Source organism: Candidatus Pantoea soli, from assembly GCF_007833795.1.
Taxonomy (GTDB): domain Bacteria; phylum Pseudomonadota; class Gammaproteobacteria; order Enterobacterales; family Enterobacteriaceae; genus Pantoea; species Pantoea soli.
Genome location: NZ_CP032702.1, coordinates 1,727,034 through 2,188,406, shown reverse-complemented (window position 1 = coordinate 2,188,406; position 461,373 = coordinate 1,727,034). Strand labels below are relative to the sequence as shown.

The following is a 461,373-nucleotide window of genomic DNA, read 5'->3' as shown; positions in this document are numbered from 1 at the left end:
TGGTTTACGCTATCGATAGCCTGTTGTGCTAATTGAGTTGTGTCAGCCATATTTGATTCCTTATATATGAAATTACCAAATCGTTTTTATTGGCCTACAGCGATTAAAACCATTTATCGTCAGCAGGTTATGTGCTTGCCTTACATAAGCACATTACGCTCTAACAAAGATAATTAACAGCAAAATACTGTTTATATGTACAGTGTTTTTGTGTCATAAATTTGATTTAGTGCCGGTGATAACTTTGCTTCGCTCTTCCAGAAAACGTATACGGCTGCGGCTGGCCCGCTGGCGTACAGATTCGTATGAGCGGTTAAGCTTCCGGGCTATAACTTTGGGTGGGGTGGTTGCTGCAAGCTCTTTCAGTTGCTCTAACTCGTCTACTGTCCAGCGACGGCCGAGGCTGATTTGGTTACCACGGCGCTTATAGTCGGATGTTTGCATACTCCTCCCAGAGTCAGACTGCCGCCTCGTCCAGCTCCGCTTTGCGCAGCAGGTAAACATCGGTGGCTTTTTCGAGTGTTTCAGCCTCATTCGCCAGTATGCGTGCCGCGTATTTGTAGCAGCGGTCCAGACCGGCAACGTTTTCCGCTTCAGCTGCAGCAGTGGTGAAATCAGCAAGCAGTTCATCCGGCGTGCGCGCTGGCGCACTGGTGTTCGTCGCCGGGTTAATTTCGCGCTCGGGCTGCTGTGCTTCGGGCTTGCTGTTGATCAGGTTGTTCAGATCTGCACGGCTGCGCGCCGGGGTGACGTCGCGTTCCGCGCGCTGCGCTGGCTCAAACTCATCCGGGGTGTAAACGCCGAGGATGACGTCAGGGCAGTAGAGGCGCGCCCAGTATTTGACGGCCAGATAAGCCAGCTGCTGCTTTGGCGCCGTTTTCCAGAGCGGGGAGTTACGCGTGGTGACGTACTCCAGAAACAGCGGCTCGCCCCAGGTGATTTCCGTCTCGCCGCGCAGCACGGCACCGACCCGTACAAACAGGCCGCGTTCATTCGCCGCGTTAGCCGCTCCGGGCTTGAACTTCTCCCAGTCGCCACCGTACTCATATTTGAAGCGACCCTGTACGGCCGTAGAGCTGGTGATGACGGCGTTTACCAGTTGTGTCTCGTAACCCAGCGTGCCGTTTACGAGATGCGTTTTCTGCGCTACCGCGTAGGGGTTCATTCCCCACTGCGCAGCCTGCAGCGCGATAGCGAGGCAGTCCGCCGGCTTGCCCGCCAGGTGGGCCGGGACGCTGGCTTTTCCCAGCGCCATAACCTCAGCGAACGCCTGCAGCTTCTGCAAACCGCTCGGGCTGAAGATTGCCGCTTTAGTGTCGGCCTCGTTGACCGGCGCGTGCGTTATTTCGTTGCTCATGCGTAATCCTTCCTTTTGGCCCAGTCCGGGCGCGTGATTTCTTCGATGCCGCCCCAGTTACCGGTCAGCATGCATTCGTGATAGGTATTCAGGTCTCGGCGGAAGAGGTCATAGCCCACGGCAACATCGTCCTCCTGCAGCTGGAAAGTGCGCACCGGGTATCCAGATAATCGTGATCCAGAGTCTCTGCCGAGGGTGCCCTGATGCCGTCATTCAGAGAATATAAGCAACAGCGGCCGACGCGCGGTTTGTATGACACGTTGACCTTTTATCACCCGTCATTCGGTTATGTGCGCCTCGTCGATAAGCAGTTCTACAACAAAACGCTCGGCGGCGTGGTTTACCAGCCTGCAAGGTTTGAAGTTGAGGAAAGCCAGCAGAGCGGCATACCAGTAATCGATGTGACTGTAAAACTTGGCCGCGTATCGTCCTACGTCAAAGCTCTAATGAAGCAATGGAAGGGTGCATCACGCTTAACAGCGATCACTGTCACTCGGCAGATATTTGACAGTGGCGACGTGTCAGTACCGATTAAATCATGGCAACTGTACGTCAAAACGGTGGATATCGATGCGGAAAGCGCCTCCGTTACGCTGTCCGTTACCAACCCACTCAATAACAACGTTGGCCGCCTTTATGACTCGCGAGAATACACCGGACTGCAGTACCTCTGATTTTATTGCGCGCATGATCGGCGTGCCATGGGCGAACCGTGCCTGCACGACTGATGCCGTGGACTGCTGGGGGCTGGTGGTTCTCTACTACCGGCAGGTGCTAGGGATTGAACTGCACCAGACGCCTGACTACGAATCCGGCGCTGACTTCTTCACCTGCTATCAAGGTGACGTGGTTTTCTGGCAGCAGGTGCCGCATCCTGCAGAGAGCGGGATATTCGTTGGCTATACCGGTGCGCAGCCGGCACATGTTGGGCTGATTCTCCAGCGTCAGGCGCTACACTCGCGAGGCGAAAACGGTAGCGTAAGACAGGATTCACTAATGCTGATCCAGCGGGCATTCACTAAAGTGGAGTACTTCAGATATGGCGCTGGTTGAGCTGCAGCGATTTCCCGGAACGCCGAAAGAGCGTTACAGGGTGCCTAACGGCACCTTTTTTTATGCCTGGCTGACAGAGAATGACACCGCGCTGCACCGTGACGTGCTTATTGTGCGTAATGGCGTGAAACTGGAAGAGGATGACGAGCTGAATTTCGAGCTGTCAGAGCTGGACCACATTCAGATATTCGATCAGCCAAAAGGGGTAGTAGGCGACATCCTGAGCCCAATATTTAAGGTTGTTGGGCAGGTATTTTCTTTTCTGATGCCCAAGCCCGCCATTGCTAACAACGGTGGAAACTCTGTCGACTCGCCGAACAATTCTCTGACCGGACAGACAAACACCGCGCGCGTTTATAAAGCCAAGCCGGACATTTACGGTCAGGTACGCTCATTCCCGGATCTTATTCAGGAGTCGGTGTTCGAGTATGTATCCCAGACAGCCACTGACGGCGGCCTGAAGTACGTTACGGAGTGGATGTGCATCGGTATCGGTAGCTATGACTTCGATTCAGTGCGCTATTCTGAGTCCAGCCTCGGGTCGTTAGCTGGTGCCGAATATCAGGTTTATCAGCCTGGAGAGGTAATTCCTCAGATCGTCGAGGGCTACGGCTTTGATGATGTGGACGGGCAGGAGGTGCCGGGGCAGAACGAAGCCAGCGACTTTCCGATCCAGTCCGCCACCGCTAATAAAGTTGTTAGCGGAAGTTATTCCGGCGGTCAGATGGCGATAAAGATCGTAAAGCAGGCCGAGTTCGACTACTTCAAAAATCTGGTCCTGCCACACGCGGTTACTTTCACAATTAACGTAACGTACAGCACGGCATCCGGGAGCGTGACAACTGACGCAACCTTTTCAGGGTCGCTGGTATCAGCCGTGGAAACGAACGACGGCGCGGTGACAAATCCGGTACGATGGTACACCTTCACCTTCACCTTCAGCCAGCTGGAGGGGCAGCAGGACATCCCGGCAAATGCCACGATCAATACCACAGGAAGTTAAGGACCTTATGGATAAATGGGGATAGATGATTTTGGCGGATATGTTGAAGGCGAGGATGGAACTCTAGGCTTACGTTATGAACAATTTGTAAGCCCAATTATCAAATCACTACAGCAAATAGCGGATCGACTTGAAAGCCTTGAGGCGAAATAAGTGAAAAGGGGGCTTTGCCCCCTTATTTTATCGCTTAACTAAACGCCTGATCTCAGCAACCTGACGACGCAGAGAAAAGATTTGAAGCAACATAAATACGAAGACGACCAGTAAAACAATACCCACTGGTATCCCCACTTTCATAAGGTTAAAGCCCTTAAACCAAACGCTTCCACCCACACCAAAGCGCCATACTGGCTCGCCATTAGGCGCAGCAATTGTGAGTCCTTCCTGTCCCGGCTGAATGAATAGTTCGCGGCCTTTGGAGTAAATCTGTCCGCCATCATAATGTGTAAAGCTGATGCCCGTTTTCGGACCTTCAGAATTTATTTTGATGGCACTGTCTGAATAATGCGTCTGCTCGAAGTCAAGACCAGTCTTACCCGCCGGGGTAGCTGAGTAAATGAGGGTGGAGTCTGGGTTCAGGGAGTTATAAGCAATAATCCCGTAATGCCACGTCCCGCGGCGTTCCCCAGGCTTTTTCGAAATGTCATCTGAATCTTCAGAGCGCAGCTCAATAGCTGCGGTGTTAGTTTTGCCGAAGCCAACAATCTGCATGCCAGACTTAGACAGAGGTCGACCGATTTTTTCGGAAATCTGGCCGTTCGGCAAGCCGCCATTTAGCACGTCAATTTCAAGGCCGACCAGTTGAGCGTCAAAGTCTTTATCTTCAAAAGATGGCGTTCCTTCTGGTACATATTTATCCCAGTGAACAGGCCAGGAGCGAGCTGACAGGAATCCGCCCCACGTTTTAGCTCCGGGGTAGAAGGCACCACTATCGCCCCAGATAGATACGCCGTTTACTGTTGGGGAGAATGTCCACACTTCACTGAGGAAGTTCTGGTAGTGGTTGTGCGAATTGGAGTATTCGTGAGAATCCTGATGCCGGTTAGGGTTGTCAGCATTAGCGACCATTGGCTCGCCTTTCCATGACTCAACCTTGGCATCGTAAGGAACTACGTCACTGATGACGAAATTTTTTCCCAGACCTACACCAAGATTACTATATTGGGGCCACAAACCTTCCAGTCGCGGATGATTTCCGCGCACAATATCAATGCCGCCATTGTAGCGCTGGTCAACGATGCGGGTCTTATCGTTAGGCCTTACCGGCATTTCACCGCGCGGAACGTCAGGCGCAAGGATGATAGTCCCTCCGCTTTTATTGGCCTCAGTGATTGCTTCTGGTAAGTCTGCATAGTTGGAAGCAGTTATGGTCGTCGTTTTACCAAGAATGGTTTCTTGGTAATCGAGGGCATTCGCTGATAACGATGCCATAAAGGCCAAAGAGGCAAGAAGTGCCTTAATCCGATTTTTCACCTTAACTCCATTAGTAGCGCTTAAATTTTAAGCCATTGTCGCAGGACCACTCCTTAGGTAAAGGATTGGTGGCAAGGCGACCGCCATGCTCATCGCTTCCATTGCCATCATCAAGCTGGGAGGAAATGTAGCAATTATTATCTAGGGAATACTCCTTCCATTTGCGCTGCTCGTCAAAATTTTGCACGATCAACTGCCAAAGTATACACGTCAAAGCCAAGATAAATAAATACAAGATCGCCTTACCGCATCGCTTCGCAACTGCGAGGTGTGCAGAGTTTACAAGCATGTTAGTTTGCCTCATTTGTTTGCTTATCCCTTATCCATGTCATTATCATATGGATAAAGTTAAAATGCACGAAAAATAGAGGTATCAGCACCCCCGATAGAACGTAAACGCACATTGAATATTCGTTATGGAAATGATCAAACACCCCGTAAGAGTTCAATGGTCTATGTGATTTCGTAAAAGATATGAATATATCTAAAAAAATGAAAATGCTTAGGTGCCATGTCATGATAGGGCGAGTGTTCTTCCCTATCATTATAATAATACTCTCTCTTCGCAATGCATTTGAAAAGACGTTGCTTATGATAAATATTGAATATATAATCATGCAAGCGATAATCGTTGTAAGAACAAATCCGTCATTGTACTTACTCCATGACATGATCATTGGCGTAGCTTTAAAAATATCGATTATTGCAGGCAAAAGTATAGAAATAAAAAGTAAAATACTCAAAGAACGGACGGAGAAGATCACTCTCCTTAATAAGTATCCAAATAGCACGTACATTGATCCGCACATGACCTGAGCCAGAATGTTATATATTTGATTTTTTGTTGCGTTGTAGTCATGCGATAATACGGATATGGAAATAAAACCAAAAAATATAGAAATCAAAAATATGGAAACTTTTTTTGTTTTCGTTGTTATCCGCGACCTGTTCAATATTAAAACTATTACACTGCATAATGCTATTGCCAATGTGTAAGCAACAAGGAACCATGCAACCAAGAATAGTTGATTGTTATGCATATTCTGTGAATATGCTGCTTTGATGTTGCCAAATAAACCAGGTGCGAAGGGGTTAGGGAAAGAATTAAGTCCCAAGTGAATTAATCCAATAGTAATTACACCTATAATAATGTACCTTGTTACAAGATATATTGCGTTGGATTTGATTACTTTCATAATATAAATGGAATCAGCTTTGTCTCGCAGGGTAATGCCACCAATGAAAAAAAATAGTGGCATGTGAAAGTAATAGGGCTTATAAACCGTCAAGAAGTCAGCATAGTGACCTAAAACTACAGCGATTATTCCAATAGCCTTCACTATATATAAAGAATTACTTTCATCACCAGTGAGTTGCATCAGTTGCTGTCTCGCAATTATCAAAAGCCGCCAGGTGCAATGCGGCTAACCGTGTCATGGTTAAGACATTATATGCATGACGTGATGAAAGCGTTAAGAAGAACTTATGACTTAGGGTGATTTTTATGGAGCAACGCAAGGTTTACAGAAGTCACCGCGAAAATTGTGGAAGATTACGACGAGTACGTCCGACGATTTGAGCGTCAGGAAAAGCACATTTAAGGCAGGGGGCATTCTCAATAAATGGTGGCGGCTCATTTACCGGCGAGGCTGGTGCAAATGGGTTGTCATAATTTGGTAGTTTTCATAATGAGAGTCGCAATTATATCTCAAGGCGAAATTCTATCTGTTGCGCTTAGTGAAGATGATAGTCTTGAATTGCCAGCGCAATACAGTGCCGTGAGCCTTCCTAATGATAGCCAGGTTGGCCCACAATTTAAATATGATGAAAAATATGGAAAATTTACCGCACCTCCAGATGCATCTATCTAGTTCGTCTCGCTTCTTTTAAGCATTAAAATCTTGACGATTCTTATTAGTTTTCGCTCGAACACCCGGTACGAGATATCTGATGCTATGGATGTTAACACAATGAACATGGTTAACATAAGTATTGTTCCTGATGTTGAGTTGTAGAAGTCAGCTGATGTGTTGATAAATATAAACTTTGATATTAAGTGTATAATCGCGTAATGACACAAATATACTGAATAAGATCTCTCTCCTATCCACACAAGCAACCTACCTACAACCCCATTGCTTAAGATGGGTTTTCCTATCGCAGACATAAGGATTAATGCTGAAAGCGCACTAATAACAGGTATCACATAGTGATCTTCAAATAGATAAGGGATAAACAGAAAAATTAACAAGCTTATGATTACGCATGGCAATCTTAAGTTGTTAATTATTTTTATCTTATCTATATGATAGTAAGTGATAGCCCCCAGCATGAATGCTCCTGGCCTAAACCACCAAATATACTCAGTATTTTGCCTTTCATTGGTTGGCATCAACAATGATGCTAGAACTATGAAAACAAAAGCAATTTGTGATTTGTTTTTACTGAGAGTAAAAATTGATAGGGAAATGATAAGATATAGTTGCCATTCAAGCGACAAGGACCAAGTAACAGCGAACATGTCGGACATATCCTGCGGCCCAAGCGAAATTCTGTTTACTACACCATGCGACCAGTATATGTTTGCATATCCTAATAATGTTGACTTTATTAAAGGCGTTAGGTTTTCGGGATTGGGAAACCATCGCTCATTAGCATAGGATGTGACAACAACATAAACCAACACCCAAAAAATCAAGGCCGGCATCAATCTGAATATTCGTCTAATCCAAAAGTTGAGGTACGTGCTTATATTCTTGCCGCTTTTGGAAATATCTCTATTTAATGTCATGCACATTAAAAAACCAGATATAGCAAGGAATATATCAACCCCTGACCATACGGTGATATACTTGAATGACTCCTCATAAAAAGACGGCATTGGGAATCTACCTTTAATATGGGCATATATGACCATTAAAATGGCAATCCCTCTCAATGCCTGGATATCCATGTTCTTATTTTCATTTTCAAGCATTGAATATTTCCACTTTATCTGACATAAGGATTTGAATTTAAATTGAACATACAGGCCATGATAGCCCACATTGCCCTTAGGTAATAGTCTGAGTTCTAGCTATCACGCTACCTAAATTCCCTTTCCCGCCAATCCCTTCCCACATACCGAAACCCATGCATCAGATATAAAAAAGCCCCGGCGACGGGGCAGAGGTAGACCGCGCCGATCTGAGCAGGCTACGGGGTGGGGGTGGCTAAAGCTTAACCGCCTGCGCTTTGCTTATCCAGACCTAACTACGGCACCAGTACAGGCTTTACAAAAATCAGAACCGCAGCGGCTTGCCAAAAACACACCTCAATATTACTGCGTTTATATACAGTAATTTTCTTAAGGCACACTTATGCCACGAGATTATGAAATCACCACAGCTTTCAAAGATGCGATCAAGCTGGACGCCAAAAGCCGGCGGATAGTGACAACCAACGACTTTCGGCTAGCTCTCGAAAAGTACAACCATCACTGGCCTCTGGAGGAGTGCAACTGGTGGATTAAGCGCTATCAGACATTCTTCTTCGAACTCGTCACGGATGGTGGAGAGAACAAGACGTGGGCCCTGCGCAACATAGGGTATGTGAGATGAGCGCTTTCCGCATTGAGACTCCTGACGGTTTCGTCATCGTTGACATCGGCGTCAAGATGAAACCTGGCGACGATGTGGCGTTCCAGTACGACGGTTACCCGATGGTGGGAAAACTGTTCGCTTCTGGCCTAATAACTCAGGATGGCGAGACGATCGACGGGGAGGGGCTGGAGGGCATCATCGTGCTGGGTAAAGTCACCGCGACGATTTTGGAAGATGACGACGAATTCCGGCCGGCGATCTGAGCGACAGGAAAAGCACATATAAAGCAAAAGGGTGTTGCGATTGGATTGCAGTACCTTGAAATATTGCGTTGCAATTAGACACAAACAGAAAAGCCTCTGGCGTTAACCAAAGGCTTTTTCTTTGCATCTGAGATGCGCGTGCATTTCACGTGCACTTTTTTGTACTGCTTTTGTAGTTCCGTTGTCTTTATGTAGTCTTTGGATTCAGTCTACACGCGGGTTTGTCCGCTCAACGTCCTATAAATGATGGCGGTGAGGGGGGGATTCGAACCCCCGATACGTTGCCGTATACACACTTTCCAGGCGTGCTCCTTCAGCCACTCGGACACCTCACCACATTTTGTTCGCTAACCGCACTGGGTCAACGGGGCGCTACTATAGGGAGTTACCCGAAAAGGGTCAAGCGCTATTTTCTCCTTTTTTTCTATTCGCTTAAGCTCTGCGCAGATTGCTGCAACCCTGTGCGAAGTGGCGGTTCTGTCATCAAATCATTCCGGTAGTGACACAAAAGTGTCACCGCATTGTCGCAGACTTGTCCGCAGAAACATTTGTTAACTTTACGAATAAGGACGCTCAAATGAAACGCTTACCCCTGTTTACGGTCTCTCTGCTGGCTTCGCTGATTGCCACTTCCGCTGTGGCGGAGAACACCCCAACGTATTCGCGCGCCGCGACCGGCGATATCACGCAGCACGGCGGGGCGCGCCGGCTGAGCAGCGATCAAACGGAGATGCTCAAAGCGTCACTCTCCAGCGCCACCGCGAAGAATGTCATTCTGCTGATTGGCGATGGCATGGGCGATTCGGAGATCACGGCCGCACGCAACCTGGCAATGGGTGCCGGCGGCTTTTTCCCGGGCATTGATGCGCTGCCGCTCACCGGACAGTACACGCACTATTCGCTGGACAAGAAAACCCATAAACCGAATTACGTGACGGATTCCGCGGCTTCCGCCACGGCCTGGGCCACCGGCACAAAATCCTACAACGGTGCTATTGGCGTGGATGTGAAGGGGCAGGATCAGGTGACGCTGCTGGAACTGGCAAAAGCGGCAGGGAAAGCCACCGGTAACGTCTCCACCGCTGAGCTGCAGGATGCCACGCCGGCCGCGCTGATGGCGCACGTCACGTCACGCAAATGTTACGGTCCGGAAAAAACCAGCGAGCTTTGCCCGACCAACGCGCTGGAGCAGGGCGGCAAAGGATCCATCAGCGAACAGATGCTGAAAACCCGACCGGATGTCACGCTGGGCGGCGGCGCAAAAACGTTTAATGAGCTTGCCAGAGCCGGTGACTATCAGGGTAAAACCCTGCGGGAACAGGCGCAGGCACGCGGTTTCCAGCTGGTTGATAACCTCGCGTCCCTCAATGCGGTGCAGCAGGCCGACCAGAATACGCCGCTGCTGGGCCTGTTTTCTGAAGGGAATATGCCAGTGCGCTGGATCGGCCCCAAAGCCAGCTATCATGGCAACCTGGACAAGCCGGTGGTCACCTGCGAGGTCAATAAAGATCGGGCGGCTTCCGTACCGACGCTGGCGCAGATGACGCGTAAAGCGCTCGATTTACTGAGTAAAAATGACAAAGGGTTTTTCCTGCAGGTGGAAGGCGCCTCGATTGATAAGCAGGATCACGCCGCCAACCCCTGTGGTCAGATTGGCGAAACCGTGGATCTCGACGAAGCGGTACAGCAGGCGCTGGCGTTCGCCCGTGAACACGGCGACACGCTGGTGGTGGTGACCGCCGATCATGCACACAGCAGCCAGATCGTCGAAAACGGCACCAAAGCGCCGGGACTGACACAGGCACTGAACACCAAAGACGGTGCGGTCATGACGCTCAGCTACGGCAACAGTGAAGAGGATTCGCAGGAACATACCGGCACGCAGCTGCGCATTGCTGCCTATGGCCCGCATGCGGCAAATGTCGTCGGCCTGACCGATCAGACCGACCTGTTCTTTACCCTGAAAAATGCGATGGGTATAGAGTAACGCCGCGGTTGCCTTTGCATCGGCCGCCCTGTGGCGGCCGGTGAGGCGCGGCCTGCTTCAGAAGCGTGTACGCAGGATGACGCTGCCGCCCGCCACCAGACCGGCAGCCGCCAGCCACAGTGCCGGCTGCAGCGAGGCGAAAAACTGCACGCTGGCCGACGAGACCAGCGGGCCAACCAGCTGTCCGCTGGCGTAACCGCAGGTCAGCACGGCAACGGTACGGGCAAGGTGTCCGCCGGCGGATTCCCGCGCCAGCCGCATCGAAAGCTGCATAATCGACAGAAACGCCAGGCCGATCACCACCGTTGCCAGCAGTAACCCGCCGGCGGTGGGCAGCAGAACCACTGTCGCTACGCCGGCCCCCTGCACCATCATGACCGCCGCCAGCGTCAGTCGGGTGTTGATCCGCGCGGCGAAAGCGATCACCAGCAGCACACCGGCAATCGCCGCCATGCCAAACAGCGGCCAGAACAGCGCCGCCTGGCCGCCCTCTGCAAACCGGCTGTGCGCCATCTGCGACAGAAACGTCGCCGGCAAAATGTAGCCAAAGCCTGCCAGCGTATAGGCCACCAGCAGCTTTTTCAGCGCCGGGCTCAGCGTGGCAGACGAGGAGGGCATACCGGCGGGCAGCGTATCGGGCAGCGCGCGCCATACACCAAGCGCGCCGGCCAGCGCCACCAGGCCATAGACCCGCCACGCCGTGTCATCCTGTACCTGCAACAGCGTCATCGCGCCGGCGAGGATGCCGGTCAGCGTAATACCCACACCCGGGCCGGTAAACACGGCGGCCGACATGCGCGGCGCCTGTTGCTGAGCCAGCACCCGCTGCGTCCATGACGTCACCAGAATCAGCGCCCAGGCACCGCCAACGCCCGCGAGAAAGCGATAAACGCTCTGCAGCAGGAAATCGCTGGTGAAGCCCGACAGCAGGGTCACCAGCGCCGTAAGCAGCAAACCGGTTTTCAGAAAGCGCGCATGATGCTGGCGCAGGCGACAGACGTGCAGGGCACCGGCCAGATAGCCAATGTAGTTCATGGCGGCCAATACGCCCGCGCTGGAGAGCGACAAATGGCCGTCAGCAATCATCAGGGGGATCTGCGGTGTCAAGGAAAAACGGCCCATGCCCATCACCACCACCAGCGTGACGATGCCGGTGAACATGGTCACCAGACGGATGCGCGCGGACGCGGTGACGGTTGGGTCAGCGAGAGAGGGTTCTGCAGACATACTTTTGCTTTACTCCGGTGTGATGCCGTAATCTTGCCGACGATAGTAAATGGCAATCAGTGAGCAAAAAATGGGGCGGTTTATCCTATGACTGACAGTCATACCCGGCGCTCAGCAGCGCGCAATCAGGATATAAAACACTTTCTGACCAACCAGCGGGCGCGGGTTGATCCGCAGCTTTACGGCTTCAGCCCGCTTAACCGCCGCGTGCCGGGGCTGCGCCGGGAAGAGGTGGCGCAGCTGGCGGCCGTCAGCGTCAGCTGGTACACCTGGCTGGAGCAGGGGCGCGATATCAGCATTTCGCTTGCCGCCGTGCAGCGCATTGGCAAAGTGCTGCAGCTTTCGGCTGCCGCGCAGCAATATCTGGAAACGCTGATTTTTGGCAATGCGCACCCGCAGCCGCTTCATCAGGAGTTGCCTGCGGAGGTGATGGCGATGGTGGATGCGCTCGATCCGCATCCGGCTTTTGTGCGCCGTGCCAATATGGATATCGTTTACTGGAACCGCGCGGCTCAGTCGCTGATCGTTGACTGGTCCACCCTGGCCTGTGAGGATCGCAACACCCTGAAACTGATGTTCCTCAGCGACGCCTACCGCACGCGTATTCATGACTGGGAACAGGCGGCACGCCAGACGCTCTCTGCTTTTCGCGCCAGCTACGCTGCCAGTAATCAGCCACAGGCGTTTGAAACCGTGATCGCGGATCTGCTGGCGCGCAGCGATGCGTTTCGCACGCTGTGGAATTATCACGACGTCAGCAAAATGGGGTCGGGCAACAAGACCATCATTGATATTGCGGGCAGGCCAAATGCCTTTACCTACACGTTGCTGCAGATCGCGCAGACGCCGGGTATGCACGTGGTGTTCTACCTGGCGCGGGACACGCCATAACCTGCGCATCCTGCTTTAGCGCGGCGGCCGCAGCGGGCCGCCGCCGCATCTTACAGCCCGCGCCGGGCCATCAGCCGTGCCAGATCCAGCAGCCGGTTTGAGAAGCCCCACTCGTTATCGTACCAGGCGAGGATTTTTACCAGATTGCCGCCAATCACCAGGGTGGAGAGCCCGTCGATGATGGACGAACGTGCATCGCCCTGATAATCGCTGGAGACCAGGGGTTCGTCACTGTAGCCCAGAATGCCCTGCAGCGGGCCCTCAGCGGCGGCCGCTTTAAATGCCGCGTTCACCTCTTCCGCCGTCACATCGCGCTTCAGCGTCACGGTAAGGTCAACAATGGATACCACCGGCACCGGCACGCGCAGCGAATAACCGGTCAGGCGTCCTTCCAGTTCCGGGATCACCCGGCCCAGCGCTTTCGCCGCACCGCTGGAGTAAGGCACAATCGACAGCGCCGCCGCACGCGCACCGCGCAGATCTTTCTCCGGCTGATCGTGCAGCGCCTGGCTGTTGGTATAAGCATGGGTGGTATTCATCAGGCCGTGCTCAATGCCAAATGCCTGATGCAGCACCTGCGCCGCCGGGGCCAGGCCGTTGGTGGTGCAGCTGCCGTTACTCACCACATAGTGCTGCTGCGGATCGTAGCGCTGGTCGTTAACGCCCATGACAATAGTCAGGTCGTCATTTTTGCCCGGGGCAGAGATAATCACGCGTTTGGCGCCGCCGTGCGTAATGTGCACTGCCGCTTTATCGCGCTCCGTGAAGAAACCGGTGGCCTCAATGACGATATCGACCCCGGCCTCGGCCCAGCGAATGCGGGACGGGTCGCGTTCACTGAAGACGCGCACGGCTTTGCCGTCAATGCGCAGCTCACCTTCGCCGGCAGAGACCTCGGCCGGCAGCCGGCCCAGCAGGGAATCGTGTTTCAGCAAATGCGCCAGCGTGCTGCTGTCGGTCAGGTCGTTGATGGCGACGATCTCGATATCGTCGCTGCCGAGTGCGGCGCGGAAGACGTTACGTCCGATACGGCCAAAACCGTTAATGCCTGCCTTAATCATGACTGACTCCTTTTGTGAAGTAACTGCAGTCACAATAGGCCTGGCGCGTGCTGGCGTAAACGCCAAAAAAGGATCACTTTACGCCATTTTGCGCATGTGGAAGCGCTGGCGGTATTCACCCGGCGTCAGCTGCAGCTGGCGTTCAAAGCTGCGGCGCAGATTGATGCTGCTGCCAAAGCCGGTGGCCACGGCGATACGCTCCAGCGTATCGCTGCTCTGCTCCAGACGCTGCCGTGCAGCGGCCAGACGCGCCTCTGCGACGTAGCGCGCCGGCGGGACGCCGGTTTCGCGGGTAAACACGCGGGTAAAATTACGCGGGCTCATCGCTACCCGATCGGCCAGTTTCTCCACCGACAGATCTTCCGCCAGATGGTCAGCGATCCAGGCCTGCAGCTGACTGACGGGGCCCGCGTCGCTGGCGGTTTGCAGGTGAAAACGGCTGAACTGCATCTGGCCGCCGGGACGGCGCAGGTACATCACCATGTCCTGCGCAATATCGCGCGCTACGCTGAAACCGAAATCCTCTTCCACCAGCGCCAGCGTCAGGTCAAAGCCGGAGCTGACGCCGCCGGATGTCCAGACTGCGCCATCCTGAATATAGAGCGGACCGCTTTCTACCTGCACGCGCGGATAGCGCGTCTGCAGCGTTTCCAGCAGCCGCCAGTGGCTGGTGGCGCGGCGTCCGTCCAGCAGCCCGGCCTCGGCCAGCAGCAGGGAGGCTCCGCAAACCGACACCACGCGGCGTGCCTGCGGTGCGGCCAGCCGGATAAAGTCCACCACCATGGCGCCTTCTTCCGGGTTGGTGCCGCGGCCGGTGATCATGATGGTGTCCCAGGCGGCACGCGGATCCAGCTCTGCGAGTTTGAGATCGGCCAGCAGGTTCAGACCCGACATGCCGTGGATCACCGGGTGCGACTGGGTGGTGGCGAGGCTGATACGGTAGCGCGGCTGATCGGGCCCTGCCGGCAGAAACTGATTTGCCTGCATCAGGATATCGGCGATGCCCGCCGCTTCGAACAGCATGCCGCCATCCGGGACAATAATCAGAAAGGTTTTCATGGCGTAAAAGGGAGTATCCGCATCAAAGAAGCCAAACCGTTATCTTCAGATTCTTTTTGCGGCGATGCAAGCAAATGACATTGCTGAGCGCCAGCAGATACGGCCGGGCGAGAGGTCACGCCCGGCGAGCCGGCCCGCCGCTACAGGACCTTACTGAGGAAAGCGCGGGTGCGCGGATTGACGGGCTGGCTGAAAATCACCTCAGGCGTATCCAGCTCCTGGATGATCCCCTGATCCATAAACATCACGCGATCGGCGACTTCGCGCGCGAAGTTCATCTCATGCGTCACGATCACCATGGTCATGCCTTCCTGCGCCAGCATTTTCATCACGCTGAGTACTTCGCCTACCAGCTCAGGATCCAGCGCTGAAGTGGGCTCATCAAACAGCATGATTGCGGGCTCCATGGCCAGCGCACGGGCAATGGCCACACGCTGCTGCTGACCGCCAGAAAGGCTGTTGGGGTAGGCATCGATTTTGTCGGTCAGACCAACTTTTTCCAGCAGCGTTCTGGCCCGTTCGGTGGCGTGCTTTCGCGACAGTTTGCGTACATCCATCGGTGCCATGATCAGGTTTTCCAGCACCGTCATGTGCGGGAACAGATTAAAACGCTGAAACACCATGCCGACATGTTCACGCATCCGGTTCAGGTTGGTTTTGGTACTTTGCACCTCAAACCCGTTCACCACCACCCGGCCGCCTTCAATACTCTCAAGGCCATTCAGGCAGCGCAGAAAGGTGCTTTTTCCGGAGCCGGAAGGGCCGATGACGCACAGCACTTCCTGTTCGGCAATGTCACAGCTGATGCCTTTGAGCACCGCGTTCTCACCGAAATTTTTCTGTAGGTTTTCAACGTGAATCACTTTTGCCGAACCTCTTTTCCATGTAACGAACCAGCAGTGAAAGCAGGAAAGTGAAGACCCAGTACACCAGCGAAATCACCAGATACGGCTCCCAGTAGGTGGCATAAGCCCCCGAAACTGTCCGGGCCGCATAGGCCAGATCGGCCAGTCCGATAGCCGACGCCAGCGAAGAATCTTTTACGATAGCAATGGCATTGTTGCCCAGCGGCGGCAGCATCCGGCGAAACGCCTGCGGCAGAATGACGCGGCGCAGCGTGCGCCCGTACGACATCCCGAGGGAACGTGACGCCTCCATCTGGCCGCGGTCGATAGACTGAATGCCGGCACGGAAAATTTCCGAAACATAGGCCCCGGCATTTAGCGTGATTGCCACCACGCAGGAGAGAAACGCACCGTAATCGGCGCGCAGCGTGCGGGCAAAGTCCGCTGACATCAGGCCATTCGTCACCAGCACACCATCACGCGGGTTGATGAACAGCGGCACCAGCGCAAAATGCACCACCATGATCTGGACAAACAGCGGTGTACCCCGGAAGGCGCTGATGTAAATGCGCACCGGCCACTGTATGCCGTAGTGCAAAAGGTATTTCCACGGGCCATGCGGTGCCGATGCCAGCCGCCCGAGGCCCAGCGCCAGTCCCCATAATGTGCCGGTGATGACACAGATCAGGGTGCATTTAAGGGTCATGATTGCGCCGTCAACAAACAGCGGCAGGTACTCCTGGATAATTTCCCAGCGAAATCCGGTCATAACAAGCGTCCTGTTGCGCCACGCAAAGGCGTGGCCGCGGAAAATTATTCAGTGGGCAGTTGCGGTACGTTGTTATCAAACCAGCTGGCGTAGATTTTGGCGTAAGTGCCATCCGCAATGATTTTTTTCAGGCCGGCGTTGATCTTATCGCGCAGTTCATCATTGCCTTTGGCCACCGCGATCCCAAAATACTGCCGCTGGAAGCGGGCATCTGAAACCAGGCGGAACTGCTTCTCCGGATGGGTCTTGATGTAGTATTTCACTACGCCCACGTCACCCACCGCCGCGCCGATGCCATCTTCATACAGCTCCTGCAGCATCAGCGGCGTATTGTCGAAGCGCCGGATGGCGGTGCTGTTTTTGCCCAGCACATCGGAAACCACGATGTCGCCGGTGCTGGAATTCACGACGCCGACGTTAAGGGACTTCAGCGCATTCAGCGAGTCCACGTTTGACGCGGCGGGCACCACAATGGCCTGTTCGGCAGGGAAATAAGGCGCGGAGAAATCCACCATCTGTTTCCGCTTGTCAGTGATCGTAATGCCCGAAATGATGATGTCGCGGTCGCCGGAATTCAGCGTGGCAAAAATGCCTTCCCACGGCGTATTCACCAGCTTTATGTCGAAGTTTTCGGCTTTGGCAACTGCTTTAATGATATCGATATCAAACCCTTCCAGCTGCTTTTGCGCGTTTTCAAATTCAAACGGGCGATAGGTGCCACCGGAACCGACGACGTAGGTTGTCGCCTGCGCAGCGGTCACCGACAGGGCCAGCAGCAGACCCAGCAGGGCTGAACGTTTTAACATGGTGCTTCTCCTGGTAAAAAGTAACAAAGGGATAAGTTATGCAAAATAATTGAATATAAATACACAGGAGCCGCCGGTGTGGCAAGCAAAATAGTCCGGGTTGAGGACAAAAGGACAGCACAGAAGGGCGTAACGGCAGGGTGGCGAACAGGCGAAACCGCAGCTTAGCGGAAGGGGCAAAAAAAAATCCACGCCGGGGCGTGGATTTTCACGGGCAGATCAGGGGCTCAGACGTTGAACAGGAAGTTCATTACATCGCCATCTTTGACGATGTAGTCTTTGCCTTCTGAACGCATCTTACCGGCTTCTTTGGCGCCCTGTTCACCTTTGTAAGCCACAAAGTCTTCAAAGGCGATGGTTTGCGCGCGGATAAAGCCTTTTTCAAAATCGGTGTGGATTTTGCCAGCGGCCTGTGGCGCGGTGGCACCCACCGGGATGGTCCAGGCGCGGACTTCTTTCACGCCTGCGGTAAAATAGGTTTGCAGGTTGAGCAGGGCATAACCGGCGCGGATCACGCGGTTCAGGCCCGGTTCTTCCAGACCCAATTCCGCCATGAATTCGTCACGCTCTTCATCTTCCAGCTCGGCGATGTCAGACTCTACCGCCGCGCACACCGGCACCACGACAGAGCCTTCCGCTTCGGCAATGGCGCGCACCTGATCGAGATACGGGTTATTTTCAAAACCGTCTTCGTTCACGTTGGCGATGTACATGGTTGGCTTCAGCGTCAGGAAGCTCAGATAGCGGATCGCCGCTTTCTCTTCCGCGTCCAGCTTCAGGGAACGCAGCATACCGGCATTTTCCAGATGCGGCAGGCACTTCTCCAGCGCCGCCAGCTCCGCTTTGGCATCTTTGTCGCCGCCTTTGGCTTTTTTCTGGCAACGCTGAATAGCACGTTCGCAGGTGTCGAGATCCGACAGCGCCAGCTCCGTGTTAATCACATCAATATCTTCCGCCGGGTTCACTTTGCCGGAAACGTGAATGATATTGTCGTTCTCAAAGCAGCGTACCACGTGGCCGATTGCTTCGGTTTCACGGATGTTAGTCAGGAACTGGTTGCCCAGACCTTCGCCTTTCGATGCGCCTTTAACCAGACCGGCGATATCGACGAATTCCATGGTGGTCGGCACCACGCGCTGCGGCTTGACGATCTCGCTCAGCTGATCGAGGCGCAGATCGGGCATTGGCACCACGCCGGTGTTCGGCTCGATGGTGCAGAACGGAAAGTTGGCTGCTTCGATACCCGCTTTGGTCAGCGCGTTGAACAGGGTGGATTTACCGACGTTCGGCAGGCCCACAATACCGCATTTAAATCCCATGGTCTGATTACCTTTCTCACTGAGTGTGCGGTGCTGCTGGCAGCACCGGCTGATTCAAAAAATTTCGCGCATTATACACAGAATTCCCCGGCGCGGCGCGGGAATTGGCTTAGCTGGCCCTGAACGCATGCAGGCGATTCATCGCCTTGATTTTGTCCTCTTTCAGCCACAGCTCGGTGCAGCGCACCGCTTCATCTACCGCATCGTCTATCAGCTTTTGCTCGCTGGCGGGCGGTTTGCCCAGCACAAAGCCGGTGACTTTATTGCGGTCGCCCGGATGGCCAATGCCGACGCGCAGGCGATGAAAATTGTTGTTGTTGCCCAGTTTACTGATGATGTCTTTCAGGCCGTTATGGCCGCCGTGGCCGCCGCCCTGTTTAAACTTCGCGACGCCCGGTGGCAGATCCATTTCATCATGCGCCACCAGAATCTCTTCCGATGTGATGCGATAAAAGGTCGCCATTGCCGCCACCGCTTTGCCGCTCAGATTCATAAAGGTGGTGGGCACCAGCAAGCGGACGTCTTCACCCGCCAGCGACAGGCGTGCGGTGTAGCCGAAAAATTTCGGCTCTTCTTTTAATGACTGATTGTAGCGGCTGGCAAGCAGATCCAGATACCAGGCCCCGGCGTTGTGGCGCGTTGCGGCGTATTCAGCGCCGGGATTAGCCAGCCCGACAATCAGTTTAATGCTGCTCACGATGTTTATCCTGTTTCGCTGCGGAAAGGGCGTTAGTTTACTGCCTGCAGGCAGGGAAGACAAAGGGCGTCACCGGCCGCTGATGCCGCAGCGTGATTAATCATTTTCTATCGAAATCAAGGCGCTGCCGGTAAAGATTCGTCAGAGATTGTGAGGGATGTGTGATCGCGTCCGCAACGTCAGGGCCAGCCATTGCTTAAACTTATGGCAATTTAACCCTGCGTGCTGTTTTCTGCGTTGCGCAAATGGATGGAGGTGAATCATGAAACGTCATCACTGCCGTACGGTAGGGAATGGCCTGATGTGTCTCGGCTTGCTGACCATGGTGCTCGGCGTCGCGTATTCGATCATTAATCAGCTGCCTTCGGTTAACCTGCCGCAATCTCTCTCCCACGGGGCGATGTTTGGCATCTTTGTCGGTGCGCTGTTGTGGCTGGCCGGCGCTCGCGTCAGCGGAAGGGAAAAAGTTGAGGATCGCTATTACTGGCTGCGGCACTACGGCGACAAGCGCTGCCGTCGCAATCACTCATCCCATTAAAAGGCCGCCGCGCTGATCGGCTGCAGCCGCACGTCGTCACCTTCAACCCGGTTGCGCCCGCTGGCTTTTGCACGATACAGCGCTTCATCCGCCTGCGCCAGCAGGGCAGGAAACGCCTGTCGCGCCTGGCTGGCAGTGGCGAAACCGATGCTCACGGTGTAGCTGACGTCATCCGGCTGTGACAGTTGTGTTGCGTGGCGGATACGTTCACACACCTGCCGGGCGCGCTGACTGTCACCGGGCAGCAGGGCGGCAAACTCCTCGCCGCCCAGCCGGGCAAAATGCCCTTCATGCGGCAGCAGCGTCTGCACGATCTGGCAAAAATCCACCAGCACCCGGTCGCCCTGCAGATGTCCGTAGCGATCGTTAATGCTTTTGAAGTGGTCCAGATCAAACAGCACCGCCGTATAGATAAACGGCTGAGGCAAACGACCATGCCGGATCAGCAGGCGTTCGGCCTGTTCAAACAGTGCGCGCCGGTTCCACACGCTGGTGAGCGGATCGTGCAGCGAGGCGCGTTTATGGGCGATTTGCGTGCGCTCATTGACCATTGCCAGGATGGTAAACGTCAGCCCAATCACAAACAAAATCGACTCCAGAATCACATAGACCGAAAAAGCAGAACCGCCGATAGCACCATGCACCGGCGTGGCAACGGCATCATCGAGAAAAATACGCGCGACGTGAAACAGCAAATGAATCCACAGCAGCGTTTGCGCGGGCCAGAACGTCACGGTGAGCGAGGCACGTGCGCGCCACAGCAGACGAATCAGCGCGCCGGTAAACAGAATGCACAGCAGGCACATCACCAGCACGCGCCTCGGCGGGTTGTCATAAAACGTCGGGAAGGTGCACAAAATGGCCCACAGCAGCGCGCCACCGCTCCAGCTGAGGCCAAGCGGCTGCTTACAGAAGGTGCGAAACGCATTCAGCAGACAGCCATACGCCAGCAGCACGATAACATTACCGGCGGCGACAGGGAGAAAATGCAGCCCGGCACTGCGCAGGCTACTGAGGAACACCGAACTCAGGGTCAGGACCAGTGCCAGCGTGGTAAAGCCCAGCACGCGGTCATACTGCGCGCCTATCCAGCCAAACACCAGAATGATGCTTAAAAACCCCAGCACGTAGAGCTCACAAACGAATAACGTATAGATATCGAGAGTCATAGTGGTCGGAGTTCTTAGCAAAAGTGTGAAGGAAAATACCACTAATCACCGGCCCGCTAAAGGGCGCAAGCGGTTAACCGGAAAAAAGAGTCGATGACAATGAGAATAACGTGATTTGACGCGGTTTATCGCGCAAATATCTGCGGCGGAAGGGGCTTTATCGGGGTATCGCGCCAGGGCGGAAAAATAAAAAAAACCGGGCAGCGCGCCCGGTTTTCTGTGAACAATTAATGTTCGAACATCGCAGAGATGGATTCTTCGTTGCTGATACGACGAATAGCTTCGGCCAGCATGCCGGAGAGCGTCAGGGTACGCACGTTTGGCAGCGACTTCATCTCTTCAGACAGCGGAATGGTATCGCAGACGATCACCTGATCAATCACCGATTTGCGCAGGTTTTCCACCGCATTGCCTGAGAAGATAGGGTGGGTTGCATAAGCGAAGACGCGTTTCGCGCCGCGCTCTTTCAGCGCTTCAGCCGCTTTGCACAGCGTACCGCCGGTGTCGATCATATCGTCGACCAGTACGCAGTCACGACCCGCCACGTCACCAATGATATGCATCACCTGTGAAACGTTCGCGCGCGGGCGGCGTTTATCGATGATAGCCATATCGGTGTCGTTGAGCAGTTTGGCAATCGCACGGGCACGCACAACGCCGCCAATGTCCGGAGAGACCACAATCGGGTTTTCCAGACCAATCTGCAGCATGTCTTCCAGCAGAATCGGGCTGCCGAACACGTTATCAACCGGGACATCAAAGAAGCCCTGGATCTGTTCAGCGTGCAGGTCAACCGTCAGCACGCGGTCAACACCGACGCTGGAGAGGAAGTCTGCCACCACTTTCGCGGTGATTGGCACACGGGCAGAGCGCACGCGGCGGTCCTGGCGGGCATAGCCAAAGTAAGGAATAACAGCAGTAATACGACCAGCAGAAGCCCGACGCAAGGCGTCGACCATCACAACCAGCTCCATCAGATTATCATTGGTGGGGGCACAGGTGGACTGGATGATGAAAATATCACCACCGCGTACATTTTCGTTGATCTGTACACTTACTTCGCCATCGCTGAAACGGCCGACAGCGGCGTCTCCGAGGCTGGTGTAAAGGCGGTTGGCAATACGTTGTGCTAGTTCCGGGGTGGCGTTACCAGCAAATAGCTTCATATCAGGCACGAGAAGAACCTCAGGCTTGGCGTCCAGAGAATGAACCGCTCAAACGTAACCGGCGAATACATTTGAGCCTGTTCATACGGGTGTGTTAATGCGTGACGTGCAGTGTCTGGAACGGGTGACACTGTCACCTGCACGCTTAGAGCCCGGAAAGGGTGCGCTGCAACGGCGAGAGATTAAGCCCGCGCGCCACAAAGCCACTTATCCATTTCGGGGCATGCTCCAGCACCTGACGAGCCTCAGCTTCGGTGTTAAATTCAGCAAACACACAAGCTCCGGTCCCGGTCAGGCGCGACGGCGCGTATTCTAGCAGCCAGGAAAGCAGCGCATCAACCTCACGAAAACGTTTTCTTGCCACAGCCTCACAATCATTGTGAAAAGGTTGCTGCAGCAGTTCATCTAATGTGCGTATTGGTGAATTGCGCGTCAGCCCGGCATCGCGGAAGATATCCGGCGTGGCAATACTGATGCCCGGATGCGCCACCAGATACCATTTTTCTGCCGGTTCGGCTGGCTGGATCACTTCACCCACGCCCTCGGCAAAGGCCGCATGACCGCGGACAAACACCGGCACGTCCGCGCCCAGCCGAATGCCCAGCGCAGCCAGTTCATCAACGCTCAGCGCCGTCTGCCACAGATGATTCAGCGCCACCAGCACCGTGGCGGCATCCGACGATCCGCCGCCCAGGCCACCGCCCATCGGCAGACGCTTCTCCAGGGCGATTTGCGCACCGGCACCGGCAGGCAGCGTGCCTTTCTCCACCGCCGCCTGCTGCAGCAGACGGGCGGCGCGCACGATCAGGTTATCGCCATCCGGCACGCCGGCCAGCGGGGTCAGCAGGGTGAGGGTGCCGCTGTTATCAGGCGTGATATGTAACGTGTCACCGTAATCCAGGAACTGAAACAGCGTTTGCAGGTTATGGTAGCCGTCCGCACGACGGCCAGTGATGTACAAAAAGAGGTTTAATTTTGCCGGCGCGGGCCAGGTGGTGATCATTGCGTGGTCCAGCTATCCATGCGCAGCTTGATACGCTGATCGCCTTCGGTAAGTTCAAGGTTCGCCGGCAGCGGTGGGTTCACTTTGGTGTCGTAATCCGCAATGCTGACTTTCCACTGCTGGCCGTTGCGGCTCCACGAAAGACTGCGCAGCTGGTACTGATCGTTCAGCTGATAATCGGTGGCATCGCCCGGCAGGCCCATCATCCACTGACGCAGATTTGCCAGCGGAATATCCATGCCGGTCAGCTGTGAAATCATCTTCTCTGCATCGTTGCTGACGTAGCGCTTGCCTTTGTTGTCAACGATTTGTACTACTGAGCCCTGCGCATCCAGCTGCAGTTCGGTACTGCCGAGCGGATTAGTCAGCAGCAGGCGATAGCGATCTGCGGCGGTCTGCTGCCAGTTAAAGCGGGCATAGACTTTTTGTTTATCAGAGAGATAGGCAAAAGCGCCGCGCGTCTGGTAGTGGCTGATTTTCGCCACCGCCTGCTGGTGCTGCTGCCACTGCGGTGAGGTTGTGCTGGGGCCGGGACCCTGCTGCGGCTGATGGAGGCTACAGGCCGCCAGCAGGACGCTGGCGAGGGGCAAAAGGCGCAACAGCTTGCGCGGGGGCAAATGCATCGTGGTCATCTCCTCAGACACGTTTTTAATTCGTAACCGGCTACGCTAACCACCCGTTGCTGAGCCGTCAATGCCAGCGCGGGGAAAATTGCGCACGATCAGTTTAATCTTATTACAGTCATAGCCTTTGTATGGCTTTTCATGATCTGCGCCATCTTGTAGAATGCGCTTCACAAAACCTGACAATTACTGGGACTTACTGACCCGAATCACCATGACGCTGCTTGCTCTCGGAATCAACCACAAAACTGCCCCTGTTGCACTGCGTGAACGCGTGGCGTTTGCGCCGGACACGCTGGCGCAGGCACTGAACAGCCTGCTGTCTCAGCCGATGGTGCAAAGCGGTGTGGTGCTCTCCACCTGTAACCGGACTGAACTCTATCTTAGCGTAGAACAGCAGGCGGATTTGCAGGAAAAGCTGGTGCGCTGGTTATGTGATTATCACGATTTGCGGGAAGAGGATGTGCGTAACAGCCTCTACTGGCATCAGGACAACGCCGCCGTCAGCCATCTGATGCGTGTCGCCAGCGGTCTTGATTCGCTGGTGCTGGGCGAACCGCAGATTCTCGGTCAGGTGAAAAAAGCCTTTGCGGACTCCTCGCGCGATCACACGCTGAGCAGCGAACTGGAGCGCATGTTCCAGAAAACCTTCTCAGTGGCCAAGCGCGTCCGGACCGAAACTGAAATCGGCGCCAGCGCCGTCTCCGTTGCCTTCGCCGCCTGCTCCTTAGCCCGTCAAATCTTTGAATCGCTTAGCAGCGTCAACGTGCTGCTGGTTGGGGCGGGTGAAACCATTGAGCTGGTGGCGCGCCATCTGCGCGAGCACAGCGTGCAGAAGCTGATGATTGCCAACCGTACGCGGGAACGCGCACAGCTGCTGGCCGATGAAGTGGGCGCAGAGGTGATTGGTCTGGCCGACATCGAAACCCGCCTCGCGGATGCCGATATTATTATCTCCTCCACCGCCAGTCCGCTGCCGATTATCGGTAAAGGCATGGTGGAGCGTGCGCTGAAAGCGCGCCGCAATCAGCCGATGCTGCTGGTGGACATCGCCGTACCGCGCGATGTGGAGCCGGAAGTGGGCAAACTGGCCAACGCCTATCTTTACAGCGTTGATGACCTGCAGGCCATCATTGAGCAGAACATGGCGCAGCGTAAAGCCGCGGCTGTGCAGGCTGAGAGCATTGTGGTACAGGAGAGCGGTGAGTTTATGGCCTGGCTGCGCGCGCAAAGCGCCGGCGAATCCATCCGCGAGTACCGCGCACAGGCTGAAGGCGTGCGTGCGGAATTGCAGGAGCGCGCGCTGACCGCGCTGCGGCAGGGAGCGGACGCGGAAAAAGTTCTGCAGGAGCTGGCGCACAAGCTCACCAACCGTTTAATTCATGCACCAACCAAATCACTGCAGCAGGCCGCCCGCGACGGCGATAGCGAACGCCTGCAGATCTTACGTGACAGCCTCGGTTTAGAGTAATCTGGTCTGTCACGACCTATCACTGGGATACCCTCTATTAGATGAAGAGCTCGATTGTTGCCAAGCTGGAAGCGCTGCAGGAACGCCATGAAGAAGTGGAAGCGTTACTGGGCGATCCCGGCGTCATTGGCGATCAGGACCGTTTCCGCGCGTTATCACGTGAATATGCCCAGCTGAGTGACGTTACCCGTTGCTTCCGCGAATGGCAGCAGGTGCAGGAAGACGTTGAAACGGCGGAAATGCTGCTCGACGACCCGGAAATGCGCGACATGGCGCAGGAAGAGTTAAAACTGTCCCGCGAAAAGCGTGAAGTGCTGGAACAGCAGCTGCAGGTGCTGCTGCTGCCGAAAGATCCCGATGATGAACGTCCCTGCTTTGTGGAAGTGCGTGCCGGCACCGGCGGCGACGAAGCAGCAATTTTTGCCGGCGATCTGTTCCGTATGTACAGCCGCTACGCCGAAGCGCGTCGCTGGCAGGTGGAAATCATCAGCGCTAACGACGGCGAGCACGGTGGTTATAAAGAAGTGATTGCGCGCATCACCGGCGACGGAGCTTACGGGCGCATGAAATTTGAATCGGGCGGACATCGCGTGCAGCGCGTGCCGGAAACCGAATCGCAGGGCCGTATTCACACCTCCGCCTGTACCGTGGCGGTGATGCCGGAGCTGCCGGAAGCGGAACTGCCGGACATCAACCCGGCCGATCTGAAAATTGATACGTTCCGCTCTTCCGGGGCCGGTGGTCAGCACGTTAACACCACCGACTCCGCTATCCGTATCACCCACCTGCCCACCGGCATTGTGGTGGAGTGTCAGGATGAACGTTCCCAGCACAAAAACAAAGCCAAAGCGCTGGCGGTGCTGGGCGCGCGTATTCATGCGGCAGAAATGGCGAAACGGCAGGCGGCAGAAGCCTCTACCCGCCGTAATCTGCTGGGCAGTGGCGATCGCTCAGACCGCATCCGGACCTACAACTTCCCGCAGGGGCGCGTCACCGATCACCGCATCAACCTGACGCTCTACCGGCTGGATGAAACCATGGAAGGCAAGCTGGACACGCTGATTGAGCCGATTGTGCAGGAGTATCAGGCTGACCAGCTGGCTGCGCTGGCCGGGCAGGAGTGATGGATATCCGTCGCTGGCTGCAGCACGCCATCGCGACGCTGTCTGGCGGCGAGAGTCCGAAGCGCGATGCAGAAATCCTGCTGGGATTTGTCACCGGGAAATCACGCAGCTGGCTGATCGCCTTTGATGACAGCGGGTTATCCGGGTCGCAGCTGCAGCAGCTTGACGCGCTGCTGGCGCGTCGCGTGCAGGGTGAACCCATTGCCCACCTGGTGGGGGAGCGGGAGTTCTGGTCGCTGCCGCTGCGCGTCAGTGACGCCACGCTGATCCCGCGGCCGGATACCGAGGTGCTGGTGGAGCAGGCGCTGGCGCACCTGCCTGCCCGTGCAGCGACCATTCTCGACCTCGGCACCGGCACCGGGGCTATCGCGCTGGCGCTGGCCAGCGAACGCCCGGACTGCGAGGTCATCGGCTGCGATCGGGTGCCGGACGCGGTCACGCTGGCGCAGGACAACGCCCGGCGTCTGCACATCACCAATGCCTGCTTCCGGCTCAGCCACTGGTTTGACGCCCTGCCGGCGCGGCGCTTCGATATGATTGTCAGCAATCCGCCTTACATCGATGCCAGCGATGTGCATCTGCAGCAGGGCGATGTGCGCTTTGAACCCCTCAGTGCGCTGGTGGCGGCTGAAGCGGGCCTCGCCGACCTGCGTTTTATCATTCGTAACGCACCGCACTGGCTGCAGGCGCACGGCTGGCTGCTGCTGGAGCATGGCTGGCAGCAGGGCACAGCGGTACAGGCGCTGATGACGCAGCACGGCTATCAGGCCGTTTGTACCGTGAATGACTACGGCGGCAATCCGCGCGTGACTTTAGGACAACTGATTAAGGAAGCATGATGGCCAGCTGGTATCCGCTGATCAAACAATTTCACCTGCTCACCGTGGGCCTGACCATCAGCCTGTTTTTGCTGCGCTTCTACTGGCTGACCACCGGTTCGGCAATGCTGCAGCGGCGCTGGGTGCGCATCGCGCCGCACGTTAATGACACGCTGTTGCTGCTGAGTGGCGTGCTGCTGGTCATGATTACGCATTTTTATCCCTTCACACCGCAAGGAAGCTGGCTGACGGAGAAGCTGTTAGCGGTTATCATCTACATCGCCTTAGGTTCCGTGGCATTGAGTCGTCGCCCGCGTAAGATGGGAACCCGCTGGGTTGCCTGTTTAATCGCCATCGTCGCGCTGCTGTTTGCGATCAAGCTGGCGATGACCAAAATGCCGATATTGGGGATAGTATGACCTCGCCAGTACAACTCGATTTTAGTGAAACACCGTTAAGTGAAGCGGTCATTGGCGCCACCTGCGCCATCCGCAATGATTTTTCTGCTCCTTCGGTTCAGCAGCAGCTGGCCGATCTGGTCGAAGAGGCACGCGCCTACGTCAGCAGTGAGCAGGACGCAGATTTACAGCTGGAGAAGCTGCTGGAGCTGTTCTATAGCCAGTGGGGCTTCGGCGGCGCCAGCGGCGTGTACAATTTATCGGACGCGTTGTGGATCGATAAAGTGCTGAAAAGCCGCCAGGGCACCGCCGTGTCGCTGGGCGTGATCCTGCTGCACATTGCCGAAGAGCTGGAACTGCCGCTGATGCCGGTGATTTTTCCCACCCAGCTGATTCTGCGCGCCGACTGGCTGGACGGTGAGATGTGGTTAATCAACCCGTTCAACGGCGAAACGCTGGATACCCATACGCTGGAAGTCTGGCTGAAGGGCAACATCAGCCCGACAGCGAAACTGTACTCGGATGACCTCGACGAGGCCAAAACCATCAGCGTAATGCGCAAAATGCTGGATACGCTGAAGGCGGCGCTGATGGAAGAGAAGCAGATGGAGCTGGCGCTCAACGTCAGCCAGGTGCTGCTGCAGATCGACCCGGACGATCCGTACGAGATCCGCGACCGCGGCCTGATTTACGCACAGCTGGAGTGTGAGCATATCGCGCTGACCGATTTAACCTATTTCGTTGAGCAGTGTCCTGAGGACCCGGTCAGCGAAATGATTAAAGTGCAGATTCACGCAATTGAACAGAAACAGGTGACGCTCCATTAAGCGCGTCCCCCGAAATAAGGAAAGGGCATGACACAGAAAGTAGTGAGTATTGGCGATATTCAGGTCGCAAACGATCTGCCATTTGTTCTCTTCGGCGGCATGAACGTGCTGGAGTCCCGCGATCTCGCCATGCGCATCTGCGAACATTATGTGCAGGTTACCGATAAGCTCGGCATTCCCTACGTGTTCAAGGCTTCTTTTGACAAAGCGAACCGCTCGTCAATCAAATCTTACCGCGGTCCGGGTCTGGATGAAGGAATGAAGATTTTCCAGGCGCTGAAGCAGGCTTTTGGGGTGAAAATCATCACTGACGTCCATGAAAGCTGGCAGGCGCAGCCGGTGGCCGACGTGGTTGACGTTATCCAGCTGCCAGCCTTCCTGGCACGCCAGACCGATCTGGTAGAGGCCATGGCCAAAACCGGCGCGGTCATTAACGTGAAGAAGCCACAGTTTGTCAGCCCGGGTCAGATGGGCAATATCGTCGATAAGTTTGCCGAAGGCGGCAATGACAAAGTGATCCTTTGCGATCGCGGCAGCAACTTCGGCTATGACAACCTGGTGGTGGACATGCTGGGCTTCAACGTCATGAAGAAAGTCACCAACAACAGCCCGGTGATCTTTGACGTGACCCATGCGCTGCAGACGCGCGACCCGTTCGGCGCGGCCTCCGGTGGCCGTCGGGCTCAGGTGGCGGAACTGGCACGCGCCGGGATGGCGGTCGGCATTGCCGGTCTGTTTATCGAAGCGCACCCGGAGCCAAACAGCGCGAAATGCGATGGCCCGTCAGCCCTGCCGCTGGATAAGCTGGAGCCGTTCCTTGTGCAGATGAAAGCGATTGACGATCTGGTCAAAAGCTTCCCGGCGCTGGATACCAGCAACTGAGAAAGCCACGAACAAAAAAGGCACCTGCGGGTGCCTTTTTTATTGCCTGCGTTGGCTGTGATGCACAGGCAACCGGGCAAGCTTACAGCATAATCGTCAGCAGATAGCCGGCAAACAGCGCCAGGTGTGCCGCGCCGTTCAGCACGTTGGTGCGCCCGGTGGAGAAGGAGATGTGGCATAAAATCAGCACAGCGCTCATTACCACCATATGCGGCGGCTCCAGGCCAAAAATCAGCTGCTGATCGGTCAGGGTGGCAATGATGGTCACCGCCGGTACCGTCAGTGAAATGGTGGCCAGCACCGAGCCGAAGAACAGGTTCATGGCGCGCTGCACCTGGTTCATCAGCACCGCACGAATCGCCCCCAGTCCCTCCGGCGAGAGGATCAGCAGCGCCACCAGAAAGCCGGTAAACTGCTCCGGTGCATTCAGCTCGGTCAGCAGGTGCTCCAGCGTGTTGGCGTTCATTTTGGTCACGCTAATGACCGCAATCAGGTGCACAATCAGCCAGACCGTATGCCACAGCGAGCTGTGCGCGGAAGGTTTACCGTGATGCGGATCGCCATCGTCGCTGTCATCTTCGTGCTCATAGACAAACAGGCTCTGATGGGTTTTGGTCTGAATCAGCAGGAAAACCCCGTACATGGCGGCAGAAATCGCTGCGATAATCAGCGCCTGCGTGGTGGTGAAGTTGCCGCCGGGCAGGGCATTCGGAAACACCAGCACCAGAATCGCCAGCGGGAAAATCGCAATCATGTACTGCTTCACGCCCGCCAGATTGACGTACTGCGTGGCAAATTTACGACCGCCGAGCAGCAGGGCAAACCCCACCAGCCCGGAGGTCACAATCATGATGATGGAGTAGAGTGTGTCACGCATCAGCGCGGGTGCCGCGCCACCGGTGGCCATCAGCGCAGAGATCAGGCTCACCTCCAGAATCACCACGGAAAGGCTCAGAATCAGCGAGCCGTAAGGTTCACCCAGACGGTGTGCCAGCACGTCGGCGTGACGCACCACGCTGAAGGCGCTGCTGAGGATGGCGACCAGCGCCAGCAGGTTAATGCCAATCACGGGCAGCAGCGCCGTCTGGCTGCCGTAAAAGGTCAGCACGGCCAGCGCCGCCAGCGGAAAGATCAGGGAGTACTCACTGTGTCGGGTCTTCTCATGTGCAGCCATTCACCATCCTCCTGAGGAAAAGATAAAACCAGACAGGTCTGCCTGATAAATATATGTCGCATCTCACGCAGCGCAGTGTAACTTTTCATCAGCGCAGCCGCAGATTTTTTACGCGTTTTTACTTTTCATTTTTTACGTGCAAAAGGTCCGAAAAAACCGGTTATCATAGAAATTTATTTTATTTTCATGATATTAATATCACTTCTCTCATGTTTAATCGTCATTTTAATGACGTTAATTTGTCTGATAATTGCGATTTTACCGCGTTATCGGGTGGTTTGTTGTCCTGGCTGGCTAAAAGGGGTATTTGCATTTTCGTGGTCTTCTTCCAGACTTGATAAGGGTCCATAAAACAGGAGGAAGCATGCCATATTCATCAAACAAGGACTTACCGGATAGCGTCCGCCATGTGTTACCGGCCCATGCGCAGACCATTTATCAGAAAGCGTTCAACAGCGCCTGGGATCAGTATAAAGACAAGGATGAACGGCGCGGTGATGAATCGCGCGAAGAAGTGGCGCACAAAGTGGCCTGGGCGGCGGTAAAGAACGAGTACGCCAAAGGTGACGACGATAAGTGGCACCCGAAAAAGTAGCCTGCCTGCGGGCCTGCGTGGCCCGCTTCACAATTTTCCCCGCTTTGTTCAAGAATCCTGCCAGCCAGCCGATGCTGTTTATAGAGATTTTCCTCTTTGTGATCGGGGTCAATCTTGAAACCGTGATGAAAAATGCATTAATGTCGTCACTTAAGTCGACGCAGCAGGCGTCGCCTGTAATACAGCCTGATCAAGGAGCCCAACCGACAGGACGTCAGCGCAGTGGAGGAGGTCGCATTGTTAACCCGGGAATTCTTATTAAAAGCGGATTGTAAAACATCATTTGGCGATATTGATGAAGCGCTGCTGTGGAGTTGTGAAAAGCGCGCGGCATCCTTATCAGCGACGCTGGCCTGTCGTCCTGACCAAAGCCCGGTATGGATTTTTGGCTACGGTTCCCTGATGTGGAATCCGGTGTTTGAAGCCGAAGAAGTGGCATCCGGCAGGCTGGAAGGCTGGCACCGCGCGTTTTGCCTGCGCCTGACTGCCGGTCGTGGTACGGTCGCGGCGCCGGGCCGGATGCTGGCCCTCAAGGAGGGCGGATCCACCAGCGGGCTGGCGTTTCGTTTGCCGGAAGATCGCCTGCACGAGGAGCTGGAGCTGTTGTGGAAGCGCGAGATGATCACCGGCTGCTACCTGCCAACCTGGTGCGCGCTGACGCTGGATGACGGGCGTCAGGTGACGGCGCTGGTGTTCATTATGGACCCGCGTCACCCGCTGTATGAAGATGACTCCTGCCGCAGCACCATTGCACCGCTGATTGCGCAGGCCAGCGGCCCGCTCGGCACCAATGCGCAGTATCTGTTCTCGCTGGAGCAGGAGCTGGGTAAACGCGGTATGCAGGAAGCGGCGCTGACGCGCCTGGCGGCGGAAGTGCGCGCGCTGCAGCAATCTGCAGCGCAGCGTTCGCTTACTTCGCAGGATTAATCAGCCAGGTTCCCGGCTGGTTGATGGTCAGCATCTGGCTGCGCACCTTGCCGCCGCTCTGGACTTCAATCCGATAACTGCCCGCCGCCAGATTCAGTGAGGCAAAACCACTGCTGGCCGGCTTCACATCCTGCGCCTGGCCATTCAGCACAATATTCTCACCTGCCTGCAGCTGCAGATAGACCGTTGCCATGGTCGGTGCGCTGCTGGTGGCGGGCGCTGGCGTGGCGCCTGCTGCGGGTGCTGCCGGCTGCGCGGTGGAGGCCACCGGCGGCGTTTCGCTGTGCTGACTGCTTTTCCACACCACAATACCCACCGCCACGACCGCGACAGCCGCCAGCGCCAGCAGGCCCGGCGAGAGCCGACGCACAGCGCGTGGCGTGACCGGTTCCGCGCTGGCTGCACCGTGATTGACCGCGATTACCTGCGGCTCTGGCGCAGGCATCGCGGCCGGTTCCGCTGCGGCCGGCGGTTCATTCGCCAGCGGTATTGCAGTAATCAGCGCTTCCACATCATTGACCGGCAGGTCAATCAGCCGGGCAAAAGCGTCAATGCTCTGCGGACGATCCTGCGGCTTCATCGCCAGCGCACAGTCAATGGCATGCAGCAGCGGCAGGCTATAACCTGCGGGTTTGCGCTCCACCAGCGGCTGATAGTTGTCTTCAATACAGCGCACCACGCTGACCGGCGGCGCATGCCCGGTGATCAGCGTATGCAGCACCGCGCCAAGCGCATAAATGTCAGTCCACGGGCCTTGTTCAACTTCGCCTTCTTCGCTGTACTGCTCAATGGGCGCAAATCCCGGCTTCAGCATGATTTCCGTTTCATCGGAAAGGTTGCCAATCTCTTTGCGGGCCGAGCCGAAATCCAGCAGCACCGGCAGCTGGTTTTCCTGAATCTGGATATTGTCCAGCGAGATGTCACGGTGCAGGTAGCCTGCGGTGTGAATGGTATTAATCGCGCCAAACAGCGGCGGCAGCAGGCGGCGAATCCAGGCTTCGTCAATCTGCTCCGGGCTGGTCAGCTGCCACTCTTTCAGCGTCATGCCGCTGTAGTAGAGCGTGCCCATATAGGCGGTGCCATTCTCTTCCCAGAAGCGCAGCACGTGCAGCAAGCCGGGATGATTGAAACGCGCCAGCAGGCGGGCCTCCTGAATAAAGCTGTTGCGCCCGGCGTTAAACAGTTTCTGAAACCGCTCACCGCGCAGTTCCAGAGACAAATCGGCAGCGCGTACCGCCAGTGACACCGGCATGTACTCTTTGATGGCGATGGTGCGTTCTAGCTGGTGATCCCAGGCACGGTAAACAATGCCAAAGCCGCCGCCGCCAATGACTTCCTTGATTTCAAACTCGTTAAACCGGTAGCCCGCAGGCAGGGCATTGGGTGTATGGTTTTCGTTTGCCGACATAGTGAGCTCTCTGAACACGTCCTGTAGCGCCCCGTCACCTCATGTGACGGCGGGCAACGACCGCTAATTAATTAATGTTACGCCAGGCACCGATCGCCGGATCGGCCAGATCCGCATGCAGGGTGTCAATCAGTAACACAGTCACTTTTTGCTGTGGCACAAACTGCGGCGACCAGATGCCGCGTAAGCTATCAACCCGCGCTTTTACTGCCTCGCTATCCTTGCCTTGATTCTTATCCATTTTGACCAGCATGGTGCCGCTGAAGCGCCACACGTGCTGCTGCGCATCAAACGGCAGCACCAGCCAGCTGCCGTCGGTATCCGGACGCGTTACGATCATGCGCTGCTTATTAACCGCGACTACTTCCAGTTTCGGGCCGCTCAGGCGCAAATCCGCCACCGGGTAGCCTTCGACAAAGCTGACGGCCAGCTGGCGCGTTTTGCCTTCGCTCATCAGCGTCATGCTGGCCGGGCCTTCCAGCCAGCCTTCGGTTGAGCAGTGCTGCTGCGCGCTGTCGGGAACAAACAGCGACTGTCCCTGTTCATCCCACCAGGTGCGGAAATGGCAGCCTCCGGGCAGGGCAAAGTGCTGCAGCGGCGTGCTGTCAGCCGGACGCGAGAGATCCAGCGGCGCGGCGGTTTTATCCGTGGCCGCCACATCGTTCTGAATGATAGGGCGCCAGTTTTGCAGCTTCGCCGCGCTGCCGGTCGCCAGCACGCTGCCGTCTTTATTGGTCATCTGCCACGGGATCACATCCAGCAGGCCACACTGGTTCGCCAGTAGCGTGCCGACGCGCGGCAGGAAGCTGGTCAGGATGGTGGTGTCGCTGTTTTTGCCGGAGACAATGCGCAGCGGCAGCGTCTCTTTACACCAGTCGGCAGGGGCGTTGCTCGCCACGTTATCGATATACACTTCCAGCGACAGGCTCGGCGAGTACACCACGCGATAATCTTCCGCCTGCGCATTCAGCGCCAGCAACAGGGCAGCAGCGCCCGGCAACCACACTTTCATAATGATCCTTGCAATCAATAACGTGACGGCAGAAAACGTGCCGCATCAGCCTGGGAATAAAGCAGCGTCGCATCCTGCGGTTCGCCAATCCAGATTGCCAGCGCGCTGAGATTGTCGCTTTTAACGCTGCGGTTGACCGCCTGTTCCATCAACGCCAGCCACTCTTCGCAGGCGTTGACCATGCGCAGCGCCTGCTCCATTTCGTGCGTGGTGAGATTCAGCCAGAAACCGTCGGTACACACCAGAAAGGCGTCGCCGTCGGTCAGGTTGATCACCTCACTAAAGGTGGCCGGGCGCGCCGGTTCCACGCCGAGCGCATTATAAAGTAAATTACTGTTAATGCCGGTATTTTCATAGCCGGCCTCCTGCAGCTGCTGCGCCAGACTGTGGTCGCGCGTGACCTGATGCAGCACCCCGTGCCGGAAGTGGTAAACCCGGCTGTCACCGGCGTGCGCCCACCAGGCGCGTTGCTGTTCGCGGTCAATAAACAGGGCCGCCAGCGTGGTGCTCATGCGGGAAAAATTCGGATTGTTTCCCTGGGCGATCTGCAGCGTTTGCTGGCAATGTTCAATGGCCTCGCGGGTGGATTCCGGCGTGAAACGCGCGCTGCGATGCAGCTGCGTCAGCAGCGTGTCACGAACCAGCTGAGCCGCGTAGTCACCGCCGGGCAGTCCGGCCACGCCGTCGCACACCAGAAAACAGGCTTTATGTTCATCCAGCTCGGCCCCGGTGCGATCCTGGTTTTCATCGCGCATACCCTGCTGGCAGCGGCTGGCAAACATCATCTTCATGCGTCTTCGGTCCGCGTCTGAGAATCTTTGTACTGGTTCACTTCCATGTCATAGGCGTGCAAAAAGGCTTCGCCAAACAGCGTATGAAAATCGTCTTCGATTTCGCCCGCCGTACGCTGATAGTGGCGTGAAAAATAGTCCCACAGGGCGGCTTTACGCCCGCCGCTGAACGGCATTTTCGGCAGCACGCCGTCTTTACGCGCTTCCTCTTCCAGCCGCTGCGGATTAAACGACTGCAGCATCGCGGCGATGATGGCGCGGATGCCGGCAATCATGCCCAGCTGGTGCGCCTGCAAATCCACCAGCGCATCGCGTACCGCAGCTTCCGGTGGCATAAAACCCGGCATCTGGCTCTGATACATCTGCATCAGCACGGTTTTCCCGGAGGGCAGGATTTTGAAGGGATTGTTGGCTTCGTTCAGGATCATTGTCATGTCGGCCTTGACGCCGCGCTTGAGGATGGAGCGTGAAGAGAGCAGCGCCACCGTGCCCTGGGAAAACAGGCTCAGCATCCGTCCGGTGACGCGCATCTGTTCTTCGGTCATCGGTGTCTGATGACCGTTATTCAGCCCCATGCCCTCCAGCAGGGCAGCAACCAGTTTGTCCTGATCGGCCCCCGGCAGTAACCCCGGCACGCTGGCGCTGTCGCCCTGCGGGTCGATAGCCAGCCGCGCATCCGGGCGGCGCTCCTGACGCGGCGTCGGCATCTCCGGCAGGATCTCCGGTTCTGGCACAATCGTCTGCTGCATGCCGAGCGGATCGCTGGCGCTGTCGCTGAAAAACGCCAGCGGATCCTGACGCTGAGGATCGCGCACTTCCAGGCCATACTCGCCGATGTGCAGCGTATCACCGTGGTGCAGCAGCACCTGCGAACCCCGCTGCAGCGCCACGCCGTTATGCACCACCGAGGTCACGCTGCCCTGATTGGTCAGGCGGCACTCGCCGTCGGGCGACAGGTGCACCAGCGCCTGCAGACGCGAGATAGCCCGCGACTCGTCAGGCAGCACTAAATCGTTATCCTGACTGCGACCAATGGTGCCGCCAGGCGGCTGAAACGCAACGGTTTTGGCGGGCACGTCCGTATTGCACTGCACAATGGTAAATTGCATGAGTCATCCCGTTAACAAGGCAATCGCGCTGGCCTATTCAAACATCGGTGGATAGAGGCCATTACGTCCCGGCTGTGCACCAGATGCCGGGTTAAACAATAACGAAAAAAGTTGCGCGGTGAGGGGGCCACTGTGTTTATGCGTGGCGTGAACAAAGCCATCACTGCGGTTACTCCACCAGTAGCTGATATGCTGTTGGGGATCAAAGCGATCCGCCACTTCACGCCAGCTCAGCGTGCAGGGCAGATCGTCAAAACCAATGACATCCATAATGTCGCTGCGCTGCGTGTCCGGCACCAGCAGCGGCGAGAGCTGTTGCATCGCCGCTTCCAGCGCGTCCGGACTGAGACGCTCGCGCACCGCACGCAGCAGCAGCGTGCCCAGCTCCTGAAACCAGTCGCCGGAGATCGCCAGCTGCGCCGGGTGCCAGCTGCTCAGCGGAAAGCTGCGCAGTGCCAGCAGCGGCCACGCCCGGCCAACGCGGTCGCAGGAGGGCAGCAGGCAGCCCATCTGCACCTGCTGGCGCAGCGGCGACAGCGGCAGCACGAAGTTCCACACCGGCGCGCGCAGAAACAGCGGCGTGCTGGCGGCTTCCTGCTGATGCCAGTGGATCAGCCCCTGCTGAAACCAGTGGCTCCAGGGCGTAACCGTGCTCTCGCTCAGACGCTGGCGTAAAAAGTCGCCCGTGGCCGGTAACTTGCCGTACCAGCCTGGCGCGATAATCTTCGCCATCGTTACCTCACCATTACTCACTGTCTTCGGTCAATCGCGGCGTGGCCGTTGCCGGCGCAACCGCCAGCACAGGGCCATCCTGACCGGCATTTTTCAGATTTTCCGCAAGCTTACGCATCATCAGGGCGTTATCACGCGCATAAGGTGACGACTGAATTTGCTGATCCAGCAGCTGGCTGAGATGCCAGTCAAGCTGCTGTAAATCGCGCGCGCTGACATCATCCGAAAGCGTGCGCTGCAGATTCTGCATCAGCCAGCTGCGCAGAAACTCGCCGTCGTAATTGCGCGGCTGATACAGCATCTGGTAAGCGCGCAGCGCGTTGCGACTGTATTCGTTATCGTTACCCGGGTCATTGCGCAGCAGATTGGTGATCTGCTGGGCCACGCGCGGCAACAGCAAAGACTTAAGCGCATTTTGATAAAGCACCCAGGCGGCATCGCTCACCTGATTACCGCGATACAGCCCCACCCGCATGGTAAGCGGCGGATTGTCGAGCGAAAAGCGGTCCGACATCGGCAGTTTCACCAGGCTGTTTAAGAAGGGTAGCAGATCGAAAATATTATCGGCTGGCTGATGAATAACCTGCTGACTCTGTGCCGTAATCGGTCCGATTCGCGCGCGTACCTGGTCCAGATAACGCTCATTCTGCACGTAGCTGGTCAGCCACAGGCCGGTCAGCAGCACCAGCGCGCCGGTCAGCACCCCATAGCCAATCCAGTGGAACAGCCGGTTGCGGTACTCCCAGTGGCGGTTGCTGCCCGCCAGGCCGCTTTCGCGGAACACCAGCTCGCTGAGCAAATCGCGGATAAAGAAGCTCTGGCCTTTGCTGCCAGGGATGGGATTACTGCGGTTAACGCTGTCCCATGCCGCCAGGCTGCCTGCGCCGCTGTGCGGCAGCTGCAGTTTACGGTTCAGTTCACCCATGATTCGGTCAAACGGCAGGCCTTCCTGCGTGCCGCTGGTGAAAAACAGGCCGCGCGCTGACCAGGCCACCTCATCCTGATGGCGGGAAAACACCACATCCAGATATTCGTGCAGCAGCGGGCGCAGCGAACTGAACTCCTGCGGAAACAGAAAGCTGTCGGCGCGCTGGGTGAGATCGCGCTCGCTGGCCATGACGTCGGCCAGCTGCTGCTGCAGACGCTGCTCCAGCCGCTGATACTTGTGGCCAAAGCTCTGGTGCCAGTCATCTTTATGCGGCTTGCCCGGTTCCCACGGGAAGGTGAACCCCCAGATGGCGTCGCGCTGCGGTTTGCTTAGCTGACCATAAAAGCTCATAAAGCCTTTCAGCAAATCGGTTTTGGTCACCATGACATAAACCGGAAAATGAATACCGGTTTGCTGGTGCAGCTCCACCATACGCTGTCGCAGGGCGCTGGCCTGTGCATGCCGCGCTTCGGCGGAGTCAGTGAGCAGATCGGCCACGCTGATGGTCATGATCACGCCGTTAATCGGCTGACGGGTGCGGTAGCGTTTAAGCAGGTGAATAAAATTCTGCCATTCAGCCCCGTCACGCGCGCGCTGGCTCTCCTGCAGCGCATAGCGCCCGGCGGTGTCAATCAGCACCGCGCTATCGGTGAACCACCAGTCGCAGTGGCGCGTGCCGCCAACGCCGCGAATCGCCGTTTTTCCCAGGCTGTCGGTGAGCGGAAATTCCAGACCGGCGTTCAGCAGCGCGGTGGTTTTGCCCGCGCCAGGCGCGCCGATGATCACATACCACGGCAGCTGATAGAGATAATGGCTCTGAAAGCGGGCCAGCCAGCTTTTCTGATGGCGGCGGCCAAACTGCGTGCGCTTCAGGCGCAGCGCCGCTTCACTGAAACGCTGCGCCAGCAGGGTCTCGGTGGCCTGCCGGTCGGAGACCTCTTCATTGCTCATCGCCTGCAGCCGGTTCAGCAGCTTACTGTTGAACCAGCCGCGCCAGATAGCCGGAATGAACTGGAACAGCACCCAGGCAAAGTAGAGCAGGCCGACGACGATCTGGCGCGGCAGCACCGGCTCCAGCGGCCGGGTATCGCCCCAGCTCCACAGCGGACCCAGCATCCACAGCACGCAGTTCAGGGCGGTGACGCCAATCAGGCTCCACAACAAACGATGGGTGAGTAAATGTTGTAGCGATGCGCGCATCACTGGCCTCCCTGATGAGTGCCGAGGGTTTCCGGTGCCGCAAACAGGGTGATCTCCACCCGGCGATTGCGGGCGCGGTTTTCATTGCTGTCGTTGGGCAGCAGCGGGTTACTGTCGCCACGGCCCTCGGCTTTAATACTCTGGCTGCCCGCCAGCTGCGGATTCAGCAGCTGCGTGACCGCACGGGCGCGCGCCAGCGAAAACTCATAGCTGGAGGCGAAGCGGCCATCGACCGGGCTGTTATCGGTATAGACTGACACCAGCACGGTGCCTTTTACGCTTTTCATGGCGCTGGCAACGTGTGCCAGCAGCGCGCGGCCGACCTGATTCACCACCGTGCCGTCGCTGGAAAACAGTTTATCGGCAGGAATGATCACTTTGCTGCCGAATGCGCCGTCGCTGACTTCAAGCTGACCGGCGGCGATGACATCATTCAGCCGCTGGTGCAGATCCAGCAGCGCCTGCGGTGAGGCGGGGCGGCGGCCTGGCATAATCTGCGGCAGCGGCGTCTGGTAAATAGCGCGCAGCAGCGGTTCCGCTGCGTTACCCAGCCGCCAGTTCAGGCCGCTGTAAATCAGGCAGGCAATCAGCGTCGCCAGCGTGGCGCAGGCCCACAGCGGCACCATCGGACGCGTCAGGCTGCTGACCAGCGGATGCACTTCCACCAGCGGTGTGCTGTCGCGCTCCGCCGGACGGTGCTCGGCAATCAGCTGCGCCAGACGTTTGCGGATGCCTTCACACTGTGCACGGCCGCTTTCGCTGCCGCGATAGCGACCTTCATAGCCCAGCAGCAGGCAGTAGTGGATCAGCTCCAGCAGCCAGAAGTGCTGCTGCGGGCTTTGTGAGACCCGCGACAGCAGCTGAAACACCTTCTCACCGCCCCAGCTTTCGTTGTGAAAGGTGACCAGCATCCCGTTGCCGGACCAGACGCCACGCGTGCCCCACGGCGTCTGCGCCGCAGCTTCATCCAGCAGGCTGCACAGGCAGTAGCGCGCGCCGATGATCATCTCAAACGGTAAGCCGGCTTGTTTACAGCGGTGTTCGAACTGACGAATCTCTTCAATCAGCAGCTGACGCAGACCGGCGGGATCGTCGTGCGTCGCGGCCTGCCGGATGCGGACCACGGCATTCAGAATGGGCGCTGCGGCATTCAGCAAAGGGTTATCATTGCCCGCGACAATGCCATCGCGGGCAAGGGATTCCTGAGTCATTAAATCTCGATATTCCTGACAATGGCGCGATGCGTTGCCCGCCTGTGGCAACCGGTATGCAGGCAATATGCGCCATATTGCATGATCAGTCTAAGATCCAGGTCGCGGTATCATTGGTGCGACAGGCTTTGCTGGCACCCCCGACCGCCACGCAGACCTGCTTCGTCCGGCGCGGACGCGGGCGATCGCTGCGCAGCGTCGCATCATAACGGCTGCTTTCCACGCCGGCCTTCGGTGGGATATAGCCAATCAGCGGGCCGTCCGGTTCGTCGGCAATGGCCAGCCAGTTATGTTCCACCCGGCCCAGCACCTGAAACGGCTGCGCGTTATCCAGATAACGCACCACTTTGCCGCCGTAATCCGGCGTCGTCATCACCGACGCCGCATACAGCGCGCGATAGCTCTCATTGACCGGGGTAAATTCACCCGGTGCGGCCACCGCATGACGGTGTACCAGTCTGACACCGTTAACTTCACTGGTTACCAGAGTGTCATCAGTCACGGGCGGCGGCGGCGTCTTGCAGCCGGCCAGCGTTAAAACCGCAAGCAGCGTTAGCACGAGACTCTTATTCACCATGATCCTCGAATATCATCAGATTAACTGCAGAGTATTCTGCGGTACGCGCGCATCCGGCGGGCAGAGTATGCAGTGAAATGGCCAGTTAAAAACAGTCAAATTACAGAAAGATAGTATTGCTCTCAGTCTACCTAAGACTTTTGAGAATTCAAACTATTGCACCAGAGTAAATCCCGTGCTAGTGGGCGAAAAAGCAGCATAGGGCAGCCGGTGCACAGCCACGGCTGGTGCGAAAGTTAAGGTGAATTTATTTATTCAGCGGCAGCACGGCGGCGGCGCTGCGCCGGCACATTTGCCGCTTACCAGGGCCAGACAAAATGCGTAAATAAGATTTATCTTTTTTTTACGGTGGGCAAAGCGTGCGCCGCAATACAGTTTTTGGTTTTTCAGAATTTCCATAGCGCCTTTCAGTCCGGCCTGTTTCCCTCCGGCATGGCTTTTGCTTATTCCCTGCATCCCTTTATATGTTGCAGGAGAGAGCAATGAACCGGGCTCTGGAGTACCTTCATGCCAGCCGCGCCAGCGAGATCGCCAGTCTGCAGCGGCTGCTGCGCACCGGGCAGCAGATCACCGCCGTCAGTGAACTGATCCATGCGCTGCAGCGCGAGCGCGGTGCCAGCAATATCTGGCTCTGTTCAGACGGCCGACTGTTTGGTGACGAACTTGAGGCGCGCGCGGCGGCGGTCGCTGACCGGCAGCGGGCGGTCATCGCCGCGTTACCGCCGGCAGAGGCACAGCCAGGCTACAGCCGTTTCTGCATGCTGATAGCCGCCGCGCTGCAGGCTCTGGAGGCGCTGCCGCTGCTGCGGCAGCAGGTGCGTGACCGGGCGCTGGAGCAGGTACGCGCCATGGACGCCTTCAGCCATATTATCCGCACGCTGCTTAACCTGGTGTTTGAAGCGGCCGACACCGCCAGTGAACCGGATATTTCCCGCGCGTTGATAGCGCTGTTCAGCTTTATGCAGGGTAAAGAGCTGGCGGGGCAGGAGCGCGCCACCGGCTCCGCCGGGTTTGCAGCCGGTACCTTCAGCGCTGCACAGCGCCAGCGCCTGCAGGGGCTGATTGACGCCCAGGAGCAAAGTTTTGCCACCTTCAGTCAGTTTGCCGATGCTGACAGCCTGGCACGCTGGCAGCAGATGGCCGATGCCGGCAGCCAGATTGAACGCCTGCGCCGTATCGCCTGCACCGGTGCGCCTTATGCCGAAGAGGGCGTGCTGCAGTGGTTCACCTTGCTGAGTGAACGGCTGGATAAGATGAAACAGATCGAAGATGGCCTGTGCGCGGCCCTGATGGCGGGCTGCGCGCGCGCGATTGCTGCGGCGCAGCAGGCAGAAGCACGTGCGCCTGCGCCTGACGCGGATGCCAGCTTCTCACTGTATGTTGCCGGTGCCAGCTGGCTGGAGGGGCACGATGCCACGCTGGACAGCAGCGGCATCGCGCCGCAGCTCGGCCGCTCGGTGCTTTCATTGATCCGCGAACAGGCGCAACGCCTGCAGGCGCAGAGCAATGAGCTGGCCACTATGCGTGCCACCCTCAACGAACGAAAAGTCATTGACCAGGCGAAACACTGGCTGATGCAGCAGCACGGGCTCAGTGAGCAGGATGCCTGGCAAAGGCTGCGGAAAAGCGCCATGAATCAGAACAAACGCATGCTGGATATCGCGCAGGCGATTCTCGCGGTGGCGGCCACGCTGCAGGCTTAACCGGTTCAGGGGAGCTGCACAAAGGCTGTGCGCCGTTTGCGTCAGGGCGGTGCAGCGCAGGCAGCTTAGCCCGCTGCCGGCCGCGTCCGCTGCGGCATTATTTCTGGCACAGGCTTTGCAATACCAGACTTACATTACGCATTTGTTTTGCCAGCGGCGGTAAAGCGAGTGCTTTGGATAAAGGCGTCCGGCCCCATGCTCTGCATGCGGGAGGACGCCTTTTTTATGGTTTTTTTTCGGGATGGGCACAATGAGCAAAACGCGGTTTGCAGTAACACGACGGCAGTTTCTGTTGGGCAGCGCAGCGGTCGGCGGCAGCTATCTGGTACCCGGTTTACGCAATGCAGTCTGGGCGGCGGGCTCCGACGCCCCGGAAAAAAGCAGCGTACGCGTGGGTTTCATCCCGCTGACGGACTGCGCCCCGGTGGTGATGGCGGCGGTAAAGGGGTTCGATAAGAAATATGGCCTGACGCTGCAGCCGGCCAAAGAGGCCAGCTGGGCGTCGGTGCGCGATAAGCTCATCGCCGGCGAGCTGGATGCGGCACATGCGCTCTACGGCATGATTTATGGCCTGCAGCTGGGCGTTGCCGGGCCACAGCATGATATGGCCAACCTGATGACGCTGAACAACAACGGGCAGGCCATTACGCTGGCGAACCAGCTGAAAGCGCAAAACGTCACCGACGCCGCCAGCCTGCAAAAGCGTATCGCCAGTCAGGCCAAAGGCAGTTTCACCTTTGCCCATACCTTCCCGACCAGCACCCATGCGATGTGGCTTTACTACTGGCTGGCCAACGCCGGTATCGATCCCTTTGCCGATGTGCGCACCGTGGTCGTACCGCCGCCGCAGATGGTGATGAACATGAAAATGGGCAACATGAGCGGTTTTTGCGTCGGCGAACCGTGGAATCAGCGCGCTATCAGCGACGACATCGGCTTTACCGTTACCACCACGCAGCAAATCTGGCCCGATCACCCGGAAAAGATCCTCGCTACGCGCGCGCAGTGGGTGCAGGAGAATCCGCACACCGCACGGGCGCTGACGGCGGCCGTGCTGGAAGCCGCCCGCTGGATCGATGCCTCCGAAGCTAACCGCAAAGAGACGGCAGCGGTACTGGCCGGACGCGCATGGATTAACACCAAAGTGGAGACGCTGGAAGGGCGCATGCTGGGGCAGTACGAAAATGGCCTGGGCCAGCGCTGGCAGGACGCGCATCCGATGCGTTTCTTCAATGACGGCGCGGTCAGCTTTCCGTGGCTGTCGGACGGCATGTGGTTCCTGACCCAGCTGACGCGCTGGGGCTTGCTGCCGCAGGCACCGGATTACGCGGCGGTTGCCCGCCAGGTTAACCGTATCGATCTCTACAAACAGGCGGCGAGCGCCGTGGGCGGCATCGCGCTGCCTGCCAGCGACATGCGCAGCAGCACGCTGTTCGACGGCAAAGTGTGGGACGGCAGCAATCCGGCCGCCTATGCCGACAGTTTTCCCATCAAACGTAGCGCAGTGAGGTCCGCATGAAAACGCAGGTACGCACGCTCATCCGTGAGTCAGACAGCCCTTCTCCCGCCGCGCAGGTCGTCGCGCTTAATGCCCCGCAGACCGCGCGCCCGCGTCCGCGCCGGCTGCGTCCGCTGCTGCAGCGGCTGATCCCGGCAGCCTGCGGCGTCCTGCTGCTGCTGTTTCTCTGGCAGCTCGCCTCGCTGTCGGCAAAAGGCTTTCCCACCCCGCTGGCGACCTGGCAGGCAGCGGTCACGCTATTTGCCGATCCGTTCTACAACAACGGCCCTAACGATCAGGGCATTGGCTGGAACGTCGTGGCCTCCCTGCAGCGTGTGGCAATCGGCTTCGGCCTGGCGGCACTGGCGGGCATTCCGGCCGGGTTTCTGATTGGCCGCTTTCGCTTTGTGGCGCGCATGTTCAATCCGCTGATCGCGCTGCTGCGACCGGTCAGTCCGCTGGCCTGGCTGCCGATTGGCCTGCTGCTGTTTCAGCGTGCGGAGCCTGCCTCCAGCTGGACCATCTTTATCTGCTCAATCTGGCCAATGGTGATTAACACCGCCGAAGGTGTGCAGCGCATTCCGCAGGATTATCTCAACGTGGCGCGCGTGCTGCAGCTCAGCGAATGGACGGTGATGCGGCGCATCCTGTTTCCGGCGGTGCTGCCAGCGGTGCTGACCGGTATGCGTCTGTCGATGGGCATCGCCTGGCTGGTGATTGTCGCCGCGGAGATGCTCACGGGCGGGCTGGGCATCGGCTTCTGGATCTGGAACGAGTGGAACAACCTCAACGTAGAAAACATCCTGATTGCCATTGGGGTGATTGGCGGAGTGGGGCTGCTGCTGGAGCAGGCGCTGATGCTGCTGGCACGCCGTTTCAGCTGGGAAAAATAGCCTGTCCGTCTGAGTGAATCCTGCCCGAGCGCCCACCGCGCAGGCGGCATCCGTAACAAACCGGGAGTACAAGCATGAATCCAGTAATACGTGTACAGCAGGTCAGCCAGCGCTTTAACACCGCCAGCGGGGAATTCCTCGCGCTGGATAACGTCAGCTTTGACATTTACGCCGGCGAAACCCTGAGCCTGATAGGCCACTCCGGCTGTGGCAAATCCACGCTGTTGAACCTGCTGGCCGGGCTGAACCAGCCGACCAGCGGTGTGCTGCTGTGTGAAAACCGTGAAATTACCGGCCCCGGTCCCGAACGGGCCGTGGTGTTTCAGAATCATTCGCTGCTGCCGTGGCTCTCGGCGTGGGAAAACGTCGGGCTGGCGGTACAGCAGGTCTTCCGTCACCACATGAGCCGCCAGGAAATGGCGGAGTGGATTGAGCACAACCTGCAGCGCGTACAGATGGGCCATGCCATGCACAAGCGGCCGGCAGAGCTGTCCGGCGGCATGAAGCAGCGCGTGGGCATCGCCCGGGCGCTGGCCATGAAGCCGCGCGTTCTGCTGCTGGATGAACCCTTTGGGGCGCTGGATGCGCTGACGCGTGCCCATCTGCAGGACAGCGTGATGCGCATCCAGCAGGAGCTGAACACCACCATTGTGCTGATTACCCATGATGTGGATGAAGCGGTGCTGCTTTCCGATCGCGTGCTGATGATGACCAACGGCCCGGCGGCGCAGGTGGGCGAGATCCTGCCGATCGCGCTGCCGCGGCCGCGCTCACGTGTGGCGCTGGCTGACGATCCGCGTTACCACGCGCTGCGCCAGCAGATCCTGCACTTTCTCTACGAAAAACAGACCGCCGTCGCGTAAGGAGCAGGCAATGGTGCAGCAGCTGGTGGTGATCGGTAATGGCATGGCGGCGATGCGCATGGTGGAGATCCTGCTGCAGCGGGCACCGGGACGCTATGCCATCACGGTGATTGGTCGCGAAGCGCAGGGCAATTACAACCGCGTGATGCTTTCGCCGGTGCTGGCGGGTGAAAAAAACCTGGCGGACACGCTGATTCACCCGCCGGCGTGGTACCCGGCACAGGGCGTGCGGCTGCTGATGGGCGAGACCGCGCGCCAGGTGAATCTGCACGATCGCACTGTTACCACCTGCCAGCGCACGCTGCGATGGGACAGGCTGGTGTTTGCCTGCGGTTCGCAGCCGCACTGGCCGGATCTGCCGGGCATCGATCGTCCTCATGTGCAGGCGTTCCGCAGCTGGCGCGATGTGGAAACCCTGCTGGCGCAACCGGGGCCGGTGGTGGTGCTGGGCGGCGGCCTGATTGGCGTAGAAGCCGCTGCGGCGCTGCGCCAGCGCGGCAGGGCGGTCACGCTGGTGCATCACCGGGCGTGGCTGCTGGACCGTCAGCTGGATGCCCGGGCCGGTGCGCTGCTGGCCGCCAGCCTGCGCGAACGCGGCCTGGACTGCCGAACCGGCGTCACGCTGCAGCGCATTGACGAAGCGATGGTCACGCTCAGCGACGGCAGCTGCCTGCCGGCTACGCAGGTCGTGATCGCCACCGGCGTGCGGCCGGCGATCGCGCTGGCGCAGGCGGCAGGGGTAGCCTGCCAGCGCGGCATTGTGGTCAATCGCCAGCTGCAGACCGCGCTGCCGGATGTCTATGCGCTGGGTGAGTGCTGTGAAATCGAGGGGGAAACCTTTGGTCTGGTGGCGCCCTGTCTGGCTCAGGCGGCGGTGCTGGCGGCGCAGCTGGCGGGCCAGCCGGAAGCGGATTTCCGGTCGCAGCCGCAGGCCACCCGGCTGAAAGTCAGCGGGATTGACCTCTTCAGCGCCGGGGAGATCGGCGATGGCCCGTCCCTCACCAGTTTTGACCCGCAGCATCGTCACTATCGGCGGCTGTTCCTGCGCGATGGCATGCTGCGCGGCGTGCTGCTGTCTGGCGATACCCGCGACGCGGGCACGCTACTGGCGCAACTTCAGCGGGCGGAGCGCGTTAGCATGGCAACGCTGTTCGGCCTGGACACTCCCTTAACGCAGCCGCAGGCTGCAGGAAACCCTGTGATGAGCAAACCTCTTCTCGCCGTGGTCGGTCACGGCATGGTCAGCCACCATTTCCTTGAGCAGCTGGTGAGCCGTGAACTGCATCAGCACTATCACATTGTGGTGTATGGCGATGAGCCACAGATGGCCTACGATCGGGTGCATCTGACCGACTATTTTAACGGCAAAAGCGCGACTGACCTGTCGCTGGTCAGCGAGGATTTCTTTACCCGACACGGCATTGAGCTGCGCAGCGGCTGTGAGGTCGTGGCAATCGACACCACCCGTCGCAGCCTGCGCGATCGGCAGGGCAACGAACTGGCGTGGGACAAGCTGGTGCTGGCCACCGGATCCGTGCCTTTTGTGCCACCGGTGCCAGGTCACGATCGTGCGCGCTGCTTTGTCTACCGCACGCTGGCGGATCTGGACGCCATCGCCGCCTGCGCCCGTCAGGCCACGCGCGGCGTGGTGATTGGCGGCGGCCTGCTGGGGCTGGAAGCCGCAAACGCGCTGAAACAGCTGGGGCTGGAAACGCACGTGGTGGAGTTCGCCCCGCGCCTGATGGCGGTGCAGCTTGATGAGGGCGGCGCGCAGATGCTGCGCGGCAAAATCAGCGCACTGGGGGTGCAGGTGCATACCAGCAAACAAACCGAGGCGATCCTGGCCGCGGACGGCGGCGGGGTACAGCTGCGTTTTGCCGATGGCAGCGTACTGGAGAGTGACCTGGTGGTGTTTTCCGCCGGTATTCGCCCGCGCGATGCGCTGGCGCGTGCCGCCGGACTGACGCTGGGTGAGCGCGGCGGCATTGCGATTGACGACGGCTGCACCACCAGCGATCCGGCGGTGTATGCCATTGGGGAGTGTGCCGTATGGCAGGGGCAGATCTTCGGTCTGGTGGCACCGGGCTACCAGATGGCCCGCGTGCTGGCGGCCCGGCTGGCCGGGGAGACGCTGGCGTTCAGCGGGGCAGACATGAGCACCCGTCTCAAGCTGCTGGGGGTGGAGGTGGCCGCATTCGGCGATGCGCATGGCCGCACGCCCGACAGCCAGAGTTATCAGTGGATCGACCATCCCAAAGGCATCTATAAAAAACTGGTGGTGAGCGCCGACGGCAAAACGCTACTGGGCGGCGTGCTGGTGGGTGACAGCAGCGATTACAGCACCCTGCTGCAGATGATGCTGAACCGTCTGCCACTGCCCGCCGAGCCGGCCAGCCTGATCCTGCCGGCGCTGGCGGGGGCGCCGGCACGCGGGACGGGCGTGGCGGCCTTGCCGGCCAGCGCACAACTCTGTTCCTGCCATAATGTCAGCAAAGGGGATATCTGTGACGCGGTGCAGCGCGGCTGCAGCGACATGGTGGCGATCAAAAGCTGCACCAAAGCGGCAACCGGCTGCGGTGGCTGCAGTGCGCTGGTGAAACAGGTGATGGAAAGCGCGCTGGCGCAGCAGGGCGTGGAGGTGAAAAAGGATATCTGTGAGCACTTCGCCTGGTCGCGCCAGGAGCTGTACCACCTGATCCGCGTCGGTGGCATTACCGATTTTGCCACGCTGCTGGCACAGCACGGCCGCGGACACGGCTGTGAAATCTGCAAGCCGCTGGCGGCTTCGCTGCTGGCTTCCTGCTGGAACGACTATCTGCTGGCGCCACAGCACCTGCCGCTGCAGGATACCAACGACCGCTACTTTGCCAATATCCAGAAGGATGGCACTTACTCCGTGGTGCCGCGCGTTCCCGGCGGTGAGATCACGCCTCAGGGGCTGATTGCCATCGGTGAAGTGGCGGCACGTTACGACCTCTATACCAAAATTACCGGCGGTCAGCGTATCGATCTGTTCGGCGCCCGGCTCGATCAATTGCCGGCGATCTGGGAGGCGCTGATTGCCGCCGGCTTTGAAACCGGCCACGCCTATGGTAAATCGCTGCGCACGGTGAAGTCCTGCGTGGGCTCCAGCTGGTGTCGCTATGGCGTGCAGGACTCCACGGCGTTTGCCATCGCGCTGGAGCACCGCTACAAAGGGCTGCGCGCGCCGCACAAAATCAAAATGGCGGTCTCCGGCTGCACCCGAGAGTGTGCGGAAGCGCAGAGCAAAGACATCGGTGTCATCGCCACCGACAAAGGCTGGAACCTCTACGTCTGCGGTAACGGCGGCATGAAGCCGCGCCATGCGGATCTGTTTGCCAGCGATCTGGACGATGCCACGCTGCTGCGCTATGTCGATCGCATTCTGATGTTTTACGTGCGCACCGCCGATCGCCTGCAGCGCACCAGCGTCTGGCTGGACAACCTGGAGGGTGGGCTGGCGTATCTGCGGCAGGTGGTGATTGACGATGTGCTGGGCATCGCCGCGCAGCTGGAGCAGGAGATGCAAAGCATTGTGGCAAGCTACCAGTGCGAATGGCACAGCACGCTGCAGGATCCGTCACGCCGCGCGCTGTTTACCGCCACCGTGAACAGCGATCGGCCCGATGAAAGCCTGCATTACGTACGCGTCCGCGATCAGCGCCAGCCGGCAGCGCACGAAAATGCACGGCCGTCCGCCCAGCCGGCAGAGCCGTGGCGCGTCATTTGTCCGCTGACGGCGATTCCGCCGGAAGCCGGTATCGGCGCGCGGCTGGGCGGCCAGCGCGTGGCGCTGTTCCGTTTTGGCGACAGGCTGTATGCCCTGGACGATATTGAGCCGGGAACGCAGGCCAGCGTGCTGTCACGCGGCATACTGGGCGATGTCGGCGGTGAACCGGTCGTGATCTCGCCGCTGTATAAGCAGCGTATCCGCCTGCGCGACGGCCAGAGCCTGGATAATGCTGCGCATCAGCTGCGCTGCTGGCCGGTCCGGCTGGAGGGCGATCAGGTGTGGCTCGGGCAGCCGTCCGACGCGGCGCTGGCGGCGGCATCATGAAGACCACCTGTCCCTACTGTGGCGTCGGCTGCGGCGTAGACGTCAGCAACGGCGTGGTCAGCGGCGATGCGCAGCATCCGGCCAATGCGGGCCGGCTGTGTGTGAAAGGCGCCGCGCTGGGCGAGACGCTGGATCACACCGGCCGGCTGCTCTGGCCGTCGGTGCAGGGCCAGCGTGTCAGCATGGCGGCCGCGCTGGATCACGTCGCCGATGGCCTGCAGCGCATCATTGCGCAATATGGCCCGCAGGCGGTGGCCTTTTACGGCTCCGGCCAGCTGCTGACCGAGGATTACTATGTGGCCAACAAGCTGATGAAGGGCTTTATCGGTGCGGCTAACATCGACACCAATTCCCGGCTGTGTATGGCCTCTGCGGTTGTGGGCTACAAACGGGCATTGGGTGCGGACGCGGTGCCCTGCTGTTATGAGGATCTGGAGCAGGCAGAGCTGGTGGTGCTGGTCGGCTCCAATGCAGCATGGGCACATCCGGTAGCGTGGCAGCGGCTGATGCAGGCAAAGCGTGAGCGCCCGCAGCTGCAGCTGGTGGTCATCGATCCACGCCGCACCGCCAGCGCGGAGATGGCCGATGTGCATCTGCCGCTGCGGCCGGGTTCGGACAGCGCGCTGTTTGCCGGTCTGCTGAACTGGCTGGCGCAGCACGGCGGCATTGATGACAGCATGCTGCCGCATCTGGCGCAGGTGGAGAGCACGCTGGCCGCCTGTGCCGGCTGGGATGTCAGGGCGGTTGCCGCAGCCTGTGCGCTGAGCGAAGCCGCGATCCTCGCCTTCTGGCAGCAGTTCGCCGCAACGCCGCGCGTGCTGACGCTCTGGTGCATGGGCATCAATCAGTCCCATACCGGCAGCGATAACAACAACGCCATTATTAATGCGCACCTGCTGAGCGGCAAAATCGGCCGTGCCGGCTGTGGGCCCTTTTCGCTGACCGGACAGCCAAATGCCATGGGCGGCCGCGAAGTGGGCGGGCTGGCGAATCAGCTGGCCGCGCATATGGGTTTCAGCGCTGCGGAGAGAGACCGGCTGAGCCGCTTCTGGCGCAGCGATCGCGTGGCGCGCCAGCCGGGGCTGATGGCGCTGGATCTGTTCAGGGCAATCGCACGCGGCGAGGTAAAAGCGGTGTGGATCATGGGGACCAATCCGGCAGTTTCCCTGCCGGAGGGCCACCGCGTGGCGCAGGCGCTGGCGCAGTGTGAGCTGGTGATTGTCTCCGAGGTGAGTGCCCACAGCGACACCGCTGCGTTCGCCGATGTGTTGCTGCCTGCCGAGGCGTGGGGCGAGAAGAACGGCACCGTGACCAACTCCGAGCGGCGTATCTCGCGTCAGCGCAGCATCGTGCCCGCCGCCGGTGAGGCAAAACCTGACTGGTGGCTGCTGGCGCAGGTGGCGCAGCGTATGGGGTATGCGGAGGCATTTGCCTGGACCCATCCGCAGCAGATCTTTACCGAGCACGCGGCGCTCTCCGGCTTTGAAAATCAGGGCACGCGTGCGTTTGATATCAGCGCGCTGGCCAGCCTGACGCGTGAGCAGTATGACCAGCTGAGCCCGGTGCAGTGGCCGGTGACGCCCGCCGCACCGCGCGGCACCGCGCGGCTATTCAGCGATCGACGCTTTTTTCATGCGGATGGCAAAGCGCGGCTGCTGCCGCCGGCGATGCCGGTCGTGACGCACACCGATGCACGCTATCCGCTGCTGATGAACACCGGGCGTATCCGCGACCAGTGGCACACCATGACGCGCACCGGCGCGGTGCCCCGGCTGATGCAGCACTATGACGAACCTTTTGTCGCGCTGCATCCGCAGGACGCGGCGGCGCACGGCCTGCAGGCGGGCGATCTGACGCGCGTGCAGTCGGCGCAGGGCTGGTGGAGCGGCAGGGTGATGCTGGATGCGGGCGTTGCAGCGGGTCAGCTGTTTGTGCCGATGCACTGGACGCGGCAGTTCAGCGCGCAGGCAACGGTGGATGCGCTGATCGCCGCGCAGGGCTGTCCGCACGCCGGGCAGCCGGCGCTGAAACAGACCGCCGTGCGCCTGCAGCCGCTACGGCCGGCGTGGCAGGGATGGCTGTTTATCCCGGCGATCATGACGCCCGCATCGCTGCTGTACTGGGCACGCGCGCCGCAAAACGGGGTGCAGCGCTATGTGCTGGCCGGCGAGGGGGACGCGCTGACGTGGCTGCAGCAGCAGCCGGGTATGGCGGATCTGCAGTGGCAGCTGGCACAGGCAGAGCAGCAGGTGCACCTGCTGGGCTGGCAGGGTGCGACACTGCGCTGCGCGTTCTATGCGGCCCCGACGCTCCCTTGCATCGACCACGCCTTTGTCAGCCACGCCTTCACGCACGCGCCGGCGTCGGCCCGGCAGCGTCATGCGCTGCTTGGCGGCCGCCCGACACAGAGCGAGCACGCCGGACGCACCATTTGCAGCTGCTTTGGCGTGGGTGAGATCGCCATCCGCCAGGCGATTGCCCGCGGCTGTGATTCCGCGGCGGCGCTGGGCGAGGCGCTGCAGTGCGGCACCAATTGTGGTTCCTGTATCCCGGAACTGAAACAACTGCTGGTCACGTCAAACGTGACGTTGTAACGGAGAGAGGCATGACGCTTGCAATTGATTCGCTCAACCGGCTGCTTCAGCCGCGGACAGCTCAGGAGCCGGCCGGCTGCGTCTGGCTGACCGGTGCCGGGCCAGGAGATGTCGAGCTGCTGACGCTGAAGGCACTTCGCGTGATTAAAGCCGCAGAGGTGGTGGTGTATGACCGGCTGGTCAGCGCAGAGATCATGGCGCAGGTGCCGGCGACCACGCTGGCCATTGATGTGGGTAAGCAGCCGGGCCGTCACGGCCTGAAGCAGGCGCAGATCAATCAGCTGCTGGTGGATCTGGCGCGCAGCGGGCGACAGGTGGTGCGGCTGAAGGGGGGCGATCCGTTTATTTTCGGCCGCGGCGGTGAGGAGATGGCGTTTCTGCAGCAGGCAGGGATAGCCTGCCACATCATCCCGGGTATCACCGCCGCCGCAGGCTGCGCTGCCGCCAGCGGCATTCCGCTGACGCATCGCGACTGTGCACAGTCGCTGCGCCTGATTACCGGCCATGGCAAAACCGGTGAACCGCAGCTGGGTGACGCCTTACCGGGCACGGCGCAGCAAACGCTGGTGTTTTACATGGGGCTGAAGTGGTGCGCCAGTATCAGCACGCAGCTGCAGGCGCAGGGCCATTCCGCTGACACGCCGGTGGCGATCATTGAGAACGGCACGCGTGCCAGCCAGCGGGTGATGATCACGACGCTGGCGCAGCTGGCGGCAACGGTGGCGCGTGAACAGGCGCAGTCGCCCTCGCTGCTGCTGGTGGGTGACGTGGTGCGGTTTTACCGGCCGCAGGCGGTGATGGCTAGCGCCTCCACAACGGCCGGCATGGCGGCGCCGTAAGCGACAACCTGCGCCGGCCATCATACCCCGGGCAGCGGACAAGGGATGGCCGCTGACCCCGCAGCGCCGGCGCGCTGCAGACCCGCCGCCACGGGCGCAATTTCACTTATGGCTCAATAAACCGGTTTTTTCCCCGCTTAATCCGCGCTTCAGACGCCGGCGGTTTTGGCATTCTATGCTCAGAATTCCTGCCAGCTGAGGTATGTCGTGGCTGAAGAGAGCAACGAGGACAAAACAGAATCGCCCACCCCCCACCGACTTGAGAAAGCGCGTGAGGAAGGGCAGATTCCGCGTTCGCGCGAGCTGACGTCTGTGCTGATGTTGCTTGCCGGACTGCTGATCATCTGGCTGGGCGGCAGCAGCATGGCAACACAGCTTGCCAGTATGGTCGCCACCGGCTTCCGGTTTGATCACGGCATGGTCAATGACGACAAAATCATTGTTGCGCACATCGGCAATCTCATTATGCAGGCGGTGATGGCGCTGCTGCCGCTGATGGCCGGCCTGGTGGTGGTGGCGATTGCGGCGCCGATGCTGCTCGGCGGCATCAACATCAGCGGGAAATCGATCAAATTTGATTTCAAAAAGCTCAACCCGCTGCCGGGTATTCAGCGCATGTTCTCCGGCCAGACCTGGGCCGAGCTGATGAAAGCCATCCTGAAAGCGGTGCTGGTGGCGCTGGTGGCAGGCTGGTATCTGTGGAGCCACTGGCAGGAGATGCTGCGCCTGATGAGCGAATCGCCGATCACGGCGTTGCGGCATGGTCTGAACATGACCGCCATCAGCTGTGCGCTGGTGATGCTGGGACTGTTCCCGATGGTGGGTTTTGACGTTTTCTGGCAGCTCTACAGCTACTACAAAAAGCTGCGCATGACGCGTCAGGAAATCCGTGACGAACACAAACAGAGCGAAGGTGACCCGCATGTCAAAGGGCGTATCCGCCAGGCGATGCGCGCGGCAGCGCGGCGGCGCATGATGGCCGACGTGCCAAAAGCCGATGTGATTGTGACCAACCCGACGCACTATTCGGTCGCGCTGCAGTACCAGGAAAACAAAATGAGTGCGCCGAAGGTGATTGCCAAAGGCGCGGGCGACATTGCACTGCGCATTCGTGAAATCGCCAAAGAACACCGGGTTCCGATTCTGGAAGCCCCGCCGCTGGCGCGTGCGCTTTACCGCCATACGGAAATTGGCCAGTTTATTCCCGGCGCGCTCTATGCCGCCGTGGCGGAAGTGCTGGCCTGGGTGTGGCAGCTGCGGCGCTGGAAGCGCGAAGGCGGCCTGATCCCAACCAAACCTAAACATCTGCCGGTTCCGGCAGAAATGGACTTTGCAGGAGAGAACAGAAACGATGGCTAATCTGGCCGAAAAGCTGCGTTTACCGGGCAATTTTAAAGACACGCAATGGCAGGTGCTGGCCGGGCCAATCCTGATCATGATGATCCTGTCGATGATGGTACTGCCGCTGCCGGCGTTCATCCTCGATTTGCTGTTCACCTTCAACATTGCGCTGTCGATCATGGTGCTGCTGGTGGCGATGTTCACCCAGCGTACGCTGGAGTTCGCCGCGTTCCCGACCATTCTGCTGTTCTCGACGCTGCTGCGTCTGGCGCTGAACGTTGCGTCCACGCGTATCATTCTGCTGGACGGGCATACGGGGGCGGATGCCGCAGGACGCGTGGTGGAGGCCTTTGGTCACTTCCTGGTCGGCGGTAACTTTGCCATCGGTATCGTGGTGTTCATCATCCTGGTGATCATCAACTTTATGGTTATCACCAAAGGTGCCGGCCGTATCGCCGAGGTGGGCGCGCGCTTCGTGCTTGATGGTATGCCAGGCAAGCAGATGGCGATTGACGCCGATCTGAACGCCGGTCTGATTGGTGAAGATGAAGCCAAACGTCGCCGTTCCGAAGTGACGCAGGAAGCTGATTTCTACGGTTCGATGGACGGTGCCAGTAAATTCGTGCGCGGTGACGCCATCGCCGGCATCATGATCATGGCGATCAACGTGATCGGCGGTCTGCTGGTCGGCGTGGTGCAGCACGGTATGGACCTTGGCCACGCCGGGGAAACCTATACGCTGCTGACCATTGGTGACGGCCTGGTTGCGCAGATCCCGGCGCTGGTTATCTCTACCGCGGCCGGTGTTATCGTGACGCGCGTCAGCACCGATCAGGACGTGGGCGAACAGATGGTCGGCCAGCTGTTTAACAACCCGCGCGTGCTGATGCTGAGCGCCGGCGTTATCGGCCTGCTGGGCCTGGTGCCGGGCATGCCAAACTTCGTCTTTCTGCTGTTCACCGCCGCGCTGCTGGGCCTGGCCTGGTGGCTGCGCGGCCGCGAAATGCAGCCGAAGAAAGTGGCAGAGCCTTCCGGTCTGGTGAAAACCCAGGAAACGCCGTCCACGGTGGAAGCCTCCTGGACTGACGTGCAGCTGGAGGATTCGCTGGGGATGGAAGTGGGCTATCGCCTGATCCCGATGGTGGATCAGCTGCAAAATGGCGAACTGCTGGGCCGTATCCGCAGTATCCGTAAAAAAGTGGCGCAGGAGGTGGGCTTCCTGCCCCCGGTTGTGCACATCCGTGACAACATGGAGCTGCCGCCGGCCCGCTACCGCATTCTGATGAAAGGGGTAGAGATTGGCAGCGGCGATGCCTATCCGGGCCGCTGGATGGCCATCAACCCGGGTACGGCCGCCGGTTCGCTGCCGGGTGAACCGACGATTGACCCGGCGTTTGGTCTCGCGGCAATCTGGATTGACAGCGCGCTGAAAGAGCAGGCGCAAATTCAGGGCTATACCGTGGTGGAAGCCAGTACCGTTGTTGCGACCCACCTGAACCACCTGATTGGGCAGTACGCCAGCGAGCTGTTCGGCCGCCAGGAAGCGCAGCAGCTGCTGGATCGCGTGAGCCAGGAGATGCCGAAACTCACTGAAGATCTGGTGCCGGGCGTGATCACGCTGACCACGCTGCATAAAGTGCTGCAGAACCTGCTGACCGAGCGCGTCTCGATTCGCGATATGCGCACCATTATTGAAACGCTGGCCGAGCACGCGCCGGTACAGAACGACCCGCAGGAACTGACCAGCGTGGTACGTGTGGCGCTGGGCCGTGCGATTACGCAGCAGTGGTTCCCGGGTAACGGCGAAGTGCAGGTAATTGGTCTGGATGCCACGCTGGAACGCCTGCTGCTGCAGGCGCTGCAGGGCGGGGGCGGACTGGAGCCGGGGCTGGCGGACCGCCTGCTGGTTCAGGCGCAGGCCGCGCTGCAACAGCAGGAGATGACGGGGGCACCGCCGGTGCTGCTGGTGAACCATCCGCTGCGTGCGCTGCTGGCGCGCTTCCTGCGCCGCAATCTGCCGCAGCTGGTGGTGCTCTCTAACCTGGAACTGACCGACAACCGTCAGATCCGGATGACTGCTACCATCGGGGGTAAATAATGCGTTGCCGGAACCGGGTTGCCGGGATGCTGATGATGTTCGCGCTGCCGCTGACCGCGGCGGCCGCCACCGGTGCATGGAGCGCCAGCGTCAGCGGACCGAACCTCGGCGCGCGAGGCAGCTGGCTGATCACGCCTGCGCTGAAGGCGCCTTCGGCCGCACCGGGCGTCATTTCGCAGGTGAACTGGCGCTATACCCTGAGCCAGCCAGCCCCTTCCGGGCTGGTGGTGCGCTTATGCGCCAGCCAGCGTTGCGTTGAACTGGACGGTGCCAGCGGCATGACGCGCGGTCTGGCCAACGTGGACGCAGCCGACACGCTGCATCTGGCATTTGGTTTTCAGGGACAGGGCGCGCTGCCGCCGGGCTTACGGGTGATCAGCAGCGAAGTCACGGTCAATTACCAGTAGACAAGAAAAAACCCGCCGCGGCGGGTTTTTTGTCGTTTACATACGCTCGACGGTTTTGATACCCAGCGTATCAAGGCCCTGTTTCAGCGTTTTCGCTGTCAGCGCCGCCAGCTGCAGGCGGCTGTTGCGCACCTGCTCATCTTCTGCCGAAAGAATCGGGCAGTGCTCGTAGAAGCCCGAGAACAGGCCGGCGAGATCGTACAGATAAGCACACATCACATGCGGCGTGCCGTCACGCGCAACCTGGGTGATGACCTCTTCAAACTGCAACAGGCGGGTCGCCAGCTGCGCTTCCCGATCGTCAGTCAGCACCAGCGCACCGCTCAGGCTGTCGGCATCAATGCCGGCTTTACGGAATACGGACAGCACACGGGTGTAGGCATACTGCATGTAAGGCGCGGTGTTGCCCTCAAAGGCCAGCATGTTGTCCCAGTCAAAGATGTAATCGGTGGTACGGCTTTTGGACAGATCGGCATATTTCACCGCGCCAATGCCCACCACTTCCGCCAGATCCTTCAGCTCCTGCGCGCTCATCTCCGGGTTCTTTTCACTCACCAGTGCGTGAGCACGCTCCACCGCTTCATCCAGCAGATCCGCCAGTTTGATGGTTCCGCCGCTGCGGGTTTTGAACGGACGGCCATCTTTGCCCAGCATCATGCCGAAAGCGTGGTGCTCAAGCGGGACAGATTCCGGCACGTAACCGGCTTTGCGCACGATCGTCCACGCCTGCTGCAGGTGCTGATGCTGTCGGGAATCGATGTAATACAGCACGCGGTCGGCATGCAGCGTTTCGTAGCGGTATTTGGCGCAGGCAATATCCGTGGTGGTGTAGAGATAGCCGCCATCCTTCTTCTGGATGATCACGCCCATCGCTTCGCCTTCCTTGTTTTTGAACTCGTCAAGGAACACCACGGTTGCTCCTTCGCTGGTCACCGCCAGCCCTTTCTCACGCAGATCGGCAACGATGCCCGGCAGCATGTCGTTGTACAGGCTCTCACCCATCACATCTTTGCGCGTTAGCGTCACGTTCAGGCGGTCATACACCAGCTGGTTCTGACTCATGGTGATATCCACCAGCTTTTTCCACATGGCGCGGCAGTATTCGTCACCGCCCTGCAGCTTCACGACGTAGCTGCGCGCGCGCTCGGCAAAGGCCTCATCTTCGTCATAGGTGCGTTTGGCTTCGCGGTAAAAGGCTTCCAGATCGGCCAGCGCGATATCTTCGTGATGCTCGTTCTGCTGCTTTTCCAGAAACGCAATCAGCATGCCGAACTGGGTGCCCCAGTCGCCGACGTGGTTGGCACGAATCACATTGTGGCCGAGGAACTCCAGCGTGCGCACTGCGGCATCGCCGATGATGGTGGAGCGCACGTGACCGACGTGCATCTCTTTGGCGACGTTCGGCGCAGAGTAATCAATCACCACCGTCTGCGGTGCAACCTGGCTGACACCCAGACGCGGCAGCTGCAGCGCCTGAGCGGCCTGCTGCGCCAGCCACTGACGGTCAAGGAAGATATTGATAAAGCCGGGACCGGCGATGTCGACCTTGCTGGCAATGCCCTGCAGATCCAGATGCTGAACAACCTGTTCCGCCAGCTGGCGCGGTGCCAGGCCGAGCTTTTTCGCTGCGGCCATGATACCGTTCGCCTGGTAATCGCCGAACTGCACCTTCGCAGACTGACGAACCTGGGGTTCGCAATCGGCGGGCGCACCCGCTGCTACCATCGCCTGACTGACTTTATCGGAAAGAAGAGCCTGAATATTCACCGCGTTACCTTCGTATGCTGAAAAGGCCCGCCAGCAGTGGGCGAGCCGATGTCGTCATCCCGCGCACAGGTCGGGACGGAAAAAGAGGAGGAGAAGTATACGTGAAATGTTAAGGTGCGTCAGCATCCGGATACGCGGAGTGGCTGGCGCGGGACCGCGCGCCGGTTAACGGCGGCGCGGGTGACGACGAGGATTTTTAACGCTTTTGTCTTCACGCACCTTCCAGTGGCGGGAAATAGCAAATCCCATTAAGGCTATCAGGACCGCGACAACAATGAGCATAGACATAAGGCCGTTCCTTGTAGTTGTGAAACTCAAATTTATAAGAAAGGGTTGGCGTCTGCAAATGTTCGCGGGCTAAATAAGATTTATCTTATTGTATTAACTATTATCAATTAAAACAATAACTTAACCTGTTTTTATAAAGTAACCTGTGGCCCTGATTTCGCGAATAGTCTGAAAGAGATGCGCATTTTATGCGGTTTTAAGGCGTTTCAGGGGTGAAATCGGATGAATCCGAGCATTTTCACCCCCTAACTACCCAGTGGTACTGAATTTTTATTGTTTAAAATACCTGAACTGATGTCGAGGCGATAGTGGTATGAATCTGGAATTTCCTTCAGAACTGAATGACTTAAAACAAGACCTGCTGCGTTTTGAACCGGCGCTGCAGCACTTTGCCAGCCGTTTGGGCCTTGAACTGGCAAAACATGAGGTTGATCATGTTGCGGTGCGCTGTCACCAGAATGCGACCGCCGAACGCTGGAAAGCCGGTTTGCTGCAGATAGCCCAGCCGTTTTCGGAGGCAATGATCAACGGGCGGCCTGTGTGTCTGTTTAAGCTGCAGCAGCCGTTGCTGCTGGCAGGCTGCGAAGTGACGGTCGTTGAACTGCCGTGGCCGGGCGAGAAGCGCTATCGCCATGAGGGCTGGGAGCACGTGGAAATTGTGCTACGTGGCGAACCGGAAACGCTGGGGATGCGCGCCATGGCGCTGCTGGCGGATGAGGCGCTGGCGCAGCCGGGGCTCTCTTTCAAAACCAGCGCGCCAAAGGGGGAGAATGAGCGGCTGCCGAATCCGACGCTGGCGGTCACGGACGGGCAGACCACCATTAAATTTCACCCGTGGCGGCTGGAAGAGATTGTCGCCAGCGAGCAGGCCTAACGGCGCGCGCTGACCGCCTGCTGCAGACGGTCGACGGCCTGCTCCAGCAGGGCGCGGGTACAGCCGAAATTAAAGCGGACAAAGCGGTCGTCACCAAAATCGCGGCCCGGCGAAAAGCCAAGGCCGTGCTTCTCGAAATAGAGCGCCGGGCTGGCGACATCAAGCTGGCTGGCGTCAATCCACCCCAGGTAAGTGGCTTCCGGCGTGACCATGCTGAGTTCCGGCAGGGCATTTACCTGCGCTACCAGCCAGTCGCGGTTACCCCGCAGGTATTCCAGCTGTGCGTCCAGCCAGGCATCGCCGCCACGCCAGGCGGCTTCTGCTGCCACCAGCGCCAGAATATCTACCCCCGGCACAATGCCTTCCCGCACCTGCCGGAAGCGCTTACGCAGCCCGGCATCCGGAATGATCGCCATTGATGCCCCCAGCCCGGCAATATTAAAGGTTTTCGACGGGGAGAGCAGTGTAATGCTGCGCTGAGCGGCATCGTCACTCAGAGAGGCAAACGGCACGTGCTGCAGGCCAGGCGTCAGCAGCAGATCGCAGTGGATCTCATCAGAACAAACAATCAGGTCATGCTGCTGCGCAAAGGCGAGCTGGGCTTCCAGCTCCTCACGGCGGTAAACCGTGCCGCCAGGGTTTTGCGGATTGCACAGCATCAGCAGGCGTTCATTGCCCTGCAGTCGGGCTGTATCCAGGCTGAGCACCCAGCGATCCTGCTGTCGCTGCAGCGGCAGATTGACCTGTGGACGTTCTGTTAGTCTGGACGCTGCGCGGAAAGGGGGATAGATAGGTGTGGGCGCAAGGGTTGCTTCGCCCGGTGCGGTAAATGCCCGTACCGCGAGGTTCAGTCCGCTGACGACGCCGGGCAGCAGCACAATCCATTCCGGTTCGATATGCCACTGATAGCGCTGCGCGAGGCGGGCAACGGTAATATCAATCAGGCCGTAAGGCGTGGCACCGTAGCCAAATACGCCGTGGTCAGCACGGTTTTTAATGGCCTCGATCACGCAGGGGGGCGAGCGGAAATCCGTATCTGCCACCCATAATGGCAGCACATCGCGATCGCCATATTTGTGCCATTTCAAACTATCGCTGTGACGACGGTCTATCCCTTGATCAAAATCGAATGCCATAGTGCACTTTCCACGTAAACTGTCTGAATGAGCAGACTAACTGAAGCACTCCTCCCGAGCCAGCAGTCATCAAAGGAGAACCGTATGACGAAACTGGAAATTTGTTGCTACGGCATTGATTGTGCCGTGACTGCGCAGCTGTCCGGAGCCGATCGCGTTGAACTGTGCAGTGCGCCGCGTGAAGGCGGATTAACCCCCTCCGCTGGCGTGCTGGAAGCGGCACGCCGGGAACTGACGATTCCGGTGCATCCGATTGTGCGGCCGCGCGGCGGCGATTTCTGTTATACCGCCCGGGAATTTGAGGTGATGAAATCCGATATTGCCCGCATCCGTGAACTGGGCTTTCCCGGCCTCGTCATCGGGATGCTGGATGAAGAGGCCCATGTAGATAGCATGCGCATGCGGCAGGTGATGGCGCTGTGCGATGGCATGGACGTAACCTTTCATCGCGCCTTTGATCTCTGTCACAGCCCCAAGCGCGCGCTGGAAGTACTGGCTGATTTAGGCATCGCACGCATTCTGACTTCCGGCCAGCAGCAGAGCGCCGAAACCGGAATTGCATTATTGCGGGAACTAAATGAACTGAGTACGGGTCCAATCATTATGGCGGGTGCAGGGGTGCGGTTGAGCAACTTACAAAAGTTCCTCGACAGCGGTCTGCAGGAAGTACACAGCTCCGCCAGTCGCCCGGTGGCTTCACCGATGCGTTACCGTAAGGCCGGCGTTTCCATGTGCGCCGAAGCCGATAACGACGAATTCAGTCGCTCCTGCGTTGATGGCGATGTTGTCGAAGCCATGAAAAGTATGATGCAGTTGAGCATGGATCGGGTTGCCTGATCCCAACCAGTTTTGCCGCGCAGCACGCCGAACACTGACGTGATGTTTGCAAGTACCAAACCCCAGTCTGCTTGCTGGGGTTCTTTTTTTGTGAATCATGAAGTTTCATGATGAGGGCCTGCAGGATAAATAAGTTATAAAAATCCTGGGTCAGAACGACGACAGTCGACAGGCATGTGGCCGCTTAAAGCGTATCCCTGGCCTGAAAAGGCTAATAAGGCCCGCCTGGCACTTTTATGTCCCGAAACGTGCGATTACCTTTTGATACTTTCTCAGATTGAAGGATGCTAAAGCCTGGCGCTTCTCATTAACTATAACAGGCAATGCGCCTGATAATTGAGTTGAGCGTTTGCAGCATGTCATATCAGAAAGAATATGCTTTATCCGAGTCCGTGGAACAGGACATCACAGATTTCGGCGATCAGATAAGTAAGCGTAAGATTTAAAAAGGTCTACACTGGCTAAAGAGGCTGATTAATGCTGGCTTATTGATGGCTGTCAGACGTGACCGGCGTGGAATAATTAATTTATATTAAAATAGCCCACAACGTCGGCGTTTAAAAATGCATAATGACAACTTTTATCAGGCTCATCACAACAAAAATCGAATACATAAATAACGCAAAAAGAGAAAGAGAATAATAAATATCGAGCCATTTTGTTATTTTTTCATCGATTCTTTTCAGGAACATGGAAATAGCTATCTGTTCTTTTGGCTGGAAGATGATTTTTTTGCCTTTTTTAAGCCTGGAGAAAAAGTAAGACATGCCAAAAGATCCAAAAAAACCCATGGAACCATAGAATTTATACAGTGGCGGCAAATCGAAGCCATTATCAAAATACAGAGATAATAGCGTGTCATATTTACCCTTATTTATTGAATAAATAATGAACTGGGTTGCAGTTATAAAAAAAGGGATGATGGCACATCCAACAGCAATATAAGAAAGAAGAGTAGTCATGCTATTTCAACCAAAGGTCCATTAAATTATCGCTTACTGAGCTTGCGGCTGTCCCACCGGCTATTGAACCTACAGCGGCACAAGCCACACCTCCGGCTCCAGCGGTGGCTATGCCTACAGCAAAACAAATACCCAGGCCAGCGGATGCACCGAGAGTACCTCCAGCCATGCCAGCAAACGTACCACTTGTGAATTTACTATATTCTCTAAAAGCAATTTTACCGCATTCACCCTCGCGTCCCCTGGTGCATGCATTAACTACCTCATTAGTGGTATTAGCAAAAGAGAAACCAATACCAATATATCCGCCCATTTTAAGGAAACGCGCAGCCTTCGCTGCATTGCCTGTGTACCAGGAATAACCTGGGATTCCACTGATTCCTGCCGTTGACCACTCATGCACAATCGAACGACTGGAGAGGTTCAGGGCACGCTTCATATTTTCATATTGCTGAAACCTGATGGAATAACGAGCCAGGTTTTTGAGTAGAGGCTTGTTTACAAGCTCTTTTAGCTGGTTCAGTAAGTGGTTTCGCTCCATAAAAAACTGCTGACTGATCAACGTCCCTTGAGTGCGAAACTGATTCTGATAACTTGCTTCTATTTTCTTCAGGGTCTGCTCTATCGCGTTGAAATATTTTTCACCCACATCACCGGCAGTGCCAAAAATCTTATCTCCGACACTTGTCAGCGCTGCAATAGTACCGTAGTGCTTTTGCATAAAGCCGGCCTCTGCGGCATTAACACCGATTAATGCATTATTAACGCGTGATTTTGCCTGTTTTAATGTGGTGAGTGCCTGCAGGGTCAAAGGGGCAGGTGTATCGGGGTCAGCGACGATCAGGATTTGTCCTGGCTTCAGCCAGGGCGTGTCGGCATTCAGTTGCATAAACATGTTGACGGCCGGGCTGCGAATGTCTCTGAAGATCTCCCTTGCCTGATAATCAAGCGATCCGGCGCGTTCAACAACACAATATCCTGGGGCGATGTTACGTGCCACGATTCCATTCTCCTTTGGTTATTGCTTCCTGCAGAGGCACAGTGGGATATAAAAATTCCGTGAGTAATATAAATAATTATTTTGCGTTAAGCAAAAGTGTTGCAGTCGGCTTTCGTCAACCCGTTATTTTTATGGGTTTTGCTTTGTGCCGTACTTATGGATACTGGCGGCCGGTTTGTTATCTGCAGGAAAGTTAGCATTCCCCACGGGTGAGTTTCACATATCACTCTGCGTGAGCGATGCATATCAACGTGCTGAATTAAAGGCAGTGCCTGAAAAAGCCCGCTCATGGCGAACCGATGAAGCCGCCGCGTCTTTGCCATCACTGAACAGGGTAGGATGAATAAATTGATTTACTCAGGATATGATGAGCGGCAAATCACAGATTTCACCGCGGCGAATTATGTTGATCCTCAACGCGCGACTTTCTCAGTGCGGTACAGGGCAGGAAAGCATATAAAGATTGAGGCTTCGTCGTAATGAGTCGTCAACTTACACGGCTTTGCCGGCGCCTTTTTGTTTGCCGTTTACCGCCGGATAGCGTATTCGCTGAAAAGATGCTTTGATTACACCATGGCTGAGCGCGGATAACCCCTATGAAATCCTTACCTTGTGTCGCTGTAGTGCTGCTGTTGCCGCTGGCCTTTCCGGCGCCGGCGGCCAGTGCTGCCTGCCCGCCGCTGAGCAAAAATATCACCAGCAGCAATAACTGGATCATGCTGGGTGGCGACGCCCGGGGCGCGGTGCGTCAGGTGGTTGCCGGGGAGTTTGGCAAGGATGTGAACTCGCAAAAGCGCGTGCTTGGCCAGTTCGACCGCTGCGGCGATCTGCTGGTGGCCGACATCAGCTGGGACAAAAGCGAAGGCAATGTGGTGCTGAGTATGGAGCAGCATATTGCCCGCGTGCAGCGCGGCTGGGTGGCGGAGTATGCCTATCTGGTGAAAGTGGTGCAGGCGGGTAAAGAGGAAGTGGTGGATAACCGCCAGGGCACCATCAGCTGGCAGATGGGACAACACGGCAATATCGTCAGCGCGACAGATAAATTCACCAGCATGGGCAAAGCGGGATTTACCGATACCACTTTTGGCTACGACCGGCACTTCCGGCTGGAAAAAAGCATCGCGCGCGGCAGCGATAAGCTGAGCAATGGTGAGAGCCGCTGGCGCTGGAACCCGCAGGGGCTGGTGGTCTCGTCAATCACGGCACGCAGCGAGGACACCTACAGTTACGATCCGCAGTTGCGCGAGTTGCGACTGCACGGCACCGCCACCACGCCGGTCAGCACGCTGCGCTCGGTGGATGAGTGTCAGTTATGGGATGACGTCGGCAACTGCACGCTGAGCTATCTGCATGAAACCGAGGTGTTCGCCAAAGGCACAGTGGAGCGGCATCTGAGCGCTGCTTATAAATATCAGTACTGGGATCGCCCCGACGCAGACAATTAACCCACCGGGCGCGCGTGAAGGGTTGGCGCGCCTGCCACATTGACGTACTCTTACCGGCGCATCTTCAGGGAGCCTGCCATGACGCTGATCGTTTCTTTTCTGTTCGCCATTATTATTCTGACGCTCACCCCCGGTTTCGATACGGCGCTGGTGCTGCGCTCAGCGGCAGCACAGGGCTGGCAGCGCGCCAGTGCAACCGCGCTGGGCGTGACGCTGGGGTGTCTGGTGTGGGGCGTGGCCGTGGGGCTGGGGCTGGGTGTACTGCTGCTGGCCTCTGAAATGGCCTATAACCTGCTGAAGTGGATCGGCGCGGCCTGGCTGCTGTATCTCGGCGTGAAGCTGCTGCTGACTCCCCGCAGTGAGGTAGCGTATACGTCAGGTAGCGAAAATCGTGAGCAGGGTTATCTGTCCTGCTTTTCGCGGGGGCTGCTCGGCAACCTGCTGAACCCGAAAGTGGGGGTATTTTACGTGACGTTTCTGCCGCAGTTTATTCCGGCGGGGGCTTCTGTAGCGCTGTGGTGTACGCTGATGGCACTGACGCACATGATCATCGGGCTGATGTGGAATGCGGTATTGATCGGCGGCAGCCACTACTTTGCCGGCCATCTGCGCCGTCCGGCGGTACTGCGGGTGATGGACCGCCTGACCGGTTGTGTGTTTATCGGATTTGCCGCGAAGCTGGCGCTGTCGCGGCGATAAGCATTACGGCTTGCGTGCCACCAGTACAGCGCGCAGCGGCGCCGGGTAGCCTTCAACGGTTTTGCTGCTGTCGCCCGGGTCGAGGAACTCGGCCAGCGACTCGCTGGTCATCCAGTCAGTGCGACGCTGCTCTTCCACCGATGTAACAGCGTAATCGGCGATGCGGACATCAACAAAGCCACACTTCTCCAGCCAGTTTTTCAGCGCGGCGGCGGACGGAATAAAGTAGACGTTACGCATCTGCGCGTAGCGTTCACCCGGCACCAGCACCGCGTTTTCATCGCCTTCAATCACCAGCGTTTCCAGCACCAGCTCGCCCTCATGCACCAGCTGGTTTTTCAGCTGCAACAGATGATCAAGCGGCGAGCGGCGGTGATACAGCACGCCCATGGAAAACACGGTGTCAAAAGCCTGCAGCGCCGGCAGCTGCTCAATCCCCAGCGGCAGCAAATGCGCGCGACGATCGTCGCCCAGCAGTTTACGCACCGCTTCAAACTGGCAGAGAAACAGCTGCATCGGGTCGATGCCCACCACCAGCTGCGCCCCGGCACCGATCATGCGCCACATGTGATAGCCGCTGCCGCAGCCTACATCCAGCACCGTCCGGCCGGCCAGCGAAGAGATATGCGGCAGCACGCGATCCCACTTCCAGTCTGAACGCCATTCGGTATCAATCTGCGTGCCGTAAAGCGAAAACGGCCCTTTACGCCACGGCATCAGATTACGCAGCAGTTTTTCAATACCGGCGCGCTGACGATCGGTCAAATCGTCATGTTGCGCACTGACGCTGTGCAGTAAATCCAGCTGCTGCGGCACCAGCAGCGGCAGATTATCGACCGATTTTTCCCAGGTGCGGAAATGGCCGTGCAGATTTTCGCGCTGCCAGGCGGCCACCTGCGCCGGCAGAACTTCCAGCCAGCTGGCCAGCGGGCCGGTGGCGATTTGCTGGTAAAACCGTCCAAAATCAATCATTTTAACGCCACCAGCGATCCAAAGTTAAAGCACTGAAACCACAGTTCGGCATGTGCGAAACCGGCGCGCTTCAGCCGCGCCTTATGCGCTTCCACGCTGTCTGTCAGCATCACGTTTTCCAGCATGCTACGCTTCTGGCTGATCTCCAGCTCACTGTAGCCATTGGCACGCTTAAAATCGTGATGCATGTTGAACAGCAGTTCGCCCACTTCAGCATCTTCAAAGCTGAACTTCTCTGACAGCACCAGCGCACCGCCCGGATTAAGCCCCTGAGCGATTTTTTGCAGCAGCGCCAGGCGGGCGTCCGGCGCAAGGAACTGCAGGGTAAAGTTCAGCACCACCAGCGAAGCATTCTCAATCGGAATATCGCGGATATCCGCTTCCAGCACGTCGACCGGCGTCTCGCCGCGGAAGGCATCGAGATGACGGCGGCAGCGTTCGACCATCGCCGGGGAGTTATCCACGGCAATAATCTGGCAGCCAGGCACATGAATATTGCGGCGCACCGAGAGCGTGGCGGCACCGAGCGAACAGCCCAGGTCATATACCTTGCTGTCCGGTTGCACAAAGCGTTCTGCCAGCATGCCAATCATCGAAATGATATTGGAGTAGCCCGGCACCGAGCGCTGAATCATATCGGGAAAGACTTCAGCCACGCGCTCGTCGAAGGTCCAGTCACCCAGCTTATCGATGGGCGCGGAAAATAGCGTATCGCGGTCAGACATAATGAAAAATCCGGAGAGAAAACGGAAAGGGCGCTATTCTGGCAGAAACTGCCGTGAGCTGCACCCGTTTCCCTGAGTTTAGAACAGGCTGGATTGCTGCGGCCATGCCGGCAGCGGACGCAGGCCCGGCTCCAGCTGTTGCAGCTGCGGCCAAAGCGCCTGCAGCAGCGGAAACACCTCGCCCATATCGGGCGTATGAATAAACAGCAGCGCATCGCCTTCGGCCAGCCAGCCGGGCAGCTTTTCCCGCCAGACGCGAAACAGCGGCACGCTTTCCGCCACCGCATCGCTGCCGATAAAGCGCACCATCGGCTGCGTGCCGGTGCGAATGGCGTGCGCCGGTACGCGTGGCTTTTGCGTACGCGCATGCACCGCCGCCGGAGCCGTTGAGGTGGAAAGGTGCACCGGGCGGCTGTCGAGGATCACGCGGTTGACGCCGCGCGCCAGCAAGCCGCGATTCAGCGTGCGTTCGGCTTCGCCTTTGGCAAAAAACGCCGGATGCCGCACCTCCACGCCATAGCTGAAACTGCGTGGCAGGCTATCCAGAAACGACCACAGGTCGTTAAGCTGCGCGGGCGAGAAGGTGGCAGGAAGCTGCAGCCAGTATTGCCCGATACGTGCGCTGAGCGGGTCCAGCAGGCGAAAAAAGTCATTGAGTAGCGTCTCGCAGTTTTTCAGTGCCGCCTGATTGCTGATGGTGTGCGGGAATTTAAAGCAGAAGCGAAAATCGTCGTGCGTCATGTCATGCCAGCGCAGCACCACTTCCGGGGCCGGCAGCGCATACAGTGTGGTATTCCCCTCCACGCAGTCGAACAACCGGGCATAATCCGCTAAGGTTTCCAGACCAAACTGTTTCCAGCGCGCGTGCTGCCATTGCGGTAATCCAATTCGAAGTGTCAAACGCAAGCTCCTGAACCTATCCGGGGATTATCCCCCGATCGTGACCCGACAGGATTCCGCGACACCCGAAACGCGAATGATTTGTCCGCTTTGCGTGGGATCTGTTTATCCTGTCTGGCTTTTTCCATTATAATAGCCGCCTTTTTTGCGACAGCATCTCAGAAGGTTACGCGGCCTGATGCTGTCTGGCAGCAGCGGCGAAGTTAAAAGGATACGTTATGCGTACAGAATATTGCGGACAGCTCAATCTGTCCCATGCAGGTCAGCAAGTTACTCTCTGCGGCTGGGTCAACCGTCGTCGCGATCTGGGTAGCCTGATTTTTATCGATATGCGCGACCGTGAAGGCATCGCTCAGGTCTTCTTTGATGCTGACCATCAGGAAGCTTTCCAGCGGGCGTCCGAGCTGCGCAACGAATTCTGTATCCAGATCACCGGAACCGTACGTGCGCGTGAAGAGAAAAACCGCAACAGCGAGATGGCGACCGGCGATATCGAAGTGTTCGCCCATGAGCTGACCATCATCAACCGTGCGGAACCGCTGCCGCTGGACTCTAACCAGACCAACAGCGAAGAAGCCCGTCTGACCTACCGTTATCTGGACCTGCGTCGTCCGGAAATGGCGCAGCGCCTGAAAACCCGCGCCCGCATCACCAGCTTTGTGCGTCGCTTCATGGACAGCGAAGGCTTCCTCGACATCGAAACGCCGATGCTGACCAAAGCCACGCCGGAAGGCGCGCGTGACTATCTGGTGCCCAGCCGCGTGCACAAGGGCAAATTCTATGCGCTGCCGCAGTCACCTCAGCTGTTCAAGCAGCTGCTGATGATGTCCGGTTTTGACCGCTACTACCAGATCGTCAAATGTTTCCGTGACGAAGACCTGCGTGCCGATCGTCAGCCGGAGTTCACCCAGATCGACGTAGAAACCTCATTTATGAGCGCAGAACAGGTGCGTGAGGTGATGGAGCGTCTGATCCGGGAATTGTGGCTCGACATCAAAGGCGTGGACCTCGGCGACTTCCCGCAGATGACCTTTGCCGAAGCGATGAACCGCTACGGATCGGATAAACCTGACCTGCGTAACCCAATGGAGCTGATCGACGTGGGCGATCTGCTGCAGAACGTTGAATTCCAGGTGTTCGCAGGCCCGGCCAACGATGCCAAAGGGCGTGTTGCCGCGCTGCGCGTGCCGGGTGGTGCGGCGCTGACGCGTAAGCAAATTGACGAATACGGCAAGTTTATTGAAATCTACGGCGCGAAAGGGCTGGCGTGGATGAAGATCAACCAGCGTGCAGCCGGTTTTGAAGGCGTGCAGAGCCCGGTGGCGAAATTCCTGACGCCGGAAATCGTGGAGTCCATCCTGAACCGTACCGGCGCGCAGGATGGCGACCTGATCTTCTTTGGCGCTGACCGGGCCAAAGTGGTGGCGGATGCGCTGGGCGCGCTGCGTCTGAAAGTGGGCCGTGACCTGCTGATTACCGATGAAAAAGCCTGGGCTCCGCTGTGGGTGATCGACTTCCCGATGTTCGAAGAGGACGACGAAGGTGGCCTGGCCGCGATGCACCATCCGTTTACCTCGCCGAAAGCGCTCAGCGCGGAACAGCTGGCGGCGGATCCGGTGCAGGCGGTTGCCAACGCCTATGATATGGTGATCAACGGCTATGAAGTTGGCGGCGGCTCTGTCCGTATTCACAACGGCACCATGCAGCAGACCGTATTCAGCATTCTGGGCATTACCCCGGAAGAGCAGCAGGAGAAGTTTGGCTTCCTGCTGGACGCGCTGAAATTTGGTACGCCGCCGCACGCGGGCCTGGCCTTTGGTCTCGATCGCCTGACCATGCTGCTGACCGGTACCGACAACATCCGTGATGTGATCGCGTTCCCGAAAACCACCGCCGCAGCCTGTCTGATGACGGAAGCCCCCAGCGAAGCCAACCCGGCCGCGCTGGCCGATCTGGGTATCCAGATCCTGCCGAAGAAAGAGAAGACAGAGAATAACTGATGCGCTACAAACATCCGGTTTCGGTGCTGGTGGTCATTTATGCGCAGGATACCGGCCGGGTGTTGATGCTGCAGCGGCGCGATGATGCCAGCTTCTGGCAGTCGGTCACCGGCAGCCTGGAACCCGGAGAAACGCCGGCGCAGGCTGCCGTGCGTGAAGTGGCCGAAGAGCTGGCGATTGATATCCCCGGCGAACAGCTGGCGCTGGAAGATTGTCAAAAGCAGATTGAGTTTGAAATCTTCCCGCACTATCGCCATCGTTATGCCCCGGAGGTCACGCATAACCGGGAACACTGGTTCCGGCTGGCCCTGCCGGGCGAGCGGGAACTGCGGCTGAGCGAGCATCTGGCCGCACAGTGGCTGACACCGGCCGCCGCCGCAGCGCTGACCAAGTCCTGGAGTAACCGCCAGGCAATCGAAGAATTTATCTGAATCCCCGCCGCCGCGCATTTTTCCGGCGGCGGGTACGCTACATTGACAACCTAAACTCAGCTCAGGTGTTTATCCGGGCGTGACTTTGCTGAAACGTCGGGCGTGATCGGCGCAGCGGGGCGGGTTGCCGCCAGCGCACAGCATCCAGCGCGTACGCAGGTACGCAAGGTATGCGCGCACTGCCGCAAGCCGCGAGCGCAAGCAAGATAGCCCGTGCGATATACAAGATCGGAGAGATAGTAAGATGGCTGGACACAGTAAATGGGCGAATACCAAGCACCGCAAAGCGGCTCAGGACGCGAAGCGCGGTAAGATCTTCACCAAAATCATTCGTGAACTGGTGACAGCAGCAAAACTGGGCGGTGGCGATCCGGGCTCTAACCCGCGTCTGCGCGCTGCGATGGACAAAGCCCTGTCCAACAACATGACCCGTGACACCATGAACCGTGCTATTGCGCGCGGTGTGGGCGGCGAAGATGATTCCAACATGGAAACCATCATCTATGAAGGCTACGGTCCTGGCGGTTCTGCCGTGATGGTTGAATGCCTGAGTGACAACCGCAACCGTACCGTGGGTGAAGTGCGTCACGCCTTCACCAAAACCGGCGGGAACCTCGGCACGGACGGCTCCGTTTCCTACCTGTTCAGCAAAAAAGGCGTGATCTCGTTTGCGCCCGGTCAGGATGAAGATGCGGTAATGGAAGCGGCGCTGGAAGCCGGTGCCGAAGATGTGGTCAGCTATGACGACGGCGCGATTGACGTCTTCACCGCGTGGGAAGAGCTGGGTGCCGTGCGTGACGCGCTGGAAGCCGCCGGGCTGAAAGCCGACAGCGCTGAAGTCTCCATGATCCCTTCCACCAAAGCGGAACTGGATGCCGAGACGGCACCGAAACTGCTGCGTCTGATTGACATGCTGGAAGATTGTGACGATGTGCAGGAGGTTTACCACAACGGTGAAATCTCTGACGAGGTGGCGGAAACGCTGTAATGGCGTTGCTTACCCCTGCTCACGCCGGAGGCGCGCTGTGGCGATAATTCTCGGGATCGACCCCGGCTCGCGCGTCACCGGCTATGGTGTTATCCGTCAGACCGGCCGCCAGCTCAGCTATCTGGGCAGCGGCTGTATCCGCACCAACGTCACCGATTTGCCTTCGCGTCTGAAACTGATTTACGCGGGCGTCAGCGAAATCATTACGCAATTTTCACCCGACTACTTTGCCATTGAGCAGGTCTTTATGGCGAAAAACGCCGATTCAGCGCTCAAGCTCGGTCAGGCGCGCGGCGCAGCGATTGTTGCCGCAGTGAACCATGACTTGCCGGTGTTTGAGTACGCGGCGCGTCAGGTTAAGCAGACGGTGACCGGTATCGGCAGCGCCGAAAAGAGCCAGGTGCAGCATATGGTTCGCACCTTGCTTAAGCTGCCTGCTAATCCTCAGGCGGATGCCGCTGATGCGCTGGCGATTGCCATTACGCACTGTCATGTCAGCCAGAACGCGGCGCGCATGAGCGACAGCAAACTGGTGCTGACGCGCGGGCGGTTGCGATCCGGTTAGCAAAAGCGTGGTGCTTCAATAGGCTGGATATGCATCCAGCCTTTTTTATGATATACATAGCCGTCACGATTCCGCCTGCCGTCAGGCGCGCGGGCAGCGCAGCGTTGCGACATAGCGGGCTGCAGGCAGCGGTATTCGCGCATGTATTTGTTACTCACAGATTAAGGAACAGCTCAGGTGATTGGTCGCTTACGAGGCAATATTCTGGAAAAACAGCCGCCGCTGGTGTTGATTGAGGCGCACGGCGTCGGTTATGAAGTGCATATGCCAATGACCTGCTTCTACGAGCTGCCGGAAATCAATCAGGAAGCGATTATCTTCACCCAGTTTGTGGTGCGTGAAGATGCCCAACTGTTGTTTGGCTTCAACAGCAAACAGGAGCGCGCGCTGTTCCGCGAGCTGATCAAAGTGAACGGCGTCGGGCCGAAACTGGCGCTGGCAATCCTGTCCGGGATGTCCGCACAGCAGTTTGTGAACGCGGTAGAGCACGAAGAGATTGCTTCACTGGTCAAACTGCCGGGCGTGGGCAAAAAAACCGCCGAACGGCTGGTGGTAGAGATGAAAGACCGCTTCAAAGGGATGCACGGCGATCTGTTTGGTGGCGACTCTGCCTTTACACTCACCGCGCCTTCCGCGACGCCGGAGACCAACGACGCCGAGGCAGAAGCCGTTGCTGCGCTGGTGGCGCTGGGTTATAAACCGCAGGAAGCCAGCCGTATGGTCAGCAAAGTGGGTAAACCCGATGCGGATTGTGAAACCCTGATCCGCGAAGCGCTGCGCGCAGCTATTTGAGGTAAAGCATGATTGAAGCCGATCGCCTGGTCTCGGGCAGTTCTTTCAACGAAGAAGAGAGCCTGGACCGCGCCATCCGCCCTAAACTGCTGACAGAATATGTCGGTCAGCCGCAGGTGCGCGAACAGATGGAGATTTTCATCAAGGCTGCGAAGCTGCGCGGCGATGCGCTGGACCACCTGCTGATTTTCGGTCCGCCCGGGCTGGGTAAAACCACGCTGGCGAACATTGTCGCCAATGAGATGGGCGTTAATCTGCGTACCACATCCGGCCCGGTGCTGGAGAAAGCCGGCGATCTGGCGGCCATGCTCACCAACCTTGAACCGCATGACGTGCTGTTCATTGATGAAATTCACCGTCTTTCGCCGGTGGTGGAAGAGGTGCTTTATCCGGCGATGGAAGATTATCAGCTGGATATCATGATTGGCGAAGGGCCGGCGGCGCGCTCCATCAAGCTCGATCTGCCGCCGTTTACCCTGATTGGTGCGACCACGCGCGCCGGCTCTCTCACGTCACCGTTGCGCGACCGTTTCGGCATCGTGCAGCGGCTGGAGTTTTACAACGTGCCGGATCTTCAGCACATCGTCAGCCGCAGCGCCGCCTGTTTAGGGCTGGTGCTGAGTGAAGAAGGTGCGCTGGAAGTGGCGCGGCGCGCGCGCGGCACGCCGCGTATTGCGAACCGTCTGCTGCGTCGCGTGCGGGATTTTGCCGATGTGCGCGCGAACGGCAACATGAGTGGTGAAGTGGCTGCCAGCGCGCTGGATATGCTTAACGTGGATAGTCAGGGCTTTGATTACATGGACCGCAAGCTGCTGCTGGCCATCATTGATAAGTTCATGGGCGGTCCAGTGGGGCTGGATAACCTTGCGGCGGCCATCGGCGAAGAGCGGGAAACTATTGAAGACGTTATCGAACCCTTCCTGATTCAGCAGGGCTTTATTCAGCGCACCCCGCGCGGCCGGATGGCCACGCAGCATGCGTATAAACATTTCGATATTCTGCGCGAAGAGTAACCGGCGTCAGGCCGCCGGTTTTTTTGCCATGCTGAACATAAACAGTACGGCGGCGCACAGTACCACTGACGGGCCGGCAGGCGTATCGTAGCTGGCGGAGAAGGTGAGGCCACCGGTTACCGCCAGGGTGCCGATTAGCACGGCGAACCCGGCCATCTGCTCCGGCGAACGGGAGAAGCGCCGCGCGGTGGCCGCCGGAATAATCAGCAGCGAGGTGATAATCAGCGCACCGACAAACTTCATCGCCACGCCGATGGTCAGCGCGGTGACCAGCATCAGCATCAGCCGCGTCCGCGGGAGGTTAACGCCGTCGACCTGTGCCAGTTCCGGACTGATGGTCATCGACAGCAGCGCCCGCCACTGCCACGCCATCACGGCCAGCACCACCATCACGCCACCGCCCATCAGCCACAAATCATCCGGCGTAATCGCCAGCAGGTCACCGAACAGGTAGGCCATGAGATCCACGCGCACGCCCTGCATCAGGCTCACCACCACCAGGCCGAGCGACAGGGCACTGTGCGCCATGATCCCCAGCAGGGTATCGATCGCCAGATGCGGGCGGCGCTCCAGCCACACCAGACCCAGCGCCAGGCAGACCGTCACCAGAATCACGGCATAATAAGGGTTAACGTTAAGCAGCAACCCGAATGCCACCCCCAGCAGCGAGGCGTGAGCAAGGGTATCGCCAAAATAGGACATGCGGCGCCAGACCACAAATGAGCCCAGCGGGCCGGCGGCCAGCGCCAGCAGAACGCCGCCGAGCCAGCCAGGTAAAAGCAGTTCAATCATGAGGGGCTGTTTCCTTTGCGCAAAACAATGCGTCCCTGTAAATCGTGACGGTGATTATGGTGATGCCGGTAAATCGCCAGCTGTTGCGCGCCGCGCGGACCGAACATGGCGATAAACTCCGGATGTTGCGAAACCGCTTCCGGCGTGCCGGAGCAGCAGATGTGATGATTCAGACACAGCACTTCGTCGGTTTTCGCCATCACCAGATGCAGATCGTGGGAAACCATCAGCACGGCGCAGTTCAGCTCGCGGCGCAGCTGGTCGATCAGATCATACAGTGCCACCTGACCGTTAACGTCCACGCCCTGCGTCGGTTCATCCAGCACCAGCAGCTGTGGCTGATTGAGCAGCGCACGCGCCAGCAGCACGCGCTGGGTTTCGCCGCCGGAGAGCTTTTGCAGTGGGGCCTGCAGCAGATGCCCGGCCTGAACCCGTTTCAGCGCCGGCAGAATCGCCTGACGCTGGCTGCCTTGCGTCAGGCGCATAAAGCGTTCAACGATGATGGGCAGGGTGGGATCTATGTGCAGCTTTTGCGGCACATAGCCAATGCGCAAACCGGGCGCGCGATGGACGCGACCGCTGTCCGGGGTCAGCAAGCCAAGCACCGTGCGCACCAGCGTAGACTTCCCGGCACCGTTGGGCCCGAGCAGCGTCAGAATTTTTCCCGGTTCGAGCGACAGGCTGATGCCGGCCAGCACCGGCCGCTGAGAAAAGGTGACGGATATGTTTTCGAGTGTGACAAGTGGCGTCATGATATTTACGGTTGCATTGAAATTCGAATGTTATAATATCACATTCCATCACCTGGTCACGATGGAATGTCGCATTATGTTACACATTAAACAGCGCCTTACTTTTACCCTTTCTGCGATGGCATTTAGCGCGGCAGCCGCGCTGCCAGCGCATGCAGCCGTGGTTGCCTCTATCAAGCCGCTCGGATTTATCGCAGCGGCGATCGCCGATGGCATTACGCCGGTTGAAGTATTACTGCCGGACGGTGCCTCAGAACACGATTATGCGCTGCGTCCTTCCGACGTAAAACGTATTAAAAACGCAGACTTAGTCGTCTGGACCGGTCCGGAAATGGAAGCCTTTTTGACCCGGTCTGCCGGCGAATTACCGCAGAACAAAAACCTGGAAATAGCGGCATTACCGGCGGTCAAACCGCTGCTGATCCGCGGCGGTGAAGACGATGATGAACCCGCCACCGATCATGATTCTGCGCATGGTTCAGAAAATTCCGAGGATACAGACTCGTCTCATGCACATCACCACCACGGTGAGTTTAACATGCACCTGTGGATGTCCCCTGAGATCGCCCGGCAATCTGCTGTTGCAATCCATGGAAAATTATTGGAACTTATGCCGCAAAGCAAAGCCAAACTTGACGCCAATCTGCAGCAGTTTGAGGCAGCATTAGCGGACGCAGACAAACACATTGGCGCGCAACTCGCGCCGGTGCGGAACAAGGGTTATTTCGTTTTTCACGACGCGTACAGCTACTTCGAAAAACATTACGGTTTGTCACCTTTAGGGCATTTTACCGTCAATCCTGAAATCCAGCCGGGCGCCCAGCGTTTACATCAAATACGAACACAGTTGGTTGAGCAGAAAGCCGTATGCGTTTTCGCTGAACCACAATTCAGGCCGGCCGTCATCGATGCGGTGTCGCGTGGAACGCCTGTGCGTAAAGGCACACTGGATCCACTCGGCATGGGAATCAGCTTAACCAAAGACAGCTACGTGAAATTCCTCTCACAGCTGTCAAGCCAGTATGCGAGCTGCCTGAATGGAGCATAGAGGAATAGGTAAAAGTGCAGCAGATAGCCCGCTCTGTCGCCCTCGCATTTAATAATTTGCCGCGCCCCCACCGCGTTATGCTGGGGTCATTAACCGTTGTCACACTGGCCGTCGCCGTCTGGCGGCCTTATGTTTACCATCCCCGCGACGTCGCCCCCATCGTGAAAGACATCACGCTGGATAAAAACGAACTGCGCAATTTACTGCCGGAAGCCAGCGAGCCGATCGATCAGACCACGGCGGAGCCGGAAGACGATATCCCGGCAGATGACATTGATAACGATGTGCCGGACGTGCCCAATCAACATGAGTATACCGTTTCGTCGGGCGATACCCTGAGCAGCGCGCTCAACCAGTACGGCATCGATCTCAGCGATATCAATGCGCTGGTCAGCAGCGATAAAGATCTGCGTAACCTGCGCGTCGGCCAGCAGCTGAGCTGGACGCTGGATGCCGATGGCGGCCTGCAGAATTTCAGCTGGGAAATTGACCGGCGCGAAACCCGCACCTATGCGCGCCAGCCGAACGGCGCGTTTGAGATGCAGCAGGAGATGCAGAAGGGCGAATGGCAGAACAGCGTGCTGAAAGGCGAAGTGCGCGGCAGCTTTGCCGCCAGCGCCCAGCGAGCCGGACTCACCAGCGCTGAAACCAGCAGCGTGATCAAAGCGATGCAGTGGCAGATGGATTTCCGCAAACTGCGCGCCGGTGACGCCTTCAGCGTGCTGATGTCACGGGAAATGCTGGATGGCAAAAGCGCCCAGAGCCAGCTGCTGGGCGTGCGCGTGCACACCGGCGGCAAAGATTACTACGCTTTCCGCGCCGAAGACGGCAAATTCTACGATCGCAACGGCTCCGGCCTGGCGCGCGGCTTTATGCGCTTCCCGACCGTCAAACAGTATCGCGTCTCTTCAAACTTCAATCCGCGCCGGCTGAACCCGGTGACCGGCCGCATTGCGCCGCACAAAGGCGTGGATTTTGCGCTGCCGATTGGTACGCCGGTGCTGGCGGTTGGCGATGGTGAGGTGGTCATGGCGAAAAACGGCGGCGCCGCCGGCAACTATGTCGCTATCCGTCACGGTCGCCAGTATATGACACGCTATATGCACCTGAGCAAAGCACTGGTCAAACCGGGGCAGAAAGTGAAACGCGGAGACCGCATTGCGCTGTCCGGCAATACCGGACGCTCCACCGGCCCGCATCTGCATTATGAAGTGTGGATCAACAATCAGGCGGTCAATCCGCTGACGGCGAAACTGCCGCGCATGGAAGGGCTGACCGGCAAAGACCGCAGCACTTACCTGGCGCAGGTGAAAAGTTATCTGCCGCAGCTGGCGCTGAAATAACACGATTATCCGGGCAGCATGAAAAAACCGACGAATTGTTCGTCGGTTTTTTGCTATCTGGCGCAGGAAGATTGCAAAATTAACCGCCGTCACTATCATTGAGCCGTCATTGTCAGAGGCGAGTGCATGGAAACCCGAAAGAAAAATAACATTGAGTTTATTCCCGTTTTTCAACGTTCTTTTTTAAAACCCAAATACTGGGGCAGCTGGCTGGCGATTGGGGCGCTGGCGGGCATGGCATTACTGCCGGCGAAACTGCGCGATCCGGTGCTGGGCGGACTGGGAAAATTTGCCGGTAAACTGGCAAAAAGTGCGCGCCGGCGTGCGTTGATCAATCTCTATTACTGTCTGCCGGAACTGAGCGAGGCGCAGCGCGAGGAGATTGCTGACCGTATGTTTGCCACCGCGCCGCAGGCCATGGTAATGATGGCAGAGCTGGGCATGCGCAATCCGGAACGGGTTCGCCAGCGCGTCGAGTGGCACGGCCGGGAAATCATCACCGCGCTGCAGGAAAACAACGAAAACGTCATCTTCCTCGTTCCGCACGGCTGGGGAGTAGACATTCCCGCCATGCTGCTGGCCTCGGAAGGGCAGATGATGGCCGCCATGTTCCATAATCAGAGCGACCCGCTGCTGGACTACGTATGGAATACGGTACGCCGGCGTTTTGGGGGGCGCATGCACGCGCGCAATGACGGTATCAAACCGTTTATCGCCTCGGTGCGGCAGGGCTACTACGGCTACTACCTGCCGGATCAGGATCACGGCGCAGAGCACAGCGAGTTTGTGGATTTCTTTGCCACGTATAAAGCGACGCTGCCTGCGGTTGGCCGGCTGATGAAGGTGTGCCGCGCCCGCGTTGTGCCGCTGTTTCCGGTGTATAACAGCCAGACGCACAAGCTGGAAATCTATGTGCGCCCGCCGATGGATGACCTGCTGGACGCGGACGATACCACGTTGGCGCGACGCATGAATGAAGAGGTGGAGATCTTTGTCCGTCCGCATCCCGAGCAGTACACGTGGATACTCAAACTGCTGAAAACGCGTAAGGAAGGGGATATTGAACCTTATGCGCGCAAAGATTTATACCCGCGTAAGTAGCCGCTCATCCCGCGCGCGCCGTCGCAGCATTCCGACAGGGCGCGCGCCTTTCACTCCTGCAGTGACGCCACCTGACTGCGGCGTTTACGCTCCCGCAGAAACAGCAGCACCAGCACAAACCACAGCGCGCCAGCGGCAAAGTTGATCGCGCTGAACCAGGGTGTGCCGCCGCGGAAGTAGCCGCTTTTTGCCAGCTCGATGCCGGCCGCCAGCGTCAGAATACTGATCATGCCCAGCATTGCTGCGATGCTGCCTTTGCCTTCGCTGCTGGCGTAGAGCGTCAGGCGATAAAGGCCCGCATTCACCATACCGGCCCCAAAGGCATACAGGCTCAGGCCCGCCGTCAGCAGCAGGTAGGTGTGACGATCCAGCAGGTTAGCCAGCAAGGCGATGCCCAGCCCAAACAAAATCGGCCAGGCGGCAAATTTCACCGGCTGCTCAATCGGCACCCGTCCGGCCAGTTTGCCCAGTGTCAGATTACCGGCAATCATGGCAAGAAACACCGGCAGCTGCAGCAGCGCATACGTCATGCGTGATAAGCCTTCATCATGCATCAGGATCACCGGAGAGAGCGCCACCCAGGTCAGAATGGGAATGAACACCAGTCCGATGGCAAAGGAGCCATACATAACCTGCTTATCCCGTGCCAGCCGTCCATAGCCGCGCGCCAGGCTGGGCAGGGCGATGGAGTGGCTGCGGTCGCCGGCTGTCTCCGGCATGACGCGCAGCAGCACCACAAACGCCACCAGGCTGCACAGGGCGAACAGCCAGAACATACTGCGCCATTCGCCCACCGTCAGCCAGGCCGCGCCGGCTAACGGACCGGCCAGCGGCGCAAGCAGGGCGATGTTGGCCATCAGCGCCATCATGCGTACCGCCAGCGCCTCATCAAACGCTTCCTGCACCGCGGCATAGCTCACCGCGCCGATAAAGCACAGGCTGATGCCCTGCACAAAGCGCAGCGCAACAAACTGTTCAATGTTACTTACCCAGCTGGTCAGCATGCAGGCGGCGGCAAAAAACAGGATACCGGCCAGCAGCACCGGACGGCGGCCATATTTATCCGACAGCGGCCCCAGCAGCCACTGCAGCACCACGCCGCCCATCAGGTAGGCGGTCAGCGAGGTGGATACCCACTCCGGGCCGACGCCAAATTCGCCGGTGACCAGCAGCATGCCGGGCTGGATCATGTCGTGTGCGATATAGGTCGCGAATTCAAACAGCACCAGCGCAAGCGGAAACAGCAGCACGCGGCCGCTGAGCTGGCTGATAGGTTGGTAGCGGGCCATCTGGCCTCCTTGTCAGAGCAAAAATAAAACGCGACTGCCAGGCAGTCGCGTTTGTCCATGTTGTTACAGCCGCTGGGGGAGGCGGGGGCTTAATCCACGCGCAGCACGCGGCTGGTGTTGGTGGTGCCAGTGGTACCCATCACGTCGCCCTGGGTCACAATGACCAGATCGCCAGAGACGAGGAAGCCCTTGTCACGCAGCAGGTTCACGGCGTCGTGCGCGGCGGCAACACCCTCATTGTTGCTGTCAAAATAGACCGGCGTCACGCCACGATACAGCGCGGTCAGGTTCAGGGTGCGCTCATGCCGTGACATGGCGAAGATCGGTAAACCGGAGGTAATGCGCGAAGTCATCAGCGCGGTGCGGCCGGATTCCGTCATGGTAATGATGGCAGACACGCCCTGCAGGTGGTTTGCGGCGTACATCGCCGACATGGCAATCGCCTCTTCGATGTTATCGAACTGCACATCCAGACGGTGCTTGGAGACGTTCACGCTGGGGATCTTCTCTGCGCCCAGGCACACTTTTGCCATCGCAGAGACGGTTTCCGCCGGATACTGACCGGCAGCGGTTTCCGCCGAGAGCATGACCGCATCGGTGCCGTCCAGCACGGCGTTTGCCACGTCCATCACTTCTGCACGGGTTGGCATCGGGTTGGTGATCATCGATTCCATCATCTGCGTCGCAGTAATAATGGTACGGTTCAGCTGACGGGCACGCCGGATCAGCGCCTTCTGAATGCCCACCAGCTCCGGATCGCCAATTTCCACGCCGAGGTCGCCACGCGCCACCATCACCACATCGGAGGCCAGAATGATATCATCCATGGCTTCCTGCGTCGCGACCGCTTCCGCGCGCTCCACTTTGGCCACCAGCTTGGCATCGCAGCCGGCATCGCGTGCCAGACGGCGGGCGTAGTTCATATCTTCACCGTTACGCGGGAAGGAGACCGCCAGGTAATCGACGCCGATTTTCGCGGCGGTGAGGATATCCAGTTTATCTTTCTCGGTCAGCGCTTCTGCAGAGAGGCCGCCGCCGAGTTTGTTGATGCCTTTATTATTGGAGAGCGGGCCGCCCACGGTCACTTCGGTGAACACTTTAACGCCCTGAACTTCCAGCACCTTCAGCTGCACGCGGCCATCATCCAGCAGCAGGATATCGCCGGGCACCACGTCTTCCGGCAGGCCTTTGTAGTCAATACCGACCTTTTCTTTGTCCCCTTCGCCTTTGCTCAGGTTCGCGTCCAGCAGAAAGCGGTCGCCGACGTTAAGGAACACTTTGCCTTCTTTAAAGGTAGAGACGCGGATTTTCGGCCCCTGCAAATCGCCGAGAATCGCTACATGACGGCCCAGTTTTGCCGCAATCTGTCGCACTTTGTCAGCACGCTGCTGGTGATCTTCCGGGGTGCCGTGGGAGAAGTTAAGTCGCACAACGTTAGCACCGGCCGCGATGATTTTTTCGAGGTTATTATCGCGATCGGTCGCCGGACCGAGGGTGGTAACGATCTTGGTTCTTCTTAGACGTCTGGACATGAAGGACTCCGTTGACAAAGTATCGTGTCGATCACAAGGGACACGGTGTGGTCACTCATTCTATATGATCGATGGGCTGTGATTCGACTCACATTGTGAATGTGATGTTAATTATTTTACCGGGCGGTGTTTGCCGGCACCGGTTTTTCCAGGCGCGAGGCTTTCAGCGCTTCTTTCACGCGTTTCAGATTCTCACGAAAAGCACTGCCGCGCTCAAGCGTGAAGCCGGTTGCCAGCACGTCAACCACGGTTAACTGCGCCAGCCGCGACACCATTGGCAGGTAGATATCGGTATCCTCCGGCACATCCAGCGTCAGCGCCAGCGTCGCTTCCGCAGCCAGCGGCGAATCCGGAGAGGTAATCGCCACAACGGTGGAAGCGTTTACACGCGCCAGGCGAGCCAGTTCTATCATATTTTTGGTGCGGCCTGTATGCGAGATAAGAACAAAGACGTCATTTGGTCCACTATTTATGCAACTCATGCGCTGGATCACAATATCCTCAGACCAGATGACCGGCAGATTAAAGCGCAGAAATTTGTTGGTGGCGTCGTGCGCCACTACCGCGGACGCACCCAGGCCGAAAAAGGCGATTTTGCTCGCCTGCGACAGGGCCAGCACGGCCTGATCGATAACCTGCATATCCAGCTGCTGCCGCACGCGGCTCAGGCCCGCCAGCGCGGAATCAAAAATCTTCTGGCTGTAATTTTCCACGCTGTCATTTTCTTCCACATCGCGGCTGACCCAGCTGGGACCCTTTGCCAGACTTTGCGCCAGCTGCAGTTTGAAATCAGGAAAGCCGCGCGTGCCCATGCGATGACAGAAACGGTTCACCGTGGGTTCGCTCACATCTGCGGCACGCGCCAGCGTGGCGATGCTTGAGTGCATAGCCTGCTGCGGCGCCGCCAGGATCTGTTCCGCCACTTTCCGTTCGGATTTACTCAGCGCGTCGAGTTGCGCCTGAATCTTTTCCAGCATGTTGTTAACCTGATGACCATTAATCGTTTTTTGCAGCGCCTTCTGCAGGTAAACTCGCTGCCCGTTACCCTGAATATACCGTGTAACCGGCAGCCGCACGCAGCCGCGGGTAAATGTAAAAGCGATTTTTTTGTCATACTTTGATCGCTGCCGGGTTTTATCCCGACAAATCGCGAAACAAAAAAGGGTGCCCGGGCGCACGACATAACACGCACAGCACCGCTGAACGGTGCACAGTATCAGGCAGTCATGCGCCGTTGCCGGGTTGTCCTGGCGCGGTGAAAAAAGTACATTGTGCCGTAAGAAAATTACAATAAGGACCCGGGATGATGAGGACGCTCAAACCGGGTAAATCCTGCAACGAGGAGAGGAAAATGGCGGTAACACAAACAGCCCAGGCATGCGATCTGGTGATTTTCGGTGCCAAAGGCGATCTGGCACGTCGGAAGCTGTTGCCTTCACTGTATCAGCTGGAGAAAGCCGGTCAGATTCACGATACCACCCGCATTATCGGCGTGGGTCGCGCGGAGTGGGACAAAGCGGCGTATACCAAAGTCGTCCGTGAAGCGTTAGAGACCTTCATGAAAGAGAAAATCGATGAAGCGCTGTGGGACAAGCTCAGCGGCCGCCTCGATTTCTGCAACCTGGATGTGAACGAGACCTCGCACTTCACCCGTCTGGGCAAAATGCTGGACCAGAAAAATCGCGTCACCATCAACTATTTTGCGATGCCGCCAAGCACCTTTGGGGCAATTTGTGAAGGTCTGGGCGCCGCTAAGCTGAATGCCAAACCCGCGCGCGTGGTGATGGAAAAGCCGCTGGGCACCTCGCTGGAAACCTCGCAGGAGATCAACGACAGCGTCGGTAAATTCTTCGACGAGAGCCAGGTATTCCGTATCGACCACTATCTGGGCAAAGAAACGGTACTGAATCTGCTGGCGCTGCGTTTTGCCAACTCCATTTTCGTCAATAACTGGGACAACCGCACCATTGACCACGTGCAGATCACCGTGGCCGAAGAGGTGGGCATTGAAGGCCGCTGGGGTTACTTCGATAAAGCCGGTCAGATGCGCGACATGATCCAGAACCACCTGCTGCAGATTCTGACCATGATCGCCATGTCGCCGCCGTCCGATCTCAGCGCTGATGCAATTCGCGATGAAAAAGTGAAAGTGCTGCGTTCACTGCGGCGTATCGACCAGACCAACGTGCGGGAAAAAACCGTGCGCGGTCAGTATACGGCGGGCTTTGTGCAGGGCAAAAAGGTGCCGGGATATCTGGAAGAAGAGGGCGCGAACAAGCAAAGCTCTACCGAAACCTTCGTGGCCATTCGCGTGGATATCGATAACTGGCGCTGGGCGGGCGTACCGTTCTATCTGCGCACCGGTAAGCGTCTGCCCACCAAGTGTTCTGAAGTGGTGGTGTACTTCAAGAACCCGGAAATGAACCTGTTCAAGGACTCCTACTCAGAGCTGCCGCAGAACAAACTGACGATTCGCCTGCAGCCGGATGAAGGCGTGGACATTGAGATCCTCAACAAAGTGCCGGGTCTCGATCACAAGCACAAGCTGCAGACCACCAAACTGGACCTGAGCTACTCCGAAACCTTCAACCAGTCGCACCTGGCGGATGCCTATGAGCGTCTGCTGCTGGAAACCATGCGCGGTATTCAGGCGCTGTTTGTACGCCGCGATGAAGTCGAAGCCGCCTGGACGTACGTGGATTCGATTATCGAAGCCTGGAGCGCGGATGGCGATGCCTCCAAGCCTTATCAGGCCGGGACCTGGGGCCCGGTGGCGTCGGTCGCCATGATCACGCGCGACGGCCGCTCGTGGAACGAGTTTGAGTAACACACCCATCAGCCCGCACTCAGCGGGCTTTTTTGTGACCGCTTTACGCGATGAGAAAAATGAACCACGGTTTCAAAAAACGGAGCAATCAGATAGACGCCCGCGCATCCGATCTTGTATGGTAGAGCACTCTTGCTGAAAGCCTGGCCGCGCGCCGGACTGCAACCCCAAGGAAATGTGATGAAAAACTGGAAAACGAGTGCGGAACAGATCCTGACGACCGGCCCGGTTGTGCCGGTGATCGTAGTCAACAAGCTGGAACACGCTGTGCCGATGGCGAAAGCGCTGGTGGCAGGCGGCGTGCGGGTGCTGGAAGTGACGCTGCGCACACCGGTGGCCATGGACGCCCTGCGCGCGATGATCAATGAAGTCCCGGAAGCGATTGTGGGCGCAGGCACGGTCATCAACACGCAGCAGCTGAAAGAAGTGACGGATGCCGGCGCGCAATTTGTGATCAGCCCCGGGCTGACCGAGCCGCTGCTGAAGGCGGCGGTGGAAGGGCCGGTTCCGCTGATTCCGGGCATCAGCACCGTTTCAGAACTGATGACCGGCATGGATTATGGCCTGCGCGAGTTCAAATTCTTTCCGGCAGAAGCCAATGGCGGCGTAAAGGCGCTGGCTGCGATCGGTGGCCCGTTCCCGCAGGTGCGCTTCTGCCCGACCGGCGGCATTTCACCGGCTAACTACCGTGATTATCTGGCGTTGAACAGCGTGCTGTGTATCGGCGGGTCGTGGCTGGTGCCAAACGATGCGCTGGAGAGCGGAGACTGGGATCGTATCACCCGGCTGGCACGTGAAGCCGTGGAAGGCGCGCGATAAGGCAGATGCGGACAACGGGCAGCCGCCGCTGCCCGCAGTAGGGTTAGCCCTGTACCTGTACCGCTGCGGCACTGGCAACGGCACGCGCCACGGCCTCGTCGGTGGTATCCCCGGTTGCCAGCGCAACACCCAGGCGACGCTGACCGGCGATTTCCGGCTTGCCAAACAGCCGCAGCTGCAAACCGGCACCCAGCGCGGCATCAAGGTTGACGAACTGCACATTTTGGCTTTCCAGCTGCGGCAGGATCACCGCTGAGGCCGCCGGGCCATACTGGCGGATGCCGCCGATCGGCAGGCCGAGAAACGCGCGGACATGCAGCGCAAACTCAGATAAGTCCTGCGAAATCAGCGTGACCATGCCCGTGTCATGCGGGCGCGGTGACACTTCACTGAACACCACCTCATCCCCACAGACAAACAGCTCGACGCCGAACAGGCCGTAACCCCCCAGCGCATTGACCACTTTTGCGGCGATCGCCTGCGCACGCTGCAGCGCCAGTGCGCTCATCTGCTGCGGCTGCCAGGATTCACGGTAGTCTCCGTCTTCCTGACGGTGGCCGATTGGCGCGCAGAAGTGGATACCATCCACCGCGCTGATGGTGAGCAGCGTGATTTCAAAATCAAACCGTACCACGCCCTCAACAATGACCCGGCCGGCACCGGCGCGGCCACCCTGCTGGGCATATTCCCAGGCGCGATCCAGCTGGCCGGCGTCACGGATAAAGCTCTGGCCTTTACCGGAGGAACTCATTACTGGCTTCACGATGCAGGGAAACCCAATCTGCTGCGCAGCGGCAACAAAGTGCGCTTTGCTGTCAGCGAACTGATAAGTGGAGGTGGGCAGCGCCAGCTCTTCCGCAGCCAGCCGGCGAATCCCTTCACGGTTCATGGTCAGGCGGGCGGCGCGGGCAGTCGGTACCACTTTCTGGCCCTGCGCTTCCAGTTCCAGCAGCTTTTCGGTGGCGATAGCTTCGATTTCCGGGACCACGAAGTGCGGCTGCTCCTGGGCGATGACGGCGGCCAGCGCGTCACCATCCAGCATGTTGATCACATGGCTGCGGTGTGCCACGTGCATCGCCGGTGCATCGGCATAGCGATCCACCGCGATCACCTCTACACCCAGACGCTGGCACTCCAGCGCCACTTCTTTACCCAGTTCGCCTGAACCTAACAGCATGACGCGCGTGGCGGCAGGGCGCAGCGCAGTTCCGAGAGTCGTCATAATTTCACCTTAGCAGTCAAAATGCGCGCGCAGTATAAACGAAAACGTTTGCGTGCTCACGTTTTCCCTGCGGCTGGCTTTGCCATACTTTGCCCGCTCTGACGTTATCTGACACTGGCTCCGGCAGCATGAGGCGTGAAAAACTGAACTGAGGTGACATGATGAATAACTGGCTGCAGCAGATTCAATCGGTACTGGCAAAAAAGAACAGTGACGGCAAAGGCGGAAACCTGAGTGATATGCTGGCCCCCGGCGCATTAGGCGGTCTGGCCGGTTTGCTGATTGCCAGCAAATCTTCGCGCAAGCTGCTGAGCCAATACGGCAGCAAAGCGCTGCTGGTGGGCGGCGGCGCGGCGGCCGGTGCCGTGCTGTGGAACAAATATAAGCAGCGCGTGCGCGAAAGCCATCAGGATGAACCGGCGTTTGGCCAGCTGCAGACGCCGGTTGATCAACGGGCAGAGCGGCTGGTTACCGCGCTGGTTTTCGCAGCGAAAAGTGACGGCCATATTGATGAGCGGGAACGCGCCGCTATCGAACAGAATATCCGGCAGGCGGGTTACGACGGGCAGGCGGAAGCGCTGATTACGCAGGCTATGAACCGTCCGCTCGATCCTCACTGGCTGGCGGCAGACGTAAAAAATGAAGAGGAGGCGCTGGAACTCTACTTCCTCAGCTGCGCGGCGATTGATGTTGACCACTTTATGGAGCGCAGTTACCTCAGCGCGCTGGGGGATGCGCTAAAAATTCCGCAGGATGTCCGTGAAGCGATCCAGCGTGATATTGCGGCGGAAAAAGCCGCCTGACACAGCATCCCGGGCCGCTGCGGCGGCCTGTCATGACGGTTCCCGCCTTTTTCCGGCTTGGCTTCCTGTGACATTAGTGCCACGCTTGCAGAATAATGTCTTTCAGGGAGAACCCTCGTAATGAAACAGCCGCAGGCAAAAAAAATCCCCCATAACATGACCTTGCATGGCGAAACCCGCACCGATAATTACTTCTGGCTGCGTGACGACGATCGACAAAATCCGGAAGTACTGGATTATTTACAGGCCGAAAACCGCTACGGAAGGGCGATGATGGCTTCCCAGGATGCGCTGCAGGATCGCGTGCTGAAAGAGATTGTTGATCGGCTGCCTGCGCAGGATCACTCGGTGCCCTATGTCAAAAACGGTTATCGCTATCAAAGCCGCTTTGAGGCCGGCACGGAATACGCTGCCTACTTCCGGCAGCCGGTTGATGCACCGGAACAGGAGCCGTGGCAGCTGTTGCTGGACGGCAACCAGCGTGCGGCCAGCAGCGATTTCTACACCATGGGCGCGCTGGATATCAGCCCCGACAACCAGGTGATGGCGCTGGCAGAGGATTTTTTATCACGCCGGCAATACGGCATCCGCTTCAGGAATCTGGCCAGCGGCAGCTGGTATCCGGAGGTGCTGACGGACACCTCCTCCAGCTTCGCCTGGGCCAATGATTCCCGTACCCTCTATTATGTGCGCAAGCATCCCAAAACCCTGCTGGCCTATCAGGTGTGGCGCCATGAGCTGGGGCATCCGCAGGAAGACGATCAGCTGGTCTATGAGGAGCAGGATGAGAGTTTCAGCGTCAGCGTGCATAAAACCACCTCTGAGCACTTCATTCTGATTGCGCTGTTCAGCACTACCACCAGCGAAATTCAGCTGATTGATGCGGAATACCCGGATGCCCGACCGCAGGTATTTTGCCCGCGCCGCCGCGATCACGAATACAGCCTTGATCACTACAACCATCAGTTTTATATCCGTTCAAACCGCGACGGCAAAAACTTCGGCTTGTACCGCAGCGCATGGCTGGCGGAATCGCGCTGGGAGACGCTGATACCGGCCCGCGAGCATGTGGTGATGGAAGATTTTCAGCTGTTTCGTCACTGGCTGGTGGTGGAGGAGCGCCAGCGCGGCGTAAACACGCTGCGGCAGATCAATCGTGAAACCGGTGAAAGCTTCGGCATTGCGTTTGATGACCCGGCTTACGTCACCTGGCTGGCCTACAACCCCTCACCGGAAAGCGATAAGCTGCGCTATGGCTACTCCTCGATGACCACGCCAACGACCCTGTTTGAACTGGATATGGAAACCGGTGAGCGTCGTGTGCTGAAGCAGACGCCGGTGCCGGGCTTTGATTCCGATGATTACAAAAGTGAGCACCTGTGGATTACGGTGCGTGATGGCTGCGAAGTCCCGGTATCGCTGGTGTATCACCGCAAGCACTTCCAGCGCGGTAAAAACCCTTTGCTGGTTTACGGTTACGGCGCTTACGGCAGCAGTATGGATGCCAGTTTCGGCACCAGCCGCATCAGCCTGCTGGAGCGCGGGTTTATCTACGCCATTATTCATGTGCGCGGCGGCGGTGAGCTGGGGCAGCAGTGGTATGACGGCGGCCGCCTGCAGCAAAAAATGAACAGCTTTACCGATTTTATTGATGTCACCGAAGCGCTGGTGGAAAAGGGCTACGGCGATCCCCAGCGGCTCTATGCGATGGGCGGCAGCGCCGGCGGACTGCTGATGGGCGCGGTAGTGAATATGGCACCGGCGCTGTTTCACGGCGTGGTGGCGCAGGTGCCGTTCGTGGATGTGGTGACCACCATGCTCGACCCGTCTATCCCGCTCACCACCGGTGAATATGATGAGTGGGGCAATCCGGAGCAGGCCGCGTTTTATCACTACATCCGTCAGTACAGCCCCTACGATAATGTGACCGCCAAAGCCTACCCGCATCTGCTGGTCACCACCGGGCTGCATGATTCACAGGTGCAATACTGGGAACCGGCCAAGTGGGTGGCGAAGCTGCGTGAACTGAAAACCAACGATACGCTGCTGCTGCTGTGTACCGACATGGACTCCGGACACGGTGGTAAATCCGGCCGCTTTAAATCGTATGAAGGTGTGGCCCAGGAGTATACCTTCCTGATTGCCCTGGCTCAGGGCAGCTTGCCGGATCGCGTCGATTACTGATCGTCAGGCAGGTATTTCCGCAGCGCCTGCCGCAATGGCGGGCGCAAATCACGCACGTTTTCCAGTACCCAGCGCAGGTAACGCGGATCTTTGCGCGCGATGCTGGCAATACTCTGACCGCGATACTTACCAAACGGCAGGACATCACCGCTGACCGGCGCGGGCTGGCAGCGGGCCACCATCTCACTGGCGCTCCAGCCGGAGGTTTCCATAATGCGGATCAGCAGGGCGGCGGTGACGTAGCAGTCATACAGCGCGCGGTGCGCGTGCAGATCGGACGGCGGCGTGACCTCCAGCTTCAGGCTGTGGCGCAGCGCCTGATTGCCGTATTTAATGCCCGGCCACAGCTGGCGCGCCAGCGTCATGGTGCAAATCCATTCGCCGGGCATGGCGGGCAGCATCCGGCGGTCAAAGCTGGCGTTGTGGGCAACGTAGTGCGGGCTGCCGTGATAGCGGCTTATCGCCTGCTCAATGGTCGGTTTATCGGCCACCATCGCTTCGGTGATGCGGTGTACCGCCATGGCCTGGCGGCTGATAGGGCGATCGGGGCAGATCAGATCGCTCATGGGATTCACAATTTGCCCGTCAACGACATCCACCGACGCCACTTCAACCACGCCGCCCTGAAGCCCGCAGGTTTCGGTATCAATTACACGTAACATAGATTACTTCTGTTTGGGTTCGTAGGGCAGGCGGGAGAGGCTCAGTGAGGCCTGACGATACGCCATCAGCCGCTGGCGAAACCACTCACGCAGCGCTTCAGGCTGTTCGCGTTCTACCATTTCAGCTACCACCGGCATGTTGTAGCGCTCTTTAAACGCCACGCCGGCAGCGGCGAGATCGACGTTCACTTTGTCTTTCTCTTCCTGCGACAGCAGGGCAAGGTTATGGCTCATGCATTTCTCCTGATATACAGCGGCAAAAATAATGGTTTCGCCCTGCTGGATCAAGGGAATTGGATCGCACCGCATGTCTCGACACCTGCGGATCGGCGGCGTATCCTGCTGCCTCGCTGGCGGTGCATTATCTTTGCCCAGGCGCATACAGGCCCTGCGGTTGAGAGTGCAGGCTGGCCAGCCGCGGCCTGCGCTGCTGGCCCCGATTGTGACCGGGCGGGGGCGTGTCTGGCATATCCGCCCCCGCCCGATGTGTAACAGAAGAGAATAAGAGGTCGACATTTTGCTGAAGAAACTGATTCCGGCTTGTGTACTGATGGCGCTGTGCAGCCAGGCAATGGCCGCGCAGATAATTACCGTCAGCCGTTTTGAGATGGGCAAAGAGAAATGGCCATTTACCCGTGAAGAGGTGATGCTGACCTGTGAGAAAGACGGTTCGCTGTTTGCCATCAATCCGAGCACGCTGCTGCAGTACCCGCTGAATGATAAAGCCCTGGCGCGCGCCAATGCCGGGCAGGGGACACTGCAGTCAATCAACACCATCCTCGCCGATGATAAAGCGCATCCGGGGCAGAAGATGAGCCTGCAGCCGATTGTCGATCGCGCTCAGCAGCTGTGCGATAAGTAATTCCGGCCATTTTCAGGCGCAGCGCACATTTTTGCCGCTGCGCCTCTCACGCAGTAGTGCCAGCACGATCACAGAGTGAACAGGAACTGCCGCGCTGCCGCTGTGCTGGCTGGAAATTAGCCAGAGGTGGTCTACCTTTAAATGGCAAGGCGACACCGCCTGCAAAAATGCCAACTTTTAGCGCACGGCTCTCAACGAGCCATTTCCCTGGACCCGAAACAGGAATCGTTTTGGGTCTTTTTTTAACGATCTGAATTATAAATTCTTTTTTTATAAGACCGTAACTATCCTAAATCTGTCCCTAAAAACTTTATCCGGTTAAAATCAGCATCTCTTCCTGGTCGTACTTCCCTTAGAAAAATCCGGACAGGCAATTTTTTTGTTCCATCACAGGTTTCGTCAGTATTATTTCGCCTGTTCAATGACATAAACGTGTCTGCCATGAACATCGCCATCCTTGATCCCGCTAAGCGACAGTATGTAATGCCAGAGTTTAATCAGGTGTGGTGCGACTATGTGACGTAAAGTTTACAGGGAAGCGCTGCGCTTACCTTGATGTTATTTCCAACCTGTTCAAAAGGAAACCGGCGGGAAAAGCCTTGTCGTTTTGACCGTGCAGCATTCTGGCCATCAAAGCGCTGAAAATGACATCGGAAATTCGTGGTGATCCAGCCGAGGTCATTTTCCGCATCGATTAGGGATGTCTCTACACAAGCAGGAAATTTGGCAGCCACTTTGGTGGAGCCGGGTCGGGAAGAGTATGATCAGTCGTAGAAACCAACGGTATAGCAGCCTAATGAAACAATTCATCCAAGGTATTAAAAAAGAGTAAGTTCTTATGATGGGATGCATGAATTTCAGTGAAGCCTATCATGCGATAATAAATTACATCATAGGGTATTTTAGTACGCTGAAACTGCATGCGTATACTGGTGGGCCACCACCAAATAAATCTGAAAATCAGCGCAGGCAACAATAAGAAAACGGCGGCTGGTTTTTATTGGCCACTACAGGTCTGCATAGAGTCTTTGCAGACCATTGATGCTCATTTTTCAGTAAAATAAAACAGCTTAGTTAACCTTGATGTTATGCATTGCTCGTGACCCTTTAATAAAATTTCTGCAAGGAACTTCTATAAAGTGATAAGTGATGATTGATAACAAAATGGTTATTATTAATGCAATATAATTTACATCCATAAAGAAAATTTTATTTTGAATCCATGCAGGGATGAAAGCTAACTTGCGGCAAAGTGGGTAATGTATAAGATAAATTGAGAAAGATATTTCACCGAGATAAACCATAGGGGATAAAGACATAGATTTATAAATTATACCTTTTGATGCGGCAAGAAGAGGGATTATAACGGCGAAGAGGGCGACGATGAAAACATCGTAACCTCTGGAATTCAAAAAATAAAATGCCAAAGCCATTGAAAGAACCAAGGCTACCTCCAATGTCCTTCCTTTAAATCTCGCTTCTGCAATTTGGAATGCAAAGAAGCTGACGATCCCTAGTGCATAATCGCTAAGGCATCGCACAATAGCAAATTCCCCGCCGACTACATCTAGTGGCCCCCAGTAGCCTTTGAATGACGCCATGTAAAGGCCAGTGTATGCGATGGCAATAACCGCGCTTAAAGAGATTATGCTATGTTTTTTCGATAGCAAGAAAATAGCAAAAGGAAATATGCAATAAGCGATAAACTCAACTGCAATTGACCATGCGTGTGAAATTAAATTGTTGTGCACATTAAATATTGATTGAAGAAATAAAAAAAGGATGCTGTACTCGCTGAGGTCAGGTAACGGTATGTTGTTTTTGAAATAAAGTATTGAGGTCATAATTATAATGAATACGTAAAGAGGGTAAACTCTGGCAAATCTACCTTTAAGGTAAAGGAAGTAATCTTTTGTGCTGATTTTAAATGAGAATTTATTCCAGTAAACGTAACTCATTATAAAACCGCTCAAAACAAAGAATAAATCCACAGAAAGATATCCATTGGCTAAGAATGAATTGTTCCTCGGGAAAATATGATAGGTTGCCACGTATAGTGCAAATAATCCCCTGATTGAAGTTAGTGGCTTAATCTCGTTCATTAATCATTCCATCCCCAGAAGTTTACAATAACTATACGTTTTTTTTGTGCTATAAAAAAGCCCCTGCGACGGGACAGGCAGGTATTGAGTTATCTGGCGCATATCGCAGGGCTGGTGACCAGAGAGTGGCAAATCGGTATAGGTGGAACAAAAATCACCAGAGGCTTTACAAAGTTCCTGAGCGAAGTGTCATGGTAGGGTTCTCAGATGAAGATTGCTTTATTCAGGAACAGTTTCTTTCATAGAGTTGATTCATCATACCTCGCGACAACGAAATCATAATTGCATGCTGGCAAACAATGAAACGTAACGCCGCAGGACGTTATACTATCAGCAGGCTCGGCTTCATCCGCGATCTTGACCGCCTGAACTGACATTTCACATTACGCGCGGCCAATGAGTAAATTGAAGTACTCAGCATGACATTTCGTGTTATCTCTTCACCTCACAGAGAGGAGCGCACGTTTTACATATTAAACCTGAATGAAGTGTGTGGTTTTTTATCTGGTTGATATTAAATCTTTTTATGCGTATTGCAAGACACTACACACGCCTGACCTGCGGGCAAAGTCGGCAGTCATGCAGAGAAAAATGACAGATGTGTCATTGCCCGTTAGCAGTGGTAAAACGGTGCACATGCCAATGCAAATGGTGCTCATATTCTAAGTTAAAAATGAATTCAGCTTGCTTAACATCCCTGTATTTAGCTCAAACTATGCACTTTATGCAGATATGAATAACCGGGTAATGACCACGAAGCGCCGGGGGCATGCGTTGTAATATGCCGCTGCAAGAATTCGCCTCTGCTAAACAGCAGCTTGTCTGCCCTGGCTTGTAGAGTTAGAGGATCACTAAATTCGTAGACACGCGTCAAGCCGTTTGTAACTACGCTGCGCCTTCCGGTGAAAAATTAAGCGGTGAGCATCAAGTTGTAGGCAGTGACTCGTGTTCGTTCAGACCAGTCCATATGCTCCTGAGAAAACTTTCAGGGTGATCAGGCTACCGTTAGGCTGCTTATCCTGCAATGATACTCGGGACGTTACCAATATCGTTATAATCTCATTTGAACGCATCTGGCTGCAGGCCGCCGCTGCATGAAGAACGGCGTCATGCTGAGTTATTTTTGCAAAAGGATGTCACTGCCTAAACTTATGACGTCAAATAAATAAACGAGGCAGATTACGAGATTGTCTGATGAGAGAAAAGGGAGGGTGTTAATAATTGCTGAGCATGACAGAAATAAAAAGCGGCCAGTAGCCTGACAGCACGGGTTGATACAAATGTCGTTTTACTATCTGCGGCGGTTTAGCTCGTGTTTACAACAACACCGCACGAAAGGGTGGCAAGCTGATTAATGAGCAGGGTCGGACCATCGATAAAGCAGAGCAGATAAGGCGCTGGCATTAAGACATAAGCATGTCCACGTTTCGCTGATTGAAGCAGACAGTAAAATTTGCTTCCTTTTCACGTTGAACCTTAGCCTTGACGGATGCCTGTTTTCAAGCTCACGCTTTGAATGCTGATTGCTGGCAATCGCAGAGGTGCGCTGAGCGCCAGATCTTCAACAGTGGCAGAGATGAACCTATCTGTTCAAGTAATTGCTTCGGACAGGCAGAATGGAGGAGTCAGGAATCAAACTTGTCACTGTGGGCGAGGAATACACAACACGTTTGGCGGTGCTCAGGCAACCGCCTATCAGCTGCAACCTGATTTTGCTAGTAGAAAGCATCGATTGCGGCTTCATGCGACATGCACGAAGTAGTCAGGCTCTGGCGCTTCTGGGTGAATGCTTAAGCCAATCCCGGCTTTACAGACCGGGTTTAATGGGATTGTTTCATCTCAGAAGAGCAGTCTAGTTCCCCCGCAAAGTCATCACCAAATTGCAGTAGTACATCAAAAAGCAATACTTCAGATAAACGCAGCGGTAAAGACCTTCTGTATGGAGCAGTGTGGTTTGTACTTTTATTGAAAGTAATTTATTCAATTTAATATCCACAGATAACAGAGCCTTAAGGCAAACAGACGAAATACTTGATAAAAAACCCCTTCAATAAGAAGAATCCTAATAGTAAACTTATCTCTCAAAATTTTTTGTGGGTGAAAGTTGTCGCGCATGCAAAAACTGGAAAAGATAAAAAACCAAATTGATGCTATGCATATCGTGCTGGCACTGCTGTCCAGAGGTGATGAGATGAACAGTTTGGCAGGTGAGCTCAACGCGACTGCTGCCTCATCAGGTACTCATGCCTCTGATTTAAAGCGATCCAAAGCTTTTATCGGCGTGTATAAAGAGCTATCCGTACTGAATGCAGATTACATGAGGCAGCTAAGGCTAATTACAACGTTTAAAAAGAACGGCGCGCCAGAGTGTCATAAGCCCTATACCGAGGTCGGTTTCTAGAACTCTACGATAAGATTACCTTAATAAATCTGACTAGGGCCGCAAAATAACCAGCCATGAAGAGTGGAAAGCTGTGCCAGGAATGGTACGGCTTCTTTTACTTTTGCGGTAACCTCCGCACATCGCACGCGCAATTCACTACGCCTTTCGGTAAGTGAGCTTGAGAGCTGCCGCGATAGGTGTAAGCGTTCTGTGACATACTCTCCGTTGATTAACACACCATGATGTTAGTCATTTCATCATCAGCCGCATGAAGACATCCCCCTGAAGACGCGTTTTTTCGACCAACAGATCATCGATATTCTCCGCGAGGGTGAAGCCGGAATTTCTACCCATGAACTATGTCGTAAGCACGCCATTTTCGACGCCGCCATTGACACTTCGCGCAAGCAGTATGGCGGTATGGAGGTGCACGCGGTTAAGCGCCTGAAAGCGCCTGAGGAAGAGAACATCAGACTCAGGAAACTGCTTGCCGAAGCTATGCTGGATAAGGAGGCACTTCAGGTGGCTCTGGGCCGAAAGTACTGACGACAGGCCAGAGTCTATGTGTGATGCGACCGGTCCGTCGCAATGTCGTGCCTGCAGGCTTACAGGTTGTCTCTGTCGACCTGCCGCTACTCCGCTGCTCAGCGCCCAACCTGATCTGGTCGATGGATTTCATCATGGGGGCACTGGCCATCAGGCGCAGGATGAAGTGCCTGATCGGAGTGGATGACTTGCGAGGGAGTATCTGACAATGACCACCGCATTCGGGATTTAGGCGTTCAGGTCTCGTGTATTCCGGGCCGCATTGCACTTTTCGAAGCTATGCGGCGACAACAAAACTGAAGAGGGGCCGGAGTTTACCTACCATACACTGGGTCAATCCGCCTTTAAGCATGGGGTTGAATTGCGCTTAATCCAGCCGGGAAAGCCAACGCAGCACGGATTTACTGAGAGCTTTAACGGACGATTTCGCGATGAATGTGTGAATCAACACCGTTTAAGCGATATCGCTCACATTAAGAAAATCATTCATGACTGGCGGCAGGGTTATAACGAGTATTGTCCACATTCAGCACTGAATTATCAGAATCCATTAGAGTTTGCAGCACGATGGCGAAATGAAAAGATGAAGATAAACAAACCGACATTACTCATTGAATATTCTCTCTAATGCAGAGGGCAGGTAAGTTTAAATTTTTTCCGCTTTCGGGAGTAACACAAAACTGTCAGGGCGCAGCGCAGGAAAAATGTAATAGTGAAAATTATTAACATCTTCCCTTCATTACCACGTGAGGGTTTTCAGAATGGAATTCATGTACAGGAAGTTAAGTAAATAATGTATGAACAGGAGTTGCGTATTCTAAGGTTATATTAAATCAAAGGGGCGGGCAATATTTTTTTGTGGTGGGTTAATCAACGTTATTATAAGTCCCCTTCAGCAATTATATGAAAGCATGGAAAATCCAGGGTGGTACCCCCTTGTTTTAATGGGTTTTTAGGTTATTTTCCTGCCGTAATTTTGGCATGGCTTCTCAATAAGACGGTGGCTTAGCTCCGTATATAGTACGAGCAAAATAGTGGCCAATCCCATATAGGCCAAATAATTGTGAGTCAGAGATTTACCAGTATGCCTTTCATATCTGTGAATCAGCTCGATAGTTGTATAGAAAGCAGGGATGTGAGTTAAATATAGTGTGTATGATCGGGCTCCTATAATTTCAGCTACTTTTTTTACGAGACCGTTGCCGAACAGATAGCCTTTGTTGTAGCTGGCTATCCAGACCAGGATGGCAGATACGATAGCTACTATACCTGTAGACCATGGAACAACTACGATTTTCCAGGTGCCGAGAAAAGCGAGCATGAGTATCAGCAAAAGCGGTATGGTATATTTGAAATAGAATTTTCTAAGGTTGTTCGGTTCAAAGTATGTGTAATATTCTTTACGTGACAGATATCCAATTACAACCCCCAGAGAAATTGCGTCAGTACGAATGAAACCGAGGGGTGAACCTCCACGATCTAATGGTATCTGGATAATTGTCACCAGTAGCATAAATATCAGAAATTTATTCCCTCGGATGAGGAAAAGAAGAATGGGAAATATCCAGTAAAATTGTTCTTCGAGAGAAAGGCTCCAGAAAACCTGGTTATTCCCGCAGCTTAGTTGCTTCGTGCATTCGAACCCGTAAGTATTGGCAAGGTTCAGCATGGCATAGATTTGGTAAAGAATTGCTTTAAAGGGTTCGCCAAATACACCCGTCTGATTAAACATCACTGTTGCTAGCGTGGTAAAGGAAAGCCAAAACCATGCCGAAGGCCAAAGCCTATATATGCGCCTTACCCAAAACGGGATGGCGAATGAAAAGAATTCTTTAGCGTTATGCTCTGTCGGAAGTTTATCCATAATCGATTTGGTTATGATGAACCCGGATACGCAAAAGAAAAGGTCTACACCCGTCCATAATCCGAAATAATCATAGAAAACAGCAAGTCGACTTTGATTTTTATCATACCATGGAAACAATTTATGCAGGTGCGAAACGATGACAAAAAAATTCTAACTACCCTAAGTAATTCTATATCCAAATTTTTCTTCATCTCTAAGCTCACAAAAAATTAAAAATATTTAATTTTTATATTAACTACACTGTAGAAATTTGCTTAAAATCCTCACCACTATTGTAACAACCGTCATGGTAAAAAATCTTATTGACGAGGCTGTGAAAGTTCGAAACGATATTTTCGTCATACAGAGTGGCGTTAACATACTTTCAAAACCCTTCATACACACTCCCGATAAAATTGTTAAGAAGAAATTACTTTAAATGATAAATATTCTAGAAAACCAGTTGATTGTAAATATCCACACACGGTTTTTTGAATGATGAATGATCATTTAAAGCGCTCTCCATAACTGAACTTTTGCTCGCTGATAGCTCTGTAAATCCCTGAGCGCGGTGGCTTAATGAGATTTGCGTAACGATAAGTTTTTGTATCTATAGATAGTATTTGTCAGGTGGCTAATCTACCACACCTTGTGGCTGCGAAACCATGATTTCATACCGGAAGGTGATAAAGCGCAACACCGGACATTAAATTTTCAGCAGGCTTGACTTCATCCGCGAGCTTGATCGCTTCAACAGACATTACACATACGGGCGGCCATTTGGTGGGTTGAAATGCTCATCAGAACATTTCACGATATCCTGTCAGCATACGGATCAGATGACAGAAACAGATGTTTAATCCGGATAGCAGTGTATGTTATGAGCCATGGCTGATCAGATATCGTTGTATAAGAGCCGCGGAACACATCTCAGTCCTGTCTGTAGGGGAAAAGGCTGCCGAGCTTAAAAAGATAACGGTTGTAGGGTTTTTCATGGGCGTGCGGGATATTTAATAGCCTGTTTAATTTACCTTCCTGATAGCGTTCTGCATCACACTTGCGCTGCACATAAGCATCCTGCACAGATTATCAGGGGGATAATGAGGAAAGGTGATTATTCTGTCGTCGAAATTCTTTAGTATAGGGAAAAAGCGGAAGGTAGCAGGGATATATGTGTTGTATGTAAGGTTTAAAAAAGGTAAGGTAAGCGTATCCTATCCTTAATACATAGTTTTTTACATATTATTCCTGATGTCCGTTTTGCATAATAAAATGAGTTATAAACAACTGCTGCGTTTTTGGCACGTTGAAGTTATTGGGCTCAATAAATCATTTAGTTATATTCGTCTTTTTAGCGGCTAAAAAATAAACCCGGGCTGAAATATGTTTTCTGGTGGAGGCTGGCAAATCATTTACACAATAATGGTTATAAAAAAACCGCTTTTCTTATCCATGGACGTATAAAGAAAAACTTTAGCTGCGATATTATGCTGGGCGCGTGTATTGGTGAAGGGCTCTCAATTGCGCATCACGTCGGTGTGGTCGTGACAAAGCGCGTCATTGCAGGAAGAAATATGAAGCTAACGCAAAACTGCGTGATTGGTAACGCAGCAAAAGGTCAGGATGGTAAAATTATCATCGGTGATAATTTTTTCCTGGGCTCAAATAGTTGCGTGATAGGCGATGCTTTAGTCATTGGTGATAATGTTGTTGTCGGAGCCATGACTTTTGTAAATAAAGATATCCCTGATAATTATCGGGTTGTCACCGAAAAAAGCATGAAATACACAGAGAAATCTGGCAGCGGCAATGAAGCGCAGCCTGTCGGTTAAATAAGCACGAATTACTTCATCTGCTTACGTGCCTGCCTTACACGCAGATATTCTTCGCCATAGGGCAGCATTTCGAGTACAAAAATGGCGGAAAGGATAGCAGCGATATAACCTGCCGGAAGAGGCTCGGCGCGCAACGACAGCGTGAAGCGCGGCGCTTCAAAGCCTGCACCAAATAACGCCAGAAACTGCGGCCAGTGGCGGGAGATCACCAGCAGCAGCGCCATCAGCGGAACCATTTCGAGAAAGCTGTGAATATGCTGTTCTGCAGGCGATATCCTTCGGGTTTTCACAGCGTAACTGACATCCCACAGGGCGGTCGCTTCATGACAGAAAAACAGCACGATCATCAGCAGAATAATAAGGGCATTGACTTCCAGAAATAGCGCCAGCAGAAGGGGGGTTCCCATTTCCAGAAACATCAGAATATGGATGTAAGTCTCTTTCAGGCCGGAAGTGCTTTCAATATGCGTGGCCCGGTGACATAGCCAGTCGGCGAACCCGGCGATAAGCCAGACCGGCAAAACAAAATACAGCAGCAGAAGCATTTGGGGGTCTTGCATGTTTGTCTCACCAGGCCTGCAAGTACAATGGTGTTAAACCGCCTTTACCCGGCATCACCCGCCACCGTGCACAGCGCAACCGGCAGCGGGCAAAAGGCCGCTACGGTTACGGTTCGTCGATGCGCATGACGTCCAGGCGGGTTTTGTCGCCGTGGCCGTACACTTTACCGCTTACCCGCACCTTGTCTTTTGAATCATAGGTCTTGCCTTTAAAGGTGTCAGATTTGGCGTGAATGGTGACGGTGCCGGTGCTGTCACGGAACTGATAGCTGTCACCCTGCTGTTTTTTAACGATATAGCCTTCCAGCGTCACGTAGCCACCCTGGCGGAAATCGCGAATCTGATTAATGTGCGTCTGGCCGGTATCCTCAGAGCCTTTATAACCGGCATCCTGTTTCTGCTGTGACGGCGCGGCCTTACCCGCTTCAAAGCCCCCTTGTTCAGCGGCAGCGCCAAGGCTGAACGCCATCATCAGTGTAGCGAGTACAATCTTCTTCATTTTCATTCCCTCTTGAATGCAACATTCCAGTACGGCTTAAGCCTGGCACAAGATCGGCAAGGCAGGGCGAATCGGCGCGTTTAATCTGCCTGCAGTGCGCTGCCAGGAATCTCTATCCGTTCGCCGAGGGACCAGCCTTTTTTGCCCAGCACGTGTTGTGGCGTGGTGTCCGGCACGTTGAAATAGAAAGTCCTGTCGCCGCCGCTGGCGTCCTCTGTGGTAAACAGGTCATCCTGTGAGAGACCCATTTCCTGAAGTTCTTCATCGCTCAGTTCAAGGTAAGTGGCTAAGGCTGACTGACTCATCATATTTGCTCCTGTATGGCTTTACTGTTTAGTTAAGCACTGAATCCGGTTTATGCCATTGGCTGCGCTTATTGACAAAAAGCCAGTTTGACGAATGGCTGTCGCTGTTCTTGACTGTAATAAACGCCTACATGCAGGAGCGACCTATTATGACCGAACTATTACACATTATTTCCGTCGGCACCCTTGTCGCCGGAATATATCTGCTGGATTAATGTTGTCCCGCAATTAAATAATATCGGCATGTCATTATTATTGTATATGGATAACAACGGGCGCAGTGCCAGAGCCAGCGCAACGGCGGAAAATACGCCGCGAATGCGTGCTTAATTACCGCTTTGCTCAAATCATCCGGGCGTATACTGCGCGCAGGGAAAGGGTGAGAAGGTGGTCATGAAAAGAGTCGTCTGTCTGTGCGTTATTCTGCTGAGCGGATGTGCGCTGAAGCAGTACCCGCAGTTACCGGAAGTGAGTGATGCCGAAGTGCAGGCGTACGATTGTCAGGCGCTGCAGGCGCAGATTGTCAAAACGCGGGAAGTGCAACAGCAGATCGCAACCACCGGCAAATTCGATGCGCTCACCGTTGTGGGGTTCTTTATTGATTTAGGGATCGGGAATGGCGTTGCAAAAGCCAATGCTACCCGCCGCGCCACCACGCGCTTACAGCAGCTGAAAGCCCTGCAGGCGGTGCGCTGTCCGGCTACCGCTGCCGCAGCGTCCCCTCATCCAGCGCATTAAACAGCAGCCAGCTGGCATGAAAAATGGTATAAGAGGGCGCATCTTTTTTTGCTGCGCATAAGGATCTTTTCATGGCTGCAAACACGCACTACCTGCTCTGGGTAATGGCAGGCACGCTGACAATTTTAAGCATTTTTATCGGGGCGATTGTGGGGCAGGCGAAATCCCCGCGCACCGGTTTTCTCACCTTCGCCGGTTTATTTATCGGCTTTATGCTCGCCATCTTTTTAATTACCCGCTAGCGGTGCGCCAGGCCACGCTGGCGCGTGGTCCGGGTTTTACAACGCGGAATGCAAAACGGCGACCTATTATGCACGCAGCTTATCAGCCAGATAACAATCTTCTTTATGCGGTGAAACATAATATCCGTATGAATCGATTACGTCCCGGCCCTGAATATAGGTTTGATACGCCTGTTTACTCTGCCGGTTGATAGCATGCTGCGTTTCCACGCCTGAGTCATCGGCATAAACCGGTGCCTGACTTTTATCCCACGCATCAGCGCGGCGTTATTCTGCCTGAAGGCTTCATAATCGATTTTATAATCATCTTTCACCGGCGCTCGCCTGAAAAAACATCGGAAAAGCCTGGCACAAATAACCGGCAGTGTGACGGTGAATACGGCCGATAGCCGACGCCGAAAAAGGAGAACCTGCCAGATCCATAAGTCGTGGAGGCGAAGCATCGCCTAACCCACAAAAAGCAGATGCACCAGACGCGCCAGCGACTCCAGCAGCAATAAGCTGCCAATGAATATCACCACCAGAACCCCGATAAACTGTTTCTGACCACTCATGCTGCCTCCTCCGCTGGCACCAACGCCCCGGACTATACTCTAAGCCGGGCCCGCTAAACTTCCACTCAACCGGGAATGATTACATGTTTTATCAAATGCTGTCAGCGGAGCAGTGGCGCCACATCTGGGTAGTGGGCGATTTGCACGGTTGTCGCGCCCGGCTGGATGCGCTGCTGCGGCAAAAGCGTTTTGATCCACAGCAGGATCTGCTGCTGTCGGTTGGCGATCTGATCGATCGTGGCCCGGACAGTCCGGGCTGCCTGCAGCTGCTGGATGAGCCGTGGTTTCGTTGCGTGCGTGGCAACCATGAGCAGATGGCGCTGGCGGCGCTCCGCGGGGACGATCCGCTGTTATGGCGCATGAACGGCGGCGAGTGGTTCTGGCAGCTGCGGGGCGCGCAGCTGATCCGCGTGCGCCACCAGCTGAAACGCTGTGCCGATCTGCCGTGGGTGCTGCATCTGCGCTTTGCCGATCGTGTCGTCGTCATTGCACATGCCGATTACCCGGCCAGCCACTATCAACTTAATCAGCCAGTGGACTGGCATCAGGTCGTGTGGAGCCGTGACCGGCTGGCGCAGCATCAGCGTGGCCGGTCGGCGGAGATTGACGGTGCCAGCGCGTTTTACTTTGGTCACACCCCGCTGGAGCAGCCGCTGGATGTGGCAAACCAGCATTATATTGATACCGGTGCCGTGTTCGGTAATCGTCTTACGCTGGTCCGCCTGCAGTAGCGATCAGCGGAACAACCGTCCGTCACGCACCAGATCGCGCGGATAGCTGTTTTTAATCCGGTTACCCACTTTTTTTGCCAGGCCGAGCGGCTGCTGCTGATAAGTAACAATCACCTCATCACGCGTCGGTGGCGTCTGCGGGTGAATATCCTGGCCGCGATACCAGCTTTCGGCCTCTTCGTCGCTCAGGGCAAACGCCAGCGCGCTGTCGGGTTGCGCCAGCGCCACCACCGCTTCGTGCTGCCAGCGATACCCTTTGGGGAAGGTCTCAGCCAGTTTCAGGCCGATGCGCGAAAAGCGCACCTTGCCCAGCCAGCTCTCCAGCGCGGCAGGAAACAGCCACAGCTCTTTATCACGCTGCCACAGCGTCAGGCTTTCATCCCACTGCAGGCCCACTTTCTGCGCGGCCTGCGCGACGTCGGCCTGCAGTTTGCGGCTGGCCGGCGAGAAAGGCAGCTTACCGACTTTATACGTGGGGGCCGGCAGCGGCGGCACGCTGGCGGTTTTGCGCAGGCGCGCCACGAAGAAGCCTTCGCTGTCAAACAACTGCGGGAAGACGTGCAGAAAACCTTCCGGCGTCAGGGCGCGCTCCGCGCCGCTGAACAGCTCGTTAAGCGGCACGCACTCCACGGCCCCGGGATAGCGTTCCAGCAGCCAGTGCACCACCTGCTGGTTTTCAATCTGATTCAGGGTACAGGTGGAGTAAATCAGTGTGCCACCCGGCTGCAGGGCGTGAAATGCGCTGTCGATCAGATCGCGCTGAGTGGCGGCAATCGCTTCGGTGCTGGCCAGCGTCCAGTTGCGCAGCGCATCTGCATCTTTACGCACCACGCCTTCACCGGAGCAGGGCGCATCCAGCAGGATGGCATCAAACTGCTCTGGCAGCGCCGCGCCGAAAACCCGCCCGTCAAAGTGCGTCAGCGCCACATTGCGCACGCCACAGCGGCTGATATTGGCATGCAGCACCTTCACGCGGCTGGCCGAATACTCATTGGCGAGGATGGCGCCCCGGTTATGCATCAGCGCGGCCATCTGCGTGGTTTTGGAGCCTGGCGCGGCGGCCACATCCATCACCTGCTGTGCATCCGGGGCGGCGTCAAATAGCGCGCTGACCGGCAGCATCGAGCTGGCTTCCTGAATATAAAATAACCCGCTGAGATGTTCCGCCACGCTGCCAAGCGGCAGGGTGTCGTCGTCGCGCTCAATCCAGAACCCTTCCGCGCACCACGGCACCGGCGTCAGGCGCCAGCCATAGTGCGCCGTGCGTGCCAGAAAATCCGCCACGCTGATCTTCAGGGTATTAACGCGCAGGCTGCGCCGCAGGGGCTGCTGGCTGATGGCGAGAAAACGTTGCAGTTCAGCTTCGTCATTGAGGCTGGCGCGCATCAGCGCAAGGAAATCGTCGGGAAAGCGTTCGGACACGGGCATCTACCGGGGTAACAAATTGAGCGCGAAGTGTAACACGCAGAACGTAAACGGGCAGCCCGCAGGCTGCCCGTTTGCTTAATTGGGCGACGGAATGGCCGTGCCCCAGCTGCGCCACTCTTTCGGCGCTTCATCCTGCAACAGGAAGTGCTTGTTCGCGCCTGCCTGCGGCGCCAGCGGCACCGTCGGCGGGGTGGCAAACTGGATGCCGCCGCGAATAAACTGCTGGAACGTCCCGGTTTTTACTACGCCGCCAATCAGGCCAAAATCAAGGTTATAGCCCGAGGCCAGCCAGAACACCGAGTTGTTACGCACCAGATGCTGATACTTCTTGCTGATGCGCAGCGCAATCTGCACGCGATCGGCCATATTGCCCAGCGAGGTGCCGGTGACGGTTCCCACTTCCACGCCGCGGAACAGCACCGGCGTTCCAATCGACAGCGAGCCCGCTTCTGCTGCATCAACATAAATGTTCAGTCCGTTCAGGTAGCGAGAGTCGGTGATAGTGCTCTCCTGCAGCTCAAAGCTGCGCGCCTGGGCACCTTTACCCGGATCAACGTTCACGTAAGGCTGCAGCAGCGTTTCCAGGTGATTCACCCCCGCCGGTGAAATCTCCGGTGACACCACCGAGAAGCGGCTGCCGAGGCGGGCAAAGTCCTGCACGTATTCGGGATACAATACCGCTTTCGCCACCACCTGATTGTTATCCTGGCTGAGCGCCAGCGATTCAACCTGGCCCACGTTGATGCCGAGGTAACGGATTGGCATCCCTGCTGCCAGTTTGCTGGCATCAAAGGTGTGCAGCGTAATCTGGCTGCCCACGGCGCGCGCAGCGGTTTCCGACGGATAGAGCACGCGTTTCGCCCCTTTGGCTGCCTGCGCACCGCTCAGGTTATCAAAGCTGATAGCGCCTTTCAGCGCCCGGTTCAGCGGTGACGCCTGGACGGTTAACCCGCTGCCGTTGAGCTGCACTTTAGCGCCGCCTTCGGCCCAGAATACGCTTTCGCTGGTCAGCAGCTTGCGGTAGTGCGGCTGAATATGGACGGCAATCTCAAACGCATCGGCGCGTGGCACCACGTCGACCACTTCACCGACCTGGAAGCGACGATACAGCACGACCGAGCCCGCCTGTACATCGGGCAGGCTGTTCGCCGTCAGCTTCAGCGTGGTGGGCGGCTGATCGCCGGTGATGCCTTCCTGCGCACGCTCTGCATCCGCAAACAGCGGATAGCGGCTGGAGGGCTGGCCTTTCGCGCCCGGAATCAGGCGAATACCGCCATCCACCCATTCGCGCGCGCTGGCACCCAGCACCTGCATCCCATCCAGGCCAAACTTCACGTCAAGGCGGCTGTTGACAATAAATTTGCTGTCGCCGTGCACCAGCCCGCGGTGCGCCGGGTTGATGGCCACCACAAAGGTGATGCCCCCGGCATCCAGTTTGCGCGAGATAACCTGACCGATCTTCATCCCGTGCAGCATGACCGGCTGGCCGGCATCAATGCCGTAGGTTTCCGGCGCGCTCAGCTGGACCGTCAGCACATCCGGCGTCTGCAGCAGGGTTTCGGTCGGTGGCAGCACGATAAAGTGATTCTGCGGCTGGCCTTCACCCGGCACCAGTTCCAGCGTGTTACCGGTCAGCAGGCTGCTGAGGCTGGTATCTGTCAGGCTCAGCTTCGGCGCGCGCATCTCAATGCGTGTCCCGCTGCGCATCAGCCCGGTGACGGAAGGGTCGATGGTCAGTTCGCCGCTGACTTTCCCGTCAGGCAGCAGGGTGAGTTTGGTCAGGGTGCCGACTTCCAGCCCCTGATACATCAGCGGGGTGCTGTCTGCTTTCAGATTATTGCCGCCGGGCAGATCGAGGCTAATCTGCACGCCGCGCTGGCTGCGTGCCAGATCGGGATAAAGCTGATAATTTTCGTCGCTGTTCGCCTGCTCACCGTTTTCCGGTGAATCAAACGCAATCGCACCGTTTACCAGCGCCGCCAGGCTCTCCAGCTTCACTTTTGCCCCGCTCAGGCTGACATCCGCATTCACCCCGGAGACGTTCCAGAAGCGGCTCTGTTTCTTCACCAGATTCGTGAAGCGCCGCTCGATCAGCACATCGACGGTTACGCCATCGGTATTGCTGTTGATGCTGTAATCGTACACCCGGCCAACCGGAATCTTGCGGTAATAGACCAGCGAACCGGTGTTAAGCGAGCCGAGATCCGGCGCGTGCAGGTGAATCAGCAACTCGCCGGTGTTAACGCGGTATTTGGGCTGGGTGTCCAGCGCGGTGAAATGGTCGCGCTCTTTGCCATCGCCCGGCATCATGCCGATATAGTTACCGCCCACCAGGGCATCGAGGCCGGATACGCCGGCCAGCGAGGCTTTGGGTGTGACCAGCCAGAACTGGGTGTTTTCCCGCAGCGCATCACGCATATCGCTCTTGATGCTGGCCTTGATCTGGATGCTGCGGTAGTCATCGCTCAGCACGATGCCCTGTACCGTGCCCACTTCCACCCCCTGATAGCGGACAGGCGTCCGCCCCGGCACGATGCCGTCCGCCGTCTGGAAGTTAATGGTGATGGTGGTGCCGCGTTCCTGATAGTTGGTCCACAACAGCCAGCCGGCGATCAGCAAAGCGATAATGGGCAATAACCAGAACGGCGAAATCTTGCGTTTATTTCGCAGACTGGCGCTAGTCGGTGTAGTCGGCGTTTCCTGTTGCATGTGCATCCCAGATCAGGCGGCTATCCAGCCACTCAACGGCCATAATGGTCAGGATGACCGCGGCGCCAAAATAGAACGCGGCGGGTCCCATGGTAAAAGCCAGCAGCTGGTCACGGTTGACCAGCGACATGGTTAAAGCAATAACGAACAGATCCAGCATCGACCAGCGGCCCACCCAGGTGACGGCACGCAGCAGGCGAATGCGGGTTTTCAGACCCTGCTCACAGCGGAAATGGATGCTGAGCAGCAGGGTCAGCATGACCAGCACTTTGGTAAAAGGCACCAGAATACTGGCGATAAACACCACGGCAGCCACCGGGATATTGCCGGAAGCGAGGCCGAGAATACCGGAAAAGATGGTGTCTTCGCGCCGCGATCCGTTGACATACACCACCGAGATCGGCAGCAGGTTGGCCGGAATCAGCAGCACAATTGAGGCGATAAGCGCCGCCCAGGATTTCTGCAGGCTGTGGCGGCGACGAAAATCAAGCGGCGTATGACACCGCGTACAGCGCCCGCGCTGATCGGGCATGCCGGTAAAGTGACAGTTCAGGCACACCTGCCACTCTTCCGGTGGCGTTGTCGGCACCGCCTGCGGATAGTAATGTTCCCAGAGTTGTTCAACGTTAAGGTGGATCAGCGTCAGCAGGCTCATGACCGTCAGCGCGATATAGGCCACCAGGCCGTAGCCCACCTCCAGCGAGGCGTAATCCTGCACCTTGATGGAGGCCACGGCGACGCCAACCAGATAGATATCCAGCATCACCCACTCTTTGAGCTTTTCCAGCATCAGCAGGACCGGTCGCAGGTTCATGCCCAGCGCGTTGCCAACCCACAGGTAGCCAATCCCGGCTACCAGCGTCGCCGGCGCGCCAATGGTGCAGAAGGCCACCATGGCGGCGGTCAGGACATTGCCCTGCTGCGCCATCTGCAGCACCCCTTCAAACAGGCTGGCATTGATGCGCATGCCCAGCAGGCGGATGTCCACCAGCGGCAGGCTGAAAGCAAACGGCATCAGCACCAACATGGTCACGGCCATGGCGGTAAGCCGCGTCATGGACCAGTCGCGCCCATCCTGCACTTTGGCGTGGCAGCGCGGGCAGTAGGCTGTCTGGTGCGATTTCACATCCGGTAAGGAAAAAAGGGTATCGCATTGCGGACAACGCTGATAACGTGCGTGGGGCAACGTCTGGCTGATGGCGTGAATTTTCATAGGTGACGCAAGTGGCCCATCGTTCGTTACGGATACCGGCATGTCAGGCAGATAAATTTTGCCTGCACTATTTTGTGGTACGAGATTAGTCTCAAACACAGACTGCTAAGGGTATAGTAACAAACGCGATGATTCACCTTGTGAGGCTGGATTATTAGTGCTTATTTTAACGACTGAGTGACACGTGGGTCACGCCAGTGATGAGTTATGGTTAAACAATGAACAAAAAAGCCTTTTACGAGGATTTAAATCGCGATGTCCGTGCACTGCTGGCGGGCGAAACCTCTTTCCTGGCCGCGCTGGGCAACTGCAGTGCGCTGCTGTTTGAACGCCTGGAAGGCGTTAACTGGGCGGGATTCTATCTGCTGACCGAACCGGATACGCTGGTGCTTGGCCCGTTTCAGGGCAAAATCGCCTGCGTGCGTATTCCGGTCGGCAAAGGCGTGTGCGGCACGGCGATGGCAGAAGATAAAGTACAGCGGGTGAACGACGTGCACGCGTTTCCGGGCCACATCGCCTGTGACGCGGCCAGCAATGCTGAAATCGTGATTCCTCTGAAAGTGAATGGCACGCTGGTGGGTGTGCTCGACATCGACAGCACGGTCTATTCGCGCTTCGATAGTGAGGATGAAGCGGGGCTGGTGGCCCTTACTGACGGGCTTTGTGACGTGCTTGCGGGCAGCGACATCGTAAAATTTATTCAGCCTGCGCGTAGCTAATCGACTGGATCACATAGCATTTGGCGATGTTGTCATTATAATGTCGCCTGTTCATGCCTGCTCTGGTCGGCAAATCCGTTGTAATCAGGAAATTTCATGGAAAATCAACCCAAGTTGAATAGCAGTAAAGAAGTCATCGCCTTTCTGGCCGAGCGTTTTCCGCACTGCTTTAGCGCCGAAGGTGAAGCGCGTCCGCTCAAAATCGGTATCTTTCAGGATCTGGTGGAGCGCGTTCAGGGCGAAAACAGCCTGAGCAAGACGCAACTGCGTTCGGCTTTACGTCTTTATACCTCCAGCTGGCGTTACCTCTACGGCATTAAAGCCGGTGCGACGCGTGTCGATCTCGACGGCAACGCCTGTGGCGTGCTGGACGAGCAGCACGTTGAGCATGCGCGTAAGCAGCTGGAAGAAGCCAAGGCGCGCGTTCAGGCGCAGCGCGAGCAGCAGCGAGCCAAAAAGCGTGAAGCCGGTGAAGAGGGCGCAGAACGTCGTCCACGTAAGCCTGCACCACGCAAAGCCGCCGCTGGCGATGCACCGCGTAAACCGCGTCCTCAGGCGCCGCGCGCGGCTTCAGCCGAGCGTAACGCCGCGCCGCGTCCGCCGCGTGCTAAGCCCGTCACTGATACCTCAGCGCTGCAGCCGGGTCAGAATATCAAAGTCAAAGCAGGCAAAAGTGCAATGGACGCGACCATCCTGGAAATTACCAAAGATGGCGTTCGGGTACAGCTCGCTTCCGGCCTGGCAATGATTGTGCGCGCAGAACACTTGCAGTTCTGAAACGGAGGCCCGACCCAGGCATGAACAGCATTTTTAAGATCGGTATGATCGCGGGCCTGCTGCTGGCAGGCCCCTCCTTTGGCGCCGATAACCTGACCCGCGCCGATCAGATTCCTCAGCTACACGAAGAAGCACAGCATCCTACCGTCAGTGAGCGCGTGACCTCGCGCTTTACCCGCTCTCACTACCGTCAGTTCGATCTGAATCAGGATTTTTCAGCGAAAATTTTTGATCGCTACCTGAATCTGCTCGACTACAGTCACAACGTGCTGCTGGCGTCGGACATCGCACAATACGCCGCGAAAAAAACCACGCTGGGTGACGAGCTGCGCAGCGGCAAGCTGGATGTCTTTTACGATCTCTACAATCTGGCGCAGAAACGCCGCTTCGAGCGCTATCAGTATGCGCTCAGCGTGCTGAACCGCCCGATGAACTTCACCGGTAACGACACCATTGATATCGACCGCGCAAAAGCGCCGTGGCCAAAAAGCACGGATGAGCTGAACGCGCTGTGGGATGCCAAGGTGAAATATGATGAGCTGAGCCTGAAACTGGCCGGTAAAGATGACAAAGATATTCGTGAAACGCTGACCAAGCGCTATAACTTTGCCATCCGCCGCCTGGCGCAGAGCAACAGCGAAGATGTGTTCCAGCTGGCGATGACGGCTTTTGCGCACGAAATCGACCCGCATACCAATTACCTCTCGCCACGCAATACTGAGCAGTTCAACACCGAGATGAGCCTGTCGCTGGAAGGCATTGGTGCTGTGCTGCAGATGGACGATGACTACACCGTGATCAACTCCATGGTTGCCGGTGGTCCGGCGGCGAAGAGTAAAGCCATTACCGTAGGTGACCGCATCGTTGGCGTCGGCCAGCCGGGCAAGCCGATGGAAGATGTGATTGGCTGGCGTCTGGATGACGTGGTGTCGAAAATCAAAGGGCCGAAGGGCAGCAAAGTACGCCTTGAGATCCTGCCTGCCGGTAAAGGAACCAAAACCCGCACCGTGACGCTGACGCGTGAGAAGATCCGTCTGGAAGACCGCGCCGTCAAAGGCACCGTGCATATGGCAGGTAAAGAGAAGGTCGGCGTGCTCGACATTCCGGGCTTCTATGTCGGCCTGACCGATGACGTCAAAGTGCAGCTGCAGAAGCTGCAGAAGCAGAACGTTGACAGCATTGTGATCGATCTGCGCACCAACGGCGGCGGCGCCCTGACCGAAGCGGTGTCGCTCTCAGGACTGTTTATTCCATCCGGTCCGGTGGTGCAGGTGCGTGATAACAATGGTCGCGTGCGTCAGGACAGCGATAACGACGGCATCGTTTATTACAAAGGGCCGCTGGTAGTGCTGGTCGATCGCTTCAGCGCCTCGGCGTCAGAAATCTTTGCCGCAGCGATGCAGGATTATGGGCGTGCGCTGATTGTCGGTGAGCCGACCTTCGGGAAAGGCACAGTGCAGCAGTACCGTTCGCTGAACCGTATTTACGATCAGATGCTGCGTCCGGAGTGGCCGGCGCTGGGTTCCGTGCAGTACACCATTCAGAAGTTCTACCGCATCAACGGCGGCAGTACCCAGCGTAAAGGCGTCACGCCGGATCTGCTGATGCCAACCGGCGTGGAAGCGGCGGAAACCGGTGAGAAGTTTGAGGATAATGCGCTGCCGTGGGATAGCATCAACGCGGCAACGTACACCAAAACCGGTGACATCACGCCACTGGTGCCGCAGCTCACCAAAGAGCATGCCGATCGCATTGCGCAGGATCGCGAGTTCCAGTACATCATGAAAGACATTGCGCGTTTCAATGCCATGAAAGACAAGCGCAATATCGTGTCGCTTAATCTTGCCCAGCGTGAGAAAGAGAACCACGAAGAAGATGCGCTGCGTCTGGAACGCATCAATGCGCGCTATCAGGCAGAAGGTAAAGCACCGCTGAAGAGCCTGGATGATTTGCCGAAGGACTATAAAGAACCGGATCCGTACCTGGATGAAACGGTGAAAATCGCTAACGATCTGGCCCAGCTGGAAAAATCCCAGCCGGCCGCCGAAACGGCGAAATAGTCGTCAGCTGCACACACCAGCACCGCTGCGGCGGTGCTTTTTTTTGCGCTAAAATCACCGTTCAGCGCCGCTTAACCCCGACGCGCGGCGAACAGTGACAAAATGTAAAGTTATGTCTTTTTAGGCACTTAAAGATTAAGGTCGCTTGAAAAGCTGCGCGATGGACATAGGATGTATATCCGCGCATAAGCGCGGGCAAAACTGAGGAAGATGAACGTTTATGATGCGTATTGCGCTTTTCCTGATCACCAACCTGGCGGTGATGTTGGTCTTCGGACTGATTCTGAGTCTGACAGGAATTCAGTCAAGCAGTGTTCAGGGTCTGATGATTATGGCAGGTCTGTTTGGCTTTGGCGGTGCGTTTGTTTCACTGCTGATGTCTAAATGGATGGCGTTACGCTCCGTCGGTGGCGAAGTGATTGAGCAGCCCCGTAACGAGACAGAACGCTGGCTGATGGAAACCGTCAGTCGCCAGGCTCAGCAGGCCGGCGTTGCGATGCCGCAGGTTGCCATTTATCACGCGCCGGATATTAACGCGTTCGCGACCGGCGCGCGCCGGGATGCATCGCTGGTGGCGGTGTCGACCGGATTGCTGCAGAACATGAGCCGCGATGAAGCGGAAGCGGTGCTGGCGCATGAAATGGCGCACATCGCCAACGGTGATATGGTCACCATGACGCTGATTCAGGGCATTGTGAACACCTTCGTGATCTTCATCTCGCGCATTATTGCGCAGGTGGCATCAGGTTTCCTGTCCGGAAACCGCGATGACGAAGAGAGCAGCAACGGCAACCCGCTGGTCTACTTTGCGGTGGCAACCGTGCTGGAGCTGGTGTTCGGTATCCTGGCCAGCATCATCACCATGTGGTTCTCGCGTCACCGTGAGTTCCATGCTGATGCCGGTTCCGCGAAGCTGGTAGGCCGCGAGAAGATGATTGCTGCGCTGCAGCGCCTGAAAACCAGTTATGAACCGCAGGAGCCCGGCAGCATGATGGCATTCTGTATCAACGGTAAAAATAAGTCGCTGAGCGAGCTGTTTATGTCGCACCCGCCGCTTGATAAGCGTATCGAAGCGCTGCGTAGCGGCCAGTACCTGAAATAGGGGTAAGCTTGTCAGTGGTGAAACCGCCATCTCACGATGGCGGTTTTTTTTTGCCGCTTGCGGCCTTCCGACGGAAGTCCTGTGCTGTCACCGCTGAGCGGGCGGCTATAGACAGTGCGGGGGAGGCCGTTACGACCCGGCAGCAGGACGCGACTGCGTCATGCGCGCCAGGCTGACGACAGCGGCCACGCTGGCAAACACGCCGGCCAGCAGCAGCGAAGCGTGGGTGCCGCTGTCGCTGAACAGATTAAACATCAGCGCAACCAGGGCGGCACCGCTGCTCTGGCCGACCAGTCGCGCCGTGCCAAGCATGCCGCTGGCTCCGCCGCTGCGATTGCGCGGTGCAGAAGAGATAATGGTGTGGTTATTGGGCGACTGAAACAGGCCAAATCCCGCACCGCACAGCATCATGCGCCAGATGATATCGCTGTCGCCGGGTTGTGATGGCAGCAGTGCCAGCAGGAACAGACCGGCAGCAAACAGCGCCAGGCCCAGCCCGCCCAGTAAGCCGGCGTGAAAACGCTCAATCAGCCGTCCGGCAATCGGTGCCATCACCATGGTCGCCAGCGGCCAGGGCGTCAGCAGCAAACCGGTGGCGACCTCATTGCGCCCCAGCACGTTCTGCAGGAAAAACGGCAGCGCCACCATCGCCAGCATCTGCGCGCAGAAAGAGCAGACCGAAGTGCCAATTGACAGCGAAAAAATCGGTATGCGCAGCAGATCTACCGGCAGCAGCGGCACCGGCATCGCCAGCTGGCGGCGAACAAATACGATACCCACCAGCAGCAGCGCCACGGCTTCGCCGGCCACCAGCCAGCCCGACTGACCCTGCGAAAAACCGCTCAGTGCCGAGATCAGCAGGCCGAAAAACAGCGCGTTCATCACCGCGCTGGGCACATCAAACTTTTGCTGCCGGGCTTTTTGTGGATTGTCCGGCAGATAGCGCAGCGCCAGCCAGAGCGCTACCACGCCCAGCGGGACGTTAATCAGAAACAGCCATTGCCAGCTGGCGATGGATAAAATCGCGGCGGCTACCGTCGGTCCTGCCGCGCTGGATACGGCCACGATCAGCGAGTTAATCGCCATGCCGCGACCCAGATAGCGCTGTGGGTAAATAATGCGAATCAGCGCGGTGTTAACACTCATCAGCGCGGCCCCGCCAAATCCCTGCAGCACGCGGGCAACCGTCAGGGTAGTGAGCGAAGCAGAGAGGGCGCAAAACAGTGACGTCAGCACAAACAGCACCAGACCCACCTGATAAACCCGGCGGTAACCAAGCATATCGCCAAGAAACGACAGGGATAGCAGGGAGATGACAATCGCAATCTGATAGGCGTTAACGATCCAGATTGACTCTGCCGGACTGGCGTGCAGCTCGCGGGCAATGGTCGGCAATGCCACATTGGCAATCGCACCATCCAGCACGGCCATCATAATGCCAAGAGCAATGGTGATAATCGCGCCGTAGCGCTGCGGGACGGGCAGGCCATCCTGAGAAACAGTCGGGGACATAGAGATGGAAGTGAAGTGAGTGAATATCATCATGCTAATCAATTTCCGCGCTGAAAGCACCGCATCCCCGACAAAAATTACGAAAGAATGTGTCACGCGGTGGCAGCCGTTGCTGCTGCAATGCCGGACGGCCTATACTGCGCTATCTGTTCCATTTTTTTTGAAACACCGTTAAAAGGATCCGGCTATGGCCAGCAGCGATAATGAAAAATCCCAACCCGATGCCGTTTCTTCGGTGATGAAGGTGTTCGGCATTCTCCAGGCGCTGGGGGAGGATCGCGATCACGGCATCACTGAGCTGTCGCAACGTGTCATGATGTCAAAAAGCACGGTTTACCGCTTTCTGCAGACCATGAAGGCGCTGGGCTATGTAGCCCAGGAGGGCGAGAGCGAAAAATACTCGCTCACGCTCAAACTGTTTGAACTGGGCGCAAAAGCGCTGCAGAACGTCGATCTGATTCGCAGTGCCGATGTTGAAATGCGCGAGCTGTCACGCCTGACGAAAGAGACAATCCACCTCGGGGCGCTGGAGGAGGACAGTATTGTCTACATCCACAAGATTGATTCCCTGTATAACCTGCGCATGTATTCGCGTATTGGCCGCCGCAATCCGCTGCACAGCACGGCGATTGGCAAAGTGCTGCTGGCGTGGCGCGATCGCACAGAGGTTAAAGCGATCCTCAGCGAAACGACATTTCGCCAAAGTACCGCGAATACGCTTACCAGCGCTGAAGCCCTGCTGGAGGTGCTGGATCAGGTTAAAGCGCAGGGGTACGGGGAAGATAATGAAGAGCAGGAAGAGGGCTTACGCTGTATCGCGGTGCCGGTATTCGACCGCTTCGGCGTGGTGATCGCCGGGATGAGTATTTCATTTCCAACTATCCGTTTTTCGGAAGAGGCGAAAAGCGACTATGTGGCGATGCTGCACCGGGCGGCGCGCAATCTGTCAGCGCAGATGGGCTATTATGACTATCCGTTCTGACGCGTCAAAACGGGCTGCTGTCAACCCGTTTTCATCTCAGTTATCCACCACTTCGCCGCTTTTTTTCAGCAACGGACAATCGGTGACGCCCACAATGCCGCTGTCAGTATGCAGATACTGTGCGGTCATCATGCCGCGCGCTGTCAGATAACTGCACTGTAAACCCAGACCCGCAGCGTTTTTGTTGCTGCCGGTCAGTACGCCATAACCGGTAAACAGCATCGCCAGCCAGATCGCGGCAATCAGCATAACCGCCCGAATCAGTAGTTTCATTTTAATCTCCTTATGTTACATAACGCAGCTGTCCTGAAAGCGCTGCGGACACTATAGTAGCAGCATGCCTCGCTTTTCCTGCCAGATCGATCAGAGATAACTGAAAGCGGCGGCGCAGGAGAGCCGGCTTTCCGCGCGCAGCCATATCTTTTCGCCGTACAACGGGTAAAATCAGCGGCGGCAGAATAAGTCTGATGTTTACTACCAGAGGCAGTTATGAACGAGTTAGCCGCAAATACCGGTCCGCTATTTAACTATGGCGTGCTGGCCATCCTGATCCTTGTGGCCTTTATTGTCTGGTTCTTCGTTAACCGGGCCAGCGTGCGCGCCAGCGAGCAGATTCAGCTGCTGGAAGCGCTGCTTGAAGAGCAGAAAAAACAGACTCTCCTGTTGCGCCGTATTGCCGACGCGCAGCCCGCGCCGGCCAGCGCACAGCAGGAAACAGAGGAGAACGGGCAGCGCGATTTTATCCGGCTGATCCCGGAGCGTTAATTTACCAAAGGAGTGAGAATGGCCTGGCACAATCCCTGGTACGATGCGTCGCTGGCGCACCATACGCCAGAAGGTTTCCGCAATCCGGAAGGGGAACTGTGCCAGCCGGGCGATTTACAGCGCTGGCGGCGGGCGCGCAGGCAGCAAAACCTGCCGCTGCCGCCGCAACACGGCTATCCGGCTTTTATTGAGACGTGGTACCAGGATGCCGATCTGAGCGGAGAAGATGATCGCATCTGGTGGCTGGGCCATGCCGCGCTGCTGATACGCCTGAACCAGCGCTATATATTGATTGATCCGGCCCTCTCCGCACGCGCCTCACCGCTGCCGTTTGCCGGCCCACGTCGCAAAACGCCCGCGCCGCTCAGCATTGCCCGCTTACCGCACCTGGATTATGTCCTGATTTCCCATAATCACTATGATCATCTTGATCGCCCGACGATAAAACAGATTGCCCGGCGGTTTCCGGCAGCGCATTTTCTGGTGCCGCTGGGGATGGCCAGATGGTGCCGGCAGCGCGGCGTGCGCACCGTCACCGAACTCGACTGGTGGCAGGCGGCGACACTTTCCGGCGTGACTTTTACCGCCGTGCCGGCGCGCCACTGGAGCATGCGGACTTTCTGGGATCGTAATCGCGCTCTGTGGTGTGGCTGGGTCATCACGCATCGCCACGTGAATGTCTGGTTCTCAGGGGACAGCGGTTACAGCGACAATCTTTCCCTGATTGCGCAACGGCTGGGCCCCTTTACGCTGGCAGCGCTGCCGATTGGTGCCTATGCACCACAATGGTTCATGCGCGGGCAGCATATGGATCCCGATCAGGCGGTCGCCTTGTGGCAACAGACTGGCCGGCCGGTGACGTTACCGATCCACTGGGGCGTGTTTGAACTGGCGGACGAATCACTGGACGAACCGCCGCTGGCGCTGGCCCAGGCGTTACGCCGCGCGGGTGAAGAAAATAACCGCTTCGCACCCTGGCGAATAGGGGAAAGCCGCAGCCTGGAAAATAAGGATTCAGAATTATCTTAGTCTGATTTTGTATAACGTTTTCTGCTGGTGCGCAGGGTTAACATCATTTTTTCCGATGAACAGAAAAAATTAAGATAAAGGCCATCCCGGCTTATGCCTGTATTTGGCGCAGTGGGAATTTTATTTTCCTGATTTTGGTGCAAAATTATTTATAACATGTACAGCCAGCATTTCTCTGTACAATATTTGAACGATGCACAAAGGGTGCATATCAGGTAAAAGATGCGGTTAAATATTTTATTTGTGCCATATTAATGCAATATTTTTCGTCCAGACTGCCGAAAGAAAAAAGCGACGATTTGCCTTTAGCCGCTGCGCTTGACGAAACGCGGGTTTCACGCTAACTACATTGACGGCTAACCCTTTTTTGCGCAGTTTACGGCTACGCTGTCAATATCACAGCGGCATATTCTGACCGGCTGACGTTAAATATGTGCGGCACGTCGATCACCCTTTAAAAATGGCTTGCGATAAATTGTCGGATATGTGATAACGAATCGTGGGTCAAACGAGGTACAGTTCTGTTTATGTATGGCATCTTCAGTAAAGAAGTTACGAGTAAAGACGTTGACGTTGAATACCGCTTCCTTGCCGAACCTTAAATTAGTGCCTCATTCAGTAATGTCTCTGGTTTATCTGTAAGACTGCCTTCGGGCAATATAAACACTCTAAGGAATTTGCAAAATGGCAAAGATTAAAGGTCAGGTTAAGTGGTTCAACGAGTCCAAAGGTTTTGGTTTTATTACCCCTGCTGACGGCAGCAAAGATGTGTTCGTACACTTCTCTGCTATCCAGGGCAACGGTTTTAAAACCCTGGCCGAAGGTCAACAGGTTGAGTTTGAAATTCAGGACGGCCAGAAAGGTCCTGCAGCGGTTAACGTTACTGCTATCTGATTTCGTGCTCAGGCTCGGTGTCATACACCCCTGAAACGCATGCCAGGCCCCGCTCACCGAGCGGGGCTTTTCTTTATTCTTTCTGTTGTCAGACGATCAGGGTAAACTGCGCCGCGAATTGCTAACCCGGAGTCGTTTATGTCCCTTATTTGCCCGCTTTGCCACCACTCTCTGCTGCAGCAACACGGCACGTTTCGCTGTGATGCCGGACACCAGTTTGATCAGGCAAAAGAAGGGTACGTGAACCTGCTGCCGGTACAGCATAAAGGCTCGCGTGAGCCGGGCGACAGCGCAGAGATGCTGCAGGCCAGACGATCGTTCCTTGATGCCGGCTACTATCAGCCGCTGCGTGACTGCGTTGCGCAGCACTTGGCGCAGCAGCTCCCCGCCGGCAACGTTCAGGTGCTGGACATCGGCTGTGGCGAGGGATATTACACCGCCGCCATGGCAGCCGCGCTGCCTGCCGGACAGCTTTTCGGGCTGGATGTGGCCAAAGCGGCCATTCGTATGGCGGCCAGGCGCTACCGGGCGGTGACGTTTTGTGTGGCTTCCAGCCAGCGTCTGCCGTTTGCGGATGCGTCGCTGGACGCGGTGGTCCGGATTTATGCTCCCTGCAATGAAGCCGAACTGAGCCGGGTGGTGAAGCCCGGCGGGTTTTTGCTGACCGTCACGCCGGGTCCGCACCATCTGCAGCAGTTCAAAGCATTAATCTACCGTGAGGTGCAGCTGCATGCGGCGGAAGAGAAAACCTACGCAGGTTTTAGCCGGGTGGACCAGCAGCGTCTGCGCTATCCGATGACGCTAAGCGGTGCCGACGCCGTGCGCTTATTACAGATGACGCCTTTCGCCTGGCGCGCGCGCGAAGCGGTGTGGCAGACACTGGCTTCGGCAGAGCAGGTGGTTTGTGACGCCGATTTCACGCTTACGCTCTGGCAGCGTGACTAGCGCGCTTCGACCAGCGTGTGATAAATCTTTTCCAGGTCGTCAAGCTGCTGCACGGCGATCAGCAGACGTCGCTGTTCCAGCTGCATCGCCAGGATGCCGTCTTCTGACAGGTTCATGCTCTGAATGCGGCGATAATCGATCCAGACGCCGGCAAAAAACATCCCCTCGTTTTTCATCAGCAGCTGCGGGCTGCGCAGCCAGAACAGCCAGACGGCCATAAAGCACAGCACCATCAGCAGCGTGGTGGTGAGCGGCGTGCCGTGCTGCTGGATATTGTTCCACAGCAGAATCAGCAGCAGCACAATGAAAATGCCACTGTCAATCAGATGCCGGCGGCGCAGCGCCACGCGCAGCCGCGTGGGGCCGCGACGACGCGGCAGAATGGCATCATCGTAAATGGCGAACAGCAGCAGACCGGCAGTCAGCAGAGCAAGCAGGATGTCAGTCAGTGACATGCAGGGCATTCCTTAATCGCCGCGCGCGGCCGGGTCGCAGCCGCCACGCTGGCGGGAGAGGCCGGGAGCGCCGTGCTCCCGGCAGGTTAATTACAGACCCAGCAGGCCAATCCAGTAACCAAAAATACCAATCGCAAAGAAGCCCACGATAATCCACAGCGCGTTCACCTTGCGGCGCAGCAGCCACATACAGCCAAAGGTCAGCAGCAGCGGAATTAAGCCCGGCATCAGCTGATCCAGAATCGACTGCACCGTGGTAACGGTGGTTTTGCCGGTCTGGTCGGTAATACGGGACACCACCAGCGGCACGTTCACGTGTGTCCACTTGTTGACCAGCGCCCCCATCACAAACAGCCCGAGTATTGATGCCCCTTCGGTCAGCTTCTGCAGGAAACCGCCGCCCATATCCCCCACGATATCCACCCCTTTACGGTAGCCGTACGCCACGCCGTAATAGCGGGTCAGCAGGCGGGCGATATTAAACAGGAAGAAGAACAGCAGCGGGCCGAGCAGGCTGCCGCTCATGGCGATACCGGCGCCGAGTGCCGCAAACACCGGCCGCACGGTTCCCCAGAAAATCGGATCGCCGACGCCTGCCAGCGGACCCATCAGGCCCACTTTGATCCCGTTAATCGCACCGTCATCAATGGCGGCGCCGTTAGCGCGCTGCTCTTCCATCGCCATGGTGACGCCCAGCACCGGCGCCGCCACATAAGGGTGGGTGTTGAAAAATTCCAGATGACGTTTGATCGCCTGTTTACGCGCCTCGTTGTTCTCCGGATAGAGACGGCGGATCACCGGTACCATCGAGAAACAGAAGCCCAGCGCCTGCATACGTTCAAAGTTCCACGAACCCTGGAACAGGTTAGAGCGCAGGAAGACGCCACGTACGTCACCGGGTGTGAGTTTTTTTGGAGCGTGAGTTGTATCGGCCATGATGTCACCTGTTCCTAGTCGAGTTCGTTATCGAGGTCATTTTGCGCCGGGCCGGCAGAGGCTGCGCCCGCCACGCGGTTATATTTCGGTGCCAGCTGGATATACAGCACCGCCATCACCACACCAATCACGCCCAGCGCCACCAGGTTAAAGCTGGTAAAGGCGGCTGTCACAAAGCCGAGGTAGAAGAAGGGCATCAGGTAGCCGGCGCGCATCATATTGATGACCATTGCGTAACCCACCACGACAATCATGCCGCCAGCGATGTTCAGGCCATTGGTGACCACTTCCGGAATCGAGCTGAGCAGCGTGTGTACCGCACTGGTGCCTACAGAAATCGCCACCAGCAGCGCCGGGATCGCAATACGCATCGCCTGCAGCAGCAGGGCAGAGACGTGGATCCAGGAGATCGCCGTAAGATTGCCTTTTTCCGCGGCTTTATCGGCGGCATGCTGGAAAGCAACAGTCAGCGTACGCACGATAATAGTCAGCACCTGGCCGGCGGCGGCCAGCGGAATCGCCAGTGCGATACCGGCACCGACGCTTTGTCCACCGGCAATGACCAGAATGGTTGAGATGATCGAGGCCAGTGCGGCATCCGGTGCCACGGCGGCACCGATGTTCATCCAGCCCAGGGCGATCATCTCCAGCGTACCGCCAATGATGATGCCGGTTTTCATATCGCCCAGCACGGCACCAATCAGCGTACAGGCCACCAGCGGGCGGTGAAACTGAAACTCATCAAGAATCGAACCCATCCCGGCGATACAGGCGACGATAAAAATCAACACAATTTGGAGCGAGGTTATTTCCATCACATAATTCCTCAGCAAGGTCTGAATGTCCGCCCCTGAGCGGGCAGAGATGCACTACGGATTGACCTTCGCAATCAGGTCCATCATTTTCAGTTTCGGGTCGTTGGAGACTTTGCGCACTTCCAGTTCAATGCCGCGCGCATTGAGCTTGCGGAAGGCCGCAATGTCTTTCTCATCAACGGACACCGCATTGTTGACCTGGGTTTTTCCCTGCCGGAACGCCATGCCGCCAATATTGACTGACTTGATGTCTACACCCTGTTCCACCACGCGTTCAACATCGGTGGGGTTGGTAAACAGCAGCATCACCCGGTCTCCGGCATATTTGGGGTTGTTCCACACGCGAATCATCTTGGCGATGTCGACGACATGCGCGGTGACGCCGGGCGGAGCAACCTGCGTTAGCAGGGTTTTGCGCACGTGATCGTTCGCGACTTCATCACTGACAACGATAATCCGTGTCACGTTGGTCTCTTTGGTCCAGCGCGTGGCCACCTGGCCGTGAATCAGGCGGTCATCAATGCGGGCGAGGCCAATTTTCATATGCTGGCCCGGTGCCAGCGGCGGCTGGGGTTGCGGGGCGGCTTTCGCGGCCGGTGCCGGGGCCGGCGCGGCGGATTCGGTCTTCAGGGCTTTCACGCCTTCACGTCCCGCTTCCAGCGCGATGTGTATCAGCTCCTGCAGCGTCGGATTGTCATCGCGTCCCATCAGGGTTTCCACCAGCATCGGAATGTTCACCCCGGCAATCACATCGTGGTCAGGCTTATCCACCACTATCCGGCTGGCGGCGTTAAACGGACTGCCGCCCCAGGTATCGACCAGAAACAGCACGCCGGCGGCGGTGTCGAGCTTAGCCAGCTGGGCCTGATATTTTTCAATTAACGTTTCTGCATTTTCGCCGGGGACGAAATCAATCCATCCGACATTTTCCTGCTCACCTAACAGCATCTCAGCTGTTTTCAGCAGTTGCTCTGCCGCCCAGCCATGTGTACCAATCACAATCGCAATGGTCACGTGCTACCTCCGTTCGCATGAGAGATTTCCGGGCCCTGCCGGAAATTCGTGAGAATGACCGTTGCCGGTGCCGTCGTTGTGCGGGAAGAGGCAGGCCATCACGCGGGATGACGGGCCCTTCGCGCCGCATGGCGCGCAGCGGTCAGGTCGCGATTTATTTTAGTGATCGAAAAAATAAAATATGTGACGCTGGTCGGTTATTCAGCGCGTAATAAAGCCGGACGCGTTTTTATGCCGGTTTAGTGCGCCCGCGCAATCCTGTGTAAATGTAAGAAAATTTTTTGATCTTGTTGAGGTAACTGATACATTAGCGGTCTGTTTATTACTCAGGAGTAACGAGCTTCAGCTCACTTTATGGACCGTCACCGACGTCGCTTTACCTGCTCTCTGCGCCTGCGCGCATCCCACTTCACGCCTGCTGGCGTTATCTCATCCGCTTACGATCTGCCGTCTCACCTTCTGGTGCAGATGCTATTCCGTTCGTCTTCACGAAGTGCAAGGAGTCATTGATGGAACTGTTTTTAGACCCCTCGCTTTGGGCGGGCTTACTGACGCTGATTGTGCTGGAGATTGTGCTCGGCATTGATAACCTGGTATTCATCGCCATCCTGGCCGACAAACTGCCGCCAAAGCAGCGTGATAAAGCCCGGCTGATCGGCCTGTCGCTGGCGCTGGTGATGCGTCTGGGCCTGCTTTCCGTGATCTCCTGGATGGTGACCCTGACGCGACCGCTGTTCAGCGTGGGCGATTTCAGCTTCTCCGGCCGCGATTTGATTCTGTTGTTCGGCGGGCTGTTCCTGCTGTTTAAGGGCACCATGGAGCTGCACGAACGGCTGGAAAACCGCGGCGAGGAAGGGCAGGGCAATAAAGGCTACGCCAGTTTCTGGGCGGTGGTGCTGCAGATAGTGGTGCTGGACGCGGTGTTCTCGCTGGATGCGGTGATTACCGCTGTGGGCATGGTGAACCATCTGCCAATCATGATGGCGGCGGTGGTGATTGCAATGGGTATTATGCTGCTGGCCTCTAAGCCGCTGACCCGCTTCGTGAATGCGCACCCGACGGTGGTAGTGCTGTGTCTGAGCTTCCTGCTGATGATCGGCTTGTCGCTGGTGGCGGAAGGCTTTGGCTTCCATATTCCGAAAGGGTATCTGTACGCGGCGATTGGCTTCTCGATTGTCATTGAGCTGTTTAACCAGATTGCCCGCCGCAACTTTATCCGTCATCAGTCGCGCCGTCCGATGCGTGAACGCACGGCAGAAGCGATCCTGCGCCTGATGGGTGGCCGTCAGCGCAGCAACAGCCAGCCGGCGAGCAACGAAGAAGCGGGACTGAGTGAAGCCATGCCGCAGGAAGCTTTTAAGGATGAAGAGCGCTATATGATCAACGGCGTGTTGACGCTGTCGCAGCGCTCTATCCGCAGCATCATGACGCCGCGTGGCGATATCTCCTGGGTGGATGCCAACCGGCCGCTGGACGAAATTCGTATTCAGCTGCTGGATACGCCACACAGCTTGTTCCCGGTGTGCCGCGGTGAGCTGGATGAAATTATCGGTGTGGTGCGGGCTAAAGAGCTGCTGGTGGCGCTGGAGCACGGGATGGACGTGGCGACCTTTGCCGCCAGTTCGCCGGCGATCGTCGTGCCGGAAACGCTGGACCCCATCAACCTGCTGGGCGTGCTGCGTCGGGCGAAAGGCAGCTTTGTCATTGTGACCAACGAGTTTGGGGTAGTGCAGGGCCTGATCACGCCGCTGGACGTGCTGGAAGCGATTGCCGGTGAATTCCCGGACGAAGATGAAACGCCGGACGTGATTGCCGATGGTGACGGCTGGCTGGTGAAGGGCGGGACCGATCTGCACTCGCTGCAGCAGCTGCTGGATTACCATGAACTGGTGAAGCAGGAAGACGATCACGCATCGCTGGCAGGGTTGCTGATTGCGCAGAAAGGTCAGCTGCCGCTGCCGGGCGACGTTATTGATCTGCCGCCGCTGCACTTTCAGATTATCGATGCCACGGATTACCGCATCGATCTGGTGCGCGTCACCAAAGATAAGCCGCACGACGAGGAAGACGAGGACGTTTAAGCGTCCGGTGATGCGACTGGGGCCGTCCGGTGACGGCCCTTTTTTATGCGCCGCGCCCGGCGGGCAGCACTGGCGGGCAGAGGGATCTCGGAAGCACGCCCGGCAGGCGCGGCGGGTCGTGTCAGGCTATCTCAGGCGTTCAGCTGCGCCTGGTGCTGCGCCAGCCAGCGCGGGAAATCTTCTACCGGCATCGGGCGCGCGTAGTAATACCCCTGCAGCTGATCGACGCCGCGCTCGCGCAGATAGTCAGCCTGTTCAGCGGTTTCCACGCCTTCGGCCACCAGCGCGATATTCAGCCGCTGCGCCAGGGAAATCACCATGTCAGTCACGGTGGCGTTGATGGCGTCGGTGCCAATCGCTGCGGTGAAAATCTTGTCGATTTTCAGCACGTCCGGCTTGAGGTCTTTCAGGTAAGCCAGCGAGCTGTGTCCTGTGCCAAAATCATCAATCGCCAGCCGCACGCCAATCTCATGCAGCTGGGCAACCACGGACTGATCGATCACCGGCAGCGCGTCGCGTTCGGTCAGCTCTACCACCAGCTGGGGCTGCGGGCTGGCGGGCCACCAGATCCGCTGCAGATCCTCAAGGATGGCACGCTCGCGGAAGTGGCTGGCCGCCACATTGATGGCGATATGAAACGACGGGGACTGCGGCAGCTTTGGCAGTTCCTCCACCACTCTGGCAATCACAAAGCGCGTCAGCGGCGCAATCAGATTCTGGCGTTCGGCCAGCGGGATAAACACATCCGGCGCGATCCAGCCCTGGCGCGGATTATGCCAGCGCAGCAGCAGTTCTATGCCGTCACACTCACCGCTGCGGGCATTGATCAGGGGCTGGCAGTACACCATAAATTCATTGGCGGTGATGCCATAACTGATTTGCCAGCTCAGGCTCATGCGGTTGGCCGTCGCCAGCCAGACGATATAGCCCATCAGCAGGCTGAGCAGAACCGCCAGCGGCAGCTGTGACGGCAGGGTATTCAACGCCAGCCGCGCCGGCGACGGGCCATACAGCGTGATGCTGAACGGGTACCGCAGCGAGGATTGCACGTAAGCCACTTCGTCGTCAGACGGCACGGTATGCTCAATCAGCGGATTGCCATACTCCAGGCTCTGGCCGCCGACGTTAAAAATCGCGCGCTCCACCCACGGCAACTGCGGCTCCAGCAGGTAGTTGGTCATCAGTTCAATATTGATGATTTGCAGCAGGCCGTCCCGGTTATCCAGCGATTTTGGCGTCCACAGCAGCAGCACCGGCGAGCCTTTCAGCAGGTACTCGTCGGTGGAAAGCATCATGCGTTCGTTGTTGATGGCCAGTTGCGGATAGGTCTGGCTGAAGGAGATGCGGCGCGGGCCGTAAATACTGGAACAGTAGATGGTGTCGTCCTGCACCAGCAGAACGGTGCGCACCGTTTGCAGGGCGGCAATTTTTTCAATCAGCGGAAAGCGCACCTGATTACAGGTCACGCCCACCAGCCCAAGCGTGTTATTGGCGGAGACGTCAAGCGGTGAAAACATACGGTCAAAGCGCGCAATTGCGCGGGTGGCAAAATTCAGTGACTGCTGCTCAATGCGTGACTTCTCCTCCACGTAGCGAAACGTCAGCGTCAGAATCAGGACCAGCGCGGCGATCACCAGCGCAATAAGCAGGCGCTTACGACGAAATTGACCCACAGATTGCTGGGGGATGAGCATCAGTAACCACCTTGCAAAAACAAAGATTAAAGCCAAAGTAACGAGAAGGTTATCGGCATTGAGGCGGCCAGGTTTAGCGCGGCTGATGAAAAAAAGCGGCCCTAAAAAACAGCGCGGCCTCTGTGGGCCGCGCGCGAAATTACTGTATCTGGTTTACTGACGCTGAGGTAGAGCAACGGACAAAAAAACGGGCGATCGCTGGCTTTCTCTCCAGCGAAGCGGTCAGTCACACTGGACTTTGATGGCCAGCCCGCCGCGTGAGGTTTCACGGTATTTGGCGTTCATGTCTTTACCGGTTTCGTACATGGTCTCGATCACCTTATCGAGCGAAACGCGCGGTTCACTGGTACGACGCAGCGCCATGCGCGCCGCGTTGATCGCCTTCACTGAGGCAATGGCGTTTCGTTCAATGCAGGGCACCTGCACCTGGCCCGCAACCGGGTCACAGGTCAGGCCCAGGTTATGCTCCATCCCGATTTCCGCGGCCACGCACACCTGCTCCGGGCTGGCTCCCAGCAGCTCCGCCAGACCTGCTGCTGCCATGGAGCAGGCGACGCCCACTTCACCCTGACAGCCCACTTCGGCGCCGGAGATCGACGCATTCATTTTATACAGCACGCCAATCGCACCGGAGGCAAGGAAGTAGCGGATAAAGATATCGGGCGTCACGGTCTCAATAAAGTGATCGTAATAGGCCAGCACGGCGGGCACGATACCGCAGGCGCCGTTGGTTGGTGCGGTGACGACGCGCCCACCGGCGGCATTCTCTTCGTTAACCGCCAGGGCAAACATATTGACCCAGTCAATAACGTTCATGGGGTCGTTAGAGTGCTTGTTGGAAGAGACCAGCAGGCGACGCAGCGACGCGGCACGACGCGGCACGCGCAGCGGACCCGGCAACACCCCTTCGGTGTTCAGGCCGCGATCGATACAGGCCTGCATGGTTTGCCACACGTGGGTGAAATAGGCAGTGATCTCCTCACGGCTGTGCAGCGCCAGTTCATTTTTCATCACTACGCCGGAGAGGGACAGGCCGGTGTCGCGACAGTGGCTGAGCAGCTCGCGGGCGGAGTGAAACGCGTAAGGCACCGTGACTTCGTCCAGCACCGGCTGACCAAAGTGGGCCTCATCCACGATGAAGCCGCCGCCGATGGAGTAATAGGTTTTGCTCTCAATCAGCAGATCCCCGGCGAAGGCATACAGTGTCATACCGTTTTCATGCAGCGACAGGTTTTCGCTGCGGAAAACCATGCCGCCTTCGCGCGGAAAATCCACTTCATGTGCGCCGTTCGCCAGCAGCAGGCGCTCGCGCGTTTCGACATCTTTAATAAACGCCGGAATGCTGTCGATATCGACGGTGGCGGGCTCAAAACCGGCCAGCCCCATAATGATGGCAATATCGGTGTGGTGGCCTTTACCGGTGAGCGAAAGCGAGCCATACACATCAACCGCCACCCGCGTCACATCCTGCAGTTTGCCCTGTTCAACCAGCAGGTCAACAAACTGCTTGCCTGCCTTCATCGGGCCGACGGTATGCGAACTGGATGGGCCAATGCCCACTTTGAACATGTCAAAAACACTAATCACCGGTGACACTCCTCACAAATCTTATTTTATCCGGCGCAAGCCGTTAATGCGGCTAATAGTAATCGTCTGCGCCGGGCAGCGAGCACCTTTTCGCATGAAATAAACTAATTATAAACCACAGAAATAGTTATCCATTTGCCCGGTTGTGAGCCGGATCGATTTTTCAGGGTAAGGCGGAACGGAGCGGGAATCAGGGCAGGGCGATCTGCTGGCCCAGCGCGCGAATAATGCCGGCAGTCATGCCCCAGATAAAATAATCTTCATACCAGGAGAGCCACACCTGATGCTGCTGCCTGCCGCGCCGCAGCGTCAGCCCGCTGTAGCGGCTCAGGCGCAGGGCTTCCGCCAGCGGCATAGTGAAAGCGCTTTCGACTTCGTCCGGATTCAGCTGAAGCGGCAGCGCAGCCGGCAGCAGACCCACCACCGGCGTCACGGCAAAGCCGGTGCTGCTGGTGACCGGCGGCAGGACGCCAATCACCTGCACCTGCTGCGGATCGATGCCGACTTCTTCGCGGGCTTCGCGCAGTGCGGTGTGCACCAGCGAGGTATCGGTAGCATCCTGCATGCCGCCGGGAAAGGCCACCTGACCGGCGTGCTTGCGCAGCTGCGCCGAGCGGCGCGTCAGCAACAGACCGGGCTCGGCGCTGGCGATCACCGGCACCAGCACCGCGGCGCGGCGCCCGGCGATGGCGGACGGGCGCGGGTGCAGCGGCGGCTGCAGCACAAAACGGCTGACAAACTGCTCCAGCGTCAGCGCCATGTCAGTCGCGCTCCTGCAGGCAGGGCAAAATCCGGTTTACCTTGTGCAGGGTCTCCTGGTACTCGGCCTGCACATCGCTGTCGGCCACCAGTCCGCCGCCGGCAGCGCAGTACAGCTGCTGGTTTTCCGCAATCAGGGTGCGGATCGTAATGCTGGTGTCCATACGTCCGCACAGGCTGAGATAGCCGATGCTGCCGCACCAGGCATTACGGCGCTGCGGCTCCAGCTCTTCAATAATTTCCATGGCGCGGATTTTGGGCGCGCCGGTAATCGACCCGCCAGGGAAGCAGGCGCGCAGCAGATCGCTGGCGCTGAGCGTATCAGGCAGGCGGGCGCGCACGGTGCTGACCAGATGGTGTACCGCCGGAAATGCTTCCACCTCAAACAGCGCCGGCACGCTGACGCTGCCGGGCACCGCCACACGGCCTATGTCATTGCGCAGCAGATCAACAATCATCAGGTTCTCAGCGCGATCTTTCTCCGCTGCGGCAAGCTTCAGCGCCTGCTGCCGGTCGGCTTCAGGATCGGCCAGCCGCGGCAGGGTGCCTTTGATCGGCCGGGTTTCGATCGTCTGCTGCTGCAGTGAAAGAAAACGCTCCGGCGACAGGCTCAGCACCGCGCTGCCCGGCAGGCGGATAAAGGCACTGAAGGGCGCGCGGTTGGCCCGGGTGAGCCGCAGAAATGCCTGCCATTCGTCACCGCGATAGCGCGCCTGAAAACGCTGGGCCAGATTCACCTGATAGCAGTCGCCGGCCTGAATATACTCCTGCACGGCGTGAAAACGTGCCGCATAGTCATCATAACTCAGGCTGGATTGCCAGGCGCTGGTGAGGGCAAAGGGTACCGGCTGCGGCACGGCCAGCGCCTGCAGCCAGCGCCAGCGCCGGTCGGCATCATCCAGGGAAATCAGCGTCAGCGTCTGCCGGTGGTGATCGGCAATCAGCGCCCAGTCATAAATGCCGACCGCCATGTCCGGCGTGGTGAGGTCCTGTTGCGCCTGTTGCGGCAGCGTTTCAAAACGGCGACCCAGATCGTAGCCAAACAGGCCCAGCGCGCCGCCCTGAAACGGCAAATCGGCATTGAACGCGGGCGTGATGCCCAGCGCGTCCAGCTGCTGCTGCACCAGGCGCAGCGGGTCTTCCGCCGAGTGTCGCACGCCATGACTCTCCGCAATCGCCGTGCTTTCACCGCGCGTCGTCAGGGTCACGCGCGGGTCGGCGGTGAGAATATCAAAGCGGTTATCGGCGTGTTCCGCCTGGCCAGAGGTCAGCAGCATCGCCCAGGGGCGATGGGCAAGCGCAGCAAAACGATGCAAAAGTGCATCCGGCGTATACTTCAGCGAAAGGGTGTTCACAATCATCGGACAAATCAGTTCAGCAGGCAGGCGCGTAGCCTGGCATATTTCTTTGTTGCTGACACCTGTTTGTTCGGCATGGAATAATACCCTCCCGTTTTTTTCCAGGAGAACATCATGTTTTCAGGTCTTCCGGCGTTATCACATGAACAGCAGCAGCAGGCAGTTGAACGTATTCAGGAGCTGATGGCCGGCGGCATGGCCAGCGGCCAGGCGATTGCGCAGGTGGCGCAGGAGATCCGCCAGAGCCATCAGGGTGAAGCCATCCGGGCGCGTTTCGAAGACGACGAAGACGACGCGTAGCGCGCCCGGCGCGGCTTACAGCGCGGCGATAATTTTAATTTCGACTTTGTACTTCGGATTCATCAGACCCGCCTGCACGGTGCAGCGCACCGGCGCATTGCCGGGCGACACCCACGCATCCCAGGCGCGGTTCATCGCCGGGAAATCGGCTTTATCCACGAGGAAAATGGTGGCGTCCAGAATTTTGCTTTTGTCTGAACCCACACGCGTCAGGATGCGGTCGATCACCGCCAGCGCGTTGGCCGTTTGCGCTTCGGCATCCTCGTCGAGATTTTCCGGCACGCTGGTGTAATAGACGGTCTGGTCATGCACCACGGCTTCAGACATGCGGTGCTCCGGATCAATACGCGTAATGGTCATGCTTTTCTCCTGTATTTAAGCTGCGTTAGCCTGCCATATCCGGCGGCCGGCTGTCATCTGTTGTGGTCGCCTGCCGGGAATCCTGACATAATTACAGTGTTTTTTTCGTACTCAGTGAGGATGTGTGGCAGACGATTTTGCAGCGGATGGCGCGCTGGCGCAGGGGATCCCGGGTTTTAAACCGCGCGCGGCGCAGCGCGAAATGGCGCAGGCAGTGAGCGAAGCGGTCAGGCACGGTGGCGAGCTGGTGGTTGAGGCCGGCACCGGCACCGGTAAAACCTACGCTTACCTGGCACCCGCACTGCGCGCCAAAAAGAAAGTGATTGTCTCTACCGGTTCGAAAGCGCTACAGGATCAGCTCTACAATCGCGATTTGCCCACCATTGCCCGCGCGCTGAAATTCAGCGGCAAAACGGCGCTGCTGAAAGGACGCGCGAACTACCTTTGTCTGGAACGGCTGGAACAGCAGACTCAGGTGGGCGGCGATCTGACCGTGCAGGCGCTGGGCGATCTGATCAACGTACGCAGCTGGTCATCTGAAACCACAGACGGCGATATCAGCAGCTGTGCTGATGTCGCAGAAGACAGCCCGATCTGGCCTTACGTCACCAGCACCAACGATAACTGTCTGGGCAGCGACTGCCCGCTGTATAAAGACTGCTTTGTGGTGAAAGCGCGCAAAAAAGCGATGGACGCCGATGTGGTGGTCGTCAACCACCATCTGTTTCTTGCCGATCTGGTGGTGAAAGAGGGCGGCTTTGGCGAGCTGATCCCGGAAGCGGACGTGATGATCTTCGACGAAGCGCATCAGCTGCCGGACATCGCCAGCCAGTATTTCGGGCAGCAGCTCTCCAGTCGCCAGCTGCAGGACCTTGCCAAAGATATCAACATTGCGTATCGCACCGAGGTGCGTGATGTCCAGCAGCTGCAGAAATCGGCGGATCGCCTGGCGCAGTGCGCGCAGGATTTTCGCCTGACGCTTGGGGAACCCGGTTTTCGCGGTAACCTGCGCGACCTGCTGGCAGATAACAACATCATGCGCATGTTTACCCTGCTGGATGATGCGCTGGAGCTCTGCTACGACGTGATTAAACTGTCGCTGGGCCGATCTGCGCTGCTGGATGCCGCCTTTGAACGTGCCGCCCTTTATCGCACCCGGTTGAAGCGGCTGCGCGCCATTGATGAACCCGGCTTCAGCTACTGGTACGAATGCACCAGCCGCCACTTTACCCTTGCGCTGACTCCGCTCTCCGTCGCCGAACGTTTCCGTGAGGTGATGGACAACCGTAAGGCTGCCTGGGTGTTTACCTCAGCCACGCTGGCGGTCAATGAACAGATGGGCCACTTCGCCAGCCGGCTCGGCGTGGAGAAAGCGCAAACCCTGATCCTGGACAGCCCGTTCGACTATGCGCAACAGGCGCTGCTGTGCGTGCCGCGCAACATGCCGGAACCGAACCATCCCGGTGGTGCGCGGCAGCTGGCGCGCATGATGAAGCCGCTGATCGATGCCAATAAAGGGCGCTGTTTCTTTCTCTGCACCTCGCACAAAATGATGCGCGAACTGGCCGCGGAGTTTCGCGCGTCCATGACGCTGCCGGTGCTGCTGCAGGGTGAAACCAGTAAAGGCCAGCTGCTGAAGCAGTTCCTGGAGGCCGGCAACGCGCTGCTGGTAGCGACCAGCAGTTTCTGGGAGGGCGTAGACGTGCGCGGCGATGCGCTCTCGCTGGTGATCATCGATAAACTGCCGTTTACCTCTCCGGAAGATCCTCTGCTGAAAGCGCGCATGGAAGATTGCCGCCTGCGCGGCGGCGATCCCTTTAACGATGTTCAGTTGCCGGATGCGGTGATTACCCTGAAGCAGGGGGTCGGTCGCCTGATCCGTGACACTGACGACCGCGGTGTGCTGGTAATATGCGATCAGCGTCTGGTCTCCCGTCCTTACGGTGGCCTGTTTCTTAACAGCCTGCCGCCGACGCCGCGCACCCGTGACCTGCAGCGCGCTATTGAATTTGTGCGGCCGCCAGAGGCGCACTAATTTGTGCCAGGCTGTGGTAAGATGCGCGCCATTTTGATTCTCTGAGGTTGTTATGTCCGCCCGAATTTTAGCCCTGGACACCGCGACAGAAGCCTGTTCTGCCGCGCTGCTGAATCAGCAGCAGATTGATGCCCGCTTTGAAATCGCGCCACGCGATCACACGCAACGTATTTTGCCGCTGGTGCAGACGCTGCTGCAGGCGCAGCAGCTGGAACTCACTGCGCTGGATGCGCTGGCGTTTGGTCGTGGCCCGGGAAGCTTTACCGGTGTGCGTATTGGCATCGGTATTGCGCAGGGACTGGCGCTGGGCGCGTCCCTGCCAATGATTGGCGTCTCTTCGCTGGCGACGCTGGCGCAGGGCGCCTGGCGTCTGACCGGCGCAACGCGCGTGCTGGCCGCGATTGACGCGCGCATGGGCGAAGTGTACTGGGCCGAATACCAGCGTGACGAGCAGGGTGAATGGCACGGCGTGGAGAGCGAGGCCGTGCTGAAGCCGGAAGCGGCAGAGGCGCGCATTGCCGGGCTGAGCGGGGAGTGGGCCACGGCTGGCACCGGCTGGCAGGCTTATCCGCATCTGCTGCACAGCAGCAACGCGCAGCTGGTCACCACGGCGGTGACGCTGCCCGCCGCAGAGGACATGCTGCCGCTGGCGCTCAGCGCCTGGCAGCGCGGTGACATGGTGGCGGCAGAGCACGCTGAGCCGGTTTATCTGCGCAATGAAGTGGCATGGAAAAAGTTGCCGGGCCGCTGATCCCGGCGCAACTTATTGTGGCGCGTCCAGTCTAACTGAGAAATTACCGGAGAAGTGTTATGCCAATTAGTCGTACAGGAATATCTGGTGCTCTGTTAGCCTGCGCGCTGCTGCTGAGCGGCTGCGTTTCCGTGCCGGATGCTATCAAAGGCAGTTCTGCGCTGCCGCAGCAGGATCTGCTGCGGGTCATGAGTGCGCCGCAGCTGTATGTCGGCCAGGAATCACGCTTCGGCGGTAAGGTCGTCAAAGTCACCAACCTGAACGGCTTAACCCGTCTGGAGATCGCCACGCAGCCGCTCGACGACAGCGCACGGCCGCGGCTGGGGGCGGCGTCAGTGGGACGGATCTATGCTGATATTCACGGCTTTGTTGATCCGGTCGACGTGAATAATCAGTACATCACCGTGCTGGGCAACATCAAAGGCACGGAAAAAGGTGAGATTGGTAAGGCCAGCTACAACTTTGTGGTCGTTGATGTGCGCGGTTACCAGCGCTGGCATCTGACGCAGCAGGTCATGACGCCGCCACAGCCGATCGACCCGTGGATTTGGTATGGCCCGACGCGTCACCATCCCGGCTACTGGGGCCCCAATCCTTACTGGGGCATGAACACCGGTGGCCCGGCACAGGTCGAGACCATTCTGACTGAATAAGTCAGCAAATATTTTTTTACGGCCCGGTCGCGGTGCTCGCGAACGGGCCTTTTTATTGGGCGCGCAACCGATGCGCGAAATTTAGTGATGGGCTTCGCAACCTGAAAATGCCGGAACAGGCAAACTGGTACAATCAGTTAAAATATTGTTAACAACACTGATGGCAGAGGCGGCGATGGCTACGCAACAGGAATATCGGGGTGAATCTTTGAACAAGGTGTGGCTGAAACGCTACCCGCCGGATGTCCCGGCGGAGATTACTGCAGATCGCTATCCCTCTTTGGTCGATCTTTTCGAACATGCAACGCAGCATTACGCCGATCAGGTGGCGTTTATCAATATGGGTCAGCCCATGACCTATCGCGAGCTGGAGCAGCAAAGCCGGGCATTTGCGGCCTGGCTGCAGCAGGGACTGGGGCTGCAGCAGGGCGATCGCGTGGCGTTAATGATGCCAAACCTGCTGCAGTATCCGGTGGCGCTGTTTGGCGTGCTGCGCGCCGGCATGGTGGTGGTCAATGTGAACCCGCTCTATACCCCGCGCGAACTGAAACATCAGCTGAACGACAGCGGGGCCAGCGCGATCGTCATCGTCTCAAACTTTGCCCACACGCTGGAAAAGGTGGTCGCTGACACGCCGGTTAAGCACGTCATGCTGACGCGCATGGGCGACCAGCTGGCACCGGTTAAGGCCACGCTGGTGAACTTTGTGGTCAAATACGTTAAAAAGCTGGTGCCTAAGTACCATCTGCCCGGCGCGGTGCCGTTCCGTCAGGCGCTGCAGCAGGGCGCGCAGCTCAACTATCACCGTCCGGTGGTGCGTAATGATGACCTCGCTTTCCTGCAGTACACCGGTGGCACCACCGGCGTGGCCAAAGGCGCGATGCTGACGCACGGCAATATGCAGGCCAATCTGGAGCAGACCAAAGCCACCTACGGCAAGCTGCTGCGCGCCGGCAAAGAGCACGTTGTGACGGCGCTGCCGCTGTATCATATTTTTGCGCTGACGGTGAACTGCCTGCTGTTCCTCGATCTGGGCGGCACCAATCTGCTGATCACCAACCCGCGCGACATCCCTGGCTTTGTGAAAGAGCTGAGCAAATTCCCGTTCACCGCGCTGACCGGCGTTAACACCCTGTTTAATGCCCTGCTGAATGACGTCAATTTTAATAAACTCGATTTTTCCACGCTGCGTCTGTCGGCGGGTGGCGGTATGGCCGTGCAGAAAGCCGTGGCAGAGCGCTGGGAAAAACTTACCGGGCATTACCTGCTGGAGGGGTACGGCCTGACCGAATGCTCGCCGCTGGTCTCGGTGAATCCATATGACATTACCTGCCACACGGGCAGCATCGGTCTGCCGGTTCCCTCTACCGACGTGCGCATTGTCAATGACGACGGTGTGGACGTGCCACCGGGTGAGCCAGGCGAGCTATGCATTCGCGGCCCACAGGTGATGGCCGGTTACTGGCAGCGGCCGGAAGCCACCGAAGAAGTGCTGAAAAATGGCTGGCTGCACACCGGGGATATTGTTACCGTTGACGCTGAGGGCTTTATCCGCATTGTGGACCGCAAAAAAGACATGATTCTGGTGTCGGGCTTCAATGTGTATCCCAATGAGATCGAAGATGTGCTGATGCAACACGCCAAAGTGCGTGAAGCCGCGGCCATCGGTGTGCCGAGCGATCTCTCCGGTGAGGCGGTCAAGGTGTGCATTGTGAAGAAAGATCCGTCCCTGACCAAAGAGGAAGTGCTGGATCACTGTCGCCGCCAGCTTACCGGTTATAAAGTGCCGAAGATTATCGAGTTTCGTGACGAGCTGCCTAAGACCAACGTGGGTAAAATTTTGCGCCGCGAATTGCGCGACGAGGCGAAGCGGGAAGGGCAGTAACGCGCTTTTTTCCTCAGGTTAACGCCGGCCCAGTCCGGCGTTTTTATTGCTTTTAACATGGAGCGCTGCGCGGAGTTTGCCGCAGCGAGAACACAACGTGAATTACACTCTGATCGACCAAAACGACGCGCTGGCGCAGGTTTGCCAGCAGGCCCGCCAGCACGCCGCCGTGGCGCTGGATACAGAATTTGTGCGTACCCGCACCTACTATCCGCAACTGGGGCTGATACAGCTGTTTGATAGCGAACAGCTGGTTCTGATCGATCCACTTAACATCAGCGACTGGACACCCTTTATTGCGCTGCTGCAGGACCGGCAGGTCACAAAGTTTCTGCATGCCGGTGGCGAAGATCTGGAAGTCTTTCTGCACCGCTTTGGCTGCCTGCCGGAACCGATGATTGACACGCAAATCCTCGCTGCCTTTGCCGGCCAGCCGCTCTCCTGGGGGTTTGCCGCCATGGTAAATCACTTTAATCAGATTGAGCTGGATAAAAGCGAAGCGCGTACCGACTGGCTGGCCCGTCCGCTGACCGAGCGTCAGTGTCAGTACGCGGCGGCCGACGTGGCTTACCTGCTGCCGATTGCCCATCAGCTGATGGCGCAGACCGAAACCGCAGGCAACATGGCAGCGGCACTCAGTGAGTGTGAAACGCTGTGTCAGCGTCGTCTCGATGTGCAGCAGCCGGAAGAGGCATGGCGCGATATCACCAATGCCTGGCAACTGCGTCCGCGTCAGCTGGCCGCGTTACAGCGTCTGGCGGCATGGCGCCTGAACATTGCGCGGCAGAAAGACATGGCGGTGAACTTTGTGGTGCGTGAAGAGAATCTGTGGAAGGTGGCGCGTTATATGCCGGGCAGCCTCGGTGAACTCGACCATCTGGGCCTGAATGGTCACGAAATCCGTTTCCACGGCAAAGCGCTGGTGGCGATGGTTGCGGAGGCGCAGGCACAGGAGGAGTCCACGCTGCCGGCAGCGCTGCCGAACCTGATTGACCATCCGCACTACAAGCAGGCGTTCAAAGCGATTAAAGCGCTGGTACAGCAGGTGAGTGAGCAGACCGGCTACAGCCAGGAGCTGCTGGCTTCGCGCCGTCAGATTAACCAGGTGCTGAGCGTGCACTGGGGACTAAAAAGCGCATCGCGCACGCCGGAGCTGCTGACAGGCTGGCGTGGTGAGGTACTGAAGGCTGGTATTGACGCTATCCTGCAGTCGCTGTAAGCGGTACGTTTTCCCCTGCGCCGGTTACGCAGGGGAAAATCAGGAACCCGCTACTGTCATTTAGGGGCGTCTTCTGTCTCTGGCAGAGTCACGTTAAGCTCAAGGATAGAAATATCATCCCCTTTCTGATCCAGCTGAACCGTGACCATATCCGGGTCAATTTTTACGTATTTACAGATCACTTCCAGAATATCGCGCTTCAGCTGCGGCAGGTAGTGGGGCTCACTGTCGCCCCTTCTGCGTTCTGCCACGATAATTTGCAGCCTTTCCTTGGCAATATTGGCTGTGTTCTTCTTACGGGATAAAAAGAAATCGAGTAATGCCATTGGTTATCCCCCGAACAGGCGTTTCAGGAAACCCTTCTTCTCTTCTTCGATAAAGCGGAAGGGGCGTTCTTCGCCAAGCAGGCGATCTACGGTATCAGCATAGGCTTTACCGGCGTCAGAGTTTGCGTCGAGGATCACCGGCTCACCCTGGTTAGAGGCGCGCAGGACTGACTGATCTTCCGGGATGACGCCCACCAGCGGAATGCGCAGAATTTCCAGCACATCTTCCATGCTCAGCATGTCGCCACGGGTAACGCGGCCCGGGTTGTAGCGGGTCAGCAGCAGGTGCTCTTTCACCGGATCCAGGCTGTTTTCCGCACGGCGCGATTTCGAAGAGATAATACCCAGAATGCGGTCAGAGTCACGCACGGAAGAGACTTCCGGGTTGGTGGTGATGATGGCTTCATCGGCGAAGTAGAGCGCCATCAGCGCGCCGGTTTCGATACCCGCGGGGGAATCGCAGACGATAAAGTCGAAATCCATCGCGGCGAGGTCGTTCAGCACTTTTTCCACGCCTTCGCGGGTCAGGGCATCTTTATCACGGGTTTGTGAGGCGGGCAGAATATAGAGCTGTTCGGTACGCTTATCACGAATCAGCGCCTGGTTCAGGGTGGCATCGCCCTGAATAACATTGACGAAGTCATACACCACGCGGCGTTCGCAGCCCATGATCAGGTCGAGGTTGCGCAGACCGATATCGAAATCGATCACGACGGTTTTTTTGCCCTTCTGCGCTAACCCTGTGGCGATGGCCGCGCTTGACGTGGTCTTGCCAACGCCCCCTTTACCTGATGTAACTACAATAATGCGTGCCATAAATGTTGATTTCCTTAACGAAAGAAAAGGGGCCTAATTAAGTGTCTGGATGGTCAGCGCGCCGTCTGTGAGACACAGACGCGCGGCTTTGCCAAAGAATTCCGCCGGAATCTGATCCATGATCCAATACTCTCCGGCGATGGAGACCAGCTCGGCTGCGAGACTGGTGCAAAAAATCTGGCAGTCGCGATCGCCGCTGGCACCTGCCAGTGCGCGGCCGCGCATCATGCCGTAAATATGGATGTTGCCATCTGCCACCAGCTCGGCACCGGCGCTGACGCTGCTGGTGACGATCAGATCGGCGTTGCGTGCGTAGATCTGCTGGCCGGAACGCACAGGCGTATTCACAATGCGCGTTTTGCTGGCGGGTTCCGCCACCACCGGTGGCGCCACCGCTTCCGCTTCCGGAGCATCCGCATGCCGGCGGTTCTCTTTGCCTTCCGAAAGCACCGGCAGGCCGGCGCGGGCAATCATCTTTTTCAGGGCTTCATCTTTACAGCCGCTGACGCCGACGATGCGTAAGCCGGTGGCGCTGACCGCCTGCTGCATCTGCTTCCAGTTAATGTCGCCGCTGAGCGCCGCGACATTGAGCACCACCGGTGCATTTTGCAGAAACGCCGGAGCTTGGTCGATCTTGTCCTGCAGCGCCTGACGAATCACCTCGGGTTGCGAATGATGCAGATGAACAACTGACAGGGTAAAACTGCTGCCCTTGAATTCGATTGGCGATTGCGGCATCTGTGCTGACTCAGTCCTGTTTTCACGACCTGAAGATGAACGTTGATAAAATCGTCATTAACATCAGCGGGTCAATATTCGAAGTTCTGCAAGCATGTTATAGTTACTGCTATATTCAGGCAAGTGACGCCCTTGGTTAATTCGAGTAAAAAATATGTTTTGTGTGATCTATAGAAGCCCGCAACGCGACCAGACTTATCTCTACGTAGAAAAAAAAGACGATTTTTCCCGCGTGCCGGAAGCCCTGCTGCGCGGCTTTGGTAAACCGCAGCTGGCGATGGTGCTGTCGCTGGACAAGCGTGAGAAGCTGGCGAACGCTGATATCAATAAAGTGAAGCAGGGATTAAGTGAGCAGGGTTATTATTTGCAAATCCCGCCACCGGTTGAAAGTTTGCTCAACATTCACCTTGAACAGGGTAAAAAAGTTTAATTCAGATTCATCTGTAAAAATATATCCTGTAAATATCATCAGTGCTCTGCCATTAATTAAGCGCCCGCTTTAATTCTTATTGTGGGCAATTAATGCTCCGTCAGTGGCAGAGGCGCTGAATGATTAACGACTTTTGACAATTTCCGCCACTTCCGCCGCACCAAATGGTTAATATACTCTTCTAAACCCGCCACGTTCCGGCGGGAGCCAGGACGCAGCGCCAGCCGCGCTGGCGTTTAACACAACCAAAGCAGGGGTATAGCATGTATCAGCATCGTAACTGGCAGGGCGCGCTGTTGGATTATCCGGTCAGCAAAGTGGTCTGCGTGGGCAGCAACTATGCAAAGCACATTAAAGAAATGGGCAGCGCCACACCGGCGGAACCCGTGGTTTTCATTAAACCTGAGACCGCCATTTGCGACCTGCGTCAGCCGCTCTCCATTCCGGCCAGCTTTGGCGAGGTGCATCATGAAGTCGAGCTGGCAATACTGATTGGCGCCACGCTAAAACAGGCCAGCGAAGAGCACGTGGCAAAAGCGATCGCCGGCTATGGCGTGGCGCTGGACCTGACCCTGCGTGAACTGCAGGCGGGCTTTAAGCAGGCCGGGCAGCCGTGGGAAAAAGCCAAAGGCTTTGATAACGCCTGTCCGCTGTCCGGATTTATTCCCGCCAGCGAATTCAGCGGCGATCCACAAAACACCGAGCTGAAGCTGGTAATCAATGGTGAGGTGCGTCAGCAGGGCACCACCGCCGACATGATCCATAAAATCCTGCCGCTGATTGCCTATATGAGCCGCTACTTCACCCTGCGTGCCGGCGACGTTATTCTGACCGGTACGCCGGAGGGGGTGGGCCCGTTACGTTCCGGTGACAAGCTGGAAGTCTCGCTGGCCGGTCACGGTATCAGCACGCGCGTACTGTAAAACTTGCATCTCCGCACCTGAACCTTTATAAGGTGCGGTTTTGTTGCACAACCCGGACCGCCACTATGACTGAACAACCTTTCTGGCAGACAAAACGCCTTGACCAAATGAACGACGCAGAGTGGGAATCGCTGTGCGACGGCTGCGGCCAGTGCTGTCTGAATAAGTTGCAGGATGCGGATACCGATGAGATCTACTTCACGAACGTGGCGTGTAATCAGCTGAACATCAAAACCTGTCAGTGCCGTAATTATGCCCGTCGATTTGAGTATGAAGAGGACTGCATCAAGCTGACGCGGGAAAACCTGACCAGCTTTAACTGGCTGCCGCGCACCTGCGCTTACCGTCTGCTGGGAGAGGGGAAACCGCTGCCCGCCTGGCATCCGCTGCTGGCTGGATCAAAGCAGGCCATGCACGCGCAGCGTATCTCTGTCCGCTACATCGCCGTGCGCGAGAGTGAAGTGCGCGACTGGGAAGATCACATTATTGACCGGCCGGATCGCAACGGCTGACACGTCAGCAGGCAGCGGGCTGCTGCCTGTTTTCACTGGCTTAGCGGCTAAACAGCTCGCGGCGTCTGGCGCGGAAAGGCTGCGCAATCAGCACCAGCGCCCCCACCAGCAGATAAGCCGCAAAAATCACTATCATCCACTGCGGCATGCTCCAGGTCAGAAAGGTCCAGCCGCGTTCCGCGCAGTCACCGCTGGCAACGAACACCGAGGGCAGCCATTTATCCAGCGGCAGCCAGTCAGGGAAGCGCGCTGCAAAATCGCAGGTGACAAACGGATTCGGATGCAGCTGAATCATGGTGTGCTCATACGAAAGGCGCAGCCCTTCAATGGCGCTGTAGAGCCAAATCACTATCGCCACCCAGCGCAGCGGGGTTTTTGGCGCAATCGCGCCGACAAGGCCCGCGCCCATCACGCCAAACAGCGCGCAGCGTTCATAAATGCACATCACGCAGGGTTTCAGCCCCATGACATGCTGAAAAAACAGCGCAACCAGTTCCAGCGCCAGCGCCGTCAGGGCCAGCAATAACCAGGCACCGCGTCCACGCGAGCAGTGATTTAAATATCGCAACATTGTGCTTATCCCGTAGCCGTTAATGCCTCGCAGTGTAAACCAAAAGCGCTTCCCTGCCAGCCCGCCTGCCGGAAAAAATCATGTATAAAAATGACTTAAGCCTGATCCACATTAAGAAAACTACTGGATTATGGCTTCTGCAGTCACGGCTGGCCTTAAGCGCAGCGTCACCGGCCAGAATAGCGGTCAGAAGCGGCTGAAATTTGCGCCAGTGCGCGCTTTTAATCGGCACGCAGGCTATTTCCCTGAAAACCCCTCTGGTATGATGAGTGGCATTACGAAAAGAAAGCGACGAGAAATAAAAGCTATGGTGATAAAGGCACAGAGCCCTGCAGGATTCGCTGAAGAGTACATAATTGAGAGCATCTGGAACAGCCGTTTTCCGCCGGGATCGATTCTTCCTGCCGAACGTGAGCTTTCTGAACTGATTGGCGTGACCCGCACCACCCTGCGCGAAGTTCTGCAGCGTCTGGCACGCGATGGCTGGCTGACTATCCAGCACGGTAAACCCACCCGCGTAAATGATTTCTGGGAAACCTCTGGCCTGAATATTCTCGAAACCCTGGCGCGCCTTGACCATGACAGCGTGCCGCAGCTGATTGATAATCTGCTGTCGGTGCGTACCAACATTGCTTCAATCTTTATCAGCCGTGCACTGCGCCATCATCCCGATAAAGCACGTGAGGTGCTGGAAACCGCGCTGAGTGAACATGACCAGGCCGAAGCCTATACCGAACTGGATTATCGCGTGTTTCGCGGCCTGGCCTTTGCTTCCGGCAACCCGATTTATGGCCTGATCCTGAACGGGCTGAAAGGGCTTTATACCCGCGTCGGTCGTCATTACTTCTCTAATCCGGAAGCGCGCGAACTGGCCCGCAGCTTCTATCGCCAGCTGGCTGACCTGTGCGATAAGCAGCCTACGCAGGATCAGATTGTGGATTGCGTGCGGGAATATGGCCGCCGCAGCGGCGAGATCTGGCACAGCATGCAGAAAAGCATGCCGGATGATTTAGGCAGCAAGCGCTAAGGCCTGCCGCCCCGGCAATAGCGATAAAAAAACCGGACCTCAAGGGTCCGGTTGTGGTTTACAGCACGCTGCCGCGCGTCGGGCAGCGGTCCAGTAGCTCTACGCTGCCGTCCTCATTCTGCTGCTCCAGATTGACATCAAATCCCCACAGGCGGTGCACGTGCTTCAGCACCTCGCGACGGCTCTTGTCGAGCGGCGCACGCTGCTGTGGCACATAACGCAACGTCAGCGAACGGTCGCCGCGCAAATCTACGTTATACACCTGGATATTGGGTTCAAGATTGCTCAGGTTGTACTGCGCCGACAGCTGCTGGCGAATCGCCCGGTAGCCGGCTTCATCATGAATGGCCGCAATCTCCAGATAATTATTGCGATCGTCATCCATCACGGTGAACAGGCGGAAATCCCGCATTACTTTTGGCGAGAGGAACTGACTGATAAAACTTTCGTCCTTGAACTCACGCATGGCGAAATGCAGCGTCTTCAGCCAGTCCGATCCGGCAATATCCGGGAACCAGTAGCGATCTTCTTCCGTAGGCGTCTGGCAGATGCGCTTAATGTCCTGGAACATGGCAAAGCCCAGCGCATAGGGGTTGATGCCGTTATACCACTGGCTGTTGTACGGCGGTTGATAGACCACGTTGGTATGGCTGTGCAGAAACTCCATCATAAAGCGTTCTGACACTTTGCCTTCGTCATACAGATGGTTAAGGATGGTGTAGTGCCAGAAGGTCGCCCAGCCTTCATTCATCACCTGCGTCTGTTTCTGCGGATAGAAATACTGGCTGACTTTGCGCACAATGCGCAGCACTTCGCGCTGCCACGGTTCCAGCAGCGGCGCGTTCTTCTCCATAAAGTACAGCAGGTTCTCCTGCGGCTCAGACGGATAGCGTGCCGCTTCCACCTGCGCATACTCTTTCTCTTTACGCGGTAAGGTGCGCCACAGCGTATTCACCTGGCTTTGCAGATACTCTTCACGGCTTTTCTGCCGCGCTTTCTCCTCCTGCAGCGAAATTTTTTGCGGCCGCTTGTAGCGGTCCACACCGTAGTTCATCAGTGCATGGCAGGAGTCCAGCAGCCGTTCAACTTCTTCTACCCCGTAGCGCTCTTCGCAGTCAGAAATGTAATTCCGCGCAAACAGCAGGTAGTCGACAATCGAACTGGCATCGGTCCAGCTGCGGAACAGGTAGTTGTTTTTGAAGAAAGAGTTGTGCCCGTAGCAGGCGTGTGCCATCACCAGCGCCTGCATGGTCATGGTGTTCTCTTCCATCAGATAAGCAATACAGGGATTGGAGTTGATGACAATTTCATAAGCCAGGCCCTGCTGCCCGTGCTTATAGCGCTGCTCGGTTTCAATAAACTTCTTGCCGAATGACCAGTGCGCATAGTTGATGGGCATGCCCACGCTGGAGTAGGCATCCATCATCTGCTCAGAGGTAATGACTTCGATTTGGTGCGGGTAGGTATCGAGCCCGTAGCTTTTGGCTACGCGGTCAATTTCTGCCAGGTAGACATCCAGCAGTTCAAAAGTCCAGTCAGGTCCGTCACTGAGTCGTTTACTGCTGCGGGTTGGCTCGTCAAACATTGTCGTCATAGCGCACCTCTGTTTTGCAAGCGGCAGGCCAGGGCCTGTCACGATCGTTTAAGGCTTCATCCTGAGAAAGACAGCCCAAAAGAACTGAGCGAACACTTCAATGATAGTCCACTGTCGCTTATCCGATCCGCGAACTCAATCGAATTCTTTTGGCACAAAATCATTCAATTAGCCCCTGGTGCGGTATCGATAATAACAAGCTCTGGTTTTTAAGTTTTAAGTAGAATAATGTTCTGTTTATAAGCAGGTGCGATGACTGCGGCGCTTTCTCCTGAAAAAAGTGAAAAGCACTGCCTGGCGCATAATAAATTGCTGGGTAATGGATAAATGGCATAAAAAGTTCTGATTTTTGACCCTGAGCATGATTTCAGTGTGCAGTCAGGTAAAAAACATGTGAAATAACCGCGTCGAATGTAAGATCAATCTGACTTTCTGGTTGTGCTAAATCAGAAGGTGATACCAGTCAATTATGCTTTGCCGCGACGAGGGGCTTATGCGCGTAGTCATTTTAGGTAGTGGTGTGGTAGGGGTGGCCAGTGCATGGTATCTGGCTCAGGCAGGACACGAAGTCACGGTCATTGACCGCCAGCCCGCGGCGGCGCTGGAAACCAGTGCCGGTAACGCCGGACAAATCTCCCCCGGTTACGCGGCCCCGTGGGCGGCACCTGGTGTGCCACTGAAAGCGGTAAAATGGATGTTTCAGAAGCATGCTCCGCTGGCGGTCAGACTCGACGGCAGTAAATTCCAGCTGGAGTGGATGTGGAATATGTTGCGTAACTGCGACATGCATCACTACCAGGAAAACAAAAGCCGCATGGTGCGTATTGCTGAGTACAGCCGCGACTGCCTGAAAGCGCTGCGCGCCAGCACCGGCATCGCCTATGAAGGGCGGCAGGGCGGCACGCTGCAGCTGTTTCGCACGCAGCAGCAATTTGACAGCGCCAGCAAAGATATCGCGGTGCTGAAAGAGGCTGGCGTCCCCTACGAACTGCTGGAAGCGCACCAGTTACATCAGGTGGAGCCGGCACTGGCGGCCACCGCACATAAGCTGACTGGCGGGCTGCGCCTGCCGAACGATGAAACCGGCGACTGCCAGCTGTTCACGCAGCGTCTGGCGGAGATAGCAGCAGCGGCAGGCGTGACGTTCCGCTATAACCTTTCTGTCGACCAGCTGCTGCGCGAAGGCAATCGTATTTATGGCGTGAAGTGCGGCGAGGAAGTGATTAAAGCCGATGCTTACGTCGTGGCGTTTGGTTCTTACTCCACCGCGTTGCTGAAAGACATCGTCTCAATCCCGGTCTATCCGCTGAAGGGCTATTCCCTGACGATTCCAATTAAAAATCCGCAGGCGGCCCCGGTCTCTACCATCCTTGATGAAACCTATAAGGTGGCCGTCACGCGCTTTGACGATCGCATCCGCGTTGGCGGCATGGCGGAAATTGTTGGTTTTAACACCAAACTGTTACCGGCACGGCGGGAAACGCTGGAGATGGTGGTCAGCGATCTCTATCCTGAGGGCGGGTTTACTGAACAGGCGACGTTCTGGACCGGCCTGCGGCCGATGACGCCAGACGGCACACCGATTGTTGGCCGTACGCCGCTGTCTAACCTCTGGCTGAATACCGGACACGGGACGCTGGGGTGGACGATGGCCTGCGGCTCCGGCCAGCTGCTGGCAGATTTGATCTCCGGTCAGCAACCGGCGATTGCCGCTGACGATTTGTCCGTGCTGCGCTATCTGCCGGGATTCGCGCCACACGCCTCGCCGCTGCGCAATGCCAGCGCGGCGCGCTGAGTTATCAGGGAGAGTCACACTATGTCACGTCCTACAGGGGCGACTGTTAATCAGCAGGCGCTGCGTCATAATCTGGCGGTAGTGCGCCAGGCGGCACCGGGTGCGCGCGTCTGGTCCGTGGTGAAAGCCAATGCGTACGGCCACGGCATTGCCCGCGTCTGGCAGAGTCTGGCCGATACCGACGGCTTTGCACTGCTGAACATGGAAGAAGCCATCCTGCTGCGCGAGCAGGGCTGGAAAAAGCCGATTCTGCTGCTGGAAGGATTCTTCCACGCAGACGAGCTGGCGCTGATTGATCGCTACCGTCTGACCACCAGTGTCCACAGCAACTGGCAGATTCAGGCGCTGGCAAAAGCCACGCTTTCCGCGCCGGTTGATGTCTATCTCAAAATCAACAGCGGGATGAACCGGCTGGGCTTCCGGCCTGAGCAGGCGCACGCGGCCTGGCAAAAGCTGCGCGCGCTGCCCAATGTGGGTGAAATGACGCTGATGGCGCACTTCGCGGATGCCGACAATCCTCAGGGGCTGGTCGAGCCAATGAAGCGTATTGAGCAGGCTGCTGAAGGGCTGGCGTGTCCGCGATCGCTCTCCAACTCGGCCGCCACGCTGTGGCACCCGCAGGCGCATTTCGACTGGGTCCGGCCGGGCATTATTCTGTATGGCGCTTCGCCGAGCGGTAACTGGCAGGATATTGCCAGCACCGGGCTGCAGCCGGTGATGACGCTGCACAGCGAAATTATTGCCGTGCAGCAGCTGACGGCTGGCGAGGGCGTCGGCTATGGCTATCGTTACCATGCCAGCGCAGCACAGCGCATCGGCATTGTGGCCTGCGGCTATGCTGATGGCTATCCGCGCCATGCGCCGACCGGTACACCGGTCAGCGTCGACGGCATCCGTACGCAAACGCTGGGCGCCATCTCCATGGATATGATGATGATTGACCTGGAACCGTGCCCGCAGGCGGGCATTGGCTCGAAAGTGGAGCTGTGGGGCAACGATGTCAAAATCGATGAAGTGGCCAAAGCTGCCGGTACCGTGGGCTACGAGCTGATGTGCGCGCTCGCGCCGCGCGTACCGGTCGGGGTTATTTAAGCGCGGTTACCGTGCCGCGCATCTTCCGGCTGCAGCGCCAGGCAATCAGTGCCAGCGCTGCGCCGGTCAGCATCATCAGTGCCAGCGACGATTTTTCTGCCAGCGGCAGCGCCACCATCGCCAGACTGGTGCCCGCTCCGCACGCCATCTGAATAAACCCCTGCAAAGCGGCGGCAACGCCAGCCTGCTGCTGATAAGGCTCCAGCGCATAGCTGGTCGCCGGGCCGACCGTGAACGCCAGGCCTGCCACGGCAATCGCCACCGGAATCATGTACAGTGCCCAGTGATACTGCCAGGCGGCTGGCAACAGCGTGACGCCCGCCATCAGCAACACCGCCCCCAGCAGCATGGTGATAAAGCCCATGGCGAGGCAAAATGGCCGGCCAGCCTTACGAATGGTTTTATTAACAAAGGCGCTCACCAGCATGATCCAGAAGCCGTTTGCCCCGAAGGCAAAGGAGAACTGCAGCGGAGTGAGGCCGCCTTCGGTCATCAGCACATGCGGTGCCAGTGAAACATAGGTCAGCACCATGCCCAGCGCGCCGGCGTTGGCAAAGGCAAAGGCAAGGAAACGCGGCTCCCGCGCGATGGCGGCATATTGCGCCAGCGGTAAGCCTTTTACCCGCCGCGTATCTGCCGGACGGGTCTCCGGCAGGAAAAGCAGCACGATCAGGCCAATCACCACGGCATAGCCGCACAGAAACCAGAAGGGGGCGCGCCAGTCATAGGCTTCGGCCAGGATGCCGCCCAGCAGCGGTGCCAGCGCCGGAACAATATTCAGTGCGCCGTTAAGGAACCCGTAAGCGCGCGCTGCTTCCTCACCGCTCAGGCGATCGCGAACGCCGCTAAAGGCCACTACTGCGGTACAGCATACGGCGCTGCCCTGGATCAGCCGTGCCAGAAAGAAGACCGGCCAGACGGTGGCGGTGGCGGCGACGGCGCTGCCGAGGATATAGAGTCCGAGTCCGATTAGCGCGATCGGTTTCCGCCCGAAGTTATCCACCAGCGGGCCGGTCACCAGCTGGCCCACGCCCATAACCAGCAAAAACAGCGGAATGGTGGTCTGGATCAGGCTGACCGGACTGTTCAGGCCTTCGGCGATTTGCGGCAGCGTGGGAAGATAAAGGTCAATACCAAGCGGTGCCAGCAGCACCAGGCTCAGAAGCAGTAGGGTAAATTTTTGCATGAGGAAAGGAAACGCCCGGTTAATCAAGCGAGAAGGGTAATGACTCTGCGGGCAAAAAGAAAGGGCTAAAACGAAAAGGCGATGTCTGCCGGAAAGGCGCAGACATCGCGTGAGGGTATCAGTAAGCGCCGTCGCGACGCAGCACTACGCCAGCGGTCTTAAACAGAATGGCGATATCGGTCCACAGCGCCCAGTTCTTCACATACCAGGAGTCAAAATAGACGCGGGTATCATAGTCGATATCGTTACGTCCGCTGACCTGCCACAGGCCGGTCATGCCAGGCTTGGCCATCAGGTAGTAATCGACGTCGCCAGCATAACGCTCCAGTTCGGCCTCAATGACCGGGCGCGGTCCGACAAGGCTCATTTCACCCCGAATGACGTTCCACAGCTGCGGCAGTTCATCCAGACTGGTCTTGCGCAGGAAGCCGCCGATACGGGTAATGCGCGGGTCGTTTTTCAGTTTGAAATCGCGATCCCACTCCGCGCGGGCTTCTTCACTGGTGGCCAGCAGGTTCTGCAGCACCTCCTGTGAATTTGTCACCATAGAGCGGAATTTCAGGCATTTGAATTTCTTACCATCCTGTCCCACACGCTCGTGTCCGTAAATCGCATTGCCGCCATCGCGTTTAACCATCGCGCACAGCAGGCCAAACACTGGTGCCAGGAACAGCAGCAGCAGCGAAGCCACCACGATATCAAAGGTCCGCTTCAGGAAGCGCGATGAGCGTTTTGCCAGGTTATTGCTGACGCGCAGAATCATCACTTCATGGCTGAAGATAAAGGACATATCCGTGCCGTAAAGCGGCACGCCGCGCAGCGTCGGGATGACCGAAATCGAGCGGCATTTCATTTTGGATAAAAACTTCAGCCACTTGTCGCGTACCACCTGCTGTTCGAACTCGGTGGCGACGATGAACTGCGTATTGTCGCGATCAATGGTCTGCCAGTTAATGTCTTTCCAGGTGATGACCGGCACACCGTTGACCTTTTCCTGCTGGTGTTCATCGTCCAGCGAGATAAACGCCTGCACGTTATAGCCGAGGATCTCCTCGCTCTGCAGCGCGGCATAGGCTTCCATGGCGTTTTTGCCGGAGCCAATGATAATCGTCTCTTTCTGCCACTGTCCGGCACGGTTAATCGCGCGTTTCACCACGGCGCGCATCAGCGGCAACAGCAGCAGGGCGTAGGTCCAGCTGAACACCCATACCATGCGCGAGAAATCCCATTTGGAGAAGGCGATCAGCGCCAGATCCAGAAGGGAGAAGACAAACAGGGTTTTGACCACCTCTTTCAGTTCAAACCAGAACGGTTTGCGATAGGTGTAGTGCCGCATACGCACCCAGAACCAGGCGGTGCAAAGCACCGAAAGACCCAACTGGGCAATAAAGCGATATTCAATTTGCTGTGGCGGAATAAAACTATCCAGCTCTCCCCAAATACCCTGGACGGTTGCCGCTGATAAAAACAGTGCCAGATTAAGGGCAATCAAATCCGAAACACTTAGGGCGACTTTTGCGATGAGGTTTTTGCGCAGTCCGCTCCACGAGCGGGTTGCATCATTCATTACCAATGTACTTGCCATAAAACCTGCTCTCTTTTCTTAAGTAAAAGATGGCCTGACCAGAATCAAGTACGCGCTCAGGAGTGAACCGCTGAAACCAGTAAGAAATTGTTTTTCAGCGGAATAAGAGTCAGTGCTGCCATAAGCGCTGCATGGAAAGGGCCGTTTGAGACGTGATTAACGTCACGAAAAGCTGCAGCAACGTTGATGAGTATGCAGGAGATATTTGACAGAGTTAATACGGAAAAACTCCGAAAAGGAAATAAATGACGTCAGAAATTAAGGGTTAAGTGACTGTTAATAAGGGATAAAAGCAAAAATAACCGCGTTATTCTGCTTGTTTTTAAGACAACTTTTCGGAATTACCGCCATACAGGATGAATGGCGGTGTGGGGATATCAGGCCGGTTTTTTCAATACCCAATGGTCTTGCTGCTTGTCATAGTGCGCGATTTGCAGATCCACCGGCTCACCGTCTATCCACGCCGGTACGCTGGTGTCGTGATCCCAGCCGTCGAGCTGATAACTCAGGCCGGGGTTGGTTTGGCACGGAATGCTGACGGTATCCAGCTTGTCAACATTCATCTCTGCATCGACGATCTCATAACGACCAATCTTCACCACGTGTCCCATTCTCTTCTCCCGTTTGCTGGCTGGAATAGTGATCATAGTCGCTGCAGCGCAGTTTACGAGGCATCTGCGTTCAGATTATTCCTTCTCTTCGCGGACGCGCACGCCGATTTTCACAATCTGGTTATCCTCTTTTTCCGCTACGGTCCAGGTGAGCTGATTCCATTCGACCTGATCGCCTACCACCGGCGTACTGCCTAACAGGCTCATCACCAGCTGGCCCAGCGACTGCTGATCGTTGGTATGTTCATCCAGCTCCAGACCGTAAATCTGGGCGACATCGCGCAGGCGGGCTTCGGCATCCAGGATAAAGTCGCCAAAGAAGCGCTGGTCCAGCGACACCGGCGGCGACTGGCTGAACATTTTGCCCAGCGCCGGCAAATCCCGCTCGCGGCCAATCACACACAGCACATCGCCCTCTTTCAGGCGGGTATTGCCGCTGGGGTGCATCAGCGCGTTATCGCGGAACAGTGCAGCAATGCGCGTTTCGCGCGGCATTTGCAGGTCGCGCAGCGCGGCGCCCACGCACCACTTGTCAGCACTGAGCTGATACACAAACTGCTCCCATGGATTTTCCGGGTGAATATCCAGTCCCACGCGGCTGACCGGCGAGGCCAGCGGCGGCACCACCACTTTGGCCCGTTTTGCTGCATAACCCAGCGAAGTGCCCTGCAGCATCAGCGACACCAGCACCACAAAGAACGCAATATTAAAGTAGAGACGGGCATTCTCCAGCCCGGCCATCATCGGGAACACCGCCAGGATGATCGGCACCGCACCCCGCAGCCCGACCCAGCTGATGAAGATGCGTTCACGGCCGGTAAAGCCTTTAAAAGGCAGCAGGCCGACCAGCACCGAGAGCGGGCGCGCCACCAGAATCAGCCAGAGTGAAAGCAGCATGGCAGGCAGCGCAATGTGCCACAGGTCAGACGGGGTCACCAGCAGGCCAAGCACGATAAACATGCCAATCTGACTCAGCCACGCCATGCCGTCAAAGGTTTGCAGGATGCCATGGCGGTTGCGGATCGGGCTGTTGCCCAGCAGGAAACCACACAGGTAAACGGCAAGAATGCCGCTGCCTTCCATCACTGTGGTAAGCGCGAAGACAATAATGCCGCCGCTCAGCGCCAGCAGTGGGTAGAGCCCCTGCGCCAGGTTAATGCGGTTAATCAGCTGCTGCAGCGCCCAGCCGCCGCCAAGGCCCAGCACAATCCCCAGGCCAAACTGCTGCACCAGGTGCACGACGAACATCCAGCTCAGGCCGCTTTGCCCCTGCTGAATCATGTCAATCAGCGTGATGGTCAGAAACACCGCCATCGGGTCATTACTGCCGGATTCAATCTCCAGCGTGGCGCTGACGCGTTCATTCAGGCCTTTGTCGCCCAGCAGGGAGAACACCGCAGCCGCATCGGTGGAACCGATAATGGCACCAATCAGAAACCCCTGCATGATATCGAGTTTAAACAGCCAGGCGGCCACCATGCCGGTGAGGCCGGCCGTGATCATCACCCCCACCGTGGCCAGCGACAGCGCCGGGCCGAGCGCCACTTTAAAGGAGCTGGCTTTGGTGCGCATGCCGCCGTCGAGCAGGATGATGGCCAGCGCCAGGTTAGAGACCAGATAAGCCACCGGGTAGTTATCAAACGCAATGCCGCCGATACCGTCGACGCCGGTCAGCATGCCCAGCGCAAGGAAGATCACCAGAATCGGGATGCCCAGGCGTGAAGAAAATGAACTCAGTAAGATACTTGCTGCAACCAGCACGGAACCAATTATGAACAGACTGTAAATCATGCTGGTATTCAACGGCGTTCTCCTGCGGCGGGGGCAAAACAGACAAACTGCGGGTAATTCACACAGACAAGGTGAAAAGATAATGCCTTATCAATGGCTTGTCAGCGCTTAATTGCACATTTTTTCCAATTAATCTGCGTAGCGCGGTAAAGCAGGGCTCCGGGAGGGTTCAACGAAAGGGATTTCGGCGGATTCAGCGTAAGAAGGGCAAAGAAAAGCCGGTCAGTGACCGGCCAGGGATATCAGGCTTCCGCAACCTGTTTGTGGAAAAGTTCGCGAAATACCGGGTAGATGTCTTCCGGCTCACGGATGTGCTGAATCGCAAAGTTATCAAACATCGCCTGCAGGTGCTCATACTCGCGCCACAGCGTCTGATGCGCACGCCGGGTGATTTCGATATAGCTGTAGTAGCGCACCACCGGCAGGATGTTTTTCGCCAGAATCTCATGACACAGCGGCGAATCATCCGCCCAGTTGTCGCCATCCGACGCCTGCGCCGCATAGATATTCCACTGCGACGGGTCATAGCGCTCTTTTACCACTTCATCCATCAGCTTCAGGGCGCTGGACACAATGGTGCCACCGGTTTCCTGCGAATAGAAAAACTCCTGCTCATCCACTTCTTTCGCCTGCGTATGATGCCGGATATACACCACATCCACGTTTTTGTAAGTCCGGCTCAGGAACAGATAGAGCAGGATGTAAAAACGCTTCGCCATGTCCTTGGTGGCCTGATCCATTGAGCCGGACACGTCCATCAGGCAGAACATCACCGCCTGGCTGGAAGGTTCAGGACGCTTCTCAAAGTTTTTGTAGCGCAAATCAAAGGTGTCGATAAAGGGAACGCGTTCAATACGCGCCCGCAGTTCGGCAATCTCCTGCCGCAGACGCTCCTCTTCCAGCAATTGCGCCGGCTCACTTTTTTCCACCTCGGTGAGCGTGGCTTCCAGTTCGTTTAGCATCCGGCGTTTGCCTGCGGTCATGGCGGTACGGCGCGCCAGCGAGTTCTGCAGTGAGCGCACCACGCTGATGTTGGCAGGCACGCCATTCGACGTGAAGCCGGCGCGGTGAGTCTTATACTCATTCAGCTGACGATGCTGGTTTTTGCGCAAGTTGGGCAGCGCCAGATCTTCAAACAGCAGATCGAGATACTCATCTTTGGAAATCTGAAACACAAATTCGTCCTGGCCTTCACCGTCCTGACTGGCGTTGCCCTGACCGCTGCCACCACCGCTGCCGCCACCCTGTGGCCGCTCGATGCGGTCGTTCTGCACGAAATGGTCGTTCCCCGGATGCACGCGATGACGGCTGCCACCGCGGCCCTGATGGAAAACCGGCTCATTAATATCGTCAATCGGTATTGATACAGATTCGCCGCTTTCGACATCGGTAACCGAACGCTTGTTGATGGCCTCGGAGATCGACTGCTTGATTTGCGACTTGTAACGGCGCAGAAAGCGCTGGCGGTTCACCGCGCTTTTATTTTTGCCGTTCAGTCGCCGATCGATGAAATAGGCCATAAATTCCCCCAGACTACTGTGCAAGCCAGGCCGGAACCGATCCGGCCTCCCGTTGCGGCGAAGGTACGCCGCACAGCTTACAGGTCATGATTATGACGATTTACGCACGCGCAGATACCATTCACACAGCAGGCGCACCTGCTTGCGGGTATAGCCTTTCTCCATCATGCGGTCGACAAAATCATCGTGTTTTTTCTGTTCATCCGTTGAGGTTTTGGTATTAAACGAAATGACTGGCAGCAGCTCCTCGGTGTTAGAGAACATTTTCTTCTCAATCACCGTGCGCAGTTTTTCGTAACTGGTCCAGTTCGGATTGCGTCCGTTATTCTGCGCACGGGCACGCAGCACAAAGTTGACAATCTCGTTACGGAAATCTTTCGGGTTACTGATCCCGGCAGGTTTCTCGATTTTTTCCAGCTCGGCATTCAGCGATTCGCGGTCAAACAGCTGGCCGGTATCCGGATCGCGGTACTCCTGATCCTGAATCCAGAAATCCGCATAGGTCACGTAGCGATCGAAGATGTTCTGGCCATATTCGGAATAGGATTCCAGATACGCCGTCTGAATCTCTTTGCCAATGAATTCGGCGTATTTCGGAATCAGGTAGCCTTTCAGGTGCTCCAGGTACTTCTCTGCCTGATCCTGCGGGAACTGCTCGCGTTCAATCTGCTGCTCCAGCACGTAGAACAGATGCACCGGGTTAGCCGCAACTTCAGCGTGGTCAAAGTTAAAGACGCGCGACAGGATTTTAAAGGCAAAGCGCGTTGAAAGGCCGTTCATGCCTTCATCCACACCGGCGTAATCATGATACTCCTGCCAGGATTTGGCTTTCGGGTCGGTGTCTTTCAGGCTTTCACCGTCGTAGACGCGCATTTTGGAGTAGATGCTGGAGTTTTCCGGCTCTTTCAGGCGTGACAGGATCGAGAAGCGTGCCAGCGTCTCCAGGGTGCCCGGCGCACAGGGCGCGGTAGTAAGCTCACTGTGGTTGAGCAGCTTCTCGTAGATTTTGATCTCTTCGGAAACGCGCAGGCAGTAAGGCACTTTCACGATATAAACGCGGTCCAGGAACGCTTCGTTATTTTTGTTGTTACGGAACGTCACCCATTCGGATTCGTTGGAGTGCGCCAGAATAATGCCGTTGAACGGCAGGGCGGAGATCCCCTCGGTACCGTTGTAGTTACCTTCCTGCGTGGCGGTCAGCAGCGGGTGCAGCACTTTAATCGGGGCTTTAAACATCTCCACGAATTCCATGATGCCCTGGTTGGCACGGCACAGTGCGCCGGAGTAGCCATACGCATCGGGATCGTTCTGCGCGTGGTTTTCCAGTTTACGGATGTCCACTTTACCCACCAGCGCCGAGATATCCTGGTTGTTTTCATCGCCCGGTTCGGTTTTAGCAATAGCCAGCTGCTCGAGAATAGAAGGCCATACTTTCACGACTTTGAAACGGGTGATGTCGCCGCCAAATTCGTGCAGGCGCTTGGCCGCCCACGGCGACATGATGGTGCCCAGATAGCGACGCGGCACACCATACTCTTTTTCCAGAATGTTGGCGTCTTCCTGCGGATTAAACAGGCAGAGCGGATGGTCATTAACCGGGCTGCGCTCGCCGTCGGCGCTCAGCACATAGATAGGCACGCGCTGCATCAGCGCTTTCAGCCGTTCGGCCAGTGAGGATTTACCGCCGCCCACCGGACCAAGCAAATAGAGAATCTGTTTCTTCTCTTCCAGACCCTGCGCCGCGTGTTTCAGGTAGGAGACGATTTGCTCAATCGCTTCCTCCATACCATAAAACTCTTCAAAGGCCGGGTAGCGTCCGATGACGCGGTTAGAGAAGATACGGGAAAGGCGAGGCTCCTGAGCAGTATCGACCATGACTGGCTCACCAATAGCCATCAATAGCCGTTCTGCCGCGTTGGCGTATGCACTGCGATCCTGCTTACAAATAGCGAGGAACTCCTGCAGTGTGAACTCTTCGTCCTTGGCAGCTTCATAACGCTGACGATAGTGATCGAATATATTCATAGCGATGCCCGTCCTTTCGTTTTTAGCACAGGTAAAGGAGCGTAATAAGATGCTCTTGCAGCTCCCGGAAGATATTCTTTATTGAGTACAGCAACCCTTATGCCAACCTGACGTCTTGTTATCGGGATACACAATTCTTATGGTTACTCTGCTCGTACAAATTTGCTCGTCTGACTTTTACTGTAGAAGGCATTCAGAAAACTTGCTCCGTCTTTTCTCCTTATTTAGCGATATATCAATAACAAAGTCTCATAAGCGCTAAGGCGGTCACGCTGCCGGCAGCCCGCGCAGCCTCGGCCCTGGTGCGCCGCATCCGGCAGACAATCTCGCCGGATAAAAAGTTAAACCAGGCAGAATTTTTGGTTAGACTCTTCGGGTGATTGTTATATTAATGGACTGAATAAATTGTGAACCATTTCAAACTTAAAGCCCTTGCTCTGTTGTGTCCTTGTTATTTTGCGGCGTTCAGCACGCACGCCGATCCCTTATCTCTTGGGGCTTCAGTGATTTATGCCCAGTCACCGTACCGGGGTGGTCAGGACCGCTATTTACCGGTTCCGGTGATCAATTACGAAGGCGAAAACTTCTGGTTCCGCAGCCTGCAGGGCGGTTACTACCTGTGGAAAGACCCGCAGGATCAGCTGTCGCTGACGCTGCTGGGTTCACCGCAGCAGTACGATCCGAAAGATAACGACCTGGGAGACATGAAGGCACTGGACAAACGCCGCATGACGCTGATGGCGGGAGCAACGTACCGGCATGTTGCCAGCTGGGGCATTGTCCGCACCGCACTGCTGGGGGATATCCTGAATAACAGTAACGGGATGATCTGGGACCTGACCTATCTCTACCGCTTCGATTTCGGTGCCTTCAGCCTGACGCCCGGGATCGGTGCGATGTGGAACAGCGCCAACCAGAACCGTTACTACTACGGTGTGTCCGCCCATGAGAGCGCGCGCAGCGGCATCTCCCGCTACAACCCGGATGATAGCTGGTCTCCGTATGTCGAAATGAACGCCAGCTATCAGTTTAGCGATAACTGGAACGCCAGCCTGTCCGGACGTTACACACGCTTCGCCAGCGAGGTTAAAGACAGTCCGATGGTTGATAAAAACGGACAGTTCACGCTCTGGACCGGCGTAAGCTACAGCTTCTGATAGTGTCACCAGCGCCTCACGATGAGGCGTTTTTTTTACATTGCACCATCAGTGCGCCCCGTTATGGCGCAACAGGAGAGGTAATGAAAACGCTACAGTTTCGTGATGAGCCCGCGTTGCCGGCAATCGGGCAGGGCACCTGGTATATGGGTGAACAGCCGGCGCAGCGTGGTGAAGAAGTGCGGGCGCTGCAGGCGGGCCTTGAGGCCGGACTGCGGCTGATTGATACGGCAGAAATGTATGCTGAAGGTGGCGCGGAAGAGGTCGTTGGCGAAGCGCTGCGCGGACGCCGGGACCAGGCCTGGCTGGTGTCGAAGGTTTATCCGTGGAATGCCGGCGTGGTGGACGCGATAGACGCCTGTGAGCGCAGCCTGCGCCGCCTGCAGACCGACTATCTGGATCTCTATCTGCTGCACTGGCGCGGCAATGTACCGCTGGAAGAGACGCTGCGCGCCATGGAAACGCTGCAGCAGCAGGGCAAAATCCGCCACTGGGGCGTTTCAAATTTTGACGCGGACGATATGCAGGAGCTGTGGGAGGAGAATGCCGGCACGCGCTGCCTGACGAATCAGGTGCTCTACCATCTGGCTTCGCGTGGTATTGAATATGATCTGCTGCCGCTGTGCCAGCAGCACCATACGCCGGTTATGGCTTATTGTCCGCTGGCGCAGGCTGGCCGGCTACGCCAGGCGCTGTTTGACCACCCGCTGCTGTTGCAGATTGCACAACAGAAGGGCATCAGCGTCGCGCAGTTGCTGCTGAGCTGGGTGATCCGCCAGCCAAGTGTACTGGCCATTCCCAAAGCCAGCAGCGTGGCACACGTGCTGGAAAATGCGGCGGCGTTGCAGATAACCCTGACACAGGAAGAGCTGGCGCTGATCGATCAGGCCTTCCCGCCACCGCCGCATAAAGTCGCGCTGGACGTCGTATAGCGTCCGCCGGCTTACTTAGTTCGCAGGCGCAGCGTAACGCCAAGTCGTGCCGGGTTCTCACCGGCGCTTTTCAGCGGCGTATTGATGCGTGCGGTTTCCACACAAACCATGGTTTTGTAGCCGTCATTGGGCATATCCGCCATGCTACAGGAGAGTTCTGCGCCCGGATTCCATGTGACAACGTCACTTTGATAGTGGTGATAGACTTCAATCTGCCGCTGGCCGGCTTTATCGTGGATGATGCTGCAATCCTCAGCCGCCGTGTGAATGCGATCAACGCGCTGGGCGTAGGTCTGCCGTCCGTCAGATAATGTCCCTTCGGCGTTGTTCTGCACTTTATCGATGTAAGGCTGGCCCAGACCGCTGACCTCCGTTTGCATGATATCTGCAACCTGGAAATAGGTGTGCAGCGCGCCGGTAGAAAGGTAATCACCCCAGGCTTCCAGTTCAATTTCACAATGTGTACCAATGCGGAAGCGGGCAAGCAGGGTAAAATCGTGTGGCCACAGCTTTTTGGTTTGCGCATTACTTTCCAGCGTGAACGTCAGCATCACGGCTTCATCGTTTTCGTCATGGGCCGTCAGCGTCCAGGGCTGATTACGGGCAAAGCCGTGTGCGGGTTCGCCTGCCGGACCAAACCACGGCCAGCAGATGGGCACGCCACCGCGGATCGCTTTGCCGTTCACAAAAGGCGTTTTGGCGCTGAGCCAGATGGCCGGTGACTGACCGGCAGGTTGCCAGGCCAGCAGGTGCGCGCCCTGTAAGGCGATGGCAGCGCGCACTTTGGGATGGCTGATCACCAGAACCGGCAGATCGCCCTGCTGACGTTGTGACAGGTAAGGGGTGATCTGCTCCCTCACCGGAAGCGTAAAAAGCGTATCTTGCATCATCAGATTTTCTCTCATCCCGTCGAAAAAAAAGGGGCGACCGAAGTCACCCCTTGTTTATTGACTGATGTGCTTATTTAGCAGCAACCAGCGCAATCAGATCCAGAACCTTGTTGGAATAGCCGGTTTCGTTGTCGTACCAGGAAACCAGTTTCACGAAGTTGTCGTTCAGTGCGATACCTGCTTTGGCATCGAACACAGACGTCAGGGTTTCACCGTTGAAATCGGTAGAAACCACGTCATCTTCGATGTAGCCCAGCACGTCTTTCATATCACCTTCTGCAGCCGCTTTAATGGCAGCGCAGATTTCTTTATAGGTGGCTGGTTTTTCCAGACGAACGGTCAGGTCAACCACAGAAACGTTCGGGGTAGGCACGCGGAACGCCATACCGGTCAGTTTGCCGTTCAGCTCTGGCAGTACTTTGCCCACTGCTTTGGCCGCGCCGGTTGAAGAAGGAATGATGTTCTGCGCTGCGCCACGGCCGCCGCGCCAGTCTTTGTGAGACGGGCCATCAACGGTTTTCTGCGTAGCGGTGGTGGCGTGAACGGTGGTCATCAGACCTTCAACGATACCGAATTTGTCGTTGATGACTTTAGCCAGCGGCGCCAGGCAGTTGGTGGTGCAGGAGGCGTTAGACACGATGTCCTGGCCGGCATATTTATCAAAGTTGGCACCGCGTACGAACATTGGGGTGTCATCTTTAGATGGGCCAGTCAGTACGACTTTCTTCGCGCCGGCAGAGATGTGTTTACGTGCGGTTTCGTCGGTCAGGAAGATACCGGTTGCTTCAGCAACAACGTCAACACCCACTTCATCCCATTTCAGGTTAGCCGGGTCTTTCTCGGAGGTAACACGGATTTTTTTACCGTTGACGATCAGCGCGCCATCCTGCACTTCTACGGTGCCGTCGAAACGACCGTGCGTAGAATCATACTTCAGCATGTAAGCCATGTAATCGGCGTCGAGCAGGTCGTTAATCGCGACGATTTCGATGTCTGAACGCTGCTGTGCAGCACGGAAAACGATGCGACCGATACGGCCAAAACCGTTGATACCTACTTTGATAGTCATATATTCCACCAGCTATTTGTTAGTGAATAAAAGGTTGGCTGTAAAATTACAAAAACCTTACCAGGCGTCAAGCGGAATCGTGTCAATTGTTGCGACAGGTCAATTCCAGCGCCAGGAATAATTCGTTGCGCAACCGCTTGCGCAGCACCCTTATTGCGCCTCTATCTTACGCTGAATGCAGACCGAAAAGGGAAGAGTGTTGCAAAGGGTGATCGTCATCACAAAATCAGCTTACGCAGGCCGGGTCAACTCGCGGCGCACGAAAAAAGACCCGGAAATGTTGTTCGTTTGTTAGAATACTAGACGATTTTTTCAGAAAGACACTCCGGAACTCAAAATGGCTAAAGACACCGCAACCGAAGCACATCTCGCGCAGCTATCGGAAATGCAGCGCTACGTCACGCAACAACGTGGCACGGAACCGCCGTTCTCGGGTGCTCTGCTGCACAATAAGCAGGAGGGTATCTACCACTGTCTGGTGTGTAATGCACCGCTGTTTCTGTCAGAAACCAAATACGATTCAGGCTGTGGCTGGCCCAGCTTCTATCAGCCGGTCAAAGATGAGGCGATTCGCTATCTGGAAGATGATTCGCACGGTATGCACCGGATTGAAATCCGCTGCGGCAACTGCGACGCGCATCTGGGCCACGTTTTCCCGGACGGCCCGCAGCCAACCGGTGAGCGCTATTGTGTCAACTCCGCCTCGCTGAGTTTTACCGACGAGCAGGGCAAGCAACAGAAGGGCTGAGCATGAAGCAGGAACTGGAAGCGATGCTGGCGGCGATGACGCCGGAAGTGTACGAACGTCTGGCCACCGCGGTGGAAACCGGCAAATGGCCGGATGGCGTTGCCCTGACGCAGGAACAGCGCGACAACTGCCTGCAGCTGGTGATGCTGTGGCAGGCACGGCACAATGATGATCCGCAGCACATGACCATCGGCAAAGGTGGCGAGATGGTGACGAAATCGAAGAAGCAGTTGAAGGAAGACTTTGGTATCGAATCCGACGTAACGCGCATTAACCTGCACTAACAGCAGCAGGGCTGGTTGACCAGCCCTGATTTTCAGATAATGACGGCACCCTGCGCCCGCATCTGCGCGATAGCGATATCGCTGTCATCCGGGTTGAGATTCACTCCGCGACATCCCTCTTTTACCACCTGCACGTTGTAGCCCAGCTCCAGCGCATCCAGCACGCTGTACTTCACGCAGTAATCGGTCGCCAGTCCCAGCATGACCAGATCGGTAATGCCGCGCTCGCGCAGCCAGCTGTCCAGCTCGGTTTTACGGCGGTGGCCGTTATCGAAAAAGGCGCTGTAGCTGTCCACATCCACGTCGCCGCCTTTATGGAAGACGGCATCAATGAGGCTGCGGTCGAGATCGGGATGGAAATCGGCGCCTGGTGAATGCTCCACGCCGTGATCCGGCCACCAGATTTGTGCCAGACCGTTCAGTTCGCCCAGGGTGTATACCGGCTCGCCGGAGACTGAGGCAAAACTGCCGTGGTTAGCCGGATGCCAGTCCTGCAGCGCCACCACGCATTCGCCGCGCGCGCGGAATTCACGTGCATAACGATTGGCAACGGCTACCGTCTGGTCGCCTTCACGCACGGCCATCGGCCCGCCGGGGCAAAAATCGTTCTGGATATCGATAATTATCAATGCCCGCTTCATTACTTCTACGCTCCGTATCAATCGTCGGTCAGTTCGCCACGTAAATTCTGCTGCATTTTGGCACGAATTTCGGCGCTGGTGAGGTTTTGACTCAGCAAATAATGCAGTTTTGTTAACGTGGCCTCAACGGTGAGATCAAAACCGCTGATCACCCCCGCATGCTCCAGTGCGTTGCCGGTGGCGTAACCGCCCATATTGACTTTACCTGACATGCATTGCGTCAGGTTGACCACCACAATACCGCGTTCGCTGGCCTGCTGCAGTTCTGCCAGGAACTCGGCATTCTGCGGCGCGTTGCCAACGCCATAAGAGCGCAGGATCAGTGCCTTCACCGGCTGACGCAGGAAGTTGCGCACGACATCGGCTGAGATGCCCGGATAAATGGTCACCACGCCGATAGGCTGCGGGGTAATCGGATGCACCACCAGATCGCCGCTGCCCTGCGGGGCCGGAGGCGTGTTCAGGCGGCGGATATGAATACCGGCTTCCAGTAACGGCGACAGGTTCGGTGAAGCGAAGGCGTTAAAGCCATCCGCGTGCGCTTTCGTGGTGCGGTTGCCGCGATAGAGCGTGTTATTAAAAAACAGCGTCACTTCGTTTATCGGATAGTTCGCCGCCACATAAAGGGAATTCAGCAGGTTCTGCTGACCATCTGACCGCAGTTCCGCCAGCGGAATCTGAGAGCCGGTCACAATCACCGGTTTGGCCAGGTTCTCCAGCATGAACGACAACGCCGAGGCGGTAAACGCCATGGTATCGGTACCATGCAGGATAACAAAACCGTCATACTGGTCATAGTTTTGCCGGATGTCGTCGGCGATCGCCTGCCAGTCCTGCGGCGTCATATCCGAGGAGTCGATCAACGGCTGATATTCGTGAATGGTAAAGTCCGGCATTTCTGGCCGATGGAATTCGGGCATATTCGCCAGCTGCTGCTGAAGGTGGCCGGAGACCGGAATATAACCCTGCGCAGAGCGCTGCATCCCGATCGTACCGCCCGTGTAGGCTACATAGATATTTTTCTTTTGCATGAATGAACTCAGGCTTGCCGTAAAACGCGCAGTATAAGGGGATTACCGGGGAAAAGCAGCCCGACCAGCGGCCGGGCTGTAAAGTTTACCGTACGTTGCCGCAGTTAAGGCAGAAGGCGTAGCGGTTCTGGGGATCGTTAAGGTGATTCAGCAGCCCCGGCTGTGCCTGCATGGCGCTCATAACGTCAGTCACTGGCGCGGGCAGCCAGGCTTTCAGTGACGCGGGCAGTACCGCCTGCGCCGACGCATTCATCTGATTCAGCAACAGATCCAGCATCCCTGGGTCGTCCTGATACCAGCTCAGCGCCGGCTGGGTCACTTTGGCCAGTTCAGCCGCTTTGGCGACGGCATCGTCGAAATCACCCAGCGCATCCACCAGGCCGTTGGCTTTGGCATCACTGCCTGTCCAGACGTGGCCCTGCGCAATCGCGTCAATCTGCTCTGGCGTTTTGTGGCGCGATGAGGCAACCAGCCCGACAAAATTGCGGTAGCCATTTTCAATGGTCAGCTGCATCAGCTGCTGGACTTCCTGCGGCAGGGCTTTCGTTGTTGCCACGTCCGCCAGCGGTGAAGTGGCTACGCCATCGCTATGCACGCCAATGGCGCTCAGGCTGTTTTCAACGGTGTTAATCACGCCAAAAATACCGATGGAGCCGGTGAGCGTACTGGGCGCCGCCACGATATAGTCCGCCGGGGTAGAGATCCAGTAACCGCCCGACGCCGCCATACCGCCCATCGAGACCACCACCGGTTTCCCGGCGTCGTGGGCCGCTGCCAGCTCTTCGCGGATCGCTTCAGAGGCGGTAACGCTGCCGCCCGGGCTGTTCACCCGCAGCACGATAGCTTTGATTTTCGGATCCAGCCGCGCATCGCGGATCTGCGCCGCAGTGGTGTCACCGCCCACGTTACCGGCGCGCTCTTCACCGTCCATGATGGCACCGCTGGCCAGAATCACCGCGATGTTACCTGCCTGACCCTGCGGTGGCTGTTTCACGTTGTAGTCATAGATGCTGACGTTGCGGTAATCATTGTTCGCCTTATCCCAGCCGAAGGTTTTCACCAGTTGCTGATCGGCCGCAGCGCGCGTATCCAGCACATCCACCAACTTGTTGTTCAGCGCGTACCTGGCGGTATCGCCCTGAACCGCCTGCAGACCGCTGATCACCCCGGCAGCGCCAGGGAACAGCTGATCCGGTGTGATCTGGCGATTCGCTGCGACGGTGTTCAGATAGTTCTGCCACAGCTGACCCACCCAGCGGCTGTCAGCATCGCGCGCTGCCGGTGACATGTCATCACGCAGGAACGGCTCTACGGCGGATTTATAGGTGCCAACACGGAACACGTGCGAACTGACCTTTAGTTTGTCCAGCAGCGTCTTGTAATACAGGCCGTTAGTGGCAAAGCCGTGCAAATCCACCGTGCCCTGTGGCGAGAGATAGATTTTGCTGGCATAGCTGGCCAGATAGTACTGCGCCTGACTGTAGCTGTCGCCAATGGCGAAAATCGGTTTGCCGCTATCGCGGAATTCGCGCAGCGCTTTACCGACATACTGCAGCGACGGCTGATCGCCGCCGGCAAAATCACGCAGATCCAGCACGATACCGGTGATGTTTTTGTCGCTTTTTGCCTGACGGATAGCCTCCACGACATCAAACAGTGAATTCTCCTGCAGGCGATCGCTGCTGGTTCCCAGCAGCTCACGGCTGATACGGCTCAGGCGATTGCTGACCGAGGGTTTGTCCACCAGCATGCCGCTGAGATCGACTTTCAGCGCACCCTGCTGGACCGGTTCGCTGCTGTTGCTGCCGGAGATCTGCAGCCAGATACCCACCCCAGCCAGAATCAACACAATCAGAAAGAGATTCAGAATAAATTCACGAATAAAATTCAGCACCCGCCAGCTCCAGCGGAACAGGCCTGCAATGATTCGCCACAATGTGCGCATAAACTCTCCATATTCACGTAGCCAGAGCAGGCGGCACGCGGCCTGCCCCGAGGTTGGCTCCATCCTAAAGAGCGGCGTGTGAAAAGTCAGCAGGAAATCGCGCCAGACTGTTACAAAAGATCGCGCTGTGCCAGGATTAGGCCACGCATTTTCGTCACGGGAGACTCATTATGGATGCACTGGATTTACTGGTTAATCGTCGTTCAGCTTCACGCCTGACCGAACCGGCACCGGCCGGCGAGATACTGCAAAACATTCTGCATGCCGGCATGCGCGCGCCCGATCACGGCACGCTGCAGCCGTGGCGCTTCATCATTGTGGAGAATGAAGGGCGCGAGCGCTTTGGCAGGCTGCTGGAACAGGCCGCCCGCGACAGCAATCTGGATGACAAAGCCATTGCGAAAGCCGCTGCGGCACCTTTCCGCGCGCCCATGATTATCACCGTAGTGGCGCACTGTACGCCGTCGGAAAAAGTGCCGCGCTGGGAGCAGCTGCTCTCGGCAGGATGTGCGGTGATGGCGATGCAGATGGCCGCGGCTGCGCAGGGCTTCAACGGTATCTGGCGCAGCGGGCCGTGGACTGACCATCCGCAGGTGCGTGAAGCCTTTGGCTGTCGCGAACAGGATGCGATTGTCGGCTTTCTCTATCTGGGTACGCCGCAGCTGAAAGCCAGCACCACGGTTGTCGCGCCGGATACCCGCGACTTTGTCAGTTATTTCTGACAGACACCGGCGGGTTTCTGCGGCAGGGTGGCTGGCGTTGCACAGAGCCTGTGCGAAAGATCGCTCTCCGGGCGTGCGATGCTTATCACCGGCTGGCAGCCAGGCTAACATAACGCCTTCTGTTCAGCGCATAAGGAACCCGCCATGAGTGAACCGCTTCGTCTGACACAATACAGCCACGGTGCCGGCTGTGGCTGTAAAATCTCGCCGCAGGTGCTTGAAACGATTCTTCGCAGTGAACTGACCGCGTTTCACGATCCGCAGCTGCTGGTGGGGAATGAAACCCGCGATGACGCCGCGGTGTACGATCTGGGCAACGGCACCGCCGTGGTCAGCACCACCGATTTTTTCATGCCCATCGTCGACGATCCGCACACCTTTGGCCGCATTGCGGCGACCAATGCCATCAGCGATATCTATGCCATGGGCGGCAAGCCGATCATGGCGATTGCCATCCTCGGCTGGCCGGTGAATGTGCTCAGTCCGGAGGTTGCCCAACAGGTGGTGGAAGGAGGGCGTGCTGCCTGTCAGGCGGCAGGCATTGCGCTGGCGGGCGGGCACTCAATTGACGCGCCGGAGCCGATTTTTGGCCTCGCCGTGACCGGTATTGTTGACGTGGCGCGCGTGAAGAAGAACAGCGCAGCGCAGGCCGGCAGTACGCTGTTTCTCACCAAACCCCTTGGCATCGGCATTCTCACCACGGCGGAAAAAAGGGGGGTGCTGCGGGCGGAACATCAGTCGCTGGCGGCGGCGGTGATGTGCCAGCTGAACCGTGCCGGTGCAGATTTTGCCCGGCTGGCTGGCGTCAGCGCCATGACCGACGTGACCGGATTTGGTCTGCTCGGACATCTGAGCGAGATGTGTCACGGCTCCGGACTGCGGGCGGAAATCCGGGCCGGCCAGGTACCCCGCTTGCCCGGCGTGGATGACTATATTGCCACCGGTGCCGTGCCGGGCGGCACTGAACGTAACTTTGCCAGCTATGGCGCGCAGGTTTCGGCGATGGATGAAGCGACCCGCGCATTACTGTGCGATCCGCAAACCTCCGGCGGACTGCTGGTGGCGGTAGACGCCAGCGCGGTGGCCGCCTTCCGGCGCTGCGCGGCAGAAGCCGGCGTTGACGTCGCCGCCATTGGCGAACTGTTTCCTGCAGACGCAACAAAGCCTCTGATTACTGTAATTACCTGACGTTAAGGATCGGCGCACTGCATGCGTTTGTTTATTGCTGAAAAACCCAGTCTGGCACGGGCCATTGCCGATGTGCTGCCTAAACCGCATCGCCGCGGCGATGGCTATATTGCCTGCGGAAATGATCAGGTGGTGACCTGGTGCGTTGGTCACCTGCTGGAGCAGGCGCAGCCGGATAGCTATGACAGCCGGTATGCGCGCTGGAACCTGGCCGATCTGCCGATCATTCCCGAAAAGTGGCGCTTACAGCCGCGCCCCTCGGTTGCGAAGCAGCTTAAAGTGATTGAAGGCCTGCTGCAGCAGGCCAGCGAAGTGGTACACGCCGGCGACCCGGATCGCGAAGGCCAGCTGCTGGTTGATGAGGTGCTGGATTATCTGCATTTGCCGGCTGAAAAGCGCCAGAAAGTGCAGCGCTGTCTGATTAACGATCTTAACCCGGCCGCGGTGGAACGGGCGGTTAACCGCTTACGCGAAAACCGCGAGTTTATCCCGCTCTGCGTCTCGGCGCTGGCGCGCGCGCGCGCTGACTGGCTCTACGGTATCAATATGACGCGCGCCTGGACGCTGCTGGGGCGCAATGCCGGTTATGACGGTGTGCTCTCTGTCGGGCGCGTGCAGACACCGGTGCTGGGGCTGGTGGTGCGACGCGATGAAGAGATCGAAAACTTCGAACCAAAAGCATATTTCGAAGTGAAAGCCCACATTGTCACGCCCGCGGAGGAGCGCTTTGTCGCCTGCTGGGTTCCCAGCGACGCCTGCGAGCCGTGGCAGGATGAAGAGGGGCGTTTACTGCATCGTCCGCTGGCTGAGCATGTGCTGGCGCGCATCAACGGTAAACCGGCATGGGTCACTGGTTATAACGACAAGCGTGAATCCGAGAGTGCACCGCTGCCGTTCTCACTCTCCAGCCTGCAGATTGAAGCCGCAAAACGGTTTGGCCTTAGCGCGCAGAACGTGCTGGACTGCTGTCAGCGCCTGTACGAAACCCACAAGCTGATTACCTATCCGCGTTCCGACAGCCGCTATCTGCCGGACGAGCATTTTGCCGGACGCCATGCAGTGCTGAAAGCGATTCAGGCGCATCAGCCTGCGCTGACGCCGCCGGACGATTTTGACCCGGAGCGGAAAAATCGCTGCTGGGATGATAAGAAAGTGGACGCGCACCATGCCATCATCCCGACAGCCCGCGCGAGCAACGTCACGCTCAGCGACAATGAAGCGAAGATTTACGGCCTGATTGCCCGCCAGTATCTGATGCAGTTTTGCCCGGACGCGGTGTTCCGCAAATGTGTGATTGATCTGGATATTGGTGGCGGGAAATTCGTCGCGAAAGCCCGCTTTCTGGCGGAAGCAGGCTGGCGTGCGCTGCTTGGCAGTAAAGAGCGCGACGAAGAGAATGACGGCACGCCGCTGCCGGTAGTGAGCAAAGGGGATGAGCTGTTGTGTGAACGCGGTGAGGTGCTGGCGAAACAGACGCAACCGCCGCGCCCGTTTACCGATGCGACACTGCTCTCCGCCATGACCGGTATTGCGCGCTTTGTGCAGGATAAAGAATTAAAGAAAGTGCTGCGTGCGACCGATGGTTTAGGGACGGAAGCGACGCGAGCCGGCATTATCGAACTGCTGTTTCGCCGCACGTTTCTGGTGAAAAAAGGCCGCTATATTCATGCCACGGACGCCGGCAGGGCACTGATCCATGCTCTGCCGGAGATGGCCGCCCGGCCGGATATGACGGCACACTGGGAATCCACGCTTACCCGTATCAGTGAAAAAGCCTGCCGCTATGAGGAGTTTATGCAACCGCTGGTCAGTACGCTGACCGGACTGATCGGCGAGGCGCGTCAGCGACCTTCGCTGCAGGCATTTCGGGGACTGGCCGCGACCGGGCCGAAACGCAGCAAAGCCAAATTCACCCGGCGCACAAAAAAGGAGACGTAAGCATGCGTTATGCCGTGCTGTTACTGAGTGGATTACTGCTGTGCAGCCATGCCGCGCTGGCAAATCGCCAGCCGCAGGAGTACCGCAGCGGGAATAACACCGATGTGGTGGTGGATATGCCGCCGGAGGCGTGGACGCAGGGGCAAAACCGCCAGCCTGCGTGTCTGCAGTGCTGTATTTATGAAAACCGCACCTATTCAGAAGGCGCGGTGGTGAAAGCAGAAGGGGTATTGCTGCAGTGCGCACGTGATGAGAAAGTGCTGGGAACCAATCCGCTGATCTGGAAAATCATCAAATGAAACGGCGTGACGCTGCGGCGTCACGCGCGGTTTTACAGCGAGAAGGTAGACCAGATGGGGGCATGATCGGAGGGTTTTTCCATCGCGCGGATAGCGTAGTCAATGCCGCTGTCGATGCAGCGCGACGCCAGGGGCGCGCTCGCCAGCAGCAAATCAATACGCAGGCCGCGATTGTCATCAAACCCTTTTGAGCGGTAATCAAACCAGGAGAAACGGTCTGCCGTTTCCGGATTTTTCTCGCGCCAGGTATCAACCAGGCCCCACTGCAGCAGACGATCCATCCACTCGCGCTCTTCCGGCAGGAATGAACATTTGCCCGCGCGCAGCCAGCGCTTGCGGCTCTCTTCACCAATGCCGATGTCCAGATCGGTGGTGCTGATATTCATGTCACCCATTATCAGCACTGGCTTATCGGCGCTGAGCTGTTGCTCAAGGTAGTCCTGCAGATCGCGGTAAAATTTGGCTTTCGCCGGGAATTTAACCGGATGGTCGCGGCTTTCACCCTGCGGGAAATAGCCGTTGATGACCGTGATGTCGCCAATCGGGCTGGCAATTTCCGCCATAATCAGGCGACGCTGGGCGTCTTCATCATCTCCCGGAAAACCACGGCGCACCATCACGGGCTGTTCTTTGGTTAACAGTGCGACCCCGTAATGGCCTTTCTGACCGTGATAAAACACGTTATAGCCGAGCCGGCTGACCTCTTCGAGCGGGAACATGTCGTCATGGACTTTGGTTTCCTGCAGCCCGATCACATCCGGCTGATGCTGTTCCACCAGCGCTTCCAGTTGATGAGGGCGCGCGCGCAACCCGTTGATGTTGAAAGAGACAAATTTCATTTCACAGCCATTTTATCCGCATAAGTTTGCCGGGATGGTAACGAGTTTTACGGTAAAAGTCATCGGCTGAATCCGCCGATGGCGGCAGGCAAACCGCAGAACGCGCAGGTGCGTGAGGGGACACAGTCGATGCTTCTCCGAAGAGAATCGGTAACGCAGGGGAACACTATCAGCAGGGTGCAACAGAGGATGGTGGCGGGAGAAGGATGATTCGCCGCAGGCGGCTCACCCTGCGGGCCGCGCGTTCGCGCGTTGTCTCACGGTGTTCGACCCGAACCTTCGGTCGAAGCTTCTCATCCTTCTCCGGAGAGTATCGGTAACGCAGGGGAACACTATCAGCAGGGTGCAACAGAGGATGGTGGCGGGAGAAGGATTCGAACCTTCGAAGTCGATGACGGCAGATTTACAGTCTGCTCCCTTTGGCCGCTCGGGAATCCCGCCCGGGATATGAAGCTCATAAGATTCAGGCGGAAGAGTGATTCAGATGGTGGCGGGAGAAGGATTCGAACCTTCGAAGTCGATGACGGCAGATTTACAGTCTGCTCCCTTTGGCCGCTCGGGAATCCCGCCACTGGCCTGAATCTTTATGCCTGAAAGCGGGGCGCATCATACCAAATGCGTTCGGCCTGTAAAGCGCCCCGTTGAAAAATATCAATCGTTTGCCCACTTTTTACGCGTGGCGCTGAAGAGTTAAGCAATTCAGCGCCCGCCGCGTTACAGAATAATGGTGCGGTTACCGTAGACAAAGACGCGCTGCCCCAGCACTTTATACAGCGCGCGGCTCAGCACATTTTTTTCCACATCGCGTCCGGCACGCATCATCTCTTCAGCCGTGTAGCTGTGATCGACATTTATTACGTCCTGCATAATGATTGGGCCTTCATCCAGGTTGTCATTCACGTAATGCGCCGTAGCACCGATGATTTTCACCCCGCGCTCATACGCCTGATGATAAGGGCGCGCACCGATGAAGGCGGGCAGGAAGGAGTGATGAATGTTGATGATCTGGTTCGGATAGCGCTGGACAAACGCCGGCGTCAGCACACGCATATATTTTGCCAGCACAACATAATCCGGCTGATAACGATCAATCTCATCGGCCATGCGGTTGTCATGCTCTTCACGCGTCAGTCCTTCGTGGCTCACCAGCACAAACGGAATGTCGAAACGTTCAACCAGCGAACGCAGCGTATCGTGATTACCGATGACGGCGGCAATTTCCATGTCGAGACCGCCAAACGCGCTCTTCATCAGTAAATCGCCAAGGCAGTGCGCCTCTTTGGTCACCAGTATCACCACGCGACGACGACCGGCGGTGTGCAGTTCTCGGACTGAACCCGCAGGCAGCGCGCTGTCGAGATCCGCCAGCAGCGTGTTGTCGTTGAAGATCCCTTCCAGTTCGGTGCGCATGAAGAAACGCCCGGTGCGGTGATCAACAAACTCATTGTTCTGCACAATGTTCAGTTCATGCTTGTAACAAATATTGGTGATTTTGGCGATCAGACCCTTCGCATCAGGGCAAATGGTCCGTAATACTTTTCGTTGCATGGTTTGCGCTTGCATCTCAATCAGAGTCCTGTCAAAGCGATGAATGGTAAAGCCGTTGGGGATGCGTCAGGTCAGCCACAACATTTTTTGTATTTTTTATCGGCGCCACAAGGACAGCGATCGTTACGCCCAATCTCTGGCGTGGTTCCGTCGACATAGTACCAGCGTTGATCCTCGCGAAGAAAGCGTGAACATTCACTGATGGCCGAAGTGCGCCCGTTTTCGCGGTAGCGTGCAAAAAAAGTCACGAAGGCTTCATTCTCATGGCTTCCGGGATTACAACGGGTTACATTCAGGCCCAGCCACTCGGTGCCGGCAAAACTTTCAGACAATAACGTCTCCAGCCCGGCCACACGTTTACTGGTGTGCCAGGTGGATGTCAGATACGCTGCATGATGCCGGACATAGGCTGAGTAGCGTGAGCGCATTAATTGTTCGGCGCTGGCGGGAATCGCCTGGCCTTCCAGAAAGGGCTGGCAACATAGGCTATACTGCTTTCCGCTGCAGCAGGGGCACGTTTCGGACACGTTATCTCCTGTGAGTGATTCAGGTTAAAGTAAGCGTGCGCTATGGTAGCCGACTGTCTGGCGTGATGCTACGTATCACCTAACGCACGAGGGACCATGAGAAAGGTCAAAATCGGGCTGGCACTGGGTTCCGGTGCGGCAAAAGGCTGGGCGCACATCGGCGTAATCAATGCGCTGGAGCGTGCCGGCATTGAGATAGATGTCGTGGCAGGCTGCTCGGTTGGCGCCCTGGTGGGATCTGCCTATGTCAACGGCCGCCTTGGCCTGATGGAAAAGTGGGTGAGCGCGTTTCGCTACTGGGACGTGATTCGCCTGATGGATCTCTCCTGGCAGCGCGGCGGATTATTACGGGGCGACCGGGTGTTCAGCCACATCCGTCAGCTGATCCCGGCTGAACATATTGAAGGGTGCGACATACCGTTTGGCGTCGTGGCCACCAACCTCAGTACCGGGCGCGAGCTGTGGCTGACAGAAGGGGATTTGCATCAGGCTGTGCGCGCTTCGTGTAGTATGCCAGGCTTATTGCCGCCTGTTGGCTACAATGGTTATTGGCTGGTGGACGGCGCGGTGGTCAATCCGGTGCCGGTTTCCCTGACACGCGCGCTGGGCGCAGACATTGTGATTGCCGTGGATTTGCAGCACGATGCGCACCTGATGCAGCAGGATATGTTATCGGTGACGCCGCAGAATGGTGAGGAAATCGCCACTGCCGAAGCGTTAACCTGGGGCAGGAAATTGCGTCAGCGTTTGCTGGGACTGACGCACCGTCGCGCCAGCCAGTCACCTGGCGCGATGGAAATTATGTCGACATCAATACAGGTTCTGGAAAATCGCCTGAAGCGCAACCGTATGGCAGGCGATCCGCCGGATGTGCTAATCCAGCCTTTTTGTCCGCAGATTTCAACGCTGGACTTTCATCGTGCCGGAGAAGCCATTGCGGCAGGCAAGGCTGCCGTTGAGAAAAAAATGGATGAACTATTACCGCTGGTCCGTAGCAGATAATCAGTTGTTCATTCACCGGGGTTGTGGCTTCAGCCGATTCTGAAAGGCGCAACTGAGCTTTATGAACCACTATTAAAATATCTGGTACGCAGGGGGAGAGAATGGAAAAACCACTACTCGGCAAAAAGATACTCATTGTCGAAGATGAGGTCGTTTTCCGTTCATTGCTGGACACGATGTTAAAGGGGCTCGGTGCCACCACGCTGGAAGCGGGTGACGGGCTGGACGGGTTGAGCCTGCTCAATGCACAGGATGTGGATCTGGTCATTTGCGATCTGGAAATGCCGCGTATGGGAGGCATCCCATTTGTTGAGCGCATCCGCAGTGCGGGCAACAGCGTACCCGTGTTAATTATTTCCGCAACGCAGAATATGGCCGATATTGCGCACGTGCTGCGCCTCGGCGTACAGGACGTGTTGCTTAAGCCGTTAAAAGATCCTGAACGCTTCCGCGAGGCGGTGTTCGAGTGTCTTTATCCCTCCATGTTCACGTCAAAAGTGGAAGAAGATGAGCAGCTTTTCCAGGACTGGGATGCGCTGGTGCGCGATCCGCTGGCGGCAGCCAAACTGCTGAAGCAGCTGCAACCTCCCGTGCAGCAAACAATCGCCAACTGCCGGATCAACTATCGACAGCTCACCATGGCTGAACAACCCGGTCTGGTGCTGGATATTGCGGCCTTGTCAGACAAAGATCTTGCGTTTTACTGTCTGGATGTCACGCGTGCCGGTGATAATGGCGTGCTGGCGGCGCTGCTGCTGCGCGCGCTGTTTAATGGTCTGCTGCAGGAGCAACTTTCAGGCCAGAAGCAGCGGCTGCCTGAACTGAATGGCTTATTACGTCAGGTGAATATGCTGCTGCGCCAGGCTAACCTGCAGGGACAATTCCCGTTATTAGTCGGCTACTATCATCGTCCGTTAAATAACCTGATTCTGGTTTCTGCCGGACTTAACGCCACGCTGCATATTCATGCACAGCAAATTCAGCTCAGTAATGGCGTGCCGCTGGGCACGATGGGCAGTACACATCTCAATCAAATCAGTCAGCGCGCGGACGCGTGGCAGTGCCATGTCTGGGGCGCTGGCGGCCGGCTGCGTTTAATGTTATCGACCGAAGAATAGCCAGCTGAAGGTATATTTCAGGCGGGTTAAAGACAGGGCCAGAGCTAAGCTTTACACTTGGGTAATAGTCTTAAATTCCGTGGATTAACTTCATCCAGGATAAATCCGTCTGACAGTAACTGATATACTCATTTCGTTTTTTAAACCGACATATCAAGTATTAACTTGAACGGCCTATTAAGAGAGGTATTTGATGTCTGCCTATAAGTCAAAAGTAAAAAAAGCGGTAATCCCGGTTGCAGGTCTGGGTACGCGTATGCTGCCTGCTACCAAAGCTATTCCAAAAGAGATGTTACCGCTGGTCGATAAGCCGTTGATCCAGTATGTCGTCAACGAGTGTATTGCTGCGGGCATCAACGAGATTGTGCTGGTTACACACTCTTCTAAAAACTCCATCGAAAACCACTTCGATACCAGCTTCGAACTGGAAGCCATGCTGGAAAAACGTGTTAAGCGTCAGCTGCTGGATGAAATCCAGTCTATCTGCCCGCCGCACGTGACCATCATGCAGGTTCGTCAGGGTATTGCGAAAGGCCTGGGTCACGCAGTGATGTGTGCACACCCGCTGGTGGGTGACGAGCCGGTGGCGGTCATTCTGCCGGACGTGATCATCGACGAATACGAATCAAACCCAACCAAAGACAACCTGGCAGAAATGCTGAGCCGCTTTGAAGAAACCGGTCACAGCCAGATCATGGTTGAGCCTGTTGCAGACGTTACCGCCTATGGTGTGGTGGACTGCCAGGGCGCTGAACTGGCACCAGGCCAGAGCGCACCAATGGTAGGCGTGGTTGAGAAGCCAAAAGCGTCTGAAGCGCCTTCAAACCTGGCGGTAGTGGGCCGTTACGTACTGTCTGCGGACATCTGGCCTCTGCTGGCGAAAACCCCTCCGGGCGCAGGCGGCGAAGTTCAGCTGACTGACTCTATCGCCATGCTGATGGAAAAAGAGACCGTGGAAGCTTATCACCTGACCGGTGTCAGCCATGACTGCGGTAACAAACTGGGTTATATGCAAGCTTTTGTTGAATACGGCGTTCGTCATCCGGTGCTGGGCAAAGATTTCGCACAGTGGCTCGACGGTGCAGTAGGCAACAAAAAGTAATTCATTAAACACAGGATAATTCAATGAAAGTCACTGTATTTGGTATCGGCTATGTCGGTCTGGTTCAGGCTGCGGTGTTGGCCGAAGTCGGACATGACGTTCTCTGTATTGATGTCGACGAGAAAAAAGTCGAAAACCTGAAAAAAGGCATCATCCCGATTTTCGAACCCGGCCTGACGCCGCTGGTTATGTCTAATTACGAAGCGGGTCGCCTTAAGTTCAGCACCAACGCGGAAGAGGGCGTAAATCACGGTGTAATGCAGTTTATCGCCGTGGGAACCCCACCGGATGAAGATGGTTCCGCCGACCTGAAATATGTGACTGCGGTTGCGCGCACCATTGCGCAATACATGAACGATCATAAAGTGGTGATCGACAAATCTACCGTTCCGGTGGGCACCGCTGACCGCGTGCGTGCCGTGATGGAAGAGACGCTGCAGAAACGTAACGTCAGCATGACCTTTGACGTAGTTTCCAACCCGGAATTCCTCAAGGAAGGCGCAGCGGTAAATGACTGCATGCGTCCGGAGCGTATCGTTGTCGGCACCGACAACGACGAAGTGGTGGAGCTGCTGCGTGAGCTGTATGAGCCATTCAACCGTAACCACGACCGCATGATTCTGATGGATATCCGCAGTGCGGAACTGACCAAGTATGCTGCGAACTGCATGCTGGCGACCAAAATCAGCTTCATGAACGAGATTTCCAACCTGGCTGAGCGCCTGGGTGCCGACGTCGAAAAAGTGCGTCAGGGCATCGGTTCGGATTCACGTATCGGTTATCACTTCATCTATCCGGGCTGTGGCTACGGCGGTTCATGCTTCCCGAAAGACGTGCAGGCGCTGATTCGCACTGCGGAGTCGATTGGTTACACGCCGCGCCTGTTACAGGCGGTGGAAGATGTGAATGATTCGCAGAAGAACAAGCTGCCAACCTTCATCAAACGCCACTTTGGTGATGACTTACGCGGTAAAACCTTCGCGCTGTGGGGCCTGGCGTTCAAACCGAACACCGACGACATGCGTGAAGCGTCCAGCCGTGTGCTGATGGAAGCATTATGGGAAGCGGGCGCTACCGTGCAGGCCTTCGACCCGGAAGCGATGGAAGAAGCACAGCGCATCTATGGTCACCGTGACGATCTGAAACTGACCGGTACCAAAGAAGCTGCGCTGCAGGGTGCCGATGGTCTGGTGATTTGCACGGAGTGGCAGAATTTCCGTGCGCCAGATTTCGACGTCATCAAAGCCGCGTTAAAAGAACCCGTGATTTTTGATGGTCGTAACCTGTATGATCCAGAGCGTATCAGCAAACGCGGCTTCGTTTATTATGCAATCGGCCGCGGAGCGTCTATTCAAATTGCGTAATTAATGAGGGATGTATGAATTTTCTGGTTACCGGCGCGGCAGGTTTTATTGGTTTTCATGTCAGCCAGCGTTTACTGGCCGCCGGTCACCAGGTTGTCGGTATCGACAACCTGAATGACTATTATGATGTCAGTCTGAAACAGGCGCGTCTCGACCAGATCGGACAGCATCCCGCATTTACCTTTATTAAAATGGACCTGGCAGACCGCCAGGCCATTTCTTCTCTGTTCAGCCAGCACCCGTTTGATCGCGTCATTCATTTAGGCGCACAGGCCGGCGTACGCTATTCCATTGATAACCCGCACGTGTATGCCGATGCGAACTTAACGGGGCATCTCAATATTCTGGAAGGGTGCCGTCATCATAAAATCGGCCATCTTCTCTATGCTTCATCCAGTTCCGTTTATGGTCTGAACCGCAAAATGCCATTTTCTACCGATGATTCCGTTGATCATCCGGTTTCGCTTTATGCGGCGACCAAAAAAGCCAACGAACTGATGTCGCACACCTATTCTCATCTTTATCAGATTCCTACCACTGGCCTGCGCTTTTTCACTGTTTATGGCCCGTGGGGACGACCGGATATGGCGCTGTTTAAATTCACCCGGGCCATGCTGGCCGGTGAAGCTATCGACGTCTATAACCGTGGTGAAATGACGCGCGATTTCACCTATATCGATGATATTGCCGAAGCCATTGTGCGCCTGCAGGATGTGATTCCGCAGCCCGATGAAAACTGGACGGTTGAAACCGGCTCACCGGCCAGCAGTTCAGCGCCGTATCGCGTTTATAATATCGGTAACAGTCAGCCGACCAGCCTGATGACCTATATTGAGTCACTGGAAAAGGCGCTGGGTATTGAAGCGGTGAAAAATATGCTGCCGCTGCAGCCCGGGGATGTGCTGGGAACCAGTGCCGATACTCAGCCGCTGTATGACGCCATTCAGTTCCGTCCACAGACCAGCGTAGAGCAGGGCGTACAGCAATTTGTGAACTGGTATCGCGCGTTCTACCAGCAGTAATCAGCAAAAAAAAGGAAGCCAGCGGCTTCCTTTTTTTATACCTGGTGTAAATCAGAACACAGCGCGTGATGGCTGACTGTTCGAAGCACTGGCACCTTACAGCAGAAAATCGTCCAGTTGTTTACCTTGTTCTTCAATGGCTTTTTTAATAACGGCCGGTGTACGACCCTGACCGGTCCACGTACGGTTTTCACCGTTTTCATCGACATAAGCATATTTTGCCGGACGGGCAGGACGTCTGGCTTTACCCGGCGTTTTGGTTTCCGTTAAAGCCTGCAGTAATTCGTTTGGATCAATACCATCCGCCAGCAGCATTTCGCGATATTGCTCCAGCTTGCGGGTACGCTCGGCATTTTCTGCCTGCGCATGGCTCTCTTCTTCACGGCGTTCATTCACGACAACTTCCAGCTTCTCCAGCATCTCTTCTAAAGTTTCCAGAGAGCATTCCCGGGCCTGGGCGCGCAATGTACGGATATTATTAAGAATTTTAAGTGCTTCGCTCATTGTCCTAATCTCAAAATATAATAAAGGGAGTTGTTCTGCCGACTCATAATAGTGTTGGAAAAAAATTACTGCAATAGCCGAAGTTATATGTAAAACGTAAAGTTAAAGTGGTGAGCGCCGGTTAACCTGCATTTTATATATTGTTATGGCAATTTAGCGCGGTTAAATTGACCGGGCTGCCTGAAATTCCACGCTAAATCTCAGGTGTCATCGTTAATTAAGCGGAATTAAAGCGTGGCGCGAGTCTGGCTTTATCATAATGTGCTGTACCTTTTTTTCCCGGCTCGCTCAGGGTGGCTGACGTTAATTTGAGCAAATGATAAAAATTAATCCGCCGCACCCGTGCCCGCGCTTTATGGTAGACTCTCGCGCAACAAATTACGCTGTGATGAGATTTTGCGTATGGCCCAACTCTATTTTTATTACTCTGCGATGAATGCAGGCAAATCAACCGCGCTGTTGCAGTCTTCTTACAATTATCAGGAACGCGGTATGCGCACCCTGGTGTATACCGCGGAAATTGATGACCGCTTTGGTGCAGGCAAAGTCAGCTCACGTATCGGGCTCTCTTCGCCCGCCTGGTTATATAACGCCGACACGGCGCTGCTGGAAGAGATTGCCGCGCAGCATGCGCAGCAGCCGGTACACTGTGTCCTGGTGGATGAGAGTCAGTTTCTCACCCGTGAACAGGTGCGTGCGTTATCGGATGTCGTCGATAAGATGGACATTCCGGTGCTGTGCTATGGCCTGCGAACTGATTTCCGCGGTGAATTATTTACCGGCAGTCAGTATTTACTGGCATGGGCGGATAAGCTGGTGGAGCTGAAAACAGTCTGCCACTGCGGACGTAAAGCCAGTATGGTGTTACGTCTTGATGCGGACGGTAAACCGTTCAGTGAAGGGGAGCAGGTGGTGATTGGCGGCAACGAACGCTATATTTCCGTCTGCCGCAAACATTATAAACAGGCTATCGAAGACGGTTCGTTAAATGCCATTCATGATGCGCAACAACCGACGATCTGAAAACCGCGGATATAAAAAAACCCGCCGTAGCGGGTTTTTTAACGCGGGCACTCAGGCCTTTTTCGTTTTTTTCTCTGCTTTTATGACGCTGATTTCACTGTTTGCCGCTGCTGGCTCGGCGCCTTCAGAAAACTGACGGCCATAATAGGTATCCAGCATAATTTGTTTCAGTTCAGCAATCAGCGGATAACGCGGATTCGCGCCGGTACATTGATCGTCAAAGGCATCATCCGCCAGCTTATCCACTTTTGCCAGGAAATCCGCTTCCTGTACGCCCGCTTCACGGATTGAGGCAGGAATACCCAGCTGCGTTTTCATCTCTTCCAGCCACGCCAGCAGTTTTTCAATTTTCTGCGCGGTGCGGTCACCGGCGGCGCTCAGGCCAAGATGGTCAGCAATTTCCGCATAACGCCGCCGCGCCTGCGGACGGTCATACTGACTGAATGCGGTCTGTTTTGTCGGGTTGTCGTTGGCGTTATAGCGAATGACATTGCAGATCAGCAGGGCGTTGGCCAGGCCGTGCGGAATATGGAACTCCGAACCCAGCTTGTGTGCCATTGAGTGACACACGCCGAGGAAGGCATTGGCAAAGGCGATACCGGCGATGGTGGCCGCATTGTGTACGCGTTCGCGCGCCACCGGATTTTTGGCTCCCTCACGATAGCTGGCTGGCAGGTTCTCTTTCAGCAGCTTCAGGGCCTGTAAGGCCTGACCGTCAGAGTATTCATTAGCCAGCACGGATACATAGGCTTCCAGCGCATGCGTGACGGCATCCAGACCGCCAAACGCGCACAGCGAGCGCGGCATATCCATCACCAGATTGGCATCCACAATGGCCATGTCCGGTGTCAGCGCATAATCCGCCAGCGGGTATTTCTGGCCGGTGGCGTCGTCAGTGACCACCGCAAACGGCGTGACTTCCGAACCGGTACCGGAGGTGGTTGTGATCGCCACCATACGGGCCTTCACGCCCATTTTCGGGAACTTGTAGATACGTTTCCGGATGTCCATAAAGCGCAGGGCCAGCTCTTCAAAATGCGTTTCCGGATGTTCATACATGACCCACATGATTTTCGCCGCATCCATCGGCGAACCGCCGCCGAGGGCGATGATAACGTCTGGCTTAAAGCTGTTCATCTGCTCCGCTCCTTTGCGCACGATGCTCAGCGTCGGGTCAGCTTCCACTTCAAAGAACACTTCGGTTTCAATGCCATGCGCCTTCAGAACGCGGGTCACCTGGTCCGCATAGCCGTTGTTGAACAGGAAGCGGTCCGTGACGATGAAAGCGCGTTTAGCGCCATCTGTCGCCACTTCCTCCAGCGCAACAGGCAGTGAGCCGCGGCGGAAATAGATGGATTTAGGAAGTTTGTGCCATAACATATTTTCTGCTCGCTTGGCGACGGTTTTCTTGTTGATAAGGTGTTTTGGCCCGACGTTTTCTGAAATGGAGTTGCCGCCCCATGAGCCGCAGCCCAGGGTCAGGGAAGGGGCCAGCTTGAAGTTATACAGATCGCCGATGCCGCCCTGCGAAGCCGGGGTATTAATCAGGATGCGTGCGGTTTTCATCCGGTCGCCAAAGGCATGTACGCGCTCGCGCTGGTTATCCTGGTCTGTATAGAGGCAGGAGGTGTGACCGATGCCGCCCATCGCCACCAGCTTCTCTGCTTTGTTAACGGCATCGCTGAAGTCTGTGGCGCGGTACATGGCTAACGTTGGCGATAGTTTCTCATGCGCAAACGGCTCCGACTCATCCACTGCGTTGACTTCACCAATCAGGATCTTGGTATTCACCGGCACGCTAATGCCTGCCAGCTCGGCAATTTTATACGCAGGTTGCCCGACGATAGCCGCATTGAGAGCGCCATTTTTCAGAATGATATTCTGCACGGCCCTGAGTTCTTCGCCCCGCAGCAGATAGCCACCGTGGCTGGCAAAACGTTCACGCACGGCGTCATAAACGGCATCCACCACAATTACTGACTGCTCAGAAGCACAGATGACGCCGTTGTCGAAGGTTTTAGACATCAGAATTGATGCCACGGCACGCTTCACATCGGCGGTTTCGTCAATCACCACCGGCGTGTTCCCGGCACCGACACCAATTGCCGGTTTACCTGAGCTGTAAGCCGCTTTCACCATGCCCGGTCCGCCGGTCGCCAGAATCAGGTTGATATCCGGATGATGCATCAGCTGATTGGACAGCTCGACAGAGGGGGCATCAATCCAGCCGATAATATCTTTTGGGGCACCGGCGGCGATAGCCGCCTGCAGCACAATGTCCGCCGCTTTATTGGTGGCATCTTTGGCGCGCGGATGAGGGGAGAAAATAATACCGTTGCGGGTTTTCAGGCTGATGAGCGCTTTAAAAATCGCGGTGGAAGTCGGGTTAGTGGTCGGCACAATGCCGCAAATCAGGCCAATCGGTTCAGCGATGGTGATGGTACCAAAGGTGTCGTCAGTTTCCAGCACGCCACAGGTTTTTTCATCTTTATACGCGTTGTAGATGTATTCAGAGGCGAAATGGTTTTTGATAACCTTGTCTTCAACAATGCCCATGCCGGATTCGGCAACCGCCATTTTGGCAAGCGGGATACGGGCATCGGCTGCGGCAAGCGCGGCTGCACGGAAAATGGTATCCACCTGTTCCTGACTAAAACTGGCATATTCACGCTGTGCCTGTTTGACACGTTCGACCAGTGCGTTCAGTTCGGCAACATTAGTAACGGCCATGGTACTCTCCTGAGGAAGTTAAACTCTTTTAGTAAGCAAGCCTGAAGGTTGAAGTATAGCGCCGGGCTGGCTATATTTTCGCCAGGCTGGCCCGCGCCGCCGCTGCTTACTAAAAGGGTTTGGCCCTGAAAGGTGGCTGTTTCACGGGTTGATGGGGATAGACTACCCCTGTGCGGAGAGGTCAATTTTGATGCAGATCAAATCAGATCCGGGCTGACACCTTTCAGCTCTGACTTTTGCAAGTAAAGTTAGCAGGGCGTTTTGCAGCGCGTTAACCACGTAGTCACGATGCGATAACTGTCCGGCCATATCAGAGAGATGAACCAGACTTTACCGCTAAAGCAGCAGATATTTCTGTGTTCACCTCTGGTTTTCCGGCAGGCTAATGCACTACATTAAGCGCGTTTTGAACGCCATCTTCTGGAGCCCATTTTGACCCCTGTGCTACTTGACCTGTCCGGCTATATTAAGTTTTTTGTCGGTTTATTCGCCCTGGTAAATCCGGTAGGTATCATTCCGGTGTTTATCAGCATGACCAGCTATCAGGCAGTGGCAGAGCGTAATAAAACCAACCTGACAGCCAATCTTGCCGTGGCCATCATTCTGTGGACCTCGCTGTTTCTTGGCGACGGCATTCTGCATCTGTTTGGCATTTCGATTGATTCTTTCCGCATTGCCGGCGGCATTCTGGTTGTTACTATCGCGATGTCGATGATCAGCGGCAAACTCGGTGAGGATAAGCAGAACAAACAGGAAAAATCAGAAACCGCTATCCGGGAAAGCATTGGCGTGGTGCCGCTCGCATTGCCGCTGATGGCCGGACCGGGTGCCATCAGCTCAACCATCGTCTGGAGTTCCCGTTATCACAGCTGGCTTAACCTGCTGGGTTTTAGCGTGGCCATTGCAGTATTCGCCTTCTGCTGCTGGCTGCTGTTTCGCGCTGCGCCTTTAATGGTGCGGGTGCTGGGTCAGACCGGGATTAACGTCATTACCCGTATCATGGGGTTATTGCTGATGGCGCTGGGCATTGAATTTGTTGTCACCGGCATTAAAGCGCTGTTTCCGGGCCTGGTAAATTAAGCCGCGTTATTTTTCAGCGTGAAACATTAAAATGAACCAAAATAGTGCATTGCATCGGCGGGTTGCACTATTTTGGTGTTTTTATTCAGCCAGCTTAATAAACATCGCCGGTTATAACCTTCGCTACTGACCGCAGACCAGCCTCGTATAGCATCCCGATAATATGTGATAATTATCACAGTATTTCTCTCTGCATAATTTCTTCATTCCAGCATCGAACAGGGTTTTTTAATCCTGAGCCAATGCATGCTACGGCCATTTTGCGCGATTGCAGTGAATGCTGTAAAAGTTGCCAGAATTGTTGAAAGGCGCGCAAATAACGCGCATAAATCACAATTTATCTATCAAAAACAGAATGATAATCAATAATTCAGGCTGTTAATTAACGCTTTTCCTGCATCGCGAGACGTGATAAAAGAGAATTAGCTAACATTTTTGTGGTTTAGCTTTGGCGTGCGGATAACGCTTCTGATAATTTCCGGTGCATCCAAAAATTTTTATCTGTTAGCCGCAAATGAGTACGTTTCTTGCTTACTCGCTATCAGGTTCCTGTTTAAGGCAGATATTGATTAATGAAATATAAGGTAGCGAAAGTGGCCGCGCGCGTGAGTCTGGCGCTCAGCCTGTCAGTGGGGCTGTCATCCGTACAGGGCGCCGCTGTTCCGGCCGGCACACCCTTAGCTGATGTGCAACGCATCGTGATTAATAATGGCTCTGAAGTCTCTTCCTTAGATCCGCAAAAAACAGAAGGCGTGCCGGAATCGAACGTTATTCGCAACCTGCTTGAAGGCCTGGTCGAAACCGATAATAACGGCCAGCTGGTGCCAGGCGTGGCTGAAAAATGGCAGAGCGAAGAGGGCCGTGTCTGGACATTCACGCTGCGATCCACGGCGCGCTGGAGCAACGGTGAGCCGGTGACGGCGCAGGATTTCGTTTACAGCTGGCAGCGGCTGGCCGATCCGCACACCGCCTCTCCGTATGCCAGCTATCTGCAGACCGCGCACGTGGTCAACATCGACGCTATCCTCGCCGGCAAAGCCGCACCGGACACGCTGGGTGTTAAAGCGCTGGACGATCATCATCTGCAGGTCACGTTATCCGAACCGGTTCCCTATTTTGTCGATATGCTGGCACATACCTCCATGAAGCCGGTTTACCGTCCGGCCGTGGAAAAATGGGGTGAGCAGTGGACGCAGCCACAGCACTATGTGGGCAATGGCGCTTACACCCTGGCTGACTGGGTAGTGAATGAAAAAATTGTGGTGAAGCGTAACCCGCACTACTGGGACAATGCCCACACCGTGCTGGAGCAGGGCACCTTTCTGGCGCTCACGTCAGAAACCAGTGACATCAATCGCTACCGCAGCGGCGGAACGGACATGACCAACAGTGTCGTGCCGCCGGATATGTTTAAAAAACTGCAGCAGACGCTGGGTAATGAGGTCAGAATCAGCCCGCTCCTCTGCACGTTCTATTATGAAATCAACAACAAAAAGCCGCCGTTTAACGACGCGCGGGTGCGCGCCGCCCTGAAGCTGACGCTGGACCGCGATGTCATTGCGCAGAAAATCATGGGCCAGGGACAGATTCCGGCTTACGGGCTGACGCCGCCGTTTACGCAGGGCGTGACGCTGCGCGATCCAGCCTGGGCCAGACAAAGTCAGGCGGAGCGCAATGCGTCAGCAAAAGCGCTGCTGGCGGAGGCCGGTTTCACCGCGCAACATCCGCTGCGTTTTACACTGCTCTACAACACCTCTGAGCAAAACAAACGCCAGGCGATTGCCGCAGCCTCAATGTGGCAGAAAAACCTTGGTGCGCAGGTTACGCTGCAGAACCAGGAGTGGAAAACGCTGCTGGAGACGCGCCGTCAGGCGCAATATGACGTGGTACGTGCCACCTGGTGCGCCGATTATAACGAACCTTCGACCTTCCTGAATATGCTGCTGGGCGGGTCATCCAATAACACCGCCTTCTACCACAGCGACGCCTTTGATGCACTGATGGCGCAGACGCTGGGTACCAGCGACCGGACGGCGCGGGCGGCACTGTATCAGCAGGCGGAAGCGCAACTGGATCAGGATTCCGCCATTGTGCCGGTCTATTATCGCGTCAGCGTGCGGCTGGTGAAGCCCTGGGTAGGCGGCTTCACCGGTAACGATCCGCAGGATATGCTGGCGCTGAAATACTATTACATAAAGAAACATTGAGTAACGGGACGAACCGGCGCTACAGTCGGACGTCACGATACCGTGGTAACCCTGCAGGGGTGCAGTGGTCTTCGTTCAGACAGGCGGAGATCTCCCGGAAACGGGGTACGCCGGGCGGCCTGCCGACCCGGTGACGATAATAAAACTGGAGCGTAATAATGAACAACATCACGAAAAAAAGTCTGATCGCCGCAGGCGTACTGGCGGCCATCGGCACGCTGGCAGGGAATGCTGCGCTGGCCGCAACGGTGCCGGCAGGTACTGAACTGGCTGCAAAACAGGAACTGGTGCGCGGTAACGGCGATGAAGTGCAGTCGCTGGATCCGCATAAAATTGAAGGCGTACCGGAAGACAACATTGCGCGCGATCTCTATGAAGGGCTGATCATCAGCGACAGCAACGGCAAGCCGATTCCGGGCGTGGCGGAGAGCTGGGAAAACAAAGATTTCAAAGTCTGGACCTTCCATCTGCGTAAAAATGCCAAATGGTCCAACGGTGAGCCGGTGACCGCGCAGGACTTCGTGTACAGCTGGCAGCGTCTGGTGGACCCAAAAACCGCGTCGCCGTATGCCAGCTATCCGCAGTATGGCCACATTGATAACGTGGACGACATCATTGCCGGTAAAAAACCGGTCACCGATCTGGGCGTTAAAGCGCTGGATGACCATACGCTGCAGGTGACGCTGAGCCAGCCGGTGCCTTACTTCTATAAGCTGCTGATCAACTCCGTGATGTCCCCGGTTTACAAACCGGCGATTGAAAAATTCGGCGATCAGTGGACCCAGCCGCAGAACTGGGTGGGTAACGGCGCCTTTAAACTGGAATCACACGTAATCAACGAACGTGTCACCGTGGTGCGCAACCCGCAGTACTGGGATAACGAACACACGGTGCTGAACAAAGTGACCTTCCTGCCGATCAACTCCGAAGTCAGCGACGTTAACCGCTACTTCTCGGAAAACGGCAGCGATATCACCTATAACAACATGCCGATTGAGCTGTTTAAAAAGCTGCAGCGTGACAACGGTAAAGAGCTGATGGTGAAGCCATACCTTTGCACCTACTACTACGAGATCAACAACCAGAAAGCGCCATTCACCGACCCGCGCGTCCGTACCGCGCTGAAGCTGGGGCTGGATCGCGACATCATGGTGAACAAAGTGCTGGCGCAGGGCCAGATGCCGGCGTACAGCTTTACACCGCCAGCAACCGATGGCATGGAGCTGCTGCCACCGGACTGGTTCAAGTGGGACCAGAACAAGCGTAACGCCGAAGCGAAGAAACTGCTGGCTGAAGCGGGCTACACCGCTGACAAGCCGCTGACCTTTAACCTGCTGTATAACACCTCCGATCTGCACAAAAAGCTGGCGATCGCTGCTTCTTCCATCTGGAAAAAGAATATCGGCGTTAACATCAAGCTGGAGAACCAGGAGTGGAAAACCTTTCTTGATACCCGCCATCAGGGCAACTTTGACGTCTCCCGTGCGGCCTGGTGTGCGGACTACAACGAGCCGACCTCATTCCTGAACATCATGCTGTCGGACAGCAGCAGTAACACTTCGCACTATAAGAGCGCCGATTTTGACAAGGTGATTCATGACGCGGTGCAGGCTGCCGATGATAAAGCCCGCGTGGCCGATTACCAGAAAGCCGAGCAGATTCTGGATAAGGACAGCACCATCGTGCCGGTCTATTACTATGTCAACGCGCGTCTGGTGAAACCGTACGTCGGCGGCTATACCGGCAACGATCCGCTGGATAAGAGCCTCGATAAGAATCTGTACATCATTAAGCACTAATAGCACTCAGGCTATCGACAGTGGCGGTGCTGCGGCGCCGCCTTTTTGACTTTGTGAAGCAACAGCCTGGTAGGTACGGCAATGTTAAAATTCATCCTGCGTCGGCTTCTGGAAGCTATTCCGACGCTCTTCATCCTTATTACGATCTCCTTCTTCATGATGCGCCTGGCACCCGGCAGCCCGTTTACCGGCGAGCGCACGCTGTCACCGGAAGTGATGGCCAACATTGAAGCCAAATACCATCTCAACGATCCGATCGGCAAACAGTACCTCAGCTATCTGGTTCAGCTGGCGCACGGTGATTTCGGCCCGTCGTTTAAGTACAAAGACTACTCGGTGAACTATCTGGTCGGGCACGCGTTTCCGGTCTCAGCCAAACTGGGCCTCGCCGCCTTTTTCCTCGCGGTGGTGCTGGGTGTGACGGCAGGGGTCATCGCTGCGCTGAAGCAGAACAGCCTGTGGGATTACGCGGTGATGGGGGTCGCCATGACCGGCGTCGTGATACCCAGCTTTGTGGTAGCACCGCTGCTGGTGCTGATCTTTGCCATCACCCTGCGCTGGCTGCCGGGCGGCGGCTGGAACGGCGGGCAGTGGAACTACATGCTGCTGCCGATGGTGGCGCTGTCGCTGGCCTATATCGCCAGTATTGCGCGTATCACGCGCGGATCGATGATTGAAGTCATGCACTCTAACTTTATCCGCACGGCGCGCGCCAAAGGGTTGCCGCTGCGCCGTATTGTGCTGCGCCACGCACTGCGTCCTGCGCTGCTGCCGGTGCTGTCCTATATGGGACCGGCGTTTGTCGGCATCATTACCGGTTCCATGGTGATTGAATCGATCTACGGTCTGCCGGGCATTGGCCAGCTGTTTGTTAACGGCGCGCTGAACCGCGACTACTCACTGGTGATGAGCCTGACCATCCTGGTCGGGGTGCTGACCATTCTGTTTAATGCGATCGTGGATGTGCTGTATGCCGTTATCGATCCGAAAATCCGTTACTGATGCTGGAGCTCGCTCATGATGTTAAGTAAGAAAAACAGCGAAGCTCTTGATACGTTCAGCGAGAAGCTGGAAGTGGAAGGGCGCAGCCTGTGGCAGGATGCGCGGCGTCGCTTTATTCACAACCGCGCTGCGCTGATCAGCCTGCTGGTGCTCCTGCTGATTGCGCTGTTCGTGATCTTTGCCCCGATGCTGGCGCAGTTCCGCTATGACGATACCGACTGGGCGATGATGTCCTCACCGCCTGATACCACTTCCGGTCACTGGTTTGGTACGGACTCCTCCGGGCGTGACCTGCTGGTGCGCGTCGCCATCGGCGGACGTATCTCGCTGATGGTGGGCATCGCCTCGGCGCTGATCGCGGTGCTGGTGGGCACGCTGTATGGATCGCTGGCGGGCTACCTCGGGGGCAAAATTGACTCCGTGATGATGCGTATTCTGGAGATCCTCAACTCGTTTCCGTTCATGTTCTTTGTCATCCTGCTGGTGACCTTTTTCGGTCGCAACATTCTGCTGATTTTTGTGGCGATCGGCATGGTCTCCTGGCTGGATATGGCACGTATTGTGCGCGGACAGACGCTGGGGCTGAAACGCAAAGAGTTCATTGAAGCGGCGCAGGTCGGCGGGGTATCCACCGGCAATATTGTACTGCGTCACATCGTGCCAAACGTACTGGGTGTAGTGGTGGTCTACGCCTCGCTGCTGGTACCAAGCATGATCCTGTTTGAATCCTTCCTGAGCTTCCTGGGGCTGGGGACACAGGAACCGCTGAGCAGCTGGGGCGCGTTGCTGAGTGACGGCGCGAACTCAATGGAGGTGTCGCCGTGGCTGCTGATGTTCCCGGCCGGTTTCCTGGTAGTAACGCTGTTCTGTTTTAACTTTATCGGCGACGGTCTGCGTGATGCCCTCGACCCGAAAGATCGTTAAGGAATTTCCCGATGTCTATTCATGAAATTCAGCCGGCGACGGCTGCGCAGGCGGGAAACGGAAACCTGCTGCTGGATGTAAAAGATCTGCGCGTCACCTTTGCCACGCACGATGGCGATGTAACCGCCGTAAACGATCTCAACTTTTCGCTGCGTGCCGGTGAAACGCTGGGCATTGTCGGCGAATCCGGCTCCGGAAAATCGCAAACTGCCTTTGCACTGATGGGCCTGCTGGCGAAAAATGGCCGCATCGGAGGCTCGGCGAAATTCAATGGCGCAGAAATTCTCAACCTGCCGGAAAGCAAGCTGAACCGGCTGCGCGCCGAACAGATTGCGATGATTTTCCAGGATCCGATGACCTCGCTTAACCCATATATGCGGGTGGGCGAGCAGCTGATGGAAGTGCTGAAGCTGCACAAAGGCATGAACAGCGCACAGGCGTTCGAAGAATCGGTGCGCATGCTGGACGCGGTGAAAATGCCCGAGGCGCGCAAGCGCATGAAAATGTTCCCGCATGAGTTTTCAGGCGGGATGCGCCAGCGCGTCATGATCGCTATGGCGCTGCTGTGCCGGCCTAAGCTGCTGATTGCCGATGAGCCCACCACGGCGCTGGACGTGACCGTACAGGCGCAAATCATGACGCTGCTGAACGAGCTGAAACGCGAATTCAACACCGCGATTATTATGATCACCCACGATCTCGGCGTGGTAGCCGGCATCTGTGACAAAGTGCTGGTGATGTACGCCGGACGCACCATGGAGTATGGCCGGGCGCGCGATGTGTTTTATCAGCCGGCGCATCCGTATTCCATTGGCCTGCTTAGTGCTGTGCCGCGTCTGGATGCGGAAGGTGAATCCCTGACCACCATTCCGGGCAATCCGCCTAATCTGCTGCGCCTGCCGCAGGGCTGTCCGTTCCAGCCGCGCTGTGCCTGGGCCATGGAGATCTGCAGCAAGTCGCCGCCGCTGGAACCCTTTGGTGACGGGCGCCTGCGCGCCTGCTTCAAGCCGGTGGAGGAGCTGGTATGAGCACCCTGACAGAAGAGAAAAAAGTGCTGCTGGAGATTGCCGATCTCAAAGTGCATTTTGACATCAAAGATGGCCGGCAGTGGTTCTGGCAGCCGCCTAAGACGCTGAAGGCCGTGGATGGTGTCAGCCTGCGCCTGTATGAAGGCGAAACGCTCGGTGTGGTCGGTGAGTCCGGCTGCGGGAAATCGACGCTGGCGCGCGCCATTATCGGTCTGGTAAAAGCGACCGACGGCCGCGTTGCCTGGCTGGGCCGCGATCTGCTGGGACAGAGTCAGGAAGAGTGGCGTCAGGCGCGCAGTGATATTCAGATGATCTTCCAGGATCCGCTGGCATCGCTGAATCCGCGTATGACCATCGGCGATATCATCGCCGAGCCGCTGCGCACCTACTATCCGAAGATGCCGCGCCAGCAGGTGAAGGATAAAGTTAAAACTATGATGATGAAGGTAGGGCTGCTGCCAAACCTCATCAACCGTTATCCGCACGAGTTCTCCGGCGGGCAGTGTCAGCGTATCGGCATTGCGCGAGCGCTGATCCTCGAACCAAAGCTGATCATCTGTGATGAACCGGTCTCAGCGCTGGACGTGTCGATTCAGGCGCAGGTGGTCAACCTGCTGCAGCAGTTGCAGCGCGAGATGGGGCTGTCGCTGATTTTTATCGCCCACGACCTGGCGGTGGTGAAGCATATTTCCGATCGCGTGCTGGTGATGTATTTAGGCCATGCAGTGGAGCTGGGCACCTATGATGCGGTGTATAACAATCCACAGCATCCTTATACCCGGGCGCTGATGTCGGCGGTGCCGATTCCCGATCCGGATCTGGAGAAGAATAAGCAAATCCAGCTGCTGGAAGGGGAACTGCCTTCGCCTATCAATCCGCCCTCCGGCTGCGTATTCCGAACCCGCTGCCCGATTGCCGGACCGGAGTGTGCGAAAACCCGTCCGTTGCTGGAAGGCAGCTTCCGTCATGCGGTCTCCTGCCTGAAGGTAGACCCGCTGTAACCTCAGCGCCGCGTCAAAAAGCAAACGCCGGGCATCTGCCCGGCGTTTTTGTGTTACATCGCTTATTCACGCCACAAAATGTGGCACAGCTTGTGGTCTTTTTCGCGGCACAACAGCACGCGGGCAAAGATGTCGGTGATCGGTTCGCCATCCGCTTCGCCCAGACCAATCACCACTTCGGCGAAGAAATCGGGGTTCAGGTCAAAATCCACGTGTTCCTGCCAGTCTTCTGCCGGGTCAAACAGCTCTGCGCCACCGCGCTCCTCAAACTGCAGATTAAACAGAATGATGTCTGCGGGATCGAGGTTATCGCCTGCCAGCTCAAGAAAAATATCGTAAGCCTGTTCCAGCGTTTCATCTTCGGTAAGGCGATTATTTAAATCCATGGTCATTCCTGCTTGCCCTGCGGCGGTAATATTTCCGCTCGTTTTACAGTAAAGGGCTAAAGAAGTAAAACAGTCGTTCGACGATGCGTTGCCACCAGGCACGTTTTGCCCAGCGGGCGCCGTCCAGCAGGCGGGAGCGGGCAATATAGTCATCCTGCACGGTGGCGAGATCGCTGCCAAAGCCGTCATCATCTACCACCAGCGTGATTTCAAAATTGAGCCACAGGCTGCGCATATCCAGATTGACGGTGCCCACCAGGCTGAGCTGCCCATCCACCAGCACGCTCTTGGTGTGCAGCAGGCCATCCTCGAACTGATAAATTTTCACCCCGGCTTCCAGCAGCTCAGTAAAGAACGCGCGACTGGCCCAGCCCACCAGCAGAGAGTCATTATGGCGCGGCACGATAATGCTGACTTCCACCCCGCGCAACGCCGCGGTGCAGATGGCATGCAGCAGGTCATCGCTCGGCACGAAGTAGGGCGTGGTCATGATCAGCTGTTCACGCGCGGAGTAAACAGCCGTGAGCAGGGCCTGATGGATCATGTCTTCCGGAAAACCGGGGCCGGAGGCGATCACCTGAATAGTGTGGCCGCTCTCCTGTTCAAACGGCATGATGTTGCCATCCGGCGCGGGCGGCAGAATACGCTTACCGGTTTCAATCTCCCAGTCGCAGGCGTAGACAATGCCCATGGTGGTGGCCACCGGGCCTTCCATACGCGCCATCAGATCAATCCACTGGCCGACGCCGGCCTCCTGCTTGAAGAAGCGCGGATCCACCAGGTTCATGCTGCCGGTATAGGCAATATAGTTATCAATCAGCACCACTTTGCGGTGCTGGCGTAAATCCATGCGGCGCAGGAAGACACGTAACAGGCTCACCTGCAGCGCTTCCACCACGTCAATGCCGGCGTTACGCATCATGCCCACCCACGGGCTGCGGAAAAAGGTCACGCTGCCGGCAGAATCCAGCATCAGGCGGCAGTGCACGCCGCGCCGTGACGCGGCCATTAGCGATTCTGCCACCTCGTCCGCCAGGCCGCCGGGCTGCCAGATATAGAACACCATCTCGATATTGTGGCGCGCCAGCTGAATATCGCGGATCAGCGCTTTCATCACATCGTCGGAACTGGTGAGCAGCTGCAGCTGATTGCCTTTAACCCCGGCAATGCCCTGCCGATGCCGGCACAGTTCAAACAGCGAACGCGCAACGTCACTGTGCTCGGTGGCGAAAATATGGCGGCACTGTTTGAGATCGCTAAGCCACCTGGCGGTGGAAGGCCACATGGTGCGCGCCCGCTCTGCGCGGCGCTTGCCGAGGTGCAGCTCACCGAAGGAGAGATAGGCAATGATCCCCACCAGCGGCAGAATATAGATGATAAGCAGCCAGGCCATTGCTGACGTGACCGCCCGCCGCTTCATCAGAATACGCAGCGTGACACCCGCAATCAGCAACCAGTAGCCAAACAGCAGCAGCCAGCTGATAAGGGTATAAAACGTAGCCATTAAGTGGACATCCTGTTCGCGCTTTGATGGGCAAAGTTTACGTGGTGACGTGCGTCAGTGAAACCTTTAATCGTGAATGACGTTTCAATGAAGGTTTCGATTTGGCATTTTTTGTCAGATCTCTATAATGCCCGGCGAGTTTAGTCTGTGTGAGAGGATGTGATGAGACGAAGCAGAAACGAAGTGGCGCGCTGGAGAATGTTACGCCAGGTTCACCGTCGCCGCGCGCGCTGGCTGGAAGGGCAGTCACGGCGCTATAAACGTATTCACGCCATTCGCCATCAGGTGGCGCAGCAGCAGCGCCGCTCCATCCTGTTTATTACCCAGAATCTCTGAGCCGCTGTGCGGCCTTTAGTGGCCGCGCAGCACCAGCGTGACATTCACGATCTGCAGCGCGGCCGCCAGCACCACCATCAGCACAATGTGCTGGCGCGCCTGACGCCAGCCCTGCTGCCGCCACAGCCACAGTGCCCGCCCAATCAGCAGCAGCACCGTCACCAGCAGTAACACCGACAGCCACATGGATCAGAACACGCGTTTAAACGGTTTAACCGCGACTTTCTCATACACGCCTGCTGCGATGTAAGGATCGTCTTTGGCCCATGACTGCGCGGCTTCCAGTGACGGGAATTCGGCAACAATCGCAGAGCCGGTGAAGCCCGCCGGGCCGGGATCGTTGCTGTCAACCGCAGGCAGCGGTCCGGCCACAATCAGGCGACCTTCATCCTGCAGCAGCTGCAGACGGGCGAGGTGAGCGGGACGTACGGCGTTGCGTTTTTCCAGTGAATCTGCGGTATCTTCCGCATAAATGAGGTAAAGCACGATGGGATACTCCCGTTAGACTGGCCGAATTTGCGAGACACGTTAAGTGATCGGTAATCAGAGTGCAAACGAAAGATAATCTCAGCGTCATACAGCGCAGGCGCGGTTAAAAATGCCCTTTCTGCGCCAGGCAACAGCATGAGTTATTGAAACTGATTGCTATTTGCATTTAAAATCTGTGCCTCACTCAATGAACAAGACTGATATGACGACGTTGACTTCACCTTTTCCAGCACGTACCCCCATTGCGGTCGTTGTTTCCGTGGTGCTTCACGCTTCGGTCATCGCGGGCATCCTCTATGCCTCGCTTCATCAGACCATTGAGGTGCCTAAAGCCTCACAGCCGATCAGCATCAGCCTGGTGGCGCCGGAAGTGCAGCCAGAACCGGCCCCGGCCGCTGCTGCGCCAGCGGTAGCAGAACCGGTGCCGCAACCAGAACCAGAGCCTGAACCAGCGCCTGAACCGCCGGTCGCAAAAGCGGTGCCCATGCCGAAACCTGAACCCCGACCCAAACCTCAGGCAGAGAAAAAGGTTGAGAAGAAAGCCGGGAAGAAGGTTGAGAAAAAGGTCGTAAAGAAAACCGAACCGAAACCGCAGGCAAAGACCCGCGCGCCGGATAATCCGTTTAAACAGGATGCGCCAGCCACGCAGACGCGGCCAGCGACGGCACCGAAAGCGAACCCGACGCCAGCTCCCGCGGTTTCCAGCGGGCCGAAAGCCATGAGCGTCAGCAAGCCTGCTTATCCGGCACGCGCGTTTGCGCTGCGTGTGGAAGGGCGGGTGCGCGTGAAGTTTGACGTGGACAGCGAGGGCCGCGTGGATAATATCGACATCATCTCAGCTGAGCCGCGCAACATGTTTGAACGCGAAGTGAAAACGGCGATGAAAAAGTGGCGCTATCAGCCAGGCCGGCCGGGCACGGGACTGACCATGAACATTGTGTTCCGCATCAACGGCGGGGCCAACCTCGAATAAACGACACAAGCGGTCAGCGTAATGACCGCTTTTTTTTGCCGGTCAGTCGCTGAGGTTAGCTTTACCCGGCGGCAGCGGACGGGATTTCCCGGCGTTATCTACGGCGACATAGACAAAGACCGCCTCGGTGGCGCAGTAGGTCTGACCGATCGGCTCGGATGAGACTTTCTTAATCCACACCTCCACATTGATGGTCATAGAGCTATTGCCGGTGCGGATGCAGCGGGCGTAACAGCTCACCACGTCGCCAACCGCTACCGGTTTGAGAAAGCTCATGCCGTCAACGCGGACGGTGACGACGCGGCCTTCAGCGATCTCTTTCGCCATAATGGCACCGCCCATGTCCATCTGTGACATCAGCCAGCCGCCAAAAATATCGCCATTGGCATTGGTATCGGCCGGCATCGCCAGGGTACGCGACACCATTTCGCCTTGCGGCAACTTATGTTTTTCGTCCATTGCTCAGTTCTTCTGCAGGTGAAGAGAAGCCCGGTCAGCACCGGGCAGCGGGATATTATTTTTGTTCCTGCTGCGGCATCTGTCGCCAGATATAAACACCGCTTAACAGGGTAAACAGCAGGGTGAGGCCAGTCAGACCGAACACTTTAAAATTAACCCAAAATTCCTGCGATAACCAAAACGCGACGTAGATATTTGCCAGGCCGCAGGCGAGGAAGAAGAGCGCCCAGGCGATATTCAGCCTGCGCCAGACCGTCCTTGGCAGCTGCAGCTCTTTGCCCAGCATGGTCTGGATCAGCGGCTGCTTCATAAACCACTGGCTGTACAGCAGCGCCAGCGCGAACAGTGAGTAGATGACGGTGACTTTCCATTTGATGAATTCATCGTTGTGGAAGACATAGGTCAGCGTGCCGAACACCGCCACCAGCACAAAGGTGAACAGGGTCATTTTCTCCAGTTTGCGGTACAGCACCCAGCTGATCACCAGCGCGATACCGGTAGCAATCACCAGCGCACCTGACGCGACAAAAATGTCATAGAGCTTGTAGAAGATGAAGAACACCACCAGGGGAAGAAAATCGAGTAACTGCTTCATAGCGTTTCCAGTCAGAACAAAAGCATTCAGTTAAGGCGCTCAGCTGAGCGCCGCAACGCTTAACGTAACAGCATATAGAGCCGGTACAAATAAATAATCAGAATGGCAGAAACCAGATTACCCAGCGCATTCAGCACCACAGACGCCACGTTGGCCGGCAGCACCGTCAGTGAGGAGAAGAAAAACATCAGCACAATCTTCGCCAGTAACCACAGCACAATTGCCGGCGCGATCACCTTAATGTTTTTCCAGGCCAGACGCATACTGGCGCGCATGGCACCGATGACGCCCTGTTTTTCGCTCACCAGCATCACCGGCGCCAGCGACAGCAGTATGGCCAGCAGCACGCCAGGCACCATCAGCACCATAAAGCCCAGCTGGACCAGCAGTGTAATCAGGAAGGTCTGCAACAGCAGTTTCGGCAGCAGCGGGGCAGAGGCGCCGATGGCCCGCAGGGCGCTGACGCGCTGGCCACTGGAGACCATCGGGATCAGGCACAGCATACCGCCGAGCAGCAGCGTATTGCCGATCAGCGCAGCGAACGTACCGGCAGCGGACGCGCGCAGCAGAATGCGCTGCTGATCCGGTGACATGTTCTGCACCAGTTCAAACAGCGATGAGGCGCTGTCATCGGTCTGGCTCAGCAGCGAAAGCTGATCCTCACCTGGCGTTAAGGCATGGCCAACAATAACGGTAATAAACGAGGTCAGCAGCGCCATCAGCACAATGGTGACCAGCTGATGGCGCAGAAAATTTCCTGTGTCACGGTATAACGAGCTTGCCGTGATAGACATGTACACTCCTTGAAGGAACCGGGTTAATTAACCCGGCGATTGTACATGTTCTGCTGGCTGGCTGGCACCTGCAATGCCATAACTTTCTGTCATATCAGGTAAAGAAGGGTGAAAAAGCGCAGGCAGGCCGTAGCGCGCCCGCGCCCGATCGCAGGCTTCATTCCACACGCCATTTTCGCCCGACATGGCAAATTCGCGGCAGGGTGACGGGAGCTGTGAATATATCCCGCACGAGACGCAGCTGCCCGGCTCGCCCTGGAGCGCAATGCAGCGCGGGGGGCGGTCGTTGGTGCCGCGCATATTGCGCATTAACAGGCTCAGGGGCTCGGTAAGTTCAACCGGCACGACGCCGCCGGCATCATCGGCTTCAGCCCAGTAAAAAGAAACGCGGAAATGGGCGCAGCAGGCGCCGCAGGTCATACAAGGGTTAAGTGAATCGCTCATCTGATCGCCCGCCACTCCTGAGGCATCGAACCAAAATCACAAAGGGAAAGAGCAACATAATTTCGCCGTGAACTTTCAGCAACAGGAATTTTATGTCTGCGTGTAAAGGCAAAATTGATCTGAATCAAATCATTGTTTTTTAACTACTTAACCGGAACTGATGCAGATGATCTTTTGCCGGAAAAAGGGTACACATGGTGCCGCGAAAAGCCCTGATACCCTGTTCTGGCAAAGGAGTGATAATGAAACTGAGAACCTGTGCGCTGCTGATGTCGCTGGCGCTTCCCCAACTGGCGCTGGCCCATCAGGCAGGCGATGTGTTTGTCCGCGCCGGGAGCGCCACCGTGCGGCCCACTGAAGGCTCTGACAATGTGATGGGAATGGGCGGATTTAGCGTCAGCAATGATACCCAGCTGGGTCTGACGCTGACCTGGATGGCAACCGATCATCTGGGTGTTGAACTGCTGGCGGCCACGCCATTCCGCCATAAAGTCGGGCTTGGCCCGACCGGTAATCTGGCCACCGTACGCCAGCTGCCACCCACGCTGATGGCGCAATACTACTTTCTGGACAGCAACAGCGCGGTGCGGCCGTATGTGGGGGTCGGTATCAACTACACCATCTTCTATGATGCCAAATTCAATCAGACCGGCCGGGATGCCGGGCTGAGCGATCTCAGCGTCAAAGATTCGTGGGGCGCTGCCGGCCAGGTCGGTCTGGATTATCAGATTAACCGCGACTGGATGCTGAACGCGTCGCTGTGGTACATGGATATTGATACGGAAGTGAAGTTTAAGGCAGGCGGCGTGCAAAAGAACATTGATACGCGCATCGATCCCTGGGTGTTCTTCTTTGGTGTTGGCTATCGTTTCTGAGCCAACAGAGAAAAACGGGCGGCCCGAAAGCCGCCCGCAGGATTATTTGATCTGCATATTGTTGACGACCGATTTCACACCGGCCACGGTGCGCGTCACGGCCACGGCGCGATTAGCCATCTGCGGCGAGCTGACAAAGCCACTCAGCTGAACCTTACCTTTAAAGGTTTCGACGTTGATCTCGGTTGATTTCAGCGCCTGATCATCCAGCAGTTTCGCTTTGACTTTGGTGGTAATTACCGTATCGTCGATATACCCGCCGGTACCTTCATGGGTAGCGGTAGGAGCACAGGCACTGAGCGTCAGCGCCATCACAGCAGCCACTAAAAATCCCGCAACGACTTTGAACAATTTCATTGGTTATCTCCCTGTCTTAGATGGTTTTACCCCGTAACGAGACGGTGCAATTAAGTGTGGGCTGAGGTTGACTATTAGGCAACTCAGACGCAATGAAAAAGTCAGGGGAAGGGGTTTCAGGCTGGCGCACAGAGAGAAACCCGGCCTTATCCGCGGACAAGACCGGGCGTGCCGCTTAGCGGGTCGCCGCTTTCAGGCTGCTGACAAACGCCTGCAGCGCCTGCAGCAGCGCTGCCGGATCGCTCTGGTTGCGCTCGATGATTTTTACGATGGCTGAACCGGAGATCGTCCCGGCGGCCCCGGCGGCAATCGCTTCTTTTACCTGGCCGGGTTCCGAAATGCCGAAGCCCTGCAGCGGCGGCGCGGCCTGGTAGTCGCGCAGCTTCTCAATCAGATGCTGAAGCGGCAGGCTGGCGCGGTTTTCCGCCCCGGTGACGCCGGCGCGTGACAGCAGGTAGGTGTAGCCGCGCCCGTGCGTGGCAATCTCACGCAGCAGGTCGTCGCTGGCATTCGGCGGGCAGATAAAAATCGGCGCAATATTGTGGCGCAGTGCAGCCTGACGGAACGGTGCCGACTCTTCAACCGGCACATCCGCCACCAGCACGGAATCCACGCCGACAGCAGCGCACTGCGCATAAAAGTTATCGATGCCGCGGCTGAATACCAGGTTGGCGTACATCAGCAGGCCGATCGGTAAATCCGGGTACTTCTGACGCACCGTGGCCAGCATTTCAAAACACTGCGCCACGGTGGTGCCGGCGGCAAAGGCGCGCAGCGTGGCGCCCTGAATGGTCGGGCCATCGGCCAGCGGATCAGAGAAAGGGATGCCCAGCTCCAGCGCATCGGCTCCGCCAGCGACCAGCGTATCGATAATCTGCAGCGACAGCGCCGGTGACGGATCGCCGAGGGTGACAAAAGGAACGAACGCGCCTTCCTGCTTTGCCGCCAGGCGCTGAAACAGCTGACTATAACGTTCCATCAGATCTCTCCCTTAGCTTTCAGAATATCGTGAACGGTGAAGATGTCTTTATCGCCGCGGCCGGAGAGGTTAACCACCAGCAGCTGCTCTTTTTCCGGATTCTCGCGAATCATTTTCAGCGCATAGGCCAGCGCATGTGACGACTCCAGCGCCGGGATAATCCCTTCTGCGCGGCACAGGGTTTTGAACGCATCCAGCGCTTCATCATCGGTAATTGATACATAGTCGGCACGACCGGTGCTGTTGAGGTGAGCATGCTGCGGTCCTACAGACGGGAAATCCAGTCCGGCAGAAATGGAGTAAGACTCTTCGATCTGCCCCTCTTCGGTCTGCATCATCGGCGCTTTCATGCCGAAATAGATGCCCACACGACCATGCTTAAGTGGCGCGCCGTGTTCGCCGGTTTCGATGCCGTGACCGGCCGGTTCAACACCAATCAGGCGGACGGCGGTTTCATCAATAAAATCAGCAAACATACCGATGGCATTGGACCCGCCGCCAACGCAGGCGAGCACCGCATCCGGCAGACGACCCTCTTTTTCCAGAATCTGCGCTTTGGTCTCTTCGCCAATCATCCGCTGAAACTCCCGTACAATGGTCGGGAACGGATGCGGGCCGGCGGCGGTGCCGAGCATATAGTGCGCGGTTTCATAGCTGCCAGACCAGTCACGCAGCGCCTCGTTGCAGGCATCTTTCAGCGTGGCGGACCCGCTGTGCACCGGGATCACTTCCGCGCCCATCAGCCGCATGCGGAACACGTTTGGCGACTGACGCTCCACGTCTTTGGCTCCCATATAGATGCGGCACTTCATGCCCAGCAGCGCACAGGCCAGTGCGGATGCGACACCGTGCTGGCCGGCACCGGTTTCCGCAATGATCTCATTTTTGCCCATCCGCTTCGCCAGCAGAGCCTGGCCCAGCACCTGATTGGTTTTATGCGCGCCGCCGTGCAGCAGATCTTCGCGCTTCAGGTAAAGGCGGGTGTTGCTGCCCTGGGTCAGGTTACTGCACAGCGTCAGCGCGGTCGGGCGACCGGCATAGTTTTTCAGCAAATCCGTGAATTCAGCCTGAAACGCCGGATCGCGCTGTGCTTCGACAAAGGCCGCTTCCAGCTGGCGCAGGGCAGGCATCAGGATCTGCGGCACATACTGACCGCCAAACTCACCAAAATAGGGGTTCAATAACGTTGTCATGGTCTCACTTTCCTTATCCGGCCCGCGCGCGGCGGGCAGGCGAAATTAATAGGCGCGCAGCGTACGGAACACTGCCGCGACTTTTGCCGCATCTTTGATGCCGGGCGATGCTTCCACACCGGAGTTGAAGTCGAGCCCGGCGCAACCGAGTCGTGCGGCTTCCACACAGTTATCCGCGCTCAGGCCACCGGCCAGCAGCACATTGCTGAGGTCTTCCCCCTGCAGCAGCGACCAGTCGAAGCGCTGGCCGGTGCCGCCCTGACCATTGTCCAGCACGTAACGGTCAACGTGTGGCCAGTCACGCGCGGGCAGGCGATCTTTAATGCTCAGGGCTTTCCAGATGCTGACCGACGCCGGCAATGCCTGCCGCAGCGCAGCCACAAATGCCGGGTCTTCATCACCGTGCAACTGTACGGCAGCAAGCGACAGAGTGCGCGCCAGAGTGACAATGTCACTGATACTGTTATTGCGGAACACACCGACGTACTTCAGCGGCGCGCCGCCAATCACGCGCTGCGCCTGCTCCACATCAATGCAGCGCGGGGAACCGGCGGCAAAAATCAAGCCGCCATAGATTGCGCCGGCTTCATGCGCGACGCGCGCATCTTCTGCGCGTGTCAGGCCGCAGACCTTGTTATCACCAAGCAGGACGCGGCAGACGCCCGCGTTGAGATCGGCTTCTTCCATCAGGGCAGAGCCGATCAGGAACCCCTGAGCAAAATGGCTTAATTCCCGCACCTGAGCATAGTTGTGGATGCCGGATTCACTGATGACCGTGACGCCATGCCCCAGGCGCGGTGCCAGCTGGCGCGTGCGGTTGAGGTCAATGGAGAGATCGCGCAGGTCACGGTTGTTAATGCCCACCACCCGGGCTTCCAGTGCGATAGCGCGCGCCAGCTCATCCTCGTTGCTGACTTCCGTCAGCACGCCCATATTCAGACTGTGGGCCACTGCCGCCAGCTGGCGATACTGCTCATCATCCAGCACGGAGAGCATCAGCAGAATCGCATCGGCCTGATAGTGGCGCGCCAGATAGATCTGATAGGGGTCGATAATGAAATCTTTACACAACACCGGCTGGGTAATGGCCGCACTGACAATCGGCAGAAATTCGAACTTCCCCTGAAAATACTTTTCATCGGTCAGCACGGAGACGGCCGAAGCGTGATGGCGATAGATGCCGGCAATGGTGGCCGGATCAAAATCTTCGCGAATCAGCCCTTTCGACGGCGAGGCTTTTTTGCACTCCAGAATAAACACGGTGCGGGTACCGCGCAGCGCATCGTAAAAGTGGCGCTGTGCCGGTTGCAGATCGTTGCGGAAGCTTGCCAGCGGCTGCTGCGCCTGACGTGCCGCCACCCAGACGGCTTTATCCTGTACGATTTTCTCTAAAACGGTGCCTTTGATACTCATCTCATCCTCTCGCTGCCAGCGCGACAACGCGCTCATAAGCCTGGCCGCTGCGAATCGCGGCCACTGCGCGCCCGGTGTTCTCGCGTAAATCTTCATTTCCGAATACTTTCAGCAACATTGCGACGTTGACCGCAACGGCCTGCTCATGGGCAGGCTGGCCTTTACCCTGAAGTAAACGCGTCAGAATGTCACGGTTTTCTTCCGGGGTGCCGCCCGCCAGCGCCTCTTTGGGCTGGAAGCCAAAGCCAAAGTCTTCGGGCGTCAGCTGATAGCGGGTGATTTCGCCTTCGCGCAGTTCAGCCACCTGGGTGGCGCTGTGCAGCGCAACTTCATCCATGCCGCCACCGTGCACCACTGCCGCGCGCTGATACCCCAGCACCTTCAGCGTTTGGGCAATCGGCAGCACCAGCTCCGGGCTATAGACGCCAATGACCGCCAGCGGCGGGCGTGCCGGATTGATCAGCGGACCCAGCACGTTAAACAGCGTGCGCGATTTCAGCTGCTGCCGCACCGGCATTGCATGGCGAAAACCGGTGTGATACTGCGGCGCAAACAGGAAGCAGACGTTCAGCGCATCCAGCGCCGCGCGCGCCTGTTCGGCCGGCATGTCCAGATTAATACCAAACGCGGCCAGCAGGTCGGAAGAGCCGGATTTGCTGGAGACGCTGCGGTTACCGTGCTTGGCCACTTTCAGCCCGCAGGTGGCGGCCACAAAGGCACTGGCGGTAGAGATGTTAATGCTGTTGCTGCCGTCGCCGCCGGTGCCAACGATATCGGCAAACGCATAGTCGGGACGGGGAAACGGCTTCGCATCAGCCAGCAACGCAGATGCCGCGCCGGCGATCTCTTCCGGCTGCTCGCCGCGCACTTTCATGGCGATCAGCGCGGCGGCAAGCTGCGTCGGCTCCAGCTGGCCGGTGATGATGGCGCTGAACAGCTGGTGGCTCTCGGCCTGGCTCAGCGTCTGCGCCTGATACAGTTTTTCCAGAATCGTTTGCATCTTATTCTCCCTGATACGGCGCCAGCGCCCAGTTCAGCGTCTGCTCTAATAAACGGGCACCCTGCGTGGTAAGGATGGATTCAGGGTGGAACTGGAAGCCGCATACGCGGTCGGCTTCGTGGCGCACCGCCATCACCATGCCGTTGTAGCTGGCGTTGACGATAAGTTCAGCCGGGGTGTTGCTGCCAACCAGCGAATGGTAGCGCGCCACCGGCAGCGGATTGCTCAGGCCGGCAAACATCGCTTCACCGTCGTGCGTCACCGCGGAGGCTTTGCCGTGCAGGATTTCTCCCGCCTGGCCGACATGACCGCCGTACGCTTCGACAATCGCCTGATGTCCGAGGCAGATACCGATAATCGGCAGCTGTCCGCGCAGCGTTTGCAGCAGCTGCGGCATGCAGCCCGCGTCTTTTGGTGCGCCCGGGCCGGGTGACAGCATCAGCACCGGCTTTTCCATCTGCTGCAGGCGCGCAATCAGCACGTCCGCCGGCACGTTGTTGCGGTAGATCACCACGTTGTGGCCGAAGGTACGCAGCTGATCAACGAGGTTGTAGGTAAAGGAGTCGATATTATCGAGCAGCAGGATATCGGCCATCAGAAAATCTCCTTGCAGTGATGGGCGGTGGCAATGGCGCGCAGCACAGCGCGGGCTTTGTTGCGGCTCTCATCGGCTTCAGCCTGCGGCTGGGAATCCAGCACCACCCCGGCACCGGCCTGCACGGTGGCCATGCCGTTTTCCACCCAGGCGGAGCGAATCACGATGCAGGTGTCCAGATCGCCGTGGGCGGTGAAATAGCCCACCGCGCCGCCGTAGCTGCCGCGTCGCGTTCCCTCTTTTTCAGCAATCAGCTGCATGGCGCGCACCTTCGGTGCACCGCTCAGCGTGCCCATGTTCATGCAGGCGCGGTAGGCATGCAGCACGTCAAGATCCTCACGCAGCGTGCCCACCACGCGGGACACCAGGTGCATGACAAAAGAGTAGCGATCCACTTTTGTCAGGTCGGCAACGTAGCGGCTGCCCGGGACGCAGATGCGCGCCAGATCGTTACGCGCCAGGTCAACCAGCATCAGGTGCTCAGCCAGCTCTTTGTGGTCGGTACGCATTTCCAGCTCAATACGGCTGTCGAGGTCGCGATCGAGCGAGCCATCGGCATGACGGCCGCGTGGTCGGGTGCCGGCAATCGGGTAGATCTCAATCTGACGTGAGCGCGCATCATATTTCAGTGAGCTTTCCGGGGATGCACCGAACAGCGCAAAATCCTGATCCTGCATAAAGAACATATAGGGGCTGGGATTGCTGTTTTTCAGCGTGTCATAAGCGGCCAGCGGCGAAGGGCACGGCAGCGAGAACCGACGTGAAGGCACCACCTGGAAAATTTCACCGATGCGAATGGCCTGCTGCATCTCGCTGACGACATTGCAGTATGCTTCATCGCTCTGGCTGGTGCTGAGCGTCATCTGCTCAACGCGCTGCACCGGCAGGGCGGGCGCAGGCTGCATCATCTGGCCGTGCAGCTGCTCGATGCGGCTTTGCAGCCGCTGGAACTCGCTGGTGGAAGGGGCAAACAGGCTGGCCTGCAGGCGCGCGCTGCGCTGCTGATGGTCGATCACCAGTAAGGTTTCTGCCAGGTAGAAGCAGTAATCCGGGCAGCGCTGCTCATTGCGCAGCGCCGGCAGGTCTTCAAAGCCCGCCACCAGATCGTAGGCGAACAGACCGCCCAGCAGCATGGCTTCCCGCTCGTCATCCGGGCTGTTCACCAGCTGCGGGATCAGGCGCAGCGCATCGAACACCGACAGCGCTTTAAGCCGTGAGTCCTCGTCCTGCAGGCCATGCGGCGTGCTGAAGTGCAGCTCACGACCGTCCGGACGCGCCTCAATGCGCACCTCCGGCGGCAGCGCATCATCCAGCAGCGGCAACAGGGCGCGGCCGTTTTCGGACAGCGCCTGCAGCGTCACGATGTTGCCAAGCGCGCTGATGCGCAGCGCGCTATCAACAATCAGCAGACTCTTGAGGTTTTTCTTGCTGTCGATATCCGCAGATTCGAGCAACAGAGTCGCCGGACGTGCGCCGCACAACTGATGAAACACTGCGGCCGGATCTTCGCGGTAGGGCGCGGTACCGGTAATCAACTTCACTGTAGGTTTCGCATTAGCCATGTTGGATTCTCTGAATTTCGCTCAAAAAAAAGCCCGCTCGATGGCGGGCTCAGGTATCTGCACTGCGGTTACGCAAAGTGTGCACGACGACGTCGCCCGAAAAAGGGAACCCCGCGCCACCAACCCTGAAAATGCGTAACAAGCTGCGCCATAATTAAATACCCGTTGCGTGTGAACTTGTGTACTAGTTAACTGGTTCAGGTGAAAAAAGTCAATACCCTTTTTCAGTTAACTGCAAAATCGTTATTATGCCAGCCGGATTTACGCTGTTGCTGGAGTCACTTTGTCGGATATTCCCCGTTTTCCTCTTTATGATTTACACAGCCATACGCAGGCGTCAGACGGCCTGCTGACGCCGGCTGACCTGGTGCAGCGTGCGGCAGACATGAACGTTGGCGTACTGGCGATTACCGATCACGATACGGTGGCTGGCGTGGCTGCCGCTCAGGCGGCCGCGCACGATCTGCCGCTGCGCGTGCTGGCGGGCGTTGAGGCGTCTACGCTGTGGGAAAATCATGAAATTCATATCGTCGGGCTGAATGTTGCGTGTCAGCATCCAGCGCTGACAGCGTTTCTGGCCAGTCAGCATCAGCTCCGTCACGCGCGGGCCGGGATGATTGCCGAACGGCTGGCGCGCGCCAGTATTCCCGATGCGCTGGCAGGCGCGCAGCGGCTGGCGCAGGGCGGGGTAATCACCCGCGGGCATTTTGCCCGTTATCTGGTGGAAATCGGCAAAGCGGATAATCTGGCGCAGGTTTTCAAACACTATCTGGCGCGCGGGAAAACCGGCTATGTCCCGCCACAATGGTGTACAATTGAACAAGCCATTGATGCCATTCATGATTCCGGTGGTGTTGCTGTGCTGGCGCATCCGGGCCGCTATGGCCTTTCGGCAAAATGGCTGAAGCGCCTGATTGCCTGGTTTGCCGCCTGCGGTGGCGATGCAATAGAAGTGGCGCAGTGTCAGCAGCCGCCCAATGAGCGCACGACGCTGGCAGGCTATGCGCGTGATAATCAGCTGGCCGCATCGCAGGGATCGGATTTTCACCAACCCTGTCCGTGGATCGAACTGGGCCGCAAACTGTGGTTACCGGGCGGCGTTGAACCCATCTGGGAACGTTTCCCGGCGCTGGCACCGGCGATCGCTGACGCAGACAGGTGACAAGGGGTTTTTATGAGTCAACGTTTTCATATACATCCGGACAATCCACAGCCACGCCTGATTAACCAGGCGGTGGACTATCTGAACAAAGGCGGTGTCATCGTGTATCCCACCGATTCCGGCTACGCGCTGGGCTGTCGGCTGGAAGAGAAAAACGCCATGGAGCGCATCTGCCGCATCCGTCAGCTGCACGGTAATCACAACTTCACGCTGATGTGCCGCGATCTGTCGGAGCTCTCCACCTATTCACAGGTCGACAACAGCGCATTCCGTTTGCTGAAAAACAACACGCCGGGCAGCTACACCTTTATTCTCAAGGCCACCAAAGAGGTGCCGCGGCGTCTGATGAATGACAAGCGTAAAACCATCGGCCTGCGCGTGCCGTCTAATCCGGTGGCGCTGGCGCTGCTGGAACGGCTTAACGAGCCGATGATGTCCACCTCGCTGATGCTGCCGGGCAATGATTTTACTGAATCGGATCCGGAAGAGATTCAGCACAGCATTGGCAAGCTGGTCGATCTGATTATGGACGGCGGGACGCTGGGCCAGCAGCCCACCACCGTCATCGACCTGACCAGCGATGCGCCGGTAGTGGTGCGGGAAGGGGTGGGCGACACGCGTCCGTTCCTGTAATCAGGCGTGGTCAGGTGCCGTCGCGGGTGCCTGGCCAATATTAATATTACTCTCCAGCCAGCGTTTAAAATCACCGTACGGAATATATAACGACACATCCTTCAGGATGACTTTTTTGCTCTGCATGTTGGAGATCTGATGGGTATATCCCACAATCACGCCGCCGATGGTCTGATCAGCATTATATACTGCGCCGCCGGACATTCCCTGCACCACGCCCGCATTTGACGCCATGGCCATACAGGGTTTTTTATTCCAGTTATTAGTAATCGCCGTGCGCGCTAAATTAACGCCACTCGATTCAACCGGCATCGCGGAAATAAAGCTGTAGCCATACATCTTTATCGGTTCGCCCACCGCGCTGGTGCGGAATTTTGCCAGCGTATCCGGGCTGTTTTTATGATAAATAATCGCGACATCGCAATAAGGATGATACGCCTTTACGCGCTGCACGGCGGTCTTAGCCACGTGTGCCGCTGTCAGGCTATATTCCGGTGTCAGAGGAATGGTTGTGCCGAGAATGCCCATGCCCAATACGGTCGGGATGCCGGTCACGCTCATATCAACGTGCTGCAGTGCCGTTCGACTGTATTCAGTATGGCCCACGGAACAACCGCTCAGTGCCAGCGCCGTCAGCGCAGGCCAAAGCAGAGAGGTTCGCATGATAGTCGTCTTCAATTACGGCATGTCAGTAAAATCCCTGGTGAAGACTTTCGACATACCAATTAACGTAATCCGTACAGAAATAAACGCGTTGTATCCCGTGCGCGCCGGTTTATTTTATCAGTAAAGCTACAGTTTTATTCGTTAACAGCCTGTTGTAAAAAAGAGGTTAAAGCGTAAATGGGGTGCCGTTTATTAATGCGACACACTGGCTGTCAGGCTTAAATTTTACACAGTTTTTTGATCATAACAATTCATGTTATTTAATCTGAATTAAATAAAAGGAAAATACAGACTTAATTCAACCTGTAGTGCCAATTCACTGTTTATTTCTTATTGCGGATAGCTTCAATAGCGCCTTAACACATTGTTTCAGTGGTTTGTGCTGTTTTTGCGTTTTTAGTCAGATTTTATGTTTGGAATTGTGAAGGCGGGCAGCGTGCTGTGATAGGGGGTGGTTAATCAACAGAGTTAATGTTTTTCAGAGTGAAGAGGACAGGCAGCAGTTGAGAGAAGAATGGACTTAAAAGCAATAAAAATACAGTGAGTTGCAACATTCTGCCTGCGGCGCTGCCGGTGAAATGCATTAGCCACCGCAACGGATGCGTCCGCCTTCAGCACGCCGCGTCAGACGGCAGGACCCTTTGTTATCGGCAGGGAAGGAAAAGGTGTTAACCCAATCGGGTCTGGTGTAAAATCGCCGTCCGCCTGCGCCTGAGAAAGTGATGCGCAGCGCTTATTGATTCTGATAAGGGAACTGGTAACGCCTTTATCTTACCTCTTCTTACCACGACGCCTGGGAAGGCGACAACGAGGCAGCTCCATGAGCGAGAAATTACAGAAAGTATTAGCGCGAGCCGGTCACGGTTCGCGTCGTGAAATCGAAGCAATGATTTCAGCCGGACGCGTCAGCGTCGACGGCAAACTGGCGACGCTGGGCGATCGCATTGAAAATGACAAATCCCTGAAAATCCGCATTGACGGTCATCTGGTATCGATTGCTGAATCCGCTACCGAAGTATGCCGCGTGCTGGCCTATTACAAACCGGAAGGCGAACTCTGTACGCGCAACGATCCCGAAGGGCGTCCTACGGTGTTTGATCGCCTGCCGCGCCTGCGCGGCTCCCGCTGGATTGCGGTGGGGCGTCTGGACGTGAACACCTGCGGTCTGCTGCTGTTCACCACCGATGGTGAGCTGGCGAATCGTCTGATGCACCCCAGCCGCGAAGTGGAGCGTGAATATGCGGTGCGTGTATTCGGCGAGGTGGACGATGATAAAGTGCGCCAGCTGAGCAAAGGGGTACAGCTGGAAGATGGCCCGGCATCGTTTAAAACCATTAAATTTGCCGGCGGCGAAGGCATGAACCAGTGGTACAACGTGACGCTGACCGAAGGCCGCAACCGTGAAGTCCGCCGCCTGTGGGAAGCCGTTGGCGTACAGGTCAGCCGTCTGATGCGCGTCCGCTACGGCGATATCCAGCTGCCAAAAGGCCTGCCACGCGGCGGCTGGATGGAGATGGAACTGTCAGCGGTCAACTACCTGCGTACCTTAGTCGGCATGCCGGAAGAGACCGTTACCAAAGTGGCCGTCGAGAAAGATCGTCGCCGCACCAAAGCCAATCAGATTCGCCGTGCGGTGAAACGCCACAGCGCGGTAAGCAATAACAGCCCGCGCCGCAACAGCAACAAACGCGGCAGCTGATCCCCTGCAAGACGCCGCCGCGTGCGGCGTCTGCCTGCCTGTTACCAGTCAATACCCTGCTGCGCCTGAATACCGGCATCGAAGGCGTGTTTGACCGGCCGCATTTCGGTCACAGTATCGGCCATCTCCTGCAGCGTACGGTGACATCCGCGCCCGGTAATAATAACGCTCATGTGCTGCGGACGCTGCTGCAGGGCGCTGACCAGTTCATCCAGATCGAGATAATCCATGCTGACCATGTAAGTGATCTCATCCAGGATCACCAGATCCAGGCGCTCGTCAGCCAGCATACGGCGGGCCTGCTGCCAGACCTGCTGGCAGGCAGCCGTATCCGTCTCGCGGCTTTGCGTTTCCCACGTAAAACCGGTGGCCATCACCTGAAATTCAACGCCGTGCTGTTCCAGCAGATTGTGTTCGCCGTTGGCCCATTCCCCTTTGATAAACTGCACCGCCGCTACCTTTTTGCCGTGGCCGCAGGCGCGCAAGGCCGTGCCGAACGCGGCGGTGGTTTTGCCCTTACCGTTGCCGGTAAACACCATCAGGATACCGCGCGTTTCTGTGGCCGCCGCGATACGGGCATCTACCTGCTCTTTCAGGCGCTGCTGGCGCTGCTGATGACGATCGCTCATGCGCTGGCTGGCCCCGGTTTGCGTCCCGGCTGCGCATCAAAACTGATGCCGGTTTTCCGCCGGCTGTCGTCACCCATGACATACAGATAGAGCGGCATCAAATCCGCTGGCGTTTTCAGCAGGCTGGCATTCTCTTCCGGGAAGGCGCTGGCGCGCATTTTGGTGCGCGTACCGCCCGGATTGATGCAGTTTACGCGAAGCGGATGATTTTTATATTCGTCCGCCAGCACCTGCATCATGCCTTCTGTCGCAAATTTCGACACGGCATAGGCGCCCCAGCCGGCGCGTCCGGTGCGACCGACGCTGGAAGTGGTAAACACCAGCGAGCCGGCATCGGATTTCAGCAGCAGAGGTAACAGGGCCTGCGTTAAATAGAAGGTGGCATCCAGGTTAATCTGCATCACTTCGCGCCAGACTGCCGGGTCAAGCTCGGCCAGCGGCACGATCTCACCCAGAATGCCGGCATTGTGCAGCACGCCATCGAGGCGCGGTACCTGCGCGCCGATTTCATCGGCTACGCGCTGACAGCTTTCCGGCGTAGCCTGAGACAGGTCAAGCAGCACTGAGGAAGCGGGCTGTTTATTTAACTGATTAATAGCCGCTTCCGTTTGCTGCAGCGTGGCGGCGTTGCGCCCGAGCAGAATAACGCGTGCGCCATAGCGTGCGTAAGTCAGCGCCGCTTCGCGGCCAATTCCGTCCGAAGCGCCGGTGACCAGAATAATGCGATTTTCCAGCAGATCGCTTTTAGGTTGATAATGCACAGCGATGTCCTTTGGCAGGTCAGAAGGTTTTGGCTTTATGCCTCAATTCTTCATCCGGTGCAATCGCCGAAACGCGCATTCTGTGCCGCCTGCGGGCTTTTCAGGCGACGAATTACGCTAAAGCGGGTACACTCAGCGTGGTTCTGTAATTTACTGTTTAATAAGGCGGCAGCATGGATTTACTCTCCAGCTATGGATTATTTCTGGCCAAGGCCGTCACCGTTGTGGTGGCGATTGCGGCAATTGTTGTGATTGTGATGAATGCCGCGCTGCGCAAACGCCAGAGCGGCGGTCAGCTGCGCGTCACGCATCTTGATGATGATTACCGTCAGATGAAGGAAGAGCTGCAGCTGGCAAAAATGCAACCGCAGGCGCAAAAAGCGTGGCTGAAGCAGCATAAGAAAGAAGAGAAGCAGAAGGCAAAAGCGGAAAAGCGCAATGTCAAAGCTGGCGTCAGCGAAGCGCCGAAGCCGGTGCTGTATGTGCTGGAGTTCAAAGGCAGTATGGACGCGGGCGAAGTCAGCTCGCTGCGCGAAGAGGTTTCCGCCGTGCTGGCGGTGGCACAGCCGGGCGATGAAGTGCTGCTGCGTCTGGAAAGTCCCGGCGGCGTGGTGCATGGCTATGGTCTGGCTGCTTCGCAACTGCAGCGTTTGCGTGATGCCGGCCTGAAGCTCACGGCGGCGGTCGACAAAGTGGCGGCCAGCGGTGGCTATATGATGGCCTGCGTGGCAGATCGCATCGTGGCAGCGCCGTTCTCAATTATTGGTTCGATCGGCGTCGTGGCGCAGATCCCTAACTTCAACCGCCTGCTGAAACGTAACGATATTGATGTGGAACTGCACACCGCAGGACAGTATAAACGCACGCTGACGCTGTTTGGTGAAAACACCGAAGAAGGGCGCGAGAAGTTCCAGGAAGATCTCAACGAAACCCATCAGCTGTTTAAAGATTTTGTCCGGCAGATGCGTCCGGCGCTGGATCTGGACAAGGTGGCAACTGGCGAGCACTGGTATGGTCGTCAGGCGCTGGATCTGGGCCTGGTCGATGACATTGGCACCAGCGATGCGCTGATCATTCAGCAGATGGATCGCTTTAGCGTGCTGGGCGTGCACTATGCGCGGAAAAAGAAAATGATGGACCGCTTTACCGGCAGCGCCAGTCACGCCGCAGAACGACTGATTCTGAAAATCTGGCAGCGCGGTCACCGCCCGCTGCTGTAAACCGACCCGGCGGCGGCCGGGTTTTTTATATCAGGTGATAGCGTGCGGAAAGCACCACAGCCAGATGTTTGAACACGTTGAACACCGCCGTGGTTTTCGCTGTTGGCAACCCCGCGTCATCGGTAAACCACGGGCCGCGAAACACCAGCACGTCGCCCTGCTGAATAACCGCGTTGGCTTCCATCCCGGCAAAATAGTCGTCGTGCTGCCGGATTAACTGATTCGCTATTTCCAGCAGCGCAGAGTGTGAAATCGCTTCCGTTTTTACTGACATCATGCCCGCCTTTTTTGACAGCCTGTTTTCTCCTTCTATATTACTTGCCTGCTATCGCGTTCAGCAAATCCGCCACCGGGACGAAAACTGGCGCAAATTTAAACGGAATGCTAATTAAGTTGCGTAACGGATTTTATCAGGTAGAGTGTGGGCGATTCAGCTTTCAGGGAGATCACACCCGGATGTGTGATGCTGTCAGACGGAAAACTCGCTTCTAATCATAAAGTTGCAAATGTCGATGCAATCTGACCTGAGATTGTCCCCCGCTGGCTTGAAAATAAAAAAGCTGGCAACAATATTGAACCCGTTGGGTTTTGGGGCCTCCAATCCTCTCCCGTTTATCAGGACGTTTTCATTAGGTAAAGGTACATATGGGTAAAGCACTCGTCATCGTTGAGTCCCCGGCAAAGGCCAAAACAATCAATAAATACCTCGGTAATGACTACGTGGTGAAATCCAGCGTCGGTCATATCCGTGATTTGCCGACCAGTGGTTCAACGACCCGTAAAAGTGCCGATGGAGAGAAGAGCAAAACCGGCAAGAAAGTCAAAAAAGATGAGAAGGCCGCGCTGGTCAGCCGCATGGGTGTCGACCCCTGGCACGGCTGGGAAGCGGATTATCAGATCCTGCCCGGAAAAGAGAAGGTGGTGGCGGAGCTGAAAAACCTGGCGGCCGATGCCGACCACATCTATCTCGCGACCGACCTTGACCGCGAAGGGGAAGCCATTGCCTGGCACCTGCGGGAAGTGATCGGTGGTGACGACAAGCGTTTCAGCCGCGTGGTGTTCAACGAAATCACCAAAAATGCGATTCGTCAGGCATTTGAAAAGCCGGGCGAACTGAACATTGAGCGCGTGAATGCGCAGCAGGCGCGCCGCTTTATGGACCGCGTAGTGGGGTATATGGTTTCGCCACTGCTGTGGAAGAAAATTGCCCGCGGTCTCTCTGCCGGCCGCGTGCAGTCAGTCGCGGTACGTCTGGTGGTGGAACGCGAACGCGAAATCAAAGCGTTTGTACCGGAAGAGTACTGGGAAATCGACGCCGATTTCGCGACGCCGAAAGGCGATGCGCTGGCGATGCGTGTGACGCATCAGAATGACAAAGCCTTCCGCCCGGTAAACCGTGAACAGACACAGGCGGCGGTGGCCATCCTCGAAAAAGCCCGGTTTGCCGTGCTCGATCGGGAAGACAAGCCGACCAGCAGCAAGCCTTCTGCACCCTTTATTACGTCCACGCTGCAGCAGGCCGCCAGTACGCGCCTTGGTTTTGGCGTGAAAAAAACCATGATGATGGCACAGCGCCTGTATGAAGCTGGCCACATCACCTATATGCGTACCGATTCTACCAACCTGAGCCAGGACGCGGTGGCCATGGCGCGCGGCTATGTGGAGAGCAGCTTCGGTAAAAAATACCTGCCAGACGCGCCGGTCACCTATGCCAGCAAAGAGAATTCACAGGAAGCGCATGAAGCAATTCGTCCTTCCGATGTCAATGTGGCGGCAGAGCAGCTGAAAGATATGGAAGCGGATGCGCAGAAGCTGTACCAGCTGATCTGGCGTCAGTTTGTTGCCTGTCAGATGGTGCCGGCGCAATATGATTCCACCACGCTGACCGTTGCGGCGGGTGACTTCCGGCTGAAAGCCAAAGGCCGTACGCTGCGCTTTGACGGCTGGACGAAAGTGATGCCGGCACTGCGTAAAAACGACGAGGATTTAACGCTGCCGCCGGTTAACGTGGGTGACACGCTGGATCTGACCGCGCTGCGTCCGGGCCAGCATTTCACCAAGCCACCGGCACGTTTCAGCGAAGCGTCGCTGGTGCGCGAACTGGAAAAACGCGGGATTGGTCGTCCGTCGACGTACGCGTCGATCATTTCCACCATTCAGGATCGCGGTTACGTGCGGGTGGAAAATCGCCGTTTCTATGCCGAGAAAATGGGTGAAATTGTTACCGACCGGCTGGAAGAGAACTTCCGTGAGCTGATGAACTATGACTTCACCGCACACATGGAAGACAGCCTGGACCAGGTCGCCAATAACGAAGCGGAATGGAAAGCGGTGCTGGACTCCTTCTTCAGTGATTTCAGCCAGCAGCTGGATCAGGCTGAAAAGGATCCGGAAGAAGGGGGCATGCAGCCTAATCAGATGGTGCTGACCTCAATTGACTGTCCGACCTGCGGACGCAAAATGGGGATCCGGACCGCCAGCACCGGTGTGTTCCTGGGGTGCTCGGGGTATGCGCTGCCGCCGAAAGAGCGCTGCAAGCAGACCATCAACCTGATTCCGGAAAACGAAGTGCTGAACGTGCTGGAAGGCGATGATGCCGAAACCAATGCGTTGCGTGCCCGTCGCCGCTGCCAGAAATGCGGCACCGCCATGGACAGTTACCTCATCGATAACAGCCGTAAGCTGCACGTATGTGGTAACAACCCGGAGTGCGACGGCTACGAAATTGAGCAGGGCGAGTTCCGCATCAAGGGCTATGATGGTCCGATTGTCGAGTGTGAAAAATGTGGCTCTGAAATGCACCTGAAAATGGGGCGTTTCGGCAAGTACATGGCCTGCACCAATGACGAGTGTAAAAATACGCGTAAGATTCTGCGCAATGGTGAAGTGGCGCCGCCGAAAGAAGATCCGGTGCCGCTGCCGGAGTTACCTTGCGAAAAATCGGATGCCTATTTTGTTCTGCGTGATGGCGCAGCAGGCGTGTTTCTGGCAGCCAATACCTTCCCGAAATCGCGCGAGACCCGCGCGCCGCTGGTGGAGGAGCTGCAGCGCTTTGCCGATCGCCTGCCTGAGAAGCTGAAATATCTGGCAGAAGCGCCGGCCGTCGATCCGGAAGGCAATAAAACGCTGGTGCGCTTTAGCCGTAAAACCAAACAGCAATATGTCGCCTCTGAAAAAGAGGGTAAAGCGACGGGCTGGTCCGTGTTTTACGTTGACGGCAAATGGCAGGAAGTGAAAAAGTAATCTCCCGCAAAGGCCAGCACTCGCTGGCCTTATAGCTATTCGTTCTGTATTTTCCCGATAACTGATATAGTAGTTATAGCTTATTTCATTTCGCTGACGCGCTTTCCCCTCTGTTTCTGCCTGCCGGCAGCAAGACACCCACCGGGGAGGTACCTCTGTCGCTACCTGGAAGATATAACTATGAAATTGCAGCAGTTGCGTTACATCGTCGAAGTGGTTAATCACAACCTCAACGTCTCCTCCACCGCTGAAGGCCTGTACACCTCGCAGCCGGGTATCAGTAAGCAGGTGCGCATGCTGGAGGATGAACTTGGCGTGCAGATTTTTGCCCGCAGTGGGAAGCATCTGACGCAGGTCACACCTGCCGGCGAAGAGATCATTCGCATTGCCCGCGAAGTCCTTTCAAAAGTGGACGCCATCAAATCCGTGGCCGGTGAACACACCTGGCCGGACAAAGGCTCGCTGTACGTCGCCACCACGCACACGCAGGCACGCTATGCGCTGCCCGGCGTGATTAAAGGCTTTATCGAGCGCTATCCTCGCGTCTCGCTGCATATGCATCAGGGATCGCCCACGCAGATTGCGGAAGCGGTATCGAAAGGCAACGCCGATTTCGCCATTGCCACTGAAGCACTGCACCTGTACGACGATCTCATCATGCTGCCGTGCTACCACTGGAATCGCGCGATTGTCGTGACGCCGGACCATCCGCTGGCAGGTAAATCCAATGTCACTATCGAAGAGCTGGCAGAGTTCCCGCTGGTCACCTACACCTTTGGCTTCACCGGCCGCTCAGAACTGGATACCGCGTTTAACCGGGCCGGACTGACGCCCCGTATCGTCTTTACCGCGACTGATGCCGACGTTATTAAGACGTATGTGCGCCTCGGACTGGGCGTAGGGGTGATTGCCAGCATGGCCGTCGACCCGGTTTCAGACCCGGATTTAGTGCGGATTGAAGCTTCAGAAATCTTTACAAATAGCACCACCAAGATCGGTTTCCGCCGTAGCACTTTCCTGCGCAGTTATATGTATGATTTTATTCAGCGCTTCGCTCCACATCTCACGCGCGATGTCGTCGATGCTGCGGTAGCACTGCGATCTAACGAAGATATCGAAGCGATGTTCCGCGATATCAAGCTTCCTTTTAAATAATTCGGTAAATCATGATTTTACCCGGGTGTCCAGTGGGCACCCGCCCGCTTTCCCTCCGCTTAGCGCCAGCAGTAGTTCAAAAAATTCCATTATTTTTTTGTAAATGAAACATCGGTCACATGTTTTTTTATTGTTGTTTCTTAAATGAGAAACAGTACACAATTTTTACGTTGCCGCTTTGCGGACTGCCAGGAATATTCCCATACTCCAGTTAAGAGTTGATGAGAAAGGCCTTTTACACTGGCCTGAAGAATTAAACTCAAATTAAAGCTGGATCTGTTTTTGTTTTAACCCAAATTTACAATGTAATTATTTAATTAATAGTTCGGCGAGTTATTAAATTTACTTCAGCTATATTCGCCTTTTTGATTAATAGCGTTAATCGTTGTACTCAATAAAAATAACTGGATTTTTGGTCTTAAGAAGTTTAGGATTCGTCCTAAATCTTAATCGTTGTTATCAATCGTTTTATTGAGAGTGATTATCAAAAACTATGGCTACGAGATTAACTGTACAACCGGACTTCCGGGCTAAAAGCACCAGGGTTGAGCGTTCAGGTAACATCCGTCGCAAAGCCTGGCTCACTGTCTTCGCTGCTTCAGCACTGTTCTGGGTAGTGGTGGCGTTAACGATTTGGCGTATGTGGGGTTAAGCCATGTGGGCAAATACACTCAGTCGTAAATACCCGGTTTCTGCGCGCCAGCCTAAAACGCCAGTGTGCAAAGCAAAAGACGTACCTGCCGCTGAACAACAGGTGGCGATCCCCGCTTCGTGGGAGCTGAGTGACAAGCAACGCAGTTTTATTGAATCGTTCATGGATCCGAAGTCAAAATAACGCAGCCTGCGTCTGGTTCTTATTAAGACCGTTACATTCCTCATTTTACCGGGTTATCCGGTGGGCAAGTTAAAAGCCCGTCCTTTAACACTCAGCATTAAAAAAACGGTGTCATCAGTCCAACGCTGAAGACGTGGCCTTTTTATGCCCGGAATCCGGGAGGGGAGTGACAAATGAATACCACCACATTTTCCTGGTTTGGCGTATACGCCTTCTCATTCGCTTTCTGGGCCACCGCCCTGTGGGCGCTGGTGTGATCATGCCCCGCCAGTAAGCCAGCCAGTAAGTAAGTTCCTGCTTCTGATAATGCCTCAACGTAAGTTGGGGCATTTTTGTTTGTGTCGCCCGTGTGGCAATCCGTGTTGTTATCAAAACGTTAACGAAAATGTGGTCTATCTTTAAGCTAAACCGGATACACGCTGAGGTTGAGCTGAAAAGCATATAAAAGGAGGAGTTATGTCGTTACCGTTACGTGAGCAAAGTCAGGATGCGCTGCAAGTCGGGGCAAAAACCTATCATTACTACAGCCTGCCCAAAGCCGCGCAGCAGCTTGGCAATATTGATCGCCTGCCGAAATCCATGAAAGTGCTGCTGGAAAATCTGCTGCGCTGGCAGGACGGTGATTCCGTTACTGAAGAAGACATTCAGGCGCTGGTCGCCTGGCAAAAAGATGCCCATGCCGATCGTGAAATCGCCTATCGTCCGGCGCGCGTGCTGATGCAGGATTTTACCGGTGTACCGGCAGTGGTCGATCTGGCGGCCATGCGGGAAGCGGTGAAGCGGCTGGGCGGCGATGTGGCAAAAGTGAATCCGCTCTCTCCGGTTGACCTGGTGATTGACCACTCGGTTACCGTGGACCACTTCGGTGACGACGATGCCTTCGAAGAGAACGTGCGTCTGGAAATGGAGCGCAACCACGAGCGCTATGTGTTTCTGCGCTGGGGGCAAAAAGCCTTTAACCGTTTCCGCGTGGTGCCGCCAGGCACCGGTATCTGTCACCAGGTCAACCTGGAGTATCTCGGTAAGGCCATCTGGCATGAAACGCAGGATGGCAAAGAAATTGCCTATCCGGATACGCTGGTCGGCACCGATTCACACACCACCATGATTAACGCGCTGGGCGTGCTGGGCTGGGGCGTGGGCGGCATTGAGGCAGAAGCGGCAATGCTGGGTCAGCCGGTTTCCATGCTGATCCCGGATGTGGTGGGATTCAAGCTGACCGGTAAACTGCGCCCCGGCATTACGGCCACCGATCTGGTGCTGACCGTTACCCAGATGCTGCGTAAACATGGTGTGGTGGGCAAGTTTGTCGAGTTTTATGGTGATGGCCTGGCCGACCTGCCGCTGGCCGATCGCGCCACCATCGCCAATATGGCGCCGGAATATGGTGCCACCTGCGGTTTCTTCCCGATTGACGAAGTGACCCTGAGCTATATGTCGCTGACCGGTCGCGACGCGGAACTGGTAAAGCTGGTGGAAGCCTATGCAAAACAGCAGGGCATGTGGCGCAATCCGGGTGATGAGCCCATCTTCACCAGCACGCTGGCGCTGGATATGGCGCAGGTAGAGTCCAGCATTGCCGGGCCGAAGCGTCCGCAGGACCGCGTTGCCCTCGGTGACGTGCCGGCTACCTTTGACGCCAGCAATGAGCTGGAAGTGAACCATGCGCAAAAACCGCATAAAAGCGTCAGCTATGTGGCGAGTGAAACCGGCGATCGTCACCAGCTGGATGACGGTGCGGTGGTTATCGCCGCGATCACCTCCTGTACCAACACCTCCAACCCAAGCGTCCTGATGGCTGCCGGCCTGCTGGCAAAAAATGCCGTTGAACGGGGTCTGCAGCGTCAGCCGTGGGTCAAGGCTTCGCTGGCGCCGGGGTCAAAAGTGGTGTCCGATTACCTTGCAGCGGCGCGGCTGACCTCCTATCTGGATGAGTTAGGTTTTAACCTGGTGGGGTACGGCTGCACGACCTGCATCGGTAACTCCGGTCCGCTGCCGGATGAAATTGAAAGTGCCATTAAGGAAGGGGATATTACCGTTGGCGCAGTGCTCTCCGGCAACCGCAACTTTGAAGGGCGTATCCATCCGCTGGTGAAAACCAACTGGCTGGCGTCGCCGCCGCTGGTGGTGGCCTACGCGCTGGCCGGCAATATGAAGATCAACCTGCAAACCGATCCGATCGGTCAGGATCAGCAGGGCAATGACGTGTTCCTGAAAGATATCTGGCCGTCGCCGGAAGAGATCGCGGAGTCAGTCGGCAAAGTGACCAGTGACATGTTCCATAAAGAGTATGCCGAAGTGTTTGATGGCACACCGGAGTGGCAGCAAATCAAGGTCAGTGAAGCGGCGACCTACGACTGGGATGAGGGTTCGACCTATATTCGTCTGTCACCTTTCTTTGATGACATGGAGAAAGAACCCAAAGCGGTACAGGATATTCACGGTGCCCGCATTCTGGCGATGCTGGGGGATTCGGTCACCACCGACCACATCTCACCGGCGGGCAGCATTAAAGCAGAGAGCCCGGCCGGCCGTTATCTGCTGGCACATGGCGTAGAGCGCAACGACTTCAACTCCTACGGATCGCGCCGTGGCAACCACGAAGTGATGATGCGTGGCACCTTCGCCAATATCCGCATTCGCAATGAGATGGTGCCGGGCGTTGAGGGCGGCTATACCCGCCACTTCCCGAGCAACGAACAGCTGGCGATTTATGATGCCGCGATGAAGTACCAGGCGGAAGGCGTGCCGCTGGCGGTGATCGCAGGCAAAGAGTATGGCTCCGGCTCCAGCCGCGACTGGGCAGCAAAAGGACCGCGTCTGCAGGGCGTGCGGGTGGTCATTGCCGAATCGTTCGAGCGTATTCACCGCTCTAACCTGATTGGTATGGGTATTCTGCCGCTGGAGTTCCCGGCGGGCGTGACGCGTAAAACGCTGCAGCTTACCGGTGAAGAGCGGATTGATGTGGCGGAACTGTCTCAGCTGAAACCTGGCTGTACGGTGAAGGTTACGCTGACGCGCCCGGATGGCACGCAGGAAACGCTGGAAACACGCTGTCGCATTGATACCGGCAATGAACTGACGTATTACCAGAACGATGGCATCCTGCACTACGTTATCCGCAATATGCTGCACTAAAAACCAGGCCGGGAAATCTCCCGGCCTTTTTTCTGCCTCAGGCTTTTGGCAGCAGGTGACCCATTTTTTCAGCTTTCGTGTCGAGATAATGGGCATTTTTAGGGTTGCGACCGACAACCAGCGGCACGCGCTCAACAATGTTGATGCCCGCTTCGCTCAGGATTTCCACCTTACGCGGATTATTGGTCAGCAGGCGGACTTCGTTAACGCCCAGCAGCTTGAACATGTCTGCGCACAGGGTGAAATCGCGCTCGTCGGCGGCGAAGCCCAGCTGGTGGTTTGCTTCAACGGTATCGTAGCCTTTATCCTGCAGCGCGTAGGCGCGGATCTTGTTCAGCAGGCCGATATTGCGGCCTTCCTGACGATGGTACAGCAGCACGCCGCGACCTTCCTCAGCGATGGCGGTCAGCGCCGCTTCCAGCTGAAAACCGCAGTCGCAGCGCAGGCTGAACAGCGCATCGCCGGTCAGACATTCAGAGTGGACGCGCGCCAGCACCGGCTGGTGATCGCTGATATCGCCATACACCAGAGCGACGTGATCGTGACCGGTCGCCAGTTCTTCAAAACCAACCATCAGGAAATCTCCCCATGGCGTGGGCAGTTTGGCTTCTGCTACCCGTTTAAGCTGCATGTGACTCTCCAGAACCTTCAGAGGATGCGCTATCATCATGATAACGCACGGGCCCGTTTGGCCCGACAAAACTGACCACATTGTGCCACAACCTGAACCAGGCTCGCTAATCAGTCAGAGTGATTGTAGTGATAAAGCACAATTATCCAAGCTGCAACGGGTATGTTATTCTTTTTTCAGCTAAAGTTATGCAGCACCTGTCAGCATAAGCGGATCGGATAAGGAAAAGGATGTTAAAAATTATTCAACGCACCACGACGGGCGCGTTTTTACTGCTACTGATGCCGCTGAGCGTATGGATCTCTGGCTGGCAGTGGCAACCCGGAGAAGCGCGCCACCTGTTGCGCTTCCTGTTCTGGATGACCGAAACCGTCACCAGCCCATGGGGCATTCTTACCAGTCTCCTCCTGAGTGCATGGATGCTGTGGTGCCTGCGCTTCCGTCTGAAGCCGGCTATTCTGCTGCTGATCATTATGAACGGGGCGATCCTCAGCGGTCAGTACACGAAATCCTGGATCAAAGAGCAGGTGCAGGAGCCACGGCCGTATGTGGTGTGGCTGGAGCACAGCCACGGCGTCAGTGAAGAGCAGTTTTACCAGCTGAAGCGTAAGCAGCGCGGCGAAATGGTCTCCGCACTGCTGGCAAATGATACGCACCTGCCATCATGGCTGAAAAATCACTGGGCGTTTGAAACTGGCTTTGCCTTCCCGTCTGGTCACACGCTGTTTGCAGCCAGCTGGGCGCTGCTGGCAATCGGCTTACTCTGGCCGCGCCGGCGTATCGCGACCATTGCCGTGCTGTTTGTCTGGGCAACGCTGGTGATGGGCAGCCGTCTGCTGCTGGGCATGCACTGGCCGCGCGATCTGGTCATGGCCACGCTGATTTCCTGGCTGCTGGTAACGCTCGCCACCTGGCTGGCGCAACGCTTTTGTGGTCCACTCACCGTGCCGCCGCAGGAGCAGCAGGAGATCGCCCGGCGCGACGATGGATTGTAATGTTACCCTTTGCCCCCATATCATCGGGTAGGTACGTGGAAAAGGGCAGGTGATGCGTGGATAAGCAGCATCAGCCGCGCTTTTTTGGCATACTCATTTGGATAACCTCACGACAGGATGCATTGTGAAATATTTGCTGATTTTTCTTGTGGTTTTGGTCATTTTTATCATTTCGGTGACGCTTGGCGCGCACAATGACCAGATCGTGACCTTTAACTATCTGCTGGCGCAGGGCGAGTTCCGTATCTCCACCTTGCTGGCGTGCCTGTTCGGAGCGGGTTTTCTGCTGGGCTGGGCGATCTGCGGGCTGTTCTGGCTGCGGATTCGCGTCTCGCTGGCCCATGCGCAGCGTAAGCTGAAGCGGATGCAGGCGCAGAATGAACAAGCCGCTGCGGTAACCTCATCGACTGTCAGTCGTCGGGATTAATGTTCGATGCTTGAATTGCTGTTTCTGCTTCTTCCTGTGGCGGCGGCTTATGGCTGGTACATGGGGCGTCGCAGCGCTCATCAGGATAAGCAACAGGAGGCGAATCGCCTGTCGCGTGAATACGTGGCGGGGGTTAACTTCCTGCTCTCTAACCAGCAGGACAAAGCGGTAGACCTGTTCCTTGATATGCTGAAAGAGGACAGCGGCACGGTGGAAGCGCACCTGACGCTGGGCAATCTGTTCCGTTCGCGCGGTGAAGTTGACCGCGCTATCCGTATTCACCAGTCCCTGATGGAAAGCGCCTCACTCAGCTACGAACAGCGCCTGCTGGCCATTCAGCAGCTGGGCCGCGATTACATGGCGGCTGGTCTGTACGATCGCGCAGAAGACATGTTCACGCAGCTGATTGATGAAACCGATTTTCGCATCAGCGCGCTGCAGCAGTTGCTGTTAATTCATCAGGCCACCAGCGACTGGCAGAAAGCCATCGACGTTGCAGAGCGGCTGGTCAAGCTGGGCAAAGACAAACAGAAGGGCGAAATTGCCCATTTTTACTGTGAGCTGGCGCTGCAGGCGCTGAGCAGTGACGATCTTGACCGCGCCATGAACCTGCTGAAAAAAGGCGAATCGGCCGATCATCAAAGCGCACGTGTCTCGATCATGATGGGCCGCATTCTGATGGAGCAGGGCGAATATGCCAAAGCCGCGCAGCGCCTGCAGCGCGTGCTGGAACAGGATAAAGAGCTGGTCAGTGAAACCTTACCGATGCTGGAAACCTGCTATCAGCGGCTGGAGCAACCGGCTGAGTGGGCGCAGTTTCTGCAGCGCTGCGTGGATGAAAATACCGGCGCAGCGGCGGAGCTCTATCTATCCGATATTCTGGAACAGCAGCAGGGGCCGGAAGCGGCACAGCTGTACATCAACCGTCAGCTGCAGCGTCATCCCACCATGCGTGTGTTTCACCGGCTGATGGATTTCCACCTGCATGAAGCGGAAGACGGTCGCGCCAAAGAGAGCCTGATGGTACTGCGCGATATGGTGGGCGAACAGATTCGCACCAAGCCGCGCTACCGCTGCCAGAAGTGCGGTTTTACCGCGCACGCGCTTTACTGGCACTGCCCATCCTGCCGCGCGTGGTCCTCGGTTAAACCCATACGCGGACTCGACGGCCAGTAATGGCCGCCACGTTTTGGGCTTTATGCGACATTGTAGTTACAACATACTATAAAGGATATCACTCCCGCACAGCGCAGGCATTGTGCAGCCTTCAGTCAAACAGGCCACTGGCGGGAGCGGCATGATTGTCGTTGTCAGAGTGCGCAGGTAGAATGCTTGCCGTTTGTCCATTGCGCCTGCGGGTGCCAGCCTCAGAGGAAACGTTATGCCTGTAACCCCTTCACCGATTCTGGTGGCACTCGACTACCACGATCTCAACAGCGCGCTGCAGTTTGTAGACCGTATCGATCCAACGCAGTGCCGGCTTAAAGTGGGCAAAGAGATGTTCACGCTGTTCGGTCCTTCACTGGTGCAAACGCTGCAGCAGCGCGGCTTTGAGGTGTTTCTCGATCTGAAATTCCATGACATCCCTAATACCACGGCCCGCGCGGTGGCCGCCGCGGCCGATCTCGGGGTCTGGATGGTTAACGTCCACGCCAGCGGCGGGGCGCGCATGATGCACGCCGCCCGTGAAGCACTGCAGCCGTTTGGCAAAGATGCGCCGCTGCTGATTGCTGTCACGGTGTTAACCAGCATGGATGACGAAGATCTGAAAGGGCTGGGGATTTCGCTTACACCTGCGCAGCAGGCCGAGCGCCTGGCGCGTCTGACGCAGGAAAGCGGTCTGGATGGCGTGGTGTGTTCCGCGCAGGAAGCGGTACACTTTAAACACACCTTTGGCGACGATTTTGCCCTGGTCACACCAGGTATTCGCCCGGCCGGCAGCGAGGCAGGCGATCAGCGTCGCATTATGACCCCACAGCAGGCGCAGCAGGCGGGCGTGGATTATATGGTGATCGGGCGTCCGATTACGCAATCGGCCGATCCCGCCGCAACGCTGCAGAACATTTTACGCAGTTTACAGGAGGCGTAATGGCTCAGGACAATCCACTGGTCTATTCGACGGATAGCGGTCGTATCACCCCGCAGGAAGAGAAACCGTCGCGTCCTAAAGGCGACGGTATCGTTCGTATTCAGCGACAAACCAGCGGCCGCAAAGGCAAAGGCGTCTGTCTGATCACCGGTGTCGATCTGGACGATAGCGCGCTGGCGCAGCTGGCAGCAGAGCTGAAAAAGAAGTGTGGTTGCGGCGGTTCGGTGAAAGAGGGCGTCATTGAAATTCAGGGCGACAAGCGCGACCTGCTCAAACAGCTGCTGGAAGCCAAAGGCATGAAGGTAAAACTGGCGGGTGGCTGACGTGAAACGGGCCACCTGTGTGGCCCGTTAAGTTACAGATGCGCTGCGTAGTCTGTAATAAGCGTTATTTTAATCCACCTGATGGCCGATGATGCCACCCACGGCCGCGCCGCCAACGGTACCTAAACCACTGCCATTCGTCAGAATAGAGCCGCCAATAGCACCGGCACCGGCACCAATCGCCGTGTTGCGGTCACGTTTCGACCAGTTTGAACAGCCGCTGAGCGCTACGACCAGTGTGGTAGCCAGCACAGCCGCCGTCAGGCGTTTCATTGTTGTAGTCATAAATTTCTCCTTGATGGTTTACTCAGAGGCAACGCTGTAAGTATAGATGTTGCGCACCATAATTCCTCGCGCACCGCAGTTGCTTACGGTTCTTTTCCCTGCAGAGGTTGCCGTCAGCCCGTCAGTCATCACGGGGCCTGCGCCTGACCTGCCGGCAAAACATCCGGACCGGCGCTGGCCTGAATAAGTGTAGGCTCCACCGTGGCGGGAAGGGGGAGGAAAACTCTGAATTCAGGCCACATTTTTCACCGCTCAGCCACTTTCCGCTGCTAATCCAGCCATTCCTTCCATAACGTTTCATCACCACCGTGCGCACAATTCAGCTATCACAGTGAGCAGGAGAAAAATCATGCTGGAAGCGCTGAAACAGCAGGTGCTGGAAGCCAATCTTGATTTACCGCGTTATAACCTTGTCACCTTCACCTGGGGCAACGTCAGTGCCGTCGATCGTGAACAGGGACTGCTGGTGATCAAACCGTCAGGGGTGAAATACAGCCAGATGCAACGCGATGATATGGTGGTGGTAGAGCTGGAAAGCGGCAAGGTGGTAGAGGGAAGGCTGCGACCCTCCTCAGACACCGCCACGCATCGGGCGCTGTATCTGGCGTGGCCGGACGTCGGAGGCATTGTGCATACCCATTCGCGTCACGCCACCATCTGGGCGCAGGCCGGACGTGATTTGCCTGCCTGGGGCACCACGCACGCCGACGATTTTTACGGCACCATTCCCTGTACGCGCGCCATGACGCGTGAAGAGATTGAGCAGGAATATGAGTGGCATACCGGTCAGGTGATCATTGAAACCTTTGCCGGGCGCGGTATTCAGCCTGCTGCCATTCCCGCCGCGCTGGTCAGTTCCCACGGCCCGTTTGCCTGGGGTAAAGATGCAGATGCGGCGGTCCACAGCGCGGTAGTGCTGGAAGAGGTGGCCTATATGGCGTTGCATACCGAGCAGCTGCGTGCAGAACTGCCGCCGATCTCACAAACACTGCTGGATTTACACTACCTGCGCAAGCACGGTAAGGACGCCTGGTACGGCCAGAAGTGATAGCGCGTCGGGCATCATGCATCGGGCACCTGCGGGTGCCTTTTTTTTAGGCCAATTCTTACTGCAATCTGTTTACTACGCGTTACGTGTTCCCAGATTGCGCTGGACCGGTTTTTGACTATCAAGTAAGCCCGCTAATCATTTTTAACCCCCCCTGTCGGGGATATCTCTGGATTTTACGTTATAAATCAAACTCTCATTTGGTCTGGCCTCACTCTGCATTACGCTGATGTGGCGTTTAACGCATCATATAAAACAGAGGATGAGACAATGACAGTAATTAACCAACCTACCTGCCGCCTGTTCACTGAAGCCGGCCAGACCACTCAGCTCGCGGCCTATTACGAGGAAGGGCGACACACCATGTGGATGATGTTGCGTGCGCAGCCGCGTCCCAGTTTCAACCACGAATTAATTGAGGAGATCATGAACCTGAGCTATGCCGCCCAGCGTTCCGGTCTGCCGATTGACTTTTGGGTGACCGGGTCGCTGGTGCCACAAATGTTTAACGCTGGCGGTGATTTACGTTTCTTCGTCGAGTGCATCCGCAACAACCGGCGTGAAGCGCTGCGCGCTTATGCCCGTGCGTGTGTCGATTGCATTCACTCCGCCGCGCGCGGTTTTGATACCGGTGCCGTGACGCTGGCAATGATTGAGGGCAGTGCGCTGGGCGGCGGCTTTGAAGCGGCGCTGGCGCATCACTTCATTCTGGCGCAAAACAGTGCGCGTATGGGATTCCCGGAGATCGCCTTTAACCTGTTCCCCGGCATGGGCGGCTACTCGCTGGTGGCGCGCCGGTCAGGCATGAAGCTGGCAGAAGAGCTGATATGTGAAGGGGAATCGCACGATGCCGAGTGGTATGAAACCCGCGGTCTGGTGGATAAAGTGTTCCAGCAGGGCGAAGGCTACCGTACCACGCGGACCTTTATCGATACCCTGCGGCCCAAGCTCAACGGCGTTCGCGCCATGCTGAAAGCGCGTCAGCGCGTGCTGCAGCTGTCGCGGGCTGAACTGATGGATATCACGGAGGATTGGGTCGACTATGCCTTCACGCTGGAACCTAAAGATATTGCCTATATGGAACGTCTGGTTCAGCTGCAAAACCGTCACAGCGCATCACTGCGTAAAGCCGGCTAACAGTTACAACCAGCGTTAAACGCGGGCAGGATGCTTAGCCAGCCAATGCCCGAGCTGTTCTGCGGGCATTGGCTTGGCGTAAAAATAGCCCTGACGCCCATCAACGCCATTGGTCAGCACAAATTTTTCTTCGGCTTTGGTTTCAATGCCCTCGGCAATCACCTGCAAATCCAAGGCTTTGGCAACCGCAACAATCGCACGCACCAGCGACTGGGAAACCGGTTGTTTATTGATATTTCTGACAAAGCTTTGATCCAGCTTGATGGCATCAATTGGCACGCGCGCCAGCTGGGACAAAGAGGAGTAGCCGGTACCAAAATCGTCCAGGTGCACCTGCGCCCCCAGCTCCTGAAACTGTTTCATCAGTTTCAGCGCGCCGGCTTCGTTTTCGATCAGGCAGCTTTCGGTGAGTTCAATATCAATCGGACAATCGGTCAGGCCCGCTTCGCCCAGCGCCTGTTTCAGGTCGCTGTAAATACTCTGGTCGATCAGCTGTTTCGCCGAAACGTTGACCGCCACGCGCAGCCAGATGCCTTCACTGCGCCATTTAACGATCTGCTGCAGCACATTCAGCATCACCCAGCGGCCAAGCGGCACAATCAGGCCGGACTCTTCGGCATAGGGGATAAACTCGGCCGGTGAAACCATGCCACGCTCGGGTGAAATCCAGCGCACCAGCGCCTCTGCGCTGCGCACTTCGCCGTCGCGATCCAGTTTGGGCTGGTAATGCACCACCAGATGATCCTGCTCCAGCGCTTTGCGCAGGTTGGTATCCAGCCACAGATACTCAAACACGCGCTGATTCATTTCGCTGGTAAACACGCAACATTTACCGCGACCGTTCTCTTTCGCATGATACATCGCAGTATCCGCATTGCGGATCAGGCTTTCCCGATCGTCACCGTGCAGCGGCGCGAGGGCGATACCGATAGAGCAGCCGCTGTAGACCTCAATCAGACCGATGCGGAACGGCTGCCGCAGGCGCTCCAGAATGCGCGAGGCCATCGCCTCCAGCGCGGCCTGGCTGGTGTGTTCGGCGAGGACGATAAACTCATCGCCGCCCAGCCGAGCCAGCGTCTGGTCTTTCCCCAGACAGCTGAGGATCGCGAGTGAAACGGCCTGCAGCAATTGATCGCCGAACATATGGCCGTAAGCGTCGTTGACCTTCTTAAAATTATCCAGATCGAGGTACACCACGCCGGTTTGCGTGCCGTTTGCTAACTCCAGTGCCAGACTAATTTGCTGGTGAATGGCATTGCGATTGGGCAAGCCGGTCACGGTATCGGTGTTTGCCAGCACCCGCAGGCGTTCCTGGGCGCGTCGCTCCTCGGTGATATCGGTTCCGGAACAGATGAGGAAAATTTCATTTTTTCCGCTGCCGCTGTGAACGAACTTATTACGAAACAGAAACAGTCGCTGGCCCTTGCGCGTTTTCACCCAGCGCTCTACCTCGTACGAGTTGCCGTCGCGAAAAAAACCAGCAATGTTGCGGCGAGAAGCCTGCGCTTCCTGTTTGGTCATAAACAGCTGAAAAACATTGCGGCCAATGACTTCCTGCTCTTTCAGTCCGGTGTACTCTTCGCTCAGACGGTTAAAACGCTGGATATTGCCGCGCTGATCAAGAATGACAATCACCGAGTTCGCTTCGGAAACCACCTGTTCGGCAAACGACAGGCCGAGGGTCAGATCGCGGGCCACAGACGAGGTATCGCCCCACGCCGAGGCCGTACCGGCCCAGGTGGACTGATTGACCTTTCTGCCGACAAAATGCATGGGAACGGGCGAACCGTGCAGGGATAAGGTCAGATTGATGCTGGATGTGATGACAGTCATCGCACGCAGCAGACTGGCTTGTGCAGGTGTCAGCGAAACGGCCAGATTGGTATTGGCGTTTTCATCTTCGGCAAAATGCAGTGCATCGCTATCAGAAGTTAAACGCCAATGAGGGCTGGTGGTGCCAAACAAGGTATACAACAGCGTTTGCCCTTGTTCATCGGTCATGGAAACTTCCTCCGGAGGAATGCTCTGCTGGCGGTATCTCATTATTTTAGCAACAGTATTCAACCTCCCGCATTAGCACAAGACGCAAAATGAATATATTTTTGTTTTTAATAAAGAATGGCACGAAAAAGCCCCGAAAAGCGGGGCCTGAAGGTTCAGCAGGGACATTTGCCGAGTTTTCCTGCCTGACTGGGGAAGCGGGCGTCAAGGCAGTAGCGGTGAAAGGTGCGCTCATCCATCGGCGTCTGCAGCGGGTGCTTCTCGCGCATATGCTTCAGATAAGTTTGATAGTCGTGCACGCCAACCATTAACCGGAAACTTTGCTGTAAACCGTGCCAGATTTGCTGCCAGCGGCGGCGCGGCGGTGGGGTAACGGCAGCGCCAATCGGTAAGCAGCGCTGGATATGCCAGCGCCCCTGCGGTTTTTTCCAGCCGCGGATGGACTCAGACATTTCGCACCTCCTGGCGCAGTGAGACGGCAGATTCATGGGTGGTCGGTACCTGGCTGCGCAGCGCGCGGCGGATCACAAAGAAAGCGGCAATCAGCATGGTGACGGCGACCAGCATAAAGAAACCGCACAGGGCCGCGTTAATCTGATTACTGAACACAATGGTTTGCATGTCAGCCAGGGTTTTCGCCGGCGCGATAATCACGCCTTCATCAATCCCTTTGCGGAATTTTGCCGCCTGCGCCAGGAATCCGATCGCCGGTTTTTCATGAAAGATCTTCTGCCAGCCGGCGGTCATGGAGGTGATAAACAGCCAGGCAGTAGGCAGAATGGTGACCCAGGCATAACGCTGCTTTTTCATTTTGAACAGCACCACCGTGCCGAGGATCAGCGCCATTGAGGCCAGCATCTGGTTGCCGATACCAAACAGTGGCCACAGGGTGTTAATGCCGCCGAGCGGGTCGACCACGCCCTGATAAACAAAGAAGCCCCAGCCGGCCACCGCAACGGTGGTCCCCGCCATATTACCCAGCCAGGAGCGGTTGTTCGCCAGTGACGGCACGACAGTGCCTGCCAGGTCCTGCACCATAAAACGGCAGGCGCGGGTGCCGGCATCGACGGCGGTCAGAATAAACAGCGCTTCAAACAGAATGGCAAAGTGATACCAGAACGCCATCATGGCGCGGCTGTTAAACACCTCGGTGATGATATGCGCCATGCCAACGGCAAAGGTTGGGGCGCCGCCGGCGCGGGAAAGGATCGTGCTTTCACCCACTTCACGGGCAATGCCGCTGAGCATCTCTGGCGTCACCACAAAGCCCCAGCCATTGATCACCTGTGACGCATTTTCCACGCTGGTGCCAATCAGCGCGGCCGGCGCGTTCAGCGCAAAGTAGACGCCGGGATCGAGCACCGAGGCGCAGATCAGCGCCATGATGGCGACAAAGGATTCCATCAGCATCGCGCCGTAGCCGATGAAGCGGATGTGGCTTTCACGCTCCACCAGTTTGGGCGTGGTGCCGCTGGAAACCAGCGCGTGAAAACCGGAAATCGCGCCGCAGGCGATGGTGATAAACAGGAACGGGAATAGCGAACCGGCAAATACCGGACCGGTGCCATCAATAAATTTGGTCACCGCTGGCATCTTCAGCTCCGGCATGGCAAACACAATGCCAATCGCCAGGCCGATGATCACGCCTATTTTTAAAAAGGTGGAGAGATAGTCGCGCGGGGCCAGCAGCAGCCAGACCGGCAGCGACGACGCCACAAAGCCGTAAATCACCAGCACCCAGGTCAGTTCCGTGCCTTTCAGGGTAAAGAAAGGGCCCCAGTAAGGATCGGCAGCCACATTGCCGCCGTAGATAATCGCGGCCATCATCAGCACAAAGCCAATCGCGGAAACTTCGGCAATTTTACCGGGACGCAGAAAGCGCATATAGACGCCCATAAACAGCGCAATCGGAATGGTGGCGGCAATGGTGAACAGGCCCCACGGGCTGTTAGCCAGCGCTTTCACTACCACCAGCGCCAGCGCCGAGAGAATAATGATCATCACGCCCAGCGCGCCCAGCATCGTGACGACACCGGCAAACGATCCCAGCTCCTGTCGCGCCATTTCTCCCAGCGAGCGGCCATCGCGGCGGGTGGAGATAAACAGCACCAGAAAATCCTGCACCGCACCTGCCAGCATCACGCCGATGAGAATCCACAGCGTGCCGGGCAGGAAGCCCATCTGCGCCGCCAGAATCGGGCCGACCAGCGGGCCAGCGCCGGCAATCGCGGCAAAATGGTGGCCGAATAGCACCCATTTGTTGGTCGGAACGTAATCCAGCCCGTCATTCAGGCGCTCCGCCGGCGTCCGGCGATTGTCATCCAGTTCAAAAATGCGCTTTGCGATAAACAGGCTGTAAAAGCGATAAGCAATGCTGTAGCAGGCAACGGACGCAATCACCAGCCAGACGGCGTTGACGTGCTCGCCACGACTGAGCGCCAGCATGGCAAACGCACCCGCACCCATTAACGCCACAACTAACCAGATCAATCCGGTTTTGACGTTGTTCATGAATTCACTCCTTGCAGGGATCGGAAAGAAAAAAGCGATCGGAATACAACAAGTTAAAAGTAATGTAATGGAATGTTAACGGAAGGTAATCGCAGCAGAAGTGTGAAGCGGGAAGCAAATTTAACAGTGACGGGAAGGGGCGGAAGAGAAATGCGGGATAACGGCTGTTATCCCGCGGTTTTTCATGCTCAGGCGGCGGGGCGGGCCACCACGCTGCGCGTTTCCATACGCACTTCGGCGATGGTCACGTCAATGATATCGGTGACGCGATAAGCGACTTCACCTTTGATCTGCACAGTGCCGTTTTCCTGGGAGCACACCAGTTCGTCGCGCACGGCGTGAATGAACGGGGCAGGGATAAAGGCAACCGCGCCGTTTTCCTGCAGGCGCACGCGCATTCCGCCGCGTGAGACATCGATGATCTCTGCGCTGAATTTGCGATCGGTACCGGCAAAGGGGGCAAGGAAGCGTGCATAGAGCCAGTCGCCCACGTCACGTTCCGCCATGCGGTTCAGACGACGGCGTTCGCCCATGGTGACCGTCACCTCATCCTGCGGACGCGCAATGCTTTCACCGCGCACAATCGCCTTGAGCAGACGATGGTTGATCATGTCGCCGAATTTACGGATAGGCGAAGTCCAGGTGGCGTATGCCTCCAGCCCCAGGCCAAAGTGCGGGCCGGGCTCGGTGCTGATCTCCGCAAAGCTCTGGAAGCGACGGATGCGGCTGTCCAGATACTGCGTTGGCTGGGCATCCAGCTCGCGACGCAGCTGGCGGAAACCTTCCAGCGTGGTGATTGCCTGCGGATCCACGGTAATGCCGTGGCCCGCCAGCACGCCGGCAGCTTGCTCAGCGTTGGCCAGATCAAAGCCGGTGTGCAGGTTATAAATGCCAAAGCCCAGCTTCTGCTGCAGCACGTTTGCCGCACAGACGTTAGCCAGAATCATCGCCTCTTCCACGATACGGTTGGCGATGCGGCGCGGCTCGGCAATAATATCCAGCACTTCACCTTTCTCACCCAGCACGAAGCGGTAGTCCGGGCGATCTTTAAACACCAGCGCATGGGTCTGGCGCCATTCACCGCGCGCCAGGCACAGGCGATGCAGCAGGCGAATCTGCTGCGCGATGGCGTCGCTTTCCGGCTGCCAGCTGCCGCTGTTTTCCAGCCAGTCAGACACTTCGTCGTACACCAGCTTGGCTTTGGATTCGATCCACGCCGCGAAGAAGTGCACGTCGTCCGCCAGGCTGCCATCGGCCAGCACGGTCACGCGACACGCCAGCGCCGGACGTTTTACGTTTGGACGCAGCGAGCAGACATCGTCTGACAGCGCGCGTGGCAGCATCGGAATGTTGAAGCCTGGCAGATAGTTGGTGAAGGCACGGCGGGCGGCCAGCTTGTCCAGCTCGCTGCCTTCCGCGACATAAGCGGTGGGATCGGCAATGGCGATGGTCAGCAGCAGATTGCCTTCCGCGGTCTCTTCCACATACAGCGCATCATCCATATCTTCGGTGCTGGCGCTGTCGATGGTCACGAAGTTCAGCGCGGTGAGGTCTTCACGCTGCAGCTGTTCGTCCAGCATCTCGCCAAAGCCGACTTCGGGCGCTTCGCGCTCCAGGTTATGGCGGGAGAGCGTGACCCACCACGGCGCAAGATGGTCATCTGCGGTGACAATGAATTCGGTGAGTTCAGCATAAAAGCCGCGGTCGCCTTTCAGCGGATGGCGGCGCATTTCAGCAACGGCCCAGTCGCCGTTCTGGAAATCGTGCGTCAGTCCACGCACCGCGCGGCACTGAATGGCGTCTTTCAGCAAAGGATGATCCGGTACGATAGAAAGACGGTCATCTTTCTTCTGCACGCGGCCGACAAAGCGCGTCAGGAACGGCTCAATCAGGGCTTCCGGCTCCGCGCTCTCGCGATCTTTATCGGTGTGGATTACCGCAGAAATACGGTCACCGTGCATCACTTTTTTCATCTGCGGCGGCGGGATGAAGTAGCTTTTCTGAGCATCAACTTCGAGGAAGCCAAAGCCTTTTTCCGTGCCTTTTACTACACCTTCGGCGCGCGGCGTCTGCGCGTGAAGCTTCTCTTTCAGCTGCGCGAGCAGCGGGTTATCCTGGAACATAATGTATTTAGTTTCGTGGCCTAAGAGCGGTGGACAGTTTTACGCGATTCAGGTGCGCGCGGCAAGGCCAAAACAGGCGAAAAAGCCGCATTGCGCGGCTTTTCATTGCGGGTGTCGTGGCGATCAGGCGATACGCTGGGTCGGCATGGCGGCGCTGAGCGTCAGTTTTACCGGCACAGATTTTGAAGTAGGTGTACCGCTGCCGTCACCGTAGCTGGAGAGCGGCACCAGCGGGTTGGTCTCCGGATAATAGGCCGCCAGGTTACCGCGCGGAATATTATACGGCACCAGTTTGAAGCCGCTGACGCGACGCGTCAGACCGTCATTCCACAGGGTTTCGATATCAACCTGCTGACCTTCGCTGAAGCCCAGCGCAGCCATATCGTCCGGGTGGATAAACACCACTTCGCGCTGGCCATAAACCCCGCGGTAACGGTCATCGAGGCCGTAAATCGTGGTGTTGTACTGGTCATGCGAGCGCAGCGTCTGCAGCGTAAACGGCACCGCGGTGGCGCTGTCCAGCTGCGGGAACAGGGACGTCGGCAGGGCTGCGGCGCTGAATTCCGCCTGCTTAGATGGTGTGTTAAAGCGCAGCTCGGCCGCCGCGTTACCCAGATAGAATCCGCCGGGAATATCGCACTTCGCGTTGAAGTCCGCAAAGCCCGGAATCGTGGCGGCGATGTGATCGCGAATAACGTTGTAATCGGCGGCCATGCCCAGCCAGTCGATACGATCGCTGCCCAGTGTGGCGTGCGCGATACCGGCGACAATCGCGGTTTCGGAGCGCTGCGTCTCTGCCAGCGGAATGCCAACGCCTTCCGAAGCGTGCACCATGCTGAACGAGTCTTCCACCGTCACAAACTGGTTGCCGCTTGCCTGACGATCGCGCTCGGTACGGCCCAGCGTTGGCAGGATCAGCCCTTCGTGACCGGGCACCAGATGGCTGCGGTTGAGCTTGGTGCTGATGTGCACGGTGAGGCCACAGCGCTGCAGCGCTTCTTCCGTAATCGGGGAGTCCGGCGCAGCGGCGGCAAGGTTGCCGCCCAGCGCAATCAGCACCTTCACTTCATCACGCAGCATGGCGTTGAGCGCTTCCACCGTGTTATGACCATGTTCGCGCGGCGGTTCGAAATCAAAGCGCGCGCCCAGCGCATCAAGGAACGGCTTGCCCGGCTTTTCATCAATGCCCATGGTGCGGTTGCCCTGAACGTTACTGTGGCCGCGCACCGGGCAGAGGCCGGCACCTTTTTTGCCCAGCTGGCCGAACAGCAGCTGCAGGTTGACGATTTCGCGTACCGTGTCCACCGAATGCTTGTGCTGCGTAATGCCCATCGCCCAGGTGATGATGACGCGCTCTGCGCTGAGGTAAATTGCTGCTGCTTCCCGGATCTGCGCTTCACTCAGGCCGGACTGCTGCACAATCTGGTCCCAGCGCGTGTTGTCCACGGCCGTCAGGTAGTTTTCCACGCCCTGCGTATGCGCATCAATAAAGGCCTGGTCGAAGATACCTTTCTCGCCGCGGGCGAGGCGCTGGCGTTGCTCTTCCAGCAGCGCCTTAACCATGCCACGCACGGCCGCCATATCGCCACCGAGGTTGGGCTGATAATAGGCCGAACTGATGGTGCCGGCCATCGAGGTGACCACTTCCAGCGGTTTTTGCGGATCGGCAAAGCGTTCCAGCCCGCGCTCGCGCAGGGTATTGAAGGTGACAATTTTTGCGCCGTGATCGGCGGCATGGCGCAGGCTGTGCAGCATGCGCGGATGGTTAGTGCCGGGGTTCTGGCCCAGTACAAAGATCGCGTCCGCATGGTCAAAATCATCAAGCCGGATGGTGCCTTTGCCCACGCCAATACTGCGTTTCAGGCCGGTGCCGCTGGCTTCGTGGCACATGTTAGAGCAGTCCGGAAAGTTGTTGGTACCCATCACGCGGCCAAACAGCTGATAGAGCCAGGAAGCTTCATTACTGGCACGGCCGGAGGTATAGAGCTCCAGCTGATTCGGATGCTCCATCGCCTGCAGATGCTGCGCAATCAGCGCAAAAGCGTCGTCCCAGCTGATCGGCTCATAGTGATCGGTTTCGCTGTTATAGCGCATCGGATGGGTAAGGCGGCCCTGATACTCCAGGAAGTAGTCGCTCTGCTGATAAAGCGTCGTCACGCTGTGCTGTGCAAAGAAGGCGGGTTCCACCACGCGGCGGGTGGCTTCCCAGGTTACCGCTTTGGCGCCGTTTTCACAGAAACTGAAGGTACTTTTATTGTCATCACCCCAGGCGCAGCCGGGGCAGTCAAAGCCGCGTGCTTTGTTCATGCGCATCAGGTTGCGCATATTTTTCAGGGCAGCTTTGCTGTCGAGAACGAAACGGGTAGTGGCTTCCAGTGAGCCCCAGCCGCCAGCAGCGGCGCGGTACGGCTGAATTTTACGTTTAAATTTCATTGTTATCGCAGGCTTATTGTTTATGAATTGTTATCAGAATATGACTTCTGTTGTGGAGAAGTGTGCGACTGACGGCAAAGGTTGTCTAATTGATTGACTTAATGGTGCGATAGCTGGCGTTTATCGCCTGCGCAGCGAGAAAGCGTGACGCACATCAAAGTTTGTCGGCCGCTGCGGACCCGGCACTGCGTGCCCGGCGCATTACTGGCTAATACTTGCTCTTTCAGTCTCTGAAAGGGCATGCGCATGAAGAATCTGACCAGCCAAATTCACGCCTTCGGCAAAGCACTGATGATGCCCATCTCGGTGATTGCTGCCGCCGGGATATTTCTCGGGCTCGCCGCGGCGTTGCAAAACCCGGCAGTGACCGGCGATGCTTTTGCGCATATGCAGGTGCCACAGCTGATTATCGGCTTCATTCGCAAAGTGGCTGCGGCGCTGTTCACAAATCTGCCGGTGTTTTTCACCGTGGCCTGCGCCATCGGTCTGGCAAAAGCTGAGAAGGCCACGGCGGCGTTTGCGGCCATCATTGGTTATATCGCGATGAATGTGGGCATCAGCGCCACGCTGGCCGCCAAAGGGCTGACGGCGGCGACCACCACGCCACAGGCCCTGCAGCAGGCCGGCATGGATCAGACTACGGCAATGATGCACTCTGCTGAGTACATTCAGATGCTGGGCATTTTCACCTACAACATGAGCGTGCTGGGCGGCGTCATTGCCGGGCTGATGACGGTGGTGCTGCATAATCGCTTTTATACCCAGCAGCTACCGGTGGCGATCAGTTTTTTTGGCGGGCGGCGTTTTGTGCCGATTGTGACCATTCTGGTGCTGCCGCTGGTGGGCGTGCTGCTGGCGCTGATTTGGCCAACGCTGGGCGCGGGCATTGCCTGGGTGGGGCAGATGATCGGCAGGAGCGGACAGTACGGTGCTTTTCTGCTCGGCGCCGGCGAGCGTTTACTGATCCCCACCGGCCTGCATCATATCCTGAATGAAACCGTGCGCTTTACGCCTATCGGCGGCATGGCCGTGGTGGATGGCCAGACCATTGTCGGCGCGCTGAATATCTTTAATACCTCGCTGACCCATCCTGGCGCGATCCCCGATGACACCGTGCGCAGCGCGACACAGTTTCTGGCTCAGGGCAAGATTCCGGTCATGATGTTTGGCTTGCCGGCGGCTGCGCTGGCGATGTATCACACCGCCCGGCCCGAGCATAAGCAGCGGGTGAAAGCGCTGGTGCTGGCCGGGGCGCTGACCTCCTTTACCACCGGCATTACCGAACCGCTGGAGTTCTGCTTTATTTTCGTCTCCCCGGTGCTCTATATCCTGCACGCGCTGCTGACCGGGCTGTCCTTTATGCTGATGTCGATGCTGCACCTGATGATTGGTAACGTGCAGGGCGGCGCCATCGATCTGGTGGTGTTTGGCATTCTGGGCGGCAGCAAAACCCACTGGTGGTGGACGCTGGCGCTGGGCGTGGTTTACGCGCCGCTTTATTATTACGGGTTCCGCTTTGTGATCACGCGGATGAACGTAGAAACGCCGGGACGTGAAGCGGAGGAAGTGCAGAAGCCGCAGCAGGTTGCCGCCGATGAACGCACGCGTGTCATTATCAGCGGGCTGGGTGGCGAAGCGAATATAGAGGATGTCGATTGCTGCTTTACGCGCCTGCGCGTACGGGTGAAGGAGATGAAGCAGGTGGTAGACCAGACGCTGCTGACCACCGGTGCCAATGGTGTCAACCGCGTCAGCGAGCACGATGTGCAGGTGATTTACGGCCCGCAGGTTGAGAAAATCGCCAATGAGGTGAAAAGCGCCCTGGGTGTGGCTTAACACAGGAGATTACCGGCGGTGGCTTTTGTTACCATAGCCGCGATGTATTACTCCAAGGGCGGGCGAAAAAATAGACATTAAGCAATTGATCTACCTCTGCAATCTGGAGCGTGAGCGCCATTTCGGGCGCGCGGCGGAAGCCAGTTTTGTCAGCCAGCCGACGCTCTCAATGCGGCTGAAGAATCTTGAGCGCGAGCTGGGACTGTCGCTGATTAACCGCAGCAATAACTTCGATGGTTTTACTCCGGAAGGGGAGCGTGTACTGACCTGGGCGCGCGAGATTGTTTCGGTGTATCAGGGATTGAAGCTGGAAGTGGAGTCGCTGAAGCATGGCGTGAACGGCACGCTGCGGCTGGGCGTCATGCCGCAGTGCAGCGTGGCGCTGCCGGCGCTGCTGAAGGCCGTGGAAGCGCGCTATCCGCAGTTAGACTACCGCGTTTCAGCCATGAGCGCCGACCAGCTGCTGGAGGCGCTGAACAGTCATACCGTGGATGGCGGCATTGGCTTTTTTGAACTGACCTCGTTACGTGAACTGCATTTTCAGACCGCGCTGCTGAAAGATCGCGGCGTGGAAGCGCTGTTTCATCCCGACTCTTTTCCCGATTTACTGGCGCAGCAGCGCGTTTCGCTGACGATGCTGGCCCGCCAGCCGCTGTGTCTGGCCGAGCCCACGCGCTATTTCCGCCGCTATCTCGATGGTCAGCTGCGGGAAACCGGCATACTGCCGCGCGTGATCGTTGAGAGCGCATCGATTATGCAACTGCTGCAGAGCGCCCAGGTGGGGCTGGGGGTGATGGTTGCGCCCTGCGGGCACGTGCTGCCGGAGATGCTGCAGAACCTGGCGCGCCGGCCGATTGATATCGCGCCGATGGGCCGCCAGGCGGCGCTGGTGATCGCTGAGCCGGGCAGGGCATCGCCGCTGGCTCAGCACTTCTTTGATGAGGCGCGGCGGCATTTGCCGGATTAACGCGTCTCCCCCAGCGCCATCAGCAGCCGATCCTGCCAGCTGGCAAACGCCACCGCCTGTACCAGCGTGAACAGGCGCGCGTGCGGCCAGCCGTCATTCAGCAGCGGCTGCAGATGCGCCGCGCTGAAACGGTCCGGCATGCGCGTCAGCTGCGCCGCGATCGCCACTACCGGTTGCTGTTCGCAGAGGTCGTCAACCGCCTGCAATAACGGTTCCTGCCAGTGTTCTGCAAGGCGGCTGAAGCGCAGGCGGCAGCCCAGCAAACGGGCGCTGACCGCCTGTGCCAGCGTTTCATCCGCCGTGTAGTGCTCCTCAAGGCGCTGGCCAAGCGTTGCCCAGCCGTAGAGCACCCGCGCGTCATGCACCAGCAGCCACATGGCGTCATCCAGCCCGTGAATCCCCTGGCAATAGGTGATGGCAGCCAGCTGATCGGCACTGGCATAGCGCAGCTCGACCGGTTTCAGAGCATGCTGCCATGTTTCTTCGCAGCGCAACGCATCCGGGCTGGCATCCGGCGGCGGCGTGACGCCCGGGATCCAGCGGACCGGCACTCCCATCATCGCCTGCAGACCCGCCACCACGCGCGCCTGATAGCTGATAAAGCCGACCAGCTGGTTAAGCGTGACGATATCCGGTTCCGTCAGGCCGACGTCATCCAGCGCGCGGATGCTGTTGCGGGTAATGAGTTCAGGCTGCATCGCCAGCTGGCGGGCGTACTGAGTAATTTGCGTCAGGCGGTTGTTGCTTTCACGTGAGGAGTCCGGGCCTGGCAACGGATTCAGGCGTGCCGAATAGTGGTTACACAGACGCTGAATGCCCGCGACCTGCGCTACGGTCAGGGCAGTGCTGAGGCGATCGTAGAGCGTCAGCGTATGCGTCAGTGAAGTTTGCACCGCGTCGGGCAGCAGGATCTGGCTCAGATCGCGCGCGGCCAGCAGGACCGGCTGGAACTGTTGCAGCAGCGGCTGCAGCGTGGTTGCTTCCTGTTGCAGGCCAAGCAGAAAGCGATCGTGAATATGGGCGGCTTCAGGCACCAGCGGTGCAGCGGCAGAGGTGTGCGGACGAGTCTGGCTTTCATAAAACCAGTGGTCATGGCCGGGAGAACGGCGTTGTTCCATGGTCATTCCTTGCGCAAAATTCGGACTGAATGCACGACGGGCAATTCTGAAAAGCGCATCGTCATTCACGGGCAAGCTTATCGTCGCTGAACCCCTCATTCTGGCAAAAGACTGATGCGGAATAATTAATAGCGGGCGGGTATAAGCAAATCTGATTGACCGCGGTCGGGTATGGAAAAATAACAACTGACTTATCTGCAGCTGCATGGCCTTACTCAATGCCTTTATCGCTGCCAGTGTCCGATTCAGTCAGACGCGTGGCTGAGCACGCCCGGAACGGCAACACCCGCATCCCTGCAGGCCTCGGCACGCGGCATCCCTGCCGCGTGACGTCCGGCTTAGCTTAGCCACGCGTCTTCCTACCGGCACGGTGCTGCTGTAACGGTTGCTTGCGGCGATGAAGAAGCCCTTAAGGCGTGGAAGGTCACGGGGCTTGCAGCAGCCTCCGCGCCAGGGAAGGCGCGGCGGCAGGCCCCAGGGAGGGGTTTATGCCGGTGCAGCAAGCCCCGTGACCTTTCACGACAGGGTGTGAATACGAAGCGTTGGAAAATTAATCAGAGAAGGGCGTGAAGCATGACGGGAAGCGCAGAGAAAGGGCGCACCGCAGTGCGCCCGGGGCGATCGCCCTGAAAATATTACTTCAGTTCCAGCTCGTTCATTGCGGCAATGCTGAAACCGCCATCAACGTGTACCACTTCACCGGTGATACCACCCGCCAGGTCAGAGCACAGGAAGGCCGCAGAGTTACCCACGTCTTCGATGGTCACGGTGCGACGGATTGGGGTCACGGCTTCGCAGTGTGCCAGCATCTTACGGAAATCTTTAATGCCGGATGCCGCCAGCGTACGGATTGGACCGGCAGAGACGGCGTTGACGCGCGTGCCTTCCGGACCCATTGCGTTTGCCATGTAGCGCACGTTTGCTTCCAGTGACGCTTTAGCCAGACCCATCACGTTGTAGTTCGGGATCGCGCGCTCTGCACCCAGGTAAGACAGGGTCAGCAGGGCAGAGTTCGGGTTCAGCATCGCACGGCACTCTTTCGCCATCGCGACAAAGCTGTATGCGCTGATGTCGTGAGCGATTTTAAAGCCTTCACGGGTTACAGCGTTGACGTAATCGCCATCCAGCTGATCGCCCGGTGCGAAACCGATGGAGTGCACGAAACCGTCAAATTTCGGCCAGGTTTTTGCCAGTTCAGTGAACAGGGCGGTAATGCTCTCGTCTTCTGCCACATCGCACGGCAGAACAATGTCTGAACCCAGTTCTTTAGCGAACTCTTCCACGCGACCTTTCAGTTTGTCGTTCTGGTAGGTGAAAGCCAGTTCTGCGCCCTGTTTGTGCATCGCCTGCGCAATACCGTAGGCAATGGAAAGTTTACTGGCAACGCCAGTAATCAGAATGCGCTTACCGGAAAGAAAACCCATAGCTGTAATCCTTATGGTCATTGTTGTTGGCGGTCGCCATGTTCAAAAAGTAAGCGACCGACGTTAATCGACGTGCGGATTCTAGCACGTCTCTGTCAAATGCGGTAAATCGCACCGCGTTTTCCGCTGCGGTGCATCTGCTCAGCGTTCAAGCCGCCACGCTTCGGCGGTCAGCGCTTCGCCAAAATGGCTGGCGATCAGGCGCTTCGTCAGGTCATGCAGCGGGGAAGCCAGCACATCCGCCGTGCCGCCACGTTCCACCACTTCGCCTTGGTGCATCACCAGCACCTGATCGCTGATGTGCTTCATCATGCCGAGATGCTGCGTCACATAAATATAGGCGATGCCATGTTTCTCCTGCAGCTCCAGCATCAGGTTAACCAGCTGCGAACGCATGGTCATATCCAGCGACGCCAGTGCTTCATCGGCAACAATTACTTTTGGCTGTAAAATCAGCGCGCGCGCCAGCGCCAGACGCTGCTTCTGCCCCGGCGCCAGCATGTGCGGATAGTAACCGGCGTGATCGCGCAGCAACCCCACCTGCCGCAGCGTGCCGATAATGCGTTTTTCCCGCGCTGCGTCGTCTAAATCGGTGTTCAGGCGCAGCGGAAAGTCCAGAATCTGACTGACGCGCTGCCGGGGATTTAGCGAGGTAGAGGGATCCTGAAAAATCATCCGGATACGCTGGCTGCGATAGCCGTAATCACCATAGGTAAGCGGGTGATCGTCAATCAGCATCTCACCTTCGGTTGGCGCAACCATGCCACTCAGCATCTTTGCCAGCGTCGATTTACCCGAACCGTTCTCACCGATAATCGCCAGCGTCTGCTTTTCCCGCAGGGTAAAACTGACGTTTTTCACCGCCTCGACGTGCTGACGTCGAAACAGCCCGGTGCGGTAGCGGTAAGTCTTGCTCAGGTTACGCACCTCCAGCAGGGTCTCCATCATCAGCTCTCCATGTTCAGCGGGAAGTGACAGGCAAACAGATGCGCTTTATTGCCGCTCAGTCGCGGCGTTTCCACGCATTTGCGCTGGGCGTAAGGGCAGCGCGGTCCCAGCCGGCAACCAATCGGCAGATGTTCCAGCGAGGGAATCGCCCCGGACAAGGTGTTAAGACGGCTTTTGTGCGGCAGCGCGCTGCCAAAATCGGGCATGGCGCGAATCAGCGCCTGCGTGTAAGGATGATGGGGCGTTTCCATCAAATCCTCACTCTGCGCGGTTTCCACCGTCTGGCCGCAGTACATTACGTTAATCCGATCGGCCCACTGGCTCATGGTGCGCAGATCGTGGCTGATCAGCAGAATCGTGGTGTTGTTGTTCTGGTTCAGGCGGCTCAGCAGACGAAAAATCTGTGCCTGAGTGGTGGGCTCCATCGCATTGGTGGGTTCATCTGCAATCAGCAACCGCGGCTGGTTTGCCAGTGCAATGGCAATCATCGCTTTCTGGCATTCGCCTTCCGTCAGCTCATAGGGAAAGCTGCGCATAATGTCTTTGTGATCTTTAATGCCCACGCGATGCAGCAGCTCAATCGCCCGCGCCTTGCGCCAGAACCACAGACGCTGATACCAGCGGCCTTTGAACGTCCAGCGCGGGATCGCCTGCATCAGCTGACGCCCGATACTTTCTGACGGATCCAGACAGGATTGCGGCTCCTGAAAAATCATTGACACGTTATGACCCACGATGCGGCGGCGCTCGCGCGGTGAAAGGCGCAGCAGATCGATATCATCAAACACCATGCGATCCGCGGTGACACGCCAGTTATCTTTTGTCACGCCGCAAATCGCTTTGGCCACCAGACTTTTACCGGAGCCGGATTCTCCCACCAGACCGCGCACTTCCCCTTCGCTGAGCGTCAGGTTGATGCGATCAACCGCTTTCACCGGCCCTTCAGCGGTCATGAACTCAATAGTGAGATTACGAATATCTAATAGCGGCATTACTCAGCTCCCGCTTCTACTGCGCGACGCACGCCGTCACCCAGCAGATTAATAATCAATACGCTGACCATCAACGCCACACCCGGCAGCATGACGGTCCAGGGCGCTACGTAGATCAGTTCCAGCGCATCGCCCAGCATCGCGCCCCATTCCGGTGAGGGCAGCTGGGCACCGAGATCGAGAAACCCCAGTGCGGCAATATCCAGAATGGCCATTGACAGCGAGCGGGTAAACTCGCTGACCAGCAGCGGCAGCACGTTTGGCAGCACCGCGTTCCATAAAATGTTCAGATTACGCGCCCCGTCCAGGCGCAGCGCGACAACATACTCTTTCTCCATCTCGTCGTGCACGGCGGTATAAATTTCGCGAACCAGACGGGGGATCAGCGCCAGCAGCACAGCCAGCATGGCGTGCTCCAGACGCGGACCAAGAAACGCCACCACCATAATGGCCAGCAGCAGAGACGGAATTGACAGCAGCGTATCCAGCACGTGGTTCATGACCGCTGAACGCACGCCGCGGGTAATGCCGGCCAGCACGCCGAGCACCAGCGCGCACAGCGCTGCCAGCACTGTCACCAGCAGGGCAGACCCGACGGTCGGCGCCACGCCGCTCAGCAGGCGACTTAACACATCGCGGCCTAAATCGTCTGTACCGAGGAAAAACGACACATCGCCGTAGCGCGACCAGGACGGCGGCAGCAACTGATAGCCAAGGAACTGCTGATCGATGCCATAAGGCGCCAGCAAATGGCCAAACAGGCAGAGAAACAGCAGAACGGCAAAGCCATACAGGCCAATCATGGCGCTGGTATCATGATAAAACCGCTGCCAGCTCAGGCGAAAGGCGCCCGGCAGGCGCTTTTCAGCGTACACGTTATCGAAGGGCATACCATTCCTTGTGTTTCAGCGGATTGAGTGCCGCACCGAGAATATCCGACAGGACGCTGACCAGAATCACCAGCCCGCCCACCACCATCACGCCGGCGGAAATGGCCGCATAATCCTGCTGACGGATAGCATTAATCAGCCAGCGGCCGAGGCCGGGCCAGTTGAACACCACTTCGGTGATCATCGCCAGCGTCAGCATGGTAGAAAACTGCAGGCCCAGACGCGGAATCACCGGCGGCAGCGCGTTATGCAGCACGTGACGGCGAATCACCGTAAAGCGCGACAGACCGCGCGTCGCCGCCGCCTTAACATAATTTTTGTCCATCACTTCGCTGGTGCTGCTGCGCAGCAGGCGAATCACTTCGGTGGTGGGCGCCACCGCCAGCACCAGCACCGGCAAAATCAGGTGAGACAGGGCGCTCAGCAGCATTTCGTGTCGCCATGGTGACGGGCTCAGCCAGGCATCAATCAGCGCAAATCCGGTCACATTCTGCACCGGATAGAGCAGGTCAAAACGGCCTGAGACCGGCAGCCAGCCCAGCGTCAGCGAGAAAAACAGGGTAAACAGCAGCGCCAGCCAGAACACCGGCATGGAAAATCCCAGCAGCGCCAGCGCGCTGATGGCTTTATCCTGCCACTTTTTACGCATCACGCCCGCCGTAATGCCCAGCGGAATCCCCACCAGCAGCGCCAGCGTAAACGCCAGGACGCACAGCTCCAGCGTCGCGGGGAACACCTCACGCAGCTGCACATCAATCGACTGACCATTGGTGCTGGAGACGCCAAAATCAAACTGCAGCAGGCCGGAAAACCAGAACCACCAGGCATCAAACAGTGACGCCCCTTCCAGCGGCGCATTCGGTGTGAAGTAGCTCAGGCTGAAGCTCACCAGCGACAGTAAAAACAGGGTGATGATCAGCAGTAACAGACGGCGTAAAAGATAGATAATCATGCTTACTCCTCGGTGCGATCGTCGCGGTAAACGCCGGCAAACGAGGCATTACCAAACGGACTCAGCACCAGGCCTTTGATATCGTGGCGATAGGCCTGCAGACGCAGGGATGAAGCCAGCGGCAGCACCGGCAGCTCCTGCGCCAGAATCTGCTGGGCGCGGTCATAGCTGTCGATTCGCGCTGACAGCTGCTGCGACAGCAGGGCGCGCTGCAGCGCCTCATCAAAGGACGGCGAGCACCAGTGTGCATAGTTGGTCTGCGAGCGAATGGCCGCACAGCTCAGCAGCGGACGGAAGAAACTGTCGGGATCGTTGCTGTCAGTGGCCCAGCCGGTCAGCGTTAAGTCGTGATTCATTGCCATCAGCTGTGCCTCCTGAAAACGGCCTTCCACCGGAATAATGGTGACGCGCACGCCCACCTGCGCCAGATCCGCCTGCAGCAGCTCGGCGGTTTTCAGCGGGCTGGGGTTCCAGGACATTGAGGTGGTCGGCACCACCAGACGCAGATGCAAATCCTCAATGCCGAGCGCTTTCAGGGCTTCGCGTGCTTTATCCGGATTGTATTCGGTTACGCGCGCGTCGTTATCGTAAGCCCAGGACGCGCGCGGCAGAATAGAGGCTGCGGTCTCAGCGGTGCCGTAATAGATCGACTCCATCAGGCGCTCGTTGTTAATGGCCAGCGCCAGCGCATGCCGCACTTCCGGACGGTCCAGCGGGGCTTTGCGGGTGTTAAACGCCAGATAGGCAATATTCATCCCGGGGCGCAGCGTCATCCGCAGGCGCGGGTCGTCACGCAGAATGCTCAGCTGGCTGGCGGCCGGATAGGCCAGCACATCGCATTCACCGGTCAGCAGCTTGGACAGGCGCCCGGTACCGCCGACGCCCAGGTCAATCACCACCTGCTGCAGTCGCGGCACGCCACGCCAGTAATGCGGATTACGTGCCAGGCGCAGATACTGGCCGGTGCGGTATTCGCTGAGCTGGAACGGCCCGGTGCCCACCGGATTGCGATCCAGCTGCTCCTGCTGGCCGCGGGCACTCAGCTGGCTGGCGTACTCCTGCGACAGCACCGGCGCGTAGTGGGTCGCGATGTGCCACAGGAAAGACGCATCCGGGCTGTTCAGGCGTATCTCTACCGTCGCGTTATCCAGCTTCTTAACGCTTTGCACCGAATCAACAAACTGCAGGCTGTCGAAATAGGGATAGCTGCCGCCATTAACGTTGTGCCAGGGATGCTGACGGTCAAACATGCGGGCAAAGCTGAACACCACATCGTCCGCATTCATGTTGCGTGTCGGGGTAAACCAGTTAGTGTGCTGAAACGCCACATCTTTGCGCAGATGGAAGCGGTAGGTGGCGCCGTTATCGCGCACTTCCCAGCTCTGCGCCAGGTCTGGAACCAGCCGGTAGGTATAGGGATCCACATCCAGCAGGCGATCGTACAGCTGGGCCGCAAGGGTATCGACCACCAGCCCGCTACTGACCATCTGCGGATTGAAGGTATTTACCGTGCCATTAACGCAATAAACAAAGCCGCTCTGGCGGATATCCTGTACCGGCGCAGCAAGCGCAGAGGCGCTTAACACGCTGAGGGCAAGCAGCAGCGAAGGGATTAATCTGGGCATAGAACTCAACGATTCTGAGGCAATAGCGTGAGTGTATCGCAAAGGGCGCGCACTCCCCAAATTCATGACGTCACCGCTGGCTTTTTAAGCGCGGCACGGGTCAGGCAGCCCCAGACATTGTGCGGGAATGAGAAAAATTATCATTTGTTACTTTACAGATGATAATAAGAATGATTATTATTACTTTGCACTTCGACGGCAGCCCTGCCTGAGAAGAGCACGACATTGCTCACATTGCTTCCAGTATTATGTTGCCCGCCTCGCGCGGGCTTTTTTTTGCCTGCGACGCATTATCCATGCACCGATACAGAACCTTTGCGCGCGGCTGATGCACGTGCAGCGCGGCGCCATCAGGCTTCATCGCGGGCCTGGATCTCATGCTTTTTCATCATGGCGCGCAGCTGATGGTAAGTCACACCCAGTAATCCGGCAGCACGTCGCTGGTTATACCGCGCCTGTTGCAGGCTCATCTCCAGCAGATCTCGCTCCTGCTGGTGCTGCCACTGACGCAGATCCAGCGGCAGCGCGGGCAGGGCAGCGGTTTCAGCCGTGGCGGGCGGCGGCGTTGCGCTGCGGGGGGCAAAGGGATTAATGATGATATTATCCAGTGGCTCATCGCTGCTGTGATGCCGGTACACCGAGCGTTCCACCACGTTTTTCAGTTCCCGCACATTGCCGGGCCAGCAGTGGCTCAGCAGCGCCTGCTGTGCGCGTGCCGTGAAGCCGGGAAACAGCGGCAGACCCAGCTCGCGGCACATCTGAATAGCAAAATGCTCCGCCATGACCAGAATATCGCTGCGCCGTTCGCGTAGCGGCGGCAACTGCACCACATCAAACGCCAGACGATCGAGCAAATCCGCGCGGAACCGGCCAGCCGCTGCCAGCGCGGGCAGATCTTCATTGGTGGCGCATACCAGCCGGACATTCACCTGCAGCGATTGATTGCCGCCCACGCGCTCCAGCTGGCCGTACTCAATAACGCGCAGTAGCTTTTCCTGTACCAGCATCGGGGCGGTGGCCAGCTCATCCAGAAACAGCGTGCCGCCATCAGCGCGCTCAAAACGACCCAGGTGACGTTTCTGCGCCCCGGTAAACGCGCCCGCTTCGTGACCGAAGAGCTCTGAGTCCAGCAGGTTCTCGTTCAGCGCCGCACAGTTCAGCGACACAAACGGTCCCTGCCAGCGATCCGAAAGATAGTGCAGGCGGCTGGCAATCAGCTCTTTGCCGGTGCCGCGTTCGCCGATGACCAGCACCGGTTTTTCCAGCGGTGCCAGCCGTGATACCTGCTCCAGCACTTCGAGAAAGTTATTTGACTCGCCCAGCAGGTTATCTTTTTTCTCAGACATGATGAATTTCGCCACGGATTAATCAATTTCACCACCATACGCGAGGTGCCAGCCAGAGTAAAATGATTATTTTTAGTAAAAACAGATAGTTGAAAACTGGCACGCATCTTGAATTAGCTAACAGCGCATTGCGCAATCTTATGACAATCAGAGGAACATCATTATGGGTATTTTTTCTCGTTTCGCCGACATCGTGAACGCCAACATCAATTCCCTGCTGGAGCGCGCCGAAGATCCGCAGAAACTGGTACGCCTGATGATTCAGGAAATGGAAGACACGCTGGTTGAAGTGCGTTCAACTTCCGCCCGCGCGCTGGCAGAGAAAAAACAGCTGCTGCGCCGCATCGAGCAGGCCGGGATTCAGCAGGCTGAATGGCAGGAAAAAGCCGAGCTGGCGATTAGCCGCGAAAAAGAAGACCTGGCCCGTGCCGCGCTGATTGAGAAACAGAAGCTGACAGAACTGATCGCCGCGCTGCAGCAGGAAGCGACGCAGGTCGATGAAACGCTGGAGCGAATGAAAGGCGAAATCGGTGAGCTGGAGAAAAAACTCAGCGAAACCCGCGCCCGTCAGCAGGCGCTGACGCTGCGTCATCAGGCTGCCTCCTCTTCCCGCGATGTGCGCCGTCAGCTGGACAGCGGCAAACTGGACGAAGCCATGGCGCGCTTTGAATCCTTTGAGCGCCGCATCGACCACATGGAAGCCGAAGCGGAAAGCCAGCGTTTTGGTAAGCCAAAATCCCTCGATCAGGCATTTGCTGAGCTGAAAGCCGATGACGAAATCAGCCAGCAGCTGGCAGCGCTGAAAGCCAAAATGCAGCGCAACGAAGAATAAGTGTCCGGCGACGTTATCCGGCCACGGCCGCGCTGCACGGTGCAGCCCCGCTGTGGCTGCGGGCTAAGGTTTCCGGTGCGGGTTCAGGTGGTTGCCGATACCGCCTCTGCCGTCCGCACCGGGCAGTCTGTGAAATAAGGAAGTGATAAGGAGACGCAATGAGTGCACTTTTTCTGGCCATACCGCTCACGATCTTTGCGCTGTTTGTGGCACCGATCTGGCTGTGGCTGCACTACAGTAATAAACGTAACGGCGGCGCTGAACTGTCCGCCAGCGATATGCAGCGCCTGCAGCAGCTGACGCAGGATGCACGCCGCATGCGCGAAAGGGTCGAGGCGCTGGAAGCGATCCTGGATGCTGAGCACCCCAACTGGAGGCAGCCATGATGAACGGACGCAAACTGTGGCGAATTCCCCGGCAGGGTAAAGTGCGCGGCGTCTGCGCCGGGCTGGCCGAGTATTTTGATATTCCGGTGCGCCTGCTGCGCGTGATTGTGGTGCTGTCGCTGTTTTTTGGTCTGTTTATGATCACCGTGACCGCCTATTTCATTCTCGGTTATGTGCTGGATGAAAAACCGGACAATCTGCCGGATGCGCATCAGCCCAGCGCCCGCGACCTGCTGAACGAACTGGAAAGCACGCTGCAGCAGGATGAGCGCCAGCTGCGCGACATTGAGCGCTACGTTACGTCCGAAACCTTCAGCGTACGCAGCCGCTTTCGCCAGCTTTAACTGTTTCCCGGGCCCGGCAGCGGGTCCGCTTCTGTGATAAAGAGGCCATATGCACACTCAGCGTTTCTCTGCTCTGCGCCGTCGCGCAACGCCTGCGTTGAAGTCGGCGGGGAAATTTATCATCATCAGTGCCGTAACCTATGCGCCCGGCGGTCTGGCTGGCTGGGCGGTGAAATCGGTGGCGCGCCGTCCGCTGCGCCTGTTGCTGGCGGCCGCCCTGGAACCGATGCTGAGCCGGGCGTTTAAGCGCCTGTCAGCACGTTTCATCAGGGAGAGCGATGAAAAGACTGCAAAATGAATTAATAGCCCTCATGAACCGCGGTGCCGACCGCCATCTGCGCCTTGCCGTCACCGGTCTGAGCCGCAGCGGTAAAACCGCGTTCATTACCTCGCTGGTTAACCAGCTGCTGCATGTTCACAGCGGAGCCCGCCTGCCGCTGTTTTCCGTGGTGCGGGAATCGCGGCTGCTTGGCGTGAAGCGCGTGCCGCAGCGTGAACTGGGCACGCCGCGCTTTACCTATGATGAAGGTCTGGCCCAGCTTTACGCCACCCCACCGATGTGGCCGACACCCACCCGCGGCGTCAGCGAAATGCGCCTCGCGCTGCGCTACCGCCCGGATCAGTCGCTGCTGCGGCACTTCAAAGATACCGCCACCCTGTACCTCGAAATCGTGGATTACCCCGGCGAATGGCTGCTGGATTTACCGATGCTGGCGCAGGATTATCTCAGCTGGTCACGCCAGATGACCGGGCTGCTGCAGGGGGATCGGCAGAGCTGGTCTGCCAGCTGGCGCGCGCTGTGTCAGGATCTTGACCCGTTTGCGCCCGCCGATGAAAACCGGCTGGCGGCGATCGCCAGCGCCTGGACCGATTACCTGCACCAGTGCAAGCGCGAAGGCCTGCATTTTATTCAGCCCGGACGCTTTGTGCTGCCAGGGGAGATGGCCGGTGCGCCTGCCCTGCAGTTTTTTCCCTGGCCGCAGGCCGAAGCATTGCCGGACGCGCAGCGGGCTCAGCCGCCGGCGGGCAGTAACCTTGCCGTGTTGCAGCAGCGCTTTGATTACTACTGTCAGCATGTGGTGAAAGGCTTTTATAAGCAGCATTTTCTGCGTTTTGACCGGCAAATCGTGCTGGTGGATTGCCTGCAGCCGCTGAACAAGGGGCCGCAGGCGTTTAACGATATGCGCCTGGCGCTGACCCAGCTGATGCAAAGCTTCCATTACGGGCAGCGCACGCTGTTCCGTCGTCTGTTTTCACCGGTGATCGACAAACTGCTGTTTGCCGCCACGAAAGCCGATCATATCACCGCCGATCAACACGCAAACATGGTTTCCCTGCTGCAGCAGCTGGTGCAGGACGCCTGGCAAAATGCCGCGTTTGAAGGCATCAGCATGGATTGCCTTGGACTGGCGGCGGTGCAGGCCACCGAAAGCGGGCTGGTGGATCACCGCGGGGAAAAACTGCCGGCTCTGCGCGGCCACCGGCTGGCTGATGGCGAACCGCTTACCGTCTATCCGGGCGAGGTGCCGCCACGGCTACCGGGTCATGCCTTCTGGCAGCAGCAGGGCTTTCAGTTTGAACAGTTCCGGCCGCAGGTGCTGGATGTTGATCGGCCGCTGCCGCACATTCGCATGGATGCCGCGCTGGAATTTTTACTGGGAGATAAATTGCGATGAGTGACGAAACACCGCTGAAACCACGGATCGATTTCGCCCGGCCCTTAACGCCCGCGCGCGAGACGCCGCTGCGTGCGGCGCAACAATTCGATAGCACGGCCGAAAGCGCTTTCGAGCTGACGCCCGAAGCCGAACCGCTGGAAGAGAGCCGCGGTGAAAAAATGGTGGAGGCCGCGCTGCGCCCGAAGCGCAGCCTGTGGCGCAAAATGGTCAGCGCCGGGCTGGCGGTGTTTGCTGTCAGCGTGGTCGCGCAGGGCGTGCAGTGGCTGCATGATGCCTGGCTGACGCGTGACTGGTTTGCACTGGGCACCGGCGTGGCAGGCGGATTGATTGTCGCAGCCGGTGCCGGGGCCCTGATGAGCGAATGGCGACGGCTGTATCGTCTGCGCCAGCGTGCGGAAGAGCGGGATACCGGGCGGGCACTGCTGCACAGTCACGGCATGGGGCAGGGCCGGGCGTTTTGTGAAAAGCTGGCGCAGCAGGCGCAGCTTGATCAGGCGCACCCGGCGCTGCTGCGCTGGCGCGCAGCCGTGCATGAAACCCACAACGATCGGGAAATCGTCACGCTGTATGCGCAGCTGGTGCAGCCGGTGCTGGATCGTCAGGCGCGGCGTGAAATCAGCCGTCATGCGGCGGAATCGACGCTGATGATTGCGGTCAGCCCGCTGGCGCTGGTGGATATGGCCTTTATCGCCTGGCGCAATTTGCGGCTGGTCAACCGTATTGCCACCCTGTACGGCATTGAGCTGGGCTACTTCAGCCGGGTGCGCCTGTTCCGCCTGGTGCTGCTGAATATGGCGTTTGCCGGGGCGTCCGAGCTGGTGCGCGAGGTGGGCATGGACTGGATGTCGCAGGATATCGCGGCGCGCCTTTCGGCACGGGCGGCGCAGGGCATTGGTGCCGGTTTGCTGACCGCACGGTTGGGCATTAAAACCATGGAGCTGTGCCGGCCGCTGCCGTGGCTGGAAGAGGATAAACCGCGGCTGGGTGATTTCCGTCGTGAGCTGGTCACCGAGCTGAAAACCACCCTGATGAAGAGTGGTGATAAAGCAGGGCAGACTGCTAAATAACGGCGTATTGTTCATCTTTCACGCTATAAATGGCGTGAAAGATGAAATTATCTTTGTCAGATGTGATATACGGCGGGATTATCGCTGGCGATTCCGTTACACTGCCCGGCATCCCCCGTCTCTGGCTGTCAACTTTTCATGACAGAACCCTTCTGAGGCGCGGCAAGTTAGCGTATTATCTTTAAAATCAAAACCTGACAAAGGCTCATCGCAATGCGTTTGGAAGTTTTCTGCCAGGACCGCATCGGTCTGGCGCGCGAGCTGCTCGACCTGCTGGTAGCCCGCCATATTGACCTGCGCGGCATCGAAATTGCGCCGCTCGGCCGCATTTACCTCAACTTTTCTGCGCTGGAATTTGAACAGTTCAGCAACCTGATGGCGGAAATCCGCCGTACACCCGGCGTGACAGATGTCCGCACCGTGGCTTACATGCCCTCTGAGCGTGAGCACCGCGCCCTCAGCGCGCTGCTGGTGGCGATGCCGGAGCCGGTGTTCTCTATTGATTTGAAATGCAAAGTCGAACTGGCCAATCCGGCGGCACATAATCTGTTTGGCTTTGACGAACAGAAAATTCGCAACCAGAACGCCGGGTCGTTGATTTCAGGGTTTAATTTCCAGCGCTGGCTGGAGAGCGATCGCGTGGAGGCGCAGGCGCAGCACGTAGTGATTCAGGGGCGCGATTTCCTGATGGAAGCGCGGCCGATTTACCTGGCCGGTGAAGAGGGGCAGAGCGACCAGCCGGTGGGCGCGATGATCACCCTGAAATCCACCGCGCGCATGGGGCGCCAGCTGCAGAATCTGACCGTCACGGATGAGTCTGAGTTTGACCATATTGTCGCGGTGACGCCGAAAATGCGGCAGGTGATTGACCAGGCGCGTAAGCTGGCCATGCACGATGCGCCCTTGCTGATTGTCGGTGATACCGGGACCGGTAAAGACATGCTGGCGCGCGCCTGCCATCTGCGCAGCGCGCGCGGTAAAAAGCCCTTCCTCGCGCTGAACTGCGGCTCCATTCCGGATGATGTGGCGGAAAGCGAACTGTTTGGCCACGCGGCGGGAGCCTACCCGAACGCGCTGGAAGGCAAAAAGGGCTTTTTTGAACAGGCCAGCGGCGGTTCAGTGCTGCTGGATGAGATTGGTGAAATGTCGCCGCGCATGCAGACCAAGCTGCTGCGCTTCCTGAATGACGGCACCTTTCGCCGCGTGGGTGAAGATCACGAAGTGCATGTGGATGTGCGCGTGATCTGCGCCACGCAGAAGAACCTGATTGAGCTGGTGCAGCGCGGCGAGTTTCGGGAAGATCTATTCTACCGGCTGAACGTGCTGACGCTGAATCTGCCGCCGCTGCGTGAGCGCCCGCAGGATATATTGCCGCTGACGGAGATGTTCGTTGCCCGCTTTGCTGATGAACAGGGCCTGCCGCGACCGCGCCTGTCACCGCAGCTGGTGCCCTTCCTGACGCGCTATAACTGGCCTGGCAATGTGCGCCAGCTGAAAAATGCCCTGTATCGGGCGCTGACGCAGCTGGAAGGCTACGAACTGCGTCCGCAGGATATCGTGCTGCCCGAACAGGCGCTGGACGTGTCGCTGGGAGAAGAGGCGATGGAAGGCTCGCTGGATGAGATCACCAGCCGCTTTGAACGCTCGGTGCTGACGCGGCTCTATCTCTCGTATCCCAGCACGCGCAAACTGGCGAAACGGCTGGGCGTCTCTCACACCGCGATTGCCAACAAACTGCGCGAGTATGGTCTGGGACAAAAACGCGGCGAGAGCGAATAACACCGCAGCCTGACCCATTGAGCCTGTAAAAAAGCCGTCTGCAGAAGACGGCTTTTTTCATGGGCGCAACGCTTATTTCAGCGCGGCCAGTGCGGCATCGTAATCAGGCTCTTCGGTGATTTCGTTAACCAGCTGGCTGTAAATCACTTTGTCATGCTCATCCAGCACCACGACAGCGCGTGCGGTCAGGCCTTTCAGCGGGCCGTCGGCAATGGCTACGCCATAATTTTCCTTGAACTCCGAACCGCGCATCGCGGACAGTGTCACCACGTTGCTGACGTTTTCTGCGCCGCAGAAGCGTGACTGCGCAAAAGGCAGGTCGGCAGAGATGCACAGCACCACGGTATTGGCCGCGTCGCCTGAGCGCTCATTGAACTTGCGCACGGAAGCGGCGCATACGCCGGTATCGATGCTGGGGAAAATGTTCAGAACTTTGCGTTTGCCTGCATACTGAGAGAGGGTAACGTCGCTCAGATCTTTAGCGACCAGCGTAAACGGTTTTGCCTGCTCGCCAGCCTGCGGGAAATGGCCGGCTACCGGCACCGGATTGCCCTGAAAGTGAACATTCTGAGACATGGGATTTCCTTATTAACGATGAAAAAGTCTGGCGTTTGCCGTGCCAGAACAGATATAGCGTTTGTTTATGACATAATTTTTAAGGGTTTTCGAGCGTATTTCATCAGGAAAATTCAGCTGCCTCGCCATTATGTGATGGCGTTAAGGAGAAAGAGTGCGAACAGTTAAAAGTTATCCGGAAGCCTGGCCGCTGCATTCACCCTTTGTGATCTCACGCGGCAGCCGCACGGCGGCGCACGTGGTGGTGGTGGAAATTGAACAGGATGGCATAAAAGGCGTCGGTGAAGCCACGCCCTATCCGCGCTACGGCGAGAGTGAAGCGTCAGTGCTGGAGCAGATCGCCGCGCAGCTGCCCGCGCTGCAAAACGGCATGACACGAGCGCAACTGCAGCAGGCACTGCCTGCCGGGGCGGCGCGCAATGCCATTGACTGTGCGCTGTGGGATCTGGAGCGCCAGCAGCAGCACACCTCGCTGCTGGCGCTGTGCGGCGTTGAGCTGGCAGATGAAATCTTTACTGCCCACACCATCAGTATTGATACGCCCGACGCGATGGCCAGCAGTGCGCTGGCGCTGTGGCAGTACGGTGCGCGCCTGCTGAAAATCAAACTCGACGATCATCTGATCAGCGAACGCCTGGTCGCGATTCGGGCCGCGGTGCCGGAGGCTACCCTCATTGTGGATGCCAATGAATCCTGGCGCGCAGAAGGACTGGCGGCGCGCTGTCAGCTGCTGGCGGATCTGCAGGTTGCGATGCTGGAACAGCCGTTACCGGCGGATCAGGATGTCGCGCTGGGGAATTTTATCCATCCGCTGCCGATCTGCGCCGATGAGAGCTGCCACACGCGCGAAAGCCTGCCTGCGCTGCGGGGGCGTTATGACATGGTCAATATCAAGCTGGATAAAGCCGGCGGGCTGACGGAAGCGCTGGCGCTGGCGCAGGCCGCCGGGCAGCAGGGCTTCGGCATTATGCTGGGATGCATGCTGTGCACGTCCCGCGCCATACGTGCCGCGCTGCCGCTGTCACCGCAGGCACAGTTTGCCGATTTAGACGGCCCCACCTGGCTGGCCGCTGACGCAGAGCCGGCGCTGCAATTCAGTCACGGTGTGCTTAACGCTGCGGCTGCCAGCGCAGCAGGTTGATCATCGCCTGCAGATAAGTCTCAGTGGCCTCATCCACCGAAACCGGCGGCATCTCGGCGGTGATGCACAGCAGGCTGAGATCGTCACACCAGCTGCCAAACGAGCCCGGTGTGGCATAGCCGACGCTGCTGACCACCGGCAGATCGGTCTGCGCCGCCAGCCAGTCGGCCAGTTCGCTGCGATGCGGATCGTCAATGCAGGCCAGCGGCTCATGCCAGGAGACCACCCAGCGCGGTTTCAGCTGGTGAATCAGCTGGCACAGCGCCTGCGTTTCCGGTTCAGAAGCGGGGGCGCTGCCGGTGGAGAGCACGACATCGCGCGCGTCAGCCATGCTGTTCCAGCGATACAGCGTTTCCCCCGGCTGCCAGTTTGCTGCCGGGAAGTTGCGGTTGAGATCCACGCCATTGGCATTGGCACGCAATCCCAGCTGACAGCCATCGGGATTGACCGCCAGGATCACATGATGGCGACGCAGCGCGTCCGGCAGCGTACGCAGCGCGCCGGAGAGCGTGGCGATGGCCGCGTTTTCGTCTCCGTGGGTGCCGGCGATTATCAGACCGCTCTCTGCATCAGCGGCCGGGGCCGGAAACCACAGCAGTGGCGCGCCCAGCACCGAATGGCCATAAATCTGCCGGACAGCGTCCAGCGTGCCGCGCAGCGGGCGCGGATGGTGTATCGACATAGGTCTTCTCTCTGCAGTAACGCCCGGCAAAGCCGGAAAAGTGTGAGCGGTAAACCAGCCTCAACATAACGGTAAACAGCAGACGGGGAAATAGCTATTTATCAATCAGCAATTTGCGATAAAGTGCGAAAATTCGCTGGCGACGCCGCACGGTTTGCTGTCGCCGTTTTTCGGCAGAAGGAGTGGTGATGAAACAGATTTTCCGCAACACGCTGGCGGCCATGGTGCTGAGCAGCCTGATGTCGTCCGCGTTTGCGGCCAGCGTGCCAGCCGGGGCGCAGCTGGCCAGCAAACAGGAAATTGTGCGTCATATCAAAGATGAGCCGGCATCGCTTGATCCGTTAAAAGCGGTCGGCCTGCCGGAAATCCAGGTGCTGCGCGATCTGTTTGAAGGGCTTACCAGCCAGGATGCGCAGGGCAATATCGTGCCCGGCGTGGCGCAGAGCTGGAGCAGCAGTGACAATAAAACCTGGATTTTTACGCTGCGTGATACCGCCCGCTGGTCAAACGGAGAACCGGTAACCGCCGACGATTTTGTTTACAGCTGGCGGCGTCTGGTTGATCCGCGCAATAGTTCGCCCTTTGCCTGGTTTGCCGCCTTAAGCGGCATTGAAAACGCGGAAGCGATCACCAAAGGGCAGCTGCCTGCCGATAAGCTGGGCGTGGTGGCAAACGATAAGACGCATCTCAAGGTGACGCTGTCACGTCCACTGCCGTGGTTCCCGGCGATGGTGGCGAACGTTGCGCTCTATCCGGTGCCGCAAAACGTCATTGCCCAACAGGGCGAAGGCTGGACGGCGCCGGGCAAACTGGTGGGCAATGGCGCGTACCAGCTGCAGGCGCGCGTGGTAAACGAAAAAATCGTCCTGGTGCGCAATACGCATTACTGGAACGACAAGGCTTCGGTGCTGACAAAAGTAACCTTTGTGCCGATCAACGAAGAGTCCAGCGCGACCAAGCGCTACCGCGCCGGGGATATCGATATCACTGAGTCATTCCCGAAAAACATGTATGCCATGCTGAAGAAAAGTCTGCCGGGACAGGTGTATACGCCGGATCAGCTCGGAACCTATTATTACGCCTTTAATACGCAGAAAGGCCCCACGGCCGATGTGCGGGTGCGTAAGGCGCTGTCATGGAGCATTGACCGCCGTATCATCGCCGAAAAGGTGCTGGGCACTGGCGAAAAGCCCGCCTGGCATTTTACCCCGGACGTCACCGCCGGGTTTACGCCGCAGCAGAGCTACCTGCAGCAGCACAGCCAGCAGGAGCTGAATGCACAGGCGAAAGCGCTACTGGCGGCTGCCGGTTACGGCCCGGACAAACCGCTGCATCTGACCCTGCTCTATAACACCTCCGAGAGCCATCAGAAAATTGCGGTGGCGGTGGCTTCCATGTGGAAAAAGAATCTGGGCGCGGAGGTCACGCTGCAGAATCAGGAGTGGAAGACCTACATCGACAGCCGCAACAGCGGTAATTTTGATGTGATTCGCGCGTCCTGGGTGGGCGACTATAACGAGCCATCAACGTTCCTTAGCCTGCTGACCGCCAGCCACAGCGGCAACATTGCCCGCTTTAACAATGCGGAATACGACGCCGTCCTTGCCCGCGCCAGCAGCGAAACCAGTACGGCGGCGCGCAATGTGGATTATAACAAAGCCGAGCAGATACTGGCCGATCAGGCACCGATTGCGCCCATTTATCAGTACACCAACGGTCGGCTAATCAAGCCGTGGGTCAAAGGCTATCCGGTCACTAACCCGGAAGATGTGGCCTATAGCCGTGAACTCTGGATTGAAAAACACTGATCCGGAGGCCGCTCGTCACGACGGCGCAGCGCGCCGTCTGTCACTTTTGCTCACAGCCTGATGATTGCAACTGTCCGGCGCCACGCTAGACTGCATCATATTGATTTTGATAGTGGGGCGAGGACGTGAACGTCATTGAAGGAAAAGCGCTGCAGGTTTCGGATGCGATTGTCTCATGCCAGTTCGATGGCAAAGGCGGCGTCATTCCCATTGAAGACAAAGACATCATTCACTGCGAGCGTCACTGCTGGCTGCACCTGAACTATACCCAGCGACAGAGTGCGGAGTGGTTGCAGAACACCCCGCTGATTCCGGATGCGGTGCGCGATGCGCTGGCGGGTGACAGCATGCGGCCGCGCGTGACGCGGCTGGGTGACGGTTTCATGATCGTGCTGCGCAGCGTGAATCACAATGCCGATTCGCGACCCGATCAGCTGGTGGCGATGCGCGTATTCATCAATGACAAGCTGATCGTTTCAACCCGGCGGCGCAAAGTGTACGCCATCGACGAAGTGCTGACTGAACTGCAAAACGGCAATGGTCCGGTCGATGGCGGCAGCTGGCTGGTGGACGTGTGCGACGCGCTGACCGATCACGCCAGTGAATTCATTGAAGAGATGCACGACAAAATCATTGAGCTGGAAGATGCGCTGATGGATCAGCAGGTGCCTGCGCGCGGTGAGCTGGCGCTGCTGCGCAAACAGCTGATTGTTATGCGTCGCTATATGGCGCCGCAGCGCGACGTCTATGCGCGGCTGGCCAGTGAAAAATTAACCTGGATGAACGATGACGACCGCCGCCGGATGCAGGATGTGTCCGATCGCCTCGGCCGCGGCCTTGACGATCTGGACGCTGGCGTGGCGCGCACCGGTATTCTGGCTGATGAAGTGGCGTCACTGCTGGCGGAATCCATGAACCGTCGCACCTATACCATGTCGCTGATGGCGATGATTTTCCTGCCCGCAACCTTCCTGACCGGCCTGTTTGGCGTGAATCTCGGCGGTATTCCAGGCGGCAGCTGGCCGCTGGGCTTTACGGCATTCTGCATACTGCTGCTGGTGATGGTGCTGGGCGTGGCGCTGTGGCTGAAACAGCGGAAGTGGCTGTAACCTGGCGGACGGGCCGCCGGGCAGAAACCGGCAAAAAGCTGATCGATATCAATAAGTGCCAGGCCGGAACGCGGCACACTCTGTTTCGCAGGTGAATGCAACGTCAGGCGATGGGCGTTGCGCTCCATATTGTCCTACTTCATTTTTTGAATTACTGCATAGCACATTTGATTCGTACGACGCCGGCTTATCCGCCGGCTTTTTTTTTGCCCGCTGGCTGAGCCGCCGATCTTTTTCTACGCTTGAAAGACACTTAGCGAAAAGGAGAAGGGCATGCGAATGCATTACGCCAGCGAACCTATCCCGACCGATCCACCGCCAATCCCTGAGCCGGTGCCACAGCCGCAGCCCATTCCGGAGCCCGATCCGCCGCACGATCCCGCGTATCCGCCGATTCAGGATCCCCCGCCGCACCGCTGATAAAAAAGGCGCGCTGCCTGAGCAACGCGCCTCGTTCTGTGGTTAAACGCTTATTTAATTTCCAGTACATCCAGACGCACGCGGATGTCCGGTGCGTCTTCCTCGTCCGCCTGCCAGCCTGCAGGCTGCGCCGGCAGCGTTTCCCGATCGAAACCAATATCGCCGCCATCCACCACCGCATCGCCGTGCTGAATGCCTTTAAAATCGAACAGATTGATATCGGCCATGTGCGAAGGCACGATGTTCTGCATCGCGCTGAACATGGTCTCGATGCGGCCCGGATAGCGTTTATCCCAGTCGCGCAGCATATCGGCCACCACCTGACGCTGCAGGTTGGGCTGTGAACCACACAGGTTACACGGAATGATCGGGAACTGACGTGCTTCGGCGAAACGGATAATGTCCTTTTCGCGGCAGTAGGCCAGCGGGCGAATCACAATGTGTTTGCCGTCATCGCTCATCAGCTTGGGCGGCATGCCTTTCATCTTGCCGCCGTAAAACATGTTCAGGAACAGCGTCTGCAGGATGTCGTCACGATGGTGACCCAGCGCAATTTTGGTACAGCCCAGCTCGCTGGCCGTGCGGTACAGAATACCCCGGCGCAGACGTGAGCAGAGTGAGCAGGTGGTTTTCCCTTCCGGGATCTTCTCTTTGACGATGGAGTACGTGTCTTCGGTCACGATCTTATACTCGACACCCAGCGCCTCAAGGTACGCCGGCAGAATATGCGCCGGGAAGCCGGGCTGTTTCTGATCGAGGTTTACCGCCACCAGCGAAAAATTCACCGGCGCGCTCTGCTGCAGATTGCGCAGAATTTCCAGCATGGTGTAGCTGTCTTTACCACCGGAGAGGCAGACCATGATGCGGTCGCCTTCTTCAATCATATTAAAATCGGCGATCGCTTCGCCGACATTGCGGCGCAGGCGCTTTTGTAGCTTGTTCAGGTTGTACTGCTCTTTTTTATTAATATCTTGATTTTCTTGCATTATTAACTTTCTCAGAAACCAGAAGGGGCTGCCATCAGATCGGCGGCTGACCGCTGTGCCTTGCCGTCAGCGCGTTGTGCTAACCCGCCGGCGAACGTCTGTAGCCCCATCAGCTTCGCGCTAAAAGAGGGGTGTGTGCCTGCGACTGTCAGCATACAGGCAAAGTATGCCGCGTATGGTACGGATTACGGCGGCGAATTCCAGCACGATTTACGCCAGCCGGCATGCCGCCGGCGAAACTGCTGCTGATTATCCCTGTCGCTCCGCGCAGCAGCGGAACGCCGTTGCCAGCCACCGCGGCAGTCCGCGGCCGCACGCCGGGTTCAGCCCGTCTGTTTCACGAGGGGGTTAGCGGGGGCAGTGCGCGGCAGATGACCGTCAGCGCCAGCGCGCTGGCCAGCGGGAACAGTGCCAGCAGCAGCCACGGCCAGTACGCTTGCGCTGAAGGCACCAGCGCCGTATCCAGCAGCGGGCCAAAAGCGATGTTACCTGCCAGCACCGCCACGCCGCCGGCAGTCGCGAGCGCGCCATAGTGCGCGCCCAGCGTGGATTCAGCCGCAAAGCGCGGCACCAGATCTTTAGCGGCAGGCACCAGCAGCATCTGGCCCAGCGTCAGCAGCGTGACCAGGCAGGCCGCCGGCAACAGCCTGAGTCCGCCGGCCAGCGGCGGGTGCGGTGCAAACAGCGCCACGCTGGTAAACGCGGCCGCCAGCAGCAGAAACCCCAGCGGCAAACTCCGTGCCGCGCCCATGCGGCGGGCAAGGCGCGCCAGCGGCAGCTGCAGCGTAATGATCAGCACGGAAGCCAGCATAAAAAGCGGGCCGATATCTTTTTCGCTGCCGCCCGCGCGATGAATTTCGGTCGGCAGCGCCAGATAAAGCTGGTTATAGCTCAGCAGCCATGAACTGTACGCGAGGATAAACGCCACAAAGCGCGGCTGACGAAAGGTGGTCCACCACGGCAGAACGCTGAAGGCCTGGCGGCGCGGCGGCGCGGCCGGCAGGAAAAACCACAGCAGCCCCAGCGCCACCACAAACACCGCTGCGCCGCCCAGCGCCACCTGGCGGAACCCCAGGCCGGTCAGCAGGGCGCCGGCAACCGGGCCCAGCACGGCACCCAGTTCGCCGCACACGGCAAACAGGGCAAACCACTCGGCGCGGTTACGTTTGCCGCTGGCTTCGCTGTGCGTGCCCGCCTTAGCCAGCAGCGCCTCAATAGCGGGTGAAAACAGCGCGCCGCCGATGCCGGTGAGACAGGCGCCCGGTATCACCGTCCACAGAGATTGTCCAAAGGCCAGCAGCAGGTAGCCCGCCACGCGGATCGCGCAGCCACACAGAATGACCCCTTTGGCCCCGTAGCGATCGGCGAGCGCACCCCCCAGCATAAACATGCCCTGCTGAGAGAACGTACGCAGTCCGAGCACTAATCCAATGATCCCGCCGGAAAGGCGCATGTCATCGCGCAAAAAGAGGGCAAGGAACGGCACCACCGCATAAAAGCCGAGGTTGAAAATAAACTGACTGGCCGGCAGGACGGGCGTCCAGAGCGTGGTGGCCGGGCGCAGGGAGAGCAGAGGCACGCAGGCGTTCCCTAAGCGAGAAAGTGAATGTGCTGTTTACCATGAAAGCGCGAAATCTCAATGCGGGCTTTCACGCGAAAAACGTCCCAGAGCAGCGCTTCAGACAGAACCGCCTGCGGTGTGCCGGCGGCGACAACCTGCCCCTTTTGCATCACAATCAGCGCATCGCAAAACATCGCCGCATGGTTGAGATCGTGCAGCGCGACGATGCTGGTCACGGGCAGGGTGCTGATCAGCTGCATCAGCTGCAGCTGGTGGTGGATATCCAGATGATTGGTGGGCTCATCCAGCAGGATCTCCGTCGGTGCCTGCGCCAGTGCCCGGGCGATATGCACGCGCTGACGCTCGCCGCCGGAAAGGCTTTGCCAGCCCTGCTGGCTTTTTGGCAGCATATCCACCTGCTCCAGCGCGGCGCTGACGGTGTCGTCATCGTGCCGGCTCCAGCCGGAAAAAGGCGAGTGATGCGGAATACGCCCCAGTTTCACCACGTCGCGCACGCGCATATTGGCTTCGGTCATGCTGTGCTGCTCAACAAACGCCACCCGCCGGGCCAGCTGCTTTCGCGGCATACGGGCAATGTTCTGACCATCCAGCGTCACGCAGCCTGCATCCGGCCGGCGCAGACCGGCCAGAATACGCAACAGCGAGGATTTTCCGGAGCCGTTCGGGCCAAGCAGACCCACGGTTTCACCCTGCGCAACCGTTAACGAGACATCGTTAACGATGATTTTTTTACCCGCCTTCCAGCTGATGTGCTCAGCGCTGATGCTCATTATTTATTTCCTGAACGGTAGATAATCACGGCAAAAAACGGCACGCCCACCAGCGCCGTGACCACGCCTACCGGCAGACTCTGTGGCGCAATCAGCAGGCGTGAAGCGATATCTGCCAGTACCATCAGGATGGCGCCGGCCAGCGCGCAGGCGATCAGCAGCGTGCGGTGCAGCGGGCCGAAAAAGAATCGCACCACATGCGGCACCACCAGCCCGACAAAGCCAATCGACCCGGCCATACTGACGATAGTTGCGGTGATCAGCGCCGTGGTGGTGAAGAGCAGCAGCCGCACCCAGGGCACGGCAATCCCCAGCGACGCAGCGGCGTCATCGCCAAAGGTAAACGCATCCAGCGCCCGCGCGTAGCAGAGGCAAACGGCGAGGCCAGCCAGCACCACCACCAGCACCAGCTGAAACTCCGGCCAGCGTACGCCACTGAAGCTGCCCAGCAGCCAGAACATCACATCGCGCGCCTGCTGCGCGCTGGCAGAGGTGCTGATGGTGTAGGCGGTAATGGCGTTAAAGAGCTGCGAAGCGGCCACACCGGCAAGAATGGTGCGGGCATTGCCGCCGCGCGCGCCCTGCGTCAGGCAGGCTACGAAAACAAAGGCAACAAACGCGCCGGCAAAGGCGCCGGCTGAGAGCGAGACCACGCCGGTGCCCACGCCGAGGATCACCACCGACACCGCGCCCGCGGATGCACCTGCCGAGACGCCGAGCACGTAAGGCTCCGCCAGCGCATTCTTCAGCAGGCTTTGCAACACCGCACCGCAGATAGCCAGTCCGGCTCCACAGCAGGCGGCCACCAGCGCCCGGCTCAGGCGAAAATCCCAAATCACGCTCTCGTAAATCCGATTCAGCGGCACTGCCGTCAGGCCGGTTTTATTGCTGATGGCATAGAAGACGTCCTGCAGCGGAATCGAGAGTTCGCCCACGCTGACGCTGGTGGCAATGATCAGCATCAGCAGCAGGCTGGCAAGCAGAAAGGCGGCGCTGTGGAACCCGCGCGGGCGGATCGCCGTTACTGCGTTGGTCATTCGTTCAGTCCCAGTTTTCTCAGCTGTTCACCCACCTGTTCCGCGCCGTAGAGCGTGCGGATGGTCGGGTTCATCGCCTGGCCATCCATCACCACGATGTGCCCCTTCTTCACGGCGTCGAGCTGGCTGACAGCCGGATCGCTTTTCAGGAACTTAATCTTCTCTTCGGCGTTGTCCAGCGCCCAGCGATTGCGGTCCAGGCTGGAGACAACAATCACATCCGGGTTGGCGGCAATAATGCTTTCCCAGCTGACTGTCGGCCATTCGGTTTCCGAGGTAATGGCATTGTGGCCGCCGAGCAGGCTGGCGATAAAGCCCGACGGACTGTTTTTGCCACCCACATAGGCATCCGCTGACGGCGAGGCGCTGGAGAACCAGAAAACAAAGGAGAGATCTTTCTGACTTTTGCCAAACGTCTGGCGCAGCCTGGCTTCACGCTGTTTGAAATCAGCAATCAATGCCTGCCCGCGATCGGGCACGTTGAAAATTTTCGCCAGGTCGTCAATTTCCTGGTAGAGATACTGCATGGTCCACAGCGCCTGTCGGCTGCCATACATATCGCCAGCGGCTTTTCGCGTGGCGCACATGCCGGGGGAGACGTAGCTGTTGATGCCCAGCGTCTTCAGATCGTCGCGTTTCGCGACTTTGCTTTCCGGGCCCAGCAGCAGCGGCGACTGCGCCGGCACAAAATCCGGATTCTGTGCCAGCACCGATTCCAGCGTCGGGATCTCCACCGTCAGCGTTTTGATTTTTGCGTTCTGTTCGGCCAGCTGAGGCAGCACTTTGGTTGGCCAGAAGGCGCTCGCCGTGACGTGGTCCTGCAGGCCCAGCAGCAGCAAAATTTCCACTGTGTTTTGCCCCAGCGCCACCACGCGTTGCGGTGCGTGGGTAAAGGTCTCCTGGTAACCACAGTTTTCGATGGTCAGGGGATAGGCGGCAGCCAGTGCTGAACCGGCGGACGCACACAGCATGCCCAATGCGCAGATGACCTTTTTCATTCTCTGAAATCCTTTATTGATGCCGGGTACACAGCCGGAATGGCTTATGAATGCAAATGAAACTCATTACTGAGGGCGAGACTTATACAATGGCCGATCGGCAGGTGTCAATGAGAGATAATTCCCGGGCGTGATTATACTGAGCATTGTGCGGAAAATCGCCAGCGGTACGGCATCCACATCGGCGGAGCCACGTGTCGGGAAAGGGGCTGGCGCGATCGTCCTGGCAGGAAAAAAGCCCGAACGGATAGTCGGGCAAAGGCAAAAAAGGGCCTCAGTTTCTCAGGGTGGGTGTCGCTGCAGCAGGGTCACAACACCCTAAGCGACGAGAAAAGCGTAGCGGCTGTGCGCCATTAAGCCAGCCGGCAATATGCAAAGTGTGCATCACCCCACAGCTAACCGCGCGCACGATGCCGGCAGGCACACGGCTTTATGTCGGGAGGCAGACGCGGGGCGGGCAAAAAAATGCCCGCACACGGCGGGCAAAATGTGTCATGAACAATCCATTTCGTACGCAACACGGTTGCTGTGTGTTACGCCAATGACTATAGCGGAACGGTACTGATTTGCTGCCGGAGCCTGCTTATTGCTGTGATAGGTTGCACCCGGCCAGGCCGCGCTACGCCCGGGATGATGACAGAAGCGGCTGACCGTATGCCGGGCGACGGTCGCGTTTTGTTGCACAACACGACCGCCAGTAGCTGGAAATCACTGGCAGGCGCGATAAGGCAGGCGGTAAACTGCTCGCTTTCCGGGGAGAAGTGAATAATGAAAAACGTTGTATTGAGTATGCTGGCGAAGATTTCGCAGATTGATGCCACCACTAAACAGCTCACCGCGCGGGTGGAAGCGCAATCTCTGCTGATCAGCGCGCTGGTGCTGGCGGTAAGCAAGCAGGGCGGCGTAACGGAAGTGATCGAAAGCGCCAGTAAAGCCATCAACATGGTGATTGAATCGGCGGACACCGATGACATGCTGAAATCTGATGCTGCCATGCTGCTGAGCGAATTTCAGGATTTGCTGACCATTTCCCGCGCGGTGGACAGTGCAGACAGCGTGGTTGACCCCGAGGCGCTGGCGGGCATCAGCGGCATCAGTCCGGTGCCGGACGCGCCACTGCCGGATAAAAGCTAAGTCGCCTGCGCTGCACACCGCGTTTTCAGGTCATTTCCAGCGACTGCACGCCTTTCACTTCCATCACTTTGTCGTAAATGGCGTGCATCGGAAAGCGGCGAGATACGGTCACTTCAACGCTTAATTCACACAGGCCGCTCTCTTCATCGCGATTCACCACCGCAATATGGCCGTAGCGCAGGTTTTCCCGCTGCAAGACCAGCAGCACCAGCGGCACGCTTTTCGGTTTGAGATGGACCATCAGCGTGTGGTGCCGGCCAATCAGCCAGTGGCTGATGCGGCGAAAGGTTTCCAGCACCACCAGTGCCAGCAGCGTGCCGTAAATCCCTATCTCATACATACCGCTACCGATCACCAGCCCGATCGCCGCTGTCACCCACAAACCGGCGGCGGTGGTGAGTCCTTTAACGATCTGTTTCTGGATAATAATGGTGCCCGCGCCGAGAAATCCCATGCCGCTGACCACCTGAGCTGCAATACGGCTGGGGTCAAGCGCCACATGCTGCTGGTCGAGCATATCGGCAAAGCCATATTTTGACACCAGCATAAACATGGCGCTGCCGATCCCCACCAGGATGTGGGTGCGTAAGCCCGCTTCTTTGGCGCGCATCTGGCGTTCCAGACCAATCAACCCGCCGAGAATGCCTGCCAGCGCAATCCGAATCAGCATATCCGTTAACATCTCTCCTCCTGTGTCACGACGTCAGTTAAAGGTGGGGAAGAAAAGGGCGTGCTGCCTCAAACAGGATAATTCTGCTTGTAAAAGCCGAAATTAAATTTTGTAAAAAGCTGTGTCGTCTATCGATCCCATCGCACGGCTGACATATGCTGATGCGACTTTTCTGCCCAACGTCCCGGAGCCCGATCGATGAAAGCCACTTCTTTACTGCTGGCTGGCGCAGCGCTGTTACTCTCTGCCTGCAGCAGCAACAGTGATAATGAACCGCCACAACAGGCGACTGCCGCCCACATTCAGCCGCACGTGGTGATGTCATCGATGGCCGAAGTCAACTGCAGTCATGCCGGGGGAACGCTGGCCTTTTCGCGGCAGTTAGATGGCTCGCGCATCGGCATGTGTCAGCTGGCGAACGGCCGTCGCTGCGATGAGCAGGCGTTAATCGGCGGAGCATGCGCCCGCTAAAGCAGGCGCAGCACCTCAGGCGGTAACCTGGTTGGTGCATGTTTCACCGCGATCAAGCTGCTGCAGGTTGCTCAGCGTGGTCTCCGAAATCGCCGTCAGCGCTTCGGCGGTCAGAAATGCCTGATGGCCGGTAAACAGCACGTTATGGCAGGCTGACAGGCGACGGAACACGTCGTCCTGAATCACATCATTCGATTTATCCTCAAAGAACAGTCCGCGCTCATTCTCATACACATCCATACCCAGCGAGCCAATTTTTTGCTGTTTCAGCGCATTGATCGCCGCCTGAGAATCGATCAGGCCGCCGCGGCTGGTGTTAATGATCATCACGCCATCCTTCATCTGTGCGAAGGCCTCAGCATTCAGTAAATGGTGGTTCGCGGACGTCAGCGGACAGTGCAGCGTAATCACATCGGCTTCGGCAAACAGGGTTTTCAGATCAACATACTCCGCGCCCAGCGCCAGCGCCGCGTCGCTGGGGTAGGGATCGTGCGCCAGCAGCCGCATGCCAAAGCCTTTCAGGATGCGCATCGTCGCGATGCCGATTTTCCCGGTGCCGATAATACCGGCCGTTTTGTTATGCATATTGAAACCGGTCAGGCCATCCAGCGAGAAGTTAGCATCGCGGGTGCGCTGGTAAGCGCGGTGGATACGGCGATTCAGCGTCATCATCAGCCCGACAGTATGTTCAGCCACCGCTTCCGGGGAGTACGCCGGCACGCGTACCACCTGCAGACCCAGCGCGGCGGCGGCCTCCAGATCAACGTTATTGAAGCCGGCACAGCGCAGCGCAATATATTTCACCCCCAGCGCGGCCAGTTCTTCCAGCACCGTTTTACTGGCGTCATCGTTGACAAAAATGCAGACCGCAGCGCAGCCGGCCGCATTTTTAGCGGTGGTCTCGCTCAGCAGAAAATCGAAAAACACCAGCTCAAATCCATAGCTGGCGTTCACCTGCTCGAGGTATTTCTGGTCATAGTGTTTGGTGCTGTAAACCGCAACTTTCATTGTTTCGCTCCTGAAAAATGCCATGTCGGTACTATCATAGGATAACGTTTTCCGCGCGACTTTGCTGGCGTTCGGCCAGCCGGTTCCGCTAAGCCCTTCATTTGCCGGGCGTAACATGCCATCATCTTCCTCAGGATTACGGACAGGACAGGAACGTTAACTGCCATGACGCGGGGCCTTCGACGAACACTTGCTGCGCTGCTGGCGCTGATTGTACTGCTGCTGGGTTTGCTGCTGACCGTGACCCAGTGGCTGCCGCGTCTGGCCGGACTCTGGCTGCCGGACAATACCCGCGTTGAACTCACCGGAACCCCACGCTGGCAGCAGGGCGCGCTGCGCTTTCCGGCGGTACGCTATCTGGCCGGCGACTGTATGCTGGCCCGGGTGGACAATGCCGCCATCGGCTGGCATCACCAGCGCTGGCAGCTTAACGCGCAGCGCGTGCAGCTGAACAGTGACTGCCTGCAGGCGCTGCCGTCGTCGCAGAGCAGCAGCGCGCCGCGCAGCCTCGCGGAATGGCAGCAGATGCTGCCAGGGGCCGATATCCATCTGGCGCAGCTGAGTATTTTGCCGTGGCAGCAATACGCTGGCCGTTTCGATCTCACCCTGGATAACACTGCGCAGCGGCTGCACTATCAGGGCGATAACCTGCAGCTTGATGCCCGTCTCGCTGGCCAGCAGCTGCATATTGCCGGGCTGCAGCTGCGCCATCCGCTGCTGCCGCAACCGCTGACGCTGCGGGGAGATGTTACGCTGCCTGCGCTGGTTAACGGGATGCCGGTGGCCGGCGAACTCGAAGGCAACCTGCACCTGACACAGTGGCCGCAGCCGCTGACGCTGAGACTGCACTGGCAGCAGCAGCAGGGCACGCTGATCGTTACCGAACCCGGCGACGCGCCGCTGCTGCAGCTGCCGTGGCAGGTGGATGCGGAACGCCTTCAGATTGCGCAGGGGCAGTGGCGCTGGCCGCAGGGCGCTACACCGCTGTCGGGCGGCGTGTCGCTGACGCTCGCGCACTGGCAGCAGGGGCTGGAACACACCGATATCAGCGGCCGCCTGAATCTGCTGACCCGCGGGCGCGGCGGCATAGGCAATCTGGTGCTGAGCGTGGGCCCGGGCAGGCTGAGCGTTGATGACAGCGCGCTGCCGTTCCAGCTGACCGGCGAAAGCAAACTGGCGGAGATGCAGCTTTACGGCAGCCTGCCGGGAGTGCTGCACGGCAGCGTCAGCGATCCGCAGCTCAGCCTGAAACCCGGCGCGCTGCTGCGCCTGCGTGGCCGGCTGCTGGAGACGCTGGACGTGGATGAAGCGCGCTGGCCGCTGGCGGGCGTCAGCCTCTCTTCACGCGGCGTCTCCGGGCGCCTGCAGGCGATTCTGCAGGCACACGATCCCGACTTCGGCCGTTTTACGCTGCACCTGGACGGGCGCGCCAGTGATTTCTGGCCGGACAGCGGGCGCTGGCAGTGGCGCTACTGGGGACGTGGCGAGATGGCACCGCTGCACGCCCGGTGGGATGTCAAAGGAACCGGCAGCTGGCAGGATACGCTTATCAGCCTGGATACGCTGGATACCGGTTTTGATCAGCTGGCTTACGGTATGGTGCAGGTGGCAAAGCCGCGCCTGACGCTGACCGCACCGGTTCGCTGGCAGCGCGACGCCCGGCATCCTGCTTTTGACGGCAGCTTTACCCTGCGTGCCGGGCAGACGCAATTCAGCTATGGCGGCTGGCTGCCGCCTGCTGTCCTGCATTTTGATGCAAAAGGGCGCGATCCCAGCCGTTTTCTCTGGCGCGGTCAGCTGACGGCAGAAGCCATTGGCCCGCTGCGCGTGCAGGGGCGCTGGGACGGTCAGCGCCTGCGCGGTGAAGCCTGGTGGCCGGCGCAGTCGCTGACCGTGTTTCAGCCGCTGCTCAGCAGCGATCTCAAAATGCATATCCAGTCCGGCACGCTGCGCGCCCAGGCGGCCTTTTCGGCGGCCGCCGGCCAGGGATTTGAGGCGGGCGGTTTCTTTGCGGTGAACGACGGCAGTCTCTGGATGCCGGACAGTGAAATCAACGGCGTCGATTTTGCCCTGCCGTATCGGCTGAAAGATCATCAGTGGCAGCTGGGCCGGCGCGGTCCGGTGTCGCTGCGCATCGCGGAGGTAAAAAACCAGTTTGCCCTGCAAAACATCACGGCGGATTTACAGGGGCACTATCCGTGGCGCGAAACGCAGCCGCTGACGCTGAGCAATGTCAGCCTGGATTTGCTGGGTGGTCATGTTGCCATGCCGCTGCTGCAGCTGCCTCAACACGCGGCGGCGCGTATTTCGCTGCGGGATATCAGCCTGAGTCAGCTGGTCACGGCCATCAAACCTAAACAGTTCGCGATGTCCGGTAAGGTGAACGGAGAGTTACCGCTCTGGCTGAACAATCCGCAGTGGTTGATTGAGAAAGGCTGGATCGCCAACAGCGGGCCGCTGACGTTCCGCATGGATAAAGACATGGCGGATGCCATCGTCAGTCATAACGTGGCGGCCGGGGCCGCCATGGACTGGCTGCGCTATATGGAAATTTCCCGCTCGTGGGCCACGCTCGATCTGGATAACCTCGGCAATCTGGCGATGCACGCTGAGGTCAGGGGCACCAGCCAGTTCAGCAACCGGCGTCAGTCCATAAACCTGAATTACCAGCATCAGGAAAATCTGTTTCAGCTGTGGCGCAGCCTGCGCTTTGGCGATAATTTGCAATCCTGGGTAGAGCAAAATGCCACCCTGCCATCAAACAAGGACCGGAAACCATGAGCCTGAGGGCATTGCTGGTGCTGGCAGCCGGACTGCCGCTGCTCGGCTGCGTACCGCGCATTGAAGTTGCGGCGCCTAAAGAGCCGATTACCATCAATATGAACGTGAAAATCGAGCATGAAATCCACATTAAAGTGGACAAAGACGTGGAAGCGCTGCTGCAAAATAAGAGCGGCCTGTTTTGAGGAGGCACACCATGCGCGCGAAGATTTTTGCCCTGCTGGCGGCGCTGTTGCTGCTGCCCCCGGCGCTGGCATTAACGCTGGACGAAGCGCGACAGCAGGGGCGCGTCGGCGAGACCCTCAGCGGCTATATTGCGCCACGGACGCAGGACAACGACACGCTGGCGCTGGTGCAGCGCATCAATGAAGGCCGCATGCAGCAGTACCAGCGGGTGGCGCAGCAGAATAACCTGACCACTGCCGAGGTCGCGCGTATTGCCGGAGAAAAGCTGGTGAACCGGGCAGGTCACGGTGAATTTGTGCGCGGCATTAATGGCCAGTGGGTGCAGAAATAAGGCGCGCAGTGGCGTAGCAGACCGGCGCGCTGACGCTGAAGACAGGCAGCGGAGCCGGCGCGGCGCAGAACCCGCCCATAAAAAAGCCGGGCACTCAGGCCCGGCAAAACAGATAGCAATATTGTTATGATAATCAGGCGGCAACAATCTGCCTGATGGCGTCTTTGGCTTCACTGGTTGCTTTGGTCGCCACTTCCGGACCGTAAGCGATACCTTCTGCAAACACAAACTCCACATCGGTGATGCCGATAAAGCCGAGGAACAGCTTCACGTAAGGCGTCAGCAGATCGCTTGGGGTGTCTTTATGAATACCGCCGCGGCTGGAGAGAATCACGGCGCGCTTGCCTTTCACCAGACCTTCCGGGCCTGCTTCGGTGTAGCGGAACGTCACGCCGGCACGGGCAATCAGGTCAAAGTAGTTTTTCAGCTGCGTCGGGATATTGAAGTTGTACATCGGCGCGGCAATAACGACGGTATCATGCGCCTGCAGTTCAGCAATCAGGGCATCAGACAGGGCCAGCGCTTCCTGCTGACGGGGAGACAGCGGGGCATCAGAAGGACGCAGCGCACCGACCAGCTCGCCGTCCAGCACCGGGATCGGCTCAGCAGCCAGATCGCGTACTGTGACCTCATCACCTTTGGCACGTGCTTCTTCCGCATAGTAGTCAGCCAGCTGGCCTGACTGCGAGTAACCGGCGAGGATGCTTGATTTCAGAACTAAAACTTTGCTCATGATATTTTCCTGTACGTTATGCGGTTAGCTTACCGCTCAATGCGTTACACTCTACGGAGTTCATGATTAAGGTAAAAGCGCAATATTTCGAGAGCCATGTTCGAAATTATTGAATAAGGTGGCACGCAGGGTCAGGTCAGCATCGCCCATCTGTGCTATGATGGCGCCATTAATCGACTGATCCGCCCGACATTCTGCTGGCCTCACGCGCGCCTGCCAGGTTCGTTGCACTAACAGGTAACTCATCACTATGTCATCATCCGTTACATCACCTTTGGCCCCTCTCTGGACGCGGCTCGATAATCTGATGCTGCGCGATCGCCAGCGCCTGCAGCGCCGTCTGCACGGTGCGGCGAAGGTGAAAAATCCCGCCGCACAGCAGGGCATTGCCGCTGAACTGGAGGGCGAATTCGCGGCAGCGGAGCAGCGCGTCGCGCAGCGTCAGGCGGCCACGCCGGCGATTACCTTCCCGGACAATCTGCCGGTCAGCCAGAAACAGCAGGCGATTGCTGACGCGATCCGCGACCATCAGGTGGTGATCGTCGCCGGCGAGACCGGGTCAGGGAAAACCACGCAGCTGCCAAAAATCTGTCTGGCGCTCGGGCGCGGGGTAAAAGGGCTGATTGGCCACACGCAGCCGCGCCGGCTGGCGGCACGCACCGTGGCGAACCGTATTGCCGAAGAGCTGGAGACCTCCTTAGGGGGCACGATTGGCTACAAGGTGCGTTTTAACGATCAGGTGAGCGAAACCACGCAGGTCAAACTGATGACCGACGGTATTCTGCTGGCGGAAATTCAGCAGGACCGCCTGCTGCTGCAGTATGACACCATCATTATTGATGAAGCGCACGAACGCAGCCTGAACATCGATTTCCTGCTGGGATACCTGCGTGAGCTGCTGCCGCGCCGTCCCGATCTCAAGGTTATCATTACTTCCGCCACCATCGATCCGCAACGCTTCTCGCGTCATTTCAATCACGCGCCGGTGATTGAGGTCTCCGGCCGGACGTATCCGGTGGAAGTGCGCTACCGGCCGATTGTGGAAGAGGCGGAGGATACCGAACGCGATCAGCTGCAGGCGATCTTCGATGCGGTGGATGAGCTGGGCAATGAGAGCCGCGGCGACATCCTGATTTTTATGAGCGGCGAGCGGGAAATCCGTGACACCGCCGATGCGCTGATGAAGCGCGACCTGCCGCACACCGAAATTCTGCCGCTGTATGCCCGTCTGTCAAATGCCGAGCAGAACCGCGTCTTCCAGTCGCACAGCGGCAGGCGCATTGTGCTGGCGACCAACGTTGCAGAAACCTCACTGACCGTGCCGGGTATCAAGTACGTTATCGATCCCGGTACGGCCCGCATCAGTCGCTACAGCTATCGCACCAAGGTACAGCGTCTGCCGATTGAACCCATTTCGCAGGCTTCAGCCAACCAGCGCAAAGGGCGCTGCGGGCGCGTCTCCGAGGGCATCTGTATCCGGCTCTATTCGGAAGAGGATTTTCTCAGCCGCCCGGCGTTTACCGATCCGGAGATCCTGCGTACCAACCTGGCCTCTGTCATTCTGCAGATGACGGCGCTGGGCCTGGGCGATATCGCCGCCTTCCCGTTTGTAGAAGCGCCGGATAAGCGCAATATTCAGGATGGCGTGCGCCTGCTGGAAGAGCTGGGTGCCATTACCCTCAGCGAGGATGAAACCTACAGGCTGACGCCTTCCGGCCGCAGTCTGGCGCAGCTGCCGGTGGACCCGCGGCTGGCGCGCATGGTGCTGGAAGCGCAGAAATTTGGCTGCGTGCGGGAAGTGATGATTATCACGGCTGCGCTCTCAATTCAGGACCCGCGCGAGCGCCCGTCAGAGAAGCAGCAGGCGGCGGATGAAAAGCATCGCCGTTTTGCTGATAAAGAGTCAGATTTCCTCGCCTTCGTTAATCTGTGGAACTATCTGCAGGAACAGCAGAAAGCGCTGTCCGGTAACCAGTTCCGCCGCCAGTGTAAAACCGATTACCTCAACTACCTGCGCGTGCGCGAATGGCAGGATATCTACACCCAGCTGCGTCAGGTGGTGCGCGAACTGGGCCTGCCGGTCAACAGTGAACCGGCACCGTTCCGCGAAGTGCACTGTGCGCTGCTGACGGGCTTGCTTTCGCATATCGGACAGAAAGATGCCGAAAAGCAGGAGTTCACCGGCGCGCGTAATGCCCGCTTTGCCATTTTCCCCGGTTCCGGGCTGTTTAAGAAGCCGCCGAAGTGGACAGTGGTAGCGGAGCTGGTGGAGACCAGCCGCCTGTGGGGGCGGGTGGCAGCCCGCATTGAGCCGGAGTGGATCGAACCGCTGGCGCAGCATCTGCTGAAACGCAGCTACAGCGAGCCGCACTGGGAAAAAGCGCAGGGCGCGGTGATGGCCACCGAGAAAGTCACGCTGTACGGCTTGCCCATCGTCCAGGCGCGCAAAGTCAACTACAGCCGAATCGATCCGCAGCTGAGCCGTGAGCTGTTTATCCGTCACGCGCTGGTTGAGGGTGACTGGCAGACGCGACACGCCTTCTTCCGCACCAACCAGAAACTGCGCAGTGAAGTGGAAGATCTGGAACATAAATCACGCCGCCGCGACATTCTGGTAGACGACGAAACGCTGTTTGCCTTTTACGATCGGCGCATCGGCAGCGAGGTCGTCTCGGCGCGGCATTTTGACAGCTGGTGGAAGCAGGCGAGTCAGGCGAATCCGGACCTGCTGAATTTTGATAAGCAGATGCTGATCAAAGACGGCGCTGACAAAATCAGCCAGCTCGATTACCCCAACTTCTGGCATCAGGGCAACCTGAAACTCAAACTGAGCTATCAGTTTGAACCCGGTGCCGATGCCGATGGCGTTACGGTCCATATTCCGCTGCCGCTGCTGAATCAGGTAGAAGAGCGCGGATTTGAGTGGCAGATCCCTGGCGTGCGGCGTGAGTTGATTATTGCCCTCATCAAATCGCTGCCCAAACCGGTGCGGCGTAACTTCGTGCCTGCGCCAAACTATGCCGAAGCGTTCCTTGGCCGCGTCACCGCGCTGGAACAGCCGCTGCTGGATGCGCTGGAACGCGAGTTTCGGCGCATGTCCGGCGTCACGATAGATCGTGACGCCTGGCAGTGGGATCAGGTGCCCGATCACCTGAAAATGACCTTCCGCATCGTGGACGAGCACAATCGTAAGCTGCTGGAGGGCAAAGACCTGCATCAGCTTAAGCAGGCGCTGAAGGGGAAAGTGCAGGAAACGCTGTCGAAAGTGGCGGATGACGGGCTGGAGCAGAGCGGGCTGCATATCTGGAGCTTTGGCGATTTGCCACAGAGCTATGAGCAGAAACGCGGCAACTATCAGGTTAAAGCCTGGCCGGCGCTGGTGGATGAGAAAGACAGCGTGGCGATCCGGCTGTTTGACAGCGAACAGGAGCAGCAGAAAATGATGTGGCGCGGCCAGCGCCGCCTGCTGCTGCTCAACATCCCGTCGCCAATCAAATACCTGCATGAAAAGCTGCCGAACAAAGCCAAGCTGGGCCTCTATTTCAACCCGTATGGCAAAGTGCTGGAGCTGATCGATGACTGCATCGCCTGCGGCGTCGATAAGCTGATGGCAGAGGCGGGCGGCCCGGCATGGCAGCAGGAAAACTTCGAGCAGCTGCGCGACAAAGTGCGTGCAGAGCTAAACGACACGGTGGTGACCATTGCCAGACAGGTTGAGCAGATCCTGACCAGCGTTTTCAATATTAACAAGTTCCTCAAAGGACGCGTGGATATGACGCTGGCGCTGGCGCTGGCGGATATCAAAGCGCAGCTGAGCGGGCTGGTTTATCGCGGATTTGTCACCGGCAACGGCTATCAGCGACTGGGCGACACGCTGCGTTATCTGCACGGTATTGAACGGCGGCTGGAGAAGCTGCCGGTTGACCCGCACAGCGACCGCGCGCGTATGCTGAAAGTGCAGGCTGTGGAACAGGCGTGGCAGACATGGCGTAACAAACTGCCGCCGCAGCGTCAGGACGATGCGGAAGTGCAGGCCATTCGCTGGATGATTGAGGAGTTGCGCATCAGCTATTTTGCGCAGCAGCTGGGCACGCCGTACCCGATCTCGGATAAACGTATTCTGCAGGCGATGGAGCAAATCGGTTAAGGCAGCGGTGCCGGTGCGGGTGACCGCACCGGGGCTGACGCTACTGCGCCAGCTCTTCCAGTTTGTCTTTGAACGAGGTAACGGCAATCGCGCGGTTATCGGCGCGGTAGCGATCGGCCGGTGCCGGCGCGGAGCTTTGCACCGCTATCAGCTGCCAGTTGCCATTCTGCTTCAGCAGCAGCGGCGATCCGCTGTCGCCCGGCAGCGTATCACACTGGTGTGACAGCACGGCGCGCTGCGACCAGCCGGTAATGACGCAATCACTGTGTGAATAGAGCGTGTCGAGATGATCGGCCGGATAGCCTGCCTGCGTGACTTTCCGATCGGTGGTTTTCAGCGCGGCGGTGAGATCGCTGCGCGAGCCGTCAAACAGCGGAATCGGCACGATGCCGGACGGCGGGTTGTGCAAAATGACCAGCCCGTAATCGTAAGGCGCGGCACCCGGCGGCACGATCCAGCCTTCGCCATCCGCCTGCAGCCGGCGCGCCAGCGAGGGTTCAACGCGGGCGTCAATATCATGAATTTCATAACGCCAGCCTTTTGCACCGGCCATAAAGCGCAGGGCAACCGGCTTATCAAATTTGCCTGGCGGGGTCAGCAGGCAGTGACCGGCCGTCAGCGCCAGATGTTCAGAAATCAGCGTGGCGGTACATAAATTACCGCTTTCGGTTTCCAGCTGACCAATGGCGTCCCACGGGGCCGCGCTGACATCGGTGATTGCCTGACGGTGATCTTTGCCGAAGAACAGCGTTTTGATCTCATCCGGACTAAGCCCGTCTTCATCATCGGCATGTGCTGTGAGGTTAATGCTAAAAAGACCAACAAATAACAGGATAGCCAGGCGCATAGTTCTCTCAATGGCGAGATTAAGTAGAGGTCGTTGTCATCACGCTTGAGCGATAACTATAGTCGGTGAGCGGTAAAAAAGGGAGAAATATTGGAGTAATCAGTACGCTACAACGACTAGATAAAAAAGCTGGCCGCAACGATGCCGCAGAGGATCATCACAATCAGAATAATTTCGAAGCGATAGCGACGCACCATTTTTCGCTACTCCAGTAAATAAACACCCGGCTTAACCGGGTGTTTTCAATCAATCATGCGGTGTTGGCGCGCAACGGCAACCTTATTTAGCAGCTTTTTTCGCTTTGTGGTGCTTTTTAGCAGCCTGAGCTTTCTGTGCAGCTGGTTTGGTTACTTTTTTGTGGTGCTTTTTAGCAGCCTGCGCTTTCTGTGCAGCAGGTTTGGTTGCTTTGTGGTGCTTTTTAGCAGCCTGGGCTTTCTGTGCAGCTGGCTTGGTTGCTTTGTGGTGCTTTTTAGCAGCCTGGGCTTTCTGCTCAGCAGGTTTGGTTGCTTTTTTGTGGTGCTTTTTAGCAGCCTGCGCTTTCTGAGCGGCCGGTGCTTTTTTGTGTTTTTTCGCTGCCTGGGCTTTCTGTGCAGCTGCTTTCTTATGATGCATCGCTTTGTGCTTAGCCGGTGCAGCAGTCGTGGTGGTAGCAGTCGCAGTTGGTGCAGCAGCCGGAGCAGCAGTTGTAGTCTCAGCAGCGAAAGCAGCAGAAGACAGACCCATAGCAGCGGCGATTACCAGTGCAAATAATTTTTTCATTGCAAAATCCTCGGACTATTTTTTCATGTGTAGCCCACTGCGGGGCCGGTGAAAACACTATATGAAAAACAGTGCCGGCTTTCCGTGAGGGATTGGTATCGGCGTGTAACGGATTGTACAAAGCGGGGAAGACAGCAGAACGGGGCGGCCAGAGCGGCCGCCGCGCAGTTTACGCAGTCAGGTAACGCTGTTCAAGATGCTCACGGAAATAGCGTGGATTCAGCGCTTCGCCGGTGGCATTGACCAGCAGCTGCTCTGTCGGGAAGCGGCTGCCATGCTGCCAGATGTTCTGCTGCAGCCAGTCAAACACCGGCTGTAAATCACCCTGCAGAATCAGGTTCTCTACCTGCGGCAGTGCACGCTTCACCGCCTGGAACAGCTGGGCAGCGTACATCGCACCCAATGTATAGGTCGGGAAATAGCCAAAAGCACCGTCGGTCCAGTGAATGTCCTGCATACAGCCGTCACGATAGTTACCGCGCGTGTCGATGCCCAGCGACTGCTGCATCTTTTCATCCCACAGGGCGGGGATGTCCTCTACCTCAATCTCACCTTCAATCAGGGCGCGCTCAATCTCATAGCGCAGAATGACGTGCGCCGGGTAGCTCAGTTCATCGGCATCCACGCGAATGAACCCCGGCTGTACGCGCTGCGTCAGGCGAATAAAGTTGCTGACCTCCAGCGCCGGCTGCTCGCCCATCAGCGCCACCACCTGTGGATGGATGTGCTGCAGGAAGGCGCTGCTGCGGCCCAGCTGCATCTCCATAAACAGGCTTTGCGACTCGTGGATGGCGGTTGAACGCGCAAGCGCCACCGGCTGGCCGCGCCACTGCTGCGGCAGGTTTTGCTCATAGCGCGCGTGGCCGGTTTCATGAATGACGCCCATCAGCGCGCTAAGAAAATCATTCTCGCTGTAACGCGTGGTGATGCGCACATCTTCCGGCACGCCGCCGCAGAAGGGGTGGGCGCTGACATCCAGACGGCCGTGATTGAAATCGAATCCCAGCGTTTTCATGATGCTCAGCCCCAGCTGTTTCTGCGGCTCAATGGCAAACGGCCCGACCGGGGTGGCCAGCGGTGCGCTGCGCTGCTTTTCCACCACCTGCTGCAGCAGATCCGGCAGCCAGCTTTTCAGGTCGCCAAAGGTGCGATCGAGCCGGGCGCTGGTCATGCCCGGCTCAAAGACATCCAGCAGCGCATCGTAGCGCGACACGCCGAGCGCCTCCGCGCGCAGCTGCGCCTCTTCACGGCTTAACTTCACCACCTCTTTCAGATTGGCACTGAACCCCGCCCAGTCATTGGCCGGACGCTGGCTGCGCCAGGCGTGCTCGCAGCGCGAGCCGGCCAGCGATTTTGCTTCAACCAGGGCGGCCGGCAGAATCGTGGCCTGCTGCCATGCGCGCTGCATTTCGTTCAGGTTGGCCTGCTCCACATCGTTCAGCGACTCCTGCTGTGCCGCGCTCAACAGCTCGCCAAGGCGTTTATCCGTCAGCATCTCATGCATAAACACGCTCAGTTCGGCCATCGCCTCGCCGCGCGCCTGACTGCCGCCCGGCGGCATGGTGGTTTGCATATCCACGCCGGCAATGGCGCCGAGGTGGCCAAAGCGGGAGAGGCGCAGAAAAGTGCGGCTAAGTTCCTGATAAGCAGAGGTCATGTAAAGCTCCTTATGACGTTAAGCGTGGTGCTGAGTCCCGCAAGGGTAAGTCAACCGGCCAGCAAAAGCGAACGCAGGCACCGCCCAGCGGGCTGCTCTCAATCGAGACGTGGCCCTGCAGCGCCTGCGCAATTGAGTGGACAATCGCCAGCCCCAGGCCGCAGCCACCGGTGGCGCGGTCGCGGCTGGGGTCAAGACGGACAAAAGGTTCAAACACGCGTTCACGCTCCTGCTGTGGAATGCCCGGACCGTCATCTTCCACCTGCAGGTTGCCGGTGGCGCCGTCAAACCACAGGCTGACGCGCAGCCGCGCCTGGGCATAGCGCAGGGCATTATTGACCAGGTTATCCAGCACGCGCTCCATCAGACGCGTGTCGGCGCTGCCCACGTTCTGCAGCTGCGGAATATCCAGCGCGATGTGCGTCTGCGGATTCAGCGCCTGCACATCTTCAATATGGAGCCGCAGCCACTGTGCCAGATCGAAGGTCTGCAAATTCAGGTCAACGCGCGGTCGATCCAGCCGCGCATAGGTGAGCAGCTCTTCAATCAGGCTCTCCAGCTGGCCGACGTCGCGGTTCAGCGCGGCGGATTCAGCGTCGGTCAGGTTATCGCTCATCTCCAGCCGGTAACGCAGCCGTACCAGCGGCGTGCGCAGCTCATGGGCAATGCCATCAATCAGCTGCTTTTTGCTGGTGACCAGCGTGTTGATGTTGTCCGCCATCTGGTTAAACGCCACGCCAAGGCTGTGCAGGCTGGAGGTGTTCTCAAAATGGGTGCGTACATCCAGCTCGCCGCGCCCGAAGCGCTCGGCGGCCTTTTCCAGGCGCTGCATCTCCTGCCAGTGCGGCCGCAGCCAGATAAACACCGGCAGCGCCAGCGACATACCGATAAAGGCCACCAGCACAATATCCAGGATGCGCATCTGGTGCAGATAAAACAGATAGGGAATTGGCCCGACGGAGAGTACATAGTGGCTGCGCGGAATGTGCTGCAGGAAGGTGTACTGATCGTCCAGCGCCACGATTTCGCCGGCGCGCAGCCGTTTCATGTCGGCTTCGCCCAGCTGATATTTGCTCATTGGCTCGATGTTGAGATCAAACGACAGGTCGAGATCAAGACTGCGAATGGTTTTGTTCCAGTCGCGCGGCGGGATCTCGCGCAGTTCGCTGCGCATCAGAAACAGCGAACTGGCCATCAAATCGTTCATTGACTGGCGGCCGGCGCGTTCGGCGGTGAACTTGTACACCAGGCCGACCAGCAACGTCATTACCAGAAAAGAGACAAACAGCAGCAGATAGAACTGAATAAACAGCTTTCTCATCAGGAACGGGTATCCCAGGCCTGCGGCGCGAACAGATAGCCTTTGTTACGAATGGTTTTGATGCGGAACGGCTCGGTTGCGCTGTCATAAAGCTTTTTGCGCAGGCGCGAAATGGCCACATCAATACTGCGATCCATGCCGTCATAGCTGACGCCGCGCAGCGTTTTCAGCAGCGCATCGCGATCGAGAATCTGTCCGGCATGGCTGGCCAGCTCCCACAGCAGATCAAAATCAGCGGTGGAAAGCGTGATGTTTTCCTCAAACAGCGTGACCTGGCGGTTGAGCGAATCGATGGTTAGTGAGCCAAAGTGCAGCACTTTCTGCGAGCCCTGGCGGACCGGTGCCGCTTCCGGTTTAGTGCTGCTTGCCTGGCGCAGGTGCAGACGCAGGCGCGCCAGCAGCACCGCGGGTGGGGTGGTTTTCAGAATATAGTCATTGGCGCCCATCTCCAGGGCCAGGATATGGTTCATATCGCTGTCCAGCGAGGTCAGCAGCACAATCGGCCCCTGCCAGTGCGCGCGCAGATCGCGGCACAGCGTCATGCCATCTTTACCGGGTAACATGATATCCAGCAGGACCAGGTCAGGGTTGGCGTCCAGGATGGTGGCTTCTGCGCGATCGCCGCGCGTTTCGACAATCACGTCAATATCATGACGACCCAGGTAGGCGGCGATCAGTTCGCCGACTTCTGGCTCATCTTCCACATAAACGATTTTGTTCATAATTCTCTGCAATGGCTGAGGATATCAGCAGCATAACTTTTCCTGGTCCTGAGCTCTACGCTTCCGCACGAATTATCCTTGTCTTACTGGTATGTGCACCGTGAAATGTGCCATTATTAGCGGCGCGCTGTCGCGCGAGGTTCGGAACCGTACAGTAAAACAGGAGGAGTGCGAGGGTGTCTGATAAAGAGCTGGCTGCAGCCGGATACAGTGACCGCATCTGCTTCAATTACAGTGATTTTCTTTCCGCTTCCTGCAAAAAACGCTGGAGCTTTGTCGACGCCATTTATGGCGTAATGCCGATCTTTGGCATGGTAACGCGCAAATCAGCGCACAGCCTGCACACCAGCGACGATCACCTCAAAGAATTAGCATTACAAATCATTTCTACTCAGGTCAGTGACGAGATTAACATCGCCCGTTTGATTACCCTGGCCGAACAGCAGCACATCAGCCGCTTTGATATCCAGCTCCCGTATCCGCTTTCCGCTGAGCAGCTTGATGCTATTCATCATGAATACCATAAGCCGCTCAATCTCACACAGCAGAATGACCTGCTGTGCGTTTCCATTCCGGTGCAGCCGCACTGATTACCGCGCCAGCTGCCACACCGCAGGCAGAGAGGCGACCATCAGCAAAACAATCGCCATGCGTTCATAGTGTGACAGCCGCGCATCGCCACGTCCGCCGCGACGGGCAAACAGAAACAGCAGCAGGCCCGGCGCGTAAAGCACCACCGACAGCAGCAGATGCAGCGGCCCGGAGGCATACAGCAGCCAGATGCCATAGGCGCTGGCCCCCAGCCCGGTCAGCAGCGCCAGCGGCTTGTTCTGGCCAGAGACCACTTTAATCAGATAGAGCCCGACCAGCAGATAAGGCACCAGAATCATCTCTGAGGCGATGGTCAGCAGCGTGTTGTAATCCGCACCGGTGACGGCAATCAGAATCAGACACACCTGCACGCTGCCATTGGTCAGCCACAGCGAGGCGGACGGGGAGTTGTGACGGTTCTGCCGCGCAATGCTGCGCGGGAAGGCACCCTGCTGCGCCGCCAGGAACGGCACTTCCGCGGCCATGATGGTCCAGCTGAGATAAGCGCCGCATACCGAGATAATCAATCCGATAGCAATAACCGCGTCACCCCAGTGGCCAATCAGCCGTTCCATCAGGCCGGCCATGGAAGGGTTGCGCATGTGGGCCAGCTCAGCGCGCGGCACCACGCCCAGTGACAGCAGCGTCACCAGCAGATAGACCAGCAGCGCGGCGACCACTGCCAGCAGGGTGGCGCGTCCGACATCTTTTTTATGCCGGGCGCGGGCTGAGACCACCACCGCGCCTTCCACGCCAATAAACACCCACAAGGTGATCAGCATGGTTTGTTTAACCTGCTGCCACAGCGGCTGGCCGAGTTCAACGCCGCTGAAATCAAAGCGGAAGCGGTCATAGTTAAATGCGGCTACCGCAAGCACCACAAACAGCAGCAGCGGCACCAGCTTACCCAGCGTGGCCAGCAGATTGATGCTGGCAGCGGTCTGCACGCCGCGCAGCACCAGCCAGTGAACCAGCCACAGCAGCACGGACGCGCCCGCCATCGCCTGCCAGGTGTTGCCGTCGGCAAATACCACGTGGCCCGGCGAGTCAGTGAAGAAACTCAGGGCGGAAAAGACGATCACCAGGTAAGAGACGTTGGCGATAACCGCACACAGCCAGTAGCCCCACGCGGAGCAGAAGCCCATCAGTTCACCGAATCCGGCGCGGGCATAGGTGAAAATGCCGCCGTCCAGCTCGGGTTTCAGGCGCGTCAGCAACAGCATTGCCAGCGACAGAAACAGAATGCCGACGCCGGTGATCAGCCAGCCAATCAGCAGCGCCGCCGGACCGGCCACGGCCGCCATATTTTGCGGCAGGCTAAAAACACCCGCGCCCAGCATTGAGCTGAGTACCAGCGCGGTGAGCGCGCTAAGACCTAATTTTTTATCCAAAACGCCATTCCTGAACAGCAGAGTATGCTGAGTAGTGACTATTCCATAGAAGTGTAGCGTGGCAGGAAGCCAGCTTTAAAACGGAATACCCTGAAAACAGGCGGCAGATTTTACGGAGAGCGAAAAGGGAAGGCAATGCAAGTCTATGCAGATTTGTCTAAGGATTATGCAAACGACAGGGCGACCGGCGTCGCCCTGGATACGGTTATTTAAACAGATCTGCGGTGACGGTCAGGTTACCGCCGCTCTGGTTCTGCCACTGACGGGTGATGTGGTAGTACTTCGCCCCTTTGGCAATGGCGCGTTTGCCCACGGCTTCAGAGATTTCAGTTGGCGTGCCGAAGTGATCCGAGAAGGTGATGGTATCAAACGGCTGCATCTGCGCTGCGGTGATGGCGTTGACTTCCTGTACGCTGCGCCCGTCCGGTTGAGTGACAGTGTAACGCTGGCCGGTTGAGCTCTGCGTTTCAAAGAAACGGCCGACGCTGGTGCTCGGTGTATCGGAAGACGCTACACCCGGAATAGCGACTTTTTTCGCTGCCGCACCGCCTGCTGCCAGTGCGGCTTTGCCGGCTTCGGAATCTGCCGGAATCGAATCGGAGGTATCCTGCACCACGCGCGCTTTGGCATCTGCTTTATAGACATAAGCCGTCACGTACTGGTTGCCGCCGTTGTTGGCATCGACCTGACGCACGATAAAGAAGGAGGCTGCGCCTTTGTTTTTTGCCGCTTTGGCAATGGCTTCGTTGACATCCGGCTGGCTGGAGAAGAAGCCGCTAACGGAAACGGTATCGAATGGCTCAAGACGATAGGCTTCGGCTTTCGGCAACTCTTTGACGCCGTTAAACATACGGTACTGCGTGGTGCTCTCTGCTGCAGGTGCGTTGGCTTTATACAGATCGGCCGTCACGCGCCAGTTGCCGCCATTACCGTTGGTATCGTTGATGCCCTGTACATAATAAGAGTCCGCACCCTTGGCATCGGCGGCTTTTGAGACGGCGTCCGTCGCATCGCCGATAGCATTGAAACGGCCACTGATATTGATGCGTTCGAATGGTTTTAACGCGGCCGCTTGTTCTGGCGTCAGCTCTTTGGCAGCAAACGCGTTTGCTGCCAGCAGTGATAACAGGGTGGACGCCAGAATGGTATTCTTGAGCTTCATAAAAATGATCCTTCGCCTTACGCAAAATGAGTACGAAAACGTGCTGGACTCTTGATGTATAACAGATTAGCCGCTGATTATTGCATGTAATAATCAACCTGTCTCAGCCAATTTATGCGCTTAACATTGACAGTAACAGGGAAATATTCATCGCTGTGTCATAACGCACAGTTAAGGCCGTCGTTTCGGTGCGATTATCGGTTAAGGTGGTTATCCTTATCGCTTTAATAATTAACCCTTTGTTAAATAAACGTTTTAATTAACAGTTAATCCCTGATGACACGATTCGGCGCAGCAGATTGTTTTTCGGACGTGCGCAAAAGCAGTGGCATCACGTGGTCATCCGCTGCGGCAGCTGAATATATGCATGAATGTCATCAGCAGGCGTTATCCCGCTAGATCAGGATCTCTGTTTTCAGTAGGTTATAAAGACTTTGTTACATTGCGCAGAGCGTTCATAAAAAAGCTGAAACCGCGTTTCGGCGCGTAACCCTTTGCCTGTTATCCGACTCCTCCTTTACTCACTGAAAGGAAACAGTATGTTAATTGGAATACCCAAAGAGCGGTTAGCTAATGAAGCGCGCGTGGCCGCCACGCCAAAAACCATTGAGCAGCTCATTAAGCTGGGGTTCAGCGTCACGGTTGAACAGGGCGCCGGCCTGCGTGCCAGTTTTGATGATGCCCACTATAGCGCTGCCGGCGCCAGCATCAGCGACACGCAGGCGGTATGGCAGTCAGACATTGTGCTGAAAGTGAATGCACCTGACGAGGAGGAGATCGCGCTGTTGCGCCCCGGCGCAACGCTGGTGAGCTTTATCTGGCCTGCCCAGAACCCGGCGCTGCTGGAACAACTGGCGGCCCGTAAGGTCACGGTGATGGCGATGGATGCGGTGCCGCGAATTTCGCGCGCGCAGGCGCTGGACGCCCTGAGCTCCATGGCTAACATTGCCGGTTATCGTGCCATTGTCGAGGCGGCCCATGAATTTGGCCGCTTCTTTACCGGCCAGATTACCGCCGCCGGTAAAGTGCCGCCTGCCAAAGTCATGGTAATTGGGGCGGGGGTGGCGGGGCTGGCTGCGATCGGGGCGGCCGGCAGTCTCGGCGCCATTGTGCGCGCCTTTGACACCCGTCCGGAGGTGAAAGAACAGGTGCAGAGTATGGGCGCTGAGTTTCTTGAGCTGGATTTTGCCGAAGAAGCCGGCAGCGGCGACGGCTATGCCAAAGTGATGTCAGCGGCCTTTATCGAAGCCGAGATGGCGCTGTTTGCCGCCCAGGCAAAAGAGGTGGACATTATTGTTACCACTGCGCTGATCCCGGGCAAACCGGCACCGAAGCTGATCACGGCTGAAATGGTTGCCAGCATGAAACCCGGCAGCGTGATTGTCGATCTCGCCGCGGCTACCGGAGGCAACTGCGCGCTGACGGTGGCCGATCGCGTTACCCTGACCGATAACGGGGTGAAAATTATCGGCTATACCGATCTGCCCAGCCGCCTGCCAACACAATCCTCGCAGCTCTACGGCACCAACCTGGTTAACCTGCTCAAATTATTGTGTAAAGAGAAAAATGGCGACATCAGCGTAGATTTTGATGACGTGGTGATCCGGGGCGTCACGGTAATACGTGACGGAGACATTACCTGGCCCGCGCCGCCTATCGCGGTTTCCGCTGCCGCGAAAGCGGCGCCGCAGCCCGCCGCCCGCCCGACGGAAAAACCCGTCGCGACACCCGCCTCGCCGTGGCGCAAATACCTGCTGCTGGCGCTGGCAGTGGTGCTGTTTGCCTGCCTTGCGAATGTGGCCCCGGCGGCGTTCCTGTCGCACTTTACCGTGTTCGCGCTTGCCTGCGTGGTTGGCTACTACGTGGTATGGAACGTCAGCCACGCGCTGCATACGCCGCTGATGTCTGTCACCAACGCGATCTCCGGCATTATCGTGGTGGGGGCGGTGCTGCAGATGGGACACGGCGGCTGGGTGACGTTCCTGGCGTTTGTGGCGGTGCTGATTGCCAGCATCAACATCTTCGGTGGGTTTACCGTCACGCAGCGCATGCTGAAAATGTTCCGTAAGGATTAAGGGGTAACACGATGTCAGGCGGATTAGTGACTGCAGCATATATTGTTGCCGCGATTCTTTTTATCTTCAGCCTTGCCGGGCTGGCGAAGCATGAGACCGCAAAGCAGGGTAACCGGTATGGTATGTGTGGTATGGCGCTTGCGCTGCTGGCGACCATTTTTGGCCCGGACAGCGGTCATGTCGCGTGGATTTTGCTGGCGATGGTGACAGGTGGCGCTATCGGTGTGCGGCTGGCAAAGCGGGTGGAAATGACGGAGATGCCCGAACTGGTCGCCATCCTGCACAGCTTTGTCGGACTGGCGGCGGTGCTGGTCGGTTTTAACAGCTATATCGGTCATGCGCCCGGAATGACGCCGGTTATGGAAAATATCCATCTGACCGAAGTCTTTCTCGGCATCTTTATTGGTGCGGTCACCTTCACCGGTTCGCTGGTGGCGTTTGGCAAACTGCGCGGCAAAATTGCTTCAAAGGCGCTGATGCTGCCGCATCGCCATAAAATGAACCTGGCGGCACTGGTGGTTTCCTTCCTGCTGATGCTGTGGTTTGTGCGCACCGACAGCAGCGGCGCTCAGGTGTTTGCGCTGCTGCTGATGACCGCGATAGCGCTGGTGTTTGGCTGGCATCTGGTGGCGTCGATAGGCGGGGCTGATATGCCCGTAGTGGTCTCCATGCTCAACTCTTACTCAGGCTGGGCGGCGGCGGCGGCGGGCTTTATGCTGAGCAACGACCTGCTGATTGTCACCGGCGCGCTGGTGGGGTCTTCCGGTGCCATTCTCTCTTACATCATGTGTAAAGCGATGAACCGCTCTTTTATCAGCGTGATTGCCGGCGGCTTTGGCACCGACGTCAGTGCTGGCACGGCAGAGCAGGAAGCCGGTGAACACCGTGAAATCAGCGCAGAAGAGACGGCGGAGTTGCTGAAAAACTCGACGTCGGTAATTATCACGCCCGGCTACGGGATGGCGGTTGCGCAGGCCCAGTATCCGGTGGCGGAAATCACGGAGAAGTTGCGCGCCCGCGGCATCCGGGTGCGGTTCGGGATCCATCCGGTCGCCGGACGCCTGCCTGGCCACATGAATGTGCTGCTGGCCGAAGCAAAAGTGCCGTATGACGTGGTGCTGGAAATGGATGAAATCAATGATGATTTCAGTGACACCGATACCGTGCTGGTGATTGGCGCCAACGACACCGTGAACCCGGCGGCACAGGACGATCCGCACAGCCCGATTGCCGGAATGCCGGTGCTGGAAGTGTGGAAAGCGCAGAATGTTGTGGTGTTCAAACGCTCAATGAATACCGGCTACGCGGGTGTGCAGAATCCGCTGTTCTTCAAAGAGAATACGCAGATGCTGTTTGGTGATGCGAAAGCCAGCGTGGAAGGGATTTTGCGCGCGCTGTAACCGGCGCCAGGCAGAAAACAGCAGGGCGGCAATTTTTGCCGCCCTGAGTCAGTTAATCGTCTTCATCATCGTCGAACTCAACCGGTGATTTGAAATCATCGGGTTTAATCGCCAGCAAATCACAGCGCAGATGGTCAATAACCTGTTCAGCCGTGTTGCCGAGGAACGCCGCAGATAAGCCGGTACGGCCAATCGTGCCCAGCACCACGATGCCCGCGTCAAGATGCGCGGCGATATCCGGTATTACTTCTTCCGGTAACCCTTTGGCCACGTGAGTAAACTCTTCGCCAATCGAGAATTTCTGCCGCAGCGCCTTCATTGCCACCAGATGCTGACCGCGGATGGCGTCGTTATAGACGCTGGGATCAAAGTCCGGCAGTTCAATCGCAATGTTAATCGGCGTGACGGGGTAAGCCCCCACCAGATGCACCTCGGTGTGGTTAACCATATCGGCCAGCTGTGTGGTTTCACGGATCAGTTTTTGATTCAGCGCATCGTGGTGCGGCTCTTCGCTGGCCAGATTAACCGCGACGACCGCCTTACCGCCTTCCGGCCACGGCTGGTCTTTGACCATCCAGACCGGGCAGGGGCATTTGCGCAGCAGGTGCCAGTCGGTCGGCGTGAAAATCACCGCTTCCAGCCGGTCATGCTGGTGCGCCATCTTCAGCACCAGATCGTGCTGATGCGCCAGTACTTCCTGGATAATCGCTTCGAACGGCCGGTTGTGCCACACCACTTTGATCTCAATGTCCACCCCCGCCTCTAAGTAGGCGTGGGCCTGTTCACGGATCCACTCGGTGCGCTGGCTGATCACGCCCTTACGCATGTTCGAGCGCTCATCCGGTGAGAGCAGCGTGGTCATTTCATAGGAGAAGTCATAGATTGGCAGGAAAGCTTTGATTTTTCCGCCGATACGTTGATTCAGATAGACCGCGCGCCGCAGCGCGGGCTGGTCATCCTGCTGGGGATCAATCGCGACCAGAATATTTTGGTACCGGGACATCAGGCAATCTCCTCAAACCAAAGCCAGTTTGGAATAAAGATAGCCTAAGATTGCGCAGGGCAGAAGCGGAAAAGATGTAGCCGGATCAATAAAATAACAATTACTGACCCGGCAGGAATTCACGCCGCCTGTTCGGACTGACCTGCCAGCTCTGCCAGCAGGGCGTGATTTTCGATGGTGATATATTTGCCTTTTACCGCCAGCATACCGCTTTTCTGGAAACGCCCCAGCAGACGGCTGATGGTTTCAACGGTGAGCCCCAGATAGTTACCAATATCGCCGCGCGTCATGGTCAGACGGAATTCGCGCTGCGAGAAACCACGCTGGCCGAAGCGACGCGAGAGGTTCCAGATAAAGGCAGCCAGCCGCTCCTCGGCATTTTTCTTCGACAGCAGCAGAATCATGTCCTGATCGCCTTTGATCTCACCGCTCATCAGCCGCATCATCTGCTGACGCAATGCCGGCATTTTACCGGAAAGATCGTCCAGGGTATCGAACGGAATTTCGCACACCATGGCCGTTTCCAGCGCCTGCGCAAAGCTGGGGTGATGCGCACTGACGATCGCATCAAAACCGACCAAATCGCCTGCAAGGTGAAAACCGGTGATCTGCTCATCACCCTGTTCGGTGATGGTGTAGCTTTTGATAGTGCCGGAGCGAATGGCGTAGAGCGATTTCAGTTCGTCACCGGCTTTGAATAGTGTCTGGCCTTTCTGAATCGGCTTTTTGCGCTCAATGATGTTGTCCAGCTGATCCAGTTCGTGTTCGTTCAGCGTGAAGGGAATACACAACTGGCTGATACTGCAATCCTGACAATGGATGGCACAACCGCCAGACTGAATACGTCGAATGCTACGTTTTTCCGGAATCATATGTCTGCGCCCGATGATGATTGACTGGTGTCAATTTTAACATTTTTCGCGGTGAAGGGAACTCATCCGAGCAGTATTCCCGATCAAAACCCCACAAAACCTGTGTATACGCGGTGTTGATGCCGGTCATGTGCCAGCTGAAAAGCGAACTGGCACGAATTCTTTCCAGCAGAATAGCGTAATAAGCCAGATGACAGGGTGAAAAGTGACAGATGTGATGGCCGATATCCTTTGCTAGAATTTTGCTTTTGAGCGTGACAACTCACACGCTCCGTTCACCAGGCGGGAGGAACCATGAACCTTGATGATGACGATCTGTTTCGGGATGCCATGGGGGATGTCACGCCGCTAAAAGATTGTGCCAATACGCAATGGCTGCGCGCCCCGTCAACCAAAGCGCCTCGCTCGCCTGCGCAGGAAGCGCCGCCGGAAAACTTTCTCACGCGCGGTTTTCTCGACATTATTCCGCTTACCGTTCCGCTGGAATACAAAGCCGATGGCATTCAGCAGGGCGTGCTGGATAAGCTGCGGCTGGGTAAATATGACCTTGATGCCAGCCTGAATCTGCTGCGCCAGCCGGTCGAGACCTGCCGTCAGTCGCTGTTCAGTTTTATGCTGGAGGCGCGCAAGCAGGGGCTGCGCAATCTGCTGATCATTCATGGCAAGGGCCGCGATGACGAATCGCATGCCAACATTGTGCGCAGCTATGTGGCGCGCTGGCTGCAGCAGTTTGAGGATGTGCAGACGTTTTGTATGGCGCAGCCGCAGCACGGCGGGGCCGGCGCGCTGTATGTCGGGCTGCGCAAAACCGATAAAGCGCGGCTGGATAACCGCGAACGCCACGCGAAACGCAGCCGCTAGCTGTGAAATTTGCGTATGGTCGCCATCAGCACTTCGGTGCTGAGGTTAAGCGGCTGGCCGCTGCGCGTAATGATACCCACCGGTTCGCCCGGACCGGGTGACGCAACCGGCAGCGCATGCAGGGCGTTATGGCTGAGATCTTCTTTCACCGCCCCTGACGGCACAAACCACACATAGTCATAGCGCAGCGCCAGCTGACGGGCCAGTGAGGTTGAAGAGGTTTCAACGCAGTTAGCCGGTAGCGAACATCCTTGCTCATCCAGCATGTGCTGCGCAATACGGCGCGGCGCGGTGCCTTCGGGTGATATCACCACCGGCCACTGCATCGCCCGGGAAAGCGTGACGTTGTCACTCAGGAGCGGATGTTCCGGCCTGACCACCAGCTTCAGCGATTCCAGAAACAGTAATTCATATGTCAGCCCGGTCATCATTTCACTGCCGGCCATCCGGCCAATGCCCAGATCGAACTCCCCGGCGCGCAGGCCAGCCAGCAGCACGTTGTTGTGCAGGGTGGCCACCTGAACCGTGGTATTGGGCTGTTGCTCATGGAAGCGATCAAGAATCTGCGGCAGCATACCCATAGCCGCCGTGGTCAGGGCGCCGAGACGAATAACCACCGGCCGTCCGGGCACCGGCGAATGAAAGCTTTGTCCGGCATGATGAAGCGCGTCCAGCACTTTTACCGCATGTACCAGAAACTGTTCGCCCAGCGTGGTGAGCTGAGCACCCAGCCGGCCGCGCTCAAACAGGCGTGCACCTGCCAGCTCTTCCAGCTCGTTCAGGGTTTTGGAGAGCGCCGGCTGGCTGAGATTGAGCGTTTCCGCGGCGCGCCCCAGCGTGCCTTGCTGGGCAACCGCGACAAAGGTATGCAGATGGCGCAGACGAATGCGCTGATTGAACAGATTACTTTTATCCATAGGCTCAACATAATGAACAGAGGGGCGCTGCGGCAATCAGCAGAGCGGAATTCTGTTAACTTACTTGCAAAATTGTATTAACAAAATAGCCTGCATTCGGCTTTGTTATCAATACCCTGTTTTGTCTTGTTTTTTTATTATCAGGGGAATTAAACAGATTATCACTGCAAGTAATATCAATCCCTTAGTGGTAATTAATTTGAATAATTCTCACTTTCACCTAAAAAACAGTGCCTGTCATTGTTAACGATCGGCTATCATAAGCGCCGTTTTTTTTACCAAATCTGATGGTTCCATCATCACCGTGCAGGAGTGCTATCGTGACCAGCGTTGAAGCCGTAGACGTTCGCCAGCTGATAAATCAAAACACGCTTAGCAGCTGGCAAAAGCGCCTGATCGCGCTGTGCTTCATCGTAGTGGCGCTGGATGGCATGGATATTGCGCTGATGGGGTTTATCGCGCCGGCGTTAAAAGCCGGCTGGGGTGTGACCAATCATCAGCTGGGCATGGTCATCAGCGCCGCCCTGATTGGCCTGGCGCTGGGGGCGATGGTGGCCGGACCGCTGGCCGATCGCCACGGTCGTCGCGTGATGATTCTGCTTAGCGTGCTGTTCTTTGGCATCTGGACGCTGGCCACAGCCATGGCCCAGAACATCGAACAGATGATGCTGTTCCGTTTTCTGACCGGCCTTGGCCTTGGTGCTGCCATGCCCAACGTCGGCACGCTGGTGGCGGAGTATGCGCCGGAACGCCGCCGTTCCTTTATCATTACCGTGGTGTTCTGTGGTTTCACGTTCGGCGCGGCAACCGGCGGTTTTGCCGCGTCCTGGCTGCTGCCGCGCTATAACTGGCATTCGGTCATGCTGATGGGCGGCGTGCTGCCGCTGCTGGTGCTGCCGTTTCTGCTGCGCGGTTTGCCGGAATCGGTGCGCTTTCTGATTAGCCGTCGTGCTCCTGCGGCGCATATTCATGCCATTCTGGATCGCATGCTGCCGGGCGCGGTACAGCCGGGCAGCCGCTATCAGAGCAGTGAACCCCCGGCAGCGCGGCATGGCGCCATGGCGACCGTGGTATCACGCCGCTACCTGTCTGGCAGCCTGATGCTGTGGGGTGGCTATTTTATGGGGCTGTTCCTGGTGTACCTGATCGGCAGCTGGCTGCCTTCGCTGATCAATACGTTGGGCATGTCAGTGACAGACGCCGCGATTGTTACCGCCATGTACCAGGCAGGCGGTACGCTCGGGTCGCTTTTCGCGGGCTGGCTGATGGACCGCATCAACGCCAACCTTGCCCTGGCAGCGATCTACTTTTGCGGCGGCATTGCCATCGTGGCACTGGGCTTTTCACCGGCGCAGGTTGGGCTGATGAGTGCCATCGCTTTTTGCAGCGGCTTCTGTTTTAACGGGGCCAACACCGGCATGAATGCGCTGTCTGCCAGCTATTATCCCACGCACGCTCGCGCGACCGGCTCCAGCTGGATGCATGGTGTGGGCCGCGTCGGGGCGATTATCAGTGCGTTTGTCGGCGCTGAACTGCTGTCGCTGGGCTGGGCTTTCAGTGAGATTTTCCTGCTGCTGGCCATTCCGGCGGTTCTCACCACGCTCATGCTGGTGCTGAAATGCCGCTTTAGTGACCGGCAGCGCGCCGCTGAGTGACAGCGCGATCACAGTTCCGGGAAATAGTTACCCGGCGCTAAAGGGTTGATCTACAGTAGCAGCGACCCTTTAGTCCGAGGTGATGACCATGGATAATTTTCTCACCAGCGATGCCATCCGCACGCTGTTCTCGCAGGCGATGTCCGCCATGTACCAGCAGGAGGTGCCGCTCTATGGCACCCTGACGCAGCTGGTAACCGCCGTCAATGACCGAACGCTGGAAGCCAATCCCACCCTGAAAAACCGTCTGGCGGCTGCCGATGAGCTGAGCCGTCTGAGCGTTGAGCGTCACGGTGCCATTCGCGTTGGCACTGCCGCTGAACTGAGCACGCTGCGCCAGCTGTTTGCGGTGATGGGTATGGAGCCGGTCGGCTATTACGATCTGTCACAGGCGGGCGTGCCGGTGCACTCCACGGCGTTCCGGCCAGTGACCGACCGCGCGCTGCGCCGTAATCCGTTCCGCGTGTTTACCTCACTGTTGCGGCTGGAACTCATCGGAGATGCGGCGCTGCGTGCCCGCGCCGCAGAGATTCTGGCGTCCCGCGATATTTTTACCCCGGGTTGCCGGGCGCTGCTGGCAAAACATCAGCAGCAGGGCGGGCTGAATGCAGCGGATGCCGCCGCCTTTGTAAAAGAGGCGCTGGAGACTTTTCGCTGGCATGCCAGCACCACGGTAGACAGCGCAACCTATCGCGCCCTGAATCAGCAGCACCGGCTGATTGCAGATGTAGTGTGTTTCCGTGGCTGCCATATCAATCACCTGACGCCGCGCACGCTGGATATCGATCGCGTTCAGGCGCTGATGCCTTCGCGCGGGATTGATCCCAAGACGCTGATTGAGGGGCCGCCACAGCGTAAGGTACCGATTCTGTTGCGGCAAACCAGCTTTAAGGCACTGGAGGAGGCGGTCCATTTCATTGACGGCACGCCGGGTACGCATACGGCACGTTTTGGTGAGATTGAGCAGCGCGGTGCGGCGTTAACGCCAAAAGGGCGAGCGCTGTACGATCGCCTGCTGGCTCAGGCCGGCACTGGCCGTGATAACCAGCAGCATCAGGCGCACCTCAGCGAGGTGTTTCGTGATTTTCCTGATGACGAGCAGACGCTGCGCGAGCAGGGGCTGGCATGGTTTCGCTATCGCCTGACGGAGAAAGGCGAACATGCGCGGCCGCGGCCCGGTGAAAGTCTGAATCAGCTGCTGGCCGATGAGCGTATACAGGCCGAACCCATTGTGTATGAAGACTTTCTGCCGGTGAGCGCCGCCGGGATCTTCCAGTCAAATCTGGGCAATGACGTGCAGGCACGGCAGGCGGGAAATGCCAGCCGTGACGATTTTGAGACGGCGCTGGGCAGCCCGGTTCTGGACGAAATGGCGCTGTATCAGCAGATGCAGCAGCGCAGCCTGGAACAGTGTGGGATTGTCGCGCGCTGAGGCAGAACAGGTGCCGGCGCTGAGCCTGTCGGAATGCAACCGGGTATCGCTAATCGGGTGCCAGCACATGCAAAACGGTGTGGCTTGCCGCACCGGCATGCCCCCCTCCCGGGGGGCTGCCGCCGCGCCATCCCTGCCGCACTTGTTCAGCGCTGCGAACCGTACCACGCTTCCGGAAGCACCGATGCCGGTGGTAAGCAGGGAGATTGCGCTGAGCCGGGCGTCACGCGGCATGGATACCGCGTGCCGGGGCCCGCACGGATACGGGGGTTGCCGTTCCGGCGGGCACAACTTTCTTTTTGACCGTATGCCGATCACCGCCATGCCGTTTATCGATCAGGTTTTTTAGCTTTTCACGGGACAAGATTCTGGCAGGCAAAATAAAACCGGTCCGTCACCGGGCAACACCCCGTGAACGGACCGGTCGATCTTTTTTGATTATTATTGCAGGCGAGCGTCGCGCACCAGCGTGTACTTCCCGGCACCTGAAAACATAATGGCCAGCGCGCCCAGCAGGTAAAACGCTTCGGTCTCCAGCGACCAGGCACCGACGTCGGTGCGATGCCAGAAGGCACCCGTTTTGACCAGCAGCGTGGCAACAACCATATTCACCGCGATAATGAACGCCGCCGGGCGGGCCATTAAACCGATGATCACCATTACGGGTGCCACAATTTCCCCGATGTAAGCACCGTATGCGATATAACCTGGCAACCCTTTCGCTGTCAGCATATGCGCAATCCCGCTTACGCCATGCACCACTTTGAACTGGCCGTGAAACAACAGCAGTCCGCCCAACGTCAGACGTAACAGCAACTTACCGAAATCCGGACAATCGCTTATCCGGGTAAACAGCTGATTGATGCCACCAGACATCGCGTTTCTCCATCGTGCCAGGTTAACGTGCAACCTTAAATCACAACCCGCTACCAGGGTTAGCCAAAAAAACTGATGAAGTCGTTCAATGAAACCGATGCTGATTCGGCTTAATCTGCAAATGCCTGCAAAACATAGACATTCATCCGGGCACTGCAAATAATGGGGGCGATGTAAAACAGGGAACCCACGATGAAAAATGAACGACGTCTGAGCATTCTCACGGCGGAAGGTGAGCTCAGAGGCCTGATGGATGAAGACATTTTTGTATTCCGGGGGATTCCTTACGCTGCGCCCCCCACAGGCGCGCTGCGCTGGCGTCCTCCACAGCCGGTTACACCGTGGCAGACGGTGCGTGATGCCACCCGCTGGGGGAGCGCCAGCTGGCAGAATCGGGAATACTGCGTTGCGGCTGGCGGCGGCGATCCCGGTGAATTCAGCGAAGATTGTCTTTATCTCAATATCTGGACGCCAGACGTCGCGCCCGCTACGCCGCTGCCGGTGATGGTCTGGCTGCATGGTGGCGGCTTCACACTGGGTGCCGGCAGCCTCGATCCCTATCGCGGCAAAGCGCTGGCGGCGCAGGGCGTTGTTGTGGTCACGCTCAACTATCGGCTTGGCCACTTTGGCTTTTTTGCACATCCGGCACTGGATGCAGAATACCCGCAAGGCAGGGTTGTGAATAACTTCGCGCTGCTGGACCAGATCGCCGCGCTGCAATGGGTACAGCGTAATATTCCGGCGTTTGGCGGCAATCGTCACAACATCACGCTGTTTGGCGAATCTTCCGGCGCGCGCAGCGTGCTGTCGCTCTGCTGCTCACCGCTGGCAGAAGGGCTGTTTCATAAAGGCATAGTACAAAGCGCGTACAGCCTGCCGGACGTGCCGCAACAGAAAGCGCAGCAGAAAGGTATGCAGGTGGCAAAACATTTTGGCCTGCCGGAAAATGCCACCTCCGCGCAACTGCGTGCGCTGCCGGCGGAGGATTTCTGGCCGTTGCAGGCACCGCTTACGCTCGGCCCGGTGGCGATCAGCGGCGATGCGGTCTTGCCTGAACCGATGCTGGACACGTTCATGGCCTGCCGGCAACATCGCGTGCCGCTGATGATCGGCAGCAACAGCGATGAGGCCAGCGTACTGGACTACTTTGGTGTCGATGCCACGGCAATCCTGCAGCAAATGCGCCGCAAAAACCGCTTCAGTTACCGGTTGATTAAATGGCTGTACGACATCCATGATGACGCGCGCCTGGGCCGGGCAGTGGCACGCGACATGGCCTTCACGGTGGTACCGCTGCTGGTTGCGCAGGCCCAGCACAGCATCGGCATGCCTGCCTGGCGCTACTGGTTTGACTATGTTTCAGAAAATGCCCGCGATCTCTATCCGCACGGCGCCTGGCACGGCAATGAAATCCCCTATGTGTTTAATAACTTAACCGCAGCTGAGCCGGACGATGGCCGTCCTTATACGGCAACCGATCGCGCGTTTGCCGGGGCCATCAGCGCGTTATGGGTCAGCTTCGCACGGGATGCGAGCGAATTCAGCTACCGGCTGCAGGGAAGCATCGACTGGCCGGTGTGGCGACCCCATGACGACCTCACGCTGGCAATCGGCCATGACGGCAAAGCAGAGATGGTGCTGAAGGCGCGCTTTATGCGCACAAAGCTGCGCCTGTTCCGTCTGATGATGCGCAGCCATGTCAGGCTTTCATAGCCTGCTAATCATCAAAGGGCGCAAATGAATTTTTAACGCAAATATTTCATTAATGTATTGATTTTTCAGCCCTGAACCGTTGCTGCCTCGCCTGATAATCAGCAGTTTTTTAGCTTACAAAACGGTTACATTTTCTCTTTTGCATGCCGATATATACGTTATGCCCGATGTTGTCCGTCGGGTCTCCTGGCATTTCACACCAAGGGATTATGTATGGGTATCTTAAAAAATTTCACGATTCGCGCCGTTCTGCTGACCATTCTCGGCCTGTTCTGCGTGCTGTGGTGCGCCGTCGGACTGTTCAGCGTGCACTCGCTGAACGCGCTGGGCGAAGGCAACGACATTGATCGCCAGCTGGTGAACCAGATGACGGTGCTGAGCAAAGGTAACGATCAATATTTTCGCGTTGTCACCCGTCTTTCGCGCGTCATGGAAGCGCGTGCCGCCGGCACGGCACCCGCAGCTGACGCGATGGCGTCGGTGCAGCAGGCGCTGACCAGCATGAAAGCACAGCTTACGCAGTTTAAAGCCCTGGCTCCCGGCGCGATGGAGGCGGACAAGGTTAACGATGTGATCGCCAGCTGGCAGAAGCTGCTGGATGAAGGCATTGCGCCACAGGTCGCCCTTGCACAGCAGGGCACGCTGGACGCCTATCGCACTCAGGCTAACAGTGTGACGCCGCCGCTCAGCCGGGCTTTCGGTGCCAGTGCCGAAGCCTTTAATCAGGCGGCAGGCATCAAGCTCGATGAAACCCGCGTGACGGTGGATCACCTCACTGACATCACTAAGGTGATCATTGTCGCTGCGGTGGTTTTTGGCCTGCTGATTCTGCTGTTTACCGACCGCTACCTGGTCTCCATGCTGGTTAAACCGCTGGAGCGTATCCGCAATCACTTCTCGATCATTGCACAGGGCGATCTCAGCCAGCCGGTTGCGGAAATTGGCCGCAACTGCGTGGGTAAACTGGTTCCGCTGTTAAGTGCGATGCAGGACAGCCTGCGGGAAGCCGTCAGCGCTATCCGCAGCGGCACGGAAAATATCTATCGCGGTGCGGCAGAGATCTCCATGGGCAATAACGATCTCTCCTCGCGCACCGAAGAGCAGGCCGCCGCGCTGGAGCAGACGGCAGCCAGCATGGAACAGCTGACGGCCACGGTGAAATTCAACGCTGAAAACGCGCGTCAGGCCAGTGCGCTGGCGGAAACCGCTACCGGTACGGCGCAGCAGGGTGGCCGCCTGGTGGGCGAAGTGGTGACCACCATGCAGGGGATTTCCGGCAGTTCGAAAAAGATTGCTGAAATCACCAGCGTCATCAATAGCATTGCGTTCCAGACCAATATTCTGGCGCTGAACGCCGCCGTGGAAGCCGCACGTGCCGGTGAACAGGGGCGCGGCTTTGCCGTGGTCGCCAGCGAAGTGCGCAACCTGGCGCAGCGCAGTGCCGGCGCCGCCAAAGAGATCGCCACGCTGATTCAGGATTCTGTCGAGCGCGTGGAGAAGGGCTCGGCGCTGGTCAGCAGCGCGGGCAGCACCATGCACGACATTCTGAAATCGGTGCAGGACGTAAACGAAATCATGAAGCACATCGCCTCGGCATCGGAAGAACAGAGCAAAGGCATTTCGCAGGTGGGCACCGCAGTGACCGAGATGGACAGCGTCACCCAGCAGAACGCCTCGCTGGTTGAGCAGGTGTCTGCGGCCGCCAGTGCGCTGGAGCGCCAGACCGAAGAGCTGCAGGCTTCAGTCGCAAAATTCCGTCTGTCAGAAAATACGCCGGCCGCGCCGGGGGCGAAAGCCGCACAGCCGCTGCGCCGTCCGGTGCTGGCTGCGGCGGGCACGCCTCAGCCGAAACCGGCCAGTGCCGACGAATGGGTCTCTTTCTGAGGCTGACACAACCACGCCACCAGTTGCGCCAGGCACGGTGGCGCCGCCTTTTCATGCCGCTGTAACAGGCTGTATGCCGCCCCGGTTGCGACGGGGGCGGCAAACGGAGCCAGCAGCCGGCCCTGTGCCAGATCGTCCTGCACCAGCGTCACGTCGGCGATCGCCACACCAAATCCCTGCAGCGCAGCCCCAATCGCCAAATCCATCGTGGCAAAATGCTGATTGCGGGCCATCGGTATCGCAACCTGCTGCGCATCCAGCCACAGCTGCCAGTCACGCCGATCGTGGGTCGGATGCAGAAATGTCAGCCGTGCCAGATCGCGAATGTCACGGGGTAATGGCAGGTCCGGTGACAGCACCGGCGTCAGCCGCTCTTCAAACAGTAGAATTGCGCCGGCAGGCGGTGCGCCAAAGACAATCGCCGCATCGTAATTTTCCAGCTGCGCGTTATGCTCCAGCGTGGTGGTCAGCGCGACGTGCAGCGCCGGCTGCTGCTGTTCCAGCGCAACCAGGCGCGGCACCAGCCAGCGCAGCGCGCAGGTAGGGGCTTTCAGGCGCACCGCAACAGTGTGGCGGCTGGCCTGTTCTGTGGCGCTGACCAGCAAATCATATCCCTGCTGCAGCGACGGCAGCAGTCCGGCACCCTGTGCGGTCAGGCGCAGCCCGCGCGCATGGCGCTCAAACAGCGCAAAGCCCAGCCAGGCTTCCAGCGCCGCGATTTTCCGGCTGACGGCTCCCTGCGTAATGCACAGCTCGCGGGCCGCATGCGTCAGATTAAGATGGCGTGCGGTGACAAGGAAAGCGTGAATGGCATTCAGCGGCAGAGCGGTGCGGGACATGGCGGCCTCAGTTATGCATTTTGATCATGGCTATTATGACAACAATTCGCTTGTGGACTCAAGCCGCGCGCCGTTGAATAGAAATCTGTTCAGGATAAATGGTTATGCAGCCAGCGGGGCGACAATGGGACTTAACAGCAGCGTCAATATCACGTCAAAACAGCCGGATGTCGGCACCACGATTTTCAGCGTCATTGGCCAGCTTTCTGCGCAGCATCAGGCCATTAACCTGTCGCAGGGCGCGCCGAACTTTCCCTGCGATCCGCAGCTGGTGGAGCTGGTCAGCACGGCCATGCGTGAAGGACACAACCAGTACGCGCCGATGACCGGCTTACCGGCACTGCGAGAGGCGCTGGCGGAGAAGGTCTTTACGCTGTATGGCCGGCAGTACGATGCCGGCAGCGAAGTGCTGATCACCGGCAGCGCCAGCCAGGGCATCTACATGGCTATTTCCGCGCTGGTGCATCCCGGCGATGAAGTGATCTTCTTTGAGCCGGCGTTTGACAGCTACGCGCCGGTGGTGCGGCTGCAGGGCGCGACGCCGATTGGCCTGAAACTGCAGTTGCCTGATTTTGCCATTAACTGGGCAGAGCTGCGTGCCAGCCTTACGCCGCGCACCCGGATGATTATCATCAACACACCGCATAACCCCAGTGCGCAGGTGCTGAGCGCTGACGATCTGGAACAGCTGGCTGCCCTGACGCGCCATACCGACATTGTGGTGCTGTCCGATGAGGTGTATGAACACATTTTGTTTGACGGACGTCAGCACTGCGGCATGGCAACGCATGCAGAGCTGGCGCAGCGCAGCGTGGTGGTTTCCTCGTTTGGCAAAACCTTCCACGTCACCGGCTGGCGCGTGGGCTATGCGCTGGCCCCGGCGGCGCTGATGGCGGAAATCGTGAAAGTCCATCAGTTCATGATGTACGCCGCCGATACACCGATGCAGGCAGGCTTTGCCCGCTACCTGCAGCAGCCGCAGCACTACCTGCAGCTGGCAGCGTTTTACCAGCAAAAACGCGACCGCCTGGCGGCACTGCTGCAGGATTCCCCTTTTACGCTGCTGCCGGCAGCCGGCTCCTTCTTTATGCTTGCCAGTTACGGACATTTCAGTGACGAAAGCGATAGCGAAATGGTAAAACGTCTCATCGTCGATCACGGCGTGGCGACCATTCCGCTATCGGCGTTTTATATGGATGGCACGGATAACAAATTCATTCGCCTTTCTTTTGCGAAAGATGAGGCAACACTGCAGGCGGGCGCAGAAGCGCTGTGCCGGGTCAACGGGTAAATCGGGGGATAATAATGAAAAAACGCAGTGCACTGTTTATCGCGCTGGGCATGATCGCGTCGGCTCAGGCGCTGGCGCAGGAGACATTACGTTACGGCCTGGAATCGCAATATCCGCCGTTTGAGAGCCGTAACGCGCAGGGCGACCTGGAAGGATTCGATATTGAACTGGGCAAAGCGATTTGCCAGGTGGGCAACTTTGACTGCAAATGGGTGGAGAGCAGTTTTGATGCGCTGATTCCGGCCCTGCAGGCGAAAAAGTTCGATGCCATTAACTCTGCCATGAACATCACCGCGGCGCGCGCCAAAAGCATCGATTTCACCAAACCGATTTACCGTATCCCCAGCATGCTGATTGGAAAACAGAGCGAGAAGCTGGAGCCGACCGCGGCGGCGCTGAAAGGGAAAAACATCGGCGTACTCCAGGGGTCAATCCAGGAAACCTATGCGAAAAAGCACTGGGAGCCGCAGGGCGTTACCGTGACCGCCTATCAGGATCAAAACCAGGTGTACAACGATATGGTTGCCGGCCGTCTGGATGGCACGCTGGTGATGTCTGCCGCCGGTCAGTCGGGCTTCCTCGATAAGCCACAGGGCAAGGGATTTGCGTTTGCCGGTAAGCCGGTTGAGGATGATGCCGTTCTCGGCTCCGGCATCGGTTTTGGCCTGCGCAAAGGTGACGCGAAGCTGAAAGGTGAACTGGATGCTGCGATTACGAAAGTACAGGACAACGGCACGGTCAGCAAGCTGGCAGCGAAGTTCTTCCCGGGGATTGACGTCACTGCCCGCCAGTAAACGCAGCGTGGCGCTATAACAGGGTGCGCTTTTCGGCGCACCCTGTCTGCATATGATAGCGGGCCGCCGCGGTCAGACCTTCGCCGCCAGATAACACAGCGCTTCCGCCACCTGATAAGACTTCACGAACGACGGCACCGGCAGAAATTCAAACCGTGAATGGAAATTGTGCGCGCCGGTAAAGAAATTCGGCGTCAGCAGGCCTTTTGCCGACAGGGCTGAACCATCGGTACCGCCGCGCATCGGAATCACTTTTGGCGTTACGCCCACCTGCTGCAGCGCCGTAAAAATCAGATCGATAGCGCGGCGATCTTCGCCAATCGCGTTGCTGATGTTGCTGTAAATGTCGGTGATCGTCAGCGCCACCTTGCCGGTGGGGTACTGCGCGGCGATCTGTTCCGCAACCGCCTGCAGCTGCTGCTTTTTCGCGGCAAACCCCGCCAGCGCAAAATCACGGATTGATGCCTTCAGCACCGCCTGGCTGGCATTTGCCTGCATGTCGTTAAACCAGATATAGCCTTCGCGCCCTGCGGTGTGCTCGGGCGTGGCCTGCCGGTCAAACTGTGCAATAAAGTCGTGCGCCATCAGTAATGGATTCACCAGCACGCCTTTGCCGGACATCGGATGAGCCGGCACGCCGGTAAAGGTGATTTCTGCTGACGCACCGTTGAAGCACTCATACACCACTTCTCCCAGTTCGCAGCAGTCAATGGTCCAGGCGAAGTCCACGTTAAACCGTGTTTCCAGATCGAGCGCTTTAGCACCGCGCAGCCCGATCTCTTCATCCGGCACAAAGGCCACCACCACATCACCGTGCTCGCCGTGCAGATTTTCCATCAGCGTCATGACCACGCTGACCGCCGCTTTATTGTCCGCACCCAGCACGCTGGTGCCGTCGCTGAACACGATCTCCTGCCCGATGTACGGCAGGATCTCCGGATGTTCCGCCACCCGCAGCCAGATATCCTGCGTCGGGTTAAGGCAGAGATCGTCACCGGTGAAGGTCAGCGTCTGCGGATGAATATCCGGCGAGAGCCCCACATCCACCGTATCGATATGGGTAATAAAGCCGATGCGCGGCGCGCCGGGACGCGTACCGGGCTTTACGGCGGTCACCGTGGCGTGCTGATCAATCATCACCTGCTGCAATCCCAGCGCGCGCAGCTCCTGTGCCAGCAGTTCCGCCATCGCGTGCTGCGAAGGCGTGCTGGGCAGGGTGGTGGAGGTGGCGTCGCTCTGGCTGGAAACAGCGAGATAGCGGTAAAAACGCTGCGTCAGCTGACGGGCAAGTTGGTCTGTCATCACAATTCCTTATTAGCTTTACGCTACAGGTGATACGCCTGACGGCGAAATCATGTTATTTATTAATTAAATACCGATGCGGACAGATGGAAGTCAACAAAAAGCGAGAAAACATAATGAAAAAGATGATGGCAAAACTGGCGCTAAGCGCACTGGGGTTAGCGGTAGCCGGCGGGGTATCAGCGAAAACGCTGGTCTACTGTTCTGAAGGGTCGCCGGAGAATTTCAACCCGCAGCTCTACACGTCGGGCACCAGCGTAGACGCCAGCGCCGTGCCGGTGTTTAACCGGCTGGTGGATTTCAAACCGGGCACCACCCAACTGATTCCCAGCCTTGCCGAGCGCTGGGACATCAGCGCCGACGGTACGGTCTATACCTTCCATCTGCGGCACGGCGTGAAGTTCCACAGCAACAAACTTTTCACGCCAACGCGCGATTTCAACGCAGACGATGTCATCTTCTCTTTTATGCGTCAGCTTGATCCGGCCAATCCCTATCACACTGTCTCCGGCGGCAACTACGCTAACTTTGAAAGTCTGGAATTGTCCCGGCTGATCAAAGCGATTGATAAAGTGGACGACTCTACGGTGCGCATTACCCTGGCGCACGCGGAAGCACCCTTCCTGGCCGATCTGGCATGGTACTTCGCCTCGATTCACTCCGCAGAATATGCTGACAAGATGCTGAAGGCCGGCACGCCGGAAAAGGTAGATATGCAGCCTATTGGCACCGGGCCATTTGAGCTGGTGCAGTATCAGAAAGATTCCCGCATTTTGTATAAAGCGTTTCCGGATTACTGGGAAGGCAAAGCCCGACTGGATCGGCTGGTGTTCTCCATCACGCCGGATGCCTCGGTGCGTTATGCCAAGCTGGAGAAAAACGAGTGTCAGGTGATGCCGTTCCCTAATCCGGCCGATCTGGACAAAATGCGCAGTAATCCGGACCTGGTACTGCAGCAGAAATCGGGGCTGAATACCGGTTTCCTGTCGTTCAATACCACCAAAGCGCCGCTGGACAAGGTGAAAGTGCGGCAGGCGCTGGCCATGGCCATCAACAAGCAGGCGATCATTGACGCCATTTTTAAAGGCACCGGAACCGTGGCGAAAAATATTCTGCCACCGGATGTCTGGAGCGCGGACAAAGACCTAAGGGATTATGATTACGATCCGCAGCGGGCAAAAGCGCTGCTGCAGGAGGCGGGGATTAAGCCGGGAACGGAAATCGCGCTCTGGGCTATGCCGGTACAGCGCCCTTACAACCCCAATGCGCGCCGCATGGCGGAAATGATTCAGGCGGACTGGGCGCAGGTAGGCATTAAAGCCAATATCGTCAGTTATGAGTGGGGTGAATACCTGAAGCGGGTGAAGGGGGGTGAGCATCAGGCGGCGCTGATGGGCTGGACCACGGCAACCGGCGATCCGGATAACTTTTTCGGCCCGCTCTATAGCTGCACCTCCGCGAATGGCGGTTCTAACTCATCAAAATGGTGCTACGCGCCGTTTGAGAAGCTTATCACCGCCGCGCGCGCCGAGCAGAATCAGGATAAGCGCACAGAAATGTATCGCGAGGCCCAGCAGATGATGCACGATCAGATGCCCGCAGTGATGATTGCGCACTCGACCATTTTTGAACCGGTGCGCAAAAGCGTCAGCGGCTATCAGGTCGATCCTTTCGGCAAACACATTTTCTATCCGGTCGATATCCAACCCTGACTGGCCGCTGCGTCAGGCCTGCCCGCGCGGGTGCAGTGAGGCTGCCAGCGCGGGCAGCTGTGTCAGCAGATAATCCGTAAAGTGCTGTACCGCAGCGCTGCGCGGCCTGCCGGACGGACGCTGCAGCTGCAGCGTGCGCTGACTCAGCTGCTCGATGCCGACCGAACGCAAGCGTAATCCCTCTCTTTCTGCCTCTTCCGGCAGGGTAAACGCGCTGCAGATGGTCACCGCCAGCGGCGTGTGCCGCAGAAAATGAAACAGCGTGGAAAAGTTATCGCAGGTCAGCACCGGTTCCGTAAGGTAGCCGCTCATATGGCAGGCCAGATCAAACAGCTGGCGCACCGTGGTGTTCTGCTGCGGTAGCGCCAGCGGATAGGGGCTGAGATCGGCCAGCGTGATCCCGGCTGCCTGCGCCAGCGGATGACGTTCATGCATCACCAGCAGCACCGGGGCCGGCCAGGAACCCGCCACCTCTACGCCGGGCTCCGCGTGCAGGCTGAACTGCAGAGCCAAATCGCATTCGCCGTTGCGCACCAGCGCCGCCACGCCCTGCGTCCCCGCCACGGTCACATCAAACAGCACGCCGGGATTCACCGCGCGAAAGCCGGCAATCAGGCGGGGCAGCAGACTAAAAGCCAGTCCGTCCGTGCAGGCGATACGCATCAGCGTGCGGCGCACGGCCTTCAGACCTTTGATTTCCGCCAGAGCAAACTCCATATCCAGCAAATTTTTACGCACGTGATGGGCAAAAATTTCACCCGCTTCTGTCAGCTGCATCCCGCGCGCGTGGCGCGTAAACAGCGGCACGCCCATCTGCTGCTCCAGCCGCTGAATCTGCCGGCTGATGGCGGACGCCGCCACAAACAGCTTGTCACTGGCCGCGCTCAGCGAGCCGCTGTCGGCGACAGCCAGAAAAGAACGAACCTCATGACTGATCATACAGATGCCTCAGGGTGGTGCATGCCTCAAAACCGGGCAGCCGGGCATTGCTTTAAAAGCAAAGAATACCCGATAAATTGATAATTGTGGCAACGCAGCCTTTCCGCAAAGATGAAAAAAACACGCTCATAAAAGCAGGCAAACATGACAGCAGAACAGGCAGCACAACAGGCAACCGCGTGGTTCGACAGCGGCGCGTTCCGCGAACTTCTGGCGCGGCGGGTGGCGCAACGTACGGAGAGTCAGCGTCCGGATCGTGAAGCAGAGTTGCAGCACTATCTGCAGGCGGAGATTGGCCCGCAGCTGACGGCGCTCGGCTTTACCCTCCACAGCATTGATAACCCGGCCGCGGCGGCCTGTCCGTTTCTGGTGGCAATACGGATTGAAGATCCGGCGCTGCCCACGCTGCTGAGTTACGGTCACGGCGATGTGGTATTCGGTGACGATGAGCACTGGCGGCAGGGGCTGTCGCCGTGGACGCTGGTAGAAGAGGGCGACCGCTGGTACGCGCGCGGCAGTGCGGATAATAAAGGGCAGCACTGCGTGAACCTGGCCGCGCTGGAGCAGGTTTTCCGGGCGCGCGGCGGGCGGCTGGGCTTTAACTGCAAACTGATTTTTGAGATGGGCGAAGAGGTCAGCTCACCGGGGCTGGCGCAGCTGTGCCAGCAGCATGCCGCGTTACTGAAGGCCGATCTGTTTATCGCGTCCGATGGTCCCCGGCTGAATGCGCAGCGCCCGACGCTGTTTCTGGGCTCACGCGGTGCGGTTAATTTCCGCCTTACGCTGCGCGCGCGCGATAACGCTTACCACTCCGGTAACTGGGGCGGAGTGCTGAGCAATCCCGGCACCCGGCTGGCAAATGCCCTGTCATCGCTGGTCAATGCGCAGGGGGTGCTGCAGGTCGCGGCCCTGAAGCCCACTTCACTGACGCCGCAGGTGCGTGCCATTCTCAGTGATATTACGGTGGGCGGCATGCCTGGCGATCCGGCGATTGACAGCGCATGGGGTGAGCCGGGACTGACGCCCGCAGAGCGCCTGTACGGCTGGAACACGCTGGAAGTGCTGTCGATGCTGAGCGGCAATCCGGCACGCCCGATGAACGCGATCCCGGGCGAGGCCAGCGCCGTGTGCCAGCTCCGCTTTGTGGTGGGAACCGACTGGGAAAACCTGGTCAGCCATCTCCGCGATCATCTGGTGCAGCACGGCTTTGACGATGTGGAGGTGTCATTCCTGCGCGGGTCGCCGGCAACCCGGCTGGATCCCACCGATCCGCTGGTAAGCTGGGTGTTACGCAGTATGGCTGAAATCAGCGGGAAGACACCGGCGCTGTTACCCAATCTGGGAGGGTCGCTGCCCAATGAAGTGTTTGCCGATATTCTGGGGCTGCCCACGCTGTGGGTGCCGCACTCCTATCCGGCCTGCGGGCAGCATGGCGTTAACGAACATATGCTGCAATCTATTGCGCGTGAAGGATTGCAGATCATGACGCGTCTGTTATGGGATTTGGGCGAGCAGGGCAACGCCCTGGTTGCGCAGCACCGGGCCCACCGGGGAGGTGCCGTATGAGCAGCATCAGCCCGAATGTCACGCTGACGCACAGCAAGCCGAATCTGCATAAAACGCTGTTTGCCACCTGTATCGGCAACGCGCTGGAGTGGTTTGATATTGCCGTATACGGTTTTTTTGCCAGCTATATTGCTCATGCCTTCTTTCCCACCCGTGATGCGTCGGTATCGCTGCTGCTGACGTTCGGCAGCTTTGGCGTGTCATTCCTGATTCGCCCGCTCGGGGCCATTTTGCTGGGCAACTACGCGGATCGGCACGGCCGCAAAAAAGCGCTGCTGCTGTCAATCAACCTGATGATGCTGGGCGGGGCGGTAATCACCTTTATGCCTGCGTATGCCAGTATCGGTCTGCTGGCCCCGCTGCTGATTCTGTTGGCGCGGCTGGTCCAGGGATTTTCTGCCGGCGGGGAGTTTGGCAGCTCAACCGCTTTTCTGGTGGAGCACTTTCCAGAGCGGAAAGCATTTATTGCCAGCTGGCAGTTTGCCACGCAGGGGGCGAGCACGCTGCTGGCCTCGGCGTTCGGCCTGGGCCTGACGCAGATCCTGACTGAAAGCCAGATTCAGGCGTGGGGCTGGCGCATTCCCTTTGCTTTTGGTCTGCTGATTGGCCCGCTGGGGCTCTATATCCGCCGCCACGTGCATGAGCCGGCCAGTTTCGCCGCCGCAGCGCCGGAAGCGGCGCCGCTGAAACGGCTGTTCGGGCGGCAGAAAGCGCTGATGCTGCTGGCTATCGGCCTGATGGTGATCTCCACCGCCGTGAACTACATGCTGAATTACGTACCGACCTATGCCACAAAAAATTTGCATTTGTCCGGGTCAGTGGCGTTTACGGCGACCTTGCTGGCCGGCGTGATTCTCACCGTGGTGACGCCGCTGATGGGATTATGGGCCGAGCGCATCGGTCGCGTGCCGCTGATGTGGGGCTCGCTGTTGCTGCTGATCCTGACCATTTATCCGGCTTTTGCGCTGGTAGTACGTCACACCACGCCGCTGACGCTGATTTTACTGGTGTGCTGGATGGCGCTGCTGAAGTCGGTTTACTTTTCCACCGTGCCATCGGTCATGGCCGATCTGTTTCCGATGGGCACACGCGCCAGCGGAATGGCGATCAGTTATAACGTGGCGGTAACGGTGTTTGGTGGTTTTGCGCCGCTGATTTGTACGCTGCTGATCAGCGCCACCGGTACCAGCCTGGCACCGGGCTATTATCTGATGGCGATGTCTGTGATAAGCGGTTTCGCGCTGCTGCGCAGCCAGCAGCGGCTGAAGTAGCCGTATCTTGCGGGCGGCCACAGCGCCGCCCGATTTTGTCAGCTGAACTGCAGATAGGCCACATGGGTTTGCAGATACTCCTCCAGTCCATGCCGGCCATCCGCGCCGCCCACCCCCGATTTTCGCCAGCCGGCATGAAAGCCCTGCATCGCCTCGAAGTTTTCCCGGTTAATGTAGGTTTCGCCGAAGCGCAGCTTGCGCAGCGCCAGCATCGCGGTGTTGAGATCGCGGGTATAGAGTGAGGAGGTGAGGCCGTAATCGCTGTCATTCGCCAGCGCGATCGCTTCGTCCAGCGTGCGGAAGGTCATTACCGGCAGCACCGGGCCGAAGATCTCTTCCCGCATAATCTCCATGTCCTGACGCACGCCGGTGATGATGGTGGGCTCAAAGTAAAAGCCTTTATCGCCCGCGCGTTTTCCTCCCAGAATGACATTCCCGCCTTGTGCGACGGCTTTTGCCACCTTTTCTTCAACCCGCGCCAGGGCGGCGGCGCTGATCAGCGGGCCCATATCCAGGTCATGCTCCTCTGCCGGATTGCCGCTTTTAATCTGCTGCATTTTGCGGGTCAGGGCGGTGATAAAACGATCGCAGATGCCTGCCTGCACATAGACGCGTTCGACGCAGTTACATACCTGGCCACTGTTGATAATGCGCGAGCTGACAATTGCGTTCACCGCCAGGTCGAGGTCAGCATCTTCCATGACAATTGCCGGCGCTTTTCCGCCCAGTTCCAGCGACACTTTAGTCACGTTTCCGGCGGCTGCCTGCATGGTGGCAACACCGGCACTGACGCTGCCGGTGAGGCTGACAAGGCCTACTTTGGGGTTCGCGGCCAGTTCCTGGCCCACTTCCGGCCCATAGCCATAGACGATATTGATGACGCCGCGTGGCAGACCAAGCGCATGAATGATTTCCGCGAACAGGGCGGCATTGTTGGGTGTAATTTCACTGGGTTTCAGCACCAGCGTGTTGCCGGTAATCAGCGCAGGTGCCGCCTTACGGGCAATCAGGAAGAACGGAAAATTCCACGGCAGGATGCCGGTCGTGACGCCTATGGCCTTTTTAAATACGAAGATATTTTCGTTCGGACGATCGCTGTTAACGATTTCCCCTTCGTAGCGCCGGGCCCATTCTGCCATGTAATCAAAATAGTCTGCGGTGAAGAGCACTTCGGTTTGTGCCAGCCCCTGTGTTTTCCCGCCCTCCGCTACGATCGTGGTCGTGATGTCCGGCTCACGCTGGCGAATTGCCGCCGCGATTTTGTGTAACCAGGCACCCCGCTCGGTCGCTGGCAGCGCTTCCCAGCCTGGCTGAGCGGCTTCTGCGGCGGCAATCGCGGCAGCGGCATCCTGGCGGGATCCTTCCGGCACGCGGGATAGTAACGCTTCCGTCGCCGGGTTAATGACCTCAATCCACCTGTCGTGCGGATTGGTAAGAAAAGCGCCATTAATGTAGTGGTGATGGTGTGTGGTCATGAGCAGGACTCCGCGTTGGCTTTATTTATCACATGGCAAAGCAGAGTGAAGCAGAACGCAGCATCGCACCTTATTTTCTGTGCCAGCTGAGCGCCGGAAATGGCAGCAAAGAGAAGGTTGGGGTGATGGGCGCAACATTACGGCAGAATGCCCGACCTGCAACTTTTATTGCTGTCAGAAGCGGTGAAAAGTCAGAAGAGGAGTTAATCACGCCGGAACGGCAACCCCCGCATCCCTGCGTGCCTCGGCACGCGGCATCCCTGCCGCGTGACGTCCGGCTTAGCTCAACACCTCTTCTGCCTGTCCGGCATCAGCGCAGCGATGGGCAGGGACCGACAACAGCGAAACCAATGGCAGAAAAGCGTGTGAGGCTGAGAGACTTGCAGCAGCCTCCGCGCCAGGGATGGCGCGGCGGCAGGCCCCAGGGAAGGGTTTATGCCGGTGCAGCAAGCCTCTCAGCCTTTCACGCTAGGGTAAGAGCAATAAGCGACGGGTTTTGGCGCCCGTCTGCGTGACAATTTTTTTAATGCTTTTATGAGCCTGGCATCATGGCACCGCTGGCGATAAACCACGCCAGAAAGCTGACACCTGCCACGATGATCGCAATGGGAAAAAGCAAACCGATTTTCATAAGCATCCTGTTTATTAAGCGAGCTGAAGGATCGCGCGATGGGTCTTCATCATACTGAACAGCTGAAACTGACTGGCATCGTCAACCTGTCTGACGTGCTCACCTTTCTGATAGCGAATCGCGTGAACGTGGCCCAGCTGACGCCATACCACGATGGCCGAAGCCAGCAGTGCGCAATTTTCTTCACTCTGCAGACAATCCAGCGTGGCGTAGCGGACGGGGTCCAGACCATTAAGGAACACGTTCAGCGCCTGCGGCGGCACAATAGCGCGGATGTCTTCCAGCATCACGCGGCTCACGGCCTGCGACAGTACCAGCGTCAATCTTTTGCTATTCATGCCTGTCCTTTGTGCTGACGATTTTCCCCCACGTTATACGGATTAAACGCCTGCGGGGGAAGCGCGCTGCGCGGCTTTCTCTGGCTGCCAGCGCGTGAAGCTTACTGGCAGTGGAGGGAAAATTGTGGCGGCCAACACAGCAGGATGAAAAAAGATCCGAATAATAAGCAACTTATAAAAATTAATACGCGCAACTCCGGCAAATATGAATTTGTGATCCGCATATTCCGAACTCACCGGATTTTGCCAGTGGCTTCGGCGTCCCGGCAGCCATTCAAAGGCTGAGCGAAAGTCACTCCCTTTAGACTGCTGCTAATCAGGAAACTGCGGTTTCCTGTCTGGCCTCAACCTTATGAAGGAATCACAATGAACAGTGCCATTATTGCCGGTATTTTCTGGCATCTGGTGGGTGCCGCCAGTGCCGCATGTTTCTATGCGCCGTTTAAACAGGTGAAAAAGTGGTCATGGGAAACCATGTGGTCGGTCGGTGGCATCATGTCATGGCTGATCCTTCCCTGGGCAGTCAGCGCCGTGCTGCTGCCAGACTTCCGCGCCTATTACAGCAGCTTCAGTCTGTCACAGCTGCTGCCGGTGTTTCTGTTTGGGGCCATGTGGGGCGTGGGAAACATCAATTACGGCCTGACCATGCGTTACCTGGGGATGTCGATGGGTATTGGTATCGCCATCGGCATCACCCTGGTGGTGGGGACGCTGATGACGCCGCTGTTGCAGGGGCGTTTTGTGGCGCTGTTCAGCTCTGCTGGCGGGCGGCTGACGCTGCTCGGGGTGCTGGTGGCGCTGGTCGGCGTGGCAATTGTTTCCCGCGCCGGTTTACTCAAAGAACGCGCGCTGGGAATAAACGCCGAAGAGTTCAATCTGAAAAAAGGGCTGCTGCTGGCGATCATCTGCGGCATCTTCTCTGCCGGGATGTCCTTTGCGATGGATGCGGCTAAACCCATGCATGAAGCCGCGGCCAGTCTGGGCATTAATCCGCTGTATGTGGCGCTGCCGAGCTATGTGGTCATTATGGGCGGCGGGGCAGTCGTTAACCTCGCGTACTGCTTTATTCGTCTGGCAATCCGCCCGGAACTCTCGGTCAGGCAGGACTTCTCCGTCGCAAAACCGCTGCTGATGGCCAATATTGCCTTCGCTATACTGGGCGGCACGATGTGGTACCTGCAGTTCTTCTTTTATGCCTGGGGGCACGCCCGCATTCCGCCACAGTATGATTTTGTCAGCTGGATGCTGCATATGAGCCTTTATGTGTTGTGCGGTGGTCTGGTTGGCCTGGTGCTGAAAGAGTGGAAAGCGGCAGGGCGCCGTCCGGTCAGCGTACTCTCCATCGGCTGCGTGGTGATCATCATCGCTGCCAATATTGTCGGGCTGGGAATGGCCGTCTGAACCTGGGGTGTCACAGCGCCTGACGTTCACGTCAGGCGCTGGCACGATCGCCGCCGGGCACGGGCGTGGCGATAAAGCGCTGGCGCCAGGCGCTGGGCGTCAGGCCCGTTTCGCGGGTAAACACCACAGAAAAATAGTTACTGTCATCAAAGCCGCAGCGCGCGGCCACTTCGCTGATAAGACACGCCTGCGTGCGCAGCAGGTATTTCGCCTGACATAGCTGCAACTGACGCAGGTAGTGACCAATCGTCATGCCGGTCTGCTGGCGAAACAGCTGCTTCAGCGCGCGCTCGCTGAGCTGATGCTGCTGACAAAAGCGGGCCAGATCAAACGGGCGGCTGATGTCACCCAGCAGCGCGGACATCAGTAAATCAAGCTGCTCGCCCTCCGGCAACGCCCACGGCCGGTTGGATGCATAACCGTGACGGCGCAGAATCAGCGCCAGCTGCAGGAAAAGCGCTTCGGAAAGCTGAATCGACAACGCGTCACTTTTACGGCTTTCCCGCTCCAGCTGACTGATCACGCTCCGCGCCAGCGCCATGCCGCGCGTGGTCAGGCGCCAGCCGGACGGCGCATCGCCCTCCTGCGGTGGCAGCAGCTGATCCCAGTCAAGTGCGAGACGAAAGCGATCGCGGCAGTAAAGAATATTGTCCAGCGCCAGGTCGTTGACGCTGTCATAGCTGTGGCAGTCGTTGTCACGAATGTAAAACACATCACCGCAGGTAATCAGCCACGGGCGATCGTTGAGAACATGCAGGCCGTTGCCGCGCCAGACAATCACGATCTCGCTGAACGCATGCCGGTGCGGCGGAAAGGAGGGCTGCGGCATGCGCTCCGCCACGGCGACAGGCAGGTTGGCGGCAGGGAAATAGTCCTCACGCGACAGGATCAGCGACATAGTAAAAGCTCCGGTTACACCATCTGCTGGCGCTCCATGCGGGGCGCGCAGCCAAATTCACGCCGGAACAGGGTGGAAAAGTGGTTGCTGTCCCCAAATCCACACTGGAAGGCGATGTCCGTAATGCGCATATCGCTGTGACGCAGCAGATGACGGGCCTGCAGCAGGCGCAGGCGGTTGAGATAGCGCTGCGGCGTGCTGCCGGTCTGCTGCTTCATCTGCCGGTGCAGCGTGCGCAGCGGGAGTGAGAAACGATCCGCCAGCGCATCCCAGGCAATGTCCTCACTGTAATGGGCGTTCAGCCAGTCGAGCAACCGGTGCAGTCTGGCTTCCGCATCCTGCGCTTCCGGATTGTGAGCCGCTTCGCGCAGCAGTACCAGCAGTTGCAGAAACAGCTGCTCCTGATGGGCCTGGCGTTCCAGCGACCAGCTGGCGTGCTGCTGCATCTGGTTAACCAGCTGTAACGCCTGGGCCATCACCTTCTGGTTAACGCGCCAGTGGGAAGGGTATTGCCCCGCCTCCTCACGCGGCAGCAATGCCTGCAGGCCGGAAAGGAAGCGAAAGTCCGCCGGGCTGCGGTACAGCACATTTGTCAGGCACAGGTTCTCCGTCTGCTCATAGAGATGCCGGTCGTGATCGCGCACGAAACAGACGCATCCGGCACTCAGGGTTTGGGGCTGGCCATTGAAAATGTGAATGCCGGAACCCTGTTCTACCAGCACGATTTCATGGAAATCATGATGATGCTCCGGAAAAGCCTGCTGGGGTACGCGGGGTTCAATGGCAATCGCGTAATCCCCGGCCGGGAAGAAATCAGCACTGTGCAACATCGTCATGATGCGCTCTCCGTTAACAAAACTGCAACCGAGTCTACGCAGCCGCCAGGCACCTTACCTTGAATTTTGAACCGGGCAGCGCAGGAAAATGGCGCTTTTTTTAAGATCGCGTAAGTGATTGATAAAAATGCGGCGAGGCTCACAACCCGGCCCGCAAGCGGTTTTGTGAGGTCTCTCACGAATACCTTTGCAAGCCTGCCAGCGACCTTTTATCGCTGGCACTGCCGGGAAGGTGGCGAGCCGACCAGCTTTTTATGCTGTCGCTATGTCATCACACAAAGAGCACGCCATGAGTATGCGTAACGTTGTTGCCATTGATATTGGTGCGTCCAGCGGGCGGGTCATGCTGGCGCAGTGGACACCCGGAAGCCAGCAGCTCACCCTGCGTGAAGTGCGGCGTTTTGCTAATCAGCGTGTGCAGCGGGCCGGCTATGACTGCTGGGACCTGGAGACGCTGGAAAAAGAGATGCGCGCGGGTCTGCAGCAGCTAATGCAGGAAGGCATCGTGCCGGACAGTATCGGTATTGATACCTGGGGCGTGGATCTGGTGCTGCTGGATGCGGCGGGCAACCGCGTCGGGGAAGCGGTGAGCTACCGTGATGGCCGCACCGCCGGCCTGATGGCGCAGGCCAGCCGCGACCTCGGTCAGCAGAATATCTATCAGCGTACCGGCATTCAGTTTCTGCCGTTCAATACCCTGTATCAGCTGCGCGCTCTGCATCAGCAGCAGCCTGACTGGCAGGCGAAAGTGAAACATGCGCTGATGATTCCGGATTATCTGCACTATCGTCTCACCGGGGTCATGAACTGGGAATACACCAACGCCACCACCACACAGCTACTGAATATCACCAGCGGCGAGTGGGATCGCGAACTGCTGGCGTGGGCAGGGGCAGAGGCCGCGTGGTTTGGCCCGGTCAGCACGCCGGGTAACACGGTCGGACACTGGATCAGCCCCGGCGGTCATGCCGTTCCGGTGATTGCCGTTGCCACGCATGATACGGCCAGCGCGGTGCTGGCGACGCCGCTGACCGGTGACGCGGCGGCCTATCTCAGTTCCGGCACCTGGTCGCTGATGGGCGTTGAAAGCCTGCAGCCGGTGATCAGCACCGCCGCACTGCAGGCCAATCTCACCAATGAGGGCGGTGCGGAAGGATACCGCGTGCTGAAAAATATCATGGGGCTCTGGCTGCTGCAGCGTGTGTGCACAGAACTGCATATCCGCGATCTCTGCCAGCTGGTGGCAGCGGCGGAGGCAGAGCCCGCCTGTCGGGCGCTGATAAACCCTAATGATCCGCGCTTTATCAATCCTGACAATATGGTTCAGGCGATCCAGGCTGCCTGCGCTGAACAGGACATGCCGGTACCGCGCACGGCGGCGGCGCTGGCGCGCACCATTTTTGACAGCCTGGCGCTGCTCTATTGCCAGACGCTGCAGGAGCTGAGCGCATTGCGCGCCATTCCGCTGCGGCAGTTACACATCGTGGGTGGCGGCAGCCAGAACCCGTTGCTCAATCAGCTGTGCGCAGATGCCTGCCAGCTGCCGGTGCTTGCCGGGCCGGTGGAAGCCTCCACCCTCGGCAATGCTGGCTGCCAGCTGATCGCACTGGGCGACCTGCCGGATGTGGCTGCACTGCGCCGCTGCATCAGCCGCAATTTTCCTTCTGACCTTTTTACCCCGCAGAACGCCAGCGTGCTCGCAGCCCATCAGGCTCGCTTTGCCGCGCTGAGCCAACCCGCTAAGGAACCCGCTTATGACAAAGCTGATTGAACAAGCCTTTGAGCTGGCGAAACAGCGCTATGCCGCCACGGGCGTTAACGTGGAACAGGTACTGGACCAGCTGGATCGGATTCCGGTCTCCATGCACTGCTGGCAGGGCGATGACGTCCGCGGCTTTGAGAACCCGCAGGGGCTGCTGACTGGCGGAATTCAGGCCACCGGCAACTATCCGGGCCGGGCGCGTAATGCCGCAGAGCTGCGTGCCGATCTGGAACAGGCGATGGCACTGATTCCAGGCGCGAAGCGGCTGAATTTGCACGCTATCTATCTGGAAAGCGACGGGCCGGTTGCGCGGGATGAAATCGAACCGCAGCACTTTCGTGGCTGGGTGACCTGGGCAAAGCAGCATCAGCTGGGGCTGGATTTTAATCCCACCTGTTTTTCGCATGCGAAAAGTGCGGATGGCTTTACGCTGGCACACGCTGATGCCGGCATCCGGCAGTTCTGGATCGATCACTGTAAAGCCAGCCGGCGCATCTCTGCCTGGTTTGGGGAACAGCTGGGCACGGCATCGGTCATGAACATCTGGGTACCGGATGGGATGAAAGATCTTACGGTGGATCGCTTCGCGCCGCGTCAGCGGCTGGCCAGCGCGCTGGATGAGATTATTCGCGAGCCGCTCAATCCGCAGCACCATATTGATGCCGTAGAGAGCAAGCTGTTCGGCATTGGCGCAGAGAGTTACACCGTCGGCTCAAACGAATTCTGCTTCGGCTATGCCTGCAGCCGCCAGACCGCGCTGACGCTGGATGCCGGACACTTTCATCCCACGGAAGTGATCTCCGACAAAATTTCCGCCGCCTTACTGTATGTGCCGCGCCTGCTGCTGCACGTCAGCCGTCCGGTACGCTGGGATAGCGATCACGTGGTGCTGCTTGATGATGAAACCCAGGCTATCGCCCACGAAATTGCCCGCCAGAACGCCTTTGACCGGGTGCATATTGGCCTCGATTTTTTTGACGCTTCCATTAACCGCATCGCCGCCTGGGTGATTGGCACACGCAATGCGAAAAAGGCCCTGCTGCGCGCGCTGCTGGAACCGACGGCATCGTTACGGCAGCTGGAGCAGGCGGGCGATTACACGGCGCGGCTGGCGCTGCTGGAGGAGCAGAAATCACTGCCGTGGCAGGCGGTCTGGGAGGCCTGGTGCCTGCGGCACGACGTGCCGGCCGATGCCAGCTGGCTGAGCGAGGTCCGTCAGTATGAACAACACATTTTGCGTCAACGCCAGGGGTAATCACATGCAAAACATACTTAACGCCGGGTTTGTGCAGGGCATGGTCAAAGTGACCAGTGATATGTGGCTTAAAGGCTGGGATGAGCGCAACGGCGGCAATGTCAGCCTGCGTCTGCTGCCGGAGGAGGTCAGCGCCTTCCGCGCAGATTTTTACCCCGAGCCGCGCTGCATTGAACTGAGCCAGCCCGTGCCGGCGCTGGCCGGTGACTGGTTTATCGTGACCGGTTCCGGCAAGTTTTTCCGCAACGTCCAGCTCGATCCAGCTGACTGTCTGGCGCTGCTGCAGGTGGATGACAGCGGGTTAGCTTACAAAATACACTGGGGCTTGTGTCATGGCGGCCTGCCGACCTCCGAACTGGCGGCGCATTTTCAGTCCCACAGCGTGCGCAAGCAGCTTTCACAGGGGGCCGATCGCGTCATTATGCATTGTCACGCTACGCATTTTATGGCGCTGAGCTATGTGGTTAATCTGGACCCGGCCCGCTTCACGCGCCTGTTGTGGGAGGGCAGCACGGAGTGTCTGGTGGTGTTCCCGGAGGGAGTAGGCATTCTGCCGTGGATGGTACCAGGCACCGATGCGATTGGTCAGGCGACCGCAGATGCCATGACAAAGCACAGCCTGGTGATGTGGCCGTTTCACGGTGTGTTTGGTGCCGGCCCGACGCTGGATGAGACGTTTGGCCTGATCGATACGGCAGAAAAAGCGTCTGAAGTGGTGGTAAAAGTGCTGTCAATGGGCGGCATCCGCCAGAGTATCACCACTGAACAGCTGATGGAGCTGGCCGAGCGCTTTGATGTCCGGCCGTGGCAGGCCGCGCTGCAGGCGGAGCGCAGTGATGTTGCGTAAGGCCTTCGTTATGCAGGTGCATGCGCACTGCCACGATGAATATCTGCGCCGCCACACGCCCATCTGGCCGGAGCTGGCGCAGACGCTGAAAGACCACGGTGTGCACCATTACGCCATCTGGCTGGACGCAGAGCGCCATCTGCTGTTCGCCAGCGTCGACATTGAATCGGAGGCGCGCTGGCAGGCCATTGCGCAGACGGAGGTGTGCCAGCGCTGGTGGGCGTCCATGAAAACCCTGATGCCCGTCAACGCCGATAACAGCCCGGTGAGCAGCGAACTGCAGCCCATGTTTTATCTGCGCTGATCAAAAAGGCGGCCCGCTGCGGCCGCCTGTCAACGCATTACCCGTTAGAGCGTAGCTGCGGATAGCGCCGGAAGATGGCGATACACCAGAACAGGGCTGCCAGGCCAATCAGCCCGCCGACATTTCCCACATCGGACATCTGCAGATGCTCGCTGACCTGGTTACCCAGTAACGCGCCGGCGCCAATACCGATGTTATAGATGCCGGAAAACAGCGACATCGCGACATCTGTGGCGTCGGGTGCCAGCGACAGTACGCGCACCTGCATAGCCAGGCCAATCATCATCATGGCCATACCCCAGATGATGCACAGCAGCACGATAGCCGCCGGGCGCACGGCCGCGAACAGCAACAGCCCCATGCACAGGGTGATCAGCGCAATGGCAGCGATCAGCAGCCCGGACGGAAACTTATTGCCCAGCGTGCTGAACAGCAGGCTGCCCAGAATCCCCGCCGATCCAAACAGCAGCAGCAGCAGGGTGGTAAAGTTCTCGTCCGCGTTCGCCACCAGCTGCATAAAGGGCTCAATATAGCTGTAAGCGGTATAGTGCGCGGTGACCACCACGGTGACCAGCAGGTACATTGCCACCAGCGCCGGACGGCGAAACAGCATCGGTACGCTGCTGAGCGAACCGGTATGCTCGCTGGGCAGGCGCGGCAGGACGCGCACCAGCAGAATCATCAGCACCAGCGCGGAGAGACCGATCATGCCAAAGGTGGTGCGCCAGCCAAGATATTGCCCGACGATACGGCCAATCGGCACCCCGAGCACCATCGCCAGGGCGGTGCCGGTCGCCAGCATACTCAGCGCCTGGGTTTTTTTCCCTGCCGGTGCCACGCGAATCGCCAGCGACGCAGTGATTGACCAGAACACCGCGTGTGCCAGGGCAATACCGATACGTGAAATCACCAGCGAGGTGAAATCCCACGCGAACGAAGAGAGGACGTGACTGGCGACAAACAGCACAAACAGCACCGCCAGCAGCAGCCGGCGTTCAATGTTGCGTGTCAGCAGCATCAGCGGCAGCGACAACAGCGCCACCACCCAGGCATAGATGGTGAGCATGATGCCGACATCGGCGGTTTTCATGGCAAAGCTGTCGGCAATATCGGACAGCAGGCCGACCGGCACAAACTCGGTGGTGTTAAAGACAAAAGCCGCGATGGCCAGCAGCACAACGCGCAGCCAGGCTGTTTTACGTGAAACGGTAGTTGATTGCATGGAATTCAAATTGATTTAGCGGCGGTCAGGAGGCGCCAGAACGCCTGATAAAGTGACCTAGGTCACAAACTTCTCCTATTGTGGAGCATTAATGAGCGGATGGAAACCTTTCACCGGGATTTCAGACGGAATATTTTTTCGCAGCGTGAAGGCTGCGTAATGTGCTGACGGGTATCGCTATTTTAGCCGGCCCCGGTGACGGTGATGCTGGCTAAAGAGAGCGCGGCAGGGCGCAGAGAGTATGCGCGGGGAAGAGCGATCTTTTGTGCAAGGCCGGCTGCGGCCGGACAGCAATCGCAGAGATTCTACCATGGCAGAGGCGATCCAGTGAAAACTGAGTCGCACGTTTCTGTTATAGAGAAATGGCGCAACGCGGCTAATAAAACCGGCCTGACGGTAACGCCAGCGGTCAGGCCAGGATTATCAGAGTCAGGCCATATGTTTCAGGGCCACGCTATTGTGCAGGCTCAGGTTTTTTTTTACCGCCACCGGACAACAATGTTCACAGCCCAGCGCACCCGGATAAAATTTTCGCGCCTGCTGGATGGCGGCGGCGGGCGCATAAAAGGTCCCGAGAAAACGCCGTGCGCTGTCCTGAGGCAGGAACGGGCAGCCTTTGGCATGCACCACATGATTGTCGTTATAGCCGGCGTGCTTATCGACGTAGTAAAAGCGTTCCATCTGACCACCTCATTGCTGTGAAAAATAAAGTCTACATATTGTTGGAATAAAACGAATTATAGCGACTTATGGTCGTTTTGTTTTAACCGGCACTGAGTAAATAGCGGATTTTACGGGAAAAGCGGAGCGGCGGGGCCGGACTGGCCCCGCTAAACAGATGAGGAGTATTACAGTTTCCGGCCCTGCAAACGCAGGCCGGTCAGCAGCGCCAGCACCAGCAATACGCTGATAAACACCGTGACGCCCGGCCAGCCATACTGGTGCCAGAACACGCCGCCGAAGGTGCCGGCCACGCTGGAGCCGAGGTAGTAGCTGAACAGATACAGCGATGACGCCTGGCCTTTCGCGCGCCGCGCGCGCGGGCCAATCCAGCCGCTGGCCACCGAATGCGCCGCAAAGAAGCCGGCGGTAAACAGCATCATGCCAGGCAGAATAATCCACAGCGAGCTGAACACCGTCAGCAGCAGTCCGCTCAGCATGACTGCCGTGGCGGCAATCATCACCGGGCCGCGCCCGTAGCGGCTGGTCATCGCTCCGGCTTTGGGCGAACTCCATGAACCAGTGAGATACACTACCGACAGCAAGCCCACAACCGCCTGGCTCAGCGACCAGGGCGCACTCAGCAGCCGGTAACCGATGTAGTTGAACAGGGTGACAAACGCCCCCATCAGCAGAAAACCTTCGGCAAACAGCAGCGGCAGGCCTTTGTCACGCCAGTGCAGACGGAAGTTCAGCAGCAGGCTGCGCGGGCGCAGCGAAGCCGGACGGAAATGGCGCGACGCCGGCAGAATTTTCCAGAACATCAGCGCGCCCGCCAGCGCACAGGCACCGATCACGCCGATCGCTATCCGCCATGAGAAGAAATCGGTCAGTACGCCGCTCAGCAGTCGTCCGCTCATGCCACCAATCGAATTGCCGCTGATATACAGCCCCATTGAGAACGCAACCACCCGGGGATGCATCTCTTCACTCAGATAGGTCATGCCGACTGCCGCCACGCCGCTGAGGGATAACCCGGTCAGCGCGCGCATCAGCAGAATGCCGTGCCAGCTGCTCATGGTGGCGGATACCAGCGTGCACAGTGCGGCAAGCGTCAGCGATGTCACCATCACCGATTTACGGCCAATGGCATCCGAAAGCGGGCCGGTAAACAGCAGACCCAGCGCCATCAGGGCGGTGGAAAGGGAGAGCGACACGCTGCTTTCCGCAGGGGATACGCCAAACTGCTGTGACAGCACCGGCAGGATCGGCTGTACGCAGTAAAGCAGGGCGAAGGTGGCCAGTCCGGCCGAGAACAGTGCCAGCGTCACGCGGAAAAAGCGCGGCGATCCGCGTTCAATCCAGGCTGAATCCGGCACTGCAGGCTGGCGGGTGGAGAGATCGTCGTTATGCAGTGTCACTGCGGATGAAGGGCGACTCACGTCATTTCCTCAGTCGGGTAAGCGTCCTGTCACTGTAGGAAAAGCATATTAGGTTGTACAATATATTAATAATCTCAAATAAGACCTTTTGCCTATGAATATTGAGCTGCGCCATTTGCGCTATTTTGTCGCCGTCGCGGAAGAGCTGCATTTTGGCCGCGCCGCGCAGCGGCTGCATATTTCCCAGCCGCCGCTCAGCCAGCAGATTCAGCAGCTGGAGCAGGCGATGGCGGCCCGGCTGTTTAGCCGCACCAACCGCAGCGTGCAGCTGACGCCGGCCGGTGAGGCCTTTTTACAGGACGCGCGTGCCACGCTGCTACAGGTTGAGCAGGCGGTGCAGCGCGCTGCGCGCATTCATCACGGCCAGGAAGGGGAACTGCGGATTGGCTTTACGTCGTCCGCGCCTTTTACCGGCCTGATGTCCGATGCGCTGTATCAGTTCCGCCAGCGCTGGCCGGAAGTGCACATTCAGATGCAGGAAAACAATACGCGTCAGCAGTTGACCCCGCTGCATGAAGGGCGGCTGGATCTGGGTGTGATGCGTAATACACCGCTGCCTGCCGATTTACAGTACCGGCTGCTGCTGCGTGAGCCGTTAAGCGCGGTGGTTCACTGGGCCCACCCGCTGGCTGATGCGGAAACCCTCTCGGTTCAGGCGCTGGCCAGCGAGCCATTTGTCTTTTTTGATCCGCAGGGCGGCACCGCGCTGTACAGTGAAATCCTGGCGCTGCTGCACCGCTACCAGATTACCCCGTTTATTACCCAGGAAGTGGGCGAAGCGATGACCATTCTTGGCCTGGTGGCAACCGGACTTGGCGTATCCATTCTGCCGGCCTCGTTCCGGCGCGCCCGGCTGGCTGATGTGGTGTGGCTGCCGCTGCAGGAGAAGGACGCCACCTCGGAAGTGTGGCTGGTGTGGTCGGCGCAGCGCGAGCCCACGGCGCAGATGCGCAACATGATGGATTTACTGCTGCGCGGTGCGGAAAAATAAACCAGCCACGCGCGATACCCCGGCACTTTATGTGCGATAAATCACATTTCTAATCAAATATTTGACGCTGCCGGCCAAACTGCATCACCATAGCTGCTGTTTATTTAGAAGCGCGAAAATAACCGGGAGCAGGGCGTGAATCTGGACAGTCAGCCTGGCCACATTGACCAAATTAAACAGACCAACGCAGGTGTGGTTTACCGACTGATTGACCATTACGGCCCGATTTCGCGTATTGAGCTTTCTAAACGTGCCCAGCTGGCGCCAGCCAGTATCACCAAAATTGTGCGTGAAATGCTGGATGCGCATCTGGTGCAGGAAACAGAGTTTCAGGAGCCCGGCAGCCGCGGACGCCCCGCCATTGGTTTGATCCTCGACACCGTTGCCTGGCACTATCTGGCGGTGCGTATTCAACCGGGCTTTATCACACTAACGCTGCGCGATCTCAGCAGCCGTACGCTGCAGGAAGATCGCCTGCCGCTGGCCGCCAGCGCGGCGATGCCGCTGCTGACGCGGCTGCAGGAGCTGGTCGACGCCTTCTTTATCCGTCATCAGCACCTGCTGGAGCGCCTGACGGCCATTGCCATTACCCTGCCGGGCCTGATCAATGCCGCTTCAGGCGTGGTGCACCGTATGCCCGGCTACGACGTGCAGGAGATGCCGCTGGGGGAAACCCTGTCAGCGCGCAGCGGGCTGCCGGTGTTTGTGCAGCACGACATTTCTGCCTGGACGCTGGCGGAGTCGCTGTTTGGTGCCTCACGCGGCGCGCAGGATGTGATTCAGATCGTGATAGATGAAACCGTCGGTGCCGGCGTGATCAGCGGTGGCCAGCTGCTGCATAAAAGCGGGCGCGCGCTGGTGGAAATCGGCCATACGCAAATCGATCCTTACGGCCAGCAGTGCTACTGCGGCAACCATGGCTGTCTGGAAACGGTGGCCAGCACCGGCAGCCTGCTGCAGCTGGCGGCACAGCGCCTGCCTGCGCAGCCCGAGAGCCGGCTGCATCAGCAGGCGCTGACGCTGGAAAGCCTGTGTCAGGCCGCTCTGCAGGGCGATCGTCTGGCGCATGATGTGATTGCCGGAGTCGGTCACCATATCGGCCGTATGCTGGCGATGATGGTCAATATCTTTAATCCGCAACAAATCCTTATTGGCTCGCCACTCAATCTGGCGGCAGACGTGCTGTTTCCCGCCGTGAGCAGCACCATCCGGCAGCAGGCGCTGCCCGCCTACAGTGAAGCCATTCAGCTGGCACCGGCCGCTTTTAACGATCCTGGTACGCTGGGCGCGGCGGCGCTGATCAAAGATGCGATGTACAGCGGCCATCTGCTGGTGAAACTGCTGCAGGGATAAGCCGATCCCGCCTGAAGTTTGCGCTAACGCAAGCCGCGCACTCCCACCTTTCCTTACACTGCCTTCTTCGCAGGTTACGCATCGCTCAAACGAAGGAGGAAAGAGGTGAAAACGCTTTTTATCACCGGAACCGACACTGCGGTGGGTAAGACCGTGGTTTCCCGTGCACTGCTGCAGTGCTTTGCCCGGGCGAATCTGTGCGCAGCCGGTTATAAACCGGTGGCGCGCAGTGCACAGCAGACGCCAGAAGGTTTACGTAATAAAGACGCGCTGTTGCTGCAGCAGGCCTCTGGCCTCAGTCTGGCCTACAGCGCCGTGAATCCCGTACTGCTGACGGAGCAGGAAAGGGCGACCCGGCCGGCAGAGCCGGTGAATTTTTCCTTGCTGAGTCGCGGCCTGGCGGATTTGCAACAGCGCGCCGATCGCGTCGTGGTCGAGGGCACCGGCGGCTGGCGCAGCCTGCTGAACCACCTGCACCCGCTTTCTGGCTGGGTGCAGCAGGAGCAGCTGCCGGTCATTCTGGTGGCCGGGATCAAGGAGGGCTGCATCAGTCATGCGCTGCTGACCGCAGAAGCGATCGCCCGGGACGGTTTGCCCTTAGCTGGCTGGGTGGCAAACCGCATCAATCCGGGGCTGGCACATTATGCGCAGATCATCGACGTGCTGCGCGAAAAGCTTGGCGCACCGCTGCTGGGTGAGCTGCCTTACCTGCCGCGCGCAGAGCAGCGCGACCTCAGTGATTATCTGGATATCAGCGCGCTGCACAGCGAGAGTGCAAAACCCGCCGCATGATGAAACAACGGGGCGCAAATCGCCGCTGGCTGAATCCGGCGTTTCAGGCCCGGTCACCGGCGATCGTCTCCGAACAGGCCTTTATATTCAACCAATTAGCTACAGAACAACGGTTTTTCTGCGCTCTGGCGCGTTTCCTGCATCAGTCCGGCTAATGAATCCCCCGAAAGCCGGAGCATCGCTATGTCACATCCACAGGAAAAAGGTTTGTTATACGGGCTGGACGACCGCATTGGTCCGGCCCCGGCATTTTTCGCCGCGTTGCAACACGTGCTGGCCAGCGTCGTTGGCATCATTACGCCGCCGCTGATTATCGGCTCCGTGCTGGGGCTGCAGGCGTATATTCCCTATCTGATCAGTATGTCGCTGCTGGTCTCCGGCCTTGGAACCTTTCTGCAGGCGCGTCGCGTGCTGGGGATCGGCGCGGGCATGATTTGTCTGCAGGGCACCAGCTTTGCTTTTCTCGGCGTTATCCTCTCCGGCGGGCTGATGGTCAAAGCGCAGGGCGGTTCTCCCGAAGAGATGCTTGCCATGATCTTTGGCTGCAATCTGGTGGCGGCGCTGATCCCGATGCTGATCAGCCGCTGTATTGCGCCGCTGCGCAAAGTGCTGACGCCAGTGGTCACCGGCACGGTAATCACCCTGATTGGCATCAGCCTGATTAAAGTCAGCATCACTGACTGGGCCGGCGGTCATCACGCCGCAGATTTTGGCGCGCCGGGCAATCTGGCGTTGGGCGCGCTGACATTGCTGGTGATTATTGTGCTGAACCGCGCGCACAACCGCTGGATGCGACTGGTGGCGGTGGTGGCCGGCATTGGCGTGGGCTGTATCGCCGCGGCGCTGACCGGGCATCTGCCCCTGAAGCCCATGGCGGACGCCCACTGGCTGGTGCTGCCCACCTTTTTGCGTTTTGGCTTTAACTTTGACTGGACACTGTTTGTTCCGGTGGCGCTGGTGTCCGTGATCTGCGTGATTGAAGCAGTAGGAGATTTAACCGCCAACTGCCTGATATCACGCCAGCCGCTGACGGGTGAAGGCTTTCAGCGTCGTCTGCAGGGCGGCATTCTTGCCGATGGCATCAGCTGTTTGCTGGCAGCGCTGTTTTCCGCTTTTCCCAATACCACCTTTGCGCAAAACAACGGCGTGATTCAGATGACCGGCGTTGCCAGCCGGTATGTTGGCATGGTGATTGGCGTCATGCTGGTACTGCTGGGGATTTTCCCGGTGATTGGTGATCTGCTGCAGCAAATTCCGCCGCCGGTGCTGGGGGGCGCGACGCTGGTCATGTTCGGCAGCGTGGTGGCCGCCGGCATTCGCGTTATGACGCAATCCCCGCTGGGACGCCGTGAAATGCTGATTGTCGCGGTGTCATTTGGTATCGGACTGGGGGTAGAAGCGGTGCCGGATGTGCTGAAGCAGTTCCCGCCGCTGGTAAGTCATCTTTTCGGACACGCGGTGACCACCGGCGGCATTCTGGCCATGCTGTTGAATGTGGTGCTGCCGTCAGAGCTGCCCCAGCCGGTTACCCTCAATGCGGCAGAAAAATCGCCGGATGCCTGAGGCGCAGAATCGTGCGGCGGGCATCACCCGCACAGCGCGGCCCATCCGCGCCCGCCAGACAGGAGTGTGACAGCGCCAGCGCCGTGGCTGGCGCCGGCTCTGTGACGCAGACTGCGGAACGCGGTGTGGCCTTAGAGGCCCACTTTTCCGCTGGCCTGCGGCGCCCGGTTACGATGATGGCGTGCCTTCAGGGATTGAGTCGCCGGCGCGTCCGGCCAGAGCTCAGGTAGTCCGCAATATAATCCTGAGAAATCTCCCCGCTATAACGGCCTTCCTCATCCACAATCGGCATCCAGACGGTGTTGTGCTCATAAAGTTTTGAGAGCACCACGCGCAGGTTCTCCTCCGCTTTGCCGGTCACCCTGAAGGTGTGCAGAATCTCTTCACAGCGGCCGGTGGCACCGCGCGCTTCGCGACGTTTTACAAAGCCCAGCGGCCGGCCATCATCATCCACCACTGTAATAGAGCGCATATCGTTGTCATCCATGGTGGCGAACGCCTGCGAGAGCGGCGTGCTGCGCTGCACGGTAATGGTGGGTTGCTGATCGGTAACGTCACCGGCCTGCACCAGCAGCAGGCGTTTTAGCGTGCGATCTTGGCCGACAAACGAACCGACAAACTCATTTGCCGGTCTTGCCAGCAGTTCATCCGGGCTGGCGCACTGCACGATTTTGCCCTGGCCAAACACCGCAATGCGATCGCCCAGCTTGAGCGCTTCATCAATATCGTGGCTGACCAGCATGACGGTTTTCTTCAGCTGGCGCTGCATCTCAAGGAACTCATTCTGAATCACTTCCCGGTTAATCGGGTCCACTGCGCCAAAGGGTTCATCCATCAGCAGCACCGGCGGATCTGCAGCCAGCGCGCGGATTACGCCGATACGCTGCTGCTGGCCGCCCGACATTTCGCGCGGATAGCGATGCAGAAATTTTGCCGGGTCCAGCGCCACCATACTCATCAGTTCTGTGGCGCGCTCGCGGCAGCGCTTTTTGTCCCAGCCCAGCATGCGCGGCACCACCGTGATGTTCTCTTCGATGGTCATATTGGGGAACAGGCCGATTTGCTGAATTACATAGCCGATGTTGCGGCGCAGCGTCACGGTATCCTGCCCGCTGGTGTCTTCACCATTGATCAGAATCTTTCCGCTGCTGGCCGGAATCAGGCGGTTAATCATCTTCAGGGTGGTGGTCTTGCCACAGCCGGACGGGCCGAGCAGGACGCAGATTTCTCCGGCGGGCACCTCCAGGCTAACGTTGTCCACCGCATTAAACGGCGTCCCGTTTTTCTGGATAAAGGTTTTCGTCAGGTTTTCCAGTTTTATCATTATCGAATCCCCTTAGGAGTCAGTGCTGACTGCAGACGGTGCAGCAGCCAGTCAAGAACAATAGCCAGCAGGCAGATCATCAGCGCGCCGGCAATCAGCATGCGTACATCGCTGCCGCTGATGCCGTCCAGCAGCTGCAGGCCAAGCCCGCCCGCGCCAATTACTGCGGCAATCGCCATTACGCCTACGTTCATCACCACGGCAGTGCGAATACCGCCAAAAATCACCGGCAGCGCCATGGGAATTTCCACCCAGCGCAAACGCTGCCAGAAGGTCATCCCAATACCGCGCCCGGCTTCACGCAAGCCGGGCGGCAGGTTTTCCAGCGCGGTGTGGGTATTGCGCACAATCGGCAGCAGCGAGTAAAGGAACACGGCGGTGATCGCCGGCAGGGCACCTATTCCCTGACCGATCAGCGAAAACAGGGGGATCATCAGACCAAACAGCGCAATGGTCGGTATGGTCAGCACGAGGGTGGCAATGCCCAGCACCGGCGTTGCCAGCCACTTAAAGCGCACAATTAAAATGCCCAGCGGCACGCCAGCGATAATCGCAAATCCGACCGCCACCAGCACCAGCCAGGTATGTTGCCACGTCAGGAGCAGCAGAGTGTGCCAGTTATTCATGATGTAATGCAGGGTATCCATTGCGCCTCCTTACAGCATGTTCCTGGATTGCAGAAAGTCACGCGCGACCTGCTGCGGTGACTGATGGTCAATATCCACGCGCTTATTCATTTCCGTGATGACGTCATCGGTGATCAGCGCAGACAGCTGATTCAGCGCTGCTTCCAGCCCCGGATGGCTTTCCAGCACATCTTTACGCACCACAGGCGTGACGTTGTAACCTGGGAAGAAATGCTTATCATCTTCCAGCACTTTCAGATCAAAACCTTTCACCCGACCGTCAGTGGTATACACCAGGCCCGCATCGACAAAGCCGTCCCGCACCGCGTTGTACACCAGTCCCGGGTCCATCTGCCGGATTTGCGGCCGATCAAGCGGCATGTTGTAGACCTGCTGCAGCGGCCTGAGGCCATCGGAACGGCCGGCGAACTCCAGATCCAGTCCAAGCCGCCAGTTGTGGTCTGGATCCTGTTTGCGCACCGCCTCCAGCTTTGCGACCAGCTGCGACAGCGTTGAAATGCCTTCTTTGTCTGCCCGCGCCCGCTGCATGGCAAAGGCGTAGGTGTTGTTCATCGGCGCCGGCTTCAGCCAGATCAGGCCCAGCTTTGCATCCAGGGTTTTTACCGTTTCATACGCCTGTTCAGAGGTGAGGGGTTTATTGATGTGGTTAAAGATTATCAGCGAGGTACCGGTATACTCCCAGGTCATATCGATCTGTTTGTTGATCATGGCATTGCGGCTGATGGTGGTGGCGATATTGGTTTTCGGGACCACCTGAAAACCCTGCTTTTGCAGCCACAAAACCGTAAGCGCCGATAAAATGTGCTGCTCGGTAAAACTCTTGGTGGACATGACGATCGGCGACGCAGCGGCGGCGCTTTGTGTGAGGATGAGGGTGGCGCTCAGCGCCAGCACCGTCTGTTTTATCCGGAGCATAAGCCGGTTGATGTTCAGCATAAGGTCAGCCTCCCTGTGTTAAGCCGTGTGCGGGCTGAGAAAACGTCCCAGTGCTGCCAGCAGCATATCCAGAATCAGGGCGAACAGGGCGGTGGCCGCTGCGCCGAGAATCAGCGTCGGGAAGTCATTAAGGTAGATACCGGGGAAAATCAGCTCACCATAGCTGCTGGCCCCAATCAGGAACGCCAGCGGGGCGGTGCCGACGTTAATGGCGGTGGCGATGCGCACGCCGGCCAGTATCACAGGCAGGGCATTCGGGATTTCCACCCGGCGCAGACGCTGCAGTCGGGTCATGCCGATACCGTTGGCGGCTTCGATCAGCGACGGCGGCACCGCGCTTAAACCGGCATAGGTATTGCGCACAATCGGCAACAGCGAGGCGAGGAAGAGGGCAATCAGCGCCGGCCGGTCGCCAATGCCGACCACGACCATCGCCAGCGCCAGCACGGCCAGCGGAGGCAAAGTATTGCCGACATTAAAGATTTGCATAACGTACTCTGCCCAGCGCCGGGCAAAAGGGCGACTGAGGATAATCCCGCTGGGAATGCCGACCAGCAGAGCAAACAGCATGGACCAGAACACCAGAAACAGATGCTGCTGACCCAGGTAAAGCAGATCCACCCGGCGGGCGCGCAGGGTATCCAGCCCTAATCCCCAGACCAGCAAGGCAATCACCACGGCTATCGCCAGCAGTGCCAGTGCGGCACGACGGGCAAGCGATGCATTGTGCATAGCGTGCGTCTCCCTGATAAAAAATTTTCATGCGTCAACCGGCGTCATTCGCAGCCGCGGGCGGCGTTTCACTCAGGATACGCACGAAAATCCGCCAGGCTGACAAAGTGCAGGTAAAATGACTGTTTAGCGAAGCTTTACCGGCGCTTAATCAGAAAGCGCCTGCAACAGCTATAGCAATGCTTTCCAGTAATAGCCAGTTTTTACGGCAAAATCAGAGGGATAGAAAAAGGGTAAAACGAAGCGAAACCCGCATGAGAAAAGGGATGCCGCGACAATGAAAAAAATTTATCGAAATAGGTGACAACGTCACAAAGATGCGCACACAGAACACCCTCACCGGGCACATTTTCAGCTAGCCTTGAGGAAAAAAGGGAGACGTATGACAGAGAGCGCAGCATTACACACGGAGCACCGTCACTGGGTATTGATCGCCTGCATGCTGGCCATGTTTATGGCGGCGATTGAAGTCACCATTGTCGCGACGGCAATGCCCACCATCATTGCTGACCTGGGCGGATTTGCGCAGTTTGGCTGGGTGTTCTCAATTTATCTGTTAACACAGGCGGTGAGCGTACCGCTGTACGGTCGTCTGGCAGATATCTGGGGGCGTAAACGCCTTTTCTTAATCGGCATCTCGCTGTTTCTTACCGGCTCAGTGCTGTGCGGCTTTGCCCACACCATGACGTGGCTGATCCTGTTCCGCGCTTTTCAGGGGCTGGGAGCGGGGGCGATTATGCCGCTCAGCACCACCATCGTGGCGGACATCTATTCGCCACGCGAGCGCGCCGGCGTGCAGGGCTGGCTCTCCAGCGTCTGGGGCGTGGCGGCGGTGATCGGGCCGCTGAGCGGTGCCTGGCTGGTGCAGCACTTCTCCTGGTCGGTCATTTTCTGGGTGAATCTGCCGGTCGGCCTGCTGTCGATGCTGCTGCTGGCGCGCTTTCTGCCGGTGCGCACGGCATCGCAGGGCGCCAGACTTAACCTCACCGGCAGCTGCTGGCTGATGATCTGCGTCACTGCGCTGCTGGTGGCGCTGTTACAGGCGGAAGCGCTGGGCTACTGGCTGCTGCCGTTCCTGCTGCTGGCGCTGGTTGCCGGCTGGCGCCTCAAACAGCATGAACAGCGCGCCGCCGCACCGCTGTTCCCGCTGGCGCTGTGGCGCAGCCGGCTAATCGTGGCTGGCAACGCCGGTAATCTGATCATCGGGGCCACCATGATGGGCATCAGCGCTTTTTTGCCGACGTGGATTCAGGGCATTACCGGCGGTTCAGCGCTGCAGGCGGGCAGTGCGCTGGCGATGATGTCCATCGGCTGGCCGCTGGCCAGCACACTGAGCGGACGGCTGATGCTGGTCACATCGTACCGTTTTACCGCCCAGCTGGGGGCCTTGCTGCTGATTGCCGGCAGCGCGCTGTTGCTGTTACTGCGGGCGGAGAGTTCAGTTATTCAGGCAGGGGTCACGGCGTTTGTGATTGGGACCGGTATGGGCATGACCAGCACCACGTTTCTGGTTTCCGTGCAGAATCATGCGCATTATGAAATACGCGGCATCTGCACCGCGTCGATCATGTTCAGCCGGATGATTGGCTCAGCCGTGGGCACGGCCGTTATGGGCGCGGTACTGAATCTGAACCTGGCACTGCGTCTGCCGCAGGCCAGCGATCCGATGCAGAAAATCATGTCGCCGGAGACGCGCCAGGCACTGCCGGCGGAACAGCTGCATCACTGGACCGGACAGATCGCCGCGTCGCTGCACTGGGTTTTTGTGGTGGCGATGCTGATTGCGCTTCTGACGTTATGGATTGCCTGGCTGATGCCGCGTCAGCGGCCGGAAGCGGAATAAAAACAGGGCGGCTCGCGCGCCGCCCTGGGGGTTACTGTGCCGGGCCGTCCTGGGAACTGCCGGCACTGTCCGGCACGTTGCTGTCAGCATCGCGGCCGTTTTTCTTATACACAATTTTCTGCGAATCATTTTCACAGTGGCCGACCACCTGGCCACCCGCCTGATCGGCCTGGTCGTTGGGGACAATATCCAGTGAAAAATCGGATTCCGCCACGCCGTTGCTGATAATTTTTTTGCTGATGTCTGCGCGCACGCTTTCACAGGAAGCCTGTGCCAGCACTGGCAGCGTCAGCGCGGTAATAAACAGAGCTGCAATACGTTTTTTCATCATTCACTCCCTTGTGCGGATGCCAGTAAAAACTATAGCAGTCTTCGCTGATTACGGTGCCAGCGGACGTCCGGTGCGGCGATCGAGGCAGCGCAGGGTATTCGGCTCCCAGTAGGCGTTCACGTTGTAACTCTTTTCACAGGCGTCGCGGGTGTCAAAAGCGCGGTCCGCTTTATCGAACTCTTTCTCCACGCGCGTGTTGACTTTATGGCGCAGGTTACGGGTATCGTTCCACTGCTCCTTGCTCTGGCGCGCGTCTTCGTTGCTGGCAGCATTGTTACCATCCTCAATGATCAGACGGTCGGTTTTGGCGGCGGCGAACGGCGCGGCCAGCAGCACGCTGGTGCTCAGCACGGTCGCCAGCAGGGCGGATAACAGTTTCTTCATCATCATTTCCTTTGGTTTTCTCCGGCACAGCGCGGATAGCGGCTGTAACTGCACAGGGCAAAAGTATATCATCGCCGCTTCTTTGCTCACCAGCGGTGAGCCGCTTGTTTACGTAACAGAGAGTTTTTTATGCTGGTGAAGACCGCCATCCTGTTTTTTCTCACGGCCCTGGCCGAAATCACCGGTTGTTTTCTGCCGTGGCTATGGCTGAAAAAGGGCATGAGCGCGTGGCTGCTGCTGCCGGCGGCGGCCAGCCTGGCGCTGTTTGTCTGGTTGCTGACGCTGCACCCGGCAGCCAGCGGACGGGTGTATGCGGCGTACGGCGGTGTTTATGTGCTGACCGCGCTGATCTGGCTGCGCGTGGTGGAGGGTGTCAGGCTGAACGTATGGGACTGGACCGGGGCGCTGGTGGCCTTCTGTGGCATGTTAATCATGGTGGCGGGCTGGGGCAAAGCCTGAGCAAACCGGCGCGGGCGTCTCCCTGCAGGAGAGAGACGCCGCCAGAAATGACTTAACCTTTGTGGACTTTCAGACCGGCAGTGGTCTGACTCACCGGCATCATCTCCAGCGTATTGATGTTGACGTGGGCAGGCAGCGTCGTCACCCAGTACACCGCTTCAGTAACATCCTCTGCCGTCAGCGCCGTGGTACCTTCATACACCGCATCGGCACGGCCGTCATCGCCTTTAAAACGCACGTTGGAAAATTCCGTGCCGCCGACCAGGCCAGGCTCAATGTCCGTCACGCGCAGCGCGGTGCCGTGCAGATCGGTGCGCAGGTTAAGGCTGAACTGGCGCACAAAGGCTTTGGTGGCACCGTAGACATTGCCACCGGCATAGGGCCAGGTTCCGGCAATCGAACCGATATTGACGATATGGCCGGTATTGCGCGCTACCATCGCCGGCAGCACGGCGCGCGTCATATACACCAGGCCCTTGTTATTGGTATCGATCATGTTTTCCCAGTCTTCGACGCTGGCTTTGTGCGCAGGCTCAACCCCCAGCGCCAGGCCGGCGTTATTGACCAGCACGTCAATATCGCGCCATTCAGCCGGCAGCGCGGCAATGGCCTCTTCAATGGCGGCGCGGTTGCGCACGTCCAGCTGCAGGGTATAGAGATTGTCGCCCAGCTCCTCTTTCAGCGCCTGAAGCCGTTCCGCCCGTCGGCCGGTAGCAATCACCTTGTGACCTGTAGCAATAAAGCGGCGGGTGATACTTTGACCAAAACCGGCAGTGGCGCCGGTAACAAAAATAATCATCTCACTGTTCCTTATATGATTTCAGGTGCTCTGCGTCACACCTTAGCACTAACCCCGGCGCGCTGCTCGTGAATTGCGGCGCGGCGCGGCACCCGGTTTTTACTGCACCATTGAAGGGCGGCACTGCACCATCCCGGGGCCAGCTTCCGGCTGCAAAACGGCGCACCGTGGCCGCTTGTTAAATCGCAACCGATTGCCAGCCAACGCAACCGGTTGCCTGCGCGATAAGTGCGCAATCGGGGTGCGTGGTATTAACTTTATGAATTTAAAGGCTATATTTCTAACTGTGTGCTGGCACAAGCTTTGCAGAACAGTCTGAAATCCGATCGCGACACATTTAAGGAGCATTATGTCTGACGCATCGCTGACACATCTGCGCGCCAGCTTTTTTGATTTTACCGGGCTGGCACAGCAGCCGGAGGAGGTGGCGTCGCGGGCGCGCTATCTGCAGGATGGCGTACTGACGCTGCGCGCCGGCAACATTGTCAGTCTGGAAGCCTGGACGGAACAGCACAGCCAGGCCGGTGAGATGATCGATCTGCGCGGCAAGCTGATTGTACCGGGCTTTGTGGATACGCATATTCACTATCCGCAGACAGAAATGATTGGTGCCTGGGGCGAACAACTGCTGCAGTGGCTGAATCAGTACACTTTTCCGGTGGAAGGCCAGTACCATTGCGCTGAACATGCCGCGCAGATGTCGGCGTTCTTCCTGCAACAGCTGCTTGCAAACGGCACCACCACTGCCCTGGTGTTTGGCACCGTCCATCCGCAATCGGTGGAGGCGTTGTTCACCGCCGCCGGGCAGCTGGCGATGCGCCTGATTGCGGGCAAAGTGATGATGGATCGCAACGCGCCGGATTACCTGCTCGAATCGCCGCAGCAAAGTTACCAGCAAACGCGCGAGCTGATTACCCGCTGGCACGGGCGCGGCCGGCTCGGCTATGCGCTGACGCCGCGCTTTGCGCCCACCTCGTCACCGGCGCTGCTGGAGCAGGTCCGCCAGCTGCATGAGGAGTTTCCGGACACCTGGGTGCACACGCATCTGAGTGAAAACCCGGATGAGGTGGCGTGGGTCAAACAGCTGTTCCCGCAGCATGAAGGCTATCTGGATGTTTATCATCATTATCAGCTGACCGGCCGTCGCAGCGTCTTTGCCCACTGCCTGCATCTGGAAGACGCAGAGTGGCAATGTCTGCATGACACCGACTCCTCGATTGCCTTTTGTCCAACCTCTAATCTGTTCCTCGGCAGCGGCTTGTTCAACCTGCAGCGCAGCTGGCGGCAGAGGGTGCGTATCGGTATCGGCACCGATGTTGGCGCCGGCACGACCTTCAATCTGCTGCAGACGCTGGGCGAGGCTTACAAAGTGGCCCAGCTGCAGCAGTACCGGCTCAGCGCCGCTGAGGCGTTTTATCACGCCACGCTCGGCGGCGCGCATGCGCTGGATCTGGACGATCACATCGGGAATTTTATGCCCGGTAAAGAGGCCGATTTTGTGGTGCTCGACCCGGCCGTCTCGCCGCTGCAGACGCTGCGCAATGCGAACTGCAACGATATCTGGGAGCAGCTGTTTGTGCTGATGACGCTGGGTGACGATCGCAACATTTATCAGACCTGGGTTAACGGCAAACCGGTGTGGCAGCAGACTTCATCGCCGCACAGCGGGAGTTGTTGCCAGCCGGTGAAGCTGCCAGGATAAAAGCACTCCGCCGCCTCTCTGCGCGGCGCTGCCGATCATCAGGAGCGAAAATGCATTCACGTGTTAATCCGTTTTTCACCGTCAGTCCGCTGCCGTATCAGGCTCCGCCGTTTGACCAGATTGGGGAGGAGGATTACCTGCCCGCGCTGGAAGCCGGGATTGAGGAGAAGCGTCAGGAGGTGGCCGCTATTGCCCGCAATCCTGAACCGGCCACCTTCGCCAATACTTATGAGGCGCTGGAGCGCAGCGGCCAGCTGCTTACGCGTGTCAGTCACGTTTTTAACGCCATGACCTCGGCCAATACCAGCGCGCGGCTGCAGGAAATTGAGGAGATCATTACGCCGAAACTCGCGGCGCTGAATGACGAAATTCATCTGAACAGTCAGCTGTTTGCCCGACTGGACAGCGTCTACCAGCAGCGCGGTTCACAGTGTCCGGATGCGGAAGCCATGCGGCTGGTGGAGGTGACCTGGCAGGCTTTTCAGCTGGCCGGTGCCAGCCTGAGCGAGGAAGAGAAAACCCGGCTGCGCGCCTGCAATCAGGAGCTGGCCAGCCTTGGCACGCGCTTTGGTAATAAGCTGCTCGCCGCCACCCAGGCCGGAGCCTATGTAGTCAGCAGTGCCGCGGCGCTGGAGGGGCTGAGCGAAGAGGCGCTGGCGCACGCCAGAGCGGCCGCCGAAGCGCGTGGACTGCGCGATCAGTGGCTGATTCCGTTGCAAAACACCACGCAGCAGCCTGCGCTGCAGTCGCTGGCGGTGCGGGCTACGCGTGAAGCGTTATTTCATCAGGCGCTGACGCGCAGCGAGCAGGGCGATGACAATGACACCCGGGCGATCGTGGCGCGTATGGCGCAGTTGCGTGCTGAGCAGGCGGCACTGCTGGGGTTTACCAGCTATGCCGAATGGAGCCTGCAGGATCAAATGGCGAAAACGCCTGAGGCCGCCTTTGGCTTTATGCGCAATATCGTGCCGGCCGCACGTCAGCGGGCGGAACGCGAAGCCGCCGATATTCAGCAGGTGATCGATCAGCAGCAACACCGTTTCCCGCTGCGGGCCTGGGACTGGAATTTCTACGCCGCGGAAGTACGCAAAGCGCGTTACGCCCTGGATGAAAATCTGATCCGCCCCTATTTTGAACTGAATAACGTGCTGGAGAAGGGCGTATTCCGGACGGCCAGCCAGCTGTTTGGCATCCGCTTTGTTCAGCGTCACGACCTGCCGGTCTACCATCCGGACGTCGGCGTCTATGAAATTTTTGACGCCGACGACACCCCGCTGGCGCTGTTCTACACCGATTTCTTCAAGCGTGATAACAAAAGCGGCGGAGCGTGGATGAGCAATTTTGTCGATCAGTCCACGCTGCTTGAGACGAAGCCGGTGATTTACAACGTCTGCAATTACACGAAACCCCAGCCGGGCCAGCCCGCCTTGCTGAGCTGGGATGAAGTGATCACGCTGTTCCATGAATTTGGTCATACGCTGCACGGTCTGTTTGCCACTCAGCGCTATGCCGGGCTCTCGGGTACGGCCACGCCGCGCGATTTTGTTGAGTTTCCGTCGCAGCTTAATGAGCACTGGGCCAGCCACGAGGCGGTATTCACGCATTACGCACGGCATTATCAGACCGGGGAGCCGATGCCCGCAGCACTGCGGGAAAAAATGGTGCGCGCCGCGCAGTTCAATAAAGGTTATGACATGACGGAACTGCTGGCGGCGGCGCTGCTGGACCTGCAGTGGCACTCGCTGACGCCGCACGATCGTTTACAGGACGTGGCGCACTTTGAGCAACAGGCGCTGGCAGCAGAGAACCTTGCACTGGAAAGCGTACCGCCGCGCTACCGTTCCAGCTACTTCCGGCATATCTGGGGTGGCGGATACGCCGCGGGTTATTACGCGTATATCTGGACGCAAATGCTGGCGGATGATGGCTTCCAGGCCTTTATTGAGCGCGGTGGCCTGACGCGCGAGAATGGCCAGCAGTTCCGTGAGCAGATTCTGTCACGCGGTAACAGCAGCGATCTGCAAAATCTGTGGCTGACGTGGCGCGGCAGGGCGCCGGATATCGGCCCGATGCTGAAAAACCGCGGCCTCACCGACGCCTGACTGACCGCCTGGCGGGGCGGGCTCTCAGCCCAGCGGCCCGCCTTCAATGGTGTCACACATGCCGGCCAGCACCCGCTCGCCGGTTTCATTGCGTAAATCCGCATACCAGGCGGCCGTCACGGCGGCGTCCCTGGCATGCGTGACATCGCAGCGCTTACGCGCCTTCAGCACCAGATCGCGCGTGCGTTCAACGCGGCGCGCCTGATAGCGCAGCAGCGCGTCTTCGATTCCCAGCGAGTGCGTGGCCAGCGTCTGTGCCAGCACCACGGCATCCTCCATGGCGGCGCAGCCGCCCTGACCAATGTCCGGGGTAGTGCTGTGCGCCGCATCGCCCAGCAGCGCCACGCGTCCGCGCACAAAGCGGCTGAAGGGTTCAATATCGTGAATTTCAACGCGGTTGATGGTGCTGGCATCCAGGCTCTCAATCAGGCGCTGTACCGGCGCGGCCCAGTCGCGAAAATAGCTTTTCAAATCCTGTTTAGCCGAGGCGCGATCCTGCGCCAGCCCTTTGGGCAGCGGCACATCAAAGAAATAGTAAAAGCGCTGGCCGCTGACCGGCATCAGTGACACCCGTTTGCCTTCGCCGACAAAGGTGGTCCACTGATCGGCGGGTGCGATGCTTTCATCAAGGGTGACCAGCCCGTTCCAGTTAACGTAACCGGCATAGCGTCGCTCACGCTTTTCCCCGGTGACCCAGGCGCGCAAAACTGAATGGGTGCCATCGGCGGCCACGAGGAAATCACCTGATTCCTGCGTGCCGTCATCAAACCAGGCGGTGACGCCGCGGGCGTGCTGTTCAACGTGCGTCACGCGTTTGCCAAAACGGATACGCGGGCGGCCATAGGTATCAATCAGCATGGCCTGCAGCTCCGCGCGCGCGACCGGAGAGGGATATTCGCCGACCTGCTGCACCAGCGGCAGCAGGCTGAAGCGGGTGAGCGGCGTGCCGCTGTGCGCATCGTGATATGCCATATAAGCCATGTTGCCGCTCAGCGCGCGCAGCTGCGCCTTCATGCCGAGCGCATTCAGGCATTTTACGCCGTTGGGCCACACCGAAATCGCGGCACCGACCGGCTTCATCTCTTTCACTGCTTCAAATACCGCGGTATCAATGCCCACCTGCTCCAGCGCAATGGCGGCCGTCATGCCGCCTATACCCGCTCCGATTACAATCGCTTTCATCGCCGTCTCCTTTTCTGTACCTGTCGGTTATTGCAACTTTTGTACCAGAAGCAAAATAACGGTGATTGTGGTGATATGTTTTTATAATCATAGAGTTATGCGGATGATGCTCACCCCCTCTGCACCGCACCAGCGCAGCGCGCTGCACCGTGACGGCGCATTGCGCGAATCAATGGTTTCAGCGTGGCAAACCGCACGCCAGCAGTCATACTCACTACATACCCGAAAGAGGAACAGATCATGAAGTGGACAATAGCGTTACTGATGCTGTGCAGCCTGGGCACGGCGGCACAGCCGCAATGGCAGCCGGCACAGCGCACACAGCTGCCGCAGTTCACGCCGGCAGCGTCGAAATGCGATCTTTCTGCCTGTCAGCAGAACTGTTATGTGCAGCAGTCGCAGTGCAAAAACAACGGCGATGCGGGCTGCGGTTCGCTGGGGCAAATGTGCGTACAAAACTGCAGCAGCCAGTGTCGTTAGGCAACCGCACCGGAGATAACCGGCTGCCAGCGTGATTTCCCGCTCAGGTGATGGTCTGCTGAGCGGGCAAGGGCCGGAAACCGGCTGCCACCGGAAAGCCGCAGACCACGCCAGCGCGCCGCGAACGGGAGCAGATTTAGCCCGGGTTATCTTCTTTGATGCGGTGGTCGATGGCGAAAGGTGCCGGGGTGGCCTGCGCGAGAATGGCGGCAGCGGCGGGGTGGTCAGGGTTGAGCAGGGCGTTATCCTCACCGGTCAGGATGCTGGGCACGGTCATGAGTAGCGGGAAGTTGTTTTCAAGGTTCAGGAAGGCCGCGCCGATGGCCTGCGTCTCTTCCTGCTGCTGATACTTTTCCCAGCCTGCGGGAAGTTTGCTGCTGTCCAGGGCGATGATTTCGCTTTCGGGAACAAATACGCTAAAAATCACAAAGCGGCTCTGCTGCAGCAAAGCCTTACCGGCATGCACCACCAGTTCCAGCGTGGCCAGCGCCCGGGAGCTGCTGAGGTAAACCGCTTTGGTCCCTGGCGGGTTCCAGCGGCCACCCCATTTTTCTGCCCCGGCGCCGCTGAAGGCCTGACTGGCCCAGGTCTCTTTGACCAGGCGATAAAACACCCGGCCGGGTTCGGCGGACTCCTTCCGGCGTGCCATCAGACGATCACGCCCTGTTCCAGCCGGCCAATCAGCGTTAATACGGCGTCACAGCCGGCCGGGGTGCTGAGCATGCTGAGGGGCTGCACATCATCCAGCGCCAGGGCGGGCTGATTCATCCACTGCATTGCCGCCTGCGCATCACCGGAAAACAGGTTAATTGCGGCATCCAGCACTTCGAATACCTGATAAATGCGCGCACCCTGTTCCACTGACAGGTGCGTACCGGCTTTTTCCCGACGGCGGTAGGTGTTACGGTCAATCGAGACCATCTGCGCGATGTCGATGGGTGAGGCCTGCAGTACGCTGGCCGCGCGCTCCACGATGCCGACATCAATCCCTTCCGTAATCAGTTTATGCGCCTTCAGGCGGTTTTTGGGTAACCCCATCTGATCCATGAAGGAGCGGGTACTGCGCGGAATCAGTGAAGGGTCAAAAACGCGCGCGCGCTGCGCACGGGGTGCAGATGATGTCAGGGTCATAAACGCCTCTCGCTTCTGTTCATTTGAACAAATTTATCGTTCAAGTGTACATCAGCGGCGCGCGCTTGTCATGCTGACGCTGGCTTATCAACCGGCTTCGCTCCAGATATCGCGCATGGCCAGCTCCAGCTTTTTAAAACGGCGATAGCGGGCGTCATGAAACGCCACGCGATCCGGACGGGGTTGCAGGGCTGCGGCGCTGAGCGGCACGGCATGCTGTACGGCTGTGGTCAGATTGGGCCAGACGCCCGCCCCGACACCGGCACACAGCGCGGCCCCCAGCGCACCGGTCTCTTTGCAGCCGGCGACGCGAATCGGAATATTCAGCACATCGGCAAACATCTGCGGCCAGACGCTGCTGCGCGTCGCGCCGCCAGAGAGATTCGCCTGCCGAAAGGCAAGGCCCGCGGCCCGCAGGCGGTCAATGTGCGCGCGATGAGCAAAGGTGACGCCTTCAAACAGCGCAAACAGCATATCGGCGCGCGTGTGCCAGCCACCGAGCCCATAAAAGCCGGCTTTCGCCGGCTCGGCTTTGCGTCCGGCATAGAGGTAAGGGTGATACAGCGGCAGTTGGGGATTGGGCTGCACGAGGGCCACGCTGTCGCTGCTGCGCCCCGCGCCTTGCCCGCTGCGGCCGTCGTCAAATTCACGCAGAAACCAGTCAAGATTGGCAGCGGAAGTGGCGCTGGCTTCAATCGCCATATAACGATCGTTTTCCACAATGGCATTCATGAAGACCGGTCGCAGATAGTGCGGTTTCTCCACCACCACCTGATTAATGCTCCAGGTGCCGGCCACGATAGATGCCTCACCACAGTTGACGACGCCCGATCCCACCGCGCTGGCGATCACATCAAACAGTCCGGCAACCACCGGAATGCCGGCGGGCAGCCCGGTCAGCCGTGCGGCCTGCGCCGTCACCCGGCCGGCGACAGCGCAGGATTCGCGCAGCGCCGGCAAACGCGGCAGCGCATCGGCAATGCCGTACAGCGCCAGTAACGTCTCACTGTAGCTGCGCAGGCGGTAGTCAATCAGCCCGGCACCGGCGGCATCGGAGTAGTCGGTGCCGATGACGCCACTCAGAAAGTGCACGATAACGTCTTTGGCGCACAGCAGATGGCCCGCCTGCGCCCAGAGATCGGGCTGATTATCGCGGATCCAGCGGATCAGCACCGGCGTTGCCGCCGGCCAGGGTTGCTGCAGCGAGAGCTGATGAATTGATGCGGCGGCACCGCTGTCGATGAGCGCCTGTGCGGTGGCGATTGCGCGCTGATCGATAGACTGGATGCCGCACAGCGGTTGCTGCTGCCTGTCCAGGACATACAGTCCGTTGCCGTGCCCGGCCGCGCCTACGGCAATAATATCCCGGCCGTCGCTGCCTGCCTGCTGCAGACAACCGCGCACGGCCTGGCAGACTCCCTGCCAGATATCGTCAATGCGGCGATCGGCATAACCGGGCTGCGACTGCTGTGTTTCACCGGCGCACTCTGCCACGGCCTGCACGCGGCCACGCAGATCGAACAGCACCGCTTTAATCATGGTATTGCCGGCATCAATGCCCAGAAGCTGGCTCATATCCGACTCCGTTTACGCGGCGAAGACGGCGTACCGCCTGCGCACTGAGGCAGGTGAGGCTTAACCCTGCTGGTAAATATCCAGCGCCTGCGCGCCGCTGGCACCCTGATGGATGATTGCCATCAGTGCCTTAACCACGCGCGACGGATTCTCGTGCTGATACACATTGCGCCCGTACACCATGCCACTGGCACCCTGGGCCATCAGCGCCGCGCTTTTAGCCAGCACGGCGCCGATCTCTCCTTTGCCGCCGCCGCGCACCAGCGTCGGGCAGCGCGCGGCTTCAACCACGCGGTGAAAGTCATCTGTGTTATCGGTCGGGTCCGCTTTGATGATGTCTGCACCCAGTTCCCGCGCCAGCCTGACCAGCGGCACCATTTTCTCCACATCGCCCAGCGAACCATAGGCCGCCCCCTGACCGGCAGGGGCCATCACCAGCGGCTCGACCATCAGCGGCATCGCGTAACGTTCACACGCCTGCCGTAACCGGCCGATATTCTCGATGCACATGCGCAAAATGCCGGGTTCATCCGGAATCAGATAGAGGTTCACCACCACCGCGGCGGCGTCCATCTGCAGCGCGGCGAGAATGGGTTCGTCCGGATTGTGCAGCACTGCCCACATTTCACGGTGGCGGGACGCGTTATAGGCGTTGCCTACGTCGGTGCGCATCACCAGCGCGGGTTTGCGCGCCGGACACTGCTGCAGCAGATCGGCCTGACCGTAATTGACCTGTATCGCGTCCGGCCGGGCGGCAATCAGGCTCTGCATAACGTGCGCAATATTCTCCAGCCCCAGCAGAAAATCGGGTTCGTTGGCGATGCCGTGATCGATGGCGACATCCAGGCATTTGCCGTCGCGGAACAGACGATTCATCCGCACCTTACTGGTTACTGACATGGCGGATTTCCTCCTGAACAACTGTGGGATAGAGGCCGGTGAGACCGTGCAGGCGCGCCAGGCTGGCGCAGGTGCGCTGCAGATTCTGCACGCGCTGATTTTCGTTCCAGCCCAGCGTGCTGGCTAGCAGCAGCGAGATCTCCTGCATCAGCGCGGGGGTGAGCTCGCCGCAGATGGCCAGCCCGGTGCGTCGTACAAGAAGATCCTCCAGCTGGCACACCTGTTCATGTTCAATCAGATAATGCAGCTCCAGCGCGCTGTAGTCGGCATGCTGGCGCAGCGGCTGCTCTCCCTGTTGCTGAATGCGTGCCAGCAGCGGCAGGGCGCGACTGCCATAGCGTTTGACCAGTTGCGTGACGCGCGGCAGCGGCACGTCATATTGCCGGGCCAGCTGGCTGAGCCACGCGCTCTGGCCGGAAGCCGGGGGAAAATCCCGGCCGCCGCCGATGGGCAGATCGGTAGTGGAGACCTGACGTTTTTCGCCCAGCAGGCGCAGCACGCGATCGGCCGCTTCCTCGCCAAAGCGGCGGAAGGTGGTCCATTTGCCACCGACCAGACACAACGTACTCCAGGCGCGGGTGGCATCCGGTGGCAGCAGCACCAGCGAGTGGTTGCGGGAGATCTGGCCGTTGACCGTGGCGTCGCTGGCCGGCAACGGCCGCACGCCGCAAAAGGTGTAAACCACCGCGGCGTCCGGCACCACGATGTCCGGAAACACAAAGCGCAGCGAGGCAAGGATGTAGGCTTTTTCCTCCTCTTCGCACACCACGCTGTCAGGGTCGTCCACGCGAATATCGGTTGAGCCCACCAGCACTTTCCCAAACCACGGGAACATAATGCAGACGCGGCCCTCTTCATTTTCGAAATAGACCATTTCACCCGCCAGCATCTGCAGCAGCTCCGGATGGTCAAGAATCAGATGTGAGCCTTTGGTGCCGCCAATCAGCCGGGGTCCACCGGCATTCGCGTGCAGCCGCTGATTAAGCTGATCGATCCACGCGCCTCCGGCATTCACCAGCACGTGCGGCTGCAGGGTAAAGTGCTCGCCGCTCAGGACATCCTGCAGCGTGACCGTTTCGCCGTCAGCGCTGACCAGCTGCAGATAGTTGAGTGCCAGCGCTGTCGGGCAGGCGCGCTCTGCGTCCTCAATGAGTTCGAAGCCCAGCCGCTCCGGTGCGCTGATCCACGCATCGTAATAGCTGGCACTGTATTTCACCCACGGGGCAAAACCTGGCCAGCGATCGCGCGTGGCCGCTTCATTACGCACCTGATGGCGCGGCATGGTGCCATACTGGCGGGTATAGAGATCGTAAAGGCTGAGGCCGGTTTTAATCAGCATTGCGCCGCGCCGCGTGGGTTTATCACTCAGCCGCAGAAAGCGCCGCGTCGCATTGACCAGCCCGCCACTGAGATTATCGACAGGCACCGTGGTCCGCAGGGGGAACACATAGTGCGCGGCGTTTTTCAGCAGGCGATCGCGTTCCATCACCGATTCTTTCACCAGCGCAAATTCGCCGGTCTCCAGGTAGCGTAATCCGCCGTGGATCATGCGTGACAGCGCACCGCTTGCTGCCTGACACCAGTCGCCTTTTTCAATCAGAATGGCCGGTATGCCCTGTAAAGCCAGTTCCCGAAAGGTACTGATGCCATTAATACCGCCGCCGACAATCAGTACCGGTGCGGCATGTCGCTGACGAAGCTGGTTAAGTCGCTGTTCACGGGTCAACACATTATCCATAGCACGCTCCCTTGCGGTTAAAGCTTAATTTACAGAGGTATAGGAGTCGGTTGAAAAAACAGCAACCCGGCATTGAGAAGATGTGACACCGTTCACTTGCAGACAGCGATGGCGCGTAAAGGGGACGCGGGCAGGGTATACTGCGGCCCTGACATCCACCTGTGACAGGAATAAAAGGATTTTTTATGCGCTTACCCGCCCGATTTTTTGTCGTAACGCTGTTGCTGAGCGGCAGCGCGCTGGCCGAACCTTCACCGGATGCGGTAATCGTCCCGCTGATGCAGCAGTACGCTATCCCCGGTATGGCGGTGGCGATCCTGCACGAGGGTAAAACGCACTTTTATAATTACGGTGTCGCCTCAAAACAGACGCAGGTTGCCGTCAGCGAACAGACGCTGTTTGAAATCGGTTCGCTGAGCAAAACCTTCACCGCCACGCTGGCCAGCTATGCGGCACAGCAGCATCAGCTGGCATTCAGCGACACCGTCAGCCAGTGGCTGCCAGCGCTGAAGGGCAGTGCGTTTGATCGGGTGACGCTGCTTAATCTGGCGACCCATACCAGCGGCACGCCGCTGTTTGTGCCCGATACCGTGAAAGATAATCAGCAGCTGATGGCGTGGTATAAAAACTGGCAGCCGCCGCAACCGCCCGGAACGACACGTGTGTATTCCAATTTAGGTATTGGCCTGCTGGGCATCATCACCGCGAAAAGCCTGCACCAGTCGTTTACCGACGCCATGGAAAAACAGTTATTACCGGCGATGGGAATGTCGCATACCTATGTGCAGGTGCCCGCGGCAGCCATGGGGCGCTATGCGCAGGGGTACAGCAAGCTGGATAAGCCCGTGCGCGTGACGCCCGCGCCGCTGGATGCGGAAGCTTACGGGCTGAAGTCAACGTCGGCGGATCTGATCCGCTGGCTGGCTATTCAGTTACAGCAGCAGCCAGTGGCCCCGGCGTGGCAACAGGCGATCGCGACTACGCAGCAGGGGTACTACCGTACGGAGGCCTTCACCCAGGCGATGATGTGGGAGTATTACCCTTTAGCGGCAGATGAAGCGCAACGGGTGGCGGGTAACAGCGGGGCGCGCATCATGAACGGTATGCCTGCCACGCCGGTTTCGCCGCCAGAAGCAGCGCCGGCGCAGGCGTGGTACAACAAAACCGGCTCCACCAATGGCTTCGCCACCTATGCGGTATTCATCCCGGCGCAAAAAATTGCCGTTATTATGCTGGCCAATAAGTGGTATCCGAATGATGATCGCGTGAGAGCCGCCGATAAGATCATTCGTGCCATCAATAACAATCAATAAGGACCGGGTATGGAAATACGGGCATTACGCGCGGAGGATTTTTCTCCCTGGATGGCGCTGTGGCGGGGATATCAGCGCTTTTATCAGACCACTATTGATGATGATACCTCCGGCGAAACCTTCCGCCGCCTGCTGTCGCGCGCAGAGCCGATGCACTGTCTGGTCGCGGAGCGCGACGGCAGTATGGTCGGTCTGGTGCATTTTCTGACGCACCGCTCAACCTGGACGCGCGGTAACGCCTGTTATCTGCAGGATCTTTACGTCAGCGAATCCGCCCGCGGGCTGGGCTGCGGCAAAGCGCTGATGCTGGCGGTCTATCAGCAGGCAGAGCAGCTTGGCTGTGCCCGCGTCTACTGGATGACGCAGGAAAGCAACGCCGCGGCGCGCGCATTGTACGATCAGGTTGCCAGCAAAACCGATTTCGTTCAGTACCGGCATCTGCTCGGATCATAACGGCAAACAGCTGCAGCGACGCGGAGGAAAACTATGTCTGCCGTGAACAGCGGCTGGTTTACCCAGCGAGCACAGACTATCCGACTGGAGTGGGGCTTAGCGGCAGCCCGGTGGCTGGCCGGCGAAGTGGCGTGTGTGGTGGTGGTAGACGTGATGTCCTTTTCCACCTGCGTCAGTCTTGCCTGTAACCGTGACGCTTGCATTCTGCCGTGGCGGTGGCGGGATGACACTGCCGCGCAGTTTGCCCAGGCGCAGGGGGCGTTGCTGGCGAGCACAGAGCGGCAAGTCAGCGGGGCGCACTTCAGCCTGTCACCCTCCTCATTAACCACGCTGCCGCCCGGTTCGCGGCTGGTACTGCCTTCGCCTAATGGTTCAACAGTAGCCTTTAGCGCCCGTGAAAGCGGGGCGGTGATCTTCAGTGCCTGCCTGCGCAATCTGTCCGCTACCGTTGCGGCTATCCGCCATTTCGACACCATTCTGATTATCCCCTGCGGTGAACGCTGGCCCGATGGCTCGCTTCGACCGGCGCTGGAAGATTATGTTGCGGCGGGTGGGCTGGTGGCGGCACTGGCCGAGCGCACGGCTTCGCCTGAGGCGCAGGCGGCGGCAGCCGTGTGGCAACAGGCAAAACAGCAGGCGTTTCGCGATCTGGCGACTTGTGCATCTGCCCAGGAGCTGCGCCAGCGCGGCTTTGCTGACGATGTCGAACTCTGCCTGATGCTGGATGCCGATACCCGTGCAACGCGCCTCGATGGGGCGGCCTTTTATGCGGTTACCGTGCAATGCTGAAACCTGCTGATTTACGAATGAAGGCTAATTAACCTTCGATTTGTGATCGCGCTTCACTATTTCCCTCAGCAGGCTTGATGTCCGGGCGGTATGCGCCATAAATGAAAGTGTAAAAGCTTTCATTTGAAAATAACCCGCTGACCCGAGGAGCGCGCCATGACCACCCCGTTTACTGCCGAACAGCAGCCCGCCGACTGTCCACAGGCCATTCGCCAGCTTAAGCGTGCCCTGCGCGCGCAGATCGGCGACGTTGAAGGGCTGTTTGAACAAGTCAAAAGTAAGATTGTCAGTGAAATTGCCGCCGCGCGCGCGGAAGAGGCACAGAACGGCAGCGCATGGCCGCAGATTACTCAGGCTGAGATTGCCGCTGGCAGCCTTGACGAAGCCACCCGGCAGCATATCCGCCGACGCGGTTGCGTGGTGGTCAGGCAGACGTTTCCCCGCGATCAGGCGCTGGCGTGGGATGCCGCCATGATGCGCTATCTGGACGACAACGCCTTTGATCAGGTTTACGCCGGACCCGGTGACAATTTCTTTGGCAATCTGGACGCGTCGCGCCCGGAGATTTACCCCATCTACTGGAGCGAAGCGCAGATGGCCGCGCGCCAGAGTGAGGCGATGGCACAAACCCAGTCTTTCCTTAATCGCCTGTGGAAGTTTGAGTCCGGCGGCAGACGCTGGTTTGAGCCGGATGTCAGTATTCTGTATCCGGATCGCATCCGCCGTCGTCCGCCGGGCACCACCTCGCGCGGGCTGGGCGCGCATACCGATTCCGGCGCACTGGAGCGCTGGCTGCTGCCGGCCTATCAGAAGGTGTTCGGCCCGATCTTCAGCAATCACTTTGATCAGTACGATCCCTGGGATGCGGCGCATCGCACTGAGGTTAATGAATATCAGTCCGGCACCACCACAAAGTGCTCGGTGTTTCGCACGTTTCAGGGCTGGACAGCGCTCTCGGATATGCAACCCGGCCAGGGACTGCTGCATGTGGTCCCGGTGCCGGAAGCGATGGCGTATCTGCTGCTGCGTCCGCTGCTGAACGATGTACCGGAAGAGGAGTTATGTGGCGTGGCGCCGGGCAAGGTGCTGCCGGTTTCAGCGCAGTGGCATCCGGAGCTGATCGACGGACTGTGTTCCATTCCGGCGCTCGAGGCGGGCGACTCCGTCTGGTGGCACTGCGACGTCATTCATGCCGTGGCACCGGTGGAAAACCAGCAGGGCTGGGGCAATGTGATGTACATTCCGGCCGCGCCGCTGTGTGAGAAAAACGCCGCGTATGCCGCCAGCGTGGCGCAGGCACTGGCGAACGGGACGTCACCGGGGGATTTCCCAAAAGAAGATTATGAGCAACACTGGCGCGGTCGATTTACGCCACAGGCGCTGAATGCCACAGGCCGCCGCAGTCTGGGACTGGATCGCTGACAGGACAGCAAACACCATGAACGCACGTCATGAACACATTATTCAGCTGGTCAGCGCGCGCGGCAGCGTCAGCGTCAATGAACTGGCACAGACCACCGGCGTTTCCGAAGTGACGGTGCGGCAGGATCTCAATGCGCTGGAAAAAGGCGGTTTTCTGCGCCGGGTACACGGTTCGGCCGTTGCGCCGGAAAGTGACGATGTCGGGGCCCGGATGCAAACCCGTTTTGCCGTGAAAAAGCGCCTGGCGGAATTTGCCGCCGGGCTGGTCAATCCGGGGGAAACGGTATTTATCGAGGGCGGCAGCACCAATGCGCTGCTGGCGCGTGAGCTCAGCGATCGCCAGGATATCACCATTGTGACCGTCAGCCACTACATCGCCGGCCTGCTGCGGGAAAAGGGCGGCGATGTGATTATTCTCGGTGGGCTGTTTCAGAAAAGCAGTGAATCGGTGGTTGGCCCGCTGACGCGGCTCTGCATCCAGCACCTTAATTTTCACAAGGCGTTTATTGGCATTGATGGCTGGGATGCCACCACCGGCTTTACCAGCCGCAATATGCTGCGCTGTGACGTGGTCAACGCCATTATGGAGAAGCCGGCCCACACTATTGCGCTGACGGATGCTTCCAAGTTTGGTCAGATTCACCCTTACGCGCTGGCCCCGCAGCAGCCTTTCAGACAGGTCATTACCGACAGCAGTCTGGACATCGCCTGTCAGCAGCAGCTGCGCGCGCAGGGGCTGACGCTGAGCCTGGTTTAGCACGTTATCCCACGGGAGTTTTGCATGTTTGCTGTTCGCTCTGCCAGCATTGACTATCGTCCCATGACCGCCGCTGACTGGCCTTTTTTTCTGGCACTGCATCAGGACCCGGACATCATGCGCTATATCAGCGCGCCGCGCAGCACAGAGGATATCCGCACCCACTCCTTTCTGCCGCGGCTGCCGCCATGGCAGAAAGGCAGCGCGCACTGGCTCTGCCTGGTGATGAGTGAAAAGGGCAGTGCCATACCCGCGGGGGTGACCGGTTTTATCGATCGCGGTGACAACGTCGCGGAGGTTGGATTTATCCTTGCGCCGGCATTTCATGGCCGGGGGTTAGGAGCCGGTTCACTCTATGATATTGCCCGCTTCGCGTTCGATGTGTGCGGCTACCGCAGGCTGACCGCGACGGTCACGGCAGGTAATGAAGCCTCCCGCCGCACCCTGCTGAAAGTGGGTTTCACGCACGAGGGCACGCTGCGGCAGAACTATTTTCTGCAGGGACGCTGGCAGGATGACTGGCTGTTCGGCCTGCTGCCCGGTGAATTGTGCCCCGCGCCCCGGCGTGGCTGAACCTCAGGGGGTTAGCAGCGCCCGGGCCGTCTGCTCGTCGGTGATCAGCCCGGTGACGAGGCCGCTGGCCAGCACGGCGCGCAGAGCGGCCACTTTGCTGCTGCCGCCAGCCAGCGCCACGATGTCGGCGTGATGCCCCAGTTCAAGCGGCACGGAAAGGGTGCGCGCCGTCAGCGAGTTATGGATCATCTGCCCGCTGGCATTAAAGAAGTGCCCCAGCAGTTCCCCCACGGCACCGGACGCGGCAATCTCATGGATCTCCGCTTCGTCAATCATGCCGGCTTCTACCAGCTGCGCCGCCGGTTCCACAGTACCGATGCCAACCAGCTTCACTTCACTGGCTTCGGCCATGCTAAACACCTCGTGCACGCCGCGCTGCGCCAGCAGGACATCGCGGTCTTCACGGGTGTTGGCGCAGAACGGCACCGGCATCATGTACGCCTGCGCGCCGGTTTTTTCTGCGATGCGATGCATCACGTCATGCGGATTCAGGGCATAGTTGCGCGTCAGGCAGCCCAGCAGGGAAACAAAGCGCACCTGCGGCGCCTCGGTGCGTGGCAGCTGGTGGATCGCCGCAGAGAGCGTTCGCCCATGGCCCAGCCCCAGCGTCAGTGCGGGTGAGGCGGCAAGCAGATTGCGCAGATAGTCGGCGCCCGCCATCCCCAGCGCCCGCACCGGCAGACCCTCTTCACCCAGATCCGGTGCCACCTGGCAAAAGCGAAAACCATATTTCCCGCGCAGCTGCTCTTCCAGCCGGACGCAGTCGACGATGTCACCATCGATGGTGACCTTGACCGCACCTTCGGCCACCATACGCGCAATCATGCGGTGTGTTTTCACCGAGGGCAGCCCGAGACGTTTTGCCACTTCCGCCTGCGTCAGACCACCAACGTAGTGCAGCCAGGCAGCGCGCAGCGCCAGAGAATCATCGCGCTCAGCAGGGGTGGGTGCCGGTTTCATGTGTTATTCCCTTATCGGTTACGGAAGGCCCGTCGCAGAGTTAGCGCTGCGGCGGGTTGACCAGATGCAAATCCTGCACGCCGGTATCAATGTGATCGGCCCAGAATGCCACGCTCTCGGCAATGTCAGCGATGACCCGGCTGTCGGTGGGTTCACGCTCTTTGAAACTCAGCTCCAGGCAGATCTCGTTATTCTCCGCGCCACCGCGCGCCAGCGCATCCAGCAGCGGCTGTGGCTGAATGCGGCCGCCGGCATTGTACTGCAATGTAAAGGGCCTGTGGCCGCCTTTATCCATCATGCTTTGCTTGATGTGAATAATCGGCGAGTAGCGCGGCACCGCTTCTGCCCAGGCATAAGGATCGTAGTCACGCGCATCCGCAGACGTGACATCGCCGTGATCGATATCCGCCATCATCCACATCGGCACGGCAAAATCACAGGCGCTGAGCCGCTGCTGCAGTGCCAGACAGGCGGGTATCGTTTCACCAAATTCGCGGCCAATGCTCATCGGCTCCCAGAACAGATAGCGCAGGCCTGCCGCCCGCGCGTGCTCGGCGACTTCGGCCCAGCAGTCAATGGCGATGGCGATCAGCGCCTCGCGGCGCGCCACATCGTTGAAATCCTGCTGGGTGAAGATGGCGAACTGCGAGCCGATGGCGGTGCCGCCCAGGCTGGCTGTGATATCGGCAAAGGTCTTAAACCAGTCAATATAATAGCGGCGCACCGCAGCATCAGGATGACCAAAATGATTCAGGCGGCCATAAGGCCCGGTCATCCCGGAGGTCACGCGCACGCCGGTGTCGCGCAGCGCCCGCTGCATGCGGCGCGTCATCTGCATGATGGTGGCGGCGGGCCAGCCGGGGTTAATGAACTCGTGCGTCAGCTGCAAGTCACGAATGCGGATTTGCCGGGCAACGGTGGTAATCAGATCCTGCGGGTCAGCAAAGCGGTTGACCAGCGGATTGGTGTTCAGTGAAAGTGTCAGCGGCATGGTATTTCCCTTATCCGGCATGGGCGCGCAGCGGCGCATGCTCAGTAAACGTGTCAGTAAACCAGCGGGTGAAGGCCGCGCGCTGCGCCTCATTCAGATGCAGCTGATGCTTGGTACGCCGCCACAGCACATCTTCGGCTTGCTGCGCCCATTCATGCGCGACCAGATAACGCGCCTCTGCTTCATACAGCTGCCCGCCAAAATGGCGACCGAGATCGGCGATTTCGCTGGCGTGCTCCAGCAGCTTCTCCATGCGGGTTCCGTACAGACGTGCATAGTGCTGACGCAGCGGCTGCGGCAGCCATGGCCAGCGCGCTTTGACCTGCTCCAGGAAGCCGGCAAAATCTGCGCCCTCCATGTCGCCGCCCGGCAGCGTAGCGCTGCGCGTCCAGTCCGGACCCATAGTCGGGAAGCAGGGGCTGAGCTTCTGCAGCGCGTGTTCAGCCAGCTTGCGAAAGGTGGTGATTTTGCCGCCGAACACATGCAGCAGCGGGGCGTTCTGCTGGTCGTCCAGTTCAAACACATAGTCACGCGTCACGGCAGAGGGATTGCCTTTGCCGTCATCAAACAGCGGACGGACGCCAGAGAAACGGGTGATGACATCACTGGCGCGCAGTTTCACTTTGAAATAGCGGTTGACCGCATCCAGCAGATACTGCTGCTCATTGTCATCCGCCACAACGTCACCGGCTTCTCCCTGCCACGGAATGTCGGTGGTGCCGATCAGCGCTTTATCGCCTTCATAAGGATTAATAAAGATCACCCGTTTATCGGTGTTCTGCACCAGATAAGCCTGCTGGCCTTCCCAGAATTTGGGCACGATAAGGTGCGAGCCCTTGACCAGCCGCACGCGGCGTTGGCTGCTGCTGCGCGTCACCTGTTTGACAATGTCCAGCACCCAGGGGCCGGCGGCGTTGACCAGCACGCGGGCAGAGACCGTGCGCTGCGCGCCGCTCTGGCTGTCCTGCAGCGTAATCCGCCACGCGCCCGCCTGGCGTTCTGCCGCCACACAGCGGGTGCGCGTCAGAATGGTGGCGCCCCGTTCGGCGGCATCCAGCGCATTCAGCGTGACCAGTCGCGCGTCATCCACCCAGCAGTCGGAGTATTCAAAGCCTTTGCGGTAACTATCCAGCAGCGGTGCACCCTCCGGATCGCGGCGCAAATCCAGCATACGGGTGCCCGGCAGTTTGTTGCGTCCACCCAGATGGTCATAGAGAAACAGGCCCAGCCGCACCAGCCATGCCGGCCGATCGCTCGGGCTGTGCGGCAGGACAAAGCGCATCGGCCAGATAATGTGTGGTGCGGCGTTTAGCAGCACCTCACGCTCGATCAGCGCTTCGCGCACCAGCCGGAACTCGTAGTACTCCAGATAGCGCAGCCCGCCGTGCACCAGCTTGCCGGACCGTGAAGAGGTGCCCTGGGCCAGATCATCCTTTTCACACATCATCACCGATAAGCCGCGTCCTGCGGCATCGCGCGCAATGCCAGCACCGTTAATGCCGCCGCCAATGACAAACAGATCAACTGTGGTATCACTCATGAGAAACTCCCTGCAACGCTGTTAATGCCTGCCAGGCGGCGGGCAGATCATGACGAAGCTGCTGATAGCCCGGAAACAGCTGCTGGTAGCGCTCAGCCAGCGCCGGAACAGGTGCTTCCGGCGCATCCAGCAGCGGCCGCACCCAGGTTTCCACGCAGCTGGCCATTGACGGGTAAGCGCCAATCGCCACCGCCGCCATCATCGCTGCGCCAGCGGCACCGGCTTCTTCACGCTGGCTGATACGAACCGGTACATTCAGACAGGCGGAGAGGATCTGCCGCAGCGGGCGTGAGCGCACCGCACCGCCGGTAAGCCGGATCTCCTGCGGCATGCGCTGGCCCATCGCCTGATAGCAGTCCCGCGCCGCCATGCCAATGCCTTCAATGACGCCGCGCACCAGGTCACCAAAGTTGTGCTGATAATTGAGGCCGGTAAAGCTGGCACGCGCGCCGGCGTTGACAAAGGGGCCGCGCTCGCCTGCCAGTGAGATATAGGGATGAAACAGCAGGGTGCCGGGCGTTGCTTCCGTCAGCCAGCGGTCGATCTGACCGACCAGCCGGGCGTGATCGGTTTCGCAGTCAAAGGTGCGCAGCAGATCGCTGGCAAGGTTCAGCAGCCAGTCAAGATTGAGCGTGGAGGCCATATTGGTCTGTACCTGCGTGACATAGTCGGGCCACGGCAGCGGAATGACGTACCCAGTCTGATCCGGATTAAGCCAGACATCGCCGGCAGGCACGCTGCGCAGGTGTACGCCGGTTGAGCCGACAATCGAGCAGGCCGTACCGGCTTCCCCGGTGTGCACCCCGGCACCCAGCGCGGTCATCGCCATATCGACATAGCCGAGGCACACCGGCGTCCCGGCGTGCAGACCTGTCTGCGTTGCCGCCGCGGGGGTCAGCGGATGGGTGATTTGCGTACCGTCCAGAATCTCCGGCAGCCGGTGGCGATGATGCGTCAGGCCCAGCGCGGCGATGACCGTCTCGTCATAGTGACGGGTACGAAAGTCGCCAAAGGTAAAGCTGGCTTCTGAAGGGTCTGTGGCGCGCACGCCGGTCAGATTAAGATAGAGCCAGTCTTTGCAATGCAGCACCACTTCGGCCTGTAAAAGCGCTTCCGGCGTATGGCGGTCCATGTGCGCCAGCTGCGCGCCCTGCTGGCAGGTGTTCAGGCCGGTGCCGGTGGCGTGAAAGCGGGCTGCGGCAAGCGGTTGCTGATTCAGCCAGTTCACGGTAGGGGCGGCGCGCGCGTCCAGCCAGATCCACGCATCCTCCACCGGCTGATTCTCTCTGCCAACCAGCCAGCTGCCGTCGCCCTGGGCGGTTACCGCCAGTGCCGCCGTGCGGCCAGCCAGATCCGGCATGCGTTCGCTGAGCTTGCGTATCGCACTGACCGCATCCTGCCATGTTTGCGTCAGGGATTGCCGGGCTGCACCGCCCGCACTGCGATAATAGCGATTGCGCACAGAGGCACACGCCAGCTGCCGGCCTTCCAGATCAAACGCCACGGCTTTGACCACTGAGGTACCGGAATCCAGCCCCAGAATGATATCGCCACTCACCACGTCTACCTCCATTGGTTATCCCTGTTACAGGAATGCGGGTGTTAACAGTCTGTGTATTTTTTGCTAACTGAACTCTTACACCACTTCTCATGGAGATAACATATCTTCCGTATTATTTTTCTATTTTCATAATAAATTTCACTCAGCTTAGCGAGGAGGATCACGAAAACGCTGCGCTAACCCTGCCGGCAGGGCCTTTGCTACTGTTAAGAAACCCTTAATAGTATGGGTAAAAGTCCGTTTTTACCGGGTTAAGATGGATTAAGCGATCCAGATCGCTCTCCTGAAAAAATTGCCGCCAGCCTGTTGACAATTTAACCGCGCTGACACAATTCTCATCACACAAGTTATCACATTTATAACATTGGCGGCGGACGACCACGCCGCTCAACGGTGAGAGGTCATGTTATGTCCGATGTCTCGATACTGGCTCAGCAGCTGACGCGACAGCGCATGCGGCGCTATCTGCTGACAGGCGCAGCGGTGCTGGCGGTGATAACCGCCATCGCGCTGGATACCAAAGTGGTGCGAACCGGCTCCGGTGATGACGCGCAGCAGGGATTCGTCGCGGACCGCTACGGTCAGCAGACGTTTCCGGGCATTCAGCAGGATGTCACCGCGCGCGCCGTGGAGGCCACCACGCTGGCCAGCGCGCTGCAGGCGGGTCAGCAGGCCGCCGCGGCAAAGTATGGCGTGGGCTCACCGCTGCCGGTCATCCCGGTGAAGCTGAAAGGGGTGGTGCAACCGGGACAGATGGGGATTTTTCCGCTGAAGGTGGCAGGCGTGCCGGAGACAATCCATATACGCCTGCAGACCGGCCCGGCAATCACCGGCACCGACCTGCGTGACGCCAGCGGCAAAATTCAGTTCGGTGACTTCACCAACCAGATTGAGTACCAGAATGCCGGTGCGGCCATTAACCGCGCCATGAAAGACGCGGTGCTGGATAAGCTGAACCGTGATGCGCTCCCGGGTAAAACCGTGCAGGTGGTGGGTGTATTTCGTTTGCTCAATCCCGGTAACTGGATGGTGACACCGGTCAGCGTGGAGGTGCAATGAAACCCTTTACCCTTAACCCGGCGCTGGTAAAAGGCGAAGTGATTCTGCAGGCGCGTAACGTCAGCAAAGTTTACGGCTCTACCCATGCCCTGAAAGGCGTCAATTTCGAGATCCGCCGCGGGGAAGTGACCACGCTGTTTGGAGAAAACGGCGCGGGTAAATCCACGCTGATGAAAATCCTCTCCGGTGTGGTGACGCCCACTGACGGCGAAATTCTGCTGCAGGGAGAACCGAAGGTGTTTCACTCAGCAACGGAGGCGCGCGATTGCGGTATTTCAATCATTCATCAGGAGCTGAATCTCGCCCCCAATATGAACGTGCGCGACAACATCTTTATGGGGCGCGAAATTCGCCATGCGGGCGGGGTCGATTTTGCCGAAGAGGCGCGTATTACCCGCCATCTGATGGCTTCACTGGAGGAGGATATCGATCCGCTGACGCCGGTGGAGAACCTGCGCCTCGGGCAGCAGCAGATTGTGGAAATTGCCCGCGCACTCTCGGTGAATGCCCGCATTCTGATCATGGACGAACCCACTTCCGCACTCAGCGCCGCCGAGGTGGCGGTGCTGTTTCAGGTAATCCGCGATCTCACCAGTCAGGGCGTGGCGATTGTCTATATCTCCCATCATCTGGAGGAGGCGCTGGAGATCACCGATCGCGCCGTTGTGCTGCGTGATGGTGTGATGACCGCCTGGGCGCGGCGGGATGAGATCGATCTGGAATGGATTGTGCGCAACATGGTGGGCGACCATTTTGATCTGGGCGCGCCGCCGCAGGGCTATGACTTTGGCCCGCCCGCGCTGACGGTGAATGCGCTGACGGTGCAGAGTAAAACCGGCATCCGGCTGGTGGATGCGCTGTCGCTTAGCGTGCAGGCCGGGGAGATCGTCTGTATCTACGGGCTGATGGGGGCCGGCCGGACCGAGCTGCTGGAGTGTCTGGCCGGTCGCCTGACGCCACAGAGCGGACAGGTGCTGCTGCAGGATACCGACCTTGCCGGACTTTCTGTGTCGCAGCGCATCCGCATCGGGCTGGCGCTGGTGCCGGAAGACCGGCAGCGCGACGGCCTGGTGCAGACCATGTCAGTAGGCGAAAACCTCTCGCTTGCCAGTATTGGCGCCTTCGTGCGCGGGCTGGTGCTCTCCAGGCGTCGTGAAAAACAGCTAATCGACGACACTATTCGCAACGTCACCGTGAAGACGGCCGGCGGTGAGGCCGCCATCGGTTCGCTGTCCGGGGGGAATCAACAGAAGGTGGTGATTGGCAAAATGCTCGCCACCCGGCCGAAAGTGATCCTGCTGGATGAACCGAGTCGCGGTATTGATATCGGTGCCAAGGCCGAAGTGTTCCGGTTGCTGGCAGAGAATGCGCGCAAAGGGCTGGCGGTGGTGTACACCACCTCAGAAGTGGGTGAATGCCTGAGTATCGCCCATCGCATTGTGGTGATGAGCAAAGGGCGTATCGCCGCCATTTTTGACGCCAGCGTCAGTAAAGAACGCATCATGGCTGCGTCAGGCGAATCGCTGGTGGCATAACATGAAAAACGGAGCAAACGATATGACCGATCGCACTCAAACTCTGGCCGCGCCGCCGGTTGCCGCAACACCGCGCAGCGGCAGACACCTGAATCTGGCGCGCCTGCTGCTGGAAGGGCGCGCCTTTATTGCGCTGCTGGTGATTATCGCCACCTTTTCGCTGCTTTCGCCCAACTACTTTACCGGTGCCAACTTCCTGACCATGGCGTCGCACGTGGCGATCTTCGGCCTGCCGGCCATCGGCATGCTGCTGGTGATCCTGAACGGCGGCATCGATCTTTCGGTGGGATCGACGCTGGGGCTGGCAGGGGTGATGGCCGGCTTCATGATGCAGGGTATCAACCTGCAAGGATTGGGCGTGGTGCTGTATCTGCCCGTGTGGGCGGTGGTGGTGCTGACGCTGGTAACCGGGGCGCTGGTGGGGCTGGTGAATGGCGTGCTGATCGCCTGGTTTCGCGTTCCGGCGTTTGTGGCCACGCTGGGCACCATGTACGTGGCGCGCGGTATTGCGCTGCTGATGACCAACGGTCTGACCTATAACAAGCTTTCCGGCAGCGCGGCGCTGGGGAATACCGGCTTTGACTGGCTGGGTTTCAACCGGCTGTTTAACGTGCCGGTGGGCGTGCTGATACTGGGCGCGGTGGCGCTGGCGTGCGGCTTTTTACTGAGCCGTTCAGCCTTTGGTCGCTGGCTGTATGCCTCCGGCGGCAATGAGCGCGCAGCCGACCTTTCCGGCGTGCCGGTAAAACGCGTCAAGATTAGTGTGTATGTGCTTTCCGGTATCTGCGCCGCGCTGGCGGGGCTGGTGCTCTCTTCGCAGCTGACTTCCGCCGGCCCGACCGCCGGGACCACCTATGAACTGACGGCGATTGCTGCCGTGGTGATCGGCGGGGCGGCGCTGACCGGCGGGCGCGGGAATGTGCGCGGAACGCTGCTCGGTGCGTTTGTGATTGGTTTCCTCTCTGATGGCTTAGTGATTATCGGTGTCTCTGCTTACTGGCAGACGGTATTCACCGGTGCGGTCATTGTGCTGGCGGTATTGCTGAATACCCTGCAATACGGCCGGCGCGGGCGCTGAATCAGGGGCGCGGTGACGGCTGCGTCCCTTATCCGTAAAACCTCTACCCTGAATAATAACGGAGCACTTATGTCTGCTAAACATCTGCTTGTCGCCGCTGCGGTGGCACTCTCTGTCTGTGCGCTGCCTGTCCGGGCGGATAACGGTCTGATGACCATTATTGTCAACGATCCCTCGAATCCTTACTGGCTGACCGAAGGTCAGGTGGCACAGAAAGCGGCGGAGAAACTGGGTTACAGCGCCAAAGTCAGCGCGCACAAAGGGGACACCAACACCGAAAGCCAGCTGATTGATACCGCCATTACCAATAAATCCAAAGCGATTATTCTCGATCCGGCCAATGCGGATGGATCGATCGGATCGGTGAAAAAGGCGATTGCCGCGCACATTCCGGTGTTTGTGATTAACGCCGAGCTGAATCAGAGCGGGCTGGCAAAGGCGCAGCTGGTGTCGAATAACGCGCAGGGCGCTGCTATCGGCGCCATGGAGTGGGTGAAGCAGGTCGGCGACAGCGCCAGTTACGTTGAGCTGGTGGGGCCACCTTCCGACAACAACGCCGCGACCCGCGCCAACGGCTTTGATACCGTGCTGTCGCAATATCCGACGCTGAAAAAAGTCGGGCAGGAAGTGGCAAACTGGGACCGCACCCAGGGCTTTAACAAAATGCAGTCGCTGCTGCAGGCGAATCCTGGGATTAAAGGGGTCATCAGCGGTAACGATGAGATGGCGCTGGGCGCCATTGCGGCGCTGAAAGAAGCGGGCAAGCTGAATCAGGTGAAAGTCGGCGGCTTTGACGGTTCGCCGGATGCGGTCGATGCGGTTAAAGCGGGCACGCTGGCCTATACGGTGATGCAGCCGGTGGCGCAGTTTGCGCAGCAGGCGGTTGAGCAGGCCGATAATTTTCTGAAAACCGGCAAAACCGGTGCAGCTGCAGAAAAGCAGCTGTTTGACTGCATCCTGATCACCAAAGAGAACGCCGGCAATTTCGTTTCGCCATTTGTTCTGAAGCCCTAATCCGGCTGGCCGGTCGCCCGCAGCGGCGATCGGTTTCCTGCATTTGCAAAAAAGCCATTTACACTGTGTAATCAAAGCCAAATCAGTATTTCTGCTCTCTTTTCCGGACGAACTATGGCGCACAACCCGCACGATGCTTCCGCTGGCGTATTTCTCACCGAAACCATCCCCGGCGACAGTCGCCAGGCGCGACAGCTGGCGCGGCGTCAGCTGATTGCTGAAGCCGTAATGGCCGAAGGGGCGATACGTATCGAAGATCTCACCGGACGCTTTGGTATCAGCCTGATGACTGCGCATCGTGACATCGACGAGATGGTCGCGCGGGGGCTGCTGCATAAATCGCGTGGTGTGGTCTCCGCCACGCCAACCAGTCTGGTGGAGTCGAGCGATCTCTATCGCGCCACGCGGCAGCTGGAAGAGAAGCAGGCGATAGCCGAGGTAGCCGCCACCTACATTGAGCCGGGGCAGGCGCTGTTTCTGGACGATTCCACCACCGTTCTGCAACTGGCACGGCTGCTGGCGATGAAAGCGCCACTCACGGTGATCACCAATTCACTCACGCTGATGAATGAGCTGCGTAACGGGCGCGATATCACGCTGATGGGGCTGGGCGGTCAGTTTCATCACTGGTGTAACGCCTTTATGGGGCGGATGACACGAGATGAAATTGCCAGCCTGCGCGCCGACGTGTTTTTTATCAGCATGTCCGCGATTGTTGATGATGCGGTGTTTCATCAGTCCGCCGAGACGGTCGAAACCAAGCGGGCGATGTTTGATGCTGCGCAGAAGCGCATCCTGATGATGGATCACACCAAATTTGAACGCCGGGCGCTGCACCGGTTTGCGCATCTGACCGATTTTGATGTAGTGATTGTGAATCAGGGAACGCCGGTGGCCACGCTGCGCCGGCTGCAGGAGCAGGGCGTTAATCTGGTGGTTGCACCGATGAAAAAAGATCAGGTTGCTGACCAACAGCCCTGAGAAGCGCATCCGGACGCGGCCCGTGCAGCGCGAACAGGCTTTAACCGGGCCTGTTACACGATCACTTTAGTGCCAACATACATAAGGCGTTGCTGTTAAAACCCACTCTGCAACTTCAGTGGAAATCCTTCACCAGGTGCTTTATGCCTGCCAGACAGGAAAGAAGGGCGCCGGGACGTGCTCAGCGGCTATCGCATGGCGGAAACAGAGGATACGCGCGCAGCGGGAAATCATGAAAATGGCTCATGCAAGAGTGAAATTATATCACTTTAATTCAATCAATCACTTAGGCATAAATAGACGCTATAAACCGTACAGACAGCATCAGGACCGTTGCATCACCCATCAGGAAATCCTGGTAAGCAAGCGCGACATTCCGGTCTTAATGTCAACAATCAGGATGGTAGCTCACGATGAAAACCGACTTTGCCTTTAACATTAAAACCACGCGTTTTGACGAAAATTACAATCCGTCTAAAAACACGCGTATCACCACCAATTTCGCGAACCTGGCGCGCGGTAAAACGCGTCAGGAAAATCTGCGCAATGCCTTAACGATGATCGATAACCGATTCAATTCGCTGGCGCACTGGGATAATCCGAAAGGGGATCGCTACGGTGTCGGACTGGATATTATCTCGGTGGAGATTGATATCGAAGGCAAGGGCAATACCTTCCCGATTATTGAAATTTTGCAGACTACCGTGCTGGATAAGAAAACCGGTCAGCGTATTGAGGGTATTGTCGGGAATAATTTCTCCTCTTATGTCCGCGATTACGACTTCAGCGTGTTGCTGCTGGAGCACAATAAACAGCATGACAGCTTCAGCACGCCGGAGAACTTTGGCGATCTGCATGGCAAGCTGTTCAGGTATTTCGTGGATTCGGAATGCTATAAAGCGCGCTTCAGCAAAGCACCGGTCATCTGCCTGAGCGTCTCCAGTAAAAATATTTATCAGCAGACCGGCAATGTCCATCCGGTGCTGGGCGTGGAGTATCAGCAGAATGCCTTGTCGCTGACCGATCACTACTTCAGCAAAATGGGCCTGCAGGCGCGTTATTTCATGCCGCCAGGCAGCGTCGCACCGCTGGCATTCTATTTCAGCGGCGATTTACTGGCTGATTACAGCAATCTGGAGCTGATTAGCACCATCAGCACGATGGAAACCTTCCAGAAGATTTACCGGCCGGAGATTTATAACGCTAACTCGCCGGCAGGACACTATTACCAGCCAAGCCTGAATCATCACGATCACTCGTTAACGCGCATTGTTTACGATCGTGAAGAGCGTAGCCATCTGGCAATAGAGCAGGGGAAGTTTACGGAAGAGAACTTCATCAAGCCATATCGCGATATTCTCGACACCTGGTCTGCTCATTACGCTCTTTAATTAAACCCATACAAGGTTATTGATTATGAATAAATTATTACCGACGTCCTCTTCAGGCAGCCTGCCAAAACCCGCCTGGCTGGCTCAGCCGGAGACGCTGTGGTCGCCGTGGAAACTGGAGGACGAAATTTTAGCCGAAGGCAAACGTGACGCACTGCGTCTGGCGCTGGACGATCAGCGCCAGGCCGGTATCGATGTCGTCGGCGATGGTGAGCAGACGCGTCAGCATTTCGTCACCACGTTCATTGAGCACCTGAGCGGCGTTGATTTCGAGAAGCGCGAAGTGGTGAAGATTCGTAATCGCTATGATGCCAGCGTGCCGAGCGTGGTCGGTGAAGTATCGCGCCAGAAACCGGTTTTCGTTGAGGACGCGAAATTCCTGCGTCAGCAAACCTCGCAGCCGATTAAATGGGCGCTGCCGGGGCCGATGACCATGATCGACACGCTGTATGACAGCCACTATAAAAGCCGTGAAAAGCTTGCCTGGGAGTTCGCGAAGATTCTGAATCAGGAAGCCCGCGAGCTGGAAGCCGCCGGCGTGGACATCATTCAGTTTGATGAGCCTGCCTTCAACGTGTTCTTTGATGAAGTGAACGACTGGGGCATTGCGGCGCTGGAAAGGGCGATTGAAGGTCTGAAATGCGAAACTGCCGTGCATATCTGCTACGGCTACGGTATCAAAGCCAACACCGACTGGAAAAAGACGCTCGGCAGCGAGTGGCGCCAGTACGAAGAGATTTTCCCGAAGCTGCAGAAATCCGGCATTGATATTGTTTCGCTGGAGTGCCAGAACTCCCGCGTGCCGATGGATCTGATTGAGCTGATCCGCGGCAAGAAAGTGATGGTTGGTGCGATTGACGTGGCGACCAACGCCATTGAAACCCCGGAAGAAGTGGCCAACACGCTGCGTAAAGCGCTGCAGTTTGTCGATGCCGATAAACTGTATCCGTGCACTAACTGCGGCATGGCGCCATTGTCACGTCAGGTGGCGCGGGGCAAACTGAGCGCGCTGAGCGCCGGTGCCGACATTGTACGTCGTGAGCTGACTCGCTAAGCCTTCAGCAACGATGCGCATACACAGCCGCGTAGCCAGCAGAGCGCTGCCACGCGGCTGTGTCATTTTATGAAGCGACAGCCAGTTATGAAGCGACAGCCAGCCGCGGTAATCGCCGCAGAACGCCGCCAGAATCCCGTCTTTCCTGCATGTTGCCTGATGGCGCATAATGTATATTATGTTAAATAAGGTATCGGGTGACGTATTTCCTGTGTTGTGCTTTCCCGTGTGACCCCCTAACCAGCCTGATGTGAATCATGATCTGAAAACGCGCCGTAAACGTTCGGCGGATGCTCACTTCATCGTGCGGGTTGCCGCATTGCCGTTCCCTCACCTTTCCAGTATCCTGCCGTCAACATTTCAGAGGTTTTCATGAACGACCATCGATCCAACGATCCGCTGCACGGCATTACGCTTGAAATGCAAGTCAACGCGCTGGTCGCCCATTATGGCTGGGCCAGACTGAGTAAGCTCATCAACATCAACTGTTTTAAAAACGATCCCAGCGTTAAGTCGAGCCTCAAATTTTTACGCCGCACGCCGTGGGCCCGGGCCGAGGTTGAGGCACTCTATCTGGATTCACTCAATGATATGGCCAACAAACCGGATGATGCAGCGCCCAATCCCTGGACGCTGGGTAAATCAGGCTGAATACAGCACATCGCCGCTCAGCGTGCCTGCGTGCATTACGATGCTGTATCACGCCAGCACGTCTGCCGGCGCTACGCGTAAAAAACGCATCACTGCCCTGCGCTTTCGGCCAGATTTCACGTAGCGTTGCCGGTTTACTGTGCAATGCGATTGCGTTGCACGGAAAACCGGCTTCGTCTGGCTCAGCGTTACCAGAAGCGCACGCCGGTTAAATGCAGCGTTCGCGCAATGCCACCTGCAGCAATCAGTGCCAGCACGATACCCAGGCCGGTCATGGCTTCAAATCCCAGCAGCTTAAACAACAGATAGCCGGCGACGCAGCCCGACAAAAAGGAAAAGATCGTCACCATATGCGTCAGTAGCACGGTACGGTGCAGCGCCCGGTCTGCCGCTTCACTCTGACTCAGCGAGGCGCGCAGCCAGGAACCGAGCGCGATGCCGGCGTCGGTTAGCGTGCCCGTCACATGCGTGGAGCGCACCCGGCCGGAAGAAAGCTGCGTCGAGGTGGAATTGTGGATGCCCATCAGAAAACTCAGCGTCACCAGAATTTCGCCGTTATTGCGCTCTGAATACCACAAAATTTCAACCAGCGCGGTTAAGGCCAGCGCCACGCCTTCGGCCAGCAGCACCAGACAATATATGGTGCGCAGATTGCGCTTCAGCCCAAAGGCTACCGCAAGGCGTGACAGCATGGCGCCGGTGACAAAGGCGGCAATCAGTACGGCGAGAAACAGCAGATCGTGCAGGTCAGAGCCGGTCACCTCCGCAGAGATTTGTGAGGTGTTGCCGGTCATATGTGAAGGGAAAAAACCAAAGGCGCCAAACGCCATCGCATTAAGGATACCAGCAGTGGTAGCCAGTGTCAGCGCCAGCAGCCGGTCTTCACTGTGAGAACGGATTTTCTTCTTTCGTAGCAGCATACGTAGTCAGTCACTCCCGTTAATAACTTAGCGGTAATATCTCGTGCCCGTAATAAGCATAGCGGTTATAACGTCCCGGCGCGCCACTCTCCTGCTTTTATTAGTTATAAATCATCAGCATCGGCGAAAAGCATGCTGCCCGCGCCGATGCCGGGGTCACCAAAGCCTTTGCCTGCAGGCCTTCTGCGCCCTATTTGTCGTCAAAATAGTCAGCGGACATTTGTCCCGGCGGCATGTTAATCACCGCATCATTGTCCGGCCCTTCATTTTTCATATACGTCACCCGGGCAAACTCGGGAATGATCACGTAAGGGTATGCCGGCCCTTCATCGCGGAAACGGTGCATATCTTCAATAAATTCATTCTGATAGCAGATGGTTTTTTCCGGATGTTGTCCTTCACCGGCAATCCATTGCGGGAAGAAAATGGTACCGTGAATCACTTTCCGGTTCAGATCGAACAGCAGGCTGACGCAGGTGCCGGTTGGCTCATGCCAGTCAGCTTTATAGATGCCGGGGGCGAACTGCACGGCGTGCATGGCCTGCCCGGTGACCCAGCGTCCGCCGACCAGCCCCTGATGAATGCGGTAGTCACAGGTGGTGGCATTGCGGGCATACCACTCGTATTTCCAGCCGTTATCGTAGGTGTAAACGAAATGCGTTCCCACAAACCCGGAGAGATCCTGTGAAATATCGTCAAGCTGCGTGGTGTTTTCCATTGAATACCTCAGTCAGAGCGTTGCAACAGGAATAGTAAGTTATAGCGTCTGTGGTGAATTCAGCGCTCCGCTCGGCCGTTTTTTTGCGTCGCCTGCGTCTTTTGCTGCTCCGCAAGTGAAAAGCCGCGCTTCCGGGCAAAATCTGCCACACTTACAGGGTGTCTTTTTTGGTAAGGAAATCTGATGCGTTATCGCCCTTTACTGCCGGTTCTGTGTGCCCTGTGGCTGGGCCCGGCCTGCGCGCAGGCACTGCCGCAGCGGCCACCAGAAACGCTGGCACCCGCCAGCTGGATCTCCGCCGTGAATCCCGACAGCAGCGTCACCTGGCGGCTCTGGGCACCTGCGGCTCACGCGGTCGATGTCGTGACCGGCGCCACGCCCGACCGCTATGTCTCGCACCCCATGCAAAAAGACGATCAGGGCATCTGGTCGTTTACCAGTGCGCCGCTGCAGCCGAACTTATATGAGTACTTTTTTAACGTGGATGGCTTTCGCAGCATCGATACCGGCAGCGCCATGCCAAAGCCTCAGCGGCAGGTTAACACCAGCCTGATTCTGGTACCGGGCAGCCTGCTGGATGAACGTCAGGTTCCCCACGGCGAAATTCATACCCTGACATGGCACTCCACGGTGCTGGACCGCGAACGACAGCTTTCCGTCTGGGTGCCGCCGGGCAGCGACAGCCGCAAGGAGGCCTTACCGGTGCTCTACTTCTACCACGGGTTTGGCGATACCGGGCTTTCAGCGTTAATCCAGGCGCGGCTGCCGCAGATTATGGATAACCTGCTGGCAGAAGGGAAAATTGTGCCGATGCTGGTCGTGATACCGGACACTGAGACCGATATGGCCGGCATCGTGCCGGAAACGTTCGCGCCCGCCACGCGGCGTGACACCTTTTATGCCCGCAACGCGCTGGCCGCAGATAAGGAGCTGACGCAGGAGATCATTCCGCATATCGCGCAGCGCTACAACGTGCGCAGCGATGCGGAGGGACGGGCGCTGGCCGGGCTTTCGCAGGGCGGCTATCAGACGCTGGTCAGCGGAATGCGCCATCTGGATCAGTTTGCCTGGCTGGGCATTTTCAGCGGTGTCACCACCGAAACCGTGCCGGATTTTCGCGTCAGCGCGCAGCTGAAGAAGGCTTCCGCCGTCAACCACCAGCTGAAGCTGCTGTCGCTCTCCGCAGGCGAAGAGGACATCATTACCGGGCGCGATATGACCGCGCTGAAAGCGCAGCTTGAACAGCTGAAAATCGATCACGACTGGCACAGTTATCCGGCGCTGGGCCACGAAATGGATGTCTGGCGACCCGCTTATATTGAGTTTGTGCAGAAGCTGTTTCGCTAGTGCCCTGGCGGCAGCGCCCGCCAGAGCGTCAGCTGATTTTCCTCCGCGCCGCGTTGATAGTGCACGCTGTCAACGCTGGCAAAAATCAACGGCCACCCTCTTCCCCCTTCGCTCATGGCGTCCGGCCAGTCTTCCCCGGTCGGTGCGCCCTGCTGCAGTTTCTCCTCCGGCACCGGCAGTCCGGAATCATACAGCGTCACCGTGATGCCCTGCGCGTCGCCAGCAAAGCTGACGCGGTATGATTTCCCCGCGTCATCGCGATACGCATGACGTATAACATTGCTTGCCGCCTCGCACAGCGCCAGGTCCAGCGGATAGATCCAGCCTTCACTCAGGTGCAGCGGCGTCAGGAAATCCCGCAGCGCGTGGCCCAGCGTGGTCAGGCTGTTGAGCGTGGCGGGCAGCTGCAGCGTGACCGGGTGTAAAACGTGCGACATGGGTCCCCCTTACCGAAGCCGGCTCAGCGCGTCGTCGCGATCGGTACAGAGCGTAAACACCCGATCCATGCGCGTCAGCGTAAACATGCTGTTGATATTGCTATTCAGCGCGCACAGCACCAGCTGGCCACCGTTGCTCAGCGATTTCAGGATGGAGATCAGCGCCCCCAGACAGCTACTGTCGATAAAATCGACGCGGGAAAAATCCAGCACCAGCTGGTTATGCCCCTGCGCAATGGTGGCGAGAATCGCTTCTTTAAAACGCATCGCCACCGAGGCATCCAGCCGGCGCACCACCGGCGTCAGCAGCGTCACGTTATCAATCTGTTCTGTATCAATTTTCATTTATCTGCTCCTGTTCACTAAGCGGCTGCCGTTCAATCATCAGCAGCGAAATATCATCGCCCGCCGCGCTGTCGCTTGTGTCCGGCGACTGGCGCCAGAGATTCAGCCGGGCGTGAATCTGAGCCAGCTGTTGTGCAAGCGGCAGCCGCGCGTGCTCGGCCAGCAGCGCGGCGAAACGGGAGGCACCCAGCATCTCCTGCTGCGGGTTTTCACATTCACTGATGCCGTCGCTGTACAGACAGAGCCGCTCACCGGGCGCCAGCGTAAAGGAGACCTCTTCCCACGTCAGCGTATCCAGCAGGCCGACCGGCGGCCCGCCCTCGCCAATCTCACGCAGACTGCCGTCCGGCGAAACAATCAGCGGTGTCGGATGTCCGGCCTGACACAGCCGCCCTGCGCCGCTATGCCGATCAATGACGCCATAGACCATGGTGAAATAGCTGGTGACGTCACTGCTCTGCGCCATAAACCGGTCATTCAGGATCTGCACGACGCGGGCAGGCGGCGTAATCGCGTCGCCGTCATACAGAAAACGCTCGACCGTGCGGCCATGCAGAAACTGCCGCGCCACCGCCACCGACATCATCGCCGCAGAGACGCCGTGCCCGGAAACATCCACGCTGTAGAAACCTATCGCCTGCTTATCCAGCGGAAAGACATTGAAAATATCGCCGGAGACCCACGCGGAGGGAATAAACAGCCAGTCGGCAAAATAGTCGCCGTGACGCATCGCATGCGGCGGCAGGATGCTCTGCTGAAGCGCCGCAGCGGCCTGTAAATCCAGCTGAATTTGCTGCAGCGCTTCACTCAGGCTGTGATTGCGCCGCGCCAGGGTTTGCTCCAGCTGTAAGATGCGTTCGCCGGCGTGCAGCCGCGCCTGCAGCTCCACCCGGTTCACGGGTTTGCGCAGGAAATCATCTGCGCCGGCTTCAAAACCGGCGCGCAGATCGTCGGTGCTTTCCCGCACCGTCAGCAGGATCAGGTAAATGTAGCGCTGCTGAAATTGCTGCCGGACCTGACGACACAGCGTCAGTCCATCCATAACCGGCATCTCCCAGTCGCTGAGCAGCAGATTAATCGGATGCCGGGCCAGCATCGCCAGCGCCTGCTCGCCGTTTTCGGCTTCATAGACGTCATATCCCCACTGCTGCAGCAGGCCGGAAAGCAGCTTACGCCAGGTGGCGGCGTCATCCACGATAAGCACGGATTGCGGCTGTAACGTTAACATCGTGAGATTCCTAAAACGGTAGAAACCAAATCAGCGACACCGTCCCTTCGCGGAACTTTGCGTTGGCGTTGCTGCGGCCAGGAAAACGGGTACCGCTGTAGTTGCTGTACTGCAGAGACAGCGAGCCGGGCGTATAACCGGCATAGCCGAAGCTGTAGCTGTAGTCACCGTTCCACGGCTGCTGCTGATCGGATTGCGGATACCAGAAGGCCGTGGCGCGAATAAAGAAGTGCTGCTTAAAGGTGTAGCCGCAGCCTCCCAGCGCCACCTGTTTGTTATCGCGGATGCCATTGTCGGCCAGCGAGTAATAACGCGGCACCCAGCTGTAGCCGACCTGACAGGTCAGTGCATCCCCCTTGTTGATCAACAGATGACGCTCCAGCGCTTTCGGCAGCGAAAATTTCCATGCAAAGGTAAACGCGCCCTGCTCAAAGTAGGTACGCCGCGCGTTGCCGGAAGGGAAAAAATGGTTATCACCGTAGTTGCTGTACACCAGACTAAAGGTGTTGGGATGCCAGTCGTCATAGCCGAAGCTGTAACGAAAATCGCTGGTATATTTATCAAAATCCGTTATCGGCGCACGCATTGTGATATTGGCGAACCAGTAGCTGTAAGGGGAATATTGCAGGCTCAGGTTCAGCAGCTGATTAATTTTCTTTTTCTGCCGGGCGGATTCTGAGCCGTTAGGGATGGTCAGCCACTGATCCTTCAGGCCGCTGGAAAAGCTCAGCGCGCCGGAAAATTTATCCTTGTTACCGGAAAACAGCCGTCCCCAGCGGCTGGTAAAGACCCCCGCCTGAATGGGTTCATTGCTGGCCGACACCGATTCGTTATCGGTGGCCACTGCCCGTACCGGCTGGCTGGCCAGCGTAACGGCCACCAGCAGTAGCCATTGCCCTGTCTTCCCTGTCCGCCCGCAGTATCCCATCTTCGTTCCTCTGTTAATTCGGAATAAAACGACCGCCAATTTCTTTTTTCGCCATCCACCACAGCAGGGTCAGCGCCGCGAGGTGGATAAAGGTGTTGCGGATCCACGCGTGGTGCCACAAATCAAACGGCACAAACTGGCTGACGCCCAGCACCACAAACACATGCAAAATGAAGGTATAGAGCGAGTGCTGTCCCAGCGGGATCAAAAACCAGCCCACGGCGCGCGCAATGGGTTGCCAGCACCAGGTCAGCACCAGGTACACCAGCAGCATCAGAGAAAAATCATTCAGCACGCGACAGGGTCCGAGGGCGTTCTTCGCCGCCAGATGATGGTAAAACCAGTTGAAATCCGCCGGCGGAATCACGTGCATCAGCAGCGCCGGCGGCATAAACGGGTTGGTATGATTCTGTGCGATAAACATCATTACCAGCGCATACACCAGCATGATGCCGATGGTGATTTTGCCCGGCAGTGTGCGCGCCAGTGACATCAGCTCCTCTTTGTACCAGCCGCAGCACATGCCCAGCACATAAATCAGCTGCCAGGCCAGCAGCGGAAACGCAAACTCAAATTCTGAGACGGTCAGCCGCAGCGGCCACAGCTGATAGCTGACATAGCCCGCCAGCGACAGCAGGATCAGCCAGCCGGCCCGGCGCGCCTGCAGCAGCCACAAAAACAGCGGACTGGCCAGCAGCAGGCAGATATACAGCCCGAGGATCTGTGTCTGATGGGGCCCGATTTGCAGATACAGGATGATGTTGAACCAGGTCTCCTTGATCTGCGGCGTGGTGGGAAACAGCGCCCACACCGTGCCCGCGTAGCGATCAACAAAGTGCGTGACCTCAAAGGTATTTACGAACGGCAACCGGGAAAGCAGCAGCATCAGCAGGATAATGAGGATGTTAACCAGGTATATTTTCCCTGCCCGCCGCCATAGCGTCCAGCCGATGGTCAGCAACACCTCTTTCTGCAGCCGCTGCCGGTTGAGCATCCCCAGCATAAACCCGGAGAGGATGACAAACCCCTCGGCACCGGTGGTCAGGCCAAAGCGCTCCCAGGTAAAGATATTCAGCACCGACAGCAGTTCGGTATGCGCCACCACCATCATCACTAACGCAATGCCACGCAACATATCGATGCGCAGATCGCGCCGTCCCGGAATAGCGTAACGCCATGCGCGTATGTCGGTGGAAGCGGGTCTGGCGGTGAGCACCTGATCGGCCATAAAGCATTAACCCCGGTGAAGATAATCATCTTAAAAGCATAAGCAAAGCCACAGATAAGCGTGTAAAAATAAGTGTAGCCGTGTTGCAGGTTAAGTCACGCGTCGGGTAAAAATTTCAAATAATTCCTGTAAATAACTGTAATTTATTACTATAACTAGCAGGATGGGAGAGCGGCGTGCATTATGTACCAGCCAGCCGCCCGGCTTAAAACATAAGAATTTTTCATAAATTATATTAAATATCATTTATTTAATTTGCGTCAGGGCTGACACCGGGTGGGATGACAAACCTTTAGGAAAGGTGACGGGGCGCTATGGAACACTACTTTTCACGCTTTGAATCGCGACGGCCGCCCGCGCCGTTGCAGACGCCGCGCTGGGTGATGTACACCTGGCAGACGCTGGCGGTTGCCGGGCTGATTCTCGGTGCCAATTACATTCGCTGGCGCTGGATGGAATCGCTGAACGTGGATGCGCTGTGGTACGCCGTACCGCTGGCGCTGGCGGAAACCCTGGCGTGGGTGGGCACGCTGCTGTTTACCATCAATATCTGGCAGGTCCGCGATCCGGCCTGCCCACCGCCGCCGGAGACGATCAATCAGTGCCTGCTGCCCGCCGACCAGACCCTCGATCGGCCGGTGAAAGTCGATCTGTTTATTGCCACCTATTCTGAAGATCCGGAGCTGGTCAGGCTCTCTATTCAGGATGCGTGCAAAATGCGCTATCCGGCGGCGCTGGATTTCACCGTACACGTGCTGGACGACGGCCGCCGCGCGGAGATGCGCGCGGTGTGTGAACAGGAAGGCGTCAGCTACATCACGCGTGATAACAACATCGGCTTCAAAGCGGGCAATATTCGTAACGGCATGGAGCAGACTGACGGCGATTTTCTGGTGATCTGCGATGCGGATACGCGCGTCTTTCCGACGCTGCTGCAACACACGCTGGGCTATTTCCGCGATCCGGACGTCGCCTGGGTGCAGACGCCACAGTGGTTTTATGATTTGCCGGAAGGCGAGCGGCTGCCAGTGTGGCTGAAACGCAAAGCGGGCTGGCCCGGCTTTGTGCTGGGCAGCCTGAGCGAGAAGCTGTTTGGCCGGCTGACTATCGGCAGCGATCCGTTCTTCAACGACCCGCGCATGTTTTATGACGTGATTCTGCGCCGCCGTAACTGGGCCAATGCGGCGTTCTGCTGCGGCGCGGCCTCGGTGCACCGGCGTGAAGCGGTGATGCAGGCAGCACTGCGCAGCTATGCCTTCAACGTTGAAGAGGAGATCGCGCGCTATACCCGTGATATTCGCGACGAAGAGACGCGCGCCGCGCTGAGCCTGGCCATGCGCCCGCATGTGATTGCCGACACCGAACTTACGCCCTACAAATTTCACGTCTCTGAGGATATTTATACCTCGATCGTGCTGCACGGCGATGCCGGGCGACGCTGGCGCTCTGTCATGCACCCGGGCATTGAATCGAAAATGCTGTCGCCACAGGACCTGCTGACATGGATGATTCAGCGTTTTAAGTATGCCGCGGGCTCGCTGGACATTCTGTTCCACGATAAGATCTTCAGCCGCCGGCGCTTCAGGCTGAGCCTCGGTCAGACGCTGATGTATGGCACCACCTTCTGGTCCTATCTGGCCTGTATCTGGAACACCGTCTTTCTGATCTCGCCGCTGGTCTACCTGTTCACCGGCATCCCGCCGGTGTCTGCCTACTCCACGCCCTTCTATCTGCATTTTCTGCCGTTTTTTATTGTCTCGGAGCTGGCGTTCATGTTTGGCACCTGGGGTATTTCCGCCTGGGACGGACGATCCTCCTACCTGGCGTTCTTCTCGGTGAATTTACGCGCACTCAGCACCGTGCTGCGCGGGGAAAAGATTAAGTTTCACGTGACACCAAAAGAGCGGCAGTCCGGTCGTTTCCTCTATCTGGTGAAACCGCAGCTGGCGATTGTGCTGCTTACCCTGCTCGGGCTGATCTGGGGCGGGATTCAGGTGGCGCGCGGCAATGTGGACGATCCCTCGGGCTACGTTATCAACATCTTCTGGGGCGCGGTCAATATCGCCGCGATGTTACCCATGATCATGGCGGCAATGTGGACGCCACCTGACAGCGAGGAGACCCGGGCCGGATGAGTCTTAAAGCGGGGTTATACAGTGCGCGCAGTTACCTGACAATCCTGATTGGTTTTCTGATCGGGTTCGCCATTGTGCTGTGGGTGGAACATCAGATGCCGACGCGGGTGGAAACCACCGACGGCATCATACTGAGCAAAGATTTTCCACCGCTGCCCGCTGAGCGCGCGCTGACGTTTGATGAGGCGGTCTGGGCGCGCGTCGCCTGGCAATATTTTGTCAACAACACCCAGCCAAACGGGCTGGCTAACGCGGAAGCGGACACCCCCTGGCTCAGCCTGTGGAGCAGCGGCAGTTATCTGCTGGCGACCATCGCGGCACGTCAGCTTGATATCATCCCGGACAGCGAGTTTGACGATCGCATCAGCTCGGCGCTGGACGCGCTGGGCCAGCTGCCGCTGCAGGCGGACGGATTGCCGGCGGCGTTTTATCAGGCCGATACGCTGACGCCGCTGATACAGGACCCGCCGGTCAACGGCTCCGCCATTGATATGGGGCGTCTGCTGATGCCGCTGCAGGTGCTGGTATGGCGCTATCCGCAGCATGCCGCCGCGGTGCAGCAGCTGCTGGCGCACTGGCAGCTCAGTGCCCTGTTACAGAGCAGCGGTGCGCAGGCCGCCAGCCTGCCGGTAAACCGCTGGGTGATTTCACCGGACGATCCGCGCGGCAGCTATGGCTATCGCCTGTACGCCGGCAGCGTGCTGCGTCTGATTAACAGCGCGGCCGGTCTGGCCGTCAGCCAGCCGCCGGATGGCCTGAAGCTGATCGATATCGACGGCCATGCCGTGCCTGATGAGGGATTGCGTACGCCGTGGGGCAAGCAGCCGGCATTGATCAGCCAGCCCTATCTGCTTACCGGACTGGAGCAGGGTTTCGATGCACGCAGCGCAGAAATCAGCTGGCGCATTATGCAGATTCTGCAACAGCGCACCGGCAAACCGGACGCGCGCGGCGATATCAATGCCGACTACGCCGAACAGGCACCCGATTTTACCGGCAGCCTGCCGGGCAAACAGCCCCTGCCGCTGCAGGAGCAAACCGACACCACGCGTGCCACCTTACCCGAGCGCGCGCTGCTCTCTACCCGCTCGGCGTTTGCCTGGTACGCCCTGTTCCGCAATCGCTGGAGCGAAGCGCTGCGCCAGCAGATGCTGCCAATGCTGGAGCCCGGCAAAGGCTGGAAAGCCGGCTTTAATCCGGACGGCAGCCCGAACGCCGCCCTCACCGCCGATACCAACGCGATGGTGCTTGAGAGCCTCTCCTACATCGCCCACGGCCAGTTACTTTGTCTGGGCTGCCTGCATTCCACGCCAGCCACCGACCGTCATAAGGAGTAAGACCGCAATGAGCGTGCTATCACTACATTTGTCTGGGTTGCGCAGGATGCTGCTGCTGGTGCTGGCGTTACTCGCCCCGTCGCTGCAGGCGGCGGTCAGCCTGCCCGCCTCGGACTATAAAAGCCGCCACGGCGATCTGACGCCGCGTGAAATGCGCGTGGCAAAAAACGCCTGGTCTTACTTCGTCGCGAACTATCAGCCCACCACCGGGCTGGTGAACGCGGTCAACAAATACCCCTCCACCACCATGTGGGACAGCGCCTCCTATCTGGCTGCGCTCACCGCAGCGCGCGAGCTGGGGCTGATTGATAAAGCGGAGTTTGATCGCCGTTTTCTGCAGTTTATGGCCACGCTCAACAAGCTGGTGCTGTTTCAGAATCAGGTGCCGAACAAAGCGTATAACACCATCACCGGGCAAAAGGTGGACTACCTCAACAAGCCGGGTGAGATCGGCTTTTCGGCCATCGATATCGGCCGCATGCTGCTGTGGCTGAAAATTATTAAAGAGCGCTATCCGGAGCACGCCAACAATATCGATAACGTGGTGCTGGGCTGGGATTTCACCCACGTGGTGGATGACTGCGGCACGCTGTACGGTGCTTATCTGGATAAGGACAAAAAGCCGCAGTATGTGCAGGAAGGCCGCCTGGGATATGAAGAGTACGCCGCCTCCGGCTACCAGCTGTGGGGGTTTACCACCTGCCAGGCAAGCAAGCCGGAGCCCTACGCGCTGGCCGATATTTACTGCGTACTGGTGCCTTATGATTCGCGCGATCCGCGCCTGACCAATCAGCACAATTATGTGGTGACCGAATCCTACCTGCTGCACGGGCTGGAGATGGGCTGGGACAACGCCGACGATCGGGAAGAGCGTCCAAACAACCACTCGCACCCGTGGATGAAGAACTTCGCCGACCGCGTGTATCAGGCGCAGGAAAACCGCTACATGATCACCGGCACGCTTACGGCGCGCTCGGAACACCAGCTCGATAAAGCCCCGTACTTCGTTTATGACACCATCTTCAGCGACGGCTTTAACTGGAACACCATCACGGATAAAGGTCAGTACGTGCCGAATGTAGCCGCGGTTTCGCTGAAAGCCGCGCTGGGCATGTGGGTGCTGTGGGATTCGCCCTACACCGACCGCCTGTTTGATGCGATAGAAAACGCCGATGAACCGGACAAAGGCTACTACGAAGGCCTGTATGAAAACGGCGACGGTCCGATCAAAGAGTTCACCGCCAACAACAACGGCATCATGCTGGAAGCGCTGATGTTTAAAAAACAGGGCAAGCTGCTGCGCTTCAATACCAACGACCCGCGCAATACAAGCTATGCCCCGTCGCTGTGGGAAAAGCGTCTGGTGGATGTGTTTGAGCAGAACAACGAGCCGCGCAACCGGCCGTTCCTCAGCGTTACGCCGGGCATCAAAACCTGGTGCGATCAGACCGGCACGGCGGTACGCACCGCGCCGAAATGCAGCGCCTGTAAATGCGCCCGCTGTGACAGCTCCGCGCCTGTGAAATTACCGCCGGTAGCCACCTCATGCCTAAAACAGTAATTCGCCTTGCCGGGTTATTACTGCTGCTGGCGGTGGCGGGCAGCGCCTGGCTGCTGGCGCGGCACGACGCCGCCGGCTGGCGCTGGCTGACGCACGGTGGCTGGCACACCAGCGCGCGCACCGGTGCGCTGACCGATGAAGAGCAGCGCTGGGCGGCCGTCGCCTGGCGTTACTTTGAAAACAACCAGCAGAGCAGCGGCCTGGTCAACGGCAGCGACAGGCGCCAGGTGACCAGCCTGTGGCAGATGGGTGACAGCCTGATTGCGCTGACCGCGGCGCGCGAGCTGCGGCTGATTGATGATGCGACGTTTGACCGCCGCCTGACGCAGCTGCTGGGCAGCCTGAACCGCCTGCCGCTGACGCAGAGCGGCATACCTAACCTGCTGTATAACACGCAAACCCTCGCCATGGTTGGCTACCGCAATACGCCGCAGGTCATTGGCTGGTCCTCGCGCGATCTGGCGCGGCTGATGATGGCGCTGCGCATTGTGGCGGCGTTTCATCCGCAGTACAGCGAATACCTTGAGCGCGTGGTGCTGCGCTGGAACTTCTGTCCGGTGGTGGATAAACAGGGGCAGCTCAACGCCGCGCTGGCCGAGCAGCAGCAGCTGCGCGTGCGGCCGGAAGGACGGCTCGGTGACAGCGAATACAGTGCGGCGGGCCTCGGGCTGTGGGGCTTTGCCAACGATCGCTCGCTGCGCCCGCCGGCTCAGCACGTGATTATTTACGGACTGGCGCTGGATGTGGACAGCCGCGATCCGCGCACCACCTGGACCCCCAGCGCCATTACCACGACGCCCTATGTGCTGAGCGGACTGGAGTATGGCTGGGAGCTGCCAGGGGCCGACCGCGAGATCATCCGGCAGCAGCGGCAGCGCGCCAGCAACGTCTATCGCGCTCAGGAGCTGCGCTGGCAGCGTGAAGGCATTCTGACCGCGCGCAGCGATTTTACCCTTGCGGCACCGCCCTGGCATGTCAATGACACCCTGTTCGCCAACGGCTACGCGTGGAACACCCTGGCCGACGACGGAAAATGGGTGCCCACGCTGGCACAGGTCTCAACGCGCGCGGTGTTTGGCCTGTGGGCGCTCTGGCAGACGCCCTTTACCGATGCGCTGATGCAGATGACGCGCCTGCAGTATGACGATAAGCGCGGCTGGTATGAAGGGCGCGTGGAGGCGACCGGCGATTACAACCGCGCCATCACCCTCTCCACCAACGCGATGGTGCTGGAAGCGCTGCTGTTCAAAGCCAATATGGGGCCGCTGCTGGGCAGCGCTACGCTGCCTGCCGACAGCTATTTCCGCCGCCAGACAAACGATCCTTTTAACCCGCCTTCGCGCTGCTTTCCCTTTGTAAAGGGTGAAACCGCGCCGGCCAGCGATTAAGGAGGCCTGCATGCCGGATAGTTTGCTACCGAAAGCGCTCGACTCACTGCGCGCAGCCATGCTGATGTACGACGATCAGGAGCGTCTGGTGGCCTGGAACCAGCAGGTGGTGCGCTTTTATCCCGGTATGGAGCACTGCATCCACACCGGGATGACGCTGACAGCGCTGGCAGAAGCGTTCATCGCCACGGTGTACATGACAGAAAACGCCCAGAGTCGTCAGGCGATGGCCGACAACCTGGTCAGCCGCTGCCGGCTGGATAACCACAGCGAGATGCGCCGCATCGGCAACCGGCAGGTGTTTGTGCAGCATAACCGCACGCCGGACGGCGGCATTGTCAGCCTGCATATCGATATGTCCGGCTTTACAATGATTAACGAATCACGCCAGCAGCTGCACGCCGATTTTGTGCTGGCCGCCGAATCGACGCAGATCGGTATCTGGGACTGGCAGCAGCAGCATGATTTGCTGCAGGTCAACGACGCGCTGCTGAACATGCTGGGGTATCCGCGCGAGACCTGGCACTACAGCGCCAGCTTCCTCGATACCCTGCTGCATCCCGACGATCGCGAACCGCTGCAGCAGCTGTTTGCTTCTGCCAGTAACCAGCAGCTGCCGGTGTTTGAGCGGGAAATCCGTTTGTTACACCGTAACGGCAATTACCGCTGGATGCTGCTCTCCGGTCAGGTAGCCAGCGTCACCGTCGACGGCGGCACGGAACGGGTGATTGGCACGCTGCAGGACATCACCAAGCGTAAAGAAGCGGAACAGCTGTCGCTGCAGGCGGTGGCCGCCGCGCGCGGCGCCAACGAGGCGAAAAGCGCGTTTCTCGCCAACATGAGCCATGAAATCCGCACGCCGATGAACGGCATCCTCGGCATGACGCAGCTGTGTCTCGATACCCGGCTGACGGCTGAACAGCGCGAATACATGACGCTGGTTTACCACTCAGCGCATACGCTGCTGCGCATTATCAACGACATCCTGGATTACTCGAAAATTGAAGCCGGCAAAATAGAGCTGGATGAAGAGACGTTTGAGATCCGCCCCTTCCTGCACGCGATCATGCGGCCGCTGATGCCCGCCGCGTCGGAAAAAAATATTGAGCTGCTGCTTAATGTCGCGCCGGAGGTGCCGCAGACTTTTGTCGCCGACACCGTCCGTCTGCGGCAGATCCTCACCAACCTGGTCAGCAATGCGCTGAAGTTCACTCATCAGGGTGAAGTGGAACTGGCGGTAAAACGTGATGCCGCCACGCACCGGCTGCACTTTCGCGTGCGCGACACCGGCATTGGCATTCCGCTGGAGAAGCAGCAGCTGATCTTCGAATCCTTCAGCCAGGCGGACACCTCCACCACACGCAAATATGGCGGCACCGGGCTGGGCCTGACCATTTCGGCGCGCCTCGCTGAACGGCTGGGCGGCGAGCTGAAGGTACAGAGTGAGCCCGGCAGCGGCAGCGTCTTCAGCTTTTCGCTGCCGCTGCCGGCGCAGGACGCCGCCGACGCGCTGAAAACCTCACCGCGCCTTGCGCAGCTACCGGTACTGGTGGTGGATGACAACGCCACCAACCGGCATCTGATGAGCGATATGCTGCGCAATATGGGGCTGCTGCCGGCCTTAGCCGCCAGCGCCGCCGATGCGCTGGCGCTGCTGCAAACGCACCCGGTCTACCCGCTGATTTTGCTGGATGCACAGATGCCGGACAAAGACGGCATTGCGCTGGCGCTGGAGATCCGCGCCAATCCGGCTTTTCGCAGCAGCCAGATCATCATGCTGAGTTCCATGAGCCGGTCAATGGACGCCGAACAGCTCAGCCGGATTGGCGTGAACTATTTCCTTGGCAAGCCGGTGGATCAGCGTGAGCTGTATGAGGTAATCCTCGCCGCGCTCAACAACCAGCCGCGGCCAGCCGCCGATCATCCCGGTGAACGCACCGAACCGCCCCAGACTGCCGCTACCTCGCTGCGCATTCTGCTGGCGGAAGATAATCTGGTGAACCAAAAGCTTGCGGCCCATTTCCTTACCCGGCTCGGGCACGAGTTTGCCATTGTCGGCAACGGCATTGATGCACTGACCCAGCTGCAGCACGCCCGCTGGGACCTGATACTGATGGATTTGCAGATGCCGGAGCTGGATGGCGAACAGGCCACGCGGCTGATTCGGGAGCGCGAAGCCGTCGCCTCGCCGCCGCGCCACCAGCGCATTATTGCCATGACGGCGCATGCCATGAAGGGTGATGAGGAGTACTGCCTGCAGATTGGCTTTGACGGCTACATCGCTAAACCGGTGAGCCAAGAGGCGCTGCACAGTGAAATTCAGCGCGTGATGGCGTTGCCGGAAGCGACGCCGCCCGCCGCGCCGCCGGTTTCTGACGGGGCGGCGCTGGCGCAGCAGCTGGGACTGGAGGCGACGCTACTGCAGGAGCTGCTGACGCTGTTTGCCGGCTCGCTGCCCGATCTGCACGCCCAGCTGACGCTGGCGCTGCAGGACGCGGATAACGAACGCATCCGCCGCATCAGCCACAAGCTGCGCGGCGAAGCCTCGATTTTTGGCTTTAACGCACTGACGCAGTTCCTGCAGCAGCTGGAGGAGCAGGCGCGGCAGCATCAGCCACCCGATCGCGACGCCGTGTCACGCCTGGCTGCCCTGGCGCAGCAGGTCCGGCTTCAGCTTGAACGCCTGCAGGAGGATGTATGAAACAGGCTACGTTGTCCCTGATGCTGGTCTGCTGCGCCCCGGTGCTGGCCGCGCCGGTGGTGTCGCCGGTCAGCTGGTCGCTGGCGGGGCCGTGGAAAGTTCACGATGCGAATCAGCCGGCACCCGACAACGGGCGTCTGCCGGGCACCGGCTGGCGCACCCTGCCGGTGCCGGCCAACTGGTATGCCGCCGGTTATGACCATCAGGGCGCGCTCTGGTACCGGCGGGCATTTTCGTTACCCGCCCTGTCGCCGCAGCAGCGCGTCACACTGGAGATGGATGGCGTCGATTACTTTGCCGATGTGTGGCTGAATGGCCGCGCGCTGGGACACCATGAGGGGTATTTTCAGCGCTTTAGCGTGGATCTCACCGACAGCCTGCGCCGCCATAATCAGCTGACCATTCGCGTGGACAGCCCGCTGGAAGATGTGCACAAAGAGTGGCCGCTGCGCAAGAATCTGATGAAGGGCATACTTAACCAGCACGATTCCCGTCCCGGTGGTGCCTGGTCGCCGCAGGGACAGGATGCCAACTCCGGTGGCATCTGGGCGCCGGTGCGGTTGCGCGTCAGCCGTGGTGCCACCATCGATACGCTGATTCTGCGGCCCGACTGGTCGCAGGGGTTATCGCAGCCGCAGCTGCGCGCCGAACTGGTTTATCGCGCCCCCGCCGATGCGCACGCCTCCCTGAGCGTGCAGGCAACGCCGGCCAATTTCACCGGCCAGCGGTTTACCCTGCGCCAGCGGGTGAAACTGAAGGCCACCGGCAGCAAAGCACAGCGGCTGAGCGTCACGCTGCCGATGCCACAGGCGCGCCTGTGGTGGCCGGTGGGCTATGGCAAACCGCATCTTTATCGGGTCAGCGCGACGCTCAGCGACGCCCGGGGCGTGATGGATCGCCGCAGCAGCGTGACCGGGCTGCGCAAAGTCGACGCGCTGGCTGACAATCAGGGCTGGCGGGTGAACGATCAGCGGGTGTTCATCAGAGGCACCAATTACATCGGCTCGCCCTGGCTCAGCACCATGAATGCCGACCGCTACCGGCGCGATTTGACGCTGGTAAAACAGATGAATGCCAACGCCATTCGCGTGCACGGTCACGTGGCCGGTCGCCCGCTGTATCAGGTGGCGGATGAGCTGGGCATCATGATCTGGCAGGATGTGCCGCTGCAGTGGGGCTATAACGATTCAGACGCCTTTGCGGATAACGCGGTACAGCAGACGCGGGACATGGTGGAGCAGTTCGGCAACTCGCCGGCGATTATCGTGTGGGGCGGCCAGAACGAACCGCCGTTTAACTCGCCGTGGATGGAGAAGCGTTTTCCCGACTGGCATAACAATCTCAACCGCAAGCTGACCGATCGGGTGGCAGCAACGCTGGCAGAAGACAAGAGCCGCATTGTGCATCCGTTCTCTGCCGTTGAGGAGCACTACTGGGCGGGCTGGTATTTTGGCACCCTGGAGAAATTACTGGAGCCTGCCAAAACCGCCACCGTGACGGAATTTGGCGCCCAGGCCCTGCCGCGCCTCGCCACGCTGAAGACCATCATCCCGCGCAGCGACTGGTGGCCGGCCACCACCGAGCCCGGCGATGTGAAGTGGACCCGCTGGAAATACCATAACTTTCAGCCTATCCAGACGTTTAAAAACGCCGGGATCGCCCGCGGCGAAACGATGGAGAGTTTTATCACCAACACCCAGCGCTATCAGGCGCAGCTGGTTGCGCTGGCTGCGGAGAGCTACCGGCGTCAGCGTTTCCAGCCGGTAACGGCGCTGTTCCAGTTTATGTTTGTCGAAACCTGGCCCTCCATCAACTGGGGCGTGGTGGATTATCTGCGGCAGCCCAAACAGGGCTATTACGCCCTGCAGCAGGCTTATCAGCCGCTGCTGCCGTCGATCGACCCGCACACGCTGCAGTGGAAAGCCGGCCAGCCCGGACAGATCTCGCTGTGGATCATCAACGATCGCCCGCGCGCTTTTGCTGGCAGCACGCTGGTGTGGACGGTCAAACAGGGCAACCGGGTGCTGGCTGACGATCGCCAGCCGGTCAATATCGCTGCGGATTCCGGCCGCAAAATTGTCGATCTGCCGGTGTCGCCGGTTGACCGTACGCCGCTCCGGATTGATGCGAAGATTGTTGACGGCGGCGGCCGGGTGTTATCGGCCAATACGCTGCAGCTGGCGGTCAGTCCGTAAGCGCGGCGGCCGCTGTGCCCGGCTTTGCGCCGGCCGGAAACGCAGGCGACACATGCTGCGCCAGCCGGCGCGCCGTGCGGTATGCTGCCACACCCGCCAGCAACCGGCTCGCTTTCGCCGCTGTGGTGGCAGCAGGCGGCCTGTCCGCGCTCTGCTGCTTATTGCTGATCATTCTGGCCTGTCCGATCCCCGCATCCTTGCAGGCTTGCCAGCGTCATCACAATTTCCAATGACCCGCCGCCTTGTCAGACACTGACCCGCGTGACAATATCGCTACATGTATATACATGTACGCTTCGTGACGATTACGCCAGCACGCCATCACTGCAGACTCTCCCTTTTGCCGCTTAAGCGAGGAAACTATGTCAGCCGACTCTACTGCCGCAGCACAGGCAGGCCGGGAAAAACAGCGCCTGTCTGAAACCCGTTCCATTGATTACATTCCGCTTAATGAACGCCACGGCCATCCCATCAGCCAGTTTACGCTGTGGTTTGGTGGCAACCTGCAGATTACCGCCATCGTCACCGGCGCGCTGACCGTGGTGCTGGGCGGCGATGTAGTGTGGTCGATTATCGGCCTGCTGGTGGGCCAGATCGCGGGGGCGGCGATTATGGCGCTGCACGCCATTCAGGGGCCGCGCCTGGGATTGCCGCAGATGATCACCAGCCGCATGCAGTTTGGCGTGCTGGGGGCGGTGATCCCGCTGGTGCTGGTGTGCATCATGTATGTCGGCTTTTCTGCCAGCGGCACGGTGCTGGCCGGCCAGGCGCTGGCTAAGCTGGTTCACGTCAGCAATGCCGCCGGGATGATACTGTTCAGCGCGCTGATTATGGTGATTGCGGTGCTGGGGTATCGCGTAATCCATCAGCTGGGCAAAATCGCCAGCGCGATCGGCGTGCTTGCCTTTCTCTACCTGTTTATCACCCTGCTCTCCACGCACGATCTGGCGGCGGTCTGGCAGAACCGGCACTTCACGCCCGCCAGTTTCCTGCTGGCGGTGTCGCTCGCGTCGTCGTGGCAAATTGCTTTCTGCCCCTATGTGTCAGACTATTCACGCTACCTGCCCGCCGATGTCAGCGCGCCGCGCCTGTTCAGCTGCGTTTTCTTTGGCACCGTGCTGGGCACGCAGGCCTCCATGACGCTGGGCGTGCTGGTGGCGGCCATCGCTGGCAGCGCCTTTGCCGGCAATGAAGTGGGCTACATCGTCAGCCTTGGCAGCAGCGCGACGATGGCTATGGTGATCTACTTTGCTATCTGCTTCGGCAAAATTACCTTTACCACGCTCAACGCCTACGGCAGCTTTATGTCGCTTTCCACCATCGTTTCCGGCTTTCGCCAGCAGTCCGCCATCAGCCGCCGCGGCCGCATCCTGTTTGTGGTGCTGATGGTGTCGCTGGCCTGCGCGATAGCGCTCATCAGCGAGCCGGCCTTCCTGAAATCCTTTACCCATTTCCTGCTGTTTCTGCTGGCTTTTTTTGTCCCGTGGAGCGCCATCAGCCTGACCGATTTTTATCTGATCACCCGCGGCAAGGTGGATATCCCTGCGCTCTCGCGAGCGGATGGCCGCTACGGACGCTGGAACTGGCCGGGCATCGTGACCTATTTTCTTGGCGTGCTGGTGCAGCTGCCGTTTATCGATAACCCGATTCATCACGGTTCACTGACGTGGCTGTTTGCCGGTAACGATGTCTCCTGGATCATTGGCTGGGTGGTCACCGCGCTGCTGTGGCTGGGCGCGCGCGGGCTGGATCGCCGCGGTACACTTAGCCACTCCGTCTATCCGCCGGCATAATCCCGCGTGTTGCTGACCGGGTGGCGTTGTCACCCGGTCTTCACCGCGTCAGTTATCGTTGGTGAAACGCCCGACCCGCGTCGCCCCGGCCAGCGCGTGCCCCCTGAGCTTGCTGACCAGTTCATCCTGCGTCAGCCCGGCCGGAAGCTGATCGGCGGGGAGATCGGTGGCGATCAGCACAAAATTGTAGTGATGCATGCCGCTGCCGGCAGGCGGACAAGGGCCGTAATAGTGTGCGGTGCCCGGCGTGTTCCGGCCGCCGGTGTAGCCGGTACCCTGCGTCAGCGCGCCCCGGGCAAACGCACTGCGGCTGGCGGCGATGTTATAGGCCACCATGTGCGTTACCCCCAGCCCTTTTGCCCCGACCGGATCGGTTATCAGCAGGGCAAAACTGCGGGTGCCGGCGGGCGCGCCGGACCATTTCAGCGCCGGTGAGACATTCTCCCCGGTGCAGGCCGCATTCCCCGGTTTGTTGCCGGCAAAGGCCTTCTCCAGCATGCCGCCATCCTGAAAATCCGGCGATTGCAGCGTAAATACCGGTGCCGCGAAGGCTGAAACCGGCAGCAGCGCCAGCAGCAGCCCACGTTTGAACGTTCTCATTTTTCACTCCCGTTGATGAAAAAACCCGCCAGAGAAACAAGTATATAACCTGAATCTGCCGCTGCCGCCGACTACACTGCATAACGTCCGTCACGGTTAAACAGGAGCCAGGGATGCCTGCGTCATCGTTATCATTATTCACCCCCGCCACACAGCACTGGTTTCGCCAGACATTTACCCGCCCGACGCCGGTGCAGCAGGACGCGTGGCGCGCTATCGCCAGCGGCCAGCATTGTCTGGTGATCGCCCCGACCGGCTCAGGTAAAACGCTGGCGGCGTTTCTGTATGCGATTGACGCGCTGTTTCGCGAGCGCAGCGCCGGTGAAACGGTGCCGCGCAGCCATAAAACGCGCATCCTCTATCTCTCGCCGGTCAAAGCGCTGGCGGCGGATGTGCAGCGTAACCTGCAGCTGCCGCTGGCGGGTGTACAGGCGCAGCGGCAGCTGGCCGGTGAAGCGGCGATAACGCTGGAGGTTGGTATGCGATCCGGCGATACGCGCAGCGCTGACCGCGCCAGGCTGCTGCGCCGCCCGCCGGATATTCTGATCACCACCCCGGAATCGCTGTTTCTGATGCTGACGTCGAAAGCGCGCGATACGCTGCGCGGTATCTCGACGGTGATTGTCGATGAAGTGCACGCCGTCGCCGGCAGTAAACGGGGATCGCATCTGGCGCTCAGCCTGGAACGACTGGATGCACTGCTGGCCGCCCCGGCACAGCGCATCGGACTCTCTGCCACGGTGCGCCCGCCGGAAGCGGTCGCCCGCTATCTGGGCGGCGCCGGCGAAACGCGCATCGTTAACCCGGCCGCAGAGCGGCCGCTGCAGCTGACCATTACCGTGCCGGTGAGCGATATGACAGATATCGCCGCGCGTCCGGATGCGCGCGCCGCCGGCGAAGGCGCGCAGAGCACGGGCTCGATCTGGCCGCACATTGAAGCCGGGATTCTGGCCGAGGTGCTGCGTCACCGCGCCACGCTGGTATTTGCCAATTCACGCGGGCTGGCCGAAAAACTCACCGCCCGGCTCAACGAACTGTATGCCCGCCAGCACGGCGAAGCCGCACGGCCGCCCGCCGCGGCTTACAGCTCCTTCAGCTGCGGCACCGGACAGCGTGCCGACGCCCCGGCCCCGCTGCTGGCGCGCTCGCATCATGGCTCGGTCTCCAAAGAGCAGCGGCTGGCGATTGAAACCGCACTCAAACAGGGCACGCTGCGCTGCGTGGTGGCCACCTCCAGCCTGGAGCTGGGCATTGATATGGGCGATATCGATCTGGTGATTCAGGTGGGGGCGCCGCCGTCGGTGGCCAGCGGCCTGCAGCGCGTCGGCCGCGCCGGTCATCAGGTGGGCGGCACGCCAAAAGGCATTATCTGGCCGCGCACCCGACGCGATCTGCTGGACGCAACGGTGACGGCGCAGGCGATGCTTGACGGCGCGCTGGACCCGATTGCCCTGCCGCGCAATCCGCTGGATATCCTGGCGCAGCACACCGTAGCCGCCGCCGCGATGGAGACGCTGGACGTAGAGAGCTGGTATCAGCAGGTCACGCGTGCGGAACCGTTCCAAACGTTACCGCGTCACGTTTTTACCGCGGTGCTGGATATGCTGGCCGGGCGCTATCCCTCTGATGCCTTTGCCAGCCTCCGGCCGCACCTGATCTGGGACCGGCAAAACAACACCCTGCGCGGTCGCCCCGGCGCACAGCATCTGGCGGTCACCAGCGGTGGCACCATTCCGGATCGCGGCATGTTCAGCGTTATGCTGCCGGAAGGCGAAGAACAGGCCGGTGCGCGCCGCGTCGGTGAACTGGACGAAGAGATGGTGTATGAATCGCGGGTCAACGACATCATTACCCTCGGTGCCACCTCATGGCGGATTCAGCAGATCACCCACGATCAGGTTGTGGTGGTACCGGCACCGGGCCGCTCCGCCCGCCTGCCGTTCTGGCACGGCGAGAGCGCCGGCCGGCCGGCCACGCTTGGCGCCGCCATCGGGCGTTTTCTGCGCGAGACCGCCGGTGCGCCGTCGTTTGTCAGCGCTATTGCCGATGCGAACGCGCAGCACAACCTCAGGACGCTGATGGAGGAGCAGATCGCCGCCACCGGCACGTTGCCAACGGATCGCACGCTGGTGCTGGAGCGCTGCCGTGATGAAAACGGCGACTGGCGCGTGATCCTGCACTCGCCGTATGGCCAGCGCGTACATGCCCCCTGGGCGCTGGCGATAGCCGACCGCCTTGGTCGCCAGCTCGGCCTCGATCCGGCGGTGGTGGCCAGCGATGACGGCATCGTTGCGCGTTTTCCGGCCAGCGAGGGCCGGGAGCCGGATGCCGCGCTGTTTCTGTTCCAGCCGGATGCGTTGCAGCGCACGGTCAGTGCGGCGATTGGACACTCGGCCCTGTTTGCCGCCCGCTTTCGTGAGTGCGCTGCCCGCGCCCTGCTGCTGCCGCGCCGCAATCCGGGCCAGCGTTCGCCGCTCTGGCAGCAGCGGCTGCGCGCCAGCGAGCTGCTGGCGGTGGCGCGTCAGTTTGATGATTTCCCGATCCTGATTGAAACCGCGCGTGAATGCCTGCAGGACGTGTACGATCTGCCGGCGCTGCACCAGCTGATGGCGCGCCTGCAGCAGGGTGAGATTCAGCTGGTGGAGGTCACCACGCAGACCCCGTCGCCGTTTGCCGCGCCGCTGCTGTTCGGCTATGTGGCAGAATTTATGTATGCCAGCGATGCGCCTCAGGCTGAACGCCGCGCCTCAATGCTGGCGCTGGACAGCAATCTGCTGCGCGATCTGCTGGGCCAGGCGGAGATGCACACGCTGCTGACGCCCGCGGTGGTAACGCGAGTCGATCAGGAGCTGCAGCGCGTGGCGCCGGACTATCAGGCCACGCAGGTCGAAGCGCTGGTGGATATGCTGCGCCAGCTTGGCCCGCTGAGTGAAGCCGAGCTGAAAGCGCGCTATGCCGGCGACCCGCTGAACACAGACGCCTTCGACGCGCTGCTGCAGGCACAGCGCCTGATCCGCGTCTGCATCGCCGGTGAGCCCCGACTGGCGGTGGTGGAAGACGCCGTGCGCCTGCAGGATGCGCTGGGCGTGGCGATCCCGCCCGGCTTGCCCGCAGCGCTGTTGCAGCCGGTGCCGCAGCCGCTGGAGGATCTGCTGCACCGCTACGTGCGCAGCCATGCCGTCTCCACCAGCCAGCAGATAGCCGCCCGCTTCGGCCTCGGGCGCGCCGTGGTAGACGCGACGCTGGAGACTCTGCGCCAGCAGGACCGCGTCCTGAAAGGGGATTTTCTGCCGTCACCGTCCGACAGCAGCAGCCAGTGGGTGGCCACGCCGGTGTTCCGCCGTTTGCGCGTGCGTTCGCTGCAGGCGGCGCGCGATGCCACCCGGCCGGTCAGCCAGTCTGCCTATGTCAGCTTTCTGCTGGCGCGCCACGGCCTGATCGGCGAGGCCAGCGCTGCGCCGGCCGCAGGCGTATTTTCAGGAAGCCACGGCGTACTGCGCGTGATTGAACAGCTGGCGGGCGTGGCCCTGCCGGCGTCGCTGTGGGAAACGCAGATTTTGCCGTCCCGCGTGCACGATTATCAGCCGGCGATGCTGGATGAGCTGCTCGCCTCCGGCGAGGTCATCTGGTGCGGTCACCGCGCCCGCAGCGAGCGTGAGGGGCTGGTTTCGCTGCACCTCAGCGAGTATGCCGGCGAGACGCTGCCGCCATTGAATGCGGGCCAGCCGGTGACGTTGTCACCCATGCAGCAGGCGATTCTCGCTGTGCTGCAGGATGGCGGCGGCTGGTTTGTGCGGCAGCTGGTGCCGCGTGTGGCTGAGCAGCTCCAGCAGACGCCGGACCCCACTGAACTGTATCAGGCGATGTGGGAGCTGGTGTGGTGCGGCTGGCTGACGCAGGATACCTGGGCGGCGCTGCGGCATCTGACTTCACGCAGCGCCGCCCGCCCGCGCCCCAGCCGCCCGCCCCGCCATCGTCACAGCCGGGCCAGCTTCGCCGCGCGTCAGGACGCGGCGCCGGGTCTGACGCTGAACAGCATGGCCGGACGCTGGTCGCGGGTGGTGCGGCCGGCACTGGCAGAAACGGAACGGGCGCTGGCGCTGACGGAAAATATGCTGGACCGCTTCGGCGTGATCACGCGCGGCGCGGCCATCGCTGAGCAGATCCCCGGCGGTTTTCCGGCCCTGCAGCCGGTACTGCGCGGCCTGGAAGATGCCGGACGTCTGCTGCGCGGCCGCTTTGTCGCGGGCATGGGCGCGGCGCAGTTTGCCGATAACCCGACAATTGAGCGGCTGCGACAGGCTGGCAGCGGTGCGCCAGCGCGGCACGCGCCGGTAGCGCTTTCGGTGCTCGATCCGGCAAATCCCTTTGGGGCCCAGCTGCCGTGGCCGCTGAGCCGCGGCGGCGTGCGTCCCCCGCGTCGCGCCGGGGCGCTGCTGGTACTGGCTGACGGCGCGCCGGTGCTCTGTCTGCCGCCGGGCGGCAAAGCGCTGCTGACATTTGGTGATGCGCTGAGTGACGAGGCGCTGTACGCCGCCGTGCTGGCGCTGGGCCAGGCGCTGAAACGGGAGAAAACCCTGCGGATCACGCTGGAGCGCATTGACGACCAGCCCATCGGCCAGTCGCCGCTTGCCGGCGCGCTGAAGGCCGCCGGATTCTCCCGTGAGCCAAAAGGCTACAGCTGGTACGGCTAAGCGCTGAGCCGGTAACGGTGCTGCTGCAGCCGCTCGGCCTGGCGCGGCGTGGGCTCAGGCCAGGCCAGCTGCGGAAATAAATACAGCCGCACGCTGTAGAGGTGAAACAGCGGCGTCAGCAGCTGTTCGTCGCGCGGTGCCAGCTGTGCCATCAGCAGCAGCAACATATCCAGCTCCTCCTGCAGGTCGGCGTGCGGCATCGCCTGCAGCGATTTCAGACGTCGCTTCAGAAACATGCTCAGTTCATGAAACATCTGTCCGCTCTCCAGCTGATAGCGGCTGAGCAGCGCCTGATGGCGCACGTAATAGTCGAAGCTGTTGACGCCCAGCCACACCTCGGTGAGCAGCATGCCGGCAGAGCGCATATCCGACTGCGGATCGAGGTGCAGACGCGGCAGCACCACGTTAACTTTGTCCAGCATCAGGCTGATAAAGCGCTGCCGGGCCGTGAGGGAGGAACCGGTGCGCTCAATCTCTTTGATGAAGCGCAGCAGTTCACGCAGGCCGTGCCGCACTGCGCGACGCGCGGTCCACGACGGACGCTTGTTGCGCATGATCGCGGTGAGGATCACCGCCAGCAGCACCCCGCTCAGCGAGGCAATGGCGTTGTTTACCAGCAGCACCAAATCCGGCTTCAGATGATGGCCGAGCCCGATAAAACCGGGGATTTGAATCGCTACGCTCAGGCCAATCATATTGCTGGCCGGACGGGCAATCATCAGTCCCAGCAGCAGCAGGCCCGGTGCCAGACACAGTATCAGCGCCTCAAACGAGGTAGCCTGCGGCAGCAGCAGCGCCACGTAAATCACGCTGATAACAATGGCGACGATCACGCCACGCACAAACAGCTTCATGGAGGTGAGCGGCGTATCCAGACTGGCAAAAAAAGAGCTGAGGATCGCCGCCATCACTGGCGCAGCGGCACCGTCACGCCAGCCGGTCACCATCCACAGCAGGCAGGCGCCAAAGGTGGCGCAAAACGCCGTCAGCGCTGACAGCCGAATCAACCCTTTGTCAAAGAAACGGTGCGTGCGTTTGCCGCGTGCCAGCGTGGTGTCGCCTGACAAATCGCTCACCAGGTCGCCCACGCTCTGATACGCGCCGGCGATGCGGACAAAATCTGCCAGTCGCTCCAGCAGCCCCGTCAGCAACAGGCAGTGTTCCAGCGGCAGTTCGCCGCTGCGCCAGGCGGCGTTGACGCGATCCTGGCAGTGACTCAGCTCCAGCTGAATGCCAATCACATCCCCCACGGCTTCGCCATCGTGCAGCCAGATCAGAAACTGCCGGAAGCTGTGCGCCACATAATCCGGAAACGTGATGTCCCGCGCCGCCAGCCGCTGCAAACGCATTTCAATGGCTGTCAGCGTTGGAATCAGGTACGAGAGGTGCTGATACTGCACGCTGACCAGGCGGATGAGCCGCCGCGCGGCATCCCCTTCATACACGCAGTGGGTGATCAGGATTTCCACCTGCTGCGGGTTGGTGGCCATACGGGTCAGGATCGCGTCGCGCTCCGGCGACGTGGCGCCGGAAATCCCGCTGAGCAGATCGCTGCACAGTTTGCGTCCGTTGAGATACCACTGGCTGACGCTTTGTTCCAGCAGGCTGCGCATGGAAACCGGAAACAGCAAGCCGTGTACCAGACTGCTGCAGACAATCCCCAGCGTAATCTCTTCTATCCGCGACAGCACGGTGCTGGTAATGCCGGCGGGCGTAGTGACCTCCGGAAAACCCATGATCGCCGCGCTGTAACCGGCCAGCATAAACACATAGCTTTTTGGCGTGCGGTCATGCAGGGATAAATAGAGGCAGACGCTGACCCACAGCGAAATGCAGAAGCTGAACAGCAGCGGATGCGCCACCGTAAGCGGAAAGATGAAAAAGATAAACACGCCGCCCAGCAGAGTGCCCAGCAGACGAAACAGCGATTTTGAGATGGTTGAGGCGGAATAGAGCTGAGAAGCAACAAACACCGTGGTCAGTGCCCAGGCGGGGCGATCCAGGTTCAGTTCCAGGGCCAGATACAGGGCAACAAAAGCAGCGAGACAGGTTTTTACAGCAAAAAAAACGGCGTTTTTTGAAAACCACGGCATGTCACGAAAGACCAGAAGGCGCTAAGTGCGGCGTATGCTGCCAGAATCTGGCGGCCGCTCATCCGGATAACTACGACAAATTGTTTCGCCATCAAAAAGCGTGTTCCTGCCAGCCGATAGATGCCTGACTAATTATTAAGGATAACTGATAGACCGCCGGCCGCGCCGACGACGCCATGCGGCCTGCCCGCGCACGCTGCGGATAAAGTGTGCAATCTGCCAGTAGCGGAAGAAATGTGTGCGGGATCACATTTTCTCCGCCGGGGGCGTTATCCATAAAATTATTTCGCGCAGCCGGCCGGACGCTGGCTGCGCTGCCGCCGGGTGTCAGGGAGCGTAGCGGACAAGGGTGACCCAGTTGGCGTCGCGGCCAGCCGGTGCTTCGCCGACGCGCGTCAGGGTGCCGTGCTGCGGATCAATGGCGTAGCTGCCAATCACCCTGCTCTTTTCACCGCTGACAATCAGCCAGCGGCCGTCCGGACTGACGGCAAAGCCGCGCGGCTGCTTTTCGACCGGCCAGCTGCCCGTCAGCGTCAGCCTGCCATCCTCCGGATCCACGCGATAGCCGCTGACGGTACTGCTGGTCCGCTCAGTGACGTAGAGAAAGCGGCCATCGGGCGTCAGAGCGATATCCGCAGCCCAGATGCGCGGCGTGGGATCGCTGTAGCCAGGCGGACGCTCGCGCCCGTGCGCAAGATCGTATTGCCCCGCCACCGCCGGTGGCGTTTCGGCCACCTTGATCAGCCTGCCATCGGCCTCGCGCCGGAACTGTGTGATGATGCCGCCCATTTCGCCAAGGTTATAGAGAAAGCGATTGTCCGGTGACAGCACAGAGTGACGCGGGCCATTTTCTGCGGCGGTGCTGACCGCGCCACTGCCCAGCGCGCGCAGCGTTCCGGTTGCCGTCAGCTGCAGTTGCAGCACGCGGTCGGTTCCCAGATTGCCGACGTACGCCGTCCTGCCGCTGGCGTCGACGATCACCGAGTGCGCCGCGTGGCCGGTGCGATAGCTGCTGACCGGCGGGGCGACAACCTGACCATTCGCCGCCAGGCGGTACACCTGTACCACGTCGCCATCATAGGAGGCGCCGAGCAGAAAGCGCCCCTGCCTGTCGGTGCTGATAAAAGGGTAGCTGGCGGCGGCCGCAGCAGAGCCGTTTTGCGTCAGATCGCCACTGTGCCGATCGATGTTCCAGCTCACCAGCTGGTAAGGCTTGCTGCGAATCGCGCCATACAGGTGCGCGCCGTCGGCGCTCAGCGCCAGCGGCATGATTTTACCGCCGGCTGCGGTATGTCCCAGCAGCTGCAGCGCACCGGTCTGCGCATTCAGCACATAGCGCGCGATGGTGCCGTCTTCTGCTTCCGAAACATAGACAAAGGTGTTTGCCAGCAGCGGCGCACTGAACGTCAGTGCTGCCAGCAGCGTCGCGGTGCGTAATCGGTTTCTCATCGGTTTTCCTTCCTGGGTAAGACCGGACCGGCGGCTGTGCTGCCCGCCCGGCATGACGGGGTTCTCTGGCCGCGCAGTGTAGCCTGTCTGCGCCCTGCGTGCGCGGTCTGCCTGCCCGTGTTACCGGGCAGGCGCAGGATCTCCAGATATACGCACGCGTGCGCCGCGCGGTCAGGGCAGTTTGCCTGAGTTCCACTGGGCAATTTGCCAGGAGACGAAGGCTTTCAACAACCTGCACCGGTTTACCTCGCCACGTTTTTGCGCGGTTTGTGCGCTGGCTCACCTGCGGCATCTGCGATAGCGTGATGAACAGGCAAAACCGCCTCATCCCAGCCGTATCGTCTACACTTTCTGCTTTAACGCGCAGAAACAGGAGCTGTTATGAGTGAATCATCGCAAATCAACCACGCCTGGCTACTGGCTTCCCGCCCCGATGGCGAGCCGGTAAAAGAGAACTTCCGTCTGGTGGAGCAGCCTGTTCCGCAGATTAAGCAAGGCGAAATTCTGCTGCGCACCCGTTATCTCTCTCTGGACCCGTACATGCGTGGCCGGATGGACGACAGTGATTCTTATGCTGCGCCGGCGCAGCTGGACGAGCCGATGGTCGGCGGTACGGTGAGCCAGGTGGCGGCATCGCAGCATCCTGATTTCAAAGAAGGTGACTGGGTGCTCTCGGCCAGCGGCTGGCAAAGCTATGCCGTCTCCAACGGTGAAGGCGTCAGTAAACTCGGCGATCTGCCCCACCCCTCGTGGGCGCTGGGCATTCTGGGAATGCCGGGCTTCACTGCCTGGATGGGCCTGATGGATATCGGCCAGCCCAAAGCCGGTGAAACGCTGGTGGTGGCTGCGGCCACCGGACCGGTGGGCGCCACCGTCGGCCAGCTGGGGAAACTGCACGGCTGCCGGGTGGTGGGTGTGGCCGGTGGTGAAGAGAAGTGCCGCTATGCCATCGAAAAGCTCGGTTTTTCCGCCTGCATTGATCACCATCGCGAAGATTTTGCCGACCAGCTGGCAGCGGCCTGCCCGGACGGCATCGACATCTACTTCGAGAACGTCGGCGGCAAAGTCTTTGATGCCGTGCTGCCGCAGCTGAATACCTCCGCGCGCGTACCGGTTTGTGGCCTGGTGTCCGGTTACAGCAGCCGCGAACTGCCACCGGGGCCGGACCGCGTGCCGCTGCTGATGGGCACGCTGCTCAAGCGCCGCATTCGCATGCAGGGCTTCATTATTTTCCAGGATTATGGTGATCGTTATCCGGAATTCCTGCAGGCAATGACCCCGCTGGTGGAGCAGAAAAAAGTACTGTACCGCGAACATATGATTGAGGGGCTGGAAAACGCACCGCAGGCATTCTTCGATATGCTGAAGGGGAAAAACTTTGGCAAAACCGTGGTCAAAGTCGCCTGACGCCTGACTAAAAACGGGCCGTCAGTGCGACGGCCCGGTTAGCTGACGTCATCATTTAAAATATCGAACCAATATCATGAAAAATCGTAAACTCCGCCTCACTCATGGTATGCGTCTGGCCATCTACCGTAAATGAGACAAAATGATTACCCTCCAGCACGATGTCGGATTCCACCTGACGGGAAAAAACCAGCGAGGTAAAAATAAAGGCTTCAATCATGGCCAGCGTTTCCCGCACCTGCGGATTACTGCCACCGGGTCGATCGTCGCGAATACCATAATTGGCTTTTTTCAGCGTTGCGAATTTTTCTTTGCATTTTGCCTGGTCAGTAATGACTTTGCGGCGCGTATCGTCAACAAACTTACTTAATTTGATCTTCGCCTTGACCACCCGCTTCGTGGCATTAATAAACCGTTCATTACTTTCCGTCTGTTTGGAAATAAGGTGATTACGCAGCAGAAAAAAAAGCGCAGCGCTGGCTAAACCGGCGGTGCCGCCAATCAGCGCCATACGGGCAGTTTTAAAATCTTCATACTGCTTGCCGCTGGTTTTCGCGCCCTCTGCCGTCAGCAGATTAACGCTGTAGCCTACCAGCGCCCCTGCTGCGGTTAACACCCCCGCGATACTGGCATAGGTGGTGGCCCGCGCTTTATCATAAATATTACTGACGAGGCGTAAATCCGGACGACGGATGTACTGGGACAACGGCATCGGTACCGATGAACGGAACTGATTGAAATAGGCGTTTTGCCTGATATCCGCCGCCGGCGCGCTGCTGCCGTTGAGCGGACGCAGCTCAAAGCCGGCGCTGTTTTCCACATCGGAGCGGCGCGCGGTGGCGGGCTGAACCATATTCTCGAAATGGTAGATAATCAGGTCGTTTGAATCATTCTCAAACTGCTGCAGCGTGCCGGAATCCTCTTTCAGTCCGTTGACGAAGCCGATAATCAGCTTCATTTCCTCCGGTGTGACGAACCTGTTCTCACGCATCAGGTTAGTGATGCTCGGCGTGATATCATTCATAAGCTACCTGTCAGATTTCTTTATTTTGTTTGATATCCCAGCCTGATTTTGTCTCTGCGCCTTTATTGCCTTTATCGGCCTGCTCCCAGTAATGCAGGTTCACTTTGGCCGCCTGGAAATAGTAATTCACCACAATGGCATCGGTGTTGCCCACGCCATTAAACTCTGTGGCGGTCACCAGCACATCTTCCAGCACCACGCGCGAATATTCGACCTGATTACCGCCTGCTTTGCAGATCGATAATTCCACCTTGCTGACATGTTTGCCGCTGGCGCAATATTTCATGATGGCCGGCGTCGCTTTATCAATTAATGCCTGCACGTTCAAATCGCGGAACTGCACTTTTCCCGCACCGCCGCCACCGCCCACGCTCATATTGCCCGGCTGACTGGCCGCCCAGTTAAATGACAGCGCATCAATCCAGTTTTTATGATTTGCGTCTTTTGATTCGCCGGTTACGCCGTCCACTTTTAAAAACATATCAATCGCCATAAAACTCTCCTTTAACATGTATTAGTCTGAATAAATTAGCGCCAGACATTAATAAAGGGTTTAGCGCGAATGAGTCAATGTCATTAATATGACAGTACCATTTATAAGAAGATTCCTGGCATACCGCGTCACGCATTAAGCCAACTGTGCAGAATATACCGCTGCATCACTCTATAAAACAAATTAAATCATGGCTTTAAAATCGATGAATTACTCCGGTTCGCAAGGCCTGTTAAAGGGCGATTTTTCCTGGCCTGGCGGCAAAGGATAAGAAAAATTTCAGCGCCGTTCAGGGCGAAGCTTGCCTGCGGCCCGCCCCCATCAGGCGGCAGCCTGAAACGTCGGTTTTACGCGGCGACCACAGCCGCCCTCTGCCCGGCCGCGACGGCAATAACCGTTAAGCCAGCCACCGGCAATCCCTGCTACGCTTGCGCCTCCATACAGGAGGAAGCATGGGTTCTTTAATCGATATTTTTACCAGCCATAAAAGCGATCGCAGTTTTACCACCCGGCCCGTTGACGACGCGGTACTGGATCGCATCATTTCGGCGGCCTATTTTGCCCCGACGTCGGTAAACTCACAGCAGGTGTCCGTTGTGGTGACGCGGGATGCGGCGAAGCGCGCACAGATTGCGGAAATCGCGGGCGGTCAGCCGTGGATTGCACAGGCACCGGTCTTCCTGACGTTTGTGCTGGATATGCATAAATCTGCGCTGGCCCATCAGGCCGTGGGCCGCCAGCAGGTGGCGCATGAGAGCATCGAGAGCATTGTTTCCGGCTCAACCGATGTGGGCATCGCGCTGGGCTCGGTGATGGCCGCCGCGCGTGCTGAAGGTCTGGGGATTGTGCCTATCGGCGGCATCCGTCGTGATGCAGAAGCGCTGATTGACCTGCTGGCGCTGCCGCCGCTTACCTTCCCGGTTGCCGGGGTGGTGATTGGTCATGTCGATCAGCCGGCTCATCAGAAACCGCGCCTGCCGCTTGCCACCTTCCGCCATGAAGAGCACTACCAGCAGGAAGGCCTGGAACAGCACATTGCGGCGTATAACGATCAGCTGCTGCAGCACTGGCAGAACATCGGCCGCAGCGACGGGGAAAACTGGAGCGACAGCGTCAGCGGTTACTACCAGCATATCTATTTCCCGCACGTGCTGGCCGCGCTGAAGAAACAGGGCTTCGGTAACGACAAATAATGTCGGTGTCGCCCTGTCCGGCGACCCGGGGCGCTGCGCTGAACGGCTCAGCGCCCTTTTTTTCTGCGGCCCGGCTGGGTAAAGCGTTTGCGGTTCGCGCCCTGCCCACCCGGCTTCTCGCTCGGTTTCGGCGCGCCGGCCTGCGGTTTCTTCACCGCAGGCGCGGCTTTTTTCTTCGCCTGCGCTTTCTGCGTCTTCTCATCCTCTGATGATGAGTCCTCGATCAGCTTGAACAGCTCAATCAGTTCATCATCCGTCAGGTCACGCCATTCGCCGGGCGGAATGCCTTTCAGGCTGACATTCATGATGCGCGTGCGCTCCAGCTTCGTCACTTCATAGCCAAAATGTTTGGTCATGCGGCGAATCTGTCGGTTCAGCCCCTGCACCAGAATGATACGAAACACAAAGGTGGACTCTTTTTTCACCTTGCACTTTTTCGTCACCGTGCCAAGCATTGGCACCCCGCCGGCCATGCCGGCAATAAACTCGTCGGTGATGGGTTTATCGACGGTGACCACGTACTCTTTTTCGTGATTGTTGCCGGCGCGCAGAATCTTATTAACCAGATCGCCGTGGTTGGTGAGGAAAATCAGCCCCTGCGAGTCCTTATCCAGCCGGCCAATCGGGAATACGCGTTTGCTGTGGTTAACGAAATCGCTGATGTTGTCACGTTCCCCCTCTTCCATGGTGGTGACAATGCCGACGGGCTTATTCAGCGCAATCAGCACCAGATCCTCTTCGTTGCGCGGTTCAATCAGCCGCCCGTTGACTTTGACCTCATCCCCGGCGAACACCTGCGCCCCGACGGTGGCGCGTCTGCCGTTAATGAAAACGTTGCCCTGTTCAATATAACGGTCGGCATCGCGGCGGGAGCAGATTCCGCTCTCGCTGATGTATTTATTCAGGCGCGTGGATGAGTTGGGCAGCATGGTTCCTCCGAAAAAAAACGGACTATATTGCACATAGCCGGGTGGTGCAATCTCCTGACGCACCGCCCGCAGCGCTGAACGTTAAACAGCATGTTAACTGCTGCCATTTCATTCACGCCATGCTAACCCTTTGCTCACAATCCGGTTGTGGCGCCGCTGCCAATCGGCGACAATCGCCAGCCATCGCTTTTTCTTATGACCCGGTAACACCATCATGACGCAATCCCCTTCGCCAGGCCGGCTGCATGCGCTGCGCCTGATCCTGGCGCGGCTCTGGCCGCATCCGCTGCCTGTCGCCCGCAAACAGATTCTGCTCGCCAGCCTCGGTGCCGGCCTGGGACTGATGCTCACCAGCCTGATCAGCCATGCGCTGCTGGGTGCGGTAAATTTATGGTTTGTTGCGCCGATGGGGGCCTCTGCGGTTCTGCTGTTTGGCCTGCCGAACAGCCCGCTGGCGCAGCCGTGGTCGATTGTCGGCGGCAATCTGGTGGCCGGACTGATTGGCGTCACCACCGCTCGCTATGTGCCGCAGCCCGCGCTGGCCTGCGGCGTTGCCGCCTGCCTGGCGATTGCGCTGATGTTTAAGCTGCGCTGTCTGCACCCGCCCAGCGGGGCGGTGGCGCTGACGGCGATTCTCGGCGGTGAAGGCGTCCGGCAGATGGGCTACCACTTTATCCTGACGCCGGTGCTGCTGAATTCGTTCTGCCTGGCGCTGCTGGCGATCCTCTTCAACAATCTGGCCGGGCGCCGCTATCCTCACCCGCTGGCCGCCGCCGAAACCCGCCCGCAGCCGGTCGCGCTTGATGTACCCATCACGCGCGACGATCTGCATCAGGCGCTGGAGAGCGGCCAGCTGCTGGATATTGACGAAGATGATTTACAGCAGCTGCTGCAGCGCGCCGAGGCGATCGCCGTGCAGCGCCAGCAGGCGCAGCCGCTGAAGCGCGCGGGCTGATCGTCTGCGGCGGCGGCAGTCAGTCAGGGGCATAGCCGGGCTGTCCGCCGTAGCCGGTGACGGTCATCCCCGCCGGCGTCAGCGTCACTGTGGCAAACGGCACCGCTTCTGCGCCGTCCAGCATTCCCCGCAGCGTAATGAAATCCGTTTGTGCCAGTCGCGCATAGCCGCCACGATGATCGTGTCCGGCAAAACAGGCGCGCACGCCGTAACGGCAGAACAGCTGCGTCAGTTGCGGCCCGTTCAGCAGCATATGGCTGTTGTGCGGCGCCAGCGGATAGTGACCAAAGACGATCACCTGCTCCTGCGCTGCCTGCGCCTGCTGCAGCTGTGCTTCCAGCCATGCGCGCTGCGCGCTGCCCACGGCACCGTTCCACGGCTGTGCCTGCGGCTGCTGGCTGGCGAGTAAATCGGCCAGCAGCCTGGCGGCCTGCTGACGATCGTCACCGTTATGGCGGTTGCAATAGAGGCTGATGTCGTTGCCGTCGTACACGATAAAACGCCAGCCTGCCATGCGAAACGCATAGTAGCTTTTGGGCAGCGGCGCGGCGTCGTTCAGCTGCTGCGCGACGGTCTGCGCGTCATGATTGCCCATCACCACGGCGTGCGGATGCACCAGACGATCGTAAACCGGCAGCAGCGCGGCATAGCTGCGCCAGTCGCGGTCCACCAGATCCCCCAGCGTCACCACAAAATCCAGCGGCTGCTGATTCAGCGCGTCAATCGCCTGCGGCAGCTTACGCAGCGCATGGCGGTAATAAAGCTGCTGCTTCACATCGGCGTCAATATCGGCATATTGCGGATCGGCCAGCAGGCCAAAGCACAGGCTGCTGCCCAGCGGTGCCCGGCGCAGATCCGGCGGCTGATACCATTCCGCGACATCGCCCAGCAGCGTACGCTGCAAGGCAGTAAGTGGATGAGGATGCAACACGGGGGCTCTCCTTAGCGAATACCGGCACGCATAAAAGACTGAATAAACTGGCGCTGAAACAGCAGAAACAGCAGCAGCAGCGGTAACGTGGTGATCAGCGTCGCGGCGCTGATCAGCGCCCACTGAACGCCCTGCTCCGGCGCGGAAAATAGCTGCAGGCCGACGGTCAGCGGTCGCACCTGCACCGAATCGGTAATGACCAGCGGCCAGAGAAAGTCATTCCAGTGAAAGCTGATCGACACCAGCGCGAAGGCGACATAAACCGGTTTTGCCAGCGGCATATAGATCGTACGCAGGATGAAAAAGCGGCTGGCGCCTTCGACAATGGCCGCCTCCTCCAGCACCAGTGGAATACTTTTGAAAGTCTGACGCAGCAGGAAGATGGCAAAGGCCGAGGCAAAATAGGGCAACGCAATGCCGGTCAGCGTGTCGCGCAGCCCGAGCGCGCCAATAGTGGTGTAGTTGTTCAGAATCAGCACATCCGGGCTGATCATCAGCTGCAGCAGGATCAGCGCAAAAATCGCGCCGGAAAATTTCAGCCGGAAACGCACCAGCGCATAGGCCGCTAGCGTTGCCAGCACCAGCTGTACCACCACAATCATCAGCACCAGCAGCGTGGTGTTGAGAAAATAGCGACCAAAAGGGGCGGCCTGCCAGGCGGTGACAAAGTTGGCCAGCGTCAGCGGAGCCAGCAGCGAAAAGCCGGCCTGAGCCGAAACCGGGTGAATCGCCACCCACAGCGCCACCAGCACCGGCAGGCACCACAGCAGCGCCGCCAGCCAGGTCAGCAGCGTCAGTGTCAGACGGCCAGCAGAAAACGCAGGTTTCATTGGTAGTGTGCTCGCTTATCCAGCAGGCGGAATTTAAGAAGCGCAATCGCCGCCAGCAATAGCAGCAGCAAGCCGGTCATGGCCGCAGCGGCGGGCCTGTCCCAGAAGCTGAACGCGGTGCGGTAAATGTAAAACAGCAGCAGGCTGCTGCTGTTATCCGGCCCGCCGCTGGTCATGGCGATCACCTGATCGACAATGCGAAACGCATTCATTGAGGCGTTGATCAGCACAAACAGCGTGGTGGGCATCAGCAGCGGCCACTGCACGCGCCGGAAAAAGTAGCGGCGTGACGCGCCCTCGATCGCCGCTGCCTCCGCCAGGCGCGGATCGATCTGCTGCAGCGCAGCAAGGTAAAAGATCATAAAGAAGCCCGCCTCGCGCCAGACGGAGACCACCATCAGACACCCCAGCGCGGTGGCCGGATCCCCCAGCCAGTTCACCGCAGGCAGTGAAAACCACGCCAGCAGCTGATTCAGCAGGCCGAGCTGTGGCGTGTAGAAAAACAGCCACAGATTGGCGATGGCGATCATCGGCAGCAGTGAAGGAAGAAAGAACGCCGCGCGCACCAGGCCGTTACCGCGCAGACGCCGGTTCACCGCCAGCGCCATCAGCAGCGCCAGCGCAACCGCCAGCGGAATGGTGATCGCCGCATACAGCAGGTTGTTTTGCAGTGAGCGCAGGAAAATATCGTCATTCAGCAGCGCCCGGTAGTTCTCCAGCCCGACAAACCGGGCCGGATGATGGTTACGCGCGGCGCTGAACAGGCTCTGCCACAGCGTGGCGACGGCCGGATAATGGGTAAACAGCAGCAGAAAGCTCAGCGCCGGCAGGATCAGCAGATAGCCGGAGAGCTGCAGCGACCAGTATCGCGGCCGGTAAGGCGTCACGCTGTCAGTGAGTGTGCTCATCGCGCCACCGTTACTGATAGTTTTTCAGCAGCCGGTCGGCCTGCTTCTGTGCCTCGGCCAGCGCCTCCGCCGGCGTTTTGCGCAGCGTTACGGCCGCTTCCACCGCATGATTGAGCGCGTCCTGGATCTGCACGCTGTTGTAGGTAGAGAGCTCCGGCTGGGCGTATTTCAGCTGTTCACGCGCCACCAGCGCCTGCGGCACGGCCTGCACATAGGTTTTCATTGCTGGCGTTTCCCACGCCGCCGGGGAGGTGGCCACATAGCCGGTGGCAATGCTCCAGCGCGCCGCCTGCTCCGGGGCCGTGACCCAGCGGATAAAGCGCATCGCGGCCTGCTGCTGCGCCGGCGTGGCGCTTTTAAAAATATACAGGTTGCCGCCGCCGGTCGGGCTGCCGCGCTGGGTTTTCTCCGGCAGCATCGCCACGCCAAACGGGAATTTCGCGTTGTCGCGTACGTTGGTCAGGTTGCCGGTGGTGGTCACCATCATGGCGGTTTTGCCGCTGATGAAATCCTGCGGCGTGGTGGCCCAGGCGATGGCACCTTTAGGTGAAACTGCCGCTTTCTCACCGAGATCGGTCAGCCACTGCAGCGTCGCAACGTTGCCGGGGGTATCGAAGTACACCGCCGTGCCTTTGCCGTTGTCGAGCCGTCCGCCGTTGGTGGCGGACAGCCCCTGAAAATTCCAGTAGCCGTTTGGCGTGGAGGGAATTTCAATGCCCCACTGGCTGACGCCGCTGGCGTCTTTCAGCGTGAGTTTTTTAGCAAAATCTACCACCTGCTGCCAGTTTGCCGGCGGCGTATCGGCATCCAGTCCGGCGCGGGCAAACGCCTGTTTGTTCCAGTACATCACCACGGTTGAACGCTGAAACGGCACGCCCCACACTTTGCCATCAATGCGGCGCAGAAACGCCGGGTAAAAACTGTCGAGCCACTGTTTCCCCTCATCGCCGGTGGCCAGATCGCTGGCTGCCACAATCGCGTCCGCATCGATCAGCGAATAGGCTTCAATGTCCCCGATCACCGCCAGCTGGGGGGCGTTACCGCCGCGAAACGCCGTCAGCGCTTTGGTCACCGTGGTGGCGTAATCGCCGGTATAGACCGGCTGGATAGCGATCTCCGGATGTACTTTCTCAAAATCGGCCACCAGCGCATCCACGGTATGGCTGACTTTGCCGCCCACGGCAATCGGATAGTACATCTGCAGCTGCACCGGTTCAGCAGCCAGCGCAGCGGACGCCGCGCACAGCATTAATGCACCGGCCAGACGTGAGTAACGAATTGCGGTCATGATTTTCCCTTAAGCGAAGAGTGGCAATTAAACAGCGACTTTTTTCTCACCCATAAACAGCTGTTGTTCGGCAGTCACGCAGCGTTTGCCGCTGTGGGTCGCGAACAGATATTGCCTGGCGGCGGGCCACTGCAGCCCCAGCTGGCTGCCCGCGCTGACCGGCTGCAGGCCGGCAACCCTGACCGTGACCGGCTCCTGAACGCCCGCCAGCTGACACAGCAGCAGCGTCTCGGCACCCATGTATTCATGGCTGATGACGCGGGCGCTGAGCGCGGCGTTGTCAGGGGCGGTAATACGGATATCTTCCGCGCGCAGACCGAGGCTGAGCGCGGGCTCGTCGCAGTCCCTCACCACCGGCGTGCTGAGGTGGCTGAGATAGTGATGCGATCCTTTGCTGTGCAGCGGCAGAATGTTCATCGGCGGCGCGCCGATGAACTGCGCAACAAACAGGCTGGCGGGCTGGTTGTAGAGTTCGTCCGGCGTGCCGTGCTGTTCAATCTGGCCGTCACGCAGCAAAATAATGCGGTCGGCCATGCTCATCGCCTCGGTCTGATCGTGGGTAACGTACAGCAGCGTCAGACCGAGCTGCTGTTGCAGCGCGCGGATCTCACGCCGCATGCTCTGGCGCAGCCTGGCATCCAGGTTGGACAGTGGTTCATCCATCAGGCACAGGGTGTGATTGGCGATCACCGCCCTGCCCAGCGCCACGCGCTGCTGCTGTCCGCCGGAGAGCTGCGCCGGCAGCCGATCCAGCAGCGGCGTCAGCGCCATCAGCTCACTGACCCGCGCAAGCCGGGCGGCAAACTGCGTTTTATCCTCACCGCGCGCGCGCAGGCCAAACAGCAGGTTTTCCCGCACGCTAAGGTGCGGAAACAGCGCATAGGACTGAAACACCATAGAGAGCGCGCGCTGGGACGGCGGCAGCCGGGTGATATCACGCTGGCGGAAATGCACCGTGCCGCTGTCGGCATTTTCCAGCCCGGCAATGGTACGTAACAGGGTCGATTTACCGCAGCCGGATGGCCCCAGCAGCGCGACAAAGCTGCCCTCTGCCACGCTAAAGCTGATGTCGCTGAGGGCAACGTTGTCGCCCCAGGCTTTCGTAATGTGTTGCAGCGCAAGGTGGCTCATGGGTCCGCAGTCCTGATAGCAGAATGGCGGTAAGCTAGCTGAGCCGGATGAACGATTTATGTCGCTGGCGTGACGGTCGGGTGACACCCGCTGCCGGGCAGCCCACCGCTTACTGCGCCAGGCTGAGAATGGTACGGATATTGGTGGCCGAAGTGGCGATGATATCAATCGCCCCGGTGCGCAGCGCGCCGAGAATCGCCATCGCTTTGGTATTCTCGGCGGCAATGGCAATCACGCAGGGAATTTTGCGCAGTTCTTCAATGCTCAGGCCGATGACGCGGTCATTCATGACGGTATCCACCGGCTGCCCCTGCGCGTTGAAGAAGTCGTAACCGGCAATATCACCGGTTACGCCCTGATGCACGCTGGCGTCAATGATTTCATGCGGCGTAAACCAGCCCAGCTTGACCATGTAGCTGTTCTCATTCATATCGCCGATGCCGACCAGCGCCACATCCGCTTTACGCGCCCGGTCCAGCGTCTCTTTTATGGTGCCATTCTGCATAAACGCATCGCGCAGCGCGCGGTTCTCAACGTAAGCCGGGGCATAAAGGGTTTCGCTGATGCCGCCAAACTTCTTTGCCAGCCGACGGCTGATGTGGTCAGCATTGATGGCATCACCGGGACGGTGCGTGCCGCCAATGCCACTGATAAACAGGCAGTTGCGCGTTGGCACCTGGCCGGGATGATCGGCCACCGCCGCCACATTGCGCCCCTGGCCCACCGCCACAATGGCGTTGTCCTTCAGCGACTGCGCCAGATGCGCGGACACCAGCGCTGCCACCTGACGGCGCTGCTCGTCGCTGTCGGCGGAATCCAGCGCAATCAGCGCGCGCTGCAGGTGCGGAAAGCGCGTCTGCAGCTGCTGCTCCAGCCGGGTACTGAACACCGGATGGTAACGCACGGTGATTTCCACAATCCCCTCTTCGCGCGCGCGCTTCAGCAGCCTGCCCACCTTAATGCGGGAAATGCCAAATTTACGCGCAATCTCCTCCTGGGTGATTTCGTCCTGATAATAGGCCACCGCAATTTCTGTCAGCAGTCCGGCTTCCTGAGAAAGCGTGTGTTTGTCCATCCGTTACCTGTCCTGTGCGCAGCTGAGAACGTAAGCAGGGAGTTATAGCATTGATACCGCTCGCTTCGCCACACAGCCGCGCGGCGTCTCAGACCGGCCGCGCCGCGATCTGCGCACTGGCTTCCGCTATGATGCATTCCAGCGCCTGCGGATCGTGGGCAAAGCGGCCAAGGAACAGGCCATCCACGTCAGCACCCAGCCGCTGGATCAGGCCCGGCCCGGCGCTGCCGCCGTATATCACGCGCAGTGAGAAGCCGGCGGGCAGCGGCAGCTGCTGCAGCCCGGCGCAGACGGTGCGGATATAGTCGTCCGGTGCCGGTTGTGGCGCGCCAATTGCCCACTGTGGTTCATAGGCTAACAACACCTCACCCTGCAGTCCCTGTTGCTGCGCGGCAGTCAGCGCTTCGCCCAGCTGCTGCTTACACAGCGCCATCGCCTGCGCTGGCGTACCCTGCTGCGCTTCACCCATGCACAGCACGGGCGTCAGCCCCTTGCGCAGCGCCTGAGCCACCTTGGCCGCAATCTGCGGCTGATCTTCATGAAAGTGACGGCGACGCTCGGCATGCCCTATTTCAGCCAGCGTGCAGCCCAGCTCCTGCAGCATGCTGGCGCTGACTTCACCGGTCCAGGCGCCGTTTTCCGCCTGACACACATTCTGCGCGCCAAAGCGTACCGGCGTAGAGCGGAAAATCTCCGCCACGGCGGGTATGGCCGGAAAGGCCGGCAGAATAAACAGCCCGACCTCGCCGTTTTCAATCGCCGGATGCTGCGCCAGACGGGCCACGTCATGACACCATGCCAGCGTTTGCTGATAACCGAAGTACATCTTCAGACTGACGCCAAGCCAGATTGTTGGCTGGGACATAATGAGGCTCCTTGCTGTGAGAAACAGAACGGCTTCGCCGCGGGCCGGCAATCTCCGCACTATTGAGTGTGCCTGTTGCTTTGCACCGGGCGCAACCGCGAACCTGCCGCTATACAAATGAACAATATATGAATAATTGAGCAGCGGTTATCGCCGGATCGTTAATCTGTGATCGGGCGCAAAACGCAAATCCGGCCCAGGTTGCCTGCCTTTACCGCCCTGCTTACCTGCTACTGACGAGGTCATCAGGCACCTGCCCGCGATAAACCGTGACAGCAGTCACGCTGCGTAACCTATTTCATATGAACGCCACTTGAACATATGATTAAAAGTATGGCAGGCTGCAATTGAACATATTATCGCCTGTTGCACAGATGAACAGGCGGCTGACCCCTGTCCTGCCGGAGCGTGATGATGAAGACGATTGCGATTGGCGCCGATGATGCGGCGATTGATCTGAAGAATACGATTAAAACCCTGCTGGAACAGCAAGGTTACCAGGTGACGGATTTCAGTAATGATGCCCAGGACGCGCGTCCGATGTATCCGGATGTCGCTTTTGCGCTAGCGACCGCCATTCAGCAGCAGCAGTTTGCGCGCGGCATCCTGCTCTGCGGCACCGGTATTGGCGTGGCGATTGTGGCGAATAAAGTGGCAGGCGTGCGTGCCGCACAGTGCCATGACACGTTCTCGGCTGAGCGGGCGCGCAAAAGCAATAATGCCCAGATTATGACGTTGGGATCGCGCGTGATCGGCCCGGAGCTGGCTAAAAACATCGTCAATGCCTGGCTGGCGGCCGAGTTTGAAGGCGGCGGTTCCACCGCCAAAGTCGAGAAAATCGGCTACTACGAACAGGTTGCCCACGCCAGGTAGCCGCCTCTGGCCGCCGCGGTTGTCCGGCGACGGCCTGCGCTGCGTCAGCTGCCGCTGACGGTGCCGCTCATGACCGCAGGCGCATCCTGCCGGACCAGAAACAGCACCAGGGTGGCATCACGTTCGCCACTGACCGGCGGCAATGCGGCGCTGTCGCAGAGTGCATCGCCCGCCTGCGCACGCAGCTCGCCACTGCGCACTACGCCTTCCAGCACGGTCAGCCAGCTGGCATAGCCCGGCAGGTGCGGAACGCTGAGCTGCGCACCGCGCGTCAGTTTCACATCATAGATGCAGACCTGCTGACGCAGCGTCAGCGGGGCCGCACTGGCCTGCGGTCCGGCCAGCAGCGTCCAGTGGTCAGGTGCCACGCCCTCTGCACGGTGCCAGCTGTGCACAGCGGCCGCGCCGCCGCTGTGCTGTGGCCGGATATAGGCCTGCAGCAGGGCGGTTTCGATCAGCGGCGCAGATTCCGCATACCGCACGCCATCGCCGGCGCTGACCACCAGCATGCGTTTGCTGTTCAGCATGATCTCTGCGCCATTTTCCTGTTCGTGCCGCACAGAGCCACGCCACACATAGCTGAAAATCTCATCGTCCTGATGCTGCTGCAGCGGGATCGTTGCCCCGGTTTTCAGCGTCATCTGGTCAACGATCGCCAGCGGACCCAGGGCTTCACCCGGCCGCTGACGCCGGACAGTAAACGGGCCGTACTCAAACAGCTGGTCACGCTGCGCTTTAATCAGGTTCATTTCCGTGGCCTCATTATCAGGGTGTGCTGTCCATGATAGAGGCTGGCTGCATCCGTACCAGAGGGGGAATTTGTCCGGTTAAATCAGGATATTTGAAGGAGTGCAGGCGGCCCGATTGCGCGCTGCAGCTTAGCATACCTGCCAGGCGCAGCACGGCTGCGGGGCGCGCGTGGGGCAACCGCCGCGTCAGCGCGGACGCTGTGCGAATACCTGCGCCAGCGCCAGCCGCGGGATGGTCAGCGGCTGGCTGGCCGCATCGATATGCGGCAGGGCCGCGGCCATGGATACCTGAGCCAGCGCGACGTGGTCTGCGCCCTGCTGCCGCGCCTCACGCACCGCAGCGGCAATCAGCACATGATATTCATCCTGCCGGCCGGCTTTGAAGGCGGCCCAGGCCCCCGGGATCAGCTGCACTGCGGGCTGCGATGCGAGCGGCAGCGCAGGCGGACAGAACAGTCGTCGCGTGCTCGCCAGCGTGGATTCTGCCGCGCACAGCACCTGCGTCCTGCCCTGCAACTGGTGTACCGCCTGCGCCAGCATGCGATCCGTCCGGTAAACCGGGCAGCCGGCTGGGCCGGCCGGAAAATCATCCGCCACGGCACCCAGCGTTGAACAGGTGATCAGGATCGCGTCAAACCATGGCAGCAGCGTGCGCAGCCACTGCGCCAGCCGCTGTTGCTGCTGCGACGTCATGCCACCGCTCTGCTCAGCCTCTTCCAGCCAGTGTGGCATCACCAGGTGGCTGAGCGCGCTGCTGCGTGCACCGCAGGCCGCAGCGGCCGCGTCAAAAAGGGCGATATTGCTGGCAGCAGTATGCAGACAGGCGATGGTCATGGTGTTTCTTCCCTTTTTCTCCGTGGCGGATTTGCACTATAGCGCGGGTGCCACCAGAATGAGGGAGGTTTTTTCCGCTTTCATCAGACCGTTACAGTGAGTTCCCGGCATGCACAGCGTCCCATCCTTAGCCAGCTTTGGCCCCCGCATTTGCATACTCGGCCCGTCAAACAGTGGCAAATCCACCCTTGCCCGGGCCATTGCGCGCCAGCGTGGTTTCCCGCTGATCCATCTCGACCAGCTTTACCATCTGCCTGATACGCACTGGCAGGCGCGGGAAGAGGCGGAGTTTCGCCACCTGCACCGCACCGCCGCCGCCGGCGAGTGCTGGGTAATGGACGGCAACTACGTGCGTACGCTGCCGGAACGGCTGCCACGCGCCACCGGCCTGATCCTGCTGGATATCCATCCGGCGCGCAGCTTTCTGCGCTATCTGCGCCGCACGCTGCTGGATGCGCAACGGGTTGGCGGCGTGGTGCCGGCGGGCCAGCGCGAACGCCTGAGCTGGGAGATGACGCGCTACCTGCTGTTTACCGCACCGGCGCACCGGCCGCGCAATCGCCAGCTGTATGCCAGCTGGACACAGCCAAAGCTGATGCTGGCGTCCCCCGCGGCTCTGCACGCCTGCTACCAGCAGTGGGGGCTCTCCCGCGCCCCCTGACCATCAGAACCACACTTCTGCCTGTACGCCGAAGTTCCAGCTGCCGCCAGCGGTAAAGCCGCTGCTGCCAAAATCGTCATACGGCGCATAGCTATCCAGCGCTTTCGACCAGTTCAGGTAAGTGGCAAACAGACGAATTTCCGGCCTGACCAGCAGGTCGCTGATGTTGCTGGCTTTGAACGTCGGTGCGAATGTCAGTTTATACACGTCGCCCTTCACCGCGCGGTATGTGCCGCTGTTGCCGCTATGCTGCCAGGTGCGGCCATGGGGCTTCAGATCCATATACAGCCACGAAGCCTCATACTGCAGGGCAAAATTTTCATTGATCGCCTGCACCGCGCGCAGATTCACCGTCGCCCAGTCATAGCGATCGCCTTTGCGGTAGCGGTCGCTGCTGTGCTGCGCCACGACGCCCGGCGCCAGTGACCAGCGATCGCTGAGCGGCACCACGCCAAAGGAGGCGACACGCAGCGACTGCGCGCTACGGGTCAGATCGCCGTCACTGCCGGGCTGGCGCGTCTCGGCACCCAGCCCGCTGCCCCACTGCAGCGCATGGGTGCTGCGGCCCGGTGCCAGGCCATAAAACCGCTCCGCATCGTGCCACGCCAGCATGGTGAACAGCCCGCGCGTTGCGGTGTCGTTGCGGCGCAGCGCCTCACTGCCGCTGCCCGCCTCACGGCGTTTGTGTGCGTCATTGCCACGCGCGCTCATACCGGTGAGCATCCACTGCCAGTTGCCATAAAACTGGTTCGCGGTCAGCAGCAGGTTCTGCACGTTATCGTCGGCATAGCGGCTGCTGCCCAAATCACCGAAGCTGCGCCCGTAGATCGAGAAATCGCTGCGGCCGTTATCGCCCCACTGCACATTGCTGATACCGGCCCCGGTACCGCCCAGAAAAACGATGTCTGTGTCGGTAAAGTGCAGGTCAAAATTTTTACTGTCAAAACGCTTGCCGGCCCACAGTGAAGCCTGACGCGCCGCGCCGCCAAACGCCGGCAAATCGCCGATTTCAACATACATCTGGCGGATATTGAGGTTGTTGTCACGACTGGCGACCCACGGGTCGGGGCTGGCCGTGCCATCCGCCAGCACCGCATGAAAGTCGGCACGGGCACCATTGCTGAGCCGGTTGTAGTGGTGAAAACCCAGTTCAAGATAGTGATCGTTCTCATTGCCCAGCCGGCCAATGTGCGCATCGCCACCGATGGAGCTTGCCGGTGAGATGCCGGGTCCGGCCCGGCCGCCCCGCCCGTTATCCTTGATCAGCAGGCCGGAACGCGCATAGCCCGAGAAGCGGAAACGCGCGTCGTCGTCGCCCGATGACTGCCGCTGGGCGATTCTGGCTTCCAGCTGCGTCAGCCGCTCTTCCAGGGTTAACGGCTCAGCGCACAGCGAGCCAGAAAATATCAGCGTCGTGGACAGCGCCACGCGTGTTACTGCGGTATTCAGCATCACCATAGTGTTCTCTCTTATTTTTACGGGGAGGGTTGTCCCTCATGTCCTGCAACGCCGCGAGAGAATAAAGAAGCCGGGTAAGGCTGTATTTGATCGCCATCACTTTTATAAAAAGTGTTATTTTACAATAACTTATTAACAGTTCCTGTAATTTACCGCCTGTCTGCCGCTGTTTTTAAAAAGCCTGTACGACCTGTCTTAAACCCCGCGCTTCGGCGGCTGATTTATGTGAACGGCTCCGCAAAAGAACGCTTTATTCGGCAGCGATATTCTGCTTATGGCGGGATGAAAAAAAATGCTGAAACTGTGCGCCTTGCCACAGTGCACAGCGCGGGTCGGATGCGGAAAGGATTAATCGGGCAAGCCAGCCGCGTACTGCTACGCTTAGTGGTTGAATTAACCATACAAAAGCTGGAGAGATTATGAGCAATGACGATCGCAAACCGACCACCACGGACGCTGGCATTCCGGTAGCCAGCGACGAACATTCGCTTTCCATCGGCCCGGACGGCCCGCTGATGCTGCACGATCACTATCTGATTGAACAGATGGCCAATTTCAACCGCGAGCGCATTCCTGAGCGCCAGCCGCACGCCAAAGGCAGCGGCGCGTTTGGCCATTTTCAGGTGACCGAAGATGTCAGCCAGTACACCAAAGCCGCCGTCTTTCAGCCAGGCACGCGAACGGATGTGGTGATGCGATTTTCAACCGTAGCGGGCGAACGCGGCAGTCCCGATACCTGGCGCGACCCGCGCGGCTTCTCCATCAAGTTTTACACCAGCGAAGGCAACTACGACATGGTGGGCAACAATACGCCGGTGTTCTTTATTCGTGACCCGATGAAGTTTCAGCACTTTATCCGCTCGCAGAAGCGCCGGGCGGATAACAACCTGCGTGACAACGACATGCAGTGGGATTTCTGGACCCTTTCGCCGGAATCCGCCCATCAGGTCACCTGGCTGATGGGCGATCGCGGCATTCCCAAAAGCTGGCGTCACATGAACGGCTACTCCAGCCATACCTATATGTGGGTCAACGCCGCTGGCGAGAAGTTCTGGGTGAAATATCACTTTAAAACCGATCAGGGCATTGAGTTCCTGACGCAGGAGAATGCCGACCAGCTGGCGGGCCAGGACGGGGATTACCATACGCGCGATCTGTTTACGGCGATTAAAGAGGGGAACTTCCCGAGCTGGACGCTTTACATGCAGATCATGCCGTTCGCCGACGCTGAAACCTACCGCTTTAACCCCTTTGATCTCACCAAAGTGTGGCCGCACAGTGATTATCCGCTGATCAAGGTGGGCAAGCTGACGCTGGACCGCAACCCCACTGACAACCACGCGCAGATTGAGCAGGCGGCGTTTGAGCCGAACAACCTGGTGCCAGGCATTGGCCTGAGCCCGGACAAGATGCTGATTGGCCGCGTGTTTGCCTATGCCGATGCGCACCGTGCGCGCCTGGGCGTGAACTATAAGCAGATTCCGGTGAACGCCCCGCAGGCGCCGGTGCACAGCTACAGCAAAGACGGCGCGATGCGGATCAATCCGGTGTCCGATCCGGTGTATGCGCCGAACTCCAAAGGCGGACCGGTTGCCGATGGCGAGCGCTATCCGACTGACTCAACCTGGGAAGCGCACGGCAATATGGTGCGCGCACCTTATACGCTGCGTAAAGATGACGACGATTTCGGTCAGGCAAATACGCTGGTCAATAAAGTCATGGATGACGCGGCGCGCGACCGCCTGGTGAATAACGTCAGCGGCCATCTGCTGAACGGCGTGGAAGAGCCGGTGCTGTCTCGGGCGTTTGCGTACTGGCGTAAGATTGACCAGACCATTGGCGATCGCATTGCGCAGCAGGTGCAGAGCGAGCGGGCAAAACGCTGAGTGACGCCCGCCGCTGCGCTGACGGGCAGCGGGTGCCGGTAAGATAAAAAAGCCGCCCTTCGGGGCGGCTTTTTAGTGTGACAGCAACAGGGTTATTTCAGCCGGAACGCGACGACGCTGTCGCCCGCCTGGGTGCCGAGTGAACCGTGCCCGCCGGCGGCAATCACCACATACTGTTTGCCATCTTTGCCCATATAGGTAGACGGCGTTGCCTGAGCGCCAGCACTCAGCTCGGTCTGCCACAGCAGCTCGCCGGTGGTGCTGTCATAGGCGCGGAAGAAGTTATCCGCCGTGGCGCCGTGGAACACCAGATCGCCGGCGGTCAGCAGCGGTCCGCCGTGTGCCACCATCCCCATCGGGAAGCCAATCGGGAAGCGGCCGGGCAGGAAGCTGGTCTTGAGGTTTTTGGTGGTGCCAACGCGCCGCAGCCATTCGGTTTTACCGGTTTTCAGATCGACCCCCACCATCCGGCCCCACGGCGGCGCGATGCACGGAATCCCCAGCCCTGACGCCAGCTGCTGAATATGAATCGCGTAATCACCGTGGAAGTTTTCGTTCCAGTAGGGCTGCCCGTCCTGGGTAAAGAGCCGCTCGGTGGCGGTCTGCGGCGTGCGCCGAATCAGATTGTATTTGTAGGCCAGGCGCACCGGTGCGGCGATCAGCATCTGACGCTGCGGATCGACCGCCACCGAGCCCCAGTTGAACACACCAATGTTGCCCGGGAAGACCAGCGTGCCGGCTTCGGTGGCTGGCGTCCACGGGTTGCCGTCATAGCGCAGGCGGCGGAAATCCATGCGGCAGGCCATCTGATCAAACGGCGTGATGCCCCACATTGATTTTTCACTCAGCGGCTGCGGAATAAAGTTCAGACTGGAAACCGGCTGCGTCGCAGCAAATTTTTCACCCGCCACGCCACCCTGCGTAGAGACGCTGACTTCTTTCACCGGGTAGACCGGCTGGCCGGTGAGACGGTTCAGCACAAACAGGTTGCCGGTTTTGGTCGGCAGGATCACCACCGGCTGTTTCTGCCCCTGATAATCGATATCCAGCAGCGAAGGCTGCGAGGGATTATCACGGTCCCAGAGATCGTGGTGTGAACTCTGATAGCGCCATCTGAACGCTCCGGTGCTGAGGTCCAGCGCCACCAGCGTGTCGCGAAACTGCTCGGTGTTGCTGTTCTCGTCGCGTGCGAGGCCGACTTCATCCGGCGAGGCGTTGCCAAAAGGCACATACACCAGTCCGTTTTTCACATCGGCGCTCAGCGTGCCCCACGCCACCGGCGTATCCTGCGGATAGGTCTGGTCTGCGGCGATCGGTGCGGTGCGCTGCGGATTGGCCGGATCAAAGTTCCACACCAGGCGACCGCTCTGGACGTCATAGGCGCGGATCACCCCCGACGGGTTGCCGCTGTTGAAGCCATTGTCCATGACCGAACCGCCGACGATCACCAGATTGCCGGCGACCAGCGGCGCAGCGGTCTGCATCAGCGCATGCGGACGCACCTGTCCCATATTGGCATGCAGATCCACGATGCCGTTGTTACCAAAGCCGGTGCAGGGTTTGCCGGTGTCGGCATCCAGGGCAATCAGCTTTGCATCGGTGGTGGCATTAAAAATGCGCCTGCGGCACGCCGCCGGCGCGGCGCTGCTCTGCGGTGCCGCCTCCGCTGCCGGCTGATAGTAGCTGACGCCGCGGCAGGTCTGATGCTGCTGCAGGTAAGAGCGATCTTTATCCGGCGTGTATTTCCACCTGACTGCCCCGCTCTCAGGATCGAGCGCGTGAACCTCATTATGCGGCGTGCAGAGATAAAGCATGCCGTTGGCTTTCAGCGGCGTCGCTTCAAAGGTGTACTCGGTCGCATCGGTGTTCTGACGCAGGTCGCCGGTGTGGTAGGTCCAGGCCACCTCCAGAGTGTGCACATTCTCTTTGGTGATCTGCTTCAGCGCCGAGAAACGCATGCCATCGGCGGTGCCGCCATAGGCTGTCCAGTCGGCTGCGGCACCCTGCTCTTCGGCCGGGGTACGCGCATTGCTGATGCTGCCTGCCTGCGGCAGCGGATCGTAAAAGCACAGGCCGATCACCATCACTACCATGACGGCAACAGTGCCGCCGAGAAACGGATGGAAACGCCGCGTGCCCTGATACAGTGGCCTGACAACCCACGGCATCGCCAGCCACACGCCAATCAGGCCAAACAGATCGCCGCGCGGAATCCACTGCCATTTATCAAAGCCCACTTCCCACAGTGTCCACGCCACGGTAATCCACATCAGAATGGCGTACAGCGCCAGCGCACTGCGCCGGTTTCTGAACAGTAAAATGGCGGTGATCAGTAACCCCACCGCCATCAGCGCATAGAAGGCGCTGCCTCCCATTATCAATAATTGGCTGCCCATATAGAGCAGCGCTATACCCAGTATCGCCAGTACGATACTGGTCAGTTTGTTTACCATGCCTGTCCCTCAACCATTGTCATCACTGACCCAAAAAATTACACACATAATCAACAAAATATTAACGTAACCGGCACAGTGGTAAAAACCCGTTGCGAAGTGTGTCGTTAAGCGCGCTTATCAATTGAGCCTGTGCGCCAGCGGATGCAGGCCGGCTGGAAAAGGATGGGAGTAAAATCACGTTTCATTCAGGCTAAAGAAATTAATCATTCCCGACAAAAATCCGCATTTTTTGGTAACCCGCCGCCGTTTTATTCAGCAGAAACGTTAAACCGGCATTTTCATGGAAAAGCTTAATGTGTTGCCGCTGCGGTTCTGCGATTACTCCTGGCGTTTTTTTTCCGGCAATGTCGATCTCCGCGTTTTTATTCACTTTGTAGCACTTCCGTCCCCGCTTACGGTGTGTTTAATAGGTTAAAAGCGTTATTAAAAGCGCATTTTGGGAGTTTCCTCAGCCTGTTTTATGCCGCGCGCGGTGCTATAAATCCTCTCACTGCTCTGCGGCAAGGCCGCTTATAAAAAGAAGGTTATGATGATTAGCGCAGATGCCCTTTATCGTAAATTACGTTTTCCTTTTAAATTGACACACGCGGCTTTTAAATTCCCCCTTGCAAATGCGCATGCCCGCCAGTATCCGGTGCTGTCGCCCGAGCAAACCATTGATTTGCTCCTCAATAATGACCGCCTTTCCCTGGCGCGCTATGGCGATGGAGAACTGGAAATGACACTGTTTAAAAACATTGGATTTCAGGCATTTGATGAGCGACTCTCGATTCGCCTGAAAGAGATTTTACGCCGCGGCACCCGCGCCACCCGTCCCTGTCTGATCTGTATGCCGGACGCGTTTCGCGGCACGGCAAATATGCGTTTTGGCTCGGCGCTGTTTTGGTTTTTTCATAAGGCCTTTTTCTTCCGTCATTATGAACACCTGTTAAAGAAAGATTACTGCTACGGTAATACGTCGGTGACGCGCCCTTATCATGATTATAAAGACAAGCAGCAGGCGGTACGCGTGTTTAATAAATTTCGCCAGCTGTTCAGCGACAAAAAAATATTAATTGTGGAAGGCAGCGGGACCCGTCTGGGAATGGGAAATGATTTACTTGCCGGGGCGCGGGAAATTAAACGCATTACTACCCTGAATCGCAATGCGTTTTCCGTTTATAACGATCTTTATAGCACGGTGCTGGCGCATGCGCGTCATTACGATCTGGTGCTGATGTCGCTGGGCCCGACCGCCACCGTACTGGCCTACGACCTCAGCCAGCACGGTATCCGCTGCATCGATAGCGGCCATATTGATATTGAGTACGAATGGATGCGCAGCGCCGCGCGCACTAAAGTGCAGGTGGCCGGCAAAAACGTTAATGAGGTGGGCGTACTGCTGGATGACGATCGGCGCGACAGCGATCTGCTGTACCGCAGCCAGGTCCTGCAGCACGTCGGCCTGCCGCAGGAGCCGCAGGTCAACGCGGCCGTGCTGACGCAGCCGGTGGTGTAATGGCAGGCGGCCCGGCCGGGCCGCCCTGTGGCTTTCTGCCGCTCAGCGCGCATGGCGCTCACAAAAGGCCGCCACATCGCCGGACTGAAAATCCGCGAGGCTGGCCATCAGCTTGCTCAGCGGCCAGTCCCACCACGCGATGGCCTGCAGCTGCGCGGCAATCGCCGGCGCAAAGCGCGCGCGGATCGGCTTTGCCGGCACGCCGCCCACCACGGTATACGGGGCGACATCTTTCGTCACCACCGCCCCCGCCGCCAGCACGGCGCCGTTGCCTACGGTGACCCCGGGCAGAACAATCACGCCGTGCCCAATCCATACGTCATTGCCAATGATCACCCGATCGGCACGTCGTTCAGCAAAAAAACCGCTGTCACGCTGTGCCCGGGCATCGTAATACTCCGGACAGTAGGTAAAGCGATGCTGAGAGGCGCGATCCATCGGATGATTAGGCGCACCAATGCGCACCTGATTAGCTATCGCGGTAAAGCGGCCAATCTGCGCGTCGGCCACGCAGCAGTGTTCCCCGAGATAAGAAAAATCGCCCAGCTGGCTGTATTCCAGATAGCTGTGCGCCAGGATTTCACACTGTTGTCCAACGGTGGTATCGCGCATGCGCACGCTGGGATCGATAACGGTGTGTTGCAGTTTGGCCGGTTGAACGGCGGCGAGTGCCATAGCGCGTCTCCATAGTGGTCTGATGTCTGGATAACCGGTTGCCACCGGGCAACCGCAGACCCCTATTCTGAAACGTTCGCATGACAGGAATACGACGGCACTAGGCCTGCAGTTCGCTGTTTTTCACATCGGCGGACGGTACCAGCAGGTTTTTATCAAACTCCCGCAGCGGCAGCCCCTGACGAATACGCAGCGGCAGGTCCGGGTTGGCCAGCGCGCTTTTGCCCACGGCGACATACTCCGCGCCCTGATGCAGCGCCATTCCGGCCGTTTCTGCATCGCCGAGGCTGCCATTCGCCATCACCGGTAAACCGGGTGCGGCGGCACGCGCAATCTGCACCAGGGAAAGCGGTGAATCCGCAAACGCCGGCTGCAGCGCATCATATTCAGTGAGATGCAGATAATCGACGCCGGAGGTTGCCAGCCGCGCAAACACCTGGCGCGCGCTGGCTTCGCCGCCGGCCCATTTATGCTGAAAGTCGTTCACTTTGCCCTGCGACAGGCGAATGCCCAGCGTGACATCCTGACCGATACGCGCGCGCACCGCCGCGATTACCGCCAGCGTCAGGCCAAGGCGCGCCAGCAGGTCGCCGCCCCAGCTATCGCGGCGCTGGTTGGTGTAATCGGTAAAGAACTGATCCAGCAGATAGCCGTTCGCGCCGTGAATTTCAATGCCGTCAAATCCGGCGCTGCCAATCGCCCGGGCGGCGCTTTCAGCAAAGTCGTCAATCACCTGCTGAATCTGCGCCTCACTCATCGCTTCCGGCAGCCGATACGCACCGTGGCCGTGATAAAAACTCAGCTGTTCACCGCGCGGCCGGATAGCGGACGGCGCCAGCGTTTCCGGGCGATAAATGTTGCCCTGCGACAGCGCGCCTGCGTGCATCAGCTGCGCAATGATTTTGCCGCCGTGCTGGTGCACGCTGTCGGTGACACTGCGCCAGCCGATGGCCTGCTTGCGGTTCGCCAGCCCGGCCTGAAACGCATAAGTCTGCGACCAGGCTTCATCAATATACAGCCCTTCGCTAATCACGGCGGCAAACCCACCCTGGGCGAAGCGCTGATAGTACTGCTGCATGCGCTCGCCCGGCACGCCGTCTACGCTGGCAGAGATACGCGTCATCGGGGCGACCAGCAGCCGGTTTTTCAGGCTGAGGCGATTAAGGGTGGTGCGCTGGAAAAGGTGTTTATCAGTCATGCCATGCTCCGGCCGGGATAAGGGTCACAGCGCATTATATTGCGTGGTCAGCGCGGCAGAAATGGGGGAAGATGATACGTCTGTATAACGGATATCGTTACAATGAACCTGAAAGATATTGAACTGTTTCTGATGGTGTCGCAGACCCGCAGCCTGACGCAGGCGGCGCGACGCTTGGGCACCACGCCGATGACGGTGTCACGCCGGCTGGCTTCGCTGGAGGAGGATCTCGGCGTGCGCCTGCTGCACCGCACCACGCGCGCCATCGCCCTGACCGATGAGGGGGAAGAGTTTCTGCCTTATGCCCGCACGCTGGCAGAAACCGGAGAGAGCGCACGCGGCCTGTTCTCCCCGGACAAGACCGGCGCAACCGGCCAGCTGCGCCTGACTGCCCCAACAGGATTTGGCCGCCGTACCGTGCTGCCGCTGCTGCCCGGGCTGATGGAGCACAATCCCGGATTACGCATTGAGTTTCAGCTGAGCGATAACCTCACGGACATTGTTGGCCTCGGCTTTGATGTCGCCATCCGGATTGCGCCGCTGCGCGACTCCCGGCTGGTGGCGCACCGGCTGGCCGATAACCCGCGCGTACTCTGCGCCTCACCCGGCTATCTGGCGCGGGCCGGCACGCCGCGTACCCTGAGCGAGCTGCATCAGCATAACTGTTTGCGCCTCTCCAGCGTGGTGCAGTGGAGTTTTCTGATAGAGGGGCATATCTCCAGCCTGAGCGTGGACGGCCGCTTCAGCGGCAGTGATGTGGAAGGTGTGCGCACGCTGTGCGTGGCCGGCTGCGGCATTGCCCAGCTCTCCGAATGGGATGTGCGGGAGGAGCTGGCTTCCGGCGAGCTGGTCGCCATTACGCTGGCTGACGCGCAGCCGCAGATGCTGGGCGTCTGGGCGCTCTTCCCGACAACCCGCCATCTGCCGGCGCGCGTCACGGTGTTTCTGCAGGCGCTGCAACAGGCCATGCAGACGCAGACGCGAAAAAAGGCGGAGGGGTGAGCTCCGCCTTGTTTCAAGTTCCGATCAGTGCGCCTGACCGGTCAGTTGCAAAAGGGCAACGATGATTTGCAGGATCACCCGGATCAGATCCAGGAGTAACCGAACAAGTTCCATCACTTTCCTTCTCCTCTGCAGGAGCGCGCTGTTCAGCGGCCGGGGCCCTGACTCTACCCGCCGACCGCCTAAGCACATCTGTGAGGAGCGCTGAGCGGCACTCATTGTAAAAGCCACAGGCCAGCACCACCTGAAACCTGCCGGGATTTGACTATCCGCGCCCCTGAGAGTCATCAGAAAACAATGAGGCTAAAACCCGCACCCAACACCTGTATAACCATACAGTATTTTAGCGAAACTTGAAATCTTTCGCTGCACATTTTATCATTCGTTTTGTGAGGAGTGCTGAGCACCCCGTTCGCCACGCGGTTACCCGCCGCAACGCGGACATAAAAAAAAGGATTTGGCGACCGCCAAATCCTTTTTTATTTCTACCCGAAGATCAGCGCGCTGCTGTAACGCGCCAGATAGCGTTACCCGCATCATCGGCAATCAACACGCCGCCCTGCTTATCCGTTGCCAGCCCGACCGGCAACCCACGCACCTGTTTCTGATCGTCGGTCAGGAATCCGGTCACCACCGGCTGTGGTTGCCCCACCGGCTTACCGTTTTCAAATTTCACCCAGACCACTTTATAACCGTTGAGCGGCGTCCGGTTCCAGCTGCCGTGTTCGCTGATAAACGCCCCGCCGCGGTACTGCGGCATCGCATCCGCCGTGTAGAACAGCAGCCCCAGCGGCGCCACGTGCGAGCTCAGCGCGTAGTCCGGCTTGATGGCTTTCGCCACCAGATCGGGCCGCTGCGGCTGCGCCCGCGTATCAACGTGCTGACCAAAATAGCTGTAGGGCCAGCCGTAGAAGCCATTCTCCTGCACCGACGTCAGATAATCCGGCACCAGATCGGAGCCAATCTCATCGCGTTCGTTGGCCACCGCCCACAGCTTGCCGCTTTGCGGTTCCCACTGCAGCCCGGTCGGGTTACGGATGCCGCTGGCATAGATGCGGCTGGCTCCGGTGGCGGTGTCCACTTCCCACACCGCCGCGCGGCCCATCTCTTCACCCATGCCGTTTTCCGTGATGTTACTGTTGGAACCGACCCCCACGTAGAGCTTGCTGCCATCCGGGCTGGCAAGCAGCGATTTGGTCCAGTGGTGATTCAGATCGCGGCCCGGCAATTCCGTGACCTCCTGCGGCGGTGTGCGAATCGCCGTTTCGCCGGTCTGATAGGGGAATTTCACCAGGCTGTCGGCATTGGCAACGTACAGTGTATTGCCTATCAGCTGCATACCAAACGGCGCATTGAGGTTTTCAATAAAGGTGTGCTGCTCCCACTTGCCGTCGACGTTGCGCAGCAGCGTAATACGGTTACCGCCCTTGCCGCCTTTGCCGGAGGACTTCTGCACCAGGCTCATGATCAGCTCTTTGGGTGCCGTCACCGGGTTTTTCACGCCGTTGGCTTCGGCCACCAGTACATCGCCGTTTGGCAACACATAGAGCTGACGCGGATGCATCAGGTTTGCCGCGATCTTCTCAATCTTCAGGCCCTCTGCCACCTTAGGCGTTTCACCGGCTTTCCACGGCGTGCCTTCCGGCACCTGCATGGGCGGCATAAAGAAATTCTGTGCCTGAGGCAATTCCGGATTCGGCCCGGTCTGGCGCTGCGGATCGAGCGTAGCGCCGTTATCGCAGGCGCTCAGCAGCGTGGCCAGGCTCAGGGCACCGATCAGATGACGTTTCATGGGCGTGCTCCCTGCAAGTGACGTTCCCGCAGCGCCAGCTGAAGATTGGCGGCCAACAGCAGCAGCACCACGATGGTTGAGAGCGTCACGCCCATCGGCACCACCGCATAGGCGTCGCGGCTATGGATAAAGGCGTTGACGATCGCCACGCCGGTGGCGATCAGCGCAAGCCAGAAATGGGTTTTCTCAGCCGGCCTGGCGCCGCGGAACAGATAAATCAGGCTGATAATGCGCGGAATAATCGCCAGCAGCAGACCCAGCACAATCAGCCAGCTGGCGGCTTTGGTCCACATGACGATAAAGGTTTGCATATAGATAATGTCGAACAGCCAGGCGGCCACAAAAAAGCCCAGCGGCAGCGGCTCTAGCAGCGTAAACAGCGTCACGCCGACTACCGCCCTTCCTGAGGTATGGTACATCGCACTCTCCCTAATAGTTTGCTCACACGATCGCGAATCGGCACGGCATCGCTTCTTACGTCTGAGAAATATTAGTAAAGATAAAGGGTCATGCGTGCCCGGCTGGCAAAATAACTACGCGTGCTGGCGAAATTTTTCCAGCTCGCGCGCATCATGGCTGCAAAACAGCTGCACGTCATGCGGGTGCGCCAGCGATAGCGCCCGCAGCCGCTGCTGGTTAGTCTGCCAGGCGGCGCGATCGCTGCACATCAGGCGCTGATAGGCGCGCAGGCCCGGCGTACAGTGGCGTTCCGGGTGATGCATTTCACCGCGATAGAACCAGGCATCGCCGCCGTGCAGCAGCCAGCCGCCCTGATGACGAATCGCCACCCCGGCGTGACCTGCGGTGTGCCCCGGCAGCGGGATCAGCAGTATCTCGTCACTGAGATCGTCTATTGCCTTCACCGCATCAAAGCCCAGCCAGTGCTCCCCGCTGCTGGCATAACCACGCCAGCCGTCGTGCGCCGTCCACTGCTGCGGACGAAAGCGCTGCCGCGCCAGCCAGTGATGTTCACGGCTGCGGGTCACGCTATCCAGCTCCTGCTGCAGCAGATGAATTTTTGCGCCCGGAAAATCACTGATGCCGCCGGCGTGATCGAAATCGAGGTGGGTAAGAATGATGTGGCGCACATCTTCAGCGCGAAAACCCAGCAGCTGAATCTGCGCCAGCGCAGAGAGCTGTTCGCGGTAGCGAATATTATTCAGCAGGCGGAAAAAACCGGAAAGCCGGCGCGCAGGATGCCGCATATCCTGCACGCCAAGGCCGGTATCCACCAGGATCAGACCGTGGCGATCGGTCTCCAGCAGCAGGCAGTGACACACCAGCTCGGCAAAGGGTCCGCGGCTGAAGCCGTCAAACAGGGCGCCGCCCAGCGGACACATACATCCGCAGTTCAGATGGTGAATTCGCATAGTTTTCTCCCGTGTTTTCCGCGCGCAATGCCGCAGCGCAATCAAACGTTCAGCGCGGTGATTTATCATTTACAGATAAGGTATGCGCACGAACCGGGAATTGTGCAAACAGAGCGGGACTGGCAAATACGATAAGCGCAGCGTCTGTTAAACCCGGCTGCGCCTCTATTTTGTCGTTTTATCGGCGCTGAAAAATATCCCCCGCTTTCCGGCAAATCGCTTATGCGGTTATTTCCCGCACGAAGTCGGTCACCGATCGCTGCTGTCCGTGTTCATACAGACAGTGCTGCAGACGCGGGCCGCTCAGTGCGGTTTTAACCAGCGCCGGGTCCAGTGCGCGCAGCGACGCCAGATAATCTTCCTTCAGCAGCGCTGCTTTTACTTCGCGGAGAATGCCGGCGTTTTGCACCTGCGGCGCTTTACGTTCCGGCGGATAGCCCTGGCCTTTTTCACCGCTGAATGCTTTTTCAAAAATAAACCGCAGATTCAGTTCCGCACCCCAGCCAACCCCTTTTGCGAAGGGCAGCGATAGCGCATTGCCGTTATTAATTTGCGCAAACAGATAGGCATCGGCCGGATCGATACAGTAGCCACACTGCACGCCCGGATGCAGGTTCAGCGACATCAGCGCGCCCTGGCCGGTGCCGCAGCCGGCCACCACAAAATCCACCGCGTGGCTGTTCAGCAGCACGCTGGCCATGATGCCCAGATGAATATAGGTCAGAGGGTAATCCTGCTCATCGCACATGCCGACGTTAAAAACCTGATGGCCGAGCGGCTGGGCCACCTCCTGCAGCGCCTGCCAGACCGTGGCATTCTTCGCGGCCTGGCTGTTTTCCATCATTAATGCAATTTTCATCCTGTACCCCACTTAAAATTGAAACGCTGTTTCATTTTAATCGCATGGCAGGAAATTGCAGCCCGCTGAACGTGAGGCGGCTCACATAAACGTGGATGCGCGGCGGACGAGGATGCCAGCGCCACCAGGCGGAACAGCCCGTTACCCTCTTTCCACCACCGGTGCGGCGCCCGGCTTACACCACCGCGCGGACGAGGTTGCCGGTCGTGCCAGCTGGCGCTGCAGCCACGCGCTGGCGGCGGCCTCATCCGGCGCACACGCATTCAGCGTAAACACCGGCCCCACTGCCATCGGCTGCGCCTGCTCTGCCAGCCGGCGCAGCTCCGGCAGATACTCTGCACCGGGGTGTCCCGGCCGGCGCTGCGACAGCCGCGCCTGATAGCGCGCCACGGCCTCATCCGGCGCGATCGCCAGCCACAGCTCCAGCGCCCGGGTGACGCCAGCCTGCTGCAACCCCTGCAGCAACACATCGCGGGGCTGGAAGCCAAACCAGGCATCAATCAGATAGACGCAGCAATCCGGGGCCTGCGCCACGGTCTGCCAGATAGCCTGATAGGCCGCACAGCCCAGCTGGCGATTACGCTGACGATCGACCGGTGCGAAACCGGCCATGAACGGCTCTTTCAGGCTGTCCAGCGTCAGCACCGGTAGTCCAAAGCGCTGCGACAGCGCGTGCGTCAGGGTGCTTTTACCGGCGGCAGGAATGCCATTCACCAGCACCACGTTTTTTTCCCGGGTTATCCCTGTCATAAGATGGCCATCACCTCCGCGGCGCTGCGCGCCGCGCGCAGCCGCCTCAGCGTCTCCTCACTCTCCAGCAGCGTCACAATCGCGCGGATCCCCTCTTCAATGTGTGCATTGTTGTCGCGGGCGCCAAACAGAATCACGATATCGGCCTTTCCGCTGCCGTCAAAGGCGATCGGCTCTGCCAGCACCAGCATACTGAAGCAATCTTTCAGCACGCCGCTCTCAGGCCGGGCATGTGGGATAGCAATGCCCTCCTCAAACACGTAATACGCGCCGTGCGTCAGGGTGTTAGCGATGACCGCCTGCGGATAACTTTCACGGAGATAGCCGCCCTGTACCAGCGGCTGCGCCGCCAGCGCAATCACCTCGCGCCAGTCGCGTGCCGCCACCCTGACCTGGATTGCCCCGGCTTCCTGCAGCAGTTGTTTGATGCTCATCCGGTCTGACCTCCCTGAACTGATGTGCGAATGGTGTTACGCAGCGCATCGATTTTGACAAACAGCGCATCCATCTCCTGGCGGTAACGCAGGCTTCGGGCAAACACAGGCAGTGCCCGGTTATAGGCCAGCATCAGGGCTTTCTGCGCCTCTGCCGCCTGCGGATCCCGCGCCAGCTGCTGCTCCAGCTGCACAATGGTGTCAAGCAGGCCTTCCGCCTGCCGATCGAGTTCTGCCGCCTGCGCTGCCGTCGCGGCCGGCCTCTTTTTCAGAAATCCAAACATAGCCTCTCCTGACCCGAACGCCGCACCGGCCTTCAGGCAATGGTTGTTTGACGCGGGAACGGTTAACGGAACAGCTGAATTTTTTCGACCAGCACATTGGTGACGGCATCGTTGGCAGGCACCAGAAAGTTGCGTACGCTGTCGTTCACTTTGCCCTTTTCAAATGTCTGCTTGCAGTTTGCCACCCACTGCACATTCATTTCGGTGCCGACGTTCACTTTCTCGATCCCGCTGCGCACCGCCAGCCGCATATCCTCGTCGCTGACGCCGGTACCGCCATGCAGCACCAGCGGCGTGTGGGTGGCTGCGGTAATGTCGGCCAGCCGCTGATGCTGAATCTGCGCCTTACCGGTATACAGGCCGTGCACGGTGCCAATTGAGATAGCCAGCATATCGACGCCGGTTTCCGCGACAAATCGTCTGGCATCTTCCACGGTAGTGAACGCCGCGTCATCCAGCGCCACGGATTTCCCCTCTTCAGCGCCGCCGATCGCCCCCAGCTCCGCTTCCACCGACACCTGCAGCGGGCGTGCCATATCAATCACGCGCCGCGTATTGGCAATGTTTTCATCAAGCGGCAAATGCGAACCGTCATACATCACCGAACTGAAACCGGCATCAAGCGCGGTCTGAATGGCGGCCAGATCGGAACAGTGGTCCAGGTGTAAACACGCCGGGACGTTCCGGCTCTCTGACAGAGAGCGTATCGCGTCCACAATCAGCTTATGCCCGAGGTACTTTGCCGTGCCGGTGGAGATCTGTACCATCAGCGGGCTGTTGGTCTTTTCCGCTGCCGTAAAGAAGGCCGGTAACATCTCAAGGCAGTGCAGATTAAACGAGCCGAGCGCTTTAAATTCACGTTGTTTCGCCACCTGCAACAGATCGGTAAAGTTATAAAGTTTCATGCAGCTTTTCCTCGTGGGATTTGGGAGATTTTCCGTTAACAAACCAGGCGATCAGGGTGATGAACAGCACAAACAGGGCGACAAACAGCCAGTTATTCTGGAACGCGTGCCCCAGCACCAGACCGGTACTGATGACGTCAGAATCGCTGAAGGTCACGCCGGTAAAGCCGTAGCTCTCCAGCATCGGTACCAGGATAGCCGGCAGCAGCGTAATAAAGAGGCCGTGGACAAAGCCGCCGATCATCGCGCCGCGCCGTCCGCCCAGCGCATTGCCAAATACCCCGGCGGTGCCGCCGGCAAAAAAGTTTGTCAGCAGCCCGGGCAGGATCATCGCCATGCCAAACATCGGGAACAGCAGCATGCCCACCACCGAGCCCAGCGTGGTGGCGAGGAAGCCAACAATCACGGCGTTGGGCGCATAGGGGAACATCACCGGACAGTCGAGGGCCGGTCGGGCATCCGGTACCAGCCGCATGGCAATACCGCGAAACGCAGGCACCAGCTCGTTCAGCAGCAGGCGTACTCCGCTGTAGAGCACAAACACCCCGGCGACAAACTGAATCGACTGCATAAAGGCATACATCAGGTAGTTCATGCCATTGCTGTACTGCGCGATAAACGCCGGGCCGGCCGCCAGCGCGGGAATGAGATACATTGGCACCATCACCACCGCCATCGACAGGTAGGTGTCCTGCAGGAACTTAAAATTGTCCGGCAACTTCAGGTCTTCCGTGGAGCGTGAGCCCCTGCCCACCACTTTGGCCACTGCCGCCGTCAGCAGATAACCGATGGTGCAGAAGTGACCCAGCGCCACGTCGTCAGACTCCGTGATACGACGCACCACCGGCTGTGCCAGTGCGGGCATCACCACCGCCATCACGCCGCCAAAGAGGCCGCCCGTGAGGATCAGCGGCAGGCCGGTCAGTCCCGCTTTGTAGCCAATCACTGCACCGATAGTGGCCATCCACAGCAGCGCCTGGCCGGTGAGGAAGATGTATTTGAACGGCGTCAGCCGGGCGATAAGGATATTGACGATAAAAATCACCAGCAGCGTCAGCGCCACTTCAGATCCCAGTTCGCGACTGGCTAAGCCGGCGATGGCGGCCACGTCGGTGATATACCCCTGCATGCCAAAACCGTGAGTAAAAATGGTATTCAGGAAGGTCAGCGTACCCACAATGATATTGATGCCGGCCATCATAATTAAAAAGCCCAGCAGGGTTTTGAACGTGCCTTCCACCACTTTCCCGGCCGATTTTTTTTGCAGCAGCAAACCTATCAGTGCAATAAAAGCGATCAGAATAGAGGCCTGACCGAGTAAATCTTTAATCAGAAAATTAATTACGCTATTCATGGCTGGCCACCTGCAAATTATGGGCTTTCATAAACGCGACGATTTTCTCCTCAATTTCATTTTTATCCGTCAGCCGGTTCAGAATAATGACGCGCTTCATCTGTTCGGGGCTGGCGTCGGCGTTTAATACATCGGCGAAGGCTTTCTGGGTTAATATCATGTCCGATTTAAAAGCCCCGGCTTCGGAAATGGTGGTGTGATCAATATCTGCTTCAATATCGAGCTTCTTTAACACCGCTTTTGCGCTCATCTCGATAGCAAAACTGGAACCCAGACCGCAGCCACAGACACAGAGTATTTTCAGCATGGTTATGTCCTCACAGAATATGCAGTTGTTTAGCGAGTTTGTAATAATGCCCTTCGGTATCCACCAGGCGTTTTTTCATGCTTAGTAAATCAATCGGGATGGGTTTATGACTGCCATTAATAATGACGGCTTTATTGCGCATGCCCGATTCAATACAGCGCGCGACTTCACTGGCCATCAGCGTGCCCTGATAAATCTCTTCGCAGGTGGCGTCTCCGTTGCGCAAACCATAACCCATGATGGTTTTACGGATGCGCACGCCCGTCAGCGGTTCCAGCTGTTTAATTAGCGTATCAATCGCGCCCTGAAAGCCCGGTGAGTATTCACGGGTATAGCCTTCGGAGCACAGGATAATCACGCTGTTCTGCGCCGCCAGCCGCTGCGTGATACGGGCGGCAAGGTCGGCAACCGGGATCTGGCACTCCGGGATCAGCGCAAAATCCGCATTGGATTTGATGGCCGATTGCAGGGTTAATTCGCCGCAGTACCCTCCCAGCAGTTCAACCATAAAAACCCGCCCGGTTAAAGCGCGGCCGGTATTACGCAGTTTTGCCACCTCCTTTAATACCTGCTCGCAGGCGGTCGAAAAACCAATGGTGTAATCACTGCCAAACACGTCGTTGTCAATGGTCATCCCGACACCAAAACAGTTGACGCCAAATTCACTCAGCGTATGCAGAAATTGCAAAGAGCCATCACCGCCGGCCATAATTAATATATCGATGCGCAGCGATTTAAGCTGTCTGGCAATAGTTTCATACTCCGGGCGCAGTAATTTCCGCCCGGTGCGCCCGGAACGGATAACCGGGATGGCAGCAATCGCGTAATCCACCAGGTCGCGCCGGGTCATTTCCTGATGGCAATTTTCCAGCAGCCCCGGAATGCCGCCGTTAAATAACACCATCTCCGCCTGCGTCAGACGCGCAACCTGAAAAATAAAATTATTTATGCCGGTCACATCGCCACCGCTGATCACCATGCCTATTCTCATCACCGCTGCTCCTGTCATTACCGCTCTGCCGCTATTCTTCCGGCGAAGCACATTGTTATTTGCAGGTGAGATCACACTTCCGTCACTTATTTAACCGGTGAAGACGTTGACAGACGGCGCAGCAAGGTTATTTATGTGAACAAAATCACAGGTGCGGATTAGCGCACATTTTCAAAATATATGCGTTATCAGGCTGTTATATTTTTTTGCCGCCTCTGACTGGCTGAGGCTTATTTGCGGCGGCGGACGTGTTTTGTTTAAAGCTGAATTGTGACTCTGCGCGCATTTTTAGCCGCGCAATTGCGCTTTACGGCCGCGCAGATAAGTGGGTGCGGAGGTGGCAGACGCCCGCTGACAGGCGATCAGCGGGCCGATAATTGCGCGCAGCGGGCGCAGGTTGCGCCGCTCCGCGCGGGACGATCAGGCCGTAACCAGCACGCGCCAGCGGCGGCGCTGGCGCAGCAGCTGTGAATAAAGCTGTTGCAGGTGCGCTGGCGTTAACGCTTCGGTGGCACAGTGCGTCAGGCAGGGCAAGCCCTGCTGCTGGCGCAGCGCCTCCTGGGCCGCCGTCACATTGTCCTGTGGCGTGCACGCGGCCGCCAGTGTTGTCTGCCAGTCCCGCAGCGTCGCGGCCTGCAGCTGCTCCACCGCCGGCTGCATGTCACGCAGAAAGCGCTTGCAGTGGGACAGCAGTTCGCGCCAGCCCACATCCGGCGACTGCAGCGCCAGCAGCAGTCCGTCGACATCCGCGACGCGCTGATAGCGTGCTGAGACTACGTAGCCCACCGGCTGCTCCACGCGCAGACGCTGGAAAAAGCGCGGTTCTGTCATCAGCGCCAGCGCACGCAGCGCTGCCAGGCTGAGATCGTCCTGCTGCGGCAGCGGCATAAACAGCAGTAACGCGGCATCGCCACCGGTACAGGGCAGCGCTGTAATGCCGCGCTGCAGCGGCGGCGCGGCGGAAGCGACGGCGCTGAGCGGGAAAGCGTGCAGCGCCTGCGCCACCTGGCGATGCCGCGCCGCGCTGCCGCACCATACGGCCTGCCAGCAGAGAAGCGGTGCGGGTGCGCGCAGCTGCTGCGGCAGCGCGGCCAGCAGCTGACGAATGGCAATCGACGGTGGCACAGCCGCCGTCGCGGCTTCGCCCGGTGTCTGCAGGGCATGCAGCAGCGCCGGCAGCAGCGGCAGCGCCGCGGCGGACAAATGCAGTGCCAGCTGCCAGCTGCCCTGCTGTTGTTCCCAGCAGCCCTGTCCGCCGAGGTGACGCAGACGGGCCAGCAGCGGACGCAGCGCCACGCTGCGCGCCTGCGCGGCCTCGTCCGTCAGCGTCTGTCCACAGGCCGGTCGCAGCAGCAGCGTCTCCTGCGGCTGTCGCGCTGCAATCTGCAGCAGCGGTGCGGCAACCCCAGATGCTGCCGGGGGTTCCGTCACCGGCGCTGCCGGCTGCGGATAGAACGTCCACGGCACCGGGGCCAGCACCGGCGGCGACAGCGGTGGCCAGGGCGCCCGCTGCAGCGTAAAGCCCTGAGTGCAGCAGGCCGCAGCGGCTGCCTGCTGCTGCGTCAGCAAACGCAGCGCGCCAGCCGGTGCCAGCGCGGCGGCAAAGGCAGAAAACGCTGCCGGCACGCTTTCCGGCGGCGCGAACTCCAGCGCGCGTCCGCGCAGCTGCGCCAGCGGAGCCAGCGCCTGAAAATCCTGCTGCGCCAGCTGCAGATAGTGCCGGTGCTGATGCGCCGACGCCTGACTCACCGCAGTGAGATGTTGCCAGAAACGCTGTTCAATACGCTGCGCCTGGCGGGCGGTGAGGCGAGGCGCACTGAAGCGCAGCACCAGCACGCTTTGCCGCCCGGCCTGCCACAGCCACTGCACCTGGATTGCGTCACAAAGCTGTTCAGCGCGCAGCCGGGCCATCAGCCCACCCGGCGCGTCATCCTGCCAGAAGGCACGTAATAGCGTGACGTTGTCACGCAAGCAGGTGGCTTCGCCGCTCAGCGGCAGGCCGAGCCAGAACTGTTCCTGACCGGCCAGCCGCAGCACCGAGGCTGCAGGCGCCGTTGGGGCGTCCATCAGCGGCGGTTCATTCGCCTCTCCCGGGGCGATGGCAGCGGCAAAGTCGTGCGCCAGCTGCGTCAGGGCGGTCAGCGACTGTGGCCCGCTGATCCACAGCGTCATCGCGGCGGCGCGGTAGTGGCGCTGATGAAAATGGCGCAGCGCCGCCTGACATTCAGTGACGTTGTCACCAAATGCCGACGCGCTGCCAACGCGAAAGCGGCGGAACGCTCCGCCCAGCGCATCCAGCAGGGCCGCTTCGCACAGGGTCTCCGCGTGGTCCTGCAGCAGACGGTATTCGGCATCGATCACCGCCTGCTCCTGCACAATCGCCTCGCGACTCAGCTGCGGTGCGGCCAGCAGATCGGCGAGCCGCGTCAGCCCTTCGCCCAGCGCGGCTGCGGGCAGTTCAAAGAAGTAGGCGCTGCGGCTGAGCTGGGTGGTCGCATTCACCTGACCGCCCTGCTGCTGCACCCACGGCATCAGCCGCTGGGGGCCGCTAAACCGTGCGCTGCCGCAAAACAGCAGATGCTCCAGCAAATGTGCCAGCCCGGGCCAGCGCGGCGGCTCATCAAGACTGCCGGCGCGCACCTGCACCAGTGCGGCAGCGCGCTGCGCCGCTGGCTGGTGGATCAGGTGACAGCGCAGGCCGTTTGCCAGCGTCAGCACGGCTGCAGCCATCAGGTGATCCGCTGTTTGAAGATCAGTTCGGAATTGCTGCGATTGCGGAACTGCAGCTGGGCAATTTTGATGTCGCTGCAGTTGGCTTCGCGCCGGGCTTCAAGGATTTTGCCATGGTGCGGCGATTTGCTGCACACCGGATCGGTGTTGTCCGCATCGCCGGTCAGCATGTACGCCTGGCAGCGGCAGCCGCCAAAATCCTTCTCTTTTTCGTCGCACGAGCGGCACGGTTCCGGCATCCAGTCAAAGCCGCGATAGCGGTTGAAGCCAAACGAGTGGTACCAGATCTCTTCCAGCGACTGCTCCAGCACCGAGGGAAACGCCACCGGCAGCTGTCGCGCACTGTGACAGGGTAACGCTGTCCCCTCCGGCGTGACGCTGAGGAAGATCGATCCCCAGCCGCCCATGCACGGTTTGGGGCGCTCTTCATAGTAATCCGGCGTGACAAACAGCAGGTTGGTCAGATTGCCGTTGTCGCCCATGCGCGCCCGGTAGTCGGCCACCACCGCTTCCGCGCGGGCAATCTGCTCACGGGTTGGCAGCAGCCCTTCGCGGTTCAGGTGCGCCCAGCCGTAAAACTGACAGGTAGCCAGCTCGACGTCGTCCGCCTCCAGCTCGATACAGAGATCGATAATTTTATCGATCTGATCGATGTTATGGCGGTGCAGCACAAAGTTCAGCACCATCGGATAGCCATGTTTCTTGACCGCCCGCGCCATCTCCAGCTTCTGCCGGAAGGCTTTTTCCGAACCGGCCAGCGCGGCGTTCAGCGTTTCGTCGCTGGCCTGGAAGCTGATTTGAATGTGGTCCAGACCCGCGTCGGCAAAGGCGTCGAGTTTTTTCTCCGTCAGGCCGATTCCCGAGGTGATCAGGTTGGTGTAGAACCCCAGGTCACGCGCGGCGCGGATCAGTTCCGGCAGGTCTTTACGCGTCAGCGGTTCGCCGCCGGAAAAACCCAACTGGACGCTGCCCATGGCGCGCGCCTGGCGAAACACCTCAATCCACTGTTCCGTGGTCAGTTCCTTCTCCTGCTGGGAAAAATCCAGCGGATTGGAGCAATACGGGCACTGAAGCGGACAGCGATAGGTCAGCTCCGCCAGCAGCCACAGCGGCGCATTCACGCCAGGTTTATTCGGGTTCACGACACACAATCCACTTTTGTTCAACCGCAGCCTGCAAAAACGCCCTGACGTCCTCATCCACGCCCCCTGCTTCCGGGAAGCGTGCGTTCAGCGTGGCGATAATGGCGGCGACGTCCTGTTTACCGGTGACCAGTTCCAGAATGGCCGCCGCCGTTTCATTCAGCTTGGCCATGCCTTCCGGATAGAGCACAACGTGGCTCTCCTGCGCAGCTTCCCACTGCAGGCGATAACCGCGGCGAAACGCCGGGATCAGATTGTCATTCATCACGTTATACCAGCCTTGTTGTGTGCCATGCCGCGCCATCGGTCACGGTGTGATAAGGCGGACGCTGCAGGACATACGCCAGCGTCATGGCGTCGAGCATGGTCCAGAGAATATCGAGTTTGAACTGCAGAATCTCCAGCATGCGGTTCTGCTGCTCTGCGGTGGTGAACACCGCCAGCGCCAGCGCCAGGCCATGCTCCACATCGCGGTTGGCCTGACTGAGACGGTTGCGGAAGTAGAAGTACCCTTCCTCTTTGATCCACGGATAGTGCTGCGGCCAGCTCTCCAGCCGCGACTGGTGAATCTGCGGCGCGAACAGCTCGGTGAGTGAGCTGCAGGCCGCTTCCTGCCAGTTAGCGCGGCGGGCAAAGTTGACGTAGGCATCAACGGCAAAGCGCACGCCCGGCAGCACCAGCCGCTCGGACAGCAGATCGTCACGCGTCAGCCCCACGGCTTCACCCAGCTGCAGCCAGGCTTCAATACCGCCTTCGTGGTCGCCGCTGCCGTCGTGGTCGAGGATGCGCTGCACCCATTTGCGCCGCGTGGCCGGATCCGGGCAGTTCGCCATGATCGCCGCATCTTTCAGCGGAATCGTGGTCTGGTAATAGAAGCGGTTAGCCACCCAGCCCTGAATTTGCTCACGCGTGGCTTCGCCGTTGTGCATGGCAATGTGGTAAGGGTGATGGATATGATAATACGCGCCTTTGTCGCGCAGCGCCTGCTCAAACGCCTGCGGCGACAGCGCTTCAGTGATGATCACGATGCGGACTCCTGCAAATCAATGGCCATGCCGTCCCAGCTCACTTCAATGCCCTGCTGCGTCAGGAACTGGCGCTGCGGCGACTGTTCGTTGAGAATCGGATTGGTGTTGTTAATGTGGATCAGAATTTTGCGCTTCGCGGGCAGCGAAGCCAGCAGCGCCATCAGCCCCTGCTCTTCGGCCAGCGCCAGATGCCCCATCGCCTTGCCGGTGTTTTTGCCCACGCCGGTGGTCAGCAGCTCATCATCCTGCCATACCGTGCCATCGATCAGCAGGCAGTCGGCTTTTTGCAGCCACGGCATGATCACCGCGTCCGGTTCGCCCAGCCCTGGCGCGTAGAGCAGCGTCTGGCCGCTGGCGGTGTTTTCGATAAACAGTGCCACATTGTGGCCCGGCAGCGGGCGATCGCGGTAAGGCGAATACGGGGGCGCGTTGCTGAGGATGGGAATAGCGGTGAACTGCAAATCGCCACATACGTCAACGCGGAAAGGCGTCAGCGGCGTCAGGGCGCGGTGCTGCAGCCCGCCGTTCCAGTGCTGCAGCATGGTAAAAATCGGGAAGCCGCTGGTGAGATCGGCATGCACTTCCGGCGTGCACCACACCTGATGCGGACAGCCCTCACGCAGGCTGAGCAGCCCGGTGGTGTGATCGATCTGACTGTCGGTCAGGATGATGCTGCCAATCGCGGTGCCGCGCAGCACACCTTTTTTCACCAGCTCGGGGGTGCGCGCTATCTGCTGGCTGATATCGGGCGAGGCGTTGCACAGCACCCAGTCCACGCCGTTGTCGCTGACGATAATGGACGATTGCGTGCGGGCCTGTGCCGGAAGGGTGCCGTTGCGCAGGCCGCTGCAGTTGGCACAGTTGCAGTTCCACTGCGGAAAGCCACCGCCTGCCGCTGAACCGAGGACTTTAATAAACATGTGAAGGACCGAAGCAGAAAAATAAAATGCCCGCACGAGCGGCGGGCACAAAGTCTTAGCGGTTGGAGATGTACAGAGTCACTTCCAGGCCCAGACGCAGGTCAACAAACTCAGGTTTTTTCCACATATTGTGCTTCCTCTTGATGTTAAACGCAGAGCAGGCTCTGCTGAAAACGGTTGCTGCCGAAAGCGGGTTTCAGACAGCAACACATGACGCGGCGCGATGTTGCGGGAATGTCGCGCGCAGATCAACCCTGTTTCCGTAAGGGAATCGGTTAATCCTGCCAGATTTGTTGCAACACGCGCTGCCAGTTGCCCCAGGCAAGCTGCTCAATCAATGCATGATCATAGTTGAGACTGCGCATTAGCGCATAGAGCGCAGGCAGGCCGCTGACATCTTTCAGCTCCGCCGGCACGCTGATGCCATCGAAATCTGACCCCAGCGCCACATGATCGCGCCCCATGATAGAGAGGAGATGCTCACAGTGTTTAACAATTTCGATCAATCCGCCATCCGCGTCGCGTTTACCGTCAGCGCGCAGAAAGGCATTACCAAAGTTGATGCCCACCACTCCGTCACTGTCGCGGATCGCGCGTAGCTGATCATCGGTGAGATTGCGCGGCTGTGGGCACAGCGCGTGCGCGTTGGAGTGCGTTGCCACCAGCGGCGCGCGTGACAGCCGCGCGGTATCCCAGAAGGCTTTTTCATTCATGTGCGACACATCAATCAGCATGCGGTGTTCGGCGGCGAAGCCAATCAGCCGCTCACCGTCGGCCGTCAGGCCGGGACCGCTGTCCGGCGAACCGGGAAAGCCGCCGCTGACGCCTTCGCCAAAACGATTGGGCAGATTCCAGAAGGGCCCGATGCTGCGCACGCCCGCCTGATAAAACGCGGCCAGGTCCTCCCCGTCGGCGTCAAAGCCATCGGCGCCTTCAATGTGCGCCACCATCGCCAGCACGCCGTCGCGGCGGCAGGCGGCAATGTCCGCCGCAGAAAGACACAGCCGCGCGCGTCCGTCAGACCGCGCGACCAGGGTTTTCAGAATATCCAGCTGCTGCCACAGAATCGCCTGCGGCTGCCACGTCTGCAGGTCGCGCTGCGGCGCCATCTCCGCCACATAGCGCCGGGGCGGCACAAACAGCGCAAACAGGCCGCCAGCAAAGCCACCCTGCTGCATGCGGGGATAATCCAGGTGCCCCTGTTCCGTCCCGCCAAAAAAGGCGCCGGCCGGGTCGTCGTGGTGATGCAGCCACAGCCTGAGCAACAGATCGTTGTGGCCGTCAAAGGTTTTGAAAGACATTGCATTATCGGAAGAGATCGCCATAGCGCTATGCTACGCGCGCCGGCGGCAAACACCAAGCGTGCACGGGGGAAATGTGTCTCAGGTGGTGCGGCGGGCTCAGATTGTCCGCCAGGCGCGGCAGGTTGTCAGCTATGCGCGAGCGCCATTTGCGTGCGGCGGTAACACTGTCAGCACCCGAACAAGGAGATCCTTATGCTGACGCATCCTGCAGAAAAATATACCGCCTGGCCGGTGATGACCTTACCCGACCGCCAGTGGCCTTCACGCCAGCTCACCCGCGCACCGCGCTGGCTCTCAACCGATCTGCGTGACGGTAATCAGGCGCTGGCGGTGCCGATGGACAGCGCGCGCAAGCTGGCGTTCTGGCAGCTGCTGTTACACTGCGGCTTCAAAGAGATTGAAGTGGCCTTTCCGTCCGCCTCGCAGACCGATTTTGATTTTGTGCGCCTGCTGATTGAGCAGCAGCATATTCCGGCCGACGTGACGATTCAGGTACTGACGCAGGCCCGGCATGCGTTGATTGAACGTACCTTTACCGCGCTGCAGGGCGCGCCGCGGGCGATTGTGCACCTGTATAACGCCACCGCCCCGCTGTTCCGCGAGCGCGTATTCCGCCAGAGTAAGGCAGAGATCGTGGCGCTGGCCTGTGCAGCGGCACGGCAAATCCGCGACAGCTGCGCGGCACAGCCGGAGACCGACTGGACATTCCAGTACTCTCCAGAGACCTTCTGCTTTACCGAACCGGCGTTCGCGCTGGAGATTTGCGAGGCGGTGGCCGCCATCTGGCAACCCGGCCCGACGCGTCCGATGATCATCAACCTGCCGGCCACGGTGGAAGTGAACACGCCGAATGTCTACGCCGATCAGATCGAATTTTTCTGCCGCCATTTCAGCCAGCGCGCCGCGGTGACCATTTGCGTGCATCCGCATAACGACCGCGGTACCGGTATTGCCTGCGCGGAACTGGCGATGCTGGCGGGGGCCGATCGCGTTGAAGGCTGCCTGTTTGGCAACGGCGAGCGCACCGGCAATGTCGATCTCGTTACCCTGGCGCTGAATCTGTACAGTCAGGGCGTGGCGCCCGGGCTGGATTTCAGCGATATGGGCCACGTGCTGGAGGTGGTAACGCGCTGCAATCAGCTGCCGGTCCATCCGCGCCATCCTTATGCCGGTGAGCTGGTGTTTACCGCCTTTTCCGGCTCGCATCAGGATGCCATTCGCAAAGGCTTTGCTGAACGCGCCGCGCGCCAGGAGACTCAGTGGCTGATGCCCTACCTGCCGCTTGATCCGCAGGACATCGGCTGCAGTTATGAGGCGGTGATCCGCGTCAACAGCCAGTCCGGTAAGGGCGGCGCCGCCTGGCTGCTGGAACAGAATCACGGCCTGCAACTGCCACGCGGCCTGCAGCAGGATTTCAGCCGGCGGGTGCAGCAGCAGACCGATACTCACGGTGAAGAGATGACGCATCACGCGCTGTGGCAGCTGTTCTGTCAGCACTACGGCCTGACCCGGCCGCGGCACCGTCTGCTGGACGCGGACAGCCACAGTGATGACAGCGGCGAAACGCGCCTCCGGGCACGGGTGCAGACCGAAACCCGGACGCTGACGCTGCAGGCCAGCGGTAACGGTCTGCTGTCGGCCGCGGTGAGCGCGCTGCAGCGGCAGTACGATGTGGCGCTGACCATTGAGGATTACCACGAGCATACGCTGGGCAAACGCAGCGACAGCCGCTCAGTGTGTTACATCAGCTGCACCAATGTGCGGGGTGAACGCGCCTGGGGCGTCGGTATTGAGAATGACGTGGCGCGCGCGTCGCTGCAGGCGCTGCTCAACGCAGCGGGCGCGTTTCTGCCGCCGGAAAGTAGTTTGCCGGCGTCACCCCCAGCACGCGACGAAACATGGCGCTGAAGGCGCTCGGACTGTCGTAGCCCAGATCGAGCGCCACCCGCAGCACGCTGTCGCCCTGAGCCAGCCGCGTCAGGGCAATGCTGAGCCGCGCGCGCCGCAGCCAGTCGCTGAACTGCAGGCCGGTTTCCCGGCTGAAATGGCGCGCCAGCGTGCGGCCGGCCACGCACAACTCGTCGGCGGCGCGCTCCAGCGTCCAGGCCTCGCCCGGCGCCTGCTGAATGCGCTGGCACAGCGCCAGCAGCCGTTCACTTTGTGGCAGCGGCAGGCCAAACGGCAGCACGTCCATCACGCGGATTTCATCGAGGATCAGTTCATAAATCCGTTCGGCGCGGCTGCCCGGCGCGTACTGCTCCGGCAGCGCCAGCGCGCTGACAATCAGTTCACGCAGCAGCGGCGAGATTTGCACCACCTGGCAGGCCGCCGGCAGATCGGCGCGCGCCAGCGGATGCACAAACAGCGTGCGTGCGGCCACCGCGCCGACAATCTGCAGCGCATGCCGCGTGCCGGCCGGCAACCAGACGCCGCGGCTGGGTGGCACCACCCAGCTGCCGTGCGGCGTCTCCACCTTCACTACACCGCTCAGGGTGTGGATCAGCTGGGCGCAGTCGTGATGGTGCCACGGCTCTGTCGCACCGTGCGGATAGTCGTGCGCGTAAGACAGCAGCGGACGACGGGCGAAATCGATGCTGAGCTGCTGCGTCATATCAGCGTTTCAGATAGGCGTAGACCGCCGCCAGATCCTGCTCGCCGTAACCGGCATCCACCGCCTGCTGCCACACTTCTGCAATATTTTCCAGCGCCGGCAGGCGCGTGTCACCGGCGGCATCCAGCGCCAGCTTCGCGTCTTTCAGCGCCCAGAGCAGATGCATCTGCGGCGTAAAGTCGCCGCCGGCGATCATGTCCAGCTTCATCTTTGCGTAGGGTACAGCCAGCGGGCCGCCGTCCAGCACCTGCCACAGATCGGCGGTGCTGAAGCCGAATGCTTCCGCCAGCCGGGTGCTCTCCGCCAGACTCTGCATCAGGCCGATCAGCCAGCTGTTCACCACCAGCTTCATGCGCGAGCTGGCTCCGGCCTCGCCCAGCCACTGCGTGCCTTTGCCGATCGCCGCAAACACCTGTTCTGCCGCCTGAGCCCGGTCACGGTCGCCGCTGGCCAGCACCAGAATCTGCGCGTTTTCCGCCGGCGCTTTGGTGCCGGAAACCGGCGCGTCAATGTACAGCACATCCGGACGGCGCTGCTGCAGTTCGGCAATCAGCGCGTCGGTGGCGTCCACCCCAATGGTGCCCATCTGCGCCAGCGTGGCACCCTGCTTCAGCGCATCGCTGGCCGCCTGCAGCGTTTGCCGCGTGGTGTCGCCATCGGCCAGCATGGCAATCACCACATCGGCCCCCTCCACCGCCCCGGCAGCGCTGTCGGCCAGCGTCAGTCCGGCACGGCATAAATCTTCCCCTTTCGCCCGCGTACGGTTCCAGCCGCGTACGGTAAAGCCTTTTTTCAACAGGTTAGCGGCAAAGGCATGGCCCATCGCGCCCAGTCCCAGAACGGCTACCACAGGTTGCTGACTCATCCTGACTCCTTCATATGCTTTTTGACTGATGTGCCACACTGACAGAATTTTTCCGCCCCGGCCAGGCCGGCGGTGCGCCGGTACCCTTTTTTCGCCAGGCGGCCCCGGTTCCGTCATACTCTTTACGCTTTTCAATCTTTTGACAAAACAAGTAACATACGCGCACAAATGTCCCATCTGGTTCATTACGCGTCTTTCACGGTCTTTAAACAATGAAAATTACGTTCTTGCGTCAGGCACCGCTACTGTTGCTGCCTGCCCTGTTCCCCCTGCCGCTGCTGGCAGCCGACAACGCCAGCCAGACCATGGTGGTCAGTGCGGCGCCAGCCGCTTCCGGCTTATCGGAGCTGGACACGCCTGCGGCGGTAAGCGTAGTCAGCGGCGACGAAATGCGCCACGCAGCACCGCGCGTTAACCTTTCGGAAAGCCTGATCAGCGTGCCGGGGCTGCAAATCCAGAACAGGCAAAATTACGCCCAGGATCTGCAGCTTTCGATGCGCGGCTTTGGTTCCCGCTCCACCTTCGGCGTGCGCGGCATCCGGCTTTATGTGGACGGCATTCCCGCCACCATGCCGGACGGTCAGGGCCAGACATCTAACATTGATATCGGCTCCATCGATCATATTGATGTGCTGCGCGGCCCGTTCTCGGCGCTCTACGGTAACGCTTCGGGTGGCGTCATCAATGTCGAAACCGAAACCGGGCAGCAACCCGCCATGCTGGAAGCCAGCAGCTGGTACGGCAGCTACGGCAGCTGGCGCAACAGCGTCAAAGCCAGCGGCGCGACCGGCGATGGCAGCCACGCCGGGGATGTCAGCTACACCGTTTCCGCCTCGCGCTTCACCACACACGGCTATCGTGACCACAGCGCCGCGCAGAAAAACCTCGGCAATGCCCGGCTCGGCGTGCGCATTGATGAAGCCAGCACCCTGACGCTGTTGTTTAACAGCGTACACGCAGAGGCGCAGGACCCCGGCGGACTGACCGCGGCACAATGGCGCGACAATCCGCGTCAGGTGGTCAGCAACGTCACCCAGTACAACGCGCGCAAAACGGTGGACCAGACGCAGGGTGGCCTGCGCTATCAGCGCCAGATGGGTGAAGATGACGATCTCAGCGTCATGATGTACGCCGGCGAGCGTCAGACCACCCAGTATCAGTCGATTCCCGTCGTTGCGCAGCAGCGGCCCGGACAGCCTGGCGGCGTGATTGATCTGGCGCGGCATTATCAGGGTATTGATACGCGCTGGACCCACCGCGATACGCTGTTCAGCGTGCCGGTGACGCTGACCGGCGGCCTTGACTACGAAACCATGACCGAGAAGCGCAAAGGCTATCAGAACTTTATCGGCAACGATTTCGGCGTACAGGGCGATCTGCGCCGGAACGAACGTAACCGGATGTGGAACCTCGATCCCTACCTGCAAACGGCGTGGCAGTTTGGCGATCGCTGGTCACTGGATGCGGGCGTGCGTTTCAGCACGGTGAGTTTCACCTCGCGGGATGACTACATCACCGCGCGCGATCCCGACGACAGCGGCAGCCGACGCTATCACCGCTGGTTACCGGCGGCCTCGCTGAAATATGCGATTGATGACGGCTGGAATGCGTATGTCTCGGCCGGGCGCGGTTTTGAAACGCCAACGCTGAATGAGCTTTCTTATCGTTCCGACAACCAGAATGGCCTCAACCTCGGCCTGCAGCCGGCCACCAGCGACACCGTCGAACTGGGCAGTAAAAAGCGCATCGGCAACGGCCTGCTCAGCGCCGCCGTGTTCCAGACGGATACCCAAAATGAGATCGTCACCGATGGCACCGTGAACGGGCGTTCAACTTACAAAAATGCCGGCGAGACGCGACGCCGCGGACTGGAACTGGGCCTGGATCAGCAGTTTGGCTATGACTGGCACCTGAAAGCGGCCTGGACGCTGCTGGACGCGCGCTACCGCTCAAACGCCTGCGGCAGCGACAGCTGCGACGGCAAGCGCATTCCCGGTATTGCGCGTAACATGGCCTACGCCGGCCTCAGCTGGGCGCCGGAACAGGGCTGGTATGCCGGTACCGATGTGCGCTATCTGAGCGACATCGCCGCGAACGATCAGAATACGGTCCGGGCGCCAGCCTATACCGTGGTCGGCGTGAACAGCGGCTACAAGTGGCTGGTGCGGGACTGGTCGCTGGATCTGTTTGGCCGGGTCGACAACCTGTTTGATCGCAACTATATCGGCTCCGTTATCGTTAATGAAAGCAACGGCCGCTATTACGAACCGGCTCCCGGCCGCAATTACAGCGTCGGGCTCACCCTCAGCTACGCCTTCCGGTAAACACAACGGGTGCCAGCTGGCACCCGTTTTCGCCTGTGGCGCGTCGGTGCCACACCCGCTCCGGTATAATGCGTTATCCCTCCGGTAATTACGCACCGTGGTTAGCAAAACCCGCTGAAGTTATACCCTGCTATGCCGATAAGACAGAAGCAGAATCATGTTCCCGCCGTCCCGTTTAGGGGGTGTCTGAACATGCAGAGCGCGGCCTTTCGCCTGTTCGCAGGAGCCGCATCTCTGAGCATCTGGTGCAGGCCTTTTTTGCGGTGACAGGGTGACCTGTCTGACTGAACGTGTCCCCAGGCTGCTGTTTCAGGCCGGCTACAGCATCTCTTAGGGAGGGATAGCGTTGAAATCCACTATTCATAATGAAGCGGCGCGTCTGAACGCCCTCGATCAGTATCAGCTGATGAACACGCCCTCTTCGGACGCACTGGACCGGCTGACGCTGCTGGCGGCGCGGCTGTTCCGCGTGCCGGTGGCGTTTATTTCACTGATCGACAGTAAAAAACAGTTTTTTAAGGCGCGTCACGGGCTGAACATTTGTGAGACGTCACGCGAAGTCGCCTTCTGCCAGCATACGCTGGAGCAGGACGATATTCTGTGCATTCCGGATACGCACCTGGATGCGCGCTTTCGCCACAACCCGCTGGTGCTGGGTTATCCGCATATCCGTTTTTACGCCGGGATTCCGCTGACCACGCCGGAAGGCTACCGCATCGGCACCGTCTGTCTGGTGGATACGCAGCCGCGCCCGGCGCTCACGCCCGCCGATCGCCGCCACCTGGCCGTCATCGCCTCGCTGGTGATGGATCGGATGGAGGTGCACCGGCTGGAGCTGCTGCGCCACAGCAGTCAGCAGCGGCTGGAGGCGATCTCCTCCACCTCGTCGGATGCCATTATCTGTACCGATATCAAACAGGGCGTGATCTTCTGGAACCCGGCGGCCACTGCCCTGTTCGGCTACAGCGCTCAGGAGATGATGGGCGAATATGTTGCCGGTCTGGTTTCTGAACGTTCGCAAACGGATTACCGTCAGGAACTGGCACGCATGATGGCCGAGAACGACGCGGTTTCCCGGCCGCGCCGCATCCAGATCTGGGGCCGCAGACGCACCGGCCAGGAGTTCCCGGCAGAGGTCTCATTTTCCGGCTGGCAGGAGGATCAGGAGCGGCTGGTGGGCATGATTATTCGTGACGTCACCGAACGTCACGAAAGTGAAGCGCGGCTGTGTGAACTGGCGTCGCTGGATATGCTGACGCGGCTGGCCAGCCGCAGCGCCTTTATGGATCAGCTTCAGCAACTGACCATGGCTGGCGTGCCCTTTACCATCCTGATGGCCGACCTGGACGGATTTAAAGAGGTAAACGATTCACTGGGCCATGCCGCAGGCGATGCGCTGCTGTGTCATGTGGCCGAGCAGATCCGGCATGTCTGCGTGCACGCCATTATGGCCGCGCGGCCGGGTGGCGATGAGTTTGTCATTCTGCTGCCCGGCGAGAGCGCAGCGGCGCAGCCGATCGCCGAACAGCTGATCCTGGCGATACAGACGCCGTTTGATTATCAGGGTGCGCCGGTCACCGTGGGGGCCAGCCTCGGCATCGCCGCTTTTCCGCAGCACGGTAAAGATGCCTCGGCCGTGATGTCGGCGGCGGACCTTGCCCTCTACCGGGCCAAAGCTGCCGGCAAAGGCTGCAGCGTGCAGTTTCAGCCGCTGTTTCTGGAGGTGGACCAGCAGCGGCGTCGCTTCGAGCACGAACTGGAGGTGGCGGTGCGTCAGCAGCAGTTTGTGCTGTTCTATCAGCCGCAGTTCGACGCCGTCAGCGACCAGCTGATCGGCTGCGAGGCGCTGCTGCGCTGGCACCATCCGGTACGCGGATTGCTGCTGCCTGGCGCGTTCCTCAACATGCTGATGAAAAGCTCCCTCTCGATCACGCTGGGCGAGTGGATCCTGCGCAGTGCGCTGCAGCAGGTCAGCGAATGGCGGCGGCAGCAGCCGGCGCTGCGCGTCAGCATTAACCTGTTTCCGCGTCAGCTGGATGATGTCCGGCTGGATAAGCTGCTGTGCGAACTTACCGCCAACGACGCCAGTTTTGTCGATCTGGAAGTCGATGAGTCGGTGCTGACCAGCCTGGTGCAGGAGGTGCCCGCGCGCTTCAACGCTATCCGCCAGACCGGTGCCCGTTTTGTGATTGATCATTATGGCCGCACGCTCGGCGCCATTAATTTGCTGCAGCATGATTTTGTGGCCGGTCTGAAAATCGATAAATCCCTGACGGCGCAGCTCAGCGACAGCGGGCGCGTGCGCATGATGTTCCGCGCCCTGGCGGCGCTGGGCAAAAGCCTGAGCCTGACGGTAAAAGCGGAAGGGGTAGAAAACGGCCAGCAGCGTGCCTTTGTCACCCAGGCGCAGTGTGATGTGGTACAGGGCCACGCCCTGGGTGAGCCGGTCAGCGCCGACGTGTTCGGCACGCTGCTGGCCGAAACGCGGATGCACCCGCTATGAAGCTGATAATGCACACGCTTTTATTACTGCCACGACTTTGTCAGATACGGAGGTCCTGTGCTGATTGAACCCGATGACAACATTCATCGCTACTGCGCGCTGCAGGCGCTGCGTGAGCCGGATGCGTGCCGCGATGACGTACTGGTGAAATTTGTCCGGCTGGCCTCGCGGGTGCTGGGCATTCCGGGCAGCTTTATTTCGGTGCTGGATGACAGCGACCAGTATATCCGCGCTGCGCATAACTTCGGGCTGAAGCAGACCACGCGTGAGGAGTCGCTGTGCCGCCACGTGGTAGACGGCGCAGCGGAAATGGTGATCCCGGATACCTGGCTTGATGGACGCTTTGCCGCGCATCACTTTGTCACCGGCGCACCCTTTATTCGCTTTTATGCGGGCGTGCCGCTGAGAAACCGCGAAGGCGTCATCACCGGCACGCTGTGCGTCACCGACAGTGAGCCCCACCCGTTTAGCGCTGAACAGCTGGCGACGCTGAAGATGCTGGGCAACCTGGCGATGTCGTTTCTTGACGCATGGCACGCCGCCGGCTTTATCGATGCGGTAACCGGCCTGCCCAACCGGCAGCGGCTAATCCGCGATCTGCATCAGTTAACTGACAGCCCGCACCGCCTGATTTTACTGGAGTGCATTGAGCTGCCGCGCGCCAGCGAACTGGCGCGATCCATGGGCATGGGCCCGGTCGAGGCGCTGTTTAAGGATGTGGCCACGCTGCTGCAGCAGCGGCTGCGACCCGCGCCGGATGAGCGCCTGTATAGCGTAGCCAACGGGCGCTTCGCCCTGCTGACCTATCCGGAGAGTGCGCTGACTGCCGACCGGGCCGTCGGACGGATGGCCGGCATCAGCGCCGGGCTGAGCGAAGGGTTGTCGATTTCGCTGACGCCGCACGGCGGTCAGGTCGATTTTATCACCGGCGGTATCAGCCCGGAGGAACGCTTGCGGCGCGCTGCCAGTGCGCTGTATGAAGCGCTCAGCCGCGGCGTGCCTGCCATGACCTACAGCGAATCGGCAGATGTGCAGCATACGCGCGATTTTACCCTGATGCATGATTTCGCCGCCGCACTGTGCAGCGAGGGCGGGCTCTATCTGGTCTATCAGCCGAAGATATGTCTGCGCAGCGGCGCACCGGTCGGGCTGGAGGCGCTGATTCGCTGGCGGCATCCGCAGTATGGCGAGCTTTCACCGGTCACCTTTGTGCCGCTGGCGGAAAAAACCGAGCTGCTGCATAAAATGACCACCTGGGTGATCGAACGCGCCATTATGCGTCTGGTGCGGCTGCGTAATCACCCTATCCAGCTGCCGATTACGGTCAATGTCAGCCTGAATGATTTTGCCCGGGACGACTTTGCCGACGTGCTGGATGAAAAAATGCAGCAGCATGGCCTCCCGCCGTCGCTGCTGGGCATTGAGTGCCTGGAAACCGAACGGATTGTGGAGAACCCGCAGGCCATGAGCGGGCTGGCGCGCCTTCGCCAGCGCGGCTTTGGGATTTCACTGGATGATTTCGGCACCGGCTACAGCAACATCAGCTATCTGGGGCGTATGCCGCTGGATGTGGTCAAGCTTGACCGCTCGCTGGTCAGCAATCTCGCCACCGAACGCGCCTCACGCGTGATCGCGCGCAGCATTATCCGCATGCTGAAAGATCTCGATTACGTCGTGCTGGCGGAGGGGGTGGAAGATGCGGAAACCGGGCGAATTCTGTCGGAATATGGCAGCGATCAGGCGCAGGGCTATTTTTATGCCCGCCCGATGGACGATAACGCGCTGGATGCCTGGCTGCTGTGGAAGCTGCACGAAACCTGCCGCTGATCGCCGCGCCGGGGCGTCTGCCGGCAGGCGCAGCCGCGTGCGGCGCTGCAAAAGCGTTGCAAACGGCAAACAATCCTCAAACCCTGCTGACACTGCTTTACCGCTGCGCCCGTAGTATGCAGGCAGAGACATCAGCAGAGAGGATTGCAACATGACACAACGGGTAAGCTTTGCCGTGCTGTTTATTTTCATCACTTTGGGTGCCGCAGCGAAAGCGTCTATGCCTCTGAAGCCCGCAGCCGATTCCGCCGGTGGCTTCCACCGGCACAGCGGGATAGCTGATACCGCCGAGACGCCGGATGAACATGTGCGTGAAGAGGTGCATAAACACCCGGCGGCGGCCTCCTGACCCTTGCGGGACGCAGCGGGCCGCCCGCCTCGGCGTCCCTGCCTGCGCCCGCTTTCTCTCCGCGCGATAAACTCCTGTCTTCGGTAATGACTTTTTCCCGCAGCCCCCGCGCAGTACTGTGCCTCTGACCGCAGCGCAGCCGCTCTTCTGCCGCGCTGCCGCGATATTGACTGACAGGAGAACCAGCACATGACAGCGACCTTTAGCGGCCCCTCCGCGCGTTTTAACCCGGCGGAGATCGCCAGCCAGTTACCGGCTACGGCCGACACCCTGCTGGCGGATATCTATTTAACCGATCGGCCAGCGGCCAGCAGCCGCGTGTTCCGCGCTTATCGCGGTGTACCACCGCATTTTCACCGCGGATGCGATGAATATCTGTATGTATTATCCGGTCGCGGCACCTTCTGGATGGAAGATCCGGCGCGCGAAGCAGTATTTGCACCCGGCGACATGCTGTTCTTTGCCCGTAACGTGGTGCATGCCCTGCCGGTGCTGCTGGAGGAGCCGGTGATTTTCCTGACCATTGATACGCCCCGGCGTGCCGAGGATGATGTGGTTTTCGTGGATGCCGGAGCCGGCGACGCCAGCACCTTTATGCAGCGCAATCGTCCGACAGAGTGAGCGCGGCAGCAGAACACAGGGGGCGATGCCCCCTGTGCGGGGATGGCTCAGCGCGTTGGCGCCGGTGCGGCATGGATGCGTATACGCAGCAGCGCATACGGCTTCTGGCGTAAATCCCGGCCGCCGTGGAAGCCTGGCTGGCGGTTGAGCTGATTGACAGTGAAATAAAGATAGCCATCCGGGCCGACCGACAGCGTATCCGGCCACAGAATAGCCGGGCCGTGCGCAATCGTCGTCCACTTACCGCCGGGTGGCAGTTTACGGATGGCATTGCGCTCATAATCCCCGGCGTAAACGGTGCCGCTGGCATCACTCTCCAGACCATCTGACGCCCCTTTTTCGCCCAGATCCTGCACGGCGGCAGCGAGCTGCGCGTCGGTAACGGCCGGATCGCGCAGCAGTGCGGTTGCCACAGCATACAGATGACGTCCTGACAGCGGGCTGTAATAGAGCGTTTTGCCGTCCGGCGAAAGGGCTATGCCGTCAGAAGCCACCGCGAAGGGCGCCGTCGTGCCATCAGCATGGCGCTGCAGCAGGGTTTCCCCTTCCACCACCGGCGAAAAGCCGGGTTCCGGCGAGGTTGACCGGTCGCCTTCCAGGCGGCGCAGCGCTTTTCCGCTGGCCAGATCCAGCACGATAATCGCGCCGGTGCCGGAGAGCGACGAGTCCGTCACATACGCAACCCCGGCTTTGCCGATGCGGAAATCAAAGCGCACATCGTTAACATAGGTGGCGGGTTTGATCACCGCTGGCGGGAAGACCACGGTTTTCTCCACCTGATTCGTCCGCAGATTCACCGCCACCAGTTTCGCGCCACCAGCCACCGGCGTGGCGAAGCCCGGCGCGGCGGTATCCAGCAGCCAGACGCGCCCCTGGCCATCGGCCACCACACTTTGCACGCTCAGCAGATGCGTGCGCGGCTGGGCGTTATCGGCCCGGTTCATCGCCGCATCCGGGTAAGGCACCAGCCGGTTGCCTTTGACTTCCGCGACGGTAAAGGGCACATCATCGCCCCAGCGCGGAAAGTTAACAAAGATGCGGCCGGTTTCACTGACGGTGACGCCAGTGGGCATCGCGCCGCTGAAGGTTGCCACCACCTCGGGCTGGCCAATCGGACGATCCTGCGCCAGCTGGCTGAGCGCGGGCAAGGGGCTGGCCGCGCGGGCCAGCGATAGCGTGGCGCCGCTGGTAAGCAGCAGCGCAGCCGTCAGTGCAAGCGCGGTTTTCGTCATCGGTGTATTCATCTGCGTCTCTTCCTGATTAAACGTGCATGAGTCGCGGCCGGCAAAGCCGCCAGCCGGGCAATCCGCCACCGGCAGTGCCTGCCCTCTCTCCGGTGCGGCGGATAAGGCAGCGCGGGCGCATCAGGTGCAGGCAGCAGCATGGCGGGTGGGTCACGCAGAGAGTACGCAAGCGGCTGGCGCAGAAAAACGGGGACATCGCAACAGCACTTTCACTCGCGGAGTGAAAATCCGCGCGGTCGCGCGCCGGAAATAGCATAAAACGGGCCCGCAGGCCCGTTTTATGCAGCATACCCGCACGCGCCGTTACCCCAGCAGCGCCAGCACGTCGTCCGTGCTGCCGGTTTCCCCAAGGCGCGGGAAAATGCGCGCAATGCTGTTGTGGTGAGTGTCGGCATCCAGGCAGGTCATGGCATCGGTTGCCAGCGTCACGTTGTAGCCCAGCGCATACGCCTGACGCGCGGTGGATTCCACGCCGATACTGGTGGCGATACCGCACACCACCACCTGCGTGACGCCGCGCTGCTGCAGCTGCTCATGCAGGCCGGTGTGGTGGAACCCGCCCCAGGTTTGCTTGGTGACACAGATATCGTCCGGCTGTGGTGTCATCTCCGGTACCAGATCGGCCCAGTCCGCCGGCAGTTCGCCGCCGTGGCGCGGCTGCTGTGTGCGGCCTGGTGCCCCACCCGCCACGTTTACCAGCACCACCGGCAGATGGCGGGCGCGAAAGGCCGCGACCAGCCGCGCAGCTTGCGCAATCACCGCTTCGGCAGCGAGTGGCGTCACCGGCAGGCGCACAATACCGTGTTGCAGATCAACCACAATCAGCGCGGTACGGGAGTCAAGCGTCGTTAAAGCCATGAAGGAACCTCTCAGGATAAAGGGGCGGGAACGTGCGTACAGCCGGACCCGCCGCAGGTCTGATGAAGGGCGAGTATATAAACCTGACGCCAGGCTGGGTAGCTTGCCGCCGTATCAATTTGTAAGCCGCGCTGGCCCGCAGCAGCGGCCCGCACGTCGCTCAGGGGCGCTGCAGATAGTGGATCAGGCTGTGAAAACGCAGCGGCGTGCTGAGCGGATTGCGGTAACTGTGCGCTTTATCGGCAGCGAACTGCCAGGCCTCGCCGGCGGGCAGGCGGCGCCAGGTGCCGTCAAGACCCAGCAGCAGCTCGCCCTCCAGCACCACCACCTGCTCGATCACCCCCGCTTCGTGCGCCGAGGAGTCGCTCTGCGCCCCCGCCGCCAGCGTCACTTCCAGCAAATCAAATCGCAGCCGATCGTCATACGGCAGCAGGGGTTTCACCTGCATCTGCGCGTTTGGCTGACAGAAGGTGGCACCGCTGCCGGCCGGTTGCGTCTGACCCTGCACAAAAAAGGAGAACGGCACATTGAAACCGGTGGCGATCTTCCACAGCGTGGCGACCGTCGGGCTCGATTCACCCCGTTCGATTTGTCCCAGCATGGCTTTGCTGACCTGGGTGCGCTCTGCCGCCAGCGTCAGGCTCCAGCCGTTGGCCTGACGCAACTGCTTCAGCGCCTGGCTCAGATGTTGATGCAGATTTTCCATGTTCTCTCCCAAAAGCCCGCGCGCAGTGTAGCACTTGTCCGCAGCGCCCGGTCATGCCATATTGTGCGTTATAACGCACAACAGGATGTGACTGATGACAACTGCCGCGGCGCGCCACGCCTTCTCGTTCCCGATGCTGGTTTCAGGATTTATTGCCGTGCTGATTGGCTACAGCAGCAGCGCGGCCCTGATTTTTCAGGCGGCGCAGGCGGCAGGCGCCACGCCGGCGCAGATTGGCGGCTGGTTCTCTATGCTGGGCATCGGCATGGGGCTGGCGTCGTTAGCGCTCTCCCTCTGGACAAGAATGCCCATCCTTGCGGCCTGGTCCACGCCAGGTGCTGCCCTGCTGGCCACCAGCGTACAGGGGCTCAGCCTGAATGAGGTGGTCGGCGTGTTTGTCGCCACCAACCTGCTGATTGTCCTGAGCGGCATCACCGGCCTGTTCGCCCGTCTGATGCACCACATTCCGCAATCGCTGGCGGCCGCCATGCTGGCCGGCATCCTGCTGCGCTTCGGCACCGCCACCTTCAGCGGATTACAGGACAACGCCGCGCTGTGCGGCAGCATGTGTCTGGTCTGGCTGGCGGGCCGCCGCTGGCTGCCGCGCTATGCCATTCTTATGGCGCTGCTGGCCGGCGTGCTGGTCGCGCTGGGACAGCACGCCATCCACTTTCCGTCCGGCGCGCTGACCTTTAGCGTGCCGCAGTTCATTATGCCGCACTTCAGCCTGACGGCGCTGCCTGGCGTGGTGTTGCCCTATTTTCTGGTCACGATGGCCTCGCAGAATGCCCCCGGTATCGCCACGCTGCAGGCCCACGGCTATCAGCCGCCGGTCTCCGCCCTCACCGGCTGGACCGGCTTTATCGCGCTGGTTCTGTCGCCGTTTGGCGGTTTTTCCGTGTGTATTGCGGCTATTACCGCCGCTATCTGTATGGGCGATGAAGTGGATGCCGATCCGCGCCGCCGCTGGATGGCCTCAGCCATCGCCGGGCTGTTCTATCTGCTCACCGGCCTGACCGGCGCGCTGGTTGCCGTGCTGCTCAGCGCCCTGCCGCCGGTGCTGATTGCCACGCTGGCGGGCCTCGCGCTGCTGGTGACGCTGGCCGGCAGCCTGCAGCGCGCGCTGGCCGAGCCGGCGCAGCGTGACAGCGCCATCGTGGCCTTTCTTGTAACAGCCAGCGGCGTTTCACTGTTCGGCGTTGGTGCCGCCTTCTGGGGGCTGGCGGGGGGACTGCTGGTGCATCTGCTGCTGAGCCCGCGCCGCGCTGATTAAAAAACCAGCACCTGCGCCGACGCTGACAGAATAACGCCCTGTTTTCCCCCTCTTTTCCGCCGTTTGATTATGCTGTATTTGGCTTAAGATCACTTTCATCGCCAACACACACGATGTTCTGCCTCAGACAACCATCGATAAGGGCCAACGAGTGGCAAAAACTTTTCTGCGCAGCGGCAATCTGGATACGCTTCTGGCACTGGGTGAGAACGGTCAGCCAGTCTGGGCTTCTGCCCTGCAAATCCGCGAGACGTTGCGTCTGCGCCGCCAAACCACGCTGGCGAACTGCCTCGCCATTCCTCAGGCCAACGACAAAGGCGACCGCCTTGACTGGTATGCCCCGTTCAACGGCAAGGTAAAATCCTGGCTGGCCGCCAGCGATCGCGAACGCCGTCTGGCGCTGGAACTGCTTACCCTGAACCAGCAGGATCTGCAGGCGCTGAGCCTGCGCGCGCGCGACGCGGAAAATCCCGCGATGCGCCTGTTTGGCGCACTGCTGAGCAAAACGCTGCAGTTCCCCGATCAGCAGTATGTCTATCTGGTGGATGGCCAGCCAGTGATCACCTTCTGGGGCTTTGTCGATCCGCAGGCGCGCACGCGCGAAGATGCGCTGGCCTGCCTGCGCGACACGCTGGATGAGGCGCTGCCGCCGCTGGTGGCCGAGCCGCCGGCCCCTGCCGCTCCGCCGATCGCCGCCGTCAGCGACGCACCGCTGGTGACCGAGGTCACCCCCGAACCAGAGCCGCTGCCAGAGCCGGAGCCTGTGCTCCCGCCGGCGGAGCCCGTGCCGCCGCCTGCTGTGGCGCCGCGTGCGCGCCTGCGTCCGCTGGCGCTGCTGCTGCCGGTCGCGGCGGCAGCCGCCGCCGGTGTCGCCTTCTGGCTGCACAGCCCCGCACCGCAGAACAATCCGCCCGCCGACACTGCACAGGTTGCCCCGGCCGCCGCTGGCGCACCGCCGGCGGCACTGGTGAAAGCGGCCGCGCTTGCGACCACGCTGCCGCAGCGCCAGGCCAGCGTCGTGGCAGCACCGGCGGCAGAAACGCCTGCGGCACCTGCCCCTGCGCCGGCTGAAATCGTGGCGGAACATACCGAACCCGCCAAAGCTGACGACCTGGTGATGACCGCCGACGATGCGCGCCTGGGCTCAGTGAAATTTATCAATGGCAACTGGCGCGTCACCCTGCGTCAGACCAACCTGCCGACCGGCAAGCCGCCCAGCCTGCGCTATCAGATTCGCAACGGCAAAGGCACGGCGCTGATTGTTCAGGGCGACAACATCCGCTGCAAAGCCGATGTGACCGCCGCCATGACCAGCGCAGGCACCATGGTGGTACGCAGCCGCTACACCGCCAGCTGCAGCGATAAATCGCGCTACCGCATGCCAGAGCTGGTGTGCAAAGCCGGTGATGGTATCGCCAGCTGCACCGCGCAGTATGGCGCGGACCAGGCATTCCCGTTGACGATTAAGCGTGAGAGTAAGTAACCATGTTAGCTCCCCTGATTGATGACAAACAAAAAATCACGCTGATCGAAGATAGCGGTGTGCAATTTCTGGATTTCGGACTGCGTCTGCCGGCACTGCAGGCGCGCCGCCAGTTTGTGCGGCAGACGGCAAATGGTCCGCTGCTGCGCCTTAACGTGGATGGCAACAGCGGCAAATTCCTGCTTTATCCGCAGGATGGCGGCGCGGCGGAAGTGGTACGCCCGGAATCGGATATCGCGCTGGCGGATTCGCTGCTGCTGCTGGCTAATCAGTGGCTGCCGCTGCCGGTACTGCGCTGCACCAGCGGCCGCCGCTTTATCGGCGGGCCGGACAACTGGGCGCGCCTGCATCTGGCGCCGCTCAGCCAGCCGGATGCCGCTGGCAATACGCACCGCATCACGCTGGCGTTTGATACCCGCATCGTGGCGGAGCAGGATGGCGGTGAACAGCTGGGGCTGAGCAAAGCCGATGCGCAAAACGGCGTCAGCTTTGCCCTTGCCTGGCATAACTATGAACTGGGTGAGTTTCTCGATCTCACCTGGGTGGATGGCTGGCTGCGCGAAACTTTTACGCAGCAGGTGCACGCGCTGCAGTCGCGCCGCGAGCAGGAGCTGAACCAGGCGCTGCGTGAATTTGAATATCAGGCACACTATCTGAACGTGCTGGAGCTGCTGGGCGAACAGCTCGATCTGGCGGAAATTTATATTCAGGCCAGCTCGCTGCAAACCCCGGCGGTCAATGTCGATATCATTCTGGACGTGGGCAACTCCCACACCTGCGGCATTCTGGTCGAAGACCATGCCGAAGAGAGCAACGGTCTGCGCCAGACCTATGAACTGCAGCTGCGCGATCTGTCGCAGCCGCATCAGGTCTACAACGAACTGTTTGACAGCCGGCTGGAGTTTGCCGAAACCCGGTTTGGTAAAGCCAGCTTCTCGCTGGAAAGCGGGCGGGAAAATGCCTTTATGTGGCCGTCACTGACGCGCGTCGGCCGTGAAGCCAGCCGCCTGGCGCTGCTGCGTGCCGGCACCGAAGGCAGCACCGGCCTCTCCAGCCCGCGCCGCTATCTGTGGGATGAAGCACGCTATCAGCCCGGCTGGCGCTTCAACGCCAGCGGCAGCAGCGATGAACCGCAGGCCACTGCGCTGCCCTTTACTTTATTACTGAACGATGAGGGCCAGCCGCTGCACGCGCTGGCCGAAGATGATCGTCTGCCGGTGTTTACCGCCAGCTACAGCCGCAGCTCGCTGATGACCTTTATGCTGTGCGAACTGCTGGCGCAGGCGATGATGCAGATGAACAGCGTGGCGCAGCGCCAGCGCATGCCGCAGAGCCAGGCACCGCGTCAGCTGCGTCACGTGATTCTGACGCTGCCCTCGGCGATGCCAAAACCCGAGCGCGAAATTTTCCGTCGCCGCATGCAGGAAGCGATTGCACTGGTATGGAAAACCGAAGGCTGGCATCCGGCAGAAGAGGATTTCAGCCCCGCCAGCCAGGCACGCAGCCTGCGCCCGGTGCCGGATGTGCAGATGGAGTGGGATGAAGCGACCTGCGGCCAGATGGTGTGGCTGTTCAACGAAACCCAGGTGAATTTTGCCGGCCGCGCGGAGGACTTTTTCACCAGCATGGTTCGGCCGGATCGCCCGCGTGAAGCCGATGAGCAGCCGGGCAAAAGCCTGCGCATCGCCTCGATTGATATCGGCGGCGGCACCACCGACCTCGCCATCACGCAGTATCGTCTGGATGATGGTCAGGGCAACAACGTAAAAATCACCCCGCGCCTGCTGTTCCGCGAAGGCTTTAAGGTGGCCGGTGACGACATTCTGCTGGATGTGATTCAGCTGTGGATCCTGCCGGCGCTGCAGCAGAGCCTGCAGAAAGCGGGCCTGACGCTGGCCGAGCCGCTGATGAACAAACTGTTTGGTCACGACAGTCGCATGGACGGTCAGGCGACGCTGCGCCAGCAGGTCACGCTGCAGCTGTTTATTCCACTGGCGCAGGCGGTACTGGAGCGCTACGAAAACTGGGACCCGCTCGACAGCCACAGCGAAATCAACGCGCTGTTTGGCGAACTGGTGCCGCAAAAACCGGCCAGCAGCGTGCTGGCGTTTGTTAACGGTGAAATCCAGCGCACGCTGGGAGGCGACAGCCGTTTTGATCTGCTGGAGGTGCCGCTGGTTGTGAGCATGGCGCAGCTGCACGGCGAGTTCCTGCAGCACCGCATGGCGATTATCCCGGCGCTGCGCGCGATGTGCGAAGTGGTGTCGCTGTATCAGTGTGACGTGCTGCTGCTGACCGGCCGGCCGTCCCGCTTCCCGGGCATTCAGGCGCTGGTGCGCCACCTGCAGCCGCTGCCGGGCAGCCGTATTTTATCGCTGGAAGGCTATCACACCAGCGACTGGTATCCGTTTAACAAACAGGGCCGCATTGATAACCCGAAATCCACCGCGGCAGTGGGCGCGATGCTGTGCCTGCTGGCGCTGGATCTGCGTCTCAGCAGTTTCTGGTTCCGCGCCGGGGATTTTGAGCCCTATTCCACCATTCGCTACCTGGGCGTGCTGGACGAAAATGCTACGCTAAGTGATGACAACCTGTGCTACAGCGAGATCGATCTCGACAGCGAAAGCTTTGCGCTGGACCGGAAAAGCAGCTTCCGCATCCGCGGTAACGTCTGCCTCGGGTTCCGTCAGCTGGAAAATGACCGCTGGCCGGCTTCGCCACTCTACAGCCTGAGCATTGTCGATCCGCAGCTGGCGCGGAAAGTGGCCGGCGAGAGCGTGCTGCGCATCAAGCTGGCCGTGCAACCTGGCCCGGATAATGCCGGCCCGGAACGCATGGTGCTGAGCGATGCACGTCTGGATGACGGCACGCGCGTGCCACTGGAACACCTGAGCCTGAAACTGAACACGCTGTCCGCCACTGGCAACGCAAATGCGCAATATTGGATCGACAGCGGGAGCGTCTGTAAACGATGAGAACTGCGAAAAAAGCCACGCCTGTCACGCCTGCCAAACGGCTGAGTCTGTTGCAGGAAACCCTTGACGGCGCACTGAACTGGGTGGAGACCCATCAGGCGCACTCACCGCGTCTGACGCTGGAAGCCGATACGCTGCGCCTGCAGCTGCGCCGGGCGCGGGTAGAGAGCCACGCACTGGCGCGCCAGCTGGCACGTCCGGTCACGCTGGCGCTGTTTGGCCAGTCACAGGCCGGTAAAGCCTGGCTGCTGAGTGAGATGGTCGGCGATGCGCAGGGACAGCTGATCGCCCGCCTCGGCGATCGCACCCTTAACTATTTCCAGAACATCAATCCGGGCAATGCAGATTTTGCCATTGCCACCCGCTTTACCCATCAGCGTGAAGCGCCGTCCGGGGCCTGGCCGCTGGAGATGACGCTGCTGAGCGATGCCGAGCTGATCCGCCTGATACTGGCCAGTGCCAGTCGCGACGCGCAGCCGGACAGCGCAGCCGTTGACGCCGGGCTGCAGCGTCTGCAGCGCCATCGACAGAGCGAGCTTCAGCCTGGCCTTGATAGCGATGCGCTGATTACGCTGTGGGCGTGGAGTCGCCGTCAGCACTGCCATGCGGAGGCGCTGGATCGGCACTTCTGGCTACAGGCAACCGAACTGGCCCCGTGGCTCAACACGGATGACCGCGTGCAGCTGTTTGCGCTGCTGTGGCCCGGTCAGCCTGCGCTGAGCGAGTGTCTGCGCCACCTGCTTCATCTGCGTCATCAGTTGCGTCAGGCACCGCGCGTGCTGGCACCGCTCAGCCTGCTGAGCGATGATGCGGCGCTGCCGGCGGAAAAACTGATCGGCAGCGAGGCTGAGGACGATGAGATGATTGAAGTCTGTCCGGTGGTGGGCAATCGCGTTGCTAAACCGCAGCAGGTGCCGCTGGGCCTGCTGGCGCTGCTAACGCTGGAGATCACGCTGCCGCTCTGCTCCACGCCGCGCCAGGCGCTGTACGATGACGCCGATATGCTGGAGCTGCCGGCACCGGGCACCCCGGCCGATCGCCATCAGCAGGAAGAGCTGATGCGGCTGCGCCAGCGTGATGCGCTGCGCGCCACGCTGCTGGACCAGAAACGCGCCCTGCTGCCCGGCCTTTACGCCGCGCGTCAGGGCATTGATTTAATGCTGATCTGCACCGCGGCCAGTCAGCGTCAGGATGCGGACCGCGCGGCCAGCGCGCTGCGCGAGTGGCAGCTGCATCAGCAGGTCAGTAAACCGCGCCTGATCTGGGCCATTACCCCGCACGATGCGCGCTATCAGCAGCAGCAGATGAATGTGGATGAAGCGGTGCAGCGGCAGATTGGGCAGCCGGGTCAGAGCTGGGGATCGATGCTGGCGCTGGATCGCGCGGGCGTCGATCGCATGGGCAGCTGGCTGCAGGATGAGATGCAGCCGGAAGCGCGGCGCGACCGCCTGGCGCAGCAGCTGACGCAGCTGCAGCAGAAACTGGTGGAACGGCTGCAGCCGTGGACGGAATCCAGCGCGACGCCAGAGCAGGCCGTGCGCAAACAGGCGATTTCAGACACGCTGCTGAAGTGCCTGCAGCATCGTACCGGCCTGCACGGAGAGCTCCTGGAGCGTTTACAGCCTTCACGTGAAGCGGTGCGGCAGCTATGGCTGAGCCAGAGCGCGTCTCACGTTGCGCCGGTGCACAGCAGTAAAACCGACATTGCCGGGCAGAGCTATTTTGGCATTGGCTTTGAGTTCGACCTGTTTAAAGATGAACCGGTGGCAACCGCCGAGCCGCGTGCCGCCGGGCAGCGCGATCAGCAGTTTCCGCAACAGGTGCTGGCGCTGTGGCTGGAGCATTTGCGCCAGCTGCCGGAAAGCCGCAGCCTGCTGGCGCTGCTGAACGTCGATAAAGCCACGCTGGAACTGCTGGTTGAGGAGCTGATCACCGCCAGTTTCCGTCTCAATATTCTCAGCAAACTGCAGCAGGCGCTGAATGAGCCGGAGGCGCAGGCCAGCGCACACGAGGCGCGTACCGATCGTCAGGTCTCGCGCGCGATGACGGTGCTGGGGGATTTCGTGGCCTGGCTGGGCTTTTTGCAACGGCCGGAGAGCGAACGGCCGGAGAGCCGCGTTAACCGCGGGCAGACGATTTTTGCCCGCCCGCCGGCTCCCAGCGTCACCTTCTCACCGGGTCAGCGCCTGACGCGTCTGTCAGCCGCCCCGGCCAACCACACCGCCTATTACATTTATGACTGGCTGGTCGGCCTGAATACGGTCATTGTGGAGAACAACGGCTACACCGGCGGCGGCGATTTACCGGCGCAGGCCAGGCAGATGCTGGCGGTGCTGCTGCTGCCGCTGCATGCCTGATCAGCTATACACCAGGCGCAGCTCACCGGCGGTTTGCTGCGCCGCTTCCGCCAGCAGTGCCAGCACCGGCGCAAATTCCGCACTCTCCTCCGCCTGACCGGCATGCTGCAAATGCAGCGTGGCTGGCAGGGCCATGCCGCCAGTCAGCCAGTCCCACAGGGCATCAAGGTTATAGCCGAAATGCGGCGGACAGCCGCTTTGCTGCACCAGCGCCTGATAAAACGCCTGGCGGTCAGCGAGTCGGGCAAAATCAAAGGTCAGCGTCAGCATCATCAGGGTACCGGGGTGAAACTGCGATAGTGGTCGGTGGTCAGAAAAATCAGACCATCAGAAGAGTACAACAGACGATCGGCCTCGCGGTGGCCGCAACGATAGTTCACATCCGCTTCATACCACTGCCGGCCGGATTGCGCGGGCAGCCGCTTTTCACGGTTGCTGAAACGATCGCCGCCAATTGCCCTGCCCGGCAGCACGTCACACAGATTGCCTTTGGCCGGGTTCCAGCCCTGCCGGCGCGCTTCACTTTTCGTCAGGTAAAAATCGGGTAATCGATGGTGCTGCTGCAGCCAGCGGGCCACGTGTTGCGCCTCGGTTTGCTGCGCGATATCCGCCTGGCCGGTGGCCGGTTTACCGCTCAGGTGCGGTTTTAATCCGATCCAGCTGACAACCAGTGCGAGAAGAAGTCCAATCCAGCGTATTTTTGACATGATGACATCCCGTAAAGCAGGACGCCGATAATAGCAGGTTTAGGGCGAAGAAAAACGCGGGCCAGCATGGCTGGCCCTGGCGGAGAAATTACTGCTGCATCGCACCCGGGCTGTGTGCGGCATGACGACGCCACGCGCCGGGTGCCACCCCGTACTGGCGTTTAAAGCTGCGGTTAAACGACTGCTGCGAATCGAAGCCCAGCGAAATGGCCACGTTGAGGATCGGTTCGTTGGTGGTCGTCAGACGATCCGCCGATTTCTTCAGCTTTTTCGCCCGGATGTATTCGCCCAGCGGATAGCCGGTGTGCTCTTTGAACATGCGCTGCAGGTGCCATTTTGAGTAGCCTGCGCGGTCCGCCACCGTATCCAAATCCAGACGTGCTTCAATGTTGTTATCAATCCAGTCAATCAGATCGTGAATAAAGGCGTCGCTCATCATCCCATTCTCTCCCGTCGTTGTGACGAACAGTATCAGTATCAGTTGCAGTTACACTTTAAGGGTGACTGACTATCGCATTTAATGCAAGTTTTATTATTACATTAAATGCCGCACTCGCCGTAGGGGCTTTCCGCACAACCGGTGGCGCACGCAAAACCGCACATAAAGTGTATCAGATATTCTTGCAGTTGCAGTTCGCCCAAGCCTACACTCATCGCGTTTAAATGCAATCTTAAAAGTTGCAGATTTTTCGTACGTTTCCTTTCTTTTTCACCAACGCGGAATAACAACAATGCATCTGCAAACATATGGGGTTCGTCGGGCCGTAAGCCTGTCAGGAGTGGTGTTGCTGGGTAGCCTGCTGGCCGGATGCGATCGGGGAGTGGCGCAAAACGCCCCGCCCCCGCCGCCTGAAGTGAGTGTCGCGCAGGTTGTCGAACAGCGGGTCAGCCACTGGGATAGCTTTAACGGGCGCATTGAGGCGGTGCAGAGCGTTCAGCTGCGTCCGCGCGTGTCGGGCTATATCGATCAGGTCAACTATCGCGAAGGCGATGAGGTGAAAAAAGGCCAGGTGCTGTTCACCATTGACGATCGCACCTATCGCGCCACCCTGGAGCAGGCGCAGGCCGAACTGGCCAATGCGCGCACCCAGGCGGCGCTGGCGCGCAGTGAATCCGCGCGCACTGATAAGCTGATCGGCACTAACGTGGTCTCCCGCGAAGAGTGGGAACAACGCCGCTCGGCCGCGCATCAGGCGCAGGCCAGCGTGCTGGCCGCGCAGGCCGCCGTGGATATGGCGCAGCTGAACCTCGATTTCACCCGCGTGACGGCACCGATTGATGGCCGCGCCAGCCGGGCGATGATCACCACCGGTAACCTGGTGACCGCCGGTGACAGCGCCAGCGTGCTGACCACGCTGGTCTCGCAGGATCGCATGTATGTCTATTTCGACGTCGATGAATCCACCTACCTGCACTACCAGGCGCTGGCGCGTCAGGGAGAGAACCGCGGTTCGCTGCCGGTGGAGATCGCCCTTACCGGCGAAACGGGGTTCCCGCACCGCGGCACCGTTGATTTTCTTGATAACCAGCTGACCGCCAGCACCGGCACCATCCGCATGCGCGCCACGCTGGACAACCGCCAGCGGCAGTTCACGCCCGGGCTGTTCGCCCGCGTGCGGT

At 58.3% G+C, this 461,373-nt stretch carries 426 protein-coding genes, 3 tRNA genes, 1 other RNA gene, 3 pseudogenes and 1 other annotated feature (2 of these 434 running past the window's edge); of the genes and pseudogenes, 204 read left to right on the top strand and 229 right to left on the bottom strand.

Translation table 11 applies throughout. The annotated features are described in order from the left end of the window. The 4 genes and pseudogenes from D8B20_RS10180 to D8B20_RS10165 all read right to left on the bottom strand — a co-directional run. Positions 1-50 carry the 5' portion of a hypothetical protein gene (locus tag D8B20_RS10180; protein WP_145888771.1) on the bottom strand. 370 nt of this gene lie to the left of the window's left edge, so the window shows 50 of its 420 coding nt (coding positions 1-50); it begins with the start codon at positions 48-50; its stop codon lies beyond the left edge, outside the window. 163 nt (positions 51-213) lie between these two features. Beyond that, positions 214-444, bottom strand: coding sequence for a hypothetical protein (locus D8B20_RS10175; RefSeq protein ID WP_145888770.1), 231 nt, complete (start codon positions 442-444; stop codon positions 214-216). A gap of 13 nt (positions 445-457) precedes the next feature. Beyond that, positions 458-1,357: a RecT family recombinase gene (locus D8B20_RS10170; protein WP_145888769.1), complete on the bottom strand. Its 900-nt coding sequence runs from the start codon at positions 1,355-1,357 to the stop codon at positions 458-460. Continuing rightward, positions 1,354-1,518, bottom strand: a pseudogene (locus tag D8B20_RS10165) (PD-(D/E)XK nuclease-like domain-containing protein); the annotation flags it as partial. The gene D8B20_RS10170 and the pseudogene D8B20_RS10165, both read right to left, overlap by 4 nt. Before the next feature lie 42 nt (positions 1,519-1,560). On the opposite strand from D8B20_RS10165, the gene D8B20_RS10160 reads away from it, so the two are divergent. Genes D8B20_RS10160 through D8B20_RS10150 form a run of 3 tightly spaced genes read left to right on the top strand, consistent with a single transcriptional unit; the run spans position 1,561 to position 3,413 of the window. Continuing rightward, the gene (locus D8B20_RS10160; RefSeq protein ID WP_145888768.1) at positions 1,561-2,031 is read left to right on the top strand and encodes a hypothetical protein; all 471 of its coding nucleotides are present in this window, start codon (positions 1,561-1,563) and stop codon (positions 2,029-2,031) included. Positions 2,032-2,044: 13 nt separating this feature from the next. Beyond that, the gene (locus tag D8B20_RS10155) at positions 2,045-2,410 is read left to right on the top strand and encodes an NlpC/P60 family protein (RefSeq protein ID WP_145890519.1); all 366 of its coding nucleotides are present in this window, start codon (positions 2,045-2,047) and stop codon (positions 2,408-2,410) included. Further along, positions 2,397-3,413 (top strand): hypothetical protein, encoded by a 1,017-nt coding sequence (locus D8B20_RS10150; RefSeq protein ID WP_261388019.1) that lies wholly within the window; start codon positions 2,397-2,399, stop codon positions 3,411-3,413. Before D8B20_RS10155 ends, D8B20_RS10150 begins: the two co-directional genes overlap by 14 nt. Positions 3,414-3,593: 180 nt before the next feature. On the opposite strand, the gene D8B20_RS10145 is transcribed toward D8B20_RS10150, so the two are convergent. Genes D8B20_RS10145 through D8B20_RS22040 form a run of 3 tightly spaced genes read right to left on the bottom strand, consistent with a single transcriptional unit; the run spans position 3,594 to position 6,265 of the window. Next, positions 3,594-4,886, bottom strand: coding sequence for a hypothetical protein (locus D8B20_RS10145; RefSeq protein WP_145888767.1), 1,293 nt, complete (start codon positions 4,884-4,886; stop codon positions 3,594-3,596). A 10-nt stretch (positions 4,887-4,896) separates the two neighbouring features. Then, the gene (locus D8B20_RS10140; protein ID WP_145888766.1) at positions 4,897-5,175 is read right to left on the bottom strand and encodes a hypothetical protein; all 279 of its coding nucleotides are present in this window, start codon (positions 5,173-5,175) and stop codon (positions 4,897-4,899) included. Position 5,176: 1 nt separating this feature from the next. After that, positions 5,177-6,265: an acyltransferase family protein gene (locus tag D8B20_RS22040; protein ID WP_222433862.1), complete on the bottom strand. Its 1,089-nt coding sequence runs from the start codon at positions 6,263-6,265 to the stop codon at positions 5,177-5,179. A 243-nt stretch (positions 6,266-6,508) separates the two neighbouring features. Here D8B20_RS22040 and D8B20_RS10135 point away from each other — a divergent pair, with 243 nt between their 5' ends. Continuing rightward, positions 6,509-6,757, top strand: coding sequence for a hypothetical protein (locus D8B20_RS10135; RefSeq protein WP_145888765.1), 249 nt, complete (start codon positions 6,509-6,511; stop codon positions 6,755-6,757). On the opposite strand, the gene D8B20_RS10130 is transcribed toward D8B20_RS10135, so the two are convergent. Then, entirely contained in the window at positions 6,754-7,863 is a 1,110-nt protein-coding gene (locus D8B20_RS10130) for an acyltransferase family protein (RefSeq protein ID WP_145888764.1), read from the bottom strand. The genes D8B20_RS10135 and D8B20_RS10130 overlap by 4 nt on opposite strands. A gap of 382 nt (positions 7,864-8,245) precedes the next feature. Here D8B20_RS10130 and D8B20_RS10125 point away from each other — a divergent pair, with 382 nt between their 5' ends. After that, positions 8,246-8,485, top strand: a complete 240-nt coding sequence (locus tag D8B20_RS10125) for a hypothetical protein (RefSeq protein WP_145888763.1) — start codon at positions 8,246-8,248, stop codon at positions 8,483-8,485. Continuing rightward, positions 8,482-8,730 carry a phage repressor protein gene (locus D8B20_RS10120; protein WP_145888762.1) on the top strand — a complete coding sequence of 83 codons (249 nt, stop codon included), beginning with the start codon at positions 8,482-8,484 and terminating at the stop codon, positions 8,728-8,730. The genes D8B20_RS10125 and D8B20_RS10120 overlap by 4 nt, the downstream gene beginning before the upstream one ends. Positions 8,731-8,977: 247 nt before the next feature. Here the strand turns inward: D8B20_RS10120 and D8B20_RS10115 are convergent. Beyond that, positions 8,978-9,065, bottom strand: a tRNA-Ser gene (locus tag D8B20_RS10115). A 242-nt stretch (positions 9,066-9,307) separates the two neighbouring features. Here D8B20_RS10115 and phoA point away from each other — a divergent pair. Further along, a complete protein-coding gene (gene phoA, locus D8B20_RS10110) occupies positions 9,308-10,717 on the top strand; it encodes an alkaline phosphatase (RefSeq protein WP_145888761.1) in 1,410 nt (469 codons plus the stop codon). A 57-nt stretch (positions 10,718-10,774) separates the two neighbouring features. Here the strand turns inward: phoA and D8B20_RS10105 are convergent, their stop codons facing one another. Beyond that, on the bottom strand, positions 10,775-11,944 hold the full coding sequence (locus tag D8B20_RS10105) for a YbfB/YjiJ family MFS transporter (RefSeq protein WP_145888760.1): 1,170 nt from the start codon (positions 11,942-11,944) through the stop codon (positions 10,775-10,777). Positions 11,945-12,031: 87 nt separating this feature from the next. Here D8B20_RS10105 and D8B20_RS10100 point away from each other — a divergent pair, with 87 nt between their 5' ends. Continuing rightward, the gene (locus D8B20_RS10100) at positions 12,032-12,835 is read left to right on the top strand and encodes a helix-turn-helix transcriptional regulator (RefSeq protein WP_145888759.1); all 804 of its coding nucleotides are present in this window, start codon (positions 12,032-12,034) and stop codon (positions 12,833-12,835) included. Positions 12,836-12,885: 50 nt separating this feature from the next. Here the strand turns inward: D8B20_RS10100 and gap are convergent, their stop codons facing one another. The 7 genes from gap to pth form a co-directional block, all read right to left on the bottom strand. After that, complete coding sequence (gene gap, locus D8B20_RS10095; protein WP_145888758.1) at positions 12,886-13,896, bottom strand: type I glyceraldehyde-3-phosphate dehydrogenase; 1,011 nt, start codon at positions 13,894-13,896, stop codon at positions 12,886-12,888. 78 nt (positions 13,897-13,974) lie between these two features. Beyond that, positions 13,975-14,955, bottom strand: a complete 981-nt coding sequence (locus tag D8B20_RS10090) for a GlxA family transcriptional regulator (protein WP_145888757.1) — start codon at positions 14,953-14,955, stop codon at positions 13,975-13,977. Positions 14,956-15,095: 140 nt separating this feature from the next. Continuing rightward, complete coding sequence (locus D8B20_RS10085) at positions 15,096-15,818, bottom strand: amino acid ABC transporter ATP-binding protein (RefSeq protein ID WP_145888756.1); 723 nt, start codon at positions 15,816-15,818, stop codon at positions 15,096-15,098. Continuing rightward, positions 15,805-16,569 carry an amino acid ABC transporter permease gene (locus D8B20_RS10080; protein ID WP_145888755.1) on the bottom strand — a complete coding sequence of 255 codons (765 nt, stop codon included), beginning with the start codon at positions 16,567-16,569 and terminating at the stop codon, positions 15,805-15,807. Before D8B20_RS10080 ends, D8B20_RS10085 begins: the two co-directional genes overlap by 14 nt. Positions 16,570-16,613: 44 nt before the next feature. Further along, positions 16,614-17,375 carry a basic amino acid ABC transporter substrate-binding protein gene (locus D8B20_RS10075; RefSeq protein WP_145888754.1) on the bottom strand — a complete coding sequence of 254 codons (762 nt, stop codon included), beginning with the start codon at positions 17,373-17,375 and terminating at the stop codon, positions 16,614-16,616. Between the two features lie 227 nt (positions 17,376-17,602). Continuing rightward, positions 17,603-18,694 carry a redox-regulated ATPase YchF gene (gene ychF / locus D8B20_RS10070; RefSeq protein WP_145888753.1) on the bottom strand — a complete coding sequence of 364 codons (1,092 nt, stop codon included), beginning with the start codon at positions 18,692-18,694 and terminating at the stop codon, positions 17,603-17,605. 109 nt (positions 18,695-18,803) lie between these two features. Continuing rightward, a complete protein-coding gene (gene pth / locus D8B20_RS10065; RefSeq protein WP_145888752.1) occupies positions 18,804-19,391 on the bottom strand; it encodes an aminoacyl-tRNA hydrolase in 588 nt (195 codons plus the stop codon). Between the two features lie 262 nt (positions 19,392-19,653). On the opposite strand from pth, the gene ychH reads away from it, so the two are divergent. Further along, positions 19,654-19,929 carry a stress-induced protein YchH gene (ychH, locus tag D8B20_RS10060; protein WP_145888751.1) on the top strand — a complete coding sequence of 92 codons (276 nt, stop codon included), beginning with the start codon at positions 19,654-19,656 and terminating at the stop codon, positions 19,927-19,929. Here the strand turns inward: ychH and D8B20_RS10055 are convergent. The 4 genes from D8B20_RS10055 to lolB all read right to left on the bottom strand — a co-directional run bounded on the left by D8B20_RS10055 (position 19,926) and on the right by lolB (position 23,890). Beyond that, positions 19,926-21,098 (bottom strand): GGDEF domain-containing protein, encoded by a 1,173-nt coding sequence (locus D8B20_RS10055; RefSeq protein WP_145888750.1) that lies wholly within the window; start codon positions 21,096-21,098, stop codon positions 19,926-19,928. The two genes, ychH and D8B20_RS10055, sit on opposite strands and share 4 nt — an antisense overlap. Positions 21,099-21,325: 227 nt before the next feature. Beyond that, on the bottom strand, positions 21,326-22,273 hold the full coding sequence (gene prs / locus D8B20_RS10050) for a ribose-phosphate diphosphokinase (protein ID WP_006118899.1): 948 nt from the start codon (positions 22,271-22,273) through the stop codon (positions 21,326-21,328). A gap of 136 nt (positions 22,274-22,409) precedes the next feature. Beyond that, positions 22,410-23,267, bottom strand: a complete 858-nt coding sequence (gene ispE, locus D8B20_RS10045; RefSeq protein WP_145888749.1) for a 4-(cytidine 5'-diphospho)-2-C-methyl-D-erythritol kinase — start codon at positions 23,265-23,267, stop codon at positions 22,410-22,412. Then, positions 23,264-23,890: a lipoprotein insertase outer membrane protein LolB gene (gene lolB, locus D8B20_RS10040; protein WP_145888748.1), complete on the bottom strand. Its 627-nt coding sequence runs from the start codon at positions 23,888-23,890 to the stop codon at positions 23,264-23,266. Before lolB ends, ispE begins: the two co-directional genes overlap by 4 nt. 214 nt (positions 23,891-24,104) lie before the next feature. On the opposite strand from lolB, the gene hemA reads away from it, so the two are divergent. From hemA to kdsA, 6 genes are read left to right on the top strand one after another with little or no spacing between them, the layout of a single operon-like run. Further along, positions 24,105-25,361 (top strand): glutamyl-tRNA reductase, encoded by a 1,257-nt coding sequence (hemA, locus tag D8B20_RS10035; protein WP_145888747.1) that lies wholly within the window; start codon positions 24,105-24,107, stop codon positions 25,359-25,361. Between the two features lie 41 nt (positions 25,362-25,402). Next, on the top strand, positions 25,403-26,485 hold the full coding sequence (gene prfA, locus D8B20_RS10030) for a peptide chain release factor 1 (protein ID WP_145888746.1): 1,083 nt from the start codon (positions 25,403-25,405) through the stop codon (positions 26,483-26,485). Further along, a complete protein-coding gene (gene prmC, locus D8B20_RS10025; RefSeq protein ID WP_145888745.1) occupies positions 26,485-27,324 on the top strand; it encodes a peptide chain release factor N(5)-glutamine methyltransferase in 840 nt (279 codons plus the stop codon). Before prfA ends, prmC begins: the two co-directional genes overlap by 1 nt. Continuing rightward, positions 27,324-27,722, top strand: coding sequence for a SirB2 family protein (locus D8B20_RS10020; RefSeq protein ID WP_145890517.1), 399 nt, complete (start codon positions 27,324-27,326; stop codon positions 27,720-27,722). The genes prmC and D8B20_RS10020 overlap by 1 nt, the downstream gene beginning before the upstream one ends. Further along, entirely contained in the window at positions 27,719-28,528 is an 810-nt protein-coding gene (gene sirB1 / locus D8B20_RS10015) for an invasion regulator SirB1 (protein ID WP_145888744.1), read from the top strand. Before D8B20_RS10020 ends, sirB1 begins: the two co-directional genes overlap by 4 nt. A gap of 27 nt (positions 28,529-28,555) precedes the next feature. Next, positions 28,556-29,410, top strand: a complete 855-nt coding sequence (gene kdsA, locus D8B20_RS10010; RefSeq protein ID WP_145888743.1) for a 3-deoxy-8-phosphooctulonate synthase — start codon at positions 28,556-28,558, stop codon at positions 29,408-29,410. 82 nt (positions 29,411-29,492) lie between these two features. Here kdsA and chaA read toward each other — a convergent pair whose 3' ends face one another. Beyond that, positions 29,493-30,584 (bottom strand): sodium-potassium/proton antiporter ChaA, encoded by a 1,092-nt coding sequence (gene chaA, locus D8B20_RS10005; protein ID WP_145888742.1) that lies wholly within the window; start codon positions 30,582-30,584, stop codon positions 29,493-29,495. A gap of 364 nt (positions 30,585-30,948) precedes the next feature. On the opposite strand from chaA, the gene chaB reads away from it, so the two are divergent. Genes chaB through D8B20_RS09990 form a run of 3 tightly spaced genes read left to right on the top strand, consistent with a single transcriptional unit; the run spans position 30,949 to position 32,106 of the window. Next, positions 30,949-31,179, top strand: a complete 231-nt coding sequence (gene chaB / locus D8B20_RS10000; RefSeq protein ID WP_145888741.1) for a putative cation transport regulator ChaB — start codon at positions 30,949-30,951, stop codon at positions 31,177-31,179. Then, a complete protein-coding gene (locus D8B20_RS09995) occupies positions 31,161-31,454 on the top strand; it encodes a hypothetical protein (RefSeq protein ID WP_145888740.1) in 294 nt (97 codons plus the stop codon). The genes chaB and D8B20_RS09995 overlap by 19 nt, the downstream gene beginning before the upstream one ends. After that, positions 31,417-32,106: a gamma-glutamylcyclotransferase gene (locus tag D8B20_RS09990; protein ID WP_186454359.1), complete on the top strand. Its 690-nt coding sequence runs from the start codon at positions 31,417-31,419 to the stop codon at positions 32,104-32,106. Before D8B20_RS09995 ends, D8B20_RS09990 begins: the two co-directional genes overlap by 38 nt. Here D8B20_RS09990 and D8B20_RS09985 read toward each other — a convergent pair. The 9 genes from D8B20_RS09985 to D8B20_RS21605 form a co-directional block, all read right to left on the bottom strand. Further along, on the bottom strand, positions 32,090-33,514 hold the full coding sequence (locus tag D8B20_RS09985) for a serine/threonine protein kinase (protein ID WP_145888738.1): 1,425 nt from the start codon (positions 33,512-33,514) through the stop codon (positions 32,090-32,092). The two genes, D8B20_RS09990 and D8B20_RS09985, sit on opposite strands and share 17 nt — an antisense overlap. 67 nt (positions 33,515-33,581) lie before the next feature. Further along, positions 33,582-34,526: a hypothetical protein gene (locus D8B20_RS09980; RefSeq protein WP_145888737.1), complete on the bottom strand. Its 945-nt coding sequence runs from the start codon at positions 34,524-34,526 to the stop codon at positions 33,582-33,584. A gap of 14 nt (positions 34,527-34,540) precedes the next feature. Beyond that, complete coding sequence (locus D8B20_RS09975) at positions 34,541-35,317, bottom strand: PP2C family protein-serine/threonine phosphatase (RefSeq protein ID WP_145888736.1); 777 nt, start codon at positions 35,315-35,317, stop codon at positions 34,541-34,543. Then, complete coding sequence (tagH, locus tag D8B20_RS09970) at positions 35,314-36,426, bottom strand: type VI secretion system-associated FHA domain protein TagH (RefSeq protein ID WP_145888735.1); 1,113 nt, start codon at positions 36,424-36,426, stop codon at positions 35,314-35,316. Before tagH ends, D8B20_RS09975 begins: the two co-directional genes overlap by 4 nt. Before the next feature lie 33 nt (positions 36,427-36,459). After that, positions 36,460-37,158, bottom strand: coding sequence for a type VI secretion system-associated protein TagF (gene tagF / locus D8B20_RS09965; RefSeq protein WP_145888734.1), 699 nt, complete (start codon positions 37,156-37,158; stop codon positions 36,460-36,462). 13 nt (positions 37,159-37,171) lie between these two features. Then, a complete protein-coding gene (gene tssM / locus D8B20_RS09960; RefSeq protein WP_145888733.1) occupies positions 37,172-39,286 on the bottom strand; it encodes a type VI secretion system membrane subunit TssM in 2,115 nt (704 codons plus the stop codon). Beyond that, complete coding sequence (gene icmH, locus D8B20_RS09955; protein WP_145888732.1) at positions 39,286-40,497, bottom strand: type IVB secretion system protein IcmH/DotU; 1,212 nt, start codon at positions 40,495-40,497, stop codon at positions 39,286-39,288. Before icmH ends, tssM begins: the two co-directional genes overlap by 1 nt. Before the next feature lie 85 nt (positions 40,498-40,582). Next, positions 40,583-41,074 carry an SH3 domain-containing protein gene (locus tag D8B20_RS09950; RefSeq protein WP_186454358.1) on the bottom strand — a complete coding sequence of 164 codons (492 nt, stop codon included), beginning with the start codon at positions 41,072-41,074 and terminating at the stop codon, positions 40,583-40,585. A 255-nt stretch (positions 41,075-41,329) separates the two neighbouring features. Continuing rightward, positions 41,330-41,473: a hypothetical protein gene (locus tag D8B20_RS21605; protein WP_186454357.1), complete on the bottom strand. Its 144-nt coding sequence runs from the start codon at positions 41,471-41,473 to the stop codon at positions 41,330-41,332. 83 nt (positions 41,474-41,556) lie between these two features. Here D8B20_RS21605 and D8B20_RS09945 point away from each other — a divergent pair, with 83 nt between their 5' ends. The 10 genes from D8B20_RS09945 (at position 41,557) to flhE (ending at position 57,388) form a co-directional block, all read left to right on the top strand. After that, positions 41,557-42,777, top strand: a complete 1,221-nt coding sequence (locus tag D8B20_RS09945) for a nitrate regulatory protein (RefSeq protein ID WP_145888730.1) — start codon at positions 41,557-41,559, stop codon at positions 42,775-42,777. 250 nt (positions 42,778-43,027) lie between these two features. Further along, positions 43,028-44,296 carry a CmpA/NrtA family ABC transporter substrate-binding protein gene (locus D8B20_RS09940; protein ID WP_145888729.1) on the top strand — a complete coding sequence of 423 codons (1,269 nt, stop codon included), beginning with the start codon at positions 43,028-43,030 and terminating at the stop codon, positions 44,294-44,296. Then, positions 44,293-45,168, top strand: a complete 876-nt coding sequence (gene ntrB, locus D8B20_RS09935; protein ID WP_145888728.1) for a nitrate ABC transporter permease — start codon at positions 44,293-44,295, stop codon at positions 45,166-45,168. Before D8B20_RS09940 ends, ntrB begins: the two co-directional genes overlap by 4 nt. A gap of 74 nt (positions 45,169-45,242) precedes the next feature. Continuing rightward, positions 45,243-46,031 (top strand): ABC transporter ATP-binding protein, encoded by a 789-nt coding sequence (locus D8B20_RS09930; protein WP_145888727.1) that lies wholly within the window; start codon positions 45,243-45,245, stop codon positions 46,029-46,031. Between the two features lie 10 nt (positions 46,032-46,041). Beyond that, positions 46,042-50,109, top strand: coding sequence for a nitrite reductase large subunit NirB (gene nirB / locus D8B20_RS09925; protein ID WP_145888726.1), 4,068 nt, complete (start codon positions 46,042-46,044; stop codon positions 50,107-50,109). Further along, positions 50,106-52,703 carry a nitrate reductase gene (locus tag D8B20_RS09920; protein WP_145888725.1) on the top strand — a complete coding sequence of 866 codons (2,598 nt, stop codon included), beginning with the start codon at positions 50,106-50,108 and terminating at the stop codon, positions 52,701-52,703. The genes nirB and D8B20_RS09920 overlap by 4 nt, the downstream gene beginning before the upstream one ends. A gap of 11 nt (positions 52,704-52,714) precedes the next feature. Then, complete coding sequence (cobA, locus tag D8B20_RS09915) at positions 52,715-53,542, top strand: uroporphyrinogen-III C-methyltransferase (RefSeq protein ID WP_145888724.1); 828 nt, start codon at positions 52,715-52,717, stop codon at positions 53,540-53,542. A gap of 207 nt (positions 53,543-53,749) precedes the next feature. Beyond that, positions 53,750-54,901: a flagellar biosynthesis protein FlhB gene (flhB, locus tag D8B20_RS09910; protein ID WP_145888723.1), complete on the top strand. Its 1,152-nt coding sequence runs from the start codon at positions 53,750-53,752 to the stop codon at positions 54,899-54,901. Continuing rightward, positions 54,894-56,981, top strand: a complete 2,088-nt coding sequence (flhA, locus tag D8B20_RS09905) for a flagellar biosynthesis protein FlhA (RefSeq protein ID WP_145888722.1) — start codon at positions 54,894-54,896, stop codon at positions 56,979-56,981. The genes flhB and flhA overlap by 8 nt, the downstream gene beginning before the upstream one ends. Before the next feature lie 26 nt (positions 56,982-57,007). Continuing rightward, a complete protein-coding gene (gene flhE, locus D8B20_RS09900) occupies positions 57,008-57,388 on the top strand; it encodes a flagellar protein FlhE (protein ID WP_261388018.1) in 381 nt (126 codons plus the stop codon). Between the two features lie 36 nt (positions 57,389-57,424). Here the strand turns inward: flhE and argS are convergent, their stop codons facing one another. Together argS and D8B20_RS21795 are read right to left on the bottom strand one after the other, a co-directional pair. Further along, on the bottom strand, positions 57,425-59,155 hold the full coding sequence (gene argS, locus D8B20_RS09895; protein WP_145888720.1) for an arginine--tRNA ligase: 1,731 nt from the start codon (positions 59,153-59,155) through the stop codon (positions 57,425-57,427). Positions 59,156-59,320: 165 nt separating this feature from the next. After that, positions 59,321-59,443 (bottom strand): hypothetical protein, encoded by a 123-nt coding sequence (locus tag D8B20_RS21795; RefSeq protein WP_007889544.1) that lies wholly within the window; start codon positions 59,441-59,443, stop codon positions 59,321-59,323. 313 nt (positions 59,444-59,756) lie between these two features. On the opposite strand from D8B20_RS21795, the gene D8B20_RS09890 reads away from it, so the two are divergent. Next, positions 59,757-60,317 carry a VOC family protein gene (locus D8B20_RS09890; protein WP_145888719.1) on the top strand — a complete coding sequence of 187 codons (561 nt, stop codon included), beginning with the start codon at positions 59,757-59,759 and terminating at the stop codon, positions 60,315-60,317. Here the strand turns inward: D8B20_RS09890 and D8B20_RS09885 are convergent. Beyond that, on the bottom strand, positions 60,314-61,453 hold the full coding sequence (locus tag D8B20_RS09885; protein ID WP_145888718.1) for a MalY/PatB family protein: 1,140 nt from the start codon (positions 61,451-61,453) through the stop codon (positions 60,314-60,316). The two genes, D8B20_RS09890 and D8B20_RS09885, sit on opposite strands and share 4 nt — an antisense overlap. A gap of 84 nt (positions 61,454-61,537) precedes the next feature. Between D8B20_RS09885 and cutC the strand changes: the two genes are divergently transcribed. Beyond that, the gene (gene cutC, locus D8B20_RS09880; RefSeq protein ID WP_145888717.1) at positions 61,538-62,290 is read left to right on the top strand and encodes a copper homeostasis protein CutC; all 753 of its coding nucleotides are present in this window, start codon (positions 61,538-61,540) and stop codon (positions 62,288-62,290) included. A gap of 557 nt (positions 62,291-62,847) precedes the next feature. On the opposite strand, the gene D8B20_RS09875 is transcribed toward cutC, so the two are convergent. Both D8B20_RS09875 and D8B20_RS09870 read right to left on the bottom strand, forming a co-directional pair. Beyond that, complete coding sequence (locus D8B20_RS09875; RefSeq protein WP_145888716.1) at positions 62,848-63,252, bottom strand: hypothetical protein; 405 nt, start codon at positions 63,250-63,252, stop codon at positions 62,848-62,850. Position 63,253: 1 nt separating this feature from the next. After that, entirely contained in the window at positions 63,254-64,252 is a 999-nt protein-coding gene (locus tag D8B20_RS09870) for a hypothetical protein (protein ID WP_145888715.1), read from the bottom strand. A gap of 596 nt (positions 64,253-64,848) precedes the next feature. On the opposite strand from D8B20_RS09870, the gene D8B20_RS09865 reads away from it, so the two are divergent. After that, a complete protein-coding gene (locus D8B20_RS09865) occupies positions 64,849-65,697 on the top strand; it encodes a hypothetical protein (RefSeq protein ID WP_145888714.1) in 849 nt (282 codons plus the stop codon). Between the two features lie 78 nt (positions 65,698-65,775). Then, the gene (locus tag D8B20_RS09860) at positions 65,776-66,396 is read left to right on the top strand and encodes a LysE family translocator (protein WP_145888713.1); all 621 of its coding nucleotides are present in this window, start codon (positions 65,776-65,778) and stop codon (positions 66,394-66,396) included. A 3-nt stretch (positions 66,397-66,399) separates the two neighbouring features. Here the strand turns inward: D8B20_RS09860 and cmoB are convergent, their stop codons facing one another. The 3 genes from cmoB to D8B20_RS09845 form a co-directional block, all read right to left on the bottom strand. After that, the gene (cmoB, locus tag D8B20_RS09855) at positions 66,400-67,368 is read right to left on the bottom strand and encodes a tRNA 5-methoxyuridine(34)/uridine 5-oxyacetic acid(34) synthase CmoB (protein ID WP_145888712.1); all 969 of its coding nucleotides are present in this window, start codon (positions 67,366-67,368) and stop codon (positions 66,400-66,402) included. Further along, positions 67,365-68,093, bottom strand: a complete 729-nt coding sequence (cmoA, locus tag D8B20_RS09850; protein ID WP_145888711.1) for a carboxy-S-adenosyl-L-methionine synthase CmoA — start codon at positions 68,091-68,093, stop codon at positions 67,365-67,367. Before cmoA ends, cmoB begins: the two co-directional genes overlap by 4 nt. A gap of 78 nt (positions 68,094-68,171) precedes the next feature. Then, on the bottom strand, positions 68,172-68,993 hold the full coding sequence (locus tag D8B20_RS09845; RefSeq protein WP_145888710.1) for a DUF72 domain-containing protein: 822 nt from the start codon (positions 68,991-68,993) through the stop codon (positions 68,172-68,174). Between the two features lie 218 nt (positions 68,994-69,211). Here D8B20_RS09845 and aspS point away from each other — a divergent pair, with 218 nt between their 5' ends. The 6 genes from aspS (at position 69,212) to ruvB (ending at position 74,782) form a co-directional block, all read left to right on the top strand. Beyond that, positions 69,212-70,993, top strand: coding sequence for an aspartate--tRNA ligase (gene aspS / locus D8B20_RS09840; protein ID WP_145888709.1), 1,782 nt, complete (start codon positions 69,212-69,214; stop codon positions 70,991-70,993). Next, positions 70,993-71,424: a dihydroneopterin triphosphate diphosphatase gene (gene nudB / locus D8B20_RS09835; protein ID WP_145888708.1), complete on the top strand. Its 432-nt coding sequence runs from the start codon at positions 70,993-70,995 to the stop codon at positions 71,422-71,424. Before aspS ends, nudB begins: the two co-directional genes overlap by 1 nt. 244 nt (positions 71,425-71,668) lie before the next feature. Then, complete coding sequence (locus tag D8B20_RS09830) at positions 71,669-72,412, top strand: YebC/PmpR family DNA-binding transcriptional regulator (protein ID WP_145888707.1); 744 nt, start codon at positions 71,669-71,671, stop codon at positions 72,410-72,412. Positions 72,413-72,449: 37 nt separating this feature from the next. Beyond that, on the top strand, positions 72,450-72,977 hold the full coding sequence (ruvC, locus tag D8B20_RS09825) for a crossover junction endodeoxyribonuclease RuvC (RefSeq protein ID WP_145888706.1): 528 nt from the start codon (positions 72,450-72,452) through the stop codon (positions 72,975-72,977). A 177-nt stretch (positions 72,978-73,154) separates the two neighbouring features. Continuing rightward, a complete protein-coding gene (ruvA, locus tag D8B20_RS09820; protein ID WP_145888705.1) occupies positions 73,155-73,769 on the top strand; it encodes a Holliday junction branch migration protein RuvA in 615 nt (204 codons plus the stop codon). Positions 73,770-73,777: 8 nt separating this feature from the next. After that, entirely contained in the window at positions 73,778-74,782 is a 1,005-nt protein-coding gene (gene ruvB / locus D8B20_RS09815) for a Holliday junction branch migration DNA helicase RuvB (protein WP_145888704.1), read from the top strand. A gap of 6 nt (positions 74,783-74,788) precedes the next feature. Here the strand turns inward: ruvB and znuB are convergent, their stop codons facing one another. Beyond that, a complete protein-coding gene (znuB, locus tag D8B20_RS09810) occupies positions 74,789-75,574 on the bottom strand; it encodes a zinc ABC transporter permease subunit ZnuB (protein WP_145888703.1) in 786 nt (261 codons plus the stop codon). Next, complete coding sequence (gene znuC, locus D8B20_RS09805) at positions 75,571-76,326, bottom strand: zinc ABC transporter ATP-binding protein ZnuC (RefSeq protein ID WP_145888702.1); 756 nt, start codon at positions 76,324-76,326, stop codon at positions 75,571-75,573. Before znuC ends, znuB begins: the two co-directional genes overlap by 4 nt. 76 nt (positions 76,327-76,402) lie before the next feature. Between znuC and znuA the strand changes: the two genes are divergently transcribed. The 3 genes from znuA (at position 76,403) to lpxM (ending at position 79,818) form a co-directional block, all read left to right on the top strand. Beyond that, positions 76,403-77,374: a zinc ABC transporter substrate-binding protein ZnuA gene (gene znuA, locus D8B20_RS09800; RefSeq protein WP_145888701.1), complete on the top strand. Its 972-nt coding sequence runs from the start codon at positions 76,403-76,405 to the stop codon at positions 77,372-77,374. 14 nt (positions 77,375-77,388) lie between these two features. After that, positions 77,389-78,717: a murein DD-endopeptidase MepM gene (gene mepM / locus D8B20_RS09795; protein ID WP_145888700.1), complete on the top strand. Its 1,329-nt coding sequence runs from the start codon at positions 77,389-77,391 to the stop codon at positions 78,715-78,717. A 126-nt stretch (positions 78,718-78,843) separates the two neighbouring features. Further along, positions 78,844-79,818 (top strand): lauroyl-Kdo(2)-lipid IV(A) myristoyltransferase, encoded by a 975-nt coding sequence (gene lpxM / locus D8B20_RS09790; RefSeq protein WP_145888699.1) that lies wholly within the window; start codon positions 78,844-78,846, stop codon positions 79,816-79,818. A gap of 50 nt (positions 79,819-79,868) precedes the next feature. Here lpxM and D8B20_RS09785 read toward each other — a convergent pair whose 3' ends face one another. The 3 genes from D8B20_RS09785 to D8B20_RS09775 form a co-directional block, all read right to left on the bottom strand. Then, complete coding sequence (locus tag D8B20_RS09785; RefSeq protein WP_145888698.1) at positions 79,869-81,107, bottom strand: MFS transporter; 1,239 nt, start codon at positions 81,105-81,107, stop codon at positions 79,869-79,871. A gap of 89 nt (positions 81,108-81,196) precedes the next feature. Beyond that, entirely contained in the window at positions 81,197-82,639 is a 1,443-nt protein-coding gene (gene pyk, locus D8B20_RS09780) for a pyruvate kinase (protein WP_145888697.1), read from the bottom strand. A gap of 116 nt (positions 82,640-82,755) precedes the next feature. Then, positions 82,756-83,616, bottom strand: a complete 861-nt coding sequence (locus tag D8B20_RS09775) for a MurR/RpiR family transcriptional regulator (protein WP_145888696.1) — start codon at positions 83,614-83,616, stop codon at positions 82,756-82,758. A gap of 374 nt (positions 83,617-83,990) precedes the next feature. Here D8B20_RS09775 and zwf point away from each other — a divergent pair, with 374 nt between their 5' ends. Together zwf and D8B20_RS09765 are read left to right on the top strand one after the other, a co-directional pair. After that, positions 83,991-85,466 carry a glucose-6-phosphate dehydrogenase gene (zwf, locus tag D8B20_RS09770; RefSeq protein WP_145888695.1) on the top strand — a complete coding sequence of 492 codons (1,476 nt, stop codon included), beginning with the start codon at positions 83,991-83,993 and terminating at the stop codon, positions 85,464-85,466. A 180-nt stretch (positions 85,467-85,646) separates the two neighbouring features. Continuing rightward, positions 85,647-86,285 carry a bifunctional 4-hydroxy-2-oxoglutarate aldolase/2-dehydro-3-deoxy-phosphogluconate aldolase gene (locus tag D8B20_RS09765; protein WP_145888694.1) on the top strand — a complete coding sequence of 213 codons (639 nt, stop codon included), beginning with the start codon at positions 85,647-85,649 and terminating at the stop codon, positions 86,283-86,285. A 43-nt stretch (positions 86,286-86,328) separates the two neighbouring features. Here the strand turns inward: D8B20_RS09765 and purT are convergent, their stop codons facing one another. Beyond that, positions 86,329-87,507 carry a formate-dependent phosphoribosylglycinamide formyltransferase gene (gene purT / locus D8B20_RS09760; protein ID WP_145888693.1) on the bottom strand — a complete coding sequence of 393 codons (1,179 nt, stop codon included), beginning with the start codon at positions 87,505-87,507 and terminating at the stop codon, positions 86,329-86,331. Between the two features lie 161 nt (positions 87,508-87,668). On the opposite strand from purT, the gene D8B20_RS09755 reads away from it, so the two are divergent. After that, positions 87,669-88,310, top strand: coding sequence for a tellurite resistance TerB family protein (locus D8B20_RS09755; protein WP_145890515.1), 642 nt, complete (start codon positions 87,669-87,671; stop codon positions 88,308-88,310). Positions 88,311-88,430: 120 nt separating this feature from the next. Further along, entirely contained in the window at positions 88,431-90,494 is a 2,064-nt protein-coding gene (locus tag D8B20_RS09750) for a prolyl oligopeptidase family serine peptidase (RefSeq protein WP_145888692.1), read from the top strand. On the opposite strand, the gene exoX is transcribed toward D8B20_RS09750, so the two are convergent. Together exoX and D8B20_RS09740 are read right to left on the bottom strand one after the other, a co-directional pair. Then, a complete protein-coding gene (gene exoX, locus D8B20_RS09745) occupies positions 90,488-91,156 on the bottom strand; it encodes an exodeoxyribonuclease X (protein ID WP_145888691.1) in 669 nt (222 codons plus the stop codon). The two genes, D8B20_RS09750 and exoX, sit on opposite strands and share 7 nt — an antisense overlap. A gap of 3 nt (positions 91,157-91,159) precedes the next feature. After that, entirely contained in the window at positions 91,160-91,390 is a 231-nt protein-coding gene (locus D8B20_RS09740) for a DNA polymerase III subunit theta (protein WP_145888690.1), read from the bottom strand. 280 nt (positions 91,391-91,670) lie between these two features. Between D8B20_RS09740 and D8B20_RS09735 the strand changes: the two genes are divergently transcribed. Further along, positions 91,671-92,018 carry a YebY family protein gene (locus D8B20_RS09735; protein ID WP_145888689.1) on the top strand — a complete coding sequence of 116 codons (348 nt, stop codon included), beginning with the start codon at positions 91,671-91,673 and terminating at the stop codon, positions 92,016-92,018. 1,070 nt (positions 92,019-93,088) lie between these two features. Here D8B20_RS09735 and D8B20_RS09730 read toward each other — a convergent pair. Continuing rightward, the gene (locus tag D8B20_RS09730) at positions 93,089-94,120 is read right to left on the bottom strand and encodes an acyltransferase family protein (protein ID WP_145888688.1); all 1,032 of its coding nucleotides are present in this window, start codon (positions 94,118-94,120) and stop codon (positions 93,089-93,091) included. Between the two features lie 2,113 nt (positions 94,121-96,233). On the opposite strand from D8B20_RS09730, the gene D8B20_RS09720 reads away from it, so the two are divergent. Next, entirely contained in the window at positions 96,234-96,521 is a 288-nt protein-coding gene (locus tag D8B20_RS09720) for a hypothetical protein (RefSeq protein ID WP_145888687.1), read from the top strand. 264 nt (positions 96,522-96,785) lie between these two features. After that, a pseudogene (locus D8B20_RS09715) lies at positions 96,786-97,664 on the top strand (integrase core domain-containing protein). A 337-nt stretch (positions 97,665-98,001) separates the two neighbouring features. Here the strand turns inward: D8B20_RS09715 and D8B20_RS09710 are convergent. Further along, on the bottom strand, positions 98,002-99,033 hold the full coding sequence (locus tag D8B20_RS09710) for an acyltransferase family protein (protein ID WP_186454356.1): 1,032 nt from the start codon (positions 99,031-99,033) through the stop codon (positions 98,002-98,004). Positions 99,034-100,469: 1,436 nt separating this feature from the next. Between D8B20_RS09710 and D8B20_RS09705 the strand changes: the two genes are divergently transcribed. Beyond that, the gene (locus D8B20_RS09705) at positions 100,470-100,727 is read left to right on the top strand and encodes an LbetaH domain-containing protein (RefSeq protein ID WP_186454355.1); all 258 of its coding nucleotides are present in this window, start codon (positions 100,470-100,472) and stop codon (positions 100,725-100,727) included. Between the two features lie 11 nt (positions 100,728-100,738). On the opposite strand, the gene D8B20_RS09700 is transcribed toward D8B20_RS09705, so the two are convergent. The 3 genes from D8B20_RS09700 to D8B20_RS09690 all read right to left on the bottom strand — a co-directional run bounded on the left by D8B20_RS09700 (position 100,739) and on the right by D8B20_RS09690 (position 102,097). Continuing rightward, positions 100,739-101,275, bottom strand: coding sequence for a diguanylate cyclase (locus tag D8B20_RS09700; protein ID WP_261388017.1), 537 nt, complete (start codon positions 101,273-101,275; stop codon positions 100,739-100,741). Positions 101,276-101,396: 121 nt separating this feature from the next. Further along, positions 101,397-101,789: a YgiW/YdeI family stress tolerance OB fold protein gene (locus D8B20_RS09695; protein WP_145888683.1), complete on the bottom strand. Its 393-nt coding sequence runs from the start codon at positions 101,787-101,789 to the stop codon at positions 101,397-101,399. 80 nt (positions 101,790-101,869) lie between these two features. Beyond that, complete coding sequence (locus tag D8B20_RS09690; RefSeq protein WP_261388016.1) at positions 101,870-102,097, bottom strand: hypothetical protein; 228 nt, start codon at positions 102,095-102,097, stop codon at positions 101,870-101,872. Between the two features lie 390 nt (positions 102,098-102,487). On the opposite strand from D8B20_RS09690, the gene D8B20_RS09685 reads away from it, so the two are divergent. The 3 genes from D8B20_RS09685 to D8B20_RS09675 all read left to right on the top strand — a co-directional run bounded on the left by D8B20_RS09685 (position 102,488) and on the right by D8B20_RS09675 (position 104,359). Beyond that, on the top strand, positions 102,488-102,832 hold the full coding sequence (locus D8B20_RS09685) for a hypothetical protein (protein ID WP_145888682.1): 345 nt from the start codon (positions 102,488-102,490) through the stop codon (positions 102,830-102,832). Positions 102,833-102,903: 71 nt separating this feature from the next. Next, the gene (locus D8B20_RS21600; protein ID WP_186454354.1) at positions 102,904-103,074 is read left to right on the top strand and encodes a hypothetical protein; all 171 of its coding nucleotides are present in this window, start codon (positions 102,904-102,906) and stop codon (positions 103,072-103,074) included. A gap of 637 nt (positions 103,075-103,711) precedes the next feature. Continuing rightward, entirely contained in the window at positions 103,712-104,359 is a 648-nt protein-coding gene (locus D8B20_RS09675) for a metallophosphoesterase (protein ID WP_145888681.1), read from the top strand. Between the two features lie 3 nt (positions 104,360-104,362). Here the strand turns inward: D8B20_RS09675 and rsmF are convergent, their stop codons facing one another. The 3 genes from rsmF to yebS form a co-directional block, all read right to left on the bottom strand. Continuing rightward, positions 104,363-105,787, bottom strand: a complete 1,425-nt coding sequence (gene rsmF, locus D8B20_RS09670) for a 16S rRNA (cytosine(1407)-C(5))-methyltransferase RsmF (protein ID WP_145888680.1) — start codon at positions 105,785-105,787, stop codon at positions 104,363-104,365. A 75-nt stretch (positions 105,788-105,862) separates the two neighbouring features. Beyond that, positions 105,863-108,496, bottom strand: a complete 2,634-nt coding sequence (locus D8B20_RS09665; protein ID WP_145888679.1) for a PqiB family protein — start codon at positions 108,494-108,496, stop codon at positions 105,863-105,865. Then, positions 108,465-109,709, bottom strand: coding sequence for a membrane integrity lipid transport subunit YebS (yebS, locus tag D8B20_RS09660; protein ID WP_145888678.1), 1,245 nt, complete (start codon positions 109,707-109,709; stop codon positions 108,465-108,467). The genes D8B20_RS09665 and yebS overlap by 32 nt, the downstream gene beginning before the upstream one ends. Positions 109,710-109,927: 218 nt before the next feature. Here yebS and msrC point away from each other — a divergent pair, with 218 nt between their 5' ends. The 4 genes from msrC (at position 109,928) to htpX (ending at position 114,367) form a co-directional block, all read left to right on the top strand. Next, positions 109,928-110,428 carry a free L-methionine (R)-S-oxide reductase MsrC gene (gene msrC, locus D8B20_RS09655; RefSeq protein ID WP_145888677.1) on the top strand — a complete coding sequence of 167 codons (501 nt, stop codon included), beginning with the start codon at positions 109,928-109,930 and terminating at the stop codon, positions 110,426-110,428. Between the two features lie 96 nt (positions 110,429-110,524). Continuing rightward, entirely contained in the window at positions 110,525-111,205 is a 681-nt protein-coding gene (gene proQ / locus D8B20_RS09650) for an RNA chaperone ProQ (protein ID WP_145888676.1), read from the top strand. 20 nt (positions 111,206-111,225) lie between these two features. Beyond that, a complete protein-coding gene (gene prc, locus D8B20_RS09645) occupies positions 111,226-113,265 on the top strand; it encodes a carboxy terminal-processing peptidase (protein WP_145888675.1) in 2,040 nt (679 codons plus the stop codon). A gap of 220 nt (positions 113,266-113,485) precedes the next feature. Next, the gene (gene htpX / locus D8B20_RS09640; protein WP_145888674.1) at positions 113,486-114,367 is read left to right on the top strand and encodes a protease HtpX; all 882 of its coding nucleotides are present in this window, start codon (positions 113,486-113,488) and stop codon (positions 114,365-114,367) included. A gap of 129 nt (positions 114,368-114,496) precedes the next feature. On the opposite strand, the gene D8B20_RS09635 is transcribed toward htpX, so the two are convergent. Then, the gene (locus D8B20_RS09635) at positions 114,497-115,879 is read right to left on the bottom strand and encodes an MFS transporter (protein WP_145890511.1); all 1,383 of its coding nucleotides are present in this window, start codon (positions 115,877-115,879) and stop codon (positions 114,497-114,499) included. A 187-nt stretch (positions 115,880-116,066) separates the two neighbouring features. Here D8B20_RS09635 and kdgR point away from each other — a divergent pair, with 187 nt between their 5' ends. Continuing rightward, positions 116,067-116,861 (top strand): DNA-binding transcriptional regulator KdgR, encoded by a 795-nt coding sequence (gene kdgR / locus D8B20_RS09630; RefSeq protein ID WP_145888673.1) that lies wholly within the window; start codon positions 116,067-116,069, stop codon positions 116,859-116,861. Between the two features lie 36 nt (positions 116,862-116,897). Here the strand turns inward: kdgR and D8B20_RS09625 are convergent, their stop codons facing one another. Continuing rightward, entirely contained in the window at positions 116,898-117,134 is a 237-nt protein-coding gene (locus D8B20_RS09625; RefSeq protein ID WP_145888672.1) for a YobH family protein, read from the bottom strand. Positions 117,135-117,350: 216 nt separating this feature from the next. Here D8B20_RS09625 and D8B20_RS09620 point away from each other — a divergent pair, with 216 nt between their 5' ends. From D8B20_RS09620 to rlmA, 5 genes are all read left to right on the top strand, one after another. Next, positions 117,351-117,626: a YebO family protein gene (locus tag D8B20_RS09620; RefSeq protein ID WP_145888671.1), complete on the top strand. Its 276-nt coding sequence runs from the start codon at positions 117,351-117,353 to the stop codon at positions 117,624-117,626. A gap of 18 nt (positions 117,627-117,644) precedes the next feature. Then, positions 117,645-118,655, top strand: a complete 1,011-nt coding sequence (locus tag D8B20_RS09615; RefSeq protein WP_145888670.1) for an MBL fold metallo-hydrolase — start codon at positions 117,645-117,647, stop codon at positions 118,653-118,655. Between the two features lie 527 nt (positions 118,656-119,182). Further along, complete coding sequence (locus D8B20_RS22035; protein WP_110866451.1) at positions 119,183-119,257, top strand: DUF2627 domain-containing protein; 75 nt, start codon at positions 119,183-119,185, stop codon at positions 119,255-119,257. Between the two features lie 82 nt (positions 119,258-119,339). After that, positions 119,340-119,549: a transcription antiterminator/RNA stability regulator CspE gene (gene cspE / locus D8B20_RS09605; protein ID WP_021510024.1), complete on the top strand. Its 210-nt coding sequence runs from the start codon at positions 119,340-119,342 to the stop codon at positions 119,547-119,549. A gap of 138 nt (positions 119,550-119,687) precedes the next feature. Then, positions 119,688-120,494 (top strand): 23S rRNA (guanine(745)-N(1))-methyltransferase, encoded by an 807-nt coding sequence (gene rlmA / locus D8B20_RS09600; protein ID WP_145888669.1) that lies wholly within the window; start codon positions 119,688-119,690, stop codon positions 120,492-120,494. Here rlmA and D8B20_RS09595 read toward each other — a convergent pair. From D8B20_RS09595 to manX, 4 genes are all read right to left on the bottom strand, one after another. Next, entirely contained in the window at positions 120,491-120,949 is a 459-nt protein-coding gene (locus D8B20_RS09595; protein WP_145888668.1) for a DUF986 family protein, read from the bottom strand. The genes rlmA and D8B20_RS09595 overlap by 4 nt on opposite strands. Positions 120,950-121,039: 90 nt before the next feature. Next, entirely contained in the window at positions 121,040-121,885 is an 846-nt protein-coding gene (locus tag D8B20_RS09590; protein ID WP_145888667.1) for a PTS mannose transporter subunit IID, read from the bottom strand. 14 nt (positions 121,886-121,899) lie between these two features. Further along, entirely contained in the window at positions 121,900-122,700 is an 801-nt protein-coding gene (locus tag D8B20_RS09585) for a PTS mannose/fructose/sorbose transporter subunit IIC (RefSeq protein WP_145888666.1), read from the bottom strand. Positions 122,701-122,754: 54 nt separating this feature from the next. Then, a complete protein-coding gene (gene manX / locus D8B20_RS09580) occupies positions 122,755-123,714 on the bottom strand; it encodes a PTS mannose transporter subunit IIAB (RefSeq protein ID WP_145888665.1) in 960 nt (319 codons plus the stop codon). A gap of 509 nt (positions 123,715-124,223) precedes the next feature. Between manX and D8B20_RS09575 the strand changes: the two genes are divergently transcribed. Further along, positions 124,224-125,795, top strand: a complete 1,572-nt coding sequence (locus tag D8B20_RS09575; protein ID WP_145888664.1) for a TerC family protein — start codon at positions 124,224-124,226, stop codon at positions 125,793-125,795. Between the two features lie 131 nt (positions 125,796-125,926). Here D8B20_RS09575 and pdeD read toward each other — a convergent pair whose 3' ends face one another. From pdeD to pabB, 4 genes are all read right to left on the bottom strand, one after another. Further along, positions 125,927-127,489, bottom strand: coding sequence for a cyclic di-3',5'-guanosine monophosphate phosphodiesterase PdeD (pdeD, locus tag D8B20_RS09570; protein WP_145888663.1), 1,563 nt, complete (start codon positions 127,487-127,489; stop codon positions 125,927-125,929). Positions 127,490-127,711: 222 nt separating this feature from the next. Continuing rightward, on the bottom strand, positions 127,712-129,076 hold the full coding sequence (sdaA, locus tag D8B20_RS09565; protein WP_145888662.1) for an L-serine ammonia-lyase: 1,365 nt from the start codon (positions 129,074-129,076) through the stop codon (positions 127,712-127,714). Positions 129,077-129,266: 190 nt separating this feature from the next. Continuing rightward, on the bottom strand, positions 129,267-129,836 hold the full coding sequence (locus tag D8B20_RS09560) for a CoA pyrophosphatase (RefSeq protein WP_145888661.1): 570 nt from the start codon (positions 129,834-129,836) through the stop codon (positions 129,267-129,269). Position 129,837: 1 nt separating this feature from the next. Further along, entirely contained in the window at positions 129,838-131,196 is a 1,359-nt protein-coding gene (gene pabB, locus D8B20_RS09555; protein ID WP_145888660.1) for an aminodeoxychorismate synthase component 1, read from the bottom strand. Positions 131,197-131,307: 111 nt separating this feature from the next. Between pabB and D8B20_RS09550 the strand changes: the two genes are divergently transcribed. Further along, positions 131,308-131,493: a YoaH family protein gene (locus D8B20_RS09550; protein ID WP_145888659.1), complete on the top strand. Its 186-nt coding sequence runs from the start codon at positions 131,308-131,310 to the stop codon at positions 131,491-131,493. 15 nt (positions 131,494-131,508) lie between these two features. Here D8B20_RS09550 and D8B20_RS09545 read toward each other — a convergent pair whose 3' ends face one another. Continuing rightward, positions 131,509-131,853, bottom strand: coding sequence for a RidA family protein (locus D8B20_RS09545; protein ID WP_145888658.1), 345 nt, complete (start codon positions 131,851-131,853; stop codon positions 131,509-131,511). A gap of 124 nt (positions 131,854-131,977) precedes the next feature. Between D8B20_RS09545 and yoaA the strand changes: the two genes are divergently transcribed. From yoaA to rnd, 5 genes are all read left to right on the top strand, one after another. Further along, on the top strand, positions 131,978-133,888 hold the full coding sequence (yoaA, locus tag D8B20_RS09540; RefSeq protein ID WP_145888657.1) for a DNA repair helicase YoaA: 1,911 nt from the start codon (positions 131,978-131,980) through the stop codon (positions 133,886-133,888). 52 nt (positions 133,889-133,940) lie between these two features. Beyond that, positions 133,941-134,639 carry a tRNA (adenosine(37)-N6)-threonylcarbamoyltransferase complex dimerization subunit type 1 TsaB gene (gene tsaB, locus D8B20_RS09535; protein ID WP_145888656.1) on the top strand — a complete coding sequence of 233 codons (699 nt, stop codon included), beginning with the start codon at positions 133,941-133,943 and terminating at the stop codon, positions 134,637-134,639. A gap of 59 nt (positions 134,640-134,698) precedes the next feature. Next, positions 134,699-135,292 carry a Slp family lipoprotein gene (locus D8B20_RS09530; protein ID WP_145888655.1) on the top strand — a complete coding sequence of 198 codons (594 nt, stop codon included), beginning with the start codon at positions 134,699-134,701 and terminating at the stop codon, positions 135,290-135,292. A gap of 208 nt (positions 135,293-135,500) precedes the next feature. Then, the gene (gene fadD / locus D8B20_RS09525) at positions 135,501-137,177 is read left to right on the top strand and encodes a long-chain-fatty-acid--CoA ligase FadD (protein WP_145890508.1); all 1,677 of its coding nucleotides are present in this window, start codon (positions 135,501-135,503) and stop codon (positions 137,175-137,177) included. 97 nt (positions 137,178-137,274) lie between these two features. Next, on the top strand, positions 137,275-138,396 hold the full coding sequence (gene rnd, locus D8B20_RS09520; protein ID WP_145888654.1) for a ribonuclease D: 1,122 nt from the start codon (positions 137,275-137,277) through the stop codon (positions 138,394-138,396). Between the two features lie 56 nt (positions 138,397-138,452). Here rnd and minE read toward each other — a convergent pair whose 3' ends face one another. From minE to minC, 3 genes are read right to left on the bottom strand one after another with little or no spacing between them, the layout of a single operon-like run. After that, a complete protein-coding gene (gene minE / locus D8B20_RS09515) occupies positions 138,453-138,722 on the bottom strand; it encodes a cell division topological specificity factor MinE (RefSeq protein ID WP_145888653.1) in 270 nt (89 codons plus the stop codon). A gap of 3 nt (positions 138,723-138,725) precedes the next feature. Then, entirely contained in the window at positions 138,726-139,538 is an 813-nt protein-coding gene (gene minD / locus D8B20_RS09510) for a septum site-determining protein MinD (RefSeq protein ID WP_145888652.1), read from the bottom strand. A gap of 33 nt (positions 139,539-139,571) precedes the next feature. Further along, entirely contained in the window at positions 139,572-140,276 is a 705-nt protein-coding gene (gene minC / locus D8B20_RS09505; protein WP_145888651.1) for a septum site-determining protein MinC, read from the bottom strand. Positions 140,277-140,430: 154 nt separating this feature from the next. Here minC and D8B20_RS09500 point away from each other — a divergent pair, with 154 nt between their 5' ends. From D8B20_RS09500 to ycgN, 3 genes are all read left to right on the top strand, one after another. After that, positions 140,431-140,706 carry a YcgL domain-containing protein gene (locus D8B20_RS09500; protein WP_145888650.1) on the top strand — a complete coding sequence of 92 codons (276 nt, stop codon included), beginning with the start codon at positions 140,431-140,433 and terminating at the stop codon, positions 140,704-140,706. Positions 140,707-140,969: 263 nt separating this feature from the next. After that, positions 140,970-141,629, top strand: coding sequence for a fumarylacetoacetate hydrolase family protein (locus tag D8B20_RS09495; protein WP_145888649.1), 660 nt, complete (start codon positions 140,970-140,972; stop codon positions 141,627-141,629). Positions 141,630-141,694: 65 nt separating this feature from the next. Beyond that, positions 141,695-142,141: a cysteine cluster protein YcgN gene (gene ycgN / locus D8B20_RS09490; protein ID WP_145888648.1), complete on the top strand. Its 447-nt coding sequence runs from the start codon at positions 141,695-141,697 to the stop codon at positions 142,139-142,141. A gap of 40 nt (positions 142,142-142,181) precedes the next feature. Here ycgN and dsbB read toward each other — a convergent pair whose 3' ends face one another. Then, complete coding sequence (gene dsbB / locus D8B20_RS09485) at positions 142,182-142,712, bottom strand: disulfide bond formation protein DsbB (protein WP_145888647.1); 531 nt, start codon at positions 142,710-142,712, stop codon at positions 142,182-142,184. A gap of 307 nt (positions 142,713-143,019) precedes the next feature. On the opposite strand from dsbB, the gene fadR reads away from it, so the two are divergent. Next, positions 143,020-143,739 (top strand): fatty acid metabolism transcriptional regulator FadR, encoded by a 720-nt coding sequence (gene fadR, locus D8B20_RS09480; RefSeq protein WP_145888646.1) that lies wholly within the window; start codon positions 143,020-143,022, stop codon positions 143,737-143,739. Positions 143,740-143,797: 58 nt separating this feature from the next. On the opposite strand, the gene D8B20_RS09475 is transcribed toward fadR, so the two are convergent. Beyond that, positions 143,798-145,333, bottom strand: coding sequence for a SpoVR family protein (locus tag D8B20_RS09475; RefSeq protein ID WP_145888645.1), 1,536 nt, complete (start codon positions 145,331-145,333; stop codon positions 143,798-143,800). A 493-nt stretch (positions 145,334-145,826) separates the two neighbouring features. Here D8B20_RS09475 and D8B20_RS09470 point away from each other — a divergent pair, with 493 nt between their 5' ends. After that, on the top strand, positions 145,827-147,128 hold the full coding sequence (locus tag D8B20_RS09470) for a D-amino acid dehydrogenase (protein WP_145888644.1): 1,302 nt from the start codon (positions 145,827-145,829) through the stop codon (positions 147,126-147,128). 21 nt (positions 147,129-147,149) lie between these two features. Beyond that, a complete protein-coding gene (dadX, locus tag D8B20_RS09465; protein WP_145888643.1) occupies positions 147,150-148,220 on the top strand; it encodes a catabolic alanine racemase DadX in 1,071 nt (356 codons plus the stop codon). Here the strand turns inward: dadX and D8B20_RS09460 are convergent. The 6 genes from D8B20_RS09460 to yeaG all read right to left on the bottom strand — a co-directional run bounded on the left by D8B20_RS09460 (position 148,213) and on the right by yeaG (position 156,938). Continuing rightward, a complete protein-coding gene (locus D8B20_RS09460) occupies positions 148,213-149,406 on the bottom strand; it encodes a multidrug effflux MFS transporter (RefSeq protein ID WP_145888642.1) in 1,194 nt (397 codons plus the stop codon). The two genes, dadX and D8B20_RS09460, sit on opposite strands and share 8 nt — an antisense overlap. A gap of 118 nt (positions 149,407-149,524) precedes the next feature. Then, complete coding sequence (gene wbaP / locus D8B20_RS09455; protein ID WP_145888641.1) at positions 149,525-150,991, bottom strand: undecaprenyl-phosphate galactose phosphotransferase WbaP; 1,467 nt, start codon at positions 150,989-150,991, stop codon at positions 149,525-149,527. Between the two features lie 377 nt (positions 150,992-151,368). Then, the gene (locus D8B20_RS09450; protein WP_145888640.1) at positions 151,369-151,602 is read right to left on the bottom strand and encodes a DUF1480 family protein; all 234 of its coding nucleotides are present in this window, start codon (positions 151,600-151,602) and stop codon (positions 151,369-151,371) included. 75 nt (positions 151,603-151,677) lie between these two features. Beyond that, positions 151,678-153,405 (bottom strand): potassium/proton antiporter, encoded by a 1,728-nt coding sequence (locus D8B20_RS09445; protein WP_145888639.1) that lies wholly within the window; start codon positions 153,403-153,405, stop codon positions 151,678-151,680. Positions 153,406-153,635: 230 nt separating this feature from the next. After that, a complete protein-coding gene (locus tag D8B20_RS09440) occupies positions 153,636-154,913 on the bottom strand; it encodes a YeaH/YhbH family protein (RefSeq protein WP_145888638.1) in 1,278 nt (425 codons plus the stop codon). Positions 154,914-155,003: 90 nt separating this feature from the next. Next, positions 155,004-156,938: a protein kinase YeaG gene (yeaG, locus tag D8B20_RS09435; protein ID WP_145888637.1), complete on the bottom strand. Its 1,935-nt coding sequence runs from the start codon at positions 156,936-156,938 to the stop codon at positions 155,004-155,006. Between the two features lie 407 nt (positions 156,939-157,345). Between yeaG and D8B20_RS09430 the strand changes: the two genes are divergently transcribed. Next, positions 157,346-158,095 carry a MipA/OmpV family protein gene (locus D8B20_RS09430; RefSeq protein WP_145888636.1) on the top strand — a complete coding sequence of 250 codons (750 nt, stop codon included), beginning with the start codon at positions 157,346-157,348 and terminating at the stop codon, positions 158,093-158,095. Positions 158,096-158,178: 83 nt separating this feature from the next. Then, positions 158,179-159,027: an aldo/keto reductase gene (locus tag D8B20_RS09425; protein ID WP_145888635.1), complete on the top strand. Its 849-nt coding sequence runs from the start codon at positions 158,179-158,181 to the stop codon at positions 159,025-159,027. Between the two features lie 11 nt (positions 159,028-159,038). On the opposite strand, the gene D8B20_RS09420 is transcribed toward D8B20_RS09425, so the two are convergent. Both D8B20_RS09420 and gapA read right to left on the bottom strand, forming a co-directional pair. Further along, entirely contained in the window at positions 159,039-159,914 is an 876-nt protein-coding gene (locus D8B20_RS09420) for a D-hexose-6-phosphate mutarotase (RefSeq protein WP_145890506.1), read from the bottom strand. 73 nt (positions 159,915-159,987) lie between these two features. Beyond that, positions 159,988-160,986, bottom strand: a complete 999-nt coding sequence (gene gapA / locus D8B20_RS09415; RefSeq protein ID WP_145888634.1) for a glyceraldehyde-3-phosphate dehydrogenase — start codon at positions 160,984-160,986, stop codon at positions 159,988-159,990. A gap of 337 nt (positions 160,987-161,323) precedes the next feature. Between gapA and msrB the strand changes: the two genes are divergently transcribed. Together msrB and D8B20_RS09405 are read left to right on the top strand one after the other, a co-directional pair. Continuing rightward, complete coding sequence (msrB, locus tag D8B20_RS09410; protein WP_145888633.1) at positions 161,324-161,734, top strand: peptide-methionine (R)-S-oxide reductase MsrB; 411 nt, start codon at positions 161,324-161,326, stop codon at positions 161,732-161,734. A 2-nt stretch (positions 161,735-161,736) separates the two neighbouring features. Beyond that, the gene (locus tag D8B20_RS09405) at positions 161,737-162,018 is read left to right on the top strand and encodes a YeaC family protein (protein ID WP_145888632.1); all 282 of its coding nucleotides are present in this window, start codon (positions 161,737-161,739) and stop codon (positions 162,016-162,018) included. A 32-nt stretch (positions 162,019-162,050) separates the two neighbouring features. Here the strand turns inward: D8B20_RS09405 and pncA are convergent, their stop codons facing one another. The 3 genes from pncA to sppA all read right to left on the bottom strand — a co-directional run bounded on the left by pncA (position 162,051) and on the right by sppA (position 165,635). Further along, positions 162,051-162,659 carry a bifunctional nicotinamidase/pyrazinamidase gene (gene pncA, locus D8B20_RS09400; protein WP_145888631.1) on the bottom strand — a complete coding sequence of 203 codons (609 nt, stop codon included), beginning with the start codon at positions 162,657-162,659 and terminating at the stop codon, positions 162,051-162,053. Positions 162,660-162,676: 17 nt separating this feature from the next. Continuing rightward, a complete protein-coding gene (gene ansA / locus D8B20_RS09395) occupies positions 162,677-163,690 on the bottom strand; it encodes an asparaginase (protein WP_145888630.1) in 1,014 nt (337 codons plus the stop codon). Positions 163,691-163,775: 85 nt separating this feature from the next. After that, complete coding sequence (gene sppA, locus D8B20_RS09390; protein ID WP_145888629.1) at positions 163,776-165,635, bottom strand: signal peptide peptidase SppA; 1,860 nt, start codon at positions 165,633-165,635, stop codon at positions 163,776-163,778. Between the two features lie 170 nt (positions 165,636-165,805). On the opposite strand from sppA, the gene D8B20_RS09385 reads away from it, so the two are divergent. The 4 genes from D8B20_RS09385 to D8B20_RS09370 all read left to right on the top strand — a co-directional run bounded on the left by D8B20_RS09385 (position 165,806) and on the right by D8B20_RS09370 (position 169,782). Next, positions 165,806-166,357 (top strand): NAD(P)H nitroreductase, encoded by a 552-nt coding sequence (locus D8B20_RS09385; protein WP_145888628.1) that lies wholly within the window; start codon positions 165,806-165,808, stop codon positions 166,355-166,357. Positions 166,358-166,501: 144 nt separating this feature from the next. Continuing rightward, positions 166,502-167,545, top strand: coding sequence for a selenide, water dikinase SelD (gene selD, locus D8B20_RS09380; protein ID WP_145888627.1), 1,044 nt, complete (start codon positions 166,502-166,504; stop codon positions 167,543-167,545). Between the two features lie 21 nt (positions 167,546-167,566). After that, entirely contained in the window at positions 167,567-169,483 is a 1,917-nt protein-coding gene (locus D8B20_RS09375) for a DNA topoisomerase III (RefSeq protein WP_145888626.1), read from the top strand. A 2-nt stretch (positions 169,484-169,485) separates the two neighbouring features. Then, positions 169,486-169,782 carry a YnjH family protein gene (locus D8B20_RS09370; RefSeq protein WP_145888625.1) on the top strand — a complete coding sequence of 99 codons (297 nt, stop codon included), beginning with the start codon at positions 169,486-169,488 and terminating at the stop codon, positions 169,780-169,782. A 32-nt stretch (positions 169,783-169,814) separates the two neighbouring features. Here the strand turns inward: D8B20_RS09370 and xthA are convergent, their stop codons facing one another. The 6 genes from xthA to D8B20_RS09340 form a co-directional block, all read right to left on the bottom strand. After that, a complete protein-coding gene (gene xthA, locus D8B20_RS09365; protein WP_145888624.1) occupies positions 169,815-170,621 on the bottom strand; it encodes an exodeoxyribonuclease III in 807 nt (268 codons plus the stop codon). Between the two features lie 190 nt (positions 170,622-170,811). Next, a non-coding RNA gene (locus D8B20_RS09360) (RtT sRNA) lies at positions 170,812-170,939 on the bottom strand. Between the two features lie 38 nt (positions 170,940-170,977). Next, positions 170,978-171,062 (bottom strand) — tRNA-Tyr (locus tag D8B20_RS09355). 44 nt (positions 171,063-171,106) lie between these two features. Next, positions 171,107-171,191, bottom strand: a tRNA-Tyr gene (locus D8B20_RS09350). 144 nt (positions 171,192-171,335) lie between these two features. Then, positions 171,336-172,184, bottom strand: coding sequence for a formyltetrahydrofolate deformylase (gene purU / locus D8B20_RS09345; RefSeq protein WP_145888623.1), 849 nt, complete (start codon positions 172,182-172,184; stop codon positions 171,336-171,338). Between the two features lie 56 nt (positions 172,185-172,240). After that, positions 172,241-172,696 carry a YchJ family protein gene (locus D8B20_RS09340; RefSeq protein WP_145888622.1) on the bottom strand — a complete coding sequence of 152 codons (456 nt, stop codon included), beginning with the start codon at positions 172,694-172,696 and terminating at the stop codon, positions 172,241-172,243. Between the two features lie 96 nt (positions 172,697-172,792). On the opposite strand from D8B20_RS09340, the gene rssA reads away from it, so the two are divergent. The 5 genes from rssA to D8B20_RS09315 all read left to right on the top strand — a co-directional run bounded on the left by rssA (position 172,793) and on the right by D8B20_RS09315 (position 178,304). Beyond that, positions 172,793-173,698 carry a patatin-like phospholipase RssA gene (rssA, locus tag D8B20_RS09335; RefSeq protein ID WP_145888621.1) on the top strand — a complete coding sequence of 302 codons (906 nt, stop codon included), beginning with the start codon at positions 172,793-172,795 and terminating at the stop codon, positions 173,696-173,698. A 101-nt stretch (positions 173,699-173,799) separates the two neighbouring features. Continuing rightward, on the top strand, positions 173,800-174,816 hold the full coding sequence (gene rssB / locus D8B20_RS09330) for a two-component system response regulator RssB (protein ID WP_145888620.1): 1,017 nt from the start codon (positions 173,800-173,802) through the stop codon (positions 174,814-174,816). A gap of 193 nt (positions 174,817-175,009) precedes the next feature. Further along, positions 175,010-175,918 (top strand): UTP--glucose-1-phosphate uridylyltransferase GalU, encoded by a 909-nt coding sequence (gene galU, locus D8B20_RS09325; protein WP_145888619.1) that lies wholly within the window; start codon positions 175,010-175,012, stop codon positions 175,916-175,918. A 23-nt stretch (positions 175,919-175,941) separates the two neighbouring features. Next, positions 175,942-177,282: a UDP-glucose dehydrogenase family protein gene (locus tag D8B20_RS09320; protein WP_145888618.1), complete on the top strand. Its 1,341-nt coding sequence runs from the start codon at positions 175,942-175,944 to the stop codon at positions 177,280-177,282. A 14-nt stretch (positions 177,283-177,296) separates the two neighbouring features. Beyond that, positions 177,297-178,304, top strand: a complete 1,008-nt coding sequence (locus D8B20_RS09315) for an NAD-dependent epimerase (RefSeq protein ID WP_145888617.1) — start codon at positions 177,297-177,299, stop codon at positions 178,302-178,304. Between the two features lie 96 nt (positions 178,305-178,400). On the opposite strand, the gene hns is transcribed toward D8B20_RS09315, so the two are convergent. Beyond that, positions 178,401-178,808 carry a histone-like nucleoid-structuring protein H-NS gene (gene hns / locus D8B20_RS09310; protein ID WP_145888616.1) on the bottom strand — a complete coding sequence of 136 codons (408 nt, stop codon included), beginning with the start codon at positions 178,806-178,808 and terminating at the stop codon, positions 178,401-178,403. Positions 178,809-179,210: 402 nt separating this feature from the next. Here hns and tdk point away from each other — a divergent pair, with 402 nt between their 5' ends. Continuing rightward, positions 179,211-179,831 carry a thymidine kinase gene (gene tdk / locus D8B20_RS09305; RefSeq protein WP_145888615.1) on the top strand — a complete coding sequence of 207 codons (621 nt, stop codon included), beginning with the start codon at positions 179,211-179,213 and terminating at the stop codon, positions 179,829-179,831. Positions 179,832-179,882: 51 nt separating this feature from the next. Here tdk and adhE read toward each other — a convergent pair whose 3' ends face one another. Further along, complete coding sequence (gene adhE, locus D8B20_RS09300) at positions 179,883-182,561, bottom strand: bifunctional acetaldehyde-CoA/alcohol dehydrogenase (RefSeq protein WP_145888614.1); 2,679 nt, start codon at positions 182,559-182,561, stop codon at positions 179,883-179,885. A gap of 432 nt (positions 182,562-182,993) precedes the next feature. On the opposite strand from adhE, the gene D8B20_RS09295 reads away from it, so the two are divergent. The 7 genes from D8B20_RS09295 (at position 182,994) to oppF (ending at position 191,602) form a co-directional block, all read left to right on the top strand. Then, positions 182,994-183,641, top strand: coding sequence for a YchE family NAAT transporter (locus D8B20_RS09295; RefSeq protein WP_145888613.1), 648 nt, complete (start codon positions 182,994-182,996; stop codon positions 183,639-183,641). A gap of 572 nt (positions 183,642-184,213) precedes the next feature. Beyond that, entirely contained in the window at positions 184,214-185,848 is a 1,635-nt protein-coding gene (locus D8B20_RS09290; RefSeq protein WP_145888612.1) for an ABC transporter substrate-binding protein, read from the top strand. Positions 185,849-186,006: 158 nt separating this feature from the next. Beyond that, positions 186,007-187,647, top strand: a complete 1,641-nt coding sequence (oppA, locus tag D8B20_RS09285; RefSeq protein WP_145888611.1) for an oligopeptide ABC transporter substrate-binding protein OppA — start codon at positions 186,007-186,009, stop codon at positions 187,645-187,647. A gap of 81 nt (positions 187,648-187,728) precedes the next feature. Next, complete coding sequence (oppB, locus tag D8B20_RS09280) at positions 187,729-188,649, top strand: oligopeptide ABC transporter permease OppB (RefSeq protein ID WP_145888610.1); 921 nt, start codon at positions 187,729-187,731, stop codon at positions 188,647-188,649. Between the two features lie 15 nt (positions 188,650-188,664). Next, positions 188,665-189,573 (top strand): oligopeptide ABC transporter permease OppC, encoded by a 909-nt coding sequence (gene oppC / locus D8B20_RS09275; RefSeq protein WP_145888609.1) that lies wholly within the window; start codon positions 188,665-188,667, stop codon positions 189,571-189,573. An 11-nt stretch (positions 189,574-189,584) separates the two neighbouring features. Then, a complete protein-coding gene (locus tag D8B20_RS09270; RefSeq protein ID WP_145888608.1) occupies positions 189,585-190,601 on the top strand; it encodes an ABC transporter ATP-binding protein in 1,017 nt (338 codons plus the stop codon). Then, on the top strand, positions 190,598-191,602 hold the full coding sequence (oppF, locus tag D8B20_RS09265) for a murein tripeptide/oligopeptide ABC transporter ATP binding protein OppF (RefSeq protein WP_145888607.1): 1,005 nt from the start codon (positions 190,598-190,600) through the stop codon (positions 191,600-191,602). The genes D8B20_RS09270 and oppF overlap by 4 nt, the downstream gene beginning before the upstream one ends. 62 nt (positions 191,603-191,664) lie before the next feature. On the opposite strand, the gene D8B20_RS09260 is transcribed toward oppF, so the two are convergent. Continuing rightward, the gene (locus D8B20_RS09260) at positions 191,665-191,994 is read right to left on the bottom strand and encodes an HI1450 family dsDNA-mimic protein (RefSeq protein WP_208613115.1); all 330 of its coding nucleotides are present in this window, start codon (positions 191,992-191,994) and stop codon (positions 191,665-191,667) included. A 37-nt stretch (positions 191,995-192,031) separates the two neighbouring features. Beyond that, entirely contained in the window at positions 192,032-193,492 is a 1,461-nt protein-coding gene (cls, locus tag D8B20_RS09255) for a cardiolipin synthase (protein ID WP_145888606.1), read from the bottom strand. 162 nt (positions 193,493-193,654) lie between these two features. On the opposite strand from cls, the gene D8B20_RS09250 reads away from it, so the two are divergent. Further along, entirely contained in the window at positions 193,655-193,828 is a 174-nt protein-coding gene (locus D8B20_RS09250; protein WP_139074186.1) for a YciY family protein, read from the top strand. A 15-nt stretch (positions 193,829-193,843) separates the two neighbouring features. Here D8B20_RS09250 and D8B20_RS21595 read toward each other — a convergent pair whose 3' ends face one another. Further along, a complete protein-coding gene (locus tag D8B20_RS21595; protein WP_186454353.1) occupies positions 193,844-194,014 on the bottom strand; it encodes a hypothetical protein in 171 nt (56 codons plus the stop codon). Positions 194,015-194,017: 3 nt separating this feature from the next. Further along, entirely contained in the window at positions 194,018-194,314 is a 297-nt protein-coding gene (locus tag D8B20_RS09245; protein WP_145888605.1) for a YciI family protein, read from the bottom strand. A gap of 205 nt (positions 194,315-194,519) precedes the next feature. Here D8B20_RS09245 and tonB point away from each other — a divergent pair, with 205 nt between their 5' ends. After that, positions 194,520-195,290, top strand: a complete 771-nt coding sequence (gene tonB / locus D8B20_RS09240) for a TonB system transport protein TonB (protein WP_186454352.1) — start codon at positions 194,520-194,522, stop codon at positions 195,288-195,290. A 42-nt stretch (positions 195,291-195,332) separates the two neighbouring features. Here the strand turns inward: tonB and yciA are convergent, their stop codons facing one another. From yciA to D8B20_RS09220, 4 genes are read right to left on the bottom strand one after another with little or no spacing between them, the layout of a single operon-like run. Next, the gene (gene yciA, locus D8B20_RS09235; protein ID WP_145888603.1) at positions 195,333-195,749 is read right to left on the bottom strand and encodes an acyl-CoA thioester hydrolase YciA; all 417 of its coding nucleotides are present in this window, start codon (positions 195,747-195,749) and stop codon (positions 195,333-195,335) included. Between the two features lie 55 nt (positions 195,750-195,804). Beyond that, positions 195,805-196,344 carry a septation protein A gene (locus tag D8B20_RS09230; protein WP_145888602.1) on the bottom strand — a complete coding sequence of 180 codons (540 nt, stop codon included), beginning with the start codon at positions 196,342-196,344 and terminating at the stop codon, positions 195,805-195,807. 59 nt (positions 196,345-196,403) lie between these two features. Beyond that, entirely contained in the window at positions 196,404-197,138 is a 735-nt protein-coding gene (locus D8B20_RS09225) for a YciC family protein (RefSeq protein ID WP_145888601.1), read from the bottom strand. Positions 197,139-197,165: 27 nt separating this feature from the next. Continuing rightward, on the bottom strand, positions 197,166-197,582 hold the full coding sequence (locus D8B20_RS09220) for a YkgJ family cysteine cluster protein (protein ID WP_145888600.1): 417 nt from the start codon (positions 197,580-197,582) through the stop codon (positions 197,166-197,168). A gap of 242 nt (positions 197,583-197,824) precedes the next feature. Here D8B20_RS09220 and ompW point away from each other — a divergent pair, with 242 nt between their 5' ends. After that, positions 197,825-198,457, top strand: a complete 633-nt coding sequence (ompW, locus tag D8B20_RS09215) for an outer membrane protein OmpW (RefSeq protein ID WP_145888599.1) — start codon at positions 197,825-197,827, stop codon at positions 198,455-198,457. A 42-nt stretch (positions 198,458-198,499) separates the two neighbouring features. On the opposite strand, the gene D8B20_RS09210 is transcribed toward ompW, so the two are convergent. The 7 genes from D8B20_RS09210 to D8B20_RS09180 all read right to left on the bottom strand — a co-directional run bounded on the left by D8B20_RS09210 (position 198,500) and on the right by D8B20_RS09180 (position 205,556). Further along, entirely contained in the window at positions 198,500-198,814 is a 315-nt protein-coding gene (locus D8B20_RS09210; RefSeq protein WP_145888598.1) for a BON domain-containing protein, read from the bottom strand. Positions 198,815-198,989: 175 nt separating this feature from the next. Beyond that, positions 198,990-199,793 (bottom strand): tryptophan synthase subunit alpha, encoded by an 804-nt coding sequence (gene trpA, locus D8B20_RS09205; RefSeq protein ID WP_145888597.1) that lies wholly within the window; start codon positions 199,791-199,793, stop codon positions 198,990-198,992. Beyond that, the gene (trpB, locus tag D8B20_RS09200) at positions 199,793-200,986 is read right to left on the bottom strand and encodes a tryptophan synthase subunit beta (RefSeq protein ID WP_145888596.1); all 1,194 of its coding nucleotides are present in this window, start codon (positions 200,984-200,986) and stop codon (positions 199,793-199,795) included. The genes trpA and trpB overlap by 1 nt, the downstream gene beginning before the upstream one ends. Before the next feature lie 45 nt (positions 200,987-201,031). After that, on the bottom strand, positions 201,032-202,399 hold the full coding sequence (gene trpCF / locus D8B20_RS09195) for a bifunctional indole-3-glycerol-phosphate synthase TrpC/phosphoribosylanthranilate isomerase TrpF (protein WP_145888595.1): 1,368 nt from the start codon (positions 202,397-202,399) through the stop codon (positions 201,032-201,034). A gap of 1 nt (position 202,400) precedes the next feature. Further along, positions 202,401-203,399, bottom strand: coding sequence for an anthranilate phosphoribosyltransferase (trpD, locus tag D8B20_RS09190; protein WP_145888594.1), 999 nt, complete (start codon positions 203,397-203,399; stop codon positions 202,401-202,403). A 1-nt stretch (position 203,400) separates the two neighbouring features. Beyond that, entirely contained in the window at positions 203,401-203,994 is a 594-nt protein-coding gene (locus D8B20_RS09185) for a glutamine amidotransferase-related protein (RefSeq protein ID WP_145888593.1), read from the bottom strand. Then, positions 203,994-205,556: an anthranilate synthase component 1 gene (locus tag D8B20_RS09180; protein WP_145888592.1), complete on the bottom strand. Its 1,563-nt coding sequence runs from the start codon at positions 205,554-205,556 to the stop codon at positions 203,994-203,996. Before D8B20_RS09180 ends, D8B20_RS09185 begins: the two co-directional genes overlap by 1 nt. A 23-nt stretch (positions 205,557-205,579) precedes the next feature. After that, positions 205,580-205,684, bottom strand: a sequence feature (Trp leader region). Positions 205,685-205,839: 155 nt separating this feature from the next. On the opposite strand from D8B20_RS09180, the gene rnm reads away from it, so the two are divergent. Continuing rightward, entirely contained in the window at positions 205,840-206,718 is an 879-nt protein-coding gene (rnm, locus tag D8B20_RS09175) for an RNase RNM (RefSeq protein WP_145888591.1), read from the top strand. Between the two features lie 12 nt (positions 206,719-206,730). Further along, positions 206,731-207,351 (top strand): L-threonylcarbamoyladenylate synthase, encoded by a 621-nt coding sequence (locus D8B20_RS09170; protein ID WP_145888590.1) that lies wholly within the window; start codon positions 206,731-206,733, stop codon positions 207,349-207,351. Here D8B20_RS09170 and D8B20_RS09165 read toward each other — a convergent pair whose 3' ends face one another. Further along, a complete protein-coding gene (locus D8B20_RS09165; protein WP_186454351.1) occupies positions 207,352-208,014 on the bottom strand; it encodes a S1 family serine peptidase in 663 nt (220 codons plus the stop codon). An 823-nt stretch (positions 208,015-208,837) separates the two neighbouring features. On the opposite strand from D8B20_RS09165, the gene rluB reads away from it, so the two are divergent. Continuing rightward, positions 208,838-209,716 carry a 23S rRNA pseudouridine(2605) synthase RluB gene (gene rluB, locus D8B20_RS09160; protein ID WP_145888588.1) on the top strand — a complete coding sequence of 293 codons (879 nt, stop codon included), beginning with the start codon at positions 208,838-208,840 and terminating at the stop codon, positions 209,714-209,716. A gap of 41 nt (positions 209,717-209,757) precedes the next feature. Here the strand turns inward: rluB and cobO are convergent, their stop codons facing one another. Together cobO and D8B20_RS09150 are read right to left on the bottom strand one after the other, a co-directional pair. Next, entirely contained in the window at positions 209,758-210,345 is a 588-nt protein-coding gene (gene cobO / locus D8B20_RS09155) for a cob(I)yrinic acid a,c-diamide adenosyltransferase (RefSeq protein ID WP_145888587.1), read from the bottom strand. Beyond that, a complete protein-coding gene (locus D8B20_RS09150) occupies positions 210,342-211,106 on the bottom strand; it encodes a YciK family oxidoreductase (RefSeq protein WP_145888586.1) in 765 nt (254 codons plus the stop codon). The genes cobO and D8B20_RS09150 overlap by 4 nt, the downstream gene beginning before the upstream one ends. Positions 211,107-211,279: 173 nt before the next feature. On the opposite strand from D8B20_RS09150, the gene sohB reads away from it, so the two are divergent. Then, complete coding sequence (gene sohB, locus D8B20_RS09145) at positions 211,280-212,326, top strand: protease SohB (RefSeq protein WP_145888585.1); 1,047 nt, start codon at positions 211,280-211,282, stop codon at positions 212,324-212,326. A gap of 25 nt (positions 212,327-212,351) precedes the next feature. On the opposite strand, the gene D8B20_RS09140 is transcribed toward sohB, so the two are convergent. Continuing rightward, on the bottom strand, positions 212,352-212,600 hold the full coding sequence (locus tag D8B20_RS09140) for a DUF2498 family protein (RefSeq protein ID WP_145890503.1): 249 nt from the start codon (positions 212,598-212,600) through the stop codon (positions 212,352-212,354). A 371-nt stretch (positions 212,601-212,971) separates the two neighbouring features. On the opposite strand from D8B20_RS09140, the gene topA reads away from it, so the two are divergent. The 5 genes from topA (at position 212,972) to acnA (ending at position 220,697) form a co-directional block, all read left to right on the top strand. Continuing rightward, on the top strand, positions 212,972-215,569 hold the full coding sequence (topA, locus tag D8B20_RS09135) for a type I DNA topoisomerase (RefSeq protein WP_145888584.1): 2,598 nt from the start codon (positions 212,972-212,974) through the stop codon (positions 215,567-215,569). A 180-nt stretch (positions 215,570-215,749) separates the two neighbouring features. Next, positions 215,750-216,724, top strand: coding sequence for an HTH-type transcriptional regulator CysB (gene cysB, locus D8B20_RS09130; protein ID WP_145888583.1), 975 nt, complete (start codon positions 215,750-215,752; stop codon positions 216,722-216,724). 493 nt (positions 216,725-217,217) lie between these two features. After that, on the top strand, positions 217,218-217,376 hold the full coding sequence (locus D8B20_RS09125; RefSeq protein ID WP_145888582.1) for a YmiA family putative membrane protein: 159 nt from the start codon (positions 217,218-217,220) through the stop codon (positions 217,374-217,376). Between the two features lie 3 nt (positions 217,377-217,379). Beyond that, the gene (locus tag D8B20_RS22120) at positions 217,380-217,559 is read left to right on the top strand and encodes a YciX family protein (RefSeq protein WP_145888581.1); all 180 of its coding nucleotides are present in this window, start codon (positions 217,380-217,382) and stop codon (positions 217,557-217,559) included. A 456-nt stretch (positions 217,560-218,015) separates the two neighbouring features. Next, the gene (gene acnA, locus D8B20_RS09115) at positions 218,016-220,697 is read left to right on the top strand and encodes an aconitate hydratase AcnA (RefSeq protein WP_145888580.1); all 2,682 of its coding nucleotides are present in this window, start codon (positions 218,016-218,018) and stop codon (positions 220,695-220,697) included. Between the two features lie 37 nt (positions 220,698-220,734). Here the strand turns inward: acnA and ribA are convergent, their stop codons facing one another. Further along, positions 220,735-221,328: a GTP cyclohydrolase II gene (gene ribA / locus D8B20_RS09110; RefSeq protein ID WP_145888579.1), complete on the bottom strand. Its 594-nt coding sequence runs from the start codon at positions 221,326-221,328 to the stop codon at positions 220,735-220,737. Between the two features lie 230 nt (positions 221,329-221,558). On the opposite strand from ribA, the gene pgpB reads away from it, so the two are divergent. From pgpB to yciH, 5 genes are all read left to right on the top strand, one after another. Continuing rightward, a complete protein-coding gene (pgpB, locus tag D8B20_RS09105) occupies positions 221,559-222,323 on the top strand; it encodes a phosphatidylglycerophosphatase B (protein ID WP_145888578.1) in 765 nt (254 codons plus the stop codon). 124 nt (positions 222,324-222,447) lie between these two features. After that, on the top strand, positions 222,448-222,750 hold the full coding sequence (locus D8B20_RS09100; RefSeq protein WP_145888577.1) for a LapA family protein: 303 nt from the start codon (positions 222,448-222,450) through the stop codon (positions 222,748-222,750). A 6-nt stretch (positions 222,751-222,756) separates the two neighbouring features. Next, the gene (gene lapB, locus D8B20_RS09095) at positions 222,757-223,926 is read left to right on the top strand and encodes a lipopolysaccharide assembly protein LapB (RefSeq protein ID WP_145888576.1); all 1,170 of its coding nucleotides are present in this window, start codon (positions 222,757-222,759) and stop codon (positions 223,924-223,926) included. Positions 223,927-224,131: 205 nt separating this feature from the next. Next, entirely contained in the window at positions 224,132-224,839 is a 708-nt protein-coding gene (gene pyrF, locus D8B20_RS09090) for an orotidine-5'-phosphate decarboxylase (protein WP_145888575.1), read from the top strand. After that, positions 224,839-225,162 carry a stress response translation initiation inhibitor YciH gene (gene yciH / locus D8B20_RS09085; RefSeq protein ID WP_145888574.1) on the top strand — a complete coding sequence of 108 codons (324 nt, stop codon included), beginning with the start codon at positions 224,839-224,841 and terminating at the stop codon, positions 225,160-225,162. Before pyrF ends, yciH begins: the two co-directional genes overlap by 1 nt. A gap of 69 nt (positions 225,163-225,231) precedes the next feature. On the opposite strand, the gene osmB is transcribed toward yciH, so the two are convergent. Next, on the bottom strand, positions 225,232-225,447 hold the full coding sequence (osmB, locus tag D8B20_RS09080) for an osmotically-inducible lipoprotein OsmB (protein WP_145888573.1): 216 nt from the start codon (positions 225,445-225,447) through the stop codon (positions 225,232-225,234). A gap of 349 nt (positions 225,448-225,796) precedes the next feature. Between osmB and araD the strand changes: the two genes are divergently transcribed. Beyond that, positions 225,797-226,495 carry an L-ribulose-5-phosphate 4-epimerase gene (gene araD / locus D8B20_RS09075; protein ID WP_145888572.1) on the top strand — a complete coding sequence of 233 codons (699 nt, stop codon included), beginning with the start codon at positions 225,797-225,799 and terminating at the stop codon, positions 226,493-226,495. Between the two features lie 270 nt (positions 226,496-226,765). Then, positions 226,766-227,632, top strand: coding sequence for a crotonase/enoyl-CoA hydratase family protein (locus D8B20_RS09070; protein WP_145888571.1), 867 nt, complete (start codon positions 226,766-226,768; stop codon positions 227,630-227,632). A 15-nt stretch (positions 227,633-227,647) separates the two neighbouring features. On the opposite strand, the gene pdeR is transcribed toward D8B20_RS09070, so the two are convergent. The 5 genes from pdeR to D8B20_RS09045 all read right to left on the bottom strand — a co-directional run bounded on the left by pdeR (position 227,648) and on the right by D8B20_RS09045 (position 236,700). After that, on the bottom strand, positions 227,648-229,633 hold the full coding sequence (gene pdeR, locus D8B20_RS09065; RefSeq protein ID WP_145888570.1) for a cyclic di-GMP phosphodiesterase: 1,986 nt from the start codon (positions 229,631-229,633) through the stop codon (positions 227,648-227,650). A 155-nt stretch (positions 229,634-229,788) separates the two neighbouring features. Beyond that, entirely contained in the window at positions 229,789-230,085 is a 297-nt protein-coding gene (locus D8B20_RS09060) for a YbdD/YjiX family protein (protein WP_145888569.1), read from the bottom strand. Beyond that, the gene (locus tag D8B20_RS09055; RefSeq protein ID WP_145888568.1) at positions 230,078-232,144 is read right to left on the bottom strand and encodes a carbon starvation CstA family protein; all 2,067 of its coding nucleotides are present in this window, start codon (positions 232,142-232,144) and stop codon (positions 230,078-230,080) included. Before D8B20_RS09055 ends, D8B20_RS09060 begins: the two co-directional genes overlap by 8 nt. 188 nt (positions 232,145-232,332) lie before the next feature. Beyond that, positions 232,333-234,267: an exoribonuclease II gene (locus tag D8B20_RS09050; protein WP_145888567.1), complete on the bottom strand. Its 1,935-nt coding sequence runs from the start codon at positions 234,265-234,267 to the stop codon at positions 232,333-232,335. A gap of 123 nt (positions 234,268-234,390) precedes the next feature. Next, positions 234,391-236,700, bottom strand: a complete 2,310-nt coding sequence (locus D8B20_RS09045; protein WP_145888566.1) for an FdhF/YdeP family oxidoreductase — start codon at positions 236,698-236,700, stop codon at positions 234,391-234,393. Between the two features lie 246 nt (positions 236,701-236,946). On the opposite strand from D8B20_RS09045, the gene D8B20_RS09040 reads away from it, so the two are divergent. Together D8B20_RS09040 and D8B20_RS09035 are read left to right on the top strand one after the other, a co-directional pair. Then, on the top strand, positions 236,947-238,536 hold the full coding sequence (locus D8B20_RS09040; protein WP_145888565.1) for a PTS transporter subunit EIIC: 1,590 nt from the start codon (positions 236,947-236,949) through the stop codon (positions 238,534-238,536). A 70-nt stretch (positions 238,537-238,606) separates the two neighbouring features. Continuing rightward, positions 238,607-239,503, top strand: a complete 897-nt coding sequence (locus D8B20_RS09035) for a LysR family transcriptional regulator (protein ID WP_145888564.1) — start codon at positions 238,607-238,609, stop codon at positions 239,501-239,503. Here the strand turns inward: D8B20_RS09035 and D8B20_RS09030 are convergent. From D8B20_RS09030 to pspF, 8 genes are all read right to left on the bottom strand, one after another. Continuing rightward, on the bottom strand, positions 239,500-240,621 hold the full coding sequence (locus D8B20_RS09030) for a CMD domain-containing protein (protein WP_145888563.1): 1,122 nt from the start codon (positions 240,619-240,621) through the stop codon (positions 239,500-239,502). The two genes, D8B20_RS09035 and D8B20_RS09030, sit on opposite strands and share 4 nt — an antisense overlap. A gap of 635 nt (positions 240,622-241,256) precedes the next feature. Then, complete coding sequence (gene fabI, locus D8B20_RS09025; protein ID WP_128600342.1) at positions 241,257-242,045, bottom strand: enoyl-ACP reductase FabI; 789 nt, start codon at positions 242,043-242,045, stop codon at positions 241,257-241,259. A gap of 141 nt (positions 242,046-242,186) precedes the next feature. Next, the gene (gene sapF, locus D8B20_RS09020; protein ID WP_315901140.1) at positions 242,187-242,990 is read right to left on the bottom strand and encodes a putrescine export ABC transporter ATP-binding protein SapF; all 804 of its coding nucleotides are present in this window, start codon (positions 242,988-242,990) and stop codon (positions 242,187-242,189) included. A 2-nt stretch (positions 242,991-242,992) separates the two neighbouring features. Further along, the gene (gene sapD / locus D8B20_RS09015) at positions 242,993-243,985 is read right to left on the bottom strand and encodes a putrescine export ABC transporter ATP-binding protein SapD (RefSeq protein WP_145888561.1); all 993 of its coding nucleotides are present in this window, start codon (positions 243,983-243,985) and stop codon (positions 242,993-242,995) included. Next, positions 243,985-244,875 (bottom strand): putrescine export ABC transporter permease SapC, encoded by an 891-nt coding sequence (gene sapC, locus D8B20_RS09010; RefSeq protein WP_145888560.1) that lies wholly within the window; start codon positions 244,873-244,875, stop codon positions 243,985-243,987. Before sapC ends, sapD begins: the two co-directional genes overlap by 1 nt. Continuing rightward, on the bottom strand, positions 244,862-245,827 hold the full coding sequence (sapB, locus tag D8B20_RS09005; protein ID WP_145888559.1) for a putrescine export ABC transporter permease SapB: 966 nt from the start codon (positions 245,825-245,827) through the stop codon (positions 244,862-244,864). Before sapB ends, sapC begins: the two co-directional genes overlap by 14 nt. 2 nt (positions 245,828-245,829) lie before the next feature. Beyond that, positions 245,830-247,452, bottom strand: a complete 1,623-nt coding sequence (sapA, locus tag D8B20_RS09000) for an ABC transporter substrate-binding protein SapA (RefSeq protein WP_145888558.1) — start codon at positions 247,450-247,452, stop codon at positions 245,830-245,832. 350 nt (positions 247,453-247,802) lie between these two features. Beyond that, positions 247,803-248,798 (bottom strand): phage shock protein operon transcriptional activator, encoded by a 996-nt coding sequence (gene pspF / locus D8B20_RS08995; RefSeq protein WP_145888557.1) that lies wholly within the window; start codon positions 248,796-248,798, stop codon positions 247,803-247,805. 163 nt (positions 248,799-248,961) lie between these two features. Here pspF and pspA point away from each other — a divergent pair, with 163 nt between their 5' ends. The 7 genes from pspA (at position 248,962) to tyrR (ending at position 254,885) form a co-directional block, all read left to right on the top strand. Beyond that, positions 248,962-249,630 (top strand): phage shock protein PspA, encoded by a 669-nt coding sequence (gene pspA, locus D8B20_RS08990; RefSeq protein WP_145888556.1) that lies wholly within the window; start codon positions 248,962-248,964, stop codon positions 249,628-249,630. A gap of 158 nt (positions 249,631-249,788) precedes the next feature. Beyond that, the gene (gene pspB, locus D8B20_RS08985; RefSeq protein ID WP_145888555.1) at positions 249,789-250,016 is read left to right on the top strand and encodes an envelope stress response membrane protein PspB; all 228 of its coding nucleotides are present in this window, start codon (positions 249,789-249,791) and stop codon (positions 250,014-250,016) included. After that, a complete protein-coding gene (gene pspC / locus D8B20_RS08980; RefSeq protein ID WP_145888554.1) occupies positions 250,013-250,360 on the top strand; it encodes an envelope stress response membrane protein PspC in 348 nt (115 codons plus the stop codon). Before pspB ends, pspC begins: the two co-directional genes overlap by 4 nt. Positions 250,361-250,409: 49 nt before the next feature. Further along, positions 250,410-250,658, top strand: coding sequence for a phage shock protein PspD (gene pspD, locus D8B20_RS08975; RefSeq protein WP_145888553.1), 249 nt, complete (start codon positions 250,410-250,412; stop codon positions 250,656-250,658). Then, positions 250,639-252,036, top strand: a complete 1,398-nt coding sequence (locus tag D8B20_RS08970; RefSeq protein WP_145888552.1) for a YcjX family GTP-binding protein — start codon at positions 250,639-250,641, stop codon at positions 252,034-252,036. Before pspD ends, D8B20_RS08970 begins: the two co-directional genes overlap by 20 nt. Further along, positions 252,033-253,106 (top strand): YcjF family protein, encoded by a 1,074-nt coding sequence (locus D8B20_RS08965; RefSeq protein WP_145888551.1) that lies wholly within the window; start codon positions 252,033-252,035, stop codon positions 253,104-253,106. The genes D8B20_RS08970 and D8B20_RS08965 overlap by 4 nt, the downstream gene beginning before the upstream one ends. A gap of 213 nt (positions 253,107-253,319) precedes the next feature. Next, a complete protein-coding gene (gene tyrR / locus D8B20_RS08960; protein ID WP_145888550.1) occupies positions 253,320-254,885 on the top strand; it encodes a transcriptional regulator TyrR in 1,566 nt (521 codons plus the stop codon). Positions 254,886-254,957: 72 nt separating this feature from the next. On the opposite strand, the gene tpx is transcribed toward tyrR, so the two are convergent. Continuing rightward, on the bottom strand, positions 254,958-255,461 hold the full coding sequence (gene tpx, locus D8B20_RS08955; protein ID WP_145888549.1) for a thiol peroxidase: 504 nt from the start codon (positions 255,459-255,461) through the stop codon (positions 254,958-254,960). Positions 255,462-255,615: 154 nt separating this feature from the next. Here tpx and ycjG point away from each other — a divergent pair, with 154 nt between their 5' ends. Further along, positions 255,616-256,602 (top strand): L-Ala-D/L-Glu epimerase, encoded by a 987-nt coding sequence (ycjG, locus tag D8B20_RS08950; protein ID WP_145888548.1) that lies wholly within the window; start codon positions 255,616-255,618, stop codon positions 256,600-256,602. On the opposite strand, the gene mpaA is transcribed toward ycjG, so the two are convergent. Continuing rightward, positions 256,571-257,284 carry a murein tripeptide amidase MpaA gene (gene mpaA, locus D8B20_RS08945; protein WP_145888547.1) on the bottom strand — a complete coding sequence of 238 codons (714 nt, stop codon included), beginning with the start codon at positions 257,282-257,284 and terminating at the stop codon, positions 256,571-256,573. The genes ycjG and mpaA overlap by 32 nt on opposite strands. Before the next feature lie 188 nt (positions 257,285-257,472). On the opposite strand from mpaA, the gene D8B20_RS08940 reads away from it, so the two are divergent. From D8B20_RS08940 to D8B20_RS22030, 3 genes are all read left to right on the top strand, one after another. Next, positions 257,473-259,092 carry a peptide ABC transporter substrate-binding protein gene (locus D8B20_RS08940; RefSeq protein WP_145888546.1) on the top strand — a complete coding sequence of 540 codons (1,620 nt, stop codon included), beginning with the start codon at positions 257,473-257,475 and terminating at the stop codon, positions 259,090-259,092. A gap of 125 nt (positions 259,093-259,217) precedes the next feature. After that, positions 259,218-260,201: a zinc transporter ZntB gene (gene zntB / locus D8B20_RS08935; RefSeq protein WP_145888545.1), complete on the top strand. Its 984-nt coding sequence runs from the start codon at positions 259,218-259,220 to the stop codon at positions 260,199-260,201. Between the two features lie 273 nt (positions 260,202-260,474). Further along, on the top strand, positions 260,475-260,621 hold the full coding sequence (locus D8B20_RS22030) for a hypothetical protein (RefSeq protein ID WP_186454350.1): 147 nt from the start codon (positions 260,475-260,477) through the stop codon (positions 260,619-260,621). Positions 260,622-260,671: 50 nt separating this feature from the next. On the opposite strand, the gene ttcA is transcribed toward D8B20_RS22030, so the two are convergent. The 6 genes and pseudogenes from ttcA to eitA form a co-directional block, all read right to left on the bottom strand. Next, complete coding sequence (ttcA, locus tag D8B20_RS08930; protein WP_145888544.1) at positions 260,672-261,607, bottom strand: tRNA 2-thiocytidine(32) synthetase TtcA; 936 nt, start codon at positions 261,605-261,607, stop codon at positions 260,672-260,674. Between the two features lie 95 nt (positions 261,608-261,702). Next, positions 261,703-261,851, bottom strand: a pseudogene (locus D8B20_RS21785) (site-specific integrase); the annotation flags it as partial. A gap of 93 nt (positions 261,852-261,944) precedes the next feature. Next, complete coding sequence (locus D8B20_RS08925) at positions 261,945-263,180, bottom strand: MDR family MFS transporter (protein ID WP_502550554.1); 1,236 nt, start codon at positions 263,178-263,180, stop codon at positions 261,945-261,947. A gap of 17 nt (positions 263,181-263,197) precedes the next feature. After that, entirely contained in the window at positions 263,198-263,959 is a 762-nt protein-coding gene (eitC, locus tag D8B20_RS08920) for a siderophore ABC transporter ATP-binding protein EitC (protein WP_145888542.1), read from the bottom strand. After that, positions 263,959-264,996, bottom strand: a complete 1,038-nt coding sequence (locus D8B20_RS08915) for a FecCD family ABC transporter permease (RefSeq protein WP_145888541.1) — start codon at positions 264,994-264,996, stop codon at positions 263,959-263,961. Before D8B20_RS08915 ends, eitC begins: the two co-directional genes overlap by 1 nt. Continuing rightward, positions 264,993-265,994 (bottom strand): siderophore ABC transporter substrate-binding protein EitA, encoded by a 1,002-nt coding sequence (eitA, locus tag D8B20_RS08910; protein WP_145888540.1) that lies wholly within the window; start codon positions 265,992-265,994, stop codon positions 264,993-264,995. Before eitA ends, D8B20_RS08915 begins: the two co-directional genes overlap by 4 nt. A 768-nt stretch (positions 265,995-266,762) precedes the next feature. On the opposite strand from eitA, the gene iraP reads away from it, so the two are divergent. Then, positions 266,763-267,128: an anti-adapter protein IraP gene (gene iraP, locus D8B20_RS08905; RefSeq protein WP_145888539.1), complete on the top strand. Its 366-nt coding sequence runs from the start codon at positions 266,763-266,765 to the stop codon at positions 267,126-267,128. 25 nt (positions 267,129-267,153) lie between these two features. Here iraP and D8B20_RS08900 read toward each other — a convergent pair whose 3' ends face one another. Further along, on the bottom strand, positions 267,154-267,810 hold the full coding sequence (locus D8B20_RS08900) for an MgtC/SapB family protein (protein WP_145888538.1): 657 nt from the start codon (positions 267,808-267,810) through the stop codon (positions 267,154-267,156). Between the two features lie 186 nt (positions 267,811-267,996). On the opposite strand from D8B20_RS08900, the gene D8B20_RS08895 reads away from it, so the two are divergent. Then, positions 267,997-268,269: a putative hemolysin gene (locus tag D8B20_RS08895; protein WP_145888537.1), complete on the top strand. Its 273-nt coding sequence runs from the start codon at positions 267,997-267,999 to the stop codon at positions 268,267-268,269. Between the two features lie 15 nt (positions 268,270-268,284). On the opposite strand, the gene D8B20_RS08890 is transcribed toward D8B20_RS08895, so the two are convergent. After that, on the bottom strand, positions 268,285-269,277 hold the full coding sequence (locus D8B20_RS08890) for a 2-hydroxyacid dehydrogenase (RefSeq protein WP_145888536.1): 993 nt from the start codon (positions 269,275-269,277) through the stop codon (positions 268,285-268,287). Positions 269,278-269,442: 165 nt separating this feature from the next. Between D8B20_RS08890 and D8B20_RS08885 the strand changes: the two genes are divergently transcribed. From D8B20_RS08885 to D8B20_RS08875, 3 genes are read left to right on the top strand one after another with little or no spacing between them, the layout of a single operon-like run. Continuing rightward, positions 269,443-272,058 carry a YdbH family protein gene (locus D8B20_RS08885; protein ID WP_145888535.1) on the top strand — a complete coding sequence of 872 codons (2,616 nt, stop codon included), beginning with the start codon at positions 269,443-269,445 and terminating at the stop codon, positions 272,056-272,058. After that, positions 272,055-272,243 carry a YnbE family lipoprotein gene (locus D8B20_RS08880; protein WP_145888534.1) on the top strand — a complete coding sequence of 63 codons (189 nt, stop codon included), beginning with the start codon at positions 272,055-272,057 and terminating at the stop codon, positions 272,241-272,243. The genes D8B20_RS08885 and D8B20_RS08880 overlap by 4 nt, the downstream gene beginning before the upstream one ends. 11 nt (positions 272,244-272,254) lie before the next feature. After that, positions 272,255-272,575 carry a YdbL family probable chaperone protein gene (locus D8B20_RS08875; protein ID WP_145888533.1) on the top strand — a complete coding sequence of 107 codons (321 nt, stop codon included), beginning with the start codon at positions 272,255-272,257 and terminating at the stop codon, positions 272,573-272,575. A 133-nt stretch (positions 272,576-272,708) separates the two neighbouring features. On the opposite strand, the gene azoR is transcribed toward D8B20_RS08875, so the two are convergent. Together azoR and D8B20_RS08865 are read right to left on the bottom strand one after the other, a co-directional pair. Next, positions 272,709-273,308 carry an FMN-dependent NADH-azoreductase gene (gene azoR / locus D8B20_RS08870; protein WP_145888532.1) on the bottom strand — a complete coding sequence of 200 codons (600 nt, stop codon included), beginning with the start codon at positions 273,306-273,308 and terminating at the stop codon, positions 272,709-272,711. A gap of 66 nt (positions 273,309-273,374) precedes the next feature. Continuing rightward, a complete protein-coding gene (locus D8B20_RS08865; RefSeq protein WP_145888531.1) occupies positions 273,375-273,554 on the bottom strand; it encodes a hypothetical protein in 180 nt (59 codons plus the stop codon). Between the two features lie 4 nt (positions 273,555-273,558). Between D8B20_RS08865 and hrpA the strand changes: the two genes are divergently transcribed. After that, positions 273,559-277,455 carry an ATP-dependent RNA helicase HrpA gene (gene hrpA / locus D8B20_RS08860; protein ID WP_145888530.1) on the top strand — a complete coding sequence of 1,299 codons (3,897 nt, stop codon included), beginning with the start codon at positions 273,559-273,561 and terminating at the stop codon, positions 277,453-277,455. Positions 277,456-277,495: 40 nt separating this feature from the next. On the opposite strand, the gene D8B20_RS08855 is transcribed toward hrpA, so the two are convergent. The 6 genes from D8B20_RS08855 to rstA all read right to left on the bottom strand — a co-directional run bounded on the left by D8B20_RS08855 (position 277,496) and on the right by rstA (position 282,761). Next, entirely contained in the window at positions 277,496-278,302 is an 807-nt protein-coding gene (locus tag D8B20_RS08855) for a trypsin-like serine peptidase (protein ID WP_145888529.1), read from the bottom strand. Between the two features lie 116 nt (positions 278,303-278,418). Further along, entirely contained in the window at positions 278,419-278,499 is an 81-nt protein-coding gene (gene ydgU / locus D8B20_RS22115; RefSeq protein WP_455843913.1) for a small membrane protein YdgU, read from the bottom strand. An 82-nt stretch (positions 278,500-278,581) separates the two neighbouring features. Continuing rightward, positions 278,582-279,061: an acid resistance repetitive basic protein Asr gene (gene asr, locus D8B20_RS08850; RefSeq protein ID WP_145888528.1), complete on the bottom strand. Its 480-nt coding sequence runs from the start codon at positions 279,059-279,061 to the stop codon at positions 278,582-278,584. Between the two features lie 169 nt (positions 279,062-279,230). Then, complete coding sequence (locus tag D8B20_RS08845) at positions 279,231-280,718, bottom strand: carboxypeptidase M32 (protein ID WP_145888527.1); 1,488 nt, start codon at positions 280,716-280,718, stop codon at positions 279,231-279,233. A 10-nt stretch (positions 280,719-280,728) separates the two neighbouring features. Continuing rightward, positions 280,729-282,039, bottom strand: a complete 1,311-nt coding sequence (gene rstB, locus D8B20_RS08840; protein ID WP_145888526.1) for a two-component system sensor histidine kinase RstB — start codon at positions 282,037-282,039, stop codon at positions 280,729-280,731. Beyond that, positions 282,039-282,761: a two-component system response regulator RstA gene (gene rstA / locus D8B20_RS08835; protein WP_145888525.1), complete on the bottom strand. Its 723-nt coding sequence runs from the start codon at positions 282,759-282,761 to the stop codon at positions 282,039-282,041. The genes rstB and rstA overlap by 1 nt, the downstream gene beginning before the upstream one ends. A 176-nt stretch (positions 282,762-282,937) precedes the next feature. Between rstA and D8B20_RS08830 the strand changes: the two genes are divergently transcribed. After that, complete coding sequence (locus D8B20_RS08830) at positions 282,938-283,351, top strand: hypothetical protein (protein ID WP_145888524.1); 414 nt, start codon at positions 282,938-282,940, stop codon at positions 283,349-283,351. Here D8B20_RS08830 and D8B20_RS08825 read toward each other — a convergent pair whose 3' ends face one another. Together D8B20_RS08825 and ydgH are read right to left on the bottom strand one after the other, a co-directional pair. Continuing rightward, positions 283,352-284,743, bottom strand: coding sequence for a basic amino acid/polyamine antiporter (locus D8B20_RS08825; protein ID WP_145888523.1), 1,392 nt, complete (start codon positions 284,741-284,743; stop codon positions 283,352-283,354). Positions 284,744-284,948: 205 nt separating this feature from the next. Continuing rightward, complete coding sequence (gene ydgH, locus D8B20_RS08820) at positions 284,949-285,905, bottom strand: DUF1471 family protein YdgH (protein ID WP_145888522.1); 957 nt, start codon at positions 285,903-285,905, stop codon at positions 284,949-284,951. A gap of 539 nt (positions 285,906-286,444) precedes the next feature. Between ydgH and pntA the strand changes: the two genes are divergently transcribed. Both pntA and pntB read left to right on the top strand, forming a co-directional pair. Beyond that, the gene (gene pntA / locus D8B20_RS08815) at positions 286,445-287,980 is read left to right on the top strand and encodes a Re/Si-specific NAD(P)(+) transhydrogenase subunit alpha (protein WP_145888521.1); all 1,536 of its coding nucleotides are present in this window, start codon (positions 286,445-286,447) and stop codon (positions 287,978-287,980) included. Between the two features lie 11 nt (positions 287,981-287,991). After that, positions 287,992-289,380 carry a Re/Si-specific NAD(P)(+) transhydrogenase subunit beta gene (pntB, locus tag D8B20_RS08810; RefSeq protein WP_145888520.1) on the top strand — a complete coding sequence of 463 codons (1,389 nt, stop codon included), beginning with the start codon at positions 287,992-287,994 and terminating at the stop codon, positions 289,378-289,380. A 52-nt stretch (positions 289,381-289,432) separates the two neighbouring features. On the opposite strand, the gene uspE is transcribed toward pntB, so the two are convergent. Beyond that, positions 289,433-290,383, bottom strand: coding sequence for a universal stress protein UspE (gene uspE, locus D8B20_RS08805; protein WP_145888519.1), 951 nt, complete (start codon positions 290,381-290,383; stop codon positions 289,433-289,435). A gap of 119 nt (positions 290,384-290,502) precedes the next feature. Then, positions 290,503-291,255 carry a fumarate/nitrate reduction transcriptional regulator Fnr gene (gene fnr / locus D8B20_RS08800; RefSeq protein ID WP_145888518.1) on the bottom strand — a complete coding sequence of 251 codons (753 nt, stop codon included), beginning with the start codon at positions 291,253-291,255 and terminating at the stop codon, positions 290,503-290,505. Between the two features lie 294 nt (positions 291,256-291,549). Between fnr and smrA the strand changes: the two genes are divergently transcribed. Continuing rightward, a complete protein-coding gene (smrA, locus tag D8B20_RS08795; protein WP_145888517.1) occupies positions 291,550-292,116 on the top strand; it encodes a DNA endonuclease SmrA in 567 nt (188 codons plus the stop codon). Here the strand turns inward: smrA and D8B20_RS08790 are convergent. Then, positions 292,113-293,033, bottom strand: coding sequence for a LysR substrate-binding domain-containing protein (locus tag D8B20_RS08790; RefSeq protein WP_145888516.1), 921 nt, complete (start codon positions 293,031-293,033; stop codon positions 292,113-292,115). The two genes, smrA and D8B20_RS08790, sit on opposite strands and share 4 nt — an antisense overlap. A gap of 320 nt (positions 293,034-293,353) precedes the next feature. Between D8B20_RS08790 and D8B20_RS08785 the strand changes: the two genes are divergently transcribed. Both D8B20_RS08785 and hglS read left to right on the top strand, forming a co-directional pair. Beyond that, complete coding sequence (locus D8B20_RS08785; RefSeq protein ID WP_145888515.1) at positions 293,354-294,688, top strand: MFS transporter; 1,335 nt, start codon at positions 293,354-293,356, stop codon at positions 294,686-294,688. A gap of 88 nt (positions 294,689-294,776) precedes the next feature. Next, a complete protein-coding gene (hglS, locus tag D8B20_RS08780) occupies positions 294,777-296,120 on the top strand; it encodes a 2-oxoadipate dioxygenase/decarboxylase HglS (RefSeq protein WP_145888514.1) in 1,344 nt (447 codons plus the stop codon). A gap of 441 nt (positions 296,121-296,561) precedes the next feature. Here the strand turns inward: hglS and D8B20_RS08775 are convergent, their stop codons facing one another. Then, positions 296,562-296,996 (bottom strand): DoxX family protein, encoded by a 435-nt coding sequence (locus D8B20_RS08775; RefSeq protein WP_145888513.1) that lies wholly within the window; start codon positions 296,994-296,996, stop codon positions 296,562-296,564. Between the two features lie 192 nt (positions 296,997-297,188). Between D8B20_RS08775 and D8B20_RS08770 the strand changes: the two genes are divergently transcribed. Together D8B20_RS08770 and D8B20_RS08765 are read left to right on the top strand one after the other, a co-directional pair. Continuing rightward, positions 297,189-298,709, top strand: a complete 1,521-nt coding sequence (locus D8B20_RS08770; RefSeq protein ID WP_145888512.1) for a carboxylesterase/lipase family protein — start codon at positions 297,189-297,191, stop codon at positions 298,707-298,709. A gap of 213 nt (positions 298,710-298,922) precedes the next feature. Then, positions 298,923-300,593: a methyl-accepting chemotaxis protein gene (locus D8B20_RS08765; protein WP_145888511.1), complete on the top strand. Its 1,671-nt coding sequence runs from the start codon at positions 298,923-298,925 to the stop codon at positions 300,591-300,593. On the opposite strand, the gene D8B20_RS08760 is transcribed toward D8B20_RS08765, so the two are convergent. Next, a complete protein-coding gene (locus D8B20_RS08760; RefSeq protein ID WP_145888510.1) occupies positions 300,551-301,432 on the bottom strand; it encodes a LysR substrate-binding domain-containing protein in 882 nt (293 codons plus the stop codon). The genes D8B20_RS08765 and D8B20_RS08760 overlap by 43 nt on opposite strands. A gap of 124 nt (positions 301,433-301,556) precedes the next feature. On the opposite strand from D8B20_RS08760, the gene D8B20_RS08755 reads away from it, so the two are divergent. Beyond that, positions 301,557-302,723, top strand: a complete 1,167-nt coding sequence (locus D8B20_RS08755) for a methionine aminotransferase (protein ID WP_145888509.1) — start codon at positions 301,557-301,559, stop codon at positions 302,721-302,723. 14 nt (positions 302,724-302,737) lie between these two features. Continuing rightward, positions 302,738-303,517, top strand: a complete 780-nt coding sequence (locus D8B20_RS08750; protein WP_145888508.1) for a transporter substrate-binding domain-containing protein — start codon at positions 302,738-302,740, stop codon at positions 303,515-303,517. 72 nt (positions 303,518-303,589) lie between these two features. On the opposite strand, the gene pepT is transcribed toward D8B20_RS08750, so the two are convergent. Continuing rightward, complete coding sequence (gene pepT / locus D8B20_RS08745) at positions 303,590-304,819, bottom strand: peptidase T (protein ID WP_145888507.1); 1,230 nt, start codon at positions 304,817-304,819, stop codon at positions 303,590-303,592. A gap of 116 nt (positions 304,820-304,935) precedes the next feature. Here pepT and D8B20_RS08740 point away from each other — a divergent pair, with 116 nt between their 5' ends. Next, the gene (locus D8B20_RS08740) at positions 304,936-306,531 is read left to right on the top strand and encodes an ABC transporter substrate-binding protein (protein ID WP_145888506.1); all 1,596 of its coding nucleotides are present in this window, start codon (positions 304,936-304,938) and stop codon (positions 306,529-306,531) included. Between the two features lie 12 nt (positions 306,532-306,543). Here the strand turns inward: D8B20_RS08740 and D8B20_RS08735 are convergent, their stop codons facing one another. Beyond that, positions 306,544-307,470, bottom strand: coding sequence for a LysR family transcriptional regulator (locus D8B20_RS08735; protein WP_145888505.1), 927 nt, complete (start codon positions 307,468-307,470; stop codon positions 306,544-306,546). A 144-nt stretch (positions 307,471-307,614) separates the two neighbouring features. Between D8B20_RS08735 and D8B20_RS08730 the strand changes: the two genes are divergently transcribed. Together D8B20_RS08730 and D8B20_RS08725 are read left to right on the top strand one after the other, a co-directional pair. Further along, positions 307,615-309,036, top strand: a complete 1,422-nt coding sequence (locus D8B20_RS08730; RefSeq protein ID WP_145888504.1) for a M20 family metallopeptidase — start codon at positions 307,615-307,617, stop codon at positions 309,034-309,036. Next, positions 309,033-310,307, top strand: coding sequence for an MFS transporter (locus D8B20_RS08725; RefSeq protein ID WP_145888503.1), 1,275 nt, complete (start codon positions 309,033-309,035; stop codon positions 310,305-310,307). Before D8B20_RS08730 ends, D8B20_RS08725 begins: the two co-directional genes overlap by 4 nt. A 38-nt stretch (positions 310,308-310,345) precedes the next feature. Here D8B20_RS08725 and aldA read toward each other — a convergent pair whose 3' ends face one another. The 3 genes from aldA to D8B20_RS08710 form a co-directional block, all read right to left on the bottom strand. Continuing rightward, positions 310,346-311,782: an aldehyde dehydrogenase gene (gene aldA / locus D8B20_RS08720; protein WP_145888502.1), complete on the bottom strand. Its 1,437-nt coding sequence runs from the start codon at positions 311,780-311,782 to the stop codon at positions 310,346-310,348. A gap of 532 nt (positions 311,783-312,314) precedes the next feature. After that, complete coding sequence (locus D8B20_RS08715; RefSeq protein ID WP_139807978.1) at positions 312,315-312,413, bottom strand: YoaK family small membrane protein; 99 nt, start codon at positions 312,411-312,413, stop codon at positions 312,315-312,317. A 14-nt stretch (positions 312,414-312,427) separates the two neighbouring features. Continuing rightward, positions 312,428-312,751 carry a hypothetical protein gene (locus D8B20_RS08710; RefSeq protein WP_145888501.1) on the bottom strand — a complete coding sequence of 108 codons (324 nt, stop codon included), beginning with the start codon at positions 312,749-312,751 and terminating at the stop codon, positions 312,428-312,430. A 366-nt stretch (positions 312,752-313,117) separates the two neighbouring features. On the opposite strand from D8B20_RS08710, the gene rhaT reads away from it, so the two are divergent. After that, positions 313,118-314,152 (top strand): L-rhamnose/proton symporter RhaT, encoded by a 1,035-nt coding sequence (gene rhaT, locus D8B20_RS08705; RefSeq protein ID WP_145888500.1) that lies wholly within the window; start codon positions 313,118-313,120, stop codon positions 314,150-314,152. 31 nt (positions 314,153-314,183) lie between these two features. On the opposite strand, the gene rhaR is transcribed toward rhaT, so the two are convergent. Then, positions 314,184-315,050, bottom strand: coding sequence for an HTH-type transcriptional activator RhaR (gene rhaR / locus D8B20_RS08700; protein WP_145888499.1), 867 nt, complete (start codon positions 315,048-315,050; stop codon positions 314,184-314,186). A gap of 14 nt (positions 315,051-315,064) precedes the next feature. Then, the gene (rhaS, locus tag D8B20_RS08695) at positions 315,065-315,886 is read right to left on the bottom strand and encodes an HTH-type transcriptional activator RhaS (protein WP_145888498.1); all 822 of its coding nucleotides are present in this window, start codon (positions 315,884-315,886) and stop codon (positions 315,065-315,067) included. Positions 315,887-316,175: 289 nt separating this feature from the next. Here rhaS and rhaB point away from each other — a divergent pair, with 289 nt between their 5' ends. From rhaB to rhaM, 4 genes are read left to right on the top strand one after another with little or no spacing between them, the layout of a single operon-like run. Next, positions 316,176-317,657, top strand: coding sequence for a rhamnulokinase (gene rhaB / locus D8B20_RS08690; protein WP_145888497.1), 1,482 nt, complete (start codon positions 316,176-316,178; stop codon positions 317,655-317,657). Beyond that, positions 317,641-318,903 carry an L-rhamnose isomerase gene (locus D8B20_RS08685; RefSeq protein WP_145888496.1) on the top strand — a complete coding sequence of 421 codons (1,263 nt, stop codon included), beginning with the start codon at positions 317,641-317,643 and terminating at the stop codon, positions 318,901-318,903. Before rhaB ends, D8B20_RS08685 begins: the two co-directional genes overlap by 17 nt. A gap of 4 nt (positions 318,904-318,907) precedes the next feature. Continuing rightward, positions 318,908-319,750 carry a rhamnulose-1-phosphate aldolase gene (gene rhaD / locus D8B20_RS08680; RefSeq protein WP_145888495.1) on the top strand — a complete coding sequence of 281 codons (843 nt, stop codon included), beginning with the start codon at positions 318,908-318,910 and terminating at the stop codon, positions 319,748-319,750. Further along, a complete protein-coding gene (gene rhaM / locus D8B20_RS08675; protein WP_145888494.1) occupies positions 319,740-320,054 on the top strand; it encodes an L-rhamnose mutarotase in 315 nt (104 codons plus the stop codon). Before rhaD ends, rhaM begins: the two co-directional genes overlap by 11 nt. A 37-nt stretch (positions 320,055-320,091) precedes the next feature. Here rhaM and D8B20_RS08670 read toward each other — a convergent pair whose 3' ends face one another. The 3 genes from D8B20_RS08670 to ynfM form a co-directional block, all read right to left on the bottom strand. Next, a complete protein-coding gene (locus tag D8B20_RS08670; RefSeq protein WP_145888493.1) occupies positions 320,092-321,276 on the bottom strand; it encodes a sugar transporter in 1,185 nt (394 codons plus the stop codon). Positions 321,277-321,705: 429 nt separating this feature from the next. Then, positions 321,706-321,957 (bottom strand): hypothetical protein, encoded by a 252-nt coding sequence (locus D8B20_RS08665; RefSeq protein WP_145888492.1) that lies wholly within the window; start codon positions 321,955-321,957, stop codon positions 321,706-321,708. A 167-nt stretch (positions 321,958-322,124) separates the two neighbouring features. Then, the gene (gene ynfM, locus D8B20_RS08660; protein ID WP_145888491.1) at positions 322,125-323,378 is read right to left on the bottom strand and encodes a multidrug efflux MFS transporter YnfM/SxtP(Kp); all 1,254 of its coding nucleotides are present in this window, start codon (positions 323,376-323,378) and stop codon (positions 322,125-322,127) included. A gap of 94 nt (positions 323,379-323,472) precedes the next feature. Here ynfM and D8B20_RS08655 point away from each other — a divergent pair, with 94 nt between their 5' ends. The 5 genes from D8B20_RS08655 to D8B20_RS08640 all read left to right on the top strand — a co-directional run bounded on the left by D8B20_RS08655 (position 323,473) and on the right by D8B20_RS08640 (position 328,077). After that, entirely contained in the window at positions 323,473-324,369 is an 897-nt protein-coding gene (locus D8B20_RS08655; RefSeq protein WP_145888490.1) for a LysR family transcriptional regulator, read from the top strand. 135 nt (positions 324,370-324,504) lie between these two features. Next, positions 324,505-325,722: a sugar metabolism global transcriptional regulator Mlc gene (mlc, locus tag D8B20_RS08650; protein WP_145888489.1), complete on the top strand. Its 1,218-nt coding sequence runs from the start codon at positions 324,505-324,507 to the stop codon at positions 325,720-325,722. A 105-nt stretch (positions 325,723-325,827) separates the two neighbouring features. Next, positions 325,828-326,514, top strand: coding sequence for a dethiobiotin synthase (gene bioD / locus D8B20_RS08645; RefSeq protein WP_145888488.1), 687 nt, complete (start codon positions 325,828-325,830; stop codon positions 326,512-326,514). Next, positions 326,511-326,669: a hypothetical protein gene (locus D8B20_RS21585; RefSeq protein WP_186454416.1), complete on the top strand. Its 159-nt coding sequence runs from the start codon at positions 326,511-326,513 to the stop codon at positions 326,667-326,669. The genes bioD and D8B20_RS21585 overlap by 4 nt, the downstream gene beginning before the upstream one ends. A 28-nt stretch (positions 326,670-326,697) precedes the next feature. Next, complete coding sequence (locus D8B20_RS08640) at positions 326,698-328,077, top strand: nucleobase:cation symporter-2 family protein (protein ID WP_145888487.1); 1,380 nt, start codon at positions 326,698-326,700, stop codon at positions 328,075-328,077. Positions 328,078-328,264: 187 nt separating this feature from the next. Here D8B20_RS08640 and osmV read toward each other — a convergent pair whose 3' ends face one another. Genes osmV through D8B20_RS08620 form a run of 4 tightly spaced genes read right to left on the bottom strand, consistent with a single transcriptional unit; the run spans position 328,265 to position 331,716 of the window. Then, positions 328,265-329,401 carry an osmoprotectant ABC transporter ATP-binding protein OsmV gene (gene osmV, locus D8B20_RS08635; RefSeq protein WP_145888486.1) on the bottom strand — a complete coding sequence of 379 codons (1,137 nt, stop codon included), beginning with the start codon at positions 329,399-329,401 and terminating at the stop codon, positions 328,265-328,267. Beyond that, positions 329,401-330,048: an osmoprotectant ABC transporter permease OsmW gene (gene osmW / locus D8B20_RS08630; protein WP_145888484.1), complete on the bottom strand. Its 648-nt coding sequence runs from the start codon at positions 330,046-330,048 to the stop codon at positions 329,401-329,403. The genes osmV and osmW overlap by 1 nt, the downstream gene beginning before the upstream one ends. Positions 330,049-330,057: 9 nt before the next feature. Beyond that, complete coding sequence (locus D8B20_RS08625; RefSeq protein ID WP_186454434.1) at positions 330,058-330,963, bottom strand: glycine betaine ABC transporter substrate-binding protein; 906 nt, start codon at positions 330,961-330,963, stop codon at positions 330,058-330,060. Between the two features lie 39 nt (positions 330,964-331,002). Next, entirely contained in the window at positions 331,003-331,716 is a 714-nt protein-coding gene (locus tag D8B20_RS08620; protein ID WP_145888481.1) for an ABC transporter permease, read from the bottom strand. A gap of 382 nt (positions 331,717-332,098) precedes the next feature. Between D8B20_RS08620 and D8B20_RS08615 the strand changes: the two genes are divergently transcribed. Continuing rightward, complete coding sequence (locus D8B20_RS08615; RefSeq protein WP_145888479.1) at positions 332,099-333,559, top strand: MDR family MFS transporter; 1,461 nt, start codon at positions 332,099-332,101, stop codon at positions 333,557-333,559. A 31-nt stretch (positions 333,560-333,590) separates the two neighbouring features. On the opposite strand, the gene D8B20_RS08610 is transcribed toward D8B20_RS08615, so the two are convergent. After that, positions 333,591-333,887: a DUF1161 domain-containing protein gene (locus D8B20_RS08610; protein ID WP_145890501.1), complete on the bottom strand. Its 297-nt coding sequence runs from the start codon at positions 333,885-333,887 to the stop codon at positions 333,591-333,593. A 51-nt stretch (positions 333,888-333,938) separates the two neighbouring features. Beyond that, a complete protein-coding gene (locus D8B20_RS08605) occupies positions 333,939-334,274 on the bottom strand; it encodes a DUF1283 family protein (protein WP_145888478.1) in 336 nt (111 codons plus the stop codon). 129 nt (positions 334,275-334,403) lie between these two features. On the opposite strand from D8B20_RS08605, the gene D8B20_RS08600 reads away from it, so the two are divergent. Beyond that, a complete protein-coding gene (locus tag D8B20_RS08600; protein ID WP_186454415.1) occupies positions 334,404-334,733 on the top strand; it encodes a YnfA family protein in 330 nt (109 codons plus the stop codon). Between the two features lie 52 nt (positions 334,734-334,785). Here the strand turns inward: D8B20_RS08600 and ydfG are convergent, their stop codons facing one another. Beyond that, a complete protein-coding gene (ydfG, locus tag D8B20_RS08595; RefSeq protein ID WP_145888477.1) occupies positions 334,786-335,532 on the bottom strand; it encodes a bifunctional NADP-dependent 3-hydroxy acid dehydrogenase/3-hydroxypropionate dehydrogenase YdfG in 747 nt (248 codons plus the stop codon). A 349-nt stretch (positions 335,533-335,881) separates the two neighbouring features. Here ydfG and guaD point away from each other — a divergent pair, with 349 nt between their 5' ends. Then, complete coding sequence (guaD, locus tag D8B20_RS08590) at positions 335,882-337,234, top strand: guanine deaminase (RefSeq protein ID WP_145888476.1); 1,353 nt, start codon at positions 335,882-335,884, stop codon at positions 337,232-337,234. Between the two features lie 50 nt (positions 337,235-337,284). Continuing rightward, positions 337,285-339,336, top strand: a complete 2,052-nt coding sequence (gene dcp, locus D8B20_RS08585) for a peptidyl-dipeptidase Dcp (RefSeq protein ID WP_145888475.1) — start codon at positions 337,285-337,287, stop codon at positions 339,334-339,336. Between the two features lie 24 nt (positions 339,337-339,360). On the opposite strand, the gene hpxO is transcribed toward dcp, so the two are convergent. Further along, complete coding sequence (gene hpxO / locus D8B20_RS08580; protein ID WP_145888474.1) at positions 339,361-340,518, bottom strand: FAD-dependent urate hydroxylase HpxO; 1,158 nt, start codon at positions 340,516-340,518, stop codon at positions 339,361-339,363. A 240-nt stretch (positions 340,519-340,758) separates the two neighbouring features. Between hpxO and D8B20_RS08575 the strand changes: the two genes are divergently transcribed. After that, a complete protein-coding gene (locus tag D8B20_RS08575) occupies positions 340,759-340,998 on the top strand; it encodes a hypothetical protein (protein WP_145888473.1) in 240 nt (79 codons plus the stop codon). Positions 340,999-341,134: 136 nt separating this feature from the next. On the opposite strand, the gene D8B20_RS08570 is transcribed toward D8B20_RS08575, so the two are convergent. From D8B20_RS08570 to D8B20_RS08550, 5 genes are all read right to left on the bottom strand, one after another. Further along, entirely contained in the window at positions 341,135-341,647 is a 513-nt protein-coding gene (locus D8B20_RS08570; RefSeq protein WP_145888472.1) for an RES family NAD+ phosphorylase, read from the bottom strand. Continuing rightward, on the bottom strand, positions 341,647-342,129 hold the full coding sequence (locus tag D8B20_RS08565; protein WP_145888471.1) for an Xre family toxin-antitoxin system antitoxin: 483 nt from the start codon (positions 342,127-342,129) through the stop codon (positions 341,647-341,649). The genes D8B20_RS08570 and D8B20_RS08565 overlap by 1 nt, the downstream gene beginning before the upstream one ends. 87 nt (positions 342,130-342,216) lie before the next feature. Next, a complete protein-coding gene (locus tag D8B20_RS08560; RefSeq protein WP_145888470.1) occupies positions 342,217-343,704 on the bottom strand; it encodes an FGGY-family carbohydrate kinase in 1,488 nt (495 codons plus the stop codon). A 60-nt stretch (positions 343,705-343,764) separates the two neighbouring features. Further along, the gene (locus D8B20_RS08555) at positions 343,765-344,604 is read right to left on the bottom strand and encodes a class I fructose-bisphosphate aldolase (RefSeq protein WP_145888469.1); all 840 of its coding nucleotides are present in this window, start codon (positions 344,602-344,604) and stop codon (positions 343,765-343,767) included. Then, complete coding sequence (locus D8B20_RS08550) at positions 344,588-346,342, bottom strand: glycerol-3-phosphate dehydrogenase/oxidase (RefSeq protein ID WP_145888468.1); 1,755 nt, start codon at positions 346,340-346,342, stop codon at positions 344,588-344,590. The genes D8B20_RS08555 and D8B20_RS08550 overlap by 17 nt, the downstream gene beginning before the upstream one ends. A 185-nt stretch (positions 346,343-346,527) precedes the next feature. Here D8B20_RS08550 and ampC point away from each other — a divergent pair, with 185 nt between their 5' ends. From ampC to D8B20_RS08520, 6 genes are all read left to right on the top strand, one after another. Beyond that, the gene (gene ampC / locus D8B20_RS08545; RefSeq protein ID WP_145888467.1) at positions 346,528-347,655 is read left to right on the top strand and encodes a class C beta-lactamase; all 1,128 of its coding nucleotides are present in this window, start codon (positions 346,528-346,530) and stop codon (positions 347,653-347,655) included. A 9-nt stretch (positions 347,656-347,664) separates the two neighbouring features. Further along, positions 347,665-348,108, top strand: a complete 444-nt coding sequence (locus tag D8B20_RS08540) for a GNAT family N-acetyltransferase (RefSeq protein ID WP_145888466.1) — start codon at positions 347,665-347,667, stop codon at positions 348,106-348,108. 33 nt (positions 348,109-348,141) lie between these two features. Then, positions 348,142-348,897 carry a 2-phosphosulfolactate phosphatase gene (locus D8B20_RS08535; protein ID WP_145888465.1) on the top strand — a complete coding sequence of 252 codons (756 nt, stop codon included), beginning with the start codon at positions 348,142-348,144 and terminating at the stop codon, positions 348,895-348,897. 156 nt (positions 348,898-349,053) lie between these two features. Next, a complete protein-coding gene (locus D8B20_RS08530) occupies positions 349,054-350,319 on the top strand; it encodes a DUF1479 domain-containing protein (RefSeq protein WP_145888464.1) in 1,266 nt (421 codons plus the stop codon). A 16-nt stretch (positions 350,320-350,335) separates the two neighbouring features. Continuing rightward, positions 350,336-351,076: a DeoR/GlpR family DNA-binding transcription regulator gene (locus D8B20_RS08525; RefSeq protein WP_145888463.1), complete on the top strand. Its 741-nt coding sequence runs from the start codon at positions 350,336-350,338 to the stop codon at positions 351,074-351,076. Between the two features lie 24 nt (positions 351,077-351,100). After that, entirely contained in the window at positions 351,101-351,649 is a 549-nt protein-coding gene (locus tag D8B20_RS08520) for a GNAT family N-acetyltransferase (RefSeq protein WP_145888462.1), read from the top strand. Positions 351,650-351,652: 3 nt separating this feature from the next. On the opposite strand, the gene D8B20_RS08515 is transcribed toward D8B20_RS08520, so the two are convergent. Genes D8B20_RS08515 through D8B20_RS08500 form a run of 4 tightly spaced genes read right to left on the bottom strand, consistent with a single transcriptional unit; the run spans position 351,653 to position 356,713 of the window. Further along, on the bottom strand, positions 351,653-352,609 hold the full coding sequence (locus tag D8B20_RS08515) for a sugar-binding transcriptional regulator (RefSeq protein ID WP_145888461.1): 957 nt from the start codon (positions 352,607-352,609) through the stop codon (positions 351,653-351,655). Between the two features lie 40 nt (positions 352,610-352,649). Continuing rightward, the gene (locus D8B20_RS08510; protein WP_145888460.1) at positions 352,650-353,600 is read right to left on the bottom strand and encodes a sugar phosphate isomerase/epimerase family protein; all 951 of its coding nucleotides are present in this window, start codon (positions 353,598-353,600) and stop codon (positions 352,650-352,652) included. Between the two features lie 10 nt (positions 353,601-353,610). Beyond that, a complete protein-coding gene (locus tag D8B20_RS08505; protein ID WP_145888459.1) occupies positions 353,611-355,140 on the bottom strand; it encodes a glycerol-3-phosphate dehydrogenase in 1,530 nt (509 codons plus the stop codon). Beyond that, positions 355,133-356,713: an FGGY-family carbohydrate kinase gene (locus D8B20_RS08500; protein WP_261388079.1), complete on the bottom strand. Its 1,581-nt coding sequence runs from the start codon at positions 356,711-356,713 to the stop codon at positions 355,133-355,135. The genes D8B20_RS08505 and D8B20_RS08500 overlap by 8 nt, the downstream gene beginning before the upstream one ends. 396 nt (positions 356,714-357,109) lie before the next feature. Between D8B20_RS08500 and D8B20_RS08495 the strand changes: the two genes are divergently transcribed. The 8 genes from D8B20_RS08495 to D8B20_RS08460 all read left to right on the top strand — a co-directional run bounded on the left by D8B20_RS08495 (position 357,110) and on the right by D8B20_RS08460 (position 365,464). Next, positions 357,110-357,760, top strand: a complete 651-nt coding sequence (locus tag D8B20_RS08495) for a DUF2291 family protein (RefSeq protein ID WP_145888458.1) — start codon at positions 357,110-357,112, stop codon at positions 357,758-357,760. Beyond that, a complete protein-coding gene (locus D8B20_RS08490) occupies positions 357,757-359,295 on the top strand; it encodes a sugar ABC transporter ATP-binding protein (RefSeq protein ID WP_145888457.1) in 1,539 nt (512 codons plus the stop codon). Before D8B20_RS08495 ends, D8B20_RS08490 begins: the two co-directional genes overlap by 4 nt. 22 nt (positions 359,296-359,317) lie before the next feature. Then, entirely contained in the window at positions 359,318-360,373 is a 1,056-nt protein-coding gene (locus D8B20_RS08485) for an ABC transporter permease (RefSeq protein ID WP_145888456.1), read from the top strand. A gap of 69 nt (positions 360,374-360,442) precedes the next feature. Beyond that, the gene (locus D8B20_RS08480) at positions 360,443-361,387 is read left to right on the top strand and encodes a D-ribose ABC transporter substrate-binding protein (RefSeq protein ID WP_145888455.1); all 945 of its coding nucleotides are present in this window, start codon (positions 360,443-360,445) and stop codon (positions 361,385-361,387) included. A gap of 114 nt (positions 361,388-361,501) precedes the next feature. Next, complete coding sequence (locus D8B20_RS08475) at positions 361,502-362,368, top strand: DeoR/GlpR family DNA-binding transcription regulator (RefSeq protein WP_145888454.1); 867 nt, start codon at positions 361,502-361,504, stop codon at positions 362,366-362,368. Positions 362,369-362,781: 413 nt separating this feature from the next. Beyond that, positions 362,782-363,759: a DUF1852 domain-containing protein gene (locus D8B20_RS08470; protein ID WP_145888453.1), complete on the top strand. Its 978-nt coding sequence runs from the start codon at positions 362,782-362,784 to the stop codon at positions 363,757-363,759. A 25-nt stretch (positions 363,760-363,784) separates the two neighbouring features. After that, entirely contained in the window at positions 363,785-364,813 is a 1,029-nt protein-coding gene (locus D8B20_RS08465; RefSeq protein WP_145888452.1) for a methionine synthase, read from the top strand. Positions 364,814-365,185: 372 nt separating this feature from the next. Then, complete coding sequence (locus D8B20_RS08460; protein WP_145888451.1) at positions 365,186-365,464, top strand: VF530 family protein; 279 nt, start codon at positions 365,186-365,188, stop codon at positions 365,462-365,464. Between the two features lie 188 nt (positions 365,465-365,652). Here the strand turns inward: D8B20_RS08460 and D8B20_RS08455 are convergent, their stop codons facing one another. Continuing rightward, positions 365,653-366,384 (bottom strand): YoaK family protein, encoded by a 732-nt coding sequence (locus D8B20_RS08455; RefSeq protein ID WP_145888450.1) that lies wholly within the window; start codon positions 366,382-366,384, stop codon positions 365,653-365,655. A gap of 190 nt (positions 366,385-366,574) precedes the next feature. Then, positions 366,575-367,102 (bottom strand): phenolic acid decarboxylase, encoded by a 528-nt coding sequence (locus D8B20_RS08450; protein ID WP_145888449.1) that lies wholly within the window; start codon positions 367,100-367,102, stop codon positions 366,575-366,577. Between the two features lie 183 nt (positions 367,103-367,285). Between D8B20_RS08450 and D8B20_RS08445 the strand changes: the two genes are divergently transcribed. Continuing rightward, positions 367,286-368,449, top strand: a complete 1,164-nt coding sequence (locus D8B20_RS08445) for an esterase (RefSeq protein ID WP_145888448.1) — start codon at positions 367,286-367,288, stop codon at positions 368,447-368,449. Here D8B20_RS08445 and D8B20_RS08440 read toward each other — a convergent pair. From D8B20_RS08440 to opgC, 5 genes are read right to left on the bottom strand one after another with little or no spacing between them, the layout of a single operon-like run. Further along, the gene (locus D8B20_RS08440) at positions 368,446-368,886 is read right to left on the bottom strand and encodes an ATP-binding protein (protein ID WP_145888447.1); all 441 of its coding nucleotides are present in this window, start codon (positions 368,884-368,886) and stop codon (positions 368,446-368,448) included. The genes D8B20_RS08445 and D8B20_RS08440 overlap by 4 nt on opposite strands. Positions 368,887-368,895: 9 nt before the next feature. Beyond that, positions 368,896-369,231 (bottom strand): STAS domain-containing protein, encoded by a 336-nt coding sequence (locus D8B20_RS08435; protein ID WP_145888446.1) that lies wholly within the window; start codon positions 369,229-369,231, stop codon positions 368,896-368,898. Next, positions 369,221-370,459: a PP2C family protein-serine/threonine phosphatase gene (locus tag D8B20_RS08430; protein ID WP_145888445.1), complete on the bottom strand. Its 1,239-nt coding sequence runs from the start codon at positions 370,457-370,459 to the stop codon at positions 369,221-369,223. Before D8B20_RS08430 ends, D8B20_RS08435 begins: the two co-directional genes overlap by 11 nt. A gap of 10 nt (positions 370,460-370,469) precedes the next feature. Continuing rightward, entirely contained in the window at positions 370,470-371,387 is a 918-nt protein-coding gene (locus tag D8B20_RS08425) for a hypothetical protein (protein ID WP_261388078.1), read from the bottom strand. A 13-nt stretch (positions 371,388-371,400) separates the two neighbouring features. Next, the gene (gene opgC / locus D8B20_RS08420; protein WP_145888444.1) at positions 371,401-372,615 is read right to left on the bottom strand and encodes an OpgC domain-containing protein; all 1,215 of its coding nucleotides are present in this window, start codon (positions 372,613-372,615) and stop codon (positions 371,401-371,403) included. Between the two features lie 314 nt (positions 372,616-372,929). On the opposite strand from opgC, the gene D8B20_RS08415 reads away from it, so the two are divergent. From D8B20_RS08415 to D8B20_RS08385, 7 genes are all read left to right on the top strand, one after another. Continuing rightward, positions 372,930-374,750 (top strand): glycosyltransferase family 2 protein, encoded by a 1,821-nt coding sequence (locus tag D8B20_RS08415; RefSeq protein ID WP_145888443.1) that lies wholly within the window; start codon positions 372,930-372,932, stop codon positions 374,748-374,750. After that, a complete protein-coding gene (locus D8B20_RS08410) occupies positions 374,747-376,087 on the top strand; it encodes a DUF3131 domain-containing protein (RefSeq protein WP_145888442.1) in 1,341 nt (446 codons plus the stop codon). The genes D8B20_RS08415 and D8B20_RS08410 overlap by 4 nt, the downstream gene beginning before the upstream one ends. A 46-nt stretch (positions 376,088-376,133) precedes the next feature. Further along, positions 376,134-377,648 carry a DUF3131 domain-containing protein gene (locus tag D8B20_RS08405; RefSeq protein ID WP_261388090.1) on the top strand — a complete coding sequence of 505 codons (1,515 nt, stop codon included), beginning with the start codon at positions 376,134-376,136 and terminating at the stop codon, positions 377,646-377,648. Beyond that, positions 377,633-379,036 carry a DUF3131 domain-containing protein gene (locus D8B20_RS08400; RefSeq protein WP_145888440.1) on the top strand — a complete coding sequence of 468 codons (1,404 nt, stop codon included), beginning with the start codon at positions 377,633-377,635 and terminating at the stop codon, positions 379,034-379,036. The genes D8B20_RS08405 and D8B20_RS08400 overlap by 16 nt, the downstream gene beginning before the upstream one ends. Before the next feature lie 10 nt (positions 379,037-379,046). After that, on the top strand, positions 379,047-381,737 hold the full coding sequence (locus D8B20_RS08395) for a hybrid sensor histidine kinase/response regulator (protein WP_145888439.1): 2,691 nt from the start codon (positions 379,047-379,049) through the stop codon (positions 381,735-381,737). Next, on the top strand, positions 381,734-383,932 hold the full coding sequence (locus tag D8B20_RS08390; RefSeq protein WP_145888438.1) for a glycoside hydrolase family 2 protein: 2,199 nt from the start codon (positions 381,734-381,736) through the stop codon (positions 383,930-383,932). The genes D8B20_RS08395 and D8B20_RS08390 overlap by 4 nt, the downstream gene beginning before the upstream one ends. A 362-nt stretch (positions 383,933-384,294) precedes the next feature. Continuing rightward, positions 384,295-385,725 carry a purine-cytosine permease family protein gene (locus tag D8B20_RS08385; protein WP_145888437.1) on the top strand — a complete coding sequence of 477 codons (1,431 nt, stop codon included), beginning with the start codon at positions 384,295-384,297 and terminating at the stop codon, positions 385,723-385,725. A 48-nt stretch (positions 385,726-385,773) separates the two neighbouring features. On the opposite strand, the gene D8B20_RS08380 is transcribed toward D8B20_RS08385, so the two are convergent. Next, entirely contained in the window at positions 385,774-386,325 is a 552-nt protein-coding gene (locus tag D8B20_RS08380; protein WP_145888436.1) for a YbhB/YbcL family Raf kinase inhibitor-like protein, read from the bottom strand. A gap of 113 nt (positions 386,326-386,438) precedes the next feature. Here D8B20_RS08380 and D8B20_RS08375 point away from each other — a divergent pair, with 113 nt between their 5' ends. Further along, complete coding sequence (locus tag D8B20_RS08375; protein WP_145888435.1) at positions 386,439-391,019, top strand: ATP-dependent helicase; 4,581 nt, start codon at positions 386,439-386,441, stop codon at positions 391,017-391,019. Here the strand turns inward: D8B20_RS08375 and D8B20_RS08370 are convergent. Both D8B20_RS08370 and D8B20_RS08365 read right to left on the bottom strand, forming a co-directional pair. Continuing rightward, entirely contained in the window at positions 391,016-393,112 is a 2,097-nt protein-coding gene (locus D8B20_RS08370; protein ID WP_145888434.1) for an FUSC family protein, read from the bottom strand. The genes D8B20_RS08375 and D8B20_RS08370 overlap by 4 nt on opposite strands. A 327-nt stretch (positions 393,113-393,439) precedes the next feature. Beyond that, a complete protein-coding gene (locus D8B20_RS08365) occupies positions 393,440-394,561 on the bottom strand; it encodes a lactonase family protein (protein ID WP_145888433.1) in 1,122 nt (373 codons plus the stop codon). A 381-nt stretch (positions 394,562-394,942) separates the two neighbouring features. Between D8B20_RS08365 and curA the strand changes: the two genes are divergently transcribed. Beyond that, positions 394,943-395,968, top strand: coding sequence for an NADPH-dependent curcumin/dihydrocurcumin reductase (gene curA, locus D8B20_RS08360; protein ID WP_145888432.1), 1,026 nt, complete (start codon positions 394,943-394,945; stop codon positions 395,966-395,968). Between the two features lie 55 nt (positions 395,969-396,023). On the opposite strand, the gene D8B20_RS08355 is transcribed toward curA, so the two are convergent. After that, positions 396,024-396,992 (bottom strand): hypothetical protein, encoded by a 969-nt coding sequence (locus D8B20_RS08355; protein ID WP_145888431.1) that lies wholly within the window; start codon positions 396,990-396,992, stop codon positions 396,024-396,026. A 10-nt stretch (positions 396,993-397,002) separates the two neighbouring features. Further along, positions 397,003-397,485, bottom strand: coding sequence for an Hcp family type VI secretion system effector (locus tag D8B20_RS08350; RefSeq protein WP_145888430.1), 483 nt, complete (start codon positions 397,483-397,485; stop codon positions 397,003-397,005). 452 nt (positions 397,486-397,937) lie between these two features. Here D8B20_RS08350 and D8B20_RS08345 point away from each other — a divergent pair, with 452 nt between their 5' ends. After that, on the top strand, positions 397,938-398,678 hold the full coding sequence (locus D8B20_RS08345) for a nitroreductase family protein (protein WP_145888429.1): 741 nt from the start codon (positions 397,938-397,940) through the stop codon (positions 398,676-398,678). A gap of 47 nt (positions 398,679-398,725) precedes the next feature. Here D8B20_RS08345 and rluF read toward each other — a convergent pair whose 3' ends face one another. Then, entirely contained in the window at positions 398,726-399,607 is an 882-nt protein-coding gene (rluF, locus tag D8B20_RS08340) for a 23S rRNA pseudouridine(2604) synthase RluF (RefSeq protein ID WP_145888428.1), read from the bottom strand. Positions 399,608-399,821: 214 nt separating this feature from the next. Between rluF and D8B20_RS08335 the strand changes: the two genes are divergently transcribed. Beyond that, entirely contained in the window at positions 399,822-400,562 is a 741-nt protein-coding gene (locus D8B20_RS08335) for an HPP family protein (RefSeq protein ID WP_145888427.1), read from the top strand. Between the two features lie 19 nt (positions 400,563-400,581). Here D8B20_RS08335 and D8B20_RS08330 read toward each other — a convergent pair whose 3' ends face one another. The 7 genes from D8B20_RS08330 to D8B20_RS08300 form a co-directional block, all read right to left on the bottom strand. Further along, entirely contained in the window at positions 400,582-401,493 is a 912-nt protein-coding gene (locus tag D8B20_RS08330; RefSeq protein WP_145888426.1) for a metallophosphoesterase, read from the bottom strand. Between the two features lie 11 nt (positions 401,494-401,504). After that, complete coding sequence (locus D8B20_RS08325) at positions 401,505-402,323, bottom strand: carbohydrate ABC transporter permease (protein ID WP_145888425.1); 819 nt, start codon at positions 402,321-402,323, stop codon at positions 401,505-401,507. Then, positions 402,320-403,231 (bottom strand): carbohydrate ABC transporter permease, encoded by a 912-nt coding sequence (locus D8B20_RS08320; RefSeq protein WP_145888424.1) that lies wholly within the window; start codon positions 403,229-403,231, stop codon positions 402,320-402,322. Before D8B20_RS08320 ends, D8B20_RS08325 begins: the two co-directional genes overlap by 4 nt. 10 nt (positions 403,232-403,241) lie before the next feature. Further along, complete coding sequence (locus tag D8B20_RS08315; RefSeq protein WP_145888423.1) at positions 403,242-404,519, bottom strand: ABC transporter substrate-binding protein; 1,278 nt, start codon at positions 404,517-404,519, stop codon at positions 403,242-403,244. A 27-nt stretch (positions 404,520-404,546) separates the two neighbouring features. Continuing rightward, on the bottom strand, positions 404,547-405,650 hold the full coding sequence (locus D8B20_RS08310; protein ID WP_145888422.1) for an ABC transporter ATP-binding protein: 1,104 nt from the start codon (positions 405,648-405,650) through the stop codon (positions 404,547-404,549). Positions 405,651-405,759: 109 nt separating this feature from the next. After that, entirely contained in the window at positions 405,760-406,725 is a 966-nt protein-coding gene (locus D8B20_RS08305) for a sugar-binding transcriptional regulator (RefSeq protein WP_145888421.1), read from the bottom strand. 88 nt (positions 406,726-406,813) lie between these two features. Beyond that, positions 406,814-407,590, bottom strand: coding sequence for a triose-phosphate isomerase family protein (locus D8B20_RS08300; protein ID WP_145888420.1), 777 nt, complete (start codon positions 407,588-407,590; stop codon positions 406,814-406,816). A 414-nt stretch (positions 407,591-408,004) separates the two neighbouring features. On the opposite strand from D8B20_RS08300, the gene D8B20_RS08295 reads away from it, so the two are divergent. Next, complete coding sequence (locus tag D8B20_RS08295; protein WP_145890494.1) at positions 408,005-408,463, top strand: RpiB/LacA/LacB family sugar-phosphate isomerase; 459 nt, start codon at positions 408,005-408,007, stop codon at positions 408,461-408,463. A gap of 44 nt (positions 408,464-408,507) precedes the next feature. Here the strand turns inward: D8B20_RS08295 and D8B20_RS08290 are convergent, their stop codons facing one another. Continuing rightward, positions 408,508-409,212 carry a pirin family protein gene (locus tag D8B20_RS08290; protein ID WP_145888419.1) on the bottom strand — a complete coding sequence of 235 codons (705 nt, stop codon included), beginning with the start codon at positions 409,210-409,212 and terminating at the stop codon, positions 408,508-408,510. Between the two features lie 186 nt (positions 409,213-409,398). Next, complete coding sequence (locus D8B20_RS08285; RefSeq protein WP_145888418.1) at positions 409,399-410,046, bottom strand: glutamate racemase; 648 nt, start codon at positions 410,044-410,046, stop codon at positions 409,399-409,401. 109 nt (positions 410,047-410,155) lie between these two features. Between D8B20_RS08285 and D8B20_RS08280 the strand changes: the two genes are divergently transcribed. Continuing rightward, positions 410,156-410,707, top strand: coding sequence for a P-loop NTPase family protein (locus D8B20_RS08280; protein WP_145888417.1), 552 nt, complete (start codon positions 410,156-410,158; stop codon positions 410,705-410,707). 3 nt (positions 410,708-410,710) lie between these two features. Here D8B20_RS08280 and D8B20_RS08275 read toward each other — a convergent pair whose 3' ends face one another. Further along, positions 410,711-412,165, bottom strand: a complete 1,455-nt coding sequence (locus tag D8B20_RS08275; RefSeq protein ID WP_261388077.1) for a carbohydrate porin — start codon at positions 412,163-412,165, stop codon at positions 410,711-410,713. Positions 412,166-412,584: 419 nt separating this feature from the next. Between D8B20_RS08275 and D8B20_RS08270 the strand changes: the two genes are divergently transcribed. Continuing rightward, the gene (locus D8B20_RS08270; RefSeq protein WP_145888416.1) at positions 412,585-414,051 is read left to right on the top strand and encodes a catalase; all 1,467 of its coding nucleotides are present in this window, start codon (positions 412,585-412,587) and stop codon (positions 414,049-414,051) included. A gap of 92 nt (positions 414,052-414,143) precedes the next feature. On the opposite strand, the gene D8B20_RS08265 is transcribed toward D8B20_RS08270, so the two are convergent. Together D8B20_RS08265 and D8B20_RS21580 are read right to left on the bottom strand one after the other, a co-directional pair. Next, positions 414,144-416,504 carry a membrane-bound PQQ-dependent dehydrogenase, glucose/quinate/shikimate family gene (locus D8B20_RS08265; RefSeq protein WP_145888415.1) on the bottom strand — a complete coding sequence of 787 codons (2,361 nt, stop codon included), beginning with the start codon at positions 416,502-416,504 and terminating at the stop codon, positions 414,144-414,146. Positions 416,505-416,706: 202 nt separating this feature from the next. Beyond that, positions 416,707-416,877 (bottom strand): hypothetical protein, encoded by a 171-nt coding sequence (locus D8B20_RS21580; protein ID WP_186454414.1) that lies wholly within the window; start codon positions 416,875-416,877, stop codon positions 416,707-416,709. Positions 416,878-417,036: 159 nt separating this feature from the next. On the opposite strand from D8B20_RS21580, the gene D8B20_RS08260 reads away from it, so the two are divergent. After that, the gene (locus D8B20_RS08260) at positions 417,037-418,005 is read left to right on the top strand and encodes a GT-D fold domain-containing glycosyltransferase (RefSeq protein ID WP_145890490.1); all 969 of its coding nucleotides are present in this window, start codon (positions 417,037-417,039) and stop codon (positions 418,003-418,005) included. Positions 418,006-418,047: 42 nt separating this feature from the next. Here the strand turns inward: D8B20_RS08260 and D8B20_RS08255 are convergent, their stop codons facing one another. Beyond that, entirely contained in the window at positions 418,048-418,680 is a 633-nt protein-coding gene (locus D8B20_RS08255) for a DapH/DapD/GlmU-related protein (protein WP_145888414.1), read from the bottom strand. A gap of 100 nt (positions 418,681-418,780) precedes the next feature. After that, positions 418,781-419,878 carry an oxidoreductase gene (locus D8B20_RS08250; protein ID WP_145888413.1) on the bottom strand — a complete coding sequence of 366 codons (1,098 nt, stop codon included), beginning with the start codon at positions 419,876-419,878 and terminating at the stop codon, positions 418,781-418,783. Between the two features lie 102 nt (positions 419,879-419,980). Between D8B20_RS08250 and D8B20_RS08245 the strand changes: the two genes are divergently transcribed. Further along, a complete protein-coding gene (locus D8B20_RS08245) occupies positions 419,981-420,880 on the top strand; it encodes a LysR family transcriptional regulator (RefSeq protein ID WP_145888412.1) in 900 nt (299 codons plus the stop codon). Between the two features lie 496 nt (positions 420,881-421,376). Here D8B20_RS08245 and D8B20_RS08235 read toward each other — a convergent pair whose 3' ends face one another. From D8B20_RS08235 to D8B20_RS08150, 18 genes are all read right to left on the bottom strand, one after another. Continuing rightward, positions 421,377-422,672 (bottom strand): PQQ-dependent sugar dehydrogenase, encoded by a 1,296-nt coding sequence (locus tag D8B20_RS08235; RefSeq protein WP_145888411.1) that lies wholly within the window; start codon positions 422,670-422,672, stop codon positions 421,377-421,379. Continuing rightward, a complete protein-coding gene (locus D8B20_RS08230) occupies positions 422,669-423,091 on the bottom strand; it encodes a DUF2231 domain-containing protein (RefSeq protein ID WP_145888410.1) in 423 nt (140 codons plus the stop codon). The genes D8B20_RS08235 and D8B20_RS08230 overlap by 4 nt, the downstream gene beginning before the upstream one ends. Positions 423,092-423,205: 114 nt before the next feature. After that, positions 423,206-424,042, bottom strand: coding sequence for an MBL fold metallo-hydrolase (locus D8B20_RS08225; protein ID WP_145888409.1), 837 nt, complete (start codon positions 424,040-424,042; stop codon positions 423,206-423,208). Between the two features lie 220 nt (positions 424,043-424,262). Then, positions 424,263-424,901 (bottom strand): RpiB/LacA/LacB family sugar-phosphate isomerase, encoded by a 639-nt coding sequence (locus D8B20_RS08220; RefSeq protein WP_145888408.1) that lies wholly within the window; start codon positions 424,899-424,901, stop codon positions 424,263-424,265. Positions 424,902-425,042: 141 nt separating this feature from the next. After that, positions 425,043-425,651, bottom strand: coding sequence for a P-loop nucleotide/nucleoside kinase family protein (locus D8B20_RS08215; protein ID WP_145888407.1), 609 nt, complete (start codon positions 425,649-425,651; stop codon positions 425,043-425,045). Further along, positions 425,648-426,085: a PTS sugar transporter subunit IIA gene (locus D8B20_RS08210; RefSeq protein ID WP_145888406.1), complete on the bottom strand. Its 438-nt coding sequence runs from the start codon at positions 426,083-426,085 to the stop codon at positions 425,648-425,650. The genes D8B20_RS08215 and D8B20_RS08210 overlap by 4 nt, the downstream gene beginning before the upstream one ends. Beyond that, positions 426,082-426,369, bottom strand: coding sequence for a hypothetical protein (locus D8B20_RS08205; protein WP_145888405.1), 288 nt, complete (start codon positions 426,367-426,369; stop codon positions 426,082-426,084). Before D8B20_RS08205 ends, D8B20_RS08210 begins: the two co-directional genes overlap by 4 nt. Before the next feature lie 62 nt (positions 426,370-426,431). After that, complete coding sequence (locus D8B20_RS08200; protein ID WP_145888404.1) at positions 426,432-427,274, bottom strand: class II fructose-bisphosphate aldolase; 843 nt, start codon at positions 427,272-427,274, stop codon at positions 426,432-426,434. Then, positions 427,261-428,628, bottom strand: coding sequence for a PTS sugar transporter subunit IIC (locus D8B20_RS08195; protein ID WP_145888403.1), 1,368 nt, complete (start codon positions 428,626-428,628; stop codon positions 427,261-427,263). Before D8B20_RS08195 ends, D8B20_RS08200 begins: the two co-directional genes overlap by 14 nt. After that, positions 428,621-428,935 carry a PTS sugar transporter subunit IIB gene (locus tag D8B20_RS08190; protein ID WP_145888402.1) on the bottom strand — a complete coding sequence of 105 codons (315 nt, stop codon included), beginning with the start codon at positions 428,933-428,935 and terminating at the stop codon, positions 428,621-428,623. Before D8B20_RS08190 ends, D8B20_RS08195 begins: the two co-directional genes overlap by 8 nt. Before the next feature lie 10 nt (positions 428,936-428,945). Beyond that, positions 428,946-429,926 carry a 6-phosphofructokinase gene (locus D8B20_RS08185; RefSeq protein WP_145890488.1) on the bottom strand — a complete coding sequence of 327 codons (981 nt, stop codon included), beginning with the start codon at positions 429,924-429,926 and terminating at the stop codon, positions 428,946-428,948. A gap of 420 nt (positions 429,927-430,346) precedes the next feature. Beyond that, the gene (pqqF, locus tag D8B20_RS08180; protein ID WP_145888401.1) at positions 430,347-432,656 is read right to left on the bottom strand and encodes a pyrroloquinoline quinone biosynthesis protein PqqF; all 2,310 of its coding nucleotides are present in this window, start codon (positions 432,654-432,656) and stop codon (positions 430,347-430,349) included. After that, positions 432,656-433,798: a pyrroloquinoline quinone biosynthesis protein PqqE gene (pqqE, locus tag D8B20_RS08175; protein WP_145888400.1), complete on the bottom strand. Its 1,143-nt coding sequence runs from the start codon at positions 433,796-433,798 to the stop codon at positions 432,656-432,658. Before pqqE ends, pqqF begins: the two co-directional genes overlap by 1 nt. Continuing rightward, entirely contained in the window at positions 433,785-434,063 is a 279-nt protein-coding gene (pqqD, locus tag D8B20_RS08170; RefSeq protein ID WP_145890486.1) for a pyrroloquinoline quinone biosynthesis peptide chaperone PqqD, read from the bottom strand. The genes pqqE and pqqD overlap by 14 nt, the downstream gene beginning before the upstream one ends. Positions 434,064-434,067: 4 nt before the next feature. After that, entirely contained in the window at positions 434,068-434,823 is a 756-nt protein-coding gene (pqqC, locus tag D8B20_RS08165) for a pyrroloquinoline-quinone synthase PqqC (protein WP_145888399.1), read from the bottom strand. Then, positions 434,820-435,746, bottom strand: a complete 927-nt coding sequence (pqqB, locus tag D8B20_RS08160; protein WP_145888398.1) for a pyrroloquinoline quinone biosynthesis protein PqqB — start codon at positions 435,744-435,746, stop codon at positions 434,820-434,822. The genes pqqC and pqqB overlap by 4 nt, the downstream gene beginning before the upstream one ends. A gap of 55 nt (positions 435,747-435,801) precedes the next feature. Continuing rightward, positions 435,802-435,873 (bottom strand): pyrroloquinoline quinone precursor peptide PqqA, encoded by a 72-nt coding sequence (gene pqqA / locus D8B20_RS08155; RefSeq protein ID WP_010617686.1) that lies wholly within the window; start codon positions 435,871-435,873, stop codon positions 435,802-435,804. Positions 435,874-436,021: 148 nt separating this feature from the next. Next, positions 436,022-437,047: a dipeptidase gene (locus D8B20_RS08150; RefSeq protein ID WP_145888397.1), complete on the bottom strand. Its 1,026-nt coding sequence runs from the start codon at positions 437,045-437,047 to the stop codon at positions 436,022-436,024. A gap of 195 nt (positions 437,048-437,242) precedes the next feature. Here D8B20_RS08150 and leuA point away from each other — a divergent pair, with 195 nt between their 5' ends. Next, the gene (gene leuA, locus D8B20_RS08145; RefSeq protein WP_145888396.1) at positions 437,243-438,958 is read left to right on the top strand and encodes a 2-isopropylmalate synthase; all 1,716 of its coding nucleotides are present in this window, start codon (positions 437,243-437,245) and stop codon (positions 438,956-438,958) included. Here the strand turns inward: leuA and D8B20_RS08140 are convergent. Together D8B20_RS08140 and D8B20_RS08135 are read right to left on the bottom strand one after the other, a co-directional pair. After that, a complete protein-coding gene (locus D8B20_RS08140) occupies positions 438,879-439,661 on the bottom strand; it encodes an AraC family transcriptional regulator (RefSeq protein WP_145888395.1) in 783 nt (260 codons plus the stop codon). The genes leuA and D8B20_RS08140 overlap by 80 nt on opposite strands. 1 nt (position 439,662) lies before the next feature. Further along, entirely contained in the window at positions 439,663-440,526 is an 864-nt protein-coding gene (locus D8B20_RS08135) for an NAD(P)-dependent oxidoreductase (RefSeq protein WP_261388076.1), read from the bottom strand. A gap of 212 nt (positions 440,527-440,738) precedes the next feature. On the opposite strand from D8B20_RS08135, the gene pqqU reads away from it, so the two are divergent. From pqqU to D8B20_RS08110, 5 genes are all read left to right on the top strand, one after another. Next, entirely contained in the window at positions 440,739-442,850 is a 2,112-nt protein-coding gene (pqqU, locus tag D8B20_RS08130; RefSeq protein ID WP_186454413.1) for a TonB-dependent receptor PqqU, read from the top strand. A gap of 406 nt (positions 442,851-443,256) precedes the next feature. Then, positions 443,257-445,353, top strand: coding sequence for a putative bifunctional diguanylate cyclase/phosphodiesterase (locus tag D8B20_RS08125; RefSeq protein ID WP_145890482.1), 2,097 nt, complete (start codon positions 443,257-443,259; stop codon positions 445,351-445,353). Between the two features lie 57 nt (positions 445,354-445,410). Continuing rightward, positions 445,411-447,180: an EAL domain-containing protein gene (locus D8B20_RS08120; RefSeq protein ID WP_261388074.1), complete on the top strand. Its 1,770-nt coding sequence runs from the start codon at positions 445,411-445,413 to the stop codon at positions 447,178-447,180. 151 nt (positions 447,181-447,331) lie between these two features. Further along, on the top strand, positions 447,332-447,529 hold the full coding sequence (locus tag D8B20_RS08115; RefSeq protein WP_145888393.1) for a hypothetical protein: 198 nt from the start codon (positions 447,332-447,334) through the stop codon (positions 447,527-447,529). 189 nt (positions 447,530-447,718) lie between these two features. Continuing rightward, on the top strand, positions 447,719-448,150 hold the full coding sequence (locus tag D8B20_RS08110; RefSeq protein ID WP_145888392.1) for a cupin domain-containing protein: 432 nt from the start codon (positions 447,719-447,721) through the stop codon (positions 448,148-448,150). Positions 448,151-448,197: 47 nt separating this feature from the next. On the opposite strand, the gene D8B20_RS08105 is transcribed toward D8B20_RS08110, so the two are convergent. From D8B20_RS08105 to D8B20_RS08095, 3 genes are all read right to left on the bottom strand, one after another. Next, positions 448,198-449,394 (bottom strand): SMP-30/gluconolactonase/LRE family protein, encoded by a 1,197-nt coding sequence (locus tag D8B20_RS08105; RefSeq protein ID WP_145888391.1) that lies wholly within the window; start codon positions 449,392-449,394, stop codon positions 448,198-448,200. Positions 449,395-449,697: 303 nt separating this feature from the next. Further along, positions 449,698-450,252, bottom strand: coding sequence for an isochorismatase family protein (locus D8B20_RS08100; RefSeq protein ID WP_145888390.1), 555 nt, complete (start codon positions 450,250-450,252; stop codon positions 449,698-449,700). Positions 450,253-450,412: 160 nt separating this feature from the next. Further along, a complete protein-coding gene (locus tag D8B20_RS08095) occupies positions 450,413-450,958 on the bottom strand; it encodes a helix-turn-helix domain-containing protein (protein WP_145888389.1) in 546 nt (181 codons plus the stop codon). A gap of 94 nt (positions 450,959-451,052) precedes the next feature. On the opposite strand from D8B20_RS08095, the gene D8B20_RS08090 reads away from it, so the two are divergent. The 4 genes from D8B20_RS08090 (at position 451,053) to D8B20_RS08075 (ending at position 459,046) form a co-directional block, all read left to right on the top strand. Continuing rightward, complete coding sequence (locus D8B20_RS08090) at positions 451,053-452,231, top strand: benzoate/H(+) symporter BenE family transporter (protein WP_145888388.1); 1,179 nt, start codon at positions 451,053-451,055, stop codon at positions 452,229-452,231. A 151-nt stretch (positions 452,232-452,382) separates the two neighbouring features. Further along, on the top strand, positions 452,383-453,714 hold the full coding sequence (locus D8B20_RS08085; protein ID WP_145888387.1) for an SrfA family protein: 1,332 nt from the start codon (positions 452,383-452,385) through the stop codon (positions 453,712-453,714). A gap of 2 nt (positions 453,715-453,716) precedes the next feature. Then, on the top strand, positions 453,717-456,689 hold the full coding sequence (locus D8B20_RS08080; RefSeq protein ID WP_145888386.1) for a virulence factor SrfB: 2,973 nt from the start codon (positions 453,717-453,719) through the stop codon (positions 456,687-456,689). After that, a complete protein-coding gene (locus D8B20_RS08075; protein WP_145888385.1) occupies positions 456,686-459,046 on the top strand; it encodes a virulence factor SrfC family protein in 2,361 nt (786 codons plus the stop codon). Before D8B20_RS08080 ends, D8B20_RS08075 begins: the two co-directional genes overlap by 4 nt. On the opposite strand, the gene D8B20_RS08070 is transcribed toward D8B20_RS08075, so the two are convergent. The 3 genes from D8B20_RS08070 to D8B20_RS08060 form a co-directional block, all read right to left on the bottom strand. Continuing rightward, on the bottom strand, positions 459,047-459,316 hold the full coding sequence (locus D8B20_RS08070; RefSeq protein ID WP_145890478.1) for a barstar family protein: 270 nt from the start codon (positions 459,314-459,316) through the stop codon (positions 459,047-459,049). A gap of 2 nt (positions 459,317-459,318) precedes the next feature. After that, positions 459,319-459,753 carry a ribonuclease domain-containing protein gene (locus D8B20_RS08065; protein WP_145888384.1) on the bottom strand — a complete coding sequence of 145 codons (435 nt, stop codon included), beginning with the start codon at positions 459,751-459,753 and terminating at the stop codon, positions 459,319-459,321. Between the two features lie 88 nt (positions 459,754-459,841). Beyond that, positions 459,842-460,192, bottom strand: coding sequence for a helix-turn-helix domain-containing protein (locus D8B20_RS08060; protein ID WP_145888383.1), 351 nt, complete (start codon positions 460,190-460,192; stop codon positions 459,842-459,844). Positions 460,193-460,484: 292 nt separating this feature from the next. Between D8B20_RS08060 and D8B20_RS08055 the strand changes: the two genes are divergently transcribed. Further along, positions 460,485-461,373 carry the 5' portion of an efflux RND transporter periplasmic adaptor subunit gene (locus D8B20_RS08055; RefSeq protein ID WP_145888382.1) on the top strand. It continues 266 nt past the right edge of the window, so only the first 889 of its 1,155 coding nucleotides appear in the window; its start codon is at positions 460,485-460,487; its stop codon lies beyond the right edge, outside the window.

Coding starts and splice junctions, on each gene's coding strand:
- D8B20_RS08875 (WP_145888533.1), top strand. CDS start 272,255: ATGCGCGCGAAGATTTTTGCCCTGCTGGCGGCGCTGTTGCTGCTGCCC.
- D8B20_RS08575 (WP_145888473.1), top strand. CDS start 340,759: ATGAAGTGGACAATAGCGTTACTGATGCTGTGCAGCCTGGGCACGGCG.
- D8B20_RS09700 (WP_261388017.1), bottom strand. CDS start 101,275: ATGCTTCTGCTGCTGTATTTTGTTTTGCCGGTCTGGCTTATCGCCGGG.
- D8B20_RS08740 (WP_145888506.1), top strand. CDS start 304,936: ATGAAAAAGATGATGGCAAAACTGGCGCTAAGCGCACTGGGGTTAGCG.
- D8B20_RS08315 (WP_145888423.1), bottom strand. CDS start 404,519: ATGACCGCAATTCGTTACTCACGTCTGGCCGGTGCATTAATGCTGTGC.
- D8B20_RS08225 (WP_145888409.1), bottom strand. CDS start 424,042: ATGCGAATTCACCATCTGAACTGCGGATGTATGTGTCCGCTGGGCGGC.
- D8B20_RS08535 (WP_145888465.1), top strand. CDS start 348,142: ATGTCTGCCGTGAACAGCGGCTGGTTTACCCAGCGAGCACAGACTATC.
- D8B20_RS08500 (WP_261388079.1), bottom strand. CDS start 356,713: ATGGAGGTAGACGTGGTGAGTGGCGATATCATTCTGGGGCTGGATTCC.
- D8B20_RS08275 (WP_261388077.1), bottom strand. CDS start 412,165: ATGGTGATGCTGAATACCGCAGTAACACGCGTGGCGCTGTCCACGACG.
- D8B20_RS08750 (WP_145888508.1), top strand. CDS start 302,738: ATGAAAAAACGCAGTGCACTGTTTATCGCGCTGGGCATGATCGCGTCG.
- ychH (WP_145888751.1), top strand. CDS start 19,654: ATGAAACGTCATCACTGCCGTACGGTAGGGAATGGCCTGATGTGTCTC.
- gapA (WP_145888634.1), bottom strand. CDS start 160,986: ATGACTATCAAAGTAGGTATCAACGGTTTTGGCCGTATCGGTCGCATC.
- pyrF (WP_145888575.1), top strand. CDS start 224,132: ATGCCTGTAACCCCTTCACCGATTCTGGTGGCACTCGACTACCACGAT.
- flhA (WP_145888722.1), top strand. CDS start 54,894: ATGGCTAATCTGGCCGAAAAGCTGCGTTTACCGGGCAATTTTAAAGAC.
- D8B20_RS08125 (WP_145890482.1), top strand. CDS start 443,257: ATGAACACGCCCTCTTCGGACGCACTGGACCGGCTGACGCTGCTGGCG.
- hns (WP_145888616.1), bottom strand. CDS start 178,808: ATGAGCGAAGCACTTAAAATTCTTAATAATATCCGTACATTGCGCGCC.
- opgC (WP_145888444.1), bottom strand. CDS start 372,615: ATGGCCGATCAGGTGCTCACCGCCAGACCCGCTTCCACCGACATACGC.
- D8B20_RS08185 (WP_145890488.1), bottom strand. CDS start 429,926: ATGAGAATAGGCATGGTGATCAGCGGTGGCGATGTGACCGGCATAAAT.
- D8B20_RS09370 (WP_145888625.1), top strand. CDS start 169,486: ATGCGTTATGCCGTGCTGTTACTGAGTGGATTACTGCTGTGCAGCCAT.
- D8B20_RS09220 (WP_145888600.1), bottom strand. CDS start 197,582: ATGAGCGATTCACTTAACCCTTGTATGACCTGCGGCGCCTGCTGCGCC.
- D8B20_RS08090 (WP_145888388.1), top strand. CDS start 451,053: ATGACAACTGCCGCGGCGCGCCACGCCTTCTCGTTCCCGATGCTGGTT.
- D8B20_RS08405 (WP_261388090.1), top strand. CDS start 376,134: ATGCTGCTGCTGGTGCTGGCGTTACTCGCCCCGTCGCTGCAGGCGGCG.
- yebS (WP_145888678.1), bottom strand. CDS start 109,709: ATGAAAATTCACGCCATCAGCCAGACGTTGCCCCACGCACGTTATCAG.
- D8B20_RS09290 (WP_145888612.1), top strand. CDS start 184,214: ATGAAATATAAGGTAGCGAAAGTGGCCGCGCGCGTGAGTCTGGCGCTC.
- tagF (WP_145888734.1), bottom strand. CDS start 37,158: ATGGCGAAGATTATCGCGCCAGGCTGGTACGGCAAGTTACCGGCCACG.
- rssB (WP_145888620.1), top strand. CDS start 173,800: ATGGAAAAACCACTACTCGGCAAAAAGATACTCATTGTCGAAGATGAG.
- D8B20_RS09720 (WP_145888687.1), top strand. CDS start 96,234: ATGCAAAAACTGGAAAAGATAAAAAACCAAATTGATGCTATGCATATC.
- htpX (WP_145888674.1), top strand. CDS start 113,486: ATGATGCGTATTGCGCTTTTCCTGATCACCAACCTGGCGGTGATGTTG.
- pyk (WP_145888697.1), bottom strand. CDS start 82,639: ATGTCCAGACGTCTAAGAAGAACCAAGATCGTTACCACCCTCGGTCCG.
- D8B20_RS08280 (WP_145888417.1), top strand. CDS start 410,156: ATGCACAGCGTCCCATCCTTAGCCAGCTTTGGCCCCCGCATTTGCATA.
- D8B20_RS09665 (WP_145888679.1), bottom strand. CDS start 108,496: ATGCAACAGGAAACGCCGACTACACCGACTAGCGCCAGTCTGCGAAAT.
- aldA (WP_145888502.1), bottom strand. CDS start 311,782: ATGACCACACACCATCACCACTACATTAATGGCGCTTTTCTTACCAAT.
- D8B20_RS08845 (WP_145888527.1), bottom strand. CDS start 280,718: ATGACCTCTGCTTATCAGGAACTTAGCCGCACTTTTCTGCGCCTCTCC.
- D8B20_RS08335 (WP_145888427.1), top strand. CDS start 399,822: ATGACGCAATCCCCTTCGCCAGGCCGGCTGCATGCGCTGCGCCTGATC.
- D8B20_RS09740 (WP_145888690.1), bottom strand. CDS start 91,390: ATGAGCCATAACCTTGCCCTGCTGTCGCAGGAAGAGAAAGACAAAGTG.
- D8B20_RS08215 (WP_145888407.1), bottom strand. CDS start 425,651: ATGACAGGGATAACCCGGGAAAAAAACGTGGTGCTGGTGAATGGCATT.
- D8B20_RS09590 (WP_145888667.1), bottom strand. CDS start 121,885: ATGGCCGATACAACTCACGCTCCAAAAAAACTCACACCCGGTGACGTA.
- D8B20_RS08570 (WP_145888472.1), bottom strand. CDS start 341,647: ATGGCACGCCGGAAGGAGTCCGCCGAACCCGGCCGGGTGTTTTATCGC.
- sirB1 (WP_145888744.1), top strand. CDS start 27,719: ATGACCTCGCCAGTACAACTCGATTTTAGTGAAACACCGTTAAGTGAA.
- D8B20_RS08555 (WP_145888469.1), bottom strand. CDS start 344,604: ATGTCAGTAACCAGTAAGGTGCGGATGAATCGTCTGTTCCGCGACGGC.
- smrA (WP_145888517.1), top strand. CDS start 291,550: ATGAACCTTGATGATGACGATCTGTTTCGGGATGCCATGGGGGATGTC.
- pqqU (WP_186454413.1), top strand. CDS start 440,739: ATGAAAATTACGTTCTTGCGTCAGGCACCGCTACTGTTGCTGCCTGCC.
- sohB (WP_145888585.1), top strand. CDS start 211,280: ATGGATTTACTCTCCAGCTATGGATTATTTCTGGCCAAGGCCGTCACC.
- D8B20_RS08605 (WP_145888478.1), bottom strand. CDS start 334,274: ATGAAGAAACTGTTATCCGCCCTGCTGGCGACCGTGCTGAGCACCAGC.
- ntrB (WP_145888728.1), top strand. CDS start 44,293: ATGAAAACGCAGGTACGCACGCTCATCCGTGAGTCAGACAGCCCTTCT.
- D8B20_RS09875 (WP_145888716.1), bottom strand. CDS start 63,252: ATGACTACTCTTCTTTCTTATATTGCTGTTGGATGTGCCATCATCCCT.
- D8B20_RS08495 (WP_145888458.1), top strand. CDS start 357,110: ATGTCCGATGTCTCGATACTGGCTCAGCAGCTGACGCGACAGCGCATG.
- D8B20_RS09585 (WP_145888666.1), bottom strand. CDS start 122,700: ATGGAAATAACCTCGCTCCAAATTGTGTTGATTTTTATCGTCGCCTGT.
- D8B20_RS09315 (WP_145888617.1), top strand. CDS start 177,297: ATGAATTTTCTGGTTACCGGCGCGGCAGGTTTTATTGGTTTTCATGTC.
- D8B20_RS09470 (WP_145888644.1), top strand. CDS start 145,827: ATGCGCGTAGTCATTTTAGGTAGTGGTGTGGTAGGGGTGGCCAGTGCA.
- D8B20_RS10075 (WP_145888754.1), bottom strand. CDS start 17,375: ATGTTAAAACGTTCAGCCCTGCTGGGTCTGCTGCTGGCCCTGTCGGTG.
- D8B20_RS08385 (WP_145888437.1), top strand. CDS start 384,295: ATGTCAGCCGACTCTACTGCCGCAGCACAGGCAGGCCGGGAAAAACAG.
- cspE (WP_021510024.1), top strand. CDS start 119,340: ATGGCAAAGATTAAAGGTCAGGTTAAGTGGTTCAACGAGTCCAAAGGT.
- D8B20_RS09775 (WP_145888696.1), bottom strand. CDS start 83,616: ATGCTGGAAAAGATTCAGGCGCAACTCGACGCGCTGAGTAAATCCGAA.
- D8B20_RS21795 (WP_007889544.1), bottom strand. CDS start 59,443: ATGTCTATGCTCATTGTTGTCGCGGTCCTGATAGCCTTAATGGGATTT.
- D8B20_RS08355 (WP_145888431.1), bottom strand. CDS start 396,992: ATGAATGATATCACGCCGAGCATCACTAACCTGATGCGTGAGAACAGG.
- D8B20_RS21585 (WP_186454416.1), top strand. CDS start 326,511: ATGATGAAACAACGGGGCGCAAATCGCCGCTGGCTGAATCCGGCGTTT.
- ruvB (WP_145888704.1), top strand. CDS start 73,778: ATGATTGAAGCCGATCGCCTGGTCTCGGGCAGTTCTTTCAACGAAGAA.
- tyrR (WP_145888550.1), top strand. CDS start 253,320: ATGCGTTTGGAAGTTTTCTGCCAGGACCGCATCGGTCTGGCGCGCGAG.
- D8B20_RS08470 (WP_145888453.1), top strand. CDS start 362,782: ATGAAAACCGACTTTGCCTTTAACATTAAAACCACGCGTTTTGACGAA.
- rhaD (WP_145888495.1), top strand. CDS start 318,908: ATGCAAAACATACTTAACGCCGGGTTTGTGCAGGGCATGGTCAAAGTG.
- hglS (WP_145888514.1), top strand. CDS start 294,777: ATGGATAATTTTCTCACCAGCGATGCCATCCGCACGCTGTTCTCGCAG.
- D8B20_RS09180 (WP_145888592.1), bottom strand. CDS start 205,556: ATGGCTAATGCGAAACCTACAGTGAAGTTGATTACCGGTACCGCGCCC.
- purT (WP_145888693.1), bottom strand. CDS start 87,507: ATGACGACTCTCGGAACTGCGCTGCGCCCTGCCGCCACGCGCGTCATG.
- D8B20_RS10125 (WP_145888763.1), top strand. CDS start 8,246: ATGCCACGAGATTATGAAATCACCACAGCTTTCAAAGATGCGATCAAG.
- yeaG (WP_145888637.1), bottom strand. CDS start 156,938: ATGAATATATTCGATCACTATCGTCAGCGTTATGAAGCTGCCAAGGAC.
- D8B20_RS09550 (WP_145888659.1), top strand. CDS start 131,308: ATGTTTTCAGGTCTTCCGGCGTTATCACATGAACAGCAGCAGCAGGCA.
- D8B20_RS08140 (WP_145888395.1), bottom strand. CDS start 439,661: ATGACGCAGCAGCTCAGCATCGATTTCGCCCGTCGTCCGCTGCTGTCT.
- purU (WP_145888623.1), bottom strand. CDS start 172,184: ATGCAAGCGCAAACCATGCAACGAAAAGTATTACGGACCATTTGCCCT.
- rluF (WP_145888428.1), bottom strand. CDS start 399,607: ATGCTGCCCAACTCATCCACGCGCCTGAATAAATACATCAGCGAGAGC.
- rhaB (WP_145888497.1), top strand. CDS start 316,176: ATGAGTATGCGTAACGTTGTTGCCATTGATATTGGTGCGTCCAGCGGG.
- fnr (WP_145888518.1), bottom strand. CDS start 291,255: ATGATTCCGGAAAAACGTAGCATTCGACGTATTCAGTCTGGCGGTTGT.
- asr (WP_145888528.1), bottom strand. CDS start 279,061: ATGAAAAAATTATTTGCACTGGTAATCGCCGCTGCTATGGGTCTGTCT.
- D8B20_RS08670 (WP_145888493.1), bottom strand. CDS start 321,276: ATGCAATCAACTACCGTTTCACGTAAAACAGCCTGGCTGCGCGTTGTG.
- azoR (WP_145888532.1), bottom strand. CDS start 273,308: ATGAGCAAAGTTTTAGTTCTGAAATCAAGCATCCTCGCCGGTTACTCG.
- D8B20_RS08410 (WP_145888442.1), top strand. CDS start 374,747: ATGAGTCTTAAAGCGGGGTTATACAGTGCGCGCAGTTACCTGACAATC.
- D8B20_RS08115 (WP_145888393.1), top strand. CDS start 447,332: ATGACACAACGGGTAAGCTTTGCCGTGCTGTTTATTTTCATCACTTTG.
- D8B20_RS08295 (WP_145890494.1), top strand. CDS start 408,005: ATGAAGACGATTGCGATTGGCGCCGATGATGCGGCGATTGATCTGAAG.
- sppA (WP_145888629.1), bottom strand. CDS start 165,635: ATGCGCACATTGTGGCGAATCATTGCAGGCCTGTTCCGCTGGAGCTGG.
- lolB (WP_145888748.1), bottom strand. CDS start 23,890: ATGCATTTGCCCCCGCGCAAGCTGTTGCGCCTTTTGCCCCTCGCCAGC.
- D8B20_RS09070 (WP_145888571.1), top strand. CDS start 226,766: ATGACAGTAATTAACCAACCTACCTGCCGCCTGTTCACTGAAGCCGGC.
- D8B20_RS22120 (WP_145888581.1), top strand. CDS start 217,380: ATGTGGGCAAATACACTCAGTCGTAAATACCCGGTTTCTGCGCGCCAG.
- D8B20_RS09685 (WP_145888682.1), top strand. CDS start 102,488: ATGAAAAGAGTCGTCTGTCTGTGCGTTATTCTGCTGAGCGGATGTGCG.
- D8B20_RS21605 (WP_186454357.1), bottom strand. CDS start 41,473: ATGGAAATTCTGAAAAACCAAAAACTGTATTGCGGCGCACGCTTTGCC.
- D8B20_RS08915 (WP_145888541.1), bottom strand. CDS start 264,996: ATGACCAACGCAGTAACGGCGATCCGCCCGCGCGGGTTCCACAGCGCC.
- D8B20_RS10090 (WP_145888757.1), bottom strand. CDS start 14,955: ATGAAAACCTTTCTGATTATTGTCCCGGATGGCGGCATGCTGTTCGAA.
- dadX (WP_145888643.1), top strand. CDS start 147,150: ATGTCACGTCCTACAGGGGCGACTGTTAATCAGCAGGCGCTGCGTCAT.
- osmB (WP_145888573.1), bottom strand. CDS start 225,447: ATGACTACAACAATGAAACGCCTGACGGCGGCTGTGCTGGCTACCACA.
- leuA (WP_145888396.1), top strand. CDS start 437,243: ATGCTGACGCATCCTGCAGAAAAATATACCGCCTGGCCGGTGATGACC.
- D8B20_RS09575 (WP_145888664.1), top strand. CDS start 124,224: ATGGAACTGTTTTTAGACCCCTCGCTTTGGGCGGGCTTACTGACGCTG.
- yciA (WP_145888603.1), bottom strand. CDS start 195,749: ATGGACGAAAAACATAAGTTGCCGCAAGGCGAAATGGTGTCGCGTACC.
- D8B20_RS08475 (WP_145888454.1), top strand. CDS start 361,502: ATGGCGCACAACCCGCACGATGCTTCCGCTGGCGTATTTCTCACCGAA.
- D8B20_RS08440 (WP_145888447.1), bottom strand. CDS start 368,886: ATGTCGCACGTTTTACACCCGGTCACGCTGCAGCTGCCCGCCACGCTC.
- D8B20_RS08540 (WP_145888466.1), top strand. CDS start 347,665: ATGGAAATACGGGCATTACGCGCGGAGGATTTTTCTCCCTGGATGGCG.
- D8B20_RS08770 (WP_145888512.1), top strand. CDS start 297,189: ATGAAAAATGAACGACGTCTGAGCATTCTCACGGCGGAAGGTGAGCTC.
- D8B20_RS08615 (WP_145888479.1), top strand. CDS start 332,099: ATGACAGAGAGCGCAGCATTACACACGGAGCACCGTCACTGGGTATTG.
- fabI (WP_128600342.1), bottom strand. CDS start 242,045: ATGGGTTTTCTTTCCGGTAAGCGCATTCTGATTACTGGCGTTGCCAGT.
- pspF (WP_145888557.1), bottom strand. CDS start 248,798: ATGTCTGAGAAAAAAGATAACCTGCTGGGCGAGTCAAATAACTTTCTC.
- D8B20_RS09270 (WP_145888608.1), top strand. CDS start 189,585: ATGTCTATTCATGAAATTCAGCCGGCGACGGCTGCGCAGGCGGGAAAC.
- D8B20_RS08135 (WP_261388076.1), bottom strand. CDS start 440,526: ATGAGTCAGCAACCTGTGGTAGCCGTTCTGGGACTGGGCGCGATGGGC.
- D8B20_RS09030 (WP_145888563.1), bottom strand. CDS start 240,621: ATGGAACAACGCCGTTCTCCCGGCCATGACCACTGGTTTTATGAAAGC.
- cls (WP_145888606.1), bottom strand. CDS start 193,492: ATGGCTACGTTTTATACCCTTATCAGCTGGCTGCTGCTGTTTGGCTAC.
- proQ (WP_145888676.1), top strand. CDS start 110,525: ATGGAAAATCAACCCAAGTTGAATAGCAGTAAAGAAGTCATCGCCTTT.
- znuA (WP_145888701.1), top strand. CDS start 76,403: ATGTTACACATTAAACAGCGCCTTACTTTTACCCTTTCTGCGATGGCA.
- osmV (WP_145888486.1), bottom strand. CDS start 329,401: ATGATAAAACTGGAAAACCTGACGAAAACCTTTATCCAGAAAAACGGG.
- msrB (WP_145888633.1), top strand. CDS start 161,324: ATGGCTAAAGACACCGCAACCGAAGCACATCTCGCGCAGCTATCGGAA.
- rsmF (WP_145888680.1), bottom strand. CDS start 105,787: ATGCCCGTGTCCGAACGCTTTCCCGACGATTTCCTTGCGCTGATGCGC.
- D8B20_RS08110 (WP_145888392.1), top strand. CDS start 447,719: ATGACAGCGACCTTTAGCGGCCCCTCCGCGCGTTTTAACCCGGCGGAG.
- ribA (WP_145888579.1), bottom strand. CDS start 221,328: ATGCAGCTTAAACGGGTAGCAGAAGCCAAACTGCCCACGCCATGGGGA.
- D8B20_RS08940 (WP_145888546.1), top strand. CDS start 257,473: ATGAAACAGATTTTCCGCAACACGCTGGCGGCCATGGTGCTGAGCAGC.
- D8B20_RS08610 (WP_145890501.1), bottom strand. CDS start 333,887: ATGAAAAAACGTATTGCAGCTCTGTTTATTACCGCGCTGACGCTGCCA.
- pspB (WP_145888555.1), top strand. CDS start 249,789: ATGAGTGCACTTTTTCTGGCCATACCGCTCACGATCTTTGCGCTGTTT.
- rssA (WP_145888621.1), top strand. CDS start 172,793: ATGAGAAAGGTCAAAATCGGGCTGGCACTGGGTTCCGGTGCGGCAAAA.
- D8B20_RS08080 (WP_145888386.1), top strand. CDS start 453,717: ATGTTAGCTCCCCTGATTGATGACAAACAAAAAATCACGCTGATCGAA.
- D8B20_RS09055 (WP_145888568.1), bottom strand. CDS start 232,144: ATGAACAACGTCAAAACCGGATTGATCTGGTTAGTTGTGGCGTTAATG.
- sapC (WP_145888560.1), bottom strand. CDS start 244,875: ATGCCCTTCGATAACGTGTACGCTGAAAAGCGCCTGCCGGGCGCCTTT.
- D8B20_RS09460 (WP_145888642.1), bottom strand. CDS start 149,406: ATGCAAAAATTTACCCTACTGCTTCTGAGCCTGGTGCTGCTGGCACCG.
- eitA (WP_145888540.1), bottom strand. CDS start 265,994: ATGAAAAAGGTCATCTGCGCATTGGGCATGCTGTGTGCGTCCGCCGGT.
- D8B20_RS08465 (WP_145888452.1), top strand. CDS start 363,785: ATGAATAAATTATTACCGACGTCCTCTTCAGGCAGCCTGCCAAAACCC.
- galU (WP_145888619.1), top strand. CDS start 175,010: ATGTCTGCCTATAAGTCAAAAGTAAAAAAAGCGGTAATCCCGGTTGCA.
- kdsA (WP_145888743.1), top strand. CDS start 28,556: ATGACACAGAAAGTAGTGAGTATTGGCGATATTCAGGTCGCAAACGAT.
- D8B20_RS08220 (WP_145888408.1), bottom strand. CDS start 424,901: ATGAAAATTGCATTAATGATGGAAAACAGCCAGGCCGCGAAGAATGCC.
- D8B20_RS09375 (WP_145888626.1), top strand. CDS start 167,567: ATGCGTTTGTTTATTGCTGAAAAACCCAGTCTGGCACGGGCCATTGCC.
- oppF (WP_145888607.1), top strand. CDS start 190,598: ATGAGCACCCTGACAGAAGAGAAAAAAGTGCTGCTGGAGATTGCCGAT.
- D8B20_RS09885 (WP_145888718.1), bottom strand. CDS start 61,453: ATGGCATTCGATTTTGATCAAGGGATAGACCGTCGTCACAGCGATAGT.
- D8B20_RS10100 (WP_145888759.1), top strand. CDS start 12,032: ATGACTGACAGTCATACCCGGCGCTCAGCAGCGCGCAATCAGGATATA.
- D8B20_RS09450 (WP_145888640.1), bottom strand. CDS start 151,602: ATGGGACACGTGGTGAAGATTGGTCGTTATGAGATCGTCGATGCAGAG.
- sapB (WP_145888559.1), bottom strand. CDS start 245,827: ATGATTATCTATCTTTTACGCCGTCTGTTACTGCTGATCATCACCCTG.
- tssM (WP_145888733.1), bottom strand. CDS start 39,286: ATGCGCGCATCGCTACAACATTTACTCACCCATCGTTTGTTGTGGAGC.
- icmH (WP_145888732.1), bottom strand. CDS start 40,497: ATGACTCAGGAATCCCTTGCCCGCGATGGCATTGTCGCGGGCAATGAT.
- D8B20_RS09620 (WP_145888671.1), top strand. CDS start 117,351: ATGAACGAGTTAGCCGCAAATACCGGTCCGCTATTTAACTATGGCGTG.
- pabB (WP_145888660.1), bottom strand. CDS start 131,196: ATGATTGTGAACACCCTTTCGCTGAAGTATACGCCGGATGCACTTTTG.
- D8B20_RS10105 (WP_145888760.1), bottom strand. CDS start 11,944: ATGTCTGCAGAACCCTCTCTCGCTGACCCAACCGTCACCGCGTCCGCG.
- nirB (WP_145888726.1), top strand. CDS start 46,042: ATGGTGCAGCAGCTGGTGGTGATCGGTAATGGCATGGCGGCGATGCGC.
- pgpB (WP_145888578.1), top strand. CDS start 221,559: ATGTTAAAAATTATTCAACGCACCACGACGGGCGCGTTTTTACTGCTA.
- D8B20_RS09595 (WP_145888668.1), bottom strand. CDS start 120,949: ATGTCACTGACTGACATCCTGCTTGCTCTGCTGACTGCCGGTCTGCTG.
- cmoA (WP_145888711.1), bottom strand. CDS start 68,093: ATGTCTGACCGCGATACGCTATTTTCCGCGCCCATCGATAAGCTGGGT.
- gap (WP_145888758.1), bottom strand. CDS start 13,896: ATGATTAAGGCAGGCATTAACGGTTTTGGCCGTATCGGACGTAACGTC.
- D8B20_RS09050 (WP_145888567.1), bottom strand. CDS start 234,267: ATGTTCCAGGATAACCCGCTGCTCGCGCAGCTGAAAGAGAAGCTTCAC.
- D8B20_RS09675 (WP_145888681.1), top strand. CDS start 103,712: ATGTTTTATCAAATGCTGTCAGCGGAGCAGTGGCGCCACATCTGGGTA.
- D8B20_RS08450 (WP_145888449.1), bottom strand. CDS start 367,102: ATGGAAAACACCACGCAGCTTGACGATATTTCACAGGATCTCTCCGGG.
- ycgN (WP_145888648.1), top strand. CDS start 141,695: ATGACTGAACAACCTTTCTGGCAGACAAAACGCCTTGACCAAATGAAC.
- cobO (WP_145888587.1), bottom strand. CDS start 210,345: ATGAGCGATCGTCATCAGCAGCGCCAGCAGCGCCTGAAAGAGCAGGTA.
- wbaP (WP_145888641.1), bottom strand. CDS start 150,991: ATGGCAAGTACATTGGTAATGAATGATGCAACCCGCTCGTGGAGCGGA.
- D8B20_RS09985 (WP_145888738.1), bottom strand. CDS start 33,514: ATGTCGGCAAACGAAAACCATACACCCAATGCCCTGCCTGCGGGCTAC.
- D8B20_RS08415 (WP_145888443.1), top strand. CDS start 372,930: ATGGAACACTACTTTTCACGCTTTGAATCGCGACGGCCGCCCGCGCCG.
- D8B20_RS09730 (WP_145888688.1), bottom strand. CDS start 94,120: ATGAACGAGATTAAGCCACTAACTTCAATCAGGGGATTATTTGCACTA.
- hpxO (WP_145888474.1), bottom strand. CDS start 340,518: ATGAAAGCGATTGTAATCGGAGCGGGTATAGGCGGCATGACGGCCGCC.
- rhaS (WP_145888498.1), bottom strand. CDS start 315,886: ATGACGATGTTGCACAGTGCTGATTTCTTCCCGGCCGGGGATTACGCG.
- xthA (WP_145888624.1), bottom strand. CDS start 170,621: ATGAAATTTGTCTCTTTCAACATCAACGGGTTGCGCGCGCGCCCTCAT.
- sapD (WP_145888561.1), bottom strand. CDS start 243,985: ATGCCGCTATTAGATATTCGTAATCTCACTATTGAGTTCATGACCGCT.
- D8B20_RS08600 (WP_186454415.1), top strand. CDS start 334,404: ATGCTGGTGAAGACCGCCATCCTGTTTTTTCTCACGGCCCTGGCCGAA.
- D8B20_RS09140 (WP_145890503.1), bottom strand. CDS start 212,600: ATGTCAGTAAAAACGGAAGCGATTTCACACTCTGCGCTGCTGGAAATA.
- cutC (WP_145888717.1), top strand. CDS start 61,538: ATGACGAAACTGGAAATTTGTTGCTACGGCATTGATTGTGCCGTGACT.
- D8B20_RS09440 (WP_145888638.1), bottom strand. CDS start 154,913: ATGGCCTATTTCATCGATCGGCGACTGAACGGCAAAAATAAAAGCGCG.
- D8B20_RS09250 (WP_139074186.1), top strand. CDS start 193,655: ATGAGACGAAGCAGAAACGAAGTGGCGCGCTGGAGAATGTTACGCCAG.
- D8B20_RS08625 (WP_186454434.1), bottom strand. CDS start 330,963: ATGCTCCGGATAAAACAGACGGTGCTGGCGCTGAGCGCCACCCTCATC.
- D8B20_RS08790 (WP_145888516.1), bottom strand. CDS start 293,033: ATGGATAAAAGTAATCTGTTCAATCAGCGCATTCGTCTGCGCCATCTG.
- D8B20_RS10120 (WP_145888762.1), top strand. CDS start 8,482: ATGAGCGCTTTCCGCATTGAGACTCCTGACGGTTTCGTCATCGTTGAC.
- oppB (WP_145888610.1), top strand. CDS start 187,729: ATGTTAAAATTCATCCTGCGTCGGCTTCTGGAAGCTATTCCGACGCTC.
- tsaB (WP_145888656.1), top strand. CDS start 133,941: ATGTCCGCCCGAATTTTAGCCCTGGACACCGCGACAGAAGCCTGTTCT.
- D8B20_RS09260 (WP_208613115.1), bottom strand. CDS start 191,994: ATGACCATGGATTTAAATAATCGCCTTACCGAAGATGAAACGCTGGAA.
- rlmA (WP_145888669.1), top strand. CDS start 119,688: ATGTCCCTTATTTGCCCGCTTTGCCACCACTCTCTGCTGCAGCAACAC.
- D8B20_RS08060 (WP_145888383.1), bottom strand. CDS start 460,192: ATGATGAGCGACGCCTTTATTCACGATCTGATTGACTGGATTGATAAC.
- D8B20_RS08325 (WP_145888425.1), bottom strand. CDS start 402,323: ATGAAACCTGCGTTTTCTGCTGGCCGTCTGACACTGACGCTGCTGACC.
- D8B20_RS09495 (WP_145888649.1), top strand. CDS start 140,970: ATGTATCAGCATCGTAACTGGCAGGGCGCGCTGTTGGATTATCCGGTC.
- D8B20_RS08390 (WP_145888438.1), top strand. CDS start 381,734: ATGAAACAGGCTACGTTGTCCCTGATGCTGGTCTGCTGCGCCCCGGTG.
- D8B20_RS09940 (WP_145888729.1), top strand. CDS start 43,028: ATGAGCAAAACGCGGTTTGCAGTAACACGACGGCAGTTTCTGTTGGGC.
- D8B20_RS08070 (WP_145890478.1), bottom strand. CDS start 459,316: ATGCTGACGCTGACCTTTGATTTTGCCCGACTCGCTGACCGCCAGGCG.
- ttcA (WP_145888544.1), bottom strand. CDS start 261,607: ATGCAAGAAAATCAAGATATTAATAAAAAAGAGCAGTACAACCTGAAC.
- D8B20_RS09425 (WP_145888635.1), top strand. CDS start 158,179: ATGAAAACGCTACAGTTTCGTGATGAGCCCGCGTTGCCGGCAATCGGG.
- D8B20_RS08425 (WP_261388078.1), bottom strand. CDS start 371,387: ATGGGATACTGCGGGCGGACAGGGAAGACAGGGCAATGGCTACTGCTG.
- D8B20_RS08530 (WP_145888464.1), top strand. CDS start 349,054: ATGACCACCCCGTTTACTGCCGAACAGCAGCCCGCCGACTGTCCACAG.
- D8B20_RS09165 (WP_186454351.1), bottom strand. CDS start 208,014: ATGCGAACCTCTCTGCTTTGGCCTGCGCTGACGGCGCTGGCACTGAGC.
- pepT (WP_145888507.1), bottom strand. CDS start 304,819: ATGACAGACCAACTTGCCCGTCAGCTGACGCAGCGTTTTTACCGCTAT.
- oppA (WP_145888611.1), top strand. CDS start 186,007: ATGAACAACATCACGAAAAAAAGTCTGATCGCCGCAGGCGTACTGGCG.
- D8B20_RS08565 (WP_145888471.1), bottom strand. CDS start 342,129: ATGACCCTGACATCATCTGCACCCCGTGCGCAGCGCGCGCGCGTTTTT.
- minD (WP_145888652.1), bottom strand. CDS start 139,538: ATGGCACGCATTATTGTAGTTACATCAGGTAAAGGGGGCGTTGGCAAG.
- D8B20_RS08965 (WP_145888551.1), top strand. CDS start 252,033: ATGAGTGACGAAACACCGCTGAAACCACGGATCGATTTCGCCCGGCCC.
- D8B20_RS08710 (WP_145888501.1), bottom strand. CDS start 312,751: ATGAATAGCAAAAGATTGACGCTGGTACTGTCGCAGGCCGTGAGCCGC.
- pqqF (WP_145888401.1), bottom strand. CDS start 432,656: ATGGCTGCAGCCGTGCTGACGCTGGCAAACGGCCTGCGCTGTCACCTG.
- D8B20_RS08305 (WP_145888421.1), bottom strand. CDS start 406,725: ATGGACAAACACACGCTTTCTCAGGAAGCCGGACTGCTGACAGAAATT.
- D8B20_RS09420 (WP_145890506.1), bottom strand. CDS start 159,914: ATGCAAGATACGCTTTTTACGCTTCCGGTGAGGGAGCAGATCACCCCT.
- mpaA (WP_145888547.1), bottom strand. CDS start 257,284: ATGTCGATACACCATCCGCGCCCGCTGCGCGGCACGCTGGACGCTGTC.
- D8B20_RS08205 (WP_145888405.1), bottom strand. CDS start 426,369: ATGTTTGGATTTCTGAAAAAGAGGCCGGCCGCGACGGCAGCGCAGGCG.
- D8B20_RS08370 (WP_145888434.1), bottom strand. CDS start 393,112: ATGCCGTGGTTTTCAAAAAACGCCGTTTTTTTTGCTGTAAAAACCTGT.
- D8B20_RS09865 (WP_145888714.1), top strand. CDS start 64,849: ATGAAATCCTTACCTTGTGTCGCTGTAGTGCTGCTGTTGCCGCTGGCC.
- D8B20_RS08260 (WP_145890490.1), top strand. CDS start 417,037: ATGATTAGCGCAGATGCCCTTTATCGTAAATTACGTTTTCCTTTTAAA.
- iraP (WP_145888539.1), top strand. CDS start 266,763: ATGAAAAACGTTGTATTGAGTATGCTGGCGAAGATTTCGCAGATTGAT.
- D8B20_RS09060 (WP_145888569.1), bottom strand. CDS start 230,085: ATGTCTGAGTCCATCCGCGGCTGGAAAAAACCGCAGGGGCGCTGGCAT.
- D8B20_RS08100 (WP_145888390.1), bottom strand. CDS start 450,252: ATGGCTTTAACGACGCTTGACTCCCGTACCGCGCTGATTGTGGTTGAT.
- D8B20_RS08300 (WP_145888420.1), bottom strand. CDS start 407,590: ATGTCCCAGCCAACAATCTGGCTTGGCGTCAGTCTGAAGATGTACTTC.
- D8B20_RS21595 (WP_186454353.1), bottom strand. CDS start 194,014: ATGTGGCTGTCGGTGTTACTGCTGGTGACGGTGCTGCTGCTGATTGGG.
- ydfG (WP_145888477.1), bottom strand. CDS start 335,532: ATGATTATTTTTGTTACCGGCGCCACTGCCGGTTTTGGTCAAAGTATC.
- ompW (WP_145888599.1), top strand. CDS start 197,825: ATGAAACTGAGAACCTGTGCGCTGCTGATGTCGCTGGCGCTTCCCCAA.
- D8B20_RS08395 (WP_145888439.1), top strand. CDS start 379,047: ATGCCGGATAGTTTGCTACCGAAAGCGCTCGACTCACTGCGCGCAGCC.
- D8B20_RS10140 (WP_145888766.1), bottom strand. CDS start 5,175: ATGCTTGTAAACTCTGCACACCTCGCAGTTGCGAAGCGATGCGGTAAG.
- osmW (WP_145888484.1), bottom strand. CDS start 330,048: ATGGATACCCTGCATTACATCATGAATAACTGGCACACTCTGCTGCTC.
- D8B20_RS08505 (WP_145888459.1), bottom strand. CDS start 355,140: ATGAGTGATACCACAGTTGATCTGTTTGTCATTGGCGGCGGCATTAAC.
- sapA (WP_145888558.1), bottom strand. CDS start 247,452: ATGCCCAGATTAATCCCTTCGCTGCTGCTTGCCCTCAGCGTGTTAAGC.
- D8B20_RS10055 (WP_145888750.1), bottom strand. CDS start 21,098: ATGACTCTCGATATCTATACGTTATTCGTTTGTGAGCTCTACGTGCTG.
- D8B20_RS08290 (WP_145888419.1), bottom strand. CDS start 409,212: ATGAACCTGATTAAAGCGCAGCGTGACCAGCTGTTTGAGTACGGCCCG.
- hemA (WP_145888747.1), top strand. CDS start 24,105: ATGACGCTGCTTGCTCTCGGAATCAACCACAAAACTGCCCCTGTTGCA.
- D8B20_RS09185 (WP_145888593.1), bottom strand. CDS start 203,994: ATGGCCGATATCCTGCTGCTCGATAATATCGACTCCTTTACCTACAAC.
- kdgR (WP_145888673.1), top strand. CDS start 116,067: ATGGCCAGCAGCGATAATGAAAAATCCCAACCCGATGCCGTTTCTTCG.
- D8B20_RS09230 (WP_145888602.1), bottom strand. CDS start 196,344: ATGAAGCAGTTACTCGATTTTCTTCCCCTGGTGGTGTTCTTCATCTTC.
- D8B20_RS09975 (WP_145888736.1), bottom strand. CDS start 35,317: ATGAAGATGATGTTTGCCAGCCGCTGCCAGCAGGGTATGCGCGATGAA.
- araD (WP_145888572.1), top strand. CDS start 225,797: ATGCTGGAAGCGCTGAAACAGCAGGTGCTGGAAGCCAATCTTGATTTA.
- D8B20_RS08150 (WP_145888397.1), bottom strand. CDS start 437,047: ATGTCTTTCAAAACCTTTGACGGCCACAACGATCTGTTGCTCAGGCTG.
- D8B20_RS09500 (WP_145888650.1), top strand. CDS start 140,431: ATGTTTTGTGTGATCTATAGAAGCCCGCAACGCGACCAGACTTATCTC.
- D8B20_RS09695 (WP_145888683.1), bottom strand. CDS start 101,789: ATGAAGAAGATTGTACTCGCTACACTGATGATGGCGTTCAGCCTTGGC.
- D8B20_RS08320 (WP_145888424.1), bottom strand. CDS start 403,231: ATGAGCACACTCACTGACAGCGTGACGCCTTACCGGCCGCGATACTGG.
- topA (WP_145888584.1), top strand. CDS start 212,972: ATGGGTAAAGCACTCGTCATCGTTGAGTCCCCGGCAAAGGCCAAAACA.
- D8B20_RS08885 (WP_145888535.1), top strand. CDS start 269,443: ATGACGCGGGGCCTTCGACGAACACTTGCTGCGCTGCTGGCGCTGATT.
- rluB (WP_145888588.1), top strand. CDS start 208,838: ATGAGCGAGAAATTACAGAAAGTATTAGCGCGAGCCGGTCACGGTTCG.
- curA (WP_145888432.1), top strand. CDS start 394,943: ATGAGTGAATCATCGCAAATCAACCACGCCTGGCTACTGGCTTCCCGC.
- D8B20_RS08435 (WP_145888446.1), bottom strand. CDS start 369,231: ATGAAAATTGATACAGAACAGATTGATAACGTGACGCTGCTGACGCCG.
- pdeR (WP_145888570.1), bottom strand. CDS start 229,633: ATGACCGATGAACAAGGGCAAACGCTGTTGTATACCTTGTTTGGCACC.
- trpB (WP_145888596.1), bottom strand. CDS start 200,986: ATGACAACGTTATTGAACCCCTATTTTGGTGAGTTTGGCGGTCAGTAT.
- D8B20_RS09210 (WP_145888598.1), bottom strand. CDS start 198,814: ATGAAATTGTTCAAAGTCGTTGCGGGATTTTTAGTGGCTGCTGTGATG.
- cobA (WP_145888724.1), top strand. CDS start 52,715: ATGACGCTTGCAATTGATTCGCTCAACCGGCTGCTTCAGCCGCGGACA.
- D8B20_RS08250 (WP_145888413.1), bottom strand. CDS start 419,878: ATGACTGATAAACACCTTTTCCAGCGCACCACCCTTAATCGCCTCAGC.
- D8B20_RS09860 (WP_145888713.1), top strand. CDS start 65,776: ATGACGCTGATCGTTTCTTTTCTGTTCGCCATTATTATTCTGACGCTC.
- cmoB (WP_145888712.1), bottom strand. CDS start 67,368: ATGATTGATTTTGGACGGTTTTACCAGCAAATCGCCACCGGCCCGCTG.
- D8B20_RS08655 (WP_145888490.1), top strand. CDS start 323,473: ATGAATATTGAGCTGCGCCATTTGCGCTATTTTGTCGCCGTCGCGGAA.
- D8B20_RS08105 (WP_145888391.1), bottom strand. CDS start 449,394: ATGAATACACCGATGACGAAAACCGCGCTTGCACTGACGGCTGCGCTG.
- pspC (WP_145888554.1), top strand. CDS start 250,013: ATGATGAACGGACGCAAACTGTGGCGAATTCCCCGGCAGGGTAAAGTG.
- D8B20_RS09890 (WP_145888719.1), top strand. CDS start 59,757: ATGAATCTGGAATTTCCTTCAGAACTGAATGACTTAAAACAAGACCTG.
- flhE (WP_261388018.1), top strand. CDS start 57,008: ATGCTGATGATGTTCGCGCTGCCGCTGACCGCGGCGGCCGCCACCGGT.
- uspE (WP_145888519.1), bottom strand. CDS start 290,383: ATGTCCCGGTACCAAAATATTCTGGTCGCGATTGATCCCCAGCAGGAT.
- D8B20_RS09950 (WP_186454358.1), bottom strand. CDS start 41,074: ATGGTGAATAAGAGTCTCGTGCTAACGCTGCTTGCGGTTTTAACGCTG.
- D8B20_RS08235 (WP_145888411.1), bottom strand. CDS start 422,672: ATGAAACGTCATCTGATCGGTGCCCTGAGCCTGGCCACGCTGCTGAGC.
- D8B20_RS08665 (WP_145888492.1), bottom strand. CDS start 321,957: ATGGAACGCTTTTACTACGTCGATAAGCACGCCGGCTATAACGACAAT.
- D8B20_RS08685 (WP_145888496.1), top strand. CDS start 317,641: ATGACAAAGCTGATTGAACAAGCCTTTGAGCTGGCGAAACAGCGCTAT.
- eitC (WP_145888542.1), bottom strand. CDS start 263,959: ATGAGCATCAGCGCTGAGCACATCAGCTGGAAGGCGGGTAAAAAAATC.
- D8B20_RS10150 (WP_261388019.1), top strand. CDS start 2,397: ATGGCGCTGGTTGAGCTGCAGCGATTTCCCGGAACGCCGAAAGAGCGT.
- pdeD (WP_145888663.1), bottom strand. CDS start 127,489: ATGCTCATCCCCCAGCAATCTGTGGGTCAATTTCGTCGTAAGCGCCTG.
- ydgH (WP_145888522.1), bottom strand. CDS start 285,905: ATGAAGCTCAAGAATACCATTCTGGCGTCCACCCTGTTATCACTGCTG.
- D8B20_RS10170 (WP_145888769.1), bottom strand. CDS start 1,357: ATGAGCAACGAAATAACGCACGCGCCGGTCAACGAGGCCGACACTAAA.
- D8B20_RS09785 (WP_145888698.1), bottom strand. CDS start 81,107: ATGGCCCGCTACCAACCTATCAGCCAGCTCAGCGGCCGCGTGCTGCTG.
- pqqB (WP_145888398.1), bottom strand. CDS start 435,746: ATGTTTATTAAAGTCCTCGGTTCAGCGGCAGGCGGTGGCTTTCCGCAG.
- D8B20_RS08520 (WP_145888462.1), top strand. CDS start 351,101: ATGTTTGCTGTTCGCTCTGCCAGCATTGACTATCGTCCCATGACCGCC.
- D8B20_RS09690 (WP_261388016.1), bottom strand. CDS start 102,097: ATGATGAGTCAGTCAGCCTTAGCCACTTACCTTGAACTGAGCGATGAA.
- D8B20_RS09920 (WP_145888725.1), top strand. CDS start 50,106: ATGAAGACCACCTGTCCCTACTGTGGCGTCGGCTGCGGCGTAGACGTC.
- sapF (WP_315901140.1), bottom strand. CDS start 242,990: ATGGAGACCCTGCTGGAGGTGCGTAACCTGAGCAAGACTTACCGCTAC.
- D8B20_RS08455 (WP_145888450.1), bottom strand. CDS start 366,384: ATGCTGCTACGAAAGAAGAAAATCCGTTCTCACAGTGAAGACCGGCTG.
- D8B20_RS22030 (WP_186454350.1), top strand. CDS start 260,475: ATGCGAATGCATTACGCCAGCGAACCTATCCCGACCGATCCACCGCCA.
- rstA (WP_145888525.1), bottom strand. CDS start 282,761: ATGAACAAAATCGTTTATGTGGAAGATGAGCCAGAAGTCGGCGAACTG.
- D8B20_RS09125 (WP_145888582.1), top strand. CDS start 217,218: ATGGCTACGAGATTAACTGTACAACCGGACTTCCGGGCTAAAAGCACC.
- D8B20_RS08755 (WP_145888509.1), top strand. CDS start 301,557: ATGGGACTTAACAGCAGCGTCAATATCACGTCAAAACAGCCGGATGTC.
- D8B20_RS08640 (WP_145888487.1), top strand. CDS start 326,698: ATGTCACATCCACAGGAAAAAGGTTTGTTATACGGGCTGGACGACCGC.
- dsbB (WP_145888647.1), bottom strand. CDS start 142,712: ATGTTGCGATATTTAAATCACTGCTCGCGTGGACGCGGTGCCTGGTTA.
- prc (WP_145888675.1), top strand. CDS start 111,226: ATGAACAGCATTTTTAAGATCGGTATGATCGCGGGCCTGCTGCTGGCA.
- D8B20_RS09750 (WP_145888692.1), top strand. CDS start 88,431: ATGAAACAGCCGCAGGCAAAAAAAATCCCCCATAACATGACCTTGCAT.
- minE (WP_145888653.1), bottom strand. CDS start 138,722: ATGGCATTACTCGATTTCTTTTTATCCCGTAAGAAGAACACAGCCAAT.
- tdk (WP_145888615.1), top strand. CDS start 179,211: ATGGCCCAACTCTATTTTTATTACTCTGCGATGAATGCAGGCAAATCA.
- chaB (WP_145888741.1), top strand. CDS start 30,949: ATGCCATATTCATCAAACAAGGACTTACCGGATAGCGTCCGCCATGTG.
- D8B20_RS08200 (WP_145888404.1), bottom strand. CDS start 427,274: ATGAAACTTTATAACTTTACCGATCTGTTGCAGGTGGCGAAACAACGT.
- D8B20_RS10175 (WP_145888770.1), bottom strand. CDS start 444: ATGCAAACATCCGACTATAAGCGCCGTGGTAACCAAATCAGCCTCGGC.
- D8B20_RS10130 (WP_145888764.1), bottom strand. CDS start 7,863: ATGCTTGAAAATGAAAATAAGAACATGGATATCCAGGCATTGAGAGGG.
- D8B20_RS08480 (WP_145888455.1), top strand. CDS start 360,443: ATGTCTGCTAAACATCTGCTTGTCGCCGCTGCGGTGGCACTCTCTGTC.
- D8B20_RS08445 (WP_145888448.1), top strand. CDS start 367,286: ATGCGTTATCGCCCTTTACTGCCGGTTCTGTGTGCCCTGTGGCTGGGC.
- D8B20_RS09930 (WP_145888727.1), top strand. CDS start 45,243: ATGAATCCAGTAATACGTGTACAGCAGGTCAGCCAGCGCTTTAACACC.
- D8B20_RS08865 (WP_145888531.1), bottom strand. CDS start 273,554: ATGAGTTACCTGTTAGTGCAACGAACCTGGCAGGCGCGCGTGAGGCCA.
- D8B20_RS08310 (WP_145888422.1), bottom strand. CDS start 405,650: ATGAGCCACCTTGCGCTGCAACACATTACGAAAGCCTGGGGCGACAAC.
- nudB (WP_145888708.1), top strand. CDS start 70,993: ATGCGCTACAAACATCCGGTTTCGGTGCTGGTGGTCATTTATGCGCAG.
- D8B20_RS09945 (WP_145888730.1), top strand. CDS start 41,557: ATGAACCGGGCTCTGGAGTACCTTCATGCCAGCCGCGCCAGCGAGATC.
- acnA (WP_145888580.1), top strand. CDS start 218,016: ATGTCGTTACCGTTACGTGAGCAAAGTCAGGATGCGCTGCAAGTCGGG.
- pspD (WP_145888553.1), top strand. CDS start 250,410: ATGCACACTCAGCGTTTCTCTGCTCTGCGCCGTCGCGCAACGCCTGCG.
- exoX (WP_145888691.1), bottom strand. CDS start 91,156: ATGTTACGTGTAATTGATACCGAAACCTGCGGGCTTCAGGGCGGCGTG.
- minC (WP_145888651.1), bottom strand. CDS start 140,276: ATGCCGCAATCGCCAATCGAATTCAAGGGCAGCAGTTTTACCCTGTCA.
- D8B20_RS08715 (WP_139807978.1), bottom strand. CDS start 312,413: ATGAAAATCGGTTTGCTTTTTCCCATTGCGATCATCGTGGCAGGTGTC.
- D8B20_RS08725 (WP_145888503.1), top strand. CDS start 309,033: ATGAGCAGCATCAGCCCGAATGTCACGCTGACGCACAGCAAGCCGAAT.
- D8B20_RS08210 (WP_145888406.1), bottom strand. CDS start 426,085: ATGAGCATCAAACAACTGCTGCAGGAAGCCGGGGCAATCCAGGTCAGG.
- D8B20_RS09320 (WP_145888618.1), top strand. CDS start 175,942: ATGAAAGTCACTGTATTTGGTATCGGCTATGTCGGTCTGGTTCAGGCT.
- D8B20_RS10155 (WP_145890519.1), top strand. CDS start 2,045: ATGATCGGCGTGCCATGGGCGAACCGTGCCTGCACGACTGATGCCGTG.
- D8B20_RS08515 (WP_145888461.1), bottom strand. CDS start 352,609: ATGAAACCGGCACCCACCCCTGCTGAGCGCGATGATTCTCTGGCGCTG.
- D8B20_RS08900 (WP_145888538.1), bottom strand. CDS start 267,810: ATGTTAACGGATATGCTGATTCGGATTGCGCTGGCAGGCATTCTCGGC.
- D8B20_RS08525 (WP_145888463.1), top strand. CDS start 350,336: ATGAACGCACGTCATGAACACATTATTCAGCTGGTCAGCGCGCGCGGC.
- lpxM (WP_145888699.1), top strand. CDS start 78,844: ATGGAAACCCGAAAGAAAAATAACATTGAGTTTATTCCCGTTTTTCAA.
- rhaT (WP_145888500.1), top strand. CDS start 313,118: ATGAACAGTGCCATTATTGCCGGTATTTTCTGGCATCTGGTGGGTGCC.
- D8B20_RS10135 (WP_145888765.1), top strand. CDS start 6,509: ATGGTGGCGGCTCATTTACCGGCGAGGCTGGTGCAAATGGGTTGTCAT.
- zwf (WP_145888695.1), top strand. CDS start 83,991: ATGGCGGTAACACAAACAGCCCAGGCATGCGATCTGGTGATTTTCGGT.
- D8B20_RS08380 (WP_145888436.1), bottom strand. CDS start 386,325: ATGAGAACGTTCAAACGTGGGCTGCTGCTGGCGCTGCTGCCGGTTTCA.
- znuB (WP_145888703.1), bottom strand. CDS start 75,574: ATGATTGAACTGCTTTTACCTGGCTGGCTCGGCGGCGTTCTGCTGGCG.
- adhE (WP_145888614.1), bottom strand. CDS start 182,561: ATGGCCGTTACTAATGTTGCCGAACTGAACGCACTGGTCGAACGTGTC.
- D8B20_RS09765 (WP_145888694.1), top strand. CDS start 85,647: ATGAAAAACTGGAAAACGAGTGCGGAACAGATCCTGACGACCGGCCCG.
- selD (WP_145888627.1), top strand. CDS start 166,502: ATGAGTGAACCGCTTCGTCTGACACAATACAGCCACGGTGCCGGCTGT.
- D8B20_RS08560 (WP_145888470.1), bottom strand. CDS start 343,704: ATGAGCCAGCTTCTGGGCATTGATGCCGGCAATACCATGATTAAAGCG.
- msrC (WP_145888677.1), top strand. CDS start 109,928: ATGAACAAAAAAGCCTTTTACGAGGATTTAAATCGCGATGTCCGTGCA.
- D8B20_RS09615 (WP_145888670.1), top strand. CDS start 117,645: ATGGCCTGGCACAATCCCTGGTACGATGCGTCGCTGGCGCACCATACG.
- D8B20_RS08730 (WP_145888504.1), top strand. CDS start 307,615: ATGACAGCAGAACAGGCAGCACAACAGGCAACCGCGTGGTTCGACAGC.
- D8B20_RS08775 (WP_145888513.1), bottom strand. CDS start 296,996: ATGTCTGGTGGCATCAATCAGCTGTTTACCCGGATAAGCGATTGTCCG.
- D8B20_RS09560 (WP_145888661.1), bottom strand. CDS start 129,836: ATGGCGCTGACGCTGGAGCAGTTTGTCAGCCGTTTTGTGCTGCAGCCG.
- D8B20_RS09705 (WP_186454355.1), top strand. CDS start 100,470: ATGAAGCTAACGCAAAACTGCGTGATTGGTAACGCAGCAAAAGGTCAG.
- ansA (WP_145888630.1), bottom strand. CDS start 163,690: ATGCAAAAGAAAAATATCTATGTAGCCTACACGGGCGGTACGATCGGG.
- D8B20_RS09980 (WP_145888737.1), bottom strand. CDS start 34,526: ATGAAAGTGTGGTTGCCGGGCGCTGCTGCCCTGTTGCTGGCGCTGAAT.
- tagH (WP_145888735.1), bottom strand. CDS start 36,426: ATGCAATTTACCATTGTGCAGTGCAATACGGACGTGCCCGCCAAAACC.
- ispE (WP_145888749.1), bottom strand. CDS start 23,267: ATGATCACCACCTGGCCCGCGCCGGCAAAATTAAACCTCTTTTTGTAC.
- D8B20_RS08430 (WP_145888445.1), bottom strand. CDS start 370,459: ATGTTAACGTTACAGCCGCAATCCGTGCTTATCGTGGATGACGCCGCC.
- D8B20_RS08490 (WP_145888457.1), top strand. CDS start 357,757: ATGAAACCCTTTACCCTTAACCCGGCGCTGGTAAAAGGCGAAGTGATT.
- rhaR (WP_145888499.1), bottom strand. CDS start 315,050: ATGTCGCTGATCCTGTCGCGTGAGGACTATTTCCCTGCCGCCAACCTG.
- D8B20_RS21600 (WP_186454354.1), top strand. CDS start 102,904: ATGGCTGCAAACACGCACTACCTGCTCTGGGTAATGGCAGGCACGCTG.
- D8B20_RS08550 (WP_145888468.1), bottom strand. CDS start 346,342: ATGGATAATGTGTTGACCCGTGAACAGCGACTTAACCAGCTTCGTCAG.
- D8B20_RS09385 (WP_145888628.1), top strand. CDS start 165,806: ATGGATGCACTGGATTTACTGGTTAATCGTCGTTCAGCTTCACGCCTG.
- D8B20_RS08075 (WP_145888385.1), top strand. CDS start 456,686: ATGAGAACTGCGAAAAAAGCCACGCCTGTCACGCCTGCCAAACGGCTG.
- D8B20_RS08485 (WP_145888456.1), top strand. CDS start 359,318: ATGACCGATCGCACTCAAACTCTGGCCGCGCCGCCGGTTGCCGCAACA.
- D8B20_RS08195 (WP_145888403.1), bottom strand. CDS start 428,628: ATGAATAGCGTAATTAATTTTCTGATTAAAGATTTACTCGGTCAGGCC.
- D8B20_RS08345 (WP_145888429.1), top strand. CDS start 397,938: ATGGGTTCTTTAATCGATATTTTTACCAGCCATAAAAGCGATCGCAGT.
- D8B20_RS09170 (WP_145888590.1), top strand. CDS start 206,731: ATGAGTCAACGTTTTCATATACATCCGGACAATCCACAGCCACGCCTG.
- D8B20_RS09545 (WP_145888658.1), bottom strand. CDS start 131,853: ATGACCATTACGCGTATTGATCCGGAGCACCGCATGTCTGAAGCCGTG.
- D8B20_RS08510 (WP_145888460.1), bottom strand. CDS start 353,600: ATGCCGCTGACACTTTCACTGAACACCAATCCGCTGGTCAACCGCTTT.
- oppC (WP_145888609.1), top strand. CDS start 188,665: ATGATGTTAAGTAAGAAAAACAGCGAAGCTCTTGATACGTTCAGCGAG.
- pntA (WP_145888521.1), top strand. CDS start 286,445: ATGTTAATTGGAATACCCAAAGAGCGGTTAGCTAATGAAGCGCGCGTG.
- D8B20_RS10020 (WP_145890517.1), top strand. CDS start 27,324: ATGGCCAGCTGGTATCCGCTGATCAAACAATTTCACCTGCTCACCGTG.
- D8B20_RS09530 (WP_145888655.1), top strand. CDS start 134,699: ATGCCAATTAGTCGTACAGGAATATCTGGTGCTCTGTTAGCCTGCGCG.
- D8B20_RS22040 (WP_222433862.1), bottom strand. CDS start 6,265: ATGCAACTCACTGGTGATGAAAGTAATTCTTTATATATAGTGAAGGCT.
- D8B20_RS08095 (WP_145888389.1), bottom strand. CDS start 450,958: ATGGAAAATCTGCATCAACATCTGAGCCAGGCGCTGAAGCAGTTGCGT.
- znuC (WP_145888702.1), bottom strand. CDS start 76,326: ATGACGCCACTTGTCACACTCGAAAACATATCCGTCACCTTTTCTCAG.
- trpA (WP_145888597.1), bottom strand. CDS start 199,793: ATGGAACGTTATAGTCAGCTGTTTCAGCGCCTGGCGGCAAAGCAGGAA.
- D8B20_RS08190 (WP_145888402.1), bottom strand. CDS start 428,935: ATGCTGAAAATACTCTGTGTCTGTGGCTGCGGTCTGGGTTCCAGTTTT.
- D8B20_RS08265 (WP_145888415.1), bottom strand. CDS start 416,504: ATGGTAAACAAACTGACCAGTATCGTACTGGCGATACTGGGTATAGCG.
- D8B20_RS08735 (WP_145888505.1), bottom strand. CDS start 307,470: ATGATCAGTCATGAGGTTCGTTCTTTTCTGGCTGTCGCCGACAGCGGC.
- prfA (WP_145888746.1), top strand. CDS start 25,403: ATGAAGAGCTCGATTGTTGCCAAGCTGGAAGCGCTGCAGGAACGCCAT.
- D8B20_RS08245 (WP_145888412.1), top strand. CDS start 419,981: ATGAACCTGAAAGATATTGAACTGTTTCTGATGGTGTCGCAGACCCGC.
- trpD (WP_145888594.1), bottom strand. CDS start 203,399: ATGCAAACGATTCTGGAAAAACTGTATCAGGCGCAGACGCTGAGCCAG.
- chaA (WP_145888742.1), bottom strand. CDS start 30,584: ATGGCTGCACATGAGAAGACCCGACACAGTGAGTACTCCCTGATCTTT.
- D8B20_RS08065 (WP_145888384.1), bottom strand. CDS start 459,753: ATGTCAAAAATACGCTGGATTGGACTTCTTCTCGCACTGGTTGTCAGC.
- D8B20_RS08270 (WP_145888416.1), top strand. CDS start 412,585: ATGAGCAATGACGATCGCAAACCGACCACCACGGACGCTGGCATTCCG.
- D8B20_RS08855 (WP_145888529.1), bottom strand. CDS start 278,302: ATGCGCCTGGCTATCCTGTTATTTGTTGGTCTTTTTAGCATTAACCTC.
- D8B20_RS10160 (WP_145888768.1), top strand. CDS start 1,561: ATGCCGTCATTCAGAGAATATAAGCAACAGCGGCCGACGCGCGGTTTG.
- D8B20_RS09475 (WP_145888645.1), bottom strand. CDS start 145,333: ATGACGACAATGTTTGACGAGCCAACCCGCAGCAGTAAACGACTCAGT.
- yciH (WP_145888574.1), top strand. CDS start 224,839: ATGGCTCAGGACAATCCACTGGTCTATTCGACGGATAGCGGTCGTATC.
- D8B20_RS09040 (WP_145888565.1), top strand. CDS start 236,947: ATGAAGAATCTGACCAGCCAAATTCACGCCTTCGGCAAAGCACTGATG.
- lapB (WP_145888576.1), top strand. CDS start 222,757: ATGCTTGAATTGCTGTTTCTGCTTCTTCCTGTGGCGGCGGCTTATGGC.
- cysB (WP_145888583.1), top strand. CDS start 215,750: ATGAAATTGCAGCAGTTGCGTTACATCGTCGAAGTGGTTAATCACAAC.
- D8B20_RS09830 (WP_145888707.1), top strand. CDS start 71,669: ATGGCTGGACACAGTAAATGGGCGAATACCAAGCACCGCAAAGCGGCT.
- D8B20_RS08365 (WP_145888433.1), bottom strand. CDS start 394,561: ATGAGAAACCGATTACGCACCGCGACGCTGCTGGCAGCACTGACGTTC.
- aspS (WP_145888709.1), top strand. CDS start 69,212: ATGCGTACAGAATATTGCGGACAGCTCAATCTGTCCCATGCAGGTCAG.
- tonB (WP_186454352.1), top strand. CDS start 194,520: ATGACGACGTTGACTTCACCTTTTCCAGCACGTACCCCCATTGCGGTC.
- D8B20_RS08255 (WP_145888414.1), bottom strand. CDS start 418,680: ATGGCACTCGCCGCCGTTCAACCGGCCAAACTGCAACACACCGTTATC.
- D8B20_RS09225 (WP_145888601.1), bottom strand. CDS start 197,138: ATGTCTATCACGGCAAGCTCGTTATACCGTGACACAGGAAATTTTCTG.
- prmC (WP_145888745.1), top strand. CDS start 26,485: ATGGATATCCGTCGCTGGCTGCAGCACGCCATCGCGACGCTGTCTGGC.
- pspA (WP_145888556.1), top strand. CDS start 248,962: ATGGGTATTTTTTCTCGTTTCGCCGACATCGTGAACGCCAACATCAAT.
- D8B20_RS08375 (WP_145888435.1), top strand. CDS start 386,439: ATGCCTGCGTCATCGTTATCATTATTCACCCCCGCCACACAGCACTGG.
- D8B20_RS09405 (WP_145888632.1), top strand. CDS start 161,737: ATGAAGCAGGAACTGGAAGCGATGCTGGCGGCGATGACGCCGGAAGTG.
- phoA (WP_145888761.1), top strand. CDS start 9,308: ATGAAACGCTTACCCCTGTTTACGGTCTCTCTGCTGGCTTCGCTGATT.
- D8B20_RS08620 (WP_145888481.1), bottom strand. CDS start 331,716: ATGCACAATGCATCGCTTGCCCGTCGTGCCGCACTGGCACTGCTGGCG.
- pqqD (WP_145890486.1), bottom strand. CDS start 434,063: ATGAATGACAATCTGATCCCGGCGTTTCGCCGCGGTTATCGCCTGCAG.
- D8B20_RS08350 (WP_145888430.1), bottom strand. CDS start 397,485: ATGGCGATTGATATGTTTTTAAAAGTGGACGGCGTAACCGGCGAATCA.
- tpx (WP_145888549.1), bottom strand. CDS start 255,461: ATGTCTCAGAATGTTCACTTTCAGGGCAATCCGGTGCCGGTAGCCGGC.
- D8B20_RS08460 (WP_145888451.1), top strand. CDS start 365,186: ATGAACGACCATCGATCCAACGATCCGCTGCACGGCATTACGCTTGAA.
- ampC (WP_145888467.1), top strand. CDS start 346,528: ATGCGCTTACCCGCCCGATTTTTTGTCGTAACGCTGTTGCTGAGCGGC.
- rstB (WP_145888526.1), bottom strand. CDS start 282,039: ATGAGAAAGCTGTTTATTCAGTTCTATCTGCTGCTGTTTGTCTCTTTT.
- trpCF (WP_145888595.1), bottom strand. CDS start 202,399: ATGAGTATCAAAGGCACCGTTTTAGAGAAAATCGTACAGGATAAAGCC.
- fadR (WP_145888646.1), top strand. CDS start 143,020: ATGGTGATAAAGGCACAGAGCCCTGCAGGATTCGCTGAAGAGTACATA.
- D8B20_RS08230 (WP_145888410.1), bottom strand. CDS start 423,091: ATGTACCATACCTCAGGAAGGGCGGTAGTCGGCGTGACGCTGTTTACG.
- dcp (WP_145888475.1), top strand. CDS start 337,285: ATGCATTCACGTGTTAATCCGTTTTTCACCGTCAGTCCGCTGCCGTAT.
- pntB (WP_145888520.1), top strand. CDS start 287,992: ATGTCAGGCGGATTAGTGACTGCAGCATATATTGTTGCCGCGATTCTT.
- D8B20_RS09045 (WP_145888566.1), bottom strand. CDS start 236,700: ATGAAATTTAAACGTAAAATTCAGCCGTACCGCGCCGCTGCTGGCGGC.
- D8B20_RS08970 (WP_145888552.1), top strand. CDS start 250,639: ATGAAAAGACTGCAAAATGAATTAATAGCCCTCATGAACCGCGGTGCC.
- rhaM (WP_145888494.1), top strand. CDS start 319,740: ATGTTGCGTAAGGCCTTCGTTATGCAGGTGCATGCGCACTGCCACGAT.
- D8B20_RS08890 (WP_145888536.1), bottom strand. CDS start 269,277: ATGAAAGTTGCGGTTTACAGCACCAAACACTATGACCAGAAATACCTC.
- D8B20_RS08760 (WP_145888510.1), bottom strand. CDS start 301,432: ATGTCCCGCACCGCTCTGCCGCTGAATGCCATTCACGCTTTCCTTGTC.
- ychF (WP_145888753.1), bottom strand. CDS start 18,694: ATGGGATTTAAATGCGGTATTGTGGGCCTGCCGAACGTCGGTAAATCC.
- ydgU (WP_455843913.1), bottom strand. CDS start 278,499: ATGGTGCGTCGCTATCGCTTCGAAATTATTCTGATTGTGATGATCCTC.
- pncA (WP_145888631.1), bottom strand. CDS start 162,659: ATGAAGCGGGCATTGATAATTATCGATATCCAGAACGATTTTTGCCCC.
- D8B20_RS08285 (WP_145888418.1), bottom strand. CDS start 410,046: ATGACCATCGCCTGTCTGCATACTGCTGCCAGCAATATCGCCCTTTTT.
- D8B20_RS08765 (WP_145888511.1), top strand. CDS start 298,923: ATGGGTATCTTAAAAAATTTCACGATTCGCGCCGTTCTGCTGACCATT.
- D8B20_RS08895 (WP_145888537.1), top strand. CDS start 267,997: ATGAAAGCCACTTCTTTACTGCTGGCTGGCGCAGCGCTGTTACTCTCT.
- hrpA (WP_145888530.1), top strand. CDS start 273,559: ATGTCATCATCCGTTACATCACCTTTGGCCCCTCTCTGGACGCGGCTC.
- D8B20_RS08400 (WP_145888440.1), top strand. CDS start 377,633: ATGCCTAAAACAGTAATTCGCCTTGCCGGGTTATTACTGCTGCTGGCG.
- D8B20_RS08880 (WP_145888534.1), top strand. CDS start 272,055: ATGAGCCTGAGGGCATTGCTGGTGCTGGCAGCCGGACTGCCGCTGCTC.
- guaD (WP_145888476.1), top strand. CDS start 335,882: ATGTCTGACGCATCGCTGACACATCTGCGCGCCAGCTTTTTTGATTTT.
- D8B20_RS09635 (WP_145890511.1), bottom strand. CDS start 115,879: ATGTCCCCGACTGTTTCTCAGGATGGCCTGCCCGTCCCGCAGCGCTAC.
- D8B20_RS10080 (WP_145888755.1), bottom strand. CDS start 16,569: ATGACCGGATTTCGCTGGGAAATTATCCAGGAGTACCTGCCGCTGTTT.
- D8B20_RS09625 (WP_145888672.1), bottom strand. CDS start 117,134: ATGAAACTACTGATTCGGGCGGTTATGCTGATTGCCGCGATCTGGCTG.
- D8B20_RS09755 (WP_145890515.1), top strand. CDS start 87,669: ATGAATAACTGGCTGCAGCAGATTCAATCGGTACTGGCAAAAAAGAAC.